The 457,857-nt window shown below is 70.6% G+C and carries 428 protein-coding genes, 6 tRNA genes, 18 pseudogenes, 2 CRISPR repeat arrays and 3 riboswitches (2 of these 457 cut by a window edge); of the genes and pseudogenes, 288 read left to right on the forward strand and 164 right to left on the reverse strand.

Annotated elements, in window-relative coordinates; genetic code table 11:
* From HNR25_RS18510 to HNR25_RS18550, 9 genes and pseudogenes are all read left to right on the forward strand, one after another.
* Window positions 1–916: pseudogene (locus HNR25_RS18510) on the forward strand (IS701 family transposase); it begins 254 nt to the left of the window's first position.
* A gap of 752 nt (window positions 917–1,668) precedes the next feature.
* A complete protein-coding gene (locus HNR25_RS18515; protein ID WP_184637147.1) occupies window positions 1,669–2,532 on the forward strand; it encodes an SDR family oxidoreductase in 864 nt (287 codons plus the stop codon).
* A gap of 405 nt (window positions 2,533–2,937) precedes the next feature.
* A complete protein-coding gene (locus HNR25_RS18520; RefSeq protein WP_184637149.1) occupies window positions 2,938–3,909 on the forward strand; it encodes an ISAs1 family transposase in 972 nt (323 codons plus the stop codon).
* Between the two features lie 521 nt (window positions 3,910–4,430).
* Entirely contained in the window at window positions 4,431–5,891 is a 1,461-nt protein-coding gene (gene ltrA, locus HNR25_RS18525) for a group II intron reverse transcriptase/maturase (RefSeq protein ID WP_184637151.1), read from the forward strand.
* A 192-nt stretch (window positions 5,892–6,083) separates the two neighbouring features.
* Window positions 6,084–6,212: a hypothetical protein gene (locus tag HNR25_RS26625; RefSeq protein WP_281387597.1), complete on the forward strand. Its 129-nt coding sequence runs from the start codon at window positions 6,084–6,086 to the stop codon at window positions 6,210–6,212.
* Window positions 6,213–6,263: 51 nt separating this feature from the next.
* Window positions 6,264–6,618, forward strand: a pseudogene (locus HNR25_RS18535) (integrase core domain-containing protein); the annotation flags it as partial.
* Window positions 6,615–6,821 (forward strand): hypothetical protein, encoded by a 207-nt coding sequence (locus HNR25_RS18540; RefSeq protein WP_184637156.1) that lies wholly within the window; start codon window positions 6,615–6,617, stop codon window positions 6,819–6,821. The pseudogene HNR25_RS18535 and the gene HNR25_RS18540, both read left to right, overlap by 4 nt.
* 914 nt (window positions 6,822–7,735) lie before the next feature.
* Entirely contained in the window at window positions 7,736–8,341 is a 606-nt protein-coding gene (locus tag HNR25_RS18545) for a dihydrofolate reductase family protein (protein ID WP_184637158.1), read from the forward strand.
* Between the two features lie 183 nt (window positions 8,342–8,524).
* Window positions 8,525–9,359: pseudogene (locus HNR25_RS18550) on the forward strand (IS5 family transposase); the annotation flags it as partial.
* Window positions 9,360–9,409: 50 nt separating this feature from the next.
* On the opposite strand, the gene HNR25_RS18555 reads toward HNR25_RS18550, so the two are convergent.
* On the reverse strand, window positions 9,410–9,742 hold the full coding sequence (locus HNR25_RS18555; protein ID WP_184637160.1) for a histone-like nucleoid-structuring protein Lsr2: 333 nt from the start codon (window positions 9,740–9,742) through the stop codon (window positions 9,410–9,412).
* Between the two features lie 560 nt (window positions 9,743–10,302).
* Here HNR25_RS18555 and HNR25_RS26100 point away from each other — a divergent pair.
* The 5 genes and pseudogenes from HNR25_RS26100 to HNR25_RS27125 form a co-directional block, all read left to right on the forward strand.
* Window positions 10,303–10,794, forward strand: a pseudogene (locus HNR25_RS26100) (site-specific integrase); the annotation flags it as partial.
* 124 nt (window positions 10,795–10,918) lie between these two features.
* Window positions 10,919–11,248 carry a hypothetical protein gene (locus tag HNR25_RS18565; protein ID WP_184637164.1) on the forward strand — a complete coding sequence of 110 codons (330 nt, stop codon included), beginning with the start codon at window positions 10,919–10,921 and terminating at the stop codon, window positions 11,246–11,248.
* Between the two features lie 1,208 nt (window positions 11,249–12,456).
* Complete coding sequence (locus tag HNR25_RS18570; protein WP_184637166.1) at window positions 12,457–12,777, forward strand: transposase; 321 nt, start codon at window positions 12,457–12,459, stop codon at window positions 12,775–12,777.
* A 194-nt stretch (window positions 12,778–12,971) separates the two neighbouring features.
* Window positions 12,972–13,136, forward strand: a pseudogene (locus HNR25_RS27120) (IS3 family transposase); the annotation flags it as partial.
* A gap of 66 nt (window positions 13,137–13,202) precedes the next feature.
* Window positions 13,203–13,373: pseudogene (locus HNR25_RS27125) on the forward strand (IS3 family transposase); the annotation flags it as partial.
* A gap of 11 nt (window positions 13,374–13,384) precedes the next feature.
* On the opposite strand, the gene HNR25_RS25415 reads toward HNR25_RS27125, so the two are convergent.
* The 5 genes and pseudogenes from HNR25_RS25415 to rfbB form a co-directional block, all read right to left on the reverse strand.
* Window positions 13,385–13,660 (reverse strand): hypothetical protein, encoded by a 276-nt coding sequence (locus HNR25_RS25415; protein WP_221457703.1) that lies wholly within the window; start codon window positions 13,658–13,660, stop codon window positions 13,385–13,387.
* A complete protein-coding gene (locus HNR25_RS26895; RefSeq protein ID WP_221457704.1) occupies window positions 13,639–13,878 on the reverse strand; it encodes a transposase in 240 nt (79 codons plus the stop codon). Before HNR25_RS26895 ends, HNR25_RS25415 begins: the two co-directional genes overlap by 22 nt.
* Window positions 13,879–14,042: 164 nt before the next feature.
* Window positions 14,043–14,141, reverse strand: a pseudogene (locus HNR25_RS27130) (helix-turn-helix domain-containing protein); the annotation flags it as partial.
* A gap of 90 nt (window positions 14,142–14,231) precedes the next feature.
* Entirely contained in the window at window positions 14,232–15,188 is a 957-nt protein-coding gene (rfbD, locus tag HNR25_RS18590; protein ID WP_184637172.1) for a dTDP-4-dehydrorhamnose reductase, read from the reverse strand.
* A gap of 5 nt (window positions 15,189–15,193) precedes the next feature.
* Window positions 15,194–16,174: a dTDP-glucose 4,6-dehydratase gene (gene rfbB / locus HNR25_RS18595; protein WP_184637174.1), complete on the reverse strand. Its 981-nt coding sequence runs from the start codon at window positions 16,172–16,174 to the stop codon at window positions 15,194–15,196.
* 147 nt (window positions 16,175–16,321) lie between these two features.
* Here rfbB and rfbA point away from each other — a divergent pair, with 147 nt between their 5' ends.
* The 5 genes from rfbA (at window position 16,322) to HNR25_RS18620 (ending at window position 21,670) form a co-directional block, all read left to right on the forward strand.
* Window positions 16,322–17,200, forward strand: coding sequence for a glucose-1-phosphate thymidylyltransferase RfbA (gene rfbA, locus HNR25_RS18600; protein ID WP_184637177.1), 879 nt, complete (start codon window positions 16,322–16,324; stop codon window positions 17,198–17,200).
* 3 nt (window positions 17,201–17,203) lie between these two features.
* Window positions 17,204–17,803 carry a dTDP-4-dehydrorhamnose 3,5-epimerase family protein gene (locus HNR25_RS18605; RefSeq protein WP_184637179.1) on the forward strand — a complete coding sequence of 200 codons (600 nt, stop codon included), beginning with the start codon at window positions 17,204–17,206 and terminating at the stop codon, window positions 17,801–17,803.
* Window positions 17,804–17,997: 194 nt separating this feature from the next.
* The gene (locus tag HNR25_RS18610; protein WP_184637181.1) at window positions 17,998–18,921 is read left to right on the forward strand and encodes an LLM class F420-dependent oxidoreductase; all 924 of its coding nucleotides are present in this window, start codon (window positions 17,998–18,000) and stop codon (window positions 18,919–18,921) included.
* A gap of 73 nt (window positions 18,922–18,994) precedes the next feature.
* On the forward strand, window positions 18,995–20,542 hold the full coding sequence (locus HNR25_RS18615) for an FAD-binding oxidoreductase (protein ID WP_246463749.1): 1,548 nt from the start codon (window positions 18,995–18,997) through the stop codon (window positions 20,540–20,542).
* A 180-nt stretch (window positions 20,543–20,722) separates the two neighbouring features.
* Window positions 20,723–21,670, forward strand: a complete 948-nt coding sequence (locus HNR25_RS18620) for a DDE-type integrase/transposase/recombinase (protein ID WP_184637183.1) — start codon at window positions 20,723–20,725, stop codon at window positions 21,668–21,670.
* A gap of 16 nt (window positions 21,671–21,686) precedes the next feature.
* On the opposite strand, the gene HNR25_RS18625 is transcribed toward HNR25_RS18620, so the two are convergent.
* From HNR25_RS18625 to HNR25_RS25425, 4 genes are all read right to left on the reverse strand, one after another.
* Window positions 21,687–22,151, reverse strand: coding sequence for a transposase (locus HNR25_RS18625; RefSeq protein WP_221457717.1), 465 nt, complete (start codon window positions 22,149–22,151; stop codon window positions 21,687–21,689).
* Window positions 22,148–22,390: a hypothetical protein gene (locus tag HNR25_RS18630; protein WP_184637185.1), complete on the reverse strand. Its 243-nt coding sequence runs from the start codon at window positions 22,388–22,390 to the stop codon at window positions 22,148–22,150. The genes HNR25_RS18625 and HNR25_RS18630 overlap by 4 nt, the downstream gene beginning before the upstream one ends.
* A gap of 4 nt (window positions 22,391–22,394) precedes the next feature.
* On the reverse strand, window positions 22,395–22,730 hold the full coding sequence (locus tag HNR25_RS18635) for a transposase (protein WP_184637187.1): 336 nt from the start codon (window positions 22,728–22,730) through the stop codon (window positions 22,395–22,397).
* A gap of 343 nt (window positions 22,731–23,073) precedes the next feature.
* Window positions 23,074–23,772 (reverse strand): helix-turn-helix domain-containing protein, encoded by a 699-nt coding sequence (locus HNR25_RS25425; protein ID WP_221457719.1) that lies wholly within the window; start codon window positions 23,770–23,772, stop codon window positions 23,074–23,076.
* 249 nt (window positions 23,773–24,021) lie between these two features.
* Here HNR25_RS25425 and HNR25_RS18650 point away from each other — a divergent pair, with 249 nt between their 5' ends.
* Window positions 24,022–24,930, forward strand: a complete 909-nt coding sequence (locus HNR25_RS18650) for an IS5 family transposase (protein ID WP_184637191.1) — start codon at window positions 24,022–24,024, stop codon at window positions 24,928–24,930.
* Between the two features lie 399 nt (window positions 24,931–25,329).
* Here the strand turns inward: HNR25_RS18650 and HNR25_RS18655 are convergent, their stop codons facing one another.
* Entirely contained in the window at window positions 25,330–26,259 is a 930-nt protein-coding gene (locus HNR25_RS18655; RefSeq protein WP_184637193.1) for a ParB/RepB/Spo0J family partition protein, read from the reverse strand.
* Between the two features lie 530 nt (window positions 26,260–26,789).
* Here HNR25_RS18655 and HNR25_RS18660 point away from each other — a divergent pair.
* The 15 genes from HNR25_RS18660 to HNR25_RS18730 all read left to right on the forward strand — a co-directional run bounded on the left by HNR25_RS18660 (window position 26,790) and on the right by HNR25_RS18730 (window position 43,208).
* Complete coding sequence (locus tag HNR25_RS18660; RefSeq protein ID WP_184634254.1) at window positions 26,790–27,554, forward strand: transposase family protein; 765 nt, start codon at window positions 26,790–26,792, stop codon at window positions 27,552–27,554.
* 474 nt (window positions 27,555–28,028) lie between these two features.
* Window positions 28,029–29,198, forward strand: coding sequence for a nucleotide disphospho-sugar-binding domain-containing protein (locus HNR25_RS18665; protein ID WP_184637195.1), 1,170 nt, complete (start codon window positions 28,029–28,031; stop codon window positions 29,196–29,198).
* 70 nt (window positions 29,199–29,268) lie between these two features.
* Window positions 29,269–29,754 (forward strand): PhzA/PhzB family protein, encoded by a 486-nt coding sequence (locus tag HNR25_RS18670; RefSeq protein ID WP_184637197.1) that lies wholly within the window; start codon window positions 29,269–29,271, stop codon window positions 29,752–29,754.
* Between the two features lie 310 nt (window positions 29,755–30,064).
* A complete protein-coding gene (locus HNR25_RS18675) occupies window positions 30,065–30,691 on the forward strand; it encodes an isochorismatase family protein (protein WP_184637199.1) in 627 nt (208 codons plus the stop codon).
* Window positions 30,688–32,577, forward strand: coding sequence for an anthranilate synthase family protein (locus tag HNR25_RS18680; RefSeq protein WP_184637201.1), 1,890 nt, complete (start codon window positions 30,688–30,690; stop codon window positions 32,575–32,577). Before HNR25_RS18675 ends, HNR25_RS18680 begins: the two co-directional genes overlap by 4 nt.
* Before the next feature lie 159 nt (window positions 32,578–32,736).
* Window positions 32,737–33,570, forward strand: a complete 834-nt coding sequence (locus HNR25_RS18685; RefSeq protein ID WP_184637203.1) for a PhzF family protein — start codon at window positions 32,737–32,739, stop codon at window positions 33,568–33,570.
* Window positions 33,563–34,240, forward strand: coding sequence for a phenazine biosynthesis FMN-dependent oxidase PhzG (phzG, locus tag HNR25_RS18690; protein ID WP_184637205.1), 678 nt, complete (start codon window positions 33,563–33,565; stop codon window positions 34,238–34,240). Before HNR25_RS18685 ends, phzG begins: the two co-directional genes overlap by 8 nt.
* A 94-nt stretch (window positions 34,241–34,334) precedes the next feature.
* Window positions 34,335–35,948: an amino acid adenylation domain-containing protein gene (locus tag HNR25_RS18695; protein WP_184637207.1), complete on the forward strand. Its 1,614-nt coding sequence runs from the start codon at window positions 34,335–34,337 to the stop codon at window positions 35,946–35,948.
* On the forward strand, window positions 35,945–36,187 hold the full coding sequence (locus tag HNR25_RS18700) for a phosphopantetheine-binding protein (RefSeq protein WP_184637209.1): 243 nt from the start codon (window positions 35,945–35,947) through the stop codon (window positions 36,185–36,187). Before HNR25_RS18695 ends, HNR25_RS18700 begins: the two co-directional genes overlap by 4 nt.
* 22 nt (window positions 36,188–36,209) lie before the next feature.
* Window positions 36,210–37,235, forward strand: a complete 1,026-nt coding sequence (locus HNR25_RS26110) for a 3-oxoacyl-ACP synthase III family protein (protein WP_312862623.1) — start codon at window positions 36,210–36,212, stop codon at window positions 37,233–37,235.
* A 100-nt stretch (window positions 37,236–37,335) separates the two neighbouring features.
* Complete coding sequence (locus tag HNR25_RS18710; protein WP_184637211.1) at window positions 37,336–38,835, forward strand: methyltransferase; 1,500 nt, start codon at window positions 37,336–37,338, stop codon at window positions 38,833–38,835.
* A gap of 103 nt (window positions 38,836–38,938) precedes the next feature.
* Entirely contained in the window at window positions 38,939–40,117 is a 1,179-nt protein-coding gene (locus tag HNR25_RS18715) for a 3-deoxy-7-phosphoheptulonate synthase (protein WP_184637213.1), read from the forward strand.
* 146 nt (window positions 40,118–40,263) lie between these two features.
* On the forward strand, window positions 40,264–40,647 hold the full coding sequence (locus tag HNR25_RS18720; RefSeq protein ID WP_246463750.1) for a hypothetical protein: 384 nt from the start codon (window positions 40,264–40,266) through the stop codon (window positions 40,645–40,647).
* A gap of 94 nt (window positions 40,648–40,741) precedes the next feature.
* Window positions 40,742–41,839, forward strand: coding sequence for a phenylacetate--CoA ligase family protein (locus HNR25_RS18725; protein ID WP_184637217.1), 1,098 nt, complete (start codon window positions 40,742–40,744; stop codon window positions 41,837–41,839).
* A gap of 1 nt (window position 41,840) precedes the next feature.
* Complete coding sequence (locus HNR25_RS18730; RefSeq protein ID WP_184637219.1) at window positions 41,841–43,208, forward strand: aldehyde dehydrogenase family protein; 1,368 nt, start codon at window positions 41,841–41,843, stop codon at window positions 43,206–43,208.
* Here the strand turns inward: HNR25_RS18730 and HNR25_RS18735 are convergent.
* A complete protein-coding gene (locus HNR25_RS18735; RefSeq protein ID WP_184637221.1) occupies window positions 43,195–44,142 on the reverse strand; it encodes a helix-turn-helix transcriptional regulator in 948 nt (315 codons plus the stop codon). The genes HNR25_RS18730 and HNR25_RS18735 overlap by 14 nt on opposite strands.
* An 89-nt stretch (window positions 44,143–44,231) precedes the next feature.
* Here HNR25_RS18735 and HNR25_RS18740 point away from each other — a divergent pair, with 89 nt between their 5' ends.
* The 12 genes and pseudogenes from HNR25_RS18740 to HNR25_RS26125 all read left to right on the forward strand — a co-directional run.
* Window positions 44,232–45,620 carry an FAD-binding oxidoreductase gene (locus HNR25_RS18740; protein ID WP_184637223.1) on the forward strand — a complete coding sequence of 463 codons (1,389 nt, stop codon included), beginning with the start codon at window positions 44,232–44,234 and terminating at the stop codon, window positions 45,618–45,620.
* A gap of 86 nt (window positions 45,621–45,706) precedes the next feature.
* On the forward strand, window positions 45,707–45,946 hold the full coding sequence (locus HNR25_RS26630) for a transposase (protein WP_221457704.1): 240 nt from the start codon (window positions 45,707–45,709) through the stop codon (window positions 45,944–45,946).
* 274 nt (window positions 45,947–46,220) lie between these two features.
* The gene (locus HNR25_RS25435) at window positions 46,221–46,577 is read left to right on the forward strand and encodes a hypothetical protein (protein WP_221457721.1); all 357 of its coding nucleotides are present in this window, start codon (window positions 46,221–46,223) and stop codon (window positions 46,575–46,577) included.
* 369 nt (window positions 46,578–46,946) lie between these two features.
* On the forward strand, window positions 46,947–47,345 hold the full coding sequence (locus HNR25_RS27135) for a phosphopantetheine-binding protein (RefSeq protein ID WP_376767549.1): 399 nt from the start codon (window positions 46,947–46,949) through the stop codon (window positions 47,343–47,345).
* Window positions 47,338–49,911, forward strand: coding sequence for a type I polyketide synthase (locus HNR25_RS18755; protein WP_184637227.1), 2,574 nt, complete (start codon window positions 47,338–47,340; stop codon window positions 49,909–49,911). The genes HNR25_RS27135 and HNR25_RS18755 overlap by 8 nt, the downstream gene beginning before the upstream one ends.
* Window positions 49,908–50,693 carry a thioesterase II family protein gene (locus HNR25_RS18760; protein ID WP_184637229.1) on the forward strand — a complete coding sequence of 262 codons (786 nt, stop codon included), beginning with the start codon at window positions 49,908–49,910 and terminating at the stop codon, window positions 50,691–50,693. Before HNR25_RS18755 ends, HNR25_RS18760 begins: the two co-directional genes overlap by 4 nt.
* 37 nt (window positions 50,694–50,730) lie before the next feature.
* Window positions 50,731–51,786 carry an aldo/keto reductase gene (locus tag HNR25_RS18765; protein WP_184637231.1) on the forward strand — a complete coding sequence of 352 codons (1,056 nt, stop codon included), beginning with the start codon at window positions 50,731–50,733 and terminating at the stop codon, window positions 51,784–51,786.
* 7 nt (window positions 51,787–51,793) lie between these two features.
* The gene (locus tag HNR25_RS18770; RefSeq protein WP_184637233.1) at window positions 51,794–52,159 is read left to right on the forward strand and encodes a lipocalin-like domain-containing protein; all 366 of its coding nucleotides are present in this window, start codon (window positions 51,794–51,796) and stop codon (window positions 52,157–52,159) included.
* 11 nt (window positions 52,160–52,170) lie between these two features.
* A complete protein-coding gene (locus tag HNR25_RS18775; protein ID WP_246463753.1) occupies window positions 52,171–53,541 on the forward strand; it encodes an FAD-binding oxidoreductase in 1,371 nt (456 codons plus the stop codon).
* A 19-nt stretch (window positions 53,542–53,560) separates the two neighbouring features.
* Window positions 53,561–53,746, forward strand: a complete 186-nt coding sequence (locus HNR25_RS18780) for a hypothetical protein (RefSeq protein WP_184639747.1) — start codon at window positions 53,561–53,563, stop codon at window positions 53,744–53,746.
* A 246-nt stretch (window positions 53,747–53,992) separates the two neighbouring features.
* Window positions 53,993–55,342: pseudogene (locus HNR25_RS18785) on the forward strand (IS1380 family transposase).
* Window positions 55,343–55,539: 197 nt separating this feature from the next.
* Window positions 55,540–55,671, forward strand: a pseudogene (locus tag HNR25_RS26125) (IS30 family transposase); the annotation flags it as partial.
* Window positions 55,672–55,745: 74 nt separating this feature from the next.
* Here the strand turns inward: HNR25_RS26125 and HNR25_RS27140 are convergent.
* A complete protein-coding gene (locus tag HNR25_RS27140) occupies window positions 55,746–56,489 on the reverse strand; it encodes a pentapeptide repeat-containing protein (RefSeq protein WP_221457723.1) in 744 nt (247 codons plus the stop codon).
* 83 nt (window positions 56,490–56,572) lie between these two features.
* Window positions 56,573–57,481: an IS5 family transposase gene (locus tag HNR25_RS18800; protein ID WP_184634998.1), complete on the reverse strand. Its 909-nt coding sequence runs from the start codon at window positions 57,479–57,481 to the stop codon at window positions 56,573–56,575.
* 623 nt (window positions 57,482–58,104) lie between these two features.
* Here HNR25_RS18800 and HNR25_RS18805 point away from each other — a divergent pair.
* Window positions 58,105–58,770: pseudogene (locus HNR25_RS18805) on the forward strand (IS701 family transposase); the annotation flags it as partial.
* Window positions 58,771–58,800: 30 nt separating this feature from the next.
* Here the strand turns inward: HNR25_RS18805 and HNR25_RS18810 are convergent.
* Window positions 58,801–60,011 (reverse strand): IS3 family transposase gene (locus HNR25_RS18810; protein WP_184639040.1). Its coding sequence is split into 2 segments (ribosomal slippage): window positions 58,801–59,711 and window positions 59,711–60,011, totalling 1,212 coding nucleotides; the frame shifts between segments, so codons are not numbered across the junction.
* 61 nt (window positions 60,012–60,072) lie between these two features.
* On the opposite strand from HNR25_RS18810, the pseudogene HNR25_RS18815 reads away from it, so the two are divergent.
* The 21 genes and pseudogenes from HNR25_RS18815 to HNR25_RS25445 form a co-directional block, all read left to right on the forward strand.
* Window positions 60,073–60,705 (forward strand): annotated as a pseudogene (locus HNR25_RS18815) (transposase family protein); the annotation flags it as partial.
* A 477-nt stretch (window positions 60,706–61,182) separates the two neighbouring features.
* On the forward strand, window positions 61,183–64,038 hold the full coding sequence (locus HNR25_RS18820) for a CRISPR-associated endonuclease Cas3'' (RefSeq protein ID WP_184637241.1): 2,856 nt from the start codon (window positions 61,183–61,185) through the stop codon (window positions 64,036–64,038).
* Window positions 64,039–64,102: 64 nt separating this feature from the next.
* Window positions 64,103–65,674: a type I-E CRISPR-associated protein Cse1/CasA gene (casA, locus tag HNR25_RS18825; RefSeq protein WP_221457725.1), complete on the forward strand. Its 1,572-nt coding sequence runs from the start codon at window positions 64,103–64,105 to the stop codon at window positions 65,672–65,674.
* Window positions 65,671–66,441, forward strand: coding sequence for a type I-E CRISPR-associated protein Cse2/CasB (casB, locus tag HNR25_RS18830; protein ID WP_184637243.1), 771 nt, complete (start codon window positions 65,671–65,673; stop codon window positions 66,439–66,441). The genes casA and casB overlap by 4 nt, the downstream gene beginning before the upstream one ends.
* A 95-nt stretch (window positions 66,442–66,536) precedes the next feature.
* Entirely contained in the window at window positions 66,537–67,697 is a 1,161-nt protein-coding gene (cas7e, locus tag HNR25_RS18835; protein WP_184637245.1) for a type I-E CRISPR-associated protein Cas7/Cse4/CasC, read from the forward strand.
* On the forward strand, window positions 67,694–68,467 hold the full coding sequence (gene cas5e, locus HNR25_RS18840) for a type I-E CRISPR-associated protein Cas5/CasD (protein ID WP_184637247.1): 774 nt from the start codon (window positions 67,694–67,696) through the stop codon (window positions 68,465–68,467). Before cas7e ends, cas5e begins: the two co-directional genes overlap by 4 nt.
* A complete protein-coding gene (gene cas6e / locus HNR25_RS18845) occupies window positions 68,464–69,129 on the forward strand; it encodes a type I-E CRISPR-associated protein Cas6/Cse3/CasE (RefSeq protein ID WP_184637249.1) in 666 nt (221 codons plus the stop codon). The genes cas5e and cas6e overlap by 4 nt, the downstream gene beginning before the upstream one ends.
* Window positions 69,130–69,138: 9 nt before the next feature.
* Window positions 69,139–70,161 carry a type I-E CRISPR-associated endonuclease Cas1e gene (cas1e, locus tag HNR25_RS18850; protein WP_312862624.1) on the forward strand — a complete coding sequence of 341 codons (1,023 nt, stop codon included), beginning with the start codon at window positions 69,139–69,141 and terminating at the stop codon, window positions 70,159–70,161.
* A gap of 11 nt (window positions 70,162–70,172) precedes the next feature.
* Window positions 70,173–70,496, forward strand: a complete 324-nt coding sequence (gene cas2e, locus HNR25_RS18855; protein WP_246463756.1) for a type I-E CRISPR-associated endoribonuclease Cas2e — start codon at window positions 70,173–70,175, stop codon at window positions 70,494–70,496.
* Window positions 70,497–70,561: 65 nt separating this feature from the next.
* Window positions 70,562–71,566: direct repeats of the CRISPR family, unit length 29 nt; unit sequence GAAGGTCCCGCGCACGCGGGAGTGGACCG.
* A 216-nt stretch (window positions 71,567–71,782) separates the two neighbouring features.
* On the forward strand, window positions 71,783–72,193 hold the full coding sequence (locus tag HNR25_RS18860) for an ATP-binding protein (protein ID WP_246464553.1): 411 nt from the start codon (window positions 71,783–71,785) through the stop codon (window positions 72,191–72,193).
* A gap of 149 nt (window positions 72,194–72,342) precedes the next feature.
* Complete coding sequence (locus HNR25_RS18865) at window positions 72,343–72,564, forward strand: hypothetical protein (protein ID WP_184637255.1); 222 nt, start codon at window positions 72,343–72,345, stop codon at window positions 72,562–72,564.
* Between the two features lie 730 nt (window positions 72,565–73,294).
* The gene (locus HNR25_RS18870; protein ID WP_184637257.1) at window positions 73,295–74,056 is read left to right on the forward strand and encodes a hypothetical protein; all 762 of its coding nucleotides are present in this window, start codon (window positions 73,295–73,297) and stop codon (window positions 74,054–74,056) included.
* 212 nt (window positions 74,057–74,268) lie between these two features.
* On the forward strand, window positions 74,269–74,655 hold the full coding sequence (locus HNR25_RS26130; protein ID WP_184637259.1) for a pilin: 387 nt from the start codon (window positions 74,269–74,271) through the stop codon (window positions 74,653–74,655).
* A 206-nt stretch (window positions 74,656–74,861) separates the two neighbouring features.
* The gene (locus HNR25_RS18880) at window positions 74,862–76,628 is read left to right on the forward strand and encodes a TrbL/VirB6 family protein (RefSeq protein WP_184637261.1); all 1,767 of its coding nucleotides are present in this window, start codon (window positions 74,862–74,864) and stop codon (window positions 76,626–76,628) included.
* Window positions 76,625–77,533 carry a PrgI family protein gene (locus HNR25_RS18885; RefSeq protein ID WP_184637263.1) on the forward strand — a complete coding sequence of 303 codons (909 nt, stop codon included), beginning with the start codon at window positions 76,625–76,627 and terminating at the stop codon, window positions 77,531–77,533. Before HNR25_RS18880 ends, HNR25_RS18885 begins: the two co-directional genes overlap by 4 nt.
* Window positions 77,530–79,308, forward strand: a complete 1,779-nt coding sequence (locus HNR25_RS18890; RefSeq protein WP_184637265.1) for a VirB4 family type IV secretion system protein — start codon at window positions 77,530–77,532, stop codon at window positions 79,306–79,308. Before HNR25_RS18885 ends, HNR25_RS18890 begins: the two co-directional genes overlap by 4 nt.
* On the forward strand, window positions 79,305–81,632 hold the full coding sequence (locus tag HNR25_RS26635; RefSeq protein WP_312862625.1) for a type IV secretory system conjugative DNA transfer family protein: 2,328 nt from the start codon (window positions 79,305–79,307) through the stop codon (window positions 81,630–81,632). The genes HNR25_RS18890 and HNR25_RS26635 overlap by 4 nt, the downstream gene beginning before the upstream one ends.
* A 55-nt stretch (window positions 81,633–81,687) precedes the next feature.
* Window positions 81,688–82,503 (forward strand): replication-relaxation family protein, encoded by an 816-nt coding sequence (locus HNR25_RS18900; RefSeq protein ID WP_184637267.1) that lies wholly within the window; start codon window positions 81,688–81,690, stop codon window positions 82,501–82,503.
* A gap of 19 nt (window positions 82,504–82,522) precedes the next feature.
* On the forward strand, window positions 82,523–83,551 hold the full coding sequence (locus HNR25_RS18905; RefSeq protein ID WP_312862626.1) for a C40 family peptidase: 1,029 nt from the start codon (window positions 82,523–82,525) through the stop codon (window positions 83,549–83,551).
* Window positions 83,552–83,989: 438 nt separating this feature from the next.
* Window positions 83,990–84,616, forward strand: a complete 627-nt coding sequence (locus HNR25_RS18910) for a PrgI family protein (RefSeq protein WP_184637269.1) — start codon at window positions 83,990–83,992, stop codon at window positions 84,614–84,616.
* 432 nt (window positions 84,617–85,048) lie between these two features.
* Entirely contained in the window at window positions 85,049–85,306 is a 258-nt protein-coding gene (locus HNR25_RS25445) for a hypothetical protein (protein ID WP_221457729.1), read from the forward strand.
* A 110-nt stretch (window positions 85,307–85,416) separates the two neighbouring features.
* Here the strand turns inward: HNR25_RS25445 and HNR25_RS18920 are convergent, their stop codons facing one another.
* From HNR25_RS18920 to HNR25_RS18960, 9 genes and pseudogenes are all read right to left on the reverse strand, one after another.
* Entirely contained in the window at window positions 85,417–86,001 is a 585-nt protein-coding gene (locus HNR25_RS18920; RefSeq protein WP_184637271.1) for a TetR/AcrR family transcriptional regulator, read from the reverse strand.
* A 380-nt stretch (window positions 86,002–86,381) separates the two neighbouring features.
* Complete coding sequence (locus tag HNR25_RS18925) at window positions 86,382–87,074, reverse strand: nitroreductase (protein WP_184637273.1); 693 nt, start codon at window positions 87,072–87,074, stop codon at window positions 86,382–86,384.
* A gap of 33 nt (window positions 87,075–87,107) precedes the next feature.
* The gene (locus HNR25_RS18930) at window positions 87,108–87,332 is read right to left on the reverse strand and encodes an NAD(P)-binding domain-containing protein (RefSeq protein ID WP_184637275.1); all 225 of its coding nucleotides are present in this window, start codon (window positions 87,330–87,332) and stop codon (window positions 87,108–87,110) included.
* 145 nt (window positions 87,333–87,477) lie between these two features.
* On the reverse strand, window positions 87,478–88,884 hold the full coding sequence (locus HNR25_RS18935; RefSeq protein ID WP_246463758.1) for an MFS transporter: 1,407 nt from the start codon (window positions 88,882–88,884) through the stop codon (window positions 87,478–87,480).
* 306 nt (window positions 88,885–89,190) lie between these two features.
* Window positions 89,191–89,445, reverse strand: a complete 255-nt coding sequence (locus HNR25_RS18940; protein WP_345607046.1) for a flavin reductase family protein — start codon at window positions 89,443–89,445, stop codon at window positions 89,191–89,193.
* A 108-nt stretch (window positions 89,446–89,553) separates the two neighbouring features.
* Complete coding sequence (locus HNR25_RS18945; RefSeq protein WP_184637279.1) at window positions 89,554–90,894, reverse strand: NtaA/DmoA family FMN-dependent monooxygenase; 1,341 nt, start codon at window positions 90,892–90,894, stop codon at window positions 89,554–89,556.
* Between the two features lie 827 nt (window positions 90,895–91,721).
* A complete protein-coding gene (locus tag HNR25_RS18950) occupies window positions 91,722–92,633 on the reverse strand; it encodes an SMP-30/gluconolactonase/LRE family protein (RefSeq protein ID WP_184637281.1) in 912 nt (303 codons plus the stop codon).
* A gap of 75 nt (window positions 92,634–92,708) precedes the next feature.
* A complete protein-coding gene (locus HNR25_RS18955) occupies window positions 92,709–93,302 on the reverse strand; it encodes a TetR/AcrR family transcriptional regulator (RefSeq protein ID WP_184637283.1) in 594 nt (197 codons plus the stop codon).
* A gap of 236 nt (window positions 93,303–93,538) precedes the next feature.
* Window positions 93,539–93,745: pseudogene (locus HNR25_RS18960) on the reverse strand (IS982 family transposase); the annotation flags it as partial.
* Between the two features lie 72 nt (window positions 93,746–93,817).
* Between HNR25_RS18960 and HNR25_RS27145 the strand changes: the two are divergent.
* Both HNR25_RS27145 and HNR25_RS26145 read left to right on the forward strand, forming a co-directional pair.
* Window positions 93,818–93,892: pseudogene (locus tag HNR25_RS27145) on the forward strand (hypothetical protein); the annotation flags it as partial.
* Window positions 93,893–93,908: 16 nt separating this feature from the next.
* The gene (locus tag HNR25_RS26145; RefSeq protein WP_246463760.1) at window positions 93,909–94,169 is read left to right on the forward strand and encodes a CHAT domain-containing protein; all 261 of its coding nucleotides are present in this window, start codon (window positions 93,909–93,911) and stop codon (window positions 94,167–94,169) included.
* Window positions 94,170–94,273: 104 nt separating this feature from the next.
* Here the strand turns inward: HNR25_RS26145 and HNR25_RS18970 are convergent, their stop codons facing one another.
* The 12 genes from HNR25_RS18970 to HNR25_RS19025 form a co-directional block, all read right to left on the reverse strand.
* On the reverse strand, window positions 94,274–94,774 hold the full coding sequence (locus HNR25_RS18970; protein ID WP_246463762.1) for a 3'-5' exonuclease: 501 nt from the start codon (window positions 94,772–94,774) through the stop codon (window positions 94,274–94,276).
* Window positions 94,775–95,244: 470 nt separating this feature from the next.
* Window positions 95,245–96,420: a methyltransferase, FxLD system gene (gene fxlM / locus HNR25_RS18975; RefSeq protein ID WP_184637287.1), complete on the reverse strand. Its 1,176-nt coding sequence runs from the start codon at window positions 96,418–96,420 to the stop codon at window positions 95,245–95,247.
* Between the two features lie 26 nt (window positions 96,421–96,446).
* Window positions 96,447–97,610 (reverse strand): lanthionine synthetase C family protein, encoded by a 1,164-nt coding sequence (locus HNR25_RS18980; protein WP_184637289.1) that lies wholly within the window; start codon window positions 97,608–97,610, stop codon window positions 96,447–96,449.
* Complete coding sequence (locus tag HNR25_RS18985; RefSeq protein WP_184637292.1) at window positions 97,607–100,555, reverse strand: lantibiotic dehydratase; 2,949 nt, start codon at window positions 100,553–100,555, stop codon at window positions 97,607–97,609. The genes HNR25_RS18980 and HNR25_RS18985 overlap by 4 nt, the downstream gene beginning before the upstream one ends.
* Window positions 100,556–100,621: 66 nt before the next feature.
* The gene (locus HNR25_RS18990; protein ID WP_184637294.1) at window positions 100,622–100,837 is read right to left on the reverse strand and encodes an FxLD family lanthipeptide; all 216 of its coding nucleotides are present in this window, start codon (window positions 100,835–100,837) and stop codon (window positions 100,622–100,624) included.
* A gap of 87 nt (window positions 100,838–100,924) precedes the next feature.
* Window positions 100,925–101,755, reverse strand: coding sequence for an SAM-dependent methyltransferase (locus tag HNR25_RS18995; RefSeq protein WP_184637295.1), 831 nt, complete (start codon window positions 101,753–101,755; stop codon window positions 100,925–100,927).
* Between the two features lie 113 nt (window positions 101,756–101,868).
* Entirely contained in the window at window positions 101,869–103,080 is a 1,212-nt protein-coding gene (locus HNR25_RS19000) for a cytochrome P450 (RefSeq protein ID WP_184637296.1), read from the reverse strand.
* The gene (locus tag HNR25_RS19005) at window positions 102,972–104,303 is read right to left on the reverse strand and encodes a cytochrome P450 family protein (protein ID WP_184637297.1); all 1,332 of its coding nucleotides are present in this window, start codon (window positions 104,301–104,303) and stop codon (window positions 102,972–102,974) included. The genes HNR25_RS19000 and HNR25_RS19005 overlap by 109 nt, the downstream gene beginning before the upstream one ends.
* 74 nt (window positions 104,304–104,377) lie before the next feature.
* Window positions 104,378–104,944 carry a hypothetical protein gene (locus HNR25_RS19010; RefSeq protein ID WP_184637298.1) on the reverse strand — a complete coding sequence of 189 codons (567 nt, stop codon included), beginning with the start codon at window positions 104,942–104,944 and terminating at the stop codon, window positions 104,378–104,380.
* A gap of 187 nt (window positions 104,945–105,131) precedes the next feature.
* The gene (locus tag HNR25_RS19015; protein ID WP_184637299.1) at window positions 105,132–105,416 is read right to left on the reverse strand and encodes a hypothetical protein; all 285 of its coding nucleotides are present in this window, start codon (window positions 105,414–105,416) and stop codon (window positions 105,132–105,134) included.
* An 89-nt stretch (window positions 105,417–105,505) separates the two neighbouring features.
* Window positions 105,506–106,717 carry a helix-turn-helix domain-containing protein gene (locus HNR25_RS19020; RefSeq protein WP_184637300.1) on the reverse strand — a complete coding sequence of 404 codons (1,212 nt, stop codon included), beginning with the start codon at window positions 106,715–106,717 and terminating at the stop codon, window positions 105,506–105,508.
* A gap of 11 nt (window positions 106,718–106,728) precedes the next feature.
* The gene (locus HNR25_RS19025; protein WP_184637302.1) at window positions 106,729–107,247 is read right to left on the reverse strand and encodes a flavoprotein; all 519 of its coding nucleotides are present in this window, start codon (window positions 107,245–107,247) and stop codon (window positions 106,729–106,731) included.
* A 678-nt stretch (window positions 107,248–107,925) separates the two neighbouring features.
* On the opposite strand from HNR25_RS19025, the gene HNR25_RS19030 reads away from it, so the two are divergent.
* From HNR25_RS19030 to HNR25_RS19085, 12 genes are all read left to right on the forward strand, one after another.
* Window positions 107,926–108,258: a hypothetical protein gene (locus HNR25_RS19030; protein ID WP_184637304.1), complete on the forward strand. Its 333-nt coding sequence runs from the start codon at window positions 107,926–107,928 to the stop codon at window positions 108,256–108,258.
* A gap of 275 nt (window positions 108,259–108,533) precedes the next feature.
* Entirely contained in the window at window positions 108,534–109,124 is a 591-nt protein-coding gene (locus tag HNR25_RS19035) for a hypothetical protein (RefSeq protein WP_246463763.1), read from the forward strand.
* A gap of 136 nt (window positions 109,125–109,260) precedes the next feature.
* Entirely contained in the window at window positions 109,261–109,929 is a 669-nt protein-coding gene (locus HNR25_RS19040) for an SAF domain-containing protein (RefSeq protein ID WP_184637306.1), read from the forward strand.
* On the forward strand, window positions 109,929–110,717 hold the full coding sequence (locus tag HNR25_RS19045; protein WP_184637308.1) for a CpaE/TadZ family protein: 789 nt from the start codon (window positions 109,929–109,931) through the stop codon (window positions 110,715–110,717). Before HNR25_RS19040 ends, HNR25_RS19045 begins: the two co-directional genes overlap by 1 nt.
* On the forward strand, window positions 110,714–112,075 hold the full coding sequence (locus tag HNR25_RS19050) for a TadA family conjugal transfer-associated ATPase (RefSeq protein WP_312862629.1): 1,362 nt from the start codon (window positions 110,714–110,716) through the stop codon (window positions 112,073–112,075). The genes HNR25_RS19045 and HNR25_RS19050 overlap by 4 nt, the downstream gene beginning before the upstream one ends.
* On the forward strand, window positions 112,072–112,941 hold the full coding sequence (locus tag HNR25_RS19055; protein ID WP_312862630.1) for a type II secretion system F family protein: 870 nt from the start codon (window positions 112,072–112,074) through the stop codon (window positions 112,939–112,941). The genes HNR25_RS19050 and HNR25_RS19055 overlap by 4 nt, the downstream gene beginning before the upstream one ends.
* Window positions 112,941–113,846 (forward strand): type II secretion system F family protein, encoded by a 906-nt coding sequence (locus HNR25_RS19060; protein WP_184637312.1) that lies wholly within the window; start codon window positions 112,941–112,943, stop codon window positions 113,844–113,846. Before HNR25_RS19055 ends, HNR25_RS19060 begins: the two co-directional genes overlap by 1 nt.
* The gene (locus tag HNR25_RS19065) at window positions 113,827–114,051 is read left to right on the forward strand and encodes a hypothetical protein (RefSeq protein ID WP_184637314.1); all 225 of its coding nucleotides are present in this window, start codon (window positions 113,827–113,829) and stop codon (window positions 114,049–114,051) included. Before HNR25_RS19060 ends, HNR25_RS19065 begins: the two co-directional genes overlap by 20 nt.
* Complete coding sequence (locus tag HNR25_RS19070; RefSeq protein WP_246463766.1) at window positions 114,048–114,443, forward strand: TadE/TadG family type IV pilus assembly protein; 396 nt, start codon at window positions 114,048–114,050, stop codon at window positions 114,441–114,443. The genes HNR25_RS19065 and HNR25_RS19070 overlap by 4 nt, the downstream gene beginning before the upstream one ends.
* A complete protein-coding gene (locus tag HNR25_RS19075) occupies window positions 114,440–114,892 on the forward strand; it encodes a TadE/TadG family type IV pilus assembly protein (protein ID WP_184637316.1) in 453 nt (150 codons plus the stop codon). Before HNR25_RS19070 ends, HNR25_RS19075 begins: the two co-directional genes overlap by 4 nt.
* Entirely contained in the window at window positions 114,889–115,296 is a 408-nt protein-coding gene (locus HNR25_RS26640; protein ID WP_184637318.1) for a pilus assembly protein TadG-related protein, read from the forward strand. The genes HNR25_RS19075 and HNR25_RS26640 overlap by 4 nt, the downstream gene beginning before the upstream one ends.
* 77 nt (window positions 115,297–115,373) lie before the next feature.
* Window positions 115,374–118,088, forward strand: coding sequence for an OmpA family protein (locus HNR25_RS19085; protein WP_184637320.1), 2,715 nt, complete (start codon window positions 115,374–115,376; stop codon window positions 118,086–118,088).
* An 11-nt stretch (window positions 118,089–118,099) separates the two neighbouring features.
* Here HNR25_RS19085 and HNR25_RS19090 read toward each other — a convergent pair whose 3' ends face one another.
* From HNR25_RS19090 to HNR25_RS19100, 3 genes are all read right to left on the reverse strand, one after another.
* The gene (locus HNR25_RS19090; protein ID WP_184637322.1) at window positions 118,100–119,962 is read right to left on the reverse strand and encodes a caspase, EACC1-associated type; all 1,863 of its coding nucleotides are present in this window, start codon (window positions 119,960–119,962) and stop codon (window positions 118,100–118,102) included.
* The gene (locus HNR25_RS19095; protein WP_184637324.1) at window positions 119,959–120,348 is read right to left on the reverse strand and encodes a hypothetical protein; all 390 of its coding nucleotides are present in this window, start codon (window positions 120,346–120,348) and stop codon (window positions 119,959–119,961) included. The genes HNR25_RS19090 and HNR25_RS19095 overlap by 4 nt, the downstream gene beginning before the upstream one ends.
* Before the next feature lie 107 nt (window positions 120,349–120,455).
* Entirely contained in the window at window positions 120,456–121,250 is a 795-nt protein-coding gene (locus HNR25_RS19100) for a DUF429 domain-containing protein (RefSeq protein ID WP_184637326.1), read from the reverse strand.
* A 1,329-nt stretch (window positions 121,251–122,579) separates the two neighbouring features.
* Here HNR25_RS19100 and HNR25_RS19105 point away from each other — a divergent pair.
* From HNR25_RS19105 to HNR25_RS19195, 19 genes are all read left to right on the forward strand, one after another.
* Entirely contained in the window at window positions 122,580–123,086 is a 507-nt protein-coding gene (locus tag HNR25_RS19105) for a hypothetical protein (protein WP_184637328.1), read from the forward strand.
* Window positions 123,087–123,178: 92 nt separating this feature from the next.
* Window positions 123,179–123,496: a hypothetical protein gene (locus tag HNR25_RS19110; protein ID WP_184637330.1), complete on the forward strand. Its 318-nt coding sequence runs from the start codon at window positions 123,179–123,181 to the stop codon at window positions 123,494–123,496.
* Window positions 123,497–123,514: 18 nt separating this feature from the next.
* Window positions 123,515–123,823: a hypothetical protein gene (locus HNR25_RS19115; RefSeq protein WP_184637332.1), complete on the forward strand. Its 309-nt coding sequence runs from the start codon at window positions 123,515–123,517 to the stop codon at window positions 123,821–123,823.
* Between the two features lie 19 nt (window positions 123,824–123,842).
* Window positions 123,843–124,082, forward strand: coding sequence for a hypothetical protein (locus HNR25_RS19120; RefSeq protein ID WP_184637334.1), 240 nt, complete (start codon window positions 123,843–123,845; stop codon window positions 124,080–124,082).
* Window positions 124,083–124,143: 61 nt separating this feature from the next.
* Entirely contained in the window at window positions 124,144–124,323 is a 180-nt protein-coding gene (locus HNR25_RS19125; RefSeq protein ID WP_184637336.1) for a hypothetical protein, read from the forward strand.
* 309 nt (window positions 124,324–124,632) lie between these two features.
* Window positions 124,633–125,214 (forward strand): hypothetical protein, encoded by a 582-nt coding sequence (locus HNR25_RS19130; RefSeq protein ID WP_184637338.1) that lies wholly within the window; start codon window positions 124,633–124,635, stop codon window positions 125,212–125,214.
* Window positions 125,215–125,323: 109 nt separating this feature from the next.
* Complete coding sequence (locus tag HNR25_RS19135; RefSeq protein WP_184637340.1) at window positions 125,324–125,824, forward strand: hypothetical protein; 501 nt, start codon at window positions 125,324–125,326, stop codon at window positions 125,822–125,824.
* Window positions 125,825–125,926: 102 nt separating this feature from the next.
* Window positions 125,927–126,553, forward strand: coding sequence for a MarR family transcriptional regulator (locus tag HNR25_RS19140; RefSeq protein WP_184637342.1), 627 nt, complete (start codon window positions 125,927–125,929; stop codon window positions 126,551–126,553).
* Window positions 126,554–126,563: 10 nt separating this feature from the next.
* Window positions 126,564–126,872, forward strand: a complete 309-nt coding sequence (locus HNR25_RS19145) for a hypothetical protein (protein WP_184637344.1) — start codon at window positions 126,564–126,566, stop codon at window positions 126,870–126,872.
* A gap of 79 nt (window positions 126,873–126,951) precedes the next feature.
* A complete protein-coding gene (locus HNR25_RS19150; protein ID WP_184637346.1) occupies window positions 126,952–127,212 on the forward strand; it encodes a hypothetical protein in 261 nt (86 codons plus the stop codon).
* A gap of 95 nt (window positions 127,213–127,307) precedes the next feature.
* On the forward strand, window positions 127,308–127,787 hold the full coding sequence (locus HNR25_RS19155; protein WP_184637348.1) for a hypothetical protein: 480 nt from the start codon (window positions 127,308–127,310) through the stop codon (window positions 127,785–127,787).
* 101 nt (window positions 127,788–127,888) lie between these two features.
* Window positions 127,889–128,509, forward strand: a complete 621-nt coding sequence (locus HNR25_RS19160; protein WP_184637350.1) for a hypothetical protein — start codon at window positions 127,889–127,891, stop codon at window positions 128,507–128,509.
* 166 nt (window positions 128,510–128,675) lie between these two features.
* Window positions 128,676–129,197, forward strand: coding sequence for a hypothetical protein (locus tag HNR25_RS19165; RefSeq protein WP_184637352.1), 522 nt, complete (start codon window positions 128,676–128,678; stop codon window positions 129,195–129,197).
* A gap of 96 nt (window positions 129,198–129,293) precedes the next feature.
* On the forward strand, window positions 129,294–129,554 hold the full coding sequence (locus HNR25_RS19170; RefSeq protein ID WP_184637354.1) for a hypothetical protein: 261 nt from the start codon (window positions 129,294–129,296) through the stop codon (window positions 129,552–129,554).
* A gap of 118 nt (window positions 129,555–129,672) precedes the next feature.
* Window positions 129,673–130,773, forward strand: coding sequence for an AAA family ATPase (locus HNR25_RS19175; protein ID WP_184637356.1), 1,101 nt, complete (start codon window positions 129,673–129,675; stop codon window positions 130,771–130,773).
* Window positions 130,774–130,800: 27 nt separating this feature from the next.
* On the forward strand, window positions 130,801–132,459 hold the full coding sequence (locus HNR25_RS26900) for a VWA domain-containing protein (protein WP_184637358.1): 1,659 nt from the start codon (window positions 130,801–130,803) through the stop codon (window positions 132,457–132,459).
* 118 nt (window positions 132,460–132,577) lie between these two features.
* Window positions 132,578–132,889 (forward strand): hypothetical protein, encoded by a 312-nt coding sequence (locus tag HNR25_RS19185; protein ID WP_221457731.1) that lies wholly within the window; start codon window positions 132,578–132,580, stop codon window positions 132,887–132,889.
* Between the two features lie 51 nt (window positions 132,890–132,940).
* Window positions 132,941–133,411 (forward strand): hypothetical protein, encoded by a 471-nt coding sequence (locus HNR25_RS19190; RefSeq protein WP_184637360.1) that lies wholly within the window; start codon window positions 132,941–132,943, stop codon window positions 133,409–133,411.
* Between the two features lie 101 nt (window positions 133,412–133,512).
* The gene (locus HNR25_RS19195; protein ID WP_184637362.1) at window positions 133,513–134,388 is read left to right on the forward strand and encodes a hypothetical protein; all 876 of its coding nucleotides are present in this window, start codon (window positions 133,513–133,515) and stop codon (window positions 134,386–134,388) included.
* A 29-nt stretch (window positions 134,389–134,417) separates the two neighbouring features.
* Here HNR25_RS19195 and HNR25_RS19200 read toward each other — a convergent pair whose 3' ends face one another.
* Window positions 134,418–134,750: a histone-like nucleoid-structuring protein Lsr2 gene (locus tag HNR25_RS19200; protein ID WP_184637364.1), complete on the reverse strand. Its 333-nt coding sequence runs from the start codon at window positions 134,748–134,750 to the stop codon at window positions 134,418–134,420.
* 598 nt (window positions 134,751–135,348) lie between these two features.
* On the opposite strand from HNR25_RS19200, the gene HNR25_RS19205 reads away from it, so the two are divergent.
* The 8 genes from HNR25_RS19205 to HNR25_RS19240 all read left to right on the forward strand — a co-directional run bounded on the left by HNR25_RS19205 (window position 135,349) and on the right by HNR25_RS19240 (window position 141,035).
* Window positions 135,349–136,164: a DNA methyltransferase gene (locus HNR25_RS19205; RefSeq protein ID WP_184637366.1), complete on the forward strand. Its 816-nt coding sequence runs from the start codon at window positions 135,349–135,351 to the stop codon at window positions 136,162–136,164.
* Entirely contained in the window at window positions 136,161–137,063 is a 903-nt protein-coding gene (locus HNR25_RS19210; protein WP_184637368.1) for a TRM11 family SAM-dependent methyltransferase, read from the forward strand. Before HNR25_RS19205 ends, HNR25_RS19210 begins: the two co-directional genes overlap by 4 nt.
* A 43-nt stretch (window positions 137,064–137,106) precedes the next feature.
* On the forward strand, window positions 137,107–137,445 hold the full coding sequence (locus tag HNR25_RS19215) for a hypothetical protein (protein WP_184637371.1): 339 nt from the start codon (window positions 137,107–137,109) through the stop codon (window positions 137,443–137,445).
* A gap of 38 nt (window positions 137,446–137,483) precedes the next feature.
* On the forward strand, window positions 137,484–137,792 hold the full coding sequence (locus tag HNR25_RS19220; RefSeq protein WP_184637373.1) for a hypothetical protein: 309 nt from the start codon (window positions 137,484–137,486) through the stop codon (window positions 137,790–137,792).
* A gap of 116 nt (window positions 137,793–137,908) precedes the next feature.
* Window positions 137,909–138,727 carry a hypothetical protein gene (locus HNR25_RS19225; protein WP_184637375.1) on the forward strand — a complete coding sequence of 273 codons (819 nt, stop codon included), beginning with the start codon at window positions 137,909–137,911 and terminating at the stop codon, window positions 138,725–138,727.
* A gap of 175 nt (window positions 138,728–138,902) precedes the next feature.
* On the forward strand, window positions 138,903–139,181 hold the full coding sequence (locus tag HNR25_RS19230) for a helix-turn-helix domain-containing protein (RefSeq protein WP_184637377.1): 279 nt from the start codon (window positions 138,903–138,905) through the stop codon (window positions 139,179–139,181).
* Window positions 139,165–140,637: a tyrosine-type recombinase/integrase gene (locus HNR25_RS19235; RefSeq protein ID WP_184637379.1), complete on the forward strand. Its 1,473-nt coding sequence runs from the start codon at window positions 139,165–139,167 to the stop codon at window positions 140,635–140,637. Before HNR25_RS19230 ends, HNR25_RS19235 begins: the two co-directional genes overlap by 17 nt.
* 68 nt (window positions 140,638–140,705) lie before the next feature.
* Window positions 140,706–141,035: a hypothetical protein gene (locus HNR25_RS19240; protein ID WP_184637381.1), complete on the forward strand. Its 330-nt coding sequence runs from the start codon at window positions 140,706–140,708 to the stop codon at window positions 141,033–141,035.
* A 317-nt stretch (window positions 141,036–141,352) separates the two neighbouring features.
* Window positions 141,353–142,845: direct repeats of the CRISPR family, unit length 29 nt; unit sequence CCGAGCCCCACGGACGTGGGGATGGACCG.
* A gap of 803 nt (window positions 142,846–143,648) precedes the next feature.
* Here HNR25_RS19240 and HNR25_RS19245 read toward each other — a convergent pair.
* Window positions 143,649–144,413: a transposase family protein gene (locus HNR25_RS19245; RefSeq protein ID WP_184637383.1), complete on the reverse strand. Its 765-nt coding sequence runs from the start codon at window positions 144,411–144,413 to the stop codon at window positions 143,649–143,651.
* A 313-nt stretch (window positions 144,414–144,726) separates the two neighbouring features.
* Here HNR25_RS19245 and HNR25_RS19250 point away from each other — a divergent pair.
* Window positions 144,727–145,520: pseudogene (locus HNR25_RS19250) on the forward strand (transposase family protein); the annotation flags it as partial.
* 22 nt (window positions 145,521–145,542) lie between these two features.
* Here the strand turns inward: HNR25_RS19250 and HNR25_RS19255 are convergent.
* The gene (locus tag HNR25_RS19255; protein ID WP_184639749.1) at window positions 145,543–145,980 is read right to left on the reverse strand and encodes a hypothetical protein; all 438 of its coding nucleotides are present in this window, start codon (window positions 145,978–145,980) and stop codon (window positions 145,543–145,545) included.
* 224 nt (window positions 145,981–146,204) lie between these two features.
* Between HNR25_RS19255 and HNR25_RS19260 the strand changes: the two genes are divergently transcribed.
* The 3 genes and pseudogenes from HNR25_RS19260 to HNR25_RS26160 all read left to right on the forward strand — a co-directional run bounded on the left by HNR25_RS19260 (window position 146,205) and on the right by HNR25_RS26160 (window position 149,762).
* On the forward strand, window positions 146,205–148,529 hold the full coding sequence (locus tag HNR25_RS19260) for a hypothetical protein (protein WP_184637385.1): 2,325 nt from the start codon (window positions 146,205–146,207) through the stop codon (window positions 148,527–148,529).
* A gap of 707 nt (window positions 148,530–149,236) precedes the next feature.
* Window positions 149,237–149,500: pseudogene (locus HNR25_RS27150) on the forward strand (reverse transcriptase domain-containing protein); the annotation flags it as partial.
* A gap of 31 nt (window positions 149,501–149,531) precedes the next feature.
* Window positions 149,532–149,762, forward strand: coding sequence for a hypothetical protein (locus HNR25_RS26160; protein WP_246463767.1), 231 nt, complete (start codon window positions 149,532–149,534; stop codon window positions 149,760–149,762).
* Here the strand turns inward: HNR25_RS26160 and HNR25_RS19270 are convergent.
* From HNR25_RS19270 to HNR25_RS27155, 6 genes are all read right to left on the reverse strand, one after another.
* Complete coding sequence (locus HNR25_RS19270) at window positions 149,752–150,321, reverse strand: hypothetical protein (protein WP_184637387.1); 570 nt, start codon at window positions 150,319–150,321, stop codon at window positions 149,752–149,754. The genes HNR25_RS26160 and HNR25_RS19270 overlap by 11 nt on opposite strands.
* 634 nt (window positions 150,322–150,955) lie before the next feature.
* On the reverse strand, window positions 150,956–151,819 hold the full coding sequence (locus tag HNR25_RS19275; RefSeq protein WP_184637389.1) for a hypothetical protein: 864 nt from the start codon (window positions 151,817–151,819) through the stop codon (window positions 150,956–150,958).
* Window positions 151,820–152,171: 352 nt separating this feature from the next.
* A complete protein-coding gene (locus HNR25_RS19280; protein ID WP_184637391.1) occupies window positions 152,172–152,900 on the reverse strand; it encodes a PaeR7I family type II restriction endonuclease in 729 nt (242 codons plus the stop codon).
* 9 nt (window positions 152,901–152,909) lie between these two features.
* Complete coding sequence (locus HNR25_RS19285; protein WP_184637392.1) at window positions 152,910–154,583, reverse strand: Eco57I restriction-modification methylase domain-containing protein; 1,674 nt, start codon at window positions 154,581–154,583, stop codon at window positions 152,910–152,912.
* Window positions 154,584–154,955: 372 nt separating this feature from the next.
* Window positions 154,956–155,150, reverse strand: coding sequence for a hypothetical protein (locus HNR25_RS19290; protein WP_184637394.1), 195 nt, complete (start codon window positions 155,148–155,150; stop codon window positions 154,956–154,958).
* A 632-nt stretch (window positions 155,151–155,782) separates the two neighbouring features.
* Window positions 155,783–156,316 carry a protein kinase gene (locus HNR25_RS27155; protein ID WP_376767550.1) on the reverse strand — a complete coding sequence of 178 codons (534 nt, stop codon included), beginning with the start codon at window positions 156,314–156,316 and terminating at the stop codon, window positions 155,783–155,785.
* Between the two features lie 115 nt (window positions 156,317–156,431).
* Between HNR25_RS27155 and HNR25_RS19300 the strand changes: the two genes are divergently transcribed.
* Together HNR25_RS19300 and HNR25_RS19305 are read left to right on the forward strand one after the other, a co-directional pair.
* Window positions 156,432–157,604, forward strand: a complete 1,173-nt coding sequence (locus tag HNR25_RS19300) for an IS4 family transposase (protein WP_026129722.1) — start codon at window positions 156,432–156,434, stop codon at window positions 157,602–157,604.
* Complete coding sequence (locus HNR25_RS19305) at window positions 157,585–157,806, forward strand: hypothetical protein (RefSeq protein ID WP_184635899.1); 222 nt, start codon at window positions 157,585–157,587, stop codon at window positions 157,804–157,806. Before HNR25_RS19300 ends, HNR25_RS19305 begins: the two co-directional genes overlap by 20 nt.
* Here the strand turns inward: HNR25_RS19305 and HNR25_RS19310 are convergent.
* Together HNR25_RS19310 and HNR25_RS19315 are read right to left on the reverse strand one after the other, a co-directional pair.
* A complete protein-coding gene (locus HNR25_RS19310; protein ID WP_312862633.1) occupies window positions 157,781–158,332 on the reverse strand; it encodes a protein kinase domain-containing protein in 552 nt (183 codons plus the stop codon). The genes HNR25_RS19305 and HNR25_RS19310 overlap by 26 nt on opposite strands.
* A 602-nt stretch (window positions 158,333–158,934) precedes the next feature.
* Complete coding sequence (locus tag HNR25_RS19315) at window positions 158,935–159,450, reverse strand: hypothetical protein (protein WP_184637400.1); 516 nt, start codon at window positions 159,448–159,450, stop codon at window positions 158,935–158,937.
* Between the two features lie 294 nt (window positions 159,451–159,744).
* Between HNR25_RS19315 and HNR25_RS19320 the strand changes: the two genes are divergently transcribed.
* Complete coding sequence (locus tag HNR25_RS19320; protein WP_184637402.1) at window positions 159,745–160,305, forward strand: hypothetical protein; 561 nt, start codon at window positions 159,745–159,747, stop codon at window positions 160,303–160,305.
* A gap of 354 nt (window positions 160,306–160,659) precedes the next feature.
* Window positions 160,660–161,946 (forward strand): ISAs1 family transposase, encoded by a 1,287-nt coding sequence (locus HNR25_RS19325; RefSeq protein WP_221457733.1) that lies wholly within the window; start codon window positions 160,660–160,662, stop codon window positions 161,944–161,946.
* On the opposite strand, the gene HNR25_RS19330 is transcribed toward HNR25_RS19325, so the two are convergent.
* Window positions 161,928–163,166 (reverse strand): hypothetical protein, encoded by a 1,239-nt coding sequence (locus tag HNR25_RS19330; RefSeq protein WP_312862634.1) that lies wholly within the window; start codon window positions 163,164–163,166, stop codon window positions 161,928–161,930. The two genes, HNR25_RS19325 and HNR25_RS19330, sit on opposite strands and share 19 nt — an antisense overlap.
* A 145-nt stretch (window positions 163,167–163,311) precedes the next feature.
* Between HNR25_RS19330 and HNR25_RS19335 the strand changes: the two genes are divergently transcribed.
* Window positions 163,312–163,956 (forward strand): TetR/AcrR family transcriptional regulator, encoded by a 645-nt coding sequence (locus HNR25_RS19335; protein WP_184637404.1) that lies wholly within the window; start codon window positions 163,312–163,314, stop codon window positions 163,954–163,956.
* 55 nt (window positions 163,957–164,011) lie between these two features.
* On the opposite strand, the gene HNR25_RS19340 is transcribed toward HNR25_RS19335, so the two are convergent.
* Both HNR25_RS19340 and HNR25_RS19345 read right to left on the reverse strand, forming a co-directional pair.
* A complete protein-coding gene (locus HNR25_RS19340; RefSeq protein ID WP_184637406.1) occupies window positions 164,012–164,593 on the reverse strand; it encodes an ImmA/IrrE family metallo-endopeptidase in 582 nt (193 codons plus the stop codon).
* A gap of 3 nt (window positions 164,594–164,596) precedes the next feature.
* Window positions 164,597–164,974 (reverse strand): helix-turn-helix domain-containing protein, encoded by a 378-nt coding sequence (locus HNR25_RS19345; RefSeq protein WP_184637408.1) that lies wholly within the window; start codon window positions 164,972–164,974, stop codon window positions 164,597–164,599.
* Window positions 164,975–165,713: 739 nt separating this feature from the next.
* On the opposite strand from HNR25_RS19345, the gene HNR25_RS19350 reads away from it, so the two are divergent.
* The 4 genes and pseudogenes from HNR25_RS19350 to HNR25_RS26910 all read left to right on the forward strand — a co-directional run bounded on the left by HNR25_RS19350 (window position 165,714) and on the right by HNR25_RS26910 (window position 169,055).
* Window positions 165,714–166,004 (forward strand): hypothetical protein, encoded by a 291-nt coding sequence (locus HNR25_RS19350; RefSeq protein WP_184637410.1) that lies wholly within the window; start codon window positions 165,714–165,716, stop codon window positions 166,002–166,004.
* 278 nt (window positions 166,005–166,282) lie between these two features.
* Window positions 166,283–167,296, forward strand: coding sequence for an SMODS domain-containing nucleotidyltransferase (locus HNR25_RS19355; protein ID WP_184639556.1), 1,014 nt, complete (start codon window positions 166,283–166,285; stop codon window positions 167,294–167,296).
* Window positions 167,297–167,516: 220 nt separating this feature from the next.
* Window positions 167,517–167,651: pseudogene (locus HNR25_RS26905) on the forward strand (hypothetical protein); the annotation flags it as partial.
* Between the two features lie 114 nt (window positions 167,652–167,765).
* Entirely contained in the window at window positions 167,766–169,055 is a 1,290-nt protein-coding gene (locus HNR25_RS26910; RefSeq protein WP_486387899.1) for a ThiF family adenylyltransferase, read from the forward strand.
* Window positions 169,056–169,102: 47 nt separating this feature from the next.
* On the opposite strand, the gene HNR25_RS19365 is transcribed toward HNR25_RS26910, so the two are convergent.
* The 4 genes and pseudogenes from HNR25_RS19365 to HNR25_RS26650 form a co-directional block, all read right to left on the reverse strand.
* On the reverse strand, window positions 169,103–170,296 hold the full coding sequence (locus HNR25_RS19365; protein ID WP_184637412.1) for an SAVED domain-containing protein: 1,194 nt from the start codon (window positions 170,294–170,296) through the stop codon (window positions 169,103–169,105).
* 46 nt (window positions 170,297–170,342) lie between these two features.
* Window positions 170,343–170,900: a type ISP restriction/modification enzyme gene (locus tag HNR25_RS26645; RefSeq protein ID WP_376767551.1), complete on the reverse strand. Its 558-nt coding sequence runs from the start codon at window positions 170,898–170,900 to the stop codon at window positions 170,343–170,345.
* A gap of 11 nt (window positions 170,901–170,911) precedes the next feature.
* Window positions 170,912–170,962, reverse strand: a pseudogene (locus tag HNR25_RS27160) (hypothetical protein); the annotation flags it as partial.
* Window positions 170,940–171,266, reverse strand: coding sequence for a hypothetical protein (locus tag HNR25_RS26650; protein WP_281387603.1), 327 nt, complete (start codon window positions 171,264–171,266; stop codon window positions 170,940–170,942). The pseudogene HNR25_RS27160 and the gene HNR25_RS26650, both read right to left, overlap by 23 nt.
* 361 nt (window positions 171,267–171,627) lie before the next feature.
* Here HNR25_RS26650 and HNR25_RS19380 point away from each other — a divergent pair, with 361 nt between their 5' ends.
* Window positions 171,628–172,545: a hypothetical protein gene (locus HNR25_RS19380; RefSeq protein WP_184637416.1), complete on the forward strand. Its 918-nt coding sequence runs from the start codon at window positions 171,628–171,630 to the stop codon at window positions 172,543–172,545.
* Between the two features lie 384 nt (window positions 172,546–172,929).
* Window positions 172,930–173,142, forward strand: coding sequence for a hypothetical protein (locus HNR25_RS19385; RefSeq protein WP_184634740.1), 213 nt, complete (start codon window positions 172,930–172,932; stop codon window positions 173,140–173,142).
* A 275-nt stretch (window positions 173,143–173,417) separates the two neighbouring features.
* On the opposite strand, the gene HNR25_RS19390 is transcribed toward HNR25_RS19385, so the two are convergent.
* From HNR25_RS19390 to HNR25_RS19400, 3 genes are read right to left on the reverse strand one after another with little or no spacing between them, the layout of a single operon-like run.
* The gene (locus HNR25_RS19390; RefSeq protein ID WP_184637418.1) at window positions 173,418–174,296 is read right to left on the reverse strand and encodes a protein kinase family protein; all 879 of its coding nucleotides are present in this window, start codon (window positions 174,294–174,296) and stop codon (window positions 173,418–173,420) included.
* Complete coding sequence (locus tag HNR25_RS19395; RefSeq protein WP_184637420.1) at window positions 174,296–174,901, reverse strand: GNAT family N-acetyltransferase; 606 nt, start codon at window positions 174,899–174,901, stop codon at window positions 174,296–174,298. Before HNR25_RS19395 ends, HNR25_RS19390 begins: the two co-directional genes overlap by 1 nt.
* Window positions 174,902–176,269, reverse strand: coding sequence for a helix-turn-helix transcriptional regulator (locus HNR25_RS19400; protein WP_184637422.1), 1,368 nt, complete (start codon window positions 176,267–176,269; stop codon window positions 174,902–174,904).
* Window positions 176,270–176,456: 187 nt separating this feature from the next.
* Between HNR25_RS19400 and HNR25_RS19405 the strand changes: the two genes are divergently transcribed.
* From HNR25_RS19405 to HNR25_RS19435, 7 genes are all read left to right on the forward strand, one after another.
* The gene (locus tag HNR25_RS19405) at window positions 176,457–176,912 is read left to right on the forward strand and encodes an ATP-binding protein (RefSeq protein WP_184637424.1); all 456 of its coding nucleotides are present in this window, start codon (window positions 176,457–176,459) and stop codon (window positions 176,910–176,912) included.
* A complete protein-coding gene (locus HNR25_RS19410; protein ID WP_184637426.1) occupies window positions 176,909–177,319 on the forward strand; it encodes a hypothetical protein in 411 nt (136 codons plus the stop codon). Before HNR25_RS19405 ends, HNR25_RS19410 begins: the two co-directional genes overlap by 4 nt.
* Before the next feature lie 125 nt (window positions 177,320–177,444).
* The gene (gene fxlM, locus HNR25_RS19415) at window positions 177,445–178,731 is read left to right on the forward strand and encodes a methyltransferase, FxLD system (RefSeq protein ID WP_184637428.1); all 1,287 of its coding nucleotides are present in this window, start codon (window positions 177,445–177,447) and stop codon (window positions 178,729–178,731) included.
* Window positions 178,728–178,931, forward strand: coding sequence for an FxLD family lanthipeptide (locus HNR25_RS26915; protein WP_184637430.1), 204 nt, complete (start codon window positions 178,728–178,730; stop codon window positions 178,929–178,931). The genes fxlM (HNR25_RS19415) and HNR25_RS26915 overlap by 4 nt, the downstream gene beginning before the upstream one ends.
* Window positions 178,932–179,007: 76 nt before the next feature.
* On the forward strand, window positions 179,008–181,956 hold the full coding sequence (locus tag HNR25_RS19425) for a lantibiotic dehydratase (protein ID WP_184637433.1): 2,949 nt from the start codon (window positions 179,008–179,010) through the stop codon (window positions 181,954–181,956).
* Window positions 181,953–183,125 carry a lanthionine synthetase C family protein gene (locus HNR25_RS19430; RefSeq protein ID WP_184637435.1) on the forward strand — a complete coding sequence of 391 codons (1,173 nt, stop codon included), beginning with the start codon at window positions 181,953–181,955 and terminating at the stop codon, window positions 183,123–183,125. Before HNR25_RS19425 ends, HNR25_RS19430 begins: the two co-directional genes overlap by 4 nt.
* 169 nt (window positions 183,126–183,294) lie before the next feature.
* A complete protein-coding gene (locus tag HNR25_RS19435) occupies window positions 183,295–183,810 on the forward strand; it encodes a hypothetical protein (protein ID WP_184637437.1) in 516 nt (171 codons plus the stop codon).
* A gap of 328 nt (window positions 183,811–184,138) precedes the next feature.
* Here HNR25_RS19435 and HNR25_RS19440 read toward each other — a convergent pair whose 3' ends face one another.
* The gene (locus tag HNR25_RS19440; RefSeq protein ID WP_184637439.1) at window positions 184,139–184,333 is read right to left on the reverse strand and encodes a hypothetical protein; all 195 of its coding nucleotides are present in this window, start codon (window positions 184,331–184,333) and stop codon (window positions 184,139–184,141) included.
* A gap of 96 nt (window positions 184,334–184,429) precedes the next feature.
* A complete protein-coding gene (locus HNR25_RS19445) occupies window positions 184,430–184,618 on the reverse strand; it encodes a hypothetical protein (RefSeq protein WP_184637441.1) in 189 nt (62 codons plus the stop codon).
* A gap of 1,162 nt (window positions 184,619–185,780) precedes the next feature.
* On the opposite strand from HNR25_RS19445, the gene HNR25_RS19450 reads away from it, so the two are divergent.
* From HNR25_RS19450 to HNR25_RS19480, 7 genes are all read left to right on the forward strand, one after another.
* Window positions 185,781–185,969 carry a hypothetical protein gene (locus HNR25_RS19450; protein WP_184637443.1) on the forward strand — a complete coding sequence of 63 codons (189 nt, stop codon included), beginning with the start codon at window positions 185,781–185,783 and terminating at the stop codon, window positions 185,967–185,969.
* A gap of 127 nt (window positions 185,970–186,096) precedes the next feature.
* Entirely contained in the window at window positions 186,097–186,717 is a 621-nt protein-coding gene (locus HNR25_RS19455; protein ID WP_184637445.1) for a hypothetical protein, read from the forward strand.
* A gap of 84 nt (window positions 186,718–186,801) precedes the next feature.
* Window positions 186,802–187,431 carry a hypothetical protein gene (locus tag HNR25_RS19460; RefSeq protein ID WP_184637447.1) on the forward strand — a complete coding sequence of 210 codons (630 nt, stop codon included), beginning with the start codon at window positions 186,802–186,804 and terminating at the stop codon, window positions 187,429–187,431.
* An 82-nt stretch (window positions 187,432–187,513) separates the two neighbouring features.
* A complete protein-coding gene (locus tag HNR25_RS19465) occupies window positions 187,514–188,155 on the forward strand; it encodes a hypothetical protein (protein ID WP_184637449.1) in 642 nt (213 codons plus the stop codon).
* 80 nt (window positions 188,156–188,235) lie between these two features.
* Window positions 188,236–189,018: a helix-turn-helix domain-containing protein gene (locus HNR25_RS19470; RefSeq protein ID WP_184637451.1), complete on the forward strand. Its 783-nt coding sequence runs from the start codon at window positions 188,236–188,238 to the stop codon at window positions 189,016–189,018.
* Window positions 189,019–189,653: 635 nt separating this feature from the next.
* Window positions 189,654–189,944, forward strand: coding sequence for a helix-turn-helix domain-containing protein (locus HNR25_RS19475; RefSeq protein WP_184637453.1), 291 nt, complete (start codon window positions 189,654–189,656; stop codon window positions 189,942–189,944).
* A 3-nt stretch (window positions 189,945–189,947) separates the two neighbouring features.
* Complete coding sequence (locus tag HNR25_RS19480) at window positions 189,948–191,426, forward strand: tyrosine-type recombinase/integrase (protein ID WP_184637455.1); 1,479 nt, start codon at window positions 189,948–189,950, stop codon at window positions 191,424–191,426.
* 127 nt (window positions 191,427–191,553) lie between these two features.
* On the opposite strand, the gene HNR25_RS27165 is transcribed toward HNR25_RS19480, so the two are convergent.
* From HNR25_RS27165 to HNR25_RS19495, 4 genes are all read right to left on the reverse strand, one after another.
* Window positions 191,554–191,823, reverse strand: a complete 270-nt coding sequence (locus tag HNR25_RS27165) for a tetratricopeptide repeat protein (protein WP_221457734.1) — start codon at window positions 191,821–191,823, stop codon at window positions 191,554–191,556.
* Window positions 191,706–193,817 (reverse strand): tetratricopeptide repeat protein, encoded by a 2,112-nt coding sequence (locus HNR25_RS19485; RefSeq protein ID WP_184637457.1) that lies wholly within the window; start codon window positions 193,815–193,817, stop codon window positions 191,706–191,708. Before HNR25_RS19485 ends, HNR25_RS27165 begins: the two co-directional genes overlap by 118 nt.
* Entirely contained in the window at window positions 193,814–194,164 is a 351-nt protein-coding gene (locus HNR25_RS19490; protein WP_184637459.1) for a hypothetical protein, read from the reverse strand. Before HNR25_RS19490 ends, HNR25_RS19485 begins: the two co-directional genes overlap by 4 nt.
* Before the next feature lie 482 nt (window positions 194,165–194,646).
* Window positions 194,647–194,722 (reverse strand) — tRNA-Arg (locus tag HNR25_RS19495).
* Window positions 194,723–195,354: 632 nt separating this feature from the next.
* On the opposite strand from HNR25_RS19495, the gene HNR25_RS19500 reads away from it, so the two are divergent.
* From HNR25_RS19500 to HNR25_RS19525, 6 genes are all read left to right on the forward strand, one after another.
* Window positions 195,355–196,410 carry a cobalamin biosynthesis protein gene (locus tag HNR25_RS19500; RefSeq protein WP_246464587.1) on the forward strand — a complete coding sequence of 352 codons (1,056 nt, stop codon included), beginning with the start codon at window positions 195,355–195,357 and terminating at the stop codon, window positions 196,408–196,410.
* A complete protein-coding gene (locus tag HNR25_RS19505) occupies window positions 196,410–197,942 on the forward strand; it encodes a cobyric acid synthase (RefSeq protein ID WP_184637461.1) in 1,533 nt (510 codons plus the stop codon). Before HNR25_RS19500 ends, HNR25_RS19505 begins: the two co-directional genes overlap by 1 nt.
* A 215-nt stretch (window positions 197,943–198,157) precedes the next feature.
* Window positions 198,158–198,685 (forward strand): hypothetical protein, encoded by a 528-nt coding sequence (locus HNR25_RS19510; RefSeq protein ID WP_184637463.1) that lies wholly within the window; start codon window positions 198,158–198,160, stop codon window positions 198,683–198,685.
* A 361-nt stretch (window positions 198,686–199,046) separates the two neighbouring features.
* Entirely contained in the window at window positions 199,047–199,703 is a 657-nt protein-coding gene (locus HNR25_RS26655; RefSeq protein WP_184637465.1) for a TetR/AcrR family transcriptional regulator, read from the forward strand.
* The gene (locus HNR25_RS19520) at window positions 199,696–200,628 is read left to right on the forward strand and encodes an ABC transporter ATP-binding protein (protein WP_184637467.1); all 933 of its coding nucleotides are present in this window, start codon (window positions 199,696–199,698) and stop codon (window positions 200,626–200,628) included. Before HNR25_RS26655 ends, HNR25_RS19520 begins: the two co-directional genes overlap by 8 nt.
* Window positions 200,625–202,280 (forward strand): ABC transporter permease, encoded by a 1,656-nt coding sequence (locus HNR25_RS19525; protein ID WP_184637469.1) that lies wholly within the window; start codon window positions 200,625–200,627, stop codon window positions 202,278–202,280. The genes HNR25_RS19520 and HNR25_RS19525 overlap by 4 nt, the downstream gene beginning before the upstream one ends.
* Window positions 202,281–202,386: 106 nt before the next feature.
* Here the strand turns inward: HNR25_RS19525 and HNR25_RS26180 are convergent, their stop codons facing one another.
* Window positions 202,387–202,872 (reverse strand): nitroreductase family deazaflavin-dependent oxidoreductase, encoded by a 486-nt coding sequence (locus HNR25_RS26180; protein WP_184637471.1) that lies wholly within the window; start codon window positions 202,870–202,872, stop codon window positions 202,387–202,389.
* 232 nt (window positions 202,873–203,104) lie between these two features.
* Between HNR25_RS26180 and paaI the strand changes: the two genes are divergently transcribed.
* The 6 genes from paaI (at window position 203,105) to HNR25_RS19560 (ending at window position 207,268) form a co-directional block, all read left to right on the forward strand.
* Complete coding sequence (paaI, locus tag HNR25_RS19535; RefSeq protein ID WP_184639560.1) at window positions 203,105–203,494, forward strand: hydroxyphenylacetyl-CoA thioesterase PaaI; 390 nt, start codon at window positions 203,105–203,107, stop codon at window positions 203,492–203,494.
* A gap of 12 nt (window positions 203,495–203,506) precedes the next feature.
* The gene (paaK, locus tag HNR25_RS19540) at window positions 203,507–204,853 is read left to right on the forward strand and encodes a phenylacetate--CoA ligase PaaK (protein WP_184637473.1); all 1,347 of its coding nucleotides are present in this window, start codon (window positions 203,507–203,509) and stop codon (window positions 204,851–204,853) included.
* Between the two features lie 269 nt (window positions 204,854–205,122).
* Window positions 205,123–205,683 carry an RNA polymerase sigma factor gene (locus HNR25_RS19545; RefSeq protein WP_312862637.1) on the forward strand — a complete coding sequence of 187 codons (561 nt, stop codon included), beginning with the start codon at window positions 205,123–205,125 and terminating at the stop codon, window positions 205,681–205,683.
* A gap of 1 nt (window position 205,684) precedes the next feature.
* Window positions 205,685–206,572 carry a hypothetical protein gene (locus HNR25_RS19550; RefSeq protein ID WP_184637476.1) on the forward strand — a complete coding sequence of 296 codons (888 nt, stop codon included), beginning with the start codon at window positions 205,685–205,687 and terminating at the stop codon, window positions 206,570–206,572.
* Window positions 206,573–206,588: 16 nt separating this feature from the next.
* Entirely contained in the window at window positions 206,589–206,729 is a 141-nt protein-coding gene (locus tag HNR25_RS19555) for a P-loop NTPase family protein (RefSeq protein ID WP_184637478.1), read from the forward strand.
* 227 nt (window positions 206,730–206,956) lie between these two features.
* Window positions 206,957–207,268, forward strand: coding sequence for a hypothetical protein (locus tag HNR25_RS19560; RefSeq protein WP_184637480.1), 312 nt, complete (start codon window positions 206,957–206,959; stop codon window positions 207,266–207,268).
* Window positions 207,269–207,335: 67 nt separating this feature from the next.
* On the opposite strand, the gene HNR25_RS19565 is transcribed toward HNR25_RS19560, so the two are convergent.
* The 19 genes from HNR25_RS19565 to HNR25_RS19655 all read right to left on the reverse strand — a co-directional run bounded on the left by HNR25_RS19565 (window position 207,336) and on the right by HNR25_RS19655 (window position 224,311).
* A complete protein-coding gene (locus HNR25_RS19565; RefSeq protein WP_184637482.1) occupies window positions 207,336–208,310 on the reverse strand; it encodes a peptidoglycan recognition protein family protein in 975 nt (324 codons plus the stop codon).
* A 60-nt stretch (window positions 208,311–208,370) separates the two neighbouring features.
* On the reverse strand, window positions 208,371–208,604 hold the full coding sequence (locus HNR25_RS19570; RefSeq protein WP_184637484.1) for a hypothetical protein: 234 nt from the start codon (window positions 208,602–208,604) through the stop codon (window positions 208,371–208,373).
* A complete protein-coding gene (locus HNR25_RS19575; RefSeq protein ID WP_184637486.1) occupies window positions 208,597–208,971 on the reverse strand; it encodes a hypothetical protein in 375 nt (124 codons plus the stop codon). Before HNR25_RS19575 ends, HNR25_RS19570 begins: the two co-directional genes overlap by 8 nt.
* Before the next feature lie 44 nt (window positions 208,972–209,015).
* Window positions 209,016–209,228, reverse strand: a complete 213-nt coding sequence (locus HNR25_RS19580; RefSeq protein ID WP_184637488.1) for a hypothetical protein — start codon at window positions 209,226–209,228, stop codon at window positions 209,016–209,018.
* A gap of 2 nt (window positions 209,229–209,230) precedes the next feature.
* On the reverse strand, window positions 209,231–210,352 hold the full coding sequence (locus tag HNR25_RS19585; RefSeq protein WP_184637490.1) for a hypothetical protein: 1,122 nt from the start codon (window positions 210,350–210,352) through the stop codon (window positions 209,231–209,233).
* Window positions 210,340–211,227: a hypothetical protein gene (locus HNR25_RS19590; RefSeq protein WP_184637492.1), complete on the reverse strand. Its 888-nt coding sequence runs from the start codon at window positions 211,225–211,227 to the stop codon at window positions 210,340–210,342. Before HNR25_RS19590 ends, HNR25_RS19585 begins: the two co-directional genes overlap by 13 nt.
* Window positions 211,228–211,240: 13 nt before the next feature.
* The gene (locus HNR25_RS19595) at window positions 211,241–212,173 is read right to left on the reverse strand and encodes a phage distal tail protein (RefSeq protein ID WP_184637494.1); all 933 of its coding nucleotides are present in this window, start codon (window positions 212,171–212,173) and stop codon (window positions 211,241–211,243) included.
* Window positions 212,173–215,742, reverse strand: a complete 3,570-nt coding sequence (locus HNR25_RS26920; protein WP_184637496.1) for an NlpC/P60 family protein — start codon at window positions 215,740–215,742, stop codon at window positions 212,173–212,175. Before HNR25_RS26920 ends, HNR25_RS19595 begins: the two co-directional genes overlap by 1 nt.
* Before the next feature lie 288 nt (window positions 215,743–216,030).
* Window positions 216,031–216,390, reverse strand: coding sequence for a hypothetical protein (locus tag HNR25_RS19605; protein WP_184637498.1), 360 nt, complete (start codon window positions 216,388–216,390; stop codon window positions 216,031–216,033).
* Window positions 216,391–216,464: 74 nt separating this feature from the next.
* A complete protein-coding gene (locus tag HNR25_RS19610) occupies window positions 216,465–217,073 on the reverse strand; it encodes a phage tail tube protein (protein WP_184637500.1) in 609 nt (202 codons plus the stop codon).
* Between the two features lie 44 nt (window positions 217,074–217,117).
* A complete protein-coding gene (gp17, locus tag HNR25_RS19615; RefSeq protein ID WP_184637502.1) occupies window positions 217,118–217,522 on the reverse strand; it encodes a tail completion protein gp17 in 405 nt (134 codons plus the stop codon).
* 2 nt (window positions 217,523–217,524) lie between these two features.
* Window positions 217,525–217,845, reverse strand: a complete 321-nt coding sequence (locus tag HNR25_RS19620) for a hypothetical protein (RefSeq protein WP_184637504.1) — start codon at window positions 217,843–217,845, stop codon at window positions 217,525–217,527.
* A complete protein-coding gene (locus HNR25_RS19625) occupies window positions 217,845–218,168 on the reverse strand; it encodes a head-tail adaptor protein (protein WP_184637506.1) in 324 nt (107 codons plus the stop codon). Before HNR25_RS19625 ends, HNR25_RS19620 begins: the two co-directional genes overlap by 1 nt.
* The gene (locus HNR25_RS19630) at window positions 218,168–218,590 is read right to left on the reverse strand and encodes a hypothetical protein (RefSeq protein WP_184637508.1); all 423 of its coding nucleotides are present in this window, start codon (window positions 218,588–218,590) and stop codon (window positions 218,168–218,170) included. The genes HNR25_RS19625 and HNR25_RS19630 overlap by 1 nt, the downstream gene beginning before the upstream one ends.
* 2 nt (window positions 218,591–218,592) lie before the next feature.
* Window positions 218,593–219,516 carry a phage major capsid protein gene (locus HNR25_RS19635; RefSeq protein ID WP_184637511.1) on the reverse strand — a complete coding sequence of 308 codons (924 nt, stop codon included), beginning with the start codon at window positions 219,514–219,516 and terminating at the stop codon, window positions 218,593–218,595.
* 130 nt (window positions 219,517–219,646) lie between these two features.
* Entirely contained in the window at window positions 219,647–220,237 is a 591-nt protein-coding gene (locus HNR25_RS19640) for a hypothetical protein (RefSeq protein WP_184637513.1), read from the reverse strand.
* A gap of 15 nt (window positions 220,238–220,252) precedes the next feature.
* Window positions 220,253–221,254 (reverse strand): hypothetical protein, encoded by a 1,002-nt coding sequence (locus tag HNR25_RS19645; RefSeq protein ID WP_184637515.1) that lies wholly within the window; start codon window positions 221,252–221,254, stop codon window positions 220,253–220,255.
* Entirely contained in the window at window positions 221,254–222,603 is a 1,350-nt protein-coding gene (locus HNR25_RS19650; protein WP_184637517.1) for a phage portal protein, read from the reverse strand. The genes HNR25_RS19645 and HNR25_RS19650 overlap by 1 nt, the downstream gene beginning before the upstream one ends.
* A 37-nt stretch (window positions 222,604–222,640) precedes the next feature.
* A complete protein-coding gene (locus tag HNR25_RS19655) occupies window positions 222,641–224,311 on the reverse strand; it encodes a terminase large subunit (RefSeq protein WP_221457738.1) in 1,671 nt (556 codons plus the stop codon).
* Window positions 224,312–224,374: 63 nt separating this feature from the next.
* On the opposite strand from HNR25_RS19655, the gene HNR25_RS19660 reads away from it, so the two are divergent.
* Complete coding sequence (locus HNR25_RS19660) at window positions 224,375–225,025, forward strand: hypothetical protein (protein ID WP_184637519.1); 651 nt, start codon at window positions 224,375–224,377, stop codon at window positions 225,023–225,025.
* A 492-nt stretch (window positions 225,026–225,517) separates the two neighbouring features.
* On the opposite strand, the gene HNR25_RS19665 is transcribed toward HNR25_RS19660, so the two are convergent.
* The 5 genes from HNR25_RS19665 to HNR25_RS19685 are packed head-to-tail and all read right to left on the reverse strand — an operon-like array spanning window position 225,518 to window position 228,564.
* Window positions 225,518–225,973 (reverse strand): phage terminase small subunit P27 family, encoded by a 456-nt coding sequence (locus HNR25_RS19665; RefSeq protein ID WP_184637521.1) that lies wholly within the window; start codon window positions 225,971–225,973, stop codon window positions 225,518–225,520.
* Window positions 225,974–225,987: 14 nt separating this feature from the next.
* Window positions 225,988–226,896, reverse strand: a complete 909-nt coding sequence (locus tag HNR25_RS19670) for a hypothetical protein (protein WP_184637524.1) — start codon at window positions 226,894–226,896, stop codon at window positions 225,988–225,990.
* Window positions 226,893–227,324: a hypothetical protein gene (locus HNR25_RS19675; RefSeq protein ID WP_184637526.1), complete on the reverse strand. Its 432-nt coding sequence runs from the start codon at window positions 227,322–227,324 to the stop codon at window positions 226,893–226,895. Before HNR25_RS19675 ends, HNR25_RS19670 begins: the two co-directional genes overlap by 4 nt.
* Window positions 227,321–227,872 (reverse strand): P-loop-containing protein, encoded by a 552-nt coding sequence (locus HNR25_RS19680; RefSeq protein ID WP_184637528.1) that lies wholly within the window; start codon window positions 227,870–227,872, stop codon window positions 227,321–227,323. The genes HNR25_RS19675 and HNR25_RS19680 overlap by 4 nt, the downstream gene beginning before the upstream one ends.
* On the reverse strand, window positions 227,869–228,564 hold the full coding sequence (locus tag HNR25_RS19685; RefSeq protein WP_184637529.1) for a ParB/RepB/Spo0J family partition protein: 696 nt from the start codon (window positions 228,562–228,564) through the stop codon (window positions 227,869–227,871). The genes HNR25_RS19680 and HNR25_RS19685 overlap by 4 nt, the downstream gene beginning before the upstream one ends.
* Window positions 228,565–229,000: 436 nt before the next feature.
* Between HNR25_RS19685 and HNR25_RS19690 the strand changes: the two genes are divergently transcribed.
* The 8 genes from HNR25_RS19690 (at window position 229,001) to HNR25_RS19725 (ending at window position 232,558) form a co-directional block, all read left to right on the forward strand.
* The gene (locus HNR25_RS19690; RefSeq protein WP_184637531.1) at window positions 229,001–229,630 is read left to right on the forward strand and encodes a hypothetical protein; all 630 of its coding nucleotides are present in this window, start codon (window positions 229,001–229,003) and stop codon (window positions 229,628–229,630) included.
* Window positions 229,631–229,712: 82 nt separating this feature from the next.
* Window positions 229,713–230,018, forward strand: a complete 306-nt coding sequence (locus tag HNR25_RS19695) for a hypothetical protein (RefSeq protein ID WP_184637533.1) — start codon at window positions 229,713–229,715, stop codon at window positions 230,016–230,018.
* Between the two features lie 72 nt (window positions 230,019–230,090).
* Window positions 230,091–230,246, forward strand: a complete 156-nt coding sequence (locus HNR25_RS19700) for a hypothetical protein (protein ID WP_184637535.1) — start codon at window positions 230,091–230,093, stop codon at window positions 230,244–230,246.
* A gap of 283 nt (window positions 230,247–230,529) precedes the next feature.
* Window positions 230,530–230,883, forward strand: a complete 354-nt coding sequence (locus HNR25_RS19705; protein ID WP_184637537.1) for a hypothetical protein — start codon at window positions 230,530–230,532, stop codon at window positions 230,881–230,883.
* Between the two features lie 89 nt (window positions 230,884–230,972).
* Window positions 230,973–231,440, forward strand: coding sequence for a hypothetical protein (locus HNR25_RS19710; protein WP_184637540.1), 468 nt, complete (start codon window positions 230,973–230,975; stop codon window positions 231,438–231,440).
* Window positions 231,433–231,858: a hypothetical protein gene (locus HNR25_RS19715; RefSeq protein WP_184637542.1), complete on the forward strand. Its 426-nt coding sequence runs from the start codon at window positions 231,433–231,435 to the stop codon at window positions 231,856–231,858. Before HNR25_RS19710 ends, HNR25_RS19715 begins: the two co-directional genes overlap by 8 nt.
* Window positions 231,855–232,325, forward strand: coding sequence for a hypothetical protein (locus tag HNR25_RS19720; RefSeq protein ID WP_184637545.1), 471 nt, complete (start codon window positions 231,855–231,857; stop codon window positions 232,323–232,325). The genes HNR25_RS19715 and HNR25_RS19720 overlap by 4 nt, the downstream gene beginning before the upstream one ends.
* On the forward strand, window positions 232,325–232,558 hold the full coding sequence (locus HNR25_RS19725; RefSeq protein WP_184637547.1) for a hypothetical protein: 234 nt from the start codon (window positions 232,325–232,327) through the stop codon (window positions 232,556–232,558). Before HNR25_RS19720 ends, HNR25_RS19725 begins: the two co-directional genes overlap by 1 nt.
* A gap of 1,125 nt (window positions 232,559–233,683) precedes the next feature.
* On the opposite strand, the gene HNR25_RS19730 is transcribed toward HNR25_RS19725, so the two are convergent.
* Both HNR25_RS19730 and HNR25_RS19735 read right to left on the reverse strand, forming a co-directional pair.
* Window positions 233,684–233,962: a DUF397 domain-containing protein gene (locus HNR25_RS19730; protein ID WP_184639566.1), complete on the reverse strand. Its 279-nt coding sequence runs from the start codon at window positions 233,960–233,962 to the stop codon at window positions 233,684–233,686.
* 34 nt (window positions 233,963–233,996) lie between these two features.
* On the reverse strand, window positions 233,997–234,851 hold the full coding sequence (locus HNR25_RS19735; RefSeq protein WP_184637549.1) for a helix-turn-helix domain-containing protein: 855 nt from the start codon (window positions 234,849–234,851) through the stop codon (window positions 233,997–233,999).
* Window positions 234,852–235,049: 198 nt separating this feature from the next.
* Here HNR25_RS19735 and HNR25_RS19740 point away from each other — a divergent pair, with 198 nt between their 5' ends.
* The 4 genes from HNR25_RS19740 (at window position 235,050) to HNR25_RS19755 (ending at window position 238,126) form a co-directional block, all read left to right on the forward strand.
* Window positions 235,050–235,571 (forward strand): ATP-binding protein, encoded by a 522-nt coding sequence (locus HNR25_RS19740; RefSeq protein ID WP_246464598.1) that lies wholly within the window; start codon window positions 235,050–235,052, stop codon window positions 235,569–235,571.
* 365 nt (window positions 235,572–235,936) lie between these two features.
* On the forward strand, window positions 235,937–236,686 hold the full coding sequence (locus HNR25_RS19745; protein WP_184637553.1) for a hypothetical protein: 750 nt from the start codon (window positions 235,937–235,939) through the stop codon (window positions 236,684–236,686).
* A complete protein-coding gene (locus tag HNR25_RS19750) occupies window positions 236,676–237,632 on the forward strand; it encodes a phosphotransferase family protein (protein ID WP_184637555.1) in 957 nt (318 codons plus the stop codon). Before HNR25_RS19745 ends, HNR25_RS19750 begins: the two co-directional genes overlap by 11 nt.
* Complete coding sequence (locus HNR25_RS19755) at window positions 237,617–238,126, forward strand: hypothetical protein (protein WP_184637557.1); 510 nt, start codon at window positions 237,617–237,619, stop codon at window positions 238,124–238,126. The genes HNR25_RS19750 and HNR25_RS19755 overlap by 16 nt, the downstream gene beginning before the upstream one ends.
* A gap of 84 nt (window positions 238,127–238,210) precedes the next feature.
* Here the strand turns inward: HNR25_RS19755 and HNR25_RS19760 are convergent, their stop codons facing one another.
* From HNR25_RS19760 to HNR25_RS19810, 11 genes are all read right to left on the reverse strand, one after another.
* On the reverse strand, window positions 238,211–238,930 hold the full coding sequence (locus HNR25_RS19760) for a hypothetical protein (protein WP_184637559.1): 720 nt from the start codon (window positions 238,928–238,930) through the stop codon (window positions 238,211–238,213).
* Window positions 238,930–239,202: a hypothetical protein gene (locus HNR25_RS19765; protein ID WP_184637561.1), complete on the reverse strand. Its 273-nt coding sequence runs from the start codon at window positions 239,200–239,202 to the stop codon at window positions 238,930–238,932. The genes HNR25_RS19760 and HNR25_RS19765 overlap by 1 nt, the downstream gene beginning before the upstream one ends.
* Before the next feature lie 123 nt (window positions 239,203–239,325).
* Complete coding sequence (locus HNR25_RS19770) at window positions 239,326–240,360, reverse strand: AAA family ATPase (protein WP_184637563.1); 1,035 nt, start codon at window positions 240,358–240,360, stop codon at window positions 239,326–239,328.
* Window positions 240,360–241,253, reverse strand: a complete 894-nt coding sequence (locus HNR25_RS19775) for a bifunctional DNA primase/polymerase (RefSeq protein ID WP_184637566.1) — start codon at window positions 241,251–241,253, stop codon at window positions 240,360–240,362. Before HNR25_RS19775 ends, HNR25_RS19770 begins: the two co-directional genes overlap by 1 nt.
* A 92-nt stretch (window positions 241,254–241,345) precedes the next feature.
* Window positions 241,346–241,903, reverse strand: a complete 558-nt coding sequence (locus tag HNR25_RS19780) for a hypothetical protein (protein ID WP_184637568.1) — start codon at window positions 241,901–241,903, stop codon at window positions 241,346–241,348.
* Complete coding sequence (locus HNR25_RS19785) at window positions 241,900–242,670, reverse strand: hypothetical protein (protein ID WP_184637570.1); 771 nt, start codon at window positions 242,668–242,670, stop codon at window positions 241,900–241,902. Before HNR25_RS19785 ends, HNR25_RS19780 begins: the two co-directional genes overlap by 4 nt.
* Window positions 242,671–242,766: 96 nt before the next feature.
* The gene (locus HNR25_RS19790) at window positions 242,767–243,141 is read right to left on the reverse strand and encodes a hypothetical protein (RefSeq protein WP_184637571.1); all 375 of its coding nucleotides are present in this window, start codon (window positions 243,139–243,141) and stop codon (window positions 242,767–242,769) included.
* The gene (locus HNR25_RS19795) at window positions 243,138–243,449 is read right to left on the reverse strand and encodes a hypothetical protein (protein ID WP_184637573.1); all 312 of its coding nucleotides are present in this window, start codon (window positions 243,447–243,449) and stop codon (window positions 243,138–243,140) included. The genes HNR25_RS19790 and HNR25_RS19795 overlap by 4 nt, the downstream gene beginning before the upstream one ends.
* A gap of 28 nt (window positions 243,450–243,477) precedes the next feature.
* Window positions 243,478–243,906: a hypothetical protein gene (locus tag HNR25_RS19800; RefSeq protein WP_184637575.1), complete on the reverse strand. Its 429-nt coding sequence runs from the start codon at window positions 243,904–243,906 to the stop codon at window positions 243,478–243,480.
* Window positions 243,907–244,050: 144 nt separating this feature from the next.
* On the reverse strand, window positions 244,051–244,317 hold the full coding sequence (locus tag HNR25_RS19805) for a helix-turn-helix domain-containing protein (RefSeq protein WP_184637577.1): 267 nt from the start codon (window positions 244,315–244,317) through the stop codon (window positions 244,051–244,053).
* 246 nt (window positions 244,318–244,563) lie between these two features.
* Window positions 244,564–246,090 carry a recombinase family protein gene (locus HNR25_RS19810; protein ID WP_184637579.1) on the reverse strand — a complete coding sequence of 509 codons (1,527 nt, stop codon included), beginning with the start codon at window positions 246,088–246,090 and terminating at the stop codon, window positions 244,564–244,566.
* An 83-nt stretch (window positions 246,091–246,173) separates the two neighbouring features.
* Here HNR25_RS19810 and HNR25_RS19815 point away from each other — a divergent pair.
* The 3 genes and pseudogenes from HNR25_RS19815 to HNR25_RS19825 form a co-directional block, all read left to right on the forward strand.
* Window positions 246,174–246,821, forward strand: a pseudogene (locus tag HNR25_RS19815) (ABC transporter ATP-binding protein); the annotation flags it as partial.
* An 88-nt stretch (window positions 246,822–246,909) separates the two neighbouring features.
* Complete coding sequence (locus HNR25_RS19820; protein WP_184637581.1) at window positions 246,910–247,734, forward strand: lantibiotic immunity ABC transporter MutE/EpiE family permease subunit; 825 nt, start codon at window positions 246,910–246,912, stop codon at window positions 247,732–247,734.
* Window positions 247,734–248,447: an ABC transporter ATP-binding protein gene (locus tag HNR25_RS19825; RefSeq protein ID WP_184637583.1), complete on the forward strand. Its 714-nt coding sequence runs from the start codon at window positions 247,734–247,736 to the stop codon at window positions 248,445–248,447. Before HNR25_RS19820 ends, HNR25_RS19825 begins: the two co-directional genes overlap by 1 nt.
* Before the next feature lie 21 nt (window positions 248,448–248,468).
* Here HNR25_RS19825 and HNR25_RS19830 read toward each other — a convergent pair whose 3' ends face one another.
* On the reverse strand, window positions 248,469–249,023 hold the full coding sequence (locus HNR25_RS19830) for a hypothetical protein (protein ID WP_184637585.1): 555 nt from the start codon (window positions 249,021–249,023) through the stop codon (window positions 248,469–248,471).
* 155 nt (window positions 249,024–249,178) lie between these two features.
* Window positions 249,179–249,263, forward strand: a riboswitch (cobalamin riboswitch).
* A gap of 66 nt (window positions 249,264–249,329) precedes the next feature.
* On the opposite strand from HNR25_RS19830, the gene cobN reads away from it, so the two are divergent.
* From cobN to HNR25_RS19845, 3 genes are all read left to right on the forward strand, one after another.
* Window positions 249,330–253,121 (forward strand): cobaltochelatase subunit CobN, encoded by a 3,792-nt coding sequence (gene cobN, locus HNR25_RS19835; protein WP_184637587.1) that lies wholly within the window; start codon window positions 249,330–249,332, stop codon window positions 253,119–253,121.
* A 171-nt stretch (window positions 253,122–253,292) separates the two neighbouring features.
* The gene (locus HNR25_RS19840) at window positions 253,293–253,733 is read left to right on the forward strand and encodes an NfeD family protein (protein WP_184637589.1); all 441 of its coding nucleotides are present in this window, start codon (window positions 253,293–253,295) and stop codon (window positions 253,731–253,733) included.
* Window positions 253,734–253,788: 55 nt separating this feature from the next.
* On the forward strand, window positions 253,789–254,931 hold the full coding sequence (locus tag HNR25_RS19845) for an SPFH domain-containing protein (RefSeq protein ID WP_184637591.1): 1,143 nt from the start codon (window positions 253,789–253,791) through the stop codon (window positions 254,929–254,931).
* Window positions 254,932–255,018: 87 nt separating this feature from the next.
* On the opposite strand, the gene HNR25_RS19850 is transcribed toward HNR25_RS19845, so the two are convergent.
* The gene (locus HNR25_RS19850; RefSeq protein ID WP_184639570.1) at window positions 255,019–255,984 is read right to left on the reverse strand and encodes a quinone oxidoreductase family protein; all 966 of its coding nucleotides are present in this window, start codon (window positions 255,982–255,984) and stop codon (window positions 255,019–255,021) included.
* A gap of 106 nt (window positions 255,985–256,090) precedes the next feature.
* Window positions 256,091–258,430: a serine/threonine-protein kinase gene (locus tag HNR25_RS19855; RefSeq protein WP_184637593.1), complete on the reverse strand. Its 2,340-nt coding sequence runs from the start codon at window positions 258,428–258,430 to the stop codon at window positions 256,091–256,093.
* 256 nt (window positions 258,431–258,686) lie between these two features.
* Here HNR25_RS19855 and HNR25_RS19860 point away from each other — a divergent pair, with 256 nt between their 5' ends.
* The 3 genes from HNR25_RS19860 (at window position 258,687) to cobO (ending at window position 262,405) form a co-directional block, all read left to right on the forward strand.
* On the forward strand, window positions 258,687–258,956 hold the full coding sequence (locus HNR25_RS19860) for a DUF6504 family protein (protein ID WP_184637596.1): 270 nt from the start codon (window positions 258,687–258,689) through the stop codon (window positions 258,954–258,956).
* A gap of 421 nt (window positions 258,957–259,377) precedes the next feature.
* Window positions 259,378–259,507, forward strand: a riboswitch (cobalamin riboswitch).
* Between the two features lie 56 nt (window positions 259,508–259,563).
* On the forward strand, window positions 259,564–261,720 hold the full coding sequence (locus HNR25_RS19865; RefSeq protein WP_184637598.1) for a putative cobaltochelatase: 2,157 nt from the start codon (window positions 259,564–259,566) through the stop codon (window positions 261,718–261,720).
* Between the two features lie 82 nt (window positions 261,721–261,802).
* Complete coding sequence (gene cobO, locus HNR25_RS19870) at window positions 261,803–262,405, forward strand: cob(I)yrinic acid a,c-diamide adenosyltransferase (RefSeq protein WP_184637600.1); 603 nt, start codon at window positions 261,803–261,805, stop codon at window positions 262,403–262,405.
* 78 nt (window positions 262,406–262,483) lie between these two features.
* Here the strand turns inward: cobO and HNR25_RS19875 are convergent, their stop codons facing one another.
* Together HNR25_RS19875 and HNR25_RS19880 are read right to left on the reverse strand one after the other, a co-directional pair.
* Window positions 262,484–263,062, reverse strand: a complete 579-nt coding sequence (locus HNR25_RS19875) for a GNAT family N-acetyltransferase (RefSeq protein ID WP_184639572.1) — start codon at window positions 263,060–263,062, stop codon at window positions 262,484–262,486.
* 23 nt (window positions 263,063–263,085) lie between these two features.
* The gene (locus tag HNR25_RS19880) at window positions 263,086–264,477 is read right to left on the reverse strand and encodes a cobyrinic acid a,c-diamide synthase CobB (RefSeq protein ID WP_312862739.1); all 1,392 of its coding nucleotides are present in this window, start codon (window positions 264,475–264,477) and stop codon (window positions 263,086–263,088) included.
* A gap of 260 nt (window positions 264,478–264,737) precedes the next feature.
* Here HNR25_RS19880 and cobI point away from each other — a divergent pair, with 260 nt between their 5' ends.
* The 6 genes from cobI (at window position 264,738) to cobJ (ending at window position 271,218) form a co-directional block, all read left to right on the forward strand.
* On the forward strand, window positions 264,738–265,481 hold the full coding sequence (cobI, locus tag HNR25_RS19885; protein ID WP_184637602.1) for a precorrin-2 C(20)-methyltransferase: 744 nt from the start codon (window positions 264,738–264,740) through the stop codon (window positions 265,479–265,481).
* Between the two features lie 126 nt (window positions 265,482–265,607).
* Window positions 265,608–266,453 carry a precorrin-4 C(11)-methyltransferase gene (gene cobM, locus HNR25_RS19890; protein ID WP_184637604.1) on the forward strand — a complete coding sequence of 282 codons (846 nt, stop codon included), beginning with the start codon at window positions 265,608–265,610 and terminating at the stop codon, window positions 266,451–266,453.
* Window positions 266,454–266,457: 4 nt separating this feature from the next.
* Window positions 266,458–267,651, forward strand: coding sequence for a cobalt-precorrin-5B (C(1))-methyltransferase (locus HNR25_RS19895; protein WP_312862640.1), 1,194 nt, complete (start codon window positions 266,458–266,460; stop codon window positions 267,649–267,651).
* A 56-nt stretch (window positions 267,652–267,707) separates the two neighbouring features.
* The gene (locus HNR25_RS19900) at window positions 267,708–268,181 is read left to right on the forward strand and encodes a GNAT family N-acetyltransferase (protein WP_184639578.1); all 474 of its coding nucleotides are present in this window, start codon (window positions 267,708–267,710) and stop codon (window positions 268,179–268,181) included.
* Window positions 268,178–269,410, forward strand: a complete 1,233-nt coding sequence (gene cbiE, locus HNR25_RS19905; RefSeq protein ID WP_184637606.1) for a precorrin-6y C5,15-methyltransferase (decarboxylating) subunit CbiE — start codon at window positions 268,178–268,180, stop codon at window positions 269,408–269,410. The genes HNR25_RS19900 and cbiE overlap by 4 nt, the downstream gene beginning before the upstream one ends.
* Before the next feature lie 38 nt (window positions 269,411–269,448).
* Window positions 269,449–271,218, forward strand: coding sequence for a precorrin-3B C(17)-methyltransferase (gene cobJ / locus HNR25_RS19910; protein WP_184637608.1), 1,770 nt, complete (start codon window positions 269,449–269,451; stop codon window positions 271,216–271,218).
* Between the two features lie 36 nt (window positions 271,219–271,254).
* On the opposite strand, the gene HNR25_RS19915 is transcribed toward cobJ, so the two are convergent.
* The 4 genes from HNR25_RS19915 to HNR25_RS19930 form a co-directional block, all read right to left on the reverse strand.
* Window positions 271,255–272,127: an energy-coupling factor ABC transporter ATP-binding protein gene (locus tag HNR25_RS19915; RefSeq protein ID WP_312862641.1), complete on the reverse strand. Its 873-nt coding sequence runs from the start codon at window positions 272,125–272,127 to the stop codon at window positions 271,255–271,257.
* Window positions 272,124–272,879, reverse strand: coding sequence for a cobalt ECF transporter T component CbiQ (cbiQ, locus tag HNR25_RS19920; protein WP_184637611.1), 756 nt, complete (start codon window positions 272,877–272,879; stop codon window positions 272,124–272,126). Before cbiQ ends, HNR25_RS19915 begins: the two co-directional genes overlap by 4 nt.
* Window positions 272,880–272,883: 4 nt before the next feature.
* A complete protein-coding gene (locus HNR25_RS19925; protein ID WP_184637612.1) occupies window positions 272,884–273,261 on the reverse strand; it encodes an energy-coupling factor ABC transporter substrate-binding protein in 378 nt (125 codons plus the stop codon).
* 3 nt (window positions 273,262–273,264) lie between these two features.
* Entirely contained in the window at window positions 273,265–274,050 is a 786-nt protein-coding gene (locus HNR25_RS19930; RefSeq protein ID WP_312862642.1) for an energy-coupling factor ABC transporter permease, read from the reverse strand.
* Window positions 274,039–274,245: riboswitch (cobalamin riboswitch) on the reverse strand. (Overlaps the previous gene by 12 nt.)
* 192 nt (window positions 274,246–274,437) lie before the next feature.
* On the opposite strand from HNR25_RS19930, the gene HNR25_RS19935 reads away from it, so the two are divergent.
* From HNR25_RS19935 to HNR25_RS19995, 13 genes are all read left to right on the forward strand, one after another.
* A complete protein-coding gene (locus HNR25_RS19935; protein WP_312862643.1) occupies window positions 274,438–274,608 on the forward strand; it encodes a 4Fe-4S binding protein in 171 nt (56 codons plus the stop codon).
* Between the two features lie 36 nt (window positions 274,609–274,644).
* On the forward strand, window positions 274,645–275,235 hold the full coding sequence (locus tag HNR25_RS19940; RefSeq protein ID WP_184637617.1) for a precorrin-8X methylmutase: 591 nt from the start codon (window positions 274,645–274,647) through the stop codon (window positions 275,233–275,235).
* A gap of 287 nt (window positions 275,236–275,522) precedes the next feature.
* Complete coding sequence (locus HNR25_RS19945) at window positions 275,523–276,446, forward strand: sirohydrochlorin chelatase (RefSeq protein ID WP_184637619.1); 924 nt, start codon at window positions 275,523–275,525, stop codon at window positions 276,444–276,446.
* Window positions 276,436–277,491, forward strand: coding sequence for an Rv2231c family histidinol phosphate aminotransferase CobC (gene cobC, locus HNR25_RS19950; protein WP_184637620.1), 1,056 nt, complete (start codon window positions 276,436–276,438; stop codon window positions 277,489–277,491). Before HNR25_RS19945 ends, cobC begins: the two co-directional genes overlap by 11 nt.
* 112 nt (window positions 277,492–277,603) lie before the next feature.
* Complete coding sequence (cobT, locus tag HNR25_RS19955; protein WP_246463779.1) at window positions 277,604–280,261, forward strand: nicotinate-nucleotide--dimethylbenzimidazole phosphoribosyltransferase; 2,658 nt, start codon at window positions 277,604–277,606, stop codon at window positions 280,259–280,261.
* A 189-nt stretch (window positions 280,262–280,450) separates the two neighbouring features.
* Window positions 280,451–281,761, forward strand: a complete 1,311-nt coding sequence (gene cobA / locus HNR25_RS19960; protein WP_312862645.1) for a uroporphyrinogen-III C-methyltransferase — start codon at window positions 280,451–280,453, stop codon at window positions 281,759–281,761.
* A 32-nt stretch (window positions 281,762–281,793) separates the two neighbouring features.
* Window positions 281,794–283,617: a GTPase gene (locus HNR25_RS19965; RefSeq protein ID WP_184637622.1), complete on the forward strand. Its 1,824-nt coding sequence runs from the start codon at window positions 281,794–281,796 to the stop codon at window positions 283,615–283,617.
* The gene (locus tag HNR25_RS19970; protein WP_184637625.1) at window positions 283,614–286,319 is read left to right on the forward strand and encodes a GTPase; all 2,706 of its coding nucleotides are present in this window, start codon (window positions 283,614–283,616) and stop codon (window positions 286,317–286,319) included. Before HNR25_RS19965 ends, HNR25_RS19970 begins: the two co-directional genes overlap by 4 nt.
* A 299-nt stretch (window positions 286,320–286,618) precedes the next feature.
* Entirely contained in the window at window positions 286,619–288,031 is a 1,413-nt protein-coding gene (locus HNR25_RS19975; RefSeq protein WP_184637627.1) for a diguanylate cyclase, read from the forward strand.
* Between the two features lie 118 nt (window positions 288,032–288,149).
* Window positions 288,150–289,208: a DUF4192 domain-containing protein gene (locus tag HNR25_RS19980; RefSeq protein WP_184637629.1), complete on the forward strand. Its 1,059-nt coding sequence runs from the start codon at window positions 288,150–288,152 to the stop codon at window positions 289,206–289,208.
* Window positions 289,209–289,366: 158 nt separating this feature from the next.
* Window positions 289,367–291,031, forward strand: coding sequence for an energy-dependent translational throttle protein EttA (ettA, locus tag HNR25_RS19985; RefSeq protein WP_184637631.1), 1,665 nt, complete (start codon window positions 289,367–289,369; stop codon window positions 291,029–291,031).
* A 157-nt stretch (window positions 291,032–291,188) separates the two neighbouring features.
* Window positions 291,189–291,638 carry a globin gene (locus HNR25_RS19990; protein WP_184637633.1) on the forward strand — a complete coding sequence of 150 codons (450 nt, stop codon included), beginning with the start codon at window positions 291,189–291,191 and terminating at the stop codon, window positions 291,636–291,638.
* 569 nt (window positions 291,639–292,207) lie between these two features.
* Window positions 292,208–292,780, forward strand: a complete 573-nt coding sequence (locus HNR25_RS19995) for a hypothetical protein (protein WP_184637635.1) — start codon at window positions 292,208–292,210, stop codon at window positions 292,778–292,780.
* Window positions 292,781–293,042: 262 nt separating this feature from the next.
* On the opposite strand, the gene HNR25_RS20000 is transcribed toward HNR25_RS19995, so the two are convergent.
* Window positions 293,043–293,525, reverse strand: coding sequence for an acyl-CoA thioesterase (locus HNR25_RS20000; protein ID WP_221459024.1), 483 nt, complete (start codon window positions 293,523–293,525; stop codon window positions 293,043–293,045).
* Between the two features lie 92 nt (window positions 293,526–293,617).
* A complete protein-coding gene (locus tag HNR25_RS20005; protein WP_184637637.1) occupies window positions 293,618–295,726 on the reverse strand; it encodes a prolyl oligopeptidase family serine peptidase in 2,109 nt (702 codons plus the stop codon).
* Between the two features lie 341 nt (window positions 295,727–296,067).
* Here HNR25_RS20005 and HNR25_RS20010 point away from each other — a divergent pair, with 341 nt between their 5' ends.
* Window positions 296,068–296,568, forward strand: coding sequence for an HNH endonuclease (locus HNR25_RS20010; protein WP_184639591.1), 501 nt, complete (start codon window positions 296,068–296,070; stop codon window positions 296,566–296,568).
* Between the two features lie 78 nt (window positions 296,569–296,646).
* On the forward strand, window positions 296,647–296,850 hold the full coding sequence (locus HNR25_RS20015) for an FmdB family zinc ribbon protein (RefSeq protein ID WP_184637639.1): 204 nt from the start codon (window positions 296,647–296,649) through the stop codon (window positions 296,848–296,850).
* Between the two features lie 18 nt (window positions 296,851–296,868).
* On the opposite strand, the gene ilvD is transcribed toward HNR25_RS20015, so the two are convergent.
* A complete protein-coding gene (gene ilvD / locus HNR25_RS20020; RefSeq protein WP_184637641.1) occupies window positions 296,869–298,731 on the reverse strand; it encodes a dihydroxy-acid dehydratase in 1,863 nt (620 codons plus the stop codon).
* Between the two features lie 233 nt (window positions 298,732–298,964).
* On the reverse strand, window positions 298,965–299,786 hold the full coding sequence (locus HNR25_RS20025) for a nuclease-related domain-containing protein (protein WP_184637643.1): 822 nt from the start codon (window positions 299,784–299,786) through the stop codon (window positions 298,965–298,967).
* Between the two features lie 183 nt (window positions 299,787–299,969).
* Here HNR25_RS20025 and HNR25_RS20030 point away from each other — a divergent pair, with 183 nt between their 5' ends.
* Entirely contained in the window at window positions 299,970–301,394 is a 1,425-nt protein-coding gene (locus HNR25_RS20030; protein ID WP_184637645.1) for an amidase, read from the forward strand.
* A gap of 454 nt (window positions 301,395–301,848) precedes the next feature.
* On the forward strand, window positions 301,849–303,897 hold the full coding sequence (gene malQ, locus HNR25_RS20035) for a 4-alpha-glucanotransferase (protein ID WP_184637647.1): 2,049 nt from the start codon (window positions 301,849–301,851) through the stop codon (window positions 303,895–303,897).
* A 33-nt stretch (window positions 303,898–303,930) separates the two neighbouring features.
* On the opposite strand, the gene HNR25_RS20040 is transcribed toward malQ, so the two are convergent.
* Together HNR25_RS20040 and pepN are read right to left on the reverse strand one after the other, a co-directional pair.
* A complete protein-coding gene (locus HNR25_RS20040; RefSeq protein WP_184637649.1) occupies window positions 303,931–304,404 on the reverse strand; it encodes a hypothetical protein in 474 nt (157 codons plus the stop codon).
* A 129-nt stretch (window positions 304,405–304,533) separates the two neighbouring features.
* Window positions 304,534–307,095: an aminopeptidase N gene (pepN, locus tag HNR25_RS20045; RefSeq protein ID WP_184637651.1), complete on the reverse strand. Its 2,562-nt coding sequence runs from the start codon at window positions 307,093–307,095 to the stop codon at window positions 304,534–304,536.
* A gap of 270 nt (window positions 307,096–307,365) precedes the next feature.
* Here pepN and HNR25_RS20050 point away from each other — a divergent pair, with 270 nt between their 5' ends.
* The 5 genes from HNR25_RS20050 (at window position 307,366) to HNR25_RS20070 (ending at window position 310,631) form a co-directional block, all read left to right on the forward strand.
* Complete coding sequence (locus HNR25_RS20050; protein ID WP_184637653.1) at window positions 307,366–308,007, forward strand: mycothiol-dependent nitroreductase Rv2466c family protein; 642 nt, start codon at window positions 307,366–307,368, stop codon at window positions 308,005–308,007.
* 136 nt (window positions 308,008–308,143) lie between these two features.
* Window positions 308,144–308,299, forward strand: coding sequence for a hypothetical protein (locus HNR25_RS20055; protein ID WP_184637655.1), 156 nt, complete (start codon window positions 308,144–308,146; stop codon window positions 308,297–308,299).
* Between the two features lie 67 nt (window positions 308,300–308,366).
* Entirely contained in the window at window positions 308,367–309,794 is a 1,428-nt protein-coding gene (locus HNR25_RS20060) for an aldehyde dehydrogenase family protein (protein WP_184637657.1), read from the forward strand.
* Between the two features lie 111 nt (window positions 309,795–309,905).
* Window positions 309,906–310,067 (forward strand): hypothetical protein, encoded by a 162-nt coding sequence (locus tag HNR25_RS20065; protein WP_184637659.1) that lies wholly within the window; start codon window positions 309,906–309,908, stop codon window positions 310,065–310,067.
* Window positions 310,068–310,154: 87 nt separating this feature from the next.
* On the forward strand, window positions 310,155–310,631 hold the full coding sequence (locus tag HNR25_RS20070; RefSeq protein WP_184637661.1) for a ribose-5-phosphate isomerase: 477 nt from the start codon (window positions 310,155–310,157) through the stop codon (window positions 310,629–310,631).
* A 216-nt stretch (window positions 310,632–310,847) separates the two neighbouring features.
* On the opposite strand, the gene HNR25_RS20075 is transcribed toward HNR25_RS20070, so the two are convergent.
* The gene (locus HNR25_RS20075) at window positions 310,848–312,122 is read right to left on the reverse strand and encodes a GNAT family N-acetyltransferase (RefSeq protein WP_184637663.1); all 1,275 of its coding nucleotides are present in this window, start codon (window positions 312,120–312,122) and stop codon (window positions 310,848–310,850) included.
* Window positions 312,123–312,431: 309 nt separating this feature from the next.
* Between HNR25_RS20075 and HNR25_RS20080 the strand changes: the two genes are divergently transcribed.
* From HNR25_RS20080 to HNR25_RS20090, 3 genes are all read left to right on the forward strand, one after another.
* On the forward strand, window positions 312,432–313,535 hold the full coding sequence (locus HNR25_RS20080; RefSeq protein ID WP_184637666.1) for a PP2C family protein-serine/threonine phosphatase: 1,104 nt from the start codon (window positions 312,432–312,434) through the stop codon (window positions 313,533–313,535).
* Window positions 313,536–313,699: 164 nt separating this feature from the next.
* On the forward strand, window positions 313,700–315,043 hold the full coding sequence (mgtE, locus tag HNR25_RS20085) for a magnesium transporter (protein ID WP_184637668.1): 1,344 nt from the start codon (window positions 313,700–313,702) through the stop codon (window positions 315,041–315,043).
* Window positions 315,044–315,186: 143 nt separating this feature from the next.
* Window positions 315,187–315,405, forward strand: coding sequence for an antitoxin (locus tag HNR25_RS20090; protein ID WP_184637670.1), 219 nt, complete (start codon window positions 315,187–315,189; stop codon window positions 315,403–315,405).
* Window positions 315,406–315,486: 81 nt separating this feature from the next.
* Here the strand turns inward: HNR25_RS20090 and HNR25_RS20095 are convergent, their stop codons facing one another.
* Window positions 315,487–316,290, reverse strand: a complete 804-nt coding sequence (locus HNR25_RS20095) for an ABC transporter ATP-binding protein (RefSeq protein WP_312862651.1) — start codon at window positions 316,288–316,290, stop codon at window positions 315,487–315,489.
* A gap of 163 nt (window positions 316,291–316,453) precedes the next feature.
* Between HNR25_RS20095 and HNR25_RS20100 the strand changes: the two genes are divergently transcribed.
* Window positions 316,454–317,032, forward strand: a complete 579-nt coding sequence (locus tag HNR25_RS20100) for a (2Fe-2S) ferredoxin domain-containing protein (RefSeq protein ID WP_246463782.1) — start codon at window positions 316,454–316,456, stop codon at window positions 317,030–317,032.
* 175 nt (window positions 317,033–317,207) lie between these two features.
* Here HNR25_RS20100 and HNR25_RS20105 read toward each other — a convergent pair whose 3' ends face one another.
* From HNR25_RS20105 to HNR25_RS20140, 9 genes are all read right to left on the reverse strand, one after another.
* Window positions 317,208–318,848 (reverse strand): MDR family MFS transporter, encoded by a 1,641-nt coding sequence (locus tag HNR25_RS20105; protein ID WP_184637672.1) that lies wholly within the window; start codon window positions 318,846–318,848, stop codon window positions 317,208–317,210.
* Between the two features lie 96 nt (window positions 318,849–318,944).
* On the reverse strand, window positions 318,945–319,586 hold the full coding sequence (locus tag HNR25_RS20110; protein WP_184637674.1) for a TetR/AcrR family transcriptional regulator: 642 nt from the start codon (window positions 319,584–319,586) through the stop codon (window positions 318,945–318,947).
* A gap of 245 nt (window positions 319,587–319,831) precedes the next feature.
* Window positions 319,832–321,745 carry an ABC transporter ATP-binding protein gene (locus HNR25_RS20115; RefSeq protein ID WP_184637676.1) on the reverse strand — a complete coding sequence of 638 codons (1,914 nt, stop codon included), beginning with the start codon at window positions 321,743–321,745 and terminating at the stop codon, window positions 319,832–319,834.
* Between the two features lie 206 nt (window positions 321,746–321,951).
* The gene (locus HNR25_RS20120; RefSeq protein WP_184637678.1) at window positions 321,952–322,455 is read right to left on the reverse strand and encodes an adenylyltransferase/cytidyltransferase family protein; all 504 of its coding nucleotides are present in this window, start codon (window positions 322,453–322,455) and stop codon (window positions 321,952–321,954) included.
* A 386-nt stretch (window positions 322,456–322,841) separates the two neighbouring features.
* Entirely contained in the window at window positions 322,842–323,252 is a 411-nt protein-coding gene (locus HNR25_RS20125; RefSeq protein ID WP_184637680.1) for a hypothetical protein, read from the reverse strand.
* Between the two features lie 671 nt (window positions 323,253–323,923).
* Window positions 323,924–324,808, reverse strand: coding sequence for a Kiwa anti-phage protein KwaB-like domain-containing protein (locus tag HNR25_RS20130; protein ID WP_184637682.1), 885 nt, complete (start codon window positions 324,806–324,808; stop codon window positions 323,924–323,926).
* 47 nt (window positions 324,809–324,855) lie between these two features.
* Window positions 324,856–325,395, reverse strand: coding sequence for a KwaA family protein (locus HNR25_RS27270; protein ID WP_512700819.1), 540 nt, complete (start codon window positions 325,393–325,395; stop codon window positions 324,856–324,858).
* Window positions 325,396–325,539: 144 nt separating this feature from the next.
* Window positions 325,540–326,079 (reverse strand): flavoprotein, encoded by a 540-nt coding sequence (locus HNR25_RS20135; RefSeq protein ID WP_184637684.1) that lies wholly within the window; start codon window positions 326,077–326,079, stop codon window positions 325,540–325,542.
* The gene (locus tag HNR25_RS20140; protein WP_184632739.1) at window positions 326,076–327,500 is read right to left on the reverse strand and encodes a helix-turn-helix domain-containing protein; all 1,425 of its coding nucleotides are present in this window, start codon (window positions 327,498–327,500) and stop codon (window positions 326,076–326,078) included. Before HNR25_RS20140 ends, HNR25_RS20135 begins: the two co-directional genes overlap by 4 nt.
* Before the next feature lie 289 nt (window positions 327,501–327,789).
* Between HNR25_RS20140 and HNR25_RS20145 the strand changes: the two genes are divergently transcribed.
* The 9 genes from HNR25_RS20145 (at window position 327,790) to HNR25_RS20185 (ending at window position 334,532) form a co-directional block, all read left to right on the forward strand.
* Window positions 327,790–328,080 (forward strand): hypothetical protein, encoded by a 291-nt coding sequence (locus HNR25_RS20145; protein ID WP_184632737.1) that lies wholly within the window; start codon window positions 327,790–327,792, stop codon window positions 328,078–328,080.
* On the forward strand, window positions 328,073–328,291 hold the full coding sequence (locus HNR25_RS20150; RefSeq protein ID WP_184632735.1) for a hypothetical protein: 219 nt from the start codon (window positions 328,073–328,075) through the stop codon (window positions 328,289–328,291). Before HNR25_RS20145 ends, HNR25_RS20150 begins: the two co-directional genes overlap by 8 nt.
* Before the next feature lie 70 nt (window positions 328,292–328,361).
* Window positions 328,362–329,093 (forward strand): GntR family transcriptional regulator, encoded by a 732-nt coding sequence (locus tag HNR25_RS20155; RefSeq protein WP_184632732.1) that lies wholly within the window; start codon window positions 328,362–328,364, stop codon window positions 329,091–329,093.
* A gap of 121 nt (window positions 329,094–329,214) precedes the next feature.
* Entirely contained in the window at window positions 329,215–329,652 is a 438-nt protein-coding gene (locus HNR25_RS20160; RefSeq protein ID WP_184638678.1) for a plasmid replication, integration and excision activator, read from the forward strand.
* Window positions 329,653–329,760: 108 nt separating this feature from the next.
* Window positions 329,761–330,012, forward strand: a complete 252-nt coding sequence (locus tag HNR25_RS20165) for a hypothetical protein (RefSeq protein WP_184632730.1) — start codon at window positions 329,761–329,763, stop codon at window positions 330,010–330,012.
* Window positions 330,012–331,430: an FtsK/SpoIIIE domain-containing protein gene (locus HNR25_RS20170; protein ID WP_184632728.1), complete on the forward strand. Its 1,419-nt coding sequence runs from the start codon at window positions 330,012–330,014 to the stop codon at window positions 331,428–331,430. Before HNR25_RS20165 ends, HNR25_RS20170 begins: the two co-directional genes overlap by 1 nt.
* Window positions 331,430–333,106, forward strand: coding sequence for a replication initiator (locus HNR25_RS20175; protein ID WP_184637686.1), 1,677 nt, complete (start codon window positions 331,430–331,432; stop codon window positions 333,104–333,106). Before HNR25_RS20170 ends, HNR25_RS20175 begins: the two co-directional genes overlap by 1 nt.
* The gene (locus HNR25_RS20180; protein ID WP_156002793.1) at window positions 333,106–333,330 is read left to right on the forward strand and encodes a helix-turn-helix domain-containing protein; all 225 of its coding nucleotides are present in this window, start codon (window positions 333,106–333,108) and stop codon (window positions 333,328–333,330) included. The genes HNR25_RS20175 and HNR25_RS20180 overlap by 1 nt, the downstream gene beginning before the upstream one ends.
* Entirely contained in the window at window positions 333,330–334,532 is a 1,203-nt protein-coding gene (locus HNR25_RS20185) for a tyrosine-type recombinase/integrase (protein ID WP_184637688.1), read from the forward strand. Before HNR25_RS20180 ends, HNR25_RS20185 begins: the two co-directional genes overlap by 1 nt.
* Before the next feature lie 109 nt (window positions 334,533–334,641).
* Here HNR25_RS20185 and HNR25_RS20190 read toward each other — a convergent pair.
* Window positions 334,642–334,715, reverse strand: a tRNA-Gly gene (locus tag HNR25_RS20190).
* Between the two features lie 118 nt (window positions 334,716–334,833).
* On the opposite strand from HNR25_RS20190, the gene HNR25_RS20195 reads away from it, so the two are divergent.
* The 5 genes from HNR25_RS20195 (at window position 334,834) to clpX (ending at window position 339,664) form a co-directional block, all read left to right on the forward strand.
* A tRNA-Pro gene (locus tag HNR25_RS20195) sits at window positions 334,834–334,908 on the forward strand.
* A gap of 229 nt (window positions 334,909–335,137) precedes the next feature.
* Window positions 335,138–336,583 (forward strand): trigger factor, encoded by a 1,446-nt coding sequence (tig, locus tag HNR25_RS20200; protein WP_184637690.1) that lies wholly within the window; start codon window positions 335,138–335,140, stop codon window positions 336,581–336,583.
* A gap of 274 nt (window positions 336,584–336,857) precedes the next feature.
* Complete coding sequence (locus HNR25_RS20205) at window positions 336,858–337,412, forward strand: ATP-dependent Clp protease proteolytic subunit (RefSeq protein WP_221459033.1); 555 nt, start codon at window positions 336,858–336,860, stop codon at window positions 337,410–337,412.
* Window positions 337,413–337,473: 61 nt separating this feature from the next.
* Complete coding sequence (locus HNR25_RS20210; RefSeq protein ID WP_184637694.1) at window positions 337,474–338,133, forward strand: ATP-dependent Clp protease proteolytic subunit; 660 nt, start codon at window positions 337,474–337,476, stop codon at window positions 338,131–338,133.
* A gap of 250 nt (window positions 338,134–338,383) precedes the next feature.
* A complete protein-coding gene (clpX, locus tag HNR25_RS20215; RefSeq protein WP_184637696.1) occupies window positions 338,384–339,664 on the forward strand; it encodes an ATP-dependent Clp protease ATP-binding subunit ClpX in 1,281 nt (426 codons plus the stop codon).
* Window positions 339,665–339,774: 110 nt separating this feature from the next.
* Here the strand turns inward: clpX and HNR25_RS20220 are convergent, their stop codons facing one another.
* Complete coding sequence (locus tag HNR25_RS20220; protein WP_312862653.1) at window positions 339,775–340,473, reverse strand: DUF305 domain-containing protein; 699 nt, start codon at window positions 340,471–340,473, stop codon at window positions 339,775–339,777.
* Between the two features lie 326 nt (window positions 340,474–340,799).
* Here HNR25_RS20220 and HNR25_RS20225 point away from each other — a divergent pair, with 326 nt between their 5' ends.
* The 18 genes from HNR25_RS20225 to HNR25_RS20310 all read left to right on the forward strand — a co-directional run bounded on the left by HNR25_RS20225 (window position 340,800) and on the right by HNR25_RS20310 (window position 363,798).
* Window positions 340,800–342,224 (forward strand): LVIVD repeat-containing protein, encoded by a 1,425-nt coding sequence (locus HNR25_RS20225; RefSeq protein ID WP_184637699.1) that lies wholly within the window; start codon window positions 340,800–340,802, stop codon window positions 342,222–342,224.
* A gap of 139 nt (window positions 342,225–342,363) precedes the next feature.
* A complete protein-coding gene (locus HNR25_RS20230) occupies window positions 342,364–343,710 on the forward strand; it encodes a bifunctional folylpolyglutamate synthase/dihydrofolate synthase (RefSeq protein ID WP_184637701.1) in 1,347 nt (448 codons plus the stop codon).
* Between the two features lie 4 nt (window positions 343,711–343,714).
* Window positions 343,715–344,071, forward strand: a complete 357-nt coding sequence (locus tag HNR25_RS20235; RefSeq protein WP_184637703.1) for a DUF4233 domain-containing protein — start codon at window positions 343,715–343,717, stop codon at window positions 344,069–344,071.
* A 238-nt stretch (window positions 344,072–344,309) separates the two neighbouring features.
* Window positions 344,310–344,717, forward strand: a complete 408-nt coding sequence (gene ndk, locus HNR25_RS20240) for a nucleoside-diphosphate kinase (RefSeq protein ID WP_184637705.1) — start codon at window positions 344,310–344,312, stop codon at window positions 344,715–344,717.
* Between the two features lie 887 nt (window positions 344,718–345,604).
* Complete coding sequence (locus tag HNR25_RS20245) at window positions 345,605–346,639, forward strand: rod shape-determining protein (protein WP_184637706.1); 1,035 nt, start codon at window positions 345,605–345,607, stop codon at window positions 346,637–346,639.
* Between the two features lies 1 nt (window position 346,640).
* A complete protein-coding gene (mreC, locus tag HNR25_RS20250; protein ID WP_184637708.1) occupies window positions 346,641–347,564 on the forward strand; it encodes a rod shape-determining protein MreC in 924 nt (307 codons plus the stop codon).
* Window positions 347,561–348,103, forward strand: a complete 543-nt coding sequence (gene mreD, locus HNR25_RS20255) for a rod shape-determining protein MreD (protein WP_184637710.1) — start codon at window positions 347,561–347,563, stop codon at window positions 348,101–348,103. Before mreC ends, mreD begins: the two co-directional genes overlap by 4 nt.
* Entirely contained in the window at window positions 348,100–350,250 is a 2,151-nt protein-coding gene (mrdA, locus tag HNR25_RS20260) for a penicillin-binding protein 2 (protein WP_184637713.1), read from the forward strand. The genes mreD and mrdA overlap by 4 nt, the downstream gene beginning before the upstream one ends.
* A 22-nt stretch (window positions 350,251–350,272) precedes the next feature.
* Window positions 350,273–351,451, forward strand: coding sequence for a rod shape-determining protein RodA (gene rodA / locus HNR25_RS20265; RefSeq protein WP_184637715.1), 1,179 nt, complete (start codon window positions 350,273–350,275; stop codon window positions 351,449–351,451).
* A 112-nt stretch (window positions 351,452–351,563) separates the two neighbouring features.
* A complete protein-coding gene (locus tag HNR25_RS20270) occupies window positions 351,564–353,498 on the forward strand; it encodes a TIGR03960 family B12-binding radical SAM protein (RefSeq protein WP_184637717.1) in 1,935 nt (644 codons plus the stop codon).
* A gap of 573 nt (window positions 353,499–354,071) precedes the next feature.
* Window positions 354,072–354,806, forward strand: a complete 735-nt coding sequence (locus tag HNR25_RS20275; RefSeq protein WP_246464623.1) for a TIGR03936 family radical SAM-associated protein — start codon at window positions 354,072–354,074, stop codon at window positions 354,804–354,806.
* 153 nt (window positions 354,807–354,959) lie between these two features.
* Complete coding sequence (locus HNR25_RS20280; protein WP_184637721.1) at window positions 354,960–358,106, forward strand: Rne/Rng family ribonuclease; 3,147 nt, start codon at window positions 354,960–354,962, stop codon at window positions 358,104–358,106.
* Window positions 358,107–358,394: 288 nt separating this feature from the next.
* On the forward strand, window positions 358,395–358,715 hold the full coding sequence (rplU, locus tag HNR25_RS20285) for a 50S ribosomal protein L21 (RefSeq protein ID WP_184637723.1): 321 nt from the start codon (window positions 358,395–358,397) through the stop codon (window positions 358,713–358,715).
* A gap of 14 nt (window positions 358,716–358,729) precedes the next feature.
* Window positions 358,730–358,996, forward strand: coding sequence for a 50S ribosomal protein L27 (gene rpmA, locus HNR25_RS20290; RefSeq protein WP_184637726.1), 267 nt, complete (start codon window positions 358,730–358,732; stop codon window positions 358,994–358,996).
* Between the two features lie 135 nt (window positions 358,997–359,131).
* The gene (obgE, locus tag HNR25_RS20295) at window positions 359,132–360,496 is read left to right on the forward strand and encodes a GTPase ObgE (RefSeq protein ID WP_184637728.1); all 1,365 of its coding nucleotides are present in this window, start codon (window positions 359,132–359,134) and stop codon (window positions 360,494–360,496) included.
* A 160-nt stretch (window positions 360,497–360,656) separates the two neighbouring features.
* The gene (proB, locus tag HNR25_RS20300) at window positions 360,657–361,793 is read left to right on the forward strand and encodes a glutamate 5-kinase (protein ID WP_184639597.1); all 1,137 of its coding nucleotides are present in this window, start codon (window positions 360,657–360,659) and stop codon (window positions 361,791–361,793) included.
* A 110-nt stretch (window positions 361,794–361,903) separates the two neighbouring features.
* On the forward strand, window positions 361,904–362,170 hold the full coding sequence (locus HNR25_RS20305) for a hypothetical protein (RefSeq protein ID WP_184637730.1): 267 nt from the start codon (window positions 361,904–361,906) through the stop codon (window positions 362,168–362,170).
* Between the two features lie 260 nt (window positions 362,171–362,430).
* A complete protein-coding gene (locus HNR25_RS20310) occupies window positions 362,431–363,798 on the forward strand; it encodes a glutamate-5-semialdehyde dehydrogenase (RefSeq protein WP_184637732.1) in 1,368 nt (455 codons plus the stop codon).
* 70 nt (window positions 363,799–363,868) lie between these two features.
* Here HNR25_RS20310 and HNR25_RS20315 read toward each other — a convergent pair whose 3' ends face one another.
* Window positions 363,869–364,930, reverse strand: coding sequence for a M48 family metallopeptidase (locus HNR25_RS20315; RefSeq protein ID WP_184637734.1), 1,062 nt, complete (start codon window positions 364,928–364,930; stop codon window positions 363,869–363,871).
* Between the two features lie 277 nt (window positions 364,931–365,207).
* On the opposite strand from HNR25_RS20315, the gene nadD reads away from it, so the two are divergent.
* From nadD to HNR25_RS20335, 4 genes are all read left to right on the forward strand, one after another.
* The gene (nadD, locus tag HNR25_RS20320; RefSeq protein ID WP_184639599.1) at window positions 365,208–365,789 is read left to right on the forward strand and encodes a nicotinate-nucleotide adenylyltransferase; all 582 of its coding nucleotides are present in this window, start codon (window positions 365,208–365,210) and stop codon (window positions 365,787–365,789) included.
* 27 nt (window positions 365,790–365,816) lie between these two features.
* Window positions 365,817–366,242 carry a ribosome silencing factor gene (gene rsfS / locus HNR25_RS20325; RefSeq protein WP_184637736.1) on the forward strand — a complete coding sequence of 142 codons (426 nt, stop codon included), beginning with the start codon at window positions 365,817–365,819 and terminating at the stop codon, window positions 366,240–366,242.
* Window positions 366,243–366,306: 64 nt separating this feature from the next.
* The gene (locus tag HNR25_RS20330; protein ID WP_184637738.1) at window positions 366,307–366,933 is read left to right on the forward strand and encodes a histidine phosphatase family protein; all 627 of its coding nucleotides are present in this window, start codon (window positions 366,307–366,309) and stop codon (window positions 366,931–366,933) included.
* A gap of 82 nt (window positions 366,934–367,015) precedes the next feature.
* A tRNA-Ala gene (locus tag HNR25_RS20335) sits at window positions 367,016–367,088 on the forward strand.
* Between the two features lie 265 nt (window positions 367,089–367,353).
* Here the strand turns inward: HNR25_RS20335 and HNR25_RS20340 are convergent.
* Complete coding sequence (locus HNR25_RS20340; protein ID WP_184639751.1) at window positions 367,354–367,512, reverse strand: hypothetical protein; 159 nt, start codon at window positions 367,510–367,512, stop codon at window positions 367,354–367,356.
* 288 nt (window positions 367,513–367,800) lie between these two features.
* Between HNR25_RS20340 and HNR25_RS20345 the strand changes: the two genes are divergently transcribed.
* Window positions 367,801–367,873, forward strand: a tRNA-Ala gene (locus HNR25_RS20345).
* A 103-nt stretch (window positions 367,874–367,976) separates the two neighbouring features.
* On the opposite strand, the gene HNR25_RS26190 is transcribed toward HNR25_RS20345, so the two are convergent.
* Both HNR25_RS26190 and HNR25_RS20355 read right to left on the reverse strand, forming a co-directional pair.
* Window positions 367,977–369,026, reverse strand: coding sequence for an alpha/beta hydrolase (locus HNR25_RS26190; RefSeq protein ID WP_184637740.1), 1,050 nt, complete (start codon window positions 369,024–369,026; stop codon window positions 367,977–367,979).
* 214 nt (window positions 369,027–369,240) lie between these two features.
* Window positions 369,241–370,782, reverse strand: a complete 1,542-nt coding sequence (locus HNR25_RS20355; protein WP_184637742.1) for a DHA2 family efflux MFS transporter permease subunit — start codon at window positions 370,780–370,782, stop codon at window positions 369,241–369,243.
* Window positions 370,783–371,358: 576 nt separating this feature from the next.
* Here HNR25_RS20355 and HNR25_RS20360 point away from each other — a divergent pair.
* A complete protein-coding gene (locus tag HNR25_RS20360; RefSeq protein ID WP_246464628.1) occupies window positions 371,359–372,195 on the forward strand; it encodes a Sir2 family NAD-dependent protein deacetylase in 837 nt (278 codons plus the stop codon).
* Between the two features lie 348 nt (window positions 372,196–372,543).
* Window positions 372,544–372,616: transfer RNA gene (locus HNR25_RS20365), tRNA-Ala, on the forward strand.
* 212 nt (window positions 372,617–372,828) lie between these two features.
* Here the strand turns inward: HNR25_RS20365 and HNR25_RS20370 are convergent.
* Window positions 372,829–373,776, reverse strand: a complete 948-nt coding sequence (locus tag HNR25_RS20370; protein ID WP_184637744.1) for a hypothetical protein — start codon at window positions 373,774–373,776, stop codon at window positions 372,829–372,831.
* Window positions 373,773–374,426: an RNA polymerase sigma factor gene (locus HNR25_RS20375; protein WP_184637746.1), complete on the reverse strand. Its 654-nt coding sequence runs from the start codon at window positions 374,424–374,426 to the stop codon at window positions 373,773–373,775. Before HNR25_RS20375 ends, HNR25_RS20370 begins: the two co-directional genes overlap by 4 nt.
* 360 nt (window positions 374,427–374,786) lie before the next feature.
* On the opposite strand from HNR25_RS20375, the gene HNR25_RS20380 reads away from it, so the two are divergent.
* From HNR25_RS20380 to HNR25_RS20390, 3 genes are all read left to right on the forward strand, one after another.
* Window positions 374,787–376,178 carry a hypothetical protein gene (locus HNR25_RS20380; RefSeq protein WP_184637748.1) on the forward strand — a complete coding sequence of 464 codons (1,392 nt, stop codon included), beginning with the start codon at window positions 374,787–374,789 and terminating at the stop codon, window positions 376,176–376,178.
* 110 nt (window positions 376,179–376,288) lie between these two features.
* Window positions 376,289–377,080, forward strand: a complete 792-nt coding sequence (locus tag HNR25_RS20385; protein ID WP_184637750.1) for a DUF427 domain-containing protein — start codon at window positions 376,289–376,291, stop codon at window positions 377,078–377,080.
* A gap of 111 nt (window positions 377,081–377,191) precedes the next feature.
* Window positions 377,192–379,288 (forward strand): ATP-dependent DNA helicase, encoded by a 2,097-nt coding sequence (locus HNR25_RS20390; protein ID WP_312862655.1) that lies wholly within the window; start codon window positions 377,192–377,194, stop codon window positions 379,286–379,288.
* A gap of 14 nt (window positions 379,289–379,302) precedes the next feature.
* On the opposite strand, the gene HNR25_RS20395 is transcribed toward HNR25_RS20390, so the two are convergent.
* From HNR25_RS20395 to HNR25_RS20405, 3 genes are all read right to left on the reverse strand, one after another.
* Window positions 379,303–379,827 carry a DUF6315 family protein gene (locus HNR25_RS20395; RefSeq protein WP_184637751.1) on the reverse strand — a complete coding sequence of 175 codons (525 nt, stop codon included), beginning with the start codon at window positions 379,825–379,827 and terminating at the stop codon, window positions 379,303–379,305.
* Window positions 379,828–379,973: 146 nt separating this feature from the next.
* Window positions 379,974–381,296: an AI-2E family transporter gene (locus HNR25_RS20400; RefSeq protein ID WP_184637753.1), complete on the reverse strand. Its 1,323-nt coding sequence runs from the start codon at window positions 381,294–381,296 to the stop codon at window positions 379,974–379,976.
* A gap of 145 nt (window positions 381,297–381,441) precedes the next feature.
* Window positions 381,442–381,816, reverse strand: a complete 375-nt coding sequence (locus tag HNR25_RS20405; RefSeq protein ID WP_184637755.1) for a hypothetical protein — start codon at window positions 381,814–381,816, stop codon at window positions 381,442–381,444.
* A gap of 232 nt (window positions 381,817–382,048) precedes the next feature.
* Between HNR25_RS20405 and HNR25_RS20410 the strand changes: the two genes are divergently transcribed.
* Window positions 382,049–383,575, forward strand: coding sequence for a hypothetical protein (locus HNR25_RS20410; RefSeq protein WP_246463785.1), 1,527 nt, complete (start codon window positions 382,049–382,051; stop codon window positions 383,573–383,575).
* A gap of 86 nt (window positions 383,576–383,661) precedes the next feature.
* Here the strand turns inward: HNR25_RS20410 and HNR25_RS20415 are convergent, their stop codons facing one another.
* Window positions 383,662–384,423: a glutamate racemase gene (locus tag HNR25_RS20415; protein WP_184639605.1), complete on the reverse strand. Its 762-nt coding sequence runs from the start codon at window positions 384,421–384,423 to the stop codon at window positions 383,662–383,664.
* Window positions 384,424–384,813: 390 nt separating this feature from the next.
* Between HNR25_RS20415 and HNR25_RS20420 the strand changes: the two genes are divergently transcribed.
* The 4 genes from HNR25_RS20420 (at window position 384,814) to HNR25_RS20435 (ending at window position 388,801) form a co-directional block, all read left to right on the forward strand.
* Window positions 384,814–386,238 carry an FAD-binding oxidoreductase gene (locus HNR25_RS20420; protein WP_184637756.1) on the forward strand — a complete coding sequence of 475 codons (1,425 nt, stop codon included), beginning with the start codon at window positions 384,814–384,816 and terminating at the stop codon, window positions 386,236–386,238.
* A 52-nt stretch (window positions 386,239–386,290) separates the two neighbouring features.
* A complete protein-coding gene (locus HNR25_RS20425; protein WP_184637758.1) occupies window positions 386,291–387,550 on the forward strand; it encodes an SAM-dependent methyltransferase in 1,260 nt (419 codons plus the stop codon).
* A gap of 115 nt (window positions 387,551–387,665) precedes the next feature.
* Window positions 387,666–388,115 carry a hypothetical protein gene (locus HNR25_RS20430; protein ID WP_184637760.1) on the forward strand — a complete coding sequence of 150 codons (450 nt, stop codon included), beginning with the start codon at window positions 387,666–387,668 and terminating at the stop codon, window positions 388,113–388,115.
* Window positions 388,116–388,318: 203 nt separating this feature from the next.
* The gene (locus tag HNR25_RS20435; protein ID WP_184637762.1) at window positions 388,319–388,801 is read left to right on the forward strand and encodes a hypothetical protein; all 483 of its coding nucleotides are present in this window, start codon (window positions 388,319–388,321) and stop codon (window positions 388,799–388,801) included.
* A 122-nt stretch (window positions 388,802–388,923) separates the two neighbouring features.
* Here HNR25_RS20435 and HNR25_RS20440 read toward each other — a convergent pair whose 3' ends face one another.
* Complete coding sequence (locus HNR25_RS20440; RefSeq protein WP_184637764.1) at window positions 388,924–389,247, reverse strand: hypothetical protein; 324 nt, start codon at window positions 389,245–389,247, stop codon at window positions 388,924–388,926.
* On the reverse strand, window positions 389,244–389,453 hold the full coding sequence (locus HNR25_RS20445; protein WP_184637766.1) for a hypothetical protein: 210 nt from the start codon (window positions 389,451–389,453) through the stop codon (window positions 389,244–389,246). Before HNR25_RS20445 ends, HNR25_RS20440 begins: the two co-directional genes overlap by 4 nt.
* Before the next feature lie 163 nt (window positions 389,454–389,616).
* Here HNR25_RS20445 and HNR25_RS20450 point away from each other — a divergent pair, with 163 nt between their 5' ends.
* From HNR25_RS20450 to HNR25_RS20480, 7 genes are all read left to right on the forward strand, one after another.
* Entirely contained in the window at window positions 389,617–390,390 is a 774-nt protein-coding gene (locus tag HNR25_RS20450; protein WP_184637768.1) for a helix-turn-helix domain-containing protein, read from the forward strand.
* Window positions 390,387–390,560, forward strand: coding sequence for a DUF397 domain-containing protein (locus HNR25_RS26195; protein ID WP_184637770.1), 174 nt, complete (start codon window positions 390,387–390,389; stop codon window positions 390,558–390,560). The genes HNR25_RS20450 and HNR25_RS26195 overlap by 4 nt, the downstream gene beginning before the upstream one ends.
* A 280-nt stretch (window positions 390,561–390,840) precedes the next feature.
* Entirely contained in the window at window positions 390,841–392,109 is a 1,269-nt protein-coding gene (locus HNR25_RS20460; protein ID WP_184637772.1) for a cytochrome P450, read from the forward strand.
* A 221-nt stretch (window positions 392,110–392,330) separates the two neighbouring features.
* Entirely contained in the window at window positions 392,331–393,608 is a 1,278-nt protein-coding gene (locus HNR25_RS20465) for a sugar ABC transporter substrate-binding protein (RefSeq protein ID WP_184637774.1), read from the forward strand.
* A gap of 4 nt (window positions 393,609–393,612) precedes the next feature.
* Window positions 393,613–394,617: a carbohydrate ABC transporter permease gene (locus tag HNR25_RS20470; protein WP_376767521.1), complete on the forward strand. Its 1,005-nt coding sequence runs from the start codon at window positions 393,613–393,615 to the stop codon at window positions 394,615–394,617.
* A 125-nt stretch (window positions 394,618–394,742) separates the two neighbouring features.
* On the forward strand, window positions 394,743–395,480 hold the full coding sequence (locus HNR25_RS20475; RefSeq protein ID WP_184639609.1) for a carbohydrate ABC transporter permease: 738 nt from the start codon (window positions 394,743–394,745) through the stop codon (window positions 395,478–395,480).
* Between the two features lie 96 nt (window positions 395,481–395,576).
* On the forward strand, window positions 395,577–395,801 hold the full coding sequence (locus HNR25_RS20480; RefSeq protein ID WP_184637777.1) for a hypothetical protein: 225 nt from the start codon (window positions 395,577–395,579) through the stop codon (window positions 395,799–395,801).
* A gap of 105 nt (window positions 395,802–395,906) precedes the next feature.
* On the opposite strand, the gene HNR25_RS20485 is transcribed toward HNR25_RS20480, so the two are convergent.
* Together HNR25_RS20485 and HNR25_RS20490 are read right to left on the reverse strand one after the other, a co-directional pair.
* Window positions 395,907–397,448 (reverse strand): long-chain-fatty-acid--CoA ligase, encoded by a 1,542-nt coding sequence (locus HNR25_RS20485; RefSeq protein ID WP_184637779.1) that lies wholly within the window; start codon window positions 397,446–397,448, stop codon window positions 395,907–395,909.
* 94 nt (window positions 397,449–397,542) lie between these two features.
* Window positions 397,543–397,965 carry a DUF6406 domain-containing protein gene (locus HNR25_RS20490; protein ID WP_184637781.1) on the reverse strand — a complete coding sequence of 141 codons (423 nt, stop codon included), beginning with the start codon at window positions 397,963–397,965 and terminating at the stop codon, window positions 397,543–397,545.
* A gap of 249 nt (window positions 397,966–398,214) precedes the next feature.
* Here HNR25_RS20490 and HNR25_RS20495 point away from each other — a divergent pair, with 249 nt between their 5' ends.
* The 4 genes from HNR25_RS20495 (at window position 398,215) to HNR25_RS20510 (ending at window position 402,948) form a co-directional block, all read left to right on the forward strand.
* Window positions 398,215–398,469 (forward strand): hypothetical protein, encoded by a 255-nt coding sequence (locus HNR25_RS20495; RefSeq protein WP_184637783.1) that lies wholly within the window; start codon window positions 398,215–398,217, stop codon window positions 398,467–398,469.
* A gap of 384 nt (window positions 398,470–398,853) precedes the next feature.
* Window positions 398,854–401,352 carry a leucine--tRNA ligase gene (leuS, locus tag HNR25_RS20500; RefSeq protein WP_184637785.1) on the forward strand — a complete coding sequence of 833 codons (2,499 nt, stop codon included), beginning with the start codon at window positions 398,854–398,856 and terminating at the stop codon, window positions 401,350–401,352.
* 3 nt (window positions 401,353–401,355) lie between these two features.
* Window positions 401,356–402,006 (forward strand): hypothetical protein, encoded by a 651-nt coding sequence (locus HNR25_RS20505; RefSeq protein ID WP_184637787.1) that lies wholly within the window; start codon window positions 401,356–401,358, stop codon window positions 402,004–402,006.
* A 66-nt stretch (window positions 402,007–402,072) separates the two neighbouring features.
* Window positions 402,073–402,948 (forward strand): hypothetical protein, encoded by an 876-nt coding sequence (locus HNR25_RS20510; RefSeq protein WP_184637789.1) that lies wholly within the window; start codon window positions 402,073–402,075, stop codon window positions 402,946–402,948.
* Between the two features lie 85 nt (window positions 402,949–403,033).
* On the opposite strand, the gene HNR25_RS20515 is transcribed toward HNR25_RS20510, so the two are convergent.
* On the reverse strand, window positions 403,034–404,119 hold the full coding sequence (locus tag HNR25_RS20515; RefSeq protein WP_184637791.1) for an alpha/beta hydrolase family protein: 1,086 nt from the start codon (window positions 404,117–404,119) through the stop codon (window positions 403,034–403,036).
* A gap of 330 nt (window positions 404,120–404,449) precedes the next feature.
* Window positions 404,450–405,067 (reverse strand): transcriptional repressor LexA, encoded by a 618-nt coding sequence (lexA, locus tag HNR25_RS20520; protein ID WP_376767553.1) that lies wholly within the window; start codon window positions 405,065–405,067, stop codon window positions 404,450–404,452.
* 488 nt (window positions 405,068–405,555) lie between these two features.
* On the opposite strand from lexA, the gene HNR25_RS25465 reads away from it, so the two are divergent.
* From HNR25_RS25465 to HNR25_RS20545, 5 genes are all read left to right on the forward strand, one after another.
* The gene (locus HNR25_RS25465; RefSeq protein ID WP_312862656.1) at window positions 405,556–406,227 is read left to right on the forward strand and encodes a LysM peptidoglycan-binding domain-containing protein; all 672 of its coding nucleotides are present in this window, start codon (window positions 405,556–405,558) and stop codon (window positions 406,225–406,227) included.
* A 772-nt stretch (window positions 406,228–406,999) separates the two neighbouring features.
* Window positions 407,000–407,506, forward strand: a complete 507-nt coding sequence (gene nrdR / locus HNR25_RS20530; RefSeq protein ID WP_184637795.1) for a transcriptional regulator NrdR — start codon at window positions 407,000–407,002, stop codon at window positions 407,504–407,506.
* Between the two features lie 110 nt (window positions 407,507–407,616).
* Complete coding sequence (locus HNR25_RS20535) at window positions 407,617–410,445, forward strand: vitamin B12-dependent ribonucleotide reductase (RefSeq protein ID WP_184637797.1); 2,829 nt, start codon at window positions 407,617–407,619, stop codon at window positions 410,443–410,445.
* Window positions 410,446–410,876: 431 nt separating this feature from the next.
* Entirely contained in the window at window positions 410,877–412,064 is a 1,188-nt protein-coding gene (locus tag HNR25_RS20540; RefSeq protein WP_184637799.1) for a beta-1,3-glucanase family protein, read from the forward strand.
* A gap of 143 nt (window positions 412,065–412,207) precedes the next feature.
* On the forward strand, window positions 412,208–412,636 hold the full coding sequence (locus HNR25_RS20545) for a CBS domain-containing protein (RefSeq protein ID WP_184637801.1): 429 nt from the start codon (window positions 412,208–412,210) through the stop codon (window positions 412,634–412,636).
* 103 nt (window positions 412,637–412,739) lie between these two features.
* On the opposite strand, the gene HNR25_RS20550 is transcribed toward HNR25_RS20545, so the two are convergent.
* The 3 genes from HNR25_RS20550 to HNR25_RS20560 all read right to left on the reverse strand — a co-directional run bounded on the left by HNR25_RS20550 (window position 412,740) and on the right by HNR25_RS20560 (window position 415,305).
* A complete protein-coding gene (locus HNR25_RS20550) occupies window positions 412,740–413,048 on the reverse strand; it encodes a hypothetical protein (protein WP_184637803.1) in 309 nt (102 codons plus the stop codon).
* 297 nt (window positions 413,049–413,345) lie between these two features.
* Window positions 413,346–413,978, reverse strand: a complete 633-nt coding sequence (locus HNR25_RS20555; RefSeq protein WP_184637805.1) for an NAD(P)-dependent oxidoreductase — start codon at window positions 413,976–413,978, stop codon at window positions 413,346–413,348.
* A 67-nt stretch (window positions 413,979–414,045) separates the two neighbouring features.
* Window positions 414,046–415,305 carry an MFS transporter gene (locus tag HNR25_RS20560; protein ID WP_184637808.1) on the reverse strand — a complete coding sequence of 420 codons (1,260 nt, stop codon included), beginning with the start codon at window positions 415,303–415,305 and terminating at the stop codon, window positions 414,046–414,048.
* Between the two features lie 78 nt (window positions 415,306–415,383).
* Between HNR25_RS20560 and HNR25_RS20565 the strand changes: the two genes are divergently transcribed.
* The 3 genes from HNR25_RS20565 (at window position 415,384) to HNR25_RS20575 (ending at window position 419,672) form a co-directional block, all read left to right on the forward strand.
* Complete coding sequence (locus tag HNR25_RS20565; protein WP_184637809.1) at window positions 415,384–416,271, forward strand: LysR family transcriptional regulator; 888 nt, start codon at window positions 415,384–415,386, stop codon at window positions 416,269–416,271.
* 222 nt (window positions 416,272–416,493) lie between these two features.
* Window positions 416,494–418,266: an SPFH domain-containing protein gene (locus HNR25_RS20570; RefSeq protein WP_184637812.1), complete on the forward strand. Its 1,773-nt coding sequence runs from the start codon at window positions 416,494–416,496 to the stop codon at window positions 418,264–418,266.
* Window positions 418,263–419,672: an SPFH domain-containing protein gene (locus tag HNR25_RS20575; protein ID WP_184637814.1), complete on the forward strand. Its 1,410-nt coding sequence runs from the start codon at window positions 418,263–418,265 to the stop codon at window positions 419,670–419,672. The genes HNR25_RS20570 and HNR25_RS20575 overlap by 4 nt, the downstream gene beginning before the upstream one ends.
* A 125-nt stretch (window positions 419,673–419,797) precedes the next feature.
* Here the strand turns inward: HNR25_RS20575 and HNR25_RS20580 are convergent, their stop codons facing one another.
* The 3 genes from HNR25_RS20580 to HNR25_RS20590 form a co-directional block, all read right to left on the reverse strand.
* Window positions 419,798–419,989 carry a hypothetical protein gene (locus HNR25_RS20580; protein ID WP_184637816.1) on the reverse strand — a complete coding sequence of 64 codons (192 nt, stop codon included), beginning with the start codon at window positions 419,987–419,989 and terminating at the stop codon, window positions 419,798–419,800.
* Between the two features lie 204 nt (window positions 419,990–420,193).
* A complete protein-coding gene (locus HNR25_RS20585) occupies window positions 420,194–420,835 on the reverse strand; it encodes a hypothetical protein (RefSeq protein WP_184637818.1) in 642 nt (213 codons plus the stop codon).
* A 75-nt stretch (window positions 420,836–420,910) separates the two neighbouring features.
* Window positions 420,911–421,573 (reverse strand): histidine kinase, encoded by a 663-nt coding sequence (locus tag HNR25_RS20590; protein WP_246463787.1) that lies wholly within the window; start codon window positions 421,571–421,573, stop codon window positions 420,911–420,913.
* A gap of 247 nt (window positions 421,574–421,820) precedes the next feature.
* Between HNR25_RS20590 and rnhB the strand changes: the two genes are divergently transcribed.
* The 4 genes from rnhB to HNR25_RS20610 all read left to right on the forward strand — a co-directional run bounded on the left by rnhB (window position 421,821) and on the right by HNR25_RS20610 (window position 426,846).
* Window positions 421,821–422,456, forward strand: a complete 636-nt coding sequence (gene rnhB / locus HNR25_RS20595) for a ribonuclease HII (protein WP_221459050.1) — start codon at window positions 421,821–421,823, stop codon at window positions 422,454–422,456.
* A 106-nt stretch (window positions 422,457–422,562) separates the two neighbouring features.
* The gene (locus HNR25_RS20600; RefSeq protein WP_184637822.1) at window positions 422,563–425,001 is read left to right on the forward strand and encodes an AAA family ATPase; all 2,439 of its coding nucleotides are present in this window, start codon (window positions 422,563–422,565) and stop codon (window positions 424,999–425,001) included.
* A gap of 77 nt (window positions 425,002–425,078) precedes the next feature.
* On the forward strand, window positions 425,079–425,807 hold the full coding sequence (locus HNR25_RS20605; protein WP_184637824.1) for a nucleotidyltransferase family protein: 729 nt from the start codon (window positions 425,079–425,081) through the stop codon (window positions 425,805–425,807).
* A gap of 253 nt (window positions 425,808–426,060) precedes the next feature.
* Window positions 426,061–426,846 carry a tyrosine-protein phosphatase gene (locus tag HNR25_RS20610; protein WP_184637826.1) on the forward strand — a complete coding sequence of 262 codons (786 nt, stop codon included), beginning with the start codon at window positions 426,061–426,063 and terminating at the stop codon, window positions 426,844–426,846.
* A 100-nt stretch (window positions 426,847–426,946) separates the two neighbouring features.
* On the opposite strand, the gene HNR25_RS20615 is transcribed toward HNR25_RS20610, so the two are convergent.
* Both HNR25_RS20615 and HNR25_RS20620 read right to left on the reverse strand, forming a co-directional pair.
* Window positions 426,947–428,497 (reverse strand): hypothetical protein, encoded by a 1,551-nt coding sequence (locus HNR25_RS20615; protein ID WP_184639615.1) that lies wholly within the window; start codon window positions 428,495–428,497, stop codon window positions 426,947–426,949.
* A gap of 246 nt (window positions 428,498–428,743) precedes the next feature.
* Complete coding sequence (locus tag HNR25_RS20620; protein WP_184637828.1) at window positions 428,744–429,001, reverse strand: hypothetical protein; 258 nt, start codon at window positions 428,999–429,001, stop codon at window positions 428,744–428,746.
* A 662-nt stretch (window positions 429,002–429,663) separates the two neighbouring features.
* On the opposite strand from HNR25_RS20620, the gene HNR25_RS20625 reads away from it, so the two are divergent.
* Both HNR25_RS20625 and HNR25_RS20630 read left to right on the forward strand, forming a co-directional pair.
* A complete protein-coding gene (locus HNR25_RS20625) occupies window positions 429,664–431,733 on the forward strand; it encodes a SpoIIE family protein phosphatase (protein ID WP_184639617.1) in 2,070 nt (689 codons plus the stop codon).
* 412 nt (window positions 431,734–432,145) lie between these two features.
* A complete protein-coding gene (locus tag HNR25_RS20630) occupies window positions 432,146–433,915 on the forward strand; it encodes an RNA polymerase sigma factor (protein ID WP_312862740.1) in 1,770 nt (589 codons plus the stop codon).
* Between the two features lie 578 nt (window positions 433,916–434,493).
* Here HNR25_RS20630 and yaaA read toward each other — a convergent pair.
* On the reverse strand, window positions 434,494–435,291 hold the full coding sequence (gene yaaA, locus HNR25_RS20635; RefSeq protein WP_184637832.1) for a peroxide stress protein YaaA: 798 nt from the start codon (window positions 435,289–435,291) through the stop codon (window positions 434,494–434,496).
* A gap of 229 nt (window positions 435,292–435,520) precedes the next feature.
* Between yaaA and HNR25_RS20640 the strand changes: the two genes are divergently transcribed.
* Window positions 435,521–436,273, forward strand: coding sequence for a GNAT family N-acetyltransferase (locus HNR25_RS20640; RefSeq protein ID WP_312862658.1), 753 nt, complete (start codon window positions 435,521–435,523; stop codon window positions 436,271–436,273).
* 93 nt (window positions 436,274–436,366) lie between these two features.
* Here HNR25_RS20640 and HNR25_RS20645 read toward each other — a convergent pair whose 3' ends face one another.
* Window positions 436,367–436,594, reverse strand: coding sequence for a DUF7455 domain-containing protein (locus HNR25_RS20645; protein WP_184637834.1), 228 nt, complete (start codon window positions 436,592–436,594; stop codon window positions 436,367–436,369).
* 707 nt (window positions 436,595–437,301) lie between these two features.
* On the opposite strand from HNR25_RS20645, the gene HNR25_RS20650 reads away from it, so the two are divergent.
* Entirely contained in the window at window positions 437,302–439,407 is a 2,106-nt protein-coding gene (locus HNR25_RS20650) for a DNA gyrase/topoisomerase IV subunit B (protein WP_184637836.1), read from the forward strand.
* A gap of 17 nt (window positions 439,408–439,424) precedes the next feature.
* Here HNR25_RS20650 and HNR25_RS20655 read toward each other — a convergent pair whose 3' ends face one another.
* The 5 genes from HNR25_RS20655 to HNR25_RS20675 all read right to left on the reverse strand — a co-directional run bounded on the left by HNR25_RS20655 (window position 439,425) and on the right by HNR25_RS20675 (window position 444,920).
* Complete coding sequence (locus tag HNR25_RS20655) at window positions 439,425–440,006, reverse strand: hypothetical protein (protein WP_184637838.1); 582 nt, start codon at window positions 440,004–440,006, stop codon at window positions 439,425–439,427.
* Between the two features lie 130 nt (window positions 440,007–440,136).
* Complete coding sequence (gene cds1 / locus HNR25_RS20660; protein ID WP_184637840.1) at window positions 440,137–441,258, reverse strand: L-cysteine desulfhydrase Cds1; 1,122 nt, start codon at window positions 441,256–441,258, stop codon at window positions 440,137–440,139.
* A 111-nt stretch (window positions 441,259–441,369) separates the two neighbouring features.
* Window positions 441,370–441,696 (reverse strand): tetratricopeptide repeat protein, encoded by a 327-nt coding sequence (locus HNR25_RS20665; protein WP_184637842.1) that lies wholly within the window; start codon window positions 441,694–441,696, stop codon window positions 441,370–441,372.
* 68 nt (window positions 441,697–441,764) lie between these two features.
* The gene (locus HNR25_RS20670) at window positions 441,765–442,268 is read right to left on the reverse strand and encodes a beta-class carbonic anhydrase (RefSeq protein WP_184637844.1); all 504 of its coding nucleotides are present in this window, start codon (window positions 442,266–442,268) and stop codon (window positions 441,765–441,767) included.
* Window positions 442,269–442,421: 153 nt separating this feature from the next.
* Complete coding sequence (locus tag HNR25_RS20675; RefSeq protein ID WP_184637846.1) at window positions 442,422–444,920, reverse strand: DNA gyrase/topoisomerase IV subunit A; 2,499 nt, start codon at window positions 444,918–444,920, stop codon at window positions 442,422–442,424.
* 527 nt (window positions 444,921–445,447) lie between these two features.
* Here HNR25_RS20675 and mbhE point away from each other — a divergent pair.
* The 8 genes from mbhE (at window position 445,448) to HNR25_RS20715 (ending at window position 454,125) form a co-directional block, all read left to right on the forward strand.
* Window positions 445,448–448,063, forward strand: coding sequence for a hydrogen gas-evolving membrane-bound hydrogenase subunit E (gene mbhE, locus HNR25_RS20680; protein WP_246463790.1), 2,616 nt, complete (start codon window positions 445,448–445,450; stop codon window positions 448,061–448,063).
* Window positions 448,053–448,697 carry an MnhB domain-containing protein gene (locus tag HNR25_RS20685; protein ID WP_184637848.1) on the forward strand — a complete coding sequence of 215 codons (645 nt, stop codon included), beginning with the start codon at window positions 448,053–448,055 and terminating at the stop codon, window positions 448,695–448,697. Before mbhE ends, HNR25_RS20685 begins: the two co-directional genes overlap by 11 nt.
* Window positions 448,694–449,068 (forward strand): sodium:proton antiporter, encoded by a 375-nt coding sequence (locus HNR25_RS20690; RefSeq protein WP_184637850.1) that lies wholly within the window; start codon window positions 448,694–448,696, stop codon window positions 449,066–449,068. The genes HNR25_RS20685 and HNR25_RS20690 overlap by 4 nt, the downstream gene beginning before the upstream one ends.
* The gene (locus tag HNR25_RS20695) at window positions 449,065–450,594 is read left to right on the forward strand and encodes a Na+/H+ antiporter subunit D (protein ID WP_184637852.1); all 1,530 of its coding nucleotides are present in this window, start codon (window positions 449,065–449,067) and stop codon (window positions 450,592–450,594) included. The genes HNR25_RS20690 and HNR25_RS20695 overlap by 4 nt, the downstream gene beginning before the upstream one ends.
* Window positions 450,591–451,211: a Na+/H+ antiporter subunit E gene (locus HNR25_RS20700; protein WP_184637854.1), complete on the forward strand. Its 621-nt coding sequence runs from the start codon at window positions 450,591–450,593 to the stop codon at window positions 451,209–451,211. The genes HNR25_RS20695 and HNR25_RS20700 overlap by 4 nt, the downstream gene beginning before the upstream one ends.
* Complete coding sequence (locus tag HNR25_RS20705) at window positions 451,208–451,486, forward strand: MrpF/PhaF family protein (protein WP_184637856.1); 279 nt, start codon at window positions 451,208–451,210, stop codon at window positions 451,484–451,486. Before HNR25_RS20700 ends, HNR25_RS20705 begins: the two co-directional genes overlap by 4 nt.
* Window positions 451,473–451,841: a monovalent cation/H(+) antiporter subunit G gene (gene mnhG, locus HNR25_RS20710; RefSeq protein ID WP_184637858.1), complete on the forward strand. Its 369-nt coding sequence runs from the start codon at window positions 451,473–451,475 to the stop codon at window positions 451,839–451,841. Before HNR25_RS20705 ends, mnhG begins: the two co-directional genes overlap by 14 nt.
* Window positions 451,842–451,929: 88 nt before the next feature.
* Window positions 451,930–454,125, forward strand: coding sequence for a RecQ family ATP-dependent DNA helicase (locus HNR25_RS20715; RefSeq protein ID WP_184637860.1), 2,196 nt, complete (start codon window positions 451,930–451,932; stop codon window positions 454,123–454,125).
* A 57-nt stretch (window positions 454,126–454,182) separates the two neighbouring features.
* On the opposite strand, the gene HNR25_RS20720 is transcribed toward HNR25_RS20715, so the two are convergent.
* Window positions 454,183–455,073 (reverse strand): carbohydrate kinase family protein, encoded by an 891-nt coding sequence (locus HNR25_RS20720; protein WP_184639621.1) that lies wholly within the window; start codon window positions 455,071–455,073, stop codon window positions 454,183–454,185.
* A gap of 249 nt (window positions 455,074–455,322) precedes the next feature.
* Between HNR25_RS20720 and HNR25_RS20725 the strand changes: the two genes are divergently transcribed.
* Window positions 455,323–457,857 carry the 5' portion of a bifunctional acetate--CoA ligase family protein/GNAT family N-acetyltransferase gene (locus tag HNR25_RS20725; protein WP_184637862.1) on the forward strand. Its footprint extends 189 nt past the window's final position, so only the first 2,535 of its 2,724 coding nucleotides appear in the window; its start codon is at window positions 455,323–455,325; its stop codon lies off the right edge, out of view.

Raw genomic sequence — 457,857 nt, forward strand, 5'->3', positions numbered from 1 at the left:
CTGAAGAAAGGCACCGAAACCGTCGGCGTCCAACGCCAGTACACCGGCACCGCCGGGTGTATCGAGAACGCCCAGGTCGCGGTCTACCTCGGCTACGCAACCCCCGCCGGGCACGCGTTGATCGACCACCGCCTCTACCTGCCCTGCTTCTGGACCACCGACCCACGAAAACTGCGAACAGCGGGCGTTCCCGACCACATCGCCTTCGCCACCAAGCCCCAACTCGCCGCGCAGATGATCACGACCGCCCTGGGCACCGACATCCCCGCGGCGTGGGTGGCCGCCGACGAGGTCTATGGAGGCAACCCGCACCGAGCGCATCACCCGGGCATCGGGCGCGGCCACCGTCGCCGAGCTGGCGGCACTGGTCCCCGAGACCGCCTGGGAGCGCCGCTCGGCCGGGCAGGGAGCCAAGGGCCGACGCTTCTACGACTGGGCCCGCATCGAAGCCGAACCCCACCCGGCCGGGCACCGGTGGGTGCTGATTCGGCGCCACCGCACCACGGGTGAACTGGTGTTCTACCGATGCTACGCACCCGAGGCGGTGCCGCTGAAGCGGCTGGTCGCCGTGGCCGGACGCCGGTGGGCGGTCGGGGAGAGCTTCCAGCAGAGCACGGGACTGGCCGGGTTGGACGAGCACCAGGTCCGCACCTGGACCTCCTGGCACCGTTGGCGCCTGTTCACGATGCTTGCCTACGCCTTCCTCGCGGTATGCGCGGCCATCGAAGCCCACGAGAGCCCGCACGCGGACGGGATGGTCGCGTTGACCTGCAACGAGATCGCGAATCTGCTCAACGCCCTGTTCGCCGCGGAACCCGATATCGAGCACGTGCTGGAGTAGTCGCTGTTCAGACGCTCCCACCAAGCCAGCGCCCGCCGATGCCACTACCGCAGACAGGCCACCCGAGAACCATGACAAAACGGAACTACAACTGGAGTGTTTTGAGGGTTTGCGGTCGAAGAATAGACATAATATGTTCTTGTTCTTTTTGGTGGGGCCGATGGTTCTGCATCTTCTTGAGTGCAATCTAAGCACTGTAACTATGTTTGGCGGTGACTCCGTGTGTGGGCGTGCCTATGGCGCTAAATAATGAATCATATTGCTGTGATGGCGGTAACCCAGGAAACGTTTTTTGGTCTCCCTGGCAAGGCCGAGAGTAACGTCCACGAGACTGAGGCCATGCTGGAAGAGTTCGAATGTCCCTCCAGGTCGAGCACACTGCTTTCCGATGGCTATACCGTCATCACCTTCTGATCGCCGAGCGCCGGTGCGATGATGAGATGGCGGAGAAGCGATCGAAATCGATCCGGGATTTTTTCCTCCATCCCGGTGAGTTGGTGCCCCGCCTTGGCTCAATCAGTGCCCTTGCCCCTGCCCCTGCGGGGTAGGTCACCTTGGTGGGTGGTTCCCGAGCAGTTGGCAGATGCTTCGTTTTAGGGATCGTTTAGTTCACTGAGAGATTTAACATCTCGCTCATGCGTCACCACTTTCCCGTTCGCGTCCTCCTGTGTGTAATGGGAGAGGCGGAGCGTTGCTCACGCAGTAAATCGGCGCAAGTAGGAGTCGGCCGGCCGAGTGAGCTGGCCTTGACGGTGTTGCCTGTTCTCGTGACGCCCATTGATGTCGCTTGTTTTCTGCGGAGAATGAATACCGATGGAAGGTGGAAGATGTCTGCGGATCGCGTGCAGGAAAATCGACCTCGGACCGCGTTGTACCACGACCGCGTCTCCGGATATCGAGAATTCGCTGGACAGACGGCCCTGGTTGCCTCCGCCAGTCGCGGGATCGGATACGCTATTGCCTACGAGCTGGCATCCCAGGGAGCTCAGGTAGCCTTGACAGCGCGTACGGAAGGTCCGCTGCAGGATGCCGCCGACGTTATCCAGAGGGAGACCGGGAGCCCAACACTGGCGATTCGTGCCAACAGCAGGAAGGATGCCGAGAGGCGGGCCGCAGTCGACCGCATCATGGAGCGATTCGGCAGGTTGGATCTTCTCGTCTACAACACAGGAATCAATCCGGTTGGCCATACCCCACTCCTCGAAACAGACCCGGATTCCCTGGTGCGTATGTTCGACAGCAACGTCGCTGGTGCTCTCGGCTACACTCAGCTTGCTTGGCAGAGCTGGATGGACGGATATGGTGGGTCGATCTTGTTGATGTCGACGGTCGGTGCATTCGGAGCCTTCCGCCTCGGCGCCTACAGCGCCACCAAGGCCGCGCTCCACCAATTGTCGGTGGATCTGGCCGATCAACTCGCCCCTCGGGTAAGGGTCAATACCCTCGCTCCAGCCTTTGTCCGGACCTCCTTCGCTGATTCGATCATGACCCTTCCCAATGAGATGGTCGCCGCCAGCTACCCGCTACAACGCATCGGTGATCCGGAAGATGTCGCCCACGCAGCGGCTTTCCTGCTTTCGCCACGGGCCTCATGGATCACAGGGGCGACGCTTCCGGTTGACGGTGGAAAGTCGATCTCCGCGGTGACTCACGACCGCCCCTACCCCTCTCCACACCAGCGCGTGCACTGACCAAGAGAGAGAACGCCAAGCCTGCTGGTGGTGTTCGCCATCACGCGCCGCGAAGCCAGAGGATTGTAGTAGGGCATGGGCGTATTTCCCTGATGAGTGACGCAGTGCCCCTGACCCTTCTCCTCGCGAAGATGGACACGTTTCCGGTCGCCCTGCCCAAGCTGCTGCGGGCCGCCGATCGGGCCAGGGTGCCGGGGACGTGGAATGCGTAGTGCATGGTCGCCGCCTTTGTTCCCGGCCCTTGTCCAGGGCGGTTGCAAAGTCGGGGGTGAGTGATGACTGTACTGGTCACAGCCTCGTAGCGATCCAGAGGAAGCCCGCGCACGCAACAACGGAGCCCGCTAGAAGGACAGGGACTCCTACATCTCTGACTTCCAAGGGACTCCGTTGCGCCTCCAGTCTGCCATGCCCTGCCTTGCCCTCTCCGCGCCGTCGAGCATGCCGCGCCTGCCGGGTGAGGACTGTGATCCCCGCGACCGGCGGGGACGGTGCCACCCGCTGGGATGCATCCTGCTCGCTGCCCTGTGCGCGGTGGTGGCCGGCGCCCGCTGCCTGGAGGCGATCGGCCAGTGGGCGGCCAACGCGCCCCAGCCCACCCTGGCCCGGCTCCACGCCCGCACCACCAGCCCGGCCCTGGGCCTGCGCCAGGCCCCCAGCCCCGCCACCATCCGCCGCGTGCTCACCGCGTTGGACCCGGCCGTGCTGCTGGGCCTCAGCGCCGTCGAGCACACCGCGGTGCTGATCGTCGACGGCAAGAGCCTGCGCGGGTCGGCCACCCCCGAATCCGGGCCCGCCCATCTGCTGGCCGCGATGACCGCCGAGGGGAGCACCGCCGCCCAGGTGCGGGTGGGCGACAAGACCAGCGAGATCGCGGCCCTGGGCGACCTGCTTGGCGGACTGGATACCGCCGGGTGTGTGGTCAGCGCCGATGCGCTGCATACCCAGACCGCCACCGCCGAGTACCTGGCCGGGCGCGGCGCCGATTACCTGCTGACCGTCAAGGCCAACCAACCCACCCTGTTCCGCCAGGCCAAGAAGCTGCCGTGGGCCCAGGCGCCGGTGCTGGACCGGGGCCGGGAGCGTGCACACGGGCGCGAGGAGGTGCGCACCGCCAAGGTGCTCACCGTTGCGGGGATCGCGTTCCCCTACGCCGCCCAGGTGGTGCGCATCCACCGGTGGGTGCGCATTATCGCCACCGGTCGGGCGCGACGCACCTATGCCTACCTGGTCACGAGCCTGTCGGCCGAACGAGCCGCAGCGGAGGAGTTGGCGCGCCTGGTGCGCGGGCACTGGCGCATCGAGGTGCGCCATGAGGCGCTTCGTTACCGGACGGGGGTGAAAGACCCCTGTCGCCCGGCCGTCGCAGCGGCCGGGTAGAAGCTGAGGGCAGCCACCATGCCGTAGGAAGCGTAGGCGTGGTGGTGGCAAGCGGCCCTGACACCGTCGGGATGTGCGGGCACTACCAGACCGCGCGGGCCCGGCCAGCAACTCACGAAGGGATACGCAAGGAACCGGTGCTTGACGCCTCGTTAGCCAGAACCGTTCTCAAACCTGGTGGATATGGGGCGGGACTGCGGTGCGGGCCGGGCTGTTTCGATAAGCAGGCTCCCGCCCGATACGGCTGCCGGCCGTGCCGGGCAGGTCGTCCCGCGAGTCTGCGGGCGGGACGACGACCGCCGGGGTATAGCCGGGTCCCTCACGTGAGGACCGGAACGGAGTGAACATGGGAACCGTGCGGGGTCTGCCCTCACCCACCGCCGCCTCCAGCGGCGGGGAGGGGCAGGCGCGCTGTCCGCTGTCGGGCCCCGCACGGGGCGGAGCGGCCGTAGTACTCCGAGGACGGTAACGCCGTCCGCATGGGGAAGGGCCGCAGCGAGTCACCGCAGCAAGGAGAGGAAATGTCAGGAGCCACGCTGGTGAACACCGGCGTTCCGTTCGATGCCGCCACGGCGGCCTCGCGGGTACTGGGAATTCAGTCCAAGCTGCACGATCGGGCGGCGGCCGACCCCGGCCGCCGGTTCGATGATCTGTTCAACCTTGTGGCCGACCCGGCGTTCCTGCTTCAAGCATGGCGCCGGGTCAGGGCGAACACGGGTGCGCGGACCGCGGGGGTCGACGGGTGGACCGCGTATGAGATCGAGAACACCGGCGATGGGCTTGCCGGGTTCCTGGCCCGTATACGCGCCGATGTGAAGGCGCGTGTGTTCGTCCCACTGCCTGTGGCGGAGCGCCGGATCCCGAAATCCGGTGGGAAGGTGCGTCGCCTGGGCATCCCGACGATCCGGGACCGTGTGGTCCAGGCCTCCCTCAAACTCGTGCTGGAACCGATCTTCGAGACCGGGTTCAGTTCGTCGAGTTATGGGTTTCGGCCGGGACGCAGGGCCCAGGACGCGATCGAGGACGTCATCCACCACGCCCGGGTGGGCTATGAGTGGGTGTTCGAGACCGATATCGCGGCGTGCTTCGACGAGATCTCCCACCCGGTCCTGATGGACCGGGTGCGTGCCCGCGTCGGGGACAAGAAGGTTCTGGCGCTGGTCAAGGCGTTCCTGCATGCGGGAGTCCTGACCGGTGAAGGCGACCTTCGCAACACGCCGTCGGGCACACCACAGGGCGGGATCTTGTCGCCGCTGCTCGCCAACATCGCCCTGAGCGCGATCGACGAGCACTTCGACGCGCAGTGGGACCGGCACGGCGGTAACACCGGGCGCCGCAGGCACCGCAGACGCGGTGGGGCGACGTACCGGCTGGTGAGGTACGCCGACGACCTGGTCGTCCTGGTCCACGGCACCGTCGGGCACGCCCACGCTCTACGCGGCGAAGTCGCCGACGTCGCAGCCCGTCTCGGGCTGCGGCTGGCCGCCGACAAGACCCGCACTGTCCACATCGACGACGGGTTCGACTTCCTCGGGTTCCGCATCCAGCGGCACACTCAATGGGGGACCGACCGCCGTCGGGTCTACTCCTACCCCTCGGTCAAGGCCGCCAAGGCGGTCCGGGCCAAGGTCAAGGAGATGACCGGACGACAGACCATGAACATGGACCCCGCAGTGGTCTTCACCCGTCTCGGGCAGATCCTGCGGGGCTGGACCAACTACTACCGTCACGGGGCCTCGAAGATCGCGTTCAGCGAACTCGATCATTACGTGTGGCACCGGGTCTGGAAGTGGTTGCGCCGACGTCACCGGCGTCGGCACTGGAGATGGATCGTCCGCACTTACGGTTCGCCCCGCGACCGGTGGGGTTACGCCGCTGACGGTGTGGACCTGTTCCGTCCCGCGGCGGTGCCCATCCAGCGGTACCTCTACCGGGGCAACGCGATCCCGCTCCCGTGGTCCAGGCAGTCAGAGAACAGTTGACGCCCGAGGGACTCGTGGAGAGCCCGGTGCCGGGAAACTGGCACGCCGGGTTCGGGCGAGCGGCCAGGGGAAACGACCAGCCGAAACGCTGGAACCGCGCCCCTGGCCGACTCGCACGCCCGCCACCACATCCGCGACGTGAGTTTCGGCGAGGACGCATCGCGGGTGCGCACGGGTCATGCGCCGCAGAACATGGCTCTGCTACGCGACGCCGCGATCGGCGTGCTGTCCGGATTGGGGTTCGCGAGTATCCCTGCGGCCTACCGGTGGGTGGGCTATGACTGCTTCACCCGCCCGCTCGATCTCCTCGGCATAGCGTGACCAGCGGTTACGCCAGCCAACACGGAGAATGAAACCGCCCTGGACGTGACCGGGTTGATTCACCATTTTCGACCGCGGAGTTCAGTATCGGGCCGTTCGCTATACCGAGCGCCTGGCCGAAGCCGAGGCAGTCGCGCCGGTCGGCTCCCGCGGGGATTCCTACGATAACGCGATGGCTGAGGCATTCAATTCGCTGTTCAAGGGCGAGTTGATCCACAACCCCGTGAAACGCGGCCGCGGCTGGGCATCAGTCAACGATGTCGAGCTCGCTGTCGCCGAGTACGTCGACTGGGACAACCACCGGCGCCTCCACGGCGAGCTGGGCCAACGTGCTCCCGCCGAGGTCGAGGCCGCTCACCGCATGAGCGGCTACGATCAGTCCGCCGAGCCCGTGCGGGCCGGATGACAGTCAACGACGCCTGCAACAAACTCAGGGCGCAACACGGCGTCGGCGAAGGCTACGGGCCAGCCGAACGGGCAGTCGACGCCGGCACGATCCCCCTCAGCCAATCCGGACAGCAACTCCAGGCCGTCGCCCCCCGCCCCGACGCCCTCGCCGACACCCGCCGCGTCATCACCGCACTCAACGGACTGTCCGCCCACGGCTAGCGCCGTCTGGCGCGCCACCATCCCGCACCCGCGCGCCCGATCCGACTCGCTGCTGAGTCGCCTGGTCGTCAGCTATCTGGACGACCACCCCGATGCCCGGGCCAAGGACATCGCGCACGCGCTCGACCGGCCCCGCGTCTCGGTACGCAGCCGGTTGCGCGCGCTGCAGGAGGAGGGACACGCCCAGTGCCGACTCGATCCCGACCCGCCTGTCACAGGAAGCTCCCCGTTGCTGTGGCGGTCGGCCGCCCCCCAGCCGCGGCCGCCGCGACGGCACCGACGACGGCGGCAGCGAACGGGTGCGCCAGACCGTCGCCGACCGTCCCGACAGCACCACCGCCGACCTCGCCCGCCTCGTGGGCCCCGCAGCGCCGGTAATGGCCCACCTCACCCGGTTGCAGCACGAGGGCGCCATCAGCCAGTCGCCGACACGCAAGACGTGGGTGGCCAACAAGCGCGCCACCCCGGCCTCGCTGAATCCGCAGCGCACCGACGCGCCCGCGCTTGCTCCCGCGGCAGCGGCTGTGACCCGGGCCCTGCGTGAGCGCGCGGCGTCCGTCGAGGAAGCCGACGGCACCGGACCGGAACAGGGCAATTGCCTCATCGTGCTGCGTTCGGCCCCTTTTGCACGACCCCGCCGCGGCCCTGCAGGCGGCTCGTCCCGAGTAAGAGATCGTGCGGGTAGGGATCGTTGTTTACGAGCGACGCATTCGCGGACGCCTCGCAACGCGCGGGCGCGAAGGCATGCTGGGCGCACGTCGACCGCTCCGAAACGCAGTGCCACGCTGCCTCCCGCTCCTCGGACGAGACGATCGGCTGCAGCGTCATGGATTTCCTCGTTACCTCACAGCCCGGCGATGAGTTTGTGGCTCCCGGCCGGTCAAAGCTCATGACACCCTAGAAAGGACACCGCCATGTCGGAGCTTCTCGTTGACTTCATCACCTCCCTCGACGGCCACGCATCGGGAGAGGGATGGCCCGGGTTCTGGGGCCTTGAGGGCCCGGAGTACCTCGCCTGGCTCGGCGAGCAGCCCGAGGCCACCCACCTGATGGGAGCGAATACCTACCGCCAGATGTCGGGCTTCGCCGCTGGCCAGGTCCCGAATGGCCAAGACGAGTTCAGGCCCGAAGAAGAAGCGTCCGTCGACGAGCTCACGCAAGCGTCCAAGGTGGTGTTCTCCTCCTCACTCGAGGAGCCACTGACGTGGGCCAACTCCACGCTCGTCCGCGACGACGCTGTCGAGGCGGTCCGCGCCATGAAGTCGAGTGGCTCGGGGCTCCTCAGCACGATCGGCAGCCTGAGCCTGTGCCGGTCCCTGCTACGAGCCGGTCTCGTCGACCGCTTCCGGGTCGTGATGTTCCCGGTGATCACCGGGGCCACGGGCGCAGAACGCATCTACGACGGCTATCCGGACGTCGCCCTCGAGATGATCGAGCACCGCACCTTCGACGGCCGCATCCAGCTGGTCGAGTACAAGCCTCGGGTGCTCGAGCACCCGCCGCTCGGCTCCCCTGCGTGACGTCGCCCCGCCCGCCGGTCTGGACCGTCGCCGGGCCGGCGGGCGCGGAGCAAGCTATAGAAACAGCTGTGCTACGAGAGCGCCCGGGTAGGTGGGTGTCGGTGATGCCGAACAGGCACGAGCCTCGGTAGCAGAAGAGGTGTTCTACGCCGTCTTCTCTCCCCTGAGGTCCTCGCGCCTGCCCTGCCATCTCCTGTCATCGAACCGGTCTGGGACCAGTTCGCCGTGCTGATTCCCGAACGCATCGATACTCGTCCGCTGTGCTGCCACAACCCACGCATCCCCGACCGGACCGTGCTCGACAAACTCGTCCAGGTTCTGGTGCTGGGCGCCTCCTATGAACGGATCGCCGACTCGTCTTGTTCGGCGACCACCATCCGCAACCGACGCGACGAGTGGATCGCGGCCGGGGGGCTTCACCCAACTCGAGTAACTGTGTCTGGAGGCCTACGACAAGAGCGTCGGCCTCGACCTGAGCGAGCTCACCGTTGATGGGTGCACCGTCAAGGCACCCTGCGGCGGCGAAGCCGCAGGCAGATCGCCCTGTAGGCCGAGGGAAGCAGGGCACCGAACGCTCCCTGCCGGTCGACGCCACCGGCATCCCGCTGGGTGCGTGATCGCGGGCGCGCATCGCAATGACTCACCGCCGCTGCGACCCACGCTGGAGGATCCCGGCCGGTTCGGTCAGAGCATGGGCGCCGGTCTGCCCGACGGCATCACAGTGCATCCCGACGCTGGCTACGACTCGGCCAAGACCCGTGACCTGCTCGACGAACTCGGCTGCGATGGTGTGATCAGTCAGAAGGACGTCCCACTCCAAGCGGGCAAGCGATGGTTCGTCGAACGCACCAACTCCTGGCACAACCGCGGGTTCCGCAAGCTCGCGGTCTGTACCGAACGACGCGCCCGCGTCATCAGCGCCTTCAGCGCTCTCGCCAACGCCGTCGTCGTGACCTGACGACTACTGATTGATTCCCGGGTCACTCACCGCTGGGACGATCGGCCAACCCGTCGACCGTGGCGCCTACCTGCGGAACCCCTAACCGCCATCACCCGCCGGGCCGGGCATCAATGGGCGGCTTCATACTCGGCGATGATCGAGGCGGGGATACGTCCCCGGTCGTTGACCTGCTTGCCCTGCTGCTTGGCCCACGCGCGGATTTCGGCGGTGCGCTCTCTGCTGCTGCTCTGCTGACTCTTGCGCTTGGAGACCGCGGCCTTCGTGCTCCGCGCCTTGCGCGCGGACTCGACGAACGGGGTGAGCGACCGGCGCAATTCCTCGGCGTTGTCGGCGTTGAGGTCGATCTCATAGGACTTGCCGTCGAGCGCGAAGGACACGGTCTCCTCGGCCGTGCCGCCGTCCACGTCGTCGACGAGCAGTACCTGCACCTGCTGTGCCATTGCGGATCCTTTCGAAACATGTCGCGGAACATGTGAATATGAGATGGAAGTCTGAAGTATCGGCCTTCCATCGGGTGCGTGTCCTCGATGGACACGGCGCATGCTCGCTTACATCGGAGTGGTGGCAGATCCCGGGATGCATCCACCGAATCCCTCTGAGCGGCTGCTTACCGACTACCGCTCATCGTTCTTACGGCGCATTTCTACGCCAGAAATGTATTCGCGTCAAGCGACGGTATCGATATCGCGTAACGGTTCGTGGGTACCCCTATCCGTCCGAAGGAGCGTATGCGTTCCAGTTCCGGCAGGAACCGTCGCGTGTCGGCGTTCGCAAGGCTTCGAGATGGAAGGGATTTCGGACCGAAGAACCTCCCGCCACCGGCGGTCACCGATTCCACACGCGCGACTCCGCAAATGCCGACGAATGCCCGGATGTGTATGCGACGATGAAGAGCTTGCGTCCGGTGCGGTGCCGATACCGGCGCCGCACCGGGCACGGAACGCGCAACTTAGGCGCGATCCGCCGAAGGCGGCCGTTGCACCGTAGTGCCGAGACCAGCCTGGAGGACCAGGCCGTCGATATCCGCATCCAGATGATCCAGCTCGGCTGGGACACGCTGACCTCCGTGCCCAAGAGCCGCGCCGGGGAGCGGAGCGTCACGCTGGACGAGGCGACCACCCGGGTCCTGCAGGAGTGGCGTACCCGCCAGAACAAGGAGCGTCTGGCCGCCGGGCCCGACTGGAACGAGTCCGGGTTGGTGTTCACCCACCCCGACGGGACGGGGCTGCGGCCCTCGTGGGTCAGTGAGGAGTTCGCCCGCATCGCCGCCCGGGCCGGTCTGCCGCCGATCCGTCTGCACGATCTGCGCCACGGCGCGGCCTCGCTGAGCCTGGCCGCCGGGGTCGACGTCAAGGTGGTGTCGGCGGAGTTGGGCCATTCCACTACGGCGTTCACTCAGGACACGTATCAGAGCGTGTTTCCCCGTGTGGCCCGCGAGGCGGCCGAGGCCACGGCCGGGTTGCTGTCCGGCGATGCCGCCCGGCAGGCCTGACACCGGCCACACCGCGCCGCTCCTCGCCCGTCGCCGCGCCTACGGGCATCGGCGCGGGCAGAGGGCACCGCGCCGCCGGTTCCGTGCCTGCGCTTGTCCCGCTCGATGAGAGGAAGGAGCTTCGTTGTCTGCGGATTCCCGCAGCGTCCACCTCGGCGATCCCGTCCTGAGCCGGGACATCCTGGTGGCCAACCTCGCCGATTCCATCGCCGGCGCCCCCTCCGACCGGCTCCTGCATTCGTTGGCTCGGATGTTCACCGTCCACGTCGACGACCGCCTCGAGCCCGGATTCGCCTGGGTCCCGCGCTATGCGGCCCTGGTCGGCCCCTACGGCCACCGCGACGGTCCCGCTCTTGAGGAGATGGAGCGGCTGATCCGCCACGGTTTCGAGGACGTCCTGCTGCTGATGCCGGGCAGCAACCGCCGGGTCGGAGCCGTGCCGCCCCGCGCGTAGCTCAGGCCGAACGCACGCGCGGGCAGTGGTCGTTCAGACGCCAGGGTGGTGTCGATGCTTTCTGGCTTGGCGGTTCGTGGTGTGAATCCCGATCGGCGTCTGCCAGGGGCCGCGAGCTCATGACGGCCGGGTGCCGGCGGCCCGGTGGTTATGGTTGGCATTGCGGGTGGAGAGTGAGGGTCGCGCGCACGCGAGTCTGCGTCTGGCGGGATAGCCGGGTAGTGAGAACTGAGAGTGATTGTGTGATTACGACGTTGTCCGTCGGTGGCCGAATTCCGGTTAAGAAACAATAACGGCGTGCGTTTTCGCAGGTCGGTAAGTCCGAGCCCCACGGACGTGGGGATGGACCGGAGCCCCGTTGCCGTATCCGCAGTGGTTTGCCCCGAGCCCCACGGACGTGGGGATGGACCGCGCGCGCCGCACGGTGCCGGTGAGGGCACCGGCCGATCCCCACGGTTGTGAGGAGGTACCGTTCACGATCACCGATGAGCACCGATATCCGCTATCAGCCCGAGGGCCCGCCACGAGGGTCGTGCAGCGGCCGGTGTGGGACCGACGTGGGCCACGGCGGGACCGGCGGGGGTGGTTTCGGAGGAAAGGACGCCCGGGCCGCTGCGGAACCGCCCGCTGGGCCGGGAGCCCGCTGACCTGCAGTGGCGACTGAGTCCGAACTTGAGAGCACACGTGGAGCACACGCGGCCGTCAACGGAGGGCCAAGCGAGGGCATGCACGCCGCTCACCTGCAATAATAGGTGCACCTGGCAGGATTCGAACCTGCGGCCGTCGGATTAGAAGTTCCTTCGAATTGTTTCTCGTAGCGTCGAATAATGCCGCTACCTGCTATTTTATCCACCGGAGTTCCATCGTCAATGCTGTGCTGTGACGCGGTGTGCCGCCCGCGTCCGTGACAGCCGAGCACCGATGGAGCACACGCCCTTGCTAATGGATTTCCAGTTGATATGGCGGTCTCCTGCATCGAGCGAGAATGAGCAGTTGGCTTCCATGCCATTGAGTTCGATGTTGCAGGATGGTGACGCCCTACGTCGTTGCAGGTAGGTTGCTGAGCGTCCCGCGCAGGAGTGGGGCGGACTCCGCCGGCACCGCCGAGGCGGAACCGGAGATCGAGCGTCCCGCGCAGGAGTGGGGCGGACGACCGGTGTTGCGCCCCGGGTTCTGTGCAGGCTCTGATCCCAGGAAGGATGCAGAGCATGGCAGCACCGAAGAAGTACAGCGACGAGTTGCGTGAACGCGCCACACGCATGGCGTTGGACGCGATCGCGGCCGAGGGCCAGAGGATGGGGCCGACCCGCCGCATCGCCGACCAGCTGGACATCCACCCCGAGGCCCTGCGCTCCTGGGTCAAGCGGGCCGAAGCCGACACCGGCCGGGCACCGGGCCGGGCCGGCGAGGACGCCGAGCGCATCGCCCAGCTCGAACGCGAGAACCGCGAGCTCAAGCGAGCCAATGAAATCCTCAAGACATCTGCGGCTTTTTTCGCGCAAGCGGAGCTCGACCGCAAAACGAAGTGACCCGAGGCGGATCACACGACCGCGAAGTCCCGGTCGCGGTGGTCATCGACGATATCGACGCCCACCGCGACCGGATCGTCGAGGGGAAGAAGCTCGGAGTCGAGCCGATCTGCGCAGTCCTGAACGACGCGGGCGTGCGGATCGCTCCGCGGACCTATTACGCGTCGAAGACGCGCGCGCCCGCGGCGCGCACCGTGCGCGGCGCGGAACTCAAAAAGGAGATCATGCGCGTGTTCGGCGACAATTACGGGGTCTACGGTGCGCGGAGGGTCCATGCGGTGCTTAAGCGCGAGGGAATCCGCGTGGCGCGCTGGACCGTCGAGCGGCTGATGCGCGCCCTGGGCCTGCAGGGCCTGCAACGCGGGAGGCGGCCGAGGACGATGCTGGGCGCAGGGCCGGCATCCGGAGTCAAGCGCGGCCGCGGGTGGGCCTCGATCAACGACGTCGAGTTCGCTGTGGCGGAGTACGTCGATTGGTACAACCACCGGCGCCTCCACGGCGAGCTCGACCACCGCGCTCCGGCCGAGGTCGAGGCGATCTATCGGGCGGCAGGCTATGATCACAACGCCGAACCCGCCCGGGTCGGAGACAGGTAACGCAGCCTGCATCAAAACCGGGGCGCATCAGTCACCGCGACTACCAGTACGAGCCCGAGGGTGTCGGTGCTCAGGTGGCGCTTGCGGCCGGTGGTCTTCTTGCCCGCGTCGAACCCGCGGTCGGGGCCGCCTTCGCTGGATTTGATCGACTGGGCGTCCAGCACCGCGGCCGAGGGCTCGGGGTCGCGGCCCTCGGCGGTGCCACCAGGTCGCGCAACCCGTTGTGGAGGCGGTCCCAGGTGCCGTCGTCGGCCCAGGGGCGGTATCAGCGGTAGGCGGCGTCCCACGGCAGCAGGTCGCGGGGGATCATCCGCCACTGGCACCCCGAGCGCAGCACGAACAGGATCGCGTCGAGCACCAGCCGGTCGCCGTACTTGCACGGAGCGCCGCCTTTGCGCCGGTAGCGGACGGGCATGAGGGGTTCGATCAGCGCCCAGGCGGCGTCGGACAGGTCGGAGGGATAGCATTGGGCATCAGCGGCCCCGGAATCTTTGCATCGGAACACCAAGCGATCATTCCGGGGCCGCGTCATGTCGGAGCATGCGGGGCGGCCTGTTACCGACCGCTCGTCCCCGAATACCCAACAGTCACTCAGAGGTCGAAGGCCTCTGGCGACGAAAGTGCTCACCTGCTGGCGGCTACGTCACCGAGTCCTTCCGACCCGGCAAGTCCCATTAGGCGGGCGATGGCGCGCACACCCTCCCCGCGTGCATACGCGAGCGTGATCTCCTCGCGTTCAGCGAGGGTGAGCATGTGTCGTGTTCTGATGAGCAACCCCTGTGACCTGTGGTGTTGCTACGACGGTATGACACCATCCTCCGTTGCGCAGGAACTCCGCCCGGCGCGTGGTCTCTTCGGCTATTCAGGGGTACCCGTCAATCGGTCCGTGCGGACGGCATCCGGGATCGAGGCGCGGAGGGCGGGAAGCTGATCAAACGCATCCGTGAGTTGGGTGCCCCAGTGTTGCAGTGGCAGGAGCCCGGCAGAAGCCCATCTGTCGTGGCTCAGTACGCTAAACGCCGGACGTTTCGCCCGCTGGGGGAAAGCCTCGGATGAGATAGGCTGAATCCGTTGCGGATCGAGTCCTGCGTGCTCGAAAATGGAGCGAGCCAGTTCGTACCAGGTGGTCTGCCCGGCGGCGGTGCCGTGATAGATGCCCGCGGGGGCCTCTCCCTCGAACGCCTTACCGCCCAACTCCACCAGCTTGTGCGCCAGGGCGCGGTTCCACGTCGGCTGCCCGTGCTGGTCGTCGACCACCTCCACGGTTTCCCGGCGTGTCGCGAGGTCCAGCATGGTGGTTATGAAGTTACGCTCTTTCCCTCCGTAGAGCCAGGCAGTTCGGATGACATAGCCGTGACGGGGCAGCACTTCGGCGACTGCGCTCTCCCCGGCGAGCTTGCTTCGCCCGTAGGCGTTCAGCGGACCCACCGGATCATCTTCGCTATACGGGACACAGCCGTCGCCCGGAAAGACATAGTCGGTAGAGACGTGAAGCAGCTTCGCTCCCGATGCGGAACAAGCTCCGGCCAGGTGCCGTACGCCCGTGCCGTTGACTTCGGTTGCGGCCTCCTCGGCGGACTCCGCCGCGTCGACATTGGTCCATGCCGCGGCATTGACCACCACGTCATGGCCTGCGACGGCGTCCTGAACCGCTGCGGAGTCGGTGATGTCGAGACCGGCTCGGGAGACGCCGGTCACCTCCGCTCCAGGATCCGCCCCGAGCGCTCTGAGCAGCTCCTGGCCGAGGGCCCCCGAAGCGCCGGTCACGAGCCAACGAGCGAAGCCTGCTGGCCTTCGGTGATTCACTGCTATCATGGCTGCTACTTCTCCTTCAGCGGTTTCCACCAGTCGCTGTTCCGCCGGTACCAGGCGACCGTGTCCTGCAGCCCTTCCGCGAAGTCGATTCCGGGCCGGTACCCCAATGTCCTGAGGGCCTTGCTGTAGTTCAGGGAGTACCTCGCGTCGTGTCCCTTGCGATCCCGGACCCGCTCCACCATGTCCCAGCTCGTGCCCGTCGCCTTCAGCAGGACCCCGGTGAGTTCCTCATTCGTCATCTCGACGCCCCCGCCGATGTGATACACGTCGCCGGCCCGGCCGTACCGCAGTGCGCGCAGGACGCCTTGGCAGTGGTCGGATACATGGACCCACTCGCGCACGTGGCGTCCGGAGCCGTACAACGGCACCTTCTTGCCCTCCAGCAGGTTCGTGATGAATAGCGGAATGACCTTCTCGGGGAACTGGTAGGGACCGTAGTTGTTGGAGCAGCGCGTTACCACCACGTTCAGTTCGTGCGTGCGGTGGTAGGCGAGGGCAAGCAGGTCGGAGCCGGCCTTGGAGGCTGCGTAAGGGGAGTTCGGTGCCACCAGACTGTCCTCCGTCCAGGAACCGTGGGGTATCGACCCGTACACCTCGTCCGTCGAGACGTGGACGAAGCGGCCGATTCCTCGGCGAACAGCGGCGTCCAAGAGGACCTGCGTGCCGAGAACGTTGGTGGTGACGAAGGGGCTCGAGCTCCTTATGGAGCGATCGACGTGGGATTCGGCAGCGAAATGCACCACGGCGTCGTGGTCGGCCATCAACGCGTCGACCAGGTCCCCGTCGCAGATGTCGCCGTGCACGAAGGAGTATCCGGGGTATTTCGCGGCGTCTGCAAGCCCGGAATTCGAGCCCGCATAAGTGAGCTTGTCCAGGACGGTGATTTTGATATTACTATACGTGTTCGGTGTGCTGGGCGTCAAGAGGAGGCTTCGGACAAACTCCGAGCCGATAAATCCGGCGCCGCCGGTGACAAGTATTCGCATGGGACCGAAGCTTAGTGTGCGGCCGTGACGGGTGACAGTGGCGGGACCGGCAGTCGGCATGCTTCCCTGTCGGCGGCACCGACATTCTCTCTGTGCAGTCGAAGGAGGAAGCGGGCCGGAATCCAGAATTCCGGCCCGCGGGCAACGATGCGAGGAATACTTCTTGCCGGCGGTACGGGTTCCCGGCTCTGGCCGACGACCCGCGCTGTCTCAAAGCAGCTCATCCCGGTCTACGACAAACCCATGGTCTACTACCCGCTGAGCACCCTCATGATGGCGGGAATTCGCGAGATACTTGTGATCACCACTCCTGAGGAAAAGGGTCAATTCCAGCGGCTGCTCGGCGACGGATCTCACCTCGGCCTGGCTCTGAGCTACGCGGCGCAGGAACGCCCGGAAGGCATCGCCCAGGCCTTCGTGATCGGCTCCCACTTCATCGGGGACGACCCGGTGGCGCTCATCCTCGGGGACAACATCTTCCACGGAGGTGGCCTGGGTACGCGGCTGTGGCAGCACCGCAACCCCCAGGGCGGCCGGATCTTCGCCTACCCGGTGGCGGACCCGAGGGCCTACGGCGTCGTCGAGTTCGACGCGAAGGGAGCCGCCCTCACCATCGAGGAGAAACCTGCCGAGCCGAAGTCCAAATACGCCGCAGCCGGCATGTACTTCTACGACAACGAGGTGGTGGAGCTGGCCGGAAAGCTGCAGCCCAGCGAGCGGGGCGAACTCGAGATCACCGCGATCAACGAGGCCTACATGCAACAGGGACGTCTCCATGTGACGGTGCTCGACCGAGGCACGGTCTGGCTGGACACCGGGACCTTCGCCTCTCTGGTTCAGGCATCGGAGTACGTACGGGTCATCGAGGAGCGCCAGGGCTTCAAGATCGGCTGTGTGGAGGAGGTCGCCTGGCGGCGCGGGTTCATCGATGACCAGCAACTGCGTGAGCTGGGAAGCCCGTTGCTCAAGAGCGGTTACGGCCAGTACCTGCTCGGCCTCGTCGACAACCCTTCCAAGGAGTGGTGAGCCGTGGAAATCCGCCCCTTGGGGATCGAGGGGGCCTGGCAGATCACCCCCCAGCAGCACACGGACGACCGGGGAGGGTTCGCGGAGTGGTACCGGTTCGACCTGCTTGCGTGCGAGATCGGGCATCCGCTGCGCCTGGCTCAGGCCAATCTCTCCGTCTCGCGGCGTGACGTCCTGCGTGGCATCCACTTCGCGGACGTACCGCCTGGACAAGCCAAGTATGTGACTTGCGTGCGGGGAGCGGTTCTGGATGTAGTCGTGGACCTGAGAGTGGGATCACCCTCTTACGGCCGGTGGGAGAAGATCCTGCTGGATGAGACCGACCGGCGGTCCGTTTACCTCGCCGAAGGGCTCGGGCACGGGTTCTGCGCCGTCACTGACGATGCGACGGTGACCTACCTGTGCTCGGAGACCTACAACCCGGCTCGTGAGCACACAGTCCACCCGCTCGACCCCGACCTCGGCATCGCGTGGGGCACGGCGGACCCGCTGTTGTCCCCGCGCGATACGGCCGCGCCGTCGCTGGCCGAAGCCCGCGCCTCCGGATTGCTTCCCGAGTACGGTTCCTGCCGGCAGCTGGAATGCAGTCGGGCCGCCTCCTGATATCCAAGGTCGGCCACCAGCCAGGGGAGGGCCTGCGCAGCAGCAGCACCGACGGCCAACAGATCCTCGTCGACGGGCTGTCTAACCGATTACCAGCCGCATTCGGACAGAGCGCTGACATCGGCACTGAGCGGGACTCCGCGGTGAAGGACGGACACTCGTCTCATCCGTGGACCCGAGCTAAGCTTGGCCCCGTGGAATTGTTTATAACGACAGAACCCCAACAGGGTGCGGAATACTCGGGACTGCTCAGTCTGGCTCGGTGCGCCGAGGATGCAGGATTCGAAGGATTCTTCCGCTCCGACCATTACCAGCACTTGGGCGAGGTCGCTCCGGCATCAAGTCCGACCGATTCATGGATCAGTCTGGCCGGATTGGCTCGGGAAACAACGCGCATTCGACTCGGCACGCTGGTCACGTCCGCCACATTTCGCCATCCGGGCCCGCTGGCCATTACGGTCGCCAACGTGGATCAGATGTCGGGAGGGCGCGTCGAGATCGGCCTCGGAACCGGCTGGTACGAAGCGGAGCACACCAGTTACGGCATCCCCTACCCGAGCATTAACGAGCGGTTCGACAAGCTGGCCGAGCAACTCGCGATTATCACCGGCCTGTGGACGTCCGAGGGGCCGTACTCCTTCAACGGTAAGCACTACACGCTCACGGACTCGCCTGCGCTTGCGAAGCCCGTGCAGTCCCCCCACCCTCCGGTCATCGTCGGGGGCACGGGGAAGCGGCGGACGCCTGACCTCGCCGCCCGCTTCGCCAACGAGTACAACCTGCCGTTCGGCACCCCGAAAGACGCCGCTGGGCAGTACCAGAGGGTCGCAGAGGCGTGCACAAGTATCGGCCGCGACCCGAGGAGCCTGCGTCTGTCTGCGGTGCTCCCGGTCTGCGTCGGTCCCGACGAGGCCACTGTCGCCCGACGTGCCGCCGCCACAGGTTTCGATCCGGCTGTTCTCCGCGAGATCGGCGTCGCCGGCACCCCTGCCGAGGCGGTCGACGCCCTGGGCCGCTGGGGAGAGGCCGGCGCCCGACGCGTCTATCTGCAGGTCCTCGACATGACCGACTTCGACCACGTCGAATACATCGCCTCCCAGGTCGCACGCCAACGGTGACCCGTCGCCACAGCGACGCGGCACGACAACGGCGGACAAGCGGCGACCGAGGTATGAGGAAGGAACACCTAGGTTGACCAAGGACACGACGCAACAGCCCAGTACCGCAGCTGAGTCGGCCTTGCCGACCAGTGTTCTGCAGGGTGATCCCCGCTACGAGGACCTCGCCTTGCGGCGTCGGAACGAACGTTTCGAGCACCGCCCACGCTGCTTCCAGGTCGTCCGGAACACTGAGCACGTCGTCGACGCCGTCAACGCAGCGGTCCGCGCAGGCGACCGCATAGCGGTCCGCAGCGGCGGGCACTCGATGGAAAACTCGGTCGGTGAGGCGAGGGGCGGCACAGTGATCGACATGTGCGCCATGAACTCGGTCTACTTCGACTCCGAGCGGAATGCGTTCGCAATCGAGGCCGGCGCCACTCTGGGGGACGTCTACCGGCAGCTGTACCTCAACTGGGGTGTGACCATTCCCGGCGGCTGGGGTCACACCGTCTGCGCGGGAGGCCACATCCAGGGAGGCGGCTACGGCGGCCTATCACGCCGTCACGGGTCCACGGTGGACCATCTGCTGGGCGTGGAGGTCGTGGTCGTCGATGAACACGGTGAGGCGAGAGTCGTGGAGGCCACGCGGGATCCGCAGGACCCCCACCACGACTTGTGGTGGGGGCACACCGGGGGAGGAGGCGGCAACTTCGGTGTCGTCACGCGCTATTGGATGCGCACCCCGGGGACGCCCGAGAGCCTGCTTCCCCGCCCCCCGGCCACGATGATCAGTGGAGTGCTCGCCTGGCCGTGGGAAAAGATGAGCCGCGATGCCTTCCAGACCTTGCTGCGCAATCACGGTGAATGGCATCAAAAGCACAGCGCCCCCGACAGCCCGTACACGGCGTTGTCCTCGATACTCATGCTGCCCGGCCGGGCGGAACGCAGCGACGCGATGGGCCTGACGCTCGTCGGGCTGGTCGACGGCAGCTTGCCCGGCGCCCAGTCGATGATGTCCGAGTTCCTCGACGCGGTCGACAATGGTCTCAGCGGCGCCCGCTTCATCACGTCGCCCCAACCCTGGCTCTACACTATGGTTCCCCCCGTGGTCGACGGTGAGATGCAGCGCATTCCCGAGTACGACCGGTATAAGGGCAAAGCCGCCTACTTGCGGAAGCCGTTCACCTCGGAGCAGGTGGACACACTCTACGACTACCTCGTGGAACCGCCGGCGGAGATCGACCTGGCCGGTGTCTGGCTCAACTCCTACGGTGGCAGGGTGAACGCGATCGAACCGGAAGCCACCGCCCTGTCGCAGCGTGACTCGATCCTGAAGGTCGTCTACACAGCCGCCTGGCCGGCCCCGAAGGACGACGGCAAGAACATCGACTGGCTGCGCCGGTTCTACGCCGACGTCTACGCTGACACCGGAGGCGTTCCGGTTCCCGGCGAGATCAACGACGGGTCGTACATCAACTACCCGGATGCCGACTTCATGGATCCGGAGTGGAACACCTCCGGCGTCCCGTGGCATTACCTGTACTACAAGGACAACTATCCGCGTCTGCAGCGGGTCAAGGCGCGGTGGGACCCGCTGAACACGTTCCGGCACGCCCTCTCCATCCCCCCCGTCGGCTGACGCTGTTCCCTGGACGCAGCAGCACTTGCCCACGTGGCTCGTGGTGGTCGGCAAGGCACGAAAGAGGGCAGGCGCCCTGCTCCGGGACCCCGACCGGTCCCGGAGCAGGGCGCCGCTCTGCATTGCAGTTGAATCGCCCGGGGTTTGGTGGAGGCTTTCAATCCATGGAGGATGAGAGTCATGGCAGCATCCGGGAAGTACCCCGATGAGCTGCGTAAGCGGGCTACCCGGATGGCGGTGGAGCTGCGGGCGGATCTGGCGACGAAGCAGGGCGCGATTGCTCGAGTGGCTGAGCAACTCGGCGTGCACCCGGAGACCCTGCGAGGCTGGGTTCGCCAGGCTGAGATCGATGGTGGTCTGCGATCGGGAACCCCGACCGCGGAGGCGGAGCGGATCGCCAAGCAGGAGCAGGAGGTCCGCGAGCTGCAGCGGGCGAACCACCACCTGAAGACGTCGGCGGCTTTTTCGCGGCGGAGCTCGACCGCCCCACCAGCGGGTAGTGGCCTACATCGACGCCCATCTCCACGAGGAGGTCGACGGGCGCCGGGTCGGGATCGAGCCGATCTGTGCTGTGCTGAAGAAGGCTGGCGTGCAGATCGCCCCGAGCAGCTACTACGCGGCCAGGACCGGCCGCCGTCGGCGCGCGCGATCCGCGACGCCGAACTGGCCACCGGCATCAGGGTCGCCCACAAGGCCAACCTCGACGTCTACGGCGCCAGCAAGATCTACGCCGAGCTCAACCGTGCAGGCGTGAAGGTCGCCCGCTGCACCGTGAAGTGGCTGATGCGCGCCCAGATGCGGCGCGGGATCGCGCGGGGCAAGACCTGCCGCACCACGACCGGCGACGCTGGAACCGGGCAGCCCGAGGACCTGGTGAAGCGGAAGCTCGCCGCGACCGGACCGAAACAATTGTGGGTGGCGGATTTGGCCTATGCCAGGACGCACGCCGGCTGGACCTACGTCGCGTTCGTCTTGGACGTGTTCAGCCGGATGATCCTCGGCTGGCAGGTGTCCATATCATTGCTCACCGGCCTCGCGATCGATGCCCTCGACATGGGGCTGTGGGCGCGGCAACGGGTCGGCCAGGACGTCACCGGACTGGTCCATCACAGCGACCGCGAAGGGTAGAGCACCGAGCGGTCCGCTACACCGATTGGCTGGCCGAATCCGAGGCCGTCGCGGTAGGGAGCCGCGGCAGGGCTCTTTCAAGTTTTTGAAGTGTCCGATCCGAGGTGATTCCGTAGATCGGTAGTGCTCGGGCCGGGTCGTCCCGGATCGCGCGGGTGGTCTTGGCGATGTTGTCGACCTTGAGGGTCTTGAGGGCCCCGATGGCCAGGTTGCGCACTGTGGCCATCACGCGCGGCGCACTGCCGGCATGGACCGTGGAGGCATCCTCGCCGAAGGTCACGTCCCTGATGTGGTGGCTGGAGTTCTCCACGATCCAGTGTCCCCGCACCCAGCGGGCCAATTCCCCGGCCGTGGCCTGGTGGGCGTCGGCACTGGTGACCGCGTACACCGTCTCTCTGTTCTCGCGCTTTCCGGTCTGCTTGCGTCGGCGGTGCACCCGCAGGGCGAGCCTGGCAGGGCAGGTGGAGACCGCCGAGGTCATCGGGCATGGCCAAGGCCTTGAGCGAGCGGGCTTCCCACCGCCCGTGCCCAGTCCCGGAGCGGCTGTGAGCGATGGGCGCTCCGGGCGGTCAGCTCCGCGTCCCGGGCTGCCCGTTCCTCGCGCGCGGGGCGACTCTTCCTCCAGGCGTAGTAGGAGGAGCGGGCCATGCCCAGCACCGTGCACAGCCGCTTGGCGCCGTAGGCGCCGGCGTGGTCCTGGATGAAGCAGAAGCGGCTCACTGCTTCATCTCTCCCGCGAAATAGGCGGCCGCCTTGCGCAGGATCTCGCGTTCCTTCTCCACAGCTCGGCGACCTGGGCGCGCAGCCGCTTGTTCTCCTGCTCCAGCGGCTCGCCCGCGGACGCATCGGCTGCCGGGCGGCGCTGGGCCGGTGCTGGTGCTCGTTCGGCGTCGTCCTTGCGGATCCAGCTGCGCAGCGTCTCGCGGTTGACGCCCAACTCATCGGCGATCTCGGCGAAGGTGGCGCCGGGGCGGGAGCGGTACAGCGCGACCGCGTCGGCCTTGAACTCGGCCGGGTAGTGCTTCATGGCCATGGGGGTGGACTCCTCCTCGGTTTCCATTGGCGGAGATGTCCACTACTCAGGGGGGAAGCTCCCAGGCCTCCATAGCGCAGCCTCTGCTGCCTGCCGCAGCCAGCGCATCGGGCACGCGCGACTTCGGGGTGCTCGGCGGCCAGGAGGTCGAGCAGCCGCAGGTGAGCTGCGGGCCCGCCGCTGTCGCCGGAGCTAAGGGCGTCTTCGTGGTCGGCGAGGTGATCGCTCAGTTCTCGGGCCTGCCCCGGGCGGAGCCTCAACGCTGCCACGATCTGGGCCAACGAAGGCGGGGTGGCCTGCGGGAGCAGCGCGCTCAGGCGGCCGGTGATAGCGGCCAGGACGGCGGCGGTGTCCTCCTATTTCGTCACGGTCAGAGCCCTTCGGACCGGCGGATAGTAGTGCGCCGGGCCCCGGGCGCGGGAGGCCCGTTTCCGGTCGTAGCGTCCTTGCTGACCTGCTGGTTGACGGCTTCGACCTCGATGAGGTCGTTGGGAGTGCAGTCGAGGATGTCGCACAGGTCCGCGAGCACGTCCATCGAGAGGCGCTGAGGGAGCTGAGTGACCAGGCGGAAGATCTGTTCGCGGGAGAGGTTGATACCGCGGTCGGCCAGCAGGGGGACCAGGTCAGTGGTCTGGAGTATCTCCTTGGCGGCCATGAGCCGGCGCAGGTGCCAGCGGTAGCCCATCTTCTTGTTCATGTCGCTGCTCCCCACAGCTCGCCGTGGCGCTCCTTGAGGGAGCGTTCCAGCAGGCGGTTGCGGTAGGCGTCGGAAAACGCCGGCGTAGATCGCGGTCGTGCTGGCGTAGGAGTGTCCCACCTGCTCGGAGACGAACCTTTCGGGGTAGTCGAACTCGACCAGATGGGTGACGTAGCTGTGGCGCAGTGCGTGCAGATCGAGTTCACCGGGGAGGCCGGCCAGTTGCCGTGCGGTCTCGAAGGCATCGCTGGCCGAGAGGCGGGAGAGCCGGCTGCGGCGCTCGGTGACCCACAAGGCCGGGATCTTCCCCGGGCCGAACAGCGGGCGGACTTCTTGGATGTAGTGGTCTAGGACGTCGACGATCCAGTCCATCTCGGGGGACGGTGAGCACGGCCTGGCGTTTGGAGACCCCACCTCGGGAGGACTTGCCATAGCGGACATAGAGTCCGCCGCACCTCCCGTACTCCCGGCACTGGGGATTGGAGCGCAGGTCGGCCAGGTCTAGGCCCTGTTTAAGAAGCCCTGGTTGATCGGGCTTGCCCGGCATGTCGGGACTGCGCACAAGCGAGGTCTCCGGTAAATGGAGCAACGACCAAGCAGCCCATCTACACGGAGACCTCGGTGGCCAGGGTACCGATCGGAGGACGTAAAGACCTGACCGACAAGCAGTGGCGGGCCCTGAAACCGCTGCTGCCCCCGCGACCCGCAGGCGGGAGGCCGCCGACATGGACGCGGCGCCAACTGCTGGACGGCATCCGCTGGCGCACCCGCGCCGGTGTGCCCTGGCGCGACGTGCCCGAACGCTACGGCCATTGGCAGTCGGTCTACCATCTGCTGCGGAGCTGGCAGCGCGCCGGGATCTGGGCGCTGATCGCGGCCAAGCTGCGGGCCTGGACCGATGCCGCCGGGCTCATCGGCTGGACGGTCGCGGTCGACTCCACCACCTGCCGTGCCCACCCCCACGCCGCCGGGGCGCGCCGCCGTCCCGGCCGCCAGGCCGAGCCGCCCGGCGACGAACCCGGCGACCACGCGCTGGGGCGTTCGCGCGGCGGGTTCTCCACCAAGCTCCACCTGGCCGGAGAGCAGCACCGCAAACCGCTGTCGGTGGTATTGACGGCGGGCCAGCGCGGTGACAGCCCGAAGTTCGCGCGGGTTCTGGAGCGCATCCGTGTGGCCCGCTCCGGGCCGGGGCGCCCGCGTATTCGGCCCGAGCGGGTGTTGGCCGACAAGGCCTACTCCTCGCGGGCCAACCGGGCCTACCTGCGGCGGCGCAAGATCCCGGCGACCATCGCCGAGCCCCGCGACCAGCGGTGCCATCGCAAGGCGAAGGGGTCGGCGGGCGGCCGGCCGCCGAGGGTGGACCGACAGGCGTATAAGCAGCGCCACGTGGTGGAGTGCGGGATCGGGCGGCTCAAGCAGTTCCGTGCTGTGGCCACCCGCTTCGACAAGCTCGCCCTGCGCTACGAGGCCACGATCCAGGTCGCCGTGATCGACATCTGGCTGCGCGACCTCGCAGCGACACCTTCTTAAACAGGGCCTAGGCCCAATGCCGTTCAGTTAAGGGATCAGTTCGTAGGTCAACCCTGCCCGCATGCAGAAGGGGCCCTTGGTACAACGGTCGTCTCTCTCACCACGACTGCACCCAAGGAGCCCCTTGCCCAGCAATTGTGCCCCGCCCCGCCCCATCCCCACCGCCGCCGACATCTTCGCCCCCGGCCACCTGGGAGAGCTCATCCAGATCATGCCCTGCGAGCTGGTCGACGCCGCCCTCACCGAACCCCGGAGACACGAGCAGCGCCGAGACGCCTCCTGCCCGCCCGGCTCGTGGTCCACCCACCGCTTCCGCGGCCTCCTCGTGTGCGCACTGGACGGCACCCTGCTGGAGGTGCCCGCCACCACGGCCAACCGCGCCCGCCACCGCACACTCGGTCAGGCAGATTTCACATCCTCCTCGTCATTCTCGATCCTGCGGACCGTGGACGTCCACAACGAAACACAGCCCTGGGCTGCCTGGCCAAGCATCGGGCGAGCATATTCCGGCACGGCATGCAGAATTTTTTGCCATTCCTCGTCTTCCACGTCATGCAAGCTGAGGATCCGTAGCAGGAGCCTACCGTGCTCGCTGTAGCGCATTGCCGGATCAGACCGGAGCGTGCGCATGGCCCTACGCCAGTTGTGCTGTCCCTGGCTCTCTTTCAACGCATCCGCTTGACGCTCATCCGCCGCTCCGACTGGAACCGGTGCCTCATTAAATAACAGCCGACGCCGCACGTCCCGCACAGTTTCCGGGGAAACTCCCGAGGCACGCGCCACCTGCCGAAGGGACTGCTCAGGGTTCGCCTGGATGAGCTCAGCAGCACGCTGCCGCCCCACAGAGGAATTCACTGGTCGTACGCGCCCGTCCTGTCCCACGCGACTGCCCGGGTCACCACCCTTCGCCCGGCGAAGGTTACCCACTGTTTTAGGACTGATTCCGGCCACACGCGAGATGCGCCGATCCGCCCAATCTGGATGTATATCGATGATGCGCAAGCAGGCAGCCTTGCGCTCCTCCAGGGACAACGGCAGTCCATGCGACACGTTTGTCCAGACGGCAAACACGAACGCTTCGGATTCAGTCCCTTTGAAGACTTTCGCCCTAATTTTTTTACATCCGCGCAGCTTCGCAGCACGGAGGCGATGCACACCGTCTATCAGCTGCATGGTTTCAGCATGCACCAGGATCGGTGGCAGCGAATCGAATATCTCCGCCAACAGGCGTACATGCTCTGGATCCTCGCCACCATCCCGTAGAGAGCCCACCTCGCACACCTTGTCAAGCGACACTTCGATCGTTTCAGTTCCCAACATGTGATCCATTACTAAAATTCCCCCAAGTTCTCGAGAAACGTGGCCTAGGAATCATAAGTAGCGCCATCCAGGGCGAATCCACGAGAGAGCAGGCACTCTTCCCAAGGAGATGACCCCCGTCAATTCCTTTCACTCGTAAAATTTTATCAATTCGCTCCTCAAATTCACTAATTCGCAACCGAATCGACACATCTGAACAAGTTGGATCCTACCGTAGGAAGCAGCGTAGTGCTATAGCATGTGTTTGTCGCGTGACCGCCATCCAGCTACCGGCCGACAATCTGGTTCAGGGGTCGCCACTGCTTCTGCTCGGGTTATCCGGAGCTAGAGGTTCCGCCGTTGTGACCTCCCGAAATGCGGCAGGCAGTGCCGGTAGCAGAGGGAGCGACGCACCGGCAATACGGTTTCGACACAGTGAGCTGATTTCATCCTGAGTGTCCAGGTCACAGCCCCGTACCGGCCCGGCGAAACCGCCCCTGACACAAAGAAGTCCCTGGTAAGTGAGTTAACGACCAAGAAAACCGTCACCAGGGACTCCGATGCTGTTCTACCGCGCCTGCCTGCCGTTGTCACGCCGGACGCTGAACCTCGCCGCCCGCACCATCCGCAACCACCGCCGGGAGGCCCGTTCTCGGTGGCGCCGCTCGGATGCGGCCCAGCAGGCCCTGCTCGTGCTGGTCCACCTGCGCAAAGGCGAGACCTTCGCCGAGATCGGGGCCGGATTCGGCGTCGGGACCACCACCGCCTTGCGCTACGTCCGCGAGACCACCCGTCTGCTCGCCGACCAGGCCCCGGGCCTGGAGCACGGACTGCGCCGCATCCGCAAACAGGGCTGGGATCACGTGATCCTCGACGGAACGCTCATCGCCTGCGACCGCCTGGCCGCCGATCGGCCCTTCTACTCCGGCAAGCACCGCCACCACGGGATAAACACCCGGGTCGTCGCCGATCCCACCGGCGATCCGGTGTGGGTCTCCGGCGCGCTGCCGGGCGCCGTGCACGACACCCGCGCCGCCCGCGTGTGGCGCATCGGCGACCGCATCGCCGCCGCCGGCCTGTTCGGGCTGGGGGACCAGGGGTATGCGGGCTGTTCGCCGGCGGTGCTCACTCCGTTCGAAGGACGTGACAAGCCGGAGTGGAAGAAGGAGGCCAACCGCACCCACGCCCGCCTTCGCAGCCCGGGCGAGCGGGCCATGGCCCAGCTCAAGAACTGGCGGATCCTGCGCCGCCTGCGGTGCTGTCCGCACCGCGCCACCGACATCGCCCGCGCTGTGCTGGTCCTTCAACTACACGAAGCACGATGAAAAGGGCTCAGTCCCTGCAGTCGTTGAGCACTGAACCTCTTTCATCGTTATGGGGCAGGCCCGGTTCGGAGGGCGAGCCGTGGAAACCTGTAGTGAGTGATCACGGCAAGGCGCCACGGTCCGACCCTACTGTCCAAGCGCTGCTGAAATGCAGTTGGACAGCAAGCTCCGCCCCCGTCTGGCATGACGGTTGCAGACGTCCGGTCGTGTCCCTCGACAAGTTTTCCGATTCTCTGTAAAGATTGCGTCAACTCACCACGACATCAAGTAGATCCCGCAGTTGCCGCTCTTGATCATTCTGGTCCGATCGCGCCATTCGCAACCAAGCGCTTCCGGTAGTTCCAGTACTGAAACGCTGGGAACACCACCAGGAAGGGAACGGGACAGCATGTGGCGCCGCCCCCACATGCGGTAGGCCGCCGACCGTGCTGTACCCGACTGATTCCCGGTATCCACGTCTAGTTTTGGGGACACATGCGTGCGCTCTTCCTTCCGTTCACCGGTGTGGGACAAGCATTCCCCGTGGTCCCGCTCGCGTGGGCCTTCCGCGGGGCCGGCCACGACGTGCTCGTCGCGACTACCGGCGATGGCCTGGCTGTCAGCGAGGCCGGTCTGCCGGTCGTCGATCTGGCTCCGGGGCGCGACTCGCTCTCCTTCTACATCGAGGCCGCGGAACGCCGACCGGACCTCGCAGCGCTACAGCGGCCAGGTGGAGAAGTACGTGGGCTGGACGAGTCGGCAGAGCTCTATGCCGAGGTCACCCGCACCATCGTTGTCCAGACGGTGGGGCTGGCCCGCTCCTGGGCACCCGACATCATCATCGCGCCTGCGAACAACGCCGCCGCACTGGTTGCTGCCGCTGCTACCCGTGTTCCGGCAGTGTCACTGGGCGTCGGCCTCGGTCGGACGACCGGCCTCGCACAGGAGTTGCATGCGCGACTGGTGCCGGTCTTCACAGAACACGCGACGGGTGACCTTCCGGCACTGCTGAACCTGGATGTCGCGCCACCCAGCATGCTCGACGGTCCGCCCGACGGCCGCTCGATGCGCTATGTGGCCTACAGCGGCGGCACTGTGCTTCCCGCCTGGCTGCGCCAACCGGACCGCCACCGCCCACGCGTCGCGATCACGCTGGGCACCGTGTCGGTGAAGACGGGGGGACTGCAGGCGCTGCACGCTCTTCTCGGGTCTGCCGCAGCCATCGACGCCGAATTCGTCCTGGCACTCGGTGATGTTGACCTCGATGTACTGGGGGAACTGCCCCCCAACGTGGTCCCGGCCGGCTGGGCCCCGCTGTCCGAACTCCTCCCCACCTGCACGACGTTGATCCACCACGGGGGAGGCGGAACTGCCATGTCGGCGCTGGCCGCCGGCACCACTCAACTCGTCCTCCCCGACGGTGTGGACCGCCGCGACAACGCTGATGCCCTGCACGCCCGAGGGGTTGCCGTAGCGGCCCAGCCGGAAGACGTCGACCAGAAGGTCATCGAGCACGTCATGCACAGCACGGCCATGTCGGCCGCCGCTGCGGAAGTCCGCGCAGAGATCGACACCATGCCACCCCCCGCCACCCTCGTGCCGGTGCTGGCCCGGCTTGCTGACAGCGGCAGTGACGCCGGAGGGGCGCAGGCGCTCGGCCTATGACCGGAGCACACCGTCCGCCCGGCCTCCCGAAGGGAGCCGGAACATCCAACGACCGTTTGGAGCAGTGACCATGGCAGGTACGTCAGCATTCGACCAGGACCTCGACCTTCGGAGTCACAACCGGGAAACCGTTGCGAAATACATGGACTGCATCAAGGGTGAACTGCGCCTGGAACGCCACCATCTGTTCACCGATGACGGATCGGCCGGTCTGTACACCACCGACAGCGGGGAGCCGATCATCTTCACCGGCCGGGAGAAGCTCGCGGCACACGGAGAGTGGTCGCTGAAGGTCCTTCCGGACTGGGAGTGGACGGACGTGCAGGTATTCGAGACGCAGGACCCGAACCGATTCTGGGTGGAATGCGGCGGTCGGGGCAAGATCCTGTTCCCGGGCTATCCAGAGGCAATTTACGAGAACCACTTCATCCACTCGTTTCTCCTGTCCGACGGAAGGATCAAAGAGCATCGCGAGTTCATGAACCCCATCCGCCAGTACCATGCGCTGGGGATTGATCCGCCACGTATCAAGCGTGCGGGAGTTCCCGCGGACTGACTGCCGGTCCGCCTTCCGCAGCAGCCGCCCGGCCGAGGAATGCGAGACCACGCCGGCGGTGAACTCCCTTCGCCGTCCCCGCCCGTCCGGCCGGACAAGCCCCCATCCTCCTGCGATCAGCACCCACCGCATGGCCCTCGCGCACTTGCGGGGCCCCGCCGCCTCCCGTCGTCGTATCCCTCCGCGATATCAGAAGGAAATCCGCGTGGACGGAGAGCCACTGTCAGCGCGGTCGTGGTCCGCACGCACTTTCAGACCGCCCGGGGTACTCGACTTGCCCGCTCCCCGACACCGAAAGGTCATACCTCCCATGACGGCCGGCCTCCCGACCATCACCCCCTATCCCTTGCCGTCACGGGCGGCCCTACCCCCCAACACCGCTTCCTGGAGACCGGATCCGGAACGTGCGGTTCTGCTCATCCACGACATGCAGCAGTATTTCCTTGCGCCCTTCGAGGCCGGATTCCGCGACGAACTAGTCGGCACTGTTGCTGACTTGCGGGAGAAGGCCGACGCGCAGAACGTTCCGGTCGCCTATACAGCTCAGCCCGGCGACATGACCGCGGAGCAGCGCGGGCTCCTTCGCGATTTCTGGGGGCCCGGGATGCGCCGAAGCGACACGGAGCGCTCCGTCGTCCCCTCACTCACCCCGAAGCCGGGCGACTGGCAGTTCGTGAAGCTCCGCTACAGTGCGTTCTTCCGCTCCGATCTGCTTGACCGGATGCGCGCATCCGGTCGTGACCAGCTGATAATCGCAGGCGTTTACGCGCACATCGGCGTGCTTGCCACCGCTTTGGACGCATTCACTCACGATCTTCAGCCCTTCCTGCCCGCCGAAGCGCTCGGTGACTTCTCTGAGGCGGACCACAAGCTGGCGCTGGATTATTCGGCGCGCCGGTGCGCGGTGGTCCTGCCGGCAGAGGAGGTTTTAGCATGAGCGCCCAGCCCGTGGAGTTCCTGGAGCGACTGCTGAGCGAGCCGGAATTGCCCCCTTTCGCCGTCCTCCACCGCGCGGAGTCCCCCCTGCCCGGCACTGTGGACGTCCTCGTCGGGGAGATGTCCACCGTCGAGACGCTCTCCGAGGTACCGCTCGCCCGGTCAAGTAAGGGGAACGGGACTGGAGTCACGCACGACGTCTTGTTGCTCGTGCCGTATCGGCAGCTCGTCGAACGTGGCTTCACCGCCCCGGACGACGGGACCCCCCTCGTCGCGATGAACATCACCGACCAGGCAAGCGTGCCGCTGAAGGACGTGTTCCAACGTGTCCCCTCCGCCTCCGTTTCCTTCACCGGTGGGGAATTCGACACGACCGACGAGGAGTATGCCGAACTCGTCCGTCAGATCATGTCCGAAGAGATCGGAACCGGCGAGGGCTCCAACTTCGTCATTAGGAGGTCGTTCCGAGCCGATATCAGCGACTACTCGCCCAGGACCGCGCTGTCCCTCTTCCGGCTTCTCCTGGAGCAGGAGGCGAACGCGTACTGGACGTTCGTCGTCCACACAGGCACACACACGCTCGTCGGCGCCACCCCGGAGCGCCACATCTCGGTGGATGCCGGAACGGCCGTGATGAATCCCATCAGCGGCACCTACTCCTACCCTCCGGGCGGCCCCACCCTGCGGGGGGTCACGGATTTCCTCGCCGACACCAAGGAATCCGACGAGCTGTACATGGTGCTCGACGAGGAACTGAAGATCATGTCGCGCGTCTGCCCGGATGGGGGATTTGTCCTCGGTCCGTACCTGAAGAGGATGTCGCGGGTTGCGCATACCGAGTACTTTATCGAGGGGAAGACCAACCGGGACGTTCGGGAGATCCTGCGGGAGACGATGTTCGCCCCGACTGTCGTGGGCAGCCCACTGGAGAATGCGACCCGCGTCATCGCCCAATACGAGCCTGACGGCCGCGGCTATTACAGCGGAATCGCGGCACTGATCGGGCACGACGCCCGCGGGAATCGCGCACTTGACTCGGCCTTGCTGATCAGGACCGCGCAGATCGCTCCGGAAGGGCAGATGCGCCTCGACGTCGGTGCCACGCTCGTACGTCACTCCGTCCCGGACTCCGAAGTCGGCGAGACGCGAGCCAAGGCGGCCGGTCTGCTTGCCGCGTTTACAGAGAAGGACGATGTCCCCCTCGACGACCATCCGGAGATCCGCGCCGCCCTCGCCGCCCGGAACACTCGGATCGGGGACTTCTGGCTGCGGGCGCCCAGCACGCGCAGGGATCAGCAGGATGACCTCATCGGTCTCCGGGCGCTGATCATCGATGCGGAGGACACTTTCACCTCAATGATGGCCCAGCAGATCTCATCGCTGGGGTTGGAGATCGATGTCCGGCGCTTTGACGAGGCCTACGCGTTCGACAGCCACGACGTCGTCGTCATGGGGCCGGGCCCGGGCGATCCAAGGGACTTGGACGATCCGCGTATCGCACGCCTCCATCGGGACATCGGCGCACTGCTCGCCGAACGGCGGCCGTTCGTGGCCGTATGCCTGAGTCACCAGGTCCTCAGCCTGTGCCTGGGACTCGAGTTGACACGCAGAGAGACCCCCAACCAGGGCGTACAGCGGGAGATCGAGCTCTTCGGCGAGCGCCACTCGGTGGGCTTCTACAACACATATGTGGCCCTCAGTAAGGAAGACAAGTTGCTGTCGGACGATAGCGGGCCCGTGCAAGTCAGCAGGAACACGGACAGCGACGAAGTATTCGCCCTGCGGGGAGACCACTTCTCAAGCATGCAGTTCCACGCTGAGTCCGTGTTCACCCGCAACGGACCGCTCATCACAGCAGCAGCCATCCGCCAGGCGATGGGCCGATAACCACGCTACGGCTCACGGAGCACGCCGGATCGCCATCCCTCGGGGACGCGCCGCACCGGCGGCGGTCCAGGACGCTTCCGGTCACGGCAGGCCGCCCCTCGCCACCCCGCGTTGGCAGCCAATGCAATCCCACGCACAGGAAGCCTACGGAGTAGCTCCATGCACAAGTACACGCTCGTCGACGCGTTTTCCCGCGCCCCGCTCGAGGGAAATCCGGTCGCTGTGTTCTTCAAGTGCTCTGACCTGAGCACCGACACGATGCAGCTCATCGCGAGGGAGATGAATCTCTCCGAAACTACCTTCGTACTCCCGGCCGAGGGAGAGGCAGACGCACGAATCCGCATCTTCACTCCGGTGAACGAATTGCCCTTCGCCGGCCACCCGATGCTGGGTACGGCCATCGCGCTCAGTGAGGCCCTAGAGAAGGACGACCTGCGCGTGGAGACCCAGATGGGCGTTGTCCCGTCCCGGTTGACCTACGCCGACGGGTCCCGCTTCGTGCTGATGCGCCACCCGATCCCGACCTGGGAACCGTACGAGTATGCTGCGGAAGTCTGCGTGGCACTGGGTGTGGAGGCCTCCGCCATCCCGGTGGACATTTACCACAACGGTCCTCGGCACGTCTTCGTGGGCCTGGACAGCGTGGCAGCACTTTCCCACCTGGACCCGGACCACCGTGCGCTCGCGGCATTCGAGGACGTGGCGATCAACTGCTTCGCAGGCGAAGGCGACGAGTGGCGCACACGGATGTTCTCCCCTGCGTACGGCGTCGTCGAGGATGCGGCCACCGGGTCCGCCGCCGGGCCACTCGCTATCCATCTGGCCCGGCATGGGCTTGCCCGCTTCGGCCAGGAGATACGCATCGTTCAGGGTGTCGAGGTAGGCCGACCCTCCCCCATGTGGGCAGCGGCGTACGGGAACGCGCAGTCACTCGAGGAAGTGCACGTCGGAGGGTACGGGGTCGTCGCCGGCCGGGGTGAGCTCCATGCCTGACGGCCACGGCACACCGGCACCTGCGGACCCTCTGCTCAGCAGCCGGTACGAGTCGCTGACCGGAACGGTCGAATCCCCCTTCCCGGAGTACGACGCCCCTCCCCCCGAGCCTCACGACCTTGCCCAGCGGTGGCTGGCAGACGCGGAACAGCACGGCGCCCGCGAACCCCGGTCGATTGCCCTCGCCACCGCTGACGATCGCGGACGGGTGTCCAACCGCATCGTCACGGTCATCGAGTTGTCGGCGCGCGGCCTGCTCTTCACCAGCCATACGACGAGTCTGAAGGCTCGTGACCTGGCCGCGAACGGCTGGGCCTCCGCCGCCTTCTACTGGCGGGAGATCTCCCGGCAGTTGCTGCTCTCCGGCGCGGTCCGACGGATCCACGACGCGGAGTGCGACGCGCTGTGGGAGGCCCGCCCTGTCGCCCTCCACGCCATGACCACTGCGTCCCGGCAAAGCGAACCACTGGGCGACGTGGAGGGTCTGCGCTCCGAAGCACTGCGCCTGGGGACGCCCGGAGTTGCCTTGCCCCGGCCGGAACGCTTCGTCGGTTATCTGCTCGAGCCGGCCGAGGTGGAGTTCTGGAGCGCCAGGCCGGACCGGCTGCATCGCCGGCTCCGCTACGAACGAACCGGCCACGTCTGGCAGTGCGTTCGTCTCCAACCCTGACCGGTCAGAGGCAGTCGCACCACTCGGGAACGATCGGCGATGCGTACGTCCGCCTCAAGCCACACAGCACGTGAACCGGAAGGCAAGCATGTCAATGAATCCTCAGCTCCATGAAGACACAGCAGGCGCAGAAGACCCGGCCGAGCCGGAGGCCACGCACGTTGTTCCTACCCTGGTGGCGGCGTTCGCCCGATGCGCCGCGCAGAACAGCGACCGCATCGCGGTGGTCGCCGATGATGAGGAACTGTCCTACGGACAGCTGGACACCTGGTCCGCCGCGGTGTGCACACTCCTGCACGAACGTGGCGTACGGCCCGGCGACCGGGTGGCCGTCCAGCTACCGGCCGGGGCCACGGCGATCGTGTCGATTCTGGCTGTCCTACGCGCCGGCGGCGCCTACTTGCCGCTCGCCGTGCGGACGCCGCAAGCGCGCAACGAATCCATCCTGAGGGACAGCGGTGCCGCAGCCCTCATCGGCTCCGCGCAGAGCGCACTCGATGACGGGGTAGCTCTCATCGGCCCCGACGAAATCGCGGAGCTGCGGGACGCGAAGCCGTCCGCGTTGCCGCCGACGGCCGATCTTGCCACACCCGGGACCACTGCGTACGTCATCTACACCTCCGGTACGACGGGACAGCCGAAAGGGGTTCCCATCACCCACGGCGCGGTGATGACCTTGCTGAACGGTGCTGCGGGACTGTTCTCGTTCTCGGTTGCCGATCGCTGGTTGCTCTTTCACTCCCTCTCCTTCGACTTCTCGGTCTGGGAGATGTGGGGAGCTCTCACCACTGGCGGGGCCCTGGTCGTCCTGCCGCACTCGGCCACCCGCTCACCCGAGGAGACGCTGCAGGCCCTCGAGGACGAAGCCATCTCCGTGCTGAACCAAACACCCACCGCTTTCGCGTCGCTGTCCGCTGCTGCCCGACAAACAGGCGCGAAACTTCCCCTCCTGCGATACGTCTTCCTCGCCGGCGAGAAACTCGCCCCGGAAGTCCTGCGTCCCTGGGCCGAGCACCACGGCCTCGACCGGCCGGCCCTGGTCAACCTGTACGGGATCACCGAAACAGCCGTACATTCCGTGTACCGCGTCATGACCGGCGACGACATCGCAGGGACAGAGTCCGTCATCGGGCGGCCGCTGCCCGACGTCACGCATCGGGTGCTGACCTCGGACAACCAGGAAGCTCGGACGGACGAGCGCGGAATTCTGTGGCTGGCTGGCCCCCAGCTGAGCGAGGGATACGTCAACCTGCCGGAACTGACCGCCGAGCGGTTCCGCGCCATGCGCGGTCCCGACGGCGAAGTGCGACGCTACTACCGGACCGGTGACGTCGTCAGCCGGCGCTCGGACGGAACCCTCGTCTTTTACGGACGGGAGGACACCCAGATCAAGCTGCGGGGTTATCGCATCGAACTCGGCGACGTCGAGTCAGCGGTCCGGTCACACGAGGCGGTCCTCGATGCAGTCGTGTGGATGCACCAGTACGACATGGACGACACGCGGCTGGTGTGCGCGTACGCGACCGAGGACCCCGCCGCCACGGTCTCCCGGCGGGCGCTGCGGGAACACGTCGCTTCCCAACTGCCGAGCTACATGCGCCCGTCCGGCTACCACCACCTCCCGGAGATTCCCCGCACCGTCAACGGCAAGGTCGACCGCAACGCGGCCGCCCGGATCTGGAAGGAAGAAAAGGAAACACAGAAATGACAGAAATGATCGAGGATACTATCCAGGAGATGACAATTGAGTGGGCGACCTACCTCCTGGACGAGCCGGACGTGACACTGGAGGACAATTTCGTTGACTGCGGGGGGCATTCGATTCTCGCGCTTCGCATGAATCGCCTCGCAAAGGAGCAGTGGGGAACGGAATACAATCTCGCTGTGCTCCTTGAGTCCGACCTCGCCGCGGCCGCGGATGACCTCGCATCGCGCCTCGCCCGATGATGACCGAAAAGGAGATTGTGTCGTGAGCCCATCCGCCAACTTCGGCATATCGGCCTTCGGTTACACCTTCGGGCGAGACCAGGACGTCGAGGGGACCGCAGGCCGATACACCAGTCACCCGGAGCGCGTGGTGAAGTGGGGGTTTCGCACATACCACCGGGCCGACGACGACGTACAGACGACCCATCTTGCCGGGAAGGCAGCATCCCAAGCATTGGACCGGCTGGGAATCAGCGCTGACACCGTCGACCTCGTCGTCCTCGCCTGCCCGGACGTACCGGAGTACCTGTACTGGGACGGCTCCGTCGCCCTCGCTCGAGAGCTCAAGATCCAGCAGACGCAGACCCTCATGCTGACCGAGGGATGCGGTGCAGGAGTACACGGTTTTTACTACGTGGCGGCTGCGATGACCATGCAGCCGGAAATCAACACCGCCTTGTTCGTCGCGGTGAGCCGGGTCAGCGAGTTCCACCGCAACCGGATGAACACCGTCGGTGCCCCGCTCAGCGACGCCGCGGTGGCGGTCGTTCTGGAACGCGACCACAAAGCGAACCGCTGGCTGGCCACGGAGCAATTCACCGAGCCCGAGCACGGAGAGCTGCTCCGCGTGGAATACGGCGGTGCCGTCAATCCGCTGCCGCCGGCAGGCTGGACGAGCAGGGAGGCCCTTGGCGGATACGACGCCTTGCGCATGCACTTCGGCGAGGACGGCGAGGAGCTATCCCGGTACCTGCAGAGGCGCTACGATGGGCTCAGCGAAGTGATCGACCGGACCTGCCGCCGCGCCGGAATCGGCCGCGAGGAGATCGACCACCTCATCTACTTCAACGACACCGCGGCGAGCATCCAAGAGGTCGCGGAGTCCTTCGGCATTCCACCCGAGCACACCAACGCGGTCATCTCCCCGGATCACGGGCATATGGGTGCGGCTGACCAGATGATCTCATTCGGTATCCAGCTTGAGCGCGGCGTGGTGAAACCAGGCGACATCGTGGCTCTCTCCGGGATTTCCGTAGGCCGCTGGTGCACCACCTTGTTCCGGGCCTAGTGGCCCTGCGCAACGCGTGAAGCCGAGCGGCTCGAAGCCCCGCCACCGACAATTTCGTTGAGACTCAGCACATCCATGCGATTTCCCGAAGGGGATTTTTATGCAACCGAAAGAGATTGAGTTCCTGCTCGCCCAGCACGGCGACGTCGCGCAGGCTGCCGTGGTCCCCACGGATGCCTCACCGGGAACCGACTCCGCCGGAAGCATCGGCTACGTCACGCTGCGGGCCCTGACCTCCCAGGCCGAGACGCGTACCGAGGAGCAGCTCACGGAATGGCAGGAGATCTACGACCTCCTGTACACCGCCTCCTCCGATGCGGCTTTCGGCGACAACTTCGCGGGCTGGACCAGCGCCTACGATCGGCGACCCATCGATCTGGACGCGATGCGCCAGTGGCGGCACATGACGGTCGAACGGGTCCGCGAGCTGCGACCGCGACGCGTCCTGGAAATCGGCGTCGGCAGTGGCCTCCTCCTCTCCCGACTGGCTCAGGATTGCGACGAGTACTGGGCTACCGACCTGTCTTCTGTCGCGATCAGTGACCTCGCCCGGCACATCAGCACCGATTCCGCACTGGCTGACCGGGTCACGCTCCGCAACCAGGGTGCTGAGAACGTGGATGGGCTCCCCACCGAGTACTTCGACACCGTGGTCATCAACTCAGTTGTTCAGGTCTTCCCCGGCGCCGCATACCTCACCACCGTTATCGACCGGGTACTGACGCTTCTCGCTGCGGGCGGCTCGTTCTTCATCGGCGACATCCGCGATCTGCGCACTCGCGACTACATCTATGCCGCTATTGCTCTGCGGAACCCGAAGGCCGTTGACGCCTCCGCCGTGCATCGCATCACGCAGCGGCACAAGGCCAAGGACGAGGAGCTGTTCGTCCATCCGGACTTCTTCCTCGACCTCGCTCGGTCGCACCCCGCGGTCACCGGGGTCGACATCCAGCTCAAGCAGGGCGAGTACCACAACGAACTGACCCGCCACCGGTACGACATCGTTCTGCACAAGAGCCCTTCGACGGCGCTGGACGTCGCCGAGTGCCCGGTTCTGCGCTGGGGAGCCGACGTCGGCTCACTCGACGGTGTCCGGGAACTGCTGACCTCGTCTCGGCCCCCGCTTCGGGTCGCAGGTATTCCCAACGCCCGCCTCGCAGGCGAAATCACCGCTTGGCAGGCCCTTGCGGCAGACGACGTCGCGCGCGCCGAGGAGGCCCTCTCCCGTACCGGCCAGGACGCGGTGGATCCACACACGGTCGCCCTGCTCGCATCCGCCACAGGCCATTACGCTGCCTTCGCGCCCAGCACGGACCACGCCGGCCAGTTCGACGCCGTCTTCCTCCCGGAGAAGGGCAAGTCCGTCGGCACCCGGCGAGCGCAGGATTCAGGGGCTTCACAACTCGCCGACGTTCCGGCAGCCACCCACCGTGGCACCGCGCTCCACGCGGAACTGCGCGAGTGGTTGGGCGGCAAGGTTCCGGAGCAGTACCTCCCCACCGCAATCGTGGCGCTCGACGACATGCCGCTGCGCCCCGACGGCACCATCGACCGGGCCGTCCTCGACCGCGTCTCACCCAGCGGGGGACTCGTGCAGTAACGGTCCGGATCCCCCGCCCGTCCGCGCCAACGAGCGCCCGGACCGGCATCCCCTCGGCCTGGAACATCCAGACCGGCCCCGAAATGAAAGGCAGGGAAGCCCCATGCCTACACTACCCTGCGCGGGATCTCACGGCCTGCGCGCCGACCAGCAGCCGGACTGGGCCGACCCCCTCCAGCTGCAGCGCGCCACGGAGGAGTTGGAGAGGCGCCCCGCCCTGGTGCGGCAAGAAGACGTCGACACACTGCGTCACCAATTGGCGGAAGCCGCCGCCGGACGGGCGCTCTTGCTTCAGGGCGGTCATTGCGCTGAGACCTTCGGCTCGCTACCCGAGATGGAACGCACCGTCGGCACACTGGAAGGGATGACAGAGGTACTGTCTCGGGTTGCCGGTCTGCCGGTCATCACGGTAGGTCGGGTCGCAGGGCAGTACGCCAAGCCGCGCTCGCGACCGACCGAGGTACGCGATGGCGTGTCACTGCCAGTCTACCGTGGTGACGCCGTGAATGGAGCGGGCTTCACCGCACGGGAGCGCTCACCGGATCCCGAGCGGCTGCTGCGGGCGTACGACGAGTCTGCGGCGGCCCTGCACCGGATCGGTAGGGGCGGGGAGAAGGCCGCCTGTTACTCAAGCCATGAGGCGCTGCTCCTGGACTATGAGAACGCCCTGATGCGTACGGACCCGCGCACCAATCGCACCATGGCCGGATCCGCGCACATGCTGTGGATCGGTGAACGCACACGGCACGTCGATCGGGCGCATGTCCAGCTGGCCCAGCGCGTCAACAATCCCTTCGCGGTCAAGGTCGGTCCCTCCGCCACAGCAGACGACCTGTTGGAACTGATCGCCAGGATCAACCCGGAGCACGCTCCGGGAAAGCTGACTCTGATCACGCGCCTCGGTGCCGATCGCATCAACGAAATCCTTCCGCGACTCGTCGAAAAGGTACGGCTTTGCGGAGCTCCTGTCCTTTGGGTCTGCGACCCCATGCACGGCAATACGCGGGTTACCGGCGCGGTCAAAACTCGTCTGGTCTCCGATGTCATGGCGGAAATCGGCTCGTTCATCGAAATCCACCAGCAACTCGGGACGCATCCCGGGGGTCTTCATCTGGAGATTACCGGAAATGCCGTCACCGAATGCGTGGGCGGTGCCGCCGGAGTACGCGAAGAGAACCTCTCGGAGAACTACACGAGTGCGTGCGACCCTCGGCTCAATCGAGATCAGGCGTTGGAGGTGGCTTCGGCCGCCGCCGACCGGTGGGCGTTGACTCCGAAGTAAAATGTCTCCCATCACGAGGTCGATGCGTCTTTTACTCTCGGCTGACGTACAGACCAAAGTCCCGGCCGGAGGCCCGCAGCGGTACGTCAGAAGACTGCTCCCGCCGACGGCCGGAAAGCTCAGAAACCGTAGCATTCAACCACCCGATGCACATCGCCGCCGGGAAGGCGGAAAGGCGGTCCCGCATGAGGGCAACTGTCGCGCACTGGGATCTCGGCCGGTCGGAACAGACCGTCGACACATTGCGTGCCCTCCTGTACGAGGAGGGCGTGGACGATTGGACGAGCGTGCACGGGCTGCTCGTAAAGTTCTGGTTCTCTGACCGGAAGCGCAACATCTGGGGCGCGGTCATGCTCTGGGAGCCCGGTGCCGACCTCGACCAGCCCTTGCCCCCGAACAGAGCTCGCGAACTCATCGGGTACGCACCCACACACAGGCTGGATGTAGAGGTCGAGGTCACTGTCGAAGGGCTGCACTGTACCGGGGAATTGACCGGTCTCGGCGCGGTGTGGGAATCGAAGAACGGCTAAACGGCGACTGTTCCGCCAAGTGCCGGCGGACGAGCCACGCGCGTGACGGCCGGCCCCTCCGTGACCGGTCAACTCCGACGATGAAGGAAGCGCAATGCCAACCACCGATCCTTTGCTTGATTTGCCGGCTCACGTCCGGCCCGATCCGGACGCATTCCTCCAGGCCGCTATGGAATGGCACTTCAACCCGGAGACCGGGTCGCCTTTCTGGCTGCGCCGTATGAAGTCTCTGGACTTCGATCCGCGCAAGGACGTCGAGACCCATGACGATCTCCGACTGTTCCCCAACGTCGTCAACGAACTCCGGGACGTACCAGTCACCGACCTCGTGCCCCGCGGCTACGGTGCAGAGCCGGAGATCGTCGGTGTCTTCGAGAGCGGTGGGACCACCGGGGTCCCCAAACGGGTCGTGTGCCTGGGCGATTGGCTCCAGCGGTTCGTAGACTGGTGCAACGCGAAACTCGATGCGCACGGATTTCCTCGGGACGTGCAGTGGCTCGGGGTCACACCGGGCGGCCCGCACATTGTCGGCAAGCTCTTCGAGCGGTCCGCGTATACGCACGGCACCTTCGGCATGTTCGTCGACCTCGACCCGCGGTGGGTCAAGAAGCTCCTTGCGGCGGGCAAGACCGACGAGGCGAGGGCCTACGGCGACCATGTACTCGATCAGGTGACGGATGTCCTGCGTTCCCAGGACATCCGCGTCATGGCCATCACGCCGGCCCTGCTGGATCGCGTCGTCGAACGCGACGAGCTGGTGAAGCTCATCAACGAAAAGGTGAGCGCCATCCGTTGGGGCGGCACTCACATGGATGCGGCGAGTCGGCAGTTGTACCGCACCGAGGTATTCCCCGACACGATTCTGTACGGACACTACGGGAGCACCATGGTGCTGGGGGTGGCCGGCGAGCGGCTGGGGCCGGCAGGCGACGCGGACTGCGTGTTCGACCCGTTCTCTCCCTACAACACCTTCTCCGTCGTGGACCCCGCGACCGGGCACAACGTGCGGTACGGGGACCGGGGACAGGTCGTCATGCACCACGTCACCAAGTCGCTTCTGCTGCCCAACAATGTGGAGCGCGATACGGCCGTCAGGGCAGAGCCGTTGCAAGGCACGGTCGGGGACGCGGTCGCCGACATCGCGCCTGTCGAGGTGTTCGAGGACGGCGTCGTGATCGAGGGAGTGTACTGAGATGACCGACGTGATTCGGCTGCCCGCCCTGGGCCCCACAGGAGAGTACGTCTCGGGGACGGAGGCCACAGTCCACGACGTCGCCGGAGACCTCATCGGAGCGCTGGCACTGGTTCCCAGCGTGTTCGTCACTCGCGCGCTGAGCAGCCTGCGCAAGGCGCAGCCGCTGTCGGCCGAGGAGAGGCTCAGCGCGATCGCCAGGGCTGGTGATCTCTTCTCCACCGCCACCGTCTCGGGGCTGTCCCCTGACGCATACGTGCACGCTGTTTGCCGGGTCTCCGGGCTGCCGGTCTCGGTGATCCACTCGGCGGCCCAGGCGACCGGGCACCGGGCACACAACGTGAGCAGAGCCGTCGAGGCCGCTCGCCCGCAGGACTCCGTGCGCGATTGGCGCGACCCGCTGACGCGGACCGGCCGCGCCGTATGGGTGCCGAAGGGCGAGGTGTTCGCCGTTCACGCCTCCGGGCTCCACCCCGGCGGCCACAGCCTCTGGCTGGAGGCGTTGGCGCTCGGGTACCGCGTCGCCGTCCGGCCGAACCCGCGCGAGCCTTTCACCGCGCACCGGCTGGTCGCAGCCCTTCGTATGGCGGGGTTCGGTACGGACCACGTCGTGTGGCTGCCCACCGAGCACGAGGCCGGCGCCGCGCTCCTACGCGGTGCCGACCTCGCCTACGGCGGTGACGACGTGATCAGGAAGTTCAGCCCGTCACCAAAAATCCTCGCCCAGGAGCCGGGCCGTTCGAAGATCCTGGTCACAGCCGACCAAGACTGGCGTGAGCACCTGGACACCATCGTCGATTCGGCGAGCCACCATGGCGGCGCGGGCTGTGTGAACGCGACTGCCGTGTTCGTCGAGGGCGATGCCGGACCGCTCGCGTCCGCCGTCGCAGAACGCCTCGGAGCTCTTCCGTCGGCAAAGCCCGAGGAGGCGGCAGCGGTACTTCCGGTGCAGGCGGTGACGTCCGCACGTGCGCTGGAGAAGTTTCTGCGCATGAAGGCGGGGGACGCTAAGCCGTGGTTGGGCGCAGAGCAGGTCGTCGACGAACTGGGCGACGGGAGCGCGGTGCTCCGGCCGGCGGTGCATGAGGTGGACCGGCCGGACGCACCGCAGTTGGATGTGGAACTGCCGTTCCCCTGCGTGTGGTTCGCGCCGTGGTCGCGCCGGGACGGGATGCCCGCGCTGCGGGAGACTCTGACGCTCACCGCGTTCACCGAGGACGACGGGCTCTTCGCCGAGTTGGTCGCCGAGCCGACGATAGCCAATCTGCACCGCGGCGACTGGCCGACCTACTGGACGGACACCGGGCTCCCCCACGAGGACTATCTGGCCACCTTTCTCATGCGCTGCAAGACCGTCATACGGAGCTGAGCTTCTCCCCCAACGTCCGCATCCGTGCGTGGACCGCCTCGGCGGCGTCCAGCTCGAAATCCGGGGTCAGGGCACCGACCGCGGCAACATACTGGGCCACGACCTCGTCGTTGTCGGCGCTGACCCGGACGGTGCACGCGTCCGGGCCCTCGCTGGTTATCTCACCGGGGAGCGGAGCGAAGAGCTTGGCACGCACCGTATCCGCCGACAACGGCACCGTGATCATCGCGGTGTAACGGTACGGTGCGTTCATCAGCGACCGGGTGACGTACGCCTCGGGGCGTCCTGCGGGCAGGGCACGGGGCACGAACCGGCGAAGTGTGGATTCGAGCCGGTCGATCCGGTCGACACGGAAGATCCGCCAGTCCTCGCGATGAACGTCGAAGGCCAGTAGGTACCAGAGCCCCTCCAGCGTGATGAGACTGTGTGGCTCGACGCGGCGCGCGCTGATGTCGCCAGCTCGGTTGCGGTAGTCGAAGGTGACGCACTCCTGTTCACCGGAGCAGAGGGCGAGCCTGGCGATGAGAGCCGGGTCGGTGCGGGCCGTCCCCCGGTGGGAGACGGCCGCGGTGGCGTTCGTGAGGGCGGTCAGTCGCACGCCCAGTCGTGTGGGGAGCAAGCGCGTCAGCTTCTCCAGTGCCCGCAGGGAGCTGTCCTCGGTGATCGATCCGCCCGCTCCGGTGACCAGCCCGGCCACCACTGCGATCGACTCCTCATGATCAAGCAGCAAAGGCGGCAACGCCTGGCCGGACACCAACCGGTAGCCGCCCGAGACTCCTCTACTTGTCTCGACGGTGTAGTCGAGTCCCCGGAGGCGCTCGACATCGCGACGCACGGTGCGAGTGGTGACCCCGAGCTTCGCCGCGAGTTCGTTGCCTGACCATTCGGGCCTACTCTGGAGCAGCGACAAAAGTCGCAACAACCGAGCGGGCATGTCCTGGAGTGTCATTTCCCCCCACGTGTCCGACGTGCCTCCGCAATTGCGGACATCCGCTGTCCGCATCCCATACTACGGTCAGCGACATGGCACACAACCGTGATTCGAGCTCTGCCGAACAAGCACTGGACGACGTGATCAAGGGCGGCGTGAGCCGACCGGACACGAGCAACTACGAGGTAGAGCGCGCCGGCTTCCAGCTGCTGGCGCGCCACCGGCCGGACGTTATCGTCTCGGCCAAGAACAGTGACGACGTCGTCGCGGCAGTGGCGTCCGCCGCTTCGACGGGGACGCCGGTGGCAGTGCAGGCCACCGGCCACGGCCTGAATGAACCTCTCGACGGAACCGGTGTGCTGATCAGCACACGTCAGATGAACGCGGTTCAGGTGAACGCAGAACAGCGCACGGCGTGGGTGGAGGCCGGCGCGAAGTGGCGGGACGTGATCGACGCCGCCGCCCCGCACGGACTGGCTCCCTTGTCGGGAAGCCTGCCCGGAGTGGGCGCCGTCTCCTACACGTTGGGCGGGGGCGTCGGGGTCATCGGCCGGCGCTACGGCTTCGCCGCCGATCATGTCCACCGCATCGACATCGTCACGGCCGACGGCCACCTCCGCCAGGTGACTCCCGACAGCGACCCGGACCTCTTCTGGGCCCTGCGGGGCGGTGGCGGAAACTTCGGCGTCGTCACCGGGATTGAGATCGATCTGATGCCGGTCGAGAGTCTCTACGGAGGGGGGCTGGTCTTCGACCTCGAACAGACTCCCGGCCTGGTGGAAGCGTGGTACCGGTGGACGGCGGACGTCCCCGACGGGATGACCTCCGCGGTATCCATGCTCACCTTCCCGGATGCCCCGGGGGTGCCCGAGCCTATGCGCGGCCGTCACATCGGCCAGATCCAGATCTCGTTCCTCGGCTCTGCGGCGGAGGGTGAAGAGCTTGTGGCGCCCCTGCGCGAGCTCGAACCGATGATGGAACAGCTCCAGAAGATTCCTTACGCGCAGTCCGAGGCCGTGTTCAACGAGCCTGATCAGCCGCACGCATACCAGGGTGACAACCTCCTCCTCAGCGATGTGGACACGAGTAAGCTGGCCGAGCTGACCGAACTGTCTGCTCCCGGCAACCCGATGATGTGCGTGGTTGGCCTGCGTCACCTCGGCGGCGCCCTATCGCGTGCCCCCAAGATCCCGAACGCGATCGGAAAGCGCTCCGCCGGCTACTTGCTCGGCGTGCTCTCCCCCACGGAACCCGACCAGGTGGAAGCAGCCCGGGCGATGCACGAGGAAGCCCTGGAGTCCTGGTCCGAACTGGCAGTCGGGCGTCTGCTCAACTTCACCTTCGGCGCCCTCTCGCCGGACAAAATCCGAGCCGCCTACACCCCGGAGGATTACCGACGGCTTACAGAGATCAAGACTGCTGTCGACCCCCAGGAATTGTTCCGCTCGAACTTCCCCCTCCCTACAGGCACAGTCGGCTGAGTGACTGTTGGGTATTCGGGGACGAGCGGTCGGTAACAGGCCGCCCCGCATGCTCCGACATGACGCGGCCCCGGAATGATCGCTTGGTGTTCCGATGCAAAGATTCCGGGGCCGCTGATGCCCAATGCTATCCCTCCGACCTGTCCGACGCCGCCTGGGCGCTGATCGAACCCCTCATGCCCGTCCGCTACCGGCGCAAAGGCGGCGCTCCGTGCAAGTACGGCGACCGGCTGGTGCTCGACGCGATCCTGTTCGTGCTGCGCTCGGGGTGCCAGTGGCGGATGATCCCCCGCGACCTGCTGCCGTGGGACGCCGCCTACCGCTGATACCGCCCCTGGGCCGACGACGGCACCTGGGACCGCCTCCACAACGGGTTGCGCGACCTGGTGGCACCGCCGAGGGCCGCGACCCCGAGCCCTCGGCCGCGGTGCTGGACGCCCAGTCGATCAAATCCAGCGAAGGCGGCCCCGACCGCGGGTTCGACGCGGGCAAGAAGACCACCGGCCGCAAGCGCCACCTGAGCACCGACACCCTCGGGCTCGTACTGGTAGTCGCGGTGACTGATGCGCCCCGGTCAAGGACCGGCCCGGCGGGCGCCGTGTGCTGGCGCGGCTGGCCGCGGCCTTTCCGTCGATCGGCCTGGTTTGGGCCGATGCCGGCTATGCCAACAGGATCAACAGCAGCCTTCTGAATTGGGCTTATGAGAAGTTCCGGCTCGTAGTCGAGATCGTGAGGCGTCCCGAGGGCGCGCAGGGGTTCCGGGTGCTGCCGCGCAGGTGGGTGGTGGAAGCGCACCTTTGGCTGGCTGGTGCGCAATCGGCGCCTGGCCGCGATTACAAGCGTCTGACCGGAAATTCCGAGACCATGGTCAAGATCGCGATGATCCGGCTGATGGCGACACGGTTGGCCGGTCAAAGCGCACGGTGGAGCAACCGCCCAGCCAACCAAGCCGTGTAATCCCCCGCATACCCAACAGTCACTGAGGCGTCAAGAGGACGGGCTCCCCGCCAGCGCTCACAGCGCCCGGGTCCGCTCGACTGACAGATGCCCGGCGCGCGCATGTTCCCGGACGTCATTCCACGTGGGCCGCAGGGGCATGCGCGATAATCTCCGGAAACCATCGGGGACTTGGCGCCGCATTCTCACCAAGGGCCGCTTCCGATTGTTCCGAATCTGCTGCCCGACCGAGGACTTGATCAGTTGGACAGCTCTCGCAACCCTGCGTCCGTCAATTGACACTGTCCCACCGTGCAGCAAACCTGATAGAACCGAGATTCACATCCCGCGACATCACGCGCAGGGGGACTCATGGCCACACCAGAACGAATGCCGGATTCCGAGGGGTCAACCGGTGCGGACCGATTCCCCGCTGCCCCCGGGACGGAAACCGAACGTCGCCTCGCCCACATATGGGCCGACGTATTGCAGGTGCCCCGGGTAGGCGTGGAACAGAATTTCTTCGACCTCGGTGGGCATTCCCTGCTGATGCACGTCGTGCACGAACGGATCATCGCCGAACTGGATCGGACTCCGCCCCTCATAGAACTCTTCCGGCACCCCACCGTGCGGTCTCTGGCCCGCTACTTAAGTGAGCCCGCAGACTCGGAAGCACCCGCACCGATGCCGTCAAGGCAGCCGACCGCACGCCGGACGAGTCAACTCGCTCAGCGACGTTCCCAACTCGGTCGGCAGCGAGAGCAGACACGAGGCGACAAGAATGCATGAGCCTGTTGATCCCGCAGACCACCTGACAAAACCGGGCGGGACAGCCGACGACAACGCCATTGCCGTGATCGGAATGGCCTGTCGGCTTCCGGGCGCGCGGAACCTCGAGGAGTACTGGGCCAATCTGGTCGGCGGAGTCGACTCCGTCACGAGATTCCCCGAGCAGACCACGGAAGGACAGGACCGCTACATTCCCGCCCGCGGACTCCTCGCTGATCCGGAGTGGTTCGACGCCGAGTACTTCGGCTTGTCCCCGCGGGAGGCGCGCCTCATCAGCCCGCAGCACCGGGTCTTCCTGGAATGCGCGACCGAGGCTCTGGACCACGCCGGCTGCGACCCGTACCGCTACGAGGGATCGGTCGGCGTCTACGGCGGCGGGTCCCAAACAGGTTACGGGGAGGTGCTGCGCGCGCAGCGGCACCAGCTGTCCGGCGTCACGGAGTGGGAAATCCTACTTGGCAGTGGCCAGGACTTCATGGTGTCCAGAACGGCCTACAAGCTGGGCATGACCGGCCCCGCAGTCAACGTACAGTCCGCGTGCGCGACATCTCTGGTCGCGGTGCACACCGCAGCCCAGGCACTGCTGGCAGGGGACTGCGATGTTGCTCTCGCTGGGGCAGCTTCGGTGCACTACCCCGAGAAGCACAGCCCCTACACTGCGGGCGGCATCATCGCCCAAGACGGCATCTGCCGGGCCTTCGATGCCCTCGCGAACGGGACCGTCGGCGGCGACGGAGCCGGGGTTGTCGTGCTGAAGCGGCTCTCCGACGCCCTCGTTGACGGGGACGCGGTGCATGCCGTGGTCCTGGGAACAGCGGTCAACAACGACGGATCCGTACGCGCCGGCTTCACCGCCCCGAGCGTCGACGGGCAGGCGGAGGTCGTGCGCGCCGCTCACCGCGTCTCGCGGATCGCCTCCCACACCGTGGGGTACGTCGAAGCACACGGCACCGGCACACCGCTCGGCGACCCCATCGAGATCGAGGCCCTCACCCGGGCCTTCCTCGACAGCACGGACAACAGCGGCTTCTGCTCCATCGGATCAGTGAAGACGAACATCGGTCACACCGACGTCGCCGCCGGTATCGCGGGCTTCATCAAGTCGGTTCTCTCCCTGAAGCACGGGATCATCCCTCCCAGCCTGCATTTCGATACCCCGAATCCGCACATCGACTTCGAGAGCGGCCCATTCCGGGTGGTGACGAGCGAACTTGAGTGGAAGACAGACGGCACACCGCGTCGAGCAGGAGTCAGCTCGTTCGGCATCGGCGGCACGAACGCCCACGTCGTGCTGGAGGAGGCGGCCCGTCCGGAGCCTGCGGACGCCAGCCGAACCGTCCACCTGCTCCCGCTCTCGGCCCGTACCCCTGCCGCGCTCGACAGCCTCACCCGCGACCTAACCGAGCACCTACGCGGGTGCCCGGAGGAATCTCTCGCGGACATCGCGTGGAGCCTCCAGACCGGACGAAGGGAGATGCCGTGGCGCCGGTACGCACTCGTGCGCAGCGGGGAGGTTCATCTGACCGTGCTCGACCGGGCAGGCGGAGACCGTCTGGTCTCGTCACCGGGCGCAGTCGGCCCCACGCCGGTGACCTTTGCGTTCTCCGGCCGGACGCCCGGGAAGCAAACCGTGGCCCGACTCCTCAGCAACGAACCGGCATTCCGTGGCGCCTTCGACGAGGTCGCCGATGCCACGACTTCCACCCTGCGTTCGGCTGTGCGCACCGGCTCCACGGAGACCACTGACGCCCGGGTGACTGCGTTGGTGACGCTCGCGAATAATGTGGGAGAGGCACGCGTACTCGCCGAGCGCGGACTCGAACCCGCTTCGGTGACCGGCTACGGTGTCGGCGCCCTGGCCGCCGGCGTGGTTGCCGGAACACTACGGCTCGCGGACGCGTGCGCGCTGACGGAACACCTCGATGATGCGAGCCGCCTCGAAGAGAAACTGGGGCTGACCCTCCTGTCTCCTCCTACGGTCGACATCGTGCAGGGCCCGGACGGCCGGACCATGTCGGCGGCGGAGGTCCGCTGTGCCTGTAGCTGGACAGCCCTGCTGGGGAGCGAGCCCCCGAAGCACCTCCTCGGAGAGAGCGACAGCCGCATCGTCGGGATCGGCGAACCGCACGACGAGGACTTCCCCGAATCGACGCTGGGAGAGCTGTGGCTGGGCGGGGCTCACATCCGGTGGACGCCGGACGGCGCCCGGAACAAAGTACCCCTGCCACTTTATCCGTTTGAGCGACAGCGCTACATCGTCGAAGCCGAGACAACCGCGGAGCCCGAGCCGGACCAGCCACGAACGGACACTCAGGCCCACCCCGACGAGGACACGCTGACCACGGTGACCCGCGTGTACGGAGAAACTCTAGGGATGCCGGGCTTCGCAGCGGAGCATGACTTCTTCGATCACGGCGGTGACTCACTGATCTCCATCGACCTGTTGGAGCGCCTTCGCGAGATCTACCGCGTCGAGCTCGACTCGCTGGCCATCTTCGACGCGCCGACACCGGCCGCGATGACCCGGCTGATCGGCGACAGGATCGGTGAGAAGGAGCCGTCTTGAACGAAAACATCGTCCAGAAGCAGCCTCGTTGGCTCATCAGCCGCATGCGAAGGCCCGACGCGCCGATCGGCCTGTACTGCTTCCCCCACGCCGGAGGTTCTCCGGGCGAGTACGTCCGCTGGTCGGACGATCTCCCGAACGTTCAGGTGTGGGGGGTGCAACTCCCCGGCCGGGGCAGCCGCATGTCCGAGCCGGCGGTTACCCGCATGTCCGCACTGGTCGAGCAGGTGCTGGAGAGCGTCGACTTCGGGGAACGTTTCGCCCTGTTCGGCCACAGCCTCGGCTCACTGGTCGCCTTCGAGGTGGCTCGGGGCCTGCAGGCGCGAGGAAGGCCGCTTCCGCAGCAGCTCTTCGTGTCCTCCGCGCCGCCTCCTCCCTCCATGTCCCACAGCTCGCGTCCCCTCCACACCTTGCCCGACGACGAGCTGCTCGCCCGGGTCGAAGCCATGTGGGGCGCCCTCCCCAGTGCTGTCAAGACCACACCAGAGCTGCTCAGAGTCACTATGGGCCCCTTCCGCAACGATCTCGCCATCTTAGAGACCTACGTGCACGAGCCCTCTGGGCCCTTGAAATGTTCGGTCACGGCGTTCGCGGGGTCCCAGGAGGCGCCGATCGCGCGCGACCTGTCCGGGTGGCGGGACCACACGGTGGGTGGGTTCGAAAGTCATCTGCTGCCCGGACATCACTTCTATCACCGGGAGCAGCGGCCGGCACTGCTCCGCATCGTCGCTGACTCACTGCGCACGGGCAGCAGTACGGCGCCCGAGCAGCGAAGTGCTTAATGGAACTACTGGCCGCTTGCGGTCCGGAGGAGTGGAAATGCAGTACATGACGTTCGGGCGGCGGACCGGCCTGCGGGTATCGGAGTTCGCCCTCGGTACAGCCAATTTCGGGCACGCGTGGGGAGGAGGCACCGAACGCTCGCAGGCGCAGGCGATCTTCGAGCGCTTCGCCGGCGCCGGAGGCACCTTCATCGACACCGCCGACTGCTACAACTACACGGAGGCGGAGAGCATGGTCGGCGACTTCCTCCGCGCCGACCGCGACCATTTCGTGGTCTCGTCCAAGTTCGCCTACGGCGCCTGTGAGCATCCGCGTATCTCCGACACCGGTAACAGCCGTAAGAGCATGGTGCGAGCGGTCGAGGCCAGCCTTCGCCGGCTTGGCACCGACTATCTCGATCTCTACTGGGTGCACTTCGCCGATCCCCTCACCCCGATCGACGAAGTGATGGCGTCGCTGGATCTCCTCGTCCGCAGTGGCAAAGTGCTGTACACCGGGCTGTCGAACTTCCCCGCGTGGCGCGTCTCCAGGGGCGCCACCCTGGCCGACGTACGCGGGTGGACACCGCTTGTAGGCATCCAGCTCGAGTACAGCCTCGTGGAGCGCACTGCGGAACGAGAGGCCCTCCCGATGTCGGAGGCGCTCGGTCTGGGCGTCGCTGTGTGGTCGCCCCTGGGGGGCGGCCTGCTCACCGGCAAGTACCGGAGCGGGACGAGTGGTCGGCTGACGGAATGGAAGCGAGCCGTCCAGGTGGAGGACACGCCGCAGAAGACCAAGGTGCTCGACGCCGTCCTCTCGGTGGCTGGACAGGTCGGAGAATCTCCGGCGAGCGTCGCCATGGCGTGGCTGCGTCACCGGCAGGCCGCCTCGACCACCTCCGTCATCCCGATCGTTGGCCCCCGCGACCTGGCTCAGCTCGACAGCTACCTCGGAACACTGGAGTTGGTGCTGGACCCTGTACATCTCGCGCAACTCGACGAGTCGAGCACGCCCGAACTCGGAGTTCCACACGACATCAGCGCCGGCGTTCTCGGCAGAGTCGTCGGCGGTGATCCCGGCAACACCGTATTTCCTGCAGTTCCTGTGGAGTGATGGACGAATGGATGAATTGGTCGGCGCGTGGCGACTCGTGTCGTTCCGCACCACAGATGCGGGCGGAGGCACCGACCCGCTCGGTGCCTCCCCCAGCGGGCTCCTCGTCTACGCCGCGACCGGGCATGTCGCGGTGAACATGATGCGCACAGACAAGGAGGGCGGCACCCGATACATGAGCTACGCCGGGACATGGCGGCGCGAGCAGGAGCGAGTGGTGCACACGATTTCCGTCGCACCGGACCGCCGGTGGATCGGGTTGGATCAGGTGCGCGACGTGGAACTCGTCGGTGACCGCCTCCTCCTGTCGGGTCGCGGCCCGAGTACACATGCCGAGCGCAGCACATTGGAATGGCAGCGCATCACCTCGTGAGGGACAGTGCATTGGGCAGCGGACAGCAATCTCCGACATCGGCTTCCGCGACGCTGGGCGAGGTCCGAGGCCCAGTCCTGTACCCGTCTCATGACGCGTACGAGCAGGAACGCATCGCGTTTCAAACCGCTTTTCCCCACGAGCCCGCGCTGATCGTCGGGGCGGAGGACGCCGATGACGTGTGTGCGGCCGTCGCCCACGCGGCAGCGACCGGGCTCTCCGTTGCTGTGCAGGCCACCGGCCACGGGGTGACTCTCCCCCAGCAGGGTGGAGTACTGGTCAGCACACACCGGATGGCCGGCGTGCACATCGACCCGGAGCGGCAGGAAGCACGGATCGCGGCCGGCGTGCGGTGGTACCAGGTCATCGCGGCGGCCGCTCCGTACGGGCTCGCCCCACTGAGCGGATCATCACCTGACGTGGGCGCCGTCGGCTACATCCTGGGGGGCGGTCTTGGCCTGCTGGGCCGCGAGTTCGGTTTCGCGGCCGACCACGTCCGCTCGCTCGATGTGGTGACCAGCGACGCACGGCTGCGCACCGTGACCGCAACGAGCGAGCCGGAGCTGTTCTGGGCATTCCGTGGGGGCAAAGATCACCTCGGTATCGTCACAGCCATGACCATCCGGCTGTTCCCGGTCGACCGGGTCTATGGCGGCGGACTGTTCTTCGACGTGGCACAGGCCCGCGAGGTCCTCGCCGAGTTCCGGGGCCTGACCACTCGCGCACCGGAGACCCTGAACGCTTCCCTCGGTATGCTGCGTTGCCCGCCGTTGCCGCAGGTGCCAGGTGCGCTGCGTAACAGGCATGTGCTGCATCTCCGGTTCGCCAGCACAAGTACGTCCGAGGCGGCCGCGGAACTGATCGCTCCGTTCCGGCGGATCGAGCCAGTTGTCCTGGGCGAGATCCGCGACATGCCCTACTCCGAATCGGGGACGATCTACAACGACCCTCGGGCACCGCACGCCTACCAGGGCAGCAACGTCCTGCTGGCCGACTTCCCTCCGGAGGCAGCCGAGATAACCCGGAGGGTGTGCGGTCCGGCCGCGCCGGTCCCGGTCGTCCTGGACATCCGCCATCTCGGTGGTGCTCTGTCCCGTCCTCCTGCTCAGCCGAACGCAGTCGGACACCGCGACGCGCAATACATCGTTCGGATCCTCTCTCCACTCGGGAATGTCGAGGTCAACGACGTTCGGCGCGTGCACCATCGGATCATGAACGGGCTGGCGGAGTGGGCCGTCGGCCGTTCCGCCAATTTTGTTTACGGGGCCGTGGGCGACGGGCAGTTCGAGGCTTTCCATGAAAAGCCAACCCTGATGCGGCTGCGGGCGTTGAAGGAGAAGTGGGACCCGCAGGATGTGTTCGGCTGCATACCCCTGGCATGAACCACGGCGCCCCGACCACTTGAATATCATGGACGCCTTCGGCGACCTCGGCCGGCCGCTGCGTGCCCGCGACCTGTGCCAGGCCTCGGACCTGCCCATCGTGTCCAAGAGCGTCGAGAACACGCGCTTCAAGCTCAAACGCCTGGTCGACCGCGGCATCCTCGCCGAGACCAAGCCGGGCTTGTTCTCCCGGCACCGCCCATAGCCCACCAGCGGCCGCTTGACCAGCCTGTCTTGTCCAACCCTGACGACGAAGGGGACATCAACCCACGAAACGCCCTCTCAGACATGAAGTCGCCCTGCTATTAGCCTCGAGCTTTCACGGCAGGCGTGATCGCAGACCCCTCTGCACATGCGAAAGGTGCTTCTGAACTGGGACACTGTTCAAATCCATGTCCCCAGCAGAAACAGAAGCACCTTTCAAGTGAAGCCTACCGAGTCCTACCCCCGCATGCAGGCCAGGGCCGACGGCACCGGAACCATCTCCCAGGCTGGCCGCCTGCTGCTGAGTGAGACCGTGCGCGCCACCGGCCTCGATACGGCGCTGCGCGCCGCCCTGGCCCGGTGACGCAAACCCGGCGCCGTCCATGATCCCGCCGAGACCTGCACCGATCTGGCCATCGCCCTCGCGCTGGGCGGCGACTGCCTGGCCGACGCCGCGCTGCTGCGGGCCGAACCCGGCCTGTACGGCCCGTGGCGTCCGACCCCACCGCCTCGCGCACCATCAACACGCTGGCCGCCGAACCCGAGCGGGCCCTGGCCGCGATCCGCGCCGCCCGCGCCCACGCGCGCGAAGCCGCCTGGACACGCGCACACCAGGCCCACCCGACCAGGACCGCCGGGTGGTCATCGACATCGACGCCACCCTCATCACCGCCCACTCCGACAAACAGAACGCGGCCCCCACCTGGAAAAAGGGATACGGATTCCACCCGTTGGCCGCCTTCTGCGACCACGGGGCCAGGGCACCGGCGAACCCCTGACCGCCTTGCTGCGCCCGGGCAACGCCGGATCCAACACCGCCGACGACCACATCACCGTCACCGCCGCGGCGCTGAAGCAGCTGCCCCGCGCCCACCGCAGCGGCAGGAAGACCCTCGTCCGCACAGACACCGTCGGCGGCACCCACACCTTCCTCGACTGGCTCACCCGGCGGGGCCGCTGGCTGTCCTACTCGGTGGGCATGACCATCACCGACGACATCCATACCGTCATCGGCCGCACCCCCGCCACCGCCTGGAGCCCGGTCTACGACGCCGCAGGCCAGGCGCGCACCGGCGCCTGGGTCGCCGAGATCACCGGCATGGTCGACCTCACCGGCTGGCCGAGGGGGATGCGACTGATCGTGCGCGCCGAACGCCCGCACCCCGGCGCGCAACTGCGCATCACCGACGTCGACGGCAACCGCATCACCTGCTTCGCCACCAACACCCCGACCGGTCAGCTCGCCGATCTGGAGCTGCGCCACCGAAGCCGCGCCCGGTGCGAGGACCGCATCCGCGCGGCCAAGGACACCGGTCTCGCCAATCTGCCTCTGCACGGTTTCGCCGCCAATCGGATCTGGCTCGAACTCGTGCTGCTGGCTCTTGACCTGGTGGCCTGGGCCCAGATGCTCGCCCTGGGCGGGCATGAGGCCCGCCGGTTGGAGCCCAAACGCCTGCGGCTGCGCCTGTTCAGCGCGGCGGCCCGGCTGGTGGCCACCGGCCGCCGCAAGCTCGTGCGGTTCAACCGGAGTTGGCCCTGGGCCGAGCTGCTGAGCGGCGCGATCGATCGGCTGCGGCTGCTGCAAGCCCCGACTTGACCGCCGATGCCCGGCACCGACGACACGAAAGACCCTTCCGGAGCCCGTGGACTCCGGCGCCCCGCCCGAGCGAATCGGGCTGTTGTCACGCCCTGCCTCGGCTTTTCTCAACTCGTGAGGACAGGGACGGGTACTTCACCTCGACGCCGCTGCCTCACGAAAGATCGAGGCTAGGTGGAGTGCGCCCGCAACTGGGGCGCCGGTCGCTGACCTGGGACCAGGGCGCCGAGATGGCCGAGTACGGGCATATCGCCGATGCCACCGGGCTCGACGTCTACTTCTGCGACCCGAACGCGCCCTGGCAGCGCGCGGTCAACGAGAACGCCAATAGGAGCTCAGCGCCACCAGTTCGACCGCAGTCCACGACCGAGCACGAAAGTCCTCCGCTGAATCTGGAGGTGACCTATCGGACCTGCCAGTATATTCCTTTCGAGTCAAGTGGATTCGACTCCTTTCTGATTGCCGACTCGAATTGATCCGACGGCCAGCGAGTGGAAGTACTCCACAGAGTTTTCGTCATGTGCAAGTAAGGCGAATGTGATATGCGTAGGTCTGTTCCGGTCAAATCTGCGTCGCTCAGATCCGCACCCACCAAGCGTGCACCATCTAATTTGGCGCCTGCCATATGCGCTCCGCGAAGAGACGTGTAATCCAAACTGGACGACTGTAGATCGGTTCCTTCCAGGTGCGCTTCTACGAGAAGTGCAACGCTCATGTCGGCTCCCACCAAGCGTGCACCGTTTAGATTCGCGCCGTTCAGGTGGGCTCTGCGGAGGTTGGCGCTGGTCAAACGGGCTTGCCGCAGATCCGCATTTTCCAAGCGCGCTCCGATCAGGAGCGCACCATTTAGGTCCACCCAGGCCAGTTTTGCGTCGTTCACATGTATGCCCCGCAGGTTCGTGCCTGCCAGATCTGCGAAGGGGGCGCCAAAAGGGCGTACAGCAAAGGGCCAGTGAGCGCGCGTCAGTGCGGCGTGCAGCATCCACCACCTCGAGCGCGGGCGCTGCTTCCTGGTCGTGGTTGTGGTCCGGGCCGTGAACGGTGGTGTGTCGCGAGCCAGGGCATGCAGAAGTTGGAGCAGGAAGTCAAGGAGCCATCGCAGGAACGTCCGCCAGGCGGAGGGGGCAGTCGAGGTTTCAGCGGACATCGTGATCACCCCCGCTGGATGGCTGGGAGCCCTCGGCGAGATCCGGGGACGATCGAGTGGCGTCGGGGTCGGTTAGGCCCTGTTTAAGAAGGTGTCGCTGCGAGGTCGCGCAGCCAGATGTCGATCACGGCGACCTGGATCGTGGCCTCGTAGCGCAGGGCGAGCTTGTCGAAGCGGGTGGCCACAGCACGGAACTGCTTGAGCCGCCCGATCCCGCACTCCACCACGTGGCGCTGCTTATACGCCTGTCGGTCCACCCTCGGCGGCCGGCCGCCCGCCGACCCCTTCGCCTTGCGATGGCACCGCTGGTCGCGGGGCTCGGCGATGGTCGCCGGGATCTTGCGCCGCCGCAGGTAGGCCCGGTTGGCCCGCGAGGAGTAGGCCTTGTCGGCCAACACCCGCTCGGGCCGAATACGCGGGCGCCCCGGCCCGGAGCGGGCCACACGGATGCGCTCCAGAACCCGCGCGAACTGCGGGCTGTCACCGCGCTGGCCCGCCGTCAATACCACCGACAGCGGTTTGCGGTGCTGCTCTCCGGCCAGGTGGAGCTTGGTGGAGAACCCGCCGCGCGAACGCCCCAGCGCGTGGTCGCCGGGTTCGTCGCCGGGCGGCTCGGCCTGGCGGCCGGGACGGCGGCGCGCCCCGGCGGCGTGGGGGTGGGCACGGCAGGTGGTGGAGTCGACCGCGACCGTCCAGCCGATGAGCCCGGCGGCATCGGTCCAGGCCCGCAGCTTGGCCGCGATCAGCGCCCAGATCCCGGCGCGCTGCCAGCTCCGCAGCAGATGGTAGACCGACTGCCAATGGCCGTAGCGTTCGGGCACGTCGCGCCAGGGCACACCGGCGCGGGTGCGCCAGCGGATGCCGTCCAGCAGTTGGCGCCGCGTCCATGTCGGCGGCCTCCCGCCTGCGGGTCGCGGGGGCAGCAGCGGTTTCAGGGCCCGCCACTGCTTGTCGGTCAGGTCTTTACGTCCTCCGATCGGTACCCTGGCCACCGAGGTCTCCGTGTAGATGGGCTGCTTGGTCGTTGCTCCATTTACCGGAGACCTCGCTTGTGCGCAGTCCCGACATGCCGGGCAAGCCCGATCAACCAGGGCTTCTTAAACAGGGCCTAGTGCCGGGGCGGAGGCGTTGGCGAGCGAGCTCGGGTCAGTCGGGGTCAGAGAGCGGCCGCCACTGAACTGGCCAAGGATACGTTCGATGAATACCGGAGCGGCGACGCCGGACACGAACGCTCCGATCTGTCCGGAGACTTGGTCGGAGCCGCCCAGGGCCATCGCCAGGACGGTGCCGACGCCCAGGCGAAGCACAATCGAGACCAGTAGGGGGAAGGCCGAGGGTGCCCCGGGCGCGCGCCAGGGCCAGTCGCGCGTGCGTGAGATCGCGGCCGCGAACTGCAGCGCCTCTACGCACCCGGCTCCCGCTAGGCCCCATGGGGCGTACTCCCACAACGGCATGGAGCCACCCTAGTACTCCAGTTGTAGATCCGGTTTGTCCTTCCTTGCCCCCAATGCCGGCGACAGCACACCACCAGACCACTGAATCGGGCCGTTCACCGGACACACAGACGGCCACCGCGTGATCATCGATGGTTGTGAAGACAACGAAAACCCCGGCGGTGGCCGCTGCGCTCAGCGTAGCCGCCCAACGCTGGCCCCACCGGCTGAACGAGCTGATCCACACCATCTCCACCCGCCTCACCCGACCCGAGACCCGACACACGACCCGCGACCTCCTCCGCGGCCTGCTCGCCCCGCTGGCACGCAAGAACTGCTGGACCCTGGCCGAACACGCCGGCCACCCCACCCCCCACCGCCTCCAGCACCTGCTCTCCCGCGCCCAGGTCGACGAAGGCGGCCTGATCGAAGACCTGCGCACCTACACCCGCACCCACCTGGGAGACCAGGACGCCGTCCTGGTCCTGGACGAAACCGGGGACCTGAAGAAGGGCACCGCAACGGTCGGCGTCCAGCGCCAGTACACCGGCACCGCCGGACGCGTCGAGAACGCCCAGGTCGCGGTCTACCTCGCCTACGCCACGCCTGCCGGCCACGCTCTGACCGACCACCGCCTCTACCTGCCCCGCTCCTGGACCCGCGACCCCGAACGGCTGCGCGCCGCCGGGGTCCCCGACGAGGTCTCCTTCGCGACCAAACCCGAGCTCGCCCGGCAGATGATCTCGGCCGCCCTGGCTGCGCACACACCGGCCCGGTGGGTGGCCGCCGACGAGGTCTACGGCGCCAATCCGCATCTGCGCCACGCCCTGGAAGAGGCGCACCTGGGGGGTTCCCCCGTGAGTGTGGACACCCGGTAATCAGGCAGCCAGGTGCAGCTTAGCGGTTCGGTGCTCGTAGACGGCGGGGGCGAGGTAGCCGATCGCCGAGTGCCTGCGGCGGGTGTTGTAGCGGTTGATCCAGGAGAACACCGCCATGCGCGCCGTGTGCGGGCTGGGCCACCGCTTCAAGCCGGGCCCCTGGAGGGTTTCGCGTTTGAGAGTGGCGTGGAAGGCCTCGGCCGCGGCGTTGTCGGCCGAGGAGCCCACCGCGCCCATCGAGCGCACCACCCCCAGCTCCGCACACTGTGTCTGGAACCGCCGGGAGGTGTATTGGGCGCCGTGGTCGGTGTGGAAGACCGCGCCGTCCAGGCAGCCGCCCCGCGCGCGCCGGGCCCCCTCCAACGCATCGCAGACGAGTTCGGCGCGCATATGGTCGGCGATGGACCAGCCCACCACCCGCCGCGAGTACAGGTCGATCACCGTGGCCAGGTACAGGAACCGGTCGCCGTCCACGGGCAGGTAGGTGATGTCGCCGACATAGCGGGTGTTGGGCGCCTGGGCGGTGAAGTCGCGGCCCAGCAGGTCGCCCGCCGGGGCCGTGGCGGGCTCGGGCACCGTGGTGCGCACTTTCCTGCGCAGGTGCAGGCCTTCGATGCCGGCGGTGCGCATCAGGCGCTCCACCCGCTTGTGGTTGATTACGTGGCCCTGCTCGCGCAGCTCGGCGGTGATCCTCGGCGCCCCGCAGGCGCGGTCGGCCGCGTGGATCGCCGCGATCCGGGTGGTCAGTTCGGCGTCGGCGGCCGCCCGCTGTTCACGCGCGCCTGCGCGGGCCCGCCAGGCGTAGTAGCCCGAGCGCGACAGCTGAAGCACCGCGCACAGCCGCTTGGCGCCGTAGGCGCCCTGGTGGTCCTGGACGAAGCAGAAGCGGCTCACTGCTTCATCTCTCCCGCGAAATAGGCGGCCGCCTTGCGCAGGATCTCGCGTTCCTTCTCCAGTTCGGCGATCTGGGCGCGCAGCCGTTTGTTCTCCTGCTGCAGCGGCTCGCCCGCGGGCGCGGCCTCTGCCGGGCGGGGGTGGGCCGGCGCGGCCGTCGCCGAGCGCTGCCTGTCGTCGATGCGGATCCAGTTGCGCAGCGTCTCGCGGTTGACGCCGAGCTCGTCGGCGATCTCGGCGATGGTGGCGCCGGGCCGGGACCGGTACAGCGCGACCGCGTCGGCTTTGAACTCGGCCGGATAGTGCTTCATGGCCATGGTGGTGGACTCCTCCTTGGTTTCCATTGTCGGAGATGTCCACTACTCAGGGGGAGGCTCCCTGGGCTATGTGCTGGGGGTGGCCCGCACCGAGCGCATCGCCCTGGCGCACGGCCCGAGGACCCTCGCCGAACTCGCGGTCCTCACCCCCGAGACCGCCTGGCAGCGCCTTTCCGCCGGATCGGGCGCCAAGGGCCGGCGCCTGTACGACTGGGCGCTCATCGAGGCCGAACCCACCGCCGAGGGGCACCGGTGGGCACTGATCCGCCGCCATCGCACCACGAAAGAGCTGGCGTTCTACCGGTGCTACGCACCCGAACCGGTCGCCCTGAAACGCCTGGTCGCCGTTGCCGGGCGCCGGTGGACGGTCGAGGAGGGCTTCCAGCAGAGCAAGGGCCTGGCCGGGCTGGACGAGCATCAGGTGCGTACCTGGCGCTCCTGGTACCGGTGGAGCCTGTTCGCGATGTGGGCCTATGCCTTCCTCGCGGCCTGCGCGGCCATCGAGCAGCGCCAAGACCCGGCCGCAGACGGGATGACCGCGTTGACGTGCAACGAGATCGCCCATCTACTCAACGCCCTGTTCCCGAGGCGTCCCGAGATCGAGCATGTACTGGGCTGGTCGGTGTTCAGACGCTCCCACCAGGACAGCGCCCGCCGGTGTCATTACCGCAGACAAGCCGCCCGAGAACCATGACAAACCGGATCTACAACTGGAGTACTAGGGAGCCTGGGCGAGTGGTGGCGTCCATATAACAGCCGCTGAAGCCGATGTTTCGCCGAGGGCCCGTCTCAGTTGTGTCGTCGCGGTGGCCTCAGAGCACGGCTATCTCGATGTGGAGCCGGCGCATCCCGCATCGGCGTGGCCGCGACCGCGGATGAGACGTCATGACCGGCTCCCCGAATCCGCAGCCGCACTGGGAACTTCTGCCGACGGTCGGCGGCCCCGGGACGGGCCGATGCGGTAGGGCAGCCGGATCCGGCTGGAGCCGCCCGAGGGTCGCTACGCCGAGCTCCGCCGAAGCGAACCCGACCCCCTCGAGGAGCCCGGGCATCAACGTTCCTGGTGAGCGACGGTCTGGATCTCGGTTTTAGGTGGTTCCGACTTTTGTCGCTGGTCGTCGTTAACGTTCCCGGAATAGTGCGAGTGCTCCGGCTGGCGGTAGGGGAGTCCATGGTGAGTGATGACGAGCATCCCGATCTCCGCATCGGGGCAAAGGAACGTGGCCTCGGCGGGGCCGTGTACCCGGCGATCTGTCATGGTCTCGATGCTGCGGCTGTCTGCCTCGCATTGTGGGAAAACCACGTAGCACCCGGGCTCAGGGAGCATCTGGCGCGCCGCTTTGGCGTCGATACGGACACCGCGGGGCGAATCGTGGCCTACTGGGCCGGGCTGCACGATATCGGAAAGATCGAACCCTACTTTCAAACGAAAAAGCTCTCCCTATCCCCATTGTCGGGTTTTCCCGCGGTGGGTCCCTCCTTGCCGCAAGGCCATGCGCTCACGGGGTGCCAATGGCTGGCGATGGCGCTGCCCGAGTCGGGGTATCCGCCGCCTGACGATGTCGATGACAGCCGCACCTCGCTGATCGCCCAGGTGGTGGGTGGTCACCACGGGCGCTACCCGGAGCGGCCCCATGCGCGCTACGACGTGCGGGAAGAGTTCGGCTTCGCCGAGGATGCATGGGACGAACAGCGCAGCGCCTATCTGCAGGCCGTCGGAACAGCCCTGGGCCATCCCCCCGTGCCGCCGTCGCTGGACGCTCCCACAGCGGTCGTCGTCACCGGGCTCATCGTTCTCGCGGACTGGCTGGCCAGCCAGGAACACTTCCTACTCCAGCGGCTGCAGGACCTCCCGCGATCCGGGGCGCAGGCCGACCTCGCGGCCTACTTCGCACGTGTCCGTCCGGTGGCCGAAGGCCTGGTCGCCGACGCGGGGCTGGAGCCGCTCCACGTGCCCGCGGCCTCCTTCGCCGAGTCCTTCCCCGCCATCTCCGAACCGTTCGGCCTGCAGGCCTCGGTCGCCGAGCACCTGCCGGAACTCGTACACGGACCGGGGCTGCTCATCGTCACCGCCCCCACCGGCGAGGGCAAGACCGAGGTCGGAAAGCACGCAGCCGACCTCATGGGCGAGGCCGCCGGCCGCACCGGACGGGCGTACCTCCTGCCCACCATGGCCACCGCCAACAGCATGCACACCCGCGTCCGTCAGTACGCCGAGCGCCGCGCCGCCCATCCCCGCCCGCTGATGCGGCTGCACTCGATGGCCTGGCTCGAACAGGACCACACCCCGCCCACGCCGGGCTCCTCCTCCCAGGTGTTGACCAACCACCCCGATACTTCCTTCGCGCCCACGGAATGGCTCTACGGAGGACTGCGCGGCCTGTTGGCCTCCTGGGGCGTGGGCACGTTCGACCAAGCATTGATGGCCGTGCTGCCCAGCCGGTTCAACGCGGTGCGGATGCTGGGCCTGGCCGGCAAGACCGTCGTCGTGGACGAAGCTCATGCGGTCGATCCCTACATGCAGAAGGAGCTGGAGCGCCTGCTGTGCTGGCTCGGCCGCCTCGAAGTCCCGGTGGTGCTGCTGTCGGCGACCTTGCACCGCTCGGTGGCCGATTCCTACGCCCGCGCCTACCTGGAAGGCGCTGGCGTCCTTCGGCGGCCCCGCCGCAGGGGTGTGGTGCCGCCGGTGATCGAGCACCTGTCCTATCCCGGGTGGGTGCACGTCTCGGCCGAGGCAGGGGCGCCTCACGTGATCAGCAACCCGGCGCCGATCACCGCGACCAAACGCAGCCCTCTGGACATGTCCCTGGAAGCCGTTCCCATCCGGGAAGAGAAGTCCGGCGCCGCGGCCCGCTCTCGACCCTCGCGCACCGCCGATCGGACGGAGGCGCTGCGCCGCCTGCTGGCGCCCGTGCTGAGCCGGGGCGGCACCGCGGCCGTGGTGTGCACGACCGTGAAGGAGGCCCAGGAGACCTACGATCTCGTCCGCCGCCTCATCGACGAGGCCGGCGGCGGGCCCGGCGAGGGCACCGAGCTGCACCTGCTGCATGCACGCTTCCCCCAATGGCAGCGTGACGAGATCACCGCGACCGTGCTGCACGCGTTCGGCAAGGACGGCGCCAAAGATGGTGCACGTCCGCGCTCGGCGGTGCTGGTGGCCACCGCGATCATCGAGCAGAGCCTGGATATCGACCTGGACCTGATGGTCACCGACCTCGCGCCGCTGGCGCTGCTGCTGCAGCGGGCAGGCCGGTGCTGGCGCCACGAGCACCTGGGCATCATCGACCGCCACCGCCTCACCGCCCCGCGCGTGGCCGTGCTCGTGCCCGGTGAACCCGACGCCGACGCGATGCCCACCCCCTGGAGTGCGATCCATGCACCTTCCCTGCTGGAGCGCACCCACCGCCTGCTGCAGGAACACGGGGCCTGTGTGGCGATTCCCGACGACGTGCAGGCGCTGGTCGAGCAGGTGCATGACGACCCCGACCTCGCGCAGAACGTCAAACGCGAGTACGAACGCATCGGCGAGGCTATGGCCCAGCAGGCCCAGGCCAACACCGCCGTCGTCCCGCGCCCGGACCAACTCGCCGACCAGGCGGACCTGTCGGCGATGACGATGAACGACTTCTCCGACGAAGCCGTGGCCACCCGCCTGGGCGCCGATTCGGTGCGCGTCCTGTGCTGCTTCGCCGACGCCGACGGTCGACTGTGGGCGGACTCGGCACGCACCCGCGCCTTGGTCGGCACCGAACCCGGCCGCACGTCTCCGCTCAGCCCGGAGGAGGCCAAGGAGATCATGAGGCTGACCATCCCCGTCCAAGGCGGGCCGTGGTACCGCGACCTGAGCCCCCAAGACACCGCGGTGCCGCTCCCGTGGCGCAAACACAGCCACCTCAACCGGCTCCTGCTGATCCGCCAGCCCCTGGCCGAATCCGGCCAATGGAGCGAAGCGGTCCTGGGCGGACGCACCTGGTTGCTAGATAAGGAACGCGGACTCATCCACCGCCGCACCGGCTCCGGCGGATGACGACCGGCGCCCCACCCCCATTCATCCGCGCCTCGCCGCATCGCCCCAGGAGACTGGACCCTCATTGCCCTCCTTCGACCTGACCACCGACCCGTGGATCCCCGTGCGCCACACACACGGCGGACCGGCCGCGCCCGTAGGGTTGAAAACCCTGCTCCACCGGGCACACGAATACACCGACGTGGAACTCGCCCTGCCCCCGGCCTCGGCCGGGCTGTGGCGCATCCTCGCCCTGATCGCCGCACGCCTGACCGGCCTGGACACCTGGACCGACTGGTCCGACTGGGCCCAGGCCCGCACGGAGATTCTGCGTGAGGGCCGGTTCGACCCCGGCGAGATCGAGGCCTACTTCCACCGCCACCACGACCGGTTCGACCTCTTCGGCCGGCGCCCCTGGCTGCAGGATCCCCGGTTGAGCGGTCCCGAAGCCCAGTGCCCCAAAACCTCAGGCGTGAACAAACTGTGCTGGGGACGCCCCGCCGGCAACACCCAGGTATGGCTGCGCCACACCACCGACCTGCGGCCGATCCCCGTACCGGCGGCAGAAGCCGCCCACCACCTCATCGCCACCCTCTACTACGGCCCCTCCGGCCGCTGCACCTCCCGCACCGCCGGTGACGTCAGCGCCGCCGACACCGCGGCCGGGCCGCTGCGGGGCGCCCTCTCGTTCCACCCCCTCGGCCGCACCCTGTTCGAGAGCCTCCTGCTGAACCTCCCCTTCGTCGAAGACGACGAGGACACCCCGGCTCCCTGGGAACGCGAAGAACTGCGCGACCCCACCCTGCCGCCCCCCGTAGCCGGACTCGCGGGCCGCCTGGTCAACCAGTTCCGCCACGCCGTCCTACTCGAACCGTCGCCGGACGCCACCCAGGTCGTCGACGCCACGGTCACCTGGGGCGCCCGCCTCTCCCCGGAGATCCGCCAGAAGTGGGCGGCGCCCGAGGATCCCTACCAGGTCCACATACACCGGGACGACGGCACTATCGCATCGATGAAGGCCGACGCCACCCGGGCGGTGTGGCGCGACCTCGCCGCCATCCTCAACGACGGCCAGCACCGCGGGCGCCTGACCCGCATGCCCCGGCTGCACCACGACCTGCGCTACCGCCTGCCCTCCGACATCAGCGACGCGATGCGCGCCCGCGCCTTCGGATTCGACCAGGATGGCCAGACCCGCGACAAGCAGTGGTTCACCGCCACCACCCCACCCGTCCTGCGATGGCTGCACGAAAGCGCCGACGACGCTCAGCAGGCCGGACGCACCCTGCGCGCCATCCGGCAGGCCACCGACGCCGCCGAGGACGCCGGCTGGCGCCTGGAGCGCCAGCTCACCCGCGCGTGGAAGGACAGCGGCCTGGGCGGCGACGTCAAACGCGAAGACAGCGCCCCCTGGACGCTGCTGGGAACGGGCCGCTACTGGTCTCGCGCCCACGACCGGTTCTGGCAACTCGTCGGCGGCGACGATCCCCAGGAACCCGGCAACGCCTTCATCGACCTCGCGCTGCACGCCTACGCCGAGGCCACCGACGGCTACCGGCACCGCCCCCGCGTGGCCAAAGCCGTCGCGCGCAACCGCGGCGCTCTGTTCAAAAACCGGATCGACACCCCCGATGAGGGCGAAGAAGGAGCGGCATGACCCCGGCCCAGCAGGACCTGCGCGAGCGCGCAGGCAAACTCGTCGCCCACGTCCGCGACAGTGTGGAACACCGCCCGGGGGAACGCTCCGCGCTGCGCCGCGCCCTGGGACGCCACCCCGACGACACCGAGATCCGCCCCGCGGCCCGCCGCGTCATCTCCCCCCACCTGCACGACCTCCACGGGCCGCAGCGTGAGGCCGTCGAACGCGCCTTCTACGCCGTCGCCGCCCTCATCGCCGCCCAACCGCGCCGCGCCCGCGACGAGGACATCGAACCCACCCCTCCGGGCGACGATGACCATCCCCCACAGCCGGAGGCCCCCGCTACCGCAGACGACTCCGGCGAAGCCGATCACGCTCCGGGGCCCCAACCGTCGACGGGCGCGGTAGCCCTGGACCTCGGCAGCGCCCTGGGCAACTCCTCCGTCGAGGCGGCCAAGGCCCGTTCCCCCCAATCCTCCGGCGACCGCGACGAGCAACAGGAGGCACCTCAGGAGAAGCGCCTGCATCTGCTGTGCCGCCAAGACCTCGACGGTCTGCACCGCCACCTGCCGCGGATCGTGCGCTTCCTGCGCTCCGAGCGCGTCGCCGTCGACTGGACCAGGCTGGCCTGCGACCTCGCGACCTGGCGCGAAGGCGGCACCAACGGACGCAACCGTGTCGCCAAGCAGTGGCTGGACGGTTATTACCGCGTCCTGTCGATCGAAGAGACCCGCAAACGCCGCACCAAGCAGGCCGACGATACGCCCACCGGCGACGACGCCTAACCGCAGCCGGCAGCCGCGTCCATTGCACGCTGGCGACCGGCCGCTTGACAACGCCCCTCGTCACGCCAACCGACACCAGAAAGCAAGGCCCCTTCATGCCCAATCCCGCCTACATCGACATCCACGCCCTGCAGACACTGCCCTACTCCAACCTCAACCGCGACGACCTCGGCTCACCGAAAACCCTGGTCCTCGGCGGCGCCGAACGCACCCGGGTATCGAGCCAGAGCTGGAAGCGCGAAGTGCGCCGCCGCGTCGAGAACCGGCTCGGCGACCCGGCGGTGCGCACCCGCCGCCTGGTCTCGGCGGTGACCGAGCGCCTCCGAACATCCGGCTGGAGCGAGGAGAACGCGCTGGAGGCGGGCAAACAGGTCGTACGCTCGGCCGGCAAGGACATCAGCCTCGGTACCGCCAAGAAGAACCACAAGGGCGAGACCCTGCCGCCCGACACCTCCGTCCTGCTGTACCTGCCCAGCGACGCCATCGCCCAGCTGGCCGAGCTCGCAGCCGAACACGCCGAGGACATCGCCGCCCAAGCCGGAAAGAAGCAGCCCAAGGCCGTGCTGCCGACCGACCGGGTCGTGGCCGTCCTCAACTCCCGCAACGCCTCCGTGCGCCTGTTCGGCCGGATGCTGGCCGAGCTGCCCGAAACCGAACTCGACGGTGCCGTGCAGTTCGCCCACGCCTTCACCGTCCACCCCACCAACATCGACGTCGACTTCTTCACCGCCGTCGACGACCTCCTCAAAGACGGCGACCGCGGCAGCGGCCACATGAACGAAGGCATGTTCTCGGCCGGAACCTTCTACCGCTACGCCAACCTCAACCTCACCCAGCTCGTGAACAACTCCGGAGGCGACACCCGCGAAGCCGCCCGCCTCGCCGCCGAATTCCTGCGGGCCTTCGTGGACACCGTCCCCTCGGGCAAGCAGACCGCCACCGCCGCGGTCACCGTCCCCGACCTGGTCCACGTCGCGGTACGCAGCGACCGGCCCGTCTCCTACGCCACGGCGTTCGAAGAACCCGTCGCCGGCACCCACGGACACCTGGCCACCGCCCGCGACCGCCTCGAGGCCTACGCCGGCGAGCTCGCCTCCGTGTGGTGGCCCGACTCCATCCTCTACCAGGGCCACGCCGGCCTCGGCCTCGACAAGGACCTCCCCTCCCTCGGCGCCAACACCGGGTCGTATGCGGCCCTGATCGAGCAGGCCATGCAGCAGGCCGCCCCCGCCAGTGCCGACGAGGCCGCGCAGTGAGCGGACTGGTACTCCGGCTCGCCGGACCCATGCAGAGCTGGGGCGAGCACAGCGCATTCGGCCACCGCGACACCCAACCCCACCCCACCCGATCCGGACTGATCGGGCTGCTGGCCGCCGCCCGCGGCATACCGCGGGGCGGCGACCTCGGCGACTACGACACCGTTTCCTTCACAGTGCGCATCGACCGGCCCGGCGACCGCCACGTCGACTACCACACCGTCGGCGGCGGACTACCCCCCAAACGCACGGTGCCCACCGCCGAAGGCAAACGCCGCGGCAAGAACCAGACCACGGTCCAGACCTGGCGCTCCTACCTGGCCGGGGCGGTGTTCACCGTCGCCGTCACCGGCCCCGACACGGTCATCGACACCACCGCAGCAGCGCTGCAGCGACCGCACTGGCAGCCCTACCTGGGACGCCGCGCCTTCGTTCCCGATCAGCCGATGCTGTTGCGCCACGGCCTGACCGACGCCGTGGCCGAACTCAAACATCGGGTTCCGCTGCCGCCCGCACGGCGAGAACGCGACGAGATCGACTTCGTTCACGAGGCCGACGCCGTCCAGGACCCCGGAGCGGGAACCGAACGCACCCGCGCGGTACTCAACGACGTCCCCGTGCCCGCCGGCCCGGCCGGCGGCGTCGAACGGTCCTTCACCTTCCGCGAGGTCCTCATCACCCCCGAGCCCGTGCCCGACAACCTGCTCAACCGCCGGGCCGGCATCTACCGGGAGCAACTCATGGGCTACATGAAAGGAGAAACCCGGTGACGCTGCTGCTGCACCGCATCCGGTTGGACACCGCGAACCGGGGCGTCGCCCGCGCCAGCGCCGGCGACCACCACCGCATGCTCACCAAAGCGCTGGGGCCGCTCCCCTCATCCTCCGGGCAGGGCGCCCGGCAGGCCGCCGGGCTGCTGTTCCGCGACGAAACCACCCGGGCCGGACGGTGCCTGATCGTCCAGAGCCAGACGCCGCTGGACCATTCCGCACTGGGCCCCGGATACACCCTGGATGCCAGCCGCGACATCAGCGCCGTCCTGGAAGTACTGGACCAGGAACCCACCCTGCGCTACCGCATCGTCGCCGCTCCGGTGAAACGCCTCGGCAAGACCAAGCAGCAACGGGAGTTGAGGACCGAGGACGGAGAACGACTGTCGTCCAAGGAGCACACCACCGCGCTGCGCGGCGCCGCCGCCGAGGAATGGTGGCAGCGCAAAGCCGAAGACCACGGGCTCGGGCTGCGCAGCGTCAACGCCGGCGAGGCCGAGGACACCGCCGATCCGCGGCGCGGGATTCGCCTGCCGGCCGTATGCTTCGACGGCCTGGCCACCGTCACCGACCCTCAGGCTGCACGCCGAGCGCTGACCGAGGGAATCGGACGGGGCAAAGCCTTCGGCCTGGGTCTGCTCAGCCTGGCGCCGGGGGAGTGAGGGGCCACAGTGAGCGCAGACAACCCCCGCACGGCCCTGGCCCGGCCGACGCTGGCCATGCTGCCCCGCGTCTCGGACAACCTGTCCTTCCTCTACGCCGACATCGTCCGCATCGTCCAAACCGACACCGGCGTGTGCGCCGAGACCGAAACAGACTCCGGCCATATCCAGCGGGTCTACCTCCCCACAGCCTCGCTGGGGTGCCTGCTGCTGGGGCCGGGCACCTCCATCACCCAGCCGGCGCTGGCCACCTTCCTGCGCCACGGCACCACCGTGGTCACCTCCGGTTCCGGCGGCATCCTGCACTACGGGGCCTGGCAGCCCAGCGAGAAGTCCACCTTCTGGCTGCAACACCAGGTGGCCGCCTACGCCGATGAGGCGCGCCGCCTGGAGGTCGCCCGGGCGATGTATGAGATGCGGTTCGAGGAGACGCCCCCGGCCGGAGTGCCGGTGGGCCAGCTGAGACGTCTCGAAGGCAACCGGATGCAGAAGCTCTACCGGAACCTGAGCACCAAATACAAGCTGCAGCCGTTCCGGCGCAACTACGACCCGGGCGCCTGGGACCGGCAGAATCCGATCAACAAGGCCTACGGTGCGGCCAATGCCGCGCTGTACGGGGTCGTGCACACGGTCATCGCCCACCTGGGATGCTCGCCCGCGCTCGGGTTCGTCCACCACGGCAAGCAGCATTCCTTCGTCTATGACGTGGCGGATCTGTACAAGGCGGAGACGACCGTGCCGCTGGCGTTCTCCCTGCACGCGTCTGACTTCCCCGAAAGAGACGCCCGATACCGGCTGCGTACCCACTACCGGCTGTACCGGTTGATTCCGCGGATGGTGCGCGACATCCAGTACCTCCTCGCACCCGAGGACGCTGAGGAGGAGGACGAGGCCGAAGGGCAGTGGCGCGTTGTGGAACTGTGGGATCCCGACGGGGGCGGCAGCGTGGGTGGCGGGGTCAACTACGGGGGCGGGGACGCGGCCCGAGCGGTGCCGGCGTCCGAGCTGGACGTGCCCGAGGGAGGCCACTGAGTATGGGGTCCATGGTCGTCATCACCACGACTGCGGTGCCCGCCCATGTTCGTGGCGCGTTGTCGCGGTGGATGGTGGAGCCTTCCACCGGTGTGTATGTGGGAACGATGAGTGCGCGCGTCCGCGACGAACTGTGGGCTGCGGTCAGCGCGTCGGTGGGGGACGGGGCGGCTGTGTGCCTGTGTCCCGCCGACAACGAGCAGGGGTTCGATGTGCGCACGGCTGGTGAGCGTCGGCGGGAGGTCGTGGATTGGGAGGGGATGATGCTGGTGCAGATGAATCCTCTCGCGTCGGCTGAAGTCGAGATGGAGCGGCAGGTTCCGGAGGGATGGTGACGCGTTTGCTGTCCAAGCGAAGGTTGCAACAAGGTAACGCTCGGCGTTTTCGCAGGTGAGGTGCTGAAGGTCCCGCGCACGCGGGAGTGGACCGGCGCGCTGGACAGCCTCGGCATATCGGTGACCGAAGGTCCCGCGCACGCGGGAGTGGACCGTCGCAGGCCGCCGTCTGGCTGGCTTCCCAGGTGAAGGTCCCGCGCACGCGGGAGTGGACCGGGCGGTGTGGTCGGTGAGTGGCTCAGTGACAAGAAGGTCCCGCGCACGCGGGAGTGGACCGCCCGCACCTCCGTGGTGCAGGCGTGGCAGCAGGAAGGTCCCGCGCACGCGGGAGTGGACCGACGGCAGCGTGACCGACGTCGGCCGGTTCGTCGAAGGTCCCGCGCACGCGGGAGTGGACCGAGGTCGGCGTCGGTGGTGGGGGCGCCGTAGGCGAAGGTCCCGCGCACGCGGGAGTGGACCGGCGGGGTCTTGCACCAGGGTGGCCCCGCCCAGGAAGGTCCCGCGCACGCGGGAGTGGACCGCGCCTCACAGCAAGATCAGGTTTACCGGCCTAGAAGGTCCCGCGCACGCGGGAGTGGACCGGGAAACCGTGAAGACACCCGCCTCCCCCACACGAAGGTCCCGCGCACGCGGGAGTGGACCGTGCAACAAAGAGACCCGGAAGCGGATGGGCCTGAAGGTCCCGCGCACGCGGGAGTGGACCGGGGTGTCAGGTCGCTCCGGGGCGTGCAGCCGGGAAGGTCCCGCGCACGCGGGAGTGGACCGCCCTTCTCGGCGTCGGGCATCCACATGCGGATGAAGGTCCCGCGCACGCGGGAGTGGACCGCCGGGCGAAATCGTCGACCTGGCCGAGGTCAGGAAGGTCCCGCGCACGCGGGAGTGGACCGTCTGACCCGCTCGCGCTTGTTGCCCAGCAACAGAAGGTCCCGCGCACGCGGGAGTGGACCTCCCGGGAAAGGGTCACACCCACGCCCGCACCCGAAGGTCCCGCGCACGCGGGAGTGGACCGACGAGGCGGTACAGGCCGACCGGCGGCGCGTCGAAGGTCCCGCGCATTCGGGAGTGGACCGCCCGCATCGTGGGCGATGTTGTTCCCGAACTCGAAGGGATTCGGAATGAAGTTGCTGCCAATCTAGCATTCAGAGAAAAATTGGACGGCAGAGAAAACTCGTTTGAAAACATTGATTCTACTCGAGGAGGTGCGCCTGAATGGCGGCTGCATCAGCAGCCGAACGCAACTGGGAGCAGCCGCTATGCAGTACTGCCCGAGCCCGCCACCCGAGACGATGCGAGGTCGTCGCCACCGTCGTCCCGTCTTTTCGGCCGCGCCCGCGGAGGTGCCGGCAGCGCGGGCGTGGATCGATCGGACGCTCAGGTCCACCGGCCGTCGCGACGACATAGGCCTGGTGGCCGACGAACTTCTGAGTAACGCCCTCACGCATGCGCCCCCTGCGCCGGGGGACGGCTATGACGCGGCTGTTCTCGTCGTCGAGGAAACCCCGAGTGGCCAGCGGGTCGTCGTGTGGAGCCGGTCGTCGGCGGCCACGGTCCCTGCAGCCCGGCGCACCGACTCTCTTGAGGAGTACGGCCGCGGGCTGGCGCTGGTGGCCGCGCTGGCCGAGGACTGGGGATGGTTCACCGCCGACGGTTGGACGGCCGTGTGGGCACGGTTCGAGGTCGGAGGTGATCGGTCGTGATGGGCCTGCGACGTCGCCACCGCGCCCCGACCCCCTCCCGGGCCGCAGCGCCGCCACCGCGCCCGGCACAGGCGCCGCGGGCCGCACCGCCGCGGTCGGCGAGAGGCGCTGCGTCCTCGCCGCCGGATGCGGCCGCCAGCGCACGCGCCTTGGCGCGGGCGCTGCGGGAGCGCGGCCAGATCCGGGTCTATGGCGTGGCCGATGCGCGGGTGTCGGTGGTCTCCACGCCCCAGGCGACGGTGTGGTGCGGCGGCGGGATGCTGTGGTGGCGCGACGCCCTGGGACGGCGGGTGCAGATCCTGGCCGCAGAGATCGAGACCGCGGTCGGCTTGCTCCTCGAACAGGCCCAGGCGCAGGCCGCACCGGCATGAAACCCGAGGCGGGCAGGCGGGGCGCGTCGCCGATGTGTCCGCGCTGTGTCGGTGACCTGTAACCCCCGTCGCCAGGGGACTCGCCCAGCTCAGGTGCGATAACACGGGGGAGACGCCAACGGCCCTCTGTTCGTCCAGCGACATCTCGTGGAGGGCACTCTGGTTGGCGCCCGGATCGGTGACACGGGATCCGAGTACGCGTGCACGTGGACCGCGGCGGCGCCGCGGCCCCCGGGTGGGCGACAGGGCTGGGCGTGTGCGCCTGTGCCCGGACGTCGATGCGGGGTGGGTCCGGGGATGTCGGGCGCCGGCGGACGTGGGCGGCCGGAGCCCGTCGGTCGGGTCCGGACCGGGGGTGCCTCCGTCCGCCTCCGGTAGCCGGGTTGCGGTTCGCGTCGGTGAGGCAACGGCACGGGCCGCCGGGGAGGTCCGTGCGGTCGGCGGGGCGGGTGTCGGGTCCGCCCCCGCCGAGTGCTTCTCCGCCGGACGCCACATTTTTTCTGCGTTCTGGGCGCCGATGTGCGGTCGCGCGGCTGTCGCCGGTTGCGGGGCAGGTCAGCGGCGACGGTCCGACCGGCGGGGCGGTGACTGTGCTCGGACGTGTCGCCGGTGCGTCCGCCGACGGTGGGCTGCGTGTCGTCCGGGAGGTCGCGGTGTGTCGCCGCTGTGTCCACCGGGGTCCGTGAGGTGGGCGGTGTCCGTTCCCGTCCGCGTCCTGGAGGACCCACCGATGGACACCGCCCCTGCTTCGGCTCCGCTGCGCGCGGCCGAGCGCGCCTTCACCGACCTCGCCGAGCGCCTGTGGCTGGACCCCGCCACCCCCGACGACGCACCCGCCACCGGTGCGCCGGTTCCGCCGGTGGCGATGGACCTGGCCCGGGTCCGGACCTGGCTGCTGCAGTCCGGACTCGGCCACCGCGACCGCGACCGGGCCTGGCGCCGGATCATCACCCTCGCCCGCGCTGAAGAGGACTGGATGGTGGCCGCCATCGGGTTGGCCATGCCCGCCCTGCGCGCCGCCGTCCGGCGCGCCACCCGCGGCCTCGATGCGGCCGCAGCCGCCGACATCGAAGCCGAAGTGCTGGCCGGGTTCGTCCGGGCGGTGGGCGAGGTGAACCTGGACTGGACCCGGCTGGTGTGGCGGCTGCGGTGCCGCGCCCAGCGCGCCGGGACCCGCGCCCGCCACCGCGAGGCCCGCGACCCGGGCCTGCCGGAGCAGGTGGCCGAATCGGCCGCGCCCCGCCCGCCGTGGGGCCACCCCGACCTGGTGCTGGCCGATGCGGTCGCTGCCGGTGTGATCACCGCGGCCGAGGCCCAGCTGATCGGCGAGACCCGCCTGGCCGCCACCACCCTGGGCCGCCTGGCCGCCGACCTGGGCGTGGAGTACAAGACCGTGCACAAGCGCCGCCACCGCGCCGAAGCCCGCCTGGCCGCCGCCCTGGCCGGCGGCGGTATCGGCGCCGGCGTGAGCGTGCCCACCACCGGCCCATGACCCCCGCCGCCCCCGTTTTCCGCTCGGGTGTCGATTCCCGGCGGCCCCGGGGCGAGATTTGCGGGATGAGTTCGGCGCCGCCCACGGGCTGCTGCTCGGTATGCCCTGACCGATGCCTGCCCGCCGCACCCGTGTGGAAGGGAGGACGCCCGCACGGGCGGCGCCGAACTCCCGTCGGTCGTCTACGTCGAGTCCGTGCGCGGAGGTGCATTGTGCCCCACCCCCACTGTCGACGGCGGCGGCGCGCCCTGGCCCGCGCCGCCGCCCTCACCCTCCTCGCCGCAGCCGTACTCGCCGTTCCCGGCGCCCATGCGACCTTGGCCGACAGCGGCGGTGGCGGTGGCCAGGGAACCCAGGAGCTGATCGACGTGGTCCAGCGCATCCGCCAGGTCATCGTGGCGCTGCTGGCCGCTCTGGCGACGCTGCTGCTGACGGTGGGCGGGCTGCGGTGGCTGCTGGCCGGCGGCGACCCGGGCGAAGTCGACAAGGCCCGCCGTTCGCTCATGGGCGCCGCATTGGGCTATGTGATCGCATTGTTGGCCACGGTGCTGCTGGATGTCCTGGAGTTCATCGCGGGCGACGTGGGCGGCAGCGGGTGAGCGCCGTGGCGCCCCTCGCCCTGCGGCCGCTACAGCCGCCTCCGCCCGAGCCCGAACCCGGAGCCGATCCCAGCCCGCCCGAGCCCGACCCGTCTCCGGCCGAACCGTCCCCGAGCCGGAGCCCCGAACCCGAACCGTCCCCGGGGCCACCGCCGCCGGAGGAGGACGCCGGAACCGGCGGGGGAGGCGGGGCCGCGGAGGGGGACGTGCCCGCGGAGCTGGCCGACTGCGGCGCGCTCGAGGTGAGCTGCCATGTCTCCAACTGGTTCTACGACCTGGTGACGGGGGCGCTGGAACCGCTGATGGGCTGGCTGGGGGCACGCGCCTTCCACACGCCCGCACCCGGCGGCGGCGTCGTGTCGCTGTGGGAGCAGATGCTGCAGACCACCACCGTGCTCTACCTGCTGGCGGTGCTGGCCGGGGGCGTGGCGGTGATGAGCCACGAGAGCCTGCAGCAGCGCTACTCGGCGCGCGAGATCCTGCCGCGCCTGGTAATCGGATTCGTGGCCGCCCACGCGTCGCTGTGGATCTCCCGGGAGATGATCGCCGGGTCCAACGGCATCGCGGCCGGCGTCGCGGCCATGGGCATCGACGCGGGCCGGGCCGCCACACGGTTCCAGAAGCGCCTGGACACGCTACTGGTCGACGCGACCGTGTTCATCGTCTTGATGCTCGTGGTCGTGATCGTGCTGCTGGTGGTGTGGTGCGTCATGGAGGCGGTGCGCATCGCCATGACGATCACGCTGGTCGTGGCCGCACCCCTGCTGTTGGCGTTTCACGCCCTGCCCTACACCCAGCGCCTGGCGGCGCTGTGGTGGCGGAGCATGGCCGGGGTGCTGGCCATGCCCGTCGCCCAGAGCCTGGCGTTCTCGACGCTGATGCGGGTGGCCTTCCAAGGCGAGACCCACGTCATCGACGAAAGCAGCGAGGACTGGCTGGTCAGCGTCTCGCTGCTGTTGACGGTGCTCTACATCCAGCTGCGGGTGCCGTTCTGGATCATGCGGCTGGTCTGGCAGAACAACGTGGGTTCCTCGCCGCTGGCGGCGGCGGTGCGCACCGCGGTGATGGCGCTGGTGTTCCGCAGGGTGCTGCCGAGTCTGGGCCGCGGTTCGAGCGCGGCGGCCTCCTCCGGCAGCGGGGGCGGGTCGGCTGCGGCGGCGGGACGTTCCGGCCCGCGGCGCGGGTCCGGTGCGGCCGGTGCCGCGGGGCGGCCCTCCGGCAGCGGCGGGCCGGGTGGGACCCGTGTCCGGCGCTTGCGCTCCCCGTCCCAGGTCGGGTCCCCGCAGTCGCACGCCGCCTCGCACCGAGGCGAGGAAGACGCCCGCTCCACGGCGGCCGGTGCTCCACCGCGCCCGGCCCTTGGAAGCCGCCGCACCTCCGGGACCCGCCCGAGCGGCAGTACCGGGGGCGAGGTCGGCCCGCCTACCCGTCCGAACGGAGGCACGATGGCGTCACCCGATCCCGCTCCGACCAATCAGGGCCGCGATGGCGTGCAGCTTCCGCTGTTCGCCCGCCCGCGGCGCTGGCGCCAAGGGGTGCTGCCCACCCCGCCGCCCACCCGGGTGCCCGGCCGCCGCACCACCCAGCGCCAGGGGGAGGCCCCAGCCCCCCGCAGCGGCCCGGAGGAACCGCCGCAGCCGGGGCCGGGCCAGCAGGCGCTGTTCCCCGCACCCCGGCCTGCCCCCAGCGTGCGGCCGCATCGGCCCCGCGTGGCCGAACCCCCGCCCGCCCCGCGCGGGGCGCGCCGCCGGACCACCCAGCGGTGGGGCGACGTTGCGCCGGATCCGCCCGAACAACAACCCGCCCAACCGGGCCGCGGCCAACGAGCCCTGTTCCCGACGCCACGCACCCCACCCTCGGCCACGTCGGCGCAACCGCAATCCCCGCGCCGCAGCCGAGCCGACCCGTCGGCGGCCCGTCCGCGCCCGCAGGCGCCCCGGCGGCCGAACCGCCGAAAGGACGATGACGCATGAGCAGTGACACCCACGGCCGGTGGCGGGCCCAGATCCCCGCCGACATCGACCGGCCCGACCCCGTCATCGCCGGACTCACCCCGCGCCAACTCCTGCTGCTGGCCCCGCTGGCGGCCGCCGCCTGGGCGGGCGTGGTCGGGCTGCGCGGCCATCTGCCGCTGTGGGCCATCGGCCTGATCCTGGCCCCGCTGGTGGGCGCCGGGGTGGCGGTGGTGGCCGGGCGCCGCGACGCCATGAGCCTGGACGCCTTCGCCTGGGCCGGCCTCGCCTGGCTACGGGCTCCCAAACGCCGCGTCGGCGCCCCCGACGGTCTCCCCGGCCTGCCGCCCTGGGCCCCGCCCACCGGGCGCGAACCCGCCCTGGCGCCGCTGCGGCTGCCGGCCCGGGCCGTCGCCGACGACGGCGTCATCGAGTTGGGGGAGCGCCGCGCGGTGCTGGTGGAGTGCTCCACCCTCAACCTCGCCCTGGCCGCCTCCGGGGAACAGGACACCGCGATCGGCGCGATGGCCGGCGTCCTGCACACCCTGGCCGAGCCCGCCCAGATCCTGGTGCGCGCCGTGGGCCACGACCTGTCCCCGCTCACCGACCTGCTGCAGCAGCGCGCCCCCGCCTTGGCCCACCCCGACCTGGAACAGGCGGCCTATGACCACGCGGCCTGGCTCGCCGAGCTGCAGGCCGGACGCACGCTGCTGCAGCGCCGCCTGCTGTTGGTGCTGACCACCACCGGCCCCACCAGCGCGCTGGGCGAACGCGCCGAGGACGTGGCCACCCAACTCCAGGCGCTCGGGCTGCGCGCCCGCGTCTGTGACGGCGACCAGGCCTGGGACCACCTGCACGCCTGCCTGCACCCGGCCCCCACCACCGCCGCACCCGACGACGAGGAGGAGGGAGACCGCCCGGCATGAGGCTGCTGCCGCGCCTGATGCGCCCCACCGGCTCCACCCGACTGGGCGGGCCCGCCGTCGAGGCCGGGCCGCGCCGACTGCTGATCGAGGACACGTGGTGCCAGACTCTGATCGTCACCGGCTACCCGCGCGACGTCACCGCCGGCTGGGCCGAACCGCTGCTGGCCTATCCGGGCCGCTGCGACATCGCCGCCCACATCACCCCCGTCCCGCCGGACGTGGCGGCCCACCGGCTGCGGCGACGCCGCGCCCGCCTGGAATCCACCTGGCGCCACGACGCGGCGCGCGGCCGCGTCGAGGACCCCCAGGCCGGCACCGCCGCCGAGGACGCGGCCGGGCTGGCCCAGCGCCTGGCCACCGGCCGGCGCCTGTTCCGCCTGGGGCTGTACATCACCGTCTACGCCGACACCGAGACCGAACTGGCCGAGGAGATCGCCCACCTGCAGGCGCTGTCGGCCAGCCTGCTGATCGACACCGCCCCGGCCACCTTCCGGCCCCTGCACGGCTGGATCGCGACCCTGCCGCTGGCCACCGACACGCTGGCCTCGGCCCGCACGATGGACACCGACGCCGTGGCCGCCCTGCTGCCCTTCACCTCCCCCGACCTGGACACCGCCGGGCTGGGCGAAACCAGCGTGGTGTGGGGCACCAACACCCACTCGGCCGGGCTGGTGCTGTGGGACCGCTTCGCCCCCGGCATCGACAACCACAACATGGTCGTCCTCGCCCGCTCCGGGGCCGGAAAGTCGTATCTGGCCAAGCTCGAACTCCTGCGGTCGTTGACGACCGGAATCGAGGCCGCCGTCATCGACCCCGAAGACGAATACGCCGCCCTGGCCGCCTCTGTGGGCGGAACCCGGGTGGCGGTGGGCACCCCGGCCGGGCGCATCAACCCCTTCGACCTACCCACCCCCGACACCCAAGCCGACACCGACGCCGGCGACGGGCAGGGGCCGGGGTTGATGCGCCGGGCCCTGTTCATCCACACCCTCATCGCCACCATGGTCGGCGAACTCGACGCCACCACCGCCGCCGCACTGGACAAGGCCATCCTCGCCGCCTACGCCCAGGCCGGCATCACCGCCGACACCCGCACCTGGAACCGCACCCCGCCGGTACTGGCCGACCTCGCCCACGTGCTGGGCGCGCAGGAGGAACCCGAGGCCCACCGGCTGGCCGACCGGCTCCGCCCCTACACCCACGGCGCCTACCAGCCCCTGTTCGACGGCCCCACCAGCACCGGACTCGACGGCCACCTCATCGTCTACTCGCTGCGCCACCTGCCCGCCGAGGCCGCCGACGTCGGCATGCTGCTGGTGCTCGACCGGCTCTGGCGCCGCATCACCGAAGCCGCGGCGCCGCGCCCGCGCCTGGTCACGGTGGACGAGGCTTGGCTGCTGCTGCAGAACCCGGTCGCCGCGACCTACCTGCAGCGCATGGCCAAAGCCGCCCGCAAGCACTGGGCCGGGCTCACCCTGATCACCCAGGACGTGGGCGACGTGCTGGCCACCGACACCGGCCGCGCCGTGGCCGCCAACGCCGCCACCCAGGTGCTGCTGCGCCAAGCCCCGCAGAACCTGGAAGCCGTCACGTCGGCCTTCCAACTCTCCCAAGGCGAGCGCCAGACCGCGGCCGCAGCCCAGCGCGGCGACGCGCTGCTGCTGGCCGGCCACCAGCGCGTGGGCGTCCATCCCTTGGCCTCACCCCGGGAGCACGCGCTGCTGACCACGAGCCCGGCCGAGCACGCCGACGCCGGGGGAGAGGAGACCCCGTGACCGTTTCCGCGATCGCTACCGTGGCCGCCCTCGCCGCACCCGCGGCGTGGCTGGTGGGCGCGACCGTGCTGACCTGTGCGGCCGCGGTCCCCCTCGTGCGCTGGGTCCGCTACCGGCTGGCCGCACGCGGCGCCCGCCTCGTGGAGATCTTCCCGCCACCCGAGGCGAGCCAGGAAGGCGCCGAAGCGTTCTGGGCCCAGATGCCCGGCCTGCTGCGGCCCCGCTGGTCCCGACTGCTCACCCAGCCCCACCTCGCCTGGGAATACACCGCCGCACCCGGCGGCATCCACATCCGCATCTGGGTGCCCGGGAGCCTGCCGCCCGGCCTGGTGGCCCGCGCCGCCGCCTCCGCCTGGCCCGGCGCCACCACCGCCACCCGCCTCGCCGAACCCGCTGTCCCCGACAGCCACACGGTCACGGGCGGGTGGATGCGCCTGGCCCGCGGCGACGAATACCCCCTGCGCACCCGCTTCAGCGAGGACCCGCTGCGCGGACTCCTCGGCGCCCTCTCCGCCCTGGAACCCGGCACCTACGCCAGTGTGCGCATCAGCGCCCGCCCCGCCACCGGAACCCGCCTGGCCCGCGCCCGCCACGCCGCCGCCCGCCTGCGCGGCACCCACACCACCGTGTGGGCCGAGGCCCTCACCGCCGACCGGAGGGGCCGCAGCACCCCGCCGCCCGACGCGAGCGACAACGTCCGCGCCATCCTCACCAAAGCCCAATCACCCCGACTGGCCTGCCAGATCTCCTACCACCTGGCCACCACCCGCACCGAACCCCAGGCCCGCGAACACCTGCGCGGCCGCGCCCAAGCCGTAGCCGGCGCGCTGGCCGTCTATTCCGGCACCAACCACCTGCGCCGCGGCCGGCTGACCGGGCGCATGTGGGCACCCCGGGTGTGGGCACGCCACCGCTACCTTGCCCGCGGCTACCTCCTCAGCACCGCGGAACTGGCCGCCCTGGCCCACCTGCCCCTGGACGCGGCCGTGCCCGGCCTCGCCCGAGCCGGAGCCCGCAGCATCCCCCCGACCCCGGCCATCCCCACCGGCACCAACCACCAGGCCCGGGTGCTGGGCGATGCCGACGCCGGCCCGCACCGCCCCGTCGCCCTCGGGGCGGTCGAGGCGCGCCAGCACACCCACATCATCGGCGCCACCGGCAAAGGCAAATCCACCCTGCTGGCCAACCTCGCCCTCCAAGACGCCGCCGCCGGGCGCGCCGGACTGGTCATCGACCCCCGCGGCGACCTGGTCGCCGACATCCTCGCCCGCCTACCCCAAGAGGCCGTCGGCAACGTGGTGCTGTTCGACCCCGACGACAACGCCCCGCCCCCGCGCCTCAACCTGCTGCAGGGCGCCGACGCGGACTTCGTCTCCGACACCACGGTGGGCATCTTCCGCCGCATCTACGCCCACTCCTGGGGCCCGCGCACCGACGACATCCTGCGCGCCGCCACCCTCACCCTGGCCCGCACCGGCGACCCGACACTGACCCTGGGCGAGGTGCCGCGGCTGCTCACCGACCAGAGCTATCGCCACCGCATCACCGGCCGGGTGCGCGACGAGGTACTGGCCGGATTCTGGGACTGGTACGAGCAACTCTCCACCGGCGCCCGGGCCGCGGCCACCGGACCGGTCCTCAACAAACTCCGCACCGCCCTGCTACGGCCCTGGGTGCGCCGGGTCATCGCATCCGGCCCCTCCACCGTCGACCTCGGCCGCGCCTTCGACACCGGCACCCTGGTGCTGATGCGCCTGCCCAAAGGCGCCCTCGGCGAAGACACCAGCTCCCTGATCGGGGCGCTGGGGCTGGCCGCCACCTGGCAGGCCGTCACCGCCCGCATCCACCGCCCCGAACAGGACCGCGCCGACGTGGCCGCCTACATCGACGAAGCCCACAACTTCCTGCTGCAACCCGGCTCGCTGGCCGACATGCTCGCCGAAGCCCGCGGCTACCGCCTGTCCATGACCCTGGCCCACCAGGAACTCGGCCAGCTCCCCGCCGAGCTGCGCAAGGCCCTGGCCGCCAACGCCCGCTCCAAAGTCTTCTTCACCTGCTCACCCGAGGACGCCGCCGGGCTGGAGGCCCACACCCTGCCCGGGCTGGGCACCCACGACCTCACCCACCTCGGCGAATACCAGGCCGCGGCCCGCCTGCTGGTGGGCACCACCGAACGCCCCGTGCATACCCTGCGCACCCGCCCCCTGCCCCCGCCCGTTACCGGCCGGGCCACCGCGGTGCGCAAATCCGCCCGCCACTACGCACCCGCCTCGGCCACCGCCGCCGACGGGACGACGGCCTCCGACATCCGCACCCGATCCTGACTGAACTCCCCAGACCGGCACGGATTCCGCCCGATAGCGAAAGGAGGCGACGCCGGTGCCGCCGCGGTTGAGCCCGGGCCTGCTCGCCGAGCTGGCCACCCGCCTCACCCCCCGCGACTACACCCTCCTCGACACCCTGCACACCCACCGGCTGCTGACCACCCACCAGGTCGCCGCCCTGTTCTTCACCACGCGCACCTCCAGGCGGGCCCGCACCCGCCTGCTCACCCTGCACCGCATCGGCGTCCTGGAACGCTTCCGCCCCCACGCCGCCACCGGCTCCGCCCCCTGGTGCTGGGTGCTCGCCCCCGCCGGGGCCCACCTGCTGGCCCGCCACCGCGAGGAGCCCGTCGCCGAGCTGGCACCGCGGGCCGAACGCGCCCTCGACCTGGCCCACTCCGCCCGCCTGCACCACCACATCGGCCTGCGCGACACCCTGGTCGCCACCACCCTCACCGCCCGCCACCACCAGGGCCACACCCTGGAGATCTGGTGGGACGAAGCCCGCTGCGCCCAAGAGTGGGGCGCCCACGTGCGCCCCGACGCCTTCCTGCGCTACCGCCACCCCACCGGTCTCCTCGACGCGTTCCTCGAACACGACACCGGAACCGAACCCCTCGACCGGGTGGCCGCGAAACTCGCCGGCTACCAGCGCCTGGCCGCAGCCACCCGCATCACCACACCGGTCCTGATCACCACCACCTCCCCCGCCCGCGAAACCAACCTCGCCACCCGACTCGCCGCAGAACACGCCCCCGACGTGCCGGTGCGGATCACCACCACCGCCCACCTCACCGAGTGCGGACCGGCCGAACCCGTCTGGCGCCCCACCCACCAGGGGCCCCGCCGCAGCCTCACCCGCCTGGACTGACCACCCGGGAGGCCCGCCGGTGCTCAAACTCCTCATCGCCGCCGTCACCGCCCTCATCGCCCTGCCCGTCCTACTGGGAGCACTCGCCACCGGCAGCTCCACCACCGCACCCGCCCACGTCGACGGCATCGGCGACCGGCTGCTGCAGGCCTACACCACCGCCGCCGCCGGCGACTGCCCGGGGATGCGCTGGCAGATCCTCGCCGGCATCGGCCATGTCGAATCCGACCTGGCCGCCGGCCACGACATCGCCCCCGACGGCGACGTCACCCCACCGGTCATCGGCCCCCGCCTGGACGGCTCCGGTGCCGGCGGCAACACCACACCCCACTACGACACCGACAACGGAAAGTGGGACCACGACACCGAATACGACCGCGCCGTGGGCCCCAACCAGCATCTGCCCTCCGGATGGGACGACTACGGCGCCGACGGCAACGACGACGGCATCGAAGACCCGCACAACGCCGACGACTCCGCCCTGGCCTCCGGCCGGGAACTGTGCTTCAGCGCCGGCGCGGGCGGAACCGACTTCACCGACCGCACGCAGTTGGCCGAGGCGCTGTACCGCTACAACCACAGCGACGAGTACGTCGACGACGTCCTCGCCGCCATCGACCGCTTCGACCAACGGGCCCCCGACCTCGGCGAACAACCGGGCGGCGACCGGGGCCAGACGGCTGTGGCGTGGGCGATGGACCAGGTCGGCAAACCCTACGTGTGGGGCGGGACCGGGCCCGACGGGTTCGACTGCTCCGGGCTGGTCATGCGCGCCTGGCAGGCCGCCGGCGTCGACATCCCCCGGGTGACCACCGACCAATACACCGCCGGCACCTGGGTGGAGCGCACCGAACTGGCCCCGGGCGACCTGCTGTTCTACGACCTCGGCGCCCCCGGAGCCGCGCCCACTCACGTGACGATGTACGCGGGCGACGGCGAGATGATCAACGCCCCCTCCACCGGCCAGACCGTGCGCGTGCAGCCGGTCGAATCGCCGGTGTATGCCAACCGGTACATGGGGGCGGTCCGGCCGCAGAAACAGACTTAATAATGAAAAACTCTACAACGAAACAAACAAGCGGGTCAAGAACTAAAGCGATTGAGCTCCCGTAAGTCGGGCGGGCGCGAGGTGAGTCGTTGGGCAAACTGCTATTTCACAGGCGATGCGAATGCAAGTCAAGTGTTTCGTGGTATTCTTATAGTTTTCTTGTAAATGCTGATTCGAATTCTCGTGGACCGCTTTACGGCGCCCCGCGCCGAACCCGCCGAGTGATACGTCGATGAGGGCATGACGGGGATCGACCACCACGATCGCCTGCCCGTCGGGCCTACGGCCGAAGGCGGCAGCAACTCCGAACAGGCCGCCGTTGACTGGGGCCTGGTACCAGCTCGGCACGCCTTACCAGTGCGGCGGCGCCGGGCCCGAAGCCTTCGACTGTTCCGGGCTAGCTAGCCGCCGCCCAAACAACGAAGCAGGAGACGACTGATGGTGCGTGCACGCATGCCCGCCGACATCGAGCGCGAGGACACCCTGCTGGCCAACCTGACCGCGCGCCAACTGCTGATCATCGCCACCCCCGCCCTGGCCCTATGGGGGCTGTGGAGCGCGGTGGGCGATCTCGTTCCGCTCCCGGTGGTGGGGGCGGTCGCGGTGCCGGTGATGGGCGCTGCGGTGGCCGCCGCCCTAGTGCGCCGCGACGGACTCAGCCTCGACCGCCTCCTGGTGGCCGCGCTGTGCTCCCTGCGCTCCCCAAGCGGCGCTCGACCACCGCCCCTGCCGCCGCCGAGGTGCCCTCCTGGATCAGTGCCCGCCCCGGGCCGCTACCCGCACCCTTGGATGCCGGTGGAGGCGATCGGCGACGACGGCGTCATTGACCTGGGCGAGCACGGCGCCGCCCTCATCCTCGACTGCTCGACGGTCAACGTCGGGCTGCGCACTGAGGAAGAACGCGCCGCCCTGGTGGCCGGGTTCGCCTCCTACCTCAACTCCCTCGCCACCCCGGTGCAGATCCTGGTGCGGGCCGAATCGGTACGGCTGGCCCCCCTGGTTGCCGCCCTCGATGCCGCGGCACCCGACGCCTGCACGGCGGCACCACGTTCAACACCCTCCTGACCATCAGCAGCATCGCCATCGGATTGCTGGCGGTCTACACGATCCTCGACGCCGTCGGAGTCACGATCAGCTAGGAAACGTCGCAAGAACAGTCGCGACAACAGGTGTCCTCGCCCGATGCCGATCTGGGCGAAGACACCTATGTTGGCGGGGCACAGATCTGAACATCGCAGGTTTAAGAGAACGAAAGCCGCTGGAATTCGGCAAGGAGGTCCGCGGCGTCTCTGCTTCTGGTTCAGGCGCTGGGCATCGACCTGTCCTGGCAGCAGTAGCTGGTCATGGTCGGGGTCATGATGCTGACCAGCAAGGGCACCGTCGGAATCGCCGGTGGCACGTTCATCCTACTGGCCAGCACCATCACCGCCGCCGGCCACATGCACTCGCCGCTCTCGCGCTCATCGTCGGGACGGATCGCATCCTCAACGAGGCCGCGTGTTCATCAACGTCCTCGGCAACGCCGTGGCCACCATCGTCATCGGAAAGCGGGAGAAGGACTTCGACATCGACAGGGCCAATACAGTCCTGCGCGCCGGAGCGGCCGAACTCGAGCATATCGAAGCTGAACACGATGCGGCCGAGAACCGCCCCGTCGCCACCCTTCCACAGTGCTTACTCAACCAAGACGAAGGGCGATTCGCCGGTATGTGGAAAACATACCGGCGAATCGCCCCCCAACAACGCCTACGATGATGACGCCCGCGGCGGTTCGTCTCAACTAAAAACTCTGCTGTGAACCGACGTGCGAGAACTCGCGCAGCACGAAGCAGGAGAAGGTTAAAAGTTTGGCCTGGGTGGACCGGTTACTCGGTTGGTTCGCGGTATCCCGATTCGATGAGGGCGCGGAGACGGCTGAGCGACTCGGTGTCGAGATCGGCCGCGCTCATGGTCCAGGCTACGGATACGGCAGCAAGGAACAGGTCGTATCCCGTCACCCCGGCTCGCACGTGCCCAGCTTGCTGGGCGGCTTGGACGTACTGGTCGGTGGCCTCGATGAGGATGTGGCAGGGGAGGGTGAGCGGGTTGTCCGCGTCCTGTGCTCTGGCGGCGGCCATGAGTGGTTCGGGTAGGCCGTTGAAGGAGCTGAAGTAGTCCTCCATGGCCTGTAGCCATTGTCGCAGTGCCTCGGCGGGGGCGTCGATTTGGTCGATGTCGGCGCGGCGTTGTTCCAGCTCGGCGGATCGTGTCTGCAGTACGGCTGCCAGCAGAGCTTCGCGGGTGGGGAAGTGGCGGTAGAGGGTGCCGGGGCCGACACCGGCGTCCTTGGCCACGGCCTCGAGCGAGGTGCCGATGCCGTGGGCGAGGAAGTGCCGCTGCGCCGCGTCCAGCAGCGCGGCGCGGTTGCGCTGGACGTCGGCTCGGGGCTTGCGCTCCTGCTTGTCCGCCATCGTCCTCCCGGATCGACTTGAAGCGGATGTGTCCTCCGGATGCTATCAGGAGGAAAGCTGGAGTTGCGTCCAGTTGGGCTGTTCGACTGAAGGTCATGGACATTGGCGTGGGCCCGGGTGAGTTCCGTGCTTGAGGTGACGTCTGCAGTCATCGAATTCGCGCGCGCGAAATCTGCCCAGTACTAATGTGACGGCACGGAGCGCTCACCGAGCAGCTTTCCATCTGTCTGAGAAGTTGCCCGTGGCGCCGAGACGACACTCGACGCCACGGACATTTACGCGCGACGTTTCGTACCGACCGACAATTCGCATGCTGCCCGCCGCACGAATTGGACCGAATTCGGTCGCAGCCGGGCGTGCGCCGACCGTCACCGGTGCGCCTATTCGGTGATGCCGTGCAGGACCACGTTCTCCTCGACGGGGACGCGTCCCATGCGGAGTTGGTTGATCGGCGCGCTCTGATCCGCGAGCCCGAAGGAGATACCGAACAGCAGCTTGAGCTCTTCGGGGACGCCGAGGAAGTCGCGGATGACGTCGGCGTGGAAGCCGAGGGCCGTTTGTGGGATGCCGTCGTATCCGCGTGCTGTCAGGGAGATCAGGAATGTCTGCGCATACATGCCGATGTCGCTGGCGGCGCGGACGTTGTCGCCGAAGTTGGGCATGAACAGGAAGGCGACGTGCGGAGCGCCGAAGAATTCGAGATTGCTGCGAACTACGGCTTTCCGGCCAGGTTTGTCGTGGCGCTCCACGCCAGCCGCTTCGTACAGCGATGCTGCGTGGTGGTGGGCGCGTTCGAGGTAGGCCCCTTGGCCGAAGTCGGCATAGTCGAAGGTGAAATCGCTGCTGGAGCGCCCCTCGTCGTCGGCTCGGAGGATTTCCTTGCTCAGCGCGTCCCGTTCCTCACCGGAGACAACGTGCACGGTCCAGGGCTGGGTATTGCAGTTCGATGGGGTGGTCTGCGCATCCTCCAGCACGGTGCGGATGTCTGCTGCGGACATAGGGGTAGGCAGGAATTGCCGTGCGGAGCGCCGGGCGCGGACGGCCTCGCTGAACGGTAAAGTGGGACTGCTCACAATATTTCCTTTCAAACTACTTGGATGTGTCGATTACCAAGGCCTGGTCGAGTACGGATTTGTCCGATGTCGGGGGATTCGGCTGAACGGGATGGACAGCACGATCGTGTCCTTGTCCTGAACGGCGTCGGTAGCGGTCACGGCGCGAGCGCCGAACTCCAGCACCTCGGCGCTGATCGTGCACGGATCGCGGGAGTTGGCCGCCGCGACGTCGTGACGTGCCGCGCCGAACTTGCGCGCCAGGCGGCTCCATCGCACCCGTGCTTATGACGCCGACCTGCATTTTCGTTCTCCTCGAAGTACTCGCCTCTCAGATGACCGCGCCGACGGCCCTCTCGCTCCGCGCGGGCAGCACGCGCCCCTCACGCTGTGCCAAGCCTGAGCTCGGGCGCAGCCCTCCGCGTCACTCCGCGTCACCCTGCATGCGCCCCGGCAGGAACGCCGCGATGACGAGGCCCAGTAGCGCGGCCCCCGCCGCGATCAGGAACGAGGTGCGAAAGCCGTCCAATGTGGGTACCTCGACGGTCCCCATGCGTTGCGTTGTGCTCGCGAGGACGACGCCGACGATGGCGCTGGACGTCGACGTGCCGATGGAACGCATCAGTGTATTCAGCCCGTTGGCCTCGCCCGATTCCGAAGGGTCGACGGCGCCGAGGATGAGAGCGGGCATCGCCGAGTAGGCGATGCCGACGCCGCTGCCCGCGAGCACGGCGACAAGCACGATCTGCCACACGGCGCCCAGCAGCCCGGTCCCCGCTAGGTAGGCGACGGCAAGCAGCACGAGCCCCGTCATCAGCGTGACCTTCGGCCCGCGCGCGGCCGACAGCCGGGCGGCGAGCGGGGAGGCAATCATCATCGCGAGGCCCATGGAGGCCGCGCAGACGCCGGAGACGGTCATGGACATCCCCAGCCCGTACCCGGTGGACTCGGGCAGCTGCAGCAGCTGCGGCAGGACGAGCGTGACCGCGTAGAACGCGAGGCCGGCGGTGATCGCGGCCAGGTTGGTCAGGAGTACCTGGCGGCGCGAGGCGGTGCGCAGGTTCAACAGCGGGTCCTTGATGCGGACTTCGAAGAAGCCCCACAGCAGGAAGATCACGACGGCGGCGGCGAAGAGCCCCAGCGTGGTGGCGCTCCCCCAGCCCCAGTCGTCGCCCTTGGAGATGGGCAGCAGTAGGGCGACGAGCCCGAGGGTGAGCCCGAGCGCGCCGATCACGTCGAAGCGGCCGGGAGTGTGTTGCGCGCTCGCGGGGACGATGGCGAAGATCGCGGCCATGGCCACCGTGCCGAGGGCGGCGGCGCCGAAGAACAGCCAGTGCCAATTGAGGTTCTGGGCGACGAGTGCGGCCAGCGGGATGGCGAGGGCGCCGCCGATACCGAGGGAGCTGCTCATCAGCGCCATCGCAGATCCGTGCCGTTCAGGCGGCAGTTCGTCCCGCATGATGCTGATGCCGAGCGGGACGGCGCCCAACGCGAAGCCCTGCACGGCGCGGCCCACGACCATCGGCCCGAGGGCCGAGGTGAACCCGGAGATGAGCGAGCCCAGCACCATCAGCCCGAGGCTGACGAGGAGGAAGCGGCGCTTGCCGTGGAGGTCGCCGAGCCGCCCCATGACCGGGCTGGCGATGGCGCTGGACAGCAGCGTCGCGGTGATCACCCAGGCGGCGTTGGACGTCGTGGTGTCCAGCAGCCGCGGGAGGTCGACGAGGACGGGGACGAGCAGGGTCTGCATGACGGCGACGACGCCGCCGCTGAAGGCGAGGACGGGGACGAGCCCACTGCCTGCGGGAGTTCTGGCACCCGGGCGGGCCAATATGGCCGATACCGGCACTGCGGCGCCGCTCCGGGGCGACTCGTCGTCACGGAAGTTGTCACGATCGGTGATCAGCGGAGCTTGAACTATGCGGGGGTCCTCCGCGGGTAGTGCGAATGGTTGGTCGCGCTGCGCTTTGTCGCTGCTAGGGGGGATATTGGCCATTTCGTCAAACGAGCGTTTCATGGTCGAGTGTCCTTGTTGTAGGCCCCGATGACGGGCCGCGGGAGATGGGTTCCGTGGCGGCGCGCGGCCTGGGGTCAGGCGGCCTGCGGGATGTGCGTGCGAAGGAAGGCTGGTGGTCGCTCAGGGGCGTGGGCCGCCCGCGCCCACCTCTGTGATGCCTGGGATCGCCGAGCAGGCGATGCCGTCGAACTTCTCCAAGCCCGAGCAGGCGAAGGCCGTGGCGAGAACGACCTGGTGTACACCCAGGATGTTGAGTCCGAAGCGGCCGGTACGGCGCGCGTGCCCAAGGAGCCGGGAGGGGTTGTCCATCGAGGCTGGCACCGTCGGCAGCGTCAGGGAGTGTGAGGCCAAGGCTCTTACGGTGGTGCCGTCTATGGCGGTGACTACGCGACCGGGGAGGCCGCAGCGGCCATTGCGGGGCGAAAGGGCCTGCGAATTCGCGGGTGTAGGACGGCGTGGCGATGGCGGGCTGCGTCGCGATAGTCATGCGCGGGCCTGCTGGGAGAGGCGCAGGTCGAGGCCGTACTGCTCGTGGGCGCCGAGGTTCTCGCGCAGGGTGGTGCCTTCGTAGTCCTCGTGGAACAGGCCGCGTTCCTGCAGGATCGGGGCGACCTGGTCGACGAAGGCGTCGTAGCCGTCGTGGAAGCCGTCGAGGGCGATCGAGAAGCCGTCGCAGGCCCCGGCCTCGAACCACTCCTGCATGTGGTCGGCCACGTCGGCGGCGGTGCCGGCGACCACCGGGTGGTAGTCGATCACGCCGTGGGCGAGCACGTCGCGTAAGGTCCAGCCTTCCCGGGCCACTTCGAGGGCGCGGACAGAGCGCGGGTCGTGCGGGCTGGGCATGGCGTCGGCCAGCTGCTGGGCCATAAGCGGTTGGTCGAGCTGGTCGGGGTCGAGCGGGAGGCCGATCATGGTGCCGAGGTAGCGGACGCGCTGGTGCAGGTCGACGACCTCGTCCAGGAAGCGGCGCCGCTCCAGGGCGGCCTCGCGGGAGGAGGCGATGGTCGGCATGAAGCCAGCGAGCATCTTCACCTCGTCCGGATTGCGCCCGGCGCGCTTGGCAGCGTCCCGCAGGGCCTCGCGCTGGGCCCGAGCGTCTTCGATGGTGTACGGGTTGGCGTAGACACCGCTGGCGTATCGGCCCGCAAGTTCGAGGCCGTAACCGCCGCCGCCCGCCTGGAAGATGACCGGCTGGCCCTGCTCGGACGGAGGGATGGGCAGCGGGCCGCGGGAGGCGACGTGGCGGCCCTGCAGGTTGACCGGCTGGATCTTGTCCATGTCGGCGTACCGCTTGCCCTCGACATCGAGCAGCAGGGCGTCCTTCTCCCAGCTGCCCCACAGTGCCTGCACGATCTGAATGACCTCGTGGGCACGCTCGTACTTCTCTGCGCGCGGCGGGACCGAGCTGCCGAAGTTCGCCGCGGCAGCGGGGGTGGAGGTGGTCACCGCGTTCCAGCCAGCCCGGCCGTGGCTGATCACGTCCAGGGCCTTGAACTGGCGGGCGAGGTTGTAGGGCTCGTTGAAAGTGGTGGAGGCGGTGGTGACCAGGCCGATCCGCTCGGTCTCACGCGCGAGGACGGTCAGGAGCAGCATGGGGTCGATCGCCTGGCGCGGGGCGTGGTGGGTGAGGTCCATGTCCAGGACCGGGGTGTCCGCGATGAACAGGAGCTGGACCTTGCCGCGCTCGGCGGAATGCGCGTAACGCACGAATTGGTCCATGTCCGTGTAGCTGTTCAGGTTCGCACCCGGCAGCCGCCAGGCCCCGGGTTCTGCCCCGTAACCGCCGCTGAACTGCATGCCCAGGACCATCTGCCGACTTGTCATGGGTACTCCTCCAAGCGAGGTCATGAAAAAACGGAGTCGGCCTCCACTCACTGCACTGACAATACGGAGGCACCCTCCGAATTGTCAAAAGGGTAGGACCCGCAAGCGCGAGGAGAGGGTGCGGTGGCCGGAAACCGGACTGATGCCGTGGGTGCGGGCTCCGGGGCCGGGCCGGCCGAGTGGCGGCCCGGACCTGTGCGCCGGGTGGCATCTGCGGGCTAGTGATCGTCGAGGACGCCGGGGGTGCCGTGCAGGAGCACGCTCTGCTAGAGCGGGACGCATGTCCTGCCGCCCGGGTTCACCGAGCCTTTACCATCCTGTGAGTCCAGGTCACAGGCTCGCACCGACTCCCGCAACGGCCTGAAAACAGAAAGAAGCCCCTGGTCGATGGGTGGTCAACCACGATCACCACGACAACCAGAGGCTTCACATGCTGTTCTATCCTGCCGCGCTGCCGTTGTCACGCCGCACCCTGGAGCGCAGTCACCGTCATGGCGGTCGGGCGTAGTGCGGTTGGCCCTGGCAAGGAGACGGCCGTCGTAAGACTCGGTGCAGGACACACTGTGCGGGTGCCAGCAGGCTTGGAAATGCTCGCAGGTAGCGGCACGGCAAGACTGCCGGCTGAAGCGCGGGGGACTGTGCGCTTTTCGTGTTCGGCTTTGGCTTGCCGGGTGTACGAGACGTGCCGCCGAGGTCGCCCTCGTGCTGGATCCGTGCACGAGGGCGGTGCGCGGCGCGATTCATCTTCAGGATGGCCGTCGTGGAGGGAGCGAAACATGCCGAAACGCTGTCGCGGACTGTGTTTGCTCCGGCGCGGGAGCCCGTCGTCAGTCCCGGATGCCTGCCACCTCGACCTCGATGGCTTCGATGCGACCCGTGGCATCGAAGGAATTACCGAGGCGCTCAGGACTTGTATCCGAGATGAGCAGATAGAGGGTCCGCATCTGCGGTCCGCCGAGTACCGAATCCACAGCGAACGTGCCGCCGTTGGGATATGCGGCGGTGTCCGGTTCGATCTGGATTACGTCGGTAACCTCGCCGCCCTCGCGGACACGCCGAAATTCACCAATCCACGGAAAGGCCGCCCATACCGCACCCTCACTGTCGATGCAGATACCATCGATGGTCTCTGTATCCGGTGACCCGAATTCAGCGAATACGCGCTGGTCCACCAGTGCACCCTCGTCCGTCACGGTGAACGCGGTGAGCCTCGCCCGTGGCGCCCGGAACGATTCTGCGACGATCAGGGTGCTCCCGTCGCCTGAGATGGCGATGCCGTTGGGAAAAATGAGGTCCTCGCCACCGGTGTCGATCCGGCCGTCAGGATGCCGAATGATCAAACCCACACCGACGGGATCGCTTCCGAAAACGTAGCCCTGCGGACCGATATACGCGCGCCCCTCTCGGTCCACGGCCATATCGTTGGGATGAAACGCGACCGGCGCAAGGTCGGCGAGTTCGTCCAACCCGCCACTTCCCACGCGCAGCAGCCGCCCATCCTCGATGGAAACAACCATCGGTGCCCCATCGGGGCCAAAACCGAGACCCGAAGGCCGACCGGGCACCTCGGCGACATCCTCGGGTTCCTCCCCAGGGGAAAGGCGGCAGATCTTGCGCCGGGTCATGTCCGAGAACCACAGCGCCCCACGGTTCCACCGAGCGCCCTCGAGATAACCGAAACCACCCTGCGCCACAACACGACGAGCATCAGCGGGCAGCACTCTTGACGAACGAACCATATATCCCTCCTTGATGAAACTGCGGTATCGGACGCTGGCGGATCGGAAACTGAGTGAGCCAGGGCGTCCAGTGGTTTACGCCTTCTCGTCCCGTTTGCGGTAGCCGCTCGCGATGAGCGAACGCAGACGACTCAGCGACTTCTCCTCGGCCCCGTTGCCCTTGAGCCAGGCAATGGAACAAGCAGTGAGGAACAGGTCGAAGCCCCGTACCGACGCGCGTGCGTGCCCCGCGCTCTGCGCGGCGCGCAAGTACTTCTCGGTGGCGGTGATGAGAATGTCGCAGGGGATTGTGAGCGGGTTGTCCGGATCCTGCGCCCGGGCCGCGGTCATGAGCGGGTCCGGTAGCCCGCTGAAGGCGCTGAAGTACTCCTCCATCGCCCGCAGCCATTGCTTCAACGCCTCGGTCGGGTCGTCGAGTTGCTCGATGTCCGCCTGGCGGGCTACCAGCTCCTCGGAGCGCGACTGGAGCACGGCCGCCAGCAGCGCCTCCCGAGTGGGGAAGTGCCGGTACAGGGTGCCGGGCCCCACTCCCGCCTCTTTGGCCACTGCCTCCAGTGAGGTGCCAACCCCGTGCTGTAGGAAGTGGCGCTGTGCGGTATCCAGGAGGGCTGCGCGGTTGCGCCGGACGTCCGCACGCGGTTTGCGTCCCCGCTGTTCGCCGGCGTTCATGCGTGCTCCTGCCTGCTCTGATCTTGCGGCCGCATTAAAGCGGATGCAGCCTCCGTATGCTTACGAGCATAAAGCGGAGGCTGCATCCGGTCAAGTGATGGCATGCGCCCAAATCGAACTGGTGGAAAGGGACTGGTGGTTGCTCAGGCCGCGCTGAGGTCGCGTGAAGCTGCCTCCGCGGCTGCGCGAGTAGTACCTGGCGCGAGATCGTTGATGGGAGTTGTTGGGTGCCCGGGTCAGTGGTCGTAGGCGATCAGCGATCGCTTGATCGGGGCATCGATCAGCCAGTTGTGCCAGATCGCGGCGTTGAGGGCGCAGATGCGCTGGCAGGTGCGGACCCAGAGCCCTTCGGTGGTGCGGGCGGCGTGGCGTTCCAGGCCGAGCTGGTTCTTCAACGTCCAGATGATGGCCTCGATCCGCTGGCGCAGCCAGCCGGGAAACGAGGGGTTCGCGGGCTCGTCCTCGTGGGGCAAAGCCAGTTGCTGCTCAGTGACCACGCCCAAGACCCGCTGACCGTGGCCAGCCTGGGCCCAGTCCGTCTGGATGGAGCCAGACTGGTTTACCTCTCGGCGTGTAACACCGCGGCCATCCACACCAGGGGTCTTCTTGACGAGGCGATCCATCTGGCCGGGTTCCCTCATGTGGTGGGGCACCCTGTGGGGGATCAACGACCACGTCGCCGTCACCGTCGCCGACGGTTTCTACATCCACCTGCGCGGCCCCGACGGGCACCTGGCTCCCGACCGGGCCGCCTACGCCCTCCACACCGCCGTCCGCGCCGTCCGCGACGGGGTGGATCTACCCCAGGGATACGACCGGAGCAAGGTGCCCTCCCTTTGGGCGGCCTACCTCCACACCGGGGCCTGACCCCACCACAGGGACGTCACAGGAGACCCCCTTGCCGCGCCCCGTTCTGGCCGACCGGCCCGGCCCAGCGGTTGGTTTTGTGTTTCCGGCTTGCCACGCGTGTTCTACAGCAGCGTCTGCTGCTCGGGATCGTTGTGATGGCCGAACCGCTCGCCTGCGCTGGCGACGAGCGCGTCGAAGTCAGGTGGTGACGGCCACTGCTCGGCGATGAGTTCCTGGAGCAGGAGTGCGGCGGCGACGGTGTCCCACAGGGCCCGGTGGGGGTGCCCGTGGGGCACCAGTTCGCCGACGCGTTCCGTCAGGGCGTAGCGGTCGACGAGGGCGGTCAGGGAACGTTGGGTTGCTCCAGTGAGCTTCGCGAGGCGCAGGGTGTCGATCACGCCGGCCGGGCGGATGCCGGGATAGCGCCGATGCAGCAGTCGCCGGTCGACGCCGACGTTGTGGCCCACGAGGTAGCGGTCGGTGAGGCGAGGGACGAGTTCGGGCCTGACCGCATCGGGTGGGGGAGCCTCGGCCAGGACGGCGTCGGTCAAGCCCGGTGAGATCCAGGGGCGGCGGGGAACAGGACGGCGCGGGTTGATCAGCGTCTCGTAAGCCTGGCCCATGGCCGGGAGCCCGCCGACGAGGGGGATCGCGGCGATTTCGAGGATGGCCTCGTCCTCGCTGTCTGGGATCCGGTTCCTTCCAGGTCGAGGGCGATCAGGGGCGCCTGAGTCCAGGGCTGCTCGGTCATGGTGAGGGCTCCCGGCGTGGTGGTCAGTCGTCGTCGTAGCGGGCGTGGACGGCCGGCCGCTCGCGTGCGGCGCGGGACGGCTCGATAAGGCCCTACCGAGCAGACCGGTCTCCACCTGAGCCGATACTCACCTGGCGCGGTTCAGCTCACGGTTAGGGCGGAGGAATCGATCAGAACCTGGAGCGCTCCTCAGGGGCGGTCCGGTTACGCAATCATGGCCGTCGCCGCGCTTGTTCGCGGTCTCCGCGCCGCCTGGTCGGCCGCTGCCGACCGCCCGAGGATGTTCGCGCGGGGCTCGGCCGCACACGGTGTCCTGGCCGGTCGGCAGCAGCCGTCGCGTTCTCAGGTGAGGGTCAGGTCCACGTGGTGCTTGGGCACTACCCGGGCGGACCGGGACTGGTCTCCCACACGGGTTTCCGTGTCTTCGCGGGGGACGACCGAGATGTGCAGGTGCTCCTGCCGGTCGGTGTCCCAGGCGCGAATGGTGTCGATCAGCCGCCGGCATAGCTGGTCGGCGGCGGGGCCGTGGCCGTAGGCGCCCGCCTCGCTGCGCCCGGGACCCAGCCGTCGGGTTGCGAGATAGGCCAGTGAGCCGTCTTCGACGATGGCGGGGCTGAGCATCGGGATGGCGGGATTGGCCCGGCCGAAACGCACCGCCGACTCCTCGGCGGCGATCCGGCAGGTTCCGGCCTCGGACAGGATCAAGCGTCCCCAGATGCCGGTGATCGGCTCCACGGCGACTTCCACACCCGACCAGGAGCTGTAGCGGGGCTCCTCCAGGACACCGGGCGGAAGGGCGCCGGGAATATCCTGGTCCTCGTCGCAGCGCAGGCGCACGTTCTCGCCCAGGTCGATATCGGTTTCGCCGTCGTCGCTGCCGCGCATGGGAATGAACCCGCACAACCGCACCGACTCGCTGGCCAGGCGCCGGTCGCGGTCGCGCCGCAACGCCACGGCCCGGGTGGTGCCGCGCAGCCGCAGCGGCACCACCAGCAGACCGCCCTCCACCAGCTGGTCGATCCACGCCGGGGGAATGTCCCAGGCGCCGGCGGTCACGACGATGCGGTCGTAGGGCGCCTGCTCGGCCACGCCGGCATTGCCGTCGCCCTCCACCAGACGGATGCCCTCGACGCCGGCGCGGTCGAGGGCTTTGCGGGTGTGGGCCACGGCGTCGGCGTCGATGTCGACCGTGGTCACCTCGGCGCCCATGTGGGTGAGCAGGGCGGCGTTGTAGCCGGTGCCGGCGCCGACCTCCAGGACGCGGTCGCCCGGGCCGATCTCCAGTTGCTCCAGCATCAGGGCCACGACGTGGGGTGCCGAGGCCGAGCTGAGGCATTCGCCGTCGGGTCCCGTCTTGGTGGGGACGTTGGTGTCCTCGTAGGCCTCGGTGAGGTCGGCGTCGGGCAGGAACAGGTGGCGCGGCACGGTGCGCATCGCCGCTTCGACGGCGGGGGTGGTGATGAACCCGTCGTCGATGAGGGCGTCGACGCGGTGGTTGCGCAGTTGAGAGTCGTCCAACGGTGTGGCCTTTCCTCGATAGTCGGTTATCCGGTGATCAGCAGGCAGGTGTCCCACGGGCTGGTGTGGGCGGCGGCGGGCAGCAGCGCCAGGGCTCGTCCGGAGGAGCCTTCCAAAAACGGGGTGCCGGTGCAGGCTGCGGCGCGCGCCTGGTGTTCCAGGTCGGGCAGGTGGCACGCCAGGGTGGCGGTGGGGTCGTCGGCGGCGGCGCGGCGCAGGCACTGCAGGAGTCCGGCGCGGCCGTGGCACAGCGATCCGTCCATGGTGGCGATGCGGTCGGCGTCGGCGGCGCAGGCCGCCAGGGCAGCCACGGCCGTGTCGCGGCGCCGTTCGTCGCCGGTGGCCAGCGCGGCGAGGTGGTGGGCGCGGGCCTGGCCGGGGGTGCCGTAGCACCAGGCCAGGCGCATCGGGTTGGTCTCGGCGGGTGCGGCGCCGCGGTACTGCGCTCGGGTGATCCAGCGGGGCCAGGAGGTGCCGTCGGTGTCGGTGGCGCGCCAGTCGTCCATCCAGGTGCAGATGCGGGTGATGGCCCGGTGCTGGCCGGCGACGGTGACGCCGCGGCGCAGGGCCAGGGAGAGCAGGGCGAGAGGGCCGCTGATGCCGTGGGCGAGGCCGAGGTTGGCGTGGCCGCCGGGGAAGGCGCCGCGGCTGAGCGGGGCCCGCAGGCTCCACCAGCCGGGAAGGTGGTCGCCGTCGTGGTGCAGCGGGGCGGTGAGGCGCACCAGGTAGGTGAGGATATCGGCGGTGCGGCGACTGTCGGGAGCACGGGCCAACAGGTAGGCGCCGATGCCGGTCAGCCCGTTGATGACGTCGAACTCGGACGGGGCGGGCAGGCGCCCGGCCTCGATGCGGTCGTGGGCCGCGGCCAGCCGGGTGCGGACCAGGGTGTCGATGTGGGCGTCGAGTTCGGCGATGGCCGGATGCGCAGGCGCCGTTGTGTGCAGCACGTAGGCCAGGGCGCCGGCACCGCAGTAGAGGGAACCGTCGGGGTGGGAGGAGACCGGGGTGCGGGTGGCGGCATCGAGCCATGCCCGAGCCGCCTCGGTGGTGCCGTTGCCGGAGCGCGCGGCGGCCAGGTGCAGCAGGGCCGGGCCCAGGGCCCCGTTGGCCAGAGACTGGCCCCACCCGGGGCCGGGGTCGATGGCGGGAGGGGTGTGCAGGTGCGGGTCGTCGAGGACAGTGGGGGTCATGAGGCGGCCTCGCGGGTGCGTGCGGTCTGGGACAGGGCGGCGTGGCGGGCCAGACGACGGCACGTGCGTTCGCTGTCGCGGTCGACGCCGAGCGCGCGGATGTGGTGCATGTGCAGCAGGGAGGTGAGCACCGTGTCGGTGGGCGGACCTCCGCCGGCGCGCAGCAGGGACCCGTAGTGGGTAAGGGCGCGGTGCAGCTCGTCGGTGAGAAGGCCGTGGCCGGAGTCGACCAGTGCGCGGGTCGCGGTCTGCAACTCCCGCTGCGGAGGCCGGGCCGGGGCCGGGGCGGGCTGGTCGATGAGCCAGTCCAGGCCTGCCGGCCACCCTCCGGTGAATGCGGCGGCCATGGCGGCCATGGTCGCGGCCGCATCGGGGCAGCCCTCGCCTGCGCCGGTACGCAGGCGGTCCACGACGGCGGCGGAGTCGGCGACGAAGACCGCCTCAGCTGCCTCCAGGGTTGTTCCCTGCCCGTAGCGGCCCGTCTCGGGGTAGTAGGTGTCCAGGCTCATCCGGGGTGAGAGGCCGGCCCGGCGCAGCCCTCGGGTCCAGGCGCCCAGGGCCGCGGCGACCTGCCCGGCGTGGGCGCCATCGGCTACACGCAGGCGCAAGCGCAGGTGGTCGGGATCATCCGGACCGCGGTAGCGCAGGAACCACCAGTCGGGCTCGCCCGTCTCGGCCAGCAGAGCGGGCAGGTGCTGGGGCAGGATCGCGTTCTGGCGCTCGGGATGGGCATAGATCTTGGCATACAGCCAGTCGGCGTCGTCGTCGGCGGGCAGATGGCCGCGATCACGGTCGCGCGTTTTCACCAGTGTCCTGCCCAGCGGGGAAGGCGCCGGCGGTGTCGCCGTGACCAGGGGGACGGCGAGTTCGTGGGCACGGCCCTGGATCCAGCCGCGGGCGTCGTCGGGCTCGGCCTCGGTGAGCAGCACGTGACCGGCCTGGTGCAGGCGCCTACGCAGCAGCGCCGTGTGGGCGGGCTCCTGTAGGTCCAGCGGCAGCACCTGATCGCCCTGGGCGAGCTCGACCTGCCGAGGCACCCGCCACCGGGCGCACCAGCGCTCCAACCCCGCGCGCCACTCCGTAGGGGTAGCGCCGTGCGGCGGAAGATCGTCGCTCTCCAGGCGCCAGCGCGCGGGCGACAGCACGGTGTGCCCGTAGCGCAGCCGCGGCAGGAACGCCAGGTCCGCGGCCGCGCCCCACGCGACGCGGTCGAACTGGGCCAGGCACCCGCGCGGCAACTGGGCCAGGAACCGGGCCAGCGGCGGCGCCTGGTGCTCCAACGACAACGCGTGCACCACCTGGGGCTCGACAAGGCGGCGGGTGGGGGTGTGGACCAGGTGCAGGCGGTCCCGGTCGGCCATCACCGCCAGATCCTCCACCCTGATCAGCCCGTCGTCCTCGGGCGGGTACTCGCCGAGGCAGACGAGGTCGTCGAGGAAGCGCGGCGTGCGGGCGACATTGTCGGCACTCGGCCGACGTGCGGGGAACACCAGCTGGGCGCGGACGGCTCCTGCGGTGGCCGGGGGCAGACGGCGGTAGAGCGCGGCCAGGTCCGACTCCCACGGGCTGAACCGGCCCGTGAAGGTGCCCGCGGCCTGGCCCGGCCGGATGCGCAGGGTGAAATCGCCGGACTCGATCGCCTCCATCGAACGGGCCCGCACCCGCACCGCCGCCTCTACATGCGCAGGGATGCGCTGGGGATCCAGCGGTGCCACGGCCAGCCGGTCGATCGCGGCGTCGTCGAGGACGACCTCTTCGGTGCCCGTGGCCGCGGCTTCCTGGGCGAGCTGGAGCAGCCGCGAGTCGCGTTGCGGCGGTTCGTCGGGACGGGGCGGCATCAACGATCCGGGGAAGGTGGGCGGATATCCCACGCCCATGTCGGCGTCGACGGCGTCCAGCAGCGGGACGAGGACCGCGGCGCCGTAGCGGTGGACGAACGCCTCGTAGTACCGGCGCCAGGCCGGGGAGCCGGTGGGATGGGGCGACAGCCGCAGCAGCGCGGTGACGCCCGCTTCCACTGCGGCGCCGACACGCTCGGGCACGGCCACGTCGCAGTCCAGGCGCAGGTCCCGTGTCACCGCAGCCGGTCCGGTGTCCTCGGGCGACACGGAAGGCGATGCTGCGGCGGCGTGCACGCGTGCTGCGGCCGCGGCGGCGTCGCCGATCTCATCAGCGCGGCAGCGGACGAGTTCGTCGCGCAGGTGGATCAGCGGGTCGGGGGCGGTGCTGGGCGGGCGCAGGCTCGACAGCAGGAATCCGTGGGCGAGCAGGCCACTGAGCAGGTCGGCGACGTGGTGGTCGGAGGCCGCGGGGAAGGCGGACCGCACCCGCTCGGCGACCGTTGCCGACGACGTCGGAGCGGCCGCGGCGTGCAGTGCAGTGAGAACCGGGGCGGTGGCCGCCAGTTCGATGCGGCTCTGCCCGTCGGCCAGGACGAGGTAGTCGCCGCGCTGCCGGTGCCGGTTGTTGGCGACCACATCGAGCCGCTCGACCACAGCGGGCACGGCTTCGAGCTCGGCCACGACGGCTTCAAGCCAGGCGGCATCGGGACGCACCAGGGTATGGTGGTCGTGGCCCCACCGGATCTTGCCGCAGGGGGCGAAGGTGCCGGGGGCGGTCCCGGCGAACAGGCCGAAGGGCGTAGCGCGTCCGGTGGCGCGCAGTAGGTATCCGACCAGGGCCGTGGCCGCACGGCGCACCTTGGCCTCCGGCGGCGTCCCGTCGCTGATGTTTCCCAGCGTGGTGGCCAGCGACGGACTGGCATCGGCGATCGCGGCGGCGATGGGCCCGTGCCACACCTGGCGAACCCAGGTGCACAGATCGTCGACGCTGTCCGCGGCCAGGTCGGGCCACCGTGACGGCGCCTCGCCGGGATGGGCGCGGGCGGCGCGCAACAGGAAGGGGCCGTCCCGTCGGTAGTAGCGGTCCATAGGTGCATCCCCCATTCGTTGTGCGTGGGGCGGGTCGATGTGCGGGGGCCGCGCGGCCCCCGCACATCGCGGGGGCGGTGGTCAGACACCGCTGTTGGCGCAGGCGCTGGCGCAGGTGGCGCCGCACCCGTCGCCGGTCCCGCACGGCACCAGGCCGTCATCGCTGACCGCCTCTGGCACCACCTGCACCTGCAGCGCGAAACTTGCGAGGGGGTTGTCGGCCTCTGTGCTGCCGCCGAAGGTGTCCTTCGCAGGCGGGGCCTGTCCGGCGGGGCCGTCGGGGATGGTGGCTGTCATGTGGGACTCCTTCGGTCGTTGCGTTTCTGCATCTGTGCGCCGCTCGTCACCCGTTAGGGGGATCGGCGGAGGCGATCGGCTCGCCGATCACGACTTCGGCGTTGGCGGGGTGAGGCGGCCGAGGCCGCCGTCGCCCCAGGCCTGCTCGGGTGGCCAGTAGGGCTTGTCCGGGTCGCGGCGCCACTCGGAGATGGGGACCACGCCGGGCTCGACGGCTTCGAGCCCGGTGAAGAACCGGCGGATCTCGGCGTGGCTGCGCCCTTGCAGCGTCGCGGAGCTGCGGGCATAGACCTGCTCCATGAACGCCACCCGCTCCGGGCTGGTCTCGTTCTCCAAATGGGAGACGGCGATGTAGGAGCCCGGGCACAGCCCGTCGCGCAGCGCGGCCACCACCTCGTAGGGATGGTCGTCGTCGGTGAGGAAGTGCAGGACGGCGATCATCAGCACGGCGACCGGCCGGGTGAAGTCGATCATCCGCCGGATCTCGGGGTGGTCGAGGATGCCGGCCGGGTCGCGCAGGTCCGCCTCGGCGACCGCGGTGGTGGCGGGGTCGCCGGCCAGCAGGGCGCGGGCGTGGGCGGGCACGATGGGGTCGTTGTCGACGTAGGCGACGCGGGCGCCGGGGGCGTGGCGCTGGGCGACCTGGTGGACGTTGTCCTGGGTGGGCAGCCCGGAGCCGATGTCCAGGAATTGGCGCACTCCGGCCTCGGCGGCCAGGTAGCGCACGACGCGGCGCAGGAAGTACCGGTTGGCGTGGGCGGTGCTGTGCAGCTCGGGGATACGTTCCAGGAGCTCGGTGCCGGCGTCGCGGTCGGCGGCGTAGTTGTCTTTACCGCCCAAGTAGAAATCGTAGAGGCGGGCGGCGCTGGGGGTGTGGGGGTCGACGCCGGTCGGGGGAGCGGGGGTGTGGTCGGACATGGTGATGCACCTGTCGAAAGCAGAGGCGGTCTATATGGATGCGGAGAGCTTCGGGCCCCGGCGTTCATGCGATTGGGCGGACCCGTGCGTTGACCGCACGTGAGGGGGCAGGCTCAGGCGGCGCGGGCGGCGTCGGGGGTCAGGTTTATGGGCAGGCTGGCGGGGCGGCGGATCATGAAGCTGGGCAGCGGCGGCACCTCGTCGGCCACTGCGAGGTGGGGGAAGCGAGTGAACAGGCCCGACAGGGCCGTTTCGAGTTCGAGGCGGGCGAGGTGGGCGCCCAGGCAGTAGTGGATGCCGTGGCCGAAGGCCAGATGCCCCTTGGGGTTGCGGGTCACGTCGAAGGCCTCGGGGTCGTGCCACCGGTGGGGGTCGAGTCCGGCGGCGGAAATGCCCAGCAGCACCCCGGTCCCGGCGGGCAGGTCCGTGCCGCACAGTTCGACCTCGCGGGTGGTGAAACAGATCGGCAGGGTGGCTACGGAGCTGTAGCGGCGCAGGCACTCCTCGATCGCCGGCGCCCAGCCCACCTGTCCGGACAGGACGAGGTCGCGCTGGTCGGGGTGGGTGGCCAGGGCCTGGGCGGCGTTGAGTAGGGCGCCCAGGGTGGTGTCGAAACCGGCGACGATCAGCAGGTAGCAGGTGTCGATCGCGTCGGCCCGGGACACGTCGCCCGCCCGGTGGGACGTGGCCAGCAGGGAGAGCAGGTCGCCGCCGGCGGCCTCAGGCGGGGTGTGGTCGAGCAGGTCGGCGATGTAGGCGCGGGCCTCCGCGTGCACCCCCGGGTCGGACAGGGCGAAGGCGCGGGTGGTGATGTCGCTCAAGCGTTCGGCGTGCTCGGGGCCGAGCCCGAAGAGGTCGAGGAACACTTCCACGGTCAGTTGCCAGGCGAAGTCCAGCAGGTCCACCCGCGGCCCGGCGGCTTCCATCCCGTCGAGGAGGCGGTCGGTGACGGCCTCGATCCGGCCCCGGCGGTGTTTCACGGCGGCCGGGGTGAAGGCGGGGCGCAGGAGCCGGCGGATCTGTTCGTGTTCGGTGCCGTTGAGGGCGAGGAGGCTGCGCAGGTCTCCCACCAGCGCCACCAGCGGATGGGACCGGTCCACCTCGCCGCGGTGCAGGGCGGGCCAGTTCTCGGCCCCGCGCAGGAACGTGCCGCTGGTGTCGCCTTGGACGGTGCGCAGGGCCTCGTCACTACAGGCGGCCCACAGGTGCAGGCCGGCTAGCTCGACCGCAGCCACCGGGCCAGCCGCTCGAAGACGCCGGGTGTTGGTGGCGGGGTCGTCGAGTTCGAGGCGGATGCGCGACGTGGGGCGGGGGACGGATTCCACGGGTCCTCCTGGGTGAGGGGGCGGGCGGGGGTGAACGTCAGGGGCAGGCTGCGCCGTCCGGCGATGACCGTGGAGGCGCGCCGCGGAGCGTCGTCCTGGTCCAGGCGCAGGTCGGGCAGGCGCTGCTGGAGGCGCTCCACCCCGGTCTGGGCGATGGCCAGGGCGATGTCGCGGCCCAACTGCGGGCAGCCGTGCGGGCCCATGCCGAACACGGGATAGGCGCGGTTGGAGGGCTCGGGCGGGGCGGTACGCAGCTGGTGGCGTTGGGCGGCGCCGAAGCCCATGATCAGGCAGTCGCCCCGGCGCAGCCGGTAGCCGCCCACCTCGAGGCCGTCGGCGGTGGGGAAGCGGCCCACCAGAGTCTCCAAGGGCGGGTGGCGCCACACCCCCTGGTTGAGGGTCTCGCTGATCAGCCAGGTGGAGCCGACCATGTGCAGCCGCGACGTCTGCAACAGGTCGGCCAGCGTGTTGGCGAGCGCGTGGGCGATGGGGTCGTGGGCGGCCGCCATGATCAGCGCGAGCTGGTCGCGGATCTCCGCATCCTCCAGCCCGCGGGCGACCATCCCGCTGGTGATGTCGCGGCCCGGGTGGGCGCGGCGGTGAGCGGCGTGGCCGATCAGGAGGTCTTGGAGCTGGTGGTGGGCGTGGCCGGCGTCGGCCTCGCCGTCCCAGAGCCGCTGCATGGCCATGCCCACCCGCAGCCCCGCGGGCTGGTCCATGCCGAACAATCGGCACAGCACCAGCAGCGGCAGCACGGAGGCGTACTCGGAGACCACGTCGGCCCGGCCCCGGGTGCAGAACCCGTCGATGACGACATCGGCGATCTCGCGGATGCGGGCGGGCAGCAGCGCCAGGGACACCTCCTGCAAGGCGCCGGTCAGCGCCGTGCGCAGCCGCTCGTGTTCGGCGCCGTCGACCGACAAGGCGTTTTTGCGGGGCGGATACAGCGCCTGCAGCGGGCTGGCCTGCGGGATGGTGCCGTTCCACAAGTCGCGCCAGGCGCGGGGGTCGCGGGCGAAGGACCGCTCGTCTTTGAGGACCCGGTGCAGCACGGGCAGGCTGATCATGAGCCAGGCGGGCACGCCTTTCTCCAGCTCGACGGGCACCAGCCCGCGCTCGAAGTGCTCCCCATCGAGGCGGTCCAGGGCGGTGGGCAGGTCCAGGGCGGGATCGTCCAGCCGCAGCAGCGGCGGTGGCGGTGGGGGTTCGGGGGCCGGCGGCATGGGGGGAGTCGCTTTCGCACGGGAGAGAGGGGGCGGTCGAGGGCACCTGGCCCGGTTCCGGGGGTGGCGCGGTCTCAGAGGCTTCCGGCGGCGCGGCGCAGTAGTTCCTCGCAGCCGGCGACCAGGTCGGCGGCGTCCTCGTCCAGGGCGTCGGGATCGATGTCGATGCCCTGGATCACCGCGTCCGCGCCGGCGGCGAGGGCGTCCTGGTAGGCCAGGCGGTGGGCCAGATCGGTGGCGTTGTCGGCGGTCACGGTCTCCAGGAGCCCCAGGGCCACCTGCTCCGGGGGAAGGGACCGGGTGGCCACGAACCGGCCACAGCCGGGGGCACTCTCGTAGCGGATCCGCCACCGGGGGTGTTGCCGTTGGAGCGGGGCCACGGCCTCCTCATCTGTGGTGAGTGCCTTCTTGTTCGTGTTGGCGGCTTCGGCGATGCATCGCGCTACGCGGTCATGGATCTCCAGTTGCCGGAGGAGTCCTTCCTCGCTCACGGCCGCAGCGGTCAGGACGCCCCGCAGGAACTCGGGTGCCGGCGCGATGCTGCCTACGAATACTCCGCGTTCGGGCGAGGAGGTGATGGCGTGGTAGCGGATGTCCCAGCGGGGATACCGCTCGCGCAAGCGGCGCAATGACTGATCCACTGAGTTGTTCGGCATCATGTATACGGGTCAGCCGCGGTTGCCTGCGGAATTCTGGTTTCACCGCGATGCGCGCCGTGCCGGGTTCGAACAGGACCTCGGAGAGCCTGGGCGGTCAACGGTCGGAGGTCCCAGGTGTCGCCATGCCGTTCGGTCGGCGATGCCGGTGGTCCTTCGTGCCGACGGGCCATCACACGAGTCCTGTGGCTCGGGTTTCCCATGGTCCAAGGCCGGGATTGAGGCCTATCGCGCGCGGCGGATCCTTCATCTGGGTTTCCAGTTCAGCGGCCGTTCCGGCATGCAGCGTCGGTGCCCACCGGTGCGGTGCTTCAGGTTTCTTCGAAGCGCACCAAGCAGAGGGGGTGCCGTGCTGGTCGGTAGAACGCCAAATTCCCCAGAAGGAGCCGTATTCGGCGTTGAGCCGGCCGAGTTCGACGTTCGGGGGGATCACGGGTACAGGGACGTCATTGGGCATGTGTCGAACGTAGGCGTGGCAGGGCCGCGGGATCCGTACCGGCGCGAAGGTAAAAAACCCGCACTTTTGTGCGGGTACCGGCGTGCGGGTCAGGTAACGCCGGCGCGGTGGGCCAGTGGGCGCAGTTCCGGAGTAGAGCGGCGGTGCTCACGACTCATCAGCTCGGTCAGCACGTCCCCGGTGGCGGAGTCGTATCGAATGAGCTGCGGAGAGAGCCGCTCGGCTTCCAACAAGGTGTTCACCGCTGCGGCGTCCATCCGCCGCATCGTGTATCCGCGGGCGATGTCCAGTTGCACCTGGGCGCGGCGGCCGACGAGCCCGGTCGGAAGCGTCCTGACGTCGAGGGCCTCGCCTGTGTCGACGGCGGTCTGCGCGTCGCCCACGGCGACAGCCGTTGACACTGTGTGGATCGCGACGTTGGAGGGGCCGAACGCCGTCCCGTAGAAATTGCCGTCGTGCCCCAGCCGCTCGGCAGCGCGCCGCGCATCGGCGAGGAATCGAGGGATGCTCGCCCGATCGAAATCGGCAGCTGCAGCGGTAGCGGCGGCCAGGTGCAATCCGCCGTATACGCTCAGCTCCCCTGGTGTGCCGGGGTTCATCCGCCGCTCCAACGCGTGGGCAGCGCCCATCGCCAGGTCCAGCGCCGCGCCGCGCCGGTCCCGCGATATGAGGACGTAGGTCAGCCGGTAAGCGCCCACGGCGGCGAGTAGATTCTCATCGGCCCACTCGGCGGCGGACATGGCGCGATCCGCTGCTTGCCACGCGAGTTCACGCTCGCCCACCCGGCGAAGTACGGCCGCAGCGGTGTTGTAGACCTGCGCCCGGGCCGAGCACACCGCCGGCCGGTCGGCTCCCCGGCTGCGGGCCGCCGCCTCCACGTCGCGGATCAGACGCGGCAGTCGCCGCCCCACTTCGTCGTAGCGGGTTTCCTGGTAGGCGGCGTAGGTACGATCCGCTTCGGTACGGAGCCGACTGACGTCGATGGCCTGCGCCTCGCCGGTGTCCTGGATGATCGTCTCCAGGGTGGTATAGCGCGTCATGGCGGTCTCGATGTCGCGAGCGGCGGCGTAGCGTGCGCCGATATAGTCGGATGCCTCGTCGCCTGTCAGATCGCGGATATCGATGCGCAGGACTTCGGCCAAGCGCGTGAGGACTTCGTGTGAGTCGACCTTGCGCTTTCCACGCTCGACCTGTGAGAGCCACGACTCGGAGCGGCCGACGAGTCCGGCCAGTGCGGTCTGGGAAAGGTTGCGGCGCTTGCGGGCGCGCCGAATGGTCTGCCCGCGCGTGGCTGCGTCCACGGATGATCTCCTCAGGGAGTCATATCGTTCAGGGTGTCGGCGACACGGCTCCAGGTCGGCATGCGCCGGTGGTACGGGGCATCGGGGTCGAACAGGATCGTCACGCGGGGGATCTCCTCCAGGGTCTGGAGGGAGCGGTCGAACGACGGGTGGGCGGCGAGCTGGGGTTTGCAATGCGGTACCACCAGGGTCGGTACCCCGTAGCCGGTCATCTCGCACAACAGCCCGATCGCCATGTTGTCGGTGATGCCCTGAGCGAACTTGTTCACGGAATTGAACGTGAGAGGACACGCCAGTACCGCGTCGGCCTTGGGCATGGGCGATCCGGTGCCGGGCATGCGGTAATCCACGCGCACAGAATGCCCCGTCAGACTCGCCAGCTCCGCGGGGTCGTGGAAGTTCGTGCCGGTAGGAGTCGATAGTGCGACGACTTCCCACCCTTGCTCCTGCAGGAGTTCCACCAGATCGGCGATGCCCTCGGGCGCGGGAGCGGCCGAGACCACCAGATACAGCGTGCGTGAAGCGGGCATGAGGGCAGTGTAGGAGCCGCCCGCCCGCTGCTATGGCTAGCGCGGTCACCACGGGCCCCGTCACTTGCACGTGGCTCGCGCTGGATCGTTGAACTCCGCCACCGCAGGGTTCGGTCCGCAGTACCAGGGGCTGCACGCTACGGATGAGCGGGTACGCGTCGACACGATTCCCACGGTCCAGGCGGTTTACGGCCACACTCTCCGCTTGCTCACCCGGCCGCCGTCCGAGGCAGGTGCTGCAGCCATACCTGGGTCCGGCGCGTGAGGCCAGTGTCGCGCTGAGGTTCGCGGACTTCGTTGTTGCGCGGGCCTGCAGAGGTCGCGCATGACCGCGTTGACGTGACCAAGAAAATCGCGGTCAGTGATCGTGCGCTGACCTGGAATAGCGTGATCGACACGTAGCGGGTGGCCGAAATGGGCCATTAGTGACGTCAAGAACCTCTTGGATCACATCAGGCCACTTGTTAGCGTCACTCCCCGAACAGGGATGGTAACGATGCGGGAAGGTCGTACGTGATCAGCCTGTCGCGCGTCGCGGGGACGTGTCTCGTGTTGCTGGCTACATCGTGTAATGCCCCTCAAGAACCAGGCGCCTCTACTTCGACGCCTACCTCCTCTTCGAAAACGCAGACTGCGTCGCCGAGCCCAGAAGAGCAGGCTGTCGCTACCTATAAGTCCATGTGGGAAGTTGCCGTCGAGGCTTCCCGCGAAGCAAATGCGGACCCTCCGCGCCTGGAGAGGTATGCCGCCGGAGATGCGGCTGAGCTGATGCGTCAAGGGCTTGAGGGGATCGACACCCCACTGGAGGGAGAACCTCGGCACGACATAGAGGTTCTCTCTGCTGAGGAGGACGTCGTCGAAATCCGCGATTGCCAGGATGGCTCTCGGTGGGTGGCAGAGGGCGAGCCGCCTTCCGGCGAAAAGAACATCCGGATCGACGCGACTATCACGCGCGATGCCTTGTCATGGCAGGTCACGGACATGCGCAACTGGGGTCCGGATACATGCTGAGGGCAGGTGTCATGATCATGGCCACCGCGGTTCTTCTTTGGGTTTCAGCGCAAGCGGCATTCGCCGATGACAACGGGTTCTACAGCTCATGGACGTGCGGCGAGAACGGCGGTCCCGGTTGTGACGTGAGCGCACGATCGACGGAGACGGACCCGGGCGGTTCCGGTCCCCCTCCACAGTCCGACGACTCCTCGACCGGCGGTTCGGAAACCTCCGGTGGCGGCGGCAGTGGACCTGCTGAGGGCAGCTCCGACTGCGAGACGGACCGGGTTCGGGTGCCGACGAACAGCGGTGTTCCGGAGACCCAGCTGGAGCAGGACGGCACCGCCTGTGCGGACCTCGCGGCCGACCAAGTGCCCGGCTCGGGCGAGGCGGCGGTGGATCCGGTGGTCGTGGCCTATGAGGCGCGGGCGTCGATGGAACTGCCGGCTCCGCAAATGGGCGGCTCCCCCGCGCTGGAGGCCGAGCAGCTGGTGGGGGTGCCCACCTGGCTGTGGGTCGATCACCGGGATTGGGAGCCGGTCAGCGCCGAAGCGTCGGTGCCGGGCGGGTCGGTGGAGGTCACCGCCGCGCCCACGACAACCGTGTGGGAGCTGGGCGGGGACACCCGGGTGGAGTGCGCGGGGCCGGGTACCGCCTACGACCCCGCCGTCCACACCCCCGAGGCGGCGTCGCCCGACTGCGGCCACACCTTCACCCGCTCCTCGGCCGATGCGCCCGGCGGGGCGTTTCCGGTCGGGGTGGAGGTGACCTGGAACGTGGCGTGGTCCAGCAGCGAGGGCGAGGGCGGTGAGCTGGAGCCGCTGACCACGCGCGCGCAGGAGCGGGTGGAGGTCACCGAGTCCCACGGGGTGGTGACGCGGTGACGGAGTGAGGCCCGGGCCGCAGCGGTCCGGTTCAGCAGGGACACGACACTCCTCGGCGCGGTGAGGGCGAGCGGTGACGACGACGGCGGAGAAACCCGAGACAACCGATCAGAAAAACCGGAAAAGCGGCGCGTCGGTGCGGTTGGGGCCGGTGCGGCGGCGCCGCTGGCGCTGGATCAGCGCGGGGGTGCTGCTGGTGGCGCTGGGTGCCGGCGCCAACGTGGCGATCGGCCTGAGCCAGCAGGAGCAGGTGGCGGTGCTGGCGGCCGACCGTGACCTCTCGGCCGGGCATGTGCTGGCCGAGGAGGACGTGCGGGTGGTGCGTCTGGACGGGGCCGCCGCGGGCTTGGGGCTGGTCGAGGCCCGCTCGCATCAGGCTTTCGGCAAGCGCCTGGCCGTGCCGCTGACCGACGGCACCCCCCTGAACCGGAGCGCGTTGGGGGCGAAGGAGCAGTACCCGCCCCAGGACCAGGCGATCGTGTCGGCGGCCGTGGGCCCCGGGGTGCTGCCGGGTTCGGCCGAAGAGGGCAGCCCGGTGGCGGCGATCATCACCCCCGCCTCGGGTGCACCCGGCGACCAGGCGCCGCAGGAGACCGACGACGGCGCCGCCCAGGAGGCGCCGGGGGCGCAAGGGCGCTCGGTCCCGGCGCGCATCCACCGGGTGCAGCAGGCCGATGCGGCCTCGAGTGCGACCACCGTGGTCGAGCTGGTGGTCCAGGCGCCCGATGCCCAGGCGGTGGCGCGCGCGGCCGGTGAGGAACGGCTGCGCTTGGCGCTGGTGTCGCGAACCGAGGGAGGGCTGTGATGCTCATCGGTGTCTGCTCGCTGGGCGGATCGCCCGGGGTGAGCACGCTCGCGCTGGCCATGGCCGCCGCCTGGCCCGAGGACCAGGACCGGCCGCTGCTGGTCGAGGCCGATGCCTCCGGCGGCGATGTGGCGGCCTGGCGCGGCCGCGGCAGCGAGGTGGGGCTGCTGTCACTGGCGGCTCAAGCCCGCAACCCCCGCGCGGACGGCGACGCCGTGGTGTGGGAGCACACCCAGCCGCTGCAAGGCGGCGTGCCCGCGGTGCTGGCGCCCGCGGCGCCGCATCGGGCCGAGCCGTGCCTGTGGCAGCTGACCCAGGCGGTGGAGGTGCTGCGCGCACCGGGCACGGCCCTGCTACTGGATCTGGGCCGGATGGCGCCGCGCTCCTACGGGGCGTGGCTGGCCGGGCGCACTGACGCGCTGGTGGTGCTCGCCTCCGCCGAGGTCGCCCAGATCCGGCGGGTGTGCGACTGCGCCGAGGTGTTGGCCGCACTGCCCGAGCGCGGCACCCGCGTGGGCCTGGCCCTGGCCGGGGCCGGCATGGGCGGGGCCGAGGTCGCCGAGCAGACCGGCCTGCAGGTGTGGGGCCGTATCCCGCGCGATGCGGTCGCGGCCGACTACATCGCCGGGCAGCGGGAGGCCCGGCCCGCCCGGATGGGGCGGCGCCCGCTCCTGCGCGGCGCCGCCGCACTGGGCGAGCGCGCCCGCGGCGAGCACCGCACGCGCCAGCAGCGGATGCGCGAACTCATCGCCGCCGGCCAGGACCGCGCTTCGGGAGGCGACACGTGAGCACACCACCCCACACGCCCGCGTCCTCGTCCGGCCAGTGGGAGCCGGTGGTGCGCGAACTGGCGGCCGAGGCCACCCGCCGGTTGCAGGAGGCCGCCCGCGCCGACGTGGCCGCCGAACGGCCCATGGCCGCCGGGGACGCCTCCCACCGGCGCGCCCAGGACATCGTCGCCGCCCTGTTGGACGAGCGCGCCCGCCGGCAGCTGGCCGGGGGCCAGCCGGTCATGCCCGCCGAGGCGGAGGAGCAGGTGCGCCGCCAGGTGTTGGCCCGGGTGTCGGGGCTGGGCCCGCTGGAGGCGCTGCTGGCCGACGAGTCCGTGGAGAACATCACCTGCATCGGCGCCGACCGGGTGTGGGTGCGCCGCACCGGCGGGGTGCGCGAGCAGCACCCGCCGCTGGCCGACTCCGACGAGCAGCTGGTCGACCTCATCCGCCGCTTGGCCACCGAAGCCGAGTCCGGCGAGCGCCGGTGGGACGCCGCGGCGCCCATGCTCAACGTCGAACTGCCCGGCGGCGCCCGGCTGAACGCCGTCCTGGCGCTGTCGCGGCGCCCGTCGGTGACCATCCGCCGCCACCCCGTGGCCCATCTGGGCCTTGTGCGGCTGCGGCGGGCCGGCATGGTCGAGGACACGGCCCACGACCTGCTGGCCGCAGCCGTGCGGGCGCGGCGCAACCTGGTGATCTCCGGGGCCACCAACGCGGGGAAAACCACCCTGCTGCGCGCTTTGGCCGATCACATCCCGCCCGAGGAGCGGCTGGTCACCATCGAGGACACCCTCGAACTCAACCTCGACCGCCTCGACGAGGGCCAGACCCATCCCGAGTGCGTGGCGCTGCAGGGGCGCCCGCCCAACATCGAGGGCCACGGCGAGGTGAGCCTGGCCGATCTGGTGCGCCAAGCGCTGCGGATGAGCCCGGACCGGGTCATCGTGGGCGAGACCCGCGGGCCGGAGACCGTGGCTGTGCTGAACGCGATGAGCATGGGCACCGACGGGTCCATGACCACCCTGCACGCCAGCAGCAGCGCCGGGGTGTTCGCCAAGGTCGCCGCCTACACCGCCCAGTCCACCGAGCGCCTCAGCCTGGAGGCCTCGGGCCTGCTGGTGGCCGCCGCCGGCCCGCTGATCGTCCACATCAGCAACGGCGAGGCCGGGCGGATGGTCACCAGTGTGCGCGAGGTCGTGGGCGCCGAAGGCGGCCAGGTCAGCTCCAACGAGATCTACGCCCGCGACCCGGCCACCGGAGAGGTGTCCGGGGCCGACCCGCCGAGTCCGGACACCGCGCAGGCGCTGCAGCGCGCCGGGTTCGATCCGGCCCGGCTGGTGGCGCCGGCCCCGGAGTGGGGGTGGGCCCGGTGAGCACCGAACTCCTGCTGCGCGCCGCGGCCGGCGCCGCGATCGCCGCGGGCCTGCTCGCCGTCGCCGCCGCGGCCGGCGACCTGGGCACCCGAGCGCGCACGCGCATCGGACCGGCTCTGCGCACACCCGTCACACGCCGACTCGCCCTGGCCGCCGCGGTAGGGCTCGCTTCGGCGGCGGCCACGGGGTGGCCGGTGGCCGGGGCCCTGGCCGCGGCCGGGATGTGGTGGCTGCCGCCGGTGCTGGGCCCGGACCGCACCACCGCGGCGGCCGTGGCGCGCATCGAAGCGGTGGCGTCCTGGGCCGAGATGCTGCGCGACATGATCGCCGGCGCCTCCGGGCTCTCCCACGCCATCGCCACCAGCGCCCCCATCGCCCCCGAGGCGATCCGTCCCGCGGTGCATCGGCTGCAGGAAGACCTGCAGTCCCGCGACACCACACCGGAAGAGGCGTTGGAGGCCTTCGCCGCCGCGGCGGCGGTGCCCACCGGCGACCTGGTCGCCATCGCCCTGTCCCACGCCCACTCCGGCCAGACCGGCGACGTGGGCGCGGTGCTGGGCCGGTTGGCCGAGGCCGCCCGCGAACGCGCCGCGTCCCTGCAGCGGGTGGCCGCCGCCCGGGCGCGGCTGCGCACGTCGGTGCGCATCATCATCGCCACCAGCATCGCCCTGGCCCTGGGCCTGGTGCTGCTCGATCCCGACTTCCTCACCCCCTACGCCACCCCCACCGGGCAGCTGGTGCTGGCCGTGGCCGGTGCGATCTGGGCCGGGGCGCTGGTGTGGCTGCAGCGCATGGCCCGCCCCGACCTGGGCCGGCGCCTGCTCACGCCCCGCCCCGCCGCCGCACCGGCCGGGGAGGCGGCCTGATGCTGGGGTTGCTGATGGCCGGGGCCGTGATCGGGACGGGCGCCCTCGTGCTCGCGTGGGGGCTGCGCAGGCCGAGCCTGGCCGAACGCCTCCACACCACCTCCGCCTCGGCCCCGGGCGCGACCGGTCCGTCCCGCCCGGCCGGGGCGTCGGAGCCGGCGCTGGTGCGGTGGGGGCGTCACGGCGCCCCGCTGCTGGCCGCCCTGGGGCTGCCCACCCGGCGCATCCGCCGCGACCTGGCCGCCACCGAGCGCGAGATCCAGCAGTATCTGGCGGAGAAGGCGGTGGCCGCCGTGGCCGCGGTGGCCGCCCCGCTGATCCTGGGCACCGCCCTCACCGCCCTGGGCACCGGCCTGCCCCCGGTCGCCGTGGTCCTGGGCGGGCTGTGCTGCGGACTGGCGTGCTGGATGGCCCCGGATGCGGCCGTGCGCGCCAACGCCGCCACCCGGCGCGCCGAGCTGGCTGCGGCCACCAGCGTGCTCGCCGACCTGGTCGTCATCGCCCTGGCCGGGGGCGCCGGCGTCACCGGCGCCCTGTCACGCGCCGCCGCGGCCAGCCCCACCCGCGCGTTCGTGCGCATCCGCCTGGCGCTGCACAGCGCCGCCCTGGGCCGGGTCCCCGCCTGGCGGGCGCTGGGCGAGCTGGCCGAGACCACCGGCGTCCAGGAGCTGGGCGAGATCGCCGCCTCGCTGCGCATCGCCGGCACCGACGGGGCCCGGGTGCGCGCCTCCCTGGCCGCCAAAGCCGCCGCCCTGCGCGCCCGCGAATCCGCCGCGGCCGAAGCGCGCGCCCAGGCCGCCACCGAGCGGATGAGCCTGCCGGTGATGCTGCTGATCGCCGGGTTCCTGCTACTGATCGGCTACCCCGCCCTGGCGGCGGTGGCCGGTGGATTCACCCCCACCTGAGAACGGAGGCCGTCCATGCACCCCCCTGCGCCTTCTTCGCGCCCGCGCGGCCCGCCTGCGGCGCCGCGGCGACCGGGGCGACTTCTCGGCCCAGTACATCCTGCTGGCCGCGCTGGCGATCAGCGTGGCCGTGGCCATCAGCGCGATCCTGACCGAACTGTTCATCTCCGCCGCCGAATCGCTCGACCTGGGACTCAACCAATGAAACACCCGCGTCTGCGCCTGCGCGGGCGAGGGGACCGGGGCGCGGCCGAGGCCGCACTCAGCCTGGCCGCCACCTTCGTGCTGGTGCTGGCCGTGGTGCAGGTCGGGCTGTGGGCCCACGCCCAGCACCGGGCGCAAGCCGTCGCCGAGCAGAGCCTGGCCGCGCTGCGCGGCGCCGACGCCACGACGGCGACGGCGCGGGTGCGGGCCGAGCAGGCCCGCACCGACCTGGGCGGGCATCTGCTGCGCGACGTCGACATCGACCTGCAGCGCGGCCCCGCCCGCGCGCGCGTTCAGGTCAGGGCCGAGGTGACCGCTCTGCTGCCCGGCTGGGCCCCGAGCGTGGCCGCCGAACTGTCCGGCCCGGTCGAGACTGCGGGGAGCCCGCCATGACCCCGATCCCGGCCACACGAAGGATCGCGAACCGTCGGCAGGGGCGAGGCGGCGACCGCGGGGCCGCGGCCGTCGAGCTGCTGATCCTGGCCCCGGTCCTGCTGCTGGCCGCCCTGCTGCTGGTGGTGGCCGGGCGCCAGGTCACCGCGCAGCTGGCCGCCGACCCCGTCGCCCACGCCGCCGCCCGCGCCGCCTCCCTGCACAACGACCTGCCCGCCGCCCGGGCGGCGGCCGAACAGGCCGCGCGACGCAGCCTGGAGGGCTCCGGCCTGGCCTGCGGCGAGCACCGGCTGCACCTGGAACTGGAGGGGTTGCGGCCCGGCGGCACCGTCACCGCCCGCCTGGTCTGCACCACCCGCATGGACGGGCTCGGCGCCTTCGCCGGCCAGACCCGCACGATCACCGCCCGGGCCCGCGTGCCCATCGACACCTACCGGGAAGCGCCATGAGCCGTCGTCCCAACAGCGGGAGCCGGGATGAGGGGCAGGCCTCCGTGTTCGTCGTCGCCATCACGGCCGCCGTGCTGGCCTGTATCGCGCTGGTGTGGGACGCCGGCGGCATGCTCGCCACCCGCGGCCAGGCCGGCACTATCGCCGCCGAAGCCGCCCGCGCCGGCGCCCAGCAGCTGGATCTGGCCGCCTTCCGCGCCACCGGAGAGCGCGAACTCGCCCCCGCCGAAGCCGCCCGCACCGCCCGTTCCTATCTCGCCCGATCCGGGGCGACCGGCACCGTGGCCGTGGAGGAGGCGCGCATCACCGTGACCGCCCGGCTGGACTACGAATCCCGCCTGCTGCCGATCGGAGCCCGCACCGCCCAGGCGCGGGCGACCGCGGCCGCCCGGGCCCCGGATTGAGGTAGGCGACCAAGGCGAGGTAAACCACCACCCGCCGCCGGCCCGGAAGTCGGCCCCAGGGTTGCTTGGAGGTTCGCGTGCGCACCCGGATCCGCGTCGCCGCCGCACTGGCGGTGACCCTGGCGCTGCTGGCCGTTCCGCCGATGGTCCTGCTCCGGTTGGGACGGCCCGCGACCGGCGACTACACCGCCGCCTACCTCTGGCTGGCGCTGCGCAGCGCCAGCCCGCCGCCCGACCTGCTCGCCGCCGCACTGACCGTGGTGGCCTGGGCCGCCTGGGGCGTCTTCGCGGTGCTCACCCTGGCCGACGTGGTGGCGCTGGCGTGCGGGCGCCACCCGCGGATGACCCCGCTGCGGCTGCTGGCCCTCACCTCGATCTCCACGGTGCTGGCCAGCCCGTCCTCGGCCGGCGCCCAAACACCGCCGCCGACGGTCGAACAGCAGGAGGAGACCCGGCAGCAGCCCGCAGCCCACGAGACGAGCGACCAGCGAACCGAGGAGCGCACCCGCACCCGCGTGTTCTCCGGATTCGCTCTGGACTCGGCCCGGGTGCAGGAGCCGATGCGCCAGAACCTGACCCCGCTGCTCGACCTGGTCTCCGCCTACACCGCCCCCGACAGCCGCATCGTGGTCACCGGCCACACCGACGCCTCCGGCCCCGGCGACTACAACCGGCAGCTCAGCCGCCAGCGCGCCGAGGCCGTGGCCGACCTGCTGGGCGAGCACACCCCCGAGGGGGTCGAGGTGGCCGTGCGCGCCCAGGGAGAAAACGCCCCCCGCACCGAGGACGGCGCCCCGGCCCCGCCCCAGGCCCAGCGCCGCGTCGAGATCACCTACACCCTCGCCCCACCCGCCCAACCGGACCCGACCGAGCCCGACGCCGCCGACCAGTCGGCCCAGCCCTCGGCCGAGCCCACCCCGAACGGCGCGGACCGGGATCCGGCCCAACCGCCCCCGGCCGCGGTGCTCGGCGGGGTGGCCGCCGCCTCCGCCGCCCTCGGCGCCGGCGCGGGCCGCTGGAGCCGCCGCCCCACCCCCGCACCGGCCCGACACACCGCCGACGCCGGGCCGCCCGCCCACGACGCCGACCCCGCCCCGACATCCGCGCAGACCCCCGCCACAACCGCGCACAACGGCCACCCCACGGAACAGCCCGGGGAACCGGCCGGGGAGAGCGCGGGCATCCTGGATGACCGGCAACGGCTGCGCCTGGCCACCACCGCCACCGCCGACCCGGTGCGCCTGCCCACCCGCGGCGGCCTGAGCCTGCACGGCGCCCGCGCCCACGGACTCGCCACCGCCGCCGCCCTCGCCTGCCTGCACGAGGGCCATCGCCTGGCCCTGACCCGCGCGCTCGCCCGCACCCTCGGACTCGACGACGACCACCCCGGTTTGCACCGGGCCGCCGACCTCCCCGCCCTGTTCCTGCACGCCGACGCCCACCTGCTCGGCCGCGCCCGCCGCGCCGAAACCGCCGCCCCCGACGGCGACGAGCCGCCGCTGGTCGTCCTGGCCGAGGCACCCGAGAGGCCCGACGAAACCGCCCGCCTGCAGACCCTGGCCGCCGATCCCGCCCTCGTCGTGATCGCGCTGGGCCACGCCGAATCGGAGCGGGCGGTGGTCTGCGAGCGCGACGACGTCCTCCACGTCACCGTCGGCGCCGACACCTACCGCCTCGACGACCTGCACGTCGCCACCCGCACCCCCGAAGAGGCCGCCGCACTCCTCGCCGCCCGCGCCCCGGCACCACCCGCCGCGGACGAACCCTCCACCGGTCCCACGCCCTCCGACAGCCCCGAGACCACCGGCGGCGCCGCCTCGCCCCGGGCCGCCGCCGAGCCGTCTCCGGAGCCGGCCACCGGCGGCAACGAGGAGAGCCCCACCCCAGCGCCCCGCACCGACGCGAGCCCTGCACCCGCACCGCCGCCGGCCGAGGAGCCGCCACCGCGCGTGCCGGACACGGACGCAGCCGTGCCCGCCCCGCCCTCTGCTGAGGCCCCCGCACCGCCGCGGGTGCGGCTGCGCGTGTTCGCCCCGCACCCGGTCGTCGTAGGCCCCGGCGGAGACGAGATCGCCACCGGACTGCGCACCACCGCCCGCCTCCTGCTGGGCCTGCTGGCGCTGCGCCGCGACGACGGCGCCGGCACCGACGAGATCGCCGACATCCTCGACGTCGACCCCGCCGCAGCCAAATCCCACCGCACCGCCGCCGTCAGCAACGCCCGCAGCATCATCCGCGCCGCCCTCAACCGCCCCGACGCCCACGCCGTCATCCACCGCGCCGGCCGCTACCACCTCGACGCCGACACCCTCACCTGCGACCTGTGGGACCTCGACGACGCCCTGGCCGCCGCCCGCACCGCCCACGAACAGGAACGCCCCGGCCACCTGCGCACCGCCCTGGAGGCCTACACCGGGCCCCTGCTGTCGGAACTGGACCACCCGCTCGTGGAAACCGAGCGCCACCACCGCCGCCGGGCCGCCTCCAGCGCCTGCGTCGAGGCCGCCCACCTGGCCCCCGACACCCCCACCGCCCTCGAATGGCTGGAGCGCGCCCGTGTCCTGGACGAGCACAACGAAGCGATCTATCAGGAACTGATGCGCGCCCACGCCGGCAACGACCGCCCCGACGAGGTCGCACGCATCTACGACCTGCTCGCCGAAACGACGGGCCGCATCGGCGAAGCCCCCAGCGACGCCACGAGCCGCCTGCTGCAGGAACTGGCCTCCGTCGATCCCGCCGCACGGAAGAAACCGGTGAAGACCCGCCCTCGGCGCGGATCCCGCCGCTGAACAGCGCCCGATCAACGCCTGATCGGGACACCTGGCGCCGACGTCCGGACCAGTGTTCGTGCGGCGATGTCGTGCAGCGGCCGGTTCTCGCTGTCGGGCAGGGCGAGTAGGGATTCGAGTAGGACGAAGAGCTGGCCCAGGACCGGGACCGATTGCGGGAGCCCGAACACGGCCGCGCGGGCCAGAGCCTGGCGCCATCGGGGACGGCCGTCATCGGCGGCGTCGACGACCCGCACACCTACCACGGCCATGCCCACCGTGTGGCCCCACGTTCGGAGCAGCAGGGCGTCGTAGAGGAAGATCAGCAGTCCCCAGCCGAAGATCGTCAGCGCCGCCATGACATTGATCAGGGCGTCCGCGGCACGCGTCGGGAGGCCGACGGCTTCGCCCAGTACGATCGCGAAGATCATCAGTACCCATCCGGCTCCCCCCACGATGACGAGGTCGATCACGCGAGCGAGTACGCGGCGCCTCATGCGGGGATACGGCTCGGGGCTGGTCGTCTCATTCTGGACCGGCGCGGCCCAATGCGCGGTAGCCGACGGTGCGGTCGCGGCGGTCGGTGCGGGTTGCGGCGCGGCCTGCTGTGGCACGGTGGGGGTGTCGGCCTCCGTGGCGGGGACGATTTCAGCTGTTACGGGGACGTGGACGTCGCCGGTGGGGCCGGACAGGATGATCGCGGACTCGATCGGGCCCACCCGGCCGGTGGCGAGCTCGACCTCCACACCGCCATCGGTGCTCGGCGCCTGCTGCACGCGTAGGTCGGGAGTACGCGGGCGGGCGGTGCAGTGGCGCGCCAAGGGCGGACCGATCAGGTGGAGCAGCCGGTGCGGGGCGGGTGCGCCCTGGGGAACGCGGCCGAAGTCCAGGACGGTCGGTGTCGGCGTGAGCGTAGCGGCCTCCAGCACCCGGTGGGCCTGGCTGGTGGCGGGGCCCGGGGGTTGGCGGGTCAGCCACAGCAGGGCCTCGTGGGCGGTGGCGGCCGCGGAGATGTCGGCTCCGGTCATCGCATCGTCCAGCTGGTCCACACCCCGGCCCTGGGTGGTCGGATCCGGGCTGATCAGGGCTTGGTGCAGCCCGTCGGGCAGCTGGTTGAGGGCGCGGTGGTGCCGGTTGCTGCGTGCGAGGTAGACGTCGCCTTGGACATGCACGCTGCAGCTGGGCGTTTGGTGGGGATTCTCGCTGCGCACGCGGTCGTAGAGGTAGTCGTAGAGCTCGTCGAGGGAGATGCGCCCGTCCTCGTCGAGGTCCGCCGCGCCGGTGGAGAGCCCCGTGACCAGGGCGCTGGTGAACACCGAGGGAGTATGCGGGGCGTCCTCGGTGAGGCGCTCGCCTTCGAAGGCGTATTCGATGGCGTTGGAGGCGGTCACCACCGCCCACCCGCGCCCGCTGCCCATTTCGTGGCCGGAGAAGGTGTCGAGTACGTGGGCGTCGCCGGCGCTGCGCAGCCCCATGCCTTCCAAGAACGCGCCACCGAAGCAGCAGTCGAGCAGCAGCACGGTGTTGCGGGCCCGGCAGGCGCCCATGCACTTGCGCACGAAATGGGCCGAAACGGCCGTCGAACGCAGGAGCCGCGGGATGGTGTCGCACGCCGCGAAGAACAGCTCCCCGGAGACGTTCTTCAATCCGTGGCAGGAGAAGTGCAGCAGCAGAGCGTCGTCGCGCCGGCCCGCGGCGAAGAACTCCTCCACCCGGCCGGCCACCACGGGCGAGGGTTCGTTGTGCACGACGGTGACGTCGAATCCGCCGACGTCGGGATCGCCCAGGACTTCGGCCAGCGCGACGGTGTCCTGGGCCGGGGAACGTAGCTGGGTGAGGCCGGGATCCGCATAGGTGTCCTGGGCGATGACCAGCGCCCGGCGCGCGCCGCTCACCGGTGCTGCCCAACCGTCCCGTGGCGGTGCAGGAACAGCTGCAGACTCTGCTCGGCCTGCTCGGCCGAGGCCTCGGAGATCTCGATGGCGTCGCCGTCGATTTCGAGCCGAACGGCCGGGCGGGGCTCGGCACGCTCGCACCAGGCCCGGAGGCTGCCCACGATCCGGCTGAGCATCTCGACCGAGGCGTCGGCGACGACGGCCAGGCCGCCCAGGTCGATGCCCCAGTCAGAGCGGGCGCCGGCCGGAGGCGGTCCCGTCCGGAGAGGGCGCACCTCCTCGACGTCCAACTGCAGCAGTTCGCTGTGCAACGCCGCGACCAGCTCGGCCAGGTCCTCTGCGTGCGTGTCGTCACTGGAGACGTGGATCCGCATGGTGGTGTCCATCGAGCAGCCCCCCACTGCCCGGTGCCGCCCCCCGGATGCGGGAGCCGACCCGGTGTCAGATCACCCGGGTTCCAGTCTGCGCCGCCGATTCTGCCCGGGGCAACCTCTCACCTGCGGTTTCGTGCTCCGGTCGGGGCCTGCCGCTGACCGGCGCTTCGGTCGGGTCGCAGGGTTCGAGGGAGCGCCTGCCGGTGCAGTAGAGGCAGGCTGCCGGGTTCGGGCAGGTGGATCCAGCCTTCGCGGGCGGCCAGCTCGGCCTCGGCGTCGGTGGGCGGAGTGGTGTAGCCGCAGCCGGTGGCGCGCGCGGTCAGCGCGGCGATGACGGCATCGAAGGCATGCTCGTCGCCGTCGCAGACCTCGTAGACGGGCGAAGGGCAACGCAGGTAGGGCGGCGCGGCTTCCAGCACGTTCGCCATGCTGCGCTGGGCGCCCAGGCCCCACCGGTGGCGAGAGGCGGCCGGATACACCTCCACCACCGATCCGGCCCCGGCACGGTCCACCGGGTGTCCCCGGGCGGCCAAGGCATCGGCCAGATGGGCCCACCGCGCCGCGGTCGCGCCGAGCTTGTCGAAGGAGACCGACAACGTCGACCGGCCGGCATGCGTGTCGGTGCGGCGCAATCGCAGGCTCGCATAATGTTCGGCGCGGTCCCGGCCGCGGCCCGGCCACGGGGCTGAGCCCATGTGGGCGGCGACGGCTTCGGCGAAGGCCACGGGCCAGCCGAACGGGCAGTCGACGCCGGCACGATCCCCCTCCGCCAATCCGGACAGCAACTCCAGCAGGTCGTCGTCGCCGCACCCTGAGCGGGCAGCGCCCATATGTGCCCCGTCGTCGTCCCAGTCGATCACGCACGCCGCGGTGGTGCGGTCCTGAACAGCCAGATCGATCCCGACGGTGCGCATCCTCGCCCCTTCCCCGCGCGGATCGCCGCACCACTCATTCTTCCACCGGCGAGCGGCATCGGCTCGTTCCCGACGCCGACGAATGCCGGCGTCCGCGGGGGTCCACTGGGGGTCCGATCGGGGGGCCACCTGAGACCGGACCCCCACCCCGGCGCTGACACCCCGGGACACCCCGCCGACACGGGGTCCACTCGCCGCCCCGACTCGCCACGACAGTGGCGTCGAGCCGAATGACCGCCGGCGCGGGTGACCTCCTCTCCCCGGCGACGCACTTGTCTTCTTCCGCGGACAGCGCACTATCAGGCGCGTTCCCGCTCTTTCTCATTCCACGAATTCCGCCCGATCCTCCGCCCTCATGGTGATTGTGTGATCGCCCGAATGGATTTGCGGTGATCACCCGCGGAAACCGTCGGTGAACCGGCAGCCGGCCACCCCCGGTGCGGGTGCGTGCATATACCTCTGGCGGCGCCGCGAAGGCAAGGGAAAAATCCGCGGCGAAAAAATCCGCCGACCCCGTTGACGCCCCGGGCGGCCCCAAGGTGATCTGGGCTCGTAATCAACGGCGAACGGCACACACAAACCGGCGCCGAAAAACCGACCCGAAAGGGGTTGACACCCGGAAAACCCCCAAGCAAACCTACAGCCGCAACACCGAACGAAACACCGGCGAACACACGAAAGGACGGTGATGCACCCGCGCAGAACACCCCCGTTTCGGCGCGCAGCCGACCGGCCGCAACCGGGCCGGACACCAACCCCCGCACGCCGCGCCACCAGCCGTGACGCACGAACGCGGGGATCGGGCGCCAACCGCGCAACCGCGGTTCGCCACACCGCAAAAGACACCCGCTCGGGAACGCCCAAACCGCAAATAGCGCGGGCCAGCCATGCCCGAAAAGGCGCCACGACCATAACCGGCGCGGGTATCGCGAACCCGGCACAGGGGGAGTACCCCCACCGACCGCCCCGGGCGGCACTAAAAGCGGGAATGTGCCTGCTCCTTGATAACTGGATAGTGGACGGCCGACGGCAGGCCGCGGAAAACCGGGCGCGCGTCTGAGTGCGAAAACCGAACCGGGGTGCGTTCTATTGAACGGTTTCCCGGCAGCGGCTATCGCCACCCCGTGTGCCCGATTCCGTGAAATTGCGCGCCGCTGCGGCGCGCACTCGCCTGCCGTCCCATGCGCTCCCGTGGTGACGCGTGCTTACACCCCCGCAGGTGGAGGGGTAACCGCGCCCGTGCCCCAGCGGCACCGACCCGACGCGGTGGCGCGCGTCGCCATGGAAGCACATGCCCTCGCACCACCCCTCTCACCCAGGAGGAGAGCCATGCGCATCCCGGCCGTTGTCTGCCCCGACACCGTCACCGTGCTGGGCGGCTACCTGGACGACTACACCTACGGCATCTACCGCCTCAGCGCCCGGCGCCGCACGCGCAACCTGCGCTGTACCCCGCGGTGCAAGGCCCGGGCCTGCCGCGCCCACGGGCGCAGCGTGTGCCCGCGCAGCTGCCCCCGCCCGGCCTGCGAGAAGCACGGACCCACCCGCATGTGGGAGTACACCCTCACCTCGCTCGTCAACGACGACCAGACCCGTCAGAACCGGGGCGGCGACCCCGTACTCACAACCTTCACCGGCGAAAACGCCTGCGTAGACGTGATCAGCTACCTGCTCGGCATGCTCGAAGCCAAAGCCGAACTCAAACACCACCGCGCCCGCCGCCAGTACGTGGACTACGTCCGCGCCGAGCTCGAAGGCGCGCTGCGCGCATCCGGCGAGCACTACGCCAACCACTGCGACCTGCTCGCCCGCGGCCGCAACGCCATGCGCGTGTAACCGCCCCGGCCCCGCCGGCCCCGGGCACCCGTGTGCCCGTACCCACCCCCGCCTGCGCGTGTGCGCAGGCGACCTATCGAAGGGAGAGACCTGTGCTGGATCCCCACGCCCCCGCCACGACCGGCGAACCCGACATCGACGTGGACCGCGTCGAGGTCACCGAAGCCGAGATCGAGGAGTACGTGCGCCACCGCGGCTACCTGCCGCAGGCGAGCGCCTCCGCCTTCGCCGCCTGGCTCTATGTCGTCTGGAACGACTTCTGCGACGGCGACGGCTCCTACACCAACGGCCAGATCATCCACGGCGCCCTCGTCGACTGGTGCGGCGGCGCCGACCCCACCCGCACCTGCGCCCACGGCTATGGCGAATGCGACTCCTGCCCCGGCTGCGACGCCGACACCCGCCCCTGACACCGAAGGGAGAGACCAGTGCTGGATCCCCACGCCCCCGCCGCCACCGGCCAACCCGGCCTCGACGCGGGCCGCGTCCCGGTCGAGCAGCCACAGATCGCCGAGTTCGTCTTAGACCGCGGTTACCTGTCCGCGCCCAGCGCCTGCGCGTTCGCGGAATGGCTCCGCTCGGTGTGGAACGACTTCCTCGAGGGCGACGGCTCCTACACCAACGGCCAGGTCATCTACGCCGCCCTCGTCGACTGGTGCGGCGGCGCCGACCCCACCCGGTGCCTGCACGGCTCCCGCATGGGCCAGACCTGCCCCGACTGCGACGCCCCCGCCTGAGACCGAAAAGAGGTGAGCTGTGAGTACCCGAGCAGAACGCGACGCCGTCATCGCCCGTGCCCGCCGGGCCTGGGACGAGGTCGCCCGGATGCTGGCCGAGCGCGGCGAGACCTGGCTGAGCACCGACATCACGTCCTGGACCACGGGTCTCAACCTGGCCATGAACGAGTTCCGCGCCATCGGCGAGGCGAGCCGGATCATCGGCGGCCCGGGCCCCGACCAGCTCCTGCGCCGCTTCCACGCGAACGAGCCGACCTGAGCGGCGCCGTCGGGCCACCGGGCCAGCACCGCCCGGTGGCCCCCACACGGAGAGGAGAACCGTGAACACCTCACCCCACCTGTGCCCCGGCTGCGGCGAACTCGCAGTCGCCGACTACAACGTCTTCCCCCCGCGAATGTGGCACAGCGACGTCCAGACCTGGCACTGCGAGAACTGCCGCCTGAACCTGCGCCGCGAACGCACCGCCCGGGGCTGGTCGCCGTGGCGACCGACCCGCTAAGCCCCAAGCGCCGCCGACACACCGCCGACACACCCTGTGGCCTCTGCCCGCCGGCCGCGGCATGTCCGCTGCGGACCCAGCAGCGGGGCTGGGCTTGCCCCAGCCCGATCCCGCCTCACAGTCGGCCCTGACGTGCGCCCACCTCGGTGAACTCCCCACCCCGGCTGTGCCCGTACCGCGTGGGCACCGAGTCGTTTCCCCTCCCTCCGGCCACAGGCCGCCCCGGCGCCTGCGGCCGGTGCCGCCTCTGCAGGGGCGGCCCCGCGCGGGGGCCGCCCCGCCCCCTGTGCCCAAAGCCAAGGAGGAGCCATGCGTCCCAGCGATATCTCGATGGCCTCCGGCCACCTCGCCGAACTGCGCGAGCGCGGCCTCGGCAGTCTGCTCGTCTGGCACGAGGAGGCCCGCCGGCTGCGTGTCACCGCCCTGACCGGCGGCGCCGACGACGCGGAGGTCCTGGGATTCGCCGACATCATCATCGCCGGATACCGCGACTTGCCCGAGACCGACGATGCCGACGCCCTTTACCGGCGGTGGTCCGCCCGCACGCAGAAACGGGCGCTGCAGCGGGGCATGAGTCCCACCGTGGCGCCACTGCGCGTGGCGATGCGCCGCCGCGGGCTGCACCTGGCAAGCGCCCCCCAAGTCATCGGAGCCACCGGCGACGGTCCCCCCGAGATCGCCGAGGAGTACGAGACCGACTCCGGCGGCGCCACCATCGCCGTCACCACGGCCCTGGGGTACGCAGACCCGAGCCATGTCCTCGTCTTCGAGGACGAGGCCGACAGCGTCGATCCCGTGCACAGCGTCGTCATCGAGGTGGAGCAGGCCTCGCTTCTGCAGGCCGCCGACATCGTGGCCGGAGCCGCCTACGCCACCGCCCACCTGATGTAGCCGCCCCGTGCCCGCCTCCGCCCGACCTGACCGGGCCGCGCGTGCCGCCGGGCCCGCCCGCGGCCCGGCGGCACGCACACCACACCGGACACGCATGAGAGGAGCCGCCATGTCCACCTACCCCGAGGGCCTGATCCCCTCGCCCGCGGAGTACCGCGCCCACCAGATCGCCCGGGACCACCTGGACAGCGCCCGGCGCGCCTTCGACCGCATCGACGCGTTCGTCCTGCCGCGCACCGTCCCGGTGACTGCGGCCATGCGCGAAAGCCTTCAGGCCACCTTGCAGGCCGCGGCCCAGACGCTGCAGCAGGGCGGCGCCGGGGGAGCCGCACCGGCCCGGAGTCGTGCCGCACCCGCACTCGCGCGGCTGATCCCCGACTCCTTCGCCGCAGAGCCCTTGGCCAAGGACGGCGTCACCGACGACCCGGCCGCCTTCGACGTGCGGCGGCGCTGGGTCATCACCGCCGCGCGCCGCCTGGTGTGCGTGCACGCACCCACCCGGTCCGTCGCGGCGCCCGGCGAGGGCACCGAGCAATGGATCGAACAGCACCCCAACGCCCTGAAGGTCATGGCCACCACCGCGAAACGCGCCGCCCAGGCCTGCCGCTGAATCGCCCGAGCCCCACGGCGCCCAGCCGCCTCGGGGACGCCGCCCCCGACACGACCGTCCTCGCCCCGACCGGGGCGGGACCGGCAGAAAGGAAGCACCGCCATGGCCGTCGACACCACCCAGGCTCCCGCGCGCGAGCGCGTGGCCCGGGCGCTGGCCCAGCGCCCCGAGGGCACCACCGCCGCGACCCTGGTGGAGGCGACCGGCGCCTCACGCCCCTCCGTCTCCAAGGCGCTGACCGCCCTGGAACGCGACGGGCACGCCCGCCGCCACCGCCACGAGCCCGAGGAATCCGAGCGTCCCCTCCCCGACACGTGGTATCCGACCGCACCCGCGTCGCCCCCGGACGACACCGCCGAGGAGCGGCCCCAGTCCGCAGCCGAGCCTCGGCCCTGCGCCGACGACGACGCCGAGCCCGGGGAGGAGGCCGCGGCCCCGCCCGCCGCGTCGGCGTCCGACGCCGAGCCCGAGGGGGCTGAGCCGCAACCGGCGGTGCGCCGCACCCGCGACGGGCGCCCCGTCGCCCGGCCCGGGCAGTTGCGCGCCCTGGTCGCCCAGCACCTGATCGACTACCCCGACTCCGAATTCACCCCCGGCGAGATCGCCAAGGTCCTGTCCCGCAGCGCGGGCGCCGTCGCCAACGCCCTGGAGAAGCTGACCGCCACCGGCGAGGCCCACCGCACCTGCGACGCCCCCCGCCGCTACCAGACCCGCCCCCAAGGAGAGTGAGGAGGACCCGATGCACGCGATCGGCGCCTGCGGCGCCCTGGTGCAGGCCGCCCCGATGCGCCCGGCCGGCCTGCACGGCGTGTCGAGCGCCCTGGTGATCGACACCGCCCCCGGCGACCGGCGCCTGGTGTGGTGGTTCGGCCTGGGCCCGCCGCAACTGGTGGCCACCGTCCAGACCGTGCCCGTCCCGGAGATGCGCCCGCTCGGCCCCGTGAGCGAGGCCCTGGGACCCGCGGCCCGGGCAGGCCTGCGCGCCGCCGCGGCCCGGACGCCCGAGGACGCCGCCCTGGCTGATCGTGCCCGGGCGGCCCTGGAGTAGAACCCCGCCTCGCCTATCCGGCGCACCGGCCCCGCCTCGGGCCGGTGCGCCCTTTTGTGTGCCCCGGAAGGAGTGCGTCATGGAGGAGATGACCGTCGCCGACCTGAAACAGATCCTGGACGCCGCCGTCGACGAGCACGGCGACGAGGTGCTGCAAGCGCCGGTGCGCCTGGCCATGCAGCCCGAATGGCCGTTGGAGTACACGATCGGCCAGACCCGGGTGATCGGCCACACCGGCGACGACTCCGGCGAAGGCGCCGCCACCCTCTACCTCGGCGAGGGCACCCAGCAGCGCTACCTGCCCGCCGACACGTGCGCAGAGCTGGGATGGCGCCGCTGAACCCGAACCCGCCGCCCCGGGCCTGGGCGCGCCCGGCCGGGCGCGCCCAGGCCCCCACACCCGCTGCGCCCAACCCCCGTCACGAAAGGTCCCCGATGACACCACCGGATCGCCACGCGATCACTCGCGTGCTCACCGACCACCTCACCGGCCGCCCCGCATGGGACGAACCCCCGTCGTTGCTGGCCATCGCCCGTGACCCCTCCCCACCGCGGTGCCGCCTCGTGCCCGTGGAGGCCTCCGGGTTGGAAGGGCGGCATCCGGCCGATGCGGTCGAGGCACTGGCCCGGGCCGCCACCCCCGCCTCTGGCCTGGACCGCGTCCCCTGCGCCCGCTCCCGCATGTGGGGCCTGGCCCTGCGGTGGGAAGCGTTCGCCACCCCACGGGTCACCGCGTCCGGCGACGCGCCCGCCCCCGGGCGGGTGGAGGTACGGGTGACGACCGCATGCGACACCGCTGGACGCCGCTACCTCCTCCAGCAGGGGCGCGACACCGGCGAGGTGGAGGAGTTGTTCACCGTCACCGGCCGCACCCCCGCAGCCCTCGAGCACCTGCTGTCCGCCCTCCCGCAGTGAAGCCACAGCATCCGACCCGTGAGCCGCGCACCGGTCCCCAAGCGGGGGCCGGTGCGCGCGGAAGCGGGTGCCACCACCCACCACATGACAAGGAGCGTGCTGTGCCCATGATCATGCGCCACAACGAGATCCTGGACGTCGCCCCCCGGCAGGTGGCCCATCTGCGCGCGGGCGGCCCCGGGAGTCTGCTGCTCTGGAGCGAGGACAGTGACCGCGTCGCGTCCCTCGACCCCGGACATGTGCCCGGCGACGACGCCATGATCATCGCCGGAACCGACGACCTGGACGGAATCGCCGCCCAAGCCGCCGAGAACGGCGACGAGTTCACCGACGCCTACGCCGCGCGGTGCCTCGGCGAGATCGGCGGCGACGTCCTGGCCGAATGGCCCCGGGTCAAGGCGTTGACCCCCGCCGTGGTGGACCTGCGCACCGACCTGGCCCGGCGTGGCTTCTACCTGGCCGCGCGGCCCGACCACGACCGAGGCGCACGCGGCTGCACCATCACCGACACCTACCGCAGCGCCGAGCGCGAGGACCTGACCATCCGCGTCACCTCCGCCTTCATGAACACCGACGCCACGGAGGTGCGCATCCTGGCCACCGAGCACCGACGCGAGGTCCACCGGTTCCGTCTCGCCGCCGGAGAGGAGCGCCCCGGCATGGTCCCGTACTTGGCCGCTGGAGCCATCGGCGCCGCGGCGGCGGCCCTGCCGCGCATCTGAGACAGCCCACCGCCCGCACCCCGGGGGCGCCGCCGGAAATCGGGCGGCGCCCCGCCTTTGCCCGGGGGACCTGGGCGGCCGGCCCGCACACCCCTGTGCGGGCCGACGCCCCTGGCGCCCTCCCAGCGCATCGACAGTCGCCCACCCCGATCAATGGAGCACCGCCATGATCACGCTTGTGCACACCGGTTTGCAGGTGCCCACCGACCGGATCCGCGTCACCCGCTTGGACCAGGTGGATCTGGGCTACGGCATCGCCTGGTCGGCCGTGCTGTGCGACGGCCCGACCCTTTTGGGCCACCTCACCGACGACGGGCGCGGCGCGCCGACGACCTTCCGGGCCGCCACCGCCGAGGCCCAACGCGTCGTGGATACCTTCGCGGCCCGCTGCCGCGCCCCTGACGGCGCCGGACTCGCTACCGAGGCCGTCGCCGGGTTCCTGACCGACGAATACGACTACGCCTGCGAGGTCGCCGAGACCGAAGCCGCAGGCCGCTACCTCATCCGCAGCGTCGACGCACACGGCATCCCCCACAGCCACGCCCTCACCCGCACCCGGCCGCCCGACTACACCGGCGCGCTGGCGGCCGCCGGGCCCGTGCCGTTCACGGCGCGCACCGTGCGCGCCGAAATGTGGATGGGGCCGGACCGGGGATGGGTGGAGATCTTCCGCGCCCCCGGAACCTGAGCCCACCAGTGGAAGGCGCCCGGGCGGGGCAGCACCCGCCCCTCCTCCCGACTCGCCCCTGGCCGGCTACCGCCTGCGTTTGTGAAAGGACGTCTGATGTACACCGTGATCGTCTTCGACGACGACTTCGACGAGGGCACCACCCACCGCCAGTACTTCGCCGACTTCCACCGCGCCTGCGGCGACGCGGTCTTCGCCAGCACCAGCAACGGCCTGGACGCCTTCGTCTACGCCGCCCCGCAGCCGCTGCGCCGGGCCCTGCCGCGCCGCGCCCCGATCGCCCGGACCTGCGCATGCCCCCACCAGGCCGAGGTCCACATCCGCACCCCCGCATGCGCAACCGCACCGCGCCGGTGACGTGCGCACTACAGCACGCCGTGTCCGGGCGCCACCGGCCCCACCCGCCCCGCACGGGACGGGTCCGCTCCCGCGCCCATCTGCCCGCGGTGCCCCTTCGTGAACAGGAGGTCCTGTCGTGGCCCCGCCCGCCCCCGACACACCGGAGGCGCCCGGGCGACTGAGCTCCGGCCAACTGCGGAGCCTGGTCGCCTCCTTCCTGGCCGCCAACACCGGATTCCACACCCCCACCGAGATCGCCCGAGCCCTGGACCGCTCCGCGGGCGCCGTCGGCAACGCGCTGCGCCGCCTCGCCGAGGACGGCCGCGCCCGCCCCGCCCCGGACCGGCCCATGCGCTACGAGGCCACCGCCACCACCGCCGACGCCGCCCCACCCGAGACACGGGCCGCCCCCGCCCCGGAGTCGGGGCGGCGCCCGGCCCGGCCCGAGCCCATCACCCGCCCCGGCGGCACGCCCTACCACCCCCGCGCCCTGGCCGAGGCCCCCGACGTTGAGGTGCTGGCCCGCCTGCGCACCGCCGGGCTGTGCCCCCTGCTGTACGGCCCGCCCGGCACCGGCAAAACCGCCCTGGTCGAAGCAGCCCACCCCGACCTGATCACCGTGGCCGGCGACGCCGACACCGCCGTTGCCGACCTGGTCGGCGAATACACCCAAAACCCCGACGGGACCTTCACCTTCGCCCACGGGCCCCTGGTACGGGCCATGCGCGAAGGGCGGTGCCTGTTCGTCGACGACGCCACCCTCATCTCCCCGCCGGTGCTGGCGGTGCTGTATCCGGCCATGGACGGCCGCGGCGAGATCACGATCAAAGCCCACGCCGCAGAGGTCGTCACCGCCCAACCCGGATTCCACGTCGTCTGCGGCCACAACCCCGGCGTGCACGGCGCCGTGCTCACCGACGCGCTGGCCTCGCGCCTGGCCGCCCACATCCACGTCTCCACCGACTACGACCTCGCCCGCCACCTCGGGGTCGACACCCGCGCGGTACGCGCCGCCCGCAACCTCGCCCACCAACACGACCTCGGCGAGATCGGCTGGGCGCCGCAGCTGCGCGAACTACTGGCCTTCGCCCGCCTGGCCGAAGTCCTGGGACTGGAAGCGGCCCTGGCCAACCTCGCCGGGATCGCCCCCGATCCCGACCGCGACGCCGTCATCGAGGCGCTGCAATCGGCCTTCGGCCGCACCGTCACCCCGCTGTCCCTGGGCCGCCAACTCTGACACCCACCGCGAAAGGAACCATCCGCCGTGCCCACCCACATCGACCCCGGCGCCCGCGCCCCCGCCGCGGCCTCGGGCGCCTGGAAGCGACTCTCGGCCGCACTGACCACCCAGGCCGCGAACCTCGCCGAGCGCGACGACCTCATCGTCACCTGCGCACCCGGCGCTGGCGGCGGCGCCCCGGGCTGCTACATCCCCGACCGCGCCGCCATCGAACTCGACGGGACCTACCTGGGCTGCGACCCGGCCACCTGCCGCCCCCACCGCGCCGCCGACCGCGCCCGCTATGCGGCCCTGTGGGGCGTGCTGTGCCACGAGGCCGCCCACGCCCACCACTCCCGCTGGAGGCCCGACCCCGCCGCACCACCCGCCACCGCACGGGCCGCACTGCTCCTGGAGGAGTCCCGCGTGGAAGCCGCCCACCTGGCCCGGCGCCCCGCCGACGCGCCCTGGCTGCGCGCGGCGGTGGAGCGGCTCCTGCTGGACGACATCATCGACCCCGACACCGGCCACGCCACACCACCGGCCACCGCCGCCCACGCCGCCCACGCGGCCGCCCTGCTGCTGGCCCGCACCGACGCCGGTCTCCTCACCCGCGCAGAAACCCGTCCCGTGGCCGAGGCCGCGACCGCCGTCCTGGGGCCCTCCCGGATGGCGGCGCTGGCCGCGCTGTGGCACCGCGCCCACGCCTGCGCCGACGACGACGCCGCGACCATGATGGAGCTGGGCCGGGCCTGGGGTGCCATCACCACCGCCACCACCGGTGCCGGGGTGGGACAGGACGGGGCGGACGCGCTGGCCGCGGCCCTCGACGCCGCAGCGGCGGCGGTGGCCGCCACCCGCCCCGCCCCACCCGCAGACGACGACCCCGCCCCCGGGCGACCGCCTGCCGCGAAAACGCGGCCGGTCTTCGACACCCCGCCCGCACACGAGACCGTGATCACCGGCACCCGGGCCCCCACCCGCGGTGAGCAGGCCGATGCCCGGCGCCTGGCCCAAACCCTGGGCCGGGCCGCCCACCGCGAACCGGTCACCACCACCACGAGTGCGCCCACCCCGCCGGGGCGGCTGCGCATGCGCGCCGTGCTCGCCCGCCAGGCCCAACAGGCCGCCGGGGCCCTGCCCACCGCCGAACCCTTCACCCGCACCCACCGCCGCCCCAACCCCCGCCCACCACTGCGCCTGGGCATCGCCTGCGACGTCTCCGGCTCCATGGACGCGGCCGTGGGCCCGGTGGCCAGCGCCGCCTACATCTGCGCCCGCGCCTGCACCCACCTGCCGTCCGGATCGGCCACCGCCACCGTGGCCTTCAACCACGACGTCCACGCCGTCACCGACCCCCGCCGCCCGCCCACACGCGTCACCGAATTCACCGCCACGGGCTTCGACGAGGACCTGGCTACCGCCACCGACGCCCTCGACCACGCGCTCGGCCTGGCCCGGCCCGGGGCGGCGCGGCTGCTGGTCATCGTCTCCGACGGCCGCTTCGACGAGGACCGGCGCGCCCGCGCCCAACAGCGCCTCGACCGCCTGGGTGCGGCCGGGTGCGCCCTGGTGTGGCTGGCCGTCGCCACCCGCCCCGACGCCCTGGACGGAACCGAAGTCACCGTCCTGGACCAAGCCCAGGAACACCGGCTGCCGCAGGTGGTCGGCCGCGCCGCCGCCCGCGCCCTGGCCGCCGCCTGAGACCGGCCCGTCGCACCGGGCCGTGTCCGGTGCCCGCGCGTGTCCCCGCCCCCACAGCTTCTGCCGCACCCACCCCGTACCGAGCCGCACCCCCTGACTGAGAGGAGGCCGATCCGCCGTGTCCGCATCCGAAAACGACGTCCTCGACCCCGAGACCGGACGCCCCCGGCTGCTCGCCCGCCGCTGCTCCACCTGCGTCTTCCACCCGGACAACCGCATGCACCTGCCCCCGGGCCGGTTGGCCGAGGTCGTCGACGCCAACCGCGACGCCGGATCCGGACTCACCTGCCACCAGACCCTCAGCTACGCCGACACCGGTGTGGCCAACGCCTGGTGCCGCGGGTTCTACGACGCCTACCCCCGCACCCTCGCCTTCCGCCTGGCGCGCCTACTCCTGGGCGGCGTCACCGAAGTCGAACCGCCCAGCTAACCCGTCGCCACCCGCCACGGCACAACCGCAGAAAGGAAGGACTGATCCGCCGTGTGTGCACCCGAAACCCACGCGACCACCGCGCCCCGCCGAAGCGACCTCCGTCTCGACCTCGACACCAGCGGCGCCGAAACAAGACCCGGCCACCGCCCACTGCCCACGCTGGAGGTGGCCGTGGACGGCCGCACCGTCTACCCAGCCCCCAGCGTCCGCGACGTCATGCACCTGGCCCTGGAGGCCGCCGGGTTCACCGCCGCCGACTGCGACCTCGCGGGCGGCTGCTGGGCCATCGCCGTTCCCGGCAGCGTCGAGGGCATAGACGGTGAACTGTGGATCAGCGACGAGGACGCCAGCATCGACTACCCGATCAGCGAACACGAAGGCTGGCTCGTCACCTGGAACCCCGGCGGCTTCGAGGGAGCCATGGCCGGTGAATCACGCACGATCTATGAGTCCGCGTGCACCGACGCCATCGCCGACACCCGCCGTGTCATCGCCGCCCTCAAGGACTTCGGCGGCTAGCGCCCCGGCGCGCCACCACTGAGCACCCCCGCACCCCCGCCGATGGGGGAGCGGGGGTGCTCGTGCCCTGCACGTGCACACGCTCAGCCGAAGGAGTGAACATGAGCGATCCCAGCGACTCCGCGGAACCCCGCGAGTCCGACCTGGAGGGCGAGCTGGTCGCCCTCGTCTGCGCACACCCCGGTGCTGCGCTGCCGTTTCTGTCCGAAAAGACCGGGGCTGAACGGGAAACCGTCGGGGCCGCCCTGGACCGGCTGACGCGGCGCGGCGCGCTGCGTCGGCGCGGACAACCCGGGTTCAGCCGCTGGTACCCGCCCACCGGCGAGCAGAGCGACACATCCGCATACAGTTCCGACTCGCCATTGACCCAGCTGGTCGTCAGCTATCTGGACGACCATCCCGATGCCCGGGCCAAAGACATCGCCCACGCGCTCGACCGCCCAGGCGTCTCGGTGCGAAGCCGACTGCGCGCACTGCAGGAGGAGGGACGCGCCCAGTGCCGGCACGATCCCGCACCTCGCGTCAAGAGAGGCTCCCCGCTGCTGTGGCGGTTGGCCACCCACCGCGACGGCGGCCGAGACGGCACCGACGGCGGCGGCAGCGCACTTGTGCTGCAGGCCGTGGCCGACCACCCCGACAGCACCACCGCCGACGTCGTCCGCCGCGTGGGCCCCGCGGTCCCGGTCCAGGCCCACCTCACCCGGCTGGAGCACGAGGGCGTCCTCAGCCAGTCGCCGACACGCAAGACGTGGGTGGCCAACAAGCGCGCCACCCCGGCCTCGCCGGATCCACAGCGCGCCGACGCGCCCGCTCTCGCCCCCACGGCAGCGGCGGTGGCCCGTGCCCTGCGTGAGCGGGCGGCGGCCGTCGAGGGGGCCGACGGCACCGGAACGGAGCAGGATGATTCCCTCAGCGGGCTGCGTTCGGCCCTGTTGCACGACCTCGCCGCCGCCCTGGACGCGGCACTTCCCGAATAAGCGCAACCACCCGGGCCAAAGGCCGAGTGTTAATGCGCGGCTTCGTACTCGGCGACGATCGAGGCCGGAATACGTCCCCGGTCGTTGACCTGCTTGCCCTGCTGCTTGGCCCACGCGCGGATTTCGGCGGTGCGCTCTCTGCTGCTGCTCTGCTGATTCTTGCGCTTGGGGCCCGCGGCCTTCGTGTTCCGCGTCTTGCGTGCGGACTCGACGAACGGGGTGAGCGACCGGCGCAATTCCTCGGCGTTGTCGGCGTTGAGGTCGATCTCATAGGACTTGCCGTCGAGCGCGAAGGACACGGTCTCCTCGGCCGTGCCCCCGTCCACGTCGTCGACGAGCAGTACCTGCACCTGCTGTGCCACTGCGGATCCTCCGAAATATCGAGCGGAAAACGGTCATGTGCGAGATGGAATCCGAATCGGGCGCCGCCGGTTCCGGGCGCGTGAACTGGAAAGATGTCCGGTGTGCCCGTGACTCCCGGGTATGGTGCAGCCACGGGAAGTATGCACAGGAATCTTGCGGTGCTCCTGCCCCTAGGCGACCCCATCATGCTTAGGACACATTTTTACGCCAGGAAATAGATTTGCGTCAAGTCATTCGGCCGACGCGTCTTCCATTGCGAATATCGCAGGCGTGTGCGGGCAGAGCGGAGCCGTATGCGCCTGCGGTCGTTCGCGGGCCGTGCAGTGCGGTCGGCGGGAAGTCGCCGACCCGCGGCGGATTCCGGGGTGACGAACATCGCGATATCGGCCGGCGCCGACTCTCCACAGGCGCGGCCGGAATGGCGACGAATCCCCGGGCCCGTATTCGACGACAGTCACGGATGCCCCGGGACGGCGCCGATACCCGCCGCCCTCCGCTGGCGCGGGTGCCGGTCGTGTCGATTCTCGCCGCGGCTCCGGGCAGGTTCCCCGGGTGTCAGGGCACTGAGCACACAGCCCCTACGCGGGCACAGACCCGATGCCCCGTTCCTCGCCGCAGGACGCGCCGCCACTGGCGGTGTGGCCCTGCGCCCAGACCCCCGCCGAACAGCAGCGCCGCGAACACCGTCTGACCCCGCCGGTGGCCCCGGCCGCCCCGGCGATGCCGCCCGAGCTGACCCAGCGCCTCGTCACCGAGCTGAGCCGTCCCGGCGACCTGGTGGCCGATGTCATGTGCGGCTCGGGCACCCTCACCCTGGTCGCCGCCCGGGCCCGCCGCCGCGTGGTGGCTCTGGATCTGGAACCCGAATGCCTGGCCCAGACCGCCGCGCACCTGGCCTACGCCGACGACCGCGCCAGCCGGCAGGTGCTGGAGTTGGTCGAGGGCGACGCGCGCCTGGCCGCCGACCTGCTCACCGGCCACCGCATCGACCTGGCCGTCCTGACCCCGCCCGCCCCCGCCGCCGAGCACGTTCCCGGCGACATCCCCGACTCGAACCTCGCCGCCTTGGACGGGGCCGCCTACACCCGCGCGCTCACCGACGCGCTGGCCGCCGTGTCCGCGCGGATGCGCCCCGGCGCCCGCCTGGCCGCCCTCGCCCTGCACCCCGGCGACGACGCGCCCATGGCGGCGTGGGTGCCGGACCTCGTCCAGGCTGCCGAGGACGCCGGGCTGGATTACCGGCAGCACACCATCGCCCTGACCGTCCCTTTGGTGGGCGATGCCATCGCCGCCGAGCCTGCCCCGGCCGAAGATCCCGCTCTGGGCCACCACCGACCGGTCCACGAGCACGTCCTCGTCTTCACCAAACCCGCCCGCGAGAGTGCAGGAACGGAGGCGGAGCAGCGCCGATGACCCGCGAGGAGCCTTCCACCCCCGACGGCCGTCCGGCGTGGACCACGGTGTGGGCCACCGGCCAACGCCCCGCCGCGCTGCAGCGCCGCGAGCGCTACACCCCGGGCTCGGTCGACCACCCCGCCAAGATGCTGCCCGCCACCGCGGCCCACGCCATCACCGCCTACACCCGCCCCGGCCAGTGGGTGCTGGATCCGATGTGCGGCATCGGCACCACCCTCATCGAAGCCGCCCACACCGGCCGCAACGGCCTGGGCATCGAACTCGAACCGGCCTGGGCCGACATCGCCCGCACCAACCTCGCCCACGCCGCCGACCAGAACGCCGCCGGCAGCGGCGAGGTGCACACGGGCGACGCCCGAACCCTGCCCAAGACCCTGGCGGAGCAGGGGTGGGCCGGCCGGGCGAGCCTGCTGCTGACCTCCCCGCCCTATGGGTCGATGACCCACGGGCGGGTGCGCACCCGCCGCGACGGCGCCGGCAAGGTCGACAAGTGGGCCCACCGCTACAGTCCCACCCCCGAAGCCGCCCAGCTGGCCTATCAAAAACACGACGACCTGTTGGACTCCGTCACCCGGATGCTGGCCGCCGCCCGGGCGCTGCTGGAACCCGGGGCCCGGGTGGTGGTCACGGTCCGGCCCTTCCGGCTGCGCGGGCGCCTGATCGACTTCCCCGGCCAGGTCACCCGCGCCGCCCGGCGGGCCGGGCTTCAGCCCCGCGAGCGGTGCGTGGCGCTGCTGTGCGGCATCCGCGAGGGCCGCCTGATCAGCCGCGCCTCGTTTTTCCAGATGGTGGAGACCACTCGCCTGCGCCGATCGGGCCTTCCGGTGGGCGTCACCGCCCACGAAGACGTCCTGATCCTGGCCAACCCCGCACCCGCCGCGGAGGAGCGGCAATGAGCGGCCTCGACCCGCCCCCGGATTCCCGCTGAAACGGAGAGCTATGCGCCTGGCCGATGCCCCGACCCGCGCCCGCATTCTCGCGGACCTGCGCGCCTTGACGGCTTTCCTGACCCGGCGGCCGGAGGTGCCCGTGCCCGCGATCGCCGGTGTGGACGTGACCTACTTCCCCTCCGGCGCCCCCTCCGGAACCGATGAGGCCAAGACCGCCGAAATCGACCGCGTCGCCGACCTGCTGGGCACCCGCGCCGCATGGGAGGGCGAGCACTACGTGGCCCAGCACCGCATCGGCGCCGCCGCCTACCGCGCCGTGGCCATCCCCGACCACGCCATCGCCGCCCAGGAGGCGGTGATGGGCTACCGCCCCAACATCCGCCCCTGACGAGCCGCCCCGGCGGCCCGCCTGCGTAAGGAGGAACCGTGGAACACCCGGTGACCCTCGACGAGACCACCGGCTACGACCGCACCCAGAGCTACTCCTACACCCGCGTCGCCGACCTCGGCGGCCGCCGCGTGCGCGCCCGCATCCACCGCGACTACTACCCCGTCCAGAGCCACGCGGTCGCCGAGGTCCTCAGCGACGCCCGCACCTGGACCCACCTCGCCCAGGCCGACCCATCCGGTTGGCACGCCGACACACCCGACCCGCCCAGCGGCGTCGACGCCCGGCGCGAACTCGCGCCCCTCGCCGATCGGCTCATCGACCGCGCCGCCGCCATCCTCGCCTGACCCCCTCACCCACCAGGCCCGGCCCTGCAGCGCCGGTTCTATCAACAGGATCGGCGCCGCAGCGCCGGGCTTCTGACTCCTGGACCACCGGACCGATGTTCGCGGAAGGGAGCGGTGTGGCTGCCGAGGCCGAACTGCGGCGCATCCAGCGCGCCGGACGCACCCTGGATGTGGCCCTGTCCGCGGTGGCCGCCGGGGCGCTGGCCTTCTCCACCGTCAACGTGGCCCTGCTGGCCATCGCCCACGGGGTCCCGGCCTGGATCGCCTGGCTGCTGGAACCCCTGGTCGGCATCGCCCTGTGGGCGGTGCTGTCCTCGGACGCGGTGCTCTCGCGCTACGGGCGCAGCGCCGGAGGCTGGGCCTGGTGCCTGCGCACCTTCGCCGGCGTGGCCACCCTGACCCTCAACATCTGGAGTTCGGTGTTCACCGGAACCGGCTCCGATCTGGCCTGGTCGCCGAATCCGGCCGGGATCCTGCTGCACGCCGTCGCCCCGATACTGCTGATCCTGCTGGCCGAGGCCGCCCCCCGCTACCGGGCGGCCTTCGCCGCCATCTCCGCCGACCTCACCACCCCGACCGCCCCGGTATCGCCGCAGCCCGCGGCCGCCCCGTCGCCCGATGACACCCCGCCGGCCGCAGACGACGATCCCGTCCCCTCGGCGATGTCGGAGTCGGCCGCGCCGACCGCCCGCGCGCGGCCCGCGCGCCCGCCCACCCCCGACGTCTTATCCCCGCAGCCCGGCCTGCACCCGCCCCCACCCACCGCCCCGGAGACGACGACGCGGCGCAATCGGCGCGAGCGCACCGACGCCCGCGCCCGCTCGATCGTGCTGCTGGACCCCGACATCACCGGCGCCGAACTCGCCCGCCGCCTCGGCGTGGCCCCGCGCAGCGGCCAACGCATCCTCGAACGCATCACCGCGGAGGGACCATGACACCACCACCCGCACCCACCGATCCGCTCGTCCACCGCCCCAGCACACACCGGGCGGGGCGAAGTCTTCTCGCCAGTCCGCTTGCGGCACACCCCGGAGTCGATCCCGAATCGGACACGGCCCCCACGGTGGGGCCACCCGCACCCGCCCGGGCCGCAGAACGGGGGTGGGGACGGTGAAAACAGAGCCGCTGACCCGTGAACAGGTGGCCCAGCTGCCGCCGGTGCTGGATCCGCCCACCGCCGGGCGGTTGCTGGGCATCGGTCGCACCAGCACTTACACGTTGCTGGCCGCCGGCGATTTCCCGGCCCCGGCCTTCCGGGCGGGCAAACGCTGGCGGATTCCCACCGCCGGGGTGTGCCGCCTGCTCGGCCTCACCTACCCGCCCCCACCCGGCCCGACCGAACCCGACGAGCAGAACCAGGAGGAGGAGAGCGATGGCCACCACGCGTGAGGGCACCACGTTCAAACGCTGCGGCTGCACCGACCCCGCCACCGGCAAACGCCTGGGCGCCGCCTGCCCGCGGCTCAAGCGCGCCAACGGCACCTGGAGCCCCACCCACGGACACTGGAGCTACCAGATCGAACTGCCACCCACCCGTGAGGGAAAACGGCGCCAGGCCCGACGCACCGGACTGGCTACCCGCGACGAGGCCTCCGAGGCCCTCGCCCACATCCGCGGCCTGCTGGATCTGGCCGGCGAGGACGACTACACCGAGACCCGGATCGCCGACCTCGTGCAACAGGCTCTGCGCCAGCGTCGGGAACTGCCGGGAACCGAGGACGTGCGGCGGCGCCTGCTGGGCGGGGCCGACCCCAGCGCCGAGGCGCCCACCGTGGGGGAGTGGCTCACCGAGTGGGTGAACACCCATGCGATGGCCGAGAGCACCCGGCGCTCCTACCGGGGACACATCACCAACCACCTGGCGCCGCACCTGGGCCCCATCCGGTTGGACCGGCTGCGGGTCGTCCACGTCCAAGCCTGCTTCGACGCGATCGAGGAACGCAACGCCCACATCCGCGCCTGCCGCGACTCCCGCGACGAGAAGGCCCGGGCCTCGGTACGGGGTGTGCGCGTCGTGTCGGCCTCGACGCAGCACCGCATCCGCGCCACGCTGCGCAGCGCCCTCAACGACGCCCTCACCCGCCCCGACATCCCGCTGCAGATCAACCCGGCCTGCCACGTCAACCTGCCCACCGCCCACCGGCCCCGGCCCCGGGTATGGACCCGGGCCCGCCTCGACCACTGGCGCCGCACCGGCGAGGTGCCCTCGCCGGTGATGGTGTGGACCCCCGAGCAGACCCGCGCCTTCCTCGATCGGGCGCGCCGGGACCGGCTGTATGCCCTGTTCCACCTCATCGCCCACCGCGGGCTGCGCCGCGGCGAAGCCGTCGGCCTGCCCTGGGCCGAGACCAGCCTGGAGGACCAGGCCGTCGATATCCGCATCCAGATGATCCAGCTCGGCTGGGACACGCTGACCTCCGTGCCCAAGAGCCGCGCCGGGGAGCGGAGCGTCACGCTGGACGAGGCGACCACCCGGGTCTTGCAGGAGTGGCGTACCCGCCAGAACAAGGAGCGTCTGGCCGCCGGGCCCGACTGGAACGAGTCCGGGTTGGTGTTCACCCACCCCGACGGGACGGGGCTGCGGCCCTCGTGGGTCAGTGAGGAGTTCGCCCGCATCGCCGCCCGGGCCGGTCTGCCGCCGATCCGGCTGCACGATCTGCGCCACGGCGCGGCCTCGCTCAGCCTGGCCGCCGGGGTCGACGTCAAGGTCGTGTCGGCGGAGTTGGGCCATTCCACTACGGCGTTCACTCAGGACACGTATCAGAGCGTGTTTCCCCGTGTGGCCCGCGAGGCGGCCGAGGCCACGGCCGGGTTGCTGTCCGGCGATGCCGCCCGGCAGGCCTGACACCGGCCACACCGCGCCGCCGGTTCCGTGCCTGCGCTTGTCCCGCTCGATGAGAGGAAGGAGCTTCGGTGTCTGCGGATTCCCGCAGCGTCCACCTCGGCGATCCCGTCCTGAGCCGGGACATCCTGGTGGCCAACCTCGCCGATTCCATCGCCGGCGCCCCCTCCGACCGGCTCCTGCATTCGTTGGCTCGGATGTTCACCGTCCACGTCGACGACCGCCTCGAGCCCGGATTCGCCTGGGTCCCGCGCTATGCGGCCCTGGTCGGCCCCTACGGCCACCGCGACGGTCCCGCTCTTGAGGAGATGGAGCGGCTGATCCGCCACGGTTTCGAGGACGTCCTGCTGCTGATGCCGGGCAGCAACCGCCGGGTCGGAGCCGTGCCGTCCCGCGCGTAGCTGGACTCGGGAACGGGCGGAGAGAGGGCGTCCTGACGGATATGTCCGGTGTTTTCTGGTTTGTCGGTTCGTAGTGTGAATCCCGATTCGTGTCACTGTCCGGGCCCGCGAGCCCACGGCAGCCGGACAGCGGCGGCCCGGTGGTTATGGTTGGCATTGCGGGTGGAGAGTGAGAGTCGCGCGCACGCGGGTCTGCGTCTGACGAGGTAGCCAGGAAGTGAGAACTGAGAGTGATTGTGTGATTACGACGTTGTCCGTCGGTGGCCGAATTCCGGTTAAGAACCGATAACGGCGTGCGTTTTCGCAGGTCGGTAAGTCCGAGCCCCACGGACGTGGGGATGGACCGGACAAGAGCGGCCCGGGCGCCGGGGCCTACGTCCGAGCCCCACGGACGTGGGGATGGACCGTCGATCCCGAACACCACCACGTCGTCGCAGGCCCGAGCCCCACGGACGTGGGGATGGACCGTTCCGCCACTCCCCAGCTCAAGGGCGGTTTGGCCGAGCCCCACGGACGTGGGGATGGACCGGCCGCCTGGTCGGCGGCCTCGGCCAGGCGCGCCCGAGCCCCACGGACGTGGGGATGGACCGCTCCTCGCGGTAGAGCCGGGCCAGGCGCAGGGCCGAGCCCCACGGACGTGGGGATGGACCGCTCAGCTCGATGTGCACCCCCGCCGAGCGGGCCCGAGCCCCACGGACGTGGGGATGGACCGAGGTCGGCCAGCTCGCCCCCAAGGACCTGGACCCGAGCCCCACGGACGTGGGGATGGACCGTAGGAGGCACGCACCCGTGAGCACCGAGAACACCGAGCCCCACGGACGTGGGGATGGACCGCAGCAGTGCGCATAATGAGCACTCCGTCGGTACCGAGCCCCACGGACGTGGGGATGGACCGTCTGTCAGGACACCCTGACACGCGCAAGGGGACCGAGCCCCACGGACGTGGGGATGGACCGCCTGCTCGACCAGTTCTGCGGACTGGGCGGCGCCGAGCCCCACGGACGTGGGGATGGACCGGTGCTCGGCGATCTCGGCGTCGGTCATGTCGTCCGAGCCCCACGGACGTGGGGATGGACCGGCGGGTACGCGCGCGTACGTGCGCGCGTACCCCCGAGCCCCACGGACGTGGGGATGGACCGAAGGACGACGTGATGACGTCGATGCGCTCCGGCCGAGCCCCACGGACGTGGGGATGGACCGCGCCGTGGGACTGGCTCGTCGAGTACGGCATCCCGAGCCCCACGGACGTGGGGATGGACCGCACGCATCGGCGATCGCCAGCGGGACGACCGACCGAGCCCCACGGACGTGGGGATGGACCGACGACGCGTCACGCACCGCGGGGGAGTACCTGCCGAGCCCCACGGACGTGGGGATGGACCGCCCTTCGGCGGGGCGTTCACCCTGGACCGCAACCGAGCCCCACGGACGTGGGGATGGACCGTCAGCCAGCTCCAGATCCGTGGTGATCCACATCCGAGCCCCACGGACGTGGGGATGGACCGTCCATGGCGGTTCCCCTTGAGGGCACGCTGATCCGAGCCCCACGGACGTGGGGATGGACCGTCAGCCAGCTCCAGATCCGTGGTGATCCACATCCGAGCCCCACGGACGTGGGGATGGACCGTCCATGGCGGTTCCCCTTGAGGGCACGCTGATCCGAGCCCCACGGACGTGGGGATGGACCGTCAGCCAGCTCCAGATCCGTGGTGATCCACATCCGAGCCCCACGGACGTGGGGATGGACCGTGTACGGTCATCGTCTGCTCAGCCATACGCCCCCGAGCCCCACGGTTGTGAGGAGGTACCGTTCAAGTCACCGATGAGCTATCGATATCCGCCCGAGGGCCCGCCACGAGGGTCGTGCAGCGGCCGGCGTGGGACCGACGTGGGGCCATGGCAGGACCGGCGGAGGGGGCTCGGGGGAAAGGACACCCGGGTCGCTGCGGAACCGCCCGCTGGTCCGGGAGCCCGCTGACCTGCGGCGGCGACTGAGTCCGAACTTGAGAGCACACGTGGAGCACACGTGGGCCCCAAAGGAGGATCAAGCGAGGGCATGTAAGCCGCTCACCTGCAATAATGGGTGCACCTGGCAGGATTCGAACCTGCGGCCGTCGGATTAGAAGTTATCTGGTTTGAGGCCGACCGCCCCCGAATAGTGCCGCTACCTGCCATTTTATCCGTCGGCTCTCCGTCGGCAATGCCGCGACGTGACGCCGTGTGCCGCCCGTGCCCGTGGCAGCCGAGCGACGGTGGAGCACACATCTCCATAGGCTGCTATTGGACGATGAAAGCGAAGGCTGCAACAGCCGCCAGGAAGAGTGCTAGACCTTCGGTTAGTGCACGAGGCCATGGCCGACCAGACTCACGAGCCAGAAGTACGGTTACTACAGCAACCAAAAGAGAAGCGAGAAAAAGGAAAATAAGATCGGGCATGGTTCTCTCTTGTTCGATTGACTGCATGATCGGCTCCCCACGTGGGTCCTCCCGTGTGTGCTGGGGTGTCGACCATGAGTCGCCGAGCTGCCGTCGGCAAGCCATGCCCGGTTGGCCACGCTTTCCCGTACGCGGCCATGCCGGGAACAATCATACCGGGTTGGTAGTGAGCCTTTTTCATCGTGCTTCGCGTAGCTGAAGGACCAGCACCGCCCGGGTGATCTCGGTGGCGCGGTGCGGGCAGCACCGCAGGCGGCGCAGGATCCGCCAATTCTTGAGCTGGGCCATCACGCGCTCGCCTGGACTGCGCAGGCGCGCGTGGAGGCGGTTGGCCTCCTTCTGCCACTCCGGCTTGTTCCGCCCCTTGAACGGAGTGAGCACCGCCGGCGAATAGCCCGCATACCCCTTGTCCCCCAGCCCGAACAGGCCGGCGGCGGCGACGCGGTCGCCGATACGCCACACCCGGGCGGCCCGGGTGTCGTGCACCGCGCCCGGCAGCGCACCGGAAACCCACACCGGGTCCCCGTCGGGTGTAGCGACGACCTGGGCGTTCATCCCGTGGTGGCGGTGCTTTCCCGAATAGAAGGGGCGATCGGCGGCCAGGCGGTCACAGGCGATGAGCGTGCCATCGAGAATCACGTACTCCCACCCGTTGCTGCGGACGCGGCGCAGCCCCTGTTCCAGGCTCGGTGCCTGGTCGGCGAGCAGGCGGGTGGTCTCGCGGACGTAGCGCCAGGCGGTCGTGGCGCCCACACCGAATCCGGCACCCACCTCGGCGAAGGTCTCGCCCTTGCGCAGGTGGACCAGCACGAGCAGGGCCTGCTGGGCCGCATCCAAGCGGCGCCACCGTGAACGGGCCGCCCGGCGGTGGGTGCGGATGGTGCGGGCGGCGAGGTTCAGCGTCCGGCGTGACAACGGCAGGCAGGCGCGGTAGAACAGCATCGGAGTCCCTGGTGACGGTTTTCTTGGTCGTTAACTCACTTACCAGGGACTTCCTTGTGTCAGGGGCGGTTTCGCCGGGCCGGTACGGGGCTGTGACCTGGACGCTCAGGATGAAATCAGCTCAGTGATGTAATGCCAGTTCCACTGCACGCGTCGACAGTTAGCAGCCGGGTACGTGGTCGTAGCAGTGAGCTTTTGCCAACCTGGTGTTCGGGCTGCTCGGAGGGTGTACGGCGCGGCGTGGCCACGAACGAGTGAAGCTCCTGGTAGACGGGCGATTGCCTAGATCAAACCGTCCAACCAGGAGCTTCACGTGCTGTCCTACCCCTCCGGGATGAATGTGTCCAGCCGCGCGCTCGGCGTGCTCGCCGACGCGCTGCGGGCCCACCGCAAACAGGTCGGAACCCGGTGGCGCCGGCTCTCGGCCGGCCGCCAGGCCCTTCTCGCCATCGCCTACCTGCGCAAAGGCGAGACCTACGCCGATCTGGCCTGCGGATTTCGTGATCGGCACCTCCACTCCTCTACCGCTACCTGCGCGAGGCGATCGGGCTGCTCGCCACGATGGCGCCGACCCTCGCTCAGGCGGTCGAGATCGCTGCGGGCAAGGCCTTCGTGATCCTCGACGGGACGCTGCTGCGCATCGACCGCGTCGCCATGTCCCGCGGGGACGACCGCGCGTTCTACAGCGGCAAGCACAAATGCCACGGAGTGAACGTGCAGGTCGTGGCCGATCCTGCCGGTCGTCCGGTGTGGATCTCACCGGCGCTGCCCGGGGCCCGCCACGATATGGGCGCCGCCCGCGAGCACGGCATCATCAACGCCTTCACCACGGCCGGGGTACGCGCGATCGCCGACACCGCCTACCAGGGCGGCGGCCCGGCGATCCGGGTCCCGCAGCGTCGCCGCCGCATCGACCCCGACACCGGCCGCTACCGGCGGCTGTCGCGGGTGCAGAAAGAGGTCAACACCGCCCACGCCCGGCAACGAGGGCCCGGCGAGCGGGTCAACGCCGAACTGAAGAACCGGCGTGTCCTACGCAAGGTCCGTTCTTGCCCCAGCCGGGCTTCCGACCTCGTCGCCGCAGTTCAGACCCTCATGATCGCCACCCGGAGAACAGGTTGGCAAAGGCTCAGTAGCGGCCGTTCTGGAAGGGGCGTGTGGGGGTCGCGTCGCAGTAGCGTCCTTCGCTTCCGAGGTAGTACTTGCACAGTTGGTCGGTGCCGCCGCCTATGCCGCGCGCCAGCCACGCGGCGACCTCGGGACGAAGCGCGGTGCTCTGTATTTCCGGAGGGGCATCGAGGGTGTGTACCCATACGCCGGGATCGACCAGGGCCCGGCTCTCCCCACCGCCTGCCCTGGTTGCGGCACGACCCTGTGCGCGTGGGTGATGAAGCAGTGAGTCCTGGGTGTTGCCATGACCTGAGGAGTCGCGCCCGCCGAGGCGGACGCGCTCAGGTAAGGCCCCTTCCGTGCAGGGGTGGCCGTGGTCGGCGGCGTAGTGGTCGCGGTCCTCGACGGTGGCCCACCATCTGGCCACGCCGCGGGTGCCGGGGATGGCGGCGGGCATGTAGACGCCGGCGCAAATAGCGCAGAGCCACAGCGCCGCGCACGGTCTGAAGTGGTCGGTCGTTGAGGATGCGCTCCCAGGTCCCATTTCTGCGGCTTGTCCACCACCACCTACAAATGTCTGAGGCTTCTGGCAGCATCCCCATAGGGTCGGCGCTCGGCACAGGGCACAAGGCGCCCGCTGGGCGCGGCGCGGGCGAAACCACAGTACGTCGGGGAGGCGAAGTGGCAGGAACACTCGGTTACACGATCTCGGTCAGGCATGTGTTCCAACGGAAATTCGGGTCAGATGAACTGGGCAATTCCATGTCCGGGTGCCACTGGTACATCATCTCGCGTAGGCCTCGCATCCGGATATTGGAGGGAAGCCCCAGGATCAAAGACGGGATCCTGACCCTGGAGTTCATCGAAACTTCCCCAGAGAGCAACACGAGAAGGACATTTGCCCTTGGTAGCGAGTTGATCGACGAGGGGAATCGAGCCGTGTTCAAGACCTACGATCGGGGTTCCTATTTCTCCCTGCACGTCGATGGCCGGGTCATCCATGGTGACGCCTGGGCTTTAGCTTCCCTATTCTCCGCGGCGGATCGGGACGTGGCCAAACAGGAGGTCCTCTACATCGGACAGGCGTTCGCCGGTGGCCATGGAAACGCCTGGGAGAGGACATCTCATCACCAAAAGCTCCAGATGATTTATGAGGACCACGCCAGTGACCCTTGGGACATCTTCGTGTCACCGCTCATCTTGCAAAGGGGCAACTTTCAGGGCGATGATCACATTGACGATTCCGAGGACGGCCCTTCCCTGGAGCGGTACCTCAGCGTGTTCTCTGGTAGAGAAGGAACAACTACCAAGACTTCGATCGACCTCGTCGAGCACAGCCTTATCTCCTACTTCAACCCGCCCTACAACGAGCAGCTCAGAAACTGGAACGCTGCGAATCCCACCACAGCGATGCGGAAGATGAGGGACGCGGGTTTTCGACTCCTCCACGTACACCTCAGTGGGTGGCAAGGACTCTCCCGTTTCTACTCAGAAGAACAATCCGAGCCAAATAGGAGTCATTTTATCTCCCAGGACATCCCGCCCGCACCGCGACGACCGGTACTCCGAGGGGTATCGGCACAAGAGGTGAGCGACTGGAGAGACAATGCAAAATTCATCGAGGAAGGTTCCGCGTTCTTCGCCAACATGGCTGAGGGGTCCGGGGTGGAACTGCTGGCCTTCGGTAACGACGCGCCGAAAATCAGGAAGCCCGCACCCGTCAGAATCTCGGAGAGTCACCAGCTGGCGGACGAAACAAGCCAAGAAGCGAGAGGAGAGAGCCTCGGCGCCTCCCATGACCAAGAGGAGGTGCACAGGAAGATCATGGATGCTAGAAGAGCACGTTCAGCGGAAAAGGAGGCCCTCACCTACAAAGGCGAAGCCACCTACGACGGCAGGTTAGGAGTAATCACTATCGGCCTCGATCGGGAGTGTGAGCCTGTCCATTGGAGTCTGCACGACAGTAAGGGCACTGTCGCCAATGGGCTCATCCTTGGCACCGACGGACAAGGGAAGAGCAGTCTCCTTCGGGTCATAGCGCACCAGGCTCTGCTTTCCAAGCGCTTCTCCCCTGTCCTCGTCCGTCCCGACGGCAGCGACCCAACACACGAGGCTGCACTGAAACAGCTCTCCGAGGTCGCAAAGGAGGTCGATATCAGGCTCGTCTCCGGTCCGAAGCATGAGTCCAGCAAGCGGAACCGTGGAATCATTTGTGCACTCGACGACTCCGACAAGGTTCTCGGATATCCTGGAGGGAGGGATCTCATCTTAAAGATCCTCACCCAAGGTCCGGCTTTGGGGGTGGGAATGGTCATGGTGATCCGTGACCCAGATACGCTCCGCTTGTGCCCGGACATTACCAAGGATCTCATCACATCGACAAACCGTGTGGCCTTCATGGAGAATGCGGATGCAGTCCTCAACGCACTCGACACCGAATACGGGGAACGCCGAAAGTCCAGCATTTCTTTGGGGCGACCGACTTTCATGATATTCACCAGCGGCGACACCAGGTTCCTCACCTTCGTCAGCGGGTTCTTCGAGGTACGCGCGTCACACCACGAGGCTCGAGCATTCGCTACGCAACTCATCCAGGAGGCCCAACCCGATTCCCCGCTCCTTGGCGAATGGAAGCCACTCAGCGAGGACCACGACGCCTGGGCGTACTCCGCAGAACCCATGCTCACTTCGTGGTTTCTGCACAAGCACCCCGATCGCTGGATCATCTCATGTGTCTTGGCGAGTTTCAGGCCAGTGCGTGAGGACTCACTGGCCGATTCCATAGAGTGGGCCGACTTCCGTTGGCACAACCGCTTCGAGGGTTCACTCGGGCCGTGGCGGATCGGCCCCACCGCCGCCTCCGCAACAGGCCCCACCCTGTACGCCGACGCGTTGTCTCCCTTCACTTTCAAGGATCAATCACAGAACTTCTGGGCTCTCCAGTCACACCTCTTCGGTTCTCGGCCCGAGCAGTCGCAGGGCTCCCGCGTGGGCCTCATCCAATGAGCGCTTTTCGTGTGGCACGACCGAGGAGATAGTCGATGTAGACGACTGACTTGTTGCTGTGCAGCTGATGGAGGAAGGCCCTCCGGAGCCGCCCTGCGGGGGGAGGCTTCAAACCGCCGTGTGCTGCGGGAGCGGTGACGCGACCGTGGTGAGCGACATGGAAAAGGCGGCCGTGAGCCGTCAGGTGGGGACTGCGGAGACGTTGCGCTGTCCTGGCGCGAGCCAGGGTGCTCTGCATGAAGCGTCGTTGATCACGAGGTGGTGTCGAAACCGGGAGGTGGAAAAGATCCCGGGACGAGTCTGGCGGGAGCCCGTCTACTGGCCAGGCGGCATCCGGCGTATAGGAGGCGTGAACGCGGTCTGCTGCGGCTGTGCGGAACGTGGGAAGGCCCTGCTTCGACAACGGTCGGGATAGGCCGGCGGAACGGCTCGTAGTAGAGGTGAAGCCCGTGCTCGGCGCGGTGGGGGTGGACCGAAGGGGTCGGGCAGTGCGTGACTCGCGGATGGATCAACCGGGGATCGGAGGAATCCGTATGAGCGAGTCGCAGTCAGCAGCGGCGGCCAAGCCGTTCTCTATCTCCAAGTTGGAGGTCTGGCAGGCATGGGAGCAGGTGGGGGCCGACCGGGGTGCTGCCGGTGTCGACAGCGTCGCGCTGGGGGAGTTCGAGGAGGGGTTGAAGGACAACCTCTACAAGATCTGGAACCGGATGTCCTCGGGTTCCTGTTTTCCCGACCCGGTCGGATCGATCGAGATAGCCAAGCCCGGCGGTGGCGCCAGGGTGCTGGGGATCCCGACCATCGCCGATCGGGTGGCGCAGACGGTGGCGGCGCGGCGGCTGGAGGCCGCGGCCGAGCCGCAGTTCCATCCGGACTCCGACGGGTTCCGGCCGGGCCGGTCGGCCCACGACGCGGTCCGAACGTGCCGTAAGAGGTGCTGGGAGCGCCGATGGGTGGTCGACCTCGACATCGCGGGCTTCTTCGACGCTGGACTGGGGACTGCTCATGAAGGCGGTCGAGAGCCTCGGGCTGCCGGCCTGGGTTGGGCTGTATGTGCGGCGGTGGCTGGCCGTGGAGGCCGTTGCCGCCGATGGCCGGACGATCGCGCGGGATCGGGGCACGCCGCAGGGCGGGCTGGTCTCGCCGGTGCTGGCCGACCTGTTCCTGCACGATGCCTTCGACAGTTGGATGTCGGCCGGAATCGTGAGATTTGGCAGCCGGACGATCACTGCATGACAACGGCCTGACGCTCGACCCTCCAAGGATTGAATCCATCCTTGTAGCAATCGAGCGTCACCAGTACGGGCTTCCGCCCGTAGAACTCAGCCCAGTGGGCCGGTATAGCCCAGTGTGGAGCAGGGGTCTGCTCCAGTCGGAAGCGGATCGGGGTATTCGGGCGCACGTCTTGGGCCTCGGCAGTACGGTGGCTGACAACTCCCGTAGTGGAGAGCATGAAACGATACGGGCCCCAGACCTGGTCATCCAGCTCCTGCTGTGTGGGGCCTCCGGCGATGACCGGCTGCCGGTCGGGTACAGGATCGGCAAGCATTGCCTCAACGCGGTCCAGCCCGTCCAGGCCCACCGGGCCAGCCAGCATCAGTTCCAACAGGACGCTGTGCTTGTTCTGAGCGTGACATGTGGTCCTGAATACGGGAGTGAGCTCGGCGTGCTGGCGATGGGTCTCGATGGCCGCTTTGGTGCCTGCATGGCGGGCGTTGCGCCAGCTCCAGTACACGGCCGCCCCGGTGAGCAGCACACCGATGATTGAAACGGTCATGCTTGCGTAGGTGTCCACCCGAACCAGCCTAAACACCACCGCATCGTCGCTACGGTAAACCGGCCAGTACGAGCTTTCGGACCATACCCCGCGCGCCGCCTGGTGTGTGAGCGTCGCCATGATCGAGGCACAACGGCGCGAGTACAAGTGGACCGCGGCCAGGATCATCGGGGAGCTCACCGCCCTGCGGAACCGAGCTTGAAGGGTGCATTGTCCCGCGCCCTTGGCTCGGGAGCCCGCGGTTCATCGACCCCGGTGGCAGAGCAACGCACTCCGGGACGGACCGTCGCGCACTGGCCAGGCCACATAGCCCAGCAGGGTGTGAAGGAGGACGGCCCCATGCCCGAGAATGGGGAGAGGGGCGCGTGCACGGCCGTGACTCCGCGCAGACGCATGTTGCCGGCTGGGGGCCGCGACGGTGGTGGTGCTGGGCGCGTCCGCGTACAACAGCGTCGCCGGGACCGCCCTGCTCGGCCGGGTCGTCTGCGCAGCCCGGCCGAACCTACGGACACGGGGTGCAGGCGATCGGACCGGTGCCGACGGCTGCAAAGTCCGACGCCTTGGGCCTCATCTTTCATGGACCCCGATCCGACCTATGGTCGTTTCGGTGGGACTGTCGGGCGCGGAACGGAGTTTTGTGGCCAATTCTGCGTCAGCCGCGTTTGAGTACCCCGGTGCTGAGCCACTGCACGAGCAGGACAGCGAGGTGCACCGCTGCTTCGGCTTCATCCTGGGTTTGTTGACGGGCGAGCATTCCGCCAGCGTGCCGGGAATCATGGTGTTCCATAAGGAGTTGGCACATACCGATTAGCTTGTCGATGCTCTCCTTGGCAGGGCGCTCCGGGTCACCGAAGTTCAGAGTCCATTTCCCGGAAGCGGCCTGTTGTTGGAGGGCCTTATAGGATTTGCTGAGAGTGGGTTTCTCGGCTGTGGGATGCACCAGGGGGTTGAGCACGGCCTCGACGGCGAGGACCGCTTCGGCGTATGCGCCGTCCGGGTCCGGATTGGTCCGGTAAGCACTGTGCCATGCCTTCCGCAGGTGCTTCGAGGCAGCATCCGAGGCGTTCTCGCAGGCTTGATCGTAGGCGAGCTGCGCAGTCTCGTCGACGCGACGCATCAGGCAGCGATTCTCGGGATCGAAGCGCAAGTATGATCCTCCACGAAGGAGGATCCGACCCAATTCGACGCAGCTCTCGATGAGGGATTCGTTAGCGGGCGTTCCTGGTGGTGCGTTCCATCGCCGGTCCAGCTGAATCGCCGCATCGATCGCCGTCAGAAGATCGAGATCCCTGAGACTCAGGAGGGGGCTCAAGTAGTCGTAGCGGCCCCTCACTGTATGGGGGGCAAGCCGGAACTCAAGCGTTACCTCCCGCGCCTCACGCTGTCCGACATGTGCTGTCATCCACTCTTTGAGGCACGGAAGCAGCCACTCGGGGGTGCCGGGGTGGACGGTGTCGTCTGTGGGTCGGCCGGCAAGCCGATCCCGAAGCAGATGAAGTCGTTGGTATTCGGTCACGACACGATCCTAACCAGCGGAAGCGGCATTCTCGGATTTTCACGCAGTGCTGCCCGTCTGCCGGGAACCGCGCTGGCTCACCCGGCGGGGGACCGTCCTTTAGGAGGTGGCGAGCGCCAGCGCGCCGCGTCACGTCCGGGCTTCAGCGTTCTGCGCCCAAGTTATGACTGCGGTGTTCGGATGGCTCCCGGTGCGGCTGACGTGCTCATACTAGGTGGGTACCTCCATGCCAGGAGTGCCGACTCTTCAGGTGATCGCCATTGCCGATCCGGCCCTCGGATTGGGGACCGCTCAAAGCTGCTCCCGGCAGCAAGCAGTGATCGAGTCAGCTCGGCCAGAGCGTGTTGGATTGCTAGCCGGGGAACCCGAGGTCGCGCAGATAGCTGATACGCGCATTGACGCCCGCGCTGAAATGGGCCCAATCAAGAGCCTCTACAGGTTCACGCGGATAGGGGTTTTCCTTGGACGAGGTGACGTAGCACACGGAATCGTAGAGGTTCTCCTCGACGAGTCGCCGGCAGAAGATGGCGAACCGTTCCTGGTATGAGGTGTTGTGCCATACACTCTCGGACGGGATCGGTGCCTTGGGTGCGAGGCGGACCGGTGTCCTCGACTTCTCATGGTCCTCCATGATGAAAAAGTAGCCGAGCCATGGCTTCTCTCCGGGGTATATCTCTGCCAGAGCTGCCCGGCGCAGGTCTACGGCGCTCCCCAGCGCCTCTTCGATCCGGTTGTTGTAGTTGTTGCCGAACGACGGGCCGCCCAACGCCTTCATCTCAAAGGCAGCCACCAGGGTGTCGCCATGGGCGATAACGACATCCCACTGCTTCTGGGGGCGATAGTACCCTGGGAGCTCCATCCCCTGGCTTTTGGTGATCCTGACGGAGCTTTCCGGGTACCCCGCGTCTAAGAAGAACTTCGCGATGAGTTCAGCGATCACGTCGAAATGCTTGCCGCCTCGGACGGCTCCGGCGGTGCCGGCGCCGACACGGCCCCGGACCTGAGAACTGCTGTTCTGCGCGTCCTTGGCGCCCCAGTACTCGGCGATCGCAGCTTCGAAGTCCTCTCGCGTGACCGCCAACGGGGTCTCCTAGTCGGGTAGCTCGTCCAGCCGGTAGGCGTCCAGGGCCGCCTGAGTCGCAGCCGCGACATCGCGGCGCTCGAAGGCGTCCCGCAGCGCCGCCTGAACCTTATCGCCGATTTGTTCGGGATGCGGAACCCGGATCTTGCGCAGGTACTGGGCCTGGAACCGCAAGGTGCCTCCGCGCATCTTGACTCCGTAGGCATGGACGAAGGCCTGCGCGACACCCGACAGGAGCAGCCCGCCCAGCACCCGCAGATCCCACGTGTCGGAGACGATGTAGTACAGGTTGTGGTGGGGATAGAAGCCGCCTTCATCCAGCACGGGATGGATGGTGGTCTTCATATCGGGCAGGAGCAGCTTCGGGCGGCCGATCAGCGAATGGTCGACCTTGTCGATGGTCTTATACCAGCGGTGGGGCTGCTTCACGGCGACATAGCGCCGCTGCAGAGCATCGGCATGGGCTGAGAAATGGCGCCGCACCTTGGGGAAGTCCTGCAGCGAGACCAGGTCGCCGGCGGGAGTCCACGGGTTGATCAGGTAGCGCCCCTGCCAAGCGAACGTGCCTGAGGCGGTGTCGCGCACCGTGGCCAAGGGAAGCAGGCGCTCAGGTTCGACCGCGTCGGGGTCGGTGGTGATGAAGACTTTGTCGGCCCCGGTGGCGATACCGATGCCCACGCGTGTGGTGCCGGCGGGGTCCTGCAAAACCGGGAACCGGTCGCTGAGATCTTCGAGGAACGCCAGGCGGGCCGGGGAAGCGCTCGGCCAGAAATCACTGCCGCTGAACCAGTGGGGGAGTCGCGCGGCCTGATAACCGGTCTCCTCCACCAGCGCCGGGCCGTCTCCACGCATCCACTTCCGCAGCCGGCCGGCCTGCTCGGCGGAGAAGTCGCCGGACGTCTCGACGGCGACCGCCTCGCCTTGTGCACGGTTGCTGATGACGGTGATCGCGGGATAGGCCGCGACCTGTTCCTCAAAGGCGTCGACGTCGTGCATGGAGATGACGGCATCGACGCTATAGGAGCGCGTCACGAATTCCCGCAAGTGGGATCCGTATTGGTTGTGCATCCATCGGTCGGCGCAGATGAAGCCCAGGGCCCCGTCAGGGTTGAGGCTCCGCAGGGCCGCCTCGTAGAAACCGACATAGATGTCCGCGCGTCCGCCCATGGTGGGATAGGCGGCGCGGTAGGCGGACATGCGCGCCGCGGGGACGTCTTCGAGGCGGATGTAGGGAGGGTTGCCGACGACGTAGTCGATCCCCCGGTCCCTGTGCTGATCGAGGAGGTAGTCGCCTTGGCGGACCCACGCCTCGGCACAGCGGTGGACCTCGGCTGCGCCCCACCCGTGGGCAGCGAGTTCCTGCCGCACCGTGGCACGGCTGGATTCGACGTTGTCGGCGAGGAGGTCGAATCCGGTGACGGAATGGAGGGCCTCGTCCAGGCTGCGCCCGTGGCGACGGCAGGACTCACTGAGTCTGCGGGCGATCGGCCCGAGGAACGCTCCGCGGCCGCAGGCGGGCTCGGCGATCACGTATCGGGCGAGATCGCGATCGGGCGTGTAGCCGACGAGGTCGAGTAGCAGTTCCACGACCCAGGGGCGGGTGAACACCTCTCCGTGCTCGATCGCTTCTTGGAGCGAGGGAGGGAGCAGGTCATCGTCCTGGTGGAGCCCTAGCTGTGTCACATCTGGACTGTACAAGGATCAGAGCCTGGAACGGCTGTATCCACAGGCAAAGCGGCGGCCGATGTGGCCCACCGCCGGCCTGCGGGCGCGAAGCAGCGAAGCAGCCATCGCTGCCTCGTGCTCGATACTGGGCACGGGGAGCACGTGATCTCCAGCCGCCAGGCCACATTACGCCACGGACACTCCCCCGCGTAGGCGGAAAGCGTGCCAGAAGCGGGTGATGCGGACATTCCAATGCGTTTATGGACATTCATTCTCGGCGAGGCGCCGGCCCCGCAGCTGGAGAACTGGGGGAGAGGGCTGCTACAGCAGCTTAGTGCAGTTCAGGCGGTGGATCGCCGTGCTTCGCGCGGTAGCGCTCGACTTGGCGCGCTAGGGCGGCGCGGAAGGCCTCGGGGCGTGGTGGCGCTGGTCGTAGTCGAGGATCTGCTGCGGGTCGAAGTGGTCCTCGGGGAAGTGCGGGAAGATGCCGCGGAGGAGATCGGCGCGCTTGCGGGCCTCGTCGAGGGCGGTGACCGGGGCGCTGTTGTTGCGTTCGACATTGCAGCCGCGGTGGGTGAGGCGCAAGTTGGCGGCGCGGGTGCCGGCCGGGACGCCGCAACGGGCGCCGTTGCTCTGGGGAACCGAGGAGTCTTAACCACGACCATGCGGAGCGGGTTGGCGGTCGCTACTTGGTACGGATTTGCGACCGAATGTCAGCGACTCCTGGTATGACTGCCGCATCGGAACTTCGCGGGTGAGATGTTCGTGTCCAGGCGTGCGTATAGGGCCTTGCATCCTCGCGAGTCGGTGTGCACGCTGAAGTATACGAGCGCCTGCGCCGGGGAGGAGGATTTGGCGATGTCACCGCTTTCACCTGCCGGTATGCTGCTAGTCCGGTGCGTTGCTCGCCTCCCTAGGTGTTGTCTGCCCCGGCACCCTTGGGCTAGCGAGGTCCTGGTTGAGCAGCTGTGGTCACGTCTTCCGCCGGAACCAGCAGGTGGTTGGCGAGACGTACTGGCTCCCCTGGTCAGGAACGGCAATGCCTTCGCAGCGGGTGTTCGGGAAGAGATGTGGGCGCTGGCTCGTGCAGGCGCCCTCGTTCCCGTAGGAGTTGGGAACGACGCGGAGTTCAAGCTCCCCGATAAGATGAAAGAGGATGGGTTCGGTAGCGTACCGCTATCCGACCAGGATGCCATTGCGATCGACTTTGCCGCAGATCAATTGACTGCGAGGTTATTGGCTCTTTCGAAGACGGCTCGTACATCCGGGTGATCCAGACTGGCCGCGGTCGCATCCGCGGCCGCTCGCCTCCACGAAACGTTCTTGCGTTTTCTCGTGGAGATCCTGACGCCATCACTGATTGGCTCGGCACGAACCTGAATCGTCACATGGGCGTCGCGTAGATGCTGAGCCTCCCACGTCGAAGGGCTAACCTCATGCCAATCTGCAGTTTTCACTCTTGCGATCTGCGTGCTCATCTCACGGGCAGTCTGATACCGGAAATCAGGATTCGGATGAGTTGCCTTGCTAACTATTCTGCGCAGCCCACGACATACCCATGGGGGAAGAGATAGATCCGTTTCACGGAGTGGTGACTGGCCCTTCGTGAGGGAGTCAACGACGGTGGTTGTTGAGTAAGAGGAGTAATCGAACCCTCCCGATAGGAGTTCACGCAGCACCACCCCGAGCGAGTAGAGGTCGGAGGCTCGCGTCAACCCGGCCGGTCCCATGAGTTCGGGCGGTGCGTACAGGTGCGGTGCCCCAACACCGTTGTTTTAGGGCATCTTCGCTGGTAAGGGCCTCGGGGTGGTGCGAGCCTGGCACCGAGGGTTCGCGGCCGCCTCTACCCGCGGGATACTCGATGGCGTGACGAACGCGGCTGACCGCGCCTCTTTCGGGGTGCTGACCCAGACCTTCGACCCGCACCTGGTCGAGGAGGTGGCCACCCGGGGCGGCGCCCTCCAGCAACGGCGGCGCGAGCTGCCCGCACGGCTGACCCTGTACTTGGTCCTGGCGCTGTGGCTGTGGCGCAACCTCTCCTACAAAGAGGTCTGGCGCAGGCTGGCTGACGGCTGCGCGTTCAGCGGCGGGGCCCGGGAGTTGGCCGTGCCGGCCTCGGGCGCGCCCGAGGCCTCCAGCGTGAGCCGGGCCCGGCAGCGGCTGGGCACCGAACCCCTCACGCTGCTCTTCGCCCGCACCGCCGGGCCCCTGGCCGAGAGCGACACCCCGGGAGCATGGTGGCGCGGCTACCGCCTGACTGCGGTGGACGGCACCTGCCTGGACACCCCCGACACCACCGCGAACCGGGCCGCGTTCGGCGGCCCCTCTGAGGGGGCCTTCCCTCAACTGCGTCTGGTCGCCCACTGCGAGATCGGCACCCGCTGCCTCATCGACGCGTCCTTCGACGCCTACACCACCAGCGAGAAAGCCCTGTGCGAGCGCATGGCGGCCTCGTTCGCGCCCGACATGCTCACGGTCTTCGACTCGGGGTTTTGCGGCAGCGACCTGTACTGCACGATCACCGCCACCGGCGCCCAGGTCATCATGCGCGCCGGCGCCCAGTTCGCCCTGGCCCCCGTCGAGGTCCTGGCCGACGGCTCCTACACCGCGCACCTGTCCAAGGGCGGTCCGCTGGTGCGTGTGGTCGAGTACACCGTCTACACCGACACCGTCACCGCACACGGCGGCCACACCACGGCCGGGGAGACGATCACCCTGGTCACCAGCCTGATCGACCCGGTGCTCCACCCCATCGCCGACTTCCCGGGGCTGTACGCGGCCCGCTGGGAATCGGAGATCCTCTACGACGCGGTCAAGACCGAACTGCGCGGCGGAACGACGGTGCGGTTCCGCTCCCAGAGTCCCGACCTCATCCGTCAGGAGGCCTGGGCGCTGCTGCTGGTCTATCAGGCGGTCTCGGACCTGATCACCCGCGCCGCCGGGTACGCACAGCTCGATCCCGACCGCATCAGCTTCACCACCGCGCTCAACACCGCCCGCCGCTCGGTCAACCGGACCGGTGGGCGTTTTTCCCCCTGAGGACCTGGCCGTACTGGACGTGTGGGCCTTCGACGAGCTCTGGGACGACCTGCTGCCCCGGCGGCGCCGGCGGTCCGCACCCCGTGAGGTCACCCGGCGCTCCTTCCGGTTCCCCACCCGCAAGCGCGCCACACCCGCCTCGGGTAGAACCCGACATCGCGTCCACATCTGGCGCCTCACCCCACCAGCGAAAACACCCTAAAACAACGGTGTTGGTGCGGTGCCCGCACCCCAGGAGTGCGGCCCGAGGGATTCATCTTGCTGGCTAGGCCGAGATCGCCGATCTTGACCGTGTGGGCGTCCTCAGTGAGGAATAGATTGGGGCTCTTCATGTCGCGGTGCAGGATCCCGTGCCGGTCGTGCATCTCAGTTAGGCCCTGCAGCGCGGCTTGGATGATCTGCATGGACTGTCGCACGCCGAAGCGTTCACCGCGTTCCAACGCGTCACTGACACTGCCTCTTTCGTAATAAGGCATAAGGATCTCAACGACCTTCATGGGCCGTGGGTAGCCCCGAACATGTGCAACTGCTCGGACGGTTACCACGTTGGGATGGTCGATCATCTCCATCGTTCGTGGCTCGACTAGATCTGCGCCCGCTTCCACCTCCGAGAGGTCTAGCCGCTTACCCACCAACCACGTATGCAAGACGTCGTCCCACCAAACACGTACTTCCCGCAACCCGTTGGGCATGCTGTGCAGGCACTCATAGTCGAGGCTGAGTGGCATTCCGCGAGGATCCAAAGAGCTTCTCCGTCGCGCTACTCGGAGGATGGGATCACGATGAGGTATGGGAGGAGCGTACCAGGGACGTAGCGGCCGCGAAGGCTGCTCCGCGTCCCTGTCTCCAGTACCGGGGACGTTGGGCCAGTCCGAGCTCGGTGTAATCGAAATCGGCAAGTGACGCGGCTGGAGTCTGCGTAAGCTTGCTGATCGTTTCGGTCTTCCATTCTTGGCAGGCCACCTGTTCGTGCGAGCAGGCGAGCATGAGAGCAGAGAGAAGCGTGATGCGCTCTGTAGCGTCTCTATACTTCCAATTCGCGTGCTTCCGGGTACCTACGATCACGACTGACTGCGGAACCAGGACCCGTAGATCCTGGGAGATTCTACCGTAGATATCCCCCAAGCGGTCCGCCCCCATGAGGCCACTTGCCGGCTCAACCTTCTCAGGGGCTTGCGAGGGGATTCGCGGCGGTTGCTCTTGGGTAGCTGCATGTAGCGCACCGTAGTAGATCACGCCTGAAGACACGCAGACTCCGAGAATCATCATCCTTAGACGCCTTCCGTTCTTCGGTAATTCGTCGTGTAAAACGCTGTATCTTCCGCAGCTGTTAGCGTGCTCCAGATGCAATCAGAATGACGTGCGGTGCTGGAGTTTTTTTGTCTCCAGAGGGCGTCGGTGGCCAGGTCGCTGCTGCTCCGGCCGGAGCCGGCGGTGTGGAGGTCGCCGTCGAGGACGACGCTGGCCTGCAGGTTCCCGTGCCGGTACAGCCGCCACTCGGTGCCGTTGGTGTAGAGGTGGGCAGGTCCTTCAGCCGTTCCCACTGCTTCTTGTTGTGGCCTTTGAATCTGGCCGGGTCGAGGTTCTCGTTGGGGTTCTTCAGTTCGACGTGTCCGGTGATCGCGCCTGCGACGCGCACGGCGAAGTGCGGGCGGGCCCCGGTCTGGGCTTTGTGGGCTTCGTCGTGGACGACGACCTCGAGGCCGGTGGCCTGCCCGATGTTGGTGAGGAACCCTTCGACGGGGCCGCGGATCGCTGCCTCGGGCTGGCCGATTCCGTTTTGGAGCTTGGTGGTGGACTGGTGGCCGTAGTCGGCGATGAGCGCGCGCAGCCAGTCCTCAAGCAATCCGGGGGCTCCGATCCTTGGAGGTTGGGGGTGTGGCTCATTCCTACCAACTCGCGACGACAAAGGTCACCGGCCAAATTCACCTGAGCCGGGCGTCGGGCCGCGGCGTGGGCAGGCGGTACCGATAGGGGCGCTTGGCGCGTCGTACTCGACGTTCCAAGCACGCATTCGTGACGCTTACCGAACATCCTGGTTCACACCGTGGCCTAACTCGGTCGATCAGTGAAGAACACTCAGCACACCGTCGCTGCTGCGGCCTACGGTCCCACGCAGCCCCAATCCGAGGAAGGCCCGATGCGCACACTCCCGCTGGTCGCCGCACCCCTGCTGGCCGCCGTCGCGTGCTCCGCCGGCGGCGGCTCCACGCCACAAGAGGAGGAAACACTCGCCGAGCAGGAGCCCTCGCAGCAGGAGCAACCCAGCGCTGCCGGGCCGGCGCGAGTCGGACTCGACGAAACCCATGACTTCGGCGGTGGGTTCACCATCACCATGACCGAGCTGCGCCGCGAAGTCGACCCTGACGGGTTCAACTCCATGACCGGTGAGGAGGGCGAACTGCCCTACGTCGCCTGGTCCTTCGAGATCACCAACAACACCGGTAATCTCCTCCACACCGGATCCACCACCAGTTCCTGCTTCGTCGGCGATCCCCTGGAGGAGACGGAACAGCCCGTGCTGGGCGACGCGGTGAATCCGCCCGACCAGCTCGCCGACGGCCAGTCGGCCACCTGGGACGCCGACTGCTGGATGGACGAAGACGAGTCGCAGCTGCAGTACACGCTGGAGTTCTACGATCAGGAATCCGTCAGCCTGTACCCGCCGGTGACCTTCGCTGGCAAGGTACCGAGAGAATGATCGCTCGCCGCGCTATTCGGGTATAGCCAGCGGCGATGAAATTAGGGCACACTTGTGCTGAATCTTCGTCGCTTCAGGCGCGGGTAGGTCTCGCGGGACGGGTAGCTCTGTCACGCCCACTCTGTCGCGTCTCCGCAGATGCCTTGTTGCTGGTGTACAGGTAGTAGTTCTCGGCGTTACTCTCCCTATTGGGGCAGGGCCCCGGAGTTCTCGCGATTAGCCCGAGAACGCACGAATGACGGCTTTGAGTAGACCAAGCAGGGGTGACCGGATCCAGACACGCAAAAGCGGGCACGGCCCCAAGGGATCATGGAGTTGTCGAGAAACCACAACCTGTAAGGCTCCGTGCCCGCCGTGTCATATTCTCCTACTCCGGCCGACTCCTCAATCCCACCCGCCGCTTGGACCGGTGAACCCGGCTCCGACCTGCTCGACCATCTCGCGACCATCGACGACCCCCGCGATCCGCGCGGGCGCCGCTACAGCCTGGCCAGCCTGCTCGCCCTGTGCGTGTGCGCGATGACCAGCGCCGGCCACGACACCGCCGGCGCCGTCATCGAATGGGCCCACAACGCGCCCCGCACCACCCTGGCGCGCCTGGGCCTGCCCGTCTGCCCCTTCACCCAACGCATCCGCATCCCCGACGAGCGCACCCTGCGCGAAGCACTCGCCCGCCTGGATCCCGCCCACCTCACCCGGGCCGGACTCGCCGCCCTCCCGCTGCGCACCAGCCCCGCCCACGACCCGCCCTCGACACCGGCCGGAGCGCCCGAACGCGAGCACCGCCGCGCCCACCGCCACCGGCCCTCACCCGAGCGGCCCCGCCACGAGGCCTACGCCGTCGACGGCAAAACCCAGCGCGGCGCCCGCCCGGCCAAGGGCCGACGCGCCCGCTCGGTGTCCTTCCACGCCGCACGCCACCGCGACGCGGCCCTGGTCGCCTGCACGCAGATCACCGGCAAAGGCTGCGAGACCACCGCCTTCACCCCTCTGCTCGACCAGCTCGGCGATGAAGACCTGGCCGGGGTGCTGATCACCGCCGATGCCTTGCACACCGTGGCAGCTCATGCCGCCTACCTGCGCAGCCGCGGGGCCCACTACCTGATCTACGCCAAGGCCAACCGGCCCGGGCTCCACTCCCAACCGGCCGCCCTGCCCTGGAAACAGGTGCCCGTGGCCCACGTCGAAGGGCCCGAACACGTCCACGGGCGCCAGGAGCGCCGCTCGATCAAGGTCACCGCCGTCGACGGGCTTGCCTTTTCCGGTGCGCGCCAGGCGGTGCGCATCGAGCGCCACCGCCGCGAGCACGGCACGGCCGCGACCAGCCGCGAGGTCGTCTTCGCCGTCACCGACCTGCAGGCCCACCAGGTCTCACCGGCCGAGCCGGCCGCCCATGCCCGCGGGCACCGGATCGTGGAGAACCGGGTGCATCACGTGCGCGACGTGACCTTCAGCGAGGACCGGCGGCGGACGCGTATCGGGGCGGCCCCGGTCGTGCTGGGCTGTGTCACCGACATGGTCCGCCAAGCGCTGGCCGCAGCGGGATGGAAGAACCTCGCCTCCGGCCGCAGAGCCCACACGAACCCGGACAAGGCACTCGCTCTCCACGGAATCACCCGCACTCAGCCCGTATGGGCCTGAAACGCGAGAACTCCGGGGCCCTGCCGCAGCGCCACGGCTCCGGCGATGAGCACGACGATCAGCATCGCCGTGTTGTGGGCGTACTTCGCGAACGGTTCCACATTCCCGATCAGCGGAAAGTAGGTGAAGGCCATCAGGCCGCGCGCCAGTAGGAACCCCAGACCGGCGGCCGCGCTGTGCCGCGGCGACCATCCCCACATCCGGGCCGCGACCAGGATGGCGACGCCCAGCGCACCGCTGGCCACAACGCCGACGGCGAGTCCACGCCAGGACGTGGTGTCCGCAAGGTCCGGCGCCAGCGCCACGACCAGCGTGATCAGCAGCACGGCCCACACCGGCGGCCCACCTGCCTTCGTGGCCGTCGCCCGCGCTCGACCGACCAGCAGCGCGGCTGCGACAACCGCGACTACGACGCCGGAGGAAACGGCAAGCTGCATCGGCGAGCCGGTGTGCGACTCCGGATCAGCCAGGATCACGGCGGCGGTCCCCAGATAGGCGAGCGCGGCGGCGACGATCCCCGTCGGCGAGAGCCAGGGCTCCCGCGCGCGCTGAGGCGCCCACGCTTCGGCCAGTGCAATCGGGGCCGCGAAGCTGTAGATCACGTGTCCGAACACGAAGCTGTACGCATTCGACGCACTGATTCCCAGGGCCGGAATCAGTGTCTGCTCTCGGAAGAATTTCCACCCCTCGTATCCCTGATAGTCGACGGCGAACATCGACTGGTCGATGAGACACGCCTGTGCGGTACCCAGCGCAGCGAACAGCAACAGCAGGCTGGGCCACCCCCAGCCGCGCCTGCGGACGAGTTCGCGGGCCAGCAGAGCCGGTGCACCGTAGAGACCCGCGAAGAAAACCAGCGCGAACGCGAGTGCCGCCGCATCACCGGTGCTGTCGTCGTAGGCGGCCAACAGTTCCGCGCCGATCGCGCACAGCCCCAGCACCGCAACGACCTGGATCGCTTTCCCGTTGATGTCGGGTTTGAGGGGGTCGGTCGTAGGCCGATGCACTCGCCGCGCGGCCGCGTGGACGGCAACGCCCAAGCAGACCACCTCGGCCCCGCGAAGCACGCCTACCGCCAGGCCGCGGTCACCCACCAGGTCGGCGGAGAGCTGCGGGAACGAGGCGACGATCAGGCACGCGATCAGTACGAGCACGAGCGCGCCGCCGAATCGGCCGCGCACCAGCCAGCCGACAGCGGCGGCCGCCAGCAGCACGAACACGCCCGAAGGTACCGTCGGGGGCCCATCGGTCGGCGGGCCGAACACGACGGCTCCAACGACCGCCAGCGCAGCAAGCAGCGATGCGGTCGGAAGCTGCGATACGTGTCGCCGACCGGAGCTGCGTCTCATACGCAAACTATGACACATGAATGTCGCAAAAAGCTACATTGGCGTCCTGTTCTGCGTCTCGTATGATCGACTCGTGCCGCAGTCCCAGCCATCCGCAGTGCCGTCGACGACCGCCCGCCGCACCCGCCGGGTGATCGTCGACGCCGCAATCGAAACCCTCGCGGCCGATCCGGCTGCCACACTGGCTGAGATCGCCGAGGCCGGCGATCTCAGTCGATCGACGTTGCACCGGCACTTCGCGGACCGTGACGAATTGCTGACCGCGATCGACGCCGAGTGCCGGAGGCGCTTCACGGCCGCGACGTCGGCGGCGCGCCTGGGCGACGGCGGCGCCCTGAACGCGCTGGACCGACTCGCGCTGGAATACCTCGATCTCGGCCCGGTGCTCGGGCTGATCTTCGCCGACAATGCGCCCATCGACCCGGACACCTGGGAGGACAGCGATGGTCGAGAACAGGGTCTGAGCACGACGATCGAACGCGGGCAGAATTCCGCCACCGAAGGAGATATCGATCCGGAGCTCCCACCCGACTGGGTGCTCACGACCTTCTGGGTACTGCTGTTCGGTGCCTGGTTGTCTCTCAAGAACGGGATGAACCGCCGCGACGTCGCGACGTATCTGTCCCGTACGTTCCGCAAGGCGGTCGGAACCGCTCATTGACTTTGTCGGACAGACGATGGAGCACACGAGTTTTGGTGTATCTGGCAAGACTCAGTTAGCGCGCGGCCTTGGCTCGGGCGCGAGCGGCGACCGTGCGGGCCCCGGTCGCATTCATCCGCCAGCGTGCGAACTCAATGCTCACCTCGAATGTGGAGGCGACCCAATCGTTGTCATGCTGTTTGAGGGCGGAGCGGACCGCGGCGTCGCGGGGAATGAGAAGTTCGCCGCTAAGTTCTGCGGCCTGATCTTCTTGAGCGGAATCACTCTGCCGACACCGGCCCGAGAGGTGAAGGGTCGTCGTGAACTCATGCTCGAGGAGGACATGCGCCAGTTCGTGGGCCACAGTGGAACGCAGACGTACCGCTGGGTGCGCCGAGTTAACCACAATTGCGTGACCAGTGCCGATGGGCAACAGGGCCCCGGAAAAGGCCGCAGGTCGGGTGTTGGTGAAGTACGCATGCGCCTCTTGGATCACCCCGCCTTCGGAGGCGAGATCGGTGAGGGTAAAGACGTGAATGCCGTGGTGTTCGGCCAATAGGTAGGGATCGAGTGGCTGGAAAAGGTCATATCCCAGTTCCGCGCGCTCCTCTTCGGCGATCCTCTTAGCGTAGGCCTTAGTGAACTTCGATGCCGCCACAGATCACCGCTCCTGGTCGCGCCGAGGTGCGCGGACACGACGCACCGTCGCCTGGACGATCTCCTCGATGTAGGACACGTCGTCGGGCGTCAGGTCGCGACGCGCCCGCAAGAGGGGGCCAATCTGTGTGACGAGTTCCGGCTCGGGACGGTTCACCGGCTCCTCAGACTCATTGACCAGGAACTGCTCAGCGGGCACCCCAAGCCAACGCACCAAGGTGGCGAAGGAGTCGACGTCTGGGCGCAAGCCGTTACTAAGGCGAGAGAGTAGAGAGGGGCTGACCTGCATCTCCTTGGCCAACTGGCGCCAGGAGAGCTCCCTGGTGCGGCGTTCGGAATCCAGTGCGGCGTATAGCGCTTCGACGTCGAGATGCTGGCGCATGTCGTCTCTCCTTCGTCCGCCGGGGTGGCGCCTCATTCTCGCATCAGTGGTTCGAACTCGACACACCGACCCCTGGCGTGTCAGACTCGACCCAGCGTATCGATGGCGAGACATTCGATCCTGGAGGTACCCCATGTCCAACCGCAAGGCCCCGTCCGCTCCCTCCGGAGGTAACGGCCGCAATCGCAGCGCGATCTCCGGTCGCTTCGTGACTTCGGAAACGGTACGTCGACACCCGCGGACGACCGTCACCGAGAAGCCGAAGCCGAACCAGTCAAAGAAACGGAAGTAGTCAACGGAGTGCCGAGGCGCTTGGGGATGACAGCCGCAAGTGCCTCCTGCCTCTTCGGCCTGATGCCATCTTTGGCTGCTGGTGTACGCGACCTTACACACTGACATAGCGGTTGTGGATGTACCCCAGCGTCGGCAGTGGGTCAGGGGGAAGCGCTTTAGAGTTCCTTCGCAGCCCCTGGTGGCAGTGGCAACGTCGATCCGCTGCCCGGCCATAGCTGAACATCGCTGCCGAGTCGCACGCGGCGTAACGGCGGCAGCGAGATCCCGACGAGGTGCCTTCGGGGGCTTGTGCAGGCGCCTTCATAGGCTCCGCTGTCTCACATGGAATGGGTGGCACCGCATACGCTGCCAGCCGAGACGCCTGACGTAACCGGAGAACAGCACCTTGAGCGGTAGCTGGTCGCGGACGCCGCTTCAATCTATCCCCTACCAAGAGGCAGCCGCCATGGAACCCCCCGACGCGCCCGACACCCGAGGGGAGGATCAGCCGGCACCCGATCAGGAGTCCGCCGACCCGCTGGGATTTTGGTCCAAGCCCTCCAACATCGTCGGTATGAGCATCCTCGGCATCCTCGCCGCCCTTTTCCTCATCGTGGGGCTGATGCTCGACAACGCCACCGTCACTCCAACGCCCCCGGAAGAACGCGAGTACGACCGGGAAACCGAAAAGTGCGTCGAAATTTGGGGTGACCTGTGGAATTGCCTGGACCCCGATACCAACCCCTACAACGAGTAACTGCTAGTGCTTCGTTACGTTCCTGAACTCCGCATCGGCCGCGGCGCGTGGGGCCCAGAGCCTTTGTCCACGACCGACTTCTGGTGGGTTAGGCGTCCAGGCTCCACGCGTAACGACGGCCCCCGCTTACTGTCGCTGGCCCGCGCTACATTGATGACCATGGCGTCAAGGTACTGCACCCAGGGCGCGGCGATGCATTTGAGGCGCGGGGAAGAAACATGGGGATACGCCGGATTTCACCCCCAGTAACGTATTAGACAATCTCATGGAGGTGCGTCATCAAGCACGTCGACTACTTCAAAAACTTCCTCAACAACTCCGTCAACCTCTCCCAAACCAAGCTGGAAACCCTCAGTGGGCGAACCGACGCCATCTATGAGCTTTTGAAAGAAGACGAGGATCTGGGGCCGCTACTCAAGAAGAAGATCCCACAGGGCTCATGGCCACAGAAGACCATTATCAACCCGCAGAACGGCAAAGCCTTCGACGGTGACTTCATGGTGCAGATGGTCGAGAAATCTGAATGGGCAGATAACTTGAAAGAGTACGGTGACGCCGTCTACAACGTGCTGCACAAGAAGTCGCCCTATAAGGATATGCCTCACGGGCGGAAATGTCGATGTGTTTACGTGCAGTACGCTGAGAACGTGATGCATGTCGATATCGTCCCCTTCGTGGTCCGTTCTGACGGAACTCAGTGGATCATCAACCGTGATGACAACGAATGGGAGCGCACCGACACGGAAGGCTTCACGGATTGGATGAAAAGGAAGGACGAGATTGCCAACGGTCACTTGCGTGAAGTCGTACGCATAATGAAATTCCTGCGCGACCACAAGAACTCCTTCACGGGAACAAAGTCGGTTCTGCTTACGACGATGCTCGGGGAACGAGTTGAAGAGTGGCGGAAATTCGGTGACCCCGCGTATTACGGGGATCTCCCGACTGCCCTGCTTCACATCATCTCTGACCTCGATGTGTGGCTCCAGGAACAGACGACCAAGCCGGAGATCATCGACCCGTCTGGCACCGGCACGTCTTTCGGGCATCGCTGGAAGGAGGAGACATTCTTCTACTTCCGCGATCGCATCCAATCGCACGCTGCTGAAATCAAGTCCGCCTACAAGGAACCCGACCCCGACAAGAGCCTGAAGAAGTGGCAAAACCTCTTCGGTAGTGGGTTCAAGGAACCCGAGAAATCCACGTCGAGCGGAAAGTACACTGGTACCGGTGCCGCCGGTGCCGCATCAATGGGAGCCACCACCATCAATCACTCAGGACGCGCGGGGTGAGAAGGAGTCGCCTCAGTAACTGGCAGCGCCTGGTCCTCGCCGACCTCTCTGCCATATCCAAGACGTTCCCAGGCGACGTCGAGATGCAGGGCCGCTACCGGCTGGACCGCGAGGGAGCGATGAAGTTCCGGATCCGGGTGTATACGGCCGCATCGCGCAAACCGAAGCGGGCCTCCAGCTCGGTGAGTACGAGGAGTTCTTCCTTACTGTCCACCAATCGTTCCTGGTGCCACCGCAGGTCGAAGTAGACCACTTCCGATTTGTACACCACGCCCATGTTCTCGAGGGGCAGCGTCTATGCCTTTACCTCGACCCCGCACGGGAATGGGACCCGATCAACGGGCTCGGCGGTTTCCTCGACCGACTCTTCGAATGGCTTGCGGATGCGGCCGCGGGGCGCTTCGATGCCCAAACTGCCCTGTATCACGCAGTCGGCGGTGTCCTGCACCTCACGAGCGGATCGCCGACCGTGGTCATCCGCAACGGTTTGCGATCGGATGTTCGGGTGCAGCACGGGTGGCTGGTCGCACGAGCACCTCATCGGTTCGATCTGGTTGTGAAACGCCCTTCCGAAGCACTGGAGGCGGTACATGTGCCGATCGTGACACTCGACAGCGATCTGCCGCTCGGCGCTGGCTCCGACTTGGTCCGCCTCCTGCGCAAGGTTGACAACCCGTATGCCGGATCTCCGGATCCGCGAGCCGCCTTTCGTACCATGCCGGTAAACGCCGGGATCTCGAAAACGTTGCTCACGGTGCTCGGTACGAGCGCAATCCGCAAACCCGAGGGCGTACCTCAGGCCGTCGTGATCGCCGTCCCCCATCCGGCCGGCGGTCCGCCCCACCTATTGGTCGCCAGCATTCCGGCCTCTGGTGCTGACCACCTGCGCACTCTGATGCGAGCAGGTAGGAAGGAGGGCTTCGTGACCGAGGTCCCCCCGGAGAAGGTCGCTGCCGACACTCCGGTGGAGTGGTGGCGGGTTTCCGACGATCGAGCAGAGGTCACAACACGGCGTGATTGGTCACGACCGGTCGCTGCCTTCTCAGGTAAGACAGTCCACATCTGGGGATGCGGAGGGCTCGGCTCCTGGGTGGCGGATTACGTAGTGCGTGCAGGGGCGAAGGAGGTGACCCTCTGCGATCCGGGAAGCATCACGACTGGTCTCCTGGTCCGGCAGAACTTCACGGAGGCCGATGTCGGCAACGCCAAGGTGGAGGCGCTCGCTCGGCGGTTGCGCGCGATCAATGACACCGTGAAGGTCTCCGTTCACGGCACGGTGATACCGGACGAACTGGATCTTACCGCGGTGGACCTCATCATCGACGCGACCGTGAGCATCGCTATCAGCCGTGTCCTCGACAGCGTCGCGGCCGGATTGGGACGTCCCGCTCTGGCCCAGATGGCGACCGACGCCCGGACCGGGACGCTCGGCATCATGTCCGTCTCCATGCCAAACCTGACCGGCGGGCCCTTGTCCATCGACAGGCAGGCCGGGAAGAGGGTCCTGAGCGACGGCACTCTCGAGGCCTTCCACGATCTGTGGAACACGTCGGAAATGAACGCCGAGATCATCCCGACACGCGGGTGCTCAACGCCGACCTTCCACGGTTCCGCCGCCGATTTGGCCGGGGTGGCGGCGAGCCTGACCAGCATCCTCGGCTCCCACATCGGGGCGGTCACACCCGTATCCGGCACGCATCTGATCTCCCTCCCGCATGGAGAGGCCGGACCACTACGGACATTCCTCCCAGCGGAGTGAACGAGCATGGGGCAGACGGCGAGACCGCCGGTACGACATAGCGTCGGTCAGGCCGCGGGGCGTTCATTGAGCACGAGCACGCCCTTATACGACGCGGACTCACGCTCGTAGATGGTCACCGGAGGGTGAGCATCACGCATGAGCGCCCGACCGGCTTCAACGGCAACGGTTACCGGCACCGCCGCGATCAAGTGCCAGCGCTGCGCGTTCGGATACTTCGACTCGGCCGTAGCCAGCACGCCACGCCATTGAGCGGCGAAGTTGACCAGCGACTGTTCATGCGACATCAATGTCGGATCAGGCGTTGCCCCCAGCGGACGGACGTGGATGAGAGGCGCGGTCGCGATATGGTCCGGTATGAGGGATCTGTTCACCTCGCTCGAAATCGCGCACACGAACACCACATCCTCAACCTTCCCGGGCTCGTGGTCGCCTTCCGTCACCGATATATCGAACTCGAGGGGGTCTTCCGTATCGACCCACGACCATCCGACTGCCTGGTCCCGCTGTTTCTGAAACAGACGTGTCGGTGTTTTATCGTCCAGGCACCAACCCAGGTAGGCAAGCAGCGGGATGGGAGCAATAGCGAAGACTGAGATGTGTTCTACGTCGCCGCTGTCGATAGCCTGTCGCACGAGCTTCAGGGCGTCGTCGATGGACTGCTGGGCCGCGTCCCAGAATCCGCGGCCACCCGCCGATCCATGAATACGACAAGTGAAGTCACCACTGCGCTGCGTCTCCACGAGGCCGAGGTAATTAGCTGCAAGGAGCGTCTCGGCGACTTCGCGCCGAGACGCAATCGCCAAAGAGCCACGGATATGGCAGCCCACGCGCAACGCGGCGGTCCGGGTGAGCCCACCGTCTGCCGTCACCATTTCGATGCGGCGCTCGAAGGACTCCTTGATTTCACGAAGCTTCTCAGGTGGGTAGAAATCGACGTGATCGGCATCGTCAACAATTTTGTGGCAATCGTGGCATGCAAGAATAAGGTTTTCCTCGGATTCAGTGTCCTTTTGTCCGTCGTTGTACTCGCGTCGCGGCGAGTAAACTCCGTCGGACGCGCCGACATTATGGGCAAGTTCGGCGAGCAGAACTGAATGCAAATAAGTTCGAGTTTCACCGAGTAGTCGCCGGTTGCAGATCGTGCACCGGCCTGCGGATCTGGCCCATAAAGCGTTACGGGTCGAATCTTTTATATTTCCCCGCGCGACCGTGGTGCTTCGATTGCTGGTGTTGGACATCAGTTTGTAACCGCCGATCGACCCTCTGTATCCACAGGAAAACAGGTCAGATAATCATGCCTTGTTCGGAATCGGGGTCTGCAGGGGGCAGGCCGTGTCTGGGCTTGCGGTCCTTGGGGTTCTGGGGGAACTTGACGCCGGCCGCGGCGAGTCCGTCCGCTGTCGTGAGCGGGCCCGCCAGGATGCCTTCGAGGAGTTCGGCTTGTTCGGGCTCGAGGTCGGTGATGCGCCGAAGTGCGGTGAGGAGTTCGTTGAACTCGGAGATCCACTCCTTCGGCCACGTGGCGACATGCACGTCGTCGAGAGGGCTGGTCTTCTTCCCGCCGGGGTCGGCTTTGCGGTAGCCGAACCACTTGCCGATGATGTTGGTTCCGCCGACGTCGTATGCCCACATGCGCTCGGTGACCGGGCCGAACTCGCCCTCGCCAACCTGAACCTTTCCTTCTCCGCCCTCGGAGGGGAGATACGTGATCGTTTGCGGCAGCCCGGTTCCCAAGGGGACAGGTTCACCGGTCGCCGCGGATCGTCGGGCGCGAAGCCGATCTTTCCCTGAGGGCGTCCTTGCGCGGGGTCGGCGAAGGCTTCGCCGTAGGTCGCCGCCCACACGAGCTGGCGCCCGATGTCGCAGGCTGCGCTCCACAGCTCAGGCTCGGCGGTGATCGGCACCCGGATTCCCGGAGTGACCAGCTCGTCGGCGAACCGCGCGGTGAAGGCCGGATGGGATCGCGCCTGCGACGCGCACGGCGAAGTCCGGGCGGGCCCCGGCCTGGGCCTTGTGGGCTTCGTCGTGGACGACGACCTCGAGCCCGGTCGCCTGCCCGATGTTGGTGAGGAACCCTTCAACGGGCCCGCGGATCGCCGCCTCGGGCTGGCCGACGCCGTCTTGGAGCTTGGTGGTGCACTGGTGGCCGTAGTCGGCGATGGCGTTGCGCAGCCAGTCCTCAAGCAATCCGGAGGCTCCGATCCTCACAGGTTGGGAGTGTGGCTCATTCCTACCAACTCGCGACGACAAAGGTCACCGCCTCACTGGCAACCCTCCGCTGACGGTGCGTCACCTCCGCCCGCAACGGTCAGAAGAAGTGCCCGGCTTTGGCCGGCAGCCGCTGTCCCGCAACCGGCCTCAACGGTTGCTGAACTGGGAAACCGCGAACGCCCGACAGGGCGTCGCCTCGTTGAAGCGGAACTCGCGAAGCGGGATTTGCCGTTTCCCTTCGCCGGACACCGGGCGCCGATAGCGTGGCCGCGCCCCGAAGGCGCTACCCGAGACGGAGCCGACGGAAATGAGTATCGACCCGCCTGCCACACGAGTCCTGCGACGTAGCCAGCCGAGTATGAGCGCCGACGACTTCGACCGCCTGCTCCAGGAGCTGGCGGGAGCCGCCGAAGCGCTCCAGGCCGACTGTGCGGAGGCCGAGCGCCGGTTCGAGGAACTGCACGCCGCCTCGGAGAACCTGATGCCGCGGATCTGTGCGGCGACACCTGAGCCCGGAGAGACCATGCCCGGTCCGGGGGAGACCGTTCTGTATATCCGCGAAGACCTGGCTCGCAACGCCTACCACGCCCACGATCGCAAGCTCCGGGAATTCGTCGCATGGTGGGCCGAGGTCGCGGCGCTCGCGGTCCTGGCCGCGGTCTCCGACCGCGCACCGAATCCGGTGCGGGTCATGGCGGCCGAACCGTCCCTGGGGCTGCAGCCCGAGGACCTGCAGCGGCTGCCTCCCATCGACGAGTCCGACCGGCAGCTCGCCGAGTTGAGCCTGCACATGGCCACTGCGCCTCGGGGCGCTGATCACGACGGTGGGGCGGCGGCCGAAACGGCTTACGAAGCGGCGCACCGAGTCGGATTGTCCATCCGCCGCGGTACGGACGGGGTCCCGACGCTGGTCGAGGATTTCATTCCCGAGGCGGTGCGGCGGCGCCTGTGGGGAGCGGCGTGGGACGAGCTGCAGGCTCCCCTGCTGCCCCGAACCGACGAACTCGTCGACGAACTCAACCGGCGGGCAGTCGGTACGGCGGCGGTGGAGGCCGTTGGGGCGGCTTCGCAGGCGGTGGATGCCGCACGCGAGGCGGCCTCCCGCATCGCCGAGGTGTACCGGCGATGGCGCGCCGGCGAGGAGGCGGAGTTCGCCGATGAGGACGAGGCCGAGCCGGTGGAGGAGCAGGCGGCCCAGCTCCCCGAGGCGCTTGCGGAATACGCCCGCGTGCTGAGTGCCCGGCTACCGGAGATCCGCGCGGCGCAACCGGAATGACCGCCCTCGGCTGTCCGCCGAAGCCCCGGCCGGGCGAAGGTTCTTTTCGTGATTATGTTGCTGGCTGACCTGGAGTAACGCGTTCATGGTCCTGGTCGCGCCGCAGACGGCGGCGCCGGATCGGGAGGTGGACTCATGGCGGCAACCACGACGACGGCGGTTGGTGACACGGGCCCGTTGGGGCTGATGCGGCCGGTGCCGCGCGGGTCCGGCGCGGCCCGGCGGGCGTTTTGCGGGCAGCGGGCCGCTGAACGCCCCACACGCGCCACGACGGCCGGGAGCCGCGCGGGGACCGGGGTGGCGCCCGCCGGTCGGCCCGGGCCCCAGGCGGCGCCCGCGGGGCGGGCTCGGGCCGGGTGGGACGCGGGGGCGGCGGTCCGGGCGTTGTTCGGGGAGCTGCGGCGGCTGGGGATGCGGCGGGTCTACGGCTCGGCAGACGTGAAGATGTCGGTGTTGTCGCTTCCGGCCGGGGTGACGGTGTGGGTGGTGGCCGGGGCCTTCACCTGGCGCGACGCGGATGGCCGTGCGGTGTGGTGGTCGGCGGAGGACGCGGTGGGTGCGGCTCGGCGGCTGGCGGCGGAGGTGGAGCAGCGGTGATCACCGCCGCGGTCGGATGACCATCCGGGGGGAGCGGGCCTGCGGCACGCCCGGACGGCCAGAGCAGACCTTCCCGGCCGCCGCGGTAAGCGGGTGTGCTCGCTCGGCCCGTGCTGGCGGGTGATCGAGGTCGGTGCGGGGCGGCTCCAGGGACGGGGGCCGCCCCCGCCTGCGCGTCGCGGCCGGGGACTCGAGGCCGGGCGGTGCGCGGGCGGGGCCGCGCCCCCGAAGGGCGGCAGGCTCCCGCCGCTCCGGTGCCCGGAGGGGGCGCGGTGTCAGGGAGTGTGGCCGAGGTCGGCCAGGAGGGCCTCGGCGGCTGCGGCGGCCGCGCCGGTCGCGGGCGGTTCCCGTCCGAGGCGGCGGGTGGCGCGGGCGACGTTGGCGCACAGCAGCAGGCGGCACAACCTCCCACTGCGGGTAGACAACGGCCCGGCGAACCGGCGCAGGACCTCGTTCGCGATAGGGGGCACCCGCAGGGAGGCCGACCACAGGCAGGCGGCGTCCCACCCGGTCGGCGCCATGCCCCAGCTCTCCCAGTCCAGCAGCATCAGCTCCGGGCCGGTGAGATTCGCATACCCCAGGTCGCCGTGGGCACAGGCCCATTCGTCGGCGGGGATGCGGGTGTCGATCCTGGTGCCGTAGACCTCGTGGATGCGGCGCGTGAGGTGGCCGGGCTCCAGGGCGGTGCGGTCGGTGGTGTGGGCCGCCAGCGCCTCCAGCGCGGTGGCCAACCCGTGCCACCACCCCGGGGCCAATTGGGGGTCGGTGGTGATCTCGCCGGTATCGGAGAGTGCGGGGGCGGGGGCCAGGGTGGTCTCCTCGGCCCGCCACACCACCTGACGGTCGGGGTCGGACCAGGTGGCGGCGGCGATCCAGCGGGGGCGGGGGACGCGGTCGCTGATCGCCGCCGCCGCTGCCTCGGTTCCGATCCAGGCGGAGGGGTCGAGGCGGGTGCTGTGCCGCCAGGACAGGCGCACCCAGGTGCCGGCGTCGGTGCGGAAGCCCGCGGTGCCGTTGGCCCGGCCGTAGTGGGCGGCGGCCCCGACCAGGTGTCGGCCCAGGCGGGTGCGGGCCTGGTGCAGCACGTCGTCGAGGTCCGCGGCCGAGAGGTCGTCCAACCCGCGTGGCGGGGTGCCGGTGTCTGGAGGGGGCATCAGGCGGTAGGCGGTCCTGTCGGGTTCTCCTGCGTTCCCGCTGGGGCGGGCGAGATCGGGAGCATCAGGACGTCGTAGGTCGGTGCGCCTTCCCATGCCGGACGCAACCGGGCCGCCTTCTGCCATCCCCACCGGGTGTAGATCGCGTAGGCGTCGCGGTTCTCGGGGTTGACGAGAAGGGTGGCGCGGGACTCGCGGCGGTTGCCGAGGAGTTCGTCGTGCAGCCCGTGGGCCAGGCCCCGCCCGGTCCAGGGCCGGGCCACCATGATCTCCGACACGGCGAAGGTGCGGGTGCCGTCCTCGTGTGTGAACGCGGGGGGCACCTCGTCGAGGAGGCCGTTCCACCACGCGGTTCCCGCCTCCAAGGGCCATCCCCACGCCTGTCCGACGGGGGTGTCTCCGGCGAAGCCCATGACCAGGTCGAAGCCGTCCCGGCTCGTGTAGGCGTCGAACCTGTGCAGGAACGCATCGACCGAGTAGAACGGGTCTGCCGCGTCGACCCGCCGGGCGTAGGCGTCCCGGTAGAGGAGGGCGACGCTGTCGCGCAGCTCGCGGGCGTCGCGCGGGCCGTATCGGCGGAAGACGATCTCCGCGAGGCCGCTCATCTAGGCTCCTTCCGTTCCACGGGTCGGCGTCAGCGCGAGCGCGTCGAAGCGCTCCACGAACTCCGCGTCCGGCGGGTCCGCGTCGCGGACCGGGCGCAGGCGGTCCACGATGCGGGCCGAGGTGATCTGTTTACTCTCCACCGCGGCCAGGACGGCCACGCCCTCGCTGGTGGAGGCTGCGATGTCGCCTTGGTGCAGCAGCGCCGTCGCGAGATAGGAGCGCCCGAGCGTGCGGTTGCGCGGTGTCAGGCCGTCCTGCTCGAGCGCGGCGGAGTACAGCTCCACGCTGCGCGCCGGCTCTGTGAGGTCGAGCCATCCCTGCGCCTCGTAGGAGTCGACTTCGCCCGGCGTGACGAAGCCGGTCCATCCGGGGTCGGTGTCGTGCGATCCCCGGTCGAGGTCGCGCCGCGCCCGGCCGATCGACGAACGGAAGGCCGCCCGGTCGCCGATCCGGGCGTGCGCCGCCGCTTTGCGCAGCGCCACCAGCGCGTGCAGGCGGGGGGAGGGCTCGCGCCGGATCAGTCCTTCGGCCTGTTCGGCCAGTCGCAGCCCTTCCCGTGCCCGGCTCGTGCGGCCCGTTTCGCGCGACAGGGCCGTGGATTGGGTCGCCATGTTGGCGCAGACGTGGGCGAGGAGTTCGTTGTCGCCCGTGCTGTTGGCCAGCAACTGGGCTTCGGTGTAGAGGTGGCGCGCGAGTTCCTGGTTTCCGGCGTCGTAGGCGACCCAGCCGCTGATGATGCCGATGTCGGCCGTCAGGGTCAGCAGTTCCCGGCCGGTTGCGGCGTTGTAGTCGCCGTTGTCGAGCATCTGCCGTGCCCAGTCCCATTGCGTGAGGGCGTCCTGCAGCAGGGCGCCGCCTCCGACGCTTTGGTCGCGGTTGCGGAGCCCGTGCAGGCACGCGTTCAGCGCGCGGACGTGGGGTTCGCCGATCTTCCTGGAGTGCCAATCGACGGATGCGGCGCCCATGCCCAGTGCCGCGAGTCCGCCCAGCGCCCCGGCGGTGAAGGTTCGGCGGTCGATCTCAGACATGGATGAATCGTCTCCGTAGACCAGAGGCAGGAGCGCTGCGCGGGGGAGCCCGAGCCGATCCACCACCCGCAGCAGCTCGCGCAGATCGTAGGCGGTGTCGCGCCGCCCGTTCTCCACGGTGCTCACGGTCTTCTGCGACCAGTCGACCACCGCGCCGAAGTCCTCTTGGGAGAGCCCCATCGACGTCCGAAGCACCTTGAGGGCGCCCCCGACATCCAGCGCCCCCAGCGCACGCCGCCACTCGGGAGAGTCCCACAGCCACGAAGCCCCCGCGCTCGGGATCGACGCCGCGCCGGTCGTCTGTGGCTTCGCAGACGTGTCCCAAGCCGAATCGCGCATCCTGGCCGCTCCCGAACGATGCCACTTCTTGCGGGCAATCGTAATCCCCGCCCGCATTGCCGTCGGGAGAATGCGGCAGCTCATCGCAGGTACCGGCGTTTATACCGATGTGGACTGAACCAGAGCCGGGCAGCGACGCCACACCGGCCATGGCCATGCCGTGCCTCCGGCGACCAGGATTTGTCTCATGAGCAGCACTTCCCTGAACGGCTCGGCGGCCCGATCGCTCGGCCGGCCTGCGTACTTCGGTGCCTCCTCGGATTCGGCCTCGGTCGATTTCCTCGGCATTCCGGACAGCGTCGCGCTGGTCCGGCAATGGACGCGGCAGGCCCTGACCGGTGGGGTCCTGACCGAGGGCGAGCGGGACGATGTCGTATTGGCGGCCAGCGAGCTGGCGACCAACGCCATACACCACTCCGCCTCCGGGCTTCCCGGCGGCGTCTTCGCCGTGCGCCTGCAGATGTCGGACGTCGCCGTGCGCATCGAGGTCGAAGACCAGGGAGGGCCGGGTACGCCGCAGACCCGCCCCGGCCACCACTGGTCCGAAGGAGGCCGCGGCCTCGTCCTCGTCGCGGCCGTCATGGACGCGTGGGGACCCCTCGGCCACGGCTCGTGCGGAGCCTGGGCGGAGGTGCACACGTGAAGCAGCGCCTCCGCCGCCGGCGGCATCTGCTGCCCGGAGCATCCGTCGCCGACGAGCTGAACCACCTCCGCGCCCGATACCCGGACCGGCTCGTCCACTGGCATGTGGCGACCCCGTCGTCACCGGGCGGCTGGCACTCCCGGAGCACCGCCCTCGCCGCCCCCGAATTCCAGGAACTGGGCATCTCGGTATGCATGAGCGCTCCGAGCGCCACCGGCCTCGCGAACCGATTGGCAGCCCAGGACGCCATCTCGGCCGGCCTTGCGACCGCGATGAATCTCGGGGCGGACCCGTCGGCGGAAACAGACGGCCTGGAGACCGTCCGCTCCGAACTCGCTCCGCTCGCCCACGAACTGGTGCAGAGACTGCGGGTCCGCGGCAGCCTGCGAACACCACCGCACACCTGACGGGCACCTGGGAACCTGCTCGTATTCACGACCGCCGGTCCGTATTCCGCGCAATAGGCGACCGGCGAACGCGAAAACCGGACCGCTTCACCGTTCTCCGCACATGGGAGGGGCCACCTACGATCATGCCGACCGCACCCGCCTCGACTCCGTCCGCACATTCCCTTCGCGCTGCGATGGTCGACAGAACCGTCGCCAAGCGCGCCATGCTGGACATGCCGCCCTTGTCGGCGCCGGAGGAGCAGGCGCTGAGGACGGTTCCCCGCGAGCTGTTCCTCCCCGGCCTGGAGCTGACCGACGTCTATGCCGAACAGGCGGTGGTGACCAAGCGCGACCAGGAACGCGGCGTCGCGCTGAGTTCCGTGTCGGCGCCCGCGATCATCGCGACCATGCTGCACCGCGCCGACATCCGGCCCGGCCACCGCATCCTGGAGATCGGATCAGGCGGCTACAACGCCGCACTGATCCGTGAACTGACCGGAGCGGGCGGCGACGTCACCTCGATCGACATCGATCCCGAGGTCGTCGACCGCGCCGGACGCTTCCTGGACCACGCCGGATACCGCGACGTCCATGTGGCCGCAGCCGACGGGGAGCACGGCTTCGCCCGACGCGCTCCCTACGACCGCATCCTCGTCACCGCCGGAGCCTGGGACGTTCCGCCCGCGTGGCGCGACCAGCTCGCCCCCGGCGGGCGCATGGTCGTCCCCATGCGCATCCGCGGCCTGACACGCTGCCTGACCTTGGAACGCGCCGCCGAGGGGCACTGGAGCTGCGTGGCCGTCGACATGTGCGGGTTCGTGCGCATGCAGGGCGCCGGCGAGCACTGGGAGCCCATGCCCTACCTCAACGACGAGCCCGACCGCCGGGTCGGCCTGCGGCTGGAGGACGGCCCCTCCGCGGACGTCGCCGCACTGCGCCGCGCGCTCGCCCGGGAACCCGACACCGTGTGGTCGGGCGTACTCGTCCAAGCCGAGGAACCCACCGACGACCAAGACCTCTGGATCGCCACGGCCGCCGACGAATGGGCCCTGCTGACCGCCGACCGCGAAGCGATCCGTTCCGGCCTGGTCACACCCACCTGGGCGCTGGGCACGCCCACGCTGCTGAACGCCGACGGCACCGGATTCGCCTACCGCACCCTGCGGCGCCACCCCACACGCGAGGGCCGATGGGAATTCGGCGCAATCGGACACGGGCCGCAGGCCCGTGCAACCGCAGAGCGGCTGTGCGACCTGATGGCCGCCTGGGACCGCGACCTGCGCGGGCGACCGGGCCCGGAGATCACCCTGCACCCCGTATCCAAACCCGATCACCGCCTGCCCGCCGGGCGCGTGATCGACAAGCGGTCCACCCGAATGGTCCTGAACTGGACCGCAACCACTGAAGAAGAGAAGAAGGAGGAGCTGTGAAGCTCGACGTCATCGAAACCCCGAACGGATTCACCCCGGTCTCCGAGATCGGACCGGACACCCAAGGCGACCCCTTCGACCTGGACCTGCAGGTACACGTGCCCGCGCAGTCGGGAGCGCTGTGGTCCATGACCGACGACGGCTGCGACCCCACGTGTGAAAGCGCCTGCTCGCCCAGCTGCACCGACAACGGCAACTGAGTCCGGCACGGCCACTCCGCCACGTCTGCCCCTGGGCGCCGCCGCGCCCAGGGGCACCGTCCCGAAGGAGCCCTGCGTGTACGCACCCCCGGACCCGCCGGCCATGACGCTGCGGGCCACCGCACTGTCCGCCCCCGCCGCAACACCCTGGCCGGATCCAGCGAGCGCGACCTCCCACGAGCTGCGGGCATGGATCCACCGCTGCTGGACACAGGATCCCGGCTTCGCCGAAGCACTCGATGCGGCCAGCCCGTCACTGGCCCGACAGCTCGATACGCTCACCCGCCCCGGTCCCGCACCACGACACGCGAAGGTGCGGCGCGCCGCAATCGCGCTCATGCGGTACCTGCTGCGCACGCAGAACCGCCCCACCCCCTACGGGCTGTTCGCCGGAGTCGCGCCCGTGGCCCACGGAACGGAAACCCGCGCCCACTGGGGGAGCAACCACCAGGCGGTGGCACGGCCGGACGCCGCATGGCTCTCGGCCTACGCCCGCCACCACGCCGATCCGAACCCCCGCGACGTGCTCGTCGCAGCCCACACCGCACACGTGCGGGGAGCACGGCTCGTCCGCCCCTGGGTCCCGAGCCAGGACGACCCCCGCGGAGCCGCGGCCGTATCGGTACGCTTCACCCCCGTCGTCGCCCGAGCGATGCACGCCGCACGCACCCCGGCATCCCCGGCCGCCGTCGTCGACGCGCTGGCCGCGGAGTTTCCCCAGGCCGAGGCCAGCGCCCTTGCGGCTGTCGTCGACCAACTCCGCACCCACGGCATCCTCATCAGCACACGGCGCCCCGCCATCTGGGTCACCGACCCCCTGGAGGCCGCGGCCGAGAACGCCGCCCCCGAATCGCCCCTGCCCGAGGCGTGCGCCGTCCTGGCCGAACACAACTACCTCCGGTCCGACCGGCGCGCACAGCTGCGCGCCGCCGCGACGAGCCGCCTCGGTCGCGCCCTTCCCGGCCACACGGCGCGGTTGGCGGTGGACACACGACTGGACGCCGACGTCACGCTCCCGCCGCATGTGGCCCGCGAGGCGGGACGGGCCGCACAGGTCCTGGCGTCGCTCGCTCCGCACGCCACCGGCACCGCGGCCTGGACCGACTACCACGTCCGCTGCCTGGACACCTACGGGCCCGGCGCCACCGTGGACCTCCTCGAACTCGTCGGCCCCCCCGGCCTCGGATTGCCCACCGGCTACCGCGGCTCCCGCCTGCCCGAGTCCGCCCGAACCGATGGTGAACGCGAAGGCGCCTTGGTCACCGCGGCGTACACCGCCGCCCTCGACGGCAGCTACGAGATCGCCGTAGACGAGATACCGGCCTTGGCGGAGTCGGCCGCCCATCCGCCTCCCCACGTGGAAGTCCGTGCGCAACTGCACGCCGCATCTCCGAGCGCGGTCGACGCGGGCGACTTCGACCTCCGGATCACCGGGGTCTCACGCAGCATCGGCACCCTGACCGGCCGCTTCGCCCACCTGGACGGCATGGCCACCCCGGAGGTCTACCGCGACCTCCCCACCGTCACGCACGGGGCCCTCCCGGTCCAGATACTGGCGCCGCCCATGGCCGACACCGCGGCCAATGTCGCCCGGGCCCCCGTCCTCGCGCCGCACACGCTGGTCATCGATGAACACCCACCTCCCGCAGGCGCCGGCGGCACCGAGACCATCGTCCCCGACGACGTGGCGGTGCACATCGAGGCCGATCATCTGCGACTGCTCCACCGCCCCTCGGGCCGGGTCATCGAGCCCTACCTGGCCTCGGCGCTCGAACCCCACCGCTACACCCACCCCCTGGCCCGGTTCTGCTACGAACTCCCGCGCGCCCGCATGCCCGCCCATCTCGGATTCACCTGGCCCACCATCGCCAGTGCGTTCCGGTTCCTGCCGCGGCTGCGTTCCGGCCGCAGCATCCTCGCCCCGGCGCAGTGGCGCATCAGCGCAAGCGGCCACGACGGGGCCGGACCGCGCAGTGACCTGCCCGACCGGGTCGTGCTCCTCGACGGAGAGCGCTACCTGAGCCTGGACCTGACCCGAGCCGCCCACCGGTACCTCCTCGACGACCACCTCGCCCACAACACGACCGCCATAGTCACCGAGGCCCCGCCCGCGCACGCATTCGGATGGTGCGGCGACCGCGCCCACGAGATCGTCATTCCGCTGCACTCCACCGTCCCGCCCACCCCCGAACCGCCGCGGCTACCGAAACCGGCAGACGCCGGTGCGCCGGTCCCTCAACCGCCGGGAGGCGCCGATTGGGTCGCGGCCCACCTCTACACCGACGCCGACCTGTTCGTCCCGCTGCTGACGGAGCACCTGCCGCAGCTGTGGACCCTGCTGGGAGAGGTCCCGGACTGGTGGTTCGTCCGCTACCGCGACGCCGACGGTCCGCACCTGCGTCTGCGCGTACGAACCGGCGGCCGAGCCGACGCCGTGACCACGGCGTTCGGTACGTGGGCGCGGTCCCTCCACGCGCACGGGGCGCTGCACGAGATGACCCTGTCCACCTACCGTCCCGAAACCGGACGCTACGGCTGTGGCCCCGCGATGCACGCCGCCGAGGACGTCTTCGTAGCCGACTCGGCAGCCGCCGTAGCCCAGCTCGAACTCGCGGCAGGCGACCAGAGCCGCACACACGCGTTCGCTGCCGCCTCACTGATCGACCTGGCGATCGAAGCGGTGGGCACGACATGGCTGCTCGACCACCTGCCGCGCTCCGGCGAACCCGTGGACCGCAGCGCCCACGCCCTGGCCGACCGCACTCTGACCGACCTCGACCGGCACCCGGACCAGGTACCCGGAGAGCTGGCGAAAGCGTGGAAGGAGCGCACCGACGCCTTCACGTCCTACCTCGGCGATCACTCCGCACCGGTCCAGGCGGCCCGGCGGGTGCTCCCATCGCTGCTGCATATGCACCACAACCGGATCGCGGGCCCCGACCGGCCCGACGAACGGCGCCTTCTCGCATTGACGAGAGCGGTCGCCCTGAGCCGTCACGCTCGCCAACCCCGCGATCGGCCATGACCACGTCCAGCGACACAGGCTTCCCGGAGCCGCCGGCCGAGCCCGGTGCCATCGACGCCCGACCGCTGCTGTCGCTGGGCTTCGGGGCCGCAGGGATCGCACTGACCCACCTCGCTCGGGGCTCGGGCCGCTCGCATGCCTGGATCATGGCGGCCACCGCCGACGGAGTCGACACCGGAGGCCGCGCGACGCTCTTCCACGGGCTGCCCGCCCTCGCCTTCGTGCTGTCCCACGCCCAGCCGGAGGACTATCCGCACGCCCGGCGCACACTGCTCGGGCACCTGCAGAGCCTGGCGCAGCGGCGCACCGAGGCCGCTCACGCCCGCATCGATCAAGCGAAGCCCGCCTCATTCGCCGAGTACGACCTCATCAGCGGGCTGACCGGGATCGGCGTGGCGCTGCTGCGTACCGACCCGAACGGCGCGGCCCTCGAATCGGTGCTGCGCTACCTCGTCCGCCTCACCGAACCCCTCCGGACACCGCAGGGGCGCCTGCCGGGCTGGTGGGCCCGTCACGACCCGTGGGGCAGCGACAGCCGCGACTTCCCCCACGGGCACGCCAACCTCGGCATGGCCCACGGTGCCGCCGGACCGCTGGCGCTGCTGTCGCTGGCCTACCGGTCCGGGAAGGAGGTCCCCCGACACGTGGAAGCGATCCGGCGCATCTGCGCGACCTTGGACTCCTGGCGCCGCGACGCGCCGGGCGGACCGTGGTGGCCGGGCTGGGTCGCCCACGGGGACCACGCTCCCGGCCTTCGCCGCCCCGGCCCTCCGTCCTGGTGCTACGGAACGCCGGGTCTCGCCCGCGCCCAGCAACTCGCCGGGCTGGCCCTCGCCGACCGCGCCCGATGCCGCATCGCCGAGGAAGCACTCGCACGGTGCCTCGACGATCCGGTGCAGCAGGCCCTCCTGCAGGAGAACGGACTGTGCCACGGTCGCGCCGGCATTCTGCACGTCCTGCGCCGCATGGCCGACGATCAGCGCCCGGACGGTGGACGCTGGGACCTCGGCGCCCATGTCGGTCCGGTCCGCAGTTCGCTGCTGCGCTCCGTCCACGGCGACACCGGCAACGGCTTCCTCGAAGGACGAGCCGGAGCCGTTCTCGCCCTATCGGCTCCCGACAGCCTTGAAGCCCCCGACTGGGACAGCTGCCTGCTCCTGTCGTGCTGACGAGTATGCGCAGGTGAGCGGATTGGACAACCCGACGGTGTGGCCTATCCGGCATTCTTGATCACTCTGAGCTGCCGGATTCCGGTTGTGCGGCCTGTAGCGGCTGGTTAGAGTCACCTCCGATTTCAGAGAGTGAAGGTCTGGCTGCGTTTCGGATTGAAGGTGGCGCGTGCGGTATGCCGTTGGGGCGGCGGTGGCGGGCCTTGTCGTGGTGGCAGGCGGATGCTCAGCGCAGGAGCACGAAACGGAGGCGGAACCGTCGCCGAGCGCCGCTGCAACGCCGGCGGCCAAGGCGCAGGCATTGGAGGCATACCGGGGCCTCATGGGGGCGATCGTCGAGGGCTCGCATAGCGGCGCTGACGACCATCCCGACTTGGCGTGGCACGCCAAAGGGCAGGCGCTCCAACATGCCGACGACTTGCTCGACGGCACGCAAGCGACAGGGCGACCGGTCCTCAGCCCGGAGGTCGCCAGCGTCGATACCGCTGCGGAGCCGCCTACGGTCGTCGTCAAGGACTGTGCCGACACCTCGGATTGGCAGATCGCGGACGAGGATCTGGAAGAACTCGGTCCTCTGCCCGATGCGGACGGCCCCCGCCCGATCACCGCGACTGTCACCGAGGAAGGCGGCGCCTGGCAGGTCGCGAAGCTCGTGTTCGGGGAGTACGGCGCATGCGAAAGGTAAGGGTGGCGTGCGTCCTCTCGCTGTCAGCGGCAGTCGCTTTCGCGGGAGCAACGACGCCCGTCGGCCAGGCCCATGCTGACGGCGACTTCCTCGTGCGCTCCGAGTGTGCTGAAACCGCGTGCGACGTCCAGGCACGATCAGAGCGACCGAGGACGGATGGCGGTGCGACAGACGCGCCAGGTGGCGCGGCCCCGTCGTCGGGTTCGGTTCCGCTTGAGCCGGAGTCGCGGTGCAGTGAGCCGGAGAACGGGCGGGCGCACTGCACGACGACCCTGTCCGTTCCAGCCGCCGGTGGCGGGAACGGCGTCGATGGGGCGGCGCTGGCCGATCAGGCGCGGGCGCGGTTGGAGCTGCCGGATCCCGACATCGGATCGGCGCCGCCGATGGGCGGGATGATGGTGGTGCGGTTCCCCGTGTGGCTCTGGATCGAGGAGGACCAGTGGGAGCCGCGTAGCGCGGAGGTGTCGGTGGCGGGCGGGTCGGCGTCGGTGACGGCCGCTCCGCGCGAGGTGGTCTGGGACATGGGCGACGGGAGCGAGGTGGCGTGTGCGGGGCCGGGGACGGTGTACGACTCGGCGGTGCACAGCCCCGGGGCGGAGTCGCCGGATTGCGGTTACACCTACACGTTGTCGTCGAGGAACCGGCCGGGCGCCACCGACACGGTGACGGCCACCATCGTGTGGGACGTGGCGTGGGAGGCCTCGTCCGGTCGGGGCGGGGAGCTGGAGCCGATGGAGACGAGCGCTTCTCGGGAGGCGGAGGTGGTGGAGGTGCATTCGCTGGTGGTCGAGGGCTGACCGTCGCTCATGCGACGGCCGGCGGGTGAGGCGGTCGTGTTTGATGTACGGCCTGCTTTGCCGCGCGATTCGGTGTCGCGATCGCGCGTGTTCGGAACATGCCGGGTGGCACATCTCGGTGCGCGCTTGAGAGTGTGCTCCCGGGCGCGATAATCAGCGCGGGGAAGGGTGTATTCAGGAGCGCACGCCGGGACATGGAACCGGGCGCCACAGGTTCCCTGAATCCCGTAGACGAACGGCCCGTCCAGCGGCCGTCCGCCCCGGTTTCCCGGCTGGCCCGGTTCGGCTTTATTTCATTCTTCCTGCTGTGGATGAACGTTCTGCCGATGCTGGTCGAGGTGTATTCGGACTATGGCGGAGCCGATCCGGCGAGGCGGGCGTGTCGGTGGCTGCGTGTGGGTGTCCGGGGATTTGCGGTCGCCGATGGAACGGCGCCGTTCGGGTGCGCCGATGTGCGCGGGAGCATCCTTCCGGTGCTCGGGGAAGTAGGGCGGTCGCGGGTCGATGCGGGGGTGTCTGCTTTACCGCCTGATTTGCCGCGCGATTTGGGGCCTGATTCGGGGCACGCACGCGCCACGTTTTGGGGCCTGATTCGGGGCACGCTTGAACGTGCCCCCCAGGTGTGGTGATCAGTGCAGGTCAGGATGCAATCAGGGGATAGGCCGGTGCACAGAACCAGAGACCACAGGTGTCTCTGGTATCCGTAGGGTGCGGGCCGCCCGGCGGCCCGTTCGTCCCGCTGTCCTGCTGCCTCGGACCGGCTATTACTCCGTTCATCGCATTCATCGTCCCTTCCTCTTCATTGCTCTCCTTCTGTTTCTTTGTATCTTCTTTGTTTCTGTGTCCTTCCGTCTCGCCGGGTTCGCGTATTCCGGGGCCCATGATCACCCAGAACGGAGTCGTTCGCGGGTTGTCGGATGTTCGCCGGCGGGCCCCGGAAGCCTTTCCCGCGCGTGCGCGGTTCCTCCTATGCGCGGGCGCCGCGAAAAAAGTTGCCGGAACGGTTTGACATTCACGCCGGACCCAAGTTGCTCTTGGTGGTGTCAGCGGGAACGCCGACGGAAACCGCAGGGCGGAAACGCCGAACGGCTTGACTCGGCAAACGGACCCAAGCGACGTTTGGGTTTCCCGAGGGCGACGGAATCCGACCGCCCCGAAAAAAGGGAGGTAATCATGGGCGAGAAGCGAGATGTTTTCTGTCCGGAATGCGAGGAGCCGGTCCAGGCGCAGCCGCCGCGGATCTGGGCCTGCGGGACCGACCGGCCGGCCTACAGCCACCTCGACGGCGAACCGCTGTGCCCGGTGATGACCGGCGCGGGTTACCTGCCCGCCGAACCGGTCACCCAGGTCCCGGCCGAGTAGACCGCGGGGCGGCCATTCGCCCCGTAGGAAAGAGCGCCCGCGCCCGAACACCCGGCGTTGAATTCCACCTCACTACCGGGGTGGGCGCGGGCCCCACACAACAACCCTGTGTAGTTAGGAGTGTGCTGTGCGCACCATTATGCCGCATGCGGCGACCATCACGGTCACCCCCGAGCACGTCAGGGCCCTGGAGGAGGCCACCCTGGGCAGCCTCCTGGTCTGGTACGAGGCCACCAACCGGGTGACGCGCACCCGCCCCGACGACGTGCCCGGCCCTGAGGGGATGATCATCGCCGGGATCGACACCCCGAACGGGATCATCGAGCAGGCCATCGACAACGGCGACGACTACTCCGACGCCTACATGGCCAGCAACCTCACCGACATCGCCAACGACTCCCTGGCCGACTGGCCGCGTGTCAAGGCTCTGACTCCCGCTGTGACCGACCTGCGCACGGACCTGTCCCTGCGGTCCTGCCACCTGGCCGACGGTCCTCTCTCCTGCGAGGTCAAAGGCGAGTACTTCCTCACCGACACCTACCGGAGCGCCCACCGCCCCGAGGTGATCCTCCAGGTCACGATCGCGTTCATGCAGACCTCACCCACTCGTGTGCGCATCCTGCGCGCCGACGGGCGCAGCGAGGTCATGCGGTTCCACCTCGACCTGCAGGGCCCGCGGCCCGGCATGTCCAGCCGCCTGCTCACCGGGGCCATCGAGGCGGCCTTGAGCGCCCTGCCCTCGGTCTGAGTCGACCGCACACCCGGGGCGCCGCCGCCCGGCGGCGGCGCCCCGCCCCAGACACCCCTTTTACGCACGTCACGGAGTATCTCTATGTCTGAATTCCCGGACACTTTCATGTCCCACGCCGCCGAGGCGGTCCTCTACCCGGACCAGGTGATCACCGCCTACGCGGGCGGGCCGGGCACGGTCATCGTCTACAGCTGCCACGACCGCCGCTACCGCACCGTCCTGGCCGAGCAGAAGCTCAACGCCTTCGAACCCGACGAGGTCGTCGTCTGCGGTTACGGCGACATCGAACAGGCCCGGGTTCGGGCCCGCGCCGCGGGCCTGACCGTCCGGCAGGTGACCTGGTCCCTGGCCGAGAACTGCCGGGCCCACCTGGAGGCCTGGGCCGATACGGAGCGCCTCGCCGGTCTGCCCCCGGTCCTGGACCTGCGGCGCGAGCTGGCCCGGCGCGGCTTCTGCCTCAACTGGCGCAGCGAGCTGACGGTCTGCGACCGGGCGTGCGTCACCCGGGACTTCTTCATCCACACCCGTGTCCCGACGATCACGGCAGCCGTGCGCCACATGCCTCTCGGAGAGGGGCGGGCCGAGGTGCGGGTCGACCTTTACGACATCGCCGCGGAGTTCGCTTCCTTCAGCGCCCCGCTGCAGGAGGGCCTGGTGCGCACCCGCGCCAACGAGATCACCACCGCGCTGTACCGCTACCTCGGCCACTGACGTATCCGGCGGGCGGGCGCGGCCCCCGGCCGCGCCCGCCCCACCGCCCGACCTCATGAACCACTCGAAACGGAGTAGCACCATGCGCACCACCGACAGCATCGACGTTTTCCTCGACCGGGCCGTCGAGGCCCCGATGACCCTCGAGCAGGTCCTGCGCTGCCTGAACGCCGGTCCCGGATCCGCCATCGCCTACCACGAGCACCGCGGCCGCCCCGCCTACCGGATCATCAACCCCGAGCGGATCCGGCGGGTGCCCGAGCCCGAGGCGGTCATCGTCTGGGGCCACGCCGACCTCGCCGAGGAGATGACCACCCACCGCGCCAACGGCGAAACCATGGACGACCTCCTGGACGCCCTCGCCTACACCGCATTCGACTACCTGGGGGACTGGTACGACCAGGGCCCGGTGCCCTTCGCCCCGATCGAGCGGGTGCGCGCGGCGATGCACACCGAGGACTTCCTCCTCGACCGCCGCAGCGACCGCTGGGCCACCGACCAGACCCGCATCGTGCGCGACCACTTCGTCTACTGGCAGGCCCCCTACATCACCGCAACGGCGAAGTACGCCGCCGACGCCCAGGGCCGCCCCACGCGCATGCTCCTGCGCGCCTGGGACCTGGGACGCCAGATCAAGGGCCTCGTCGTCAACGGCGACGGAGCCGACTCCCAGGACCACGTCGACCACCTCGTCGCCACTGCCAAGGCCCACGCCTGGCGCTGACACCCGCGGGCGGGGCGGCCCCGGGCCGCCCTGCCCGCCGGGCACCGGCCGATTCCGCATCTTCGAAGGGACCGATGACCATGGCCAGCATCGCTGTGCGCACCGACATCCTCACCTGCCTGCACGGACGCACCGCCCCCGCCACCGCGGCCGAGATCGCCGAGGCCACCGGCCGCGGTCGCTCGACCGTCACCCAGGCCCTGCGCGGCCTGGAGACCGACGGCCGCGCCGCCCGCACCCGCAGGAACCACGAGCCGGGCAAGCGCGTGGCCGACCTCTGGAGCCTCGCGGCCACCGGCGCCGCCACCGAGACGGAGGCCGAGGCCCCCACCTCGCCGGACCCGGACAACGACGCCCCGGCACCCGCGGCCGAGTCGCCGGCCCCGCCCGAGGCCCCGGCCGCCGCAGACGCGCCCGACACACCGAAGGCCGCGGCCGCACCCGCGCCCACCGCCGAGGAGGTGCCCGCACCGCAGGGCGCAGAGACGGCCACCTCGTCGCCGAAGTCGGAGGCACCCGCATCCGCGTCCGCTGCCCCACAGGCGGCTGCAACGGCGACTACGGAGAACGAGGCCCCGGCACCAACGCCTGCGGCCCGACCGGCCGAGGCCACCGATGCCACTGGGGCCGGGGCGCAGACCAACAAGATCAGCCGCACGAGTCGGCTGGAACCGGGCGGGTTGCGGCAGATCGTCAAGGCCGTCCTCGCCTCCGAGCCCGGGGAGGAGTTCTCGCCCACCGAGATCAGCCACCTGCTGCGCGGACGCAGCGTCGGCGCGATCCAGAACGCCCTGGCCCGGCTGGCCAAGGACGGCGAGGCCGAGCTGACGTGTGAAGCCCCGCGCCGCTACAGCGCCGCCTGACACCAGGGCGGGTGCCCGGGCGCGTGTTCATCCGCCCCGGGCGCCCGCCCTTCGTGCTTGCCCGGAGGCCGTGGAGGTCTTCGGGTGCCTGCGTTCGTGGGGTGGTTGTGGTGTGTGCGGTGTCCAATCCGGCGGCGGGTCCGGCTTTGTTCGGGGGTGTCAGGGCCCTTCGGGGCGGGTGTTTGCGAGGTGGGTGGATGCGGCGGGCAGCGGGACGACCGACGGCTGGTGGGGATTTTGCGGCCGGTCGGGGACGGGGCGCGGGTGCCCGTGGGCCGAGGTGGCGGTGTGTGGGCGGTCGACCAGGACCGCCCCAGTAACGGTCGGGATGCGCCCCCGGCGGGGGCGCCCCCACGGGCCTATCGGGGCGCGTGCGGACCGGACCGCGTCCCGTGTCGCCCCTGGAGCGGCCCGGCCGGACGCGGGCTTGGGCCGTTGGGGGCCGCTCGCCCGGATCACCCCCGAAGGCCCGCAAATCGGGCGGCGGTGGCGAGGTTCTTCGTGGATCCGATGGGTGAGTCCACGAATCCGCTTGTGATCGGGGGCGGAGTGGAGCGGCCATGGGGCCGCTCCCGCACCGGCGGGAGCGGCCGACCACGCCGCACCCTCGAAGCACGCACCGGAAGGAGGAGGAGATGGGAATCACCGGCGATGGGCCGGGGCGGTCGATGACCGCTGAGGAGGTGGCCGAGTTGCCGGTGGTGCTGGATCCGGTCACCGCCGGACGCCTGCTCGGGATCGGGCGCACCAGCACCTACCGGCTGCTGGAAACCGGCGCGTTTCCCGCCCCGGCCTTCCGGGCGGGCACGCGGTGGCGCATCCCCACCAGCGGGGTCTGCGCGCTGCTCGGGCTCGCCTACCCGCCCACCGGCGGGACGGGCACCCGCGGGGGTGGTCGGCCTTCGGATTCTGAACAGGAAAGGTGACCGATGGCCATCCGCGAGGGATCGGTGTTCAAACGCTGCAGCTGCCGCGACGAGACCACAGGCAAACCCCTGGGAACGACGTGCCCCAAGCTGAAACGGCCCAACGGGGGCTGGAGCTCCGCCCACGGAAGTTGGGCCTTGCAGATCGAACTGCCCCGACGCGCCTCCGGCGCGCGGCGCCAGGCGCGGCGGATCGGGTACGACACCCAGGAAGCCGCGCGCGACCACCTCGACCACATCAAAACGGCCTTGGCCGTGGCCGAGGGAGACGAGCAGGCCGCGACCAAGGCGGCCGACCTCATCGAGGCGGCGATCACGAAGCGCACCGACCTCCCGACGGTGGGGGAGGTGCGCCGCCGCATCGGCGGGGGCGCCGATACCCGCGCGCAGGTGCCCACGGTGGGCGAGTGGCTCCAGGAGTGGTTGGCGGGTAAGAAGAAGCTGGCCGCCTCCACCCGGTTGTCGTATCAGGGCCACATCACCAACTACCTCGCCCCGCACCTGGGCTGGGTGCGCCTCGACAAGCTCGGGGTGGGGCATCTGCAGATGATGTTCGAGGCGATCGAGGAGACCAACGACCACATCCGCACCAGCCGCGCCTCGGAGGATCCGCAGGTGCGGGCCTCGGTGCACGGGATGCGCACCGTCAGCGTGTCCACCGAGCACCGGATCCGTGCCACCCTGCGCAGCGCCCTCTCGGCGGCCGTGTCCCGGCCCGACGTGCCGCTGCAGGTGAACGTGGCCTCCCACATCGAGCTGGAGTCGGCCCCGCGCCCGAAACCGGTGGTGTGGAGCACGGAGCGGGTCGCCCGCTACCGCAAAACGGGCGAGGTGCCGGCCCCGGTGATGGTGTGGACCCCCGAGCAGACCGGCCGCTTCCTCGAACGCGCCCACCGCGACCGGCTCTACGCCCTGTTCCACCTGATCGCCCTGAAGGGCCCGAGGCGGGGTGAAGCCGTGGGTCTGGAGTGGGAGTCGGTGCGCCTGGACGACGGGGCGGTCGACATCACGACGCAGGTGGTGCAGTTGGGGTGGGACACGGCGGTGTCCACACCCAAGAGCGCGGCGGGGCGGCGCACCATCACCTTGGACGAGGACACGGTCACGGTGTTGAAGGCGTGGCGGGCCCGCCAGCGCCAGGAGCGCCTCAAAGCGGGGGAGGCGTGGGTGGAGTCGGGGCGGGTGTTCACCCACCCCGACGGATCCGGATTGCACCCGGGCTGGGTGAGCGGGCTGTTCTGCCGCATCGCCGCCGAGGCGGATCTGCCGCCGATCAGCCTGCACGGGCTGCGCCACGGCGCCGCCTCGCTGAGCCTGGCGGCGGGGGTGGACGTGAAGGTGGTCTCCTCCGAACTCGGCCACTCGACCACCGCGTTCACCCAGGACACGTACCAGAGCGTGTTCCCGGATGTGGCCAAGGCGGCGGCGGAGGCGACGGCCGCGCTGGTGCCGCTGGCGAGGACCGCACGCGCCGGAGGATAAGCACGTCCGCCGTCTCGCCCTGGTCCCGGCCGGAATCGGCCGGGGCCAGGGGCCTCGACCGTGGTCCGTCACACGGCCGTCGTTGACAGCAGTCGGCGAACATGGAGGCGGAGCGCTCGCGTGGCGGTCAGCGTTTCCAGAACGCCCACCACCGCGGTCGCCGGTGAACGCGGTCGCGGTTTCTCCGCGCGACGGCGAGGCCGTGGCGGTCATCAGTGGCCTGAAATCCCCGAATGGCGCGGTCGAACGCTTCGATGGCCTCCTCGAAGCGTCGCACCTTTAGGAGGGCGCTGCCGAGGTTGTTCCAGGCGTCGGCTTCGCGGTGGGTGTCGCCGGTTTCTTGGTCGAGGGTGCGGGCGTGGGTGTGGGCGTCGATGGCTTCCTCGAAGCGGCGCACGTCGGTAGCACAACGCCGAGGTTGTTCCAGGCTGTGGCTTCGCGGTGGGTGTCGCCGGTGTGCTGGAAGGTGTTGCGGGCGTGGGTGTACGCGTTGATGGCGGCGTCGAAGCGGCGCACCTGGCGGAGGGCGAGGCCGAGGTTGTTCCAGGCGCCGGCTTCGCTGTGGGGGTCGCCGATGTCTTGGTAGTAGGAGAGGGCGTGGGTGTGGGCGTCGATGGCCTCGTCGAAGCGGCGGACTTCTTGGAGGGCGGTGCCGAGGTTGTTCCAGGCGCTGGCTTCGCGGTGGGTGTCGCCGACCTCTTGGTGGAGGGTGCGTGCGTGGGTGTGGGCGTTGATGGCGTCGTCGAAGCGGCGCACCTGGCGGAGGGCGGTGCCGAGGTTGGTCCAGGCCATGGCTTGGCCGTGGGTGTCGCCGATGTCTTGGTGGAGGGTGCGTGCGTGGGTGTGGGCGTCGATGGCCTCGTCGAAGCGGCGCGTCTCCCGTAGCGCGAGGCCGAGACTGTTCCATGCGGCCGCTTCGTTTTGGGTGTCGCCGGAGGCGTGTGCAACCTCTTGGGCGATGCGGCTGATCTGCTCCCATTCGGTGAACCGGCGCCGATGCTCCAGGTATCTGGCCAGGTTGAGGGGCAGGTGGACGGCTGCGCGGGTGTGGCCGGTGGCCTGGGCGGTGCGTACCGCCTCGATCAGGGTGGCGTGTTCCTCGTCCAGCCAGGCCATGGCCTCCTGCCGGTCGTCGAACGCGTCGGGTACCCCCTGGCCCGGCAGCGCCCGCAGGTGATCGTCGGCCGCATCGACCGTGTCGGTGTAGGCATCCAGCAGCCGGGTCAGGGCCGGCTCGCGGTCGGCAGGCGGGTCGGGATGGTTCCGGGCGTAGTCGGCGGCCAGATCGTGCATGGCCCACCGGTCGGGCGCGGGCCGGGTGAGCAGGCGGGCCGTGGCCAGTTCCTCCAGCACCTCTGCGGCCTCCTCGAACTCCAGTCCGGTGAGCACGGCTACGGCCGCGGTGGAGGTACTGGGACCCGGGGCCGATCCCAGCAGCAGGAACACCCGCGCCTGGGTGGTCTCCAGGGTGGCGAGGGAGGTGTCGAAGACGGTGCGCACCGCCCGGTCGCGGTCGCTCAGTTCCCTCAGGAGGGAGGAGGCGGATTCCAGGCGCTGAACCAGCCGGCCGGGGGCCAGATGGGGGCTGCGTTTGAGGTGGGCGGCGGTGACCTCCAGCGCCAGCGGCAGGTGTCCGCAGCACCGCGCCAACCGCTCCAGACCCGCCTCATCATGAGAGCGGGGGTCGTCGGGGGTATGGGTGGAGAGTTCGGCCGCCAGCAGGGCGAGGGCGTCGGGTTCGGCGAGGACGTCGAGGTCGAGGTGGTGGGCGCCGGCGAGTTCGGCCAGCCCGGTGCGGGCGGTGGCCACCAGCCGGTGGCCACCGGGCCCGGGCAGCAGGGGGCGGACCTGGGCGGGGTCGCGGGCGTTGTCGGCCACCACCAGCACGGGCCGTGCGTGGGGGTCGGTGCGGGAGAGCTCCTGCAGGGCGGAGCGGTAGGCGGCGGCGCGTTCCTGGAGCCCGAGGGGGATGTCGTCGGGGCGGGTGCCCAGGGCCCGCAGCAGGGTGTCCAGGGCCGCTTCGGCGGTGACGGGTGGGGTGTGGGGGGTGTAGCCGTGCAGGTCGATCCACAGGTGGGCGCAGAACCAGTCGTGCTCGGCGGCGGTGGCGGCGGCGTGGGCGGCCAGGGCGGTTTTGCCGATGCCGCCCATTCCGGCCAGGGCCGAGACCACCACCGCTTGCGAGTCCCGTCGGGGGTCGAGCCGGTGGACGAGGGCGGTGAGTTCGCGGGTGCGGCCGGTGAAGCGGGGCGGCGGGGGCGGTGCGGCGAACAGGGCGGTCGGGGAGGTCGGACCCTGATGGTGGTGGGTGTGTTGGGTTCCGATGACGTCGCGGCCGGCGCTGACGCCGGTCTGCGCGAGGCGGTCACCGTCGGGGGTGGGGGGTGTCATTCGCGGTCCTGTTTTCCGATCACGTCGCCGTCATCGGAGTGGATGTCGCGTTGGCGGATGCGGTCGCCGCCTCCTTCGGTGCCGCGGCCTTGCTTGCCGATGACGTTGCGCTTGGTGCGGATCCTGGTCTGGTCGATCGCGTCGCCGGCCCCGTTCCCGGGGCTCGAAGAGTCGTCAGGTGCGGGGGTGCGGGTGCGTGTGAGGAGGCCGCCGGCCAGGGACAGGGCGCCGATGACGGCGGCGACCCAGCTCGCGTATTCCATGCCGTGCTGCCATACGGCCAGCGCGACCGCACCGACGACGAGTAGGGCGCCGACCGTGCACAGGCTTCGCCAGATCCACACCATGGCCGTCATTATCGCCGGGATCGCGCGTTCGAATCAGCGTGTTGTCACCGATCCGAGGTGACCGGAACAGGACACCGGGTCGGGAGGGCCGGGATTCGGGCGCGGTTTCTGGGGAGGTCCCGCGTTCGCGTCCGGGGGAGGTCGGGAGTCCGGTGCCCGGGCCGATCGGGTCCCGGACGGGCGGGGGCGTGGCGGCCCTGTGCGGCCCTGTTCGGCCCGGTGGCGGGTTTGGTCGGGGCCGCTGGTGTTTGGGGCGCTGTCCGGCGGGCGGGGGCGGTGTGTGGGGCGTGTGGCGGGTTGCCGTCGCGCCCCGGTCGGGCTGGCGGTCGAGGCCAAGGTGCGGTAGGGCCTGGTCCGCTAATCCGATGGGGCTCTTCGAGCGGGGTCCCAGCTGGGGAGCGAGCACGGAGCGAGCGCGGAAGACAAACCGGACGAATCGACGGCCATCCGAGAGCCATGCAGGCCGTTGACCTGGTAAAATATGGTGCACCTGGCAGGATTCGAACCTGCGGCCGTCGGATTAGAAGTCCGATGCTCTTTCCACTGAGCTACAGGTGCTTGGTTCAATTGTGGCGTGGACTCACCGTTTGTAACGACATCGTGACCTGCGTGTTGGTGAGGTGTGTCGCTCTGCGGCCCTGCGTCCTGCTGTGGCCGGCCGGGCGCCGCGGGTGCCGCGGATGGCGGGTGGGCGAGGTGGCGGGTAGTGCTGGCGTCGGTGCGGTGAGATTCTAGGGTATTTGGAAGATGTCACCCATCGCCGGGCAAAACAATAACAACTACGGACATTCGTAGTTACGTCTCGTTAGCACGCGGCTCCCACCAAATCGGTCTCTACCGGCCTCGTGGAACACGTTACCCGTGATTAACCGCAGGTGGCGTGCCCGGTAGTGGTGTTTTGCCAACTCGGTGCGGCGGTCGCCGGCGGCGCGGTGTAATGCGTGTCACCAGGTCAGCGGCTAGAAGCACCACCAGCTTCCGGTCGTTGCGAGGAAGGCGAGCAGCGCGAGGGCCGTCATTGTGCCCCTCCTCTCCGGTGCCGGTGTCCGGCGGCTTCCTGTGGTGGGGCGAATGCTCAGTTCAATTACATTAAGTGATCATTGTGCACGTATAGTTACTGTGCGCGCGGGTGTCGCGGGGGCGTGTGGGGCGCTGCCCTGGCGCGCACTACCGTTGGCCGAGTGAAGAACCTGGATCGAGAGTCGGCCTGGCCGATCGCTGCGGGGCTGTTGTCGGGTGCGGCGCTGGACCGTGTGCTGCCCGACCCCCGGCGCGGGCATCCGGTAGCCCTCTACGGCCGGACCGCTGCGCGTCTGGAGCAGCGGGTATACGAGCCTTCCCGCGCGCGGGGAGCCGCGTTCGTCCTGCTTGCCGTCGCTCCCGTGGTCGCGGGCGGCGCGCTCGCGCAGGCCCGCACCTCCGGTGCGGGCCGCGCGGTGCTGACCGGTGCGGCTACGTGGGCGGTCGTGGGCGGGGCGATGCTCGCCCGCGAAGCCGAAGGTGTCGCCGACGCCCTGGAGGCCGGAGACGTGCCCGGTGCGCGGCGCCGCCTGCCCGGCTTGTGCGGGCGCGACCCCGAGTCGCTGGACGGGAAGGGCATCGCCCGCGCTACGGCGGAGTCGGTCGCCGAGAACACCGCAGACGCGGTGGTGGCCCCGTTGCTGTGGGGCGGGCTGCTGGGGGTGCCCGGCCTGGTCGGCTACCGTGCCGCCAACACGCTGGACGCCATGGTGGGCCACCCGTCGGCGCGGTATGAGCGTTTCGGCTGGGCGGCCGCCCGGCTCGACGATGTGGCCAATTGGGCGCCGGCGCGGCTGACCGCGGCGTTGGCCTGCGCGGCGGCGCCGGTCGTCGGCGGCTCGCCGTCCCGGGCGTTGCGGGTGCGGGTCCGGGACGGGGCGCGCCATCCCAGCCCCAACGCCGGGCACTGCGAAGCGGCGTTCGCCGGAGCGCTGGATGTGCGGCTGGGGGGAAGGAACGTGTACGGCTCCCGCGGTGAGGACCGTCCGGAACTGGGCGAGGGGCCCCACCCCGGGGTCGTCGACATTCGGCGCGCGGTGCGGCTGGCGCGTGTCGTCAACGCTGCCGCCGCCGGCGTCGCTGCGGCGGTGGCGTTGGCCGTGGGCCGCTCCCGCACGGTCGGTGGGGCCGCGCCGGCCGGCACGCCGCGGTCGGCTCCGCGCGGGCGGTGCGCAGGTGCCGCAGTCCGGGCCCTGGCCGGGCCGCGTGCGGGGAGGGTGTCGTGATGCGCCGGGGGCCCGCAGGATCTCCCGCTCTGCTGGTGGCCGGAACCACCTCCGATGCCGGCAAGAGCGTCCTCGTCACCGGAATCTGCCGCTGGCTCGCCCGCCAGGGCTTCAAGGTGGCCCCGTTCAAGGCGCAGAACATGTCGCTGAACTCGGTGGTGACCGCCGACGGCGCCGAGATCGGCCGTGCGCAGGCCGCCCAGGCCGCGGCTGCGGGCGTGGAACCCACCGCCGCGATGAACCCGGTGCTGCTCAAACCCGGCAGCGACCGCCGCAGCCAGGTCGTGGTCCGCGGCCGTCCCGTCGGCGAGGCCGACGCGCTGGGCTACCGCGATTTCAAGGACCGGTTGCGCACGGTCGCCGCTGAAAGCCTCGCGGAGCTGCGGGCGGAGTACGACGCCGTCATCTGCGAGGGCGCGGGCAGTCCGGCCGAGATCAACCTGCGCCCCGGCGACATCGCCAACATGGGGCTGGCGCGTGCGGCCGACCTTCCGGTGCTGGTCGTCGGCGACATCGACCGCGGCGGTGTCTTCGCGGCGATGCACGGCACGCTGGCGCTGCTGGAGCCGGCCGACCAGGCGCTGATTGCGGGATTCGTCGTCAACAAGTTCCGCGGCGCCCCCGAACTGCTGGAGCCGGGCTTGGACATGCTGCGCCGCGTCACCGGCCGACCCGTGCACGGCGTGCTGCCGTGGCTGGAGGGACGGGCGATCGACGTGGAGGATTCGTTGGCGCTGACCGCCGAGCGCACCCCGGCCCGTGCCCCGGTGCAGGGGCGCACGCTGCGTGTCGCCGTCGTGCACACGCCGCGGATCAGCAACTTCACCGATATCGACGCTCTGGCCGTGGAACCCGGGGTCGACCTTCGTTTCGTCTCGTCCCCGCAGGAGATGGGCGACGCCGACCTGGTGGTCCTTCCCGGAACTCGCGCCACGGTCGCCGACTTGGCGTGGATGCGTGAGCGCGGGCTGGACACCGCGGTGGCGGAGCGTGCCGAACAGGGGCGCCCGGTGCTGGGGATCTGCGGCGGGTACCAGATGCTGGCGCGCCGCATCCACGACGAGGTCGAGTCGCGGGCCGGGGCGGTACCCGGGCTGGGGCTGCTGCCCACCGCCGTCGCCTTCGCCGCGGAGAAGACGCTGGGCCGTCCGGTGGGTTCGGCCTACGGGCATCCGGTCGAGGGTTACGAGATCCACCACGGCCACAGCGTGCTCGACGACGGGGCCGCGGGTGACGCCGAGCCGTTCCTGGACGGTTGGCGGCGGGGTGCGGTGTGGGGCACGACGTGGCACGGTGCGCTGGAGAACGACGCGTTCCGCCGGGCGTTCCTCGCCGACGCCGCACGCTGGGCCGGCCGGGATTTCGCGCCCGCCCCCGACACCGATTTCGCCGCCGAACGCAAAGCCCGGATGGACGCGCTGGGGGACCTGGTGGAACGGCATATGGACACCGGTGCCCTGCTGCGGCTGCTTGAGGAGGGTCCTCCCGGCGGAATGCCGGTGATACCGCCTGCGGGGGTGCCGGACGTGTGACCGCGAGGCAGTCGGCCCGGTCGCGTGCGCCGGTGACCGGGCCGGTCGTGTGGCGCTGCGGTTGTGGACGGCGCCTGCAGCCTGATGCTGCGGCGGGTTAGCTTGGAGGGGAAGTAGAAGCGGCCAGGTGTCATGGGCGCGCCGGGTGTACCGGCGGTTCCCATCGCGGAGGCGGCCGCGGGCCGCGCAGGGCGCGGCCGAGTCCGCTTTCGCCCATGACCTGGGAGGTTCAGGTGAACACCGCTACGATTCCGTCCCGCTCTGCCGCTTCGGAGAGCGTGGACGCCCCCGCACCCGGCAGCACCGGTTCCGGCGACGACGGCCCCGCCGCGCCGCCCCCGGCGCGGCGGGTCAGCCTTGCCCTCGACCCGGTGACCCACGAGGAGCTGCAGCGCGCCGCCGGCCACCGCGACGTGGCGTCTTACCTGTACGTGCTCGCCGGGCGCTACGCGCGCTGGAACGAGCTGCGGGAGTGGCTGGTGCAGTTGGAGACCGCCTACGGGCCCTTGCCGCCCGAGGCGCTGGAGCGCGTCCACCGCCGGATGCTGGGGTTGCCGCGTCGGAAGGACGGGGCGCGGTCGGTGTCGATCGGTTTCAGCGACGCCGAGTTCCGGGCGCTCAGCGATGCGGCCGGGGAGCGCCCGGTGGCCGACTATCTCCGCGAGCTGCTGGCCGATCTCGTGCGACCGGCGCAGGAGGGCGGCTGTGCTGAGGAGGGGAGCGCAGGAGAGCACGCCGGGTAGCGGGTTGCGCGGCGGTCGTCCGGCGCTTCCGGGCGTCGGACGACCGCCGCGATCCTCTTTCCGCCGGCGGGGCGGCGGCCACCGTCGCCGAGCTGCACGTCGTCCTGCGCTGCCGGAGCGGCGATCCCCGCCGTGGCGCCGTCTGCCCGCACGGCGGCGTGCCCCTGGCAGGTAGAGGGCTCCGCCTTCGCGGTGATGCCGGACACGGTGCCGGGCTCGTGCCCGGCATTTCCGCGATGGGTGCGCTCGGCGCCGTTCCGGTGGCGCGCATCGGGCCGCCGCTTACACGCCCGAAGCAGCGGGGTGTGCGTGCGGCGCCACCCGTTTACGGCTGATTGGTCGATCAGTTAGTCTGCTGATTATGCGATCAGCTTCGACGGAGGATCTCACCGCCCGGGCACGGATCCGGGACGCCGCCATCGCCCTCTTCGCCGAGCACGGCATGGGGGGGACCAGCATGAAGCGGGTCGCCGCCGAGGCCGGAGTCTCGCAGGCCCTGGTCTCCCACCACTTCGGTTCCAAGGAGGGCCTGCGGACGGCCTGCGACGAGCACGTGGCCGCGGTCATCGAGGAAGGCAAGCACGAGGCCATGAGCAAGGGGCCCGACTTGGACATCCTGTCGGCGCTACGCGACCAGTCGGGCACCATGCCGCTCCTGCGCTACCTGGCCAGGATGCTGATCGAAGGCTCGCCCCAGGTCGACAGCCTGGTCGACGGGATCGTCGGCGCCACCGCCGCGTCGATGGAGGAAGGCGAGCGGGCCGGCATCTTCCACTCCCTCGACCGGCCCCAGGACGTCAACGCCGTTCTCGTGCTGTGGTCGCTGGGCCTGCTCGTGCTGCACGGCCAGGCCGAACGCCTCCTCGGGCTGACCTTCGACGGGCCCGCCGAAGACAAGGTCCGCTACGCGCGGGCCGCCATGGAGGCGTTGCAGGGTCTCTTCACCGACAACGCCTACGAGCAGATCAACCGGGAGTTCGCTCCGCGCGAGGACGAGGAAGAAGGCAGTGATGACTGAACGGTCCCCCGTGATCGACATCCGCGGGCTGGGCAAGTCGTTCGGGTCCGTTGCGGCCCTGGACGGGCTGGACCTCAGCGTGGCCGAGGGGGAGGTGCACGGCTTCCTCGGGCCCAACGGGGCGGGCAAGACCACCACGCTGCGGGTGCTGCTGGGGCTGCTGCGCGCCGACTCCGGGCGCGCGCGGATGCTGGGCGGCGATCCGTGGTCGGAGGCGGTTCCCCTGCATCGCAGGCTGGCCTTCGTCCCCGGAGACGTGGAGCTGTGGCCCAACCTCACCGGCGGCGAGGCGATCGACCTGTTCGCCCGCCTGCGCGGGCGCTTCGACCGCACGCGCCGCGACGAGCTCTGCGAGCGCTTCGACCTGGACCCGACGAAGAAGGGACGCACCTATTCGAAGGGCAACCGGCAGAAGGTCGCGCTGATCTCGGCGCTGGCCTCCGACGTCGAGCTGCTGCTGCTCGACGAGCCCACCGCGGGGCTGGACCCGCTGATGGAGGCGGTGTTCCAGGAGTGCATCCGCGAGGAGAAGGACGCGGGCCGCACGGTCCTGCTGTCCAGCCACATCCTCGCCCAGGTGGAGGCGCTGGCCGACCGGATCTCCATCGTCCGCAGCGGAACGGTCGTCGAGACCGGCACCCTGACCGAGCTGCGCCACCTCACCCGCACCACCGTGGTGGCCGAGACCGCCGAATCGCCCGAGGCTCTGGCCGGACTCGCGGGCGTGCACGGCCTGGAGCACCGCGACGGCCAGATCCGCTTCGAGGTCGACGGCGAGCACGTCGACGAGGCCGTGCGGGCGCTGGCTCCGCTCGGCGTGCGCTCGCTGGCCGCCCACCCGCCGACGCTCGAACAGCTGCTGCTGCGCCACTACGGCGACGAGCGGCACGGCGGCGGCGCGAAACCCGCGGAGGTGGCGAAGTGACCGCCGCCGCGTCCGCGCCGCGCACGGCGCCCGCACCGGACCCGCGCAGCGGCGGGCACGGGTTCGTCGGTACCTGGACGCTGACCCGCTTCCTGCTGCGCCGCGACCGGGTCCGGATCCCGGGCTGGGCCGTCGGCTTCGCCGTGTTCGTGGGCTATCTGGTGGCTGCGCTGCCCACCGTCTACGGCGGCGAGACCGAGCTTCAGGCCGTCTCGCAGCTGTTCCGGGACCCCGTCGGCCGGCTCATGGTGGGCCCCGGCTACGGGCTCGGCGACCCCACCCTGGAGCGGTTCGTGGCCAACGGGTACGGGCTGTACTTCCTGGCCTTGGCCGCGCTCATGAACATCCTGCTCGTGAGCCGGCACACGCGGAGCGAGGAGCAGCACGGCCGGGCGGAGCTGGTGCGCGCCAACGTGGTCGGGAGGTACGCGTCCCTGACTGCGGCGCTGGCCGTCGCCGTGGTCACCGACGCCGCGATCGCTGCCGCGGTCTTCGTGGCGATGGCGGGCGTGGGCGGCTACGCCGCCGCGGGCTCGGTGCTGTTCTCCGTCGGCGTGGGCGTGACCGGATTCGCGTTCGCCGGGGTCGCCGCGGTCACCGTGCAGTTGACGGAGTACTCCCGTGCGGCGTCGGGAATGGCGGGCGCTGTGCTGGGAGCCGCATTCGTGGTGCGCTCGGGCGGCGACATGGCCCGGCAGGAAGGCTCGCTGCTGTCGTGGTTCTCGCCGCTGGCCTGGGGGCAGCAGACCGCGCCGTTCGTGCTCGACCGCTGGTGGCCGCTGCTGCTGCCGCTCGCCGCCGCCGCGGTCGGTATCGCGGCGGGCTACGGCCTGCTGATGCGTCGCGACCTGGGCGCGGGCCTGTTGGCCGTGCGGGCGGGCCGCTCCCGGGCCCCGGCCTGGCTGGGTACCCCGTGGGGGTTGGCTCTGCGCCTGCAGCGCAGCTCCATCGCCTGGTGGGCCGTCGGGATGGGCGTCGCCGCGCTCGCCTTCGGCTCCTACGCCGACACGCTGCTGCAGGCCGCCGACGACCTGCCCGCGGTGTTCGTCGATCTGTTCGGCGGTGCCGACCAGATGCTGGCCGGCTACCTCGCCTACATGGCCGAGTTCATGGCGCTCCTCGCCGGCGCCTACGTGATCCTGGCCGTGCAGGGCCTGCGCGGCGAGGAGACCAAGGGCCGCGGCGAGCCGGTGCTGGCGACCCCGGTGAGCCGCTGGGCGTGGCTGGGCAGCAGCCTGGCCGTCACCGCCGCCGGTGCGGTGGTGCTGATGGCGGTCGCCGGCGCGGCCACCGGTCTGGGCGCCGCCGCGGTCACCGGCGACTCCGACCGCATCGGCGACCTGGTCCTGGCCCACCTGAACCAGGTGCCGCCGGTGCTGGTGGTGCTGGGGGCCGCGGCGCTGCTGTTCGGTGCGCTGCCGCGCGCGGTCCCGGCGGCCTGGGTCGTCGTCGGCTACGGGCTGGTGGTCGGTACCTTCGGGGCGTTGATGGATCTGCCCGACGCGGCCTTCGGCGTTTCGCCGTTCCACCACTCGGCGTCGATGCCGCTGGAGGAGTTCGCGGCCGGACCCGCCGTCGCCCTACTGGCGCTGGCCGCCGTGCTCGCCGCGCTCGGCCTGGCCGCCTTCCGCCGGCGGGCGGTCAACGTCTGACCCGCAAGTGTCGCGGCAGCGCCGCCGTCTCGCGTGCAGCGGGGCGGCGGCGCTGCGCGGCCGTTGGGGTGGGCGGAGGCTGGGGACCGGCCGCGGCTGCACCCGGTCACGTGTCGGGGCGCAGGGCGATGACGGGGATGCCGTTCTCGGGATCGGCGCCGAGGCGTTCGTATACGCGGCCGGCGCTGTCGGGCTCGTGGCCCAAGGCCCGGATCAGGCCGGCGGCGGTGCGCGGCCGGCGGTGGGCGTAGCCGGCCAGGGCGCGGCCGGATTCCCGCGGCGGCAGCAGGACGGCGGTGCCGCGGTAACGCCGGCGCCCCGTCTCTACCAGTACGCGGGGGTCGGCGCGGACGTTTCGGTACCACTGCGACCTGCCCCCGTATCCGGAGACGGCCAGCACACCGCCGCTGTCCTCGTCGCGGCCGATCACCTCCAGAACCGTCTGGCGGGCGCGGCCCGTGACTCGGCCGCGGTGGGTGAGCAGCAGGAAGCGGCCTCCCAGCACAGCCCCGAGGCCGAGCCGGTAGATCCAGACGGGCGCCCGGTACAGGGCACGGCGCAGGGGTGTGCGCGGCGGGTCGGCGAAGGTCACGGCTGATGGGCTCCTCGGCGGGTCGCGGGCGGCGCGGCCTCGATTCCACCATCGGCGGGCACCCGGCGCCCAGCCGCCGCGGCGGGACCGCCCGCGGCGCAGCCGGCCTCTTGACACCGGTCGGGGCGGCGGCTTGAATTGGCCGCGACTATTTACCGTCCATTCGGTCAGTAAGTGAGGCGGTGGGGCCGTGTCGCACCCGTCGGCCGAGGTCGCTGACGCGACCCGCGCCATGCTCGACGCCGATACCGCCTCGGCTTCGCTCGGCATCGACGTCACTGCGGCGAAAGAGGGCCGCTCCGCGGCCCGGATGCGCGTGACAGAGGCGATGGTCAACGGGCACGGCATCGTGCACGGCGGATTCCTCTTCATTCTGGCCGACACCGCGTTCGCCGCCGCGTGCAACAGCCACGGCCCCGTCACCGTCGCCGCCGGTGCCGAGATCACGTTCGTCGCCACCGCTCGCGTCGGCGACGAACTCGCCGCGACCGCCGAGCAGCGCACCCGCTACGGCCGCAACGGCATCTACGACGTCACGGTGCACCGCCTGACCCCGCACGGGCGGGAGGTCGTCGCCGAGTTCCGCGGCCGCAGCCGCACCGTGGCCGCCCCCGACGACTGAGGAGCCGCCGGCATGACCACCACGCACGGACCGGTGCCGAGCGCCCGGCGCCCGGGAGCCGCACCGGGGGCCGGCGAGCTGTCGGCGGCCGAGCGCCTCAGCGCCGACGAACTGCGCGGACGACAACTGCAGCGCCTGCGGTGGACACTGCGCCACGCCTACGACAACGTGCCGCTGTACCGGCGCAAGTTCGACGACGCCGGCGTGCACCCCGACGACTGCCGCACGCTCGACGACATCGCGAAGTTCCCCTGCACGACCAAGCAGGACCTGCGCGAGGGCTACCCCTTCGGGATGTTCGCCGTCCCGCGCGGCGACGTGCGCCGCATCCACGCCTCCAGCGGCACCACCGGGAAACCCACCGTGGTCGGCTACACCGAAGTCGACCTGGACGTGTGGGCCGAGACGATGGCCCGCTCCATCCGCGCCGCCGGCGGCCGCCCCGGCCACACCGTGCACATCTCCTACGGATACGGCCTGTTCACGGGCGGTCTCGGCGCCCACTACGGCGCCGAGAAGCTCGGCTGCACCGTCGTCCCCGCCTCCGGGGGCATGACGGCCCGGCAGGTGCGGATCATCGACGACTTCCGCCCCGAAGTCGTCATGGTCACCCCGTCCTACATGCTCACGCTGCTCGACGAGTTCGAGCGCCAGGGCATCGACCCGCGCACCACCTCGCTGACGACCGGCATCTTCGGCGCCGAGCCCTGGACCGAACGGATGCGCCGCGAGATCGAGGAGCGCGCGGGCATCGACGCGGTCGACGTCTACGGCCTGTCCGAAGTGATGGGGCCCGGTGTCTCCCAGGAGTGCGTCGAGACCAAGGACGGCCTGCACATCTGGGAGGACCACTTCTATCCCGAGGTCGTCGACCCGGCAGACGGGCGCGTGCTGCCCGACGGCGCCGCGGGCGAACTGCTCTTCACCTCCTTGACCAAGCAGGCGCTGCCGGTCATCCGGTACCGCACCCGCGACCTCACCGCGCTGCGCCCCGGGACCGCGCGCCCGGCGTTCCGCCGCATGGACCGGGTCACCGGGCGCAGCGACGACATGATCATCCTGCGCGGCGTCAACGTGTTCCCCACGCAGGTCGAGGAGATCGTGCTCGGTACCGACGGGCTGGCCCCGCATTTCCAGCTGCGGCTGACCCGCGCGGACCGGGCGGACCACCTCACGGTCCTGGTCGAAGCGCTCGGCACGACCGCGGCCGACCGCCGCGACGCCGCCGCTGCCGAGGTCGCCCGCCGCGTCAGGGACGGTGTCGGGGTGCGCGTCGGCGTGGAGATCCGCGATCCCGAATCCCTCGAACGCTCGACGGGCAAGGTCCGCCGGGTGATCGACGAGCGGCCGACGGACTGACCGGCCCCGCGGGGCGCTCCCGGAGGGCCCGGTTCCGCACGCGTGGGGCGGCATGCGCCGCCGGCGGCCCGCCGGCGCGGTGGCCGAGCGCACGAGGCGGTCCCCGGGCACCGGCGCCGGCCCGTGCGCCGGAGTGAGCCCGGGAGTGCGGGGCAGGTGCCGTCGGCGTGCGGCCGCGACGCCGGTGCCGCGACTGATGCGGCCGGCAGCGGCTCCTGTGCCGCTCTCCCCGTAATGTTCTCCGCCGGGAGTGAACCGGAGGCGGTCCGGTGTGCTACGTACAGGGCGTGGACCCCGAACAGCAGCTGCTCGCCCAGGTCGCCTCGGGAGACGAGGGAGGACTGCGCGAGCTGTATCACCGGCATTCCGCAGCCATGCTCCGGCTGCTGGGGCGGTTGACGTCGGACGCAGGGACCGCCGAGGAGATCCTGCAGGAGGCGTGGCTGGCGGTGTGGCGGTCGGCGGGCTCTTACCGGGCGTCGGCCTCGGTGCGCGCCTGGCTGCTCGGCATCGCACGGCGGCAGGCGCACAACCGGCTGCGCCGCGCCGCCGCACCAGCGGTGGACATCGACGCGGCGCCCGAACCCGCCGACCGCACCGCCGACGTGGAGAGCCGGGTGCTGGCGTCGGCCGGCCACGAGGCGATCCTCGCGGCCATCGCCCGGCTGCCGGAGGCGCACCGCGACGTCGTGGTGCTGGCCCTGGTCGAGGAGTTGCCCTATGCCGACATCGCCGAGGTGCTGCGTGTGCCGGTGGGCACCGTGAAGAGCCGCATGTCCACGGCGCGCAGGACGCTGTCGGCGGAGCTGTCGCGAGAGCGGGTGAACTGACATGGACCATCTGGACGAGGAGGCGCTGACGCGGGCCGGTGCTCGGGAGCGTGCGGCCCTGCCCGCGGCCGAGGCCGCCCATCTGGACGCGTGCACGCCGTGCCGGAGGCGGGCCGCGGGGGATGCGCGGCTCGCGGAGGCCCTGCGTGCGGCGGAACCGGCCCCGGCCGTCCCGCCGTTCGACGCGTTGGTCGCCCCGCACCTGGACGCGCCGCCCGAACCGGTGCCGGTGCCCGCGGTGGGAGCGGGCCGCGCGTGCCGCCTGACCCTCGCGGTCGCGCTGCGCCAGGTCGGCTTCGTGCCGCGGGTGCTGTGGGCGGCGACCCTGGGCGGGTTCGCGGTGCTGGCCGCCGCGGTGGTCCTGCTGCCGCGCAGCGGTGAGGTCGTCGCGGCCTACCTCGGCCCCGTCAGCGTGGGGTTGGTGACGCTCGGTGCGGTGGCCGTGTGCGACCCCAAGCGCGATCCGCGCCGACCGGAGCTGTTCGCGACGGCGGTGCCCCCCGTCGCCGTGTGGCTGGCCCGGCTGACGGTGGTGCTGGGCGCGCTGCTGCTCAGCGGGTCGGCGGTTTCGGTCCTGGCGGCCGCGCTCCCGGGAAGCGGCGCCCAGGCGGGGCCGCTGATCGGGTCGTGGCTGGCGCCGGCGCTGCTGGGCGCCGGGCTCACCGCGTTCGGCGCCGTGTGGCGGTCCCCGGGCCTGGGGACGGCGCTGGGGGCGGTGTCGTGGGGGGTGTCCGTCGTCGCGATCCGGGGCGACCTGTTCGGCACCGCGGCGGGCGCGGCGGTCGCCGCCGTGTGGGACTACGACGGCGTACTGGTGGCCGTGGCGGGGACCGCTCTGGCCGCGGCCGCCCGGCTCGCGACCCGGCCGGCCCAGCACCCGAGCGGCTGAGGCCGAGAAGGTGTCGATGCGCATATCCGCCCGGAACCTGGCCTACCGGTACGGGCGGACGCCCGCCCTCACCGGGATCGGCCTCGACATCGGCGGCGGCGTGTTCGGGCTGCTGGGCCCCAAGGGGACGCATTTATTATACGCAATAGCGCTTTAGCTGGGGTTTTGAGCACTTCACCGCACCGGAGCTGCGCTGGTTGGACCGGGCGACGCCCCCTGCGGAGCGGCTGATGGCGTACTCCGATGGAAGACGGGTTGAAGCGGCACTGTGAGCTGGGTAAACGAATCCGGCGCACAGAGTAAACGAGGCATCTGCGGGGGCGCCTGGAGGCTTCGCTAGCGTCGATCTTGGTAAACAGCGATTGCGTAGCCAAGGGGGATCTGGTGATTGGGGCCAGGGCCGAACTGAATGACCTGCTGGACCAGGCGGCGGAGATGGGCGAGTACGTGCTCGAATGCCGCGACGTCGGGCACATCTGGAAGGATTGGACCGTCGCGCGGCTTCGACACGGGTTCGAGCAGACGATGCGGTGCTCCCAGTGCGGCACCGAACGCGTCCGGTTCATCGACCCTGAGGGCTACATCGACAGCTCCCATTACCGGTACCCGGACGGCTACCTCGTTCACGGACTCGGGCGGTTGACCGTGGACCACCGCGCGGCACTGCGACTGGAATTACTCCAGCGGTCAGCGTGAGGCATGAAGAAGGGCCCCGACCGGAGCGCAAGGCTCACGGCCGGGGCCGACATCTACCTGTCCGGGGCTACAGCTCCCACGCTTGGATGCGTGCCTGTCCGCCGGTGACGCGCGGGCGGACGTCCTCGCCGCCGAAGTGGACGACTTCGAGGCGCAGCTTATGCCCCTTTCCGACGAAGCCGCAGAACGTGGCCTTCGGGTACGCGTTGCCGTTGGTGCCCTCGTACTCCTGCGGAAAGTAGCGCTCGGACTCGGCGTATTCGCCGTCGCGCTTGGTCACCTCGACGGCGCGGATCTGGCCTTCAGCACCCTTGGGAAGCCCTTCGATGCGAAGGCTGACCTCGCCCTGGAAGTAGGTAGGGCCGGTGACCAGACTGGGATAGTCGCCGTCGGCGTGATGCCCCTCGCAGCCGCCGGAGTTGTTCTTGTCGAAGTAGATCTGCTGCCACTCATGAGAGCGCAGCTCTTCCTGACGGGAGTCGCGGGTCTTTCCGACGGAGATGTAGGTGGGCACGTCGTCCTCCTTGTCGATGGTGCCGGGCGGTTGCGAGAAGACCCCGTCACGCACGAACGCATACGCGGCGTCGCCGGGGCAGTCGGTGGAGTTGAAGTCGCGGTGTCCGAAGACGGCGCCGGCAATGGAAGATTCGGGCTCCATGAGCCACTGGCGCAGCTCGCGAACGGCGTTGATCTGCGCGGCGGTGAGCTCGTCGTTGGGGCCGGTCGCCAGCGTCACCGAGTAGTGCGAATCGTTCGCGCCGCGTTGGGCTGCCTGCTGCTTGAACAGGCCGCGCCCCTCGATGACGAACCCATGGGCGCAGCAGAACCAGGAGTAGCCGACATCGACCCAGCCGTTGCCGTTGACGTGGTAGTCGCGGCAGCCGTTCCAGTAGTCAAGGCACGCGGCGTGGTCCTTGTCGGCGAGCCCTTGATCGTAGCTGTCGTAATGGACGACGAGCCCCTGCTTGGGGTCGGCGCCGTCGGCGGGCGACGGCCCCCACCCGAGTTCCGAGCGCCAGACGAGGCGCGTTGGCCGTGACAATGAAACCTCCTCAAGGCATGGAAGAGGACCCGCGCGGCGGGTCGGTTGGTAGTGCGGGATCTATGTGGAGCGGTCGGGCGGCCGATCGGGCGTCTCGTCGTCCGGATTCTTGAGGTCGTCAAGCCAGCGCTGCGCTTCGGCGGTCCCGGCGTCTTCACGCTCGGGCGCCTCGGGCGCCTCGGGCGCAGCTCCGCGCTGATCGAGCCAGGTCCGCAGCTTCTTGAGGAGCTGGACTCCGGCGAGGTAGATGACCGCAGCCAGCAGCGCGATCAGCTCGCGGCGCAGGTCATCCACGAACGGCCTCCTGGGCTTCGCGATGGCGGGTCTCGCGGAGGTAAGCGGCGGTGGCCAGAGGGATCTGCGTGACGAACAGCAGCAGGAACCCGGCCTGTCCCCAGATGTCGAGCGGCGAGTGGTAGGCGACATAGAGGACGCCGACGACGACCGAGTACACGCCGACACCCAGGATCGTGCGAATCGGGGGCGGCCAGCCGAGTAATGCTGCCGACGTGCACCCTCCGGCGAGCACGACCCCCACGGCGACGAGCCCGATCTGGACGGGCAGGGTGATGGCCGCGCCGAGCCCGGATCCGGCGAAGATGAAAGCGATGGCCAGGCTGTAGAGCGCATGGCCGATCAGGCGTATTGAGGCGGGTTCCATCGAGGGACCTCCAGACAGTGACGCCCCCGGACCGGTGCCGGGGGTCAGGTGGTGGCGACGCGTCGGACGGTGCCGCTGGCGTCGCGGTAGCGGAGTTGGGAGCCGACGATCCACAGGTTGCAGACCGAATCGGCGGGCGGGTCCTCGCCGAGCACCGGGACTGCGAACGTGCGGCGCTCCAAGGCGGCGACGCGCCGCTCCAGGGCACGTTCGTTGGTAATCGCGCGATGCTGCGGGGACAGGTTGGAGCGCGGCACCGTCAGCCTCCGGGCGGTTGGTCGTCGGCGAGGTCGAGCGTGAGCGTGGCCTTGGCGACCTCTTCGCGCGTGGTGTCGTGGATGGTGCGCTCGGTGACGCGCACTCCCGAGCGGTCCACGTCGAGCCAGTCGTCGCGCAATACCAGACGGCACCGGTCGCCCACGCCGTAGGAGTCCAGCGGCGGCGAGTCCGCGGTGACGTCGATCTGCACCGTGGTCGGTGAGACGGCCGAGGCCAGCCGCTCGGCGCGCGCGTGCTCGGCCAGCGTGGCGCGCTTGGCGACGCCGGAGAACGTCTCGGCCTTCTCCCGCAGCAGGACATGCCCCTCGGCCAGACCGGGGGCGGCATCCACGGCCATCAGCGCATCCGGCGGAGGCGGATCGTCGGCGAGCGCCCACATGCGGGTGATGCGCTCGGCGGCGCTGTCGTCCCAGTCGTAGGCCAGGATGTTCCCGCCGCTGGGAGCGGCCTCGAACCGCAGTGGCACCGCCGATCGGCGCCGTTCGGGAAACCACAACTCCAGCACCCATTCGGGAGCGCCCGCGTCATAGCGGGCGGAGACGTCCCAGTCGAACCCGTTCTCGCGCTCGGCCATGGTTCCGATGGCCTCGGCGACTTCGGTGAACTTCTGGGCCTCCACGGTCAGGTCCCGGCGCACCCCTGAGGTCTGTGAACCGACGCGGACAGGCGGGCACCCTGGCTCGCTCGCGGCGAATGCGATCAGGTCTTGAACGATGCGGAATTGGTCGGCGTCGCTCCACCTCCAGGCCACATGTTCGGAACCGCTCATCTTGCGGATGAGGCGGCTCTTCAGCCATGCCTTCGCGTGGGCGGCGGTCAGCGTGATCGCGCGCTCTTTGGGTGACCAGGGGCGGGCGACGACGATGCCGTGCCAGGCGACTCGGTTGGCTTCATCGAGCACGTACAAACACGCGCGGTCGGGCAGAGTCGCGTCCGCGATGGCGTCGCGGTTGTCCGGCGTGATGGCGATGGAACCGGTCAGACTGCCCGGTTCGGTCAGCGCCTGGGACCACTGGGCACCGGAGAGCGGAAGCCCGTCGCCGTACATCGGCCGGCCGGTGAGGACATCGTGGACGCGGTAGCGCCACATCAGTCCAGCCACCAGAACACGCCGTCGAAGCCGATCCACACCGGTTGGTAGTCATGCGACCAGCGGTAGGCGCGGATGGTGCCATCGGCCTGGATCTCACCGCGCAGGCCGTGACCGCCCCGGTTCGGGTCGCCCTCGTGCCCGTAGTAGATAGAACCGGCCAAGAAGCCATAGGTGATCCGCTGCGGCGCCAGTTCGGGCGGCATCCGCGCGAGCACGCTGCCGGAGAGTTGGGCGTCGGTGAACTGGGCACCGTTGGTGCGCCCCATTTGGCCGGACAGCCAGACTCGGCCGTCGCGCACCCGGTAGGAGGGCGGCCGCCCGTTGTAGGTCTCATAGCCTGGCTCCAGGCTGAAGAGCTTCCATCCGCCGTCGTGCGGCAGGAGCGCACGCTCGATGTTGGCCGGAGCGATAGTTGCGTCGCCGGGGTCGACGCGCACGTTGGCCACACGCGTCCACGCCCCGGGCTCCGTCATGGCGCTGATCTCGGCGTCGGAGGGCGCGACGGGGGTCGTGGAGGCTACGCCTTCCACGATCAGCCATGTCGGCCCCTGCGTTTCGACCTCGCCGTACTGAGCGTCGGCCACCGACAGCACCAGCGCGTCTACGCGCGGCTGAGCGGCCGGGGCCGGCCAGGACTGCACCTCCGGCTCTGCCGACCACACGAAATAGGAGCCCTGGAGCGTAGCGGCGTTGCCATCCAGCACCGCTATACCGGGGCCGATCTCCACCGCGATCCCGATCTCCTGCTGCACGGGGGCGACGGGAAACTGCCAGCCGACACCGATCCCGCCGTCACCGGGCAGCACAGCCGCGACCAGGTTGCGCACGTCTTCGATGGTGGTCGTGTACTGGTTGGTGCCGAGCGCGGCGACACTGAGCGCCATCACAGACTCCTCATCACAGGTAGGCGTCGTAGAAGCTGGCCGTCCACGCGGCCTCGGGGTGATAGGCCGGAGCCAGGAACCGCACCGGGTTGCGCCCCGGTTGCAGCGGCCACCACGACCCGTTCGCCAGGGCGGCGATGGGTGCGCCGTTGATGTCGGCGGTGCGCGCGGCATGGTCGATGCGCAACCGCTGGCCGTGGCCGAGCCCGGTGGAGAAGCTGAGGAAGTCGCCGGTGGCCTCGTTGACGATGCGCCACCCCTCGCTGAGCGGCCCGTTAAGCACCGAGACCGGGTACGTCGGGGCGGTGCCGGAGTTGGTCAGCGTCATGCGCCCGGTGCCGCGCCCGGAGTCGGTGAAGGTCAGTGGGAACTCCAGCGGGAAGGTGGTGCCGAGCTCGCCCGGTGCTTGGGCGTCGGTGGCCTTCCGGCGCAGGTTCAACCCGTACTTGAGCGGGTCGGGCAGGATCAGCGGCACAGCGAAGGTGAAGTGCGTCGGCCCCAACGGGGCGGTCTCGATCGCCCCGGCCGTGCGCGCGCTGATCCGTTTGGGCGTGGACTCCTCCACGACGATGGGCAGCTCGCGCGCGTAGCCGTCGAAGGCTCGGTAGAGGCGGTTGCGCGCGTCCTCGGCGGTGTCGAAGGAGCCGGTGAGCGCATAGCCGTGGACGGTGATCTCGCGGGGCGACTTGGGAAACCGCGCGGCGGCCACCGACCGGTCCGAGAGCCCGAGCGGGGTGACGACGGCTTCGGTCGGCGGGGTCGCGTGCCAGCCGTCGATGTCGGAGAGCAGCCACGCGACCCCGGACTCATCAGCAGCGGGGTCGGTGGACAGCACGAGCGCGGCCTCGTCCTCGCCGACGCGCAGGGAGATGATCAGCGGCTGCGGTGTGGGTTCGGCCATCGGCAGCACCGACAGTGCACGAGCCGTATGGGGGGAGAAGTGCATCAGCGGGCTCCCACGGGTGCGGCGGGCGGAACGATCGCCGCGTTGCGCAGCAGCGTCGTGCGGCGCTGGATCGCGGCGGCGATGGCGTGCGGATCGGCGTCGGTGCGCGCGTGCACGGTGATCGGCTGAGCCGGGGCCGACTGCGTCTGAGCGGCGCGTTCGGGCAGGTTGCCCGCATTGGCGATGCGGCGGCCCAGTTCGTCCAGTCCTCGGCCGAGCGGAATGACCGCTTCGGGGCCGGCCTCACCGACGAGCGCGTGAAGCGGCCGGGTGACGATGCCACCGTCGCCGAGCGCGGTGTTGTAGGACGGGCGTCCCCACTTCTGCATGGAGCGGGAGTTGGAGCGTTCGCGCACATGCGCCCCGGTGTAAGGGGCCTCGATGATTCGGTCCCCGCCCTTCTCGGTCGCCATTAGGACGTGACCGGGATGCGGGAATCCGAGGTCGCCGGGGCGCGGCGAGCCGACCCGCTTGGTCCAGCCCATCTGCGCCTGCGAGACGCGCGGCACGCCCGAGAGCCCGGCGTTGACGAGTGCGTACTGCATCAGTGACGAGCAGTCGAAGCCCTTGATGCCGCTTCCTTGGGCGAATCCGAAGCTCGGACCGGCCGGGCCTCCACCGCCCCAGGAGTAGGGGACGCCGATCTGGGAGCGGGCGAGCTTGATCGCCTTGCGCGCGATCGGTCCGCCGCCGAGGCGCCCGTCCGCATTGCCGAACCAGTCCAGGAGCTTGTCCACGAGATTGGCGGGGATGGTGGCGATCATCCGTCCCCACTCGGTGTCCCCGAGGACGCGCTTCGCGCCTTCGACCATGGGGTCCAGAACCGTCTTGGCGGAGGCGCGGATGCCATCGGTCCACAGATCCTTCGCCTGTCCGAGGAATCCGCTGACACTGCTGGAGATGGAGCCGACGACACCGCCGTCCGCGAAGGCCGGGAGCCGGCCGCGACGCGCCATCAGGTTGATGTCGCTGATGGCGTCGGCGCCGAGCCATCGGGTCGCCTCGGGCCGCAGCACCGCCTCACCGGGCGAGAGCATCGCCATCACAGAGTCGTGGCCGGGGTTGTAGCCGGGGATGATGCCGCCCGTGGCGAACTTCGGCGCGGCCGGAAGCTTGTCGAGGCCCACCTTGCCCGCGACGGAGTCCCACATCTTCTTGATGCCGTCGGTGTAGACGACGTCCACGACCCACTTCACCGGCTGCTTCGTGGCGGACTTGATGCCCTTCCAGTGGCGCTTCAGCGCCGCGACGCCGGACTTGAAGGAGTCGGCCACCCGCGAGACGCCCGCCTTCAGGGCGGAGAAGGCGGGCGAGACCCAGTTGTCCCAGACGTCGGAGACCACCGAGCCGACACCGCGCATCGCCGGGCCGATGACCTTGCGCCACAACCAGGTGAAGACCGGTGCGACGACGTTCTTCAAGTAGCGGACGTAGAGCCCGAAGATCGGGCGACCCACGTTCTTCCACAGCCAGGTGATGACGGCGCCGATCGCGCGGAGCGCCGGTTGGACGATCTTGGCGTTGAGCCAACTGAAGACCGGCCCGACCTGGGTACGCACGAAACGCCCGATCCAGGCGAAGAAGGGCGACAGCACGGTGTCCCACAGCCACAGCCCGACGGCGGCGATCGCGCGGAACGCGGCCTGGACGAGGTTGCGGAACCAGGTGAAGCGTTTGTAGGCGAGCACGACCGCTGCGATCACGGCGCCGATCGCCACGACGATCAGTCCCAGCGGGTTCGCCGACATCGCCGCGTTCAGCGCCCACTGCGCAACCGCCCACACTCGGCTCGCGATCGCGGCGGTGCGCTGGGCGATGGCGGTCGCGACGGTGGCGACGCGGGTGCGCACTGCTGCCGCAGCGGCGGCGGTCTGTGCGGCCGCGAGTCGCGTCCATGCGGCCGTCGTGGACAGGGCGGCGGTTCCGGCTCGGCGCACTGCTCCGGCCGCCGCGACCGCTCCGGAGCGCAGGCGGGCGAGTCCGGTTTGCGCGGCGCTGCTCAGTGTGGAAGCGCCGGTGCGCGTCGCCGCCGAGGCGCGTTGCCATCCGGAGGTCAGCGCGCCACCGAGTGAGGACGCGGCGCGTCGCGTGAGGCTGGTTGTGGCGGCGAGCCCGGACCGGGCGGCGCGGCTGACGGCCGCAGCGCCGGAGCGGGTAGCCGACGCCGCACCGTTCCACCCGGAGCGCAGGATTCCGCCGAGCGTCCCCGCCCGACCGCTGAATGCCGACTGGGCGACGGCGGCGCTGCGGAAGCCTTGCCCCATCCGCGCCAAAGCGCCGACTGTGCCGGAGGCTCCCTTGGCCACCAGTCCGATGCTTTTGGACGCCAGCGTTGCGGCCGGAGCCAGCGACCGCACGCGCCCCAGCAGCGGCCCTAGCACGACCATCCACGCCAGCGAGGAGGTGACGACGCTTTGCACCGGAGCGGGCAGCGCGGAGAACCCGGTCGCCACGGTCCCGACGACCCCGGCGATATCGGGAAGGATGGCCAGTAGATCGCTGGAGATCTGCGTGAGCAGCCCGAAGACACGGCCGATCTGCTCTTGGCCTTGGGCCGACTGCGCCCACGTGGCCCACTGTCCGGTCAGCGACTCGATCGTGTCGAGAAGCGTCTGCCCATCGGAGGATGCGGCGCCGAAGATTCCGCCGAGTAGACGGCCGAGATTGGCACCGATGCTGCCCAGTTGCCCCAGTAGCGACAGTGAGCCGTTGAGGGCGGCGCTCATCTGTGCGGCGCCTTGTTCGCTGGAGAGGAACGCGGCGGCCGAAGTGAGCGCACCGCCTGTCCATTCGCCCAGCCGCTCCACCAGCGGCAGCCCGAGCTTGACGAGTTCGGCGACCGTGGTCGTCAGCGGGGTGACCGCGCCCTCGAAGCTGGTCGCGGCATCGGCGGTGCCGGAGAAGATGTCGGCCGTCTGCTGGCGGAACAGCGGCGTGCTCGCCGCTTCGCCCGCTTCCACCGCGAGGTCGTTGATGCTGTCGGCGACCTCGGTCATGCCGCGTTGCAGGGTCGGCATGCCGTTGTCGGCCAGGGCTGAGACCTGCTCGTCCAGTCCGGCGAAGAGCCCGTCTTGGACCGCTTTCTGGACCGGCGCAAACTGCTCGGCCACGCCTTGCCAGCTCCGCACGAACGTGCGCGCATTCGGACTGAGTTCTTCGAGCGCGGTGTTCAGCGCTGCGGCGTCGCCCTCGGCGACGGCCGTCATCGCATCGCCCATCCCGCGCAGACCGACCGCCACGGTGCTGATGGCAGCCCCGGCGATACCGGCAGCGGCCGGAAGCGCCAGCAGCGCGCCCGAGGCCGGGGCGAGCGCACCGGCGACGGCCGCGCCGCTCGCACCCAGCGAGCTGACCAGGATGCGGTCGGCCGAGCGCGCGATGCCGCGCAGACTGGCGGTGATCGCCCGATCGGCGCCCCGCCCGAACCGGCTGCCGAACCGCGCCCCCGACTTCTCGGCGGTCTCCTCCGCCCCGGAGAGGGCGGGGGCGAGCTTGCGCACCACCTCGCGGCCGAACCCGCTCAGGTCCGGCCGGACGGTGAGGAACGCGGCGCCGATGCCCTCAGCCACCGTCGCCTCCCCACGCGGCGGCGATCACCCGGCGGACCTCGTCGGGGTCGTTGGCGCGGCGACGCGGGTGGGAGTCGCGCGGCCGGGGCACCGTGAGCTGATCGGGCAGGGCCGATCGGCGGACGCCGTTGGCCTCCAGGTGCGACCGGTACAGCGCGTGCAGAACCTCGGCGATGATGGCCAGCAGTTCAATGGAGACCGGCCACGCACCGTCAGAGGTGTTGGTGTTGGCGTCGGGCGGGAGCCCGCGGATCAGGGCAGCGGCCTCGTCGATGTCGGCACAGTCGCTCAGCTTCGCGTGGTAGAAGCGCCGGAAGTCCGCTTCGACCGAGCGCTGGACTTCCGGGTCGTCGAGGACGCCCGCGACGAGGCTGAGGTTTTTCCCGCCTCACCGCCGTAGACCGCTTCCACGGCATCGCGGAGCCAGTCGATGGAGATGTCGACGCCGGCGAGCTCCAGCAGCTCTTCCCAGCGATCACCGAACAGGCACTTCAGCGCCTTGATGATCTCCTCTTGCTGGAGGTAGGCCGGAAACGCCAGGGGCAGCTTCGCGGGCATGGCGAACTCGACACCTTTGACGGTGATGCCGGTTTCGGCGTCGGTGGAGGCGAGGTTCTTGGCGATCGCGTCGCCGTCGATCCAGGGCATGACAGTGCCTTCCTGACAGGTGCGTCAGGGGCGCGGCCGGACGGTGCCGCACCCCTGGAGGTTCGGGGTGCGGCTCAGGCGGCCTTGCTGCGCTTTCCGGAAGACTCGGTAGCGGCCAGAGTGGCGGGTTCGCCGGGCGGGGCGAAGCGGGCGTCAGCGGAGTCGAACTGCCACGGAGGCATGCCGACCTGTCCCAGGACGGCGACGGTCACGCCCAGCAGAGCGGCCTCGTCCTTCTTGATGGTCAGGTCCTCGTTCTCGCTGAGCGTGGAGCGCGGGAACCAGAGCTGACCGGTGAAATCGCCGTCCAACCAGCGCATGAGCACCGCGTACTCGGCCTCGTGGCCGGGCTCGGGCGGGGTGTAGGTGAACCCGGCCGTGGCGTCGCCCGACCAGGTGCCGCCGCCGAAAGCGAACCGCACTGAGTCGCGGCTCCAGGTCGCCAGGGCAAAGGCCATGGTGTTCTCGACCTCGGTGGTCAGGCGCCGCGCCGGATAGAAGGACTGCCAGACCGGGATGTTGGTGGTGTCTCGGCTGTTGCCGAAGGTCACCCCGTCCTCGGAGACCAAGCCGAGCTTGGTCAGGTCGGCGGGGACTTCGGCGGTGACTTGGGGCTTGGCGGTACCGACGGGACCGAACCAGATGTCTCCGTTGGCGCCGACGATCGGCTGATCGCTGGCCATGACGGTGGCTCCCTAGAAGAACGGGTGCCGCCGAGCGGTCGCCGTCAGGGGTGGGCGGTGACGGTCGCCTGGATGCGCGCCCGATGCAGAACGGGCGTGAAGTCGGCGTCCAGCTCGGTGGCAAGAGACGTGACGGACGAAGCGGTCACGACGCCACCGGGACGCCTGCCGGGAAGGCGCTCAACGAGCGCTTCGACGCAGCACCGGGCCACGTCGTACACCTGGAGCTGACGAGTCGCCCAGGCATCGATCTGGAAGTCGGCGCGGTCCAGCCACACCAGACCGGGAATGCGGGTGTCGAGGTCGCCGCCCCAGCGCACGACCCGGATCAGTGGGAAGGTCTTGTCCTTGGGCAAGACCGTGTAGACGCGATCGCCCACGAGCCCCGCCAATGCGGCGTCGGCGCGTAGCGCGTCGGTGAGCAGCCGCAGCGCGTCCAGCGTCGCCATGGCTACTCGCCCTCCAGGCGCAGCCCCGCCGAACGGGCGGCGCGGCTGATGGGGCGCAGTGGAGGCGTATTGATGGAGCCGAACTCCCACAGATGCGCCAGCGACCACGACGAACCGACGTGGACGCAGGCGGTGTCGCCCTCCACGCGCGGCCGGGTCTGGGTGATGCGCTTGGTGAACGGCTTGGTGCGCTGATCGCCGGGCGGGTTCTTCTTCGCCTCCAGGGCGACGCGCCGCGCGGCCAGCTCCAGTTCGGGGCCGATGAATTCCACGTCGCGGGCGAGCCGGCCGATGGCCGACTGGTCCATGCGGATGCGCGCCATCAGCTCGCCTCCTCGATCGCGGCCTCGATGTGGGTCGGCGCCCCGGTGACGGGGTCCAGCGGGGCGAACGGTGCGGCGGTGACGGTGAAGGCGCGACCGCCCCACTCGATGCGGTCGCCGCGCTCCAGGCGCAGCGATGCCGGGGCGATCAGGCGCCAGCGGTGTTCGCCGATGTTGGTTTCGGCGTCGGCGCGGGCTTCCTCGGCCGACAGGTACACATCCGCCTGGGCCTCGACCCACGAGAAGGTCTCGTTGCCGTAGGCGTCGCGGCCGTCGCTCGTTTGGTGGCGCACCATCACCCGGTGCGGGGTCATCAGCGGCATCACGGCGCCTCACCTCCGGCATCCAGCGCGGAGGCGGGCGGGTCGTCGCCCTGATAGGCGCGGCGCGACGGAGTGCGCACCGAGTAGGCCGGAGCCTTGCCGTAGGCTGCGCGGATCGCGTCGATGTCGGCCGGTGCGAGCACCGGTCCCGCGTTGCCACCAGCGGCAGCCGGACCGGCCGTGAACGACACCGCACCCGCCGAGTAGGACTTGAGCCCGCTCGGGTTGTAGACGCAGCGCGCCACAGCAGCGGCGAGCGTCGCGTGCGCCCCCGGCCGGAGATCGGCGGCGTCGAGGGCGCGCACATGCGGACTCGCCTGCGCGATCGCGTCGCCGATCCACGCCTGTACCTGTGCTTCCTGAGCGGTGGTGAAGGTGCGGCCGGTGCGCGTGGCGATGTCGTTCGCGGTCAGCTCCGGCATCGCTACGCGGCCTTCTTCGTGCGCGCGGTCGCGGCGGGCTCGGCAGGCAGCGCCAGCTTCATCCCGAGATGGAGCGGGTTGGCGGTATCGCCCGAGTGGTTGATCAGCGCCGAGCCGATCAGCGTGTCGAAGCTGAGCAGATTGGTCTTCTTGGTGATGTCGTAGCCGCGCGTCGCCCGGACGGCGAAGCCCTCGAACGCCTGGCTGGAGCCGTCCACCTCGCCCACGGGCAGCGCCGGAGCGCGCACGGCCAGCGAACACGCCTCGGGGTGGAAGGCGAACGCGGTACTCGGTTCAGGCAAGGCGTTGCACTCGTAGATGTCGAAGCCCATCAGCCGACCGAGCGAGGCTTCGCGCAGCGTCTGTCCACCGTTGCCGGAGGCGTCGGCGCGACGCACGATGTCGGTGTCCAGCAGCAGCTTCGCGGCCTCGGGCGAGCACACCAGCGCGCGGCGGGTCAGCGGCGCCTTCAGCTTGTTGAGCCGCATGCGCGCGGCACTGATGGTGGACACCGGATCAGCGGTGTCCCAGGTCGGACCGGCCGGAAGCCCGTTCAGCGTGGCGGCGACGCGCTCTTCGACGCCGTCGGCGATAGCGGTCATCGCCGGCGTGATGACCTGAGTGGTCATGTCGCGCAGATCCAGCGTCAGTTCCTCGGCGGTCAGCGACACCGACACGTCGAGGAACTTGTCCAGGGTCAGCTTGACGCCGGACTCGCGGATGTCCTGGAGCTCCACGCCGTTGGCGCGGACGAACTCCTTAGCCACGAACGAGGGCGGGCGGCGGATGGTGATGGTGTCGCCGGAGCCGCCGCCGAACTCGCGTTCGGCGTCGCGGTAGACCAGCGAGCCCAGGATGGTTCGGTTGCGCAGCGCCGAGAGAGCGGCGCGCGCGACCACTTCGGGGTTGAGGAACTGGTGTGCCATGGGGTGCGGCACCTCTCGACTTCAGGGTCAGCGGATGAATCCGCGCGCACCTGGCGTCGCGATGAAGTGCCGCACCTGGCGGCTCGAACGAGGATAGATCCGATCACCGGATGTCTCAACTCCGGATGACCTACTGCGAGCCGAACAGCTCCTTGTCCATGTCGGACACGGACAGGTTGCCGTAGTCGCTACCGGGAGCGCCGGTGACGCCGATCCCCGCATCAGCCGGAGACGGAACCGGGGCGGCCTCGATGAGGTAAGGCTTCTTGTCGGCGACCGTACGCAGCACCGAGCGGATCGACTCGCGATCCACCGCGCCGTCCTCGCCGGCCTCGACGTCGGCCAGATCGACCAGGCGCACCGCGTCCTCGGGGTCGCGGAACTTCAGCTCGGCGGCCAGCGCGCGGGCTTCAGCCTGAACCAGCAGACCCCGATACTTCTCCGCCGTCGCCTTTTCGGTCTCGGCCTTGGCAGCGGTCACGGCGCGCTCGTTCTCGGTCGCGTTGGCCTGCTCCAGCTCATCGGCTTTGGCGGCCTTCGGCTCCAGCTCCCGCACCTGCGTGCGGTACCTCGCGTTCTCGCGGCGCAGCTTCTCCACGTAGTCGCGGGAGAACTCGCCGCCTTCGCTGGGCTCGGTGGACTCGCCGGTCGAGGCGCCGCTGTCGCTGGCGGGCGGAGTCGCGGGCTCGGCCGGGGGCGCGGCTGCGGTGGACTCAGACATCGGTGGTCTCCGTTTCTAGACGTCGGCGGCTTCGGTGAGCCAGCCGTGGCGCGCGAGTTCTTCGCGCAGGACGGTCGGGTTATGGGCGTAGCGGGCGCGAATCCAGCGCAGGGACCGACCCTTGCCTTCCTCGTTGGCGTTGATTTCACCGGGCTCGATCCCGAGCCGTTTGGCGGTGGCCTTGTCGGCGCGGCTGATGCGGCGCGGCGGAGCGTGGCGCCCCTGCACGACCGGCGAGACAGACGCGCCGTTCTCGATGGCCTCGGCGCCCTCGGGGCCGAAGACCTCGCGACGCTCGGCCGGATTCAGCGACGTGGCGAGCGCATCGGGGGTGTGGTCGCTGGGCGTTCCGCCGATCACGCCCCATCCGGGTACGTGGTAGGTCGGCACGTGCACGCAGCCCGAGCACGCGGGATGGCGCTCGAAGCCGTCGCTGTAGCGGTAGAACCTCCCGGCCAGGACTAGGCATTTGTCGCAGGCCGGAAGGGTGACCAGGCGCTCATAGCCGGTGATCCGGTCGTCCAGGCTGACGCCGGTGTTGAGGACTTCGCGGGCGGCGTCGGCGACCTCGGTCCGCACCGTCGTCTCCAGGGTGGAGCGCGCCCGCTGCCATGCCTGGTCGGGCGCCATCCCGCCCCAGATCAGCGAACGCGCCTGGACCTGAGCGGTCCTCAGCACGTCGGTAAGCGGCTTGCCGGTCTGGGAGCGGCCGACCACAGCCGCCTCCACGTCCACCACGGGCGCGTCGCTGTCGGGGACGCCGCAGGCGTCGGCGTGCGCCTGGAGATAGGCCAAAGCCATGAGCGCCGCATCGCGCTGAGCCTCGGCCACCGCCGAGTGAGCCTGGTCGTTGATGGCCTCCCACTGAGCCCGGATGGAGGCGAACGGGTTGATCTGCTCCCACAGCAGCAGCACCAGAGCAGCCGCCTGAGCCGCGACGGAGACCTGCGAAGCGGCGTAGCGCTGGGACAGCGCCACCGTCGCCAGACCGACACGGCGCCGCTCTTCGGCACGCATCAGGCAGCCTCGCCCACGGGCTCCGTCTCGCCATCGGGAAGCCGGGCACCGGTCAGCGCCCCGGACGTCTGGGCTGCGACCGCGCGCTGCGTCCCCTCGGTCTGCATGCGCTTCCACCGCGCGATAGTCGCCGGGGACGCCCCGTAGCGCTCCCAGACGGCTTCCTGCGGCATGGAGATCGGCGGCGTGCCGAGCTTCACGAGCGCGTCAACGAGCTGGCCTTCGGTGCGGGTCTCGGGATCGGCCCACACCGGTTCGCACGGGGTCTGGACGTCACCGCCGGCCAGGGACACGAGATCGAGGACGCGGCTCCAGGCTTCGCCGAGAACGAGCTGCTTGGCGCGCACCTTGGACACGAGACCGGCCTCGGCCGCCTTGATGGCGTCCCCACTCAGGTTGACCATCTGCCCGAGGAGATAGTGCGGGGGAACCTGGCTGATGGCGGCGAGCTGACGCACGAGCGAGTCCAGCACCGCGACGTAGTTGTTCAGGTTGGACTCGGTGAACTCGCCGAACTTGGTGTCGGGCCGCTCGGCGACCCACAGCCGGTCAACCGCCGAGTTGAACGGTTCGACCGGGTTGCCGTCGTCGTCTTCCGGGATCGCCATGCCGGTGACCCACCGCTGCCGGTAGGCGCTGTAGGTCATGGCGAGCTGCATGTTCAGGTTGGTGGCGTTGATGCGCTCCTGGATCGGCAGCAGCGGCGCGAGTTCGCTCTGAGGCTGGCCGAGCAGATCGGGGTCGTTGGCGAACTCCACGAACGGCACGCGCCGCATCGGGTTGGGGATCGCGTCGCGCCGACGCCAGTCCCCGAACCCTCGGTCGCGGACGTAGCGCTGAATGCGTGCCCAGTCGTAGAGGTAAGCGTGCTCAACTTGCCCGTCAGCCCACTTCTTGACCGCCCACACCGGAGTGAAGTCGGCCGGTTCGCGCTCGACGTGGACGCGCAGCGGCGACTCCCCGCGGATGACCGGCGTCGCCGGTTTCTGCGGGTTGGGCCAGACGGAGACGTAGGCGCGCCCCGATTTCAGCGACTCGGTGTAGAGCTGGGCTTGGACGGCGGCCATCCGGTTGGCCTCCAGGATGCGCCACGCCTCCAGGTCCCCGGCCTGGTCGCCCCGTCCGCGCAGCCCGTCCAGGCGCATCCGCTCGACGATGGCGTCCACCACCAGCCGCAGCCACGCACTCGTCGCCGACTCGGCGAGCTTCTTGTACTCGCTGCGGGCGTTGCGTGGAAGGTACGGAGTGTCGTGGTCGCCCCGGTAGTAGCGGTGAAGCAGCTCCAGGTCGGACCGCCCGTGCTCTAGGGCAGAGACCCCTTGCAGTAAGCGCGGATCGACATCGGGCATGGTGAAACCGCCCCCTGACGGTCGGTGGGTGGATGGATCAGAACCCGACGACGCGGCCGGGGCGGTGCTCCTGGCGTGCGCGGGTACGCCACGCGGCGACCGCCATCGCGGCCGTCAGAACGCCGTCGATGCGCTTGTTCGCGCCGCCGCGCCTCGGCTTGACGGGCTTGATCAGCTCCGGGTCGTCGGTGCCGCGTTTGACCTCCACGGCGTCGAAGCAGTGCCGCGAGACCGGATTGGCGTGGTGGTCGAACGCCCGGGTCTTGAGCACCGCCATGAGTTCGCGCATGCCGGGGGAGAGCCCCGTGAAGGTCTGCGGCACCGGAACCAGCTCGGTGGAAGGGCCGAGACGGCGGCCCAACTCCTGAACGGCCGGTTCGCCGCTCCAGGGGTCGTAGTCGATCTCGGCGAGCGTGACCCGCTGGGCATCGGCCGCGATGTCGTCATAGACCCGCTGGTAGTCGATGACATCGCCTTCGGTGATGGTCAGCCAGCCGTCGCGCACCCACGACTCGGCCGCCCCGCCCGTACTCGTCACCAGAGCGGGAAGCGCAGCTTCGGGCAGCCAGTAGCGCCACAGGACTTCGGCGCCCCCGTCCGGCCGGGGCACGATCACACACCACGCGGTCAGGTCGAGCTTGGCCGAAAGGTCGAGCCCGCCGTAGGCCAGAGGCCGGCCGACCGGAAGACGCCACTCTGGGCTCGGCCACGGCTCCCCGGCCGCGCAGTCGTAGAGGTCCATCGGCACCCAACGGGAGACTTGCGAGACCCACTGGTTCAGCCGGAACTGTCTGAAGACGTTCTCGCGTGCGGGGTCCTCGCGGGCTTCGGACGCCTCCTCGCGAAGGGTCTCGATGCTGAGGAAGTCACCGAGAGCCGGGTTGGCGAGCTTCCAGACCTCTTCGTCCCACGGGTCGGCATCGGGTGGTGCCTCGGCGAGGTAGGCGAACCGGTGCGGCGCGCGGTTGGGGTTCTCCAGGACGCGCTTGGCTTCCAGGTACTCCTGATAGCAGAAGCTGTCGCGGTCGTTTCCGGCGGTGGTGATGGCGACCATCAGCGGTTGCGTGCGGGTTCCGGCGCCGGTGCGCAGCGCGTTCCACAGGTCGCCGTTGGGGGCGGTCAGCAGTTCGTCATAGACCGCGCCGTGCGGGTTGTGACCGAGGTTGCCCCCGGCGTCGGCCGGGATCGCCTCGTAGTACGAGCCGGTCTGCTCGTCCACGATGCGCTTGACGTGGTCCTTGACGACGAGGCGGCGCGAGAGCACCGGCGAGAGCTTGACCATGCGCGCGGCGACGTCGAAGACCTTGCGCGCCTGGTCCTTGTCCACGGCCGCGCCGTAGATCTCGGCGCCTTCCTCCCCGTCGGCGCAGAGCAGGTAGAGGCAGATTCCGGCCGCGATCTCGGACTTGCCGCACTTGCGCGCCATGGAAATGTAGGCGAGCCGGTAGCGGCGCACGTACTGCTCAGCCTGTTCGTCCCAGCGGACCGTGCCGAACAGCGGCCGAATGATGTCGTGCTCCTGCCACGGAGCGAGCCGGAACGCCTGGCGAGCCCAACGCGCTTTCGTGTGCACGAGCAGTTCAGAGAAGAACGCGACGACGTGATCGGCGCGCTGTTGGCAGTAGTGCTCCCCGCGCTTGGTGCAGGTGTCGCCGTCGAACGTCCGACCGCACACGGGAAACCGGGAGCGGGAGGCGCGCGCGGGCATGACGGCACCTCCCGTTGACGATCGGGCAGCGGGCGTCAGTGGGATCCGTTAGCGTCTGGAGCTATGTCCTCAGAGCTGGTTCAAGTGCTCACCGCGTTCATCGGAGTTGCGGGCACTCTGGCGGCGGCCATCGTCACCCAGGCCATCGCCCGTAGGAACGAACGTGATCGGCGGACTGCTGACGATCAGCGCCGGTGGAACGACCTGAGCTTCGAGCTAGCTCATTCACTGCTACAGGAGACCGACGCTCTAGCGGACAGGGCGCATACAGGCAAAGCTGGGTACTGGATTCGCTCTCGTAAACGTAGGGCTGCGCTCGCGCGCGCCGGGCATCTCCATATGGGAGACCTCCCGGACGAGGGAGTTGACGGCCTCATCACCGCTGGGGAGGTTGCCTGGTTCCGCTCATATGAGACGACCTTGTCGGACTACGCACATAAGTTCCAGGAGATCAACTCGAAGCTGTCGTTGATCGCGGATGTCGAAGTCAGTGAGGCGGCAGCTCGGATGCAGGTTGCCGCGTTAGAACTAGCCGATTGCTGCTGTCAATTCGAAAGCAGTCTCTACGACTCGCGACAGCGGGCACTGCATGAAGCTGAGGGTCAGTTCAGGTCGGTCGTGCGCTCGTACCTGCGTCGTGACATCGAGAAGGAGCCCGTCAATAACCGGCGCCTCGAAGGCATCCTGGACGAGATTAACCTGCGGCGGCTCTGATAGAGCCCGATCCTGTGTCTTGGTCTGGCCATCCGCAGAGTAACTAGTAGACGCGTCCATGAAGCCATGTAGGCTCCAGTGCGTGGGTAAACGAGGTCGTCGTAGAGCAGCGCAGCCGTCCTCAGATGGCTCCTGGCGCTGGACCGTGCCCGTGCTCACGGCTGCGGGAGCGATCACCGCAGCCTGTGCCGGGTTCAATGATTGGCCGAGCCCCTTCCAAGTCGCGATGGTCGCCTCAAGCGCTGCGTTCGCGGCGGCGGCAGTTGTTTTTTCGGACCCGCGCACCCCCCTCAATCGAAAAAAACGCCCCGCTCGCGTGGGGACGAACCGCACTGCCGAGTTTCCGTTGGCCAAGCACGCATATGAAACGGGGCGGTTGGCCGATGGGCAGTGGCGCATCCTCGCGGCTATCCATGACCTGGGCAAGGTGGGGGTCTGGTCTACGTAGACCAGACCGGCTACGCGAGTGTGCGCAGAACGCGCATGCTGGAGTCATCCCAGTAGCCGCGCCGCATGGTCCTCGGCGACCCGCTCAGTCGTGAGCTGGACGCGCGCGGCCGGGGTCAGGCCGAACTCGCGGGCGAAGGCGAGCATGGTCCGCGCGGCCTCGCGCTGGATGCGGACGGCCGGGTTCGTGCGTAGCGCACCGTCGCGGTCCTTGATCAGCGGTCCGGCCTTCTGCACCATCGCAGAAGCCTGAGCGTGCAGTCGCACGGCTTCGACGTAGGCGTGAAGCTGGTGGGCGTCGGTGCGGTGGATGAGCCCCATCGCGTCCAGTTCGGCGACGACGTGTTCCCAGATCGCCCGGCCGGCCTCGTCCAGTTCGGCTGGGACCTCTGGAAGGCCGGGGGAAGGCTGAGGCTCGTCCTCGTTGATGCGGTAGGGGCGCTCTCCGTGCAGGACCCGGAGATTGGTCGGTTTGGGCGGCGGTCCGCGACGGCCCATCATGCGCCCCCTCTGCGTTAGCCCTTCTGCGCGGTGCGTGCGTTGCGGCGCTCAGCGGCGGCGATCGCCTTGTTCTGCTCTTCCTCGGCGGAGCCGCAGGCGTTCATCCGTTCGCGGTAGTAGGCCACGACCGAGATCCGCTCGGCGCCGCAGCATCTGAGCATCTGATCGTTCTTCGCGCCGTGCGGGCATGTCATCGCCGTGTTGGCGTGCCACTGGTGGGCGTCCATGAGGAGTAGATCGCCCTCGTCCATGTCGGCGGCGACGCGGTACTCGGGGAACACCAGACGGCCGCCGGAGTAGTCGCCTCGGCGTAGTACCGCGAGGGTGGAGAACCCTTCGGCCAGATCCCCGGCGTCCTTGTGTCCGCCGGTCGGGTAGGAGTTGTTGACGGTGACCGTGGAGAACACGGTCCCCGGCACGATCCAGTCGGGATGGGTCGCCGCGACCCGTTCGGCCTGGGCCTCGTAGCGGTCGGGTACGTGCTCGGCCAGGGCCGTACTCATCGACTCCAGCAGTGGCGCGAGCTGGCGGAAGCGCGGAAGGTGCTCCCCGGTCCAGGCGGTCAGCCGACAGTAGCGCTGCTGCCCGGAGGGGTCCATGGACCCGACGATCGCCGAGGACACGTTGCGCGCTCGGGTCCGCGTCTGGCCGGGGATCTTCACGCGCCGCGTGCCGGAGGCGAGTCCGCGGTTGTCGGTGCGCTGCGAGCGCAGACCGTGCAGCACGTCGTAGATGTCGGGATGCTTCTCCAGCACCGGCCGCAGGTGGCCGGGCAGGTATATGCACAGCGGCCGTCCATCAGGCATCAGCACCCGTGCGGGTTGGGTCAGCAGAAGCCCGTAGGACTCGTCAGTAGGCAACCGCCCCTCGTGTGCCTGAACGGTGGTGGGATGCGCGCGGTTGCGTAGGCGAAGTTCGATCATGCCGCGCCCTTCTCCACATCGGATGTGACTTCCAGCCGCTTGCAGACCAGTTCGACGGCGACGGCCGGTAGCTCGTCGGCGCGCACGAACGTCGAGACCGAGTCGCGGGCGATGAACCACGGGAAGGCAACGTCATCGACCATCACCTGCGCTTCGTCGCCGGCGCGGACGACGCGGATCACATCCGGGAGCCGACCGGCCCCGTCGGCGGGGTCGCGCCACTCCAGCCGCGTCGCGCCGTCGTGTCCGTGGACGGCAAACGCCGTGTCGATGTCGGGCCAGAAGACGGTCGAGGCATACTCGCTCATCCAGCGCACCGCAACGGTTCCATCCGAGAACCGCACGCCTTCGGCGACGGCGCCGGTGCCGCTGACGCCGGTCTCATCGGCCTCGCGCACGAGCAGGAAGCGGCGGCTTCCTCGGGTCATGTCAGAGCCTCCAGTTCGGGGACGCGGGCGGCCAGACGCGCACCGATCTCTTGCGGCGCGTCGGTGCAGGCGTCGGTGATGACCGGCCATCCGCGCGCCTCGGCGAGCGCGGCCAGGCGCCGCGCCTTCGTCGTACGGCCGCGAACCCACGACGGTTCATGGGCGGAGCCGCGGGCTCGGCGTCGTTGAGCAGCGACCTCGGCGGGCGGTCGGCACCACACGAGGGTCGGGGCGAACCCGACCGCCTCGGCGGCGCCGAGGAACCCGGCCGTGGCGAGCCGATCGCCCTCGGCCAGAACCAGCGGGACGGGCGAGCTGGGCAGCCAGGAGCGCGCGGACGGTTCCACCGAGAGTGCGAGCGCATCGGTTCCAGGGAAGCGCGCTCGACGCCGGCCGAGCTCGACCGCGACCACTTCGCGTGAGCGAACGAGCAGATCGTGAGCGAACGGGGCGCGGCGGCCGATGCGATCGCAGCGCGCGGTGAGCGCGGCCATCGTGGTCGACTTGCCTGCTCCCGGTTCACCGATCAGGTAGACGAGCCGGGTCACGCCGCGTCTCGCAGATGCAGATGCGCGCGCATCGCCTCGGGCTCGGCGGCGCGCAGAGCGGCGAGCACGATCTCTCCCGAGGACGCCTCGGCGTCGGCGGCTTCGCGCAGTTCGCTGATGCGCTCGACCGCTGCGGCGTGCTCATCCAGGGGCAGCACCACGACGAGATCGCGCAGTCCCGACGCCGAGCCGGTGTTCGCGCCGAGGTTGGCGGTGCGCTCGTGCTCCTCCTCCTCGCTCTCGGCGTAGTCGGGATGGATCGGCGCGGGCTCGGAGGTCGGCACTTCACCGACGCGCACGGCCAGATCTTCCAGGTCGTCTACCGAGTAGGCGGTTCCGGCCAGTGCCGAGGCGTCGGCGCCCACGTCATCGAGGAGCGCGAGCAGAGCCTTCTCGTCGTAGGTGGCCAGATCGTTGGTCTTGTTGTCGGCGAGCAGGATCTTGCGTGCGCGGTCGTCGTCCACGTCGATCCACAGGACGGGCACCTTCTTCTCGCCCTGGGTCTTCGCCGCTTTCCAGCGGTGGTTGCCCGCGAGGATGCGGCCGGTGGACTTCTGTGCGATCACCGCGCCGTAGAACCCGTTGTGCTCGATCGACTCGGCGATCGCCCCGGTGTCGCCGCGACGCGGGTTGTCGGGGTGCGGTTCGAGCTTGCCGATCGGCACGAGTTCGTACTTCTGGTCCGCGATCATGCGGCTGACCCCCTTGAACAGCAGGGGCGACGCCCCAACTTTTCGGACGAAACCGTGGCGCGTGTGCCCGGCCCTGGCCGCCGGGCTTCTGTTGGATGCGGCCGGGGGTGGTTCCCCGCCCCCGGCGAGTGGCCAGGGCGGAGCGCGGCGGAGCCCAGCAGGCGAGCAGACGCCTCGGTGGTCACGCGCGGTGATGGATGGTCGGGTGTGGTGCGGCCGGTCCGGCAGGCGCGCCTACAGCGGGAGCGACCTGGGCGACCCTGCACCGTTTTATAACGGCTTGGTAAAACATGCTGGTCAATTGGACGCGCGGGCGATCTCCGGTGGCCTGGGGAGGTGTCACGTTGTCGCCGATGGGCGGTCCGTTGGATGTGGCGACCATCACCCATAGCATTTATGCGTACGCAAAAACGGCAACAGCCCAGGGAGGCACCACATGGCCGCCAACACCGGCAAGACCACCGCCCCGACCCGCACGCGCAAGGCGGCTCCGGCCAAGACCGCCAACCAGAAGGGCAACGTGAACACCACGCAGCAGACCCCCGCCCCGAAGCCGGAGCCCGCCACCGAGCAGACTCCGGCCGTCAAGCAGGACGCCAAGCAGAGCGCCAACATCCCCGGTCTTCCCGACGTCACCAAGGAGCAGGTCGACGCCGCCGCCGAGGCCACTACTCCGGCTCAGCCCAGCAAGGGCGACGCGGCCAGCAAGAGCAAGGAGGCGGCCCCCAAGAAGACGGAGGGAGCGACCGCCCCGGCCGCCGAGACCAAGCCCAAGGCGGCGCGCGCGGCCAAACCGACCACCTACATCCGCAAGGACCGCACGCGCCGCGCCACGGGTAGCCGCGTCCAGGTGCTGGAGCTGACCGCCCCCGACGCCCCGGTCGAATCCATCAAGCCCAAGACCGAGGACGGCAAGGTGTACAACTTCGCCGCCTACTGCGTGACCCACGAGAAGACGGCGTTCCACGAGACCTACGGCGCCGCGTACAAGGACTCCAAGGTCAGCAACGAGTGGTGCGACAAGTGCAAGATCGTCAACGCTGACGCCGCCACCAAGGGCAAGTAACCCAATCGGGCGGGGGGCGGTTCGTGCCGCCCCCCGCCTCCGATTCATCCCATCACCAGATGACAGGAGGAAAGTCGTGGTCTTGTTCTCTGACCGTGGCTACGCGCTGCGCACCGGCTACGCGCTCGCGCACGACCACCTGATCCGCTGCCTGCGACGCAGCGTCGCGGGCGACCCCGACGAGGCGCTGTTGGAGCAGTTCGCCCGGATGTTCGTCGCCTACGTCAACGACAACCACCTGGACGAATCCTTCACCTGGGTTCCCCGCTACGCGGTGATCATCGGCCCCTCCGACCGCGCCGACGACCCCGCTCTGGAACAGGTCGAGCACGCCATCAACACCGCGTTCACGACCTTCTGCTCCCTCATGCCCGGAAGCGCTCACTAGCGCTTCCGCCGATCGGCGCCGCCCCGTTCAACGGGGGGCGGGGCGATTCCACCGACCACAGAAAGGCAGGACATGAACCACGAGGAAACGCTGCGCGACCTCCTCCCCGCAGGGTGGGACGTGACCGCGCTCGGAGATCTGGTCTGCCCGTGCGGCGACCTGATCGAACCGGACGGCGGATGCCCCGAAGGGTGCGTCTCCCCGCTGCGCGAAGCGGGGTGGATCTGATGGCCGCTGATTCCCGACGCCGGCTCGCTGAGATCGTGCGGCGAATCCGGCGCCGCTTCACCGAGCCGCGCCGCACCGAACCGGCGCCGAACGTCCACACCAGCGCGCGGTCGTGGTCGTGGAGCGACTTCGGCCCCAGCAGCGCCGATATCGACTGGTCGGCCTGGAAGCTCCCGTCCCCGCCCGTCATCGGCCCGTGCGGCTGCTCCTGCAAGCGCGGAGCACCGTGCTCGGGATGCGGTCACGCCCGATGCGGCCGAGCCTCCTACAGAAAGGCAGCCTGATGCACGAACAGCTTCCCCGCGTCATCCGCGACGCCACGGCCCTGCACGATCCGGACGACCGCGGAGTTCTGACGATCTACCGCTCGTCCATGTTCAGCATCAATACGCGGAACCTCAGATTCGCGGACTTCACCACGCTGGATGGCCGCTGGTCTCAGGTGCATCGCCAGCTTCGCGGCAGCGGCTACTACGTGATCGGTTCGCACGGCATCGCCGGTGAGACCGGCTTCCACGAGTCCATCGAAGCCGCCGTGCTCAACGCCCTGAACTACCACTACCCGCCGTGCTCCGACGAGGACGCGGCCCCCGAACGCATCGACGCCGACCCCCGTGAAGGGGACCGGCGCCGATGACGACCGCCCCGGCCGGACACCGACTACCAATCCGCTCCGGCCGGGGCGCCGCTCCAACCCGAATCGCTTCAGGAAGGAAGCACCTCTCAATGTACGACACACCCCATCCGCTCGCGCGGATGACCGAGACGCAGAGCGAGCGGCGCGGACACGCGTTCCTGCCGCCCGACGAGGAGCTGATCGACATCCCCGGCCTGTTCGACCAGGAGGAGACGCCCGACTGGCTGGTGATGATCCACCTGCACTACTTCGGCTTCGGAATCGACTGGTGGGTGGCCGAACTCGGGCAGCGCAAGGACGCCCCCGGCCGCTGGGACGCATTCGGCTATCGGCGCATTGAGAACGACAGCGCCCCCGTGCTCACCCGCTTCAGCCTCAACGACATCGAGTGGCTGAGCGTCCCGATCGGGCCGCACCCCTCGGATCCCATCCTCCATCTGCATCACCTCGCGGGGGTCCGCTCCGTGGTGGAGCGGGATCTGCACTGGTCGCCCGCAGCCGCCTTCGAGTGCATTCCCGGAATGGCCGACAAGCAGAACGGAGCCACCCGTGCCTGAACTGAGTAACCCGCTTCTGCGCCTGCCCGAACTCCCGGCGCGCGACGTCGGCGACGGCTACGACTGGATGGACGAGCTGAGCGACGGATGGCGCTTCGTTCCGGCATGGGGGCTTCACGGCTGGGATCTGGGCGACTGGCCCTATGTCATCGCCTGCGTCTACAGCGACCCGGCCGAACCCCTCTACGGAATGGCCACCTACACCGAGGGCGACATCGAGGTCCGCGCGTTCGACACCGCTCACGACCGCAACGCCGCGCTCGATGAGATCGCCGCCTGGCACTGGCGACACGGCATGCCCGTCGGCCCGGACGACCTTCCACCCGAAGGCGAGCCGCTGCTGCCACACCATCGGCGCCCCTTCTCGTGGGGCCGCTGGGAACGCGAGCGCGGGCAGTCGCAGGGAGGTGTCCGATGACCGAGCTGATCGCCACCTGCGTCGTCTGCGACGAGCTGATCACCGCGATCGAATGGAAGAACGGCGGGGAGGTCTCATGGGAGCTGATTCACCGCTCCGATGCCGACCACGATCCCGTACCCGCTCCCGGTTCCTTTGCCGAAGCCGTCAAGCGCTGCGACTTCTGCTCCGCGCTCAACCCGCCGTGGCGCTTTGTCACGCGAGGGGCGTTCGAGATGCTTACCGTCACCGACGAGGCGTCCTTCGTCCACAAGGACGACAGCGCTTGGGCAGCCTGCGCGCCGTGCAAGCGGCTCGTGGTCAAACGCGCCAAAGACCGGCTTGCCCATCGGGCGATGCTCGACCTCCGCAAGGCGCGTCCGGGGCTCGGAGAGGAGTTCTACCGGCTCGCGGAGCAGCAGATCCGCGCTGCGCACGAAGGGTTCTTCGAGTGCCACCCCGGCGCTCCCGAGAGGCTGGAGAGCTGATGACAGTCTCACTCGACCGGGTGCGCATCAACGAGGCGGGGAACTCGGCGACGTTCACGCTCGTCCTCTCGGACGGTGCATGCGGTGAGATCACTCTGCCACTGAGCCATGCCGAGAGCGCCGCCCGTGCCGTCCTGAACGGCGGCGAGCTGGTCTTCCGGCTTGACGAGGCCAGTGCCGTGATGATGGCCGTATCCCTGCGACGCTGGCAGCAGAACGCCGCAGAACACTAACCGCCCCAACCCTGCCCCGGCCGCGCCCATGGTGCGGTCGGGGCGTTGCTGTGTTGGTCACCTAAGCTGCGCCGTTGCGGCGCTCGGCCCACCAGCCGCCCGGCTGGTCGCGCGCGGTGCGCGCGCTGTGGTGGTCGTGACACAACGGCCGAAGGTTGGCCTCGTCGTAGCCGCGCGGACCGTTCGGACCCCGGCCGTCGATGTGGTCCACCTCGGTCGCCGCCCGACCGCACCCCGGCCGCACACACCAGGGATGGCGCCGCAAGTACGACGCCGCAAAACCGCGCCAGCGGCTCGTATAGCCGCGTTGGGTAGGCGTGCCCCGTGCGGCGTCGGCGCGCGCCAGGCAGGCTTTACAGCGCCCGCCCGAGGTGCGGTTGCCGCAACCGGGCGTTGTGCAGTACGGCCACTGCCGGTAGGGCATCGCGACCACCGCCCTGCACAGCACAAGGCGCCCCCGGCCGCTCGGCCGCGAGGCGCCCCAGAAACAGAAACGGCCGGAGGTACAGAACCTCCAGCCTGGATTCAGGATAGTTGCACAGTCACCGGGTTGCGCGCAACGGGGCGGTCCCCGCGTCGCGGTCGCGCTGACAGCGAAGCACGTCGGCCTCAAGGTACAGATACGCCCGCCCCTGGCGAGCACGCGACCTCAGATACCCGCGACGAACCCACGACTTCAACGTGTTCCGCCGGACCCCGTGCTTCTCCTCGATCTCCTCCCACCGCAGCAGCCGGCGATGAGCCCTACCCATCCGCATCGTCCTCGCCCTCCTGAACCACGGAGACGCGCCCCTCGGCGTCAATGACCAGTTCGCCCCGGTTGTACGCCTCCAGCAGCGTTCGGACCAGCCAAGGAAACGTCCTCGGTCCGAACTGCCGCTCCGCGCGGTCCTTAGCGCCGTACCACAGGTCGTTCTCGGCGCGAACGTGCTGAGTCGGCGCCTGCCCCGTCGCCGGACGCCCCACCACGCTCTCACTCCCATCTGAACGCTTTCGTTCACTACAGGTTAGGAGCCGCTGAGCATGCCGGAGCCCCTGAACCAGTGGGGCTCAGGGGCTCAAAGAGACTGGTGTAACCCGCCTGCGAACATAATCGTCCCCAGAACCGGCGCTCGTCGTGTCTGGCTAGCCGACCAGCGCCGAGTTTCGCATGGCGGCGAGCAGCTTCTCAGAGTCGAACTCGCCGTCCTTGACACCTTCCACGAACGCATCCCACTCGGCTCGGGTGAAGGCCAGAGCCGGCCGGTCCGGGTTCTTGGAATCTCGGACAGCGAAGACGATCTCTTCGTCAGCCTTGTTCGCCGTTGCCGCGTCTCGGCCCTCGGCGGCAGCTACCTCCACGCAGTCGCCGCCGTTGTTCCCACTGCGGCGGCTCTTCCGCCACTGGGCACGGGACAGGTCCATCAGGGACACCCGCACTCTCTTATCGCTGGTTGGTTCACTGGAGTTCCTTCGCCGCCTGCTTGAGCATGGACAGTGACTCCGGGCCACTGATGGCCTTCTCGCGCAGGTGGTCAAACATCAGGCTATACCGGCGAACTTCCTCAAGCTTCTCCACGTAGAGGCTTCCGGTCTGCTCCTCCAGGTACACGACGTCCGGATCCTCGTCTTGAGGGAACTGGAGGATCTTGAATGACCCCAGCATGCTGGCGTGCTCACCCTTGTTGAAGGGGCAGATCTGGAGGGTGACGTTGCGGAGCTCGCCCATCGCGATCAAGTGCTCGATCTGCTCCCGCATGACTGCGCGGCCTCCGACGAGCCGCCTGATGACGCCTTCGTCGAGCACGATCCAGAGGGTCACGGGCTCCTGGGCCGTGACCCGCGCCTGGCGTGCCAGACGGACGGCGACCTGCCGGTCGATCCCATCGTCGCTGTCGGTCACCGGGGCGGTGGACAAGATCGCCCGCATGTAGGCCTCAGTCTGTAGAAGCCCAGGGACAAGCGAGAGCTGATACTCGTGTACGGCTGATGCCTCGTTCTCCAAGCCGACGTAGAACTGGAACCACTCGGGGATAGCGCCGTCGTACTGGTGCCACCATCCCTTCTCGCTGGCCTTCTTCGCCAGTTCCAGCAGCGCTTCCCGCTCCTCTCCCTCGACGCTGAACAGGCTCAGCAGGCGCTTGACGTCGCGGACGAGGACGCGGACCTTGTCAGCCTCGATGCGGTAGACCTTGGACGCCGACCAGCCCATCTCTTCGGCTACCGATTCCCAGGTCATGCCTGACTTCTCGCGAAGTCTGCGCAGCTCACCCGTGAGACGACGGGTGCGCACTGTCGGTATGTGCTTGCCCATGCCACGGACGATACACGTTCCTTGCCGATGACATGTTGCATCGAATCTATTGCATCAGTGTTGTGGAACATGCATCCTAGCGAAAGGCAGACGTCATCGGCCGCTGATCGCCGCACACAGGCGTCTTTGGGTCGAAGCGGACGCAACTGGACGGGCGAGTAGCCGTCCAGACACTGATCTCAGGCAGGGGTGATCGACATGGCGCTAGCGGCCGAGCAACACGAGAATCCGGGGGTCAACGGCTCTGCGCCTGCGAAGACGCGCTTGTCGCTGCCGCACCGGATTCCGGCGACCAACCCCGATCTGAGCAGCGTCTTCTTCGGTCACGAGCGCGACCAGATCAAGCTCGCTCGAAGCTGGTGCTGGCGGACGACCGGCCTCGCCTATGACCGCGCGTACCCGATCCTGCTGGCGCTGTCGGAGATCTACACGAACGCGATCAAACACACTGCATCAGGGCTTCCCGGAGGTCGCGTTCGGATCGACATCACCCGGCTGACCGGCAATATGCGATTGGCCGTCACTGACCAGGGGCTGCGGCCGGAACGGCCCGTCACTCTTCCGGAACCGCGCCCCACATGCATCGAAGACATTGAGGAAGCCGGGCGCGGATTGTCCCTCGTCGAAGCGGTCAGCCGCCGCTGGGGATGGGAGGGGAACCCCGGCGATCCCCTCACCGTGTGGGCTCTCTTCGACCGCAATCCGAGCCACCACGGGTGATGTGCCATGGCGTGGGACGTCGGACAAGACGCCGATCACTACCGGATCGCTTATCACCTTCAGCGCGACCTCGGGCCTCGCTGGCTCGTCATGTGGGGTCCGGGATCACACGCTTTCTGGGCCTTCTATCGCGGCCCCTCGACCGTCCGCCCGCTCTCAGCCCCGACACCGCAGCGGCTCCTCGACCACATCCACACCACGGAGAGGCATGTCGCAGCCGGCATGGACCCCTATGACCCATGCCGACCAGACCTCCGGCGTCCCGGAGCCGACACCTTCTGAGTCACCGCGTGTCTGCGCGTCCCTTGCTGCTTGGAACTTCCGCCAGGAACAACCTGACCGGAGAACACGAAGGAGAAGTGATTATGACCGGAGTCATAGCCGAGACCATCAGCGTCGACCTCCCCTCGGCGTTCAACCAAGGGTGGAACCGCCTGCCTGGAGTCACAGCCGTAGGCACACTCCTCATCATCGACCCCGGCGAGTTCTTCTTCCGGAACGAGAGCTCCACGTGGACGGTCTGCGACTGGGAAGGCGTCCGCAACGACGTCCTCAGCGCGCGGGAAACGGATGACACCACCATCGAGCAGATGGCGTTGGACTACCTGCGAGACCACGGCCGGACCACGTCCGACGCCGCCGAAGTGCTGTCCGTCGCCTGGGAGGTCTACTCCTACCTGTTCCGCAGCGAACACTTGGAAGACCCCTCGTTGCAACGGATGGGCGTTGGCGAGAAGCACCTGCGGATGCTTCGCGAGATGGGTACGGTCATGAGCCTGAACCGGGTCGAGCAGGACGGCCACATCTCCAACGTCAGCCCTGCCTGGATGTTCGGCGAAGCGTGCCGGGTCGTCTACGACGCCACCGAAACGGATGCTGAACTCGTGGACGAGCTATACCACGGTGGATGGTTCAACGAACCGCGCCGTATCGAGCAGGTGAAGGCGCACACGGCTCTCGGCGGACGGCTGGTTCACGGCTGCCAGTCGAGCGTCTACAAGAACATGGCCGGAGGCGCCGTCGTGCCGTTCGGAGCCGACATCGACCGGTTCCGAACAGAACTGGGCGACTTCCGCGACGAGTGGATCCAGAAGGTAAGGGACTGTGCCAAGTAGTACCGACGAACAGGGGCGGGCGGCGGAAGTCGCCCGCCCCTCGACGCAGACGCTGCGGTCAACCCTGGAGCCCCAGATCGACCAATCGATCGTGGGACGTGAGGACATCCGCGTCTGGGAGCAATCCGGCGTTGAGCGGCTCCGGCTGGACGACGGACAGACGGTCGTCCTCAAGTACGCGATCGGGGATTTCGACGAGAGGGATGCCCTGACGCATGTGGCGGAGAACGGCGTACCCGTTCCGCGACTGCTCGCCGACTACGCCCAAGCGGACGGCAGTGTTCTCATGCTGTTGGAGGATCTTGGCCCTGAACTGCGTGCCCCCACGCTCGAAGACGCCGCGCAGACGGCTGTACAGATCCACATGTGTCCTGGCGTACCCGGCCGGACCGTCTTGGACAGCGCCGCACTGTCCCGACTCCCGGAAAAGACGCTGGCCTGGATCGGCGACCTGCGGGAAGCCGGTCGCTGGGGACCGGACGAGGCGGGCGACATCAAGGACGACCTCGAAAAGATCGCCCGTGTCGCTGACCGTCGCGCGAGGGGAGCTGAGGAACCGCCGTTCGGCTTGTGCCACTCGGAGTTCCACCCCACGTCGATCCACATCGGTAACAGCGGCCGGAAGATCCTTGATTGGGCACGCTCCTACACCGGTCCAGGGCTCTTGGACCTCGTGTCCTGGCAAGGCACTTCAGAGCCGCTTGACCTCGGTGCCGTCTCCTCGCTGATCGACGCCTACATCGCCGCTGGTGGTCCGCCGGAAGCTGCGCACGCGCGGGGCGACCTCCCCGCGCACGTCTGGGCAGGTGGCTGGGACAAGATGTGGATCATCGAATGGTTCCTTGAGGGGACCGTGCGGTGGATCGCTGACCCCGCCGACGACGCCGGAATCCAAGACATGATCCGTGTCCATCTGAAGGAAGTGGTCGAGTGCCTGACGGACTGATGCAGATCCATCCTGTTGAACGCCTCGTCCTACCTGACGGCGGAGAGGCCGACATCGATGCCGAACTCGTGCCCCTGATGCGAGCCCTGTGGTCTTTGGGTCTCAGCACCCTCGGATGCTGCCAAGACCACGGCGAAGCGATCGGAGACAACGGGCACCGGTCGCCGACCTCGGCTCAGGACCGGCAACGCCACGCCGACTTCTACCGTGGCTACGTGTGGCTGAAGATGCCGAACGACGACGCCAAGGCACTCGTGGCCATTCTGGGCGAGCATCCCGCGTTCGCTCATCGCGTGCGGCGCTGGACCCACCCTGAGGCGTGGATGAACATCGTCTACATGTTCCCCGAGGACGAGGGCGGTGGAGCCGAACTCGCCGACGCGGCGCAGCTTCACTTTCCTCGCTCGCAGCTCAGCGAGTTGGTAGGTGTCCTTTTCAGTGCGGACCAACGGGAATCCGAGACCGAACAGGCAGCGACCCATCAGGCACCGTAGCCTGATGGGCTCCTCGCCGGTGCAATGATCGCGGAACGCGGGGCGACTTCGGTAGACCGAGGAAAACTCCGCGTTCCGTTGTCTTCAGAGCCGGATGCCGCCGCTGACGTTCCCGGCCTGCACGACCCTGCCCCTCACGGTGCCCGAGACGGAGTTGCGAACGCTCTGGGCGGAGTCCTCGCCGCCGTGGCCGGTCTGGGTGACCTCGCCCTCCACTTCGCCAGTGAAGGTGTTCTCCACTGAAGGCGCCGCATCCGGTCGGCCGTTCGGCGGGAACTCTGCGTCGCAATAGTCGCAGGAGACAGGGCCGTCCTCGGTGAGCTGAGTCAGGCCCCGTGTCCCGCATCCCGGGCACTGCATGCCGAGTTGTCGCGGCTCGACAGCTAGGGCGAGCGCGCGGCGCGCGGACCGCACTGCACGCAGAAGCGCGCGCGCCGCACCGAGAGCACCCAACGCGGCGAGGTGGCGGTGCGGACGCGCGGCCAACCGTGAGGCCGCCGACGCGATGCCCGCGACGGTGCGAGCGGCCGGACGCCCGGTCAGAGCCGACCAGTCGGCCACGGCGTCGGTGATGGCGGCGGTGAGGTCGATGAAGTGCTCGCTCGCCGGCGTCGAGGAGCCGAACCCGGACCGGGTGACCGGGGCATCGGTCGGACGGGCGAGCGTCTTGGGAGTCTCGGCTTCGAGAAGCCGCAGCAGAGCCGGAGCCTCGCGCAGCGTGTCCACGACGGTGCTCACGCAGGCGTCACAGAACAGGTCGTCGGGTCGGGCGCCGTCACAGGCGTCGCGAATGGTGCAGGACATCAGGCGCTCGCTTTCGCGGCCGGGCAGATGTGGCCGAGGACGTAGCGGTACTCGGGCGTAATCTCGTCGGGGTTCACGATCCGGGTGAGGATCACACGACGCGTGGTCTCGCGGACGCGGTACACGTCGTGGCTGGAGACCAGCGACCAGGCGGCGGCGTCGGCCGGGTAGGTCTCGGGGGCGATCCGGGAGTAGACGCCTTCGATCCAGCCTTCGAGGACGTGCGTCTGGCAGCGGCGGCATCGCGTGCGGACGGGTGCGGTGTCGAGCACGGTGGCCTCCTTGCGGTGACCGTTCCGGTCCTCTCCCCGGTCCATCCCCCCGCCCCCTCTAAAGAGGGGGGGCGGTGGGTGGGAATGGGCGACGGCGGGAGGGAAACGTTGGGAATGTGGGAATCACGGGCGGGTGTCGGCGTCCTCGGCGAGGCGGACACGGGTGCTGCGGCCGTCCTTCTCGAAGACGACCGTGCCCTTGGTGACCAGACCGTTCAGCACCCGATAGAAGCTGGACTGCGGCATTCCCGACACGTCCATGAGAGTGCGTGTCGTCGGGGCCTCCAAGTTGGAGAAGTGGGAGTGAAGCAGGGAAACAACCGTGTCCTCCGAACGGCTGATTCCCACCCCGTTTTGGGAGGCGACGACGACTGAGTCGGCTACCGGGTTGAGGGACAGCCGCACGAGGTCGTCAACGGGTCCGTCCTTGCGTTTGGTGCGCTTGAGCTGGATCAACCGGCCGTCGCCCTCGGTCTGATAGACCGTGTCCACTCCGGCCTCCAGCGCGGAGGAGCCGCGGATCGTCTGTCGATCTTTCCCAGTGTGGTGAATGGCGAGAACGGTCCCGCCGTCGCCGGTGGCCTCGCGGATCTCATAAAGGGCGTCCACGGCCATGCCCATGTCGCGCGCACTGTTCTCGTCGCCGCCGACCAGGCACCGGGCGAGGGTATCGACGATGACGTGGGCGATGCCGTGTTCGCGAACCTGCTCGCACAGCTCGGCGACCTCGCCGGGCGAGAGCAGATTCACCGGCCGGGTCAGAATCATGAACCCGTCATCGGTGAGCTTGGTTCGCCAGGCGTACTCCCAGGCGTCGATGCGGCGCTTGAGCCCGTAGGCACCCTCGGCGGCGACGTAGAGAACCGTACCGGTTTCCTGGATGGGGCGGGTCTGCCAGGCCAGACCGGTGGAGATGCGCGCACCCCAGTCCAATGCGATGAAGCTCTTGCCGCTTCCCCAGGGGCCGGCGAGGAGCACGACGGAGTGCTGATCGATAGTGCCTTCGATCAGTGGGCGGGGTTCGGGCAATAGCGCAAGACCTGAGCGCGGGATGATGCGCGCGGCGATCCCGCGCGCCTGGAGGTGCCGTTCGGCGCGGACCTGGGCGGCGTACTCGTGCAGGATCGCTTCGATGTCTTCGCGGGGAATGTGCGCCATCACGGGCTCCCTGCGACGGCCTTGGCGCGGCCGGAGGCGATGGCCTGTGTGATCTCGCGTTCGGTGCGGCCTTGGGACCGTCCGATGTCGCGGATGCGCGGCTCCAGTGCGGTGAGATCGACGGTGCCTTTCGACTCGTCCAAGGCAAGGCGGAAGATCCGGGATACGAAGGTGTCGTGGCGCTCTCCGTCGGGGGCGAGCGCCATGTCTTCCAGTGCACGCTCCGCATAGGTGGCGTTGGGAGGCGCCCCCCGGTAGTGGGTCGCTCCCGGGGGGCGCGTGTCTTGGCTGCGGCGGCGCTGGTTGACGCCTTGTAGCGCGTATCCGAGCCATCCCGGCATCGCGGCCGGGGGCGCGTCGATGAGGTAGTCGTAGGGGCGTCCGCCCACCGTCGATCCGGGACCGAGGACGTAACCACCCTCGGCACGGATATCGATCAGCGGCGCGAGGACACCGGCGGAGTTGCGGATGGCGAAGTTCGGCGCCGCCTGGAAGTAGAAGTGCATGCCGCCCGACGGCGTCATCACCACCATGGTGCCGAGCAGATCGAAGTCGCCGCGTGATAGCTCGTGTCCGGCTTGCTCGATCAGGTAGCAGTAGGCGTCCGTGCCATCCCAGTATTCTCCGGCGACGCTCGCCCAGTCGCTCGGCCATCTCCAGTCGTCGCTCTTAGGACGGTCGCAGTCCACGACGACCAGGTGTGAGGCGCCGCAGGAGATGCCGATGTTGTGGTCGGGGTGAGCGGCCCAGTGGTCGGCGATCCCCTCCGGGTCGTTGATAGCGGCGGTGACGCCGCCCGTGCATGCCGGGATTTTGCTGTTCGGCTGGCATGGGAACAGGTGGTATCCGGCGCGGACAAGCGCGTCGGCCCATTGCTGCTGCGGTGTAACCACGCGATGTCCCCCTTCATCGTCACGGTCGGATGCGTGAACAAGGGGGCCTCAGCGCGCCCCCAGAGCGCTGAGACCCCCGATCCAGGGATGGTCTAGAACGGTGGCTGGTCAGAAGCCGGGGGCGCAGCCGTGAAGGGGCTCTGCTGGGCAGGCTGCGGAACGGCCGGTGCCTGCGGCTGCTGCGGAGGCGCGGCCGGTTGCTGCGGTTGCGACGCGGCCTGCTGCGGTTGCGGTGCGGCCGGTGGCGGCGCCTGCTGCTGGTTCGGGCGCCGTGCCAGGTAGGCGCGTGCGGTCGCCGAGTCCTGCTCGGTGGGGTCCAGCAGGCGCCACGGTGCGTTCTGCCCCGGCTTGGCCTGCCCTTGCCCCATCCTGCCGAGCACCATTGCCACACCGCCGTCCAGAGCGGCGCGGAGCTGGCCCACCAGCCCTCTGCCGAAGACCATCACGTCCTCGTGCGTGGTTTCGGCGTCCGGGCCGTCCAACTCGGCGATGGTGCAGCGGACGGCTTCCTTCGAGCCGTACATGGTGAGAACGTCGGGCTCGTGGGACAGGGGGCGGATCAGCAGCAGACGACCCTGGAGGTCAGCCGCCTTGACGCCGGTCGATGCCGTCGGCGTTGGCGGGGGAGCGAAGGGGTCGGTCATGGTCACGTCTTCCTTTCTGTGCTGGGTCCGGGGCATCCGACGCTCAAATCCGTAGAGCCGGGGCGATAGAAGTCGCACCACGGGCACAATCGGCTCGGCTTCGCCGGGACCTTGGCCGGAGCCGTGCCCTCCAGCGAGTTGAGCCGGGCGAGGGCGGATTCGGCGATGCTCGGTTCGACGCCGGCCGACCAGACGTACAGATCACTCAGGCGACCATCGACGGGCAAGAACACCAGCGCCGTCGCGGCCGGGTCCTCACCGGCCTCGGTGAGTCCGGCCGCATAGATCTGCGACTGCACGATGTAGCCGCGCGGCGGTCCCTGCTTGCGGATGGTGCGCAACTTGTCGAGCTTGCACGTCTTCCAGTCCACGACCAGGCGGCGCCGCCGGTCGTAGAGGTCGGGAGTGCCCTGCACGCCCTGATAGGTGATCGGGTACTCGATCAGGTAGCGGCCGGTTCCGCCGTCCAGGGCGTCGAACAGGTTCGCCATCCAGGTGTGGACAGCCGTGCCTACGATCGCTGCCCACGGGTCGGCTTCCAGGTTCACAGGGCGCCTGCCCGTGAGTGTGTATGCCAACTGCCGATCGCACTCGGTGCCCAGCGATGAGGGACCGGGGCGCCGCTGTAGGCTGCGCGGCGACTTCGCCGAGCGCGACCAGATCACCTCTTGCAACCACTCGCCGACCCCCGGATCGGCCTTGCCGACAGCGAGTGCGGTCTCGCCGTCGGGAGCGCTCCCGATTTCTGCCGGAGTGGTGAAGGGGTCACTCATACGCCACACCTCGCAAGCAGGACAGCGAAGGCTGTGAATACCAGGAGCACGACCGCGCCGTAGGCCACGGCGAAGGCACCCCAGCGGGGAGGGTGCTCAGTCATCGCGCACCTCCGCCGTCAGGTAGTGCAGCAGCAGCCGCGCGAACCCCTCTCCGTCGAGGACGACATACCAGCGCGCCGGATCGGTCGCACCGCGGCGCTTGATCCAAGCGGCGTATACGTCGGTTCCGGCCTCGGCCGCCTGGGATCGCGCTGAGTCCAGCGCTCCGGCGATGTCCAGCCGCTTGGTGCTCTTCACCTGAATTGCGGTGTAAGGAACACCTCGGATGTCGCCTACGTCGTTCCGTCCGCGTAGCGGGTGCCGGTCGATCAGCTCGATCAGGTGCGGCAGCCAGACCCCGAGGTAGCCGCGCAGGAAGCGGACGACTGCGGTCTCGGCCTTGGTGCCCTTGTTCCGTGCGGTGCTCACGCGGCGACTCCCTGCGGGAGTTCCACCGTGAAGCGCGTGCGCAACCGAGTCTCGGTGACCGTCTCGGCGATCTCGGGCCAGGACTCGCGCAACGCTTTCGTGTTGACGCGCCGCTCTTCATAGGCCGACCAGCGCGCGACCGTGCGGCCTTGCAGCGTCGCCAGGCGTGCGCCGATCTCCTCGGGCTCGCCCACCTCCTTACGCAGGCGGTCCTCGACGTCGGCATAGCGCGCCCGCGCGGCGGCGAGCACGGTCGCGGCTTCGGCGAGCTCGGTGATCAGTCCGGAGGTCGATGCACTGCCATCCATGGGGACCGTCACCTCCGGTGCGTGCGACTCACTCACGTCCGACCCCCTGATAGGAGGTCTGGCCGGCCACGAGTGCGAGAGTCAGCGAACACGTCGAGAGCCGGTCATCGGCCTGGGCCGAGGCGATCAGGCTCTCGATTGACTCAGTGTCTCCGTTGAGACGTGCCGAAATCATCCGCAGTGACCACCCCAGTTCATAGGGCATCTCGTCGATGCACTCGGAGGTGGCAGTGCTGCCGAGGGTGAACGCGAACGCGCTCAACGTATAGAAGTCGTCCCCCTCGGGTGCGGGTAGTCCTGCGGTAGCCTGGTCCAGGACGGTACCGAGCATCGCTCGGATACCGGCGTCGCCGTCGAGCGCGTAGATCATGACGAACGCAGCATGGACCCTGCGCTGATCCTGCTCCTTGGCCGCTGTGAGGAGCGTGTCGGCGAATTCGGCGTAGCCGAGGTTCATCTGTTCCCCCCTGTGCCGTGTTGCGGGGCGTCAACACGGCTTGCGCTAGTGGCTGTGTCGCTGAGAAGCTGCGACAGCTTGGCCAGTGCTCGTTCCCGCCGTTTGTAGGTCTCCTCAGTGATGGGAGTGCGGGAAAGTAATTCGCTAAGCTGCGACGATGCTGGTTGGGTCTCCTCCACCGGGTTCGCCTTCCTTTGACTCGGTAAACAGCTCATCGACGGTGGCGCCGAGCGTGTTGGCGATCCTCCAAGCGACGCGTGGGTTGCAGCCGCGCTTGCCTTGAGAGATGAGCGTGATGTGGGCCTTGGAGCAGTGCGCTCGACGCGCAAGCTGAGAACGGGTGACATCCGCGATGCGGATGAGCTCAGCGAAAAGGTCGGGTGATCGGACATGAACATACGGATGCGCCATCAAGCCCTCCTTGGTGTCCTGCGCACCAGAAGCGAACTGGACGTTTGTCCCTCGCATCCCATAGTTCACTCTTTTAACTAAGGCGCTCGCAAGCCGCGGACGTGCGGGGTTTCCGAGTCTGTAAACCTTCTGTTACTGACATTCGAGCCCAGCGGGTGTATCTCGCTGGGCTCGGTAAAATATTCATCTTCGTCTGGTTTGTGCCCTGATGAGGGTTTACATGACTGTCGTAACGATTTGGGTTGACTAGGCGGCGATGACCGTTACGCGCCTGCGATCAAACCGGTTGCCAGTCTTGCCCGTCTTGTGCACCCATACTTCGCGGATCGCAGCCGTCACCATGTGTTGACGTTCCTCTAGAGAGGCCGCTTCCCACATCTGCGCGGCGCGCTCAGGGGTGATGACGGCATGAGCCTGGGTATCGGCGGAACGCAACTCCTCCAACCGTGTGGCGAGCGGTGCGCGCTGCGCGGTGAAAGTGTCCAACGTCGTCTGGAACCGGTCCGCCGGCAGACTTCCGGAAGCCATCTTGGTCATCAGCGCGTCGACCGACGCGTCCAGGTTGGCTACCTGCTCCTCAAGCCGCTTGCGCTCGGACGTCATCGTGGCAAGCATCGCCGCGTCGCGTTTTCCCCGATCCGGGTCGGCCCACCATGCCAGCGTCGCCTCCACGACCATGGCTTCAAGGTTGGATGCCGTGATCACCTGATAGCAGCCTGCCCGTCGCGGCGCCTGCCCGTTGTAGTTGCACCGGTAGGTATGCCGCCGATGCCCCTGACTCGCCTTGACCCATCCAGCGGTCATGGTCGAACGACACCCTGAGCACCAGACCAACTGGAGACCGCCGAGAAGGCTGTCTCGCGCGGGCTGGACCGGACGGCCCCGCGTACGCGCCGTGAAGTAGGCAATCAACCGGTCATAGGTCCGCTGGTCGAAGATCGGATCGCCTTCCAGCCTTCCCACAGACTTGCCGTCGGCGGTGATGACGCCGACGTTGATCGGTCGCATCATCACGTCACGGAACTTGGCATGGTCGAAGTTCAGGCCGCCTCGGGTCTGCCCCTTGCGCTTCCCTGTCTTGTAGACGCTGGTCACGGTCCGGATGCCCTCCTCCTCCCACTTCTCCAGGCACTGCCGGACCGTCCAGCTCTTGTCCAGCAGCCAGGCCGCCGCACGCCGCATCGCATCCGCCTCGGCAGGGTGGTGCTCGTTGGCGTAGACATCGATGAAGCCGAACCGGCGCGGTGACCCGCCAAGGATCTCCCCGTGCCTGGCCTTGGTGCGCATGGTGACTTTCACACGGCGGCGAAGCCGGAAGATCTCCCGCTCCGCGCGGTTTACCGCATCGCGGAAGTCGGTGACCCCCTTGTCGGTCGCGAGGTCATAGCGGTCGTCGGGCGACCAGATGAGGAAGGTGGTAAAACCGCGCTGGCGCACCATGCGGATAAGCGACTCTCCCAGCCATCCATCCCGTACCGCACGATCCACGTCCCATACCGCGAGCCCGCCGTAGTCCCCGCTCTCCAGCATCGCGAAGACCTTGGTCCAGACGGGGCGCTCGGGCGCGTCCCAGGCTGCGGACATGTCGTTCTCTTTGAAGGTCCTGTCCAGCAGCGCCACCTTCTGTTCCTCGGACGCGAACCGCATCTCCTCGTCCTGGCGATTGACGCCTGTCTCCCGCCCTTTGGCGTCCCGGCTGATCCGGGCGTAGGGGACGAGTGGCAGACCTCCGAGGTCAATGGGGGTGACGGCGCGTCTCTTGAAACTAGCCATAACGGTAAACAACTCCCAGCTAGGTCAGTAAACACCTATAACGGACCGTCAGCCTTAAAAGGTATAAAAGGCTCGGCCCCAACGGGGCCGGGAAGTCGACGCTGCTGCGGCTGGTGGCCGGGACGCTGCGCCCGCGCTCGGGCCGGCTCGACGTCGGCGGCCACGACCTGAGGCGCGCCCGGGCTCGGCGCGGGATCCGGCGGCTGGCGGGTTACCTGCCCGAGCGCCCGGCGCTGTATCCGCACCTGACCACACGCGAGTACCTGGACTACACGGCGCTGCTGAACGGTGTGGCCCACGTCCGGCGGCGCCGCGAACTGGCCGACCACGCCATGGAGCGGCTCGCCCTGACTTTCGAGGCGCACACCCGCGTCGCCGCGCTGTCCACGGGCACCCGCCAGCGCGTCGCCCTCGCCCACGCGCTGCTCGGGGCGCCGCCGCTGCTGGTCCTGGACGAGCCCACCGCCGGGATGGACCCGCTGCACCGTTACCGGGTGCGGGAACTCGTCGCCGAGCTCGCCCGCACGTCCACGGTGGTGCTGTCGACCCATGACCTCGACGACGTCCGGCGCCTCTGCGGCCGGGTGGCGGTGCTGCGCGCGGGAACCGCCGTGTTCACCGGGTCGCCCGGGGAGCTGGCTGCGGCTGCGGGCCCCGGCCGCGGCCTCGAAGGCGCCTACGCCGCAGCGGTGTCGGGCGCGACCGCGGACCCGCGCACCGGTTCCCGGTGAACCCGGTCGGGGCGGACGGCTACGTACGGGGTGCGATGCGGCCGGTACCGAGGACGCCGGCCGCCTACACGCCGGGAACGGAGGCAGGATGAGCGAGCCAGAGCGGCGGGGGCCGACTCGGACCGGAGGGCCGGCCGCACCGGTAGGGGCCGTCGACGCGCCGTCGTGGTCCACGGTCACCGCCACCGAGTCCCTGCGACTGTGGAGGCGGTTCCCGCTGTGGATGACGGTCGGGCTGCCGGTGGGCCTGGTACTGCCGCAGGGACTCGTGGCGGTGCTGTCCCCGGAGGGGCGCCAGGGCTTCGTGTGGGATGTGTGGTTGCAGGTCGTCCTGATGTTCTGGGGAATCCTGCTGCCGATGGCCGCCGCCCTGTACGCGGCGGCGGCGGTGCGCCAGGACGACCAGGCGCGGCTGCTGCTCTACTCCTACGGTTTCCCCCGCAGCCGGCTCCTGCTCGGAGAATTCACCGCCGTGGCCGCGATGAGCCTGGTGAGCGCCGCACTGCTGACGTGCCTCTTGTGCGTCCTGTGCGTCCTCTTCGGCCAGGCGGGCGAGCTTCCGCTGGTCGTGGCCGCAGGCATGCTGCCGTGGCTGGCGAGCCTGGCGACGCTCGCGCTGTGCCTGGTAGTCGCCCACGCCTGGGGATTCACCGCGGCCACGTGCACCGGCGTGGTCGGCATGGTGTTCGGCGCGCTGCTGGCGGACAAGCCGGTGTGGTGGGCGATCCCGCTCGCCTGGCCGATGCGGGCCGTGGTCCCGCTCGCGGGCGTCGAGGCGTCGGGGGTCCCCCTGCCCCCGGACGCACCCCTGCGCGACATGACGGTGCTGCCGGTGGCCGTGGGCCTCTCCGCCGCGCTGACCGCCGTGCTCCTGGCCGTCGGCTCCCGCTATGTGAACCGGAAGGAATTGTGATGACCGAGGCGCTGCGCGTGACCGGGGCGTACAAGTCCCTGGGCGGCAATCGAGCGTTGAACGGCGCCGGACTCACCGTGAACCCCGGCGAGGTCTACGGGCTTCTGGGGCCCAACGGGGCCGGCAAGACCACCGTGATGAAGGCGATCGCAGGCCTGGCCAGCTTGGACTCGGGCGAGATCGCCGCGTTCGGGCGCCCGATGGACGCCCGGTCGCGCGGCGAGGTCGGGACCCTCGTCGAAGGGCCGGCGCTGTGGCCCCACCTCGACGCGCTGGAGCACATCCGGGTGCACGCCCGGCTGCGCGGGGTCCCCCGGGAGTGGGGGTATGCGGCCCTGCGCGCGCTGGGTATGGACGACGTGGCCCGACGCCGGACCTCGGCCTATTCCCTGGGCATGCGGTGGCGCTTGGGGATCGCGCTGGCGCTGCTCGCCCGTCCGCGGCTGCTCGTGCTGGACGAGCCCACGAACGGGCTGGACCCGGTCGGGACGCGCGACATCCGCACGCTGCTGCGGGACCTGGCCGCGGAGGGGGTGGCGACGCTGGTATCCAGCCACCAGTTGGACCAGGTCGCCCGCACCTGCGATCGCGTCGGCGTGCTCGTGTCGGGCAGCACGGCCTACGAGGGCCCGCTCGACGGACTGGCCGCCGGCGGCGACCTGGAGAGCGGGTTCTTCGACCTGGTCACCCGCTCCGATGCCGGAGTCCGGTGAGAACCCCCGCGCCGCGGCGCGTCAGGTCGCCGCGAGAGAGCGGGCGTAGTTGACCGTCTGGGTGACCTGGACGAGCGTCTGCGGGCCCTGCGCCGGAACCATGGTGGAGTGGTAGACGCCGTCGCCCTGCACGGTGACCTGGATGTTGCCGGTGGTCTTCTCCTCCTTCATGAGGAGGAAGAGCAGGCCCAGCACGCCCACGCCGCAGAACCAGATGAAGATGACCAGCGACACCACCGTGAGGACGATGCCGGTCTGCGAGACGCCCTGGGTGGTGTGGGTCATATCGGTGACGGTCCAGGTGCTGCCCTTGATCGGCAGGCGGCCCGCCGGAGTGACCACGGACGTCCGGGTGATGGCGATGTCGCCGACGGTGGTGAGGACGGCGTCGCCCCCGTGTTCGTAGGGCGCCTGCCACCCGCCCGCCTGGGGGCCGTGGCCGTAGGGGATCCCGCCTCCGGCGGCGGGATCGCCCGCGTAGCCGCCGGGGGCCGGGCCCGGCTGGGCGTAGGGATCGTCCTGGAAGGACTGATTATAGGGATCGCCCGGATCCGAGGGAGACGGAGGGTAGCTCATAATCGCCGATTCTCCCAAAGCCCGGCCGTCTCCGGAACCGTATGGCCGCACCGCGCCACCGCCGCAGCGCCCGTGTGGCCCGGATCGCCGTGCCGAGGCGGCCGCCGCCCGGAGACCGGTCGCGGGCGTCTGCCAGGATGGGCGGCGACGGCACGGAGGAACGCGGTGGGAGTCCGCGGCTGTCCCGCAACTGTCAGAGCCCGCGCTCCGCAGCCGGAGCGTCGCCCGAGCCAGGAACTCCGTCCGTCGTGCCCATGTCCGGTCACGGGGCGAGGACCCCGGCTAGCCAGAGAAGGACGACCACGCGTGGCTACCATTCTGCTGCTGTCCACCGCCGACACCGAGCTGCTGGCGGCGAGGGCCGCAGACTCCGGCTACCGCACAGCCAACCCCGCCCGCACCGAACCCGGCGACCTCGGTGAACTGCTCGACGGCGCCGACATCGCCGTCGTGCGGCTGCTGGGCGGCAGCGAGGCCTGGCCCGGCGGGCTGGAGCGGCTGCGCGCCCACGGCGTCCCGCTGGTCGCCCTCGGCGGCGAAGCCGCACCCGACGCCGAGATGATCGCGCACTCGTCGGTTCCCTCCGGTGTCGCCACCGACGCCCACGCCTACCTGCGCGAAGGCGGCATCGCCAACCTGCGCGAACTCGCGCGGTTCCTGTCCGACACCGTGCTGCTGACCGGCGAAGGCTTCCAGCCGCCCCAGGACATGCCCGAGTACGGCGTCCACGAGACCGGCCCGCGCGCCGACGGGCGGGCCGCCCCGCAGCCCGCCGCCGACGCCCCCACCGTGGCCGTGATCTTCTACCGCGCCCACGAACTCTCCGGCAACACCGGCTTCGTCGACACGCTGTGCCACGCCATCGCCGACGCCGGCGGCGCGCCCCTGCCGGTCTACTCCGGCTCCCTGCGCGGGCTCACCCGCGACAGCCACCCCGGACTGTTCGCGATCCTCGACCGCGCCGACGCCGTCATCACCACCGTGCTCGCCGCCGGCGGCGCCGTGGCCGCCGACGCCAGCGGCGGCGGCGACGAGGACGCCTGGGACGCCGGTGCGCTGGCCGCCCTGGACGTGCCGATCCTGCAGGGCCTGGTGCTGACCTCCAGCCGGGAGCGCTGGCAGGCCTCCGACGCCGCGCTGACCCCCATGGACGCCGGGATGCAGGTGGCCATCCCCGAGTTCGACGGCCGGCTGATCACCGTGCCGTTCTCGTTCAAGGAGATCGCCGACGACAGCGGCATCCCCGTCTACGCCGCCGACCCCGAGCGCGCCGCCCGCATCGCCGGGATCGCGGTCGGCCACGCCCGCCTGCACGCGGTGCCGCCCGCCCGCCGCCGCCTCGGCGTGGTCCTGTCCTCCTACCCCACCAAGCACTCCCGCGTCGGCAACGCCGTGGGCCTGGACACCCCCGCCTCGGCCGTGCGCCTGTTCCGCGAGCTCGCCGGACGCGGCTACGACCTGGGCGAGGACGACGCGCTGTGGCGGGTTCCGGGACCCGAGGAGGACCGCCGCGAGGACGACGGCGATCCCCTCATCCACGCCCTGATCCGCGCCGGGGGCCATGACGTGGAATGGCTCAGCGAGGACCAGCTGGCCGTGGCCACCAACCGGGTTCCGCTGGAGGACTACCTGCGGTGGTTCGAGGCGCTCCCGGAGGCGCTGCGCACCGCGGTCACCGAGCACTGGGGGCCGCCGCCCGGCGACCTCTACGTCGACGACTCCCGCGGCCGCCCCGAGATCGTGCTGGCCTCGCTGCGGTTCGGCAACGTCGTCATGATGATCCAGCCGCCGCGCGGATTCGGTGAGAACCCCGTCGCGATCTACCACGACCCCGACCTGCCGCCGTCCCACCACTACCTGGCCGCCTACCGCTGGCTGGAAGCCTCCCCCGAGACCGGCGACGGCTCCGCCCCCGGCTTCGGCGCCCACGCGGTGGTGCACCTGGGCAAGCACGGCACCCTGGAGTGGCTGCCCGGCAAGGGGCTGGGGCTGGCGGCCGAGGACGCCCCCGACGCGGTGCTGGGCGACCTCCCGCTCGTCTACCCGTTCATCGTCAACGACCCCGGCGAAGGCACTCAGGCCAAGCGGCGCGCCCACGCCGCCGTCGTCGACCACCTGGTCCCGCCGATGGCCCGCGCCGACACCTACGGCGACATCGCCAAGCTGGAGCAGCTGCTCGACGAGTACGCCATGGTCAACGACCTCGACCCGGACAAGGCACCGGCGCTGCGCCAGCAGATCTGGACGCTGATCAAGGCCGCCGAGCTCCACCACGACCTGCACCGCGACGAGATGCCCGGCGACGACGAGTTCGACGACTTCGTCATGCACGTCGACGGCTACCTGTGCGAGATCAAGGACGTGCAGATCCGCGACGGGCTGCACATCCTCGGCGACGCGCCCGAGGGCGAGCCCCGGATCAACCTGGTGATGGCGGTGCTGCGCGCCTCCCAGGTGTGGGCGGGGCAGGTCGGCGCGCTGCCGGGGCTGCGCGCGGTTCTGGCCGGGGCCTTCGGCCTCGACGAGAAGGTGCTGCTGGCCGAACCGGGTGCGCAGGCGGAGGTGCCGGCGGAGCTGAGCGGGCTCGTCGACGGCCCGGCGCGGACGGCCTCCGACGCCCTCGACCTCGTCGACACGCTGGCCCGCCGCCTCGTCGAGGCCATGGAGGAGCGCGGCTGGGCGCCCGAGGAGGCCGAGCCGACCGTCGCCCGCGAGCTCGGGTCGGCCGTGCCCGCGGGGGAGTCCGTCGAACAGGCGGTGCGCGTGCTGGGCTTCGCCGCCGAGGAGGTCGTTCCGCGGCTGGCCGCCACCCGCGACGAGATCGGCGCCGTGCTGCACGCCCTGGACGGCGGCCACGTCCCCGCCGGCCCGTCCGGGTCGCCCACCCGCGGCCTGGTCAACGTGCTGCCCACCGGCCGCAACTTCTACTCGGTCGACCCCAAGGCCGTGCCGTCGCGCAACTCCTGGGATGTCGGCCAGTCCCTGGCCGACTCCCTGGTGCGCCGCCACCTCGACGACAACGGCGACTACCCCCGCTCGGTGGGGCTGACGGTGTGGGGCACCGCCGCCATGCGCACCCAGGGAGACGACGTCGCCGAGGTGCTGGCGCTGCTGGGCGTGCGTCCCACCTGGGACGACGCCTCGCGCCGGGTCACCGGGTTCGAGATCGTGCCGCTGGAGGAGCTGGGGCGGCCGCGCATCGACGTCACGATGCGCATCTCCGGGTTCTTCCGCGACGCCTTCCCGCACGTCATCGGCATGGTCGACGACGCGATCAAGGCCGTCACCGAGCTCGACGAGCCCGCCGACCGGAACTTCCCGCGCGCCCACGCGTTGGCCGACCACGCCGGCCACGGGGACTGGCGGCGCGCCACCACCCGCATCTTCGGATCGCGCCCGGGCGCCTACGGCGCGGGTCTGCTGCCGCTGATCGACGCCCGCAACTGGCGCGACGACGCCGACCTCGCCGAGGTCTACGCGGTCTGGGGCGGCTACGCCTACGGCCGCGGGCTCGACGGCCGCGAGGCGCGCACGGACATGGAGGCGTCCTTCCGCCGTATCTCGGTGGCCGCCAAGAACCAGGACACCCGCGAGCACGACATCGTCGACTCCGACGACTACTTCCAGTATCACGGCGGCATGGTCGCCATGGTCCGCCGGCTGACCGGCGCCAACCCCGCGGCCTACGTCGGCGACTCCGCGGTTCCCGACCAGGTCAAGACCCGCACGCTGGGCGAGGAGACCCGCCGCGTCTTCCGTGCCCGCGTGGTCAACCCGCGCTGGATCGCGGCCATGCGCCGCCACGGCTACAAGGGCGCTTTCGAGCTCGCCGCCACCGTCGACTACCTGTTCGGCTACGACGCCACCGCAGGGGTCGTCGACGACTGGATGTACGCCAAGCTCGCCGAGAGCTACGTGTTCGACCCGCAGAACCGCGAGTTCCTGGAGGAGTCCAACCCGTGGGCGCTGCGCGGCATGACCGAGCGGCTGCTGGAGGCCGCCGACCGCGAACTGTGGGAGAACCCCGACCCGCAGACGCTGGAGCGGCTGCGCGAGACCTACCTCGCCTTGGAGGGCGACCTGGAGGACGAGGACTGAGTCGTGTCCTGGCGCGTCCGCCCTCGCGTGCCCGGTGCGGGCGCCGCGCACGCCGCCGCGCGCCGCGCGCCCGTGCCGCCCGCGTCCGGAATGTGAGCCGCAGCTGTGTGGTTGCTCACTAGTAGCGGGTAGGTTGAGACCAAGCCGTGTCCGGACGGGAGGTCGGTAACCATGCCGATGTGGGCCCTCTGGCTGATCGCGGCCGCCGCCCTGGGCGTCGCCGAGGTCTTCACCCTCACCCTGGCGCTGGGCCTGCTGGCCGTGGCCGCGCTGGTCGCCGGCGTCGCCGGCGCCGTGGGCATGGGCTTCGTCGGGCAGGTCCTCATCTTCATCGTCGCTTCGCTCGCCGGGCTGGTCGTGGTGCGTCCCATCGCCAAGCGGCACCTGTACCAGCCGCCGCCGCTGCGGTCGGGAACCGACCGGCTCGTGGGGCAGTCGGCCGTCGTGGTCGACGAGGTCACCGGCGAGCAGGGCCGCGTCAAACTCTCCGGCGAGGAATGGTCGGCCCGCTGCATCGACGAGGACACCGTGATCCCGCCGGGAACCCGGGTCGACGTCATGGAGATCGACGGAGCCACGGCCGTCGTCTACCCCAGGGAAGCGCTGCCGTGACCGGGCCGCGCTGCACACCGTCCCCCGTCATCCGCTCGGCCACCCGGAGGTAGCCATGGGGATCGAAATACTCTTCATCGTCATCGCTGCGCTAGTCGTACTCGCAGTCGTCTCGACGGTGCGGATCGTCCCTCAGGCACGCGCGTACAACATCGAACGGTTCGGCCGCTTCCAGCGCACCCTGAGGCCGGGGCTGAACTTCATCATCCCGGTCGTCGACCGCGTCAACACCAAGTACGACCTGCGCGAACAGGTCTTCTCGTCCAAACCGCAGCCGGTGATCACCGAGGACAACCTCGTCGTCAACATCGACACCGTGCTCTATTACCAGATCACCGAGCCGCGGGCAGCCGCCTACGAGGTGGCCAACTACCTCGCGGCCATCGACCAGCTCACCGTTACCACGCTGCGCAACGTCATCGGCGGCATGGACCTGGAGCGCACGCTGACTTCCCGCGAGGAGATCAACTCCATGCTGCGGGGCGTCCTCGACGAGGCGACCGGGAAATGGGGGATCCGGGTCAACCGCGTCGAGATAAAGGCCATCGACCCGCCGCCCTCCATCAAAGAGGCGATGGAGAAGCAGATGCGCGCGGAGCGCGACAAGCGCGCCGTCGTGCTGCACGCCGAAGGCGAGCGCCAGCAGCGCATCCTCACCGCCGAGGGCGCCCGCCAGCAGGCCATTCTGGAGGCCCAGGGCGACCAGCAGGCGCGCATCCTGCGGGCCGACGGCGAGGCCCAGGCCGTCGAGCGGGTCTTCCAAGCGGTCCACGCCAACAACGCCGATCCCAAGCTGCTCGCCTACAAGTACCTGGAGATGCTGCCGCACCTGGCCAACGGCGAAGGCAACACCTTCTGGGTGATCCCCGGCGAGCTCAGCCAGGCGGTACAGAACGTCAGCAAGGCCTTCGCCTCCGAAACCGGCGCCGCAGCGCCCACCGGTTCCGAGCAGGAGGGTGCCGGGGAATCCGGTGAGCAGGCCGGCGAGGAGTCCCCGGCGGAGCTGACCGCAGCCCAGAATCGCGAAACGGCGACCCGGGCCGCCGACCACGCCGCCGAGATCGCCGCTGAGGCGGTGGCCAACGCCCGCCAGGAGGCCGCGGCCGCGGCGGGCGACGCGTCCGGCCAGGTTCCGGGGCAGCGTGCGACCGCCTTCGAGGGCGGACACGACGGCGACACGGAGAGCCCCAGCCGGTAGCCGGCGCGGCACCGCCGGGAGCGGGCGGCCGATCCGGCCCGCCCCGCCCGGCGGTGCGCGGGCCCGGGCCGCGGCCCGGGTGCGGGCTCAGGTCAGCAGCAGCTTGCCGGTCGTGCGCCGCGCCGCCAGGTCCTCGTGGGCGCGTGCCGCCTCGGACAGTGCGTAGCGCCCGCCGACACGCACCTCCAGCCGGCCGGATTCGACGAGCCCGAACACGTCGGCGGCGCGCTCCAGCAGCTCCGCACGGGTGGCCACGTAGTGCGCCAGCGACGGCCGGGTCAGATACACCGACCCGGCGGTGTTCAGCCGCTGCGGGTCCACCGGCGGCACGGCGCCGCCGGCCTGCCCGAACAGCGCGAGCACGCCGCGCATGCGCAGCGACGCCAAGCTCGCCTCGAAGGTGCCGGCGCCCACCCCGTCGTAGACGGCCGCCACCCCCTGGCCGTCGGTCAGCTCGCGCACCGCCGGCGCCACATCGGCGGTCGTGTAGTCGATGATCTCGTCGGCGCCGGCCTCGCGCGCCAACCGCTGCTTCTCCCCGGTGGAGGCGGTTCCGATGACCGTGGCGCCGCGCGCCTTCGCCAGTTGGACCAGCAGCAGCCCGGTACCGCCCGCGGCGGCGTGCACCAGCACGGTCTCGCCGGGTTGGACCGCGTAGGTCGCGTGGGTCAGGTAGTGCGCGGTCATGCCCTGCAGCAGGGTGGCGGCGGCCTGCTCGGCGGTGACGCCGTCGGGCACGGGGACCAGCCGCTGCACCGGAACCACGGCCTGGTCGGCGTAGCCGCCGGGCAGCATGGCCCAGGCGACCCGGGCGCCTGCGGCGAACTCGGTGACGCCGGGCCCGACGGCGGCGACGCGGCCGGCCGCCTCGACCCCCGGGGTGAAGGGGGTGGGCACCGAGTAGGCGCCGCTGCGCTGGTAGACGTCGATGAAGTTGACGCCGCGGGCGTCGACGTCGACCAGCACCTCGCCGGCCCCCGGATCGGGTGTGTCGATGTCGGCGAGGCGCATGGCCTCGGGGCCGCCCTGCTCTTCGATGACGATGGCGCGCATGCCTGACCTCTCTGAGTGCTGCGTCATGGGGCTTGTCCGTGCAGGTGCTGCCGGCCTGCACAGGACCAGGCTAGGTCGCGAACACCGCCCTCGGCCGCCCCGGTCCTCAGGCGGTGTCGGCCGCCGTGCCTCCGGTTTCCGGGCCGCCGAGGCGCTGGAGCTCGAAGCGGTGGAACCCGACCATCGGCGTGTCCTCTTCGCTGCCGGTGCGCTTGAGCCGGATCCCCGTCCTGCGCGGCCGCTCCTCGGTCGCGTCGTCGGGCAGCGGGTCGGGGTCGACGGCTTCGAGCGCGTGTTCGCCGTTGACCCACAGGTCGAGGTCCATGGTCCCGGCGTCCTCGTCGGGTTCGCAGGTCAGCGTCACCGTGTTGAGGACGGGATCCGCGTCGTCGCCGTCCTCCAAGGGGGAGGAGTCCTCCGGCCGCGGGACGTAGCCGTCGACCTCGTCGGTCGAGGCCAGCGCCGCCTCCCCGGCGGGGCCGCCGTCGCGCCGGAGTTCGGCGCCGCCGCCGTCGAACCGGACCAGCGCCTCGTAGGAGGTGCTCTCGTCCTCGTCGTCGGCCTCCTGGAGGTGGCACCAGACACCGAACTCGCTGTAGTCGGGGCCGGCGAGCACTTCGACGTCGGCTTCGACCCGGGCGGCTTCGGGGAATTCGCCCTCGTAGGGCGGGGTGTCGCCGATGGTGCCCCCGAAGTCGTTGGTCTCGGAGATGCGCAGGATCAGCCCGTGGTCGGGGTGGTAGGCCCGCTCCAGGTACTCGTCGTCGGATTCGTACTCGTCGACGTCCCAGCCGTTGGTGGCGAAGTCGTCCTGGTAGACGAGGGTGCCGTCGGGCGGCCCGCCGCCGAGTAGCAGTGCGGAGCCGATCACACCGCCCGCCACCAGTACCAGCACGGTCGCCGCGGCGCCCAGGAGCATGCCGGTGCGGCGCCTCCTGCGGGGCGCGGGGCCGCCGGGAGTGCCCCCGCCGCCCGGACCGCCCGGACCGCCGGGCGTCGCGGGGCCGCCGTAGCCCGCGGCCGGCTGCCCGTAGGGCGGCGAGACCGGTCCCGGCCCGTAGGGCTGCTGCCGGGGACCCGGCTGCGGCCCCTGCGGTCCCGGGGGGCCGGGCGGGGCCTGCGGTCCCGACGGGCCGTACTGGGGCTGGGGGCCGGACGGGTGGCCGTAGGGCTGCTGCTGTGGTCCGGCCGGGGGGAAGCCGCCGGGCGGCGCGTATCCCGCCTCGGCGCCCGGCGGGGGGCCGTGCGGCGGCTGCCACTGCGGACCGGGCGGAGGCGGCTGCGGCCCGGGTCCGCCGGCGGACCCGGGCCCGTACGGGGCCTGCGGACCCGACGCGGGACCGTCCTCCTGGGGGTAGGGCCGGGTGGCCGGTGCCGGGGATGCGGTGTCGGGCTGCTGCGGGTGGGGGGCCGGTTCGGTCGGGACCGCGTCGGTTCCGGGAGCGGCCGCGTCCCCGCCGTTCCCGGATCCGGAACCGGGCTCCGCGCCGTCGGCGGCTTCCGCCGCGGCGGCGCCGGTCGGCGCCCCGCCGGCCGCGCCCGCGGCCGCCGCGGTGGACGGCGGTGTCCAGGACTCGACCACCGTGTCGCCGGCGATCGCCTCCGCTTCGGCCGGGTCGTCCTGGCCCACCAGCATGGTCATCAGCTGCTGCGCGGTGGGCCGGTTGCGCGGGTCCTTGTCCAGTGCGCTGCGGATCAGGCCGGTCAGCTGCGCGTCCAGGCCTTCCAGGTCGGCCTCGCCGGAACTGATGAGGTGCAGCACCGCGGGGACCGTCTGCGCGTCGAACGGCGCCTTGCCGGTGCCGGCATAGGCGACGAGGCAGCCCCAGGAGAAGATGTCGGAGGCCGGGGTGATCTCGCCGCCGGCGATCAGCTCGGGCGCCAGGTAGGAGGGTGTGCCCATCAGCTGGCTGGAGCGGGTGACCGCGCTCTCGTCGTCCATGGCCCGGGCGATACCGAAGTCGATCACCTTGGGGCCCACCGCCGAGAGCAGCACATTTCCGGGTTTGAGGTCGCGGTGGACGACGCCGGCGCGGTGGATGGCGGTCAGCGCCGCCGCGACCCCCAGGGCGAGGCTCTCCAGCGTTCCCCCGGCCATGGGGCCGTCGGCGGTGACGGACTGGGCCAGGTTGGGGCCGGGAACGTACTCCGAGACGATGAACAGCGGATCGCCGTCGAGGCGGGCGTCGAGGACGCCGGCGGTGGAGAACCGGGCGACTTTGCGGGCGGATTCGACTTCGCGCGCGAACCGGCGGCGGAAGTCGGAGTCGTCGGTCAAGTCGGGGTGGATCAGCTTGACGGCGACCTGCCGGTCGGCGGAGTCGCGGGCCAGGTAGACGGTGCCCATGCCGCCCCGCCCCAGTCTGCCCTCGATGCGGTAGTCGCCGAGCTCCTGGGGGTCGCCGGTGCGCAGGGGTTTGGCGCGCTCGTGCCCGTTGTCCGTCACAGTGCTGAGTTCCTTAGGCCAGGGGGAATTCGCGTCATAGCGTACAGACGCCCGGAGCGGGCGTGTCGGAGCCGATTGCCGGGCTTCGTCGAGCTTGGGGCGGGTGCATGTCGATTTTAGACAGGCCGCGCCGCATCCGGGTTCCGCATACTCCGGATATCGGCTATCGTTAGAACACGTGTTCGAATCCAGGGTCTGTCCTTCCCCGCAGGCCGGAGCCTCCCGCGGGAGGCCGCAGCTGAGGGGAGTGTCGCCAGTGGGCCACGTCTACGGTGTGCCGGTCGCCGTCACCGAGCGCGAAGGACGGCCGGTGCGCTTCGTATGGGACCGCCGCGTCTACAACGTCCGCCACGTCGTCGACCACTGGATCACCCTGCGCTCCGACTGGTCGCGCGCGACCCGGGGCAACTTGCCCCAGCGCGCCCATTGGCGGGTCGAGGCGGGATCGACCCGTGCCCGGGGGGTGTACGAACTCCAGCACGACTCCGCCTCCGACGCGTGGCTGCTGGCCCGCGTCTGGGACTGATCCGGCCGGGCGCCGGTCCGGTACCGGAACCGAACCGGCGCCCGGTGTCCGCATCCGGCCGCCGCCCGCGGTACCCGGTCGCCTGCTCGAACTCCCGGCCGATCTCCCGCACCCGGTGGACGATGCGGGTGCGCTCGGCCTCGGCGCGGGCTGCGTCGGAGCCGGCGAGTGTGCGGCCCTCCGCGATGCCGCCGGCCAGGCCGGGTTCGAGCCGGTCGCGCGCACGGTCCAGCGGGAGGGGGACCGGCGCGGTGTCGACCCCCCAAGCGCGCGGCGGCGGGCGGATCGCGCCGGGGAGGCAGGGTGCGGTGCGCACCGGCCGACGCGGTGGGGACGGTCCGGGGGCGGTATGAGACTCTTGGGAGCGGTGCCGGCGCTGGGCGGATCCGGCCGCACACCCTGCGGTCGAGCCCCCAGCACGCAGGAACCCGGTGCGAATCCGGGGCGGTCCCGCCACTGTGACCGGGGAGCGGCCCGCAACGAGCGCCACTGCCGGACGTCGTCCGGTGGGAAGGCGGCGGGCGAGCGGTGATCCGGAAGCCAGGAGACTGCGCGGCACCGGGCACGACCCCTATGGGCGCGGATTCCCGAGGAAGGACTGACCTGCGTGAGCGCTCCTGCTCGCTACCCGTTCAGCGCGGTCGTCGGAATGGACGACCTGAAACTCGCGCTGCTGATCAACGCCGTCTCGCCGGACGTCGGCGGCGTCCTGGTGCGCGGTGAGAAGGGCACCGCCAAGTCGACCGTCGTGCGCGCGCTCGCGTCGCTGCTGCCCGACCTCGACGTGGTCCAGGACTGCCGGTTCGGCTGCGACCCCGCCGCCCCCGACCCCCAGTGCCCCGACGGTCCCCACAGCGACTCCGCGGTGCCCGCCGAGCGCGAGGCGAAGCTGGTGGAGCTTCCGGTGGGCGCCAGCGAAGACCGGCTGGTGGGCTCGCTGGACATCGAACGGGCCCTCACCGAAGGCGTCAAGGCCTTCGAACCCGGTCTGCTCGCCGAGGCCCACCGCGGCGTCCTCTACGTCGACGAAGTCAACCTGCTGCACGACCACCTGGTCGACCTGCTGCTGGACGCCGCCGCCATGGGCACCTCCCACGTCGAGCGCGAGGGGGTCTCGGTGCGCCACGCCGCGCGGTTCCTGCTCGTGGGGACGATGAACCCCGAGGAGGGCGAGCTGCGTCCGCAACTGCTGGACCGGTTCGGCCTGACCGTGGAGGTGGCCGCCACCCGCGACCCGCAGTTGCGCGCCGACGTCGTGCGGCGCCGGCTCGCGTTCGAGGCCGACCCCGAGGGCTTCGCCGCGGGCTACGCCGACGACGAGGCGGAGCTGGCCGGCCGCATCCGCGCCGCTCGCAAGCGCCTGCCCGGGGTTGCGCTGACCGACTCCGCGCTGCGCCAGGTCACCGCCGTCTGCGCCGCTTTCGACGTCGACGGCCTGCGCGCCGACATCGTCACCGCCCAGGCCGCCATGGCCCTGGCCGCCTGGCACGACCACGGCGAAGTCACCGCCGACGACGTGCGCGACGCCGCCCGCCTGGCTCTGCCGCACCGGCGCAGGCGCGATCCCTTCGACGCGCCCGACCTCGACGAGGACCGGCTCCAGGAGGCCCTGGATCAGGCGGGTGATGCGGACCCAAAAGACCCGGGTGAGCCGGACGGCTCCGACGGCGACCCCGGCGGCGGGGACGACGGCGGCAGCGACGACGGCAGCGATGGCGGCAGCGATGGCGGCGGTGGGGCCGACGGCCCCGATTCGAGCGCGCCGCCGGAGGAATCGTCCGACACGGACACCGGCGGCGGGCCGGAGCGGGACCGCCCCGAGCCCGGCGACGGCGACCATGATCCGTCCGGCCCCGAACGGCCCGCCGGGTCCGGGCCGGGGGCCGAGGACGACACCGGATCGGGCGACGAGCAGTCGCCGCCCCGCCCGCAGGACCCCGGCCAGGGGAGCCGGTCGGAGGCCGGCGACACCTACCGCCCCCGCCTGTTCAGCCTTAGCGGTGTCGGCGAGGGCGCACCCGGCCGCCGCTCGCGCGCCGAGACCCCCTACGGCCGCACCTCCGGCGCGCGGGTGCCGCGCGCGTCGGTGCGGGGCCTGCACCTGACGGCGACCCTGCGCGCGGCGGCGCCCCACCAGCGCGCCCGCGGCCGCGCCGGCCCGGGACTGCTCGTGCGGTCGGGCGACCTGCGCGAGACCGTGCGCGAAGGCCGCGAAGGCAACCTCGTGCTGTTCTGCGTGGACGCCAGCGGCTCCATGGCCGCCCGGGAGCGGATGCGCGCCGTCAAAGGCGCGGTGCTGAGCCTGCTGACCGACGCCTACCAGCGGCGCGACAAAGTCGGCCTGGTCACGTTCCGGGGCACCGGCGCCCAGGTGGAGCTGCCGCCGACCTCCTCGGTGGAGGCCGGCGCGCGGCGCCTGCACGAGCTGCGCACCGGCGGGCGTACCCCGCTGGCGGCGGGGCTGGCGCGGTCGGCGGAGGTGCTGCGCGTCGAACGGTTGCGCGACCCCAGTCGCCGCCCCCTGCTGGTGGTGGTGACCGACGGGCGCGCTACGCGCGGCGGGCTGGACGAGGCGCTGCGCGCCGGTGCGCGCATCGGCGCACGCGGGGTCCACGGAGTCGTGGTCGACTGCGAGTCCGGGCCGGTGCGCCTGGGGCTCGCGTCGCGCCTGGCGGCCGGGATGGAGGCCGAAGCGGTCCGCCTGGAAGAGCTGGGCGCCGACGCGCTCAGCGGCCTGGTGCGCTCGACCCGCAGCGCGGCGTGAGCGCGGGCCGGCCGCCGCCGGCCGCGCCTCCGCACCCACCCGGCCGATCTCTCAACACACCTGTAGAACCGAGGGGACACACATGCCGCAGGGCAAACCCGACTACGTGCCCGAAGACGGGCTGACCACGCGCCAGCGCCGCAACCGCCCGCTGCTGGTCGTGCACACGGGGCCGGGCAAGGGGAAGTCGACGGCCGCGTTCGGGCTGGCCACCCGCGGCTGGGCGCAGGGCTGGGACATCGGCGTGTTCCAGTTCGTCAAGTCGGCGAAGTGGCGCATCGGTGAGGAGCGCGCGCTCAGCGTGCTCGGCGAGACCGGCGAGGGCGGCCGGGTCGACTGGAACAAGATGGGCGAGGGCTGGTCGTGGATCCAGCGGTCGGGCACCGAGCAGGACCACGCGGCCGACGCGGCCGAAGGATGGGCCCAGATCAAACGCGACCTGGCCGCCGAGACCTACCGGCTCTACGTCCTCGACGAGTTCACCTACCCGATGAAGTGGGGCTGGGTCGACGTCGACGACGTCGTCGAGACCCTGTCCCGGCGCGGCGGACAGCAGCACGTCATCGTGACCGGACGCGATGCCGACCCCCGCCTGACCGGGGCCGCCGATCTCGTCACCGAGATGACCAAGATCAAGCACCCCATGGACGCCGGGCAGAAGGGCCAGCGCGGCATCGAGTGGTGACGGCGCCGTCGGGGTGTCCCGGAACCGCGCCGGGCCCGGAGGCGGGTCCAGGGGCACCCCCGGCGAACGCAGCGGCGCCTAGCGCGCGGTGGTATCCGCTTCGGCGCCGTGCAGGTCGCCCGGGATGAGGCTGTAGGTCGCCAGGCCGGTGCGGCCCTCGTGCAGCGGCATGGCGTTGCGTTCGGTGCCTTCGTAGGCGAACCCGGCTTTCTCGGCCACGCGCCGCGACGCGGCGTTGCCGACGGCCGCCTTCAGCTCCACGCGCTGCAATCCCTGCTCGACCAGCGCCCACCGGGACACGGCCACCACCGCCTCGGTCGCCAGGCCGCGGCCGCGCGCCCACGCGCACAGCCAGTAGCCGATTTCGGTGCAGCGGGCGCGCCACGCGGTGCGGTTGAGGCCGATCGCCCCCAGGTAGGCGCCGGTCGCCGTGTCCACGGCCGCCCACTGCTGGCCGTCGCCGCCGGCCCGGGCCTGCGGCGCCGCAACCAGGCACCAGTGTTCGGCGTCGGCGCGCGTATAGGGCGCGCCGGGCTCCGGCATGGGCAGCCAGCGCTGCACCGCGGGGTCGGCGGCTCCGCGGTAGACGGCGCCGATGTCGTCGCGGGTGTGGGCCCGCAGCGTCAGGCGTTCGGTCTGCAGCACCGCCGCCGGCATCATCGGGGCCGGGACGTCGTCGCTCACCGGACCTCCTCCGCGGAGCGTGCCCGCGCCGCGGTGAGGAACCTCCCCGCGGCCGAGGGGAGCCCCGCCCAGTGCACGTGCAGGTACGAAGCGCTGACGGTGCCGGAGGCGAACCCCTCACCGCCCCCGCTGTTCCACTGCCACGCCGGCCGGTCGCCCGACCGCGGCTCGACGGCGGTGCGGTGGAACTCGTGGCCGCGTACGCGGGTCCCCGCCCGGGCGAGCAGCGTGTCGCCGACCGCGACCGCCGACCGGTAGCCCAGTGTCAGCGATCCGGTCATGGCGGCGTCGGCGGGCAGCACACCGCACATCGGAGCGCCGTCGAGGCTGCGGCACAGGTAGAGCAGACCGGCGCACTCGGCCGCGACCGGCCCGCCGCGGGCGGCCAGCGCGGCGACCTCGCCGCGCAGCGCGGCGTTGGCCGACAGCTCGGCGGCGTGGACCTCGGGGAAACCGCCGCCGACGATCAGCCCGTCGGTCCCCTCCGGCAGGGCCTCGTCGCGCAGCGGGTCCACGGCGTGCACCTGCGCGCCGGCGGCGCGCAGCAGCTCCTCCTGCTCGGTGTAGCCGAACGTGAAGGCGGGACCGCCGGCGACGGCGATGCGCGGCGGGCGCGTCCGCGCGGGGATGCGCCACGGCTCGGCCTCCGCCGCGGCGTCCCACGGCTCGGCGGCCAGGGGCGGGGCGGCGCGGGCGACGGCGCGCAGCGCGTCCAGGTCGCAGGAGGCGGCCACCAGCTCGCTCAGCTCCTGTACCGCGCCGTGGGCGTCGTCGGCCCGCTCGGCGGCCGGGATCAGGCCCAGGTGGCGCGAGGGGGTGTGCACCCGCTCGCGGCGGCCCACCACGCCCAGCACCTCGGTGCCCGTGTCCTCCAGCGCTGTGCGCAGGATCTCCTCGTGGCGCTGGGACCCCACGCGGTTGAGGATCACCCCTGCGATGCGCACGCGCGGGTCGTAGGTGCAGAAGCCGTGCACCAGGGCCGCCACGGAGCGCGCGCTGCGGGAGGCGTCGACCACCAGCACCACGGGCGCGCCCAGCAGCGCCGCCACGTGCGCGGTGGATCCGGGATCGCCCGGCCCGTCCGGAGCGGCGGAGCCGGCGGCGCCGTCGAACAGGCCCATCACGCCTTCGACGACGGCGATGTCGGCGCCGGCGGCCCCGTGCAGGAACAGCGGCGCGACGCGGTCCTCGCCGCACAGCACCGGGTCGAGGTTGCGCGGCGGGCGCCCGGTGGCCAGCGCATGGTAGCCGGGATCGATGTAGTCGGGCCCCACCTTGTGCCCGCTGACCCGGTCGCCACGGGCCGCCAGCGCCGCCATCAGGCCGGTGGCGACCGTCGTCTTGCCGCTGCTCGACGCGGGGGCGGCGACCACCACACGCGGAATCACGGGCACGCTGCTCCACTCTCCTTCATATCCTGTGCCGCCGCCGCGCGTCGGACCGGGCGGCGAGTGGCCATGCTAGGGCGTTCCCGGCCCGCTCGGCTCCGCACCCCCTGCTCGCGGACGGGCGCGGGGCGGGGGCCGGATGCGGGCCGGCCGGAGGCGTCCCGATACGCTGACGGAGACCTCCCCACAGCGCAGCGCCGCACCTGTGCGGCCGCGGGGCGCGGGGCGGGTGCAGCGCAGTCGGCGACGGAAGCGGTGGTATGGGTACGGGTGGACGGCTGGTGGGCGTCGGTGTGGGACCGGGCGACCCCGAACTGGTCACGGTCAAGGCGGTGCGGCGCATGCGCGAAGCCGACACCGTGATCGTCCCGGTGCTGGCCGGCGACGAGCCGGGCCGCGCCGAAGCCACCGTGCGCGCCCACGTCGACGACGCCCGCATCGAACGCGCCGTCTTCGCGCTCAACGACCGGGAAGGCCTCAGCCCGCGGCGGGTGCGCGCCTGGGACGAGGCCGCCCGCACCGTGCTGAGCCGGTTCGAGGAGGGGAAGGCCACGGTGGCCTTCGCCACCATCGGCGACCCCAATGTCTACTCGACCTTCACCTACCTCGCGCAGACCGTGTGCGAGATGGCCCCCGGCACCGAGGTGGAGACCATCCCCGGGGTCACCGCCATGCAGGATCTGGCAGCGCGCTCCGGCCGGGTTCTGGCCGAGGGCTCCGAACCCCTCACCCTGCTGCCCGCAACCGGGGGAGTGGAGCGGCTGCGCTCGGCGCTGGACTCCGACGCCACCGTGGTCGCCTACAAGTTCGGCCGGTTCGCGCCGCAGGTCGCCGGCGCCGTCCGCGATTCGGGCCGCGGCGAGGACTCCGTCTACGGCGCCCGGCTGGGCCTGCCCGACGAGGAGATCGCGCCGCTGGCGGGGCTCGACGGATCCGGCCTGCCCTACCTGTCCACGCTCATCGCGCCCGCCCGCCGCGAAGCCGGGCGCGGCGGGAAGCTGTGAGGCCGGAACCGGCTGCACGGAGCGCCGGCGGCAGCGGCCGCGGGCGCAGCGACGACGACCGACGCGTACAGGCGCGGTGCACACCGCGCCGCGCGTCTCGACCACGAGAGGTGAGTGAGCAACGGCATGGCCAGCCAGCACAGCAGTGAGCACGACAGCGGAGCCCCGGCGGGGGCGGTCGTGTTCGTCGGCGCCGGTCCGGGCGCGGCCGACCTGCTGACCGTCCGCGCTGCCCGCGCCGTCGCCGCCGCCGACGTGGTGATCTGGGCGGCAAGCCTGGTGCACGAGGACGTGCTCGAACACGTCGGCCCCGGCGCCGAGGTCGTCGACTCGGCCAAGCTCCCGATGGAAGGCGTGCTGCCCTACTACCGCCGTGCCGCCGAGGAGGGCCTGCGCATCGCGCGGATCCACTCCGGGGACCCCGCGCTGTGGGGCGCGGTGCAGGAGCAGGTGGAAGTCTGCGACGACCTGGGGCTGGAGGTCGAGATCATCCCGGGTGTCTCGGCGTTCAGCGCGGTCGCCGCGATCGCCCAGCGCGAGCTGACCGTCCCCGAGATCGCCCAGTCCGTGGTGCTGACCCGGCTGGGCGGCGGCAAGACCCCCATGCCCGAGGGCGAAGAGGTCCGCGAGTTCGCCCGGCACGGCACCACCATGGCGCTGTTCCTCTCGGCGGCGCGCTCGGGCCGGCTGCAGGAGGAGCTGATCGAGGGCGGCTACGGGCACGAGACCCCGTGCATCATCGCCTACCAGGCCACCTGGCCCGAGGAGCTGATCGTGCATTGCGAACTGGGCGAGCTGGAGGCCACCGTCAAGGAGCACCGGCTGTGGAAGCACACGCTGGTGCTGGTCGGGCCCGCCCTCAACGCGGGCGGCACCCGCTCGCACCTGTACCACCCCGGCCACTTCCACACCCACCGCCGGGCCGACCGCGAGGCGCGCCGGCAGCTGCGCGAGGCGCGCCGAGGAGCGTAGCGACGTGACAGATAGCCCGCGGAGCCGGCGGGAGCCCGAACCGGGTCCCGAGCCCGGCGCGGACGAGGAGCCGCAGCCGCGCGAACCCGACCTGCCGCGCACCATGAAGGTGCGGCAGAAGGCGTTGCGCACCGGCTGGACCACCGGCACGTGCGCTTCGGCCGCCGCCAAGGCGGCCGCCGAAGCGCTGGCCACCGGGAGCCCGGCGGACAGCGTCGAGGTGGCGCTGCCGTCGGGCCGGCGCGTGTCCTTCGCCACCGACCGCTGCTCCCTCCTCGCACCGGACCGGGCCGAGGCGGCGGTGGTCAAGGACGCCGGCGACGATCCGGACGCCACCGACGGCGCCCACGTCACCGCCACCGTCACCCGGCGCGGCGAACCCGGCGTCGAACTGGACGGCGGGATCGGCGTCGGCGTGGTGACCCGCCCCGGACTGGGACTGGAACTGGGCGGTCCCGCCATCAACCCCGTCCCGGCGCAGATGATCGAGCAGGCCGTGGGCGAGGCCGCCGACACCGAGAGCCGCGGCCTGCGCGTGGTGATCAGCGTGCCCGAAGGCGAGAAGATGGCGCGCAAGACCACCAACGCCCGGCTGGGAATCATCGGCGGGATCTCCATCCTCGGCACGACCGGCGTGGTGCGGCCTTTCTCCACCGCCTCCTGGCGCGCCAGCGTCGAGCAGGCGGTGTCGGTCATGGCCGCACAGGGCGAGGACACGCTCGTGCTGTGCACCGGCGGGCGCACCGAGAAGGGCGCCGCGCTGCGCCATCCCGACCTGCCGCAGGTGTGCTTCGTCGAGGTCGGCGACTTCACCGGCGCCGCGCTGCGCCGAGCACTCGAATACGGCCTGCGGCGCGTGGTGTTCGTCGGCATGGCGGGCAAGCTGACCAAGCTGGCCTCGGGTGTGCTGATGACGCACTACACCCGGTCCAAGGTCTCCACCGAGCTGCTGGGCGAGATCACCCGCCGGGTCGGGGGGACCGAGGACGCCGCCGCCGAGGTCGACGCCGCCAACACCGGCCGCCACGCCTACGAGATCTGGGAGCGGGAGGGCCTGCTGCCGACGGCTGGCGCCGAACTGTGCCGACGCGTGGCGGGGGTCCTGACCCGCTTCAGCGAAGACACGCTGGAGGTGGAGGCGGCGATGGTCGACTTCACGGGGCAGCAGGTGGTCGCCGCCCACCCGGAGCGCCCGTGAGTGCCGGCGGCACCGGCGGCGCCCTGTCGGACGGCGAGGAGGCGGTCGTGGCGAGCATGCCCGGTACCGGCGGCGCCGGCATCCGACGCGCCGGCGCCGGCGACGTCGCGGCCGTCGTCGCCCTGCTGGCCGACGACGTGCGCGGCGCCGAGCGGGAGACCCCCGGGGACCTCGCCCCCTACCGCGACGCGTTCGCCCGCATCGACGCCGATCCCCGGACGCTGCCGGCCGTGGCGGTGCGCGGCGGAACCGTGGTGGGCACGCTGCAGCTGACCTTCCTGGACGGCCTGTCCCACCGCGGCGGCAGGCGCGCGCAGATCGAGGCGGTGCGGGTGGCCGCGGCCGAACGCGGCCGCGGGCTCGGCAGCGCCATGATGGCCTGGGCCGTCGAACAGGCGCGTTCCCGCGGCTGCCGGACGGTGCAGCTGACGTCGGACGCCGCCCGCGCCGACGCGCACCGCTTCTACAGCCGGCTCGGATTCGTCGCCTCCCACACCGGCTTCAAGCTGGCGCTGGAGGATCCGCGGTGATCACCGTCATCGGACTGGACGGCGGCCCGCTGCCGCCGCAGGCCGCCCGGGCGCTGTCGGCCGCGGTGTGCGTGGCCGGAGCCCCCCGGCACCTGGAGGCCGCCGGCGCCCACATCGCCGGCGGCGCCGAACGCGTCGCCATGGGCGAGCTGGGAGCCGCCCTGGATGCGGTCGTCGGCGCGGGCGGGCCCGCGGCCGTGCTGGCCTCCGGCGACCCCGGTTTCTTCGGCGTGCTGCGCAGCCTGCGGGCGCGCGGCGCCGACCCGGAGGTCGTGCCCGCCGCCACGTCGGCCGCCACCGCCTTCGCCCGCATCGGCTTGCCCTGGGACGACGCCGTCGTGGTCTCGGCGCACGGGCGCACCGGCTCCGGACGCGGCGTGCGGCGGGCGCTGGCCGCCGCCCTCGCCCACCCCAAAGCGGCGGTGCTCACCGCCCCCGGACGCGCCGGACCCGGTGCGTTCCTCCCGGAGCTGCTGCGCGCCGGCCGCCGGGTCTACGTCGCCCAGCGCCTGGGTGCGCCCGACGAGGAGGTCGCCGCCCTCGCCCCGGGCGACGAGGTCGGCGAGCGCATCTGGGCCGACCCCAACGTGGTCGTGGCCGTGGACCCCGAGCGCGCCGTCGCCCCCGCTATGGCCTGGATGCCCGGCCACCAGGGCGCGCCGCCGGACTGGGCGCTGCCCGCGGAGTCCTTCGAGCACCGCGCCTCCCTGATCACCAAACCCGAGGTGCGCGCGCTCGCGCTCGCCCGGCTGGCGCCCCGGCCCGGCACCGTCGTGTGGGACGTCGGCGCCGGCAGCGGATCGGTCGCCGTCGAATGCGCCCGGTTCGGCGCCCGCGCCGTCGCCTTCGAACGCACCTCCGAGGACTGCGAACGCATCCGCCTCAACGCCCACGCCCACGGCGTCGACGTCGAAGTGCACGAGGGAGAGGCCGCCGCCGCCGTCGACGCGGCGGCTGCGCGCCTGCCTCCCGACGCCGCGTTCATCGGCGGCGGCGACGACGCCGTCGCCTCGGCGGTCGTGGCCCACCGCCCCGAGCGCGTCGTGGCGGCTCTGGCCTCCCTCGACCGCATCGCCCCGTTGTACGACATGCTCGCGGCGGCCGGCTACGCCCCGGACGGCACCCAACTGCAGGCCTCCCGGCTTTCAGGACTGCCCAACGGCTCACTGCGGCTGGCCGCCGCCAACCCCGTGACCCTGCTGTGGGGCACTCGGGCCGCAAGCGCCTGACCCCGCCCCTCCCCATGCCCTCGACCGGAAAGGCACAGATGTCCGAAAGCGGCGCCATCGGCGTCATCGCCGTGACCGAGCGCGGCCGCACCGCGGCCGACCGCCTGCAGGCGGCCTGGCCCGACCGGGTGCGCACGTTCACCGGGGACCGCGGAGGCGAGGCGCTGCGCAGCGCCTTCGCCGAGTGCGGCGCCGTGGTGGCCTTCCTGGCCGTGGGCGCCGCGGTGCGGGCGCTGGCGCCGGCGCTCGGCGACAAGCACACCGACCCGCCGGTGGTCTGCGTCGACGAAGGGCTGCAGCACGCGGTCGCCGTGCTGGGCGGCCACCACGGCGGCAACACCCTCGCCGGCGACGTCGCCGACGTGCTGGGCTGCTCCCCGGTCGTGACCACCGCCAGCGACGCCGCGGCCGCCTCCCCGCTGGACTCCTACGGGGCCGACCTGGGCTTCGCCGTCGCCGACACCGCGCCGCTGGCGCCCGCCGGCGCCGCACTGCTGTCGGGGCGTCCGGTGCGCCTGGAGCACGACCGGGTCTGGCCGCTGCCGCCGCTGCCGCCGAACGCCGCCGCCGACACCCCTCCGGAGTCGGCGGCGGCACTGCTGCGCGTCACCGACCGCGCCGCGCCGCCGGCGGGCGGGGAACCGGTGCCGACGGTGACCTACCGCCCGCCCTCGCTGGTGGTGGGGGTCGGGTCGGCGCGCGGCGCCGCCGCCGAGGAGGTCGGCGAGCTCGTCGACACCGCCCTCGCGGAGGCCGGGCTGGCCCCGCAGTCGGTGCACGCCCTGGCCACCGTCGACGCCAAAGCCGACGAGGAAGGCATCCTGCGCGCGGCCCGCGAGCGCGGCTGGCCGGTGCGGATCCTGCCCGCCGCCGAATTGGCGGAGGTGGAGGTGCCCAACCCCAGCGACGTCGTGCGCGCGGAGATCGGCACGCCCAGCGTCGCCGAGGCCGCCGCCCTGAGCGCCGCCGGGCGGGACGGCCGCGCGGCCGAACTGGTGGTCGCCAAGCGCAAGTCCGCCAACGCCACCGCCGCCGTGGCGCGCCTGCATCCCCGCGGGCGCCTCGCTCTGGTCGGTCTGGGCCCCGGTGCCCGCGACCTGGCGGCCCCGCGTGCACTCGCCGAACTGCACCGCGCCTCGGTCGTGGTGGGCCTGGACCAGTACCTGGACCAGGTGCGCGATCTGCTGCGACCGGGCACCCGGGTGGTCTCCAGCGGTCTCGGGCAGGAAGAGGAGCGCGCCCGCACCGCCGTGGCCGAAGCGCAGGAGGGCGCGGCCGTGGCGCTGATCGGCTCCGGCGACGCCGGGGTCTACGCGATGGCCAGTCCCGCCCTGGACTTCGCCGGCGACGACATCGACGTCGTGGGCGTGCCCGGCATCACCGCCGCCGTCGCCGCGGCGCACCGCCTCGGCGCGCCGCTGGGCCACGACCACGCCTACATCTCGTTGTCGAACCTGCACACACCCTGGGAGGCCATCGAGAACCGCGTACGCGCGGCCGCCGAGGGCGACTTCACCGTGTGCTTCTACAACCCGCGCAGCCTGCGCCGCGACTGGCAGCTGCCGGAGGCGCTGGACATCCTCGCCGAGCACCGTCCGCCCGAGACCCCGGTGGGCTACGTCCGCAACGCCGCCCGCGACGACGAATACGCCGTGGTGACGACGCTGCAGGAGATGCTCGACGGCGGCAGCGCCGACGTCGACATGTACACCGTGGTCCTGGTCGGCAGCTCGGCCAGCCGCACCGTGGCCGGACGGTTCGTCACCCCGCGCGGCTACACCTGGCGCGCGGCGGCGCACCCGGAGTGAGGCGTGGTCACGTTGGAGGGTCCCTTGTGAGGTGGCTCAACCCCCTGAATCCAGGTCCAGCAGCCGTGCGGCCTCCTCGGGGGTGGCCGGGTCGGGAGCGCGGGGGTCGAGCAGGTCGGCCGCGCGCAGCGCCCGCCCGGCCGCAGGGGCCCACGCCGGGCGCAGCCGGGCCGCCGCGAGCAGGGCGGGGTCGGCCAGGACGTCGCGGGCCGGTCCGGAAGCCAGCAGGCCCCGGTTGAGCAGCAGGACGGTGTCGGCCCACCGGTAGGCCAGGTCCACGTCGTGGGTGGAGACCACCAGGGTGGTGCCCGCCGCCCGCAGCCCTTCCAGGGTCTGCACCAAGGACTCCACCCCTTCGGGGTCCAGCCCGGCGGTGGGCTCGTCCAGCACCAGCACCGAGGGCCGCATCGCCAAGGCTCCCGCCAGCACGACCCGCTTGCGCTGGCCGTAGGAGAGCAGGTGGGTGGGCTGGTCGGCCAGATCGGTGATCTCCAGCGCCTCCAGCGCCCAGGCCACCCGTTCGCGTGCGGCGTCGGCGGCCAGGCCCAGGTTCATCGGCCCGAACGACACGTCCTGGCTGACGCTGGCGGAGAACAGCTGGTCGTCGGGGTCCTGGAAGACCAGCTGCACCCGGCGCCGCAGTTCGTTGAGGGCACGGCGTCCCCGCCGCACGCGTTCGCCGTCGACGTGGATCTCGCCCGTTTCGGGGGTGAGGCTGCCGGACAGCAGCCGCAGCAGCGTCGTCTTGCCGCCCCCGTTGGGGCCGAGCACCCCCACGACTGAGCCCTGGGCGATGCGCACGTCCAATGCGGTGAAGACCGGCGCTGTGTCGGGATAGCGGAACGCGAGCCCGTGCCCGGACAGGGCGGCGGGCGGGGCGGCGGTGGCGCCCCCGGGGTCGGTGGTCACAGCGGGGCTCCAAGCGAAAAGTAGCTCGCCGTCGCCGCCGCAACCAGTACTGCGGGCAGTGCGGCGGCGGCCAGGGCGGACGGTCGCAGGGGCAGCTCTTCCACCAGCACGGTCAGTTCGCCGGTGTAGCCGCGGCATTCCAGGCCGCGCTGCATGCGCTGCGCCCGGTCGAACGAGCGGACGAACAGTGCCGCACCCAGCGAGCCGACCGAGCGGATCCACGCGCGCCGACCGGCGTAGCCGAGCCGCCCGGCCTGGGCGGTCTGGATGCGGCGGGCGCTGTCCAGGGTGACGAACAGCATCCGGTAGATCAGTGCGATCACCTCGACCAGCGCGCTGGGCAGGCCGATGCGTGTCAGCCGCGGCAGCAGGTCGGCCAGCGGGGTGGTGAAGGCGAACAGGAGCTGGCAGCACACCGCCGCCGCGGCCCGCCCGGTGACCTCGGCCGCCCGCGCCGCTCCGGCGGGGTCCAGTGCCACCGCCCCCTGCGGGCCGCCGACCGTGACCAGCAGCGCCAGCGACCCGGTGAGGATGAACAGCAGCGGGACCCAGGCAGCGCGAGCGAAGGCGCGCGGCGGCACCCGTGCCGGTCCGAACCCCGCGGCCAGGGCGACAACGGCGACCATCGGAGCCGCGGGCCATGTGGGCAGCGCCAAGGCGCAGACCAGCAGACCGCCGAAGAAGACGCCCTTGGCGGCGGGGTGGACCCGCCGCCAAGGGCTGGTATAGGCGGCGGCGTCGATCGCCAGCACGCGGCTACCGTTCGGCCGGGCCGGTCTCCGCTTCGGCGGAGCCGGCCGCCTTCGGGCTCCCGGATCCGGACGCTCCGGCCGGGGCCGTGCCGAGCTTGTTGCGGGTGCGGACGACCCCGAAGAAGTAGCCGATGAATCCCGCGCCGATGGCGGCCTGGAGGGCGAAGAGACCGGATTCGATCTCACCGGAGGGCGGCTCGTACAGGGGGGAGAACCACGGCTCGTAGTCGGGATCGGTCTCGGTCGCCATCTCCGGGGCCTGAGCGTCGACGCCCCCGAAGGGTTCGTCGAGGTGGCTGCCGGATCCGATGATCAGGGGAAGCACGGCGATCAGCGCGGCCGCGGCGATCAGCAGCCAGGTGGTCGTGGTCTTGGGACGCATGTTTCAGCCCGCCTTCTCTTCGCTCACGTCGGTGGTCTGCCCATCGGAGGCCGGGGCCGCGGCGGCCGGGCTCCGCAGTACGCCCAGGCGGCGCAGCTGCTCGGGGGTGACCGTGGTCAGCAGCCGCATGATGACGACGGTGACCAGGCCCTCCACCACGGCGAGCGGGATCTGGGTGATCGAGAAGAGGCCGGCGAAGGCGGTGAAGGAGCCGAGGAAGCCGGACTGGGGGTCGGGAAACGCGAGGGCGAGCTGAACGCTGGTGACGGTGTAGGTGGCCATGCTGCCCAGCGCGGCGGCGCTGAACACCGCCATGTCCAGCGAGGTCTGCGCGCCGAAGCGCGCCGTGGCCGAGCGCACGAGCTTGAACGCCGTGTAGGCCACCCAGGGGCCCACCACGGCCATGGAGAAGACGTTGGCGCCGAGCGTGGTCAGACCGCCGTGTGCCAGCAGCAGGGCTTGGAACAGCAGGGTGATCGTTCCCAGTGCGGCCATGACCGGCGGGCGGAACAGGACCGCGCCTAAGCCGGTGCCCGTGGGGTGGGAGCAGCTGCCGGTGACCGAGGGGATCTTCAGCGCCGACAGCACGAAGCTGAACGCTCCGGCGGCGCCGATCAGCAGCTTGGCGTCGGGATCGGCGCGTACGGCGCGGGTGAGCGATCGGACACCGTGCGCGACGAACGGGGCCGCGACGGCGGTCCAGGCAGCTGCGTGCTGCCAGGGCAGAAATCCTTCAGCGATATGCATGTCGGGGGACCCAACTTCCAGCACCTCGTGGACGGTCGTCACGCCGTGGCCGGTCTCCTGGCTGACGGGTCGACGCCCTTTGCCGGCCTTCCCAGGGACGGCGTCGCCGCTGCCCCCAGTGGCCTACCGACGGCCGCGCCTGCGGCAGTTCGGGGCATCGGGCTTCCCGCTCACAGTGGCGAGGGCCGCGCCGGTTTCGAACCGGACTTCCCGAACACCACGGCATAAAAGAACGTACGGTGCTGACGGAGGTTTCGCAATACCGGCGGGTTCGGCGCCCTGACCGGGGAAGCTTCCCGAGAACCCCGTGTACGCTGGGCCGGCGCCGCGTCCGGAGGCCGCCGCGCCCGCCGCGGTGGCACTGGTCTCAGAGCCGGCGCCCGATCTGGAGGAGGCGTCTTGGTCGACCCCGCCGAGGTTCCGGCGCCGGTGGCTGTGACATCGTCGTGCACGGCCTGCGGCGCCTGTCTGCTGACCTGTCCGGAGCACGCGCTGCGGCCGCAGGGCGGGACTCTGGTGGTGCTGGGCGACACGTGCACGGGCTGCCTGGAGTGCGTGGAAGTGTGCCCGGCCGACGCGATCGCCGTGCTGGCGCGCTGACCGCGCCGACCGACACCAGCCGAGGGAGGAACGACTGTGGACCGGCGGGTGCACCCCATCGAAGCGGAATCGTTCGCCATCCTGCGCTCCCGGATCGACGTGGGCGGGATGGCGCCGCTGAGCCGCGCCGTGGCCGAGCGCATCATCCACTCCAGCGCCGACCTGGACTATGCGAGCGACCTGGTGATCGACGACACCGCCGTCGACGAGGCCGCTCAGCGCCTGGAGGAGGGCGCGCCGGTGGTGGCCGACGTCGGCATGGTCGCCGCGGGCATCACCGCCCGAGAATGCGTGTGCCACATCACCGACCCCCGTGCCGAGCGGCTCGCCCGCACCACCGGAATCACCCGCTCGGCCGCGGCGGTGCGCAGCGCCTACGCCGAGGTCGGCCCCGGCGCCGTGTGGGTGGTGGGCTGCGCCCCCACCGCACTGACCGAGATCATCGCCCGCCAGGTCGAGCCCGCGCTGGTCATCGGCCTTCCGGTGGGCTTCGTCGGTGCTGCCGAATCCAAGCAGGAGCTGCGCGAAAGCGGGCTTCCGCAAGTGAGCAACGTCTCGGAGAAGGGCGGGTCGGCGGTCGCCGCTGCGGCGCTGAACGCTCTGCTGTACGGTCCCGTACCCGAGTGAGCGGGTCCCCGCCCCGCGGCGGCCGCGCACCGCAGGGGCGCCGGGCACCCGCGCACCGGGCGGACGCCCCGCCGACGGACAGGAGAGGAGGAGCCGGCCACCGCTGACCTGGCGGCGGCGACCCGCGCGTGCGCGCGCCGGGGCCGCCTCCACCGCGCCGGGGCACCGTCCCCGCCCCGAGCTTTCCCGCACGCGGCCGCCGCCGCGGCCCGTCCCCCCACCCGAGAAGTCGGACCGTGCTGCCTGAACGCCGGTCCGAAACGCCCCATTTACCGGTTAGGAATCGGATGCAACCGCCTTTGCTGCTGGTCGGACACGGAACCCGCGACGACAAGGGCGTGGCGGACTTCGAGGCGTTCGTCGAGCGCCTGGGCCGCCGCCTGCCCGACCGCGAGGTCGCCGGGGGCTTCATCGAGCTCTCGCCGCCCCCGCTCACCGACGCCGTCGGCGACCTGTACGCCAAGGGCCACCGCAGCATGGTGGCCCTGCCGCTGATGCTGGTGGCCGCCGGCCACGCCAAGGGCGACATCCCCGGTGCCCTGGCCCGTGAGAAGGAGCGCCACTCCGCTTTCGACTACACCTACGGCCGCCCGCTCGGCCCCCACCCCACGGTGCTGCGGCTGCTGGCCGAACGGCTGGGGGAGGTCCTCGACGGCGACGCGGGCGCAGCCGCCGGCGAGCGCCCGCGCACCGCGGTGCTGCTGGTGGGCCGCGGCTCGACCGACCCCGACGCCAACGCCGAGGTCTGCAAGGTGGCGCGGCTGCTGCAGGAGGGCCACGCGGCCGAGCACGGCGCCGACTTCGTCGAGCCCGCTTTCATCTCGCTGGCCTGGCCCAGCGTCCCCGAAGGGCTGGAGCGCATCCGGCGGCTGGGCGCGGAGCGGATCGTCGTGCTGCCCTACTTCCTGTTCTCCGGCATCCTGCCCGACCGCGTCGCCGACCAGACCCTGGAGTTCGCGGGCGAGCACCCGGAACTCGACGTCCGCTGCGGTCCGGTCATCGGCGACTGCGACGAGCTGGCCGACGTCATCGCCGAGCGCTACGACGAGGCCCGCGCCGGCGACATCCGCATGAACTGCGACACCTGCGTCTACCGCATCGCCATGCCCGGGTTCGAGGACAAGGTCGGCGCCGCCCAGACACCCCACCACCATCCCGACGACCCCGCGCACGGCCACGGACACGGCCACGGACACGGCCATGGCCACTGAGACGCCCGACCGCACCGCCGTCGGGGCGGGCGGACCGGATCTGCGCCACCACGGCGACGCCGAGACCGGTTCCGGCCTGCTCGACTTCGCCGTCAACGTGCGCGCGGACACACCGCCGCCGTGGCTGGCCGAGCGCATCGCGGCCTCGCTCGGCGACGTCGCCGCCTACCCCGACCCGGGTCCGGCGCGCGAGGCGGTGGCCCGCCGCCACGGCCGCGACCCGTCCGAGGTGCTGCTGACCGCGGGGGCCGCCGAAGCGTTCGTGCTTCTGGCGCGGGTGCTGCGGCCCCGCCGCGCCGTGGTGGTCCACCCCCAGTTCACCGAGCCCGAGGCGGCGCTGCGCGCGGCCGATCACCCGGTCGAGCGGGTGGTGCTGGAAGGGCCGCGATTCGAACTGGACCCGGCGGCGGTGCCGGCCGAGGCCGACCTCGTCATGGTGGGCAACCCCACCAATCCCACGTCGGTTCTGCACCCCGCAGCGGTTCTGGAGCGCCTGGCCCGGCCGGGCCGCGTCCTGGTGGTCGACGAAGCGTTCGCCGACTGCGTCCCCGGCGAGGCGGAGTCGCTGGCCGGCCGGGGCGACCTGCCCGGGCTGGTGGTGCTGCGCAGCCTCACCAAGACCTGGGGACTGGCCGGACTGCGCGCCGGCTACGCGCTCGCCGACGCCGCAACGGCCGACGCGCTGGCGCGGGCCCAGCCGCTGTGGTCGGTGTCCACGCCGGCGCTGGCGGCCACCGCCGCCTGCTGCGAACCGCGTGCGCTGGCCGAGGCCGACGCGTGGGCGGACCGGCTCACCGGCCGCCGCGCCGAGTTCGCCGCCGACCTGGCCGACTGCGGGGTGCACGTCACCCCCGGCGCCGCCGCCTCCTTCGTCCTGGTCCATGCCGCCGGCGGGGAGGCGCTGCGCCACCGGCTGCGCGATGCGGGGATCGCGGTGCGCCGCGGCGACACGTTCCCCGGGCTGGGGCCCGACTGGCTGCGCGTGGCGGTGCGGGATCGGGAGACGTCGCTCCGGTTGACGCGCACTCTGGCAGAGTTGCGATGAGGTCGCCGCGGGACGGCGGGAGCCGCCGCGGCGCTGTGAGGATGGCGATGCGTGTGTCCAGTGCAGACGACCGCCGGCGGACGGCTCCGCCGGCACGTCCCGGGGGGACGACATGACCGGTGACGAACGGCGCCGCGGCGCCGACGACGAGCCCGGGCCCGAGCCCGCGTCCGACGGACTGCTCGACGACCTGCCCGAAACCGGCCGCGGCACCGGGGCCGCATCGGCCCCGGAGTCGGGCCGGCCCTCCGGGCGGCAGCGCGCCAATCCCTTCCACGCATCGCCCGGGGGCCGCCGCGGCGGCCCCCGGGCTTCCGCGGATACGCCCAACGTGATCCCCTTCCGCGGGCACGAGGAGGACCGCGGGCGCGAGGAGGACCGTGATCAGGCCGCGGACCGTGATCGCGATCAGGACCGGGACGGGGCGCGGGAGCAGTCCGGTCCCGACGCCTCGGCCGCTACCGCCCCGGAGCTTCCCGGGGACCGGGACGCCTCCGGCGGGCCGGAGGCCCAAGCCGGGACCGGCGGCCACCGCGCCGCGGAAAGCGCCCGCGGGCACACGCCCCCCGCCGACCAGCAGCCCTCCGCGCCGGCCGAGCGCGGCGGCGAACGCGAGAGCCCCGCCGGTGCCGGCGCGTTCGAGAGCGCCCTCGCGAACGCCGCCGCCCAGAGCCCGCGCGCCCGGTCCCGGCAGGCACCGGCCCCCATGGCCCCCCAATACCCCCCGCCCTCCCGGTCCGCCGCGCCCGAACCCGCCGAACCCGGCGGGTCTGCGCCCGCCGGCGGCGCGGCGGCCGGCAGCCCGCCGGTTCCCGAAGCGCCCGCCGGACACGGCGGCGCCGCAACCGGACCACCGACCCCGAGCGAAGACGACGAACCTGTGAACGCACACGCCGCAGCCTCCTTCCCGGAGCAACCCGACGACCGCGCGGACCGGCCCGGCGAGCCCTCCGGGGCCCGCGCGCAGCGGCCTGCGCCCGAGCAGCCCCCGGCCGCCCCCGCGCACGAGCCCGCGTACGAACCCGCCCGCACGGAACCCGACGCCCACGCCTACAGCGACGCCGAGCGCGAGGCCGTCTACCGCGCCATCCGCGAACGCCGCGACGTGCGCATGGGCTTCCGCACCGACCCCGTGCCCGACGAGGTGCTGCGCCGCGTCCTCGACGCGGGCCACCGCGCCCCGTCGGTGGGCTATTCCCAGCCCTGGGACTTCATCGTCGTGCAGGACGAGGACGTGCGCGCCCGCGTCCAGAAGCTCGTCCACGCCCAGCGCGACGCCTACGCCCGGGCGCTACCCGGCGCTCGGGCCCGCGCGTTCTCCGGGCTCAAGGTCGAAGCCATCCTCGACACCCCCGTCAACGTCGTGGTCACCGTCGATCCCACCCGCGGGGGCCGCCACACCCTGGGCCGCCACTCCCAGCCCCAGACCGCCGCCTACTCCACCGCCCTGGCCGTGGAGAACATGTGGCTGGCCGCCCGCGCCGAGGGCCTGGGCGTGGGCTGGGTCAGCTTCTTCGAGGAGCGCGACCTGGCCGCGTCCCTGGACCTGCCGCCGCACCTGGAAGTCGTGGCCTACATGTGCATCGGCTACGTCGACGACTTCCCGCCCGAGCCCGAGCTCGCCCTGGGCGGCTGGGCGAAGGGGCGCCCGCTGCACTGGGCGGTGCACCGCGAGAACTACGGCCACCGCGGCCTGCCCGGTGAAGCCGCCACGAGTCTGTTGGAGGAGACCATCGCGGCCATCGGACCGTTGAACCAGCGCGCCCTCAAGGACGCGGAGGAGCGCCAGGCGGCCATGACCAAGCCGCCGGGATCCCTCGGCGTGCTGGAAGAGGTCTCGATCCGGATGTCGGGCCTGGTCGGCGAGTGCCCGCCGCCCGTCCCCGAGCCCGCTGCGGTGGCGATCTTCGCCGGCGACCACGGCGTGCACGCCCAGGGCGTCACCTCCTGGCCCCAGGAGGTGACCACGCAGATGGTGCACAACTTCCTCGACGGCGGCGCCGTGGTCAACGCCTTCGCCGAACAGGCCGGCGCCGAAGTCACCATCGTCGACGTGGGCGTGGCCGGCGACCTGCCCACGGTGCCGGGGCTGCTGCCGCGCAAGGTCGCCCCCGGAACCGCCGACTTCACCCGCGGGCCGGCGATGAGCCGCACCCAGGCGAGCTATGCCGTCGAAGCCGGAATCGAGGTCGCCCGCGACCTCGTCTCGGCCGGCAACCGCTGCCTGATCACCGGCGACATGGGCATCGCCAACACCACCCCGTCTTCGGCGCTGATCTCGGTTTTCACCGGCGCCGACCCCGCCGACGTCACCGGCCGCGGCACCGGAGCCGACGACGCCGAACTGGAGCACAAGATCGACGTGGTGCGGCGCGGATTGGCCGCCAACGAAACCGACCCGTCCGACCCGGTGGGGGTGCTGGCGGCCGTGGGCGGCCTGGAGCACGCCGCACTGAGCGGATTCATCCTCGGCGCCGCCGCGATGCGGGTGCCGGTCGTGCTCGACGGCGTCATCGCCGGCGCGGCCGCGCTCGCATCGGCCGCGATCGAGCCGCTGAGCCTCAACGCCTGCTTCGCCGGGCACCGCTCCACCGAGCCCGGCCACGCCGCGGTGCTGTCCCACATCGGGCTGCGTCCGCTGGTCGACCTGGAGATGCGCCTGGGCGAGGGTTCGGGAGCGCTGCTCGCCCTGCCGCTGCTGCAGGGCTCGGTTCGGGCGCTGCGCAACGTCGCCACGTTCGACTCCGCGGGAGTCTCCGAGCGCGGCTGAACCGCCCGCGCGTACTACAGTGAACAACGGAAACGGATGCGCCGGTCGCCCACGCGACCGCAGCGCGACCCCCGTCCGGCAGAGTGGCCGGCGGGGGCCGCTGCGTGCGGCCCGCGCCCCTCGGAGGGCGCGGGTACCGGAGAGCGCCCCGCGGGGCGTGCGACGGCGCGGATCTGGAGGGCAGCCTCGGTGACCTATCTTCTCGGCCTGCGCATGGACGGACGCGAGGCCCTGGTCGTGGGCGGGGGCCGGGTCGCGCAGCGGCGCGTTCCCGTCCTGCTGGAATCGGGAGCCCGCGTCACGCTCGTGGCGCCCGACGCCACCGCGACCCTGGAGGACCTCGCCGCCGCGGGACGCATCACGTGGCACCGCCGCGGCTTCGGCCCGGGCGACATCGCCGAGCAGCGGCTGGGCCGCTTCTGGCTGGTGCACGCCGCCACCGACTCCGCCGAGACCAACGCCGCGGTGGCCGGCGAAGCCGAGGCCGAGCGGGTGTGGTGCGTACGCGCCGACGACCGCCACGCCTCGTCGGCCTGGACCCCCGCCACGGGTAGTGCGGCCGGCGCCACCGTGGGCGTGGTCGCCGACGGCGATCCCCGCCGCGCCGCCGGGTTGCGCGACTCCGTCGTCGAGGGTCTGGCCGACGGGTCGCTCGACGCCCGGCGCGGACGCGAACGCCACAGCGGCGTCGCCCTGGTCGGCGGCGGACCCGGCGATCCCGGCCTCATCACGGTGCGCGGCCGCCAGCTGCTCGCCCAGGCCGACGTGGTCGTGGTCGACCGGTTGGCGCCCAACTCGCTGCTGGAGTCGCTGCCCGCCGACGTCGAGATCGTCGACGCCGCCAAGATCCCCTACGGGCGGTCGATGACCCAGGACGACATCAACAGCACCCTCGTCGAGCACGCCCGCGCGGGCCGGTTCGTCGTCCGCCTCAAGGGCGGTGACCCGTTCCTGTTCGGGCGCGGCGGCGAAGAGGCTCTGGCGTGCGCGCAGGCGGGCGTGGCCGTAACCGTCGTCCCCGGCATCACCAGCGCACTGTCGGCCCCTGCCACCGCCGGCATCCCCGTCACCCACCGCGGCGTGGCCCAGGACGTGCACGTGGTCTCGGGCCACGTTCCGCCCGGCGACCCGCGCTCCACCGTCGATTGGCCCGCGCTGGCCCGTGCAGGCGGTACCGTCGTGGCACTGATGGCCGTCGAGCGGATCGAGGCGATCGCCGCGGCCCTGATGGAGCACGGACGTCCGCCCGAGACCCCGGTGGCGCTCGTCCAGGAGGCCACCATGCCCACACAGCGCACCATCCGCACCACGCTCGCCGGCGTCGGCGGAACCGTGCGTGAGTCCGAAGTGCGCCCTCCGTCCGTGATCGTGATCGGAGAAGTGGTCGACGTGGCCGGTGAAATTGACATACTGCACATGGGGCGCGCTGAGTCGGGATCGGGCAGCGCCTCCGCCGATGCCGCCGCCGGCGATCCCCCCGAGGGGAATCGCATCTTGTGACATCGACGACCGATGAGGAGGGCGGAAGCACTATGTCCCGGCCGTCTGCGATGCCGGAAGCCACAGGTACGGGCCGACCTGCGGCCGAGGGGTCTGGTGCGCCCGAATCCGCCTCGGGGCGCCGTGAACGCGCCCCCGTCGATGCCGACGGGCGCAGCGCCACCAGGCACCGGGGCGACGACTCGTTCGAGGCCCGCTTCGAGAAGGTCCTGGAGAACCTGGGCGGGCGGATCCGCGCCACCGAGTTCGCCGAGGGACTGCCGGGCGCCACCGAAGGCGCCAGTGCGCGTTCGGACCTGCTGCACCAGCTCGACGACTACGTCCTGCCCCGGGTGCGCCGCCCCGACACCCCGCTGCTGATCGCTGTGGCCGGATCCACCGGGGCGGGCAAGTCCACCTTGGTCAACAGCCTGGTAGGCGAGCAGGTCACCACCACCGGGGTGCGCCGCCCCACCACCAACAGCCCCGTGCTGGCCTGCAACCCCGCCGACGGCGACTGGTTCAGCGAAGCGACGTTCCTGCCCACCCTGCCGCGCGTGCGCCAGCACGGCCTGGCCATGCCCGGCAAGGACGGCATGCTGGTGCTCGCGCCCAGCGAGGCCATGCCCCGCGGCGTCGCGCTGCTGGACACCCCCGACGTCGACTCCGCGGTCTCGGCCCACCACGAGTTCGCGTCGAAGTTCCTCGACGCCGCCGACCTGTGGGTGTTCGTCACCACCAGCAGGCGCTACGCCGACGCCCGCGTCTGGGAGTTCCTGCGGGTCGCCCGCGACCGCGGAACCTCGCTGGCGGCGGTGCTCTCGCGCGTGCCCGACCGCGGCCGCTCCCAGCTGGTCCAGCACTTCGGCGCGATGCTGGAAGCCAACGGCCTCGGCGACGCCATCCGGTTCGTCGTACCCGAGACCGACCAGATCTCGGGGGAGCGGTTCACCTCCAACGTCGCCGACCCCGTCCGCGACTACCTGGCCGACGTCGCCGGCGACCTCGTCCAGCGCGACCGGGTGTCGCTGCGCACCTTCATCGGGGTCATCGACAGCTTCCGCACCCGCGTTCCCGACCTCGCCAAACAGGTCGAGGTCCAGGTCGAGACGCGGCGGACGCTGGAGTCGGCCGTCAAGTCGGCCTACGAGGCCGCGGGAGCCGAGATCGACGACGCGCTGCGCGAGGGCGAGCTGATGCGGGGCAACCTGCTGGCGCGCTGGCAGGACATCGCCGCCAGCGGCGAACTGATGCGGATGATGCGCTCGCGCGGGCGGCGCAGACCCCGCGGCGACGACGACGAGGAATCGCGTGTGCGCGGGTTGGAGCACGCGGTGCGCGACAGCCTGGAGTCGCTGGTGATCGCCTCGGCCGAACGCGCCGTCGAGAAGGTCGCCGACGAGTGGGAGACCGTGCACGGCGGCGAGCCCGTCGTCGAGCGCGCCGGCGGGCGGCGGCTGCCCGAGGCGTTCGTGGAGCGTGCGGGGACGACGGTCGCCGAGTGGATGCAGCGGGTCGGCGAGATGGTCGCCGCCGACGGCGCCACCAAGCGCTCGGTGGCGCGGGTCATCAGCTCCGACAAGCGGGCCTTCACGCTCGTGCTGATCGTGGAGCTGCTCGGCTACGACGCCGCGGGAGCGGGCTCCGGAAACAGGTCCGGCCCTTCGCCGAACCGCCTGCTCAGAGGGGTGTTCGGGGCCGATTCATTGCGTAATATCAGTAACCGGGCACGTGACGATCTGCGTCGGCGGATCGGAACGCTGCTCTACGAGGAGCGCACCCGCTTCACCGAAACGCTGGCCGCCGTCAAACTGCCCGAAGAGGCCGACGCCGTCCAGCTCTACCAAGCGACGTACAACCTCGAGATTGCGCGATGACGACTCATTGGAACGCCGCTCACGCGGACGAGGATCCGGAGGCGGCGGGGAACCGGGAAGCAGGCCGCCCTGACAGCGGCGGCGCCTCGGATTCCGGCCACGATGCGCGCAGCGGTGACCGGCCGTGGAACGGCTACGTCGTCCCCGGAACCGACCGGATCAGGGCCGGCTGGGCACCTCCCGGCGACGACTCCTGGCCGGAGAGCCGCCCCGTGGGGCCGCCGGCCGCGGCCTATCCGGCGTTGCGCCGGGCCGTCGACCAGCAGTCGGGGGCCGCGGGGCCGGAGGACGGCGATCCCGACGAGGCCGGCGGCGCGTCGCAGGACGACGCCCCCACCGGGCCGATCCCCGAGGTCCGCCCGGAGCACGCGAACAGGCGCTACGCCGAGTCCGGCACCGAACCGCCGGCCGACCGGAGCGGCGCGGCCGCTCCGGGAACCGGCCCCGAGCGCGAGCCGCTGCCGAAGCGGCCGGTACGCCGGTCGGCCGACGAATCCGGCCCGCGCCGGGCCCGCCACGAGAAGGCCGACGACTCCGCTTCCGCCGGCGACCCCGGTTCCTCCTCCGACGCTGCCGACGCTTCCCAGCACGGCCGCCACTCGGCGGCACCCCCTGAGCCCGCCGCGCCCGCCGACGGCTCCGCCGATCCGTCCTCCGCATCCGCCGAGGGCGCCGGCCGGACCTCCGGAGAAGGCGACCCCGACGATCCCGACCGCCTGGCGGACTGGGTGGGCAGCCTCGCCGACCTCGACGAGACCAATATGATCGCCGGACGCCGCACCGGTCCGATGCCCGTGGTGGACCCGGTCGAGGGCGCCCCCGCCGGCTCCGCGGCCGCGGCCGGCCCCGATCCGGAGGGCGAGCGGTCGGAAGGCCCGACCGGCTCCGCAGCCGAACGGGCCGCGGGGACGTCCGCGGGCTCGGGCACGGCGACCTCCGCGGGGCCGGACGCCGGCGCCGCGCCGGCCCCCGCTCGGACCGACGCACCGGAGCCGCGGCCCGCAGCGCGCCCCGAGGCGCCCGGAGCCGACACCGGTTCCGACGACGAGTACCGCCCGTCCGCGGCCGGCGAGCCCTGGGAGCCGATGCCCGCGGTCACCCGCGAGGAGCTGATCACCCGCCTGGACGCGGTGTCGGCGCTGGTGGGCATCGGAGCCGACGATTTCTCCTCCGAGGTCGTGGACCAGGCCCAGAACCTGCTCGACCACGCCGGCGCCCGGCTGCGGCTCTCGGGCGAGCACACGGTGGTCGCCCTGGCCGGCGGCACCGGCAGCGGCAAGTCGTCGTTGTTCAACGCCCTGTGCGGCCTGGACTTCTCCCGCGTCGGTATCACCCGCCCCACCACCTCCGACACCCACGCCTGCGTGTGGGGCAACGAGGGCGCCGAAGGACTGCTCAGCTGGGTGGGCGTGCCGCGCCGCAACCGCCACTCCCGCACCAGCGAGCTCGACAAGAGCGACTCCGAGCTGTCGGGGCTGATCCTGCTCGACCTTCCCGACCACGACTCCGTGCGCTCCGAGCACACCGCCGAGGCCGACCGGCTCATCGGCTCCTGCGACCTGCTCGTGTGGGTGCTGGACCCGCAGAAGTACGCCGACGCCGCGGTGCACCACCGCTACTTCGCCGAGATGACCGGCCACGGCGCGGTCACCGTGGCCGTGCTCAACCAGGTCGACCGGGTCGCCCCCGACGAGCTGGAGGAGCTGCTGACCGACCTGCGCCGGCTGCTGGAGACCGAGTCGGGAGTCCACCCGCGGGTGGTGACCACGTCCACGGCCACCGGCCAGGGCATCGGCACACTGCGGTCGCTGCTGGCCGAGACCGTCACCGAGCGCCGAGCGCTGATCGACCGGCTGGTCGCCGACCTCGACCGCGTCGTCGCGGGCTTCGAGCGCTACCACGGCGACCCCGACGGGGTCGGCACCGTGGTTCCCGACCGGGTGCGTTCGGCGCTGGTGGAGGGCCTGGTGGAGGCCGGCGGGGCGGCCGGCGTCGCCGACACCGCCGAGAGCGCCTACCGGCAGCGCGGCGAGCGCCGCGTGGGGTGGCCGGTCGCCCGGTGGGCGAACCGGCTGCGCCGCGACCCCCTGAGCGCGGTCAGCGACGGCTTCGCCGGAGGCGCGGATACCGCGGCCCCGGTCGAGGCCTACGGCGCGGGTATCGACAAGGCCGCCGTCGACGTGGCCCGCCAGGTCGCGGGGTCCCTGCCGGCGCCGTGGCCGCGTCGGGTGCGCGCGGCCGCCCGCAGCGGTCTGGACGTGCTGCCCCGGGAGCTGAGCGAGGCGGTCGCGTCGTCGGTTCCCGCCGCTGAAGAGACCCCCACCTGGTGGCGTGTGGTGCACACGCTGCAGTACGTCCTGCTGGGGCTGGCGGGGGCCGGGATCGTCTGGTTCGGCACCGTGCTGGCCAGTTGGCTGGCCGGCGGACTGACCGGTGTGCCGGTCGTGGACGCCCCGATCTTCCTCGGATTCGCCGCGGCGATGGCGGTGGCCACGCCTGCGGCGGGCTGGCTGCTGGGCACCGGATCGTCGAACCTGATCGAGGTCTCGGCCGCGCAGAGGCGCGAGCTGGTCGAGCAGCGCAGCTCCCAGCGGGCCCGCGAACTGGCCGAGCAGCGGATTCTCGCCCCGGTCGAGCAGGAACTGGCCCACTACGTCGAGTCCTGCCGGGCTCTGGCGACGGCGCAGGGCCCGCGCGGCTGAGGCTGTGTGCAGGCGCAGGCGACGCTGTGCCTGCGCATTGGCGCCGCGGCGCCGATGCGCCGCGGCTGCGCCCGCCCCGGGCCCCTAGAGCACGCCGCCGCCCGGCCCCTCGATCTCCGCGGGCAACCGCCCATCCGCCCCCGCAATCTGCCGGTTCCGCTGAGGGCAGCACGATCAGCGATTAAAATATCACTGACTGTGATGCAAAGTGGGGGTCGGTGAACGGCACCGGATGCTGGAGGACGCGGACCTGCGGCCCTCGCGGCGGCGGTCGTCCGGTGCCGCCGCCGACGCCCTGTATGCGAGCGGGGGAGATCCACGTGGCGGTGGCCGAGCGGAGCGCGGTGGGCCGCATAGGACGGTGGCGGCGCCGATCCCCGTGGCCGCTGCTGTCCCAGCCGCGCGGCCTGATCGCGCTGATCGGCACGGTCGTGGGCGGCGCCTTCCTGTTGGCGGCCTGCGCCGCTTCCCGCACCCCGATCCGGCTCGCGGAGCTGGCCACCTTCGCCGCGCTGGTGGCGTGCGCGGGCCTGTGCGTCGAGGCGATGCGCCGATTGGGCAAACCCTCCGGGCTGACCCGCGACCTGCTCGGCGCCTGGTGGCTGCCCACCGTGCTGATGCTGCCGCCGCTGTACTCGCTGCTGATCCCGGTGCCGGTGTACCTGCTGCTGCAGTTCCGCATCAGGCGCGCCGTGGTGCACCGCCGGGTCTTCAACGCCGCCTCCGTCGGTGTCGCGGGTTTCGCCGCCTCGGTGCTGTTCCACGGCGTGGTGGCGGACGATTGGACCGGCGGGCTGTCGCTGCCGCTGGAGGCCACGGAGGCGGCGGTCTCGTCGGCGCAGGGCGCGCTGCTGGCGCTGGCCTGTGCCGCCGTCTTCACCGTGCTCAACAACCTCGCTGTGGCCGCCGCCATGGTATTGAGCGCCACCGGCCCCGCCTGGCGCAAGATGCTGCTCGACCGTGAAGCGCTCATCGTCGACAGCGTCGAGCTCTGCGCCGGCATCACCGCCGCCATCGTCACCGGTCTGTCGCCGCTGCTGCTGGCGGTGGTGCTTCCGCCGGTGCTGCTGCTCCAGCGCAGCCTGCTGTTCGAGCAGCTGCAGACCGCCGCCCGCACCGACCCCAAGACCGGTTTGCTCAACGCCGCCACCTGGGAGTCCGAGGCCGGCACCGAGATCGTGCAAGCCCGCCGCGCAGAACGGTCGGCCGCGGTGCTCATCGTCGACATCGACCACTTCAAGTCCGTCAACGACTCCTACGGCCACCTGTTCGGCGACCACGTGCTGCTGGGGGTGGCCACCACCCTCACCGGTCAGCTGCGCACCGGCGACGTCGTCGGGCGGTTCGGGGGCGAAGAGTTCGTGGTGCTGCTCCCGGGAGCGGACACGGCCGAGGCGTGCCGCATCGCCGAGCGGCTGCGGCTGCGGGTGGGGCGGATGGAGATGAAGGCCGACGGCGCGAAGGTGGAGATCACCGTCTCGCTGGGCCTGGCCGTGCTGAGTGTGCACGGCGACGACCTGGTGGGCCTGCTCGCCGCCGCCGACCTGGCCCTCTACCGCGCCAAGGGGGCCGGGCGCGACCGGGTGTGCCTGCCCGTGGCGGCGCGCCCGGCCATACCGGCCCAGCTCGTCGGGGAGACCGCCCCCGACCCGGGGGCGGTCTCCCCGACGGCCGGCCGCGTCGCGGCGCAGGACGGCGGCGATCCGGACTGAGCTGCCGCGCTCGGCGGATCGGGGGTCGCGGAGCGGCGGAAGGCGGCCCCGAGCCGCTTTCTCCACAGGAGTGGAACCGGCGTTGCCGCGACGATCGTCCGCAGGCGACCGTGAGTGTATGGAACAGAACGAAGAGTCGCACCGGGTCCCCGACCGGATCACCCTCGGCGGCCCCGCCGACATCGTCGCCGCCGTCCCCTACATCCTCGGCTACCACCCCTCCGACAGCCTCGTGGTGCTGGGGCTGCGCGACGACCCGCCGCGCCTGAACACCGCCTTCTGCCGCGAATCCGCCCCCGCGGACACCGACGCGGACCACACCGCCGCCGCCGAATCCATCGCCGAGACGCTGCGCGGCGACGAGTGCGCCGCCGCGCTGGTCGTCGGATACGGACCCGAATCCGACGTCGCCCCGCAGGTCCGGGCGGTGCGCGGCGCCGCCGATCGGGAGGGCGTCCCGGTCCGCGAGGCGCTGCGGGTGGCCGACGGCCGCTACTGGTCCTACGTGTGCGAATCGGCGGAATGCTGCCCGCCCGAGGGAGTCGGCTACGACCCCTCCGCCTCGACGGTGGCGGCCACGGCCGTGGCCAACGGGCTCAGCGCCTGGCCGAGCCTGTCCTCCCTGCGCGACCACCTCGCGCCCGTGGGCGGAACCCGCCGGGCACGCATGCGTGCTGCCACACGCACGGCCGAAGAGCGCGGCGCCGACCTGCTCGGCGACCGCCCTCCCCGCGGGCGCGACGCCTACGGCCCGCGGTTTCGCGCGGAAGGCGTACGCGCGGTACGCGAAGCCGTCGCAGCGGTGAACCGCGACGCGCCGCCCCAGGACCCCGGGCGCCTCGCCTGGCTGGGGGTGGTCCTGGGCTGCATCCGGGTGCGCGACGAAGCCTGGACCCTCATCGGCCGGGAGAGCGCCGAGGCGCACCAGCGGCTGTGGCGCGAGGTACTGCGCCATGTCGAGCCGGCCTACCGGCCCGCGCCCGGATCGCTCCTGGCGGTGTCGGCCTGGGCCCGGCAGGACGCCGCACTCGCCGACGCGGCCCTGGAACGCGTCTACGAGGTCGACCCCGACTACTCCATGGCGGTGCTGGTCCACCGCGCCCTGCGCGCAGGCGTCCCTTGGCAGGGCTACCCGCCGGAGAGCCTCCAAGCGGTGTGGCCGCTGGAGTCGCCGTGACGCCGGCCGCTGCCCGGGCGCCGAGGGCGTGCGTCACCGCAGCTGCCGAGGTAAGCGCGCCCCGCCTCCGGTTCGCGGCGTCGCCGGTCGCCGGTGACGGCCGCGGACCGCCGCATCTGCCGGTCTCAACACCGCACGCCACGCCCTAGGCTGGGAGCATGCCGGAGTTCATTTATAGCTTGCAAAACGTGCGCAAGGCGCACGGCGACAAGGTCGTGCTGGACGATGTCTCGGGGCAGTTCATCTACGGGGCGAAGATCGGCGTGGTCGGGCCCAACGGCGCGGGCAAGTCCTCGCTGCTGAAGCTCATGGCCGGCGTCGAGCAGGCTTCCAATGGCGAAGCCCGGCTGATGCCCGGATACAGCGTAGGTCTGCTCGCCCAGGAGCCCCACCTCGACCCCGACAGGACCGTCCTGGACAACGTCGAGGACGGGGTAGCCGAGACCAAGGCGATGCTCGCGAAGTTCAACGAGATCGCCGAGAAGATGGCCACGGACTACTCCGACGATCTGCTCGCCGAGATGGGCAGGCTCCAGGAGCAGCTGGACCACCGCAACGCCTGGGAGCTCGACAGCCAGCTCGCCCAGGCCATGGACGCGCTGCGGTGCCCGGCGCCCGAGACCGAGGTCAGCACCCTCTCGGGCGGTGAGAAGCGGCGCGTGGCGCTGTGCCGCCTGCTGCTGGAGCAGCCCGACCTGCTGCTGCTGGACGAGCCCACCAACCACCTCGACGCCGAAAGCGTCCAGTGGCTGGAGTCCTACCTGGAGAACTACGCCGGGACCGTCATCGCGATCACTCACGACCGCTACTTCCTGGACAACGTCGCGACCTGGATTCTGGAACTGGACCGCGGAAAGCTCTACCCCTACGAGGGCAACTACACCACCTACCTCGACACCAAGGCCGCCCGGCTCAAGGTCGAGGGGCAGAAGGACGCCAAGCGGCAGAAGCGCCTCTCCGACGAACTGGAGTGGGTGCGCTCCAACGCCAAGGCCCGCCAGACCAAGAGCCGCGCCCGCTTGCAGCGCTACGAGGAGATGGCCGCCGAGGCGGCCAACACCCGCAAACTGGACTTCGAGGAGATCCAGATCCCGCCCGGCCCGCGCCTGGGCAACAGCGTCGTCGACGTCAACGACCTCACCAAGGGCTTCGACGACCGGCTGCTGATCGAGAACCTGAACTTCTCCCTTCCGCCCAACGGCATCGTCGGCGTCATCGGCCCCAACGGCGTCGGCAAGACGACGCTGTTCAAGATGCTCGTCGGTGAGGAGGAGCCCGACTCCGGGTCGATCAAGGTCGGCGACACCGTCTCGATCTCCTACGTCGACCAGTCGCGCTCCCGCATCGACAAGGACAAGAACGTCTGGGAGGTCGTCTCCGACGGCGAGAGCTTCATCCAGGTCGGCAAGGTCGAAATCCCCAGCCGCGCTTATGTGGCCGCGTTCGGATTCAAGGGTTCCGACCAGCAGAAGCCGGCCGGGGTGCTCTCCGGCGGTGAACGCAACCGGGTCAATCTGGCGCTGACGCTCAAGCAGGGCGGAAATCTGCTGCTGCTGGACGAGCCCACGAACGACCTGGACGTCGACACTCTGGGCTCGCTGGAGAACGCGCTGCTGGACTTCCCCGGCTGCGCCGTGATCACCAGCCACGACCGCTGGTTCCTGGACCGGGTCGCCACCCACATCCTCGCTTGGGAGGGCGGTTCGGACTGGTACTGGTTCGAAGGCAACTTCGAGTCCTACGAGAAGAACAAGATCGAGCGGCTGGGCGCCGACGCCGCGCGCCCGCACGCGGTGACCCACCGCAAGCTCACCCGCCAGTAACGCCCGTTTCGGCGACCTCCGGCATCGGCGCCTCGCGGGTGGGGTACGCGGCAGCGTTCCGCACCCGCGAGGCCCGCCGCCTCCTCCGGCGGGGCCGGAGGAGGCGGAAGAGAGGACTCGCGTCGCCGATCGGCACCGCATAGGCTGGCCATCGACTATGACTTCCCCGCACGACGAATCCCAGACGTTCTACGACGCCGTAGGCGGCGAGGAGACCTTCACCCGTCTCGTCCGCCGCTTCTACCAGGGCGTGGCCGACGACCCGGTCCTGCGGCCGCTCTACCCCGAAGAGGACCTCGGGCCCGCCGAGGAGCGGCTGCGCCTGTTCCTCATGCAGTACTGGGGCGGTCCCCGCACCTACAGCGACCAGCGCGGCCATCCGCGGCTGCGCATGCGCCACGCCCCCTTCCGCGTGGGCTCGCGCGAACGCGACCACTGGCTGGGCCATATGCGCGCCGCCGTCGACGAGCTGGAGCTGCCGGAGGCGCTGGACCGCCAACTGTGGGGATACTTCGTCTACGCGGCCCAGAGCATGGTCAACACGCCCGACGAAGAGCCGGGAGGCGGCGAGACCCGGCTGGGCGTGCAGACTCCGCCGCAGCAGTAGTCGGCGCGGCGCAGCCTGCGGCTCAGCGGTTCCGACCGGCGGGGCCGACGAGGCCGACGGGGCCGAGGCGCGCGACAGGCGCCCCGGCTGCCCGGCTCGGCGGCCGCCCGGCGTCACCGCCGCGGCGCGCGGCTGCGGCACCGCCGAGGCGGCGCTGAAACCGCGCCGCGGGTCGGCACCGTCTATCGCGGGAGAGCGGCGGAAGCGACGCGTTGGCGTCCTTCGGATTGCCGCAATACCTGCACACCTCCTCGAGATCGGGCCGGGCGCACAGTCGGCAGTCCCACCACTCGCCGGCTCTGCCGGGAGTCGGCGCATCGAGTCCGTCGAACGTCTCCATCCCTGCCCTCGTCGTCCACGCGCTCGGGTTGCGCGGAGCAGCAGTCGGCTCGCATCCCCCGATCATGAATGGGTGAGTTCGTGCTGCGCCCGGTCCGCACTCCTGTCTCTCCGCTCCAGTCGGCCGAACCGCCGGGAAGCCGTCGTGCGATCGTTCCGGCAGTACACGCGGGCTGTCCGTGGGTTGCAGTGCCGGAACTCCTTTTTCCTGTGGCCGGGGGCGGGCCGCTGTGAACCGACTGGACGGACGAGTGCGCTTCTCGGTTACTCCTGACGTGTACCGGATGAAATTGCGCCCGTGGGTAGGTTTCCTGCTCGTCGGAGGCATCATGATGATTTTGGCCTGGGTGGACGGGGAGCTTGTCACCGGTGTCGCTCTCTTTTGCTGTTTCCTTGCATTCGGGCTGGTCAGGACTTTGTGGTGGGTTCTTGTGTACAGTAATCACACGTTTTATATGGATAGTTACGAAGTGGTGCTGACCTATAGATCGAAAAGGCGGGTTATTTCTTTCGCGGATGTTTCGGGAATCCGCTATGTCGCCACGGGCCAACCGGACATGCACTACGGATTCGGTTCCATCGAGCTCGAGCTCAGAAACGGAAAGAAGGTGAAGCACAAAGCCGTCGTATTCAAGAAGGAGAGTCGCGAAAAGTCCGACGAACTGAACGAGGTCGCTCCGAATCTCGGCTTCCAGTATGACGGCGAGCTGTTCATCGGCGCCGGATTCTGGAGGAAACAGCCTGCGGCGTGGCCAGAGTCGGGCCGTGTGTTCGGTTCCATGCCGCCGGCGGATGTCAGCTGAGACGACGGCTGCCGTGGCGGTGCTGAAGGCGGCGGCGACCGCGTAGACCGCGTAGACCGCGTCGAGGTCGAGCCAGACGATCACCAGGCCCAAGACCACCGGGGTGAGTGTGTTGCTGGCGGCCTGGAGTGAGTTCTGGGCGGCCATCGCCCTGCCCGCCCACGGTATCCTGGCGGTCTCGGCGACGGCCGTGGACGTCAGCCCGTTGCGGCTCATCGTCAGCAGCAGGCAGGCCAGCAGCGGCGGACCGCACCCGGCGGCCCTAGACCTCCGGCAGCAGGAACCCGTTCAGATAGGCGCGCTCGGCCGCGTCGAGCCGGCGGACGGACTGGTCGGCGGTGTCGTAGCCGACCAGGACCGACACCGCCCGCGCGTAGACGCCGTCGTCGTCGCAGATCTCGTAGGCGATCCGGAAGCTGGCGTTGCGGACCTCGGTCACCCGGGTTTCCACCCGGATCGGGTCGTGGCGCATCAGGATCGGCTTGAGGTAGTCGACCTCGTGGCGGGCCACGACCAGACCGCCCAGCGTCCCGTGCCGGTCGGGACCGAAATCAGGGCGCAGGAAGGCGATGCGGGCGTCCTCGAGATAGGTCAGCATCCGCACGTTGTTGACGTGGTTGAGCGGGTCCAGGTCGGCGAAGCGCACGTGCGCGTGGAACACGTGCCGACGCGGCCCTCCGGAAGCGGTCTGCGACACGTCCGCCTGTGTAGCGGCCTGCACCACGACGATCCACCCTTCCGACAGCGACACGTCCGGGCATCCGCCCGCCTGATCACGGTATCGGCCGGCCACCGGGAGCACCGCCGACGGGGCGGCGCTCCCGGGAGTGCGGTCGATCACTCCGCAGCGGGATCCAGGCCCGTGTGGTGGGCCAGAAACGCCAGCTGGTCGGCGCTGAGGCCGATCGTGCGCGAGATCGCCCGGGAGCTGTGGCCCACCGCCGACTCCCGGCGCAGCAGCACGGGCCGCTCATCCGGACGGGCGCAGGTGGCATGCTGCAGGGCCGCGCACATCTTGCGGGCGTGCAGGGGGTCCACGCGGGTGTCGTTGTCGAACACGGAGAACAGGGTCGCCGGGTACGCTGTGCCGTCGACCACCCGGTGGTACGGGGAGTAGTCCAGCAGCCAGGCCAGTTCCTCCGGGACCTCGGCGCTGCCGAACTCGACGTTCCACATCGCACCCAGGCCGGAGCGCTCGTAGCGCACCATGTCCAGTAGCGGGGCCGAGCACACCGCCGCGGCGAACAGGTCGGGGCGCTGGGTGATCGCCGCGCCCACCAGCAGGCCGCCGTTGCTGCCGCCCATCACCGCCAGCCGGTCGGGGCGGGTGCGGCCGCTGCCGATCAAATGCTCGGCCGCCGCCGCGCAGTCGTCGAACACGTTCTGCTTGGCGCCGAGCATTCCGCCCCGGTGCCAGTCCTCGCCTTCCTCCAAGCCGCCGCGCAGGTTCGCCACCGCGTAGACGCCCCCGGCGCGCACCCAGCTCAGCGCCGTGGCCGAGTAGCCCGGAACCATGGAGATCCGGAACCCGCCGTAGCCGTACAGGACGGCCGGGCGCGGCCGCACCTCGCCGGCGGGGGAGACCACCAGCATGCGCACGGGCGTTCCGTCGCGCGAGGAGAAGACGACCTGTTCGGTGCGCACATCCGGTACCGGCGGCGAGCCCGGCGCCGAGGCCCACAGCGACACGGCGCCGGTGCGCGCGTCGTAGGCGTAGACCGTCGGCGGGGTGGCCGTGTCGCTGTAGCCGAACCAGGCCTCGTGCCCGCCCTCGGGCCGGACCGTGACGCCGCCGATCGAGCCCAGGCCGGGCAGCTCCACCGCTCCGCGCCGCTCGCCGGTCGCGCGTTCGTGCACGGTGATTTCGCTGATCGCGTGCCGCCGCCAGGACACCAGAAGCAGGTGCTCATCCAGTTGCGGACCGTCCAGAACAGCGAAGTCCGTCATCACCGCCTCGGGGTCGGAGTCCACCAGCGTCCGCCAGCGGTCGGTCCCGGGCGTGTCCGGATCGGTCACGCACAGCCGTCCGCGGGGCGCGTCGCGGTCGGTGAGGACGTAGAGCCGGCCGTCGCCGCCCACGGAGGGCAGCGCCTGGGCCGCGGGACCGTCCTGGACGGCGGTGAAGCGCGGCCGCTCCCACCCGTCCGCGGCGAGGTCGGCGATCCAGGCGCTGTTGCGGCCCGACGTCCCGGCGGCGGCGGTCAGTACCAGCCTCCGCCCGTCCCGGCTGACGGAGAGGCCGTAGTTCTCGGTCATGTCGCGGCCCTGGCCGAACACCAGCACGTCCCGATCGGTGGTGGTGCCGACCCGGTGCAGGTACACGCGGCGGTGGTACTGCTCCTCGTCCGCACCGACCGTGCCGGGCGGCAGGCGGCGCACGTAGTAGAACGCCTCGCCGCCGGGCAGCCAGGCCACCGGCGAGTAGCGGCACCGGTCGAGGGGCCCGTCCACGATCTCGCCGGTGCCGATGTCCATCACCCGCAGCAGCGACTCCTCGTCGCCCCCCGCCGACATCTGGTAGGCCAGCAGCCGCCCTTCGCGGTCGGGCTGCCACGAGTCGAGCGTGGTGGCGCCTCCGGGGTCCAGCGCGGTGGGATCGATCAGCGCGCGCTCGACGGCGGCGCCGCCGGGGCCGGGCTCGGCCGTGTACAGCACGCCGTGCTCCTGCTCGCCGGCGCGCCGCATGAACAGGCACCGTTCGCCCCGCCAACTGGGCGCGCCGACGAACCCCGCCCCCAGCAGCTCCCGCACGTCGGCGGCGAAGCGCGCCCGCCCGTCCCAGCGCTGCGCCTGCTCGCCGAACAGCGCGTCTTGGGCGGCGCTCCATTCTTCGGTCTGCGGGGAGCGGGCGTCTTCCAGCCAGCGGTAGGGATCGGCGACGCGACAGCCGTGCAGGTCGTCCTGGCAACCGGTGCGCTCGGCAGCGGGATAGTGGCGTTCAGGCATGGCCAGAACTCTATCGGCCGTATGCGGCGCGTCCCGGACACCGCCGGACGCCCGGGGATGATCATGGATTACCCGCTGGTTTTCGCCGCCCGCGCAGAATTAGGGTGGCGGCGGAGCGGTCTGACCACGCAAACTGAATGCGGGACGTTACTCGGCGGGAACCACCCACGGGAGGTCCGTGTGGCAACGCGAACACCACCGGTCGTACGACCGGTCGACAAGGAGGCCTCCTGGCTGGCCGACCGGCTGGCCGGGGACGAGACACGGCCGCTCGCGCTGACGGCCGAGGAGCCGCTGTGAGCAGCGCGCGCAGTACGGAGGGCGATACGATACACCGCCACGTGCTGCTGCTCAACGCGAGCTACGAGCCGCTGACGACCGTACCGCTGCGCCGGGCCGTCCTGCTCGTGCTGCGGGAGAAGGCCGAAGTGGTGCACGGCGACACCGGGGGCACCGCTCTGCACTCGGCCACCACGGCGCTTTCGGTGCCGTCGGTCATCCGGCTCCGACGCTACATCAGGGTGCCCTACCGGCGCCGGGTGCCCCTGACGCGCGTGGCTCTGATGAGGCGCGACAGCAGCCACTGCGCCTACTGCGGGAAGCGGGCCGAGACCATCGACCACGTGATCCCCCGCAGCCGCGGCGGTGCGCACGTCTGGGAGAACGTAGTGGCTTCCTGCAAAACGTGCAACCACCGCAAGGCCGACCGGCTGCTGGACGAACTCGGGTGGAAGCTCAACGTGACGCCCGCCGTCCCCCGCGGGCTGCACTGGCGGCTCATCAACGGTGAGAACCACGGAGACCCGCAGTGGGCGCCGTATATGGCACGGGCGGCGGCCTGACGCGTCCGCGGCCCCGGAAGATGTCCGGCGGCGGACCTGAAGGGTCCCGGCCGCCGCCGGGCATCTATCCTTGTGCGCATGCCACGCTATGAGTACCGCTGCCGCGAATGCGGAGAGACGTTCGAGCGGTCCCGCCCGATGGCGGAGTCCGCCGACCCCGCCGTGTGCGCCCGCGGGCACGGTGACACCGTCAAACTGCTGTCCACCGTCGCCGTGGGCGGCACGGCGGAGGCGCCCGCAGCTCCCGGCGGATGCTGCGGAGGCGCCTGCTGCGGCGGCTGACGCGGCCGCCGGGGCCGTTCAGCGTTCGATCTGGGTGACGTCGCGCGCCGCGCCGGTGGAGGCCGAGGTGGCCATCGCCGCGTAGGCCCGCAGCGCCTGGGTGACCGGCCGCTCGCGCTCGCGCGGGCGGAAGGTGCCCAGGTCGGCGAGCAGCTGCTCGCGCCGGGCGTCCAGTTCGTCGGTCGTGATGTCCAGTCCGAGCGCGCGGTTGGGGATGTCGATGACGACGGTGTCGCCGTCGCGCACCAGCGCGATGTCGCCGCCCTGGCCGGCCTCGGGGGAGGCGTGGCCGATGGACAGCCCCGAGGTTCCGCCGGAGAAGCGGCCGTCGGTGACCAGCGCGCACGCCTTGCCCAGGCCGCGGCCCTTGAGGAAGCTCGTCGGGTAGAGCATCTCCTGCATGCCCGGGCCGCCCTTGGGGCCCTCGTAGCGGATGACGACCACGTCGCCGGGCTCGATCCGCTTTTCGAGGATGCCGTCGACGGCGGCGTCCTGGCTCTCGAACACCTTCGCCGGCCCGGTGAAGGTGAGGAGTTCCTCATCGACGCCGGCGGTCTTGACGACGGCGCCGTCGGGGGCGAGGTTTCCGTAGAGCACCGCCAGTCCGCCGTCGGCGGTGTAGGCGTGGTCGACCTCGCGGATGCAGCCGGCTTCGCGGTCGGTGTCGAGGGTCTCCCAGCGGGTGTCCTGGGAGTAGGCCTTGGTGGTGCGTTTGCCGCCCGGAGCGGCGTAGAACAGGTCGCGGGCGTCGTCGCCGCAGGTGTCGACGGCGATGTCCCACTCCTGCAGGTAGGCGCCGAGGGTGGTGCCGTGGACGGTGGGAACCGAAGTGTCCAGCAGCCCGCCGCGGGCGAGTTCGCCCAGGATGGCGGGGATTCCGCCCGCCCGGTGCACGTCCTCGATGTGGTACTGCTCGGAGTTGGGTGCGACCTTGCACAGGCACGGAACCCGGCGGGAGAGCTCGTCGATGTCGGGCAGGCCGAACTTCACACCAGCTTCGGTGGCGGCCGCCAGCAGGTGCAGGATCGTGTTGGTGGAGCCGCCCATGGCGATGTCCAGGGCCATGGCGTTGGCGAAGGCCGCGGGCGAGGCGATCGACAGCGGCAGCACGGAGGAGTCGTCCTGCTCGTAGTAGCGGCGGGCGACCTCGACCACCTTGCGTCCGGCGTCCTCGTAGAGGCGCTTGCGGGCGACGTGGGTGGCCAGAACCGTGCCGTTGCCCGGCAGCGCCAGGCCCATGGCCTCGGTCAGGCAGTTCATCGAGTTGGCGGTGAACATGCCCGAGCACGAACCGCAGGTGGGGCAGGCCGACTCCTCCAGGGTGTCCAGTTCGGAGTCGGAGACGCTGTCGTCGGCGGAGGCGACCATCGCGTCGATCAGGTCCAGCTTGCGCTCGGTGACGGCGGTGCCGTTGACCACCGTGGCCTTGCCGGCCTCCATGGGGCCGCCGGAGACGAAGACCGTGGGCACGTTCAGCCGCATCGCGGCCAGCAGCATGCCCGGAGTGATCTTGTCGCAGTTGGAGATGCACACCAGGGCGTCGGCGCAGTGGGCGTTGACCATGTACTCCAGGGCGTCGGCGATCACCTCGCGGCTGGGCAGCGAGTAGAGCATGCCGCCGTGGCCCATGGCGATGCCGTCGTCGACCGCGATGCTGTTGAACTCGCGCGGCACTCCGCCTGCTTCGCGCACCGCGCCGGAGACGACGTCGGCGACCTCGCGGAGGTGGACGTGGCCCGGCACGAACTCGGTGAAGCTGTTGGCGATCGCGACGATCGGCTTGCCGAAGTCCTCGCGTTCCACACCGGTCGCGCGCATGAGGGCGCGCGCGCCGGCCATGTTCCTGCCGTGGGTGACGGTGCGTGAGCGCAGCGCGGGCATGGGGTGCTCCCATCGACGCCAGGGGCGTGGACGACATGTGTTCCCCACCGATGGTAGCCCCGCCACGAACTCTGTACGTCTCGGGTACGAAGATCGAGTGTCCGAATAATGAGACAGAGGGGGGTTCGCCCCCCTGTGCGCCCGGACCGGAGCGGGCGAACGCGCCGGAGCGGGCGGGCTCCGGCGCGTTCGCGGGGCGGGTGGAGGAGGCGGGCGGGGCGGCCGCCGGCGCCTCAGTAGCGCGCGGGCAGCACGGTGCGGGCGGCCTCGGTGATCTCCTCGATCTCGTCGTCGCTCAGCCGCTCGTTTCCGCTGCGCAGCCACTTGCGGACCTTGCTCCCCGCGATGAGGTCGACACCGCGCAGGTTGTGGCTGTCCCACGGCAGGGTCGGGCCGTAGACGGCGAGGGACGCGCGCACGCTGATATCGCGCCCGACGTGCTCGCTGATCAGCTTCTCGGCCGTGCGCGCCTCTTCGAGCGCCTCGTCGATACGCTCGTTCTTCGAGAACTTGCCGTGGTAGAGCTTCTCCAGTTTGTTGCGCACCGGGAGCCGCTTGTCCCAGGACTCGGAATCGATGGCGAAGGCGCCGCGCCGACCCACGATGAAGTGGTCGATCTGGCCGTTGCCGCCGGGGACGCCGCGGGCGTGCATCACCCGGTAGCCCAGTTTCCGCATCACCCGCAGTTGGGCCTCCGTGCGGCGCTGGGCCGCCGAGGGCCTGCGCCAGCGCGGGACTTCGGAGTGCCGGCGGGAGGAGCGGACGATGAGGACGATCAGGACCGCTGCGGTGAGCGTGGCGCCGATCCGCCAGTCGGCGGCGAGGAATCCGCCGGCGGCCCCGGCGGCGGCCGCGGCGGCGCCGCGCAGGAGCCATCGCCGGCCCGATGCCGACGTGAGTGCGCCGTAGGTCGTGCGGGCCGCGGAGCCGTCGCCGCGGGATCCGCCGGAACCGGTCGTGCGGGACGGGTCGAAGGGCGATCCGGAGCCGGTCTGCTGCGCGGCGCCGTTGACTGAGGTTGCCGAATCCACGCTGGAAAGAGTAGTTCGATCCATATGCGAGTCCTAGTACATCGAATCTCACACTTTACTTCCCCGTGCCGGGGGTGTTCTCACGTGTGCGCCGGGTTGCTCCGGGGCAAGACAGTCCTTTCCCCGGATCTCTAGAGAGGCACCGCGGTAAGCGTGCCCCGGGCGCGCGTTTCTCACACCGGCGGTTGCGGACTACGCTCTGCCGATATGGCCGAAATCCACGAGCTGACGGCGATCCAGCAGGCCGAAGCCGTCCGCCGCCGAGATCTCTCGCCGGTGGAGATCACCGACCACTACCTCGCGCGTATCGAGCGCCTCGACAGCCGCCTCGGTGCCTTCATTGCGGTCGCGGGCGAATTCGCGCGGGAGCAGGCCCGGAATGCGGAGAACACGGCGCTTTCCGACACGCCGGGAGAACCCCCGCCGCTGCTGGGCGTGCCCATACCGGTCAAGGACCTCGATCCGGTGGCGGGCCTGCCCTACACCGGCGGGTCGGCCGTCTACGCCGACCGGATCGCCGGCACCGACTCCGACGTGGTCGCGGAGCTGCGCGCGGCCGGGGCCGTGTTCACCGGCAAGACCAACACCCCCGAGTTCGGCTGCTCCTGCTACACCGAGAACGACGTCGCCCCCGCCGCCCGCACCCCCTGGGACCTCGCGCGCTCCGCCGGCGGGTCCAGCGGGGGCGCGGCGGCCGCGGTGGCGGCCGGCCTCGCTCCCGCGGCCCACGCCGGCGACGGCGGCGGCTCCATCCGGATACCGGCCTCCGCATGCGGGGTCTTCGGCCTCAAACCCACCCGCGGCCGGGTGACCCGGGGCCCGGTCAAGCCCGAGTTCACCGGGTTGGCCACCTCCGGCCCGATCGCGCGCACCGTCGCCGACGCCGCGCTGCTGCTGGACATCATCTCCGTCAACCGCCCCGGCGACTACTTCACCGCCCCGCCGCTGGCGGCCGGCGAGACCTTCCTCGGCCACGCTCTGCGCGAGCCCGGCCGGCTGCGCATCGCCCGGTTCAGTACGCCCCCCGTGCCCGGTGCGGAAGTCGACCCCGAGGTCGCCGCCGCCCACGAGGAGGCGGCCAAGCTGCTGGCCGAACTGGGACACGAGGTCGAAGAGATCGACACGCCCGTCGGCGCACCCGTACTGGAGGACTTCGAGCTGATCTGGGCGGCGATGGCGGCATCCGAGCCGGTGGAGGCCGCCGACGAGCACCTGCTGCGCCCGCTCACCCGCGCGCTGCGCGAGCGCGCGGCCGACTCCTCCATCGCCGCCTACATGGGCGCCGCCGCCCGCCTGCAGAACGCCGGACGCGAGGTTCTGCCGCGCGTGCTGGCCTACGACGCGGTCCTCAGCCCGACCGTCGCCCGGCTTCCGGTGCCGGTGGGCCACTTCGTCGGCGCCCCGGCCGACGAAGTCCGCCGGATGACGGAGTTCACCCCGTTCGCGTCCCTGGCCAACATCACCGGCCAGCCGTCGGTCACCGTCCCGCTGCACTGGAGCGCCGACGGGCTTCCGGCGGGCGTCATGCTCACCGGAAGGCCGGGCGGCGAACCTACTCTGCTCTCGCTGTCGGCGCAGTTGGAGGCGGCGCGGCCGTGGGCGGACCGGCGGCCGCCGGTGTGGTGGGAGTAGCGGCCGCGAGCCCCAGCGCGGCCGCCGCCGGCGCGGTCGCGGCGGCCGCCCCCGCGGCGCCCGCCGCGACCCCGCCCGTGTCGACGGGCCACCCCGTCACCGGCCCGGCGACCGCGGTCCCGCCGGTCAGCCCGCCGGCGACCGGCCCGGCGAGGCCGGCGAGGCCGTTGGAACCGGTCCACCCGGCGACCGGGAACGTGACCGCGATCGGCAGCCCGCCGACCTGTGCCCGCGCGCACAGCGACCAGAACAGCAGCGACCGCACGTCCGGGAGGGCGAAGAGCCGACGGCAGGGCGCGAACACTCGGGCGATACCGGCAAGCGATACCGCCGGAAAATCCACGACCTGCATCGGATTCATTTTTCCGGCGAACTTCGCATTCGTTGCCGAGGAATGCGACGCGGGCATGGCGGAGGCGCCACGAATCCGCGTTGTGCGGCATTATCGTTCTCTGTGAGTGATGCGGACCTGGCCAGGCTGGCCGAAGAATACGGCGTGGCTACGACCTACGCGGACTGGCGCGGCCGCGGCGCGCGGGTTCCCCCCGACACGCTGCGCCACGTCCTGGGGGCTCTCGGGGTCGACGCCTCCGCGCCCCGCGGAGCCCTGGAGGAGCACTGGGCACGCCAGGCCACCCGGCTGCTACCGCCGTGCGTGGTCACCCGCGCCGGCCGCACCCCGCAGCTGCCGCTGCCCGACCTCTCGCGCTGCTGGGTCGAGCAGGCCGGCGGCGGGTGGAGCGAACCGGGGCCGCACCTGCCGCTCGGGCGCCATACCCTGCACGTCGAGAACGGGGCCGTGCGCCAGCAGGCCCCGCTGCTGGTGGTGCCCGACCGCCTGACCACCCGGCCCGAACGGCGCGTCTGGGGCATGATGGCCCAGCTGTACTCGCTGCGTTCGCGCGCCTCCTGGGGCATGGGCGACCTGCGCGACCTCGCCGAACTCGCCGATTGGAGCGCCCGCGACCTGGGAGCCGACTTCACCCTGGTCAATCCCCTGCACGCGACCGAGCCGGCCGGACCGATCGAACCCTCGCCCTATTTCCCCGTCAGCCGCCGCTACGGCGGACCGCTCAACATCCGCATCGAGGACGTCCCCGAGTACGCCGCTCTCGAACCCGCCCAGCGCGAGTCCATCCAGCGCCTGGCCCGCCCGCTGCGCGAGCACGCCCGCACCGCCGACCTGCTCGACCGCGACGCCGTCTGGGAGGCCAAGCGCGCCGCGCTGACCACGCTGTTCCACGTGCAGCGCACTCCGGCGCGCGAAGCCGCGTTCCGATCCTTCCTCGCCCGTGAAGGCGCACCGCTGGTGGAATACGCCACCTGGTGCGCCCTGGCCGACGAGCACGGGTGCGACTACCGCACCTGGCCGGCCGAGTTGCGCGACGCCTCCGCCCACACGGTCGGCGCCGAGGCGCTCCGCCGCTGGCCGGGCGTGGAGTTCCACCGCTGGCTGCAATGGATCCTCGACGACCAGCTCGCCGCCGCCCAGGCCGGTGCGCGCGCGGCCGGCATGGAGATGGGGATCGTGCACGACCTGGCCGTCGGCGTGCAACCCGGCGGCGCCGACGCCTGGATGTACGCCGACGCCGTGGCGTCCGGCGTGAGCGTGGGAGCGCCGCCCGACGAGTTCAACCAGCGCGGACAGGACTGGGGCCAGCCGCCCTGGCACCCCGGCCGGCTGGCCGAGCGGGCCTACGGCCCCTTCCGCCAAGTCCTGGGCCAGGCGCTGCGCCACGCCGGCGGGCTGCGCATGGACCACATCATGGGCCTGTTCCGGTTGTGGTGGGTGCCCGACGGGGCGTCGCCCGACCAGGGGACCTACGTGCGCTACGACCACGAAGGCATGGTCGGCAGCCTGCTGCTGGCCGCCCACGAGTTCGGTGCCGCTGTGGTGGGCGAGGACCTGGGGACCGTCGAACCCTGGGTGCGCGACCACCTCAGCGAACGCGGAGTGCTGGGCACGTCGGTGCTGTGGTTCGAACGCCGGGACGACGGCAGCCCGCGCCGCCCCGAGGAGTGGCGGTCGGACTGCCTGGCGACCGTCGCCACCCACGACCTGCCGCCGGTCGCCTCCTACCTCTCCGCCGAGCACGTCGAGCTGCGCGAGCACCTGGGACTGCTCGACCGCCCGGCCGCCGAAGAACGCGTCGACGCCGAGGCGCAGGTCGCCGCATGGCGCGACCGCCTGGTGGACCTGGGCCTGCTCGCCCCGGACGTCGACCCGCTGTCCGACCCCGGATCGGTGGTCGCCGCCCTGCACGCCTACCTCGTGCGCACCCCCGCGCCCATGATCGGGATATCGCTGGCCGACGTGGTCGGCGACCGGCGGATGCAGAACCAGCCCGGCACCAGCGACGCTTACCCCAACTGGCGGATCCCGCTGACCACGGCCGAGGGGGAGCCGGTCCTCCTCGACGAGCTGATGGCCGACCCGCGCCTGGCGGAGTATGCGCGCCGGTCCCTGAAACCGCTCATCGAGCCGTCCTACCTGGAGTCCTGACCAGCGCACCCGGCCCCGCCGGCGGGTGCGGCGTCAGGCCCGGCCGGCCACCAGCGGGTATCCCTCCCGGGACCCGTCTGTGACGACGTCGAACAGCCGATCCGCCGCACCGGGCTCGGCATCGGGGTCGATGCCGTACCAGGCGGTGTCGTCGTGCACCAGCAGGCGCGAGCGGTCCGGCGAGGGCACGGCCTGCTCGGGTACGGAGGGGACCTCGAAGGTGCGGTCGTCGGAGTAGCCGCCGCCGTCGTCGTCGATCTCCAGGAAGTACACGTTTCCGACGCCGCCGACGCCGCCCTGCTGCGCGCTGAACCACAGCCGGCCGCCCTGGAACTCCGGCGCCGACCACCTCTCGCCCTCGGGCGGCACCAGTTCCGCGTCCTCGGTGTAGGCCGAACCGTCCGCGGACCGCTCGGCCACGTGCACCCCCGGTGTCTCGAAGGGCGCGTAGGCGAAGCGCTGCCAGTCCGCGGTGAACCGCCCGTGTACCGGGACGCGCATCGACACCGGGTCGCCGACGCATCCTCCGCCCGTGCGGATTCCGCACGTGCCGCCGCTTCGCGCTCCGCCCGGACGGCGACGGGGGCGCCGCCGGGCTTCGGCCCGGCGGCGCCCCCGTACGTCGCGGCTTCCCGGCTACCCGGTCACGTTCTCCTCGGCGGCACGGGCGTCGCAGCGCTGGGCCTCCAGCGCCCGCCGCACGCCCGCCTGGCCCTCGACGAGCAGGCGGCGCAGGGCCGGAGCCGGGGCGCTCTTGTCGATGTAGGCCTCGGTGCGGCGGACGGTCTCCTCTTCCACCAGGTGGCGGGGGTAGGCCATCTCCGCGAACGTCTGGGCGAACTCGCCGGTCCACTCCTCCCAGATGGAGTCCAGCAGCTCGAAGTAGCGGTCGACGTAGGGGCGGTACAGCTCCCGCTGGGAGGGTTCGGTGAACCCGGCCAGGGTGGCGCGGAATTCGGCGTTGGCCATCTCGCCGGAGCGGATCCGGTCCCAGGCCTGGGCCTTGGCTTCGGCCGTGGGGATCGCGGCGCGGCAGCCGGCGGCCTGGCGCTCGCCCGTGGCGGTGGGGTCGAGGTCCAGTTCGGCGGCGATCTCCTTCTCGCCCGCGCGGCCCGCGGCGACCAGGCGGCGCAGCAGCGTCCAGCGCAGGTCGGTGTCGATGGTCAGTCCCTCGACCGTGATCGCGCCGTCCAGCAGCCCCTGAAGCAGCGAAAGGTGCTGGCCGCCCACGGCCGCTTCGGCGAACCCGTTGGCGTAGGCCAGCTGCAGGTCGCCGCCCGGCTCGGCAGAGGTGAGCAGGTCGCGCAGCCGCCCGGCCAGCAGGTCGAACCCGCTGTCGCGCCAAGCGGGGTCGGTGTAGTGGTGCAGCGCGGTGACGGCCTGGCGCAGCAGCGACTGCACCACCATGACGTCGCCGATGCCGCTGAGCCCCGAGGCCACCAGCCGCACGTAGTCGCGGGCGGCCATTTCGGCGTCGCGGGTCATGTCCCAGGCGGCGCCGAAGCTCAGCGCGCGCGGCAGGGACTCGGCGATGTCCCCGGCGCCCTCGACGACGGTGCGCAGCGACCGGTCGTCCAGGCGGATCTTGGTGAAGGTGAGGTCGTCGTCGTTGACCAGCACCAGGTCGGGCCGGGTCGAGCCGACCAGTTCCGGAACCTCGGTGCGCTCGCCCGAGACGTCCAGCTCGACGCGTTCGCGGCGGACGACGCCCTGCTCCGTGCGGTCGTAGAGCCCGATCGCCAGCCGGTGGGACCGCAGCGTGGGGTGCTCCTCGGCGGCCTCCTGGCGCACGGCGAAGGAGGTGAAGGTCCCGTCGGGGCCGACCTCGAACTCGGGGCGCACGGTGTTGACGCCGGCGGTCTCCAACCACTCGCGCGACCACGCGGACAGGTCGCGCCCGGAGGCGTGCTCCAGGTGCCGCAGGAGGTCCGACAGCTCGGTGTTGCCCCAGGCGTGCTCGGCGAAGTAGGCGCGCACTCCGGCGAAGAAGGCGTCCTCGCCCACGTAGGCCACCAGCTGCTTGAGGACCGAGGCGCCCTTGGCGTAGGTGATGCCGTCGAAGTTGACCTCGACCGCCTGCATGTCGGCCATGTCGGCGGCGATGGGGTGGGTGGAGGGCAGCTGGTCCTGGCGCAGCGCCCACGCCTTCTCGACGTTGGCGAAGGTGGTCCAGGCCTCGGTCCACTTGGTGGCGTTGACCTGGCAGTAGACGCTCGCGAAGGTCGCGAACGACTCGTTCAGCCACAGGTCGTCCCACCAGCGCATGGTGACCAGGTCGCCGAACCACATGTGCGCCATCTCGTGCAGGATGGTCTCGGCGCGGCGCTCGTAGCGGGCGTCGGTGACCCGCGACCGGAAGACGTAGTCCTCCAGGAAGGTGACGGCGCCGGCGTTCTCCATCGCGCCGGCGTTGAACTCGGGAACGAAGAGCTGGTCGTACTTGCCGAAGGGGTAACGCAGCCCGAACAGCCCGTGGTAGAAGTCGAAGCCCTGCTTGGTGACCTCGAGGATCGCGTCGGCGTCGAGGTGCTCGGCCAGCGAGGCACGGCAGTACACCCCGAGCGGGATCCCGTCGTGCTCGTCGCGCACCACGTGGTACGGGCCGGCGATCAGCGCCGTGATGTAGGTCGAGACCGGGCCGGTGGCGGGGAAGTGCCAGCGCGCCTTGGGGCCGGCCGGGTCCTCGACGGCCTCGCCCGCGACGTCCGGGGCGCTGTTGGAGACCACCTCGAAACCGGCGGGGGCGAAGACGGTGAGTTCGAACGGGGCTTTGAGGTCGGGCTGGTCGAAGCACGCGTACATGCGTTGCGCGTCGGCCGTCTCGAACTGGGTGTAGAGGTAGGTGCCGCCGTCGACCGGGTCGACGAAGCGGTGCAGGCCTTCGCCGGTGCGCATGAACGCCGCCTCGGCCAGCACCCGCAGCTCGTTGCGGGCCTGCAGGCCGCGCAGGCGGATCCGGCCGCCGTCGAAGACCTCGGCCGGGTCGAGTTCGGTGCCGTTGAGCACCACGGAGGTGACGCTGGGCGCGGTGAGGTCGATGAACGTGTCGGCCCCGGGTTCGGCGCAGTCGAATCCGACCACCGTGCGGGACTCGAACGTCTGGTCACTGCCCGTGAGGTCGAGCTCCACGGTGTAGGAGGAGACGCTCAGGATGCGAGCCCGCTCCCGCGCCTCCTCGCGTGTCAGGTTGCCCGCCACGTCCGCTCCCTTCAGGCCGCCGTCATCGCCGGCCGGAATCGCTGGTCCCCCGTTGCGCTTTCGCTGTGTCGCGCCGCAGCGCCGGAATCGAGGGGGTGCAATGCTTGCCGCGTCCGATCCTGCCACGCACGGCGACGGAATGCGGAACCGGCGGCGAAGGTTGCAGCACATTGCCGGCGGCCTCCGGCGCGGGCGGCCCTCGCGGGGGGCGGCGGGCGGCGGAGGAGTCCGCCACGACGAGGTCGACGACGATGTTGCGAGGAGATTCCGGTGGCTGATGGCGAACAGCGGGCGAGCGGCGAAACGGTCCCCGTCGATTTCTGGTTCGACCCCCTGTGCCCGTGGGCGTGGCTGGCCTCGCGGTGGCTGCTGGAAGTCGAGCGGGTGCGCCCGGTGCGGCCGCGCTGGCACGTGATGAGCCTGAGCGTGCTCAACCAGGGGCGCGACCTGCCCGAGGAGTACCGCACCCTGATGCAGGAGGGCTGGGGGCCGGTGCGCATCTGTATCGCCGCCGAGCAGAAGTACGGCGGCGACGTGCTCGCCCCGCTCTACACCGCGCTGGGCACGCGCTTCCACCACGGCAAGGAGCCGCGGTCGGCCGAGACTTACCGCGCCGCGCTGGCTGACGCCGGGCTGCCCGAGGACCTGGCCGAGGCCGCCGACACCGACGCCTACGACGAGGCGCTGGTCCGCTCCCACCACGACGGCATGGACCGCGTCGGCTACGAGGTGGGTACCCCGGTCGTTTCCGTGGAGGGCGTGTCCTTCTTCGGCCCGGTCGTCACCCCCGCGCCCAAGGGCGAGGAGGCCGGGCGCCTGTGGGACGGCGTGCTGCTGGTGGCCGGCACCGACGGCTTCTTCGAACTCAAGCGCAGCCGCGACCGCAAACCCATCTTCGACACCGGCGAGTAGGGCGCACGAGCGCAGCCCCGCGGGTGCCCGGTTCTGAGGTCCGGGCACCCGGATCGCGCCGCCGCGGGAACCGGAAGCGCCGCGGCGGCGTCGACTCCGGCAGGAGCCGACGGCGAACGGACAGGAAGGCCTGGCGATGAGCGGACCCGACGACGAGCGCGTGGTGGACCTGGGCGAGGACGAACTGGACGTCCTTCCCGAAACGACCCGGGACGAGCGCGGGCCCGGATGGGGCGACGGTCCCGACGACAACACGGAGCGCCTGCTGGAGGAGCGGCCGCCGCACTGGTGAAAGCACCGATGCCGGAGTCGGCGCGGGCGGCGGGATACTAGAACGGTGTTCTGGGAAAGTGGATGCCATGCGATCCCTTTACCTGAACGGCGCCTGGACCCCTTCGGCCTCCAGCGGCGCCATCGACGTCATCAACCCGGCGACCGAGGAGGTCGTCGACGCGGTTCCGGACGGCGACGCGAGTGACGTCGACCGGGCCGTCGCGGCGGCCCGTGCGGCGTTTCCCGGCTGGTCGGCACTGCCCTACACCGAGCGGTGCGCGCACCTCGCGCGGGCCCTCGGACTGCTGCAGGAGCGCGCCGGCGCCGTCGCCGAGTCCATCGCCACCGACATGGGCGCCCCGCTGAAGTTCGCCCAGAAGGTGCAGACCGGCTTCCCGCTGCTGATGTTCTCCACCTTCCTGCAGTTGATCGAGTCCGACGGCGAGCGGCTGTTCACCGGCGAGAAGGCGGGCGACGGCGACTCCCTCATCGTGCGCGAGCCCTACGGCGTGGTCGGCGCGATCACGCCGTGGAACTACCCGCTGCACCAGATCGTGCTCAAGGCCGTCCCGGCGCTCGCCGCGGGCAACACCTTCGTCCTCAAGCCCACCGAGGTCGCGCCGGCGGCGGCCTACGCCCTCACCGAGGCGCTGCACGACGCGGGGCTGCCCGCGGGCGTGTTCAACCTCGTCTCGGGCACCGGCCCCGTCGTCGGCGAGGCCCTCGCCGCGCATACGCAGGTGGACATGGTCTCCTTCACCGGATCGGGCCGCGCCGGCGAGCGGGTCGCCGAGGTCGGAGCGGCCACCGTGAAGAAGGTCGCCCTGGAGCTGGGCGGCAAGTCGCCCAACGTCATCCTGCCCGACGCCGACCTGGAAACGGCGGTCACCAACGGTGTGGCCGACGTCATGCGCAACACCGGCCAGAGCTGCGACGCGCTGAGCCGGATGCTCGTGCCGCGCGAGCGCTACGACGAGGCGGTGCGCACGGCCGCCGAGGCCGCGCAGAAGTACGCGCCCGGCGACCCCTTCGCCGACGGCGTGCGGATGGGACCGCTCGTATCCGACGCCCAGCGCGCCCGCGTGCGCGCCTACATCGAAACCGGCGTCGCCGAGGGCGCCCGACTGGCCGCCGGCGGCCCCGAGGCGCCCGAAGGCGTCGAACAGGGCTACTTCGTGCGCCCGACCGTCTTCGCCGACGTCGACACCGGAATGCGCATCGCCCAGGAGGAGATCTTCGGGCCGGTCGTCGCGGTGATCGCCTACGACGACGAGGACGACGCCGTGCGCATCGCCAACGACTCCGAATACGGGCTCTCCGGCGCCGTGTGGTCGGCCGACCCCGACCGCGCGCTCGCGGTGGCGCGGCGGCTGCGCACCGGCCAGGTCAAGATCAACGGATCCGGCGTGGAGCCGCGCCTGCCCTTCGGCGGCTACAAGCGGTCGGGTGTGGGCCGCGAGTGGGGTCTGCACGGGATCGAGGAGTTCTGCGAGGTCAAGGGCATTCAGAGGTGACGGATCCCCCGTACGGGGCGGTGCCGGGTGTATGGCACGATCAACAGCGGTGCGGAAGCGCCCTGCAGGCGCTCCGCACCCTGTATCCGCTTACCCAGTACGAGGTGCGAATTGAGCAAGCAGACGGAGTCGAAGGCCGTTCCGGTACGCAAGGACATCGGAGCCATCGTCCTGGCCAATGTCATCGCCCTGGTGTCGCTGCTCGTGTTCGGCGCCATGGGGATGGGTATCGCCTCGGTCGCCACCGGTGAGTCGCTGTTCCAGGGGCTGTGAGTCGCCGGCGCGGTCGCCCCGATGTCCGCACGCCCGCTCCCGGCCTCCTGCGCCGGCGCGGGCGCCTTTCATAGGAAGCTAGAAGACGTGCGTGTATACCTCGGCAGTGACCATGCGGGATTCGAGCTGAAAGAGCACCTCGTCTCCTGGCTCACGAGGCAGGGCCACGAGGTGGTCGACGCCGGGCCGGCCGGCTACGACCCCGTCGACGACTACCCCCCGTTCGTGCTGCGCGCCGCCGAAGGCGTGGCCGCCGACACCGGATCCCTGGGTCTGGTCATCGGCGGCTCCGGCAACGGCGAGCAGATCGCGGCCAACAAGGTTCCCGGTGTGCGTGCGGCGCTGGCCTGGAGCGAGGAGACCGCGCGACTGGCCCGCCAGCACAACGACGCCAACGTCGTCGCGCTCGGCGCCCGGATGCACAGCGCGCACGAGGCCGAAGAGCTGCTCGGGGCGTTTTTGCAGACCCCCTTCAGCGGCGACGACCGCCACAGCCGGCGGATCGCCATGCTCGACGGCTACGAGCGCTCGGGCGAGCTGCCGCCCCTGCCCGACGGCGCCTGATCCGGTCCGCGGCGGCCGCGAAACGAGCGGCGGATCCGCGGCCCCGCCGGTGCCGCGGATCCGCCGGCCCCGAACGCCTGCGGACGGCGGTGTGCGCGTGCCCGCCGCCGGCGTTCCGCCGTGACGGCGATACGGACGGACGGGACCGGAACGCCCGCACACGCCGGATGACGCCCGAGCCCGTGCGCCTATGCGCTCCCGCCCCGGGCGGCCGGGCTAGAAGATGTCGGCGCAGTGGGGGCGGTCGGAGCGGCCCAGGGCGGTGTCGAGCCGCTGAACGGCTCCCGCCGTCGCCTCACCGACCATCCCGGACTCCAGGTAGCCGCTCAGCGGGGTGTCGCCCAGGAAGGCGGCTCCCAGGTGGGACACGTCCAGGCTGATGTCGGGCGCGTCCTCGGCGGGGGTGCATCGGGCGGCGTCGGTGTCGGCGCTCAGCCGCCACCGGCCCGCGTTCCAGGGACAGTGGCGGTCGCGCACCTCGATCACCGTGTCGACCGGCGCGGCGTAGCTGCGCCGCTCCAGCGCCCCCGGTACGTTCACCAGCCGCACCCACAGGTTGGCGTTGTGGTGCAGCCGGGTCCGGTACGAGTCGTCCAGCAGGTGCAGCAGCGGATCGTCCAGCGGCAGCATGTCGTGGGTCACGCGCAGTACCAGGTCGCGGGTCAGCACGTGCTCCCACAGCAGCGCGGCGGCCGCGGGCGCGGTCGCGTAGTGCTCCTGGACCTCCAGGCACCCCGCGGCGGCACCGTATTCGTTCCAGCGCTGGCGCGTGCGGTAGAGGATGTAGCCCAGCGGCCCCGCGTCGTCCTCGGCGACCGCGCACCGCAGGGGCCCCCGCCCGTCGCGCTCCGCGGGATCGTCGCGCAGCACCTTGTTCCACCATGCGGTGTCGCGCTGGAACTCGCCGACGCGCCGGGCGGCGGCGGCCCGGTGCACCTCCGCGAGCGCGCCGCGCGCCTCCTCGGCGCCGGTCAGCCGGAGCCGCAGCGCCGGATCGCGCGGCGCGTCGGTGCGCAGCGCGACCTCCCGGGTCGGAAGGTCCAGGTGGACCGCCCCGGCCGCGGGGCCGAAGCCGAAGCGGCCGTAGATCCCGCCTTCGGAGGCGAACAGCGCGGCGACGTCCTCCCCGCGGTCGCGGACGTCGGCGAGCTGCCGGCGCAGCATCGCGCTCAGCACGCCTCGGCGACGGTGCGTGGGCCACACCCCGACCCCGGTGATGCCGGCGACCGGGCGCGGACCGCCGGGCAGCGTCATCGTGAAGGAGTAGGCCGACGTGCAGCCCACCGGCCGCCCGCCGTCGAACACCGCCAGGCTGCGGTCGCGTTCGAGGGTCTCGCGCACCTGGTCCAGGCTGTGCGACGCGGCCAGCAGCGCCTCGCCGACGACCTCGCAGACAGCGGGCAGCTCGGATTCCTCGGGCATCCGGACGTCCCAGTGCGCGCCGGGACCCGGGTCCGCTTCGGGAACGGAGGATTCACGGGAGAAGGACATGCCCTTGTCCCTACCACCGCAGATCCCCCCGCGCGAGCGGTTTTTCCGCCACGTGCCGCGACCGGCCCGCGGCAGGTCTGCGCGGCGGTTCCGCGACTCGGCCCGGCGGATCCGCCCGGAAACCGGCCGCGACTCCCCTTGCCCCCGGCGGCGTCGCCGGCGCCGGCCCGTAGCGGAGCGTGCGGAGGTGTCCACGGGACCGGAGCGTCAGCTGGGACAATATCGGTCGGACTCATACCGGATCGGCGCGCGCCGTGATGGCGGGCACGGCGTGCCGGTGTCCGCGGCGCGCGCTACAGTGCGGGCACCATGAAGGCCAAGCCCACCGCACGATTCCTCCGCCATGCGCGGTCCCTGTGGCAGCGCGTGGTGGCGCTGCTCCGGCGCAAGGTGCTCTTCCGCTATCGCCTGGTGCTGATCACGCTCGTGCTCTTGGCGGTGGGTATCGGCGTGGGCGCCGTGTGGGGCCCGACCGTCTGGTTCCCGCCCAGCGCCATCATCGTGACGGTGGTCGCCGGCGGGCTGCTGCTCAAACGCAAGAGCCTGGCGTTCCTGCTGGCGGTGGACGCGGCGGTGCTGCTGTTCACCGCCTTCCGGCTGGACATCGGCCGCGTCGGCCCGGGACTGCTGGTCACCATCGGCGCCACCGCCGTCGTCGCGTACCTGCTCTCGGGCGTACGCGAACGCCTGGGCATGCAGGGGCTCAGCGGCGAGCGGATGCTCCTGGAGCTGCGCGACCGCCTGCGCGCCCAAGGCAAACTGCCCGATCTCCCGTCCGGCTGGGGCGGCACGGCGGTGCTGCGCCAGGCCGGCGGATCCTCCTTCGGCGGCGACTTCGTCGTCTCCATGCGCCAGGACCACCGCCTGGAGGTCGCCGTGGTCGACGTCTCCGGCAAGGGCGTCGACGCCGGCACCCGCGCGCTGCTGCTGTCCGGGGCGTTCAGCGGCCTGATCTCGGCGGTGCCCAGCGGCGAGTTCCTGTCGCACTGCAACGACCACCTCACCCGCACCGCACTGGGCGAGGGCTTCGTGACGGCGGTGCACCTGAGCCTGGATCTGGACAGCGGCGACTACCTGATCGCTTCGGCGGGCCACCCGCCCGCGGTGCAGTACGACTACGGCGCCGGACGGTGGTCCTCCACCGACGCCAAGGGCGTCGTTCTGGGCGTGATGCCGGAAATCCAGTACACGCCGGTCAAGGGCCGGCTGCGGCCGGGCGACGCCATCATGCTCTACACCGACGGGCTCATCGAGACCCCCGGCGAAGACCTCGACGCGGGCCTGGACCGCTTGCTCACCGCCGCCGACGGCGCGGCGCTGCAAGGGTTCGGCGCGGGCGCCCGGACCATCGTCGATTCGCTGAGCAAGGGCAAGAACGACGACACCGCGCTTGTGGTCATCTGGCGCGACTGAGCACCGCAGCCCGCCTCCGCGGCCGCGCGGCGTCCCCGGTGGCGCGCCTGTGGCGGTAGGGTCGTCGTGTTCCCCGGGCAGACGAGTGGTGCCTCGTTGCCGTGTCCAGAGGCCCCCGCCGCGCCCCAGCGGATTCTCGCGATCGTCAGGAGGGGGTGCTCAGCATGGCCGAAGACGACGCCGGCGCGGAGCTGCCCGAGCTGGTCGATGCCAACGACCTCACCGGCATCCGGTTGTGGCTGGCCGAGCACCAGCCCTACGAGATCGCCGACGAACTCGAACGCATGCCCAGCCACACCGCCCTGGTCCCGTTCCGGCTCCTGGACAAGGACCGCGAACTGGAGGTGTTCGAAGGGCTCGATCCGGTCCACCAGCAGGAGATCCTGGTCGGGCTGCGCGACTCGGTCTTCCACGAGCTCCTGGAGTCGATGGACCCCGACGACCGGGCGCGGCTGCTCGGGGAGGCACCCGCGAAGATCGCGACCCGCGCGCTGGCCGGGCTCAGCCCCGCTCAGCGCAAGATGACGGCGGCCCTGCTGGGCTATCCCGAGGGGTCGGTCGGGCGCTACATGACGCCCGAGACCGTCGTCCTGCACCGCGATCTGACGGTCGGCCGCGCGTTGGAGGTCGTACGGGCCAAAGGAGCCGACGCCGAGACCGTCTACACGCTGCCGGTGGTCGACGACGGCCGCCGCCTCGCCGGCACCGTGCAGTTGAGCGATCTGGTGGTCAGCGACGACGACAGCCTGGTCAAGGACATCGTCGACGTGCTCGTGCCCCGGGTCGGCGCCACCGAGCCCGCCGAGGAGTCGGCGCGGCTGATGCAGCAGGCCAACATGGTCGCGATGCCGGTGGTCGATTCCGAGGAGCGCTTCGTCGGGCTGCTGACCTTCGACGACGCGCTGGAGCTGATCGAGGCGGCCGACTCCGAGGACATCGCCCGCCAGTCCGGCGCCAGCCCGGTGGCCGGCCACTACGTCGCCGCCGGAGTCGTGCGTCTGGCTCGGGCACGCTCGGTATGGCTGCTGCTGCTCATCGTCGCGGCCACGCTGACCGTCAACGTGATGCAGGGCTTCGAGTCCACCCTGGAGGAGGTGACCGCGCTCGCGCTGTTCGTGCCGATGCTCACGGGCACCGGTGGCAACGTCGGCTCCCAGTCGGCCACGGCGATCGTGCGCGCCCTGGCGGTCGGCGAAGTGCGCCTGCGCGACCTGCCCAAGGTGGCCTGGAAGGAGTCGCGGGTGGGGCTCCTGCTGGGGCTGATGCTCGCCTGCATCGCCATGGTCATCGGCACGGCGCTGGTGGGCACGCTCATCGCCGTGGTCGTGGCGTCGTCGGTGATCGCGATCTGCACCTGGGCCGCCGTCATCGGCAGCACGATGCCGCTGCTGGCCCGCCGGGTGGGGGTCGACCCCGCGGTGGTTTCGGCCCCGCTGGTGTCGACGCTCGTCGACGCCACCGGGCTGCTGATCTATTTCACCATCGCGCGGCTGATCCTGGGCGTGTGAGGCGGGTGCGCGGCCGGGTGCGCACCCCCGCATCCGCCGGCGGATACGACGACGGCATCACCGCAGGTATAACGCCGGGTGCAACGGGTACCGCCGTCGACGACCGCGGAAAACCCGAGACGTGTCCGAACAGGGGGAGCGACATGTCCGAGGGAAGCGCATTCGACAAGATCAAGAGCAAGGTCGGCGAGCACAGCGGGAAGGTCGAAGAGGGAGTCGACAAGCTCAAGGACTTCGCCAAGGAGAAGACCGGCGGCAAGTACGACGACAAGATCGATCAGGCCGGCGACGCCGCGACCGACTTCGTCGCCGGCGAGGACGGCGGCGAGGAGGGCGGTTCCGGCACGTCCGACCAGCGCTGAGCGGGGCCGGCGACACGGCTCCGCGGCCCCGGAGCGGGAGCGCGGCCGCCGCGTCGTGTGCGCCCGGCCCGCGCCGGGTGCTCAGGCGGTTGTGCCGTCGGCCCGCGCGCTCCACCGGCCGCCGCGGCGCTCGATGGCGATGGGGTGGTCGAAGCAGGCGGTGACGGGCTTGCTCTGCAGCGTCCGGGCCGCCTCGCCTGCGGCGACGACCTGGCCGGCGCGCAGCAGCAGTGCGTGGGTGGTCGAAGCGGGAAGTTCCTCCAGGTGGTGGGTCACCAGCACGGTGGCCAACTCCGGATGCTCGCGGCGCAGCTCGTCGAGCGCCGTGAGCAGTCGCTCGCGGGCGGCGACGTCGAGCCCTGCGGCGGGCTCGTCGAGCAGCAGCAGCCGCGGGCGCGGCATCAGGGCGCGGGCGATCAGGAAGCGGCCGCGTTCGCCCTGGGACAGGGTCGGCCACGGGTCGTCGCGCAGTCGGTCGACGCCCATCATGGCCATCAGCCGCTCGGAGCGGGCCTGTTCCTCGGGCGACGGATGCCAGCGCGGCGGGACCTCCACGGTGCCGGTGGCGCCGGTCAGGACGACGGTGCGGCCGGGAAGCGCCGAGCGCGGATCGTGGCGCGGGTCGACATGTCCGATGCGGCGCCGCAGCTCGCGCAGGTCGGTCCGGCCGAGGCGGCCGCCGAGCACCTCGACGGTGCCGCGCGTGGGGTGCTGCTCGGCGCTGAGCAGGCTCAGCAGCGTGCTCTTGCCCGCGCCGTTGGGGCCGAGCAGTGCCCAGTGCTCTCCGGGACGCACGACCATGCTCGCCTGGTCGAGGAGCTTCTTACCGGAGCGGACGACGTCGACGGCGTCGGCGTTCAGGACGGGAGCGGTCGAAACGGTCACCGGTCCAGGTTAGCGGCGCGGCCGCGGTCGCGGACCGGGCAGGGGAGTGGCATGACGCCGGTCCGACCGGCCCGGATACCGTGGTGTTCATCGCCGTGTCCCCGTGAATCGGCCGGGCAGCGCGCAAGGGCGCCGCAGCCGGCCGTGGAGGAGCAGGAAACAGTTGACCCCGACCGGCCGCCCCTGCCGCCTGGTCGTATGCCGCGGCTGCTGCTGCGGCACGGCCGAGAAGCGGCCCGGCGTGGACCACGAGGGCCAGCTGGAGCGGCTCCGCAGCCTACGCGGCGGCGACGTCCCCGTGCACACCAGTACGTGTCTGGGGATCTGCTTCCAGGCCAACGTCGTGGTGGTGCAGCCCTCGTCCGCGGGGCGCGAACGGGGCGGACGCCCCGTCTGGCTCGGCGGCGTCACCGAGGACCGGCTGATCGACGATCTCGACGCCTGGATCCGCGACGGCGGTCCCGGCGCCGCCCCGATGCCCGAGTCCCTGGCCCGGCGCGTCACGTCCGAGGACGCCGAGAAGCCCGAGGACGAGAAGAGCAAGAAGGATAAGAAGAAAAAGAAGGACAAGAAGGACCAGGCGGGCGAGGAGTCCGAGCAGGACAAGAAGCCCGGGAAAGACAAGAAGGACCAGAAGTCCACGCACGACGGCAAGCAGAGCAAGCCGGGGAAGCACGGCAAGCCCGGAAAGCCGGGGAAGGCCGAGAAGGACGCGAAGGCGCAGAAGTACGGGAACGTGTGACATCGGCGCCGCCGGCGTCCGGCATGGGACGCGGACGCGACCGCCCGGCACCGCGCCCGGACCGCGATAGCGCGGGGGCGCCCGCATCGCCGCCCCCGCGCCCCGTCGCGTCGCCGGGCGTGCCGGCCGGCCCCGCCTGCGGGCGGGCGTCCGGTTCCCCGGATCGGCTACGTGGTCACTCGGCGGCCGGGGCCGTGGCCGGCTTCGGGCTATCCCCCGCGCCGCCGTCCTCGGCTCCCGTGCGCGCGCCGACCGTTGTCGCCAGCGGCTTCTCCCGGATGAAGAACGCCAGCACGAAGCCGGCCAGCACGATCGGCACACCGTAGAGGAAGATCGGCGGCAGCGCGTCGGCGAAGGCGTGCACGATGAACTGCTGGGCCTGGTCGGGCATGCGGTCCAGCATGTCCGGCGTCAGTGAGCTCAGCCCTGCCTCGCCGCCCCGGACCTGCAGCTGCTGCCCGGCGCCGGCGGGCAGTTCGGCCACCTCGCCGTTGAGCCGGTTGACGAAGATCGAGCCGAACACCGCGATGCCGAACGACGCACCGATCTGGCGGAAGTAGTTGGTGGCCGAGGTGGCCGTGCCCAGGTACCGCTGCGGTGCCGAATTCTGCACGATCAGCACCAGGTTCTGCATCACCATGCCTACGCCCAGGCCCAGCACCAGCATGGCCGCCGAGTTGTACAGGTAGGAGGTGTCGGCGTCCATCCGCGAGAGCAGCGTCAGGCCGCCCATGATGACCGCGGTTCCGACGATCGGCCAGATCTTGTAGCGCCCGGTCCGGCTGATGAGCCGGCCGGTGGTGATGGTGGCCGTGAGCATGCCCGCGACCATCGGGAGCATCCGCAGGCCCGACTCGGTGGCGCTGGCTCCGTTGACCATCTGCAGGAACGTCGGCAGGTAGGACACCGTGGAGAACATCGCGATGCCCACGGTGATGCCGACCAGCGAGGTCAGTACGAACTCGCGGTCCTTGAACAGGCCCAGCGGGATGATGGGCTCGGCGGCGTGGCGCTCGGCGAGGACGAACAGCGCGGCGGCGACGACGGCGCCGGCTCCCAGCCCGAGGATGACGCCGCTGGACCAGTCGTAGTCGGTGCCGCCCCAGCTGGTCACCAGCACCATGCACACGCTGGCCGTCGCCAGCAGCAGCGTGCCCGCGTAGTCCAGCTTGGGCCGCGGCCCCGACGGCCGGGGCAGCTGCAGCACGATGCTGGTGAGCAGCAGCGCCGCCGCGCCCAGGGGCAGGTTGATGTAGAAGATCCAACGCCAGGAGAGGTGGTCGGTGAAAAGCCCTCCCAGCAGCGGGCCCGCCACCGACGCCAGCCCGAACACACCGCCGATGAAGCCCATGTAGCGGCCGCGGTCGCGGGCGGAGACGACGTCGGCGATGATGGCCTGCGCGCTGATCATCAGCCCGCCGCCGCCGATGCCCTGCAGGGCGCGGAAGAGGATGAGCTGGGTCATGTCCTGGGCGATCCCGCACAGCACCGAGCCCAGCAGGAAGACGAGGATGGCGAACTGGAACACGACCTTGCGGCCGAAGATGTCGCCCGCTTTGCCGTAGATCGGCATGCCGACGGTCGCCGCCAGCATGTAGGCCGTGACCACCCAGGAGAGGTGCTCCAGCCCGTTGAGCTCGCCGACGATGGTCGGTAACGCCGTCGAGACGATGGTCTGGTCGAGGGCGCCGAGCAGCATCGTCAGCATCACCCCGGCGAAGACCCACAGCACCTTGCGCCGCGGCAGCGGTCCCCCCTCGTCCTCCTGGTCGGGCGGTGGATCCGGCGGCGGCTGCTTCCCCCGGGTCGATGTCATGGGCGGATACTCGCTTCCCCTGGTCGTGTGCCGCCGGTACCCCCGTCCGGAAACGGGAGGGGCCGGCGGCCCGATGCGTGTGCGCCGGCGCCGGTTCTAGGCGGCCGGGTGGAAGGTGCGCCGGAGCGCGTCGAAGGCTTGGTCGAACAGCATGCGGAGCTCGGCCGTGTCGTCGCGGGAGCCCGCGGAACCGTCGTCGCCGGAGTGGGTGTACAGGCGGCGCATGGAGAACCGCATGGCCGTGATCCCCAGCGACGCGACGATCTGGGGGCGGATGTCGTCGGGGTCCTCACCCAGGCGCTCGGCCACGCTGTCCCCGACGTAGCGCTCTATCCCGGCGAAGGTGGCCATGATCCGCGGCGTGAGCTGCGGTTCCTGCTGGACGAGCCGTTTGCGTTCGCGGATGTCGGCCAGCCGCTGGCTCGGGGCCTCGTCGTCGGAGCCGGGGCCGGCCAGCGGCGAGAGCAGGAACACTTTGAGGTCGTCCAGGAGGTCGCCGGTGGGTCCTTGGGCGACGAAGACCTCGCGGGCCTCCTGGTCGGGGCGCGGCGGCCCGTCGCCGACGATCGCCTCGTCCTTGCTCGAAAAGTAGTTGAAGAACGTGCGCTTGGATACGTCGGCCGCTGTGGTGATGTCGTCGACGGTCACGTTCTCCGATCCGTGCTCCACCGCCAGCCGGACGGCCGCCCGCTGCAGAGTGCGCCGAGTGGCCGCTTTCTTGCGCTCACGCAGACCCATCGGTCACCCCAGTGCATGTGTCGTGTCTGCCCCGTATGTCTCCATCAATGATTGCACTCGATGCAAAAATGCGCAAAGTGAATTTATGCGTGACGTGTATCTCTCCGGCCGCGGGGAGGGCCGGCACATAGGCCCCGGCGCTGCGCCGCCACCGGGAGCCCGACGCCCCCCGAGGACCGGTGGCGGCCGCCACCGGGTCCCCGGCGGCCTCGGGCGCTGAGACGCGGCCGGCACCGGCGCGAGCGTCACCGGCGCGAGGAGGCGGCGGGCGCCCCCGGGGCGTCCTTCTCCTGCGCGGCGAACTGCGTGCGGTACAGCGCCGTGTACAGACCGCCCTCGCGCAGCAGATCCTCGTGGGTGCCGCGCTCCAGGATGCGGCCGTCCTCCAGCACCAGGATCTGGTCGGCCTCGCGCACCGTCGCCAAGCGGTGCGCGATCACCAGCGACGTGCGCCCGGCCAGCGCCGTCTGCAGCGCCTCCTGCACCGCCGCCTCCGACTCCGAGTCCAGGTGTGCGGTCGCCTCGTCCAGCACCACGACCGCGGGCTCCTTCAGCAGCAGCCGCGCGATCGCCAGGCGCTGCTTCTCGCCGCCCGAAAGGCGGTACCCGCGGTCGCCGACCATCGTCTCCAGACCGTCGGGAAGGTCGGCCAGCAGATCCGACAGCTGGGCGGCCCGCAGAGCCTCCAGCAGTTCGTCGTCGCCGGCGCCGGGGCGGGCGTAGCGCAGGTTGTTGGCGACGGTGTCGTGGAACAGCTGCGGGTCCTGCGTGACCACGCCCACCGTGCCGCGCACCGACCGGTCGGTGGCGTCACGCAGGTCCACGCCGCCGATGCGCACCGCGCCCTGCAGCGGGTCGTACAGCCGCGAGACGAGGTGGGTCATCGTCGTCTTGCCCGCCCCCGAAGGGCCCACCAGGGCGACGAGCTGACCGGGCTCGGCGGTGAAGGACACGTCGCTGAGCACCTGGGTGTCGCCGGCGCTCTCGGCCTGGGGCGTCAGCTCCAGCGACGCCAGCGAGGACTCGTCGGCGGTGGGGTAGCGGAAGGAGACCCCGTCCATCTCCACCGACAGCGGCCCGTCGGGTACGTCTCGCGCGTCGGGCTTCTCCTGGATCATCGGCGTGAGGTCGAGCACCTCGAACACCCGGTCGAAGCTGACCAGCGCCGTCATGATCTCCACGTGCACGTTCGACAGCGCCGTGACGGGCGCGTACAACCGCGTGAGCAGTGTCGTCATGGCTACGAGCGTGCCGAGCTCGAACGCGCCGCCGATGACCAGGGTGCCGCCGACACCGTAGACGACCGCCGTGGCCAGCGAGGTGATCAACCCGATGAGGGTGAACAGCAGACCGCCGTAGACCGCCTGGGAGATCCCGACGTCGCGGACGCGGGCGGCCCGCTCGGAGAACTGATCGGCCTCCTCCTCGGGGCGGCCGTACAGCTTGACCAGCATCGCGCCGCCGACGTTGAACCGCTCGGTCATCAGCGAGCTCATCTCGGCGTTCAAGTCCATCCCGTCGCGGGAGATCCCGGCGACTTTGCGGCCGATGAACTTCGCCGGAAGCAGGAACAGCGGAACCAGCAGGAGCGCGATCAGCGTGATCTGCCACGACAGCAGCGCCATGGTCGTGACCACCGCCACCGTGCTGATCAGGTTGGACACGACCGACTGCAGGACCGACGTGATCGCCCGCTGGGCGCCCACGACGTCGGTGTTGAGCCGGCTGATCAGGGACCCGGTCTGAGTGCGGGTGAAAAACGCCAGCGGCATGCGCTGCACATGCCGGAAGACCTGTGTACGCAGCAGGTAGATGACGCCCTCGCCGATGCGTGAGGACAGCCAGCGGCTCGTCAGGCCCAGCGCCGCCTCGAACACCGCCAGCAGCGCCACCGCAGCGGCCAGACCGGCCACCAGATCGGGGGCGTCCTGGCCCACACCCCGATCGATGATGGCCTTGAGCAGCAGCGGGTTGGCCACCACGATGCCGGAGCTGACCGAGGTCGCCAGCACGAAGAACACGATCGAGCGCCAGTGCGGCTTCGCGTAGCCGACGATGCGCCCGAGCGTGCCACGAGGCAACCGGCTGCGTGCGGCGCTGCCGTCGTTGACCAGCGACCGGTAAATGGGGGGCCCGCCGGGCCCGCCGCCCATCATCATCGGCTACCCCGTTCCAATCCGTCCGAGTCGAACACGCCCGCGCTCCGGCCGGCGGGCGGGTTCGTACGGACGCGTCAACACCGCTGATACATGCCTGCTTCCCGCCTGCTCCGATCCGAAGCGGCGGCGCCGGGAGGCTACCGGGCCGGTGCCCGACGGGCTGGCAGCGGCCCGGGGGAGGGCGCCGCCGGGTCCGCCTCCGCCGGTCAGAGCGAGTTGGTCAGGCGGTCGAGCGCGGCGCTGGTCGAACGGCCCCGGGTCATGGGCATCTCCCATGCCTCGGCCCCCAGCGTGTGGGCGCCGCGCCGCTTGGCCTCGGTGTGCGGATCGCCGTCGGTGAAGGCCAGCGCCGCGATGCCCAGCGGCCGCAGCAGGTCGGCGTAGGCCGCCCAGCCGGTGACATCGCCGGGACCGGCGATGACGAACACGCCGTCGACGCAGCGCAGAGCGGCGAGCATCTCCGCGCGCTCGTCCTCGGGGTTGACGGGTCGGGTCGGGCCCTTCCACCCGCGCACGCGCTCGTCGGACTCGACACCCACCACTACGGGCAGGTCCGGACGCCGGTCGCGCACATCCGCGAGGAAGCGCACGTGGCCCACGTGCAGTACGTCGAAGGCGCCGGTGACCACGACGGGTGCGCTCGCGGATTCCGGCCGTACGAGCCAGCGCAGGGTCAGGTCCGACACCTGCAGCGGATCAGGATTGGTCATGGCTCACCTTCACAGCCGGCACACCTGCCTCGGTCGGCTACCCATCCGGCTCCGCCCGCACAGACACCATATCCGCGCGACGCGGCGCTCCGATCGACCGGCGGGGCCGCCTTCGGCCGCGGGCGAGGACACCGGGCCGTCCCGGCCGGAACCGTCGTCACTGGCGCAGCGGCGGTCGAGACCGCCGCCCCGGCTGCTTCTGCTCTCCGGTGTCGCCGGGTTCGTCGCGGTCGCGCCGCGCGAAGGGAATCGGGCGGTCAGTGCTTCGGCTCCGACGGCGGAGCCGAAGCCGGTGTAGTGGATCCGGCGGCCCCGCGGCCGCCGCGACGTGCCGGGGACGGATCCGCCGGCGTTCCTGCCGGGCTCGGCCGGGAGACCGAGCGGCATCAGTTCAGCCATTCGGCGTGCGGGGCCCCTCCGAGGAGATCCGCGAGTCGCCGGTAGCGTCGGCGTGCTCCCCGGACGCCGGTCAGGCACCTGATTGCGAACGCCAGGCACACGACGCAGCCGGCCCCGCCCATGGTCGCTCCCAGGTGCTCACCCTGGCCGATGAGGAAGTACGTTGCCACCCCCTCGAACATAGCGAGCGCAAGAACGCCCAGCCCCCACCCAGGGCCGAACGGCTCGGTGGGAATCAGCAGCAGGGAAGCGGCTTCGTTGGCCCGGGGGTCGCGGCTGGGCTTTCCCTCCTTCAGCGCCCGCCCCGCAGTGCGGATGACCGAGGTGTAGACAGGGCGCTCCACGCCGGCGCCCTGCCGCCACATGAAGACGGTGATGTAGGCGAAAGACCCGCACATGAGCGCGAGAGTCGCGGCACCTGCCGATGAATCCCAGAGTGCCTGCGCGGCCGATGCGTGCGCCGTCTTCTCGTCTGCTCCGTGACTCAGTACAGCGAGGGGCGCGAACACGAGGACAGCCACACCTGCGCTTGTCAGGAGCGGGTTGGCGCAGCAGAACAAGGCGAATCGCGCGCGGCGGAAGTGAGGGGACACAGGAACCTCCACCAGGCTGAGGGGATGAACCAACCGTAGCGGCGCGGTCGGCCGACCCTGCGCGTGCATCTCCCGCCGGGAAACCATCGAGGGGCGGAGTGGATACTCGGCAACCGCAGCGAGTGGTCACCACGGCCCCGGTCCGAGGTGCTCGATCGCGCTGGAGCCAGGCCGTGAGACAGGCAGAGTCGCGCGATCGAGTGCCTCGGGACCGAGAACGCCGGAAACCCGAGTGCGGACGCTCAGAGCCGACTGTGGCGCGTCGCAGACCGACCGCCGAGCGACGGCGCGTCCCGAAGCGGCTGGATCGGCGACAGCCGACAGCAACCGAAGTCTGCCCGGCGCCCGGGTGGGTGCTGGAGACCGGGCGGCAGCCCGCAGCTCCAGCACCCACCCGGAAGCCGGCCAAGACGGCGCGAAGCGCCGTCGCCTTGATCCCATACAGCCCAATTCGGCAAGATGTGGAGGGAGATATTCTAGGACCGGCGTGCTTTGCGGCTAGCAGCGTACTGCTCTCCCGAAAAATCGCCCGTAAAAAGATCCTCATTTAAAAACTGGAGAACCTCATTTTGAGTTTCTTTTGTTATGGAGAGCGATCCGTTAGGCATCAGTCGGTCAGGGTCGAGATCGTGAGCCAGCATCCTCTCTCTGAGCGACTCCGGTGTCATGCTTTCCAAATGCTGTTTGGCTAGGATGCTCGTGACTTTGCGGCGGAGAGTGCTATTAGATCGGATGCGCTCTGAAAAAGATTCAATATCAGAATCTGCAATGGGAACGAACGTGGCGAGTTTGGAAACCCATTCATCGGTTTTTGCGAGAACCACGTCCGTGTCTTTGAAAAGGCGTTCAAAATTAGCCTGATTGAACGTCCATACTTTTTCGCTTGTTATTACGACATCCCAGTATGAATCGAACTGAAATACGGGGCTCCGAACGCGCTTCAAGGAGTTTTCCAGGATTCCTACCAATTTTCCTGATAGCCTGATAGGGTTTCTGGCGCGCATGAAGATACTTCGATTCCTCGGATCGTTTCCGATTAGCAGAGCATAAAATGCAATATTCTTCTTTTCTACTTCTGTTGGGTTTGCATCGGAAAGAGAGGATCCTTTTCGTAGGATTTTCATCACTTCCGTGTCTTGAAGCTCTTCGTGATTCAATGTCAAGTACTTCGATTCGCCCTGTTCGTCATCGGGGTCATAAGCCTTGCCGGCTCCGGTGTCAATGATTTGAACACTCTTTTCGGCAGAGCGCCGCAATGCATCTTCGAAGTCGCTGCCAAATTGGATGGTGCGGCCGTGTACATGTTTCGGAGTGCGCCATGCAACGATGAGCGTAGCGTCACCCGAAGTATCAATCGTCATAGCTTAACTCGTTCTCAATGGATAGGTAGTATTTATGGTGACATTATTTAATTCGTTCTTTCAATAAGTATCTCGTTTCCAAACTTAGTCGCTCGTATCACGTCTCCCGCAGACACTGTCCGCCGAGTTACAAGATAGCAAGACATGCCATTGATGTCATCTATAGCTATCACGTGGTAGCCCATGAGGTACAGAAGGGGATTAATTTGCACTAGGCTGGAACGAAGGTGCACGGATGCTGCGACGAGGAGAAAAAGTGCATAAGCTAGTAAGTCCAGTGCGCTTGGTTCTGATACGACCACAAATGGTAGCAAGTATGCAGCGAGATATGTTCCAGCTTCGGAGCCTGCTGAACGGGCGGAGGCTATTTCAAACGGACTGGGGGAATTTCCGCTATTCAGAAAGAAAAGAATGATTAGTCCGAGAGTGCCGCTTATGGATAAGCATATGCATCCTAGGGAGATATAACTAGTCGATAGAATGGCGAAGCTATATTGCGGTTCGCTTGTGTGGAATCGAATCGCAAGGAGTGCAAACAGTGGGGCATAAGAAGAAAGGAAGAGTATGAGCCTGGCGACTACGGGCAAAGTGCATCTCCTCCGACTGTCGGGAACCTCATGGTACGACGAGGCAGTGACAGTCGGAGGTCTAGCAACGTTAGAGGTTGGACACTGAGTGACCGCAGGGAAGTTGCGTGTCGTGTCATCAGGTGATCGGTCGCTAGCGGGTGATTAAGCTTTTCTTGCTTCGATCTCCTGCAGTGCTCGGCTCCAGGGGAAGGAAGCGTGAGGTTCCGATCCGCTTCCCGGTTCGTGGGGAACGAAACCATCATCGCAAATAAGGACTGAAGCCCCTTCTTCTCGTAGCTTTTGGACGCTTTCTCGGAATGGTTTCCTTGAGGCATATGCCGTATTCACATACGGAAGTATGGTTGTCGGAACACCGAGTCCGATGCATTCGTTTGCAATGTCAAGTGCATAGGTATCAGCTATTCCGTTTGCGAGCTTATTAACGCTGTTGAAGCTGGCTGGGGCGATTATTATGGCATCCGCTCTTGGGCTGCGTGGTTGAGGAGAGGAACGGTGTTCGCTACGAACGGCGAGACCTGTCCGAGTCTCCAAGTCCGCGATGTCGAGGAACGAAAGTGCTTTCGGAGTAGAGACGACTTGAACCGTCCATTCGTGCTCTTGAGCAATGTCGATTAGGTTCCAGACATCTCCGGCGGGGCCGGCGGCGCAGACGATGATGTAGAGGACCTTCTTGTCGCTCATCGGGTGAGGCCAACTCTTTCCGCGAGGTCGGTGATGTTGCCGCGCAGGTGTCCGGTGGCGCGGGTGCCGATGTCGTTGATCAGGGTGTGAACGGAGGGGCGGGCGCTGAGTTCTTCGCTGGCCAGGTTCTCCGCCGTGACCAGTGCCTCGAATGCTCGATCGAGCTTGCCCCACTGGCTGTACGCGCGGGCCGCGTCTACGAACAAGGTGACCTTGCGTTCGGTCACGTCGATGTTGTCCAGGCGGATCCGCCGCGCGTGGTCGATGGCGCTTCCCGCGTCTCCCATCTCGACGGCGGTGTTCACACGGTGGAGGAGCACGTTGGTGGGGCCGAACGCCGTCCACTGGTAGTTGTGATCGCCGCCCAAGCGTCGGCCGGCCTCTTCCGCCTCGTCCAGAAGGGCGCGTGCCTGGCCGCGGTTCTCGCGTTTGGCCGCCGCGACGGCTCCGCTTAGCAGCAATGCGCCGTAGACCGAGACGGAATCCGCCGTCGGCTCCTCGGCCGTGGTGTCCACGCGTTCGGCCATCGTGGTCGCCAGTTCGGTCGCCGCGCCGTAATGGCGGTCGGTCATCAATGCTCGGGTGACGATTCGTGCGCTGGCTCCGAGGGTGGCCGGGTTCTCGCTGTTCTCGGCCGCCTGCATACTCCGGTCGGCCGCAAGCCAGGCCAACCCGCGTTCGTCGGACTTCAGCAGGACGCTGGCCGCCACGTGGTACGCCTCGGCCCTGAGCGAGTGCGCGGTGAGGAGACTGTCACCGTCGAACTGCCGTGTCGCCGCGTCCAGCCGGTTCAGCAGTGCCGGCAGTCGTCGGGCGACTTCGCCGTAGTGGCACGCCTGGTACCCGGCCTTGGCCGCGTGCACCGCCTTGGTGAGTGATGCGAGGTCGGGCGGGTGTGTCGGCTGGCCGGTCGCCGCTCCCGCATAGCGGGTGAGGGCGCTGGCGATGTCCTCCAGCCCGATCGCGGGGCCGGTGGCCGCCTCGAACAGGGCCGCCCCGGTCAGTCCGACGAATTCGCGACGCTTCACGCTCTCCTCCTGCTGCCCATCTGGTTCCACGCTAGGCGGGGGAACGAGCGGGGCAGCGGCGGCGGTGGCGCTGCGGTGCTGGGTGAGGATCGTCAGGTCCAGTGGAGCCAGGCCGAACAGCATGCGCGCGGAGTCGGGCATGTTGAGCCCGTCGGCGATGCGCTCGATCACGTCGAGCGCCGTGATCTGCTTGCGTCCGTTCAGGATCTCGCTGACACGGCCCTGAGCGATGCCCGTCGCCGCGGCAAGGCGAGTCTGACTCGCGCCTCCGTACCGCTGAGCCAAGCGCAGCAACCCGGCGATGTCGCGCTCCTGCAGCAGTCTCCGCGTGTCCTCCCGGCTCCATGCCCATGCGGGGATGTCGATCGGATCAAGTGCTCGTCCGGGCGGCATCGCGGCCTCTCGATCACTCGCGTGGCTCGGCCACGGTCATTATCCCCAGTTGGGATAGCCGGTGTGGATGGGTTTACGTGACCGCAACCGGAATCGTGACCGCCATGGACGCGAAAGCGGGGACAACGTGCCACTCCTGCCGGGGCCTTGGCTGGCGCTGGGTGCGCTTCCGCCGGTCGACCCGGCCCGATGACATCGGACAACCGCAGGACGGCCGCACCCGTGAAGCGTGCTGGCACTGCGGTGGGACCGGAGAGCGGGCCATCATGTCGCAGGAGGGGGCGGCGTGATGGCCTATCGCAACCTCGCCTATGAACTGGCCGTGCTGAACGGGCTTCGGGTCCGTTTGGAATGGCACGGTCTGGACGCCGTCCTCATCGAGAGTGTCACCGGGCTTCGGGTGAGCGTGCCCGGTGCCGATGAGGCCGTCTGGATCACCGCCGACAGCCGTGGCCGAGTACTCCTCTGGAACGGTGACTTCCTGCTCTCCTCGGCGTGGGCGTCCGCCGACGAGGCGCCGGAGATCGCGCGGGCCGCTCGCGCTTACCTCCCGTCCGAGAGGGCGCGGATTGATGGGTGACCTCGGGGCCGAGATCGGACGCATACGGGACCTGATTGAACAGGAGTTGCGGCGCGAGTTCCCCATGTGCGACTTCTGCCAGTTGCCTCGGGGCTGGTGGGCCGCGTGGCACGGGGAGCTGCGTGTGATGGCGCCCAACGCCAAGGCGCTGCGCCGGGAGCTGTCCGTCGTGCTGCGGCAGCACCACTGCCCAGGAGAAAACCGCCTATAGGGCTGTCAACTACAGATTCAGTTGTTAACCTGAGTTGATAGAGCACCTGAGAACTATGGGACGGTACCGGATGGCAGCCAACGGCGGCGAGCGCAAGTATGAGCGAGTGGCGCGGACGCTGCGCGAACGCATCACCTCCGGTACCTACCAACCGGGGGACTCGCTTCCCTCCGAGGGGCGATTGGCGAGCGAGTTCGGCGTCTCTCGTCCGACCGTGATCAGCGCTCTCGACCTGCTCCGCGAAGAGGGCCTGATCTTCACGCAGACGGGATCCGGCTCCTACGTCCGGGGCAAGACGCCCAGGGCAGCCGAAGAGCGCGCGCGTCCGGGGCTCGAACTCCTGGAAGGCGCCGAGGACGCGCAGGCGGCGGAGCTGCTGCAAGCCGGGATCGTCGTCGCCCCTGAGCACGTGGCGAACCTGCTGGAGCTGGAGCGGCCGGCCAAGGCGTTCCTGCGGCAGTACGTCCTTCAGGAGGAGGACGGCCCCAACGAGCTGGTCTCGGCCTGGTTCCCGCTTGACCTGGCCGCCGGTACCCGCTTCAGCTCCCCGGACCCCCTGGGATCCAGCATCCGCCGTCACCTGCTGGAGCGGAAGAAAGTCCGGATCGACCACGCGGTTGAGCGCATCATCGCGCGTCCCGCGTCGTCGGACGAGGCATCGGCGCTGTCCATTCAGACCGGCTCACCGGTGCTGAACGTCGTGGTCACGGGCCACGACGCTGATGGTCGCGCGCTCCAGCTCATCGACGCCGTTCTTCCTGGTGACCGCCACGAGCTGCGCGACGTGTATCCGCTCGACTGATCCTGTCAGAATCTTCGCTGATTCGGAGTTGACCTATCAGGTTGGCGCGACTACAGTCGCAGCATGACCTGATAGGTCAGATCTTGTTTCAATGTATGTCTGATAGTTCATGAGGTGGATGATGGCGATTCAGGGTGCGCTGCCGGTGGAGTTCGGGACGGTGTTCCCGCACGGCGCCTACGCGCTCGGAGTGGAAGCGATCACCGACTTCGAGACCAAGCGTCCGCAGATGGACAAGAACACGGGCCTGCCGCTGTGGGCGGTGGATGTGATCGACGCCGATCCGGAAGCCCGCGGCAAGGCCAAGAGCGTGAAGGTGAAGGTGGCCGCCGAGCACTGCCCGACCCTGCCCGACGAGGTGCCCGGCCTGCCCTTCCGGCCCGTCGAGTTCGAGCAGATGTCCGTCATGCCCTACGTCGACGACTCCGGCCGCCGCCCGCGCGTGGCCTATTCGCTGCGCGCGCGTGGGGTGAAGACGCCCGGCGGCGGTGGCTCGCGCAAGGCTCCCGCCGGTGCCGCCTCCGGTGCCGGTAGCTCCGGCGGCAAGGACGCGGGCTGAGAAGTCCGCTGAACGCAAGCGGGGCGGCCTGGTGCGCCAACACCTTCGGCCGCCCCTTCAACCCTCCTGCGAGACCTGCGAAATCTCTGGAAGAGGTGTCTCTTCAGTATGTCCGATCCGTCAACGCGGGTCAGCCCGCGCGAGATCGCCGAGTTTATGGACGCCCTGCGCGCCCACCGCAACGCCGCCTTCAACGGCTCCGGGCCACGTCCGGATGCGGCGCTGCTGGCGTGGAAGTCCAGCATCCTCGGCCGCATCGCCGACCAGACCGACGATGCCGAAACCCGCGCCGTGGCCGACGAGGCTCGCGCCGAACTGGCCGCACTCCGCGCCGACGACGAGAGCGGGGGTGGTCGGTGATGCTGGGACGCAAGAGCGCCGGAGCAACGCAGGTGCAACCGACCGCGCCGGTACCGGCGCAGACCATCCGCTTCTCGGCTCCGGTAGTCGAGACGCCGGGCATCGTCGTCGTGGCGGGCTTCCTCTGGCGCCTAGTGCGGCTCCTCGTTCTGCTGCCGCTCCGCTTCCCCGTGGCCGTCGCAACTGCGGGCGCCTCTGCGCTGCTGGCGTACCTCGTCGGCTGGCTGGGGCTGGCCGCGGCCTGGACGCTCGCCGACGTGGCTCTGTTGGTCTGGTGGCGCCGGTGGCCGAAGTCGTTCAAGACTCGCCTTGCGCGTCGGGCGCTGGCCGCCTGGCGGTGGCTGTGGGTCTACCGGCGCCACTGGCAACCCGTCCTCGTCGTCTCCGGCCTGGCCGAGTCCTACCTGGAACGGCAGTACCTTCCGCAGATCCGCGGGGTGACCTGCTCGGCGTGGGCCGACCGGGTGCGGGTGCGCCTGGTTGCCGGTACCGCCCCGGCCGACTTCGAGAACCGTGTGGCGGAGCTGGCGCACGGTTTCGGCGCTCCCTCTTGCCGTGTGGAGGTGCGCGGGCCGCGTGATGTGGTGTTGGAGTTCCCGCGCCGGGACACCCTCGCCGATCCGATCGAGGCGCTACCGGTGCCTGAGGATCCGGATCTGTCGGGGCTGCCGGTGGGCCGGTGCGAGGACGGCGAACCGTGGTATCTGCGGCTGCACGGCACGCACGTGCTCACGGTCGGGGTGACCGGCGCGGGCAAGGGTTCGGTGCTGTGGTCGGCCATCCGCGCCATGACTGCGGCCATCCACGCGGGCACGGTGCAGGTGTGGGCGATCGATCCCAAGCGGATGGAACTCTCCTTCGGACGCCCGCTGTTCGCCCGATACGCCGATGCGGCCGAAGACGCCGTGGACCTCCTGGAATCGGCGGTTGCGGCGATGCAGGAGCGCGCCGAGCGCTACGCGGGGCGCCAACGCGTGCACGTGCCCAGCACGCGGGATCCGTTCGTGGTGGTGGTGCTGGACGAGGTGGCGTTCCTGACCGCCTACCACCCTGAGCGCGACATCCGCCGGCGGGCGGAGAACGCGATAGCGACGCTGACCAGTCAGGGCCGGTCGGTCGGGTTCTGCGTGCTGGCCGCGCTGCAGGATCCGCGCAAGGAGGTGCTGAACCTGCGCAACCTCTTTCCCGACAAGGTGGCTCTGCGCCTGGACGAGGCGTCGCAGGTGGACATGGTGCTCGGGGAGGGCGCGCGCGATCGGGGCGCCAACGCCCACCTGCTCGATCCGGACCTTCCCGGTGTGGCGTTCGTGAAGCTGGAGGGCTCGCCGGTTCCGGTGCGGGTGCGGGCCGCGTTCGTTTCCGATGCCGACATCGACGCCATGGCCGCTGAACCGGCCGCTGCGGGGGTGGGCGACTGATGCCGACCCCGACCGGTAAGAGCACGCGGGCCGAGCGGCAAGCGCAACCGCTGGCGCGTGAGGTGGCCGAGCAGATCGCCGCCGACAAGGGTGTGTGTATCCGGCCCGTGTCGCTGCGCCGCACCGACATCACCACGGGCCGAACCGAGATCGTGGATGTGCCGTGCAACTCCACATTGGAATCTCGGTGCCCGGCGTGTGCCAAGCGCAAGCGCTCCATCCGACGCACGCAGTGTGAAGAGGGCTGGCACCTGGTCGAGGAACCGACCGTGACGCCGGAGGAGCCGTCCGATGTTCAGCGGGCGTGGGTGGAGCGCCGCGCCGTGGTCACCGCACAACGTGACGCGCTGGTGGAGGCAGGCGGGGCCAATCCGGACGAGGTGGCCGCACTGGATCAGGCCATCGCCGATTTGGACACCGAGATCACCGCGTCCGGCATGCGCGGGTCGGTGTCGCGGGGCTCCTCGTCGGCGACGTCTCGGCGGGTGCGCTCGACCAAGCGGCGCCAGGACGCGCCGGACCTGCCCAAGCGGCAGATGGCCAAGACCACCCTCGGCCGCACCTACGAGGATCCCGCGACCGGCAGGACCTTCCGGCCGTCGCTGTTCCTCACGCTGACCTGCGACACCTACGGGCGGGTGCGCTCCGACGGGACGCCGGTGGATCCCTCGACGTATGACTACCGGCGGGCGGCTCGGGATGCGCTGCACTTCTCCAAGTTGGTGGATCGCTTCGTGCAGAACCTGCGCCGCGTGGCCGGGTTCGATGTCCAGTACTTCGCGACCGTGGAGCCGCAGCGCCGGTTGGCGCCGCATCTGCACATGGCGACGAGGGGCACCATTCCGCGTGCGGAGCTGCGGCAGATCGCGGCGGCCACCTATCACCAGGTGTGGTGGCCTGCGGCCGACGAGGCGGTCTATGCGGGGGAGTCTCTGCCGGTCTTCGACGAGGCGACCGGGAACTACGTGGATCCGGTCACGGGTGAGGTGCTGCCGACCTGGGGTGAGGCGCTGGACGCGCTCGATGCCGATCCGAACGCCGAACCGATGCACGTCGTCCGGTTCGGGCCGCAGGTCGACGCGAAGGGCGTGGTGGCCGGCACCGAGGACGCCGACCGGTGCGTGCGCTACCTGGCGAAGTACCTCACCAAGGACATCGCCGAATGCCACGCCGTGGAGACCGACGCGCAGGCGCGCCACGTAGAACGCCTCGTGGAAGCGCTGCGGTTCGAACCCTGCTCGCCGCGCTGCGCGAACTGGCTCCGCTATGGCGTGCAACCGGACGGGGCCAAGGCGGGGATGCGTCCTGGCTTCTGCCGCTCCAAAGCACACCGGCGCGAACACCTCGGCTACGCCGGGCGGCGGGTTCTGGTCTCGCGCAAGTGGTCGGGCAAGACCGTGGCCGATCACAAGGCGGACCGGCTGCGCTGGGTCCTCGACGCCTTGGGCGTGGATCCCGACGCCGACCCCGACGAGGGCCAGGGCGACAACGCCGCTCCCGCGCTCGCCTCGGTCTCCTCCGGCGATCACGCCTGGGAGCTGGCACGGCCGACCGATCCCGACGTCCCGCCCCGCGAACACCGCCTCCTGCGCGCGGTCGGCGAAGCGCTCAAACGCCGCGCCCAGCTCGACCACGCACGGGAAACCGATCTTTCGGCAACGGGGAAGGCGGCGTGATGGCCGGTAAGAGTTCTCGTCCCTCGGGTCGGCTGCTGACCGTGGCGCAGGCGGCCGAACGGCTCAACACCAGTGAGCGCTACCCGCGCCGCCTGATCGAGGAGCGGCGCATCACCTTCGTCAAGCTCGGCCGCCACGTCCGTATCCCGGAATCGGCGCTGGACGAGTTCATCGCGGCCGGAGTCGTGGAGCCGGTCAAGCTCGGACTGAGGAGGGCCGCGTAATGGCGGGCGGTAAGAAGCGATCTTTCGGCAACGTGCGCCAACTGGCGTCGGGGCGGTTCCAGGCACGCTACCGGGGGCCGGACGGCCGTCTCCGGAACGCGTCGATGACGTTCGCGACCAAGAAGGCGGCGGAGCGCTGGCTGACGCTCAAAGAGGCCGAGATCGTCCAGGGCGAGTGGTTCGACCCCGATGCCGGGTCGGTCCACTTCGCCGAGTACGCCGAGCAGTGGGTGGAGGAACGGGACCTGGCGCCGCGCTCGGCGGACCTCTACCGGAGTCTCCTCCGACTCCACCTGAACCCGACGTTCGGGGACATCCTGGTGAAGGACATCAAGGAGTCGCATGTCCGCGCGTGGCGGTCCTCGCGCCGCAAGTCCAAGGTGGGAAAGTCCACCGTGGCCAAGGCGTACCGGCTCCTGCGGGCCGTCATGAACACGGCCGTCCGGGACAAGCTGATCCGTGAGAACCCGTGCCAGCTTGAGGGCGCGGGCCAGGAGGAGAGTGAGGAGCGCCCGGCCCTGTCCGTGGCCGAGGTGTACAAGCTCGCCGACGCCGTTCCGCCGCGCTACCGGGCGCTCGTGCTCCTGGCCGCGTTCGGCAGTCTGCGATGGGGTGAGGCGGTCGGGCTCCGCCGGCGGTTCCTCGACCTCGACGCGCGCACGGTCACCGTGCGTGAGGTCGCCTACGAACTCGGGGGAGTGCGGTTCGGGCCGCCCAAGTCCAAGGCGAGCCGCCGCACGGTGCAGTTGCCCGGCCTGATCGCGGACGACCTCCGGGCGCACCTGGACGCCTTCGCCAACCCCGGACCGGACGGTCTGGTCTTCGTGGGGGAGCGGGGGAACCCTCTTCGGCGCGCGAACTTCTCGCAGTACTGGCAGCGGGCGCGGGCCTCCACGGGGCTGCCGGGCGTGCGCTTCCACGATCTTCGGCACGCGGGCAACACCTTCGCCGCCGAAGCGGGGGCCTCGCTGCGGGAACTCATGACCAGGATGGGCCACTCCAGTACGCGGGCGGCGCTGATCTACCTGCACGCACGCGACGACCGTGCCCGCGAGTTGGCGGACAGCCTCGGCGAGCGGGCCGCGCGCGAACTGGCCGCCTCCACCGAGTTCGAAGATCGGCCTGACGAGGATCCCGGCGAGACCGACGAGGACGGTCCGGGCTCCCCGACCTCCGACGGATCCGGCGGTCCCGGCCGCTGAGGGCCGATCACCGCTGTGGCACGTGTGTGGCACGGCGACCGCGCAAGCACTCTCTACGACCGAGGGCCAGGCCCGCCGGGTGTCCCGGCCGACCTGGCCCTTCGGCTTATGGAGCGGGCGACGGGAATCGAACCCGCATGGCCAGCTTGGAAGGCTGGAGTTCTACCATTGAACTACGCCCGCATGGCGTCAGCGCCCCGGAGTTTCCTCTAGACTCGTGAAGCCGACGGAGACCAGACTACAGTCTTCGCAGCGCGGGTTGTGCCAGTTTTTTCTCGGACGGCACCCGGCGCGAGGTTCACGGGGAGTAGCGCAGCTTGGTTAGCGCGCATGCTTTGGGAGCATGAGGCCGCGGGTTCGAATCCCGCCTCCCCGACGACAAGACTCGTGGCGCCGGGCGTGTGCCGTGTTCGCCGTGAGGGGCCCTCTGACTGCCCTAGACTTGGCACGATCAGCAGGAAAACGTCAAAGCCAGTCCCAGGCCCCGCAGCTCGGTGCCACCGCCTGCGCCGGCCTGCCGGTACGTCAGTCCGGTGGTCGGGGAGAGTGCGCCCTGCGTGCCGGGTCGTCCCGGAAAACTGCCGGAAATCTAGGAGTACCGCCCCGTGAAGACCGATGTCGAGGAGCTCAGCCCGACCCGGGTCAAGCTGACCGTCGAGGTTCCGTTCGAGGAACTTGAGCATGCCTTCGACGTGACCTACAAGTCGCTCGCCAAGCAGGTGCGCATCAAGGGCTTCCGCCCTGGGAAGGCGCCCGCTCGGCTGATCGATCGGCACGTCGGGCGCGGAGCGGTGATCAGCGAAGCGGTGAACCACGCCGTCCCGGAGCTGTACAACGAGGCCATCCAGAAGGAGGAGATCTTCGCGCTCGGCCAGCCCGACGTGGAGGTCACCAAGCTGGAGGACAACGAGGAGCTCGCCTTCACGGCCGAGGTCGACGTCCGGCCCAAGTTCGAGGTGCCCGACTACGAGGGCATGCAGGTCACGGCCGATGACGCCGAGGCCACCGAGGACCAGGTCGAGGAGCAGGTCGGCAACCTGCGCGAGCGGTTCTCCACCCTCGTCGGCGCCGGTCGGCCGGCCCAGCAGGGCGACCACGTCTCGATCGACCTCTCCGCCGCCGTCGACGGCGAGCAGCTGGAGGACGTGCAGACCAGCGGCCTCTCCTACGAGGTGGGAACCAACACCATCCTCGAAGGCCTCGACGACGCCATCGAGGGCCTGTCCGAAGGCGAGTCGACCACCTTCACCACGAACCTGGTGGGCGGCGAGCACGAGGGCCGCGAGGCCGATGTCACCGTCACGGTGCACAGCGTGAAGGTCAAGGAGCTGCCCGAGCTCGACGACGAGTTCGCGCAGATGGCCAGCGAGTTCGACACCATGGAGGAGCTGCGCGCCGACGTCCGCTCGCGCATGGCGCAGGTCCGCCGCATGCAGCAGCTCAACCAGGCGCGCGACCGCACCCTGGAGAAGCTCGTCGAGTCCGTCGACGCTCCGCTTCCCGACTCCGTGGTCGAGGAGGAGGTCGGCCGCCGTCGCCAGAGCCTGGAGCAGCAGCTCTCCCAGAGCGGGCTGACGAAGGAGTCCTACCTGGAGTCCCAGGGCCAGTCCGAGGAGGAGTTCGAGGAGGAGCTCAAGCAGGGCGCCACCTCGGCGGTCAAGGCCGGGTTCATCCTGGACCAGATCGCCATCGACGAGGAGCTCTCCGCCGGCAACGACGAGCTGACCCAGTACGTCGTGGAGCAGGCCCAGCAGATGGGCGTGTCGCCCGACCAGCTCGCCAACCACCTCGTCGAGTCGAACCAGATCCAGACGGCCTACACCGAGGTCGTGCGCGCCAAGGCGCTGGACCTGGTGATGGAGAAGGCCACCGTCACCGACGAGTCGGGCAACGTGGTCGAGAAGGAGAGCGCCGACGAGGCCGGTGGCGCCGAGGCCGCCGTCGACGCCGAGGCCGCCGCCGCGGAGGGGGCCGAGGAGCTGGAGGCCGAGGCCGACAGCCCCGAGGTCCGCGACTCCGCCGAGAGCGGTGCCGAGGCCGGGCGCTCGTAGCGGCCGCGCCGCTTTCATCCGTCCAGCGAGCCCCGCGCCGCGCCCGACCGGGCCGACGCGGGGCTCGTTCGCTCAATGCAACCGCAAGGCAGGCGCCGCGGTACCTGCGCTCAAAGCGAACAGGCCCGCCATACGTGCGAGTCGAGCCGCTGCGGGCGTTAGTGTCGCAGGCGTCGCAACCGTTTCGAGTCCGGAGCAGGTGACGAGAGTGCCGCCGACCTTCAATGAGTCCCAGGGAATCGACGCCCGTACGCCCGAGTCGCCTATTCCCTCGATGTACGAGCAGACGTCCCAGCGCCTGCTGCGCCAGCGCATCGTCTTCCTCGGCCAGCAGGTCGACGACGACATCGCCAATCGCATCGTGGGCGAGTTGCTGCTGCTGTCCGCCGAGGACCGCCAGCGCGACATCAACCTTTACATCAACTCGCCCGGCGGTTCGGTGACCGCCGGTATGGCCATCTACGACGTCATGCAGTACATCCCCAACGACGTCCGCACCGTGGGGATGGGGATGGCGGCGTCCATGGGCCAACTGCTGCTGTGCGCCGGCGCGCCCGGCAAGCGCTACTCGCTGCCGCACACGCGCGTCCTGATGCACCAGCCCTCCGGCGGAATCGGGGGCACCGCCTCCGACATCCGCATCCTGGCCGACCAGCTGCTGTACGTGAAGCGGATGTTCCTGGAGCGCGTCGCGCTGCACACCGGCCAGGCCAAGGAGCAGATCGAGAAGGACGCCGACCGGGACCGCTGGTTCACCGCCCAAGAGGCCAAGGACTACGGCTTCATCGACGAGGTGCTCGAAGGCACCCTCGACGTCGTCGGCGACTAGTCGCAGGCCGGGTGAACCGCGACCCAATCGTGTGGACCGCTGCACTGTGGAAGGCCAGAACATGACCGAGTACAACCCCAGCCCCTACGGCGGCGGCATGGCTCCGTCGAGCCCGCAGAGCCGCTACATCCTGCCGTCTTACGTCGAGCGCACGTCGTACGGTGTCAAGGAGATGAACCCCTACAACAAGCTCTTCGAAGAGCGGATCATCTTCGTAGGGGTGCAGATCGACGACGTCTCCGCCAACGACATCATGGCGCAGCTCATCACGCTTGAGCAGATCGACGCCGACCGCGACATCCAGATGTACATCAATTCCCCGGGCGGCTCGTTCACCGCGCTGATGGCCATCTACGACACGATGCAGTTCGTGCGCCCGGACATCCAGACGGTGTGCATCGGCCAGGCCGCCTCCGCGGCGGCCGTGCTGCTGGCCGGCGGCACCGAAGGCAAGCGCGGCTGCCTGCCCAACGCGCGCGTGCTGATCCACCAGCCCGCGGCCGAGGGCACGCACGGCCAGGCCAGCGACATCGAGATCCAGGCGAACGAGATCATGCGCATCCGTGAGCAGATGGAGATGACGCTGGCCAAGCACACCGGCCAGACGCAGGAGCAGGTCTCTCAGGACATCGAGCGCGACAAGATCCTCACCGCCGAAGGCGCCAAGGACTACGGGATCGTCGACTACGTCCTGCCGTACCGCAAGTCGTCCCAGAAGTAGGGGCCGGCCGGGCCGAGAGCGTCCGGGGCGGACCGGCCGCCACACGCCGCGGGAACACGGGTGTGGCGATGCCGGTCCGCCGCTTCGCTTAGTCTCGGGGGAACGACGCACAGATCGCCCCGCCCATCGTCCGCGCGAAGGGCATATCCTGCAGAAGCGGTAGCTTGCTCGAACAGAGGGCACGTCATCGCTTTCGCGGCGCCGCCGGGTGGCCGATGACGGGGTGGCCTACGTTTTAAGGAGTGGCTGGGTGGCACGCATCGGCGACGGTGGAGACCTGCTGAAGTGCTCGTTCTGCGGGAAGAGCCAGAAGCAGGTGAAAAAGCTCATTGCCGGCCCCGGCGTCTACATCTGCGACGAGTGCATCGATCTGTGCAACGAGATCATCGAGGAGGAGCTGGCCGACTCCCCCGAGGTGAAGTGGGACAGCCTGCCCAAGCCGCGGGAGATCTACGAGTTCCTCGACTCCTACGTCATCGGCCAGGAGCAGGCCAAGAAGGCGCTGTCGGTTGCGGTCTACAACCACTACAAGCGCGTGCAGTCCGAGGGGGACCGCCCGCGCGACGAGGACGTCGAGATCGCCAAGTCCAACATCCTGCTTCTGGGGCCCACCGGATCGGGTAAGACGCTGCTCGCCCAGACGCTGGCCAAGATCCTCAACGTCCCCTTCGCCATCGCCGACGCCACCGCGCTGACCGAAGCCGGCTACGTGGGCGAGGACGTCGAGAACATCCTGCTCAAGCTGATCCAGGCCGCGGACTACGACGTCAAGAAGGCCGAGACCGGCATCATCTACATCGACGAGGTCGACAAGGTCGCGCGCAAGAGCGAGAACCCGTCGATCACGCGCGACGTCTCCGGCGAAGGCGTGCAACAGGCCCTGCTGAAGATACTGGAGGGGACGACCGCCAGTGTGCCGCCCCAGGGCGGGCGCAAGCACCCCCACCAGGAATTCATCCAGATCGACACCACCAACGTGCTGTTCATCTGCGGCGGCGCGTTCGCCGGCCTGGAGAAGTTCGTCGAGTCCCGTGTCGGCAAGCAGGGGATGGGGTTCAACGCGGCGCTGCGTTCGTCGCCCACGACGGACGAGAACACCGCCGACCAGTTCACCGACGTCATGCCCGAGGATCTCCTCAAGTTCGGATTGATCCCGGAGTTCGTGGGCCGGCTCCCGGTCATCACCAGCGTGCACAACCTGGACCGCCAGGCGCTGATCCGCATCCTGACCGAGCCGCGCAACGCGCTGGTCAAGCAGTACGAGCGGCTCTTCGAGCTCGACAACGTCGAGCTGCAGTTCAGCGACGACGCGCTCGACGCCATCGCCGAGCAGGGCATCATCCGGGGCACGGGGGCGCGCGGACTGCGCGCCATCATCGAAGAGGTGCTGCTGTCGGTGATGTACGAGGTGCCCAGCCGCGAGGACGTCGGCCAGGTCATCATCACCCGCGAGGCGGTGCTGGAGCACGTGAATCCGACCATCGTGCCGCGTACCAACCGGGGGCCCGACCGCGAGGAGAAGAGCGCCTGAGCGGCGCCGTTCCGATGCACTGCGGCGGGCGGGTTCCCTGAGGGGAGCCCGCCCGCCGTTCGTCCGGGGCGGGGAGCGGGCGGTGCGGTGCGCGGCTCCGGCTCGCGGGCTCAGCCGTCGAGTACCTGGTCCATGCGGTCGATGTCGGCGGTCTGTTCGGCGACGACGTCGTCGGCCATCCGCAGAACCACCGGGTCCTCGCCTTCGAGCGCGGCCTCCTCGGCCATGGTGACGGCGCCTTCGTGGTGGGTGGTCATGAGGTCGACGAACATGGTGTCGAACTCGGCGCCCTCGGCCTGTTCCAGCGCGTCCAGCTCCTCGCGGTCGGCCATGCCGGCCATGTCGTCGTGGTCGACCTGGACCGGGCAGCCGCCCGCGCCGTCCTCGCCGCCGCCGTGGCCGCTCCCCGGGAAGCAGGCCCCGGAATCGGGGGCGTCCTCGCCGGAGCCGTAGACGTTGTCGTCCAGCCACGCCTCCATCGCCTCGATCTCGGGTTCCTGCGCGGATGCGATGCGGTCGGCGATCTTGCCCAGATCGGAGTCGGCCATACGGTCGTCGGCGAGGTCCGTCATGACCAGCGCCTGCTTGTGGTGCCCGATCATCGCCACGATGTACCGGATGTCGGCCTTGTTGTGCTCCAATCCTTCAGCGGCAGCGTCCAGCTGCTGCTGCGAGGCCGGCGACGCGGATTCGCCGGGTGCTCCCGGCGCGAGGACGGGCGGACCGTCGGCGGACTGCTCTGTGCCGGTGCAGGCGGTGAGCGCCGCCAGCGCTACGGCGGCTGCGGCCGCCGGGAACCGGTTCCGCACGGGGGCTCCTTCCACAGGGGGCGAGCGGCTGTCGGGGCGCCGCCACAACGCTTGTCTACTCATCGCGCGTGCGGGTTGTCCAGTGCCTGCGACGGTGCCCGCGGGGTCGCGCGGGTGTTCCGCAACCGGTTGAGTCGTCCCAGATGAGTCGTGTTGTCCCACGTCATTGGGGTTTTTCGGGATGAAGTTGGCGATGTGTGAAACCGAACCACGGATGTGACCGCGGAATGTTGAACTTCGGTTTCGTCCGCACGGTGGTCTGTACAACCCAAGTGGGGTGTAGGTAGCTTTCTCGTGATTCGGGATGCTTCGGATAAGGAGGCCACATGTCGACATCCCCCGGGCCTTCCCTGCGGCGGCGCGACCGGTTGAAGCGGATCGGCGCGATCACCGCCGGCGCCGCGGCGTCCGCTCTGGCGGCGACGGCGCTGGCGCCGGCCGCTCTGGCGGATACGGCAGACGACGTTTCGACCAGCGGAAACGTCGAACACATCGCCAACCTCGCCAAAGAGGGGCCGTTCGCGGACAGTTCCTCGTTCAATTCCGATCTGGCTTTCACCGGCGACTACGCCGTCGACGGCAACTACAGCGGATTCACGGTCTACGACATCTCCGATCCCCGATCGCCGCAGGCGGTCAGCCAGGTGCTGTGCGAGGGCGGCCAGGGCGACGTCTCGATCAGCGGCGACCTGCTCTACTACTCCGTGGACTATCCGCGGGAGAGCGACGAGTGCGGGGCGCCTGCCAGCACTCCGGCCGACGCCGACGCGTTCGAAGGCCTGCGGATCTTCGACATCTCCGACAAGGCGGAGCCGGCCTACGTCGGCGCGGTGCGCACCGACTGCGGTTCGCACACCAACACGCTGGTGCCGGGCGGGGACGGCACCGACTACGTCTACGTGTCCTCCTACGCGCCCTCGGACGCCTACCCGAACTGCCAGACGCCGCACGACAAGATCTCGGTGGTCGAGGTGCCCACGGACGCCCCGTCCTCGGCCGAAGTGGTCAACGAGCCGGTGCTGTTCCCCGACGGCGGCAACCCCGGCGGCACCGGGGAGCTGCGTCCCACCGAAGGCTGCCACGACATCACCGTGCTTCCCGGCAGGGACATGGCCGCGGGCGCCTGCATGGGCGACGGCGTGATGATGGACATCAGCGACCCCGTGAACCCGGTCGTCACCGAGACCGTCCGCGACGACAACTTCGCGTTCTGGCACTCGGCCACCTTCAGCAACACGGCCGGCTCGGTGATCTTCACCGACGAGCTCGGCGGCGGCGGCGCGGCCACCTGCAACGAGGAGGTCGGCCCCGAGCGCGGCGCCGACGCGGTCTACGCCCTCAAGGGCGGCAAGAAGAACCCGCGGCTGGAGTTCGCGAGCTACTTCAAGATCGACCGCCACCAGACCGACACCGAGAACTGCGTCGCCCACAACGGATCGCTGATCCCCGTCCAGGGCAAGGACTACTTCGTGCAGTCCTGGTACCAGGGCGGCGTCTCGGTCATCGACTTCAACGACCCCGAGAACCCGCGCGAGATCGGCTACTTCGACCGCGGCCCGCTGAGCGAGGACGAGCTGCAGCTGGGCGGCTCCTGGTCGGCGTACTACTACAACGGCCACGTCTACTCCTCCGACATCCAGCAGGGCTTGGACGTGCTGAAGCTGGACGACCCGCGCCTGGACAAGGCGGAGAAGGTCACCTACGACGAGTTCAACCCGCAGAGCCAGCCGCGCTACACCCCGGGCGCCTGAGGTTCCAGACGCGCAGTACCGCGGCCCGCCGTCCCGCACGGGGCGGCGGGCCGCCGCGCGCCGCGCGCTGGGCACCGGCACACCGGCGCGTGAGTAGGGTGGACCGTGTGTGTACCCCAGTCGAAGAGCAGGCGGCGCCGTGAGTGAGGCCGGAATTCCCGAGAAGTACACCCGGGCCGTGGCTGAGATCACCGCCCGCCGGGTCGAGACCGACATCGACCCGTCCACCGAGCGGATCGGCGCCCTGATGGACCTGCTGGGCGACCCCCAGCGCAGCTATCGGGTCATCCACATCACGGGTACCAACGGCAAGACGTCCACCGCCCGGATGGTCGACGCGCTGCTGCGCGAGCGGCATCTGCGCGTGGGGCGCTACACCAGCCCCCACCTGCAGACCATGCGCGAACGCGTCGTCCTCGACGGCGAACCGGTCTCCCAGGAGCGCTTCGTCGAGGCCTACGAGGACATCCGGCCCTACGTCGAGATGGTCGACGCCTCCCACGACGTCCCGATGTCGTTCTTCGAGGTGCTGACCGGACTCGCCTACGCCCTGTTCGCCGACGCCCCGGTCGACGTCGCCGTCGTCGAGGTGGGCATGGGCGGCACGTGGGACGCCACCAACGTGGTCGACGCCGACGTCGCCGTGGTGACCCCCATCGCCGTCGACCACACCGAGTTCCTGCCCGACACCGTCGAGGGGATCGCCGAGGAGAAGGCGGGCATCATCAAGCCCGACTCCGTCGCCGTGCTGGCGCAGCAGCCGCTGGACGCCGCCGAGGTGCTGATGCGCCACGTCTCCGAGACCGGCGCGCGCGTGGCCCGCGAAGGTCTGGAGTTCGGCGTGGCCCAGCGCGAGGTCGCCGTCGGCGGCCAGCAGTTCTCCCTCAAGGGCCTGCGCGGGGGCTACGAGAACGTCTTCCTTCCGGTGTTCGGTCCGCACCAGGCCGGCAACGCCGCCGTGGCCGTGGCCGCGGTCGAGGCCTTCGCCGGGCCGGGCGAGGGCGACGAGCGGCTCGATCCCGAGCTGGTCTCCGCGGCTTTGGCCGCAGTCGAGGCTCCGGGACGCATGGAGATCGTGCGCACCACCCCCACCGTGCTGCTCGACGCCGCGCACAACCCGGCCGGCATGTCCGCCGCGGCCGACGCCGTGCAGGAGGAGTTCAGCTTCGTCCGGCTGGTCGGGCTCGTGGCGGTCATGGCCGACAAGGACGTCGAGGGGATCCTCGAACCCTTGGAGCCCCTGGTCACCGAGATCGTGGTCACCCGCAACTCCGCGGAGCGCAGTCTCACGGCCCAGCAGCTCTACGACATCGCCGAGCCCGTCTTCGGCGCCGACCGGGTGTACGTGGCCGAGCGCCTCGACGACGCCATCGACACCGCCGTGGGGCTGGCCGAGTCCGACGGCGAGCCCGGCGGCTCCGGGGTGCTCATCACCGGTTCGGTCGTCACCGCAGGCGACGCCCGCCTGCTGATCAGGGGGGAGTGAGCCGGTGCGCAGGATGCTGGCGGTCGTGCTGCTCCTGGAGGCCATGGTCATCGGGTTGGCCGTGCCGGTGGCGATCCAGGTCGCCGGTATCGCCCCCGCGGTGGCCGGAGGCGTCTGGGGCGGTATGGCCGGGCTCGCGCTGCTCCTGGCGGCGCTGCAGCGCTTCCGCCCCGCCTACTACGCGGGCTGGGCGCTGCAGGCGGCGCTTCTGATCAGCGGATTCATGGTTCCGGGACTGGTGCTGCTGGGCGTGGTGTTCTTGGCGCTGTGGGTGGCAGCCGTGCTGCTGGGCCAGCGCACCGACGCCCGGGACGCGGCGGGTGCGGCGCCCGGCGGCTCCGGATCCGCCGGGCCGGAGTGACCCGGCCCCGGCCGTCGCGGGGGAACCGCAGGGGCCGGTGACGGCCGCTGCCGCTGCGGCCGCATCCGGCTGGTCGGCGCTGGTCGGAGCGGACAGAGCGGCCACAGCGCCTCGGCCGACGCGATATGGTGACCACGGCCAGGGGCGGCCGCATTTCGCCGTGCGTCGGGCGCAGCCCAGTGCCGCCCCGTCCCCATTCTGCTGTTCTCCAGCACCGACTGCCGAGGAGTGACCCACCGTGGAGCGGACCCTTGTTCTGATCAAGCCCGACGGCGTGCGGCGCAGCATCACCGGCGAGATCATCTCCCGGATCGAGCGCCGCGGCCTGCGGATCGTCGCGATGGACCAGCGCACGCTGGACACCGACACCGCCAAGACCCACTACGAGGAGCACCGCGAGCGGCCGTTCTTCGATTCGCTGGTCGAGTTCATCACCGGCGGCCCGCTGGTGGCCATGGTCGTCGAGGGCGAGCGCGCCGTCGAGGCCTTCCGTGCGCTGGCCGGCGCCACCGACCCCGTCTCCGCGGGCCCCGGAACCATCCGCGGCGACTTCGCCCTGGAGGTCCAGGAGAACATCGTGCACGGTTCGGACTCCTCCTACTCCGCCGAGCGCGAGATCGAGCTGTTCTTCCCCGACCTCGGCTGATCGGGCCTCCGGCCCTGGGCGGGCGACGTGCGGCCCGCCCCCCCGCGAAACGCTCCGGGCCGGTAACCGCTGCCGGCGGTCGCAGTAGCGGACCGTCCTCGGCAGCGGCAGGCGGGGCCGGGACCGGATCGCCGCCGGGGAGCGGACCGGCGCGCGGACTTGCGCGCCCGGTCGGCGTACCCGCGATACGCCGCGGCCGCGCCGGAGGGCATTCGCACGACGGACACGTCCGCCTCAGCACGGAGTACGGGGCCCGGGGACCGCGTCGGAGCTCCGGCGTCCGGCCCGGTCGGAAGTCCGGATCGAACCGATCCGTCCTCGATATGAGGCGGCGCCGACGGGTGGGATTCGCCGGGCCGGCGCCGCCCGGCCGCCCCGGCCTGCGAGGGTCGAGGCCGCTCTCCGGCCTGCGCGGCGCCGGTCCGCCGCTCCTGCGGACGGGTGCATGCCGCGCCCCGCGACAGCCGAGCGGCCTTCGCCGGTACCGGCTGCGGGTCCACGCGGACGCCGGCGCCGCGAAGAACAATCCCGGCGCCGCCGGGCGGAACGCCGCCGGGGACGACGTGCCGACCTCGCCGCCGGGCGGTCTGCGAAGCGGGAACCGGCGGGCCCCGCGAGGACGTACCGCACCGACCGGCCGTGGAGCCGGTCGCGATCCCCGGTTTCAGCCGCGGACGAGAAGCCGACCGACCACGCATCCTCAGCGGCGCCGGGCGTGTGCCCGGCGTTTTTTGGTGATTCGAGCACCTGATCCGTCCGGAGTGTTTGTGTAGTCGTACGACTTCGCACAGTTACGATACGGGTGTTGGATCCATATCCGTACTGGAACGAGTCCGTATTGACCGCCCCGTCGGGGCATACCCGATCGGTGCCGCTGAGGACGCTTCATGACCAATAACCTCGCCTTCTTGGGCCGCGATATGGCGGTCGACCTCGGGACAGCAAACACACTCGTCTACGTCCGCGGCCGCGGGATCGTGCTCAACGAACCCTCCGTGGTGGCCATGAACGCCTCCACGGGCAAGATCGTCGCGGTGGGTATCGAGGCCAAGCAGATGATCGGCCGCACACCCAGTAGCATCACCGCGGTGCGGCCCCTCAAGGACGGCGTCATCGCCGACTTCGAGATCACCGAGCGCATGCTGCGCTACTTCATCCAGAAGATCCACCGGCGGCGCCACTTCGCCAAACCCCGCATCATCGTCGCCGTGCCCAGCGGAATCACCTCCGTCGAGCACCGGGCGGTCAAGGAGGCCGGTTACCAGGCCGGCGCGCGGCGCGTCAACATCATCGAAGAGCCCATGGCCGCGGCCATCGGCGCCGGGCTGCCGGTCCACGAGCCCACCGGGAACATGGTCGTCGACGTCGGCGGGGGCACCACCGAGGTCGCGGTCATCGCGATGGGCGGAATCGTGACCTCCCAGTCCGTCCGGGTGGGCGGCGACGAGCTCGACCAGTCGATCATGGCCTTCGTCAAAAAGGAGTACTCCCTGATGATCGGGGAGCGCACCGCCGAGGAGATCAAGGTCGCCATCGGGTCGGCTTTTCCCGCGGGCGGCGAGGAGCTGCACGCCGAGATCCGCGGACGCGACCTCGTCAGCGGCCTGCCCAAGACCGTCGTGATGTCGGCGGCCGACGTCCGCCAGGCCATCGAGGAGCCGGTCACCGCCATCGTCGACGCGGTGCGCACCACGCTGGACAAGTGCCCGCCGGAACTCTCCGGCGACGTCATGGACCGCGGCGTCGCGGTGACCGGCGGCGGCGCGCTGCTGGACGGGCTCGACGGGCGGCTGCGCCACGAAACCGGCATGCCCATCCACGTGGCCGAGAACGCCCTGGACTCCGTCGCCGTGGGCTCGGGCACCTGCGTGGAGAACTACGAACGGCTCAGCCAGGTCCTCGTCCCCGAGCGGCGGCGCTGACATGGGGCCCGACGGTTCCCGGGCGCGGTTGGTCGTGGGAGTCCTCGCCGCCGTCTCGCTCGTACTCGTGGTGCTGGATTCCCGCGCGGGAGCCGACCCCGTCACCAGCGCCGCGCGTACGGTCGGCGACACCGCCTTCCGCCCGGTATCGGTCGGGGCGTCGGCCGTCGCCGCGCCCGTCGCCGGGGCCTACGAGACCCTGGCCGCGGCCCAGGGGTCCCGCGAGCGCATCGACGAACTCGAACACCGCAACGAGCGGCTGCAGGCACGGTTGCAGTCGCGCGATTACGACGAGGACCGGGCGGAGCGGCTCGACGAGCTGCTCCACCTGGCGGGCACGGGCGGCTACGAGATCGTCCCCGCTCAGGCGGTCACCCGGGTGACCGCCCGCGGGTTCTCCGACACCGTCACCCTCGACGTCGGGCGCGACGCCGGCGTCCGCGCGGACATGACCGTCGTCGACGGCCACGGCCTGGTCGGCAGGGTCGAGCAGGCCGGGCCCTCCACCGCCACCGTCGTGCTCATCACCGACCGTGCCTCGGCGGTCGGCGCGCGGCTGGAGGACTCCCAGGAGATCGGCGTGGCCGAAGGCGAAGCCGAGCGGACCGGGGACGGCACGCCGCTGCGGTTCGAGCTGATGAGCGCCGACGCGCGGATGAAGGAGGGCCAGCGCCTGGTCACCCTCGGTTCGCACGAGGACACGCCCTTCGTACCCGGTGTGCCCATCGGGACCGTCACCCGGGTCGAGGACACGCCGGGCCGCCTCTCCAGCACGGGCAAGGCCGAGCCCGCCGTCGACTTCGGCTCTCTGGACGTCGTGGGGGTCATCGTGGCCGGACCCGAGGATGACCCCCGCGACTCCCTCCTGCCCGACCCCTCCGAGGACGGGCACGACACCGACTCCGACCGGGAGGGCGGACGATGAAGGCGACGGTGTCGGCGCTGCTCGTGCTGGCCGCGGTACTCGTCCAGACGGCACTGGTCAACCGGCTTCCGCTGCCGTGGGGCGTCGCCCCCGACCTGGTGCTGCTCGTGGTCGTGGGCATCGCCCTGTGGTCGTCCCCGGCGGCCGGCGCGGTCACCGGGTTCGCCGCCGGGCTGGCCGTGGACGTGCTGCCGCCGGCCGACCACGAGATCGGCCGCACTGCTCTGCTGCTGTGCCTGGCCGGCTACACGCTGGCGCGGGTGCACGACTACGGCGCGCGCTCCGGGCTCGGCCCGTACGCGGCCGCCGCGGGCGCGGTACTGGGTGTGGGAGCGGGGTTCGTGGTCTTCGGCCTGATCCTGGGCGACCCCCGTGCCCAGCTCCCGGACGCACTGTGGACCCTGCTCGCGGGTGCCGCCATGACGCTCGTGGCCGCTCCCGCCGTGCTGGCCCCCACGGGGGCGCTGATGCGCCGGGTATGCGCTGACGCCTACTCCGACCTGCCCGCACCCGTGACCGGCGTGAAGGGATGGAGATGAGACCACTCCGCAGGCGGAGGCTGCTGAGCGGCCGGCGCCATCGGAGACGCGACGCGCCCGCCGCACCCGCGCGTGCGCGCGCTCCGCGGCGCGGCGTCGTCCTCGCGGTGCAGCTGGTGGTGCTGATGCTGTTCGCCGCCCTCACCGCGCGCATGTGGTACATGCAGGTTCCCCGGGCCGAGCACTACCAGGAGCTCGCACTCGCCAGCCACACCCAGAAGCTCATCGAGCCCGCGCTGCGCGGCCGCATCGTCGACGCCCGCGGCCGCCCTCTGGTGACCAACCGCACCGAGCTGACGGTCACCGCCGATTACCACGACCTGCTCGAACGCGGCGACGACGGCGCCGCCGTCCTGCGCAGGGTCGCCGACCTCATCGACCGGCCCTACGAGAAGCTGCGCGACCGCGTGCGCCTGTGCGGTCCCGAGAACGGGCGCCCCTGCTGGCAGGGATCGCCGTACCAGCCCATCCCGCTGGCCGACGACGTCGAACCCAGGGTCGCGCTGCAGATCATGGAGCGCCAGGAGGAGTTCCCCGGTATCTCCGCCCAGCAGATGGCGATGCGCGAGTACCCCAACGACGAACTCGCCGGGCAGATGCTGGGCTACCTCCAGCCCATCACCGAGGAGGAGTTCGAGGCCCGCGAAGACCTGCGCGCCGAGTTCAGCGGTGTCGACCGGGTCGGCCGCGGCGGCGTCGAGGCCGTCTACGACGAGCGGCTGCGCGGCGACTCGGGTGAGCACATCCTGGCGGTCTCCAGCCAGGGCGACGTCCGCGGCACGGTCTCCCGTACGTCGCCCGAGCCGGGCATGCACCTGGTCACCAGCATCGACGCCGACGTCCAGCAGGTCGCCGAGGACGCGCTGCGCGGCGCCGTGGACAAGGCGAGCAGCGCGGGCAAGCCCGTGGACTCCGGAGCCGCCGTGGTGCTGGACGTGCGCACGGGGCGCGTCGTCGCCATGGCCAGCCAGCCCGACTACAACCCCGAGGTGTGGAGCGGCGGCATCGACGCCGACACCTACGAGAAGCTGCTCAGCGAGGACTCCGGCCAACCGCTGGTTTCACGGGCGCTGCAGGGGCAGTTCCCGCCGGGCTCGACGTTCAAGCCCACCACCCTGGCCGCCGCGGCGAAGGACGGCGCGTCCCTGGACGGCTCCTACAGCTGCCCGGGCTCGATCGGGCTGGCCGGCCGGTCCTGGGACAACTTCGGGGGAGCGGGGTACGGCTCGATGGATCTGCACCGGTCCATCGTGGTCTCCTGCAACACCGTCTACTACCAGCTCGGCTACAACATGTGGCGCGAGCACCGCGGTGAGAAGGAGACCCGGGACCCGGTATCGGCGATGGCCCACGGATTCGGCTACGGCGAGCCCACCGGAATCGATCTCCCGCACGAGTCCGGCGGGCGCGTCCCCGACCTCCAGTGGAAGCGCCAATACTGGCTGGACACCCGCGAGACCAGCTGCGAGAGGGCGGAGAAGGGCTACCCCGAGGTGGCCGAGGAGGATCCGGGGCGCGCCCGCTACCTGAAGAGCCTCGCCGGTGAGCAGTGCCGCAGCGGCGGCCAGTGGCACGCAGGCGACGCGATCAACCGCGCCATCGGGCAGGGAGACATGCTGGTCACACCGCTGCAGCTGGCTCGGGCCTACGCCGCCATCGCCAACGGCGGCACCGTGTACGAGCCGCGGGTGGGCCGGGCGTTCCTTTCGCCCGACGGCGAGCGGGTCGAGGAGATCGAACCGGTCGAGGCCGGCGAGCTGCCCGTCGACGACCGCACCCTGAACTACATTCAGAAGGCGCTGACCCGGGTCCCCAAGGAGGGCACCGCGTCCGGGGCGTTCGGAGGATTCCCCCAGGACCGCGTGTCCGTGGCCGGAAAGACCGGAACCGCCACCGCCCAGGGACGCGAAGACTCGTCCTGGTTCGCCTCCTACGCCCCCACCGACGATCCGCAGTTCGCCGTGGTGGCGATGATCCCGGAGGCCGGAACCGGAGGCTCCGCCGCGGCGCCGCTGGTACGCGAGATCTACGAAGGCATCTACGGCTTCGCCGACAGCGGCGAGGCCGCGCTCGCCTCGGGCGCACCGGCCGCATCCCTGCCGAAGGTCCGCGAGGACGGCACCATCTCGTCGCCGGAGGAGCAGTGACCATGACCGCTGGCGGTAGACGATGACCACCGTTTCCGGCCCGCATCCGGGCCCGCCGAGCCTTGCCGACCGCGCAGGTCGGATGGTCGCCGCCGTGGCGCCGCGCCGTTTCGACTGGCCGATGCTGGCCGCCGTCGCCGCGCTGTCGGCGATCAGCTGCGTGCTGGTGTGGTCGGCCACCTACGACCCCGCCGACCCGGACGGCGCCCTGGGCTTCGTCCGGCGCCAAGCCCTCCATCTGGCCGTCGGCGCCGTGGCGCTCCTGGTGACGGCGGCGGTGGACTTCCGCGTCTCCCGGGCTTATGCGCCCGTCGTCTACCTCGCCGCCGTACTGGGGCTGGCCCTGGTGCTGACGCCGCTGGGCGAGACCATCAACGGTTCGCGCTCCTGGCTGGTGGTGGCCGGATTGCAGATGCAGCCCGGCGAGATCGCCAAGCTGGGCCTGGTGCTGGCCGCGGCGATGCTGCTGGGTGAACCCCGCGACGGCGAGTTCGCTCCGACCACCCGCGACGTCCTCTTCAGCCTCGCGGTTCTGGCGGCCCCGCTGGGGTTGATCCTCGCCCAACCCGACCTGGGCACCGCCATGGTGCTGACGGCGACCTACCTGGGCATGCTCGCGCTGTCGGGCGCGCCCGCGCGGTGGGTGGCCGGACTCGTCGGCTCGGGTGTGCTCGCCGCGTTCAGCGTCTGGTGGTTCGGCCTGCTCGAGGAGTACCAGCTGCAGCGCTTCACCACGTTCGTCGATCCGGGTTCGGACCCGCGCGGCGCCGGATACAACGCCAACCAGTCGATGATCGCGGTGGGCTCCGGCGGCCTCAACGGCACCGGACTGCTCGAAGGCGAGCACACCCGCGGCCGGTTCGTCCCCGAGCAGCACACCGACTTCATCTTCACCGTGGCGGGCGAGGAACTGGGATTCGTCGGCGGGATCGCCGTCATCGGGCTGCTCGCGTTCGTGCTGTGGCGGATCCTGCGCACGGCGGGCCGCAGCGGGGAGCCCTACGCCCGCCTGGTCTGCGTCGGCGCCGCGGCCTGGCTGGGTTTTCAGGGCCTGATCAACATCGGTATGACGCTGGGCGTGGCGCCGATCACCGGCATCCCGCTGCCGTTCGTGTCCTACGGCGGAACCGCGGCCGTGGCCAATCTCGCGCTGCTGGGACTGGTGCTCAACGTGCACGCTCGCGAGCACGGCGTCCACTGACCGGCCGCGCCGCCGGGCACGGGCACCGGACGACTGCAAGGCGGGCGCGTCGCGTGTGGCTAAGCTGGAGAGTTCCTAAGGATTCCGCGACAGCCGACGCAGGGGAACCACCATGCCCATCGAAAGCGTGTTTTCGCAGCTTGAAGCGTTGCTTCCGAGCGTGCAGAAACCGGTCCAGTACGTCGGGGGCGAACTCAACTCCGTCGTGGCCGACTGGGACGACGCCGAAGTCCGCTGGGCGCTGATGTACCCCGACTCCTACGAGGTGGGCGCCCCCAACCAGGGCGTGCAGATCCTCTACGAGGTCCTCAACGAACGCGAGGGCGTGCTGGCCGAACGGACCTACGCGGTCGGCTCCGACCTGGAGGCGCTGATGCGTGAGCACGGCCTGCCCCAGTTCACGGTCGACGCGCACCGGCCCGTGGGCGCGTTCGACGTTCTCGGTATCAGCTTCGCCAGTGAAATGGGCTATACCAACATGCTCACCGCACTGGACCTGGCGGGGATTCCGCTGGACTCGGCCGACCGCACCGACGACCACCCGGTCGTGTTCGCGGGCGGGCACTCCGCGTTCAACCCCGAGCCCATCGCCGACTTCCTCGACGCCGTCGTCCTGGGCGACGGCGAGGAGATCACGCTGGCCGTCACCGAGGTCGTGCGCGAGTGGAAACGCGAAGGCCGGCCCGGTGGGCGCGACGGTCTGCTGCTGCGGCTGGCCGAGGGCGGCGGCGTGTACGTGCCGCGCTTCTACGACGTCACCTACCTTCCCGACGGGCGCATCGAGGCCTACACCCCCAACCGCGCGGGCGTGCCCGGGACCGTGCACAAGCACACGGTCATGGACCTCGACACGTGGCCCTACCCCAAGAACCCGATCGTTCCGCTGGCGGAGTCGGTCCACGAGCGCTACAGCGTGGAGATCTTCCGGGGCTGCACCCGCGGTTGCCGCTTTTGCCAGGCCGGGATGATCACCCGCCCGGTACGCGAGCGCAGCAAGGAGACCGTCACCGAGATGGTCGACCAGGGCGTGCGGTCCTCGGGGTTCGAGGAGGTCGGGCTGCTCTCGCTGTCCAGCGCCGACCACACCGAGATCGGCGATATCGCCAAAGGACTGGCCGATCGCTACGAGGGCACCAACACCGGCCTGTCGCTGCCGTCCACGCGGGTGGACGCCTTCAACATCGACCTCGCCAACGAGCTGACCCGCAACGGGCGCCGCTCCGGGCTGACTTTCGCTCCCGAGGGCGGCAGCGAGCGGATGCGCCGGGTCATCAACAAGATGGTCGGCGAGCAGGACCTGATCCGCACCGTCACCGCGGCTTACGCCGCCGGGTGGCGGCAGGTGAAGCTGTACTTCATGTGCGGCCTGCCGACCGAGGGTGATGAGGACGTCCTGGCCATCGCCGATCTCGCCAAGGAGGTCATCCGCGCCGGCCGCGAGGCCAGTGGCCGCTCCGACATCCGGTGCACGGTGTCGATCGGCGGGTTCGTGCCCAAGCCGCAGACCCCGTTCCAGTGGGCGGGGCAGACCCCCTACGAGCTGGTCGACGCCCGGCTGCACAAGCTCAAGGCGGCGCTGCGCTCCGACCGCCGCTACGGCAAGGCGATCGGCCTGCGCTACCACGAAGGGCAGCCCTCCATGATCGAAGGGCTGCTTTCGCGCGGCGACCGGCGCGTCGGCCGTGTCGTCGAGGAGGTCTGGCGCGCCGGCGGCCGCTTCGACGGGTGGAGCGAGCACTTCTCCTACGAGCGCTGGGCCGAGGGCGCCGCGAAGGCGCTGGCCGGCGAACCGGTGGACATGGACTGGTATACGGTGCGCGAGCGCGGTGAAGACGAGGTGCTGCCGTGGGACCACCTGGACGCCGGACTGGACCGCGGCTGGCTGTGGCAGGACTGGCAGGACGCGCTGCACGGGGAGGAGTCGGTCGAGGTCGACGACTGCCGGTGGAACCCCTGCTACGACTGCGGCGTCTGCCCCACCATGGGCACCGAGATCCAGATCGGACCGAGCGCCCCGGGGCGCTCGCTGCCGCTCACGGTGGTCTGAAGGGGCCGGTGCGCGACGAGGGCGCCGGAGCCGCCCGCTTCCCCGGTGCCGGGGGAGTGAGGTATGGCCCGGCGCCCCGCTCGCGCCGGGCCATACACCGTGTAAGACGGACGGGTGGCGGTGCCGGTTTGCATCCGATCGCGATTTCTTCGAAGAAATTTCATAGCCCGGACTCTTCGCAGGTCACCACTGCCTCCTGAAAGGCGGGGGCGTGCGGCCGCCTCGCTAGAGAAGCCCGGTCGGCGCTTTTCAACCGGTCAGCGGGCGGGAACAGCACATACATGGGTGATCCAGTACGGAGTACTGCATCATCGGGTCATCCGCCCACCGGCCCGGTGCGGGCGGGCGGCGGCGCTGCATCCCGCTCCGGTGGCGCGTCCTCTTTGGAGCGCACCGTAGGCTGAAGTACGACGTGAATCTTTCAGGCGGGTGAGTCAGGGAGGAATCGACCCGCTCGCCGGGGAGTTACCGAGGAAAGGAGCTGAGCTGCCCCCCGCAACCGAGGGCATGACACCGCCCTCCACCGGACACCCCGGACCGAAGCTGCGAGTCCGCTACACCAAGCGCGGCAGGATGCGTTTCGCGAGCCATCGTGACATCGCCCGCGCCTTGGAGCGGGCGCTGCGCCGGGCCGGGGTCCCCGTCGCGTTCTCAGCGGGGTTCACGCCGCACCCGAAGCTCTCCTACGTCAACGCCGCCCCCACCGGGGTGGCCAGTGAGGCGGAGTACTTCGAGATCACGCTGGCCGAACCCGCTGCGCCCGACGAGGTCCGCGTCCGGCTCGACGACGCCATGCCCGACGGGTTCGACGTCGCCGAGGTGGTCGAGGCGGCACCGGGGTCCCTGGCCGATCGCCTCGAAGCATCGGAGTGGCGGGCGGAACTGCCCGGCGTCGGCCCCGACGACGCCGCGGAGGCGGTGGCCGCGTTCATCGCGGCCGATACCGTCGAAGTGGAGCGGTTCACCAAGAAGGGCCGCCGCACCTTCGACGCCCGAGCGGCCGTCCTCCACCTGGAGGTGGAAGGGCGCGCCACACGGGGTCGAGACGAGACATATGCCATAATCCGGATGGTTGTTCGGCATGCCACACCTGCCGTGCGACCGGACGACGTGGTGAACGGCCTTCGCCGCGTGGCCGACCTCGCGCGCCTGTCATCGCCTGTGATGACCCGGCTGGCGCAGGGGCCGCTCGGAGATGCGTCCGACACGATCGCCGATCCGCTCGCCGCGGATGCCCGGGCCGATCGGGGACGTGCGGCGGACACGCCGCAGCCGGACCCGCCCGCGCGGAGCGCGCCCGATGCGTGAACTCCATCGGGGACGCGGGCGAACCGAAACGACTTTCCTCCGGACAGCCCCCGAACGGCTGCCGGCGACGACATAGTGACGACACAGTCCGCGCGCGCAGCGGCCGAGGCCCACGCCGACGCCGCGCCGGGGACTTGACGGGAGACCGCCCGGATGCTCGACAACGAGCCCGACACCGGTGCCGAGGGCACCGAGGGCACAACTGAAACGACACAGACCTCCGAGTCCCAAGCGACGACGTTCGCGCCGCAGCAGGACACCGAGGTGAAGGTGAGTGGACCGGGGCGGCGCAGCGGAGTGCTGCGCTCGGCCGGCCCGCCGCCTGATCCCGAACCGGTGGCACCCCCGGAGGGGCCGCTGACCACCGTCGCGGGCCAGCCGTCGCTGGTCGGCGAGGACACGGCGTCCGGCTCGGAGCAAGCCGCGCCCGACGGCGGCGCCGAGGCCGGCGCCCCGGCCGGCGGGAGCGCGGAACCGGCGGCCGAGGAGCCCGCGCGCAAGCGGCGGACCCGCACTCGCGGATCCGCCTCCGGCGGAGGCTCGCGGACCGGCGCCGACACCGAATCCGCCTCCGGCCGGACCGCCCAACCGGCCGAGCCCGCCGACGCCGCGGGGACCGACCCCGCCGCGTCCTCCTCCGCCGCCGATTCCGGCGTCGCGCCGGAGGCCACCGGCGACGGCGCGGTCCAGTCGCCGATGGTGCTGTTCCAGCCCCCGGTCGCCCCGCCCGGGGAGACCGCTTCGCGTGCCCGCGGAAACGGTGCCGAGCCCGACTCCGCGGCGCGGAACGAGCAGGACGGACGGGACGACCGGGGCGATCCTGACGAGCCCGACGACGGCAGCGCGTCGGCCGAGCCGAGCGAGGCCGAGGACGGCGAGACCGAGGAGGAGCGCTCCTCGCGCCGCCGTCGGCGCCGCGGCGGGCGCGGGCGCGGCCGCACCCGCGCCGGTGAGGACGAGTCCGACGCCGACGCCGAGGACGAGAGCGGGGCGCAGCCGGAGGCCGGCGGGCGCACGGCGGACAGCGCTCCGGCACCGTCCGCCGGCGAGGACTCCGACGACGAGGACCAGACGTCGGGTACCCGCCGCCGGCGGCGCCGCCGGCGGCGCTCGGGCGGCGACAGCGAGGAGCCCTCGGCCCGGAGCCAGAACCGGAGCCAGAGCCAGAGCGAGGGGCAGGGCCAGTCCCAGGGCCAGTCCCAGGGCCAGGGCGAGGACGACCCGCCCAACACCGTCGTGCGGGTCCGCGAGCCCCGTAGCGGCGGCAAGGAGGCCCGCGACGAAGTCCAGGCGGTCAAGGGCTCCACCCGCTTGGAAGCCAAGAAGCAGCGCCGCCGCGAAGGCCGCGAGCAGGGCCGGCGGCGCGCGCCCGTCATCACCGAGTCGGAGTTCCTGGCCCGCCGCGAGTCGGTCCAGCGCGACCTGGTCATCCGCCGCAGCGGGGAGCGCACCCAGATCGCGGTCCTGGAGGACGACGTCCTCGTCGAGCACTACGTCGACCGCGCCACGCACAAGTCCTACGTCGGCAACGTCTACCTGGGACGGGTGCAGAACGTGCTGCCGTCGATGGAGGCCGCGTTCGTCGACATCGGCAAGGGCCGCAACGCCGTCCTCTACGCCGGCGAGGTCAATTGGGACGCGTCGGGCATGGAGGGCCAGCCCAAGCGCATCGAGTCGGTGCTCAAATCCGGCCAGTCGGTGCTGGTGCAGGTCACCAAGGACCCCATGGGCCACAAGGGTGCGCGGCTGACCAGCCAGATCAGCCTGCCCGGCCGCTACCTGGTCTACGTGCCCGACGGCTCGATGACCGGAATCAGCCGCAAGCTGCCCGACAAGGAGCGGGCGCGCCTCAAGCAGATCCTCAAGAAGGTCATGCCGGAGAACGCCGGCGTGATCGTGCGCACCGCCGCCGAGGGGGCCAGCGAAGAGGAGCTGGAGCGCGACATCAACCGGCTGGCCAAGCAGTGGGACTCCATCAAGCGGAAGTCCCGCTCGGCCAGCGCTCCGTCGCTGCTCAACAGCGAGCCCGACCTCACCGTGCGCGTGGTGCGCGACGTCTTCAACGAGGACTTCTCCAGTCTGGTGGTCGCCGGCGACGAGGCGTGGGACACCGTGAAGGACTACGTCGACTACGTGGCGCCGCACCTGGCCGAACGGCTCTCGCATTGGACCGACGAGCGCGACGTGTTCGCGGCCTACCGCATCGACGAGCAGATCGCCAAGGCGCTGGAGCGCAAGGTCTGGCTTCCCAGCGGCGGTTCCCTGATCGTCGACCGGACCGAAGCCATGACCGTCGTCGACGTCAACACCGGCAAATTCACCGGGCAGGGCGGCAACCTCGAAGAGACGGTCACCAAGAACAACCTGGAGGCCGCCGAGGAGATCGTCCGCCAGCTGCGGCTGCGCGACATCGGCGGCATCATCGTGATCGACTTCATCGACATGGTGCTGGAGAGCAACCGCGACCTGGTGCTGCGCCGGCTGCTGGAGTGCCTCTCGCGTGACCGCACCAAGCACCAGGTGGCCGAGGTCACGTCGCTGGGGCTGGTGCAGATGACCCGCAAGCGGGTGGGCCAGGGCCTGGTCGAAGCGTTCTCGCACAGCTGCGAGCACTGCTCCGGCCGCGGCGTGGTCGTCGACGCCGAACCCGCCGGCGCCAAGTCCGGCGGCGGAAGCGGCGGCAACGGGAACGGCAGCGGCGGCGGACGCAAGAAGAAGGGCAAGGACAAGGACAAGGACAAGTCCGAGCAGCAGGCGGCCGACGCCGCCGAGCCCGTGCCGGAGGCCGAACCCGCCCCCGCCGAGCTGGAGTCCGCCGCCGGAGCGGCCGGCGCGGCCGAGGCCGAGGAGGCCGTCGAGGAGCCGGCGCCCGCCAAGGGCAAGCGCTCCGGCGCGAAGAGCACGGCCAAGTCCGATTCCACCGCGAAGACCGGTACCAAGTCCACCGGCCGCAAGACCACGCGGAAGAAGGCCGACACCGCGGCGTCGGCCGAGGCCGCCGACGCGTCCGCCGCAGCGGACGGCGACGACGCTGGGGACGCGCCGGCGCCGGCGGCCGCCGAGGAGGCCGAGCGGCCCGCTAAGAGCGAGAAGGCCGGACGGCGCAAGCGCACCGGCGGCCGGCAGGACACCGCCTCCGGTTCCGAGCCGGCGGCCGAGCCTTCCGCCGACGACGAGTCGGAGGCCGGTACCGGCGAGCCGGCTGACGAAGACTCCGCCGAGCAGCGCCCGCGCAGGCGCCGCACCCGGCGGACCAAGACCGCGGCCGCCGCCGATTCGGCGGTGGCCGAGGCCACCTGAGGGAGTGGGCGGTACCGGGTCCGTCCCGGCCGCCGCCCGGGCCGGCCCGCATGCCGGGCCGGCCCGGGGCATCCCCCGCGCGGACCTGCGGGCGTGCCTCGCCCCTTCGCACCGGTGGTAACCTAGGAACCGGTGCGTCGGCGCGCCCCCATCGTTCGCGCGCCCGAGACCTACTTCTCGACCTTGCGCCGCCGTGAGTGAGCGCGCGGGTCGAAGGTCGATTTTGAGCGCATTCCGCCTCCGCCTCGGCGGGGGTCCGGTCCACACGAGCAGGAAGAGAGTTCCCCGGTGTACGCGATCGTGCGAGCGGGCGGCCGACAGGAGAAGGTGTCTGTCGACGACGTCTTGAACATCGACAGGGTCTCCGACGAGACCGGCGCCACTCTGAAGTGGGAGCCGCTGCTTGTCGTCGACGACGGCAAGGTCATCAGCGACTCCTCGGAGCTGGGCGGTTACTCCGTCACCGCCGAGGTCCTCGGCGAGACCAAGGGCCCCAAGATCAATATCGTGAAGTTCAAGAACAAGACCGGCTACAAGAAGCGCCTGGGCCACCGGCAGAAGTACACGCAGGTGCGCGTCACCGGTATCGCGTCGAACACGAACAAGTAGGGGAGGGGCGCGAGATGTCTCAGAAGAAGGGCGCATCCAACAGCAAGAACGGCCGCGATTCCAATTCGAAGCGGCTCGGCGTCAAGCGCTTCGGCGGCCAGTCCGTGCGGGCCGGCGAGATCCTCGTCCGCCAGCGCGGCACGCGCTTCCACCCCGGCGACAACGTCGGCATCGGCGGTGACGACACCCTGTTCGCGCTGGCAGCGGGCCAGGTGGAGTTCGGCAACCGCCGCGGCCGCAAGGCCGTGAACATCGTCCCCGCCCCGGTCCCCGCGGAATAGGTCCGGCGGCGCGGAAACACCACGCGTAAGGCGGGCCAGGCCATCTGGCCCGCCTTACGCGTGTGCGGACTCCGGTCGGCGCGCCCGCGCGGCACGTAGGCTGGTCAAGGGCAGGAAACAGCACGGGGAGGACACATGCCGGACTTCGTCGACGAAGCGGTCTTGCACGTCAAGGCCGGTGACGGCGGGCACGGCTGCGCCTCCGTGCACCGCGAGAAGTTCAAGCCGCTGGGCGGGCCCGACGGCGGCAACGGCGGCAGGGGCGGCGACGTCGTACTCGAGGTCGACCGCAACACCGCGACCCTGCTGGAGTACCGGCGCCGGCCGCACCGCCGCGCGCACAGCGGAACGGCCGGGCGGGGGGCGAACCGCTCGGGCGGCGACGGCGACGACATCGTGCTGCCCGTGCCCGAGGGGACCGTGGTGCTCGACGACACCGGCGAAGTGATCGCCGACCTGGTGGGCCACGGCACCCGCATGGTCATCGCCCGGGGAGGAAACGGGGGGCTGGGCAACGCCGCCCTGGCTTCGCCCAACCGCAAGGCTCCCGGGTTCGCGCTCAAGGGCGAAGCCGGCGACGCGCTGGATCTGCGCCTGGAGATCAAGACCATCGCCGACGTCGGTCTGGTCGGTTTCCCCAGCGGCGGCAAGTCGTCTCTGGTCGCTGCGCTCTCGGCCGCACGCCCCAAGATCGCCGATTACCCCTTCACCACGCTCGTTCCCAACCTCGGCGTCGTCGAGGCCGGAACGACCCAGTTCGTGGTGGCCGACGTCCCCGGCCTCATCCCGGGCGCGAGCGACGGCAAGGGTCTGGGACTGGCGTTCCTGCGCCACGTCGAGCGCTGCTCCATGCTCGTCCACGTACTCGACTGCGCGACCCTGGAACCCGGCCGGGACCCGGTCAGCGACCTCGACGCGCTCGAAGCCGAGCTGTCGGCCTACGGCGAGGCCGCCGGCGTCGACCTGTCCGACCGGCCGCGCATCGCCGTGCTGAACAAGATCGACGTGCCCGACGGGCGCGAACTCGCCGACATGGTCGCCCCGATGCTGCGCGAGCGCGGACTGCGGGTGATCGAGGTCTCCGCCGCCGCCCACGAGGGCCTGCGCGAGCTGTCGTTCGCCATGGCCGAGCAGGTCGAGGCGTCCCGCGCCGAGCGGCCCGAGCCCGAGCCGAGCCGGATCGTGCTGCGCCCGCGCGAGAAGAGCGAAACCCCGTTCGAAATCGTGCCGCTGGGTGACAACACCTTCCGGGTGCGCGGCAGTAAGCCCGCACGGTGGGTGCGCCAGACCGACTTCGCCAACGAGGAAGCCGTCGGCTACCTCTCCGACCGGCTCAACCGGATCGGCATCGAGGAGGCCCTCGCCGCGGCGGGCGCGGACGAAGGGGCCGAGGTCTACATCGGCGACGAGGAGGACTCCGTGGTCTTCGACTGGGACCCCACGATCCAAGCGGGGGAGACACCGATCGGCCCGCGCGGCACCGACTCCCGGCTGGGTTGAGGGCGCGGGCGCCGACGCGCCCGCCGCCCGTGTCGCGCGGGGTATGGGTGGCCCGGCCGCCGATACGACCGCTTCCCATGGAAAGTAGTGCGACGTGCGCAACGCACAGTCAGAACCGGAACCGTCCGAAGGGAACGGCGCGCTCCCCGAGCGCACCGAACTGACCGGGGCCCGCCGGGTCGTCGTCAAGGTCGGCTCCTCCTCGCTGACCGCGCCCGACGGCAGCATCGACACCGATCGCATCACCGAGCTGGCCGACGTGCTCGCCGACCGCCGCGCCGCGGGCATCGAGGTGGTGCTGGTCTCTTCGGGAGCCATGGCCGCCGGGGTCGCTCCGATGGCGCTGAGCGGGCGGCCCCGCGACCTCGCCACCCGGCAGGCCGCGGCCAGCGTCGGCCAAGGGCTGCTGATCGCCCACTACACCGCCGCGTTCGCCCGCCACGGGCTCACCGCCGCGCAGGTGCTGCTGACCGTCGAAGACATGATGCGCCGCGTCCAGCACCGCAACTCCCAGCGGACCCTGCGGCGCCTGCTCGACTTCGGCGCCGTGCCCATCGTCAACGAGAACGACACGGTTGCCACGCACGAGATCCGCTTCGGCGACAACGACCGGCTGGCCGCGCTTGTGGCCCACCTGATGCGCGCCGACGCTCTGGTCCTGCTCTCCGATGTCGACGCGCTCTACGACGGAGACCCGGCCCGGCCCGGCGCTCGCCGCATCGCCCGCATCAGCGACCCGGCCGACCTGGACGGCGTCGACATCGGGAGTGCGGGACGCCGCGGTGTGGGCACCGGCGGCATGGTCACCAAGGTGTCCTCGGCGCGCATCGCCACCGAGGCGGGGGTGCCCACGGTGCTCGCATCGGCCGCCGACGCGCGTGCGGCCCTGGCGGGCGGGAACGTGGGCACGGTGTTCGCCGCCCGCGCGCGACGCCGGCCCTCCACCCGCCAGTTGTGGCTGGCCCACGCCACCGAGGCCCGCGGCAGCGTCGTGCTGGATCCCGGCGCGGTGCGCGCGGTCGCGGAACGGCGCGCCTCGCTGCTGCCCGCGGGCGTGGTCAAGGTCGAAGGCGAGTTCTCGGCCGGTGATCCGGTGGACCTGCGCGACGAGGAGGGCGCCGCGATCGCCCGCGGCCTGGTCAACTACGACGCGGGCGAGATCCCCGACCTGATGGGGCGCTCCACCCGTTGGCTCGCGCGCGAGCTGGGCCCCGGATACGAGCGCGAGATCGTGCACCGCGACGACCTCGTGCTGCTGGGTGCGGCACGCGAACGCGCGCGGCGCGGCGGCGCGTAGGCGATGGCGGCAGGCGACCGCGGTCGGCGGGTTTCGGCGAGGCCGATTCAGGGTTCCGATTCCGCGCGTCGACGCAGACCTGGGCTGATCCGGCAGTATGGTGAACCGCCATGAGGTCCTCCACCCACGAGTTCGACACCGAGCTGCTCCACAACGGCCGCGTCGTCACGCTCGGCGCTGTGACCTACCGGGGCCGGACGGTGCTGCATCCGGGGCCCGACCGCTTCGCGCCGCTGCGGCGGTGGGCACAGGACGTCGCCGACCAGCTGGACGGGCCGGTGACGTGGCGGGCCAGCTCCGAGGGCGAGGTGGTCCGAGAGCAGACGGTGCACCCCGCCGCGCGCAACGCCGAGGGAGGGCCCGGTCCGGCATGCTGACGAGGTGCACCGGCGCTCGCGGCCCGCGGACGCCTCCGGTCCGGGCAGGGGCTATGCCGTCGACCGGCGGTTCACATCCTGCGAGCGCTCTCTGCTCCGCACTTTGAGCAGTGGAACTTCCGGTCCCCTCCTAAGACCCAGTCGTGTTCGCCACCGTTGGGACATGCCGACATCGACACCACCTAAGCTCTCGTCCGAGCGATCTGGCGCCGACACGGTATCGGCTGCGCAGCGCGGTTGTCCGGAAAACGGTCGAGCCCATGGGGCCGCAGGGGCCGGGTGCGGCCCCGCGGCGCCGTCCGCGCAGCCGCCGCGCCGATACGCTGAAAGAGCACATCCCGCCTCCCGACCACATGGAAGCGAACAGCACCATGAGTGATACCGAGCGCGACGTCCGCGCCTGCGCCGAGCGTTCCCGCGACGCCGCCGCCGACCTCGCGCCGCAGAGCCGGTCCGTGAAGGACGACGGGCTGCTGGCGATGGCCGACGCCCTGGTCACCGAGGCCGAATCCATCGTGGCCGCCAACCGCGAGGACGTCGAGCGCGCTCGTGCCGCGGGCGAGAGCGAGGCCGTGATCGACCGGCTCGCGCTGACCGCGGAGCGCGTGGGCGCCATCGCCGAATCCGTCCGCGACGTCGCCGAGCTGCCCGACCCGGTGGGCGAAGTCGTGCGCGGTTCGAGCCTGCCCAACGGGTTGGAGCTGCGGCAGGTGCGGGTGCCGCTGGGGGTCATCGGGATCATCTACGAGGGGCGGCCCAACGTCACCGCCGACGCCGCGGCGCTGTGCCTGAAGAGCGGCAACGCGGCCCTGCTGCGCGGCTCCTCCTCGGCCTACTCCTCCAACGCGCGTATTGTCGAGGTCCTGCGCGGTGCGCTGGACAAGGCCGGGTTGCCCGCCGACGCCGTCCAGCTGGTGCCGGGAAGCGGGCGGGACTCCGCCCAGGCGCTGATGCGCGCCCGCGGCCTGGTGGACGTGCTCATCCCGCGCGGCGGCGGTTCGCTGATCCGCACGGTCGTCGACGAATCCACGGTCCCGGTGATCGAGACCGGCGAAGGCAACTGCCACGTCTACATCGACGAGTCCGCCGACACCGACATGGCCGTGTCGATCGCGGTCAACGCCAAGACCCAGCGCTACTCGACCTGCAACACCGCCGAGACCCTGCTGGTGCACGCCGCCGCCGCCGACCGGTTCCTGCCGCGGGTGCTGCCCGCCCTGCGCGAACTGGGCGTGACCGTGCACGGCGACGACACGACCGTCGGCTACGACGACGCGGTGGTGCCGGCGGCCGAGTCCGACTGGGCGGCGGAGTACCTCTCCGCGGATCTGGCGGTGAAGGTGGTCGACTCCCTGGACGACGCCGTCGCCCACATCCGGCGCTACTCCACCAAGCACACCGAGGCCGTCGTCACCGACTCGCAGTCGGCGGCGCGCCGGTTCGTGTCGCTGGTCGACGCGGCCGCCGTGATGGTCAACGCCTCGACCCGCTTCACCGACGGCGGCGAGTTCGGTTTCGGCGCCGAGATCGGCATCTCCACCCAGAAGCTGCACGCCCGCGGCCCGATGGGCCTGCCCGAGATGACCTCGACCACCTACGTGGTCACCGGAGAGGGACACGTCCGCTGAAGCGGGCGGCGGCCCTGGCGGGTTCTCCGCGTTCGTGCCGGGAACCGTCGCCGGGGCCGGCGGCCGGGCGTCAGGAGGACGAGTTTCCGCTTCCGCCGTCGTCGCGCCGTCCAGCGCCCTTCCAGCGTTCGGCGACCGAGTCGAAGATGCGCCCGCCGGTGTTGGCCGCGCTGCCGGCGACGTCGCGCAGAGTGCCCATCAGCGGGTCCTCCGAGCGTTCCCAGGACTCGCGGTAGGAGTCGGCGGCCTTGCGCGCTTCGGCGCCCACGGAGGCGTCCTTGTCGGCGTCGCGGCGGGGGTAGTCGCCGTCGAGGATGCGCTGGTAGGAACCGTCGTCGATCCACCGGCTGAGCTCGGCCATGCGCATGACCGCGAACGGGTGGGTCTGGCCCATGAGGCTGAGCATCTTGATCAGGCTGTCGCGGGCGTCGCCGCCGCCCTCGTACTCGCGGGCCTGCTCCATGAAGGAGTCGGGGTTCATCTCGGCCAGCCGCGACCCCCCGGCGAGCTTCATCAGCGCGCGCTTGGCGGCGTCGGGGTCCTGGCCCGCGAGGAGCCCGGCGCGGTCGCAGGACAGCTCGGACTTGCGGTACCACTCTTCCAGGGCGGTGACGATCGCGCGGATGCCGATGTAGCCGAGCGGGATCCAGGCGACCCGAGCGGCCAGGCGGACGAGGGCGAGCAGCATGGTGCGGTAGACGGCGTGGCCGGAGAGGACGTGGCCGACTTCGTGGCCGACGACGAACCGCTGCTCCTCGGGGTCGAGCAGGTCGAACAGTCCGGTGGTCATCACTATGAACGGCTTGCTGCTGCCGATGGCCATGGCGTTGGGCCGCGGGTTCATCTGGATGTAGAGCTCGGGGACGTCGTCGAGGTCGAGGATGTAGGCGGCGTCGCGGACGTAGTTGTACACCTCGGGGAACTGCTGTTCGTTCACCCGCACGGCGCTGGACAGGAACATCAGGCGCAGGGCGCGTTCGTTGAACAGCCCCGACAGGCGCTTGAAGACCTCGTCGAAGCCCCGCAGGGATCGCAGCGCCACCAGTGCGCCGCGGTCGGCCGGGTGCTCGTATGCTCGGGAGCTTATGTTTTCGAGTCGTACGCGGGTGCGGTCTGGAGCGTTGGTGGCCATGTCGGCATGCTATGCCTCGCCGGTGCGCGATGCCACGATTCCGCGGGTCGAGATATGACGCGATTTTCGCGGATTCCGGGGCGGTACGTCCCGGCAGTCCTGCGCCGGTCGGTTAATCTCGGGATAGACCGGATGAAAAGGGGCCCGGCGCCGTGCGACTCCGGTTCGACGGCGGTCGGGCGACACGCAGGAAACGGAGTCGTACGTGCGCAACGATCCGGCGGGGGGCCTCTCCAGCGCGGAGCAGAAGCGACGGAACCCGCGCCGTGTGGGCATCATGGGCGGTACGTTCGACCCGATCCACCACGGGCACCTCGTGGCGGCCAGTGAGGTCGCCCACCTGTTCCACCTCGACGAAGTCGTCTTCGTCCCCGCGGGGCGGCCGTACCAGAAGGACCTCACCCAGGTGACCTCGGCCGAGGACCGCTATCTGATGACCGTCATCGCCACGGCCGAGAACCCGCAGTTCAGCGTGAACCGGATGGAGATCGACCGCGACGGCCCCACCTATACGATCGACACGCTGCGCGAGATGCGCCGGATCCACGGCACGGATGTGGAGCAGTTCTTCATCACCGGGGCAGACGCGCTGGGCGCTATCCTGAGCTGGCAGAACGTGGACGAGCTTTTCGAGCTCGCGCATTTCGTAGGCTGTAACCGCCCCGGACACCGGCTCACCGACCCCGGGCTTCCCGACGGGAAGGTCAGCCTGGTGGAGGTCCCCGCACTGGCGATCTCCTCCACGGAGTGCCGGGAGCGCGTCCGCAAGGGCGATCCCATCTGGTACCTCGTGCCCGACGGCATCGTCCGCTACATCAACAAGACCGGGCTCTACCTCGACGACCCGACTGCGGGGTAGCCACCTGAGGGAGGCAGCTGCTACATCGTGTCCGCTACCGACCGGGCCGTGGGGCTCGTAAACATCGCCGCTGAAGCGGCCGCCGACAAACTCGCGCAGGAGGTCGTGGCCTACGACGTCAGCGACCAGCTGGTGATCACCGACGCCTTCGTCCTGTGCTCGGCGCCCACCGACCGCCAGGTGCGCTCCATCGTGGACGAGGTCGAAGACCGCTTGCGCGACCGGGGCGGCGTCAAGCCGGTCCGCCGCGAAGGCGAGCGCGACGGGCGCTGGGTGCTGCTGGACTACGCGGAGATCGTCGTGCACATCCAGCAGGAGGAGGAACGCGGGCAGTACGGCCTGGAGCGGTTGTGGAAGGACTGCCCCCGAATCACGCTGCCCGAGGGTGCCCAGGGCCGCGAACGCGGGAGCGAGGACGCCGGCGGCGGCGCCGGCGCCGCCGACCCCGCGTGAGGACGAGGACGCCGCCGAGCGGCGCCTGCGCCTCCACCCGTCCCGGCAGCACGAAAGGGCGTCCGTGACCGACACCAAACGCGTCGTCTGCTGGCGCCACGGCCAGACCGCCTGGAATTCCGAGAAGCGGTTCCAGGGCCAGACCGACATCCCCCTCAACGAGCAGGGCCTGGCCCAGGCACGCCACGCGGCCGGACTGCTCGCGCGGCTGCGCCCCGACGCCGTCGTCTCCTCCGACCTGCGCCGCGCCGCGGTGACCGCCCAGACCCTGGGTGAGCAGACCGGTCTGGACGTGGCGTTGGACAAAGGGCTGCGCGAGCGCTTCGGCGGCCAGTGGGAGGGGCTGACCACCGCCGAGATCCGTGAGCGGTGGCCCGAGGAGGACGCCCGTCTGGATCCGCCCGGCGGCGAGGACATCGACGCCGTGGGGCAGCGTGTGTGCGACGCCGTCGAACGCGCCCTGGCGCTGGTGCCCGACGGCGGCCTGCTGGTGGCGGTGGGCCACGGTGCCGCGCTGCGCGCCGGGATCAACCGCATGCTGGATCTGCCCGCAGGCCGGCGCCAGGTGCTGGGGCCCCTGGGCAACTGCTCCTGGTCCCTGCTGGGCCCGCTGCGTACCGGCGGCTGGCGGCTGCTGGAACACAACGCCGCGAGCCTGCCGGAGAAGCGCACCCTCAGCGACGACCGCTGAGCCCGGCGCCCTCCCGTTTCGACGAGGGCGCCGGATTCCGTTAGAGTCGGTACCGCCGCCGCGGAAACGCGGGGGCGGACCAGGGGCTATGGCGCAGCTGGTAGCGCGCCTCCATGGCATGGAGGAGGTCTGGGGTTCGAATCCCCATAGCTCCACAACAACCGGCCGCCACGGCCGGAGAAGAGCGCCGGTGCATTCCCCGTTCTCCGCGGCGAGAGCGGGGAATTTCGCTGTCCGGCGCTTCGCGGAGCGGCCCCGGCCTCCTTCCGCGCAGCGGGAGCGCACGGGGCTCCGCATCCGCGCCGCCGGCGCCGGAACGGCCGCGACCGCCTCCTGCGCCGCACCGGCGGCCAGCCGCGGAGAGGCCGTGTCCGCGTGCGGCGCGCGCACCACCCCGTGCTCGCGCATGTCGGCAGCCCATCACAGCGCGTTCGACGCGAACTCCCACGGGCGCAGGATCGTCCACGCCGGTCCGCTGTTCTGCAGGAGGCGCTCCCCGGCCAGCGCGGCGCGCCGGTCGAGGGGCAGGCCGCCGATTCCGGCACGTGCGGAGCCGTTCGTCGTGTCGTCGTCGCCCATCCCGTCAGGCTAGCGGGATCGGCGCGTGCGGCGCCGTTCCGGCGGGGCGCCGCCGTTCACCGTGCGGGGGCGCCCGCAACGTCGCTGCCGCACCGCTCGCCCTCCTCCGGGATCCCGCGCACCGGGAGGCGGCCGTGCGGCATCCGGATCCCGTGTTTCGCGGCGGCCGCCGTTCCCGATCACGGCCGTCGCCCGGGGTTCCGAGCCGCTCCGCAGGCGGGGTGCCCCATGCCACTGCCGCACGATGGACCGATCCGCCCTCGGCAGGTGGTATAAATGTGGGGAAGCGGGGCTATGGCGCAGCTGGTAGCGCGCCTCCATGGCATGGAGGAGGTCTGGGGTTCGAATCCCCATAGCTCCACACCGGTGCAGGAGCACCGCGAACCGCGTGCAAGCGAGGCCGCATCCGTTCGGCGGATGCGGCCTCGCTTCGTGTGTACCGGGGCCCGATCTCCGCGACCGGATCAGGCGTGGGCCGCGCCGCCGATGGGGGAACGGAGCGCCTCGACCATGCGGTCGCGGAATCCGACCATCGACGGCGACGCGGCCCCGGAGTCGGCGCCGTGGTACATCCCGGACTCCGTATGCACCTCGCACGGCACGCCGGCCCCGTTCAGGCGCCGTCCGTAGTCGAGGTCCTCCTCGTAGAACAGGTCGATGTCGCCCACGCCGATCCATGCGGGAGGCAGCCCGCTCAGGTCCGTGCGGCGCGCCGGCACGGCGTAGGGCCGGTCCTCTTCGGAACCGGCCGGATGCCCGAGGTAGGCGGTCCAGGCGACGCGGTTGGAGCGCGGGGTCCACATGAAGCGGCCGCGGACGCCGTGGTCGTCGACCAGCGCCGTGCGGTCGTCGAGCATCGGGTACTGCAGCAGCTGGAAGCACACCCCGTGGCCGGAGTCGTAGGCGCGCTGGGCGAGGCTCGCCGCCAGGCCGCCGCCCGCGCTCTGCCCGCCGACGGCGATGCGCTGCGGGTCGACGTTCAGTGCCGCGGCGTTCTCCTGCAGCCACCGCAGCGCCGCTTGGCAGTCGTCCAGGTCGGCGGGGAACGGGTGCTCGGGTGCCAGGCGGTAGTCGACGCTGACGACGGGGACGCCCAGCTCTAGGGCGAAGCGGCTGCACAGGTCGTCGTCCATCCCGACGATGCCGCCGACGTGCCCGCCGCCGTGGATCCAGAGCAGGGCGCCGGTGGTGCCCGACCGGTGCGGGGTGTCGTAGACGCGGACGCCGGCCTCGTGGCCGCCGGGTGCGTGCACCCTCCGGCTCTGCGCGCCGACTCCGTCGGCGACGTCGGAGTCCAGCATCCCCGAGAGCGCGCGGAAGGGGCGGATCGCCGCCGGGTGCGCAATCCCGATCGGCATGTACAGGGACGGGCCGCGCAGTTGGGGTGCCACGGTCCGCAGGTCCGCGGTGCGCCGTGCGGCGTAGGCCGCGGCGCCCGCTGCGGCGAGCCCGGCGAGCCCGGTGGGCAGGAGGCGGCGTCGATGCTTGGACGGTCGGGGGGTGCGTCGTGCCACGGTTGCGGTCCTTCCGGCGGTGACGGTCGGGCGGTGCGGCCGGGACGGGCTTTCGGCAGGACGCTACCCCCGCCGCCCCGGCGCGGCACGCACGCGTGCCGGGCCGCAGCTCGGGCACGACCGGATCCCGATACACGTCGCGGGGCCGTCCGGTGTGCGGACGGCCCCGCCACGTGTATGGGGTCCGTGGCCGGTGCCGCCGGCCGGGCCGCTGTCAGGCGCGTTCGTCGTGCGCCGCCTGCGGCTGGGCGGAGGCGCCGGCATCCGCGTCGGTGACCGGATCGGGCGCGTTCTGGGCCTCCGGGGCGCCGCCCTCCGTTGCGGCCTTGCTGCGGACGAACAGCGCTGTGACCACCGCGAGGGCGCCGATGCACCCGGCCACCATGAACGCGGTGCGCAGGCCGGAGGCGTCGGGGGTGCCGGTGGCGCTGCCGAGCGCGGCGACGGTCACGAAGACGGCCGTGCCGAACGCGCCCGCCACCTGCTGCAGCGTGGTCAGGATGGCGCTGCCGTGGGAGTAGAGGTGGTCGGGCAGCGACCCCAGCGACTCCGTCATCAGCGGCGTCATCATCAGTCCGAGCCCCGTCATGAGCACGACGTGGATGGCGATCACCAGCACCAGCGGCGAATCCGGTCCCAGCGCGGTGAACAGCCACAGCGACGCCGCCATGGCCAGCGATCCGGGGATCACCAGGGGCCGGGCGCCGAAGCGGTCGAACAGCGCTCCGACGGGGCGGCCGAGCAGTCCGAGGACGAGTCCGCCGGGCAGCACGGCCAGTCCGCTGACGAACGTGCTGGTGTTCATGACGGTCTGCAGGTAGAGCGGAAGCAGGATCGAGGCGACGCCCAGCAGGCACATGAACAGCAGGCCGGCCAGGATCAGGGCGACGACGTAGTTCCGGTAGGTGAAGGGGCGCAGGTCCAGCAGCGCCCGATCGCGGCGCTGGAGGCGGAGCTGGCGGGTGACGAAGACGGCCAGTGCGGCTGCGCCGACGGCGAGCGCCAGCCAGGGCGGCACCGGGTGCTCGCCGCCGCCGGACTCGCCGATGGAGGACAGGCCGTAGAGCAGGCCGCCGAAGCCGACCGCGGACAGCAGCACCGAGAGGACGTCCAGCGGAACCGACCGGGTGCGGCTGTCCAGGCGCAGCCAGACGGCTCCGATGATCAGCGCGGCCACCGCCAGCGGGAGCACGAGCAGGAACATCCAGCGCCACCCCAGCCCGGACAGCACCGCCCCGCCGATGGTCGGCCCGATCGCGGGCGCGACGGCGATGACGATGGTGATCGTGCCCATCGTCGCGCCGCGCCGGTGCGGCGGCACCAGCCGCATCACCGAGGTCATCAGCAGCGGCACCATCACGGCGGTGCCGCAGGCTTGGACGATGCGTCCCACCAGCAGGGTCGCGAACCCGGGTGCGATCGCGCTGAGCAGTGTGCCCAGAGTGAACATGCTCAGCGAGGCCAGGAAGATCTGGCGCGGTGTGAACCGTTCGAGCAGGAAACCGGTGGTGGGGATGACCACGGCCATGGTGAGCAGGAATCCGCTGGTCAGCCACTGCACGGTCGTGGTGGAGACGTCGAGGGCGACCGTCAGGTCCCGCAGCGCCACGCTCAGGATGGTCTCGTTGAGGATCATCACGAACGCCGAGGTGACCAGAACGGCGATCAGCAGCCCGGCGCGCGGTTGCCGAGCCGCTTGCGCAGGCGGCTCGGGGGAGTCCCCGGACGCGGGTGCGGGGGTCTCGGTTTCGGTCATGGGCATACCTCACAAGCTGCCGGTCACGCGGGTTGGCTGGTGGCGCTGGAGCCGGGCGCGGGCGTCCGGCAGGCGGTCGGTGGCTCAGTCCGTGCTGTGCGCGATAGCGCCGACTCGCGCATCCGGGGCGGCCGGTCGAAAATGCAGGCGGGCCGGCGCGCGCGTCGGTCGGAGGATGCGTTTTCGGCCGGGTCCGCCGGGTTCCGGATGGCCGCCGCAGGAGAAACGGCACGGGGTTGCGCGGATCGGGCGTGCGGTGCCGTTCCGGTCGAGCACGATCGTCCCCCGCTTCCCCGCTTGCGGCAGCCCCGAACACGGCCGCCGGTTCGGCATCCGTCGGCCGCCTGCCGCGCTCCTTCGTTCTCGGCGCGCGCACGAAAGCACACGCAACCGCATAAGTCAGGCCGGCGGCCTGTTTACGCTAGCAGGCGTATAAATCAATTGCCTGATTCGTTCCCGGTGACGATCTGAGAGATGGGGCACACGGATCCGCGCGTTCGTGGGGCGGGCCCTCCGCTGCGCGTACGAGGCGGGCAGCCGGCACGGCCGGGCGCCTACGCTCGGAGCGTGACCGACATGCTCGACACCGACGACCTCACGACCGCGGTCGCCCGGATGCGCGCAACCCTGGGGCGGGGGCCGGTCGTGGCGCTGACCGGGGCGGGGATCTCGACGGACTCGGGGATCCCCGACTACCGGGGTCCGGATTCGCCGCCGCGCACCCCGATGACCTTCCAGCAGTTCGTCGGGGACGCGGCGTTCCGGCGCCACTACTGGGCCCGCAACCATGTGGGATGGCGCCACGTGCACCGCACCCGCCCCAACGACGGGCACCGCGCGCTGGCCGGATTGGAAGAGGCCGGGGTCGTCTCCGGCGTCATCACCCAGAACGTCGACACGCTGCACGAGATGGCCGGAAGCAGGCGCGTCGTCGACCTGCACGGCCGCTACGACCGGGTGACCTGCCTCTCGTGCGCGGCGGTGATCTCCCGCGATCGGTTGGCCGAGCGCCTCACCGCCCTGAACCCGGGCTTCACCGGCGGAGTGGACGATGTCGAGGTGGCACCCGACGCCGACGCGGTCCTGGCCTCCACCCGCGGCTTCACCGTCGCCGACTGCACCGGCTGCGGCGGGGTCCTCAAGCCCGACATCGTCTACTTCGGTGAGAACGTGCCGCGGCAGCGCGTGCTGGAAAGCTACCGGCTCGTCGACGACGCCGAGGCGCTGCTGGTCGCGGGCTCGTCGCTGACCGTCCTGTCGGGGCGCCGTTTCGCCAAGCGCGCGGCCGACCAGGGCAAACCCGTCGTGATCGTCAACCGCGGCCCCACCCGCTCCGACGCGATCGCCGCGGTCACCGTGGACGCGGGCTGCTCGCCGGCGCTGCGCGCGCTGGAGGCGGCCTACCAGCGCTGAGGGCCGCCTGCGGCGCCGTGGGCGCCCGCTCTTGACGCTCTGCAGTGTGAGCGCTCACACTGGCACCGAGCCACGACGGGTCCGCGATCCGGCGTGCCGCGGCCGAGCGCGCGCCGCGCCCGTCGGCAATCGGGCCCGGTCTTCGGGGACGCCGCATCCGCCCTGCGGTCGGCGGCACAAGGACCACCCCGGAAACCGCGGCCGCCGTCCGTCCCCTCCCACTCGCGGGCGGCGGCCGCGGTCGACCCGGTGCCGGTGCCGCAGAGGGCCGCAGGAGCCCGCCCGCCCCGATGGGGCACACGGTCCGATGCACTCTCAGGATCCGATAGAGTGGACCCGCGCAAGCAAGGGGCTATGGCGCAGCTGGTAGCGCGCCTCCATGGCATGGAGGAGGTCTGGGGTTCGAATCCCCATAGCTCCACCGGATCGGCCCGCGCCGGTCGGCGGCAGAGCACCGTCGGCCGACGCGGGCCGCAGTTCTTTCCCGGGGGACTCCTCGAATCCCCGCAGCTCAGCGGTGCCCGGGCTGACGAACGAAGCCTTGCTTCGGGCCACCGCATCCGGACGAAGACACCGAGCGGGGACCGCGCAGGATCGGTCTGCGCGGTCCCCGCGGCCGGTCGCTCCGGCCGGCTACTTCGGCGTTTCGTCCACCTTGAGCATCACCTCACCCGGCGCCCACAGCGAAACGTCGCGGACGTAGTGGTCGCCGGGGACGTCCTCGGCCTTCTCGACGACGGTCGACCCCGCCTCGTCGCCCTCTGCCGGCGGCTGGGACGAAGCGTCGGCACCCGGGCTGGGCGACGGTGCGGCCCTCGTGCCCTCGGCGCCCTCGGGCTGCTCTCGGCGGACGCGGTACTCGGCGACCCGCTGATCGTGGTCGGCCAGCACGTCCTTCGCCTCGGCGACGGTCATACCGACGATGTCGACGCCCTCCAGCGCCTCGCCCGGCGCCGTCGGGGAGTTCGTGGTCCGGTACTTCTCGTCGTCCTTCGGCACGCGGCCGAAGGCCAGCTCGACCGTGTTCCCGTAGTCCTCGGGTATGCGCACCCCGACCGGGCAGACGCCGTTGGGCGTGCAGTTCTCGGGCGACTCGATCACCTCGACGTCGCGGTCGTCGGTCCCCTCGCCGCTCATGTTCTGGTCCATGTAGGTGAGCGTGCCGACCTGGGTCGGCGAGGCGGGGACGAGCTTGAGGTCCACGTCCAGGCCGTGCGCGGAGAACTCCTCGGCATAGCGCTCGGGGTCGGCTGCGGGGTCCTTGACCTCGGCGACGACGAGTCCGTCTTCGACGTCGATCTCCAGTGCCGCCGCCTCCTGCGGGGCCACGGGCCCGGGCGCCGACGTCGGCATCAGGGCCGTCGCGGCGACAGCCCCCGCGGCGAGTGCTGCCGCGGCGGGTACGGCGATCAGCAGTCGGCGGGTCGTGCGGTTCGGTGCCACAGTGGGTTCCTGTTCCTCTTCGACAATGCTGGCAAGCAGCTCGCGCGCGGCAGGCCGTGCCGGGTCGAGCTCCTCGGACGCGCCCACCCGCGGGCGCAGCTCGGCGATCAGTGGGTCCACCCGGTTGCGGTGCCTCATGAACTCGCTCCTTTCGTGACCGGCCGTTGCAATGGCCGCGGCCGCTCGGGCGCCGCAGCTCCGCCGATGTCCACGCCCGCCTTGCGCAGCGCGCGGGCGAAGCGTCCTCGCGCCCGGTGGAGGCGAACGCGGGCGGTTCCGCGGGTACAGCCCACGGCGACCGCGATCTCGGAAGGGCCGAGCCCTTCCCAGCCGGCGAGGGCCAGCACCTCCCTGTCGGCTTCCGCCAGGGTGCGAAAGACCGCCCCGATGTCGCGCAGACTCTGATCGGCGGTCTCCGGCCGGACGACGTGCACGCGGTTCAGCTCCGCGCGCAGCCGCTCCGTCAGAGCCGAGCGGCGCCGCGCTCCGCGGTGATGGTTGCCCAAGACCTTCCGGGCGACCCCGAAGATCCACGGCCGCGCGCCGCCGTCTGCGGGAACGTCGCCGAGGCGGTTCCACACCGCCACGAACACCTCCGCTACGAGGTCGGCCGCGGACTCGGGATCGTCGACCCGGCGGAGCAGGTAACCGAGCACATCGGAATAGCACTCGGTGTAGAGCGCTTCGAACCTGGCTTCGGGGCCAGTGGGGGGCGCAGGCGGCTCCGATGGGCCGTCAGGGCCGTCATAGGGCAACGTGCTCCCTTTCGCCGGGGTGATCGCGTCCATCGCTCCCCACATGTCCGGTTCGGTCGCCGCGTTACGGTCCGCGGCGGGACCGGTGGCAGATCCGTTCCGGGTGGCCGGTCCCGGCCGCACGGAACCTCGGGACGCACCCCGTTCGTCTCCACGGCGGTCCGGTCGGCGACGGCGCGGGCCGCCCGGAGGCCTCGGGCACGGCGCCCCCCCCGGTCCGGGCCGGAACCTCCCGGTGTCGAGCCGCTGAACCCTGGCGGCGACGGCTATGGGATACCGGGGAACGGAATGTACGTTCTAAGGAGCCCCTTTGTACGGCCCCGCGACCGGTCCGGCCCCCTCCTCCCTACCTCCCGCCCGGTACCCGCGGCCGATGACCAGCAGAGGACGACCGTGACCCCGGATCCCCCCATTCCCCGCCGCAGGCAGGCGGGTCGGCTCCTGATCGCCGGAGGCGCCGCGGCGGCCGCCGCGGCATTGGCGCTGACGGGCGGGCTGCCGGCGTCCGCCGGATCCGCCGCGTCCACCGGGCCCGCCGCGTCCGCCGCGCCGACGGAATCCGGGCAGGAGCACCCGACCGGGGCGAGCGCGCGCATCGCCTACGTCGACTCCTGCGGCCGGGGCGCGATCGGGCGGGTCGGCACCGGTGACGGGGCCGTCGGCGACACCGCCGCCGACTGGAGCGAGGACCCCTCCGGGGTGGCCGGGGACGTGCACTTCGCCGCCGAACCCGACAACGCCTACAGCTCCGTGATCTACGACGGCGGCAGGCTCACGGCCGCCGCCGGGGTCGCCGGAGTGCGCTTCACCCCCGACTGCCGCGCCGACGGTCCCGTCCCCTCCGCGCGGCCCCGGGTCACCGACGCCTTCGGCCGCGACTCCCTGCTGGAACTGGACTCCGCCTCCTCCACCGCGTGGTGGAGCGCCGCATCCGGCTCCGGCGCCCGGATCACCGTCCGCGGTTTGGAGATCCTCGGCCGGACCGCCGACGTCTCCGACGGCGACTACACCGGCACCTTCACCGCCGACTCCGGCGACGGGCAGGTCACCGTCTCCGTCACGGCCCGACGCCGCGTCGACGCGCCCGAAGAGGGCGGACCTCCCCCCGCCTCCGGCGGGCCGCCCCCGCCCGAACGCGCCGGGGCGTCGCTGTCCGTGCGATTCGAGGTCGCCCGGGTCGACGCCGACGGCGACCCGGTCAGCGAGTTCCACTACGGCGTCGAGTTCGCAGGTACGGCGGTCCGCATACCGGCCGGCGGTGTGCCCGAAACCCCGGGGCCGGGGGCCGCGACCGCCGCCCCCGATCCCGGCCCCACCGTCGCTTCGCCCGCCTCGCCCGCCTCACCCGGAGTCCCGGAGGAGACCGGGGACGCCCCCGAGGACCCGCCGCCCGCCGCCCGGTCCGACGACGCGGAGGACCCCGAACCGACGTCCCGGCCCGGCACCGCGGCGGGGGCCACACGGTCGGCCGAACCGCCGCCGGGAGCGCGGGGGGCGTCCGGAGATCCGGCGCCGCGGGAGTCCGCCACCGGGCCCACGGTGGCGGCGCCGACCGTCCCCGAGCACGCTCCGTCGGTGGACCCGGGGAGCGGCGGTACGAATCCGGCCGGCGGCCGGCTGCCGGTTGCGGGAAGCGCGCTGATCGGGCTGGTGGCGACCGGCCTCGCGGCCCTGGGAGGCGGCGGCACCGCGATCTACCTCGGCCGCGGCCGCAAGTCCGGTTTCGACGGCGACGACGTCGCCGGCTCCCGCGCGCCGCGTACCCCCGGCCGGGACCGGCCCTGACCGCGCATCCGCGACCGGGCGGGCGGCGTGCGGAGGCGGCCTGCCGCGGGTAGTGGGGGACCGGGCGGGTACACCGCACCCGCCGCGTCGACCGTCGAGGAGGCACGGGGATGTCGCTGACCATGGGCGGAGGGCCGTTCGCGCACGACGCGCCCGCCGCGGTGAACTACCGGATCGAGTCGCCGCACCACTCGCTGTTCATGCACGCCTTCCCCCGGCGGGTGCGCGCCGAGCTGGGCGGAGAGACGGTGCTCGACTCGCGGCGCGGGATGCTGCTGCACGAGACGTCGCTGCTGCCGCAGCTGTACGTGCCCACCGAGGACATCGCCGAACAGTTGCTGGCACCCAGCGACCGCACCACCCACTGCCCCTACAAGGGCGACGCGTCCTACCGGCACCTGCGGGTAGGCGACCGGGCGGCGGAGAACGCCGTGTGGTCCTACCCCGAACCCGCGCCCGAAGCCGGGTGGCTGGCCGGCTTCTCGGCGATGTACTGGAACGCGGCCGACGCCTGGTACGACGAGGACGAGCCCGTGCGCGGCCACCTGCGCGACCCCTACCACCGGGTCGACACCCGGCCCGCTTCGCTTCTCGTGCGGGTCGCGTGGGGCGACACGGTGATCGCGCGCTCGGCCCGGCCCGCGCTGCTCTCCGAGACCGGGCTGCCCAACCGTTACTATCTCCCGCCCGACGACGTGCGCCGCGAGCTACTGGTTCCCGGCCGTACCCGCACCATGTGCCCCTACAAAGGGCGGGCGACCTACTGGACCCTGCGCCTGCACGACCGTGAGATCGCCGACGTGGCCTGGTCCTACGACGACCCGCTCAAGGACGCGCGCGACGTGCGGGGCCACTTCTGCTTCCTGCACGAGGACCTCTCCGTCGTGGCGGAACGCGTCTGATCTCCGCAGCCGCAGCCGCAGCCCCAGCCGGTCGGCGGGCGCGCGGGCCCGGCGGCGGAGCCTGTGGATACGCCGCCCGGCACGTCCCCGGCGAGCGGTACTGTCGCACGCGTGGCTGAACTTCCCGATGTCGAAACCCTGCTCGCCGCCGCCGTCCGGTCCGTCGGCGGCACGCGCCGCGACGGCCAGGCCGCCATGGCCGAGGCGGTCACCACCGCCGTCGACACCGGCGAGCATCTCGTCGTGCAGGCGGGGACCGGTACCGGGAAGTCGCTGGCCTACCTGGTGCCGGCCCTGCGCTACGCCTTGGCTGAGGACACCACGGCCGTGGTCACCACGGCCACTCTGGCTCTGCAGCGCCAGCTGATCGAACGCGACCTGCCGCGGTTGTCGGCCGCGCTGGCTCCGCTGCTGCACCGCGAGCCCACCTTCGCCGTCCTCAAGGGCCGGCGCAACTACCTGTGCCGCCACCGCCTGAACGGCGCCGAGGCACCCGACGACGACACGGAGCTGTTCGACCCCCGGCAGCTGTCCTCCGTGGGACGCCAGGTCAAACGGCTGCACGAATGGGCCGAGGAGACCGTCACCGGCGACCGCGACGAGCTCGCGCCCGGCGTCAGCGACCTCGCCTGGCGGCAGGTGTCGGTCTCGGCCAACGAGTGCGTGGGCGCGTCGGTGTGCCCCTTCGGCCAGGAGTGCTTCTCCGAACAGGCTCGGGCCGAGGCCGGCGGCGCCGACATCGTCGTCACCAACCACGCCATGCTGGCCGTTTCGGCCATGCAGGGGTACCAGCTGCTTCCCGAGCACGGGGTCCTCGTGATCGACGAGGCCCACGAGCTCGTCGACCGGGTCACGTCGGTGGCCACGGGCGAGCTGGGGGAGCGGGCCGTGGCCACCGCCGCCAAGCGCGCCTCCCGGTTGGCGGAGGCCGACCTCACCGAGCGGCTCGGCGAGTCCGGCGACGGCCTGGCGCTGATGTTCGGCGAGGCCGACGCCGGCCGGCTCGACCAGCTCCCCGATTCCCTGGCGGGGGCCGTGGCCGCCGTCCGCGACGCCGCCCACGCCTGCCTGACCGCCGTCCGCAGCGGCTCCACCGAACAGGACCCCGACCTCGCCACCGGGCGCAAGCAGGCGCTGGCGGCGCTGGAAGACGTGCACGACACCGCGGTGCGGATCCTGGAGTCCTTCGAGCCGCCGCTGCGTGAGCGCACCGACGTCGTGTGGCTCGCGAAGGGGCCCAAGCAGTCCCCGACCCTGCAGGTGGCTCCGCTGGCCGTGAGCGGGCTGCTGCGCGAGAAGCTCTTCGGCGACCGCACCACGGTGGTGCTCACCTCGGCGACCCTGGCCCTGGGCGGAACCTTCGCTCCGCTGGCCGCCCAGTGGGGGCTGGGGCGCGAGTCCACGGATGCGGCGACGGCGGCCGCCGCGGACGGATCGAGCGGCCCGGACGCATCCGCCGATCCGGACGTATCCGCCGACGGCGGCGGCGCCGACCGGGCGGAGGACCCGGACCGCGCCGCCGGCGAGCCCCGCTGGCGCGGCCTGGACGTCGGATCGCCCTTCGACCACGCCCGCAGCGGCATCCTGTACGTCGCCCGGCACCTGCCCCCGCCGGGGCGCGACGGGCTCGACTCCCGCTATCTGGACGAGATCACCGGCCTGGTCGAGGCCTCCGGCGGCCGTGCGCTGGGCCTGTTCTCGTCGATGCGCGCCGCCGCGCAGGCCGCAGAGGAGCTGCGCGAGCGCGTGGACGTTCCCGTCCTGTGCCAGGGCGAGGACTCCACCGGCCGCCTCGTCGAGGAGTTCGCCGAGGACGAGTCCTCCTGCCTGTTCGGCACGCTGTCGCTGTGGCAGGGCGTCGACGTCCCCGGCCCCTCGCTGCAGCTGGTCATCGTCGACCGCGTCCCGTTCCCGCGCCCCGACGATCCGCTCGCCTCGGCCCGTCAGCGCGCCGTCGGCGCCCGGGGCGGCAACGGCTTCATGGCGGTGGCGGCCACGCACGCCGCGCTGCTGCTGGCGCAGGGCACCGGCCGGCTACTGCGTTCGGCACAGGACCGCGGTGTGGTGGCGGTGCTCGACCCGCGGCTGGCCACCGCGCGCTACAGCGGGTTCCTGCGTTCCTCGCTTCCGCCGTACTGGGGCACCGCCGACCCCGACGTCGCCCGGTCGGCGCTGCGCCGGCTCGCGCAGGCTCCGGCCGCGGACTGAACCGGAAGCGGGGGTCAGCGCCGCAGGCGGTAGCCGAACAGCCGGACGGCGTATCCCGGGGTGTCGTCGTCGGCCGGCTGGATGTACCACCGGTCGTCGTTGTCGCCGATCGCCAGTTCGTTCCACATCAGGTCGATCAGTTTGAGCCGCGCCACGACCGAAGAACCGGGGTCGAGCACGATCGCATAGGAGTGGTCGGCCAGCCGCTGGGTGACCATGCCCACGGGCTGGCCGTCCCAGATGGCGGGCACCGGTGCGTGGCCGATGTCGACGCCGCACAACCGGAGCTGCTCGACCTCCTCGTCCAGGGCTTCGGCGGCCATCGCCTGGTCGAGGTCGAGGGCCTCCTCCAGCTCGTCGCGCTCCTCGTCGTCGCGCAGGTAGGCGTGGTAGGTGCGGTGTCCGCAGGCGCGGCACAGTCGCCAGACGACGCACCGGGCGAGCCCGTAGGCCGACTGCGCCTCGCCGATCGCCCGATAGGCGCTGACCATCCGGCTCGTACCGCATTCACAGCACAAGGCGGTGAGATCCTGCTTCATCCTTAGTCCCCCTCCCATGGTGAGTATGCGATGCCGGACCCTGATTAGGGAACCCGGCCGCCCGAGGAACCGCGGCGATCCGCCGTCGCCACCAGCCCGAAAACCCGGCGGCTCCGGGTGTCCGGAAGGCGGGGAATCGGTGCGCGTCAGCGTGGCGCGGAGTCCTGGTCCGCGCTGTCGGCGCCGCTGCCGCCGCCGCGGCGGGTGAGCGAGGCGGGCGCGGCGGACCGCAGGCGGGCGAGCAGCCGCGCGAGTCCGGCGGCCCCGGCACCGCCGGCGGGGGCGGCGGGGACGGCGGCGCCGCTCTCCGCGGCGCCGTCCGCGGCCGGGGCGGCCTCCTGCTCGGATCCGTCGCCGGGCACTCCGGATACGTCGGCGGAGCCCCCCGGACCCAGGAGCGGATGCTCGGCGACCTGGTAGCGGCGGATGTAGACGCTCAAAAACGCCTGCAGACTGGCGCCGGCCGGCAGCGCCAGCAGCGCGCCCGGGACCCCCAGGACCGCGGCTCCGGCGAGGACCGCGCCGAAGGCCACAGCGGGGTGCATGTCCAGTGTCCGCGCGGTGATCCGCGGCTGGAGCAGGTAGTTCTCGAACTGCTGGTAGACCACGACGAAGACCAGCATCCACAGCGCCGGCCAGGCGCCCTGCATCAGCGCGACCAGCACCGGCACGGCCCCGCCGATGTAGGTGCCCACGGTCGGGATGAACTGGGAGAGGACACCCACCCACAGCGCCAGAGCGAACGCGTAATGGATGTCCAGAACGACCAGGGCCAGGTAGTGGGCGATCGTCGCGATCAGCGCCAGCAGCGCGCGGGAGTAGATGTAGCCGCCCGTCTTGCTGATGGCGATCTCCCAGGCGCGCAGCACCTCGCTCTGCGTCCGCGGCGGCAGCACCGAGCAGATCGTCCGCCGGAACCGGGGCCCGTCGGCGGTCAGATAGAAGGTGAACAGCGCGATCGTCAACCCGTTGAACAGCAGCGACAGCAGCGTCGTGCCGGCGCCCCAGGCGTTCTCGGCGAGGCTGGAGGCGTACTGGTCGACCAGCCCGGTGGCGTCGGTGATCTCGCTGAGCAGCGTGTTGGGGGAGAAGCTGGTGTTGAACGTGACGTTGACCCAGTTCAGCAGGCCGCGGCTCATCACGGGGACCTGGTCGATGAACTCCAGGACCTGGCCGATGAGCATCGACCCCAGGACCGAGAAGAACGCCCCCACCATCGTGACGACGCCCAGCATCACCGCGCCGGTGGCGGGACCGCGCGGCCAGCGGTGGCTGTGCAGCCAATTGACCGCCGGCTCCAGCGCCAGCGCGAGGAACAGCGACACCAGCAGGAGCACCAGCAGACCCCGAAGCTGCAGGAACAGCCACCCCGCGACCGCGAAGGCGACGACGGTCCAGGCGATCAGCATCAGCGCTCGCGGCAGCCACGGGGGCACGCCGTTCTTGCCAGCTGGATCCGGGGCCGTCATGAGCGCGGGTCGCCTTCCTGCCGCCGAGCGCAGGGCTCGGTTCACTGCTGCGCGGAGGAGCCGGGTGGACTGCGGCCGCGGGGCCGCGCCCGCCTCCACCGCCGGGGCCGGCGGCGGGGCGGCGCAGGCGGTGCCGTCCTGGTGCCTACTCGTCCATCGAGAGGCCGCGCTTGTTGCGCGCGGTCCAGTCGCGCATGCGCTGCGGATAGCCGACGACGTGAACGTCGTGGACCGGGGCCGCCAGGTTGCGGGCGACCCTGTGGATGACCTGGGGCGATCCGACGCGGCGGCGGATCCACTCGCCGTCGGTCGCCACGGCCACCGCCGTGGTGCCGGTGGCGAAGGTCTCGGGTTCGACGAAGAACTCCACGCCCACCTTGCTGCCGTGGAAATCCATCAGCGCGCGGATATCGGAGTCCTCGGCAGCACGGTCGAAACGGGCCTTGCTCTGGCGCCTCGCCTTGCGGAGCCCGAACCGGTCTTTCGTCTTGCGGAGCCCCAACCGGTCTCGCCATCCCATATGCCGTCTGCGCTCCCGTCGCTGCCGCCGCGTACCCGCGGCCTCGTCCATGTCGCTCCCCCGGTCCGCATTCGAGTCTATCCGCCGATACCGCCATCGGATTCGGGCGTTTTCCCCGCCCCCGGGTGATCGCGCTGCTACGTTCGGTTGCATCCCTCAGCGGTGTCGACGCGGCCGCGAGCGCCGCAGGGGCCCGGACCGGCACGGAGGAGATCAGAGGGGGTCTGCATCCATGGCGCTGTGGAGATGGCTGGGCGAGACCGCACGGGAGCTGCGGGCCGACGGCCAGGGGGAGCTGGCCGAAAGCCTGGTACGGCTCGCCCAGATGGCCGCCGAAGGCCAGGCCGACGCCGCGGACGACGCCCGGCCGGCGGCCGAGCGGGCGGCCCGGGCAGCCTCCGCGCCGAGCTGGGCCGCACCTCTGATGGGGCACTGGCCGCTGGCCGCGCGGGTCGGCGACCGCGCCGAAGGCCGGACCGCGCTGCCCGGGGCGCTGGCGCGCCTGCGCGCCTCCCACGCCGGCGGCGACGACGGTGCGGGCGGCGCCGCGGCCGGGTGCGCTCCGGCCGCCTGCTCCGCCGAACCCGTGCTGGCCTGCTACGCCAACATCGACGGCCCCGGCCACGTGGTCGACCGCGCCACGCTGGTGGCCGAGAGCCTCGGCCACACCCGGCCCGGCGAACCCGCCTGGGAGGCGCTGGTGCTGGCCCAGGCCGACATGCTCGTCGACGACGATCGCCCCGACGAGGCGATCCGCGAGCTCGACGCCCGCGCCGCCGCGGCCCGCGACGGCGGGCCGGGCGTCAGCCTGGACTACGCCTTCGGCTACGTGCGCGCCTTGCGCCACCTCGACCGCTACGACGAGGCGCTGTCGGCGCTGGAGCGGGTGGAGTCCGGGATGACCGCCGCCTGGCCGGGCGGGGCGGCCCGCGCGGCGGCACGCCGCCGCTTGGATATGGAACGCGCCCGGGTGCTGGCATGGCTGGCGCGCGCCGGCCGGTGCGACCGCGAGGAGGCCCGCGCGGCGCTGCCCGAGCGGCGCGAGGCCGACGCCCATCCGCGCCTGCGGACGGCCTGGGCGGAGGCGGCGGAGCACCTGGTCGCCGCGGGGGCACTGGACAACGACTGGCGGCTGGGCACCGCGCTGACCGCGTGGTCGCGCTACTTCGAGCGCGTCGGTTCCGACCGGCTGTGCCTGCGGGTGGGGCTGACCGCTGCGCGCTTGGGGGTGGCCCGCGGGGCCCGCTGGACGGCCGACACCGCGCTGAGGCGCAGCGAGCGCGCCCTGGAGCGGGTGCGGCGCGCCGACGAGGAGGCCGGCGACCTCGACGAAGTCCGCGCCGACGCCGCCCGCCGCGGCCCCCGGGAGATGCCCGTGCCCGCCGCCGAGGTGCTGGCGCTGCTGCGCGGGCAGTCGCCGGAGGAGGTCGATCCCGAGTACCAGGCCGATCTGGTGACGGCGGCGCTCCGGGAGCGCCCCGGCGACCCCGCGCTGCTCAACGCGCTGGGCCAAGTCGGGCGCACCCTGGGGCTCACCGACGCCGCGGCCGAACTGCACTGGCCGCGGGTGCGCTCGGCCCCCGGCGACCGGAAGGCCGCGCTGTCGCTGTTGGAGACGCTGCTGGCGGACGAGGACACCGCGGGCATGCGCACCCTGGTCCGCCATCTCACCGGCGCCGCGCTGGGCCCGGGAGGGACCGGGACCGCCCCCGGCGCCGCCGGCACGGCGGTGTCGCCCGCCGGAGCCCCCGTCGGCTGAGCACCCGCCCCTGGAGCGGGGCGCCCCGGCGCCGGTGACCGTGCGTCCTGAAGGCCGTCGGCGGGCAGGCGGACCGAACCGGCCGGTCAGCCCTGGAGGGCGCGGGCCAGGTCCTGCCCGGGTGCATACGCCAGGGCCTCCTCCGGCAGCGCGACGGGGCGGCCGCTGGCCAGGACGGTGACGGTACCCGTGGGCGCGAGGGCGGGAGCCGGAGCCGATCCGAGGCGGCGCAGGGTCTGGGCCGCCACCGCCTCGGCCGCGGTGTAGAGTTCGGCCCGGCCCGCCAGAGCGTCCGATACCGCCTTCTGGACCAGGTCGTAATGGGTGCAGCCGAGCACCACGGCAGCGGCATCCGGCGAGGTGCGCCCGGCTGCGTGGTCGACCGCCGCTTCCACGGCGCCCGGATCGGCCGACTCGATCGCCTCGGCCAGGCCCGGACACGGCACCGATTCGATCTCCACCCCCTGGCCGAACTCCTCGATGAGGCCCTGCTGGTAGTGGCTGCGGGAGGTGGCCACCGTCGCCCACACGGCGACCGGCCCTCCGCGCGCGGCGGCGGGCTTGATCGGCGGCACGGTGCCGACCACCGGGATCCGCGGTTCGAACGCGGCGCGCAGCGACGCCAGCCCGTGCACCGAGGCCGTGTTGCACGGCACCACGATCGCGTCGAGCGCGGCGTGCTCCCGGCCCGCGTCGGCGGCGTCCAGCGCCGCCCGGGCGCCGTCCAGCACCCGGCCTACGATCGCTTCCGGGGCGCGTGAACCCCAGGGCATGTGGTCGGGGTCCATGGAGAGCACCAGATCGGCGTCGGGCCGCGCCGCGCGCACGGCGGCGACGGTCGAGAGCATGCCGATCCCGGAATCGATGAAAGCGATGCGCACGTCGCCGATCCTACGCCGTGCCGCGTGCGCCCGGTGGCACGGAATCCGCGGCGCGGGGTGCGTCGCGGGCGTGCCGCCGACCGTCCGGCGGCCGGACCCGCGCCGCTTCGCGCGCGGGAGGTATCGGCGCGCTCGAATCCGGGAATCGCACAGGGAGGCGCCGGGGCCGGTTCCGGCCGGTCGGGGGCCGCGGCGGCGCCCCCGACCTGGGGCCGGAAGGTGGGTTGTACTGGTCACACGCCTGATCGGGCTACCGGCGGGTAAAAGGGGAATAGTGTGTTCCACGGCCTGCCGCAGGATCGGCAGCGCGGCACGACGGCAGCGGCGCGAACGTGCGCCGAGCGGGTTGAGAAGCGGGTGAGAGCGATTCGTCAGTCATCGCAGCGGGACTTCGCCGATCACGTCGAGGCCGTGCAGCGCCTTCGGCGCGACTACGCGCAGCTGCCCGTCGACGCCCCGGTCCGGCTGGCCAAGCCCACCTCCAACCTGTTCCGGTTCCGCGACTCCGCCGACACGCCCCGACTCGACGTTTCGGCGTTCAACCGGGTGCTGGCCGTCGATCCCGTCGAACGGGTCGCCGAGGTCGGCGGTATGACGACGTACGAGGACCTGGTGGCGGCGACTCTGCCGCACGGCCTCATGCCGACGGTGGTGCCGCAGCTGCGCACCATCACCCTCGGCGGCGCGGTCACCGGGCTGGGAATCGAGTCCTCCTCGTTCCGCAACGGCCTGCCGCACGAGGCGGTCGAGGAGATCGAGATCCTCACCGGATCCGGCGACGTCGTCACCGCCCGCCGCGACAACGAGCACAGCGAGCTGTTCTACGGATTCCCCAACTCCTACGGAACCCTGGGCTACAGCCTGCGCCTGCGCATCGAGCTGGAGCCGGTCAAGCCCTACGTCCACCTGCGCCACCTGCGGTTCGGCAGCGGCAAGGAGGCGATGGAGGCCCTCGAGCGGATCTGCTCCGATGCCGAATACCGGGGGGAGCGTGCCGACTTCGTCGACGGTGTCGCCTTCGGCCCCGGCGAGCTGTACCTCACCCTGGCCTCCTTCGTCGACAAGGCGCCCTGGACCAGCGACTACACCGGTTCCGACATCTACTACCGGTCCATTCCGCGCTACGCGGAGCCCGGCCCGGGCGACTACCTCACCGTCCACGACTACCTGTGGCGCTGGGACACCGACTGGTTCTGGTGCTCGGGCGCTTTCGGGCTGAACAACCCGACGGTGCGCCGGCTGTGGCCGCGGTCGCTGAAGCGCTCCGACGTCTACCGCAAGCTCGTGGCCTGGGACCGGCGCACCGACTTCAGCCGGCTGCTCGACCACTACCGCGGCCGCCCCCAGCAGGAGCCGGTGATCCAGGACGTCGAGGTCGGCGTCGAACGCGGTGCGGAGTTCCTCGACTTCTTCCATTCCGAGGTCGGCATGTCGCCGATCTGGATGTGCCCCCTGCGCCTGCGCGAGAACGTCGAGCCGGCCGCAGGGCGCGCACACGTGTGGCCGCTGTACCCGCTGGAGCGGGAGCGGCTCTATGTCAACTTCGGGTTCTGGGGAATGGTCCCCATGCAGCCCGGGCAGCGGCGGGCCCACCACAACCGGTCGGTCGAGGAGGAGGTCTCGCGGCTGGGCGGACACAAGTCGCTGTACTCGGACGCGTTCTATTCCGAGGACGAGTTCTGGCGGTTGTACAACGGCGAGGGCTACCTGAGGCTCAAGCACGCCTACGACCCCGACGAGCGGCTCCTGGACCTCTACGCCAAGTGCGTGGGCAACAAGTGAGGCGCCGGCCCACCGTGCGGTGTGGGCGGGCGCGGGTGAGAAGGGAAGAAGAATGCGGCTAGCGGAGATCTTCGAACGCGTCGTCGGCACGGGCGCACCTGTTCGCTTCCGCGCCTACGACGGCAGCACGGCCGGCGACCCCGACAGCGACACGACGATGGTCGTGCGCACCCCGGTGGCGCTGAACTACCTGGCGCAGTCGCCGGGGGCGATGGGGCTGACACGCGCCTACGTATCCGGGCACATCGACGTCGAGGGCGACATGTACACCGCCCTGGACCGGATGGCCGACCTCGCTTTCAACGACGGTCCGCGGCTCTCTCCGGCGGAGATGGCGCGCATCGCACGCGGTATCGGCTGGGTGAAGTTCGCCAACCGCGTGGCTCCCCCGCCGCAGGAGATGCGCCGCGGCAAGCTCTCGTGGCTGGGTACCCGCCACGCCAAGAGCCGCGACGCCGAGGTGATCCACCACCACTACGACGTGTCCAACGCCTTCTACGAGCTGGTGCTGGGCGAGTCGATGACCTACACCTGCGCCGTGTTCGGCAGCGAGGAGACCTCGCTGGAGCGGGCCCAGTTCGACAAGCACGACCTGGTGGCCCGCAAGCTCGGCCTGGAGGAGGGCATGCGGCTGCTCGACGTCGGATGCGGGTGGGGCGGCATGGTCATGCACGCCGCCCGCGAGTACGGGGTCAAGGCCCTGGGCGTGACCCTGTCCAAGGAGCAGGCGGAATGGGCGAGCAAGCACATCGCCCAGGAGGGCTTGTCGGACCTGGCCGAGGTCCGCCACATGGACTACCGGGACCTGCCCGACGGCATCTACGACCGGGTCAGCTCCATCGGCCTCACCGAGCACATCGGCAAGAAGAACCTGTCCGGCTACTTCGACGGGCTCTACGCCAAGCTCAAGCCGGGCGGCCGGCTGCTCAACCACTGCATCACCCGCCCCCGCAACGACCTGCCGGCGATGAAGCCCGGCGGCGTGATCAACCGCTACGTCTTCCCCGACGGCGAGTTGGAGGGGCCGGGCGAGATCCAGATGCGGATGAACGACGCCGGCTTCGAGGTCCGCCACCAGGAGAACCTGCGCGAGCACTACGCACTGACGCTGCGGCAGTGGGCGGCGAACCTGGACCGCAACTGGGACGAGGCCGTGCGCGAGGTCGGCGAGGGCACCGCCCGGGTGTGGCGGCTGTACATGAACGGCTGCATCCTCGGTTTCGAGCGCGACGTCGTCCAGCTGCACCAGATCCTGGGCGTCAAGCTCGACGGCACCGACGCGCACATGCCGCTGCGGCCGAGCTTCGCGTGACCGGGACCGGCCGGGCGGTGCGCGCACAGGCAGCGCACCGCCCGGCCGGCCGCGCGGCGGCGCGCGGGGACGGGCCAAGGCCCATCGACTGCGCCGCCGGGGGCATCATGGGGGTATGCCTGGCACAGACGACACGGACCCCACGAAGCAGCTCGCCATCACGCTGGTCGACGCCTATGTCCGCAAGGACCGCGACCTGCTGGACCGCACCGTGGCCGAGATCGGCGACAGCACCGACACGGCCATCTCCGAGCTCAAGGTTTTCGGCTCCTTCCTCTCCCGGCGGGTGCAGGAGACCGGTGTGGTCTGGAAGCCGGCCGACTCCCGCGAGGCCGTCGCCTCCACCGTGGCCGACATGCTCGCTCCCGAGGTGGAGTTCGCGGTGATCACGGCGTGGGAGGCCCACTCGGTCGGTGAGGAGGAAGCTGCCGAGCACTTCACCAACGGCGACCCCGCCGTCTATCTGCACATGCTGTCGGCGTTCGCGGCGGCCATCGGCCAGGCCGTCTACAAGCCCGCCGAGCTGATCTCGACCCTGCGCATCGCCACCGGCGGCGAGGAGTAGGGGCAGGGGGCCGGGATGGTCGCTTGAGGTCTCGCGCCGGGGGTGTCCCTGAGGACACTTTCGGCGCCGAAAGTGTCCTCAGGGACACCCCCGGCGAAGCCGCCGCGGTCACCGGTGGATGCGCGTGAGCCCGCGGTCGCCGAGGTCCGCGAAGAGTTGGACAGTACGCTGCCGACCGATCAGCCCAACATGGAGGAGGCGGCGTGACACGCATCGGAATCACCGGGCACTCCGACCTCTCGGCCGACAGCGTGCCGATGGTGGACCGCGCTCTGGCCGCTGCCTTGGCGCAATACGCCGGAGCCGACCTCGTGGGTGTGTCGTGCCTGGCTCGGGGCGCCGATCAGATCTTCGCCGAGGCGGTTTTGGAAGCTGGCGGGCGGTTGGAGGTCGTCCTGCCCTCGGTCGACTACCGGGAAGCCAAGGTCAAACCGGACAATCTCGACGCTTTCGACGGCCTGCTGATGCGTTCGGCGACAGTCCGCTACATGCCCTACCGCACCGCCGGCCGTGCCGCTTACGAAGACGCCAATGAGACGGTCCTCAGCGGTATCGATCGGCTGTTCGCCGTGTGGGACGGCAATCCCTCGGGCGGCCAAGGGGGAACGGGCGATGCTGTCGAGGCCGCACGCGGCCGGAGGGTGCCGGTCGAGGTGGTCTGGCCGGACGGCGCGCGGCGCGGGTGACCGCTGGAGAGATCCGGGTCGGTCCCGGGGATGCCCCGATCCCGACTGTTCGGCCGCATGCTCGGCGCGAGGGTGCCCCCGAACCGGCGGGTCGTGGCCGGTCGGACGGGTCCGGGAGTGGCTCACGGATCCTCCTTGACGGAGAATCTGCGGTCCGCGCTCACCGGTGCGGTCTGCGTCGGGGTGAAGGGAAGGCTGCCGGCGCGAAGGCTCCGCAGTGCACGGTCGGCCCACTCTTCGGGAACGCCTTCCAGGATCAGCCAAGCGCGGACCGTCGTGTAGTCGGCCGCGAACCGGGGCGGCTCGCCGGGCTCGTCCGAGCGGGGGCGCAGGCGCCCCGCGGTGAATTCCTCGCGGCAGCCGCCGGGGTCGCGCTCGACGGCGAGCGCGTCGTAGAGGACGATCGACGACGCGGCGCCGGCGGAACTGAAGCGGGCGATGATCATGCCGCCGCCCTCCGTACCGGTCCGAGCCCGGACACACGGGCGTCGAGCGGGAGAACGGGCAAGACGCCTCCGGACCGGCGCGTGGGCAGGTGGGAGGTCGCGTAGGTTTCGGCGATCCGGCGCGGTGCCGCGTGCAGCCCGCGCGCCGGTCGGGTGAGCCGGGCGAGCAGGGCGATCGGGGCCATCAATCCCAGTAGGATCGACATCGTTCTCAGCTCCTCGTTAGCTGGGGACCACGCCCCCGGACGTTGCTGCGTCGCGGGGGTCTTTCACGTCTCATGCTGCTTGAGTCCACTTGGCATTCCTAGTTAGTGAAGACTTTCTGCATCGATACGGTTTCGCCTGCATGTCCGTGCATAGAGTTGCTACATGAAAGCAAACGGTCTCAAGGAGAATCTGGCGAAACTGCGTGAACTGGCGGGATTGACGCAGAAGCAACTTGCGACGCGAGTCGGGGCGTCTGCATCTTCCGTGTCACGTTGGGAATCGGGGACAGTCGCACCCAAGCGTGGGGACGTCGAGCGGCTTGATGAGACGCTGAACGCCGGTGGGCAGCTCATGCGCGAGTGGGAGCGGGAGGCATCCGGGTCGCAGCTCCCGCCGTGGATGCGTGACACCGTACGGCTGGAGCAGGAGGCGACCTCGATCGACTATGTCTCTCCTGTACTCGTGCCCGGCCTCCTGCAGTCGCCGTCGTATTCGGCAATCGTGATCGCTGGTGCGCAGCCGATAACCGACCAGGGCACGATCGACCGTCTCGTCCGGCTTCGATGCAGGCGGTATGCAGAGCTGCGGAACTACAACAACCCCCGCGTCTCGGCGGTGTTCCCCCATACGGCGCTGACCGCTTTTCCTGAGTGTGTCCGCAAAGAACAGACGGGACAACTGGTGGAAATGTGCGAATCCGGACGACTTTCCGTGCACCTGGTCCCCGAGGGGGCGTTCCTATGGGGTGTCACTTCTCCCATGGCGCTCTATCGCCTCCGAGGTGGGGGAGTGACTGCATCGAGCGATCACATGTCCGGTAACTTCTTGCACGGCGGTGCGGACGACTGGGAGAGGCTCGGCGAGGTGGCGAAGCACGCCTTCGCCGCAGCCTTGCCGTCCGACCAGTCCCGGAAGCTTTTGGAGGATCTCACGTGAGCGACACGGCTTGGCACAAGAGCAGCTACAGCGATACGGGTGGTCACTGCGTCGAGGTCGCCGAGGGCGCCCAGGCCCTGGTGCGCGATACCGAGCATCGGGAGCACGGCCACCTCGTGTTCCCCGCGCAGGAGTGGCAGGCCTTCCTTGCAGGTATCGAGGACTTCTAGGTCGGTGATGGGGGGTACCGAGGGGCCTGCGGCTGGGGAGGCACCCCCGGGAACCGTGTGGGGCCGGTCGCCACCGAGGTTGCGGCGATGGGGCCGTGTGCGCTCGGCGGCAAGCCGGCTTGCTCGCGGGGCGAGCTGTGCCCCACTGCCGCAGCCTCTGGGGTGACCGCCTCCAGGCGTTCCCGGAGGGTTCCTCGGGAGCTCGTTCTTGACATAAACAGCTCTCGTGTAAAGAGTGTGGGTGACGTCTCCGGTAGATCCGCAAGGAGTGCACTCCTCTATGGCACAGTCGCCCCCCACCGCCGGCGCACCGCCCGACATCTCCGACATCGACCTGTCGGACAACGAGTTCTGGAAGCGGCCGCTGGAGGAGCGCCACGCCGCCTTCGCCCGACTGCGCAGCCACCCCCCGCAGTTCTTCGCCGAGCCCGACATGGGCCCGCTCCCTCCCGGCCCCGGCTACTATGCGCTGGTCACCCACGCCGACGTCGCCGAGGCCAGCCGCGAGCCCGGCGTATTCGCTTCCGAACCCAGCGCCATCTCCATCCCGGACATGCCCGCGGACTTCTCCGAGTACTTCGGCTCGCTGATCAACCTCGACGACCCGCGCCACGCCCGGCTGCGCCGCGTCGTCTCCCGCGGTTTCACCCCCCGCATGCTCGCCCGCCTGCAGGAGGACGTGGAGCGCCACGCCGCCGGCATCGCCGACGACCTCCGCACGACCGGCCCGTGCGACTTCGTCTCCCACGTGGCCGCCCGGCTGCCGCTGGTGGTCATCTGCGAGATGATGGGCATCCCCGAGGAACGGCACCGGGAAGTCCTGGAGAACTCCAACGTCGTGCTGGCCGGCAACGACCCGGACTACCTCGGCGACGACGCCGAAACCGCGATGACCCGCCTGCTGGAGGCCGGGGAGAACCTCTCCGGCCTGCTGGCGGAACTGGCCGCACAGCGCCGCGCCGAACCCACCCCCGACCTCACCTCCGCGCTCGTCAACGCCAACGTCGACGGCGAGTCGCTGACCGACCAGGAACTGGGCTCGTTCTTCATCCTGCTGGCCGTGGCCGGCAACGAGACCACGCGCAACGCCATCAGCCACGGCCTGCGGTTGCTCACCGAGAACCCCCGCCAGCGCGACCTGCTGTGGTCGGACTTCGACACCCACGCCCCCGGGGCCGTCGAGGAGATCGTCCGCCACGCCTCGCCGGTGATCTGGATGCGGCGCACCGTCACCCGCGATTACGAGATGAACGGGCGCACCTTCCGCGCGGGTGACAAGACGGTCCTCTACTACGCCTCGGCCAACCGCGACTCCTCCGTCTTCGACGACCCCGACACCTTCGACATCACCCGCAAACCCAACCCGCACCTGGGCTTCGGCGGCCCCGGACCGCATTTCTGCCTGGGCGCCCACCTCGCCCGGCGCGAAGTCACGGTGATGCTGCGCGAACTGCACCGGAGCGTGCCCACCGTCCGCGCCGCGGCCCCGCCGAAGCGGCTGGCGTCGAACTTCGTCAACGGGATCAAGTCGATGCCCTGCGAATTCTGAGAACGCACGGATGCGCCGCGCCGACCGTGCCCCCGCAACGGGCGCGATCGGGGACGCACCGTGGCAGCATGAGGCGTGCGCGCGCCGTCGGGCCACGCGGATGTGCGGGCGGCGGCGCGCCGGCGCCGCCGAACCGCACTGCGGCGGTTCCTTCACACCGGCCGTGATCGTGCGTATGTTCCCTACCGCCCGGGGGACCGCGAGTGGACGGGAGAACACCGATGGCACCGACCCGCACCCGACGACCGCGAGCCGCAGTCGCGGCGGGCGCCGCCCTGACCCTCCTCGCCGCCGCATGCGGCGGAGGAAGCGGCGACGGCGGCGCCATGCTCGACGTCTGGATCATGCAGGGCACCCACCCCGACGCCACCGCCTACTTCGACGGCATCGGCGAGCGTTTCCGCGAACAGACCGGCGCCGACGTCGACGTGGAATTCGTGCCCTGGGCCGACGCCCACGACAAGTTCACCACCGCCATCGCCGGAAACACCATGCCCGACGTCGCCGAGGTCGGCACCACCTGGACCCCGGAGTTCGCCGAAGCGGGCGCGCTGGCCGACCTCTCCGGCCGCGTCGGCTCGACCGACGCCTACGTGCCCGGACTCGTCGACGCCGGCGCACTCGACGGCGGCCTCTACGGGGTCCCGTGGTACGCCGGGGTGCGCTCGGTCGTCTACCGCACCGACGTGTTCGACGACCTGGGCATCGAACAGCCCACCACCTGGGAGGAGATGCGCGAGGCCGCCGTCGCCGTCTCCGGGGAGCGCGCGGACATGACGGCGTTCCCGGTCCCCGGCGACGCCGCCTACCAGGCGCTGCCCTTCGTGTGGGGCAACGGCGCCGACGTCGCCTCCTCGTCCGGAGGGCGCTGGGAATCGGGCCTGGACTCCGCCGCGGCGCGCGAAGGGCTCTCCTTCTACACCGGCCTCGCCCTCCGGGACGGCGTCTCCAGCGCCGGCGCCGGCACGTGGAAGGAGACCGACCTGCAGGACGCCTTCATCTCCGGCGACGTCGCCATGATGATCGCCGGCAGTTGGACGCCCGAGGCCATCGTGGAGGCCGCCCCCGACCTGGACGGCGACATCGGCGCTTTCCCCGTCCCCGGCCCCGACGGCGGCTACAGCCCCTCCTTCCTCGGGGGTTCGCACCTGGCCGTCTCCAACGCCGCCGACGACCCCGACCTGGCCTGGTCCTACGTCGAGACCCTGACCGCCGACGACAACGCCCGCCGCTGGTCGGAGGCCACCACCTACTTCCCCGGCAAGCAGGAGCAGTTGGAGCCCTACACCGCATCCGAGGACCCGCTTGTGCAGCCCTTCGCCGAGCAGATGAGCGAAGCCGGGCGCGGCCTGCCCGCCACCGCGAACTTCGGCAAGGTGCAGGGCGATATGGTGCTGGAAGCCATGCTGCAGGACATCCTCAACGAGGAGGCCACGGTGGACGAGGCCACCGCCCGCGCCGCGGGCGAGGTCGAAAGCATCCTCAACGAAGGCTCCTGAACGCGTGGCCGACCCCCGCACCGCCAGGCCGGCGGGCGCGCCGGCGGACCCGGGGCCCGCGCCGCGGGCCGGCGGCGCACGGACCGGCCCGCGCCGCCCCCGCCTCAGCGCCCGCACCCGGCGCCGCTGGCTGCCCTGGACCCTGCTCGCCCCCGCCCTGGCGGTCATCGCGACCCTGCTGCTGGCGCCGCTGGCGCGTGTGGTGTGGCTGTCGGTGCAGGACTACGGCCTCGACAACGTCGTATCGGGACGCAGCGACTACATCGGGCTGGACAATTACGCGGACCTGCTCACCGACCGCTACCTGTGGACCGTCGCGCTGCCCAACACCGCGGTCTTCGCCCTGGTCGCCGTGGCCGGAACGGTCGCCTTCGGCACCCTGGTCGCGCTGCTGCTCAACACCCTCGCCAGGCCCGCCCGCACCGCCGTGCTCGGCTGCATCCTCATCGCCTGGGCGATGCCCGCGGTCTCGGGCACCTACGTGTGGATCTGGATCTTCGACGTCGACGACGGTCCGGTGCGGCACGTCTTGCAGGCCGTCGGCGCTGTGGGGCCCGGCGGGTTCAACTGGTTCGCGGAGCGGTCGGCGTTCTACGCCATCGCCGCACTCAACGTCATCCACCACGGGTTCCCGTTCGTGGCGGTGACCGTGCTCGCCGGACTGCTGACCGTCCCGCGCGAGCTGAACGAGGCCGCGCTGCTGGACGGCGCCGGCGCCTGGCAGCGGTTCCGCCATGTCACCGTGCCCATCCTGCGCCCCGTCTTCGCCGTGGTCACCGTCCTCTCCACCATCTGGGACTTCAAGGTGTTCGCGCAGGTCTACCTGATGCCCGGCGGATCGGGCGGCAACCGCGACGTGCTCAACCTCGGGGTGTGGTCTTACGTGCGCTCGTTCGCCAACCAGTCCTACGGGCTGGGGTCGGCCGTCGCCGTCCTGCTCACCCTGATGCTGCTGGCCATCACCGTCGGCTACGTGCGCACGCTCTTCCGCGACGAGGAGCTGCGGTGAGCGCCGCCTGCCGCCGCGTTCCCCGCATCCGCCGCGCCCGCCGCGCCCGCCGGGCCCGCCGAGCGGCGCTGCGTGCGCTGGCGGTGGCCGGCGTGCTGGCCTTCACCCTGTTCCCCGCCTACTTCATGCTCGTCAGCGCGCTGTCGCAGGGACCGTCCTCGGGCGCCGACGCGCTGCTGCCCACCTCGATCACCCTGGACAACTTCCGCTTCGTGCTGGCCGAAGCCGGATTCCTGCGCTACCTGGCCAATTCGCTGGCCGTCGCCGGACTCACGGTCGCCGGAAGCGGCGTGCTGGCGCTGCTGGCCGCGGTCGCGGTGGCCCGGTTCCGGTTCCGGTTGCGCACCACCGTGCTCGTCATGGTGCTGATCGTGCAGATGGTGCCGCTGGAGGCACTGGTCATCCCGCTGTTCCTGCAGGTGCGCGACCTGCAGCTGCTCAACTCGCTGCTGGGCCTGGCCGCCGTCTACATCGCCCTGGCCCTGCCGTTCGCGGTGTGGATGCTGCGGGGATTCGCCGCCGCCGTGCCCGCCGAAGTCGAAGAGGCCGCCTACATCGACGGGTGCTCGTGGGGGCGGATGTTCTGGTCCGTGCTGCTGCCGCTGGTGGCCCCCGGACTGGTGGCCACCTCCGTCTTCTCCTTCATCACCGCCTGGAACGAATTCATCCTGGCGCTGACCTTCATGAACGATTCGGACCAGTACACCGTCGCCGTCGGGCTGCGCCAGTTCTTCGGCCAGTACACCACCGACTGGGGGTCGGTCATGGCCGCATCCACCGTGATCACCCTGCCCGTGATGGTGTTCTTCCTGCTCGTGCAGCGCGGCCTGGTCGCCGGACTCACCCGCGGGGCGGTCAGGTGACCGCAGCGCCCGCCGCGGCCCCGCCTTGACCGCCCGCTCCGGTTTCGCAAAGGTGGCGGTCGAGGACACCCGGGACGTGCCGCACGAAGGGGCGAGATGGACGCCGAGTCGACCGAGCACCCGATCGAACCCGAGGCCCCCTGGCCCCGAAGCCCCACCACCGTGCAGATCCGCTGCAACTCCTGCATGCAGCTGCGGTACTTCGCCGACCGCCACGCCGACCACCTCGGCGAATACAGTCCGGGACCGCACTGCAAAACCTGCGGCAAACCGATCGAGTTCCGCTGCGTGGTCTGCAGCGCCCAGTGGCGGCCGCTGTGACGGCCCCGCCGGGGGCCGCCGCAGCGGGCGGCGCCGCCCGCCGGCGGGGGAGCGGCACCGGCGCGCCGCCCCTGCCCACGGCGGCGGCCGGGCCGCACGCGTCGATCAGCGCAGCTCGCGCTTGAGGATCTTGCCGGTCGCCGTCATCGGCAGGCTCTCGCGGAATTCGATCAGCCGCGGATACTTGTAGGCGGCCAGCTGCTCCTTGGCCCACCCCGTGAGCTGCTCCTCGGTCAGCGACGAACCCTCTTCGCGGATGATGTAGGCCTTGATCTCCTCGCCGTGCGACTCGTGCTCGACGCCCACCACCGCGGCGAGACTGACGTCGGGGTGCGTCATCAGCACCTCTTCCAGTTCCCGCGGATAGACGTTGTAGCCGCCCCGGATGATCATGTCCTTGGAGCGGTCGACGATGAAGTAGAAGCCCTCGTCGTCGCGGCGCGCGATGTCGCCGGTGCGGAACCACCCCTCGTGGAACACCTGCGCGTTGGCGTCGGGGCGGCCGTGGTAGCCCTTCATCACGCAGTGGCCGCGCACCGCGATCTCCCCCGGGCCCTCGCCCTCGACCTCGTTGAACTCGCTGTCGACCAGCTTCATCTCGACGCCCCAGATGGGGCGGCCGATCGAACCTGCCTTGGACTTGACCTTGGGGTTGTTGAAGGAGACCACCGGCGAGGTCTCGGAGAGCCCGTAGCCCTCCAGCACCTCCATGCCGAACTGCTCCTTCATGTTGCGCTGCACCTCCCCGGGAAGCGCACTGCCGCCCGAGACCGCGGTGCCGAGGTTGGCGGTGATGGCGGCCATGTCGTGGTCGCCCTTGGCCCCCAGCAGGCCCCAGTACATGGTGGGCACGCCCGCGAAGACGGTCACGCCTTCCTTCTCCATCAGCGACAGCGCCTCGTCGGGCTCGAAGCGCGGCTGCAGCACGAGCGTGGCGTGCCGGTACAGGCCGCAGTTCAGCATCGTCGTCTGGCCGAAGATGTGGAACAGCGGCAGCACCGTCAGGTAGACGTCGTGGTCGGACCGCTCGAACAGCGAATCGGAGGCGACCGCGTTGAACAGCAGGTTCATGTGCGACAGCTCGGCGCCCTTCGGCGATCCGGTGGTGCCGCTGGTGTAGATGAGAACGGCGGTGTCGTCGGCCTCGGTCTGGACCGTGGAGAACGACCCGCTGGTGCCCGCCAGCGCCGACCACAGGGTCTCGGCGCCGTCGATCTCGGACTCCGTGGCGCCCGGCGTGCCCGGCAGGTCGATGTAGGTTTCGCAGGAGTCGGTGGCGTTGAAGGCGGCGAACGCCCGCTCGCCCAGCGGCATGTCCGGGGTTCCGGTGAAGGCGAACAGCGCCTTGGCCCCCGAGTCCTCCAGGTGGAAGGCGATCTCGCGGGAGGTCAGCAGCACGTTGAGCGGAACGACCACCGCTCCGGCTTTGAGCGCGCCGAAGTACACGAACGGGAAATAGGGCGTGTTCGGGCTGGCCAGGGCGACGCGGTCGCCGCGTTTCACGCCACGCGCGGTGAGCAGTTCGGCCACCTGGTTGGCGATCGTGTTCGCGGTGGCGTAGTCGACTCGCAGTTCACCGAACACCAGGCAGTCGCGCTCAGGGTTCGTCCGGGCGCCGTCTTCGAGTAGTGCGGCGAGGTTGAGCATCGCGCCTCCAGCTGTGCGACGTGGTTTCGGTCACCTTTCTACCGCACAGTAACCCGGTTTCCGCTGGTGGGGGTAGCGGATCCGGCGGGGGGTCTCAGCTCCCTTCGCGCATCAGCGTCACGCTCGCCTGCTGGGTCTGCGACTCGCTGATCCCGATCTCCGAAACCCGCCAGGACTCCCCGCCGGCCTCCAGGTGATCGCCCAGCGTGAGCGTGTGCTCGGCGGGCGGGCCCTCCGGAGGCAGCGCCGTGATCACCACGGTCGGCTCCGACCCGTCCTCGTAGCCGGTCAGCTCCAGCTCGACCGGGTCGTCGGTGTCCTCGGCCGCCACCGAGGCCGAGGCGCCTTCCAGCAGTTGGACGCGATCGTTGTCCACACCCAGAACGGGGGCGGAACTGCTCGGCGCGGGATCGGCCGCGCCTTCGGCACAGGCGGCGGCCCCCGCCAGTAGAGCACCCGCCGCAGCGGCGGCGAGCACGGTCCGGCGGGTACGTAGGGCGGCGTCGAACACGGTCATCTTCGGCGGGTCTCCACGGATTCGGGGGATGGCGGCGCGCACGGCACGCACCGGTGGGGCGGCGGCAGCGGGGTCGGCTCTGCGCAGTACAGGCGCGGCCGTCAGGGAAGGGAGGGACGGAAACGGGGAGGCCCTCCGCCCCCATTCTCCCATCGCCGCGGCGATCAGGGTGCCGCGGACCGTTCCCTCGGCGGCCTCCGCGGTTAGCAGGCCCCGACGAAGCGCAACCACGCCCCCCGAGGAGCCGCCATGTCCGTATGGATCTGGGCCGCCGCGATCCTGATCCTGGCGACCGCCGGTTTCGCGATCGGGTGCCTGGTGCAGTGGTCCGCCCAACCGCGCGCCTGCTTCCGGGGCGGCCTCGCCGACCCTCGGCGCCGCCGCTTCCCCCGGCACCAGCGCGGACGCCGCGCGGCCCGCGCCCACGCCCCCCGAGACACTCCCGACGACGCCCCCGCCGACGAACCCGCAGACGGCAGCACCCGCAGGAGCCGCGACCGCTAGGACATGTCCGTCGCTCCCCGACAACCGGCCTCCGCCACCGCGAACGAACAGGAGCGCTCCGCCAGCCGTTCGGTACGGGGCCGGCCGGGAGGCCGCCGCGGTAGGCGCGGGGCCGACACCGGCGCGCAGCCGGGCGCACGCCGCGCCCGGGACGGGACCCGCCACCCCGGGCCCCGCGCTGCCGTCGGGCCGCAGACCGCGCCGGTCGGGGCGCGGATGCGGCCTGCGGCGTCCGGGACCGCCCCGAACCGCGCTAACCTTGGGGCACGGACCCGGCTGGCAGCCCGCCGCGGTGGCGCCGACCCCCGAGGGCATGCGGCGACGACGCCGCACCCCCAGCCGCCACCTGCCCTCAAGTGCGACCGGTTAGAGGACGATCCAGCGATGACAGCGGTAGACGGAGACCAGGCGACGAGCGACTCCTACGACGCCCGCGCACTCCAGGAGAAGTGGCAGGCGCGATGGGCGGCGGAGAACCCCTTCGCGGCCAGCGAGGACCCGGCCGACACCCGTCCGCGCCGCTTCGTGGTCGACATGTTCGCCTATCCCTCCGGCGACCTCCACATGGGCCACGCCGAAGCCTTCGCCATCGGCGACGTCATCGCGCGCTACCGGTTCCAGCTCGGCGAGAACGTCCTGCACCCCATCGGCTGGGACTCCTTCGGCCTTCCCGCGGAGAACGCCGCCATCAAGAACGGCACCCACCCCGCCGAATGGACCTACGCCAACATCGAGACCCAGGCGGAGTCCTTCAAGCGCTACGGGATCTCGGTTGACTGGTCGCGCCGACTGCACACCAGCGACCCCGAGTACTACCGCTGGAACCAGTGGATGTTCCTGCGGTTCTTCGAACGCGGCCTCGCCTACCGCAAGGAGGGCCTGGTCAACTGGTGCCCCCAGGACCAGACGGTGCTCGCCAACGAGCAGGTCGTACAGGGGCGCTGCGAACGGTGCGGAACCGAGGTCGTGCGCCGCAGCCTGAACCAGTGGTACTTCCGCATCACCGACTACGCCGAGCGGCTCCTGCAGGACATGGACCAGCTGGAGAACGGCAACTGGCCCGACGACGTGCTGTCCATGCAGCGCAACTGGATCGGCCGCTCCACCGGCGCCGACGTCGCCTTCACGATCGAAGGCCGCGACGCACCCGTCACCGTCTTCACCACCCGCCCCGACACCCTCTACGGCGCCACCTTCTTCGTCGTCGCCGCCGACGCCGAACTCGCCGACGAGCTGTGCACGCCGGAACACCGGGCCGACTTCGACGCCTACAAGGAGCGGGTCGCCCGCCTCAGCGACATCGAGCGCCAGTCGACCGAGCGCGAGAAGACCGGCGTGTTCCTCGGCCGCTACGCGATCAACCCCGTCAACGGCGAGCGCATCCCCGTCTGGGCCGCCGACTACGTCCTGGCCGAGTACGGCCACGGCGCCATCATGGCCGTACCCGCCCACGACCAGCGCGACCTCGACTTCGCCCTCGAATTCGGCCTGCCCGTGCGCGAAGTCGTCGAGACCGGCGAAGGCGACCCCGCCGAGACCGGGACGGCCACACCCGGCGAAGGCCGACTGATGAACTCCGGACCGCTGGACGGCCTGCCCAAGGGCGAAGCGATCGACCGCATCATCGAGGTCCTCCACGAGCGCGGCACCGGCACCGCCTCCGTCAACTACCGCCTGCGCGACTGGCTGCTGTCGCGCCAGCGGTTCTGGGGCACGCCGATCCCGATCATCCACTGCCCCGCCTGCGGCGAAGTCCCCGTCCCCGACGACCAGCTGCCGATGAAGCTGCCCGACGACCTCAAGGGCGCCGACCTGGCGCCCAAGGGCGTCTCCCCGCTGGCCGCGGCCGCCGACTGGGTCAACGCCGAATGCCCCGCGTGCGGCGGTCCCGCCGAACGCGACACCGACACGATGGACACCTTCGTCGACTCCTCCTGGTACTACCTGCGCTACTGCTCCCCGCACGTCGACGACGCCCCCTTCGACGTCGACAAGGTTGCCTACTGGGGCGCCGTCGACCAGTACATCGGCGGCAAGGAGCACGCCACGCTGCACCTGCTCTACGCCCGCTTCTTCGTGAAGGTCCTCTACGACATGGGCCTGATCGGCTTCGACGAGCCCTTCCGCCGCCTGCTGAACCAGGGCCAGGTCGTCAACGGCGGCAGGGCCATGTCGAAGTCGCTGGGCAACGGCGTCGACCTCGGTGAGGAGATCGAGAAGTACGGCGTCGACGCCGTCCGGCTGACCATGCTCTTCGCCGGTCCGCCCGAGGACGACATCGACTGGGCCGACGTGTCGCCGGCCGCCTCCCTGAAGTTCCTGAACCGCGCCTTCCGGGTCATGGTCGAGGCCGGTGCCGCCACCGAACCCGGAACCGACCCCGCCGACGGCGACGTGGCGCTGCGCAAGGCCACCCACCAGGCGCTGGACAAGATCTCCGCCGCCGTCGAGTCGCACCGGTTCAACGTCGCCGTCGCGCGCCTGATGGAGCTGGTCACCGCCGCCCGCAAGGCGGTCGACTCCGGCCCCGGCGCGCAGGACCCCGCCGTGCGGGAGGCCGCCGAAGCCATCGCGGTCACCCTGTCGCTGTTCGCACCCTACGCCGCCGAAGAGGGCTGGGAACGCCTCGGCCGCACCGGATCGGTCGCCATCGGCAACTGGCGCACCCCCGTCCCGGAACTGCTGACGCAGGAAGCGGTCACGTGTGTCGTCCAGGTCTCCAGCAAGGTCCGTGACAAGCTGCAGGTCGCTCCCGACATCGGGGACGACGAGCTGGAGCGCCTGGCGCTCGCCTCGGAGAAGGTGCAGAGCTTCATCGGCGGCAAGGAGGTCCGCAGGGTCGTGGTCAAGGCGCCGAAGCTGGTCAACGTCGTGGTGGCCTGAGCCATGAACCGGATCGGGAGCGCCTCGGGCATTCCCGGCGCCGACCGGGCTGGCTCGCCGCGGCGGGTGTGGATCGCCGCGGCAGCAGGAGCGGTCCTGCTCGTCGCCGCAGGGGTCACCGCCGGCCTGCTGTGGGGGCGCGGTGCGCCGGCCGTCCGCGCCGACGAGGCCGACACCTACGCCGCCGCCCCCGCCTGTTCGGCGTTGCCCCGCGAGGACGTCCGCGAACTCGTACCCGAGGCCGCGCTCGAAACCAGTGAACACGGCCCGGTGGACGACGCCGACAGCTCCACCTGCGTGTGGACCTCCGTCGGTACCGACGGCCCGCCGCGCTCGCTCCACGTCGACTTCACCGCCCATTTCACCGACAAGGCCGGCGACGTCAGCGGAGCCCGCGCCGCCGACCGACGGCTGGAGCAGCTGGCCCCCATCGGCGGCCTCGAAGGCGCCGCCCCCCTCCCCGAGCTGGGTGAGGGAGCGCTGGCGTGGCCGGGTACCTCCGACGGCACCTCGGCCGAAGTCGTCTTCCGCCGCGACAACATGCTCATCCAGGTGTTCTACGGCGGCGACGCCGACGGGGGCGGCGGAATGGACTACGACGAAGCCCGCGGCAGCGCCGTCGGCGTCGCCGAACAGGTGGCCGCCTCGCTCTAGGCGCACCGGCGCCCGCGGCCCGAATGCGGCACCGCAGGCGGTGCCCGCCGGGATCCGGGTAGTAGCGTGGCCGACCGCGCTTTCCGCGCCGGGGTGCGCACCGGCGCCGAGTACCACCAGGACAGGGAGACACCCATGCCCCAGCACCGTTCGGACGGTCCCGGCCCGGGGCCGGACGAATCGCCCGGGGGATCCGACGCCGGGCCGCCGGGGGAGAACGCGGACGGGCACGAGGCACCGAGGGAGCGGCCGTCGGCGCCGTTCGACGTCGGAGGGGCGCGGCGGCCCGTGCCGCTCGACGCCATGCCGCCCGACCCCGTCCCCGCGAAACCGGCGAACAACCGCGGATGCGCGGTCGCAGCCGTCACCGCGGCCGCGGTCGTGATGCTGCTCGTGGTCGGCGCGGGGGCGTGGGCGATCGTGGCGCTCGCAGCGCCGGACGGCGACTACGAGGCGGCCCCCGACTGCTCGGTGGCCCCGGACGAGGTCCTGGACGGCCTCGTACCCGCGCGCGAGACGGAGCTGAACCAGCGGATCGAGGATTTCGACCCCGAGCGCCGCGACGGCTACGAATGCCGCTGGGCCACCTCGCAGACTGCCGCCCAGGTGCCCGCCGCCGCCCGCTTGGTCCTCGTCCGCCACGCCGGCGCCGACGGCACCCCGGGGACGGAGGCCGCCTCCGCCGCGCTGCGCGCGGCGGTGGAGGGCAAGGACGCCGACAGCGTCGCCGGCATCGGCGACGAGGCCGAAGCCTGGAACGAGACGGTGCGCGGCTTCGACTGGGGCTGTGTAGCGGTGCGGATGTCGAACCTGTACGCCATGTCCTGCCACACCGCCGCCGTCGACTACCAGGCCGGCTCCTCCGTCCCCGACGACGTGGCGCTGTCCAACGCCGAGTCGCTGGCCCGTTCCGTCACCGAGGAGATCGGGTCGGGCGGCTGAAGCCGAGCCTCGGAGAGCCGGGCCCGCGGCCGGTTCCCGGCTCCCGCACGGCGGGCGCCTCCGGGGGAGTTCTCCGGAGGACGCGTCACAGGTCGGCCTGCGACTCCAGGAACCGGTCCAGAGCGGGTTGCACGTCGGGGGAGAAGCGGCGGTCGGCGTCGAGGACCGCGGCGCCGGGCGCGTCGCTGTACATTCGGAACACGTGGTCGGCGCCGTCGAGGTCGACGCGCCGGGCGCCGGGCAGGCCGGTCATGAGGCGGTCGACGGCGGCGGCGGTGATCTGGGAGTCCTCCGTGCCGCGCAGCACCAGTGCGGCGGTCTGCGGAGGCAGGTCGCGGGCCAGTTCCACCGGGTCCATGGTGTCGATCCTGCGCAGGAACGGTACGAACTCGGGGGCCAGGATCCGGTTCACCTCCGATGCCAGGTGCAGCCCGTCCAGGTCCTCGCCGTCGCGGATCCGGGCGATGCCGTAGCGCAGGTCGGACAGGGTCTCCTCGGCCCGCCCGAAGTCCATGGATCCGGCGGCCTCGGCCTGGCGGACCTGCTCGGTGATCTGCCGGTCGACGGTGTCGAGGTAGCGCCGGCCGGGCGGGGCGGCGAGGACGAGCGCCCGGGGCGGATGCGCGTCGACGATCGTGTGTGCGTTCAGCGCGAACAGCGCCCCTTCGCTGTGGCCCACCACCATCAGCCGGGACGGGTCGACCTCGGGCCGGTCGGCGAGGTGGGCGTAGGCGTCGGCGAACTCCTCGGCGAAGACGTCGTAGCCGACCGTCGCGTCGTCGTCGCGTGCGGCCATGCCCGTCTTGCCGCTGCCGAGTTTGTCGTAGCGCAGTGACGCCACCCCGGAGTCGGCCAGTACGCGCGCGAAGTTCTCGTTGGTTCCCGCGTCGGGCCGGGCCGGGTTGTCGCCGTCGCGGTCGGTGGGGCCGCTTCCGGAGACGATCAGCGCGGCGGGCAGGTCCGTGCCGCCGCCGGGCGGCAGCGCGAAGGTGCCGTGGAGGGTGTCGGGTCCGCTCTCGAATGTCACAGGGAGCTGCTGCGGGCGGACGCCCGGCGGTTCGGGGGCGGTCCCGGAGCCGCCGGATCCGTCGCCGGGGGCGCAGCCGGCGGCGAGCAGGACTGTCAGGAGCACGGACGGGGCGGTGGCGCGAAGGGCGGCGCGGACGGGCATGGTCCCACCGTAGTGGCCGGGTCCGCCCCGGGCTGTGGCCGGCGCGGTCGGCGGCGGCCGCGCCGGGGACCTTCGTGCCCGCGGGACCGGGACGCCTCGGCCCGTACACGCTGTGCTGCCGAACCGGTGGCGGCACCGGCCTTTGGTCCCTGGCGCTTCTGCCGCGTTGTGGTCTAGCGCGCCGCGTGTCCAGGCGGCGAAGCGCCGCCGGACGGATCGGGAGCGGGATAACCGTTGAATTCCGAAAACGTGTCGGGCCCGTGATCAGTAAGCCGGATCACGGGCCCGTGCCGAAGCGATTCGAATTCGTTACCGGACGCCGCCGGTGCCTCACACGCGTCGCAGAACGGTGACGACCTTGCCGAGAATGGTGGCGTCGTCACCGAGAATCGGCGTGTAGTCGTCGTTGCGCGGCAGCAGCCACACATGGCCGTCGTCGCGTTTGAAGGTCTTGACCGTGGCCTCGTCGTCCAGCAGTGCAGCGACGATGTCGCCGTTGTCGGCGTCGGGCTGCTGGCGGACGACGACCAGGTCGCCGTCGGTGATGGCGGCATCGACCATCGAGTCGCCGACCACGTTCAGCATGAACAGCCGGCCCTCGCCCACGAGCTGCTTGGGGAGGGTGAGCACGTCCTCGATGGACTCCTCGGCCAGGATCGGGCCGCCGGCGGCGATGCGTCCGACGACCGGAACCGCCGTGGCCCGGGATTCGTCGGCCTCGGGGGTCTCCTCCAAGTGGTCCCACGAGCGGACCGGAGCCTGTCCCGGAATGCGGATTTCGACCGCGCGTGGGCGGTTCTGATCGCGATAGAGATAGCCTTTGCGTTGCAACACCTTCAATTGGTGCGCCACACTGGACGGGCTCGATAGCCCCACCGCGTCGCCGATCTCCCGGATCGACGGTGGATACCCGCGCTGCCGCACGTAACGGTGGATGCAGTTCAACACGCTCTGCTGGCGGGCGGTAAGCTTCGGTGCTCCCTCGGCGCCGTCAGCGGAGTCCTGCGGATCCGCGGGTGGAGCGGCAGTGGACCGGAGTGCGGTGACGGACCCCCCGCCCGCGTGAGGTTCCTGGGTTCCGTGGTTCTCCTCCGGCACGGCCGGCCTCCTCGGGGGTCGGTTGTTCTGGATGCGGCTATCGGTGCAGGCGTCAGGCGGATCCCCCCGACACGTGGGACCGGCCCGTCGATCGATCTTCGCCAGCGGTAGCGCGCGTGCGACCACGTCGAGTGGCAGCGCCGATACCGCAGCGAAACATGTCCAACGCTACTGCGTGCACACGGCAATATCAAACAAACGTTCGAGATGGTGCTGAAAATTTCGCGCGGATGCGGTAGGAATCGAACGTTAGTTCTAATGGACTGGCGTACGAAGGTGAGGGCTGTGTGGCCATGACTCTGTCTGCGTCTCGATCCGCCGCTGCATTCGAATCCCCCGTGGACTGGCCGGACGCACCGGCTCCCGACTCTGCCGCCCGGCCCGGCCGCCGCGGCCGCCGCTCCCGGCTGTGGGTGGTGCCGGCCCAGGCGCCGCCGCCGGCCGACGAGTCCGCCCGCCTCGGCGGAGCGGCAGCGGCCGACACGATCCCGGGCGCGCACAACGGTGCGCTGTTCGACTGGGAGCGGCAGCTTCCGGAGTGGAGCTGCGCCGAATCCGCGGCCGAAGCCGCGGCCGTACCCGCCCAGCCGGCTCCGGACCGCTCCCGGCGACGGCCGGTGCATCCGGACCCCGAGCCCGCCCGGGCGTCCCGCGCCCCGGCCACGGCGCTGGCCGCCGCCGTTCGGGTCTGGAGCGACCGCCTCACCCGCCGCGGGCGCATCGTCGTGGGCACCGCCGCCTCGGTGCTGGCCACCGCCGCGCTGGTGGCGCTGGCCACGGCCGCCGCCACCGCCGGCGCCGCCGCATCCGGCGCGGCCCCCGAATCCGCTCTGCGCGAGGAACCCCCCTCCACCGTCGTCGTCCGCGACGGCGACACGCTCTGGGACATCGCCGAGCGCGTGCGACCCGGCGACGACCCCCGCAGCACCGTGCACAGGATCGTGCGGGTGAACGGTCTCGGCGAGTCCGAGCTCGAACCGGGCCAGGAGCTGGAGATGCCGGACTTCTGACCGGACCCGTACCGGGACCGCCGGCGAACCGGTCGCGCCGGGACAGCCCTGTCGGCCGCCGGCCGAATTCGGGCGCCGCTGTACCGGCGCCGCGGCAGCTGCGCCGGTGCCGCCCTGGAGATATCCCACCGCGCTCTCCACAGCGGCGGTGACGGGTCCCGATGCGCCGTACACGCGCCCCGCGGCCCCGGCCGGGCTCCGGCGTGTACGCGCCCGAGCGGGCGGCGCGGGCGAGTAAGGTACCGACCGGTCGCCGCCGCGTCCGGTGCCGGGAATCCGCCCGGTGCGCCGCCGGTGTGCGCGTCCGCCCCCTTCCCGCCGCCGGCGCGGCCTCTCCGGGCCGGCCCCGCCGCCCCGGAGAGGCCCCGGGCGACCGGATTCCGTGTTCGCGGTCGGCCGTGCTCGGGATGTGGGTCTGGGCACAGGAGTCCGGTCCGGCGGGCGGGAACGCAGGCGGCACGCCCGGCCGCTGCGCGTTTCGCGGGGCCGGTGACCTGCACGGCTTTCCCGCAGCCCGCATAAGGGGCTTGCGTAGTGGGTACGCCGGTCGTAAGTTGACCACAACATCTAGTGCTTGCCTTGGAACACGCAGCCTAGAAATTGTGCTTTAGTGGGTACCTGATCTCCCGTCGCCCCCGCACCGCGGGCGGTTCCGACGGGGGCGGCCACCTCCGCCGTGACGGCGCATCCCGCACATCCGCGGGCGGCGCCGTGCGCTCGCGGACGCCGTGGCCGGAACGAGCCGAACCGATCACGGGGGAGGGACGCCGGCATGCACTGCCCGTTCTGCCGTCACCCGGACACCCGGGTGATCGACAGCCGGTCCACCGAAGACGGTTCGGCCATCCGGCGCCGGAGGTCCTGCCCGCAGTGCGAGCGCCGATTCACCACGCAGGAGACGGTCCTGCTGATGGTGTGCAAGCGCTCGGGCGTGACCGAGCCGTTCTCCCGCACCAAGATCGTCGCCGGGGTGCGACGCGCCTGCCAGGGGCGGCCGGTCACCGAGGACGCGCTGGCGCAGCTGGGCCAGCAGGTCGAGGAGGAGATCCGGTCCCGGGGTGCGGCCGAGGTCCCCGCCCACGAGATCGGGCTGGCGATACTGGGCCCGCTGCGCGAGCTGGACGAGGTGACCTACCTGCACTTCGCCTCGGTCTACCGCGGATTCGAGTCGCTGGCCGACTTCGAGACCGAGATCGCCGAACTGCGGGCGGGGCGGGAGCGCCACGGAGCGCCGTCGGCGCAACCGGAGCAGCCGGCCGAGGCCGACACCGAAGACTGAGAAGACGAGGACCGGGCCGCCGCGGGCGGCCCGGCGAGCACGACGCACCGCATCCAACCGGGTGGAGCGGTGCCTGATCCGGGTACGCGACGAGGAGCAGGGGGAGCGACATGACGGAGACCGCTAGCGGGGCGGCTCGCAAAGGCAAAGACCGGCGCAAGGGGCTGAAGATGGAGCGCATCTTCACGCAGCCGGGCGTCCACCCCTATGACGCGGTCGAGTGGGAGCGCCGGGACGTCGTCATGACCAATTGGCGCGACGGCACGGTCAACTTCGAGCAGCGCGGCGTGGAGTTCCCCGCCGGCTGGACGATGAACGCCACCCAGATCGTCGCCAGCAAGTACTTCCGGGGCGCGATGGGCACCCCCGAGCGCGAGTGGAGCCTCAAACAGCTCGTCGACCGGGTCGCCGGCACCTATACCGGCACCGGAGTGGCCGAGGGCTACTTCGCCTCCGACGAAGACGCCGAGATCTTCGACCACGAGCTCAAGCACGCCCTGATCAACCAGTACTTCAGCTTCAACTCCCCGGTGTGGTTCAACGTCGGCACCTCCTCCAGCCAGCAGGTCTCCGCGTGTTTCATCCTCTCCGTGGACGACACCATGGAGTCGATCCTGGACTGGTACAAGGAAGAGGGGATCATCTTCAAGGGCGGCTCCGGCGCGGGGGTCAACCTCTCGCGGATCCGCTCCAGCAGCGAGCTGCTGACCTCCGGCGGCACCGCCTCCGGTCCGGTTTCGTTCATGCGCGGAGCCGACGCCTCGGCCGGCACCATCAAGTCCGGCGGCGCCACCCGCCGTGCCGCCAAGATGGTCGTGCTCGACGTCGACCACCCCGACATCCGGGAGTTCGTCGAGACCAAGTCGCGTGAGGAGCGCAAGATCCGCGCTCTGCGCGACGCCGGGTTCGACGTCGACCTGGGCGGCGACGACATGTTCAGCGTTCAATACCAGAACGCCAACAACTCCGTCCGGGTGTCCGACGCCTTCATGCGCGCCGTGGACTCCGGCTCCGACTTCGGCCTGACCTCGCGCACCACCGGCGAGGCCGTGGTCACCGTCGACGCCAGGGAGCTGTTCAACGGGATGGCCCGGGCCGCCTGGGAATGCGCCGACCCCGGGGTGCAGTACGACGACACCATCAACGACTGGCACACGACGCCCGAAAGCGGACGTATCAGTGCGAGTAACCCGTGCTCGGAGTACGTCCACCTCGACAACTCCTCCTGCAACCTGGCGTCGATCAACCTGCTGAAGTTCCTCGACGAGAACGACACCTTCGACGTCGACAACTTCGTGAAGCTGACCGAGCTGGTCATCACCGCGATGGACATCTCCATCAGCTTCGCCGACTTCCCCACCGAGAAGATCGGCGAGACCACGCGGGCCTTCCGCCAGTTGGGCATCGGATACGCCAACCTCGGCGCGCTGCTCATGGCCACCGGCCACGCCTACGACTCCGACGGCGGCCGCGCCGTCGCGGGGGCCATCACCTCGCTCATGACCGGCACCGCCTACAAGCGCAGCGCCGAGATGGCCGGCGTGGTCGGCCCGTACGAGGGCTACGCCAAGAACGCCCAAGCCCACAAGCGGGTCGTCCGCAAGCACGCCGCCGCCAACGACGACCTGCGCACCGTCGGAGAGATGGACCGCACCATCTCCTCCGCGGCGACTTCGGCCTGGCAGCAGTGCCTCAAGATCGGAGAGAAGAACGGCTGGCGGAACGCCCAGGCGAGCCTTCTCGCGCCTACCGGAACGATCGGATTCATGCTCGATTGCGACACAACAGGCATCGAGCCCGATTTCTCCCTTGTCAAGTACAAGAAACTGGTCGGCGGCGGGTCGATGCAGATCGTCAACCAGGCGATTCCGCGGGCGCTGCGCAACCTCGGCTACCAGGAGGAGCAGGTCGAGGCGATCGTCGAGTACATCTCCGAGAACGGCCACGTCATCGACGCGCCCGGCCTGCGCCCCGAGCACTACGAGGTCTTCGACTGCGCCATGGGCAAGCGCTACATCAAGCCCATGGGCCACGTGGAGATGATGGGGGCGGTGCAGCCGTTCCTGTCCGGCGCGATCTCCAAGACGGTGAACGTGCCCGAGGAAGCCACCGTCGAGGACTTCGAGCACATCTACTTCCAGGGCTGGAAGCTGGGGCTCAAGGCGCTGGCGGTCTACCGCGACAACTGCAAGGTCGGCCAGCCGCTGTCGACCTCCTCGACCGAGACCGAAAAGGAGACCGAGCCCGCGCCGGAGGTCGTCGAGGTCAACCGGCCGGTGCGGCGGCGCCTGCCCAAGAAGCGCCCGAGCCAGACCGTGTCCTTCTCGGTCGGCGGGGCCGAGGGCTACATCACCGCGGGCTCCTACCCCGACGACGGCCTCGGCGAGGTCTTCATGAAGCTCGGCAAGCAGGGCTCCACGCTCGCCGGCGTCATGGACGCGTTCTCCATCGCCATCTCGATCGCGCTGCAGTACGGGGTCCCGCTGGAGACCTACGTCGACAAGTTCACCAACATGCGCTTCGACCCGGCGGGGATGACCGACGATCCCGACATCCGCATGGCCCAGTCGGTGATCGACTACATCTTCCGCCGCCTGGCGCTGGACCACCTGCCCTATGACGAGCGCGCCGCTCTGGGCGTGCTCTCGGCCGAAGAGCGCCGCGCCCAGGCCAAGGGCGAAGACCCGGCCCAGGTCGCGGCCGAGGTGGAGTCCTACGCCCAGTCGGCTCCGCTGACGCCGGCCGAGCGCGCCGCCGAAGAGGAGGAGCGCACCGGCGGCGGGGAGCCGGGTGAGCAGCGCTCGACCACCGAACTGGTCGAGCGCAGCCAGGGCTTCGTCGCCGACGCGCCGCTGTGCGTCACCTGCGGCACGAAGATGCGGCCGTCGGGCAGCTGCTACGCCTGCGAGGGCTGCGGCTCCACCAGCGGCTGCAGCTGAAACGAGGCGGAGCCGCATCCGATGCAGCGTCCGCTCTAGCGGAGTGACCGCGTAATAGCAGTTCAGAAGGGGGATCCGGCCGCAGCCGGATCCCCCTTCGCCATGGTTCCCCAAGCGCTTGCGGCCCTCCGCGCCCCTTGCAGCATTGAGGCCGTAGATGCGACGGCGGGGCCCGTGCCGGTTCTGCCGCGGCCGCGCGGGACGCGGGTCTGCCGCCCTCACCTGGGTTCCTTGCGTATCGGGTGCCGACCTCCCTAGGCTCGGGCGTCACCCAACGGAAAGGATTCTTTACCGAATACAGGCGGCGCGTGCCGGACCGGGCGCCGCCGGGGAACCGCGGGCGGCTGCGCATGCTCTCCCCGCATGCGCAGAGTGAACAGGCGCAAGCGCTCGGTTCCGCCGCCCGGACAGCTCAAGGAAGGGAACCTGTGATGTTCGATCGACGTTCGTTCCTGCGCACGACCGGAGGAGCCGCCCTGGCCGCCCCACTGCTCGGCGCGGCCGCCTGCAGCCCCTCCGCCGTCGGCTCCCGGCTCGCCGCCGACGGGAAGGCCGCTTCGGCCGGGGCGCTTCCGGTGTCGTTCAGAAACGACAGCGGCTACCCCGACAGCGCCGTGCGGCTCTACATCGTCGGCACCGACACCTCCACCGGCGAGCAGGGGCGGGTCCGCCCCGACGGAACCTTCGCGCCGGTGCGGCTGTCCGACAACACCGACGACGGCTACACCGACTACGCCATCCCGCTGACCGAAGCGGGCGGGCTGACGCTGCCCTTCATGTCCGGGCGCATCTACCTCGCGCTGGAAGGCGAGCTCGCCTTCAAAGTCGTCGAGGACGGCAACGGCGACGCCGCTCTGCAGTACCCGGCCGGGTGGGTGGAGTCCGACGACAGCTTCGACGTCCTGCACGACACCGTGGAGTTCACCCACGACGCGACCGGCATGTACTGCAACACCTCGATGGTGGACTCGTTCTGCGTCCCCCTGGCCATCGCGCTCAGCGGCGAGCGCGAGCAGTCGACCGGCCGGCTCAAGCCCGGCGGGCGCGACACGGTCTTCGACGCGATGCTCGCCGACCCCGACTACTCCCCGCTCGTGGTCGGCGACCGCCGCCGGGTGATCGCGCCCGGCCACGGCATCGACTCCGGGCGCTTCTCCGCCGACTACTACGCGTCCTACATCGACCGCGTGTGGTCCCGCTACAGCGGCACCGACCTGCGCGTCACCACCAACGCGGGCACCTTCACCGGCCGGGTCGACGGGGCGGGGCGGCTGGCCTTCGACGGCGGGGTGGCCCCGATCGAGAAGCCCTCCACCCGCGACGTGTTCTTCTGCGACGGAGCGCTGACGGCCCCCAACGACGGCATCACCGGGCCGGTCGCAGCGATCCTCGGCGCGGCGTTCAACCGCTCGACCCTGCTGGACACCGCCGAGCACCCGGTGGCCGAGGCGTCGGCTTTCTACAACGCCGACGTCACCAACAAGTACGCCGGGGTGTTCCACGAGGCCACCGAGGACGGCCGCGCCTACGGGTTCGCGTTCGACGACGTCTCGGGCTTCGCCTCCTACATCCAGGACCACGCCCCGGACTCCTTCGAGGTCAGCCTGACCCCGTTCTGACCCCCCGCCCGGCGCTTCTGCGGCAGGACCCGCCCCGGCGGCCGAGAGAGCGCTCTCTGGGTCGCCGGGGGCCGCGCGGCGGGATTGGCGACCGTGGCCGGCGGGTAACCCGTGGTCACCTGTCTCGCACGAAGGTGGCCGCCATGCTGATCGCTGAGATTCTGCGCAACAAGGGGTCGGGCGTCGTGGCCGTGGCCCCCGGGGATTCGGTGGCCGGGCTGCTGACCCTGCTGGCCCGCCACAACATCGGTGCCGTGGTGGTGATGGACGGCGGCAGGGTCGCCGGCGTCGCCTCCGAGCGCGACATCGTCCGCGCGCTGGACCGGCGCGGGCCCGCGCTGCTGGAGGAGCCGGTCTCCGGGATCATGACCGCCGGCGTCGTCACCTGCACGACCGAGGACACCGACGACACACTCACCGTTCTGATGACCGAGAACCGCATCCGGCACGTGCCCGTACTGGCCGGCGATTCGCCCGTGGGGATCGTCAGTATCGGCGATGTGGTCAAGGCCCGCATCAGCCGGCTGGAGCACGAACGCCGCCAACTGGAGGCCTACATCACCCAAGGCTGACACGCCCCTCCGGGGCGGGACGGGATCGGGCCCCGGAGCCCGCCCCGGAGGGACGCTCGCCGCCGCACGCGGTGGCCGCACCGGCGCGCGAGCGGACGGCGTATCAGGGGCGGCGGCGCCGATCGGCGACCAGGTGGGCGGCGGCGCCGGTCGCGGCGGTCACCGTCAGGACCGCGGGCCATGCGCCCAGCTTCTTCGCCATCGGGTGCGACAGGCCGAAGGCCCCGGTGTAGACCGTCGACAGCGCGGCCGCCGCGGGCAGTCCGGCGCTGCGCCGCCAGCTGGCGAAGGCCGCCGCGCCGCAGGCGGCCAGGACCGCGCCGCCCAGTTGGCGGTTGCCCGTCGTGCGCGCGACGCTATACCCGCCGATCAGGCCGGCGGTGGTCAGCAGGCTGCTGGGTACCGAAGCCATTCTCTCTCCCTCGTCTGGCGGACTCCGCGGGCCGGCCGCTCGACCGGACCGTACGTTCCGGTGCCGACGCTACTCCTGTGCCGCCCGGCTCCGGCGCCGGGCGGCGGGCGGTGTCGCGTCCGCGGGCCGGGCGCAAACCGGACACCCCAGGAGGGTTCGGCTTCGGGCAATCGTCGATCTTGTAGCTACGGAGACTGAAACCGGTTTCCCGTATCGGTAGCTACAAGATCGGCGGGGCGGGGTACGGGAGACGGGGCGGACCGGGCATCCGGAGCACGCCGGCCGATGCCCGTCCCGCTAGTAGGCGGCGGTGAACCGAGCGCGGCGGTGCTCCGGGTGCTCGGCCTCGTCCAGCAGCACCACCGCCAGGTCGGCAGCGGAGATCCGCGAGTTCCCGGCGGCGTCGACGACGAGCTCGTCGCGGCCCAGTCGGTATCGGCCGGTCCGCTCGCCCGTGTCCAGCAGGGACGGGGGGCTCAGGTAGGTCCAGTCGGCGCGGGTGTCCCGGCGGCAGACGGCGAGCTGGTCGGCGCAGGCACGCGCGATCGGGCGCAGTTCCGCAGGGAAACCGGGCGCGTCGGCGACGGTCCTGCCGCCGGAACCGGGGACGGTGAGGGTGGCCGCGCCGCCCACCAGCAGCAGCCGGGTGCCCGCGCGGGCGGTCGCGGTCAGTAGGGATCGGGCGGTGGTGACGAGCTCGGGTTCGCGGTCGGTTGCGGGCCGGGTGGCACTGATCACCAGGTCGCTGCGGCGGCACAGCGCTTCTGTCGCGGCGGTGTCGGCGGCGTCGGCGCGGGTGGCGCGAATGGGCAGTCCGGCGGCGCGCGCGGGGTCGCGGACGGCCGCAGTGACCTCGTGGCCGCGGTCCAGCGCTTCGGTGACGGTGTGCGCGCCGACGCTTCCGGCCGCTCCGAAGACGGTGATGCGCATGATGTCGGGCCTTTCGATCGGATGTGGAACAGGTGAGGCGCGTGCAGCGGATTCCGGGGGCGGGGGGCTATGCGGCGGTGGGGTCGGGGGAGCGGCGACCGGCCCGGGCGGCGGAGCGTTCGAGTGCCCACAGGAGGAAGGCCGCGGTGGCCAGCATGCAGCCGAGGACGCTGACGCCGGTCCACCCGGCCGCGGCCCATACGACCGAGGCCAGTGCCGATCCCGTCGCCCCGCCGACGAAGAACGCGGTCATGAAGGCGGAGTTCACGCGGTTGCGGATCTCGGGCCGGAGCGCGTAGACGACGTTCTGGCTGCTGTTGAGTACGGATTGCTGGGCGATGTTGAGGGCGAGCGTGCCGCCGAGCAGCCAGGCCGGGGACTCCCCGCCCGCTCCGATCGCGATCCAGGACAGCGCCAGCACGGCGGTGCCGGCTCCGGACACCGTCTGGACCAGACCGCGGTCGGCGAGTCGGCCCGCGAACGGGGTCGCCAGGGCGCCGGCGACGCCGACCAGCCCGAAGAGCCCGATGGCCGATTCCGACCACCCGTAACCCGGGCCGGCGAGCAGGAAGACGACTGCGGTCCACAGGGCGTTGAACGACGCGAGCGACAGGGCGCCGATTCCGGCGCGCCAGCGCAGGAGCGGCTCGCGGCCGAACAGCGCCAGGGTCGACGCCAGCAGCGCGGGGTAGCCGGGGCCGGCTCGGGTGTGCAGTCGGGGTAGTCGCCGCCAGAGGAGGAGAGCCACGGCCAACACCAGCGCCGCATCGATCCAGTAGACGGTGCGCCAGCCGCCCAGTTCGGCCAGCGCGCCCGAGATCGCGCGCGCCAGCAGTCCGCCCAGCAGCAGCCCGGTCATGACAGTTCCCACGACCCGGCCCCGGTGTTCGGGACGGGCCAGTGCGACCGCGAAGGGAACGAGGACTTGGGCTGCGACGGAGGCCAGGGCTGTCAGCAGCGTTCCCGCGAGCAGGACCGCTCCGTTCGGTGCGGCTCCGGTGGCCAGCATGCAAGCGGCCGTGGCGGTGAGGAGTCCGATCGCCAGCCTGCGGCGTTCGAACAGATCGCCCAGCGGGAGGATCAGGATCAGGCCGAGCGCGTAGCCGACTTGGGCGGCGGTGACCACGAGCCCGGCGGTGACGGTGCTCAGCTGCAGTTCGCCGGCGATGAGGTCGAGCAACGGCTGGGCGACGTAGTTTCCCGCCACCGCGAGTCCGGTGGCAGCCGATATGAGCAGCAGCAGTCCGGTGCTGACGGTGGGTCCGGTGTGCGGGGAGGGCGGATCGGCCGCCGGTGTGCGCCGTGGGCGCAAGAGCGCATGTGCCATGCCTTCACCGTCGCTGCTCGCTATTCATGAGTCCAACACATGTTTGTCATCCGATCGATCGTGCTTCACGATTGATCTATGGAGCTGCAGCAGATGCGTTATGTCGTGGCCGTCGCCGAAACCGGGAACTTCACTCGTGCCGCCGAGCGCTGCCTGGTCGTGCAGTCGGCCCTGAGCCATCAGATCGCCCGGCTGGAACGGGAGCTGGGTGCCCGGCTGTTCGACCGGACGAGCCGCCGCGTGCGCCTCAGCGCCGCAGGCGAGGTGTTCCTGCCCGCCGCACGCCAGGCCCTGGACGCGGCCGAGCGGGCGCGCGCCGAGGTCGCCTCTGCCGCGGGCGAGGTCCGCGGCCGCCTGGCAGTCGGCGCTATCCCCACGGTGGCGGCGGTGGATCTGCCCGGTCTCCTCCGCGACTACCGGGAACGCCACCCGCGGGTGCGGGTGAGTCTGCGGGTGGCCGGAAGCGCCGGGCTGATCGAGCAGGTCAGGCAGGGCGCGCTGGACTCGGCGTTCGTCGGGCTGAGCAGTGGCAGCCGACCGGAAGGGGTGCGCAGCCGCGAGCTCGCCCGCGGTCACCACGTGGCGGTGGCCGCCCCCGGGCACTGGCTGGACGGGCGTACCGAAGTGGAGTTGCGCGATCTGGCCGATGAGACGTTCGTGGACTTCACTGCGGGCGGTGCGGGCCGCGCCCAGTCCGACGAGGCGTTCGCCGCGGCGGGTGTCGCTCGGGAGGTGGCCTTCGAGGCGACGGCCGTCGACCTCATCGCACGCCTGGTGCGCCAGGGGCTCGGGATCAGCCTGCTGCCCGCCGCGTTCGTGCCCGAGGTACCGGGCGTGTGCACGGTGCCCATCCGCGACGCCCCTACACGGGTGGAGTACCTGGTGTGGAGCCGTGTCCGGCCGGCGCCGCCCGCCGCCGCCCTGCTGGAGGCGCTCGGGGCGGCGTCGGAGAGCGGCGGGGAGTAGGGGAGCGGGGCACGAGGGGTCGGCGGAGAGCTTCCGGCGCGTCCACAGCGGCAGTATCCGGACACCCGAATCCGGGCACGGATAGCGGAGGTTTATCGCCTTGCCACCGCCGAAACCCCTGCGATGTGGGACGATGCCCGAACTCTCAGCCGGAGCCGCGGAACCCCAGAGGTGATTCCCACGTCGAATCCGCAGTTCCGCAACTACAAGGAGTCGATACCTATGTCCTTCGCGCAGACTGTGCGCGGAGCCGCCTCATCGGTCGCTGAAGGCGGCGATCCCCGCGAGGCGGTATCCGACGCGCTCGGCGAGGCGTCCGAGGGGTTCGGCCTCGATCCGGGCGATTTCCTGGCCGCCCGCGAGCAGGGCGCCTCGGTCGGAACCCGCATCGAGCAGCAGAGCACGTCCATCAACAACGCCGGCGAGGCGCTGAACCAGAGCACCTTCGAGCGCGGTTCCAGCGGCCCGGTGCACGTCATCTGCCCGATGGCGATTCCGCGCGGGCGCACCTTCACCACCATGCTGCCGGTGATCCTGCTGCTGGTGGTCGGAGTCATCGGCCAGGTCGCCACCGCCCCGCTCTCGATCGCCACCGGCGTGCTGCTCAACCCGTTCTTCGGGGTGCACTACTGGGTGGTGCTGGCGCTGTTCGCCGCGTTCATGTGGTGGCGCCAGGGCATGGTGATGGTTCCCGACGGCTGCGCCGCGCTGATCACCCGCTTCGGCAAGCTGGAGCAGGTCGTGGGGCCGGGCCGCGTCACGCTGCTCAACCCGTGGAAGCGGGTCTCCTACATCGTCAACACCACCCGCGAGTACCCGTTCAACGCGCCGATCCGCGAGGCGCCCACCAAGAGCGGAGTGCAGGCCTCCATCGATCTGTTCGTGCAGTTCAAGATCGAAGACCCCGAGCAGTTCATCTTCGTGCTGGGCGCGGTCCAGGGGTTCCAGGAGAAACTGAACAACGCCGTCAGCGAAGTCACCCGCAGCCTGATCTACGACCAGCAGGCCTCGGACATCTACGACATGGTGGGCGAGAACACCGCGCGGCTGCTGGAGCAGCTCAACCAGCAGTTCCTGCCCGCGGTGCGGCTGACCAACGCCAACATCACCCACGCGGAGCCCTCCAGCAAGGAGTACCGCATGGATCTGGCCGCACCCGAGATGGTGCGGGTGGCCAAGGAGGCCTACACCTACGAGTACGAACTCCAGCTGCGCAAGGAGCAGAACGAGGGCGACCTCAACAAGGAGCTCGCGTCGCTGAACGAGACCCTCTCGGCGATCCAGGCCGACATCGCCCAGTACCAGGCGCAGATGGACACGGCCTTGGAGCGTGAGACCAACCGGGCGCGCGCCCAGGCCCGGCAGCGCTTCGTCGAAGCCGAGAGCACCGCCAACGCCAACGCCGCGCTGCTGGAGGCCCAGGCCCTGGACATCCGCGCCGTCAGCGCCGCCGAGGCGCCCGAGATCCTCAACTACCGCTACCAGCAGCACCTGCTGGACAAGCTGGAGAGCGTCGCCGACAGCCTGCCGCAGGTGCTGCACGTGGGCGCCGGCGACGAGAGCGGCGTCGACTTCCTGCGAGTGGCCCAGGGCATCCTGGGCGAGGCCGAGGCCTCGCTGTTCTCCGAGGAGGACATGTCCGCCATCCGCGCCCGCCTCACCGAGATCTCCGAGCGCATCTCCGAGCGCGAAGACGAGATCAGCCGCGTGCTGGCCGACGACGAGGGGGACACCGTCGAGCCCCCGCCGCCCGACGACGTCCCCAACGCCGACAAGATCGAGCAGATCCGCCAGTCGGTCAGCGACGACAGCATCGACGAGCGCATCAGCTCGGTCGCGGGCGATGAGGAGCAGGAGCAGGAGCAGCGGGACCCCGCACAGCAGCCCCCGCACACCGGTCCCGCGCCGGATGCGGGCGGCCGCACCGCGCCCGGCTCCCCGCCCGCGCCGCCGCGGTCCCAGCAGCCCGGCACCGATGAGGGAGGCACCCGATGAGCCAGCAGCAACCCGAGCCGGGTACCGGCGGCTCCAGCATCAAGGAGGCACTGGCCTCCTGGAACGACATCGCGCGCCTGCTGCGCGGCGGAGACCAGGGCGCACTCGTGCCCGTGGTGATTCCGCGCGACGGCCGCGGCCTGAAGTGGACCCTGCTCGTGTGGCTGGCCCTCTACCTGCTGCTGACCGCGCTGCTGATCGCGGTGGTCGGCGGGTTCCTGCTGTCGTGGGCGGCGATCCCGGCGTTCGCCCTGGCGCTGGGTTCGCTCATGCTGGGCCTGCTGTGGTGGTGGCGCTCGTCGATCGTGGAGATCGAGCAGGGCACCGTCGGGGTCCTGACCAAGTACGGCCAGGTCGTGGGCCAGCTCGACCCGGGCCGGCACTACCTGTGGCACCCCTGGTCGCGGGTGGACTTCGTCGTCGACATCTCCACCGAGATCCCCTACACCGCACCCGTGCTGGCCTGCCCCACGCACGAGAACGTGCCGCTGAAGTCGATCGAGTTCTTCCTGAAGTTCCGCATCACCGACGCGGTCGCCTTCGTGCGCGGCATCGGCGCCAGCAACTTCGACCTGGTGCTGTCCAACGCCGTGCAGGACGCCATCCGCCAGCGCAGCCGCCAGGTGCTCACCGAAAGCGCCTACGATCTGCGCGGCTCGGATGTCGCCGACATGCAGGAGCTGCTCAACCGCCAGCTCAGCCGCTACGGCGTGCGCATCATGGGCTGCAACATCCCCGACGTGCAGCTGCCGAGCCAGTACCAGCAGCACTTGGCCACGCGCGAGCGCGTCGCCAAGGAGATGGTGGCCTACGAGCAGGAGTGGGAACTGACCCGCAAGCGGCGCATCGACACGCTGCTCATGGACATCGAGCGGTCCAAGAAGACCCGCGACGCGAAGATCGTCGAGGTCAACGCGGCGCTGAACAAGGCCCGCAAGGACGTCGCGCAGATGCTGGAGGAGCAGGAGACCGAAGCCCAGCGGGTGCGCTTCGAGATCGAGACGCGCGGCAGGTCGGACCTGGTGGCGGCGGAGAACGAGGCCAAGGCCCAGCGCCGCCTGGCGACCTCCTACCGCGACAACCGCGCGGTGCTGCAGTACGAGCTGGCTCGGCGCCGCCTGGACGTGGGCGCCACGCTGGCCGCGCACGCGCCGCAGCCGGTGGTGGTGCGCACCGACGGCCAGAGCGGCGACTCCTCGGCGCTGTCGACGCTGATGATGGCCCGGATGCTGCCCGACCTGGGCGGCGGAAACCGGGGCGGCGCCCGGCGGCCGGTGGGCTCCGACGACTCCGACGAGGCCGCCGATGCGGCCTCCGGCGCCTTTCAGCAGGTGCAGGGGTCGATGGCCGCCGCAGCCGAGCGGGGCCAGCGCAACCAGAGCGAAGGCGGGGACCGCGACCGCTGAGAACGCGAGCGCGGCGCGGGGGAGGCGGTTCGCCGCCTCCCCCGCGGCCGCCCCGGGCCGGTTTCCCCGTGGCGCGGAACCGCCCCCGTAGACCGGGTCCCGCGCCGCGCCGACCCGGGCCCGCCTCAGGCGGCGTGGGCCAGATCGCCGTAGCCGCAGTCGATGTCGACGCCGTGGCGCGCCGCGATCTCCACGAGATCTTCGAGCTCGCCCGCCTGCAGCAGGCACAGGTCCTCGTCGCCCCGCTCGCGTGCCTTCTGCAGCGCGCTCACGGCGTCGTAGATGCGCAGATGCAGCGCTGTCATGAACTCGTTCATGGCGCTCTCCCGTCCCTGAGGAGAATCCCTGTCGCGTCCCTGTCTATCGGCCGCCGATAAAGGGAGGGTGAGACCGAGGCAGGCAAACCCCAAAACCCGGGGGTGAGGAGAGCCACGGCCCGCGCGGGGAACCCGGCGGGCGGGTGCGCGCCGGTGGAAACGCCCCGCGGACGGCGGTGCCGACCGCGGGACCGGCACCCGGCCTCAGTGCTCGGTCCAGGAGTACCAGGGGCCGCTGATGTGCTCGTAGACCGTGCCGCCGTGCCCCTTCACGAACACGTCGGTGGGCAGCGGCTCGCTGCTGTGCGCCACCCCGGAGGGGTTGAGCAGTCCCGCGCCGCGCACCGTGAAGCGTGTGACGCCGTCGCTCGTCACCGAGACCGACGACAGCGGATACAGCCCCGCCCAGGTGTCCGTGGGGGCGGTGGTGGCGGGCCGCGCGGTGTCGCCCACGGCCCGCAAAGCCGCGGTGGAGGTGTCCAGGCGCGCTTGGAGGGGGACGTCGGTGACCGACAGCACGATCGCGGCGGCGGCGATCAGCGGCGCCGTGGTCCAGCGCAGCCAGTAGCGCGCGATCATCGGCCGGGCGATGCTCACCGCGATGCCCAACCGCAGAGCGCCCATGGCGGCCAGCACCGCGCCGCCGCCCATGCCGATGACGAAGGCGGCCAGGTGCCCGCCGGGGACGCTGTCCTCGAAGAGCAGCACCAGCGCCACGAGCGTGCAGGCGGGGATGTAGAGCCGGCCCGGAGGGCGGGAAGCCCAGGACGCGAGCCGTTGGCGAGGAGTCGGCGGATGAGCGATCTCGATGAGCTTCGCGACCGAGCCCTCTTCGGCGGCGGACATGCGTGGATCTTCCCCTTCGGTCCGTGACACGGCTCGACCGGAGGGCCGGGTTCGAAGGCCTCCGGCGACACCGGGTCAGCTGCGGGAGGGCCGCGTGAAGCGGCCCCTGTATCCAGGATAGGGGAGCGGCGGAGCTTCCTCAGGCCGTCGCCCGATTCGCGGCCCCTGCATTCCGGTTCCGGTCCCGCCCCGCCGGTGGAACCGCCGCCTGCGGCGGCGCGCCAGCAGCGCGTCGACCGAGAGCCGTCCCGGAAGCAGCGCCCCCAGCAGGCACACGGCGGCCAGCGCGATCAGCCACGGAACCGGCGGTTCCGCCGCCGTCAGCACGGCCGGCGCCGTCAGCACGGCCGGCGCCGCCTCACGGCCGGCCGCCGCTGCGAGGACCGGTGCCGACGCGCTCAGCAGGACCGCCGCGGCCAGCGCCGCCCCCGCCGGCCGCGCCGCCAGCCCGGCGGCGAACGCGGCGGCGCACGCCAGCACCGTGCCGGCCGCGAGGTCGGTGCGGGGCCCGCCGCCCAGTGCCTCCCATGCCCGGGAGGCGGCGATCCAGGCCGCCGCCAGTCGTCCGGCCAGCGCGGCGGCGTCCAGTACCGCCGCCCGCAGCGCGCTGCGGCCGCGGCGCACCCACGATCCCGCGCCGCCCGGCGGATCCGGGCCCGGGGCCGTCGGCCCGTCCCGCTCCGCGTGCTCGGCGCCGATCCGCGGCGGCGCCGCACCCTGTGGTCCGCTCAGCCCCATGCGTCCTTCCTCGGCCGACTCGCAGTAACGCGGAAACTACCGACGGCGACAGGGTGGTGCGGTGTGTAACACGCGGCGGTCCCCCGAAAACCCCTGCGGCATCCGGCCGCAACGGTGTGGTGGCGGCGGGTGAACCTCTAGGCTTGGCCGCGTGGCTGAGACCTCTCCGACCCCCGCAGCCCCGGGCGCCGCGACCGCGGCCGCCGACGGAGGCGACCCCGGACCGACGTACGAGCTCGAACGCGAGCTGCAGGCCGGCGGCGCCGCCCGCGTAGCCGGAGTCGACGAGGTCGGCCGCGGCGCATGGGCCGGACCGGTCGTGGTCTGCGCCGCGGTGGCCGACGGCACCGAGCCGCCCGACGGCCTCACCGACTCCAAGAAGCTCACCCCGCAGCGGCGCACGGCCATGGCCGGATTGCTGCGGGAGTGGGTGCACGACCACGCGATCGGCAGCGCCGACCCCGCCGAGATCGACGAGCTGGGCATGACGCGGGCGCTGCGCTTGGCCGCCACCCGCGCGCTGGACGGGCTCTCCCGCCCGCCCGACACCGTCATCCTCGACGGCAAGCACGACTACCTGGGCGCCCCCTGGCCGGTCCGCACCCGAATCCAGGCCGACCTGTCCAGCGTGGCCGTGGCCGCGGCCTCGGTCCTGGCCAAAGTGCACCGCGACTCCGGTATGGCCGCGCTGCACCCCCGATTCCCCGACTACGGCTTCGCCACCGGTGTCGGTTACCCCTCGCCCGCGCACCGTGCGGCCCTGGCCGAGCACGGACCGACCCCCTACCACCGGATGACCTGGTCCTATCTGGACGCCCTGCCCAAGTGGCGGCATCTGCGCAAACCGCGCCCGGACCCCGACGGCCAGATACCGCTGCTGTAGCCGTCCGGGGCGCCACGCCGCATCCTGCCGGGCACGGCCGCCGGGGCGAGAACGCGGTCCGCGACAGCGCTTCACCAGGGACCCGCCAAGCAAGGAAGGGATACGGATGCCGCGCGACGAACGCTCCCGCACCTCGGAGCCGCCACACCGCGCCTCCGCCCTGACCCGCGTGCGCGCCGCCTACTACGGCTACCCGCTGCGTACCCGCCTGATCACCGGGCTGGCGGTCGTCACCGCCTTGGCCGCGGCGGCGGTGCTGACGAGCCTGCCGGTGCTGACCACCGTCGCCGCCGCCACGGCGGTCCTGCTGGTCTGGGCGGCACTGATGCGCTCCGGCGACGCTGTGGCCACCGCGCTGATCAGTATCGTCTGGGTCGTTCTGGCCTACGCCCTGTTCCTCATCCCTGTCAGCGTGGCCGACGCCGGGGTGCTGCTGCTCCTGCCGCTGCTGCCGCTGCTGGTTTCGCTGGCGGCCACCCGCATCACCGCCTTCCCGGTCTGGCACACCACCCTGGTGGCACTGCTCGTGGCGCTGATCACCGGGATGGGGACGGCGCTGGCGGGGATGCTCGCCGGGGCGGCCCCGGGTGCCCTCGGCGTGCTGTGCGCCTTCGGGGGAGCGGGGCTGGCGCTGCTGTGGCGGTGGATGGCCGCCTACCGGTTGCGCCGGACCATGGCCGACCTGGGCGCGCCCCCGCCCGACCGCGCGGGCGGCATGCGCGGCGCCGCGCCGCCGCCCGCGGCCGACACCCGCAAACGCCAGCGCGCCGCCGAGGGCGGGCGCAGCCGCGCGAGCCAGGACACCGGCGACGACGCGCCCCCCGTGCCGGTCGACGAGGCGCTGGCCGAGCTGGAGGGCATGATCGGGCTGGACCCGGTCAAGCAGCAGGTACGCGCCATCGCGGCCTCCATCGAGGCGGCCCGGTTGCGCGCCGACGCCGGCTATGCGGTCGAGCCGCCGCTGCGCCACCTCGTTTTCTCCGGGCCGCCCGGAACCGGCAAGACCAGTGTCGCCCGGACGCTGGCCACCGTCTTCCACTCCTTCGGGCTGCTTCCCACGCCCCGGGTGGTGGAGGCCCAGCGCGCCGACCTGGTCGGGGAGTACCTGGGGGCCACGGCCATCAAGACCGACGAGCTCGTCGACCGGGCGCTGGGCGGGGTGCTGTTCGTCGACGAGGCCTACGCGCTGGTCAACGACGGCGACGGCCAGCCCGACCGGTTCGGCAACGAAGCGGTGCAGACGCTGCTCAAGCGCGCCGAAGACGACCGCGACCGCGTGGTGATCATCCTGGCCGGCTACGAAGCCGAGATGGACCGCTTCCTGGCCTCCAACACCGGACTGGCCTCGCGGTTCGCCACCCGCATCACCTTCCCCAGCTACAGCGCCGACGAGTTGCAGCGCATCTGCGAGTTCCTGTTCGAGCAGCGCGGCGACCTGCTCGACGACGCGGCCCGCCCCGCCCTGCGGCGCAGCTTCGACCGGGTCGTGCAGCGCGGCGCCATCGACGACCTGGGCAACGGGCGGTTCGCGCGCTCGCTGGTGGAGAAGGCCGCCGAGGCGCGCGACGTGCGGGTGGTGACCACCGGGCAGCAGGACCACCCGCCCGAGGGCGAGGAACTCGTGACCGTGTGCGCCCCCGACATCGCCACCGCCTTCGACGGCCTCACCGAACGGCTCGCGGGCTTGGGCGACGCGCCCGACATCGACGAGGCGCTGGCCGAGCTGGACGCCATGATCGGGCTGGATCCCGTCAAGGACCAGGTGCGCTCGCTGGTGGCCCAGCTGCAGATGGCCAAACTGCGCGAGGAGCAAGGGCTCCGCAACCACCCGCCGATGCGCCACTTCGTCTTCTCCGGGCCGCCCGGGACCGGTAAGACCTCGGTCGCCCGCATCCTGGGCCGGATCTTCGCCGCGCTGGGGCTGCTCAACCGCGCCGACGTGGTCGAAGCCCAGCGCGCCGACCTGGTGGGCGAGCACCTGGGGGCCACCGCCATCAAGACCGGCAAGCTGGTCGACCGGGCGCTGGGCGGGGTGCTGTTCGTCGACGAGGCCTACGCGCTGCACAACCCCGGATACAGCGGGGGAGACGCCTTCGGCGCGGAGGCGGTGCAGACCCTGCTCAAGCGCGCCGAGGACGACCGCGACCGGCTGGTGATCGTCCTGGCCGGCTACCCCGCGGAAATGGACCGGTTCCTGACCAGCAACGCCGGGCTGTCGTCGCGCTTCAACGTCCGGGTCGCCTTCCCCAGCTACACCGCCGACGAGCTGACCGAGATCGCCGACTCGGTGGCCCGGGACACCGGCGACACCTTCGACGATTCCGCCCGCGAGGACCTGAGGCGCATCTTCGGTTACGTGTCGGAGTCGGAGTGGCTCGACGAACTCGGCAACGGCCGCTTCGCGCGGTCTCTGTTCGAGAAGGCGTGCTCCCACCGCGACGTGCGGGTGGCCCGCGAGCTGGGCGACAGTGCCACCGCCGCCGAACTCACCCGGATCACCAGAGCCGACGTGCGCCAGGCCTACGCCGAGGTCACCCAGGGCTGAACGCGGCCGCGCGGCCCGGTGGCCGGCCGCGGCAGCACGGCGCCGCGCGACCGGCCCCTGCTGCTAGTGTCCGCCCCATGAGTGGACCGAACGCCCCCGTCAGCCAGGCCGTGATCCTCGCGGGAGGACAGGCGACCCGGTTGCGCCCCTACACCGACACGCGCCCCAAGGCCATGGTCGAGGTGGCCGACCGGCCCATCATCGATTACCAGCTGGAATGGCTCGTCGACTACGGGGTCGAACACGTCGTGGTCTCGTGCGGGTACAAGGCCGAGGTGCTGCGTGAGCACTTGGAGGGCCGCTCCCACGGCGTGGAGACCACGCTGCTGGTGGAGGACGAGCCGCTGGGCCGCGGCGGCGCGCTGCGGTACGCGGCCTCGGGGCTGCGGGCGCCCGACGAGCCCTACTACGCGCTCAACGGCGACGTGCTGACCTGGTTCCCCCTGGACGAGTTCAGCGCCTTCCACCGCGGCAAGGGCGGCGCGGCCACCCTGGCGCTGGCGCAGTACCAGACCAGCTGGGGCATCGTCGACGTCACCGGCGACGGCGCGATCGAGGGCTTCACGCAGAGCCCGATGCTGCCGTTCTGGATCAACGCCGGCGTCTACCTCTTCGAACGGGCCGCCACCGAGCTGCTGCCGGTCACGGGCGACCACGAGTCCACCACCTTCCCCGATCTGGCCGCCGAGGGCCGGCTCTTCGGCTACCGGATCGACGGGTTCTGGCGCGGTGTGGACACCGTCAAGGACGTCAAGGAGGCCGGCGAGGAGATCCCGGCGCTGCGCGCGAGCCGGACGGTCGGCTGAGGCCGCCCGGAGAGCGGGGGCGCCGGCGCGTCCGGGTACCGCGGCGGCCACGGCAGGCAGAGAGCGGCGAGCGCGGCGTGTACGGCGACGACTCGGAGAAGCTCGTGCTGCGGCCGGACGTCCACAGGCGGGCGGGGCGCCTGGGCCGCGGGGCTGCGGTCGGGGCCGCCGCTGCGCGCCGCCGGGAGCGCCGGGATTCCGGCGGCTACGGGGGGTGCGGTTTCGGCCCGCTCCGCCCGGTATCGTCGCGCTCGTGACGAATCAAGCCGCACCCCCGCTGGCGACCGCCCCCAACTTCCGTGACATCGGCGGGTGCACCACCCGCTCCGGCGCCCGTGTCCGCACCGGGGTCGCCTTCCGCTCCGACGCTCTGGACCGGCTCGATCCGGCGGAGACGGCAACTCTGACCGAGCTGGGCGTCGGGCGGATCATCGACCTGCGCACCGCCTTCGAGCGCGGGAACAAGCCCGACGTGCTGCCCGAAGGCGCCGAGTACACCGTGCTGGACGTGCAGGGCGACCACTCCACCGGCGCCGACCTCGTGCAGGTGCTGACCGACCCGGGCCGCGCCGAGGCCGTCTTCGGCGACGGCGGTGCCACCCGCTTCATGCACGACGTGAACCGGATCCTGGTCTCCGCGGCCGACGCCCGCGCCGGCTACGCGGAGACGGTGCGCCGCATCGCCGCCGGGCCCGGCGCGACGGTGGTCCACTGCAGCGCCGGCAAGGATCGGACCGGGTGGGCGGCGGCACTGGTGCTGGGCATCCTGGACGTGCCGCGCGAGACGATCGTCGCCGACTACCTCGCCAGCAACGACCGGTTGGCGCGGCTGCACGCGGCCATGCGCGCCGCCTGCGAGAGTTCCGGGGTCGACCACGCCCTCGTCCGGCCCATGCTGGAGTGCCGCCGCGCCTACCTGGACGAGGCCTACGGCGAAGTGGAGCGGGTCTACGGCTCCTTCGAGGGCTATGTCCGCGACGGGCTGGGGCTGGACCGGGCGACGACCGACGCCCTGCGCGCGCGGATGCTGGAACCGTAGCGGCCACGGCGGGCGGAAGCGCGCCGGGCCCCGTTCCGGGGCGGGCGCCGTTCCGGTCGTGCAGGGCGGGAACGGTGCCCGCGGTGCCGGTGCGGGCCGGTCAGAGCGCGTCCAGGCGGGCGGCGACGTCCTCGCCCGGTTCGGCGTCTTCGACGACCTCCATCAGCATGCGCAGGACGACCGGGCGCTCGTAGCCGTGGTCGAGCAGGCGCTCGGCCGCGCTCCACAGCTGCGGCGGGTCGCCTTCCCACAGCCGCTCGGCCAGCCGCTCGTGGGCGTCGAGCGCCTCTTCGGTGGCGGCGGGGTCGGCGGCCGACCCCGCCGGAGCGCCGGTGGAGTGCTTGCCCTTGTGCTCGACGGGGGAGTCGTACTCGCCGAAGTGGTCCAGCCGCAGCAGTGCGCGCCGGCCGGCGCGCGTGGAGGGGGCGAACTCCTCTCCGGATTCGGCGAGGAGATCACTGGTCAGCAGCGGGAAGGCGAACATCCGGCGCGGCAGCGCCGACAGGTCGCCGTCGGGCAGCAAGCGCCGCAGGACTTCGGGCGGCAGGCCGAAGGAGGCCGACACGTCCGGGTAGGAGGTCGTGAAGGCGGAGGTGGCTTCCCACAGGGCGTCGAGCGTGGCGTTGACCGCGACCTCGGGCAGGCCGTGGCGCGGCCCCGCCCAGCGGATCCACGCGGCCAGCACGTGCGGCATGGCTTCGCCTTCTTCGGGCAGCAGGATGACCCGCCGCGGAAGCCAGCGCAGCAGGAACGCCTCGATCTTGCGAGGACTGACCCGCAGCGGGCGGTCGGCGTCGACGTCGCAGCCGAAGGCGATGATGTGGTCGACGCAGCGGCTCGCGGCGCCGGAGTCGGAGAGTTCGGCGGCGGCGTCGGAGGCGAGGAAGCGCGCGGCCAGCGTCGCGCGCCGGTCGCGGCTGTAGGTGGAGCGGACCTGGTTGCGGGGGCGGCGCGGCAGCGCACGGACGCGGGAGCGGATCAGGGCGTGGTGGGCGGCCGGCGATCCGTCGGTGACGCCGGGGCCGACCGCGTCGGCGGCGACGGCCCGGTCGGTCTGTTCGACCGCGTCCTCCAGCAGCAGGCGGGCGTGCTCGGGCCGGATCTGGGAGAACGTCGCCAGCGGGTCGCCGTCCTCGGCCTGGGAGCGGCAGCTCTCCAGGAGCCGGTCGACCTTGGCGGTGACCCAGGCGTCGCGCAGGACGCTGCCGCTGTTGTGGTCGACGACGGCGATCAGCGCGTGCTCGCCGGTGTGCTCGCCGGGCTCGGCGCCGTCGTAGCGGAAGGTGCAGATGATGTCGGCGGTGTCGCCGAAGCGGGTGCCGTAGACGTAGGTGGCGACGGGGCGGACGTGTCCGAGCAGGTCGGCCCAGGCCGGGCGGGCCACGCCGCGTTCGATGAGCGTCGCGGATCCCTTTTCGGCCAGTTCGCGCTGGTGCACGGTGGTGCCCAGAACGGAGATTCCGGTGAGCAGCGCCAAACCGGCGGCCGATCCCGAGGCCTGCGCATGGGCGACCAGGCCGTCGCCCAGCAGGCGCTCGACGTCCAGGCCCGGAACGCGGGTGCCCCACCACGAGCCCAGCATCTCGCTGACGCCGATCTCGGCGTCGAGGGGCTCGCGGGTGGCGAGCAGCGTGCGCGCGGCGCGCAGCATCTCGGCGAACACGGCCTCGGGCATGGAGCCCGGGTCCGGCTGGTCGGAAGGGGGAGGTACGGACACCCCACCGAGCCTAGGGCACCTGGGGCAGCGGCCCGGGCGGGAGCGCGCGGCGGGACGGCGGTGGCATGTGCGGCTCCTCCCGGGATGCCGGATTCGGTGGGGTTCGGCGGCGCGGCGGGAGCCGGCCCCGCCCCGCTGGTGCGAGCGGGACGGGGCCGATGCGGGTGGAGCCCGGGGCGGTCAGGACAGGCGGTCGTGGCCGTGGGTCCGCGGAGGCACGATGAGCCCGGAGGGCGGGGCGGACTTGACCATGGCCTGCAGGTGTTCGCGCGCTACGCGTTCCACGAGGCCGGGGGTGGCCGTATAACCGAGGTGCTCGGCGCATTTCCAGGTGTCGTTGACACAGCGTTCGACGCATCGGTGGGACAGACCGGCGAACTCGTCTTGGAGTCGACCGGCGATACATTGCAGATCGCCCACTGGATACGTTTGCAGCATCCTCGCTCACGCCCCCCTAGCTGGTTCGGCCCTTAGTCGGCGGCCACGAATCCATTTCACTTCGTTGTGCCGGGGTGTCAACCCCCGCAACGGGCGGCGTTAACGAGGTTTTGCGTGCCGCTGGGCCGACCCGGCCGCCGCGGCCGGGACGCGGTCCACGCGGGGCGCCCGGCCGCGCTACGTGGTGTTAGCGGTCCTGTTCCGGACAGAGTTCATCGACATGGTCGGCGTGGTATTCGATCCGCTGTCCTGCGCAAACCGAGTCGAGCATGAAATGGGGTGTCCGAAATACCGGGTGCGTGCCCCGTAGGGCCGCGACGACGTATCATTTACCCTCCGCTGCTGCGGCCGCCGGATTCGCGTCGTCCCGTCTCAGCGGGTGTATGCGATTGTGGCCTATGCTGATGCGGTGGCGTCGTCGGCCCGGCCGTGCGCGCAGGCCGTACGGCGGGAATCGCACGCCGTCGGCGCGTCATGGACGATAGGGAGTGATCGGCGGCGCGGCCACCGGTGAGTCGCAGGCAAGCGGCTTCCACCCCCCGGGTGCCCGGCCCGCGTCGGTTAAGCTTCTGGCTTCTCGCCCAGGCGAGTCCCCTCGAACGGGGGAAAGGACCCCGGAGGTGTCATTGTTGAGCACCGAGACGTCCGTTCCGCCCCCTCGCATGTCCGGACTGGACCCCGTCGACGCCGCCCTGCTGGAAACCCTGTTGAGGGAGGCCCCGATCGGGTTCGCCTTCTTCGACGAATCGGGCCGCTACCAGCGGGTGAACCGCGCTCTGGCCGCGATCTACGGCGTCGACGAGTCCCGCTGCCACGGCCGCACGCCCTCCGACGTCCTCGTCTCCGAGGACGCCGCCGCCCACGAGGCCGCGCTCGCGGCGGTGCTGGCGGGCGAGGACCGTGTCGGCAGCGAACGCCCCCTCTTCGGCGGAGAGCCCGGCGGCACGGACGATCGCGACGACACCGGCGAGCGCCGCCGCTGGTCGATGGAGTGGTACCCCGCCCGCAGCGACGCGGGCGTCCACGGCGCGGTGCTGATCGCCGTCGACCTGTCCGACCGCTACCGGGCCGAGGTGGCGCTGGGGCGCACCGAGGAGCGCTACCGCTCCCTGCTGACCGCCACGAACCAGGTCGTGTGGACGGCCGACGCCGACGGGGAGGTGCGCGAGGACTGCCCGGAGTGGCGCACCGTCACCGGCCAGACCGCCGAGCAGTACCTGAGCAGCGGCTGGCTCGACGCCGCCCACCCCGACGACCGCGAGCAGGTCGAGCGGGCCTGGAACGACGCCGTCGCCGACCGGGCCACCTTCGACGCGATCTTCCGGGTGCGCACGCAGTCGGGCGACTTCCGCTACTACCGCTCGCGGGCCGTGCCCATCATGCGCGGCGACTCGCTGATGGAGTGGGTGGGCGCGCACAGCGACATCACCACCCAGCACGAAGCCGACGACATGCGTCAGCGCCTCACACAGCAGCTGGGCGAGGCGGCTCTGCGCACCGTGCGGCTGCAGAAGGCCACCTCCGACCTCGCCGAGGCGCTGACCGTGGGCGAGGTCGTCCAGGCCATGGGGGAGATCGGCCAGTCGGCCGTGGACGCCGACTCCACCACTCTGGCCGAGCTCGACAGCGACGACATGCGGTTGCACCTGCTCGGCGACGACCCCGGCCACCGCGGCGCCTCCCGCGCAGGCACGGCGGGTCCGGCCACCATGGAGTACGCGGTCCGCGAGTGCCGCCCCTTCATCGCGGGCGACCCCGCCGAGATGCGTGCGCTGTTGGAAGCCGAGGACGAACCCGGGGTGCCGGAGTTTCTGCGCACCACCGAGGAGCGCGCGTGGGTGGCGCTGCCGCTGCTGAGCGCCGGCCGGCCCATCGGTGCGCTGCGCTTCACCTTCTCCGCCTCCCGTGACGTCTCCGACGAGGAGAAGGTGTTCCTGGAGGCGCTGGCCGGCCAGTGCGCGCTCGCCCTGGAACGCGCCAAGCTCTTCGAGCGCGAGCACCGCACGGCCGAGGCGCTGCAGACCAGCCTCCTGCCCGAGGACCTGCCCAAGGTCAAGGGGATCCGGATGCAGGCCTTCTACCGGTCGGGCACCCAGCACGTGCAGGTCGGCGGGGACTGGTACGACGCGTTCCCGCTCCCCGACGGCCGGGTGGCCGGCGTCCTGGGCGACGTCATGGGCAAGGGCATCAAGGCGGCCACCGGGATGAGCCGGGTGCGCAACGCGCTACGGGCGCTGGCGTTCAGCATGCCCGAACCCGCCGACGTGCTCACCGGCCTCGACCGGATGTTCGACGCTACCGAGGGCGTCGACCAGGTGACGACGCTCGTCTACTTCGTGCTCGACCCGGAGACCGGCCAGGTCGACTTGAGCAACGCCGGGCACCTGCCGCCGCTGGTGGTCACCGAGAACGCCGGGCCCTGGCTGCTGGAGACCGACCCCGACACCCCGCTGGGCATCAGCTCCGAGCGCGGCCACCACAAGTTTTTCGTCCAACCCGGTAACACTGTGGTGCTCTATTCCGATGGACTTGTTGAGAACCGAAAGCGTGCAGTCGCCTCCGGTCTCGACGAGCTGGTCACCGTAGCGTCCCAAGCGCGGCCGGAGGTGGTGGGCGATCCACAGCACATGCTCCAGTACCTTGTTGAGGGCATGCTCGCGGGGTATGAGCAGGACGATGACGTCACGCTGCTCGCCGTGCACCTACCGGTGATGGACAGCGCACCGGAGTAGGAACCGTACGAAGAAGTCCGACACTTTGCCTAAGGTGGAGGAGCCATCAGACCCGCTACGGCGGGGGGTGGGTTCGAGGACCCGACGGTGGGGTTGGGCCCGTGCACAGGACGGGAAAATCCTACTGGGCGGATGTGCCCAAACGCTAGAGAGGGCGCATACGCTGAAAGAAGTCGGTATCCCCGTCGGCCAGACGGGGGTGATCCCGGGCAAGAGCGAGGAGAGGGCCGGGCTCTCCCCTCGCGGCTCATAGGGCCGCCGGGTCCAGCAATCTCGCCACACGTCCGTTCGAGAGGTGTTTGTGTCACCTGCCAGTTCGACCCGCTCAAAGCAGCCGGACTCGCTGCACGAGCCAGTCATCCAGCAGTTGATCGAGCGTGGGCGGTCCCAGGGGTACCTTGAGCCCGAGGACGTGCGCCGTGCCTTCGAAGAGGCCGACATTCCGATGTCGCAGGCCCAGGCAGTGCTTCGCAGCCTGACCAAAGAGGGTGTGACCCTGGTCGTGGGCGCTGAGGAGTCCGCTCCGTCGCGCCGCAAATCCGGTGCGAAGCGCAAGCGCGATACCGCCGCCAAGAAGCCCGAGGAGCCCGCTCCCAAGGCCAAGCGCGCGGCAGCCGCCCAGGAGCAGACCGACACTGTCACCGCGGTCGTCGACTCCGCTTCGCCGGCTGCTACGGCCACTGCGCCGAAGAAGCGCGCCGCTGCGGCCCCTGCTCCGGTCACCGAGGCCGAGCAGCCGGAGCCGCAGCCGGAGCAGGACGAGGAGGCCGCGGCGAGCGAGGAGCCGGCTGCCAAGCCCGCCCGCAAGAGTTCCGCCAAGTCGACGGCCAAGTCCGCTGCGGGCACCAAGAAGACCGCCAAGTCCAAGGCCAAGGCCGAGACCGCCGAGACCGCCGAGGCCGGAACCGGGGCCGCCGAGGGCGCGGACTCCTCCGCCGCGGATGAGGCTCCGGCGGACGACTCCGCCCAGGCCGACCGGAAGGACGGCCAGGACGAGGACTCCGCGCTGGAGGTCGCCGAGGACCAGAACCAGGACTTGGAGCTGGAGGCGACCGACGACGACCTTGAGGAGACCGGCGCCGAGCTGGAGCTCGTCGAGGATCCCGACGACGGTCTCGCGCCCGCCGAAGGGCCGGTCGCCGGCTCGGGGGTCAAGCCCGAGTCCGTCGGCATCCCGGAGAAGGCCGCCGCCAACACCTCCGAGGACGAGGCCTTCGTCCTCTACCAGGATGACGACGACGCTCCCGCTGCCCAGGTCGTGGCCGCCGGCGCCACCGCCGACCCGGTCAAGGACTACCTCAAGCAGATAGGGAATGTGGCGCTGCTCAACGCGGAGCAGGAGGTCGAGCTCGCCAAGCGGATCGAGGCCGGCCTGTTCGCCGAGGAGAAGCTCGCCGAAGAGAGCGGGACGGTCTCCACGGACTTCCGCGACGAACTGGAGTGGATCGCCGACGACGGCGGCCGGGCCAAGAAGCACCTGCTTGAGGCCAACCTCCGCCTGGTCGTTTCGCTGGCCAAGCGCTACACCGGCCGCGGAATGCTGTTCCTGGACCTGATCCAGGAGGGCAATCTCGGCCTGATCCGCGCGGTCGAGAAGTTCGACTACACCAAGGGCTTCAAGTTCTCGACCTACGCCACCTGGTGGATCCGGCAGGCGATCACCCGGGCCATGGCCGACCAGGCCCGCACCATCCGCATCCCGGTGCACATGGTCGAGGTCATCAACAAGCTGGCGCGGGTGCAGCGGCAGATGCTGCAGGACCTGGGCCGCGAGCCCACGCCCGAGGAGCTCGCCAAGGAACTCGACATGACGCCCGAGAAGGTCGTCGAGGTTCAGAAGTACGGTCGTGAGCCGATCTCGCTGCACACCCCGCTGGGCGAGGACGGCGACTCCGAGTTCGGCGACCTCATCGAGGACTCCGAGGCGATCCAGCCGGGCGAAGCGGTCAGCTTCACCCTGCTGCAGGAGCAGCTGCACTCGGTGCTCGACACGCTCTCCGAGCGCGAGGCCGGCGTGGTCTCGATGCGCTTCGGCCTCACCGACGGCCAGCCCAAGACCCTCGACGAGATCGGGAAGGTCTACGGTGTGACGCGCGAGCGCATACGGCAGATAGAGAGCAAGACCATGTCGAAGCTGCGCCACCCGTCGCGGTCCCAGGTGCTGCGCGACTACCTGGACTGAGGTGTACGCCGGCACGCCCCGGCTCCTGTTGCCGGCGACTTCCCGGCGCGGAGGAACACGCGGCTGCCGGAACGCACACCGGATCCCCGAGACCGGTGCGCGGCGGTCGGCGGTGCGCGGCGCATAGCGGTCCCGGTCGTCAGGCCGGGCGGGCCCTGTCGCGTGTGCCGGGGAGCGGCGTAGTGGAGTGCGGTCCATGGTCCGTGCTTCGCAAGGTGCGTGCTGTCCGCCGATGCGGGCCTCCCAGCGGCCGTTCGGCGTCGAGGGGTCGTGCTGGCGTGTCGGGAGGAACGTGTTTCGGCGAGGGACGTACCGACCGGGTGGTCGGCCGGGCCGGTCCCCCCTGACCAGGGGACCGGCCCGCTACGCGTCCGCGAAGCCGAACCGCGTCCCGGTCCCCGTCTCCGTGGCGACTTCCCCGGGGCCGGAACGGTCATGCACGCATGCCTACGACTTCCTCATCCGACACCCGCCATCATGCCGGGTGTCGTGTATGGCCGAGATAAAGCGCCGATACCGGTTCGTTATGCGGTGGTCGGGGAGCCGTGCCGCGAGTGCCGGAGCGGGGGCGGCGCGGCTCAGCCGCGTTCGATGACGTCCAGGGTCCACGGGCGGTCGCGGCGCGCGGGCTCGTGGAGTTCGCCGGTGTAGCCGGCGGTGTTCAGCGCATCGGCGACGTCGGAGGGGGTGTGCGGTCGCGCTCCCTCGGCGAGCAGGCTGTGCGCGATCGCGCCGCGGACGGCCTTGGCCATATGGCTGACGACGCTGCGCTCGGCGCCTGCGCCGGTCCCGGTCTCGCGCAGCACCCGTACCGCCACGGTGCGCTCGGCCGTCGCACCCCCGGGCCGCCACGCCGCCGCATAGACCGACGAGCGGCAGTCGACGACCACGCGGCCTTCGGCGCGTTTGTCCAGCAGCTCGCCCAGCCGTTCGCGCCAGAACGCGCCGAGCGGACCGATACCGGGTAGGCGCACGCCCATCGACAGGCGGTAGGGCGGTACGCGGTCGCCCGGAGCGAGTACGCCCCACAGTCCGGAGAAGACCAGTACCGATTCCGCGGTCCGGCCGGCCGCCGCCGAGGCGAGCAGGCCCGGCAGGTCCAAGCGGTCGTAGAGCACACCGGTGTAGAGGTCGGCGGCGCGCAGCGTCGGCGCACGGTCGAGCGCCCGATTGCGCCGGACGGCCTCTCCCTGGGCCGCCGACAACCCCAGCACCTCGCGGGCGGCTTCCTCGGGTCCGCTGCACAGCTCCTGCAGCCGGGCCTGGACCTCGTCCCGCGCCGGGGCGGCCTCCGGCAGGGCCAGTCCTGCGGGCTCGACCGGCGGGCCGTCGCCGTGCACGGCTTTGCCCTCGGACGGCGGCAGCAGGATCAGCATAGGGGCTCTTCTGGGGTTGGCGGACGGGGAGCGGGCAGCGGCGGCCGGCCCGGCCCTCAAGGATACGATGCCGATGCAGCCCGTGCGGTCGCTTCCCGAACGTGGGTCCGCTTTGCGCACAGAACGGGGATCCGCTTCCTCCGCCGATCCGGGCGGGACGTTCCGGGAGCGCGACCGGAGGATCGTCGGAAGGGGGCGCGTGCGTTCGGGTGCGTGGTGGGCGCGCAGAGTGGCGGCGGATTGGCCCGCCGCCGAGGTCGAGGTGTGTTCCGGATGGCGGCTGGCCTGGAGCGAGGGGGTGACGCGGCGGGCGAATTCGGCGGTGCGCCTGGAGGCCGCGGCGCCCGTCGAGGCCGTCGAGGAGTACTACCGCGAGCGCGGGGCGGAGCCCTGCGTCCAGATCTGGCCGGGCGACGAGGAGCTCGACGCGCGCCTGGCGCTGCGGGGCTACGACGCACAAGGACACACCCAGGCGATGGTGCGCGACCTGGGCGAGCACCCGCCCGGCGCGGACGGCGCCGGCGCCGCGGTCGCACCCCGGCCCCACGGTGCGTGGCGGGCGCTGTGGTCCGACGCCGGGCAGCCCGCGGAGCGTGTCCCGGCGCTGCACCGCATCCTCGACCGGGCGCCGGCGGTCGGCTACGGACTCCACCACACGGGCGGCGCGCGCGGATGCGTGGTGGTGGACGGGGCGTGGGCGGGGGTCTACGCGATGGTCACGCGGCCCTCCGAGCGCGGGCGCGGACGCGCCCGCGCGGTGCTGGAGGCGCTGCTGGGCTGGGCCCGCGCCCAGGGGGCCGCACACTCCTACCTGCTGGTGGAGCAGGGAAACGCGGCGGCCGTGCGCGTCTACGAGCGGGCGGGTTTCGCCGCTGAGTGCGCCTATCATTACCGGGTGGACTCCGGCGCCCGTCGCGGCGGTGCGCCCGCATCCCGCTCCGCGGCCGCGGCAGTCGGCCGGTCCGGTCAGGAGGGGGCGTAGGCCGTCACCGGAGAGCCGGTGTCACCGGCCCCTGAAACGAGTTCGGCGGCGGCCTTCGGGGAAGGCCGCCGCCGCACGTCTGTCGGTGATGAACTAACGCTCCTCTTCGGCGGAGGAGGCCGGCTCCGTCAATCGGCTGGTTTCGTCCTGGATCTCCGACGCGATCTTGCGGATCGACGCGTCGTGTTCACGCATGTGATGCGCGCAGAACAGCAGTTCGCCACCGGAGTTGAGAACCACTCGGACGTACGCCTGCGCACCACAACGGTCGCAACGGTCTGCAGCCGTCAGCGGCTGGGTGGGGGCAAGGGTTCCAGTCACTTCGCCTTCCTCAATACTCGGCGTTAGTCACTCCGCACAACATCTAACCGGACCAAGAGCTTCCCAACCAGCCCCTTTGTACGCCGTCAGCGGAATCGCCCCGTCCGGACCCCCGGTGGAGGCGCGATCCGGGGCGTCGGCCCCGCTTGCAGGACGGCAAGCGTCCTCGCATGATGGTCGATGGTGATGGGCATCACTCTACTCGCGGACTACCCCGGCTTTTCCGAATCGGGGGCAGAACCCGCTCCGCCCCGTTCTCCCGGGCCTGCGAGGCGCCCCACCGGTGCCGTCGCCGGCGCACCGGCGACGGCACGCGCGCCCCACCGGGGGCGCCCGTGCGGCCCGGGCGAGGCGCCGGAGCCCCTGTATCGCCGGTGAGGCGGCGGGGTCAGCGGAATCCGAGGTGGTAATCTCGCGCCTGGTGTGCTCGTGATGAACAGGCGACCGTCCCGCTGCGGCCGGGTGAACCGCACGCCGCCGGCGCGCCTCGCCCGCGATGGAGCGGATCCGCCCGGCGCATCCCGCGGCCCTGCGGCCGTCCCCGCCACCGGGGACCGACCGCCCGGTGCGGGCGACGGCGCCGCGCGCCTGTCACACCGATGCGTCAAGCTAGCGGAAACGCATCTGCCCCCTGTCCACCAACGTCCAGCGCACGGCAGCGCCCCGCATGCGCCGGCCCTGTTCCGTCCACCGCAGGAGAGCCCCACGTGACCGCCCTAACCGCAGCCGTCGACGAGCCCGAAGACTACTCCGCGCGGCATCTTTCGGTCCTGGAAGGGCTGGAGGCGGTCCGCAAGCGCCCCGGCATGTACATCGGGTCCACGGACAGCCGCGGCCTGACCCACTGCATGTGGGAGGTCATCGACAATTCCGTCGACGAGGCCTTGGGCGGGTACTGCACGCGCATCGACGTCGTGCTCTACGGAGACGGCTCCGTCGAGGTCCGCGACAACGGCCGCGGCATCCCCGTCGACGTCGAGCCCCGCTCGGGCCTGTCGGGCGTCGAGCTGGTCATGACCAAACTGCACGCCGGCGGCAAGTTCGGCTCGGGCTCCTACAACGCCTCCGGCGGCCTGCACGGCGTCGGCGCCTCCGTCGTCAACGCCCTCTCGGGCCGGCTGGACGTCGAAGTCGACCGGGACGGCCACACGCACGCGATCGGTTTCCGCCGGGGCATCCCCGGCCGCTTCGACGGTGACGGGCCCGATGCCGCCTTCACCCCCGGATCCGGCCTCGACCAGGTCCGCCGCGTCTCCGAAAAGGCCACCGGAACGCGCATCCGCTTCTGGCCCGACCGCCAGATCTTCCTCAAGGACGCCGACGTCGCCCGCGAGTCCCTGCTGGACCGGGCCCGCCAGACCGCGTTCCTCATCCCGGGCCTGGCCATCGCGGTGCGCGACGAGCGCTTCCCCGAAGAGGGCGTCTACGAGGAGGAGTTCCGCTACGACGGCGGGATCGGGGAGTTCTGCACCTACCTCGCCCCCGACGAGGCCGTGAACGACGTCGTGCGTATCCAGGGGTCGGGGCAGTTCACCGAGACCGTCCCCGTGCTCGACGACCAGGGCCACATGACCCCCACCGACGTCGACCGCCGTCTGGAAGTCGACATCGCCCTGCGCTGGGGTACCGGCTACGAGAGCACCACGCGCTCCTTCGTCAACGTGATCGCCACGCCCAAGGGCGGAACGCACATCACCGGCTTCGAGCGTGCCCTGGTGCGGGTGGTCAACGATCAGCTGCGCGCCAGCAAACTGCTCAAGGACAAGGACGACCCGGTCACCAAGGAGGACGTCCTCGAAGGACTGACCGCCGTCGTCACCGTGCGGCTGCCCGAGCCGCAGTTCGAGGGCCAGACCAAGGAGATCCTGGGCACTTCGGCGGCGTCGCGCATCGTCTCCCAGATCGTGGGCAAGGACCTGCGCGCCTTCCTGGCCTCCACTCGCCGCGGCGAGAAGCAGCAGGCCCGCGCCGTGCTCGACAAGGCGGTCAACGCCGCCAAGGCGCGTATAGCGGCCCGCCAGCAGCGCGAGACCCAGCGCCGCAAGAACGCGCTGGAGAGCTCCGCGCTGCCGGCCAAGCTGGTCGACTGCCGCAACGAAGGGCTGGACCGCAGCGAGCTGTTCATCGTCGAGGGCGATTCCGCGCTGGGTACGGCCAAGCTCGCGCGCGACTCGGAGTTCCAAGCGCTGCTGCCGATCCGCGGCAAGATCCTCAACGTGCAGAAGTCCTCGGTCTCGGACATGCTCAAAAACGCCGAGTGCGCCTCGATGCTGCAGGTCATCGGTGCCGGTTCGGGGCGCACTTTCGACCTCGACGCCGCCCGCTACGGCCGCGTCATCATCATGGCCGATGCCGACGTCGACGGCGCGCACATCCGCTGCCTGCTGCTGACGCTGTTCTACCGCTACATGCGTCCGATGCTGGAGGCGGGCCGGGTCTACGCGGCGGTGCCGCCGCTGCACCGCGTCGAGCTGACCAACGTGCGCAAGAAGCGGGGCGCCAAGCCCGAGGACCGCTACATCTACACCTACACCGACGCCGAGCTGCAGCGGCGGCTGCTGGAGCTGGAGAAGAAGGGGTTGACCTGGAAGGAGCCGGTGCAGCGGTACAAGGGTCTGGGCGAGATGGACGCCGATCAGCTCGCGGAGACCACCATGGACCCCAGCCACCGCACGCTGCGCCGCATCCGCGTCGAGCACGCCGAGGAGGCCGCGTCGGTGTTCGACCTTCTGATGGGCAACCAGGTCGCACCGCGGCGGGAGTTCATCTCCCAGGGCGCCCAGGACCTCGACACCAGCCGCATCGACCTGTGAGAGCCGGGACCCGGCGTCTACTCCTCCCGCGGTTCCGTACGCCTGCGGGAGAACAGGTGTTTCAGCGGCTTGTGGAAGGCGAGCAGACCGCCTCCGAGCGCGGCGGAGGCGGCCGAGACGACCGACGCCCACCCCTGCATCCAGTCGGGCGCCGACGGGGAGCCCGCGGGCTCGTTCTGCTGGACGGGGCTCGGTCCGGGAGACGGGTGCGATCCGCTCGACCCGTATACGTAAACGACCGCTCCGTCGCAGGTGACCACGGCGACCGGCGCTTCCTCGATCGCGAGGTCGCCCGGTTCCGGACGGAGAGTGCGGAAACCGTCGGCCTTGGCCTCGGGAGTCGGCGAAGCGCACGCCGAAGGCGACGGCGAAGGCGTGGCAGAGCCCGGGCTCGCAGACGCGGAGAGCCCGGGACTGGACGGGGCGCCTTGGCCGTCCTGGTCAGGGGAGCTCCACCCGAAGGAGGAGAGTTCCGGGACCACGGTGACGAACAGCCCGATGATCCCCGTGATCAGCAGGACCGCGCCCACCGCGGGGACGACCCCCCGGCGGTCAGGGGTATCGCGTCGGTCGGGTCCACGGTCCCCGGACGGATCCATACCCCTCGCCTTCGCCTCGTACGGGGCCGGCCCGGCGGTCCCGGAGGCCGACCGGGTCCAGCATGCCGGACGTATGCGGCCGGGAGAACCCCGTAGGGAGAACGCTCCGTCAGGACGGGCGGGCGGGGCGTCAGGCGGGCGGTTGCCACTGCCCGGTGGACAGGAAGCCCTCCACCGCCGCGGTGTAGGGGGCCGGGTCCAGGCCGCGCTCGGCCAGCCACGTGTCGTCGTAGTAGCTGTGGCGGTAGCGTTCGCCGCCGTCGCAGATGAGGGTGACGACGCTGCCGCGCCGGCCTTCGCGCAGCATCCGGTCGATCAGGTGCCACACGCCCCACATGTTGGTTCCGGTCGAGCCGCCCGCGCTCAGCCCCGTCACCGCGTTGAGGTGGCGCATCGCGGCGACGCTGGCGGCGTCGGGCACGGGCGTCATCAGGTCGATGACCGAGGGGACGAAGCTGGGCTCCATCCGGGGCCTGCCGATCCCCTCGATGCGCGAGGGCATGCCGGTCGCGTAGTCCGGAGCTCCGGTGACCCAGCCGGGAAAGAACGCCGAGTTCTCCGGGTCGACGACCGCCAGGCGGGTGTGGTGCCTGCGGTAGCGTACGTAGCGCCCGATCGTGGCCGAGGTTCCGCCGGTCCCGGCGCCCACGACGATCCATTCCGGCACCGGGTGGCGCTCCATGGCCAACTGCTCGAAGATCGACTCGGCGATGTTGTTGTTGCCGCGCCAGTCCGTGGCCCGCTCGGCGTAGGTGAACTGGTCCATGTAGTGGCCGCCGCACTCCGCGGCCAGCCGCTCGGCTTCGGAGTACATCTCGGAGGGCACGTCGACGTAGTGGCACCGGCCGCCGTAGCGCTCGATGAGGGCGATCTTCTCCGGGCTGGTGGTGCGCGGCACGACGGTGACGAAGTCGAGCCCGACGAGCCGGGCGAAGTAGGCCTCGGACACGGCGGTGGAGCCCGAGCTGGCCTCCACGATCGTGGTGTGCTCGTCGATCCAGCCGTTGGCCAGGGCGTAGAGGAACAGCGACCGCGCCAAGCGGTGCTTGAGGCTGCCGGTGGGGTGGACCGACTCGTCCTTGAGGTAGAGGTCGATGCCCCATTCCGGCGGCAGCGGGAAGACGTGCAGATGGGTGTCGGCGGAGCGGTTGGCGTCGGCGACGACCCTGCGGATCGCCTCGTCCACCCAGGCGCGGGTGTGGGCCGAGGAGCGCTCCACGCAGGGGTCGGCGCCGTCGTCCGGTGCTGTCATGCGCCGACCTTATCGCTGCCGGGACCGTGAGCGGGCCGAGGGGATCCCGCGGACGGAGAGCCCCTCGGCGCGCGGGAGCGGTGCGTGCACCGCTTGCGGCGGGTGCCGGTGTCAGTCCAGTGAGCCGCCGGACATGGCGGCGTGCATCCGCCGGTAGGGGGCGGCCTCCTCCATGCGGCTCTGGCGCTCCAGCGAGCGTGCGAGAGCGATATGGGCCCAGCTGTCGCACGGATCGAGGTCGATGATGCGCCGGAACGTCAGCTCGGCCTTGGCCAGTTGTGCGGAGTGGAAGTAGGAACGGCCCAGCAGCTCCAGGACGGAGCGGCCGGCGGGGTCGTCGTCGGCGATGGGCTCCAGGATGCGGGCGGCCTCGATGTAGTCGCCCAGGTCGAAGTACATCTGGCCGCGGCTGAACGTCTCGTAGGTCCTGTCCTGCACCGGGCACTCCCTTCGTCGGGTTGGCACAACCCCGAAGCGGAATGCCCTATTCCCGGCGGGCCGGGGGCCTACGCGTCGACGGGTTCGACGCGGCCGGTGTCGACGTCGTAGACGGCGCCGACCACCGGCAGGCCCTGCGGCAGCATCGGGTGGTGGCGGATGCGCTCCAGGTCGTGGCGCAGAGCGCCGACCTGGTCGTCGTCGGTGCGGAACTCCAGGCTCCGGGTGTCGACCCCGTGTTCGCGTTCGATGAGGTCGTGCACCTCGGCGTCGCCGGATACCGACGCCATCTTGCACCGGGTGTGCGGCATGATCAGGACGCGGTCGACCTCCAGCAGGTAGACGGCCAGCACCAGCGTGCGCAGGGTGTCGTCGGTGACCCGGGCGCCGGCGTTGCGCAGGATCTTGGCGTCGCCGGGTTCCAGACCCAGGGCCTGCAACGGCTCGATCCGCGAGTCCATGCAGGTGAGCATGGCCAGACCGCGTGCGGCGACCGGAGCCAGGCCGCCCAGCCGGAAGTCGGCGGCGTATTCGGCGTTGGCGGCGAAGAGGTCATCGAAGGCGCTGTTCACAGAGGCTCCTGGAAAGTCGGGCGGTCCGGATCCTGCCGGTGCGGCGCGTGCGCACACGCCGCGCTCGGCGGATCCGGGACCGGGAACGTCGATGGTCGGTGGCGCCTCCGGTGCGCGCGCCGCGCACCGGAGGCCGGTTTCCGTCGGTGGCGCTTACCCCCCCGTACCGGGGTCGGTGGCCGCGGCCAGACCGGTGTCGGTGCGGCCGGTGCCGACGACGTCGATGGGCCGCGGCAGCGGTTCGCCGGAGCCGTCGCGGCGCTCGTCGAGGTCGGGCAGCCGGATCGGGCCCCCGTCGGACCGGCTCGCCCGCGCCGGGGTCCGGCCGATCCACGCCAGAACGAGCTGGTCTTCGCCCTTGAGGAAGCGCTGGCAGCGTACGCCGCCGGTGGCGCGCCCCTTGCTCGGGAACGCCTCGAACGGGGTGACCTTGGCCGAGCCGCCGCCGGTGTCGGGCAGTTCCTCGGTGCCTCCGGCGACCGTGAGCACCACGGTGTCCTCGGGCACCGGAACGGAGCTGAACCACAGCGCCCGACCGTCGTCGGGCAGCCGCACGCCGGCCACACCGGCGGCGGGCCGGCCCTGCGGGCGGACGGCCTCGGCGGGGAAGCGCAGCAGCTGCGCCTCGGCGGTGACGAAGACGAGGTCCTCCTCGCCGGTGGCCAGTTGCGCGGCGCCGATGACCCGGTCGCCGTCGCGCAGGCCGATGATCTCGAAGTCGTCCTTGTTGGGTGGCGATTCCGACGTCACCCGTTTGACCACGCCCTGGGCGGTGCCTACGGCGATCCCGGGGCCGTCGTCGTCCAGGGCCGCCACCGAAACGACGCTCTCGCCGTCCTCCAGCTGGACGAACTCCGCGACGGCCAGCCCGTGGGCCTGCGGCGGTGACTCGGAGGCGTCGTCGGGCAGTTCGGGCAACTCCACCACCGGCACCCGGATGGCCCGCCCCAGGTCGGTGATCAGCCCGATGTCGCCGCGTGAGGTGGCCGGTACCGAGGCCGCGACGGCGTCGTGGCGGGTGCGCAGCCCGTCGTGGACCGGCGGGACGTGCGGTCCGGAGCTGCGGCCCAGCAGGCCGGTGGAGCTGAGCAGGACATGGCAGGGCCGGTCGGCCATCTCCAGCGGGATCGAGGCGCTGCGGGTCTCGCCCGAGCTCTCCTGCAGCACGGTGCGCCGCGGCGTGACGTAGTCCTTCGCGACTTCGCCCAGCTCCTTGGACACCAGCCGGCGCAGCTTGGAGTCGGACTCCAGGACGGCGGTCAACTCTTCGATGTCCGTGCGCAGCTGGTCGCGCTCGTTCTCCAGCTCCAGCCGGTCGTACTTGGTCAACCGGCGCAGCGGGGTGTCGAGGATGTAGCGCGCCTGGGTTTCGGACAGCTCGAAGGTGGTCATCAGCCGCTGGCGGGCCTGGGCGGTGTCCTCGGAGTCGCGGATCAGCGCGATGACCTCGTCGATGTTGAGCAGCGCGACCAGTAGGCCCGCGACGAGGTGCAGCCGCTCCTCGCGCTTGGAGCGGCGGTGCTCGCAGCGGCGCCGGACCACGTCGAGGCGGTGGTCGACGAACACCTGCAGCAGGTCGCGCAGCCCCATCGTCTTCGGCTGGCCCTCGACCAGGGCCACGTTGTTGACGCCGAAGCTCTCCTCCATCGGCGTCAGGCGGTAGAGCTCCTCCAGCACGGCTTCGGGGTTGAAGCCGTTCTTGAGCTCGATGACCAGGCGCAGGCCCTGGTTGCGGTCGGTCAGGTCCTTCAGGTCGCTGATGCCTTGGAGCTTCTTGTTCTGCACCAGCTCCTTGATGCGGCCGACGACCTTCTCCGGGCCGACGTTGTAGGGCAGCTCGGTGACCACGAGGCCGGTGCGGCGCGGCGAGACCTTCTCGATGCTGACCGTGGCGCGTGTGCGGAACGTGCCGCGCCCGGTGCGGTAGGCGTCGCGGACGCCGTCGAGCCCGATGACGGTGCCGCCCGTGGGCAGGTCGGGCCCGGGGACGTACTCCATCAGGTCGTCGAGCGAGGCGTCGGGGTGCGCGATCAAGTGGCGCGCCGCCGTGATGACTTCGCCGAGGTTGTGCGGAACCATGTTGGTGGCCATGCCGACGGCGATGCCGGAAGCCCCGTTGACCAGCAGGTTGGGGAACGCGGCGGGCAGGACCTCGGGCTCGTTCTCCTGGCCGTCGTAGTTGGGCTGGAAGTCGACCACGTTCTCGTCCAGCGACGACACCAGCAGCTGCGCGGCCCGGCCCAGGCGGGACTCGGTGTAGCGCATGGCCGCCGGCGCGTCGTCGCCGCCCAGCGAGCCGAAGTTGCCGTGCCCGTCCACGAGCGGAACCCGCATCGAGAAGGGCTGGCTCATCCGCACCATGGCGTCGTAGATGGCGCTGTCGCCGTGCGGGTGCAGCTTGCCCATCACCTCGCCGACCACGCGGGCGCACTTGACGTGGGCGCGGTCGGGCCGCAGCCCCATTTCGTTCATCTGGTAGAGGATGCGCCGCTGGACCGGCTTCATTCCGTCGCGGGCGTCCGGCAGCGCCCGCTGGTAGATCACCGAATAGGCGTATTCGAGGAAGCTGCCGCGCATCTCCTCGGACACGTCGATGTCGATGATCTTCTCAGCGAGGTCCTCGGGAGGTGGTGGAGAGGTTGTACGGGCCATGCCGGTAATTCTGGCCCGCCACGCCGACCATCGCGAACCGGGGCGCCCGCATCCGGCCCGCCGTGCCGCGTTAGGATTCCGTCAAAATAGCGGTAATTTGGGGCGCCTGCGGGTTCCGGAGCCGGACCTGTCGCCACGATGCCCACGGTGCGTGACAGGGGAGTGCGGTCGCGGGTGAGATGAGTCACGCCTGGACGGGGGTGGTGTGTGGCGGCGGACCGGACCGGCGCGCGGCCGTGCGGGCGGGCCGGAGTGCGCTACGCAGTGTGCGCATCCGGTCGGAGCGATGGGAGGCGGCGAATGTTACACCCGTTCCGGGGGCAGTCAAGGGGGCAGCGGCCGCGGCCGGCGCGTGTGGCGCATCGCGCGTCGCCGCCGCAACCCGGACCTGCCGCGTCCACGGCGGGCCCCGCGGTGTCCGCAGTCCCGCGTGTCCTGCACACCGCTCACACGATCGCCACCGTGCGCGCCCTGGAGAAGCCGCCCGGCCGCCGCCCGACGCCGCCGGTCCGCCGGCCCGACCGACCATGAGCGACGCACCCATGCTGCTGCCTGCCATTCTCGCGCTGCACGCCGCCGCTGCGCTGCTGCTGCCGCCGCTCGCCGACCGCTTCGGCGCCCGGATCTTCTTGATCGCCGGGCTGCCGCCGGCGGCAGCGGCGGTGTGGGCGCTGGCCAACGCCCCCGGGATCCTCGCCGGCACCCCGGTGACAGCGGGCGTCGCCTGGGTGCCCGCCCTGGAGATCGGCCTGGACTTCCGCGTCGACGCCCTCTCGCTGGCTATGGTGCTGCTGGTCAGCGGGGTGGGTGCGATCATCTTCGGCTACTGCGCCGCCTACTTCGGCGCCGACGAGCGCGGCCTGGGCCGGCTGGCCGCGGTCATGGTGCTGTTCGCCGGGTCCATGCTCGGCGTGGTCACCACCGACAACCTCTTCGCGCTGTACGTCTTCTGGGAGCTGACCTCGGTCACCTCCTTCCTGCTGGTCGGCCACGACGACCGCAAGGAGCAGGCGCGACGGGCCGCCACCCAGGCTCTGGTCACCACCACCGGCACCGGCCTGATGATGCTCGTCGGGTTCATCATGCTCGGCCACGCGGCCGGCGACTACAGCCTCTCGGGTCTGGTGGCCGACCCGCCGGAGGGCGGGCCGTGGCTGACCGGGGCCCTGGTGCTGGTGCTGGTGGGCGCTTTCGCCAAGTCCGCGCAGGTGCCGCTGCACTACTGGCTGCCGGGCGCGATGGTCGCCCCCACCCCCGTCAGCGCCTACCTGCACGCGGCCGCCATGGTCAAAGGCGGCGTCTACCTCATCGCGCGGCTGGCCCCGGGCTTCGCCGAAGCCCAGGTGTGGCAGGTCCTCGTGCTGGGGGTGGGACTGGCCACCATGATCGTGGGCGGGTGGCGCGCGCTGCGCCAGGACGACCTGAAGCTGCTGCTGGCCTACGGCACCGTCAGCCAGCTGGGGTTTCTGACCCTGCTCGGCGGTGCCGGAACCCAGGTGGCCGCCACAGCCATGATCGGCACCCTCATCGCCCACGGCCTGTTCAAGTCGGTGCTGTTTTTGACCGTGGGCGTGATCGACCACCAGACGGGTTCGCGCAGCATCAGCCGGCTCAGCGGCCTCGGGCGGCGCATGCCCGTCCTGGCGGGGGCCGCAGCGCTGGCCGCGGCCTCGATGGCCGGGTTGCCGCCGCTGATCGGATTCGCCGCGAAGGAAGCGGCCCTGGAAGCGTTCGTGCCGGGCGCGGCGCCCGCACCTCCGCCTGTGGCGGCCGGGGCACTGCTGGCCGGGGTCGCGGCGGGCTCCATCCTCACCTTCGCCTACAGTGCGCGGTTCCTCTGGGGCGCCTTCGCCGACAAGTCGACGATCGCCGGCAGCCGGGCGCAGGCACCCGCGCCGCTTTTCGCCGCCGCCCCCGTCGTTCTGGCGGCTGCGAGCCTCGTCCTGGGGATCGCGCCCTCCCTCGTCGACCACCTCGCCCAGGGCTACGCCCACGGGCTGCCGACCGGGCACAAGCCCTACCACCTGGCGCTGTGGCACGGCCTGACGCCGACGCTGCTGCTGACCGCGCTCGTGGTGGCCGCCGGCGCGGCGATGTTCCTCAACCGCCGGGCCGTGGGCCGGCTGCAGAACGCGATGCCGCGCTGGCCCGACGCCGAGTACGGCTACCACATGTTCCTGCACGGGGTCTACGCCGTCGCGCTGAGCGTCACCCGGCGCTCCCAGAGCGGATCCCTGCCGGTGTACCTGGGCATCATCCTCGCGACGATCCTGGTACTGCCGGGTGTGCGGCTGGTGGCCGGACTGGCCACCGGCGGCATCGCCGTGCCCGGACCCGAAGCGGGTCTGCGCGCCTGGGACAGTCCGCTGGAGCTTCTGGTGGCGGCGGTCATCATCGTCACGGCCGTCGCCACGGTGCGCGAGCACCGGCGCTTCCCGTCGCTGATCCTGCTGAGCGCGGTCGGGTTCGGCACCGCCGGGCTGTTCGTGCTGCACGGCGCGCCCGACCTCGCTCTCACCCTGGTCCTGGTCGAGACGCTGACCACGATCATCCTGGTCTTCGTGCTGCGGCGGCTGCCCGGGACGTTCAGCGTGCGGCCCGACGGGTGGGGCAAGCGGCTCACCGTGCTGCTGTGCACGGCGGCGGGCACCTTCGTCGCTCTGGCGCTGTGGTTGATGACCGCCGCGCGGCCCGGAGAACCCGCCTCCACCGGCTACGCCGAACGCGCCGGCGAGGCCGGCGGCACCAACCTGGTGAACATGATCCTCGCCGACTTCCGCGCCCTGGACACCTTGGGCGAGGTCGTCGTGCTGGCCACCGCGGCGGTGGCGGTGTCCTCGCTGGTGCTGCTGAACCGGCGCGACCGGGTCGTCGACGAGTCCGGGACCGAGCCGGCGGCCGAGCCCGCGGTCGCCGGCGGCCCCGGCGAGGACCCCGAACGGCCCGGTACCGGGGCGCTCGCGCTGCCGGTGCACCCCGCGGGCGCGGAGGCGGCGGGTGCAGAGCCCGCCGAGCGCGACCCCCGGCGGGACCCCGGACCGGAGGCGGAGGAGCCGGACGCGGACGGACTTCAGGAGGAGGGGCCGGCCGGCGGCCGGCGCGGCGACGGCGAGCAGGACGAGGGGAGCGGCGATGAGCGGTGACGATCCGGCGGGCCGCGCGGAGCCCAGCCCGGGGCGCGGCGAAGGCGAATGGGGGCGCGCCGACCGGAGCGGAGCACCACCGGAGGGCTGGGAGGCGCCCCGCGAGCGGTGGCTGAGCACCGCGGTGCGGCCGGCGTTCGGCCCCCGCTCGGTGCTGTTGGAGGTCACCGCCCGGTTGCTGACCCCGGCCATCCTCGTGTTCGCGGTGTTCCTCCTGGTCTCCGGCCATGACCGCCCCGGCGGCGGGTTCGCCGGCGGCCTGGTGGCGAGCATGGCGTATGTGCTGCGCTACATCGCCGGCGGCCGCCACGAGCTCGCGGCCGGGATGCCGATGCGGCCCAACGTGCTGCTCGCGCTGGGCCTGCTGCTGGCCTGCGGCACCGCCGCCGCCCCGGTCCTGGCCGGCCGTCCGATGCTGGAGGTGCACAGCTACACCGCCTACCACCTGCCCGTCTTCGGCGAGGTCAAGTTCGCCAGCTACCTGCTCTTCGAATCGGGGGTGTTCCTCATCGTCGTCGGTCTGGTCCTCTCCGTCGTCGCCGCCCTGGGCGCTCGGATGGAGGCCGAGGAAGAAGAGCTCCGCGGCCGCGCCGGACGCGGCGACGCGGACTCCGCGAAGGGAGGACGAACGTGAGCGCTCCCGGACTCGTCCTCATCGTCGCGGTCGCCGTCCTCTACTCCACCGGCTTCTACCTGCTGCTTCAGCGGTCCCTGATGCGCGTCGTCTTCGGCATCGTGCTGCTGGGGCACGCCGCCAACCTCGCGCTGATGCTCACCGACCGGGCGATCACCCTGCCGCCGCTGCTGTCGGAGAAGGACGGACCCATCTCCGACCCGCTTCCGCAGGCCATGGCGCTGACCGCCATCGTCATCACCTTCGGTGTGACCACGTTCCTGCTGGCGCTGGCCTATCGGGTGTGGTTGGGCGACGACAACGACGAGGTTCCCGCCGACCTGGAGGACCGCCGCATCGGACGGCTCTCGGAGCCGGAGGACTCATCGTGAACGCGCTACTGGCCGTGCCGATTCTCGTGCCGCTGCTGGGTGCGGCGCCGTCGCTGCTGATGCGCCGCACCCCGCGGCTGCAGCAGGGTGTCGCCGTCGCAGCGCTGGCCGCGGTGGTCGTGGACGCGGCGCTGCTGCTGCGCGCCACCGCAGACGGCACCGTGGTCATCAGCCAGGCCGGCGGTTGGGAGGCGCCGCTGGGTATCACCATCATCGCCGACCCGCTCTCGGCGCTGATGCTGGCGGTGTCGGCGGTCGTGCTGGTGGTGGTGCAGCTCTTCGCCATCGGCCAGGACGTCGCCGGCCTCAGCCGCGCCATGCCGCAGGTGTTCCACCCCATCTACCTGGTGCTGACCGCCGGGGTGTGCCTGAGCTTCCTGGCCGGCGACCTGTTCAGCCTGTTCGTCGGCTTCGAGGTGATGCTGACGGCCAGCTATGCGCTGATCACCCAGGCGCCCACACGGGCCCGGGTGCGCGCCAGCATGATCTACACCGTGGTCAGCCTGACCTCCTCGATCCTGTTCCTGACCGGTATCGCACTGGTCTACGGGCTGACCGGCACCGTCAACCTCGCCGACATCGCCGTGAAGCTGGGCGGCGCCCCCGAAGAGCTGCGCATGGTGCTGGCGCTGCTGTTCCTGGTCGTCTTCGGCATCAAAGCCGCGCTGGTGCCCATGCACTTCTGGCTGCCCGACAGCTACCCCGTGGCCATCACCCGGATCTCGGCCATCTTCGCCGCCCTGCTCACCAAGGTCGCGGTCTATGCCATCATCCGCAGCCAGACGCTGCTGTTCGGGCGCGACGACATCTCCTCCGTGCTGCTGTGCGTGGCGATCGCGACCATGCTCGTGGGGATCTTCGGCGCCCTGGTGCAGGACGACGTCAACCGGTTGATGTCCTTCGCGCTGGTCAGCCACATCGGCTTCATGATCTTCGGACTGGGCCTGAACTCGGTGGCGGGCCTGGCGGGCGCCATCATCTACCTGGTGCACCACATCGTCGTCCAGGCCAACCTGTTCCTGGTCAACGGTCTGATCCGGCAGTACGCGGGGCACAGTTCGCTGCGGGCCATGCGCGGCCTCAACACCGTCTCGCCGGTCCTGTCCGTCTACTTCTTCATTCCGGCGATGAGTCTGGCCGGGCTGCCGCCGATGTCGGGCTTCGTCGCCAAGGCCGCCCTGTTCCAGGCGGGGGTGGGCGTCGGCGGCTGGCTCGTCTACGCCGCCGTCGCGGCCGGGGCGGCCACCAGCCTGCTGACCGTCATGGCGGTCTTCCGGGTGTGGGTGCGGGGCTTCTGGGGGACGCCGATGCCCGACATGGTCGAGGCCCGCGAGCGCCTCAAGCGCGGCGCCCACTTGGGCGGCCTGCGGTTCATGGCGGCGATGACCGGCGTGATGGTCGCGGTCGGGCTGGTGGTGGCCGCCGCGGCGGGCCCGCTGTCGGAGGTCGCCTTCACCGCAGCGCACGACCTGATGAACGGCAGCTCCTATATCGAAGCCGTGCTCGGAGAGGGGGCGGCCCGATGAGCGCACAGCCGGACGCCGGCGCCGAACCGGCGCGCCCTTTCCGCCGGCGGGTGCTCGGCCGGTTGGCCATGGCGGTGTGGCTGACCCTCATGTGGGTGGTCCTCTGGGGCGATGTGAGCCTGGGCACGGTCATAGCCGGGGCCGGTGTCGCAGTGGGCTGCTACGGGGCCGCACGGCTCCCGCACCTGCCGGTGCGGCTGCATTTCCGCCCGGCCCACGTCCTGCTGCTGTTCGGCCACATCGCCGTGGAGATGGTCGTCTCCAGTGTGCGGGTGGCCTTCCACGCGCTGTGGCGGCCCGCACGGATGCGCGGCGCCATCGTCGCGGTGCCCATGCGCACCGACGCCGACCTGCTGCTGGTGATGGTCACCGCCGGGCTTTCGCTGATCACCGGCAGCCTGGTGATCGAACTCAACCGCGACGAGGGGGTGCTCTACGTCCACGGCACGCCCGTCGCCACGGAGCGCTCGGTGCGCCTTCTGCGCCGCCAGGTGCGGCGCACCGAAGAGCGGTTCGTGCGCGCGTTCGGCACCCAGGACGACATCGACGAGTTCGAGCGGGAGGAGCGGGAGCTGCGCCGGGCCGACGAGGAGAACTCCGAGGAGGAGACCCGATGAACCTGCTGGACTACGCCTATACGGCGACCTTCGTGCTGCTGGGGTCGGCGGTGCTGCTGACCCTGTACCGGCTGGTGCGCGGGCCGTCGGTGATGGACCGGCTCGTGTGCCTGAACGCCGTGTCGGTACTGCTGGTCACCTTCATCGCGGTCGAGGTGGCGCTGCGCGGCGACATCGCCTACATCGGCCTGGTGATCACCTTCGCGCTGCTGGGGTTCATCGGATCGCTGACCGGGGCCCGCTTCGCCGAGAGGAGGGCCCATGACCGCGGGTGACATCGCCACCGCCGTCCTGCTGCCCCTGGGTGCGGCCTTCGCCTTCACCGGAACCGTCGGGCTGGTGCGCTTCCCCACGCTGCTGGGACGGGTGCACGCCGCCACCAAGCCCGACACCGTCGGGCTGGTGCTCGTTCTGGCGGGGGCGGCCTTCCAGCTGCCGGACCCGCGCGCCGCGGCCTGGCTGGGGCTGGCGGCGCTGTTCCAGTTCCTGACCGCCCCGGTGCTGGCCCAGACGTTCGGGCGCGTGGCCTACAGCCGCGGAGAGATCAGCACCGGGCACTTGGTCACCGACGAGCTCGCGGACGCGGTCGAGCTCTCGCGGGAGGGGGACGACGGCGGGAGCCGCGACTGAGGGCGCCCCTCCGCCTTTCCCGCGGTCCTGAGGCCGTCCTGTGGACGACGGCCGCGGTATCGGGGCCGGACTCTGATAACAAGGGGCCATGGTGACCCCTGCGCCCTTCGGGGCGGAACACGCACCCCCGTCCTCCTCCGAGCCCACCGCGGCGGCAGCGGGCCCCGGCGACGAGGCCGCGCTGCGGCAGGCCGCCGAGGAGCGGCTGCGCGCATTGGCCGGCGAGTCCGCGCAGTTGCGTGAGGACCAGTGGAGCGCCGTGCGCGCTCTGGTGGCCGAGCGCCGCCGCGCCCTGGTCGTCCAGCGCACCGGGTGGGGCAAGTCGGCGGTGTACTTCGTCGCCACGGCACTGCTGCGCGCCGCCGGGGCGGGCCCCACGGTCATCGTCTCCCCGCTGCTGGCGCTCATGCGCAACCAGATCGCCGCCGCCGAACGGGCCGGCATCCGCGCCCGCACGATCAACAGCGCCAACCTGGACGACTGGGACGCGATCTACGCCGAGATCACCGCCGGACAGGTCGACGTTCTCCTGGTCAGTCCCGAACGGCTGAACAACCCCGACTTCCGCGACCGGGCCCTGCCCGAGCTCGCCGCGGGCGCCGGCCTGCTCGTCGTCGACGAGGCCCACTGCATTTCCGACTGGGGCCACGACTTCCGGCCCGACTACCGCCGCATCCGCACGCTGCTGCGCGGGCTCGGGTCCGACACCCCGGTGCTGGCCACCACCGCCACCGCCAACGGACGCGTCACCCGCGACGTCGCCGAGCAGCTGGAGACCGGCGACGGCGCCGCCACCCTGGTTCTGCGCGGCGGACTGGACCGGGCCAGCCTGCGCCTGTCGGTGGTCGAACTGGCCGACACTCCCGCGCGCTGGAGCTGGCTGGCCCGGCGCCTGGACGAGCTGCCCGGGTCCGGCATCGTCTACGCCCTCACCGTCGCCGCCGCCAACGACACCGCCGCCTTCCTGGCCGAACGCGGCTACGACGTGTGCGCCTACACCGGCCAGACCGATCCCGACGAGCGCCGCCGCGCCGAGGACGACCTGCTGGCCAACCGCACCAAGGCGCTGGTGGCCACCAGCGCACTGGGCATGGGGTTCGACAAGTCCGACCTGGGCTTCGTCGTGCACTTGGGGGCCCCGCAATCGCCGATCTCCTACTACCAGCAGGTCGGCCGGGCCGGGCGCGGGCTGGAGCGCGCCGAGGCCGTGCTCCTGCCCGGCCGGGAGGATCGCGAGATCTGGTCGTATTTCGCTTCGATGGCGTTTCCCGCGGAAGAGACCGTGCGCCACGCGCTGGACGTGCTGGCCGAAGCGGGCGAGCCGCTGTCCCTGCCGCGCCTGGAGACCCGGGTGGACCTCGGGCGCAGTCGGCTGGAGCAGATGCTGAAGGTGCTCGACGTCGACGGAGCGGTGCGGCGAGTGCGCGGCGGCTGGGTGGCCACCGGCGAGCCCTGGGCCTACGACACCGAGCGCTACGCCGCCGTCGCGGCGGCCCGCGAGCACGAGCAGCAGGCGATGCTCGACTACATCGCCACCGGCTCCTGCCGCATGGAGTTCCTGCGGAGCCAGCTCGACGATCCCGGGGCCGAGCCCTGCGGACGGTGCGACAACTGCGCCGGGGCGCCGCCGGCCGCATCGGTCGACGACGGCGACCGCGAGGCCGCCGCCCGCCACCTGGACCGCCCCGGTGTCGCGGTGGCGCCCCGCAAGCAGTGGCCCTCGGGTATGGCCGCACTGGGGATCGACCTCTCCGGCAAGATCGATCCCGACGATCGGGCGGAACAGGGCCGTGCGCTGGCCCGGCTCACCGATATCGGCTGGGGCGCCGAGCTGCGGCGGCTGCTCAACCCCGAGTCCCCCGACGAGCCGGTGGGCGAGCGCGCGTTCCAGGGGCTCGTCGGCGTCCTCGCCGACTGGTCCTGGAACCGCCGCCCGGCGGGTGTGGTCGCCCTGCCTTCGCGCACCCGGCCCCGCCTGATCGCCGACCTGGCCCGGCGCCTGTGCGAGACGGGCCGGCTGGAGCCGGTGGGTGCCCTCGCCTACACCGACCCCGAGGACGGGCCGGGACCGCGCCGCCACAACAGCGCCCAGCGCTTGGCCCAGGTCCACCGCGCACTCGCGGTTCCGCCCCCGGTCGCCGCGGGGGTGGAAGCACTGGGCGGCCCGGTGCTGCTGGTCGACGATCAGACCGATACCGGCTGGACCGTTGCGGTGGCCGCCCGGCTGCTGAAGCGGGCCGGCGCACAGGAGGTCCTGCCGCTGGTTCTGGCGGCGAAGAGCTGACCGGCTCCGGAGCCCGATGCGCGCGGTGTGCCGGGCACGCCGCCTTCGGCGCGGGGCTCAGTCGCCCAGGTCGGGGCGGGCTCCCGGCTGGTGCAGCGCCCGGGCGGCGAGGTTCTGGGAGCGGTTCAGGGCGTCTTTGGGGTGCTTGCCGCCCAGCCAGGGCGGCAGGAACCCCGCGATGAACGCGTCGCCGGCGCCGATCGATCCGGGGGAGGGCTCGACGGGCTCGGCCGGCACCCTCTCGGGGGCGTCACCGTTCTTGGAAGCCCAGAGCGCGCCCTCGTCGCCCAGCTTGAGCACCACGTCGGGGAACCAGGCCGTGAGCACCTTGGCGGCGGCCTCGGGGTCCTCCCTGCCGGTCAGGACCTTGGCCTGGCGCGTGTTGGCGAACAGCAGCCGCGCGCCGTCGGTCCAGTCCAGGAAGTTCTCCGCACCCGCGCGCTCCAGCGGAGCGTGCGAGCCGCCGTCCACCGAGATCGACATTCCGGACTCGCGGGCCATGCGCAGGGCCATGCGGCCGGCGCGGCGGGAGTCGGGGTTGATCAGGGTGAAGCCGGAGACGTGCAGGTGGCCGTCCGGGCCGAACACGTCGCGGGGAAGGTCCTCGGGCTGCAAGCGGGCGTTGGCGCCGGGGTCGCTGAGCATCGTGCGGTCGCCCTTGTGGGTGATCATGACGACGCAGGTACCGGTCGGGCGTTCGGGGTCCATGACCAGGCGGGAGTCGATCCCGTAGCCCATGAGCTCCATTTCGCGGGTGCGACCGGTGATGTCGGATCCGCGGCGGCCCACGAAGATGGTGTCGGCCCCCTCCATGGCCAGCCACGCGGCCACGTTGGCACCCGAGCCCCCGCCGTAGGTCTGTACGGACGACGGGGTGTCGCTCCCGCGCGCGAGAGGGTAGAACGCCCGTGCGACGCTGTCGGTCATGAGATCGCCGATCACGACCACTCGTGCCATTGCCTTGCCCACCACCTTGCGGCCCCGATATGGGGGACTATGCGCGACCATGCCCGAAGAGCCTGTGTGCTGATAGACGTTAACAGGTTAGAGGGAGACGTCGGGTAACGAAGTGGCAGAGCTGCGTGATATCGGGCTTGGTGCCCGAAACCGCGCTCGCGCGCCCCGCCCGCGATGCGGAAACGGCGCGGGCGGCGTGATGTGTGCCACGCCCGCCGACGATTCGAATAGGCTCAAACCGTGCAGTCATACCCGAACCACTGGGAAGCCGACGTCGTCCTCACCGACGGCGGTACCGCCCACCTGCGCCCCATCACCACCGACGACGGCGAGCTCCTGCGCGCGTTCCACGAGCGCCTCTCGCCCGAGACCGTCTACTACCGCTTCTTCGCGCCCTACCCCAAGCTCTCCACGCGCGACGTGGAACGCTTCACCAACGTCGACTACGAGAACCGGGTGGCGCTCATCGCCACCATCTCCGACGTCATGGTGGCGGTGGTGCGCTACGACAAAGTCGGCCCCGACGAGGCCGAGGTCGCCTTCGTCGTCGAAGACTCCCACCAGGGCCGCGGGCTGGCGTCGGTACTGCTGGAGCACATCGCCGCCGCTGCCATGGAGCGCGGGCTGAGCCGGTTCATCGCCGACGTGCTGCCGGAGAACCGGCGGATGATCAACGTCTTCCGCGAGGCCGGCTACACCGCTCAGCAGTCCTTCGACGAAGGCGTCATCCGCCTCACCCTGGACCTCGAACCCACGCTCGACGCCGAAGAGGTCATGCGCGCCCGCGAGCAGCGCGCGGAGTCGCGCTCGATCGCACGCCTGCTCTTCCCCGACTCGGTCGCGGTGATCGGCGCCAGCCGCACCTCCCACACCATCGGCCAGTCGGCGCTGCGCAACCTGCTGGCCGGCGACTTCCAGGGCCCGGTCTATCCCGTGCACCCCACCGCCAAGGCCGTGGCGGGCGTGCGCGCCTACGCCAGCATCCTCGACGTTCCCGACGACGTCGACCTGGCGGTGGTGGCCGTGCGCGCCGACATGGTCGTCGACGTCGTCGAGGAGTGCGCGCAGAAGGGCGTCCACGGGCTGGTGGTCGTCAGCTCCGGCTTCGGCGAGACCGGGACCCAAGGGCGCGAACGCCAGGACGAGCTCGTCCGTACGGCGCGCGCCGCCGGCATGCGGGTGATCGGCCCCAACTGCCTGGGCATCGCCAACACCGACCCCGCGATCTCGCTCAACGCCACCCTGGCCCCCTACGTTCCCCCGCGCGGACCCATCGGCTTCTTCTCCCAGTCGGGAGCGCTGGGCCGGGCCATCCTGCAGCGCGTGGCCGAGCGCGGCATGGGGCTGTCGACGTTCGTCTCGGCCGGCAACCGCGCCGACGTCTCGGGCAACGACCTCGTGCAGTACTGGCAGGAGGATTCGGCCACCAAGGTCGTGCTGCAGTACCTGGAGTCGTTGGGCAACCCCCGCAAGTTCACCCGCCTGGCCCGCCGCCTGGCCAAGGAGAAGCCGGTGGTGGCGGTGCGCAGCGGCGGCTCCGCGGGCGTGCCCACCGGCCACGCGGCCGGCGCGCTCTCGCTCCCCGACTACGCGGTGACCTCCCTGTTCGAGCAGGCCGGGGTCGTGCGCGTGGACGACATCACCCAGATGTTCGACGTCGCGCAGCTCTTCGCCTACCAGCCGCTGCCGGCCGGACCGCGGATGGGCATCGTGGGCAACTCCGACTCGCTGGGCCTGCTCGCCAAGGACGCCTCCGTGCGCCAGGGCCTCAAACCCCGCGATCCCCGGGCGCTGGGACCGACCGCCACCGCCGAGGATTTCGACCGGGCGCTGGCCGAACTGCTCGCCGACGACTCCGTCGACTCCGTGGTCGTGGTGTTCATCCCCGCCCTGACCCCCATCTCCGACGACGTCGCCGAAGTCATGCGCGCCCGGGCCGCCACCGCGGACAAGCCCATCGTCACGACCTACCTCGGCTACCAGGGGCTGCCTTCCGAACTGCGCCGGATCGGCGACAACGGCGAGACCGCCGCCGGATCGATCCCCTCCTATCCCGCCCCCGAAGACGCGGTGCGGGCCCTGGCCCAGGCCACCCGCTACGCGCTCTGGCGCGAGCGCGAAAGCGGCCGCCACCCGGAGCTCGCCGACATCGACGGCGCGCGGGCGCGGTCCGTCATCGACGAGGCCCGGGACCGGGGCGCCCAGGACGAGGACGCGGGCAAGCCCGTCTGGTTCACCAGCGAACCCGTGCTCGACGACGAGTCGGCCGCCGACCGCGAGACCGCCTACGCGCTGCTGTCCTGCTACGGAGTCGACGCCGTGCCCTTCATCCCGGTCTCCGGCGCCGACGAGGCGGTGCAGGCGGCCGAGCGGCTGGGGTATCCGGTGGTGGTCAAGGCCAACGCCCTCGACCTGCGGCTGCGGGCCGGCGGCACCGGCATCCGCGCCGACCTGCACACGGCCACCGACGTGCGCGGCGCTTTCGTCGCGATGGAGGAGCGGCTGGGGCCCGACGCGAAGCTCGTGGTGCAGTCCATGGTCGTTCCGGGGGTGCCGACGGTCATCCGGGCGGGCGAGAATCCCTCGTTCGGCTCGGTGGTGGGGTTCGGACTGGCGGATGTGACGGCGGAACTGCTCGACGACCGCGCCTTCCGGCTCGCCCCCCTCACCGACACCGACGCCTCCGACCTGGTGCACGCCGTCCGCGCGGCCCCGCTGCTGTTCGGCCTGCCCGCCGGGGCGACCAGCCTGGCCGAGCAACCCAACATCGAGGCC

It is taken from the genome of Streptomonospora salina, from assembly GCF_014204715.1.
GTDB lineage: Bacteria > Actinomycetota > Actinomycetes > Streptosporangiales > Streptosporangiaceae > Streptomonospora > Streptomonospora salina.

Bases quoted from the DNA above. Each gene is read 5' to 3' on its own strand.
- HNR25_RS18515 (WP_184637147.1), top strand. From the start codon at position 1,669: ATGTCTGCGGATCGCGTGCAGGAAAATCGACCTCGGACCGCGTTGTAC.
- HNR25_RS18520 (WP_184637149.1), top strand. From the start codon at position 2,938: ATGCCCTGCCTTGCCCTCTCCGCGCCGTCGAGCATGCCGCGCCTGCCG.
- ltrA (WP_184637151.1), top strand. From the start codon at position 4,431: ATGTCAGGAGCCACGCTGGTGAACACCGGCGTTCCGTTCGATGCCGCC.
- HNR25_RS26625 (WP_281387597.1), top strand. From the start codon at position 6,084: ATGGCTCTGCTACGCGACGCCGCGATCGGCGTGCTGTCCGGATTGGGG.
- HNR25_RS18540 (WP_184637156.1), top strand. From the start codon at position 6,615: ATGACAGTCAACGACGCCTGCAACAAACTCAGGGCGCAACACGGCGTC.
- HNR25_RS18545 (WP_184637158.1), top strand. From the start codon at position 7,736: ATGTCGGAGCTTCTCGTTGACTTCATCACCTCCCTCGACGGCCACGCA.
- HNR25_RS18555 (WP_184637160.1), bottom strand. From the start codon at position 9,742: ATGGCACAGCAGGTGCAGGTACTGCTCGTCGACGACGTGGACGGCGGC.
- HNR25_RS18570 (WP_184637166.1), top strand. From the start codon at position 12,457: ATGGCAGCACCGAAGAAGTACAGCGACGAGTTGCGTGAACGCGCCACA.
- rfbD (WP_184637172.1), bottom strand. From the start codon at position 15,188: ATGATAGCAGTGAATCACCGAAGGCCAGCAGGCTTCGCTCGTTGGCTC.
- rfbB (WP_184637174.1), bottom strand. From the start codon at position 16,174: ATGCGAATACTTGTCACCGGCGGCGCCGGATTTATCGGCTCGGAGTTT.
- rfbA (WP_184637177.1), top strand. From the start codon at position 16,322: ATGCGAGGAATACTTCTTGCCGGCGGTACGGGTTCCCGGCTCTGGCCG.
- HNR25_RS18620 (WP_184637183.1), top strand. From the start codon at position 20,723: ATGGCAGCATCCGGGAAGTACCCCGATGAGCTGCGTAAGCGGGCTACC.
- HNR25_RS18625 (WP_221457717.1), bottom strand. From the start codon at position 22,151: ATGACCTCGGCGGTCTCCACCTGCCCTGCCAGGCTCGCCCTGCGGGTG.
- HNR25_RS18635 (WP_184637187.1), bottom strand. From the start codon at position 22,730: ATGGAAACCGAGGAGGAGTCCACCCCCATGGCCATGAAGCACTACCCG.
- HNR25_RS25425 (WP_221457719.1), bottom strand. From the start codon at position 23,772: ATGGACTGGATCGTCGACGTCCTAGACCACTACATCCAAGAAGTCCGC.
- HNR25_RS18655 (WP_184637193.1), bottom strand. From the start codon at position 26,259: ATGGATCACATGTTGGGAACTGAAACGATCGAAGTGTCGCTTGACAAG.
- HNR25_RS18660 (WP_184634254.1), top strand. From the start codon at position 26,790: ATGCTGTTCTACCGCGCCTGCCTGCCGTTGTCACGCCGGACGCTGAAC.
- HNR25_RS18665 (WP_184637195.1), top strand. From the start codon at position 28,029: ATGCGTGCGCTCTTCCTTCCGTTCACCGGTGTGGGACAAGCATTCCCC.
- HNR25_RS18670 (WP_184637197.1), top strand. From the start codon at position 29,269: ATGGCAGGTACGTCAGCATTCGACCAGGACCTCGACCTTCGGAGTCAC.
- HNR25_RS18675 (WP_184637199.1), top strand. From the start codon at position 30,065: ATGACGGCCGGCCTCCCGACCATCACCCCCTATCCCTTGCCGTCACGG.
- HNR25_RS18680 (WP_184637201.1), top strand. From the start codon at position 30,688: ATGAGCGCCCAGCCCGTGGAGTTCCTGGAGCGACTGCTGAGCGAGCCG.
- HNR25_RS18685 (WP_184637203.1), top strand. From the start codon at position 32,737: ATGCACAAGTACACGCTCGTCGACGCGTTTTCCCGCGCCCCGCTCGAG.
- phzG (WP_184637205.1), top strand. From the start codon at position 33,563: ATGCCTGACGGCCACGGCACACCGGCACCTGCGGACCCTCTGCTCAGC.
- HNR25_RS18695 (WP_184637207.1), top strand. From the start codon at position 34,335: ATGAATCCTCAGCTCCATGAAGACACAGCAGGCGCAGAAGACCCGGCC.
- HNR25_RS18700 (WP_184637209.1), top strand. From the start codon at position 35,945: ATGACAGAAATGATCGAGGATACTATCCAGGAGATGACAATTGAGTGG.
- HNR25_RS18710 (WP_184637211.1), top strand. From the start codon at position 37,336: ATGCAACCGAAAGAGATTGAGTTCCTGCTCGCCCAGCACGGCGACGTC.
- HNR25_RS18715 (WP_184637213.1), top strand. From the start codon at position 38,939: ATGCCTACACTACCCTGCGCGGGATCTCACGGCCTGCGCGCCGACCAG.
- HNR25_RS18720 (WP_246463750.1), top strand. From the start codon at position 40,264: ATGCACATCGCCGCCGGGAAGGCGGAAAGGCGGTCCCGCATGAGGGCA.
- HNR25_RS18725 (WP_184637217.1), top strand. From the start codon at position 40,742: ATGCCAACCACCGATCCTTTGCTTGATTTGCCGGCTCACGTCCGGCCC.
- HNR25_RS18730 (WP_184637219.1), top strand. From the start codon at position 41,841: ATGACCGACGTGATTCGGCTGCCCGCCCTGGGCCCCACAGGAGAGTAC.
- HNR25_RS18735 (WP_184637221.1), bottom strand. From the start codon at position 44,142: ATGCCCGCTCGGTTGTTGCGACTTTTGTCGCTGCTCCAGAGTAGGCCC.
- HNR25_RS18740 (WP_184637223.1), top strand. From the start codon at position 44,232: ATGGCACACAACCGTGATTCGAGCTCTGCCGAACAAGCACTGGACGAC.
- HNR25_RS27135 (WP_376767549.1), top strand. From the start codon at position 46,947: ATGCCGGATTCCGAGGGGTCAACCGGTGCGGACCGATTCCCCGCTGCC.
- HNR25_RS18755 (WP_184637227.1), top strand. From the start codon at position 47,338: ATGCATGAGCCTGTTGATCCCGCAGACCACCTGACAAAACCGGGCGGG.
- HNR25_RS18765 (WP_184637231.1), top strand. From the start codon at position 50,731: ATGCAGTACATGACGTTCGGGCGGCGGACCGGCCTGCGGGTATCGGAG.
- HNR25_RS18770 (WP_184637233.1), top strand. From the start codon at position 51,794: ATGGATGAATTGGTCGGCGCGTGGCGACTCGTGTCGTTCCGCACCACA.
- HNR25_RS27140 (WP_221457723.1), bottom strand. From the start codon at position 56,489: ATGTCCGCTGAAACCTCGACTGCCCCCTCCGCCTGGCGGACGTTCCTG.
- HNR25_RS18820 (WP_184637241.1), top strand. From the start codon at position 61,183: ATGGTGAGTGATGACGAGCATCCCGATCTCCGCATCGGGGCAAAGGAA.
- casB (WP_184637243.1), top strand. From the start codon at position 65,671: ATGACCCCGGCCCAGCAGGACCTGCGCGAGCGCGCAGGCAAACTCGTC.
- cas7e (WP_184637245.1), top strand. From the start codon at position 66,537: ATGCCCAATCCCGCCTACATCGACATCCACGCCCTGCAGACACTGCCC.
- cas2e (WP_246463756.1), top strand. From the start codon at position 70,173: ATGGTCGTCATCACCACGACTGCGGTGCCCGCCCATGTTCGTGGCGCG.
- HNR25_RS18860 (WP_246464553.1), top strand. From the start codon at position 71,783: ATGCGAGGTCGTCGCCACCGTCGTCCCGTCTTTTCGGCCGCGCCCGCG.
- HNR25_RS18870 (WP_184637257.1), top strand. From the start codon at position 73,295: ATGGACACCGCCCCTGCTTCGGCTCCGCTGCGCGCGGCCGAGCGCGCC.
- HNR25_RS18885 (WP_184637263.1), top strand. From the start codon at position 76,625: ATGAGCAGTGACACCCACGGCCGGTGGCGGGCCCAGATCCCCGCCGAC.
- HNR25_RS18890 (WP_184637265.1), top strand. From the start codon at position 77,530: ATGAGGCTGCTGCCGCGCCTGATGCGCCCCACCGGCTCCACCCGACTG.
- HNR25_RS18910 (WP_184637269.1), top strand. From the start codon at position 83,990: ATGGTGCGTGCACGCATGCCCGCCGACATCGAGCGCGAGGACACCCTG.
- HNR25_RS18920 (WP_184637271.1), bottom strand. From the start codon at position 86,001: ATGGCGGACAAGCAGGAGCGCAAGCCCCGAGCCGACGTCCAGCGCAAC.
- HNR25_RS18945 (WP_184637279.1), bottom strand. From the start codon at position 90,894: ATGACAAGTCGGCAGATGGTCCTGGGCATGCAGTTCAGCGGCGGTTAC.
- HNR25_RS18950 (WP_184637281.1), bottom strand. From the start codon at position 92,633: ATGGTTCGTTCGTCAAGAGTGCTGCCCGCTGATGCTCGTCGTGTTGTG.
- HNR25_RS18955 (WP_184637283.1), bottom strand. From the start codon at position 93,302: ATGAACGCCGGCGAACAGCGGGGACGCAAACCGCGTGCGGACGTCCGG.
- HNR25_RS18970 (WP_246463762.1), bottom strand. From the start codon at position 94,774: ATGGGCCAGGCTTACGAGACGCTGATCAACCCGCGCCGTCCTGTTCCC.
- HNR25_RS18980 (WP_184637289.1), bottom strand. From the start codon at position 97,610: ATGACCCCCACTGTCCTCGACGACCCGCACCTGCACACCCCTCCCGCC.
- HNR25_RS18985 (WP_184637292.1), bottom strand. From the start codon at position 100,555: ATGGGGGATGCACCTATGGACCGCTACTACCGACGGGACGGCCCCTTC.
- HNR25_RS18990 (WP_184637294.1), bottom strand. From the start codon at position 100,837: ATGACAGCCACCATCCCCGACGGCCCCGCCGGACAGGCCCCGCCTGCG.
- HNR25_RS18995 (WP_184637295.1), bottom strand. From the start codon at position 101,755: ATGTCCGACCACACCCCCGCTCCCCCGACCGGCGTCGACCCCCACACC.
- HNR25_RS19005 (WP_184637297.1), bottom strand. From the start codon at position 104,303: ATGCCGCCGGCCCCCGAACCCCCACCGCCACCGCCGCTGCTGCGGCTG.
- HNR25_RS19015 (WP_184637299.1), bottom strand. From the start codon at position 105,416: ATGCCCAATGACGTCCCTGTACCCGTGATCCCCCCGAACGTCGAACTC.
- HNR25_RS19025 (WP_184637302.1), bottom strand. From the start codon at position 107,247: ATGCCCGCTTCACGCACGCTGTATCTGGTGGTCTCGGCCGCTCCCGCG.
- HNR25_RS19030 (WP_184637304.1), top strand. From the start codon at position 107,926: ATGTGGGAAGTTGCCGTCGAGGCTTCCCGCGAAGCAAATGCGGACCCT.
- HNR25_RS19045 (WP_184637308.1), top strand. From the start codon at position 109,929: ATGCTCATCGGTGTCTGCTCGCTGGGCGGATCGCCCGGGGTGAGCACG.
- HNR25_RS19060 (WP_184637312.1), top strand. From the start codon at position 112,941: ATGCTGGGGTTGCTGATGGCCGGGGCCGTGATCGGGACGGGCGCCCTC.
- HNR25_RS19070 (WP_246463766.1), top strand. From the start codon at position 114,048: ATGAAACACCCGCGTCTGCGCCTGCGCGGGCGAGGGGACCGGGGCGCG.
- HNR25_RS19075 (WP_184637316.1), top strand. From the start codon at position 114,440: ATGACCCCGATCCCGGCCACACGAAGGATCGCGAACCGTCGGCAGGGG.
- HNR25_RS26640 (WP_184637318.1), top strand. From the start codon at position 114,889: ATGAGCCGTCGTCCCAACAGCGGGAGCCGGGATGAGGGGCAGGCCTCC.
- HNR25_RS19095 (WP_184637324.1), bottom strand. From the start codon at position 120,348: ATGGACACCACCATGCGGATCCACGTCTCCAGTGACGACACGCACGCA.
- HNR25_RS19100 (WP_184637326.1), bottom strand. From the start codon at position 121,250: ATGCGCACCGTCGGGATCGATCTGGCTGTTCAGGACCGCACCACCGCG.
- HNR25_RS19105 (WP_184637328.1), top strand. From the start codon at position 122,580: ATGCGCATCCCGGCCGTTGTCTGCCCCGACACCGTCACCGTGCTGGGC.
- HNR25_RS19130 (WP_184637338.1), top strand. From the start codon at position 124,633: ATGCGTCCCAGCGATATCTCGATGGCCTCCGGCCACCTCGCCGAACTG.
- HNR25_RS19135 (WP_184637340.1), top strand. From the start codon at position 125,324: ATGTCCACCTACCCCGAGGGCCTGATCCCCTCGCCCGCGGAGTACCGC.
- HNR25_RS19140 (WP_184637342.1), top strand. From the start codon at position 125,927: ATGGCCGTCGACACCACCCAGGCTCCCGCGCGCGAGCGCGTGGCCCGG.
- HNR25_RS19145 (WP_184637344.1), top strand. From the start codon at position 126,564: ATGCACGCGATCGGCGCCTGCGGCGCCCTGGTGCAGGCCGCCCCGATG.
- HNR25_RS19150 (WP_184637346.1), top strand. From the start codon at position 126,952: ATGGAGGAGATGACCGTCGCCGACCTGAAACAGATCCTGGACGCCGCC.
- HNR25_RS19155 (WP_184637348.1), top strand. From the start codon at position 127,308: ATGACACCACCGGATCGCCACGCGATCACTCGCGTGCTCACCGACCAC.
- HNR25_RS19165 (WP_184637352.1), top strand. From the start codon at position 128,676: ATGATCACGCTTGTGCACACCGGTTTGCAGGTGCCCACCGACCGGATC.
- HNR25_RS19170 (WP_184637354.1), top strand. From the start codon at position 129,294: ATGTACACCGTGATCGTCTTCGACGACGACTTCGACGAGGGCACCACC.
- HNR25_RS19195 (WP_184637362.1), top strand. From the start codon at position 133,513: ATGAGCGATCCCAGCGACTCCGCGGAACCCCGCGAGTCCGACCTGGAG.
- HNR25_RS19205 (WP_184637366.1), top strand. From the start codon at position 135,349: ATGCCCCGTTCCTCGCCGCAGGACGCGCCGCCACTGGCGGTGTGGCCC.
- HNR25_RS19210 (WP_184637368.1), top strand. From the start codon at position 136,161: ATGACCCGCGAGGAGCCTTCCACCCCCGACGGCCGTCCGGCGTGGACC.
- HNR25_RS19215 (WP_184637371.1), top strand. From the start codon at position 137,107: ATGCGCCTGGCCGATGCCCCGACCCGCGCCCGCATTCTCGCGGACCTG.
- HNR25_RS19235 (WP_184637379.1), top strand. From the start codon at position 139,165: ATGGCCACCACGCGTGAGGGCACCACGTTCAAACGCTGCGGCTGCACC.
- HNR25_RS19245 (WP_184637383.1), bottom strand. From the start codon at position 144,413: ATGCTGTTCTACCGCGCCTGCCTGCCGTTGTCACGCCGGACGCTGAAC.
- HNR25_RS19255 (WP_184639749.1), bottom strand. From the start codon at position 145,980: ATGCCCGCCGCCATCCCCGGCACCCGCGGCGTGGCCAGATGGTGGGCC.
- HNR25_RS26160 (WP_246463767.1), top strand. From the start codon at position 149,532: ATGAAGGCGGTCGAGAGCCTCGGGCTGCCGGCCTGGGTTGGGCTGTAT.
- HNR25_RS19310 (WP_312862633.1), bottom strand. From the start codon at position 158,332: ATGCCACTCAGCCTCGACTATGAGTGCCTGCACAGCATGCCCAACGGG.
- HNR25_RS19320 (WP_184637402.1), top strand. From the start codon at position 159,745: ATGCGCACACTCCCGCTGGTCGCCGCACCCCTGCTGGCCGCCGTCGCG.
- HNR25_RS19335 (WP_184637404.1), top strand. From the start codon at position 163,312: ATGAATGTCGCAAAAAGCTACATTGGCGTCCTGTTCTGCGTCTCGTAT.
- HNR25_RS19345 (WP_184637408.1), bottom strand. From the start codon at position 164,974: ATGCGCCAGCATCTCGACGTCGAAGCGCTATACGCCGCACTGGATTCC.
- HNR25_RS19350 (WP_184637410.1), top strand. From the start codon at position 165,714: ATGGAACCCCCCGACGCGCCCGACACCCGAGGGGAGGATCAGCCGGCA.
- HNR25_RS19365 (WP_184637412.1), bottom strand. From the start codon at position 170,296: ATGTCCAACACCAGCAATCGAAGCACCACGGTCGCGCGGGGAAATATA.
- HNR25_RS19380 (WP_184637416.1), top strand. From the start codon at position 171,628: ATGAGCGCCGACGACTTCGACCGCCTGCTCCAGGAGCTGGCGGGAGCC.
- HNR25_RS19390 (WP_184637418.1), bottom strand. From the start codon at position 174,296: ATGCCCCCTCCAGACACCGGCACCCCGCCACGCGGGTTGGACGACCTC.
- HNR25_RS19395 (WP_184637420.1), bottom strand. From the start codon at position 174,901: ATGAGCGGCCTCGCGGAGATCGTCTTCCGCCGATACGGCCCGCGCGAC.
- HNR25_RS19400 (WP_184637422.1), bottom strand. From the start codon at position 176,269: ATGCGCGATTCGGCTTGGGACACGTCTGCGAAGCCACAGACGACCGGC.
- HNR25_RS19405 (WP_184637424.1), top strand. From the start codon at position 176,457: ATGAGCAGCACTTCCCTGAACGGCTCGGCGGCCCGATCGCTCGGCCGG.
- fxlM (WP_184637428.1), top strand. From the start codon at position 177,445: ATGCCGACCGCACCCGCCTCGACTCCGTCCGCACATTCCCTTCGCGCT.
- HNR25_RS19430 (WP_184637435.1), top strand. From the start codon at position 181,953: ATGACCACGTCCAGCGACACAGGCTTCCCGGAGCCGCCGGCCGAGCCC.
- HNR25_RS19440 (WP_184637439.1), bottom strand. From the start codon at position 184,333: ATGTCCCAGACCACCTCGCGCGGAGCGGCCGTCACCGACGCCGACCCG.
- HNR25_RS19445 (WP_184637441.1), bottom strand. From the start codon at position 184,618: ATGAGCGACGGTCAGCCCTCGACCACCAGCGAATGCACCTCCACCACC.
- HNR25_RS19450 (WP_184637443.1), top strand. From the start codon at position 185,781: ATGGGCGAGAAGCGAGATGTTTTCTGTCCGGAATGCGAGGAGCCGGTC.
- HNR25_RS19460 (WP_184637447.1), top strand. From the start codon at position 186,802: ATGTCTGAATTCCCGGACACTTTCATGTCCCACGCCGCCGAGGCGGTC.
- HNR25_RS19465 (WP_184637449.1), top strand. From the start codon at position 187,514: ATGCGCACCACCGACAGCATCGACGTTTTCCTCGACCGGGCCGTCGAG.
- HNR25_RS19470 (WP_184637451.1), top strand. From the start codon at position 188,236: ATGGCCAGCATCGCTGTGCGCACCGACATCCTCACCTGCCTGCACGGA.
- HNR25_RS19475 (WP_184637453.1), top strand. From the start codon at position 189,654: ATGGGAATCACCGGCGATGGGCCGGGGCGGTCGATGACCGCTGAGGAG.
- HNR25_RS19480 (WP_184637455.1), top strand. From the start codon at position 189,948: ATGGCCATCCGCGAGGGATCGGTGTTCAAACGCTGCAGCTGCCGCGAC.
- HNR25_RS19485 (WP_184637457.1), bottom strand. From the start codon at position 193,817: ATGACACCCCCCACCCCCGACGGTGACCGCCTCGCGCAGACCGGCGTC.
- HNR25_RS19490 (WP_184637459.1), bottom strand. From the start codon at position 194,164: ATGGTGTGGATCTGGCGAAGCCTGTGCACGGTCGGCGCCCTACTCGTC.
- HNR25_RS19505 (WP_184637461.1), top strand. From the start codon at position 196,410: ATGCGCCGGGGGCCCGCAGGATCTCCCGCTCTGCTGGTGGCCGGAACC.
- HNR25_RS19510 (WP_184637463.1), top strand. From the start codon at position 198,158: ATGACCTGGGAGGTTCAGGTGAACACCGCTACGATTCCGTCCCGCTCT.
- HNR25_RS26655 (WP_184637465.1), top strand. From the start codon at position 199,047: ATGCGATCAGCTTCGACGGAGGATCTCACCGCCCGGGCACGGATCCGG.
- HNR25_RS19520 (WP_184637467.1), top strand. From the start codon at position 199,696: ATGACTGAACGGTCCCCCGTGATCGACATCCGCGGGCTGGGCAAGTCG.
- paaI (WP_184639560.1), top strand. From the start codon at position 203,105: ATGCTCGACGCCGATACCGCCTCGGCTTCGCTCGGCATCGACGTCACT.
- paaK (WP_184637473.1), top strand. From the start codon at position 203,507: ATGACCACCACGCACGGACCGGTGCCGAGCGCCCGGCGCCCGGGAGCC.
- HNR25_RS19550 (WP_184637476.1), top strand. From the start codon at position 205,685: ATGGACCATCTGGACGAGGAGGCGCTGACGCGGGCCGGTGCTCGGGAG.
- HNR25_RS19555 (WP_184637478.1), top strand. From the start codon at position 206,589: ATGCGCATATCCGCCCGGAACCTGGCCTACCGGTACGGGCGGACGCCC.
- HNR25_RS19575 (WP_184637486.1), bottom strand. From the start codon at position 208,971: ATGGAACCCGCCTCAATACGCCTGATCGGCCATGCGCTCTACAGCCTG.
- HNR25_RS19590 (WP_184637492.1), bottom strand. From the start codon at position 211,227: ATGGCGCTCAGTGTCGCCGCGCTCGGCACCAACCAGTACACGACCACC.
- HNR25_RS19595 (WP_184637494.1), bottom strand. From the start codon at position 212,173: ATGCACTTCTCCCCCCATACGGCTCGTGCACTGTCGGTGCTGCCGATG.
- HNR25_RS19605 (WP_184637498.1), bottom strand. From the start codon at position 216,390: ATGCCCTGGATCGACGGCGACGCGATCGCCAAGAACCTCGCCTCCACC.
- HNR25_RS19610 (WP_184637500.1), bottom strand. From the start codon at position 217,073: ATGGCCAGCGATCAGCCGATCGTCGGCGCCAACGGAGACATCTGGTTC.
- gp17 (WP_184637502.1), bottom strand. From the start codon at position 217,522: ATGGCGACGCTGGACGCGCTGCGGCTGCTCACCGACGCGCTACGCGCC.
- HNR25_RS19620 (WP_184637504.1), bottom strand. From the start codon at position 217,845: ATGGCGCGCATCCGCATGGACCAGTCGGCCATCGGCCGGCTCGCCCGC.
- HNR25_RS19625 (WP_184637506.1), bottom strand. From the start codon at position 218,168: ATGCCGCTGATGACCCCGCACCGGGTGATGGTGCGCCACCAAACGAGC.
- HNR25_RS19630 (WP_184637508.1), bottom strand. From the start codon at position 218,590: ATGCCGGAGCTGACCGCGAACGACATCGCCACGCGCACCGGCCGCACC.
- HNR25_RS19635 (WP_184637511.1), bottom strand. From the start codon at position 219,516: ATGGCACACCAGTTCCTCAACCCCGAAGTGGTCGCGCGCGCCGCTCTC.
- HNR25_RS19640 (WP_184637513.1), bottom strand. From the start codon at position 220,237: ATGTCTGAGTCCACCGCAGCCGCGCCCCCGGCCGAGCCCGCGACTCCG.
- HNR25_RS19645 (WP_184637515.1), bottom strand. From the start codon at position 221,254: ATGCGTGCCGAAGAGCGGCGCCGTGTCGGTCTGGCGACGGTGGCGCTG.
- HNR25_RS19650 (WP_184637517.1), bottom strand. From the start codon at position 222,603: ATGCCCGATGTCGATCCGCGCTTACTGCAAGGGGTCTCTGCCCTAGAG.
- HNR25_RS19655 (WP_221457738.1), bottom strand. From the start codon at position 224,311: ATGCCCGCGCGCGCCTCCCGCTCCCGGTTTCCCGTGTGCGGTCGGACG.
- HNR25_RS19660 (WP_184637519.1), top strand. From the start codon at position 224,375: ATGTCCTCAGAGCTGGTTCAAGTGCTCACCGCGTTCATCGGAGTTGCG.
- HNR25_RS19665 (WP_184637521.1), bottom strand. From the start codon at position 225,973: ATGATGGGCCGTCGCGGACCGCCGCCCAAACCGACCAATCTCCGGGTC.
- HNR25_RS19670 (WP_184637524.1), bottom strand. From the start codon at position 226,896: ATGATCGAACTTCGCCTACGCAACCGCGCGCATCCCACCACCGTTCAG.
- HNR25_RS19675 (WP_184637526.1), bottom strand. From the start codon at position 227,324: ATGACCCGAGGAAGCCGCCGCTTCCTGCTCGTGCGCGAGGCCGATGAG.
- HNR25_RS19685 (WP_184637529.1), bottom strand. From the start codon at position 228,564: ATGATCGCGGACCAGAAGTACGAACTCGTGCCGATCGGCAAGCTCGAA.
- HNR25_RS19690 (WP_184637531.1), top strand. From the start codon at position 229,001: ATGGCCGCCAACACCGGCAAGACCACCGCCCCGACCCGCACGCGCAAG.
- HNR25_RS19700 (WP_184637535.1), top strand. From the start codon at position 230,091: ATGAACCACGAGGAAACGCTGCGCGACCTCCTCCCCGCAGGGTGGGAC.
- HNR25_RS19705 (WP_184637537.1), top strand. From the start codon at position 230,530: ATGCACGAACAGCTTCCCCGCGTCATCCGCGACGCCACGGCCCTGCAC.
- HNR25_RS19710 (WP_184637540.1), top strand. From the start codon at position 230,973: ATGTACGACACACCCCATCCGCTCGCGCGGATGACCGAGACGCAGAGC.
- HNR25_RS19720 (WP_184637545.1), top strand. From the start codon at position 231,855: ATGACCGAGCTGATCGCCACCTGCGTCGTCTGCGACGAGCTGATCACC.
- HNR25_RS19725 (WP_184637547.1), top strand. From the start codon at position 232,325: ATGACAGTCTCACTCGACCGGGTGCGCATCAACGAGGCGGGGAACTCG.
- HNR25_RS19730 (WP_184639566.1), bottom strand. From the start codon at position 233,962: ATGGACCTGTCCCGTGCCCAGTGGCGGAAGAGCCGCCGCAGTGGGAAC.
- HNR25_RS19735 (WP_184637549.1), bottom strand. From the start codon at position 234,851: ATGGGCAAGCACATACCGACAGTGCGCACCCGTCGTCTCACGGGTGAG.
- HNR25_RS19740 (WP_246464598.1), top strand. From the start codon at position 235,050: ATGGCGCTAGCGGCCGAGCAACACGAGAATCCGGGGGTCAACGGCTCT.
- HNR25_RS19745 (WP_184637553.1), top strand. From the start codon at position 235,937: ATGACCGGAGTCATAGCCGAGACCATCAGCGTCGACCTCCCCTCGGCG.
- HNR25_RS19760 (WP_184637559.1), bottom strand. From the start codon at position 238,930: ATGTCCTGCACCATTCGCGACGCCTGTGACGGCGCCCGACCCGACGAC.
- HNR25_RS19770 (WP_184637563.1), bottom strand. From the start codon at position 240,360: ATGGCGCACATTCCCCGCGAAGACATCGAAGCGATCCTGCACGAGTAC.
- HNR25_RS19785 (WP_184637570.1), bottom strand. From the start codon at position 242,670: ATGAGTGACCCCTTCACCACTCCGGCAGAAATCGGGAGCGCTCCCGAC.
- HNR25_RS19795 (WP_184637573.1), bottom strand. From the start codon at position 243,449: ATGGATGGCAGTGCATCGACCTCCGGACTGATCACCGAGCTCGCCGAA.
- HNR25_RS19800 (WP_184637575.1), bottom strand. From the start codon at position 243,906: ATGAACCTCGGCTACGCCGAATTCGCCGACACGCTCCTCACAGCGGCC.
- HNR25_RS19805 (WP_184637577.1), bottom strand. From the start codon at position 244,317: ATGGCGCATCCGTATGTTCATGTCCGATCACCCGACCTTTTCGCTGAG.
- HNR25_RS19810 (WP_184637579.1), bottom strand. From the start codon at position 246,090: ATGGCTAGTTTCAAGAGACGCGCCGTCACCCCCATTGACCTCGGAGGT.
- HNR25_RS19820 (WP_184637581.1), top strand. From the start codon at position 246,910: ATGAGCGAGCCAGAGCGGCGGGGGCCGACTCGGACCGGAGGGCCGGCC.
- HNR25_RS19825 (WP_184637583.1), top strand. From the start codon at position 247,734: ATGACCGAGGCGCTGCGCGTGACCGGGGCGTACAAGTCCCTGGGCGGC.
- HNR25_RS19830 (WP_184637585.1), bottom strand. From the start codon at position 249,023: ATGAGCTACCCTCCGTCTCCCTCGGATCCGGGCGATCCCTATAATCAG.
- HNR25_RS19840 (WP_184637589.1), top strand. From the start codon at position 253,293: ATGCCGATGTGGGCCCTCTGGCTGATCGCGGCCGCCGCCCTGGGCGTC.
- HNR25_RS19845 (WP_184637591.1), top strand. From the start codon at position 253,789: ATGGGGATCGAAATACTCTTCATCGTCATCGCTGCGCTAGTCGTACTC.
- HNR25_RS19850 (WP_184639570.1), bottom strand. From the start codon at position 255,984: ATGCGCGCCATCGTCATCGAAGAGCAGGGCGGCCCCGAGGCCATGCGC.
- cobO (WP_184637600.1), top strand. From the start codon at position 261,803: ATGCCGCAGGGCAAACCCGACTACGTGCCCGAAGACGGGCTGACCACG.
- HNR25_RS19875 (WP_184639572.1), bottom strand. From the start codon at position 263,062: ATGCCGGCGGCGGTGCTGCAGACCGAACGCCTGACGCTGCGGGCCCAC.
- cobI (WP_184637602.1), top strand. From the start codon at position 264,738: ATGGGTACGGGTGGACGGCTGGTGGGCGTCGGTGTGGGACCGGGCGAC.
- cobM (WP_184637604.1), top strand. From the start codon at position 265,608: ATGGCCAGCCAGCACAGCAGTGAGCACGACAGCGGAGCCCCGGCGGGG.
- HNR25_RS19900 (WP_184639578.1), top strand. From the start codon at position 267,708: ATGCCCGGTACCGGCGGCGCCGGCATCCGACGCGCCGGCGCCGGCGAC.
- cobJ (WP_184637608.1), top strand. From the start codon at position 269,449: ATGTCCGAAAGCGGCGCCATCGGCGTCATCGCCGTGACCGAGCGCGGC.
- HNR25_RS19925 (WP_184637612.1), bottom strand. From the start codon at position 273,261: ATGCGTCCCAAGACCACGACCACCTGGCTGCTGATCGCCGCGGCCGCG.
- HNR25_RS19945 (WP_184637619.1), top strand. From the start codon at position 275,523: ATGCAACCGCCTTTGCTGCTGGTCGGACACGGAACCCGCGACGACAAG.
- cobC (WP_184637620.1), top strand. From the start codon at position 276,436: ATGGCCACTGAGACGCCCGACCGCACCGCCGTCGGGGCGGGCGGACCG.
- cobT (WP_246463779.1), top strand. From the start codon at position 277,604: ATGACCGGTGACGAACGGCGCCGCGGCGCCGACGACGAGCCCGGGCCC.
- HNR25_RS19965 (WP_184637622.1), top strand. From the start codon at position 281,794: ATGTCCCGGCCGTCTGCGATGCCGGAAGCCACAGGTACGGGCCGACCT.
- HNR25_RS19970 (WP_184637625.1), top strand. From the start codon at position 283,614: ATGACGACTCATTGGAACGCCGCTCACGCGGACGAGGATCCGGAGGCG.
- HNR25_RS19975 (WP_184637627.1), top strand. From the start codon at position 286,619: ATGCGAGCGGGGGAGATCCACGTGGCGGTGGCCGAGCGGAGCGCGGTG.
- HNR25_RS19980 (WP_184637629.1), top strand. From the start codon at position 288,150: ATGGAACAGAACGAAGAGTCGCACCGGGTCCCCGACCGGATCACCCTC.
- ettA (WP_184637631.1), top strand. From the start codon at position 289,367: ATGCCGGAGTTCATTTATAGCTTGCAAAACGTGCGCAAGGCGCACGGC.
- HNR25_RS19990 (WP_184637633.1), top strand. From the start codon at position 291,189: ATGACTTCCCCGCACGACGAATCCCAGACGTTCTACGACGCCGTAGGC.
- HNR25_RS20005 (WP_184637637.1), bottom strand. From the start codon at position 295,726: ATGCCTGAACGCCACTATCCCGCTGCCGAGCGCACCGGTTGCCAGGAC.
- HNR25_RS20015 (WP_184637639.1), top strand. From the start codon at position 296,647: ATGCCACGCTATGAGTACCGCTGCCGCGAATGCGGAGAGACGTTCGAG.
- ilvD (WP_184637641.1), bottom strand. From the start codon at position 298,731: ATGCCCGCGCTGCGCTCACGCACCGTCACCCACGGCAGGAACATGGCC.
- HNR25_RS20025 (WP_184637643.1), bottom strand. From the start codon at position 299,786: ATGGATCGAACTACTCTTTCCAGCGTGGATTCGGCAACCTCAGTCAAC.
- HNR25_RS20030 (WP_184637645.1), top strand. From the start codon at position 299,970: ATGGCCGAAATCCACGAGCTGACGGCGATCCAGCAGGCCGAAGCCGTC.
- HNR25_RS20055 (WP_184637655.1), top strand. From the start codon at position 308,144: ATGAGCGGACCCGACGACGAGCGCGTGGTGGACCTGGGCGAGGACGAA.
- HNR25_RS20060 (WP_184637657.1), top strand. From the start codon at position 308,367: ATGCGATCCCTTTACCTGAACGGCGCCTGGACCCCTTCGGCCTCCAGC.
- HNR25_RS20075 (WP_184637663.1), bottom strand. From the start codon at position 312,122: ATGTCCTTCTCCCGTGAATCCTCCGTTCCCGAAGCGGACCCGGGTCCC.
- HNR25_RS20080 (WP_184637666.1), top strand. From the start codon at position 312,432: ATGAAGGCCAAGCCCACCGCACGATTCCTCCGCCATGCGCGGTCCCTG.
- mgtE (WP_184637668.1), top strand. From the start codon at position 313,700: ATGGCCGAAGACGACGCCGGCGCGGAGCTGCCCGAGCTGGTCGATGCC.
- HNR25_RS20090 (WP_184637670.1), top strand. From the start codon at position 315,187: ATGTCCGAGGGAAGCGCATTCGACAAGATCAAGAGCAAGGTCGGCGAG.
- HNR25_RS20105 (WP_184637672.1), bottom strand. From the start codon at position 318,848: ATGACATCGACCCGGGGGAAGCAGCCGCCGCCGGATCCACCGCCCGAC.
- HNR25_RS20110 (WP_184637674.1), bottom strand. From the start codon at position 319,586: ATGGGTCTGCGTGAGCGCAAGAAAGCGGCCACTCGGCGCACTCTGCAG.
- HNR25_RS20115 (WP_184637676.1), bottom strand. From the start codon at position 321,745: ATGATGATGGGCGGCGGGCCCGGCGGGCCCCCCATTTACCGGTCGCTG.
- HNR25_RS20120 (WP_184637678.1), bottom strand. From the start codon at position 322,455: ATGACCAATCCTGATCCGCTGCAGGTGTCGGACCTGACCCTGCGCTGG.
- HNR25_RS20125 (WP_184637680.1), bottom strand. From the start codon at position 323,252: ATGTGCGGGTCTTTCGCCTACATCACCGTCTTCATGTGGCGGCAGGGC.
- HNR25_RS20130 (WP_184637682.1), bottom strand. From the start codon at position 324,808: ATGACGATTGATACTTCGGGTGACGCTACGCTCATCGTTGCATGGCGC.
- HNR25_RS20135 (WP_184637684.1), bottom strand. From the start codon at position 326,079: ATGAGCGACAAGAAGGTCCTCTACATCATCGTCTGCGCCGCCGGCCCC.
- HNR25_RS20140 (WP_184632739.1), bottom strand. From the start codon at position 327,500: ATGCCGCCCGGACGAGCACTTGATCCGATCGACATCCCCGCATGGGCA.
- HNR25_RS20145 (WP_184632737.1), top strand. From the start codon at position 327,790: ATGGCCTATCGCAACCTCGCCTATGAACTGGCCGTGCTGAACGGGCTT.
- HNR25_RS20150 (WP_184632735.1), top strand. From the start codon at position 328,073: ATGGGTGACCTCGGGGCCGAGATCGGACGCATACGGGACCTGATTGAA.
- HNR25_RS20155 (WP_184632732.1), top strand. From the start codon at position 328,362: ATGGCAGCCAACGGCGGCGAGCGCAAGTATGAGCGAGTGGCGCGGACG.
- HNR25_RS20160 (WP_184638678.1), top strand. From the start codon at position 329,215: ATGGCGATTCAGGGTGCGCTGCCGGTGGAGTTCGGGACGGTGTTCCCG.
- HNR25_RS20165 (WP_184632730.1), top strand. From the start codon at position 329,761: ATGTCCGATCCGTCAACGCGGGTCAGCCCGCGCGAGATCGCCGAGTTT.
- HNR25_RS20170 (WP_184632728.1), top strand. From the start codon at position 330,012: ATGCTGGGACGCAAGAGCGCCGGAGCAACGCAGGTGCAACCGACCGCG.
- HNR25_RS20175 (WP_184637686.1), top strand. From the start codon at position 331,430: ATGCCGACCCCGACCGGTAAGAGCACGCGGGCCGAGCGGCAAGCGCAA.
- HNR25_RS20180 (WP_156002793.1), top strand. From the start codon at position 333,106: ATGGCCGGTAAGAGTTCTCGTCCCTCGGGTCGGCTGCTGACCGTGGCG.
- HNR25_RS20185 (WP_184637688.1), top strand. From the start codon at position 333,330: ATGGCGGGCGGTAAGAAGCGATCTTTCGGCAACGTGCGCCAACTGGCG.
- HNR25_RS20205 (WP_221459033.1), top strand. From the start codon at position 336,858: ATGTACGAGCAGACGTCCCAGCGCCTGCTGCGCCAGCGCATCGTCTTC.
- HNR25_RS20210 (WP_184637694.1), top strand. From the start codon at position 337,474: ATGACCGAGTACAACCCCAGCCCCTACGGCGGCGGCATGGCTCCGTCG.
- HNR25_RS20225 (WP_184637699.1), top strand. From the start codon at position 340,800: ATGTCGACATCCCCCGGGCCTTCCCTGCGGCGGCGCGACCGGTTGAAG.
- HNR25_RS20245 (WP_184637706.1), top strand. From the start codon at position 345,605: ATGACCAATAACCTCGCCTTCTTGGGCCGCGATATGGCGGTCGACCTC.
- mreC (WP_184637708.1), top strand. From the start codon at position 346,641: ATGGGGCCCGACGGTTCCCGGGCGCGGTTGGTCGTGGGAGTCCTCGCC.
- mreD (WP_184637710.1), top strand. From the start codon at position 347,561: ATGAAGGCGACGGTGTCGGCGCTGCTCGTGCTGGCCGCGGTACTCGTC.
- mrdA (WP_184637713.1), top strand. From the start codon at position 348,100: ATGAGACCACTCCGCAGGCGGAGGCTGCTGAGCGGCCGGCGCCATCGG.
- rodA (WP_184637715.1), top strand. From the start codon at position 350,273: ATGACCACCGTTTCCGGCCCGCATCCGGGCCCGCCGAGCCTTGCCGAC.
- HNR25_RS20270 (WP_184637717.1), top strand. From the start codon at position 351,564: ATGCCCATCGAAAGCGTGTTTTCGCAGCTTGAAGCGTTGCTTCCGAGC.
- HNR25_RS20275 (WP_246464623.1), top strand. From the start codon at position 354,072: ATGCGTTTCGCGAGCCATCGTGACATCGCCCGCGCCTTGGAGCGGGCG.
- HNR25_RS20280 (WP_184637721.1), top strand. From the start codon at position 354,960: ATGCTCGACAACGAGCCCGACACCGGTGCCGAGGGCACCGAGGGCACA.
- rpmA (WP_184637726.1), top strand. From the start codon at position 358,730: ATGTCTCAGAAGAAGGGCGCATCCAACAGCAAGAACGGCCGCGATTCC.
- obgE (WP_184637728.1), top strand. From the start codon at position 359,132: ATGCCGGACTTCGTCGACGAAGCGGTCTTGCACGTCAAGGCCGGTGAC.
- HNR25_RS20305 (WP_184637730.1), top strand. From the start codon at position 361,904: ATGAGGTCCTCCACCCACGAGTTCGACACCGAGCTGCTCCACAACGGC.
- HNR25_RS20310 (WP_184637732.1), top strand. From the start codon at position 362,431: ATGGGGCCGCAGGGGCCGGGTGCGGCCCCGCGGCGCCGTCCGCGCAGC.
- HNR25_RS20315 (WP_184637734.1), bottom strand. From the start codon at position 364,930: ATGGCCACCAACGCTCCAGACCGCACCCGCGTACGACTCGAAAACATA.
- nadD (WP_184639599.1), top strand. From the start codon at position 365,208: ATGGGCGGTACGTTCGACCCGATCCACCACGGGCACCTCGTGGCGGCC.
- HNR25_RS20340 (WP_184639751.1), bottom strand. From the start codon at position 367,512: ATGGGCGACGACGACACGACGAACGGCTCCGCACGTGCCGGAATCGGC.
- HNR25_RS20355 (WP_184637742.1), bottom strand. From the start codon at position 370,782: ATGACCGAAACCGAGACCCCCGCACCCGCGTCCGGGGACTCCCCCGAG.
- HNR25_RS20360 (WP_246464628.1), top strand. From the start codon at position 371,359: ATGCTCGACACCGACGACCTCACGACCGCGGTCGCCCGGATGCGCGCA.
- HNR25_RS20370 (WP_184637744.1), bottom strand. From the start codon at position 373,776: ATGAGGCACCGCAACCGGGTGGACCCACTGATCGCCGAGCTGCGCCCG.
- HNR25_RS20375 (WP_184637746.1), bottom strand. From the start codon at position 374,426: ATGGACGCGATCACCCCGGCGAAAGGGAGCACGTTGCCCTATGACGGC.
- HNR25_RS20385 (WP_184637750.1), top strand. From the start codon at position 376,289: ATGTCGCTGACCATGGGCGGAGGGCCGTTCGCGCACGACGCGCCCGCC.
- HNR25_RS20395 (WP_184637751.1), bottom strand. From the start codon at position 379,827: ATGAAGCAGGATCTCACCGCCTTGTGCTGTGAATGCGGTACGAGCCGG.
- HNR25_RS20400 (WP_184637753.1), bottom strand. From the start codon at position 381,296: ATGACGGCCCCGGATCCAGCTGGCAAGAACGGCGTGCCCCCGTGGCTG.
- HNR25_RS20405 (WP_184637755.1), bottom strand. From the start codon at position 381,816: ATGGGATGGCGAGACCGGTTGGGGCTCCGCAAGACGAAAGACCGGTTC.
- HNR25_RS20410 (WP_246463785.1), top strand. From the start codon at position 382,049: ATGGCGCTGTGGAGATGGCTGGGCGAGACCGCACGGGAGCTGCGGGCC.
- HNR25_RS20415 (WP_184639605.1), bottom strand. From the start codon at position 384,423: ATGCTCTCGACCGTCGCCGCCGTGCGCGCGGCGCGGCCCGACGCCGAT.
- HNR25_RS20425 (WP_184637758.1), top strand. From the start codon at position 386,291: ATGCGGCTAGCGGAGATCTTCGAACGCGTCGTCGGCACGGGCGCACCT.
- HNR25_RS20430 (WP_184637760.1), top strand. From the start codon at position 387,666: ATGCCTGGCACAGACGACACGGACCCCACGAAGCAGCTCGCCATCACG.
- HNR25_RS20440 (WP_184637764.1), bottom strand. From the start codon at position 389,247: ATGATCATCGCCCGCTTCAGTTCCGCCGGCGCCGCGTCGTCGATCGTC.
- HNR25_RS20445 (WP_184637766.1), bottom strand. From the start codon at position 389,453: ATGTCGATCCTACTGGGATTGATGGCCCCGATCGCCCTGCTCGCCCGG.
- HNR25_RS20450 (WP_184637768.1), top strand. From the start codon at position 389,617: ATGAAAGCAAACGGTCTCAAGGAGAATCTGGCGAAACTGCGTGAACTG.
- HNR25_RS20460 (WP_184637772.1), top strand. From the start codon at position 390,841: ATGGCACAGTCGCCCCCCACCGCCGGCGCACCGCCCGACATCTCCGAC.
- HNR25_RS20465 (WP_184637774.1), top strand. From the start codon at position 392,331: ATGGCACCGACCCGCACCCGACGACCGCGAGCCGCAGTCGCGGCGGGC.
- HNR25_RS20475 (WP_184639609.1), top strand. From the start codon at position 394,743: ATGCTCGTCAGCGCGCTGTCGCAGGGACCGTCCTCGGGCGCCGACGCG.
- HNR25_RS20480 (WP_184637777.1), top strand. From the start codon at position 395,577: ATGGACGCCGAGTCGACCGAGCACCCGATCGAACCCGAGGCCCCCTGG.
- HNR25_RS20485 (WP_184637779.1), bottom strand. From the start codon at position 397,448: ATGCTCAACCTCGCCGCACTACTCGAAGACGGCGCCCGGACGAACCCT.
- HNR25_RS20490 (WP_184637781.1), bottom strand. From the start codon at position 397,965: ATGACCGTGTTCGACGCCGCCCTACGTACCCGCCGGACCGTGCTCGCC.
- HNR25_RS20495 (WP_184637783.1), top strand. From the start codon at position 398,215: ATGTCCGTATGGATCTGGGCCGCCGCGATCCTGATCCTGGCGACCGCC.
- leuS (WP_184637785.1), top strand. From the start codon at position 398,854: ATGACAGCGGTAGACGGAGACCAGGCGACGAGCGACTCCTACGACGCC.
- HNR25_RS20505 (WP_184637787.1), top strand. From the start codon at position 401,356: ATGAACCGGATCGGGAGCGCCTCGGGCATTCCCGGCGCCGACCGGGCT.
- HNR25_RS20515 (WP_184637791.1), bottom strand. From the start codon at position 404,119: ATGCCCGTCCGCGCCGCCCTTCGCGCCACCGCCCCGTCCGTGCTCCTG.
- nrdR (WP_184637795.1), top strand. From the start codon at position 407,000: ATGCACTGCCCGTTCTGCCGTCACCCGGACACCCGGGTGATCGACAGC.
- HNR25_RS20535 (WP_184637797.1), top strand. From the start codon at position 407,617: ATGACGGAGACCGCTAGCGGGGCGGCTCGCAAAGGCAAAGACCGGCGC.
- HNR25_RS20540 (WP_184637799.1), top strand. From the start codon at position 410,877: ATGTTCGATCGACGTTCGTTCCTGCGCACGACCGGAGGAGCCGCCCTG.
- HNR25_RS20545 (WP_184637801.1), top strand. From the start codon at position 412,208: ATGCTGATCGCTGAGATTCTGCGCAACAAGGGGTCGGGCGTCGTGGCC.
- HNR25_RS20550 (WP_184637803.1), bottom strand. From the start codon at position 413,048: ATGGCTTCGGTACCCAGCAGCCTGCTGACCACCGCCGGCCTGATCGGC.
- HNR25_RS20555 (WP_184637805.1), bottom strand. From the start codon at position 413,978: ATGCGCATCACCGTCTTCGGAGCGGCCGGAAGCGTCGGCGCGCACACC.
- HNR25_RS20560 (WP_184637808.1), bottom strand. From the start codon at position 415,305: ATGGCACATGCGCTCTTGCGCCCACGGCGCACACCGGCGGCCGATCCG.
- HNR25_RS20565 (WP_184637809.1), top strand. From the start codon at position 415,384: ATGGAGCTGCAGCAGATGCGTTATGTCGTGGCCGTCGCCGAAACCGGG.
- HNR25_RS20570 (WP_184637812.1), top strand. From the start codon at position 416,494: ATGTCCTTCGCGCAGACTGTGCGCGGAGCCGCCTCATCGGTCGCTGAA.
- HNR25_RS20575 (WP_184637814.1), top strand. From the start codon at position 418,263: ATGAGCCAGCAGCAACCCGAGCCGGGTACCGGCGGCTCCAGCATCAAG.
- HNR25_RS20580 (WP_184637816.1), bottom strand. From the start codon at position 419,989: ATGAACGAGTTCATGACAGCGCTGCATCTGCGCATCTACGACGCCGTG.
- HNR25_RS20585 (WP_184637818.1), bottom strand. From the start codon at position 420,835: ATGTCCGCCGCCGAAGAGGGCTCGGTCGCGAAGCTCATCGAGATCGCT.
- HNR25_RS20590 (WP_246463787.1), bottom strand. From the start codon at position 421,573: ATGGGGCTGAGCGGACCACAGGGTGCGGCGCCGCCGCGGATCGGCGCC.
- HNR25_RS20600 (WP_184637822.1), top strand. From the start codon at position 422,563: ATGCCGCGCGACGAACGCTCCCGCACCTCGGAGCCGCCACACCGCGCC.
- HNR25_RS20605 (WP_184637824.1), top strand. From the start codon at position 425,079: ATGAGTGGACCGAACGCCCCCGTCAGCCAGGCCGTGATCCTCGCGGGA.
- HNR25_RS20615 (WP_184639615.1), bottom strand. From the start codon at position 428,497: ATGCTGCGCGCCGCGCGCACGCTGCTCGCCACCCGCGAGCCCCTCGAC.
- HNR25_RS20620 (WP_184637828.1), bottom strand. From the start codon at position 429,001: ATGCTGCAAACGTATCCAGTGGGCGATCTGCAATGTATCGCCGGTCGA.
- HNR25_RS20625 (WP_184639617.1), top strand. From the start codon at position 429,664: ATGTCCGGACTGGACCCCGTCGACGCCGCCCTGCTGGAAACCCTGTTG.
- yaaA (WP_184637832.1), bottom strand. From the start codon at position 435,291: ATGCTGATCCTGCTGCCGCCGTCCGAGGGCAAAGCCGTGCACGGCGAC.
- HNR25_RS20655 (WP_184637838.1), bottom strand. From the start codon at position 440,006: ATGGATCCGTCCGGGGACCGTGGACCCGACCGACGCGATACCCCTGAC.
- cds1 (WP_184637840.1), bottom strand. From the start codon at position 441,258: ATGACAGCACCGGACGACGGCGCCGACCCCTGCGTGGAGCGCTCCTCG.
- HNR25_RS20675 (WP_184637846.1), bottom strand. From the start codon at position 444,920: ATGGCCCGTACAACCTCTCCACCACCTCCCGAGGACCTCGCTGAGAAG.
- mbhE (WP_246463790.1), top strand. From the start codon at position 445,448: ATGAGCGACGCACCCATGCTGCTGCCTGCCATTCTCGCGCTGCACGCC.
- HNR25_RS20685 (WP_184637848.1), top strand. From the start codon at position 448,053: ATGAGCGGTGACGATCCGGCGGGCCGCGCGGAGCCCAGCCCGGGGCGC.
- HNR25_RS20700 (WP_184637854.1), top strand. From the start codon at position 450,591: ATGAGCGCACAGCCGGACGCCGGCGCCGAACCGGCGCGCCCTTTCCGC.
- HNR25_RS20705 (WP_184637856.1), top strand. From the start codon at position 451,208: ATGAACCTGCTGGACTACGCCTATACGGCGACCTTCGTGCTGCTGGGG.
- mnhG (WP_184637858.1), top strand. From the start codon at position 451,473: ATGACCGCGGGTGACATCGCCACCGCCGTCCTGCTGCCCCTGGGTGCG.
- HNR25_RS20715 (WP_184637860.1), top strand. From the start codon at position 451,930: ATGGTGACCCCTGCGCCCTTCGGGGCGGAACACGCACCCCCGTCCTCC.